418 protein-coding genes, 3 tRNA genes and 1 riboswitch (1 of these 422 only partly in view) are annotated in these 461373 nt (G+C 35.8%); of the genes, 200 read left to right on the top strand and 221 right to left on the bottom strand.

Going from position 1 to position 461373, the window contains the following annotated elements; translation table 11 throughout:
* The 8 genes in view from ACN5L8_RS02105 to ACN5L8_RS02070 are tightly spaced (at most 48 nt apart) and all read right to left on the bottom strand, a layout consistent with a single transcriptional unit that may run on beyond the window.
* Nucleotides 1-120 carry the 5' portion of an NAD-dependent epimerase/dehydratase family protein gene (locus tag ACN5L8_RS02105; RefSeq protein ID WP_419172169.1) on the bottom strand. The gene continues 858 nt to the left of window position 1, outside the view, so the window shows 120 of its 978 coding nt (coding positions 1-120); its start codon is at nt 118-120; its stop codon lies beyond the left edge, outside the window.
* A gap of 2 nt (nt 121-122) precedes the next feature.
* A complete protein-coding gene (locus ACN5L8_RS02100) occupies nt 123-1754 on the bottom strand; it encodes a fatty acid CoA ligase family protein (RefSeq protein WP_115362937.1) in 1632 nt (543 codons plus the stop codon).
* A complete protein-coding gene (locus ACN5L8_RS02095; RefSeq protein WP_167849483.1) occupies nt 1738-2631 on the bottom strand; it encodes an alpha/beta fold hydrolase in 894 nt (297 codons plus the stop codon). Before ACN5L8_RS02095 ends, ACN5L8_RS02100 begins: the two co-directional genes overlap by 17 nt.
* Complete coding sequence (locus tag ACN5L8_RS02090) at nt 2631-3659, bottom strand: 3-oxoacyl-ACP synthase III (RefSeq protein WP_334678472.1); 1029 nt, start codon at nt 3657-3659, stop codon at nt 2631-2633. Before ACN5L8_RS02090 ends, ACN5L8_RS02095 begins: the two co-directional genes overlap by 1 nt.
* 13 nt (nt 3660-3672) lie before the next feature.
* Nucleotides 3673-5061, bottom strand: coding sequence for a phytoene desaturase family protein (locus tag ACN5L8_RS02085; RefSeq protein ID WP_419172168.1), 1389 nt, complete (start codon nt 5059-5061; stop codon nt 3673-3675).
* A 48-nt stretch (nt 5062-5109) separates the two neighbouring features.
* Entirely contained in the window at nt 5110-5355 is a 246-nt protein-coding gene (locus tag ACN5L8_RS02080) for an acyl carrier protein (RefSeq protein WP_115362930.1), read from the bottom strand.
* Between the two features lie 31 nt (nt 5356-5386).
* Complete coding sequence (locus ACN5L8_RS02075; protein ID WP_115362928.1) at nt 5387-6631, bottom strand: beta-ketoacyl-[acyl-carrier-protein] synthase family protein; 1245 nt, start codon at nt 6629-6631, stop codon at nt 5387-5389.
* Nucleotides 6628-7284: a GbsR/MarR family transcriptional regulator gene (locus ACN5L8_RS02070; RefSeq protein WP_115362926.1), complete on the bottom strand. Its 657-nt coding sequence runs from the start codon at nt 7282-7284 to the stop codon at nt 6628-6630. The genes ACN5L8_RS02075 and ACN5L8_RS02070 overlap by 4 nt, the downstream gene beginning before the upstream one ends.
* 347 nt (nt 7285-7631) lie before the next feature.
* Here ACN5L8_RS02070 and ACN5L8_RS02065 point away from each other — a divergent pair, with 347 nt between their 5' ends.
* The 3 genes from ACN5L8_RS02065 (at nt 7632) to ACN5L8_RS02055 (ending at nt 14577) form a co-directional block, all read left to right on the top strand.
* Entirely contained in the window at nt 7632-8480 is an 849-nt protein-coding gene (locus ACN5L8_RS02065; protein WP_115362924.1) for a hypothetical protein, read from the top strand.
* A gap of 152 nt (nt 8481-8632) precedes the next feature.
* Nucleotides 8633-11764, top strand: coding sequence for a hypothetical protein (locus ACN5L8_RS02060; protein WP_419172167.1), 3132 nt, complete (start codon nt 8633-8635; stop codon nt 11762-11764).
* On the top strand, nt 11764-14577 hold the full coding sequence (locus tag ACN5L8_RS02055) for a S8 family peptidase (protein ID WP_419172166.1): 2814 nt from the start codon (nt 11764-11766) through the stop codon (nt 14575-14577). Before ACN5L8_RS02060 ends, ACN5L8_RS02055 begins: the two co-directional genes overlap by 1 nt.
* Before the next feature lie 4 nt (nt 14578-14581).
* On the opposite strand, the gene ACN5L8_RS02050 is transcribed toward ACN5L8_RS02055, so the two are convergent.
* Nucleotides 14582-15388, bottom strand: coding sequence for a TIGR02147 family protein (locus ACN5L8_RS02050; RefSeq protein ID WP_419172165.1), 807 nt, complete (start codon nt 15386-15388; stop codon nt 14582-14584).
* A gap of 155 nt (nt 15389-15543) precedes the next feature.
* On the opposite strand from ACN5L8_RS02050, the gene ACN5L8_RS02045 reads away from it, so the two are divergent.
* Nucleotides 15544-16002: a hypothetical protein gene (locus ACN5L8_RS02045; RefSeq protein ID WP_115362915.1), complete on the top strand. Its 459-nt coding sequence runs from the start codon at nt 15544-15546 to the stop codon at nt 16000-16002.
* Nucleotides 16003-16034: 32 nt separating this feature from the next.
* Here the strand turns inward: ACN5L8_RS02045 and ACN5L8_RS02040 are convergent, their stop codons facing one another.
* A complete protein-coding gene (locus ACN5L8_RS02040; protein WP_115362913.1) occupies nt 16035-16883 on the bottom strand; it encodes a hypothetical protein in 849 nt (282 codons plus the stop codon).
* Between the two features lie 53 nt (nt 16884-16936).
* On the opposite strand from ACN5L8_RS02040, the gene ACN5L8_RS02035 reads away from it, so the two are divergent.
* Nucleotides 16937-18235, top strand: a complete 1299-nt coding sequence (locus ACN5L8_RS02035; RefSeq protein ID WP_419172164.1) for an inosine/guanosine kinase — start codon at nt 16937-16939, stop codon at nt 18233-18235.
* Here the strand turns inward: ACN5L8_RS02035 and pyrF are convergent, their stop codons facing one another.
* Genes pyrF through ACN5L8_RS02020 form a run of 3 tightly spaced genes read right to left on the bottom strand, consistent with a single transcriptional unit; the run spans nt 18236 to nt 24326 of the window.
* Entirely contained in the window at nt 18236-18913 is a 678-nt protein-coding gene (pyrF, locus tag ACN5L8_RS02030; RefSeq protein ID WP_419172163.1) for an orotidine-5'-phosphate decarboxylase, read from the bottom strand.
* On the bottom strand, nt 18914-23365 hold the full coding sequence (gene carB / locus ACN5L8_RS02025) for a carbamoyl-phosphate synthase large subunit (protein WP_419172162.1): 4452 nt from the start codon (nt 23363-23365) through the stop codon (nt 18914-18916). It lies immediately after the preceding gene.
* Complete coding sequence (locus ACN5L8_RS02020) at nt 23346-24326, bottom strand: aspartate carbamoyltransferase catalytic subunit (protein ID WP_419172161.1); 981 nt, start codon at nt 24324-24326, stop codon at nt 23346-23348. Before ACN5L8_RS02020 ends, carB begins: the two co-directional genes overlap by 20 nt.
* Nucleotides 24327-24423: 97 nt before the next feature.
* Between ACN5L8_RS02020 and ACN5L8_RS02015 the strand changes: the two genes are divergently transcribed.
* The 6 genes from ACN5L8_RS02015 to ACN5L8_RS01990 are packed head-to-tail and all read left to right on the top strand — an operon-like array spanning nt 24424 to nt 28532.
* A complete protein-coding gene (locus ACN5L8_RS02015; protein WP_419172160.1) occupies nt 24424-25440 on the top strand; it encodes a hypothetical protein in 1017 nt (338 codons plus the stop codon).
* Nucleotides 25441-25442: 2 nt separating this feature from the next.
* Nucleotides 25443-26390: an HAD-IIIA family hydrolase gene (locus ACN5L8_RS02010; RefSeq protein ID WP_419172159.1), complete on the top strand. Its 948-nt coding sequence runs from the start codon at nt 25443-25445 to the stop codon at nt 26388-26390.
* A 32-nt stretch (nt 26391-26422) separates the two neighbouring features.
* Nucleotides 26423-26827 (top strand): hypothetical protein, encoded by a 405-nt coding sequence (locus ACN5L8_RS02005; protein ID WP_115362906.1) that lies wholly within the window; start codon nt 26423-26425, stop codon nt 26825-26827.
* Nucleotides 26828-26844: 17 nt separating this feature from the next.
* Nucleotides 26845-27807: a lipoate--protein ligase family protein gene (locus ACN5L8_RS02000; protein WP_419172380.1), complete on the top strand. Its 963-nt coding sequence runs from the start codon at nt 26845-26847 to the stop codon at nt 27805-27807.
* Nucleotides 27808-27821: 14 nt separating this feature from the next.
* Nucleotides 27822-28169: a Crp/Fnr family transcriptional regulator gene (locus tag ACN5L8_RS01995; RefSeq protein ID WP_115362904.1), complete on the top strand. Its 348-nt coding sequence runs from the start codon at nt 27822-27824 to the stop codon at nt 28167-28169.
* A gap of 3 nt (nt 28170-28172) precedes the next feature.
* A complete protein-coding gene (locus tag ACN5L8_RS01990; RefSeq protein WP_115362903.1) occupies nt 28173-28532 on the top strand; it encodes a Crp/Fnr family transcriptional regulator in 360 nt (119 codons plus the stop codon).
* Here the strand turns inward: ACN5L8_RS01990 and ACN5L8_RS01985 are convergent.
* The 4 genes from ACN5L8_RS01985 to pgsA all read right to left on the bottom strand — a co-directional run bounded on the left by ACN5L8_RS01985 (nt 28529) and on the right by pgsA (nt 31461).
* Complete coding sequence (locus ACN5L8_RS01985; protein ID WP_419172158.1) at nt 28529-29092, bottom strand: leucine-rich repeat domain-containing protein; 564 nt, start codon at nt 29090-29092, stop codon at nt 28529-28531. The genes ACN5L8_RS01990 and ACN5L8_RS01985 overlap by 4 nt on opposite strands.
* A gap of 39 nt (nt 29093-29131) precedes the next feature.
* Nucleotides 29132-29476, bottom strand: a complete 345-nt coding sequence (panD, locus tag ACN5L8_RS01980; protein ID WP_120404873.1) for an aspartate 1-decarboxylase — start codon at nt 29474-29476, stop codon at nt 29132-29134.
* A 76-nt stretch (nt 29477-29552) separates the two neighbouring features.
* Nucleotides 29553-30758, bottom strand: a complete 1206-nt coding sequence (gene serB, locus ACN5L8_RS01975) for a phosphoserine phosphatase SerB (RefSeq protein ID WP_419172157.1) — start codon at nt 30756-30758, stop codon at nt 29553-29555.
* 22 nt (nt 30759-30780) lie between these two features.
* On the bottom strand, nt 30781-31461 hold the full coding sequence (gene pgsA, locus ACN5L8_RS01970) for a CDP-diacylglycerol--glycerol-3-phosphate 3-phosphatidyltransferase (RefSeq protein ID WP_334678486.1): 681 nt from the start codon (nt 31459-31461) through the stop codon (nt 30781-30783).
* A 114-nt stretch (nt 31462-31575) separates the two neighbouring features.
* Here pgsA and ACN5L8_RS01965 point away from each other — a divergent pair, with 114 nt between their 5' ends.
* The 8 genes from ACN5L8_RS01965 to ACN5L8_RS01930 all read left to right on the top strand — a co-directional run bounded on the left by ACN5L8_RS01965 (nt 31576) and on the right by ACN5L8_RS01930 (nt 40374).
* Entirely contained in the window at nt 31576-32295 is a 720-nt protein-coding gene (locus ACN5L8_RS01965; RefSeq protein WP_412473415.1) for a PilZ domain-containing protein, read from the top strand.
* A 106-nt stretch (nt 32296-32401) separates the two neighbouring features.
* The gene (glpX, locus tag ACN5L8_RS01960; RefSeq protein ID WP_115362891.1) at nt 32402-33355 is read left to right on the top strand and encodes a class II fructose-bisphosphatase; all 954 of its coding nucleotides are present in this window, start codon (nt 32402-32404) and stop codon (nt 33353-33355) included.
* Nucleotides 33356-33392: 37 nt separating this feature from the next.
* On the top strand, nt 33393-33821 hold the full coding sequence (locus ACN5L8_RS01955; protein WP_120404870.1) for a type II toxin-antitoxin system RatA family toxin: 429 nt from the start codon (nt 33393-33395) through the stop codon (nt 33819-33821).
* The gene (locus tag ACN5L8_RS01950; RefSeq protein WP_115362887.1) at nt 33821-34153 is read left to right on the top strand and encodes a hypothetical protein; all 333 of its coding nucleotides are present in this window, start codon (nt 33821-33823) and stop codon (nt 34151-34153) included. The genes ACN5L8_RS01955 and ACN5L8_RS01950 overlap by 1 nt, the downstream gene beginning before the upstream one ends.
* Entirely contained in the window at nt 34150-34782 is a 633-nt protein-coding gene (locus tag ACN5L8_RS01945) for a YggS family pyridoxal phosphate-dependent enzyme (RefSeq protein WP_412473413.1), read from the top strand. The genes ACN5L8_RS01950 and ACN5L8_RS01945 overlap by 4 nt, the downstream gene beginning before the upstream one ends.
* A gap of 166 nt (nt 34783-34948) precedes the next feature.
* Nucleotides 34949-35905, top strand: a complete 957-nt coding sequence (locus tag ACN5L8_RS01940; RefSeq protein WP_419172156.1) for an isopenicillin N synthase family dioxygenase — start codon at nt 34949-34951, stop codon at nt 35903-35905.
* A gap of 247 nt (nt 35906-36152) precedes the next feature.
* Complete coding sequence (locus ACN5L8_RS01935) at nt 36153-37901, top strand: hypothetical protein (RefSeq protein ID WP_419172155.1); 1749 nt, start codon at nt 36153-36155, stop codon at nt 37899-37901.
* A gap of 43 nt (nt 37902-37944) precedes the next feature.
* Entirely contained in the window at nt 37945-40374 is a 2430-nt protein-coding gene (locus ACN5L8_RS01930; protein ID WP_419172154.1) for a hypothetical protein, read from the top strand.
* Nucleotides 40375-40451: 77 nt separating this feature from the next.
* Here ACN5L8_RS01930 and ACN5L8_RS01925 read toward each other — a convergent pair whose 3' ends face one another.
* Nucleotides 40452-41351, bottom strand: a complete 900-nt coding sequence (locus ACN5L8_RS01925) for a hypothetical protein (protein ID WP_419172153.1) — start codon at nt 41349-41351, stop codon at nt 40452-40454.
* Between the two features lie 234 nt (nt 41352-41585).
* Between ACN5L8_RS01925 and ACN5L8_RS01920 the strand changes: the two genes are divergently transcribed.
* Nucleotides 41586-42071: a hypothetical protein gene (locus tag ACN5L8_RS01920; RefSeq protein WP_419172152.1), complete on the top strand. Its 486-nt coding sequence runs from the start codon at nt 41586-41588 to the stop codon at nt 42069-42071.
* A gap of 8 nt (nt 42072-42079) precedes the next feature.
* Here ACN5L8_RS01920 and ACN5L8_RS01915 read toward each other — a convergent pair whose 3' ends face one another.
* The gene (locus ACN5L8_RS01915; RefSeq protein WP_115362873.1) at nt 42080-42490 is read right to left on the bottom strand and encodes a response regulator; all 411 of its coding nucleotides are present in this window, start codon (nt 42488-42490) and stop codon (nt 42080-42082) included.
* Between the two features lie 210 nt (nt 42491-42700).
* Here ACN5L8_RS01915 and ACN5L8_RS01910 point away from each other — a divergent pair, with 210 nt between their 5' ends.
* Nucleotides 42701-43144 (top strand): cupredoxin domain-containing protein, encoded by a 444-nt coding sequence (locus ACN5L8_RS01910; RefSeq protein WP_115362871.1) that lies wholly within the window; start codon nt 42701-42703, stop codon nt 43142-43144.
* 42 nt (nt 43145-43186) lie between these two features.
* Entirely contained in the window at nt 43187-44323 is a 1137-nt protein-coding gene (locus tag ACN5L8_RS01905) for a CpaF family protein (protein WP_115362869.1), read from the top strand.
* A gap of 7 nt (nt 44324-44330) precedes the next feature.
* Here the strand turns inward: ACN5L8_RS01905 and ACN5L8_RS01900 are convergent, their stop codons facing one another.
* Entirely contained in the window at nt 44331-44579 is a 249-nt protein-coding gene (locus ACN5L8_RS01900; RefSeq protein ID WP_115362867.1) for a hypothetical protein, read from the bottom strand.
* Nucleotides 44580-44787: 208 nt separating this feature from the next.
* Here ACN5L8_RS01900 and ACN5L8_RS01895 point away from each other — a divergent pair, with 208 nt between their 5' ends.
* On the top strand, nt 44788-45663 hold the full coding sequence (locus tag ACN5L8_RS01895; protein ID WP_419172151.1) for a hypothetical protein: 876 nt from the start codon (nt 44788-44790) through the stop codon (nt 45661-45663).
* A gap of 21 nt (nt 45664-45684) precedes the next feature.
* Here ACN5L8_RS01895 and ACN5L8_RS01890 read toward each other — a convergent pair whose 3' ends face one another.
* The gene (locus tag ACN5L8_RS01890; RefSeq protein WP_419172150.1) at nt 45685-46377 is read right to left on the bottom strand and encodes a hypothetical protein; all 693 of its coding nucleotides are present in this window, start codon (nt 46375-46377) and stop codon (nt 45685-45687) included.
* A gap of 143 nt (nt 46378-46520) precedes the next feature.
* Here ACN5L8_RS01890 and ACN5L8_RS01885 point away from each other — a divergent pair, with 143 nt between their 5' ends.
* The 5 genes from ACN5L8_RS01885 (at nt 46521) to ACN5L8_RS01865 (ending at nt 51478) form a co-directional block, all read left to right on the top strand.
* Entirely contained in the window at nt 46521-47312 is a 792-nt protein-coding gene (locus ACN5L8_RS01885; RefSeq protein WP_162929619.1) for a glutamate racemase, read from the top strand.
* A 106-nt stretch (nt 47313-47418) separates the two neighbouring features.
* Complete coding sequence (gene eno / locus ACN5L8_RS01880) at nt 47419-48699, top strand: phosphopyruvate hydratase (protein ID WP_419172379.1); 1281 nt, start codon at nt 47419-47421, stop codon at nt 48697-48699.
* Nucleotides 48700-48754: 55 nt separating this feature from the next.
* Nucleotides 48755-49375: a hypothetical protein gene (locus ACN5L8_RS01875; RefSeq protein ID WP_419172149.1), complete on the top strand. Its 621-nt coding sequence runs from the start codon at nt 48755-48757 to the stop codon at nt 49373-49375.
* 56 nt (nt 49376-49431) lie between these two features.
* Nucleotides 49432-50622 carry a hypothetical protein gene (locus ACN5L8_RS01870; RefSeq protein WP_412473410.1) on the top strand — a complete coding sequence of 397 codons (1191 nt, stop codon included), beginning with the start codon at nt 49432-49434 and terminating at the stop codon, nt 50620-50622.
* 82 nt (nt 50623-50704) lie between these two features.
* Complete coding sequence (locus ACN5L8_RS01865) at nt 50705-51478, top strand: hypothetical protein (RefSeq protein WP_115362855.1); 774 nt, start codon at nt 50705-50707, stop codon at nt 51476-51478.
* 35 nt (nt 51479-51513) lie between these two features.
* Here the strand turns inward: ACN5L8_RS01865 and ACN5L8_RS01860 are convergent, their stop codons facing one another.
* The 4 genes from ACN5L8_RS01860 to lexA form a co-directional block, all read right to left on the bottom strand.
* Nucleotides 51514-52278, bottom strand: a complete 765-nt coding sequence (locus tag ACN5L8_RS01860; protein WP_419168446.1) for a trypsin-like serine peptidase — start codon at nt 52276-52278, stop codon at nt 51514-51516.
* Nucleotides 52279-52421: 143 nt separating this feature from the next.
* The gene (locus ACN5L8_RS01855) at nt 52422-53171 is read right to left on the bottom strand and encodes a trypsin-like serine peptidase (RefSeq protein WP_115362851.1); all 750 of its coding nucleotides are present in this window, start codon (nt 53169-53171) and stop codon (nt 52422-52424) included.
* Between the two features lie 119 nt (nt 53172-53290).
* Nucleotides 53291-55426 carry an AMP-binding protein gene (locus tag ACN5L8_RS01850; RefSeq protein WP_419172148.1) on the bottom strand — a complete coding sequence of 712 codons (2136 nt, stop codon included), beginning with the start codon at nt 55424-55426 and terminating at the stop codon, nt 53291-53293.
* Complete coding sequence (gene lexA, locus ACN5L8_RS01845) at nt 55419-56057, bottom strand: transcriptional repressor LexA (protein ID WP_419168448.1); 639 nt, start codon at nt 56055-56057, stop codon at nt 55419-55421. The genes ACN5L8_RS01850 and lexA overlap by 8 nt, the downstream gene beginning before the upstream one ends.
* A 178-nt stretch (nt 56058-56235) precedes the next feature.
* Between lexA and ACN5L8_RS01840 the strand changes: the two genes are divergently transcribed.
* A complete protein-coding gene (locus ACN5L8_RS01840; protein WP_115362844.1) occupies nt 56236-56982 on the top strand; it encodes a hypothetical protein in 747 nt (248 codons plus the stop codon).
* A 57-nt stretch (nt 56983-57039) separates the two neighbouring features.
* Here ACN5L8_RS01840 and ACN5L8_RS01835 read toward each other — a convergent pair whose 3' ends face one another.
* From ACN5L8_RS01835 to ACN5L8_RS01825, 3 genes are all read right to left on the bottom strand, one after another.
* Nucleotides 57040-61044, bottom strand: coding sequence for a hypothetical protein (locus ACN5L8_RS01835; RefSeq protein WP_419172147.1), 4005 nt, complete (start codon nt 61042-61044; stop codon nt 57040-57042).
* A gap of 71 nt (nt 61045-61115) precedes the next feature.
* Complete coding sequence (locus ACN5L8_RS01830) at nt 61116-61877, bottom strand: N-acetylmuramoyl-L-alanine amidase family protein (RefSeq protein WP_419172146.1); 762 nt, start codon at nt 61875-61877, stop codon at nt 61116-61118.
* 24 nt (nt 61878-61901) lie between these two features.
* Nucleotides 61902-62846, bottom strand: a complete 945-nt coding sequence (locus tag ACN5L8_RS01825) for a class I SAM-dependent methyltransferase (protein ID WP_419172145.1) — start codon at nt 62844-62846, stop codon at nt 61902-61904.
* Nucleotides 62847-62998: 152 nt separating this feature from the next.
* On the opposite strand from ACN5L8_RS01825, the gene ACN5L8_RS01820 reads away from it, so the two are divergent.
* Both ACN5L8_RS01820 and ACN5L8_RS01815 read left to right on the top strand, forming a co-directional pair.
* Complete coding sequence (locus ACN5L8_RS01820; RefSeq protein WP_115362834.1) at nt 62999-63931, top strand: hypothetical protein; 933 nt, start codon at nt 62999-63001, stop codon at nt 63929-63931.
* 35 nt (nt 63932-63966) lie between these two features.
* Nucleotides 63967-67056, top strand: a complete 3090-nt coding sequence (locus ACN5L8_RS01815) for an amidoligase family protein (protein WP_419172144.1) — start codon at nt 63967-63969, stop codon at nt 67054-67056.
* Nucleotides 67057-67084: 28 nt separating this feature from the next.
* Here the strand turns inward: ACN5L8_RS01815 and ACN5L8_RS01810 are convergent, their stop codons facing one another.
* The 3 genes from ACN5L8_RS01810 to gcvPB all read right to left on the bottom strand — a co-directional run bounded on the left by ACN5L8_RS01810 (nt 67085) and on the right by gcvPB (nt 72536).
* On the bottom strand, nt 67085-67438 hold the full coding sequence (locus ACN5L8_RS01810) for a response regulator (RefSeq protein ID WP_115362830.1): 354 nt from the start codon (nt 67436-67438) through the stop codon (nt 67085-67087).
* 91 nt (nt 67439-67529) lie between these two features.
* Nucleotides 67530-69122 (bottom strand): peptide chain release factor 3, encoded by a 1593-nt coding sequence (locus tag ACN5L8_RS01805; RefSeq protein WP_115362828.1) that lies wholly within the window; start codon nt 69120-69122, stop codon nt 67530-67532.
* Between the two features lie 360 nt (nt 69123-69482).
* A complete protein-coding gene (gene gcvPB / locus ACN5L8_RS01800) occupies nt 69483-72536 on the bottom strand; it encodes an aminomethyl-transferring glycine dehydrogenase subunit GcvPB (RefSeq protein ID WP_419172143.1) in 3054 nt (1017 codons plus the stop codon).
* A gap of 86 nt (nt 72537-72622) precedes the next feature.
* Between gcvPB and ACN5L8_RS01795 the strand changes: the two genes are divergently transcribed.
* The 5 genes from ACN5L8_RS01795 (at nt 72623) to ACN5L8_RS01775 (ending at nt 77360) form a co-directional block, all read left to right on the top strand.
* Nucleotides 72623-73459: a class I SAM-dependent methyltransferase gene (locus tag ACN5L8_RS01795; protein WP_419172142.1), complete on the top strand. Its 837-nt coding sequence runs from the start codon at nt 72623-72625 to the stop codon at nt 73457-73459.
* Between the two features lie 85 nt (nt 73460-73544).
* Nucleotides 73545-74321, top strand: coding sequence for a peroxide stress protein YaaA (gene yaaA / locus ACN5L8_RS01790; RefSeq protein WP_334678497.1), 777 nt, complete (start codon nt 73545-73547; stop codon nt 74319-74321).
* A 13-nt stretch (nt 74322-74334) separates the two neighbouring features.
* The gene (locus ACN5L8_RS01785; protein ID WP_419172141.1) at nt 74335-75333 is read left to right on the top strand and encodes an adenosine kinase; all 999 of its coding nucleotides are present in this window, start codon (nt 74335-74337) and stop codon (nt 75331-75333) included.
* Nucleotides 75334-75343: 10 nt separating this feature from the next.
* Nucleotides 75344-76756: an asparagine--tRNA ligase gene (gene asnS / locus ACN5L8_RS01780; protein WP_115362819.1), complete on the top strand. Its 1413-nt coding sequence runs from the start codon at nt 75344-75346 to the stop codon at nt 76754-76756.
* The gene (locus ACN5L8_RS01775) at nt 76746-77360 is read left to right on the top strand and encodes an alpha/beta hydrolase (protein WP_419172140.1); all 615 of its coding nucleotides are present in this window, start codon (nt 76746-76748) and stop codon (nt 77358-77360) included. Before asnS ends, ACN5L8_RS01775 begins: the two co-directional genes overlap by 11 nt.
* Here ACN5L8_RS01775 and ACN5L8_RS01770 read toward each other — a convergent pair.
* From ACN5L8_RS01770 to ACN5L8_RS01750, 5 genes are all read right to left on the bottom strand, one after another.
* Complete coding sequence (locus ACN5L8_RS01770; RefSeq protein ID WP_419172139.1) at nt 77341-78825, bottom strand: PSP1 domain-containing protein; 1485 nt, start codon at nt 78823-78825, stop codon at nt 77341-77343. The two genes, ACN5L8_RS01775 and ACN5L8_RS01770, sit on opposite strands and share 20 nt — an antisense overlap.
* A gap of 83 nt (nt 78826-78908) precedes the next feature.
* A complete protein-coding gene (locus ACN5L8_RS01765; RefSeq protein ID WP_419172138.1) occupies nt 78909-79760 on the bottom strand; it encodes a hypothetical protein in 852 nt (283 codons plus the stop codon).
* Nucleotides 79732-80421 carry a dTMP kinase gene (gene tmk, locus ACN5L8_RS01760; RefSeq protein ID WP_115362812.1) on the bottom strand — a complete coding sequence of 230 codons (690 nt, stop codon included), beginning with the start codon at nt 80419-80421 and terminating at the stop codon, nt 79732-79734. The genes ACN5L8_RS01765 and tmk overlap by 29 nt, the downstream gene beginning before the upstream one ends.
* 55 nt (nt 80422-80476) lie before the next feature.
* Complete coding sequence (locus ACN5L8_RS01755) at nt 80477-81706, bottom strand: hypothetical protein (RefSeq protein ID WP_419172137.1); 1230 nt, start codon at nt 81704-81706, stop codon at nt 80477-80479.
* Between the two features lie 139 nt (nt 81707-81845).
* Entirely contained in the window at nt 81846-82724 is an 879-nt protein-coding gene (locus ACN5L8_RS01750) for a hypothetical protein (protein WP_419172136.1), read from the bottom strand.
* 218 nt (nt 82725-82942) lie between these two features.
* Between ACN5L8_RS01750 and ACN5L8_RS01745 the strand changes: the two genes are divergently transcribed.
* The 7 genes from ACN5L8_RS01745 (at nt 82943) to ACN5L8_RS01715 (ending at nt 91788) form a co-directional block, all read left to right on the top strand.
* Nucleotides 82943-84286, top strand: a complete 1344-nt coding sequence (locus tag ACN5L8_RS01745; RefSeq protein ID WP_419172135.1) for a glycosyltransferase N-terminal domain-containing protein — start codon at nt 82943-82945, stop codon at nt 84284-84286.
* A 4-nt stretch (nt 84287-84290) separates the two neighbouring features.
* Complete coding sequence (locus tag ACN5L8_RS01740; protein WP_419172134.1) at nt 84291-85619, top strand: hypothetical protein; 1329 nt, start codon at nt 84291-84293, stop codon at nt 85617-85619.
* A 14-nt stretch (nt 85620-85633) separates the two neighbouring features.
* Nucleotides 85634-85885: a hypothetical protein gene (locus tag ACN5L8_RS01735; RefSeq protein ID WP_115362803.1), complete on the top strand. Its 252-nt coding sequence runs from the start codon at nt 85634-85636 to the stop codon at nt 85883-85885.
* 154 nt (nt 85886-86039) lie between these two features.
* Complete coding sequence (locus tag ACN5L8_RS01730) at nt 86040-87050, top strand: OmpH family outer membrane protein (RefSeq protein ID WP_115362801.1); 1011 nt, start codon at nt 86040-86042, stop codon at nt 87048-87050.
* 133 nt (nt 87051-87183) lie between these two features.
* Nucleotides 87184-88473 carry a thiolase family protein gene (locus ACN5L8_RS01725; RefSeq protein WP_419172133.1) on the top strand — a complete coding sequence of 430 codons (1290 nt, stop codon included), beginning with the start codon at nt 87184-87186 and terminating at the stop codon, nt 88471-88473.
* A 13-nt stretch (nt 88474-88486) separates the two neighbouring features.
* Entirely contained in the window at nt 88487-90604 is a 2118-nt protein-coding gene (locus ACN5L8_RS01720) for a 3-hydroxyacyl-CoA dehydrogenase NAD-binding domain-containing protein (RefSeq protein ID WP_419172132.1), read from the top strand.
* An 83-nt stretch (nt 90605-90687) separates the two neighbouring features.
* On the top strand, nt 90688-91788 hold the full coding sequence (locus ACN5L8_RS01715) for an ABC transporter permease (RefSeq protein WP_334678507.1): 1101 nt from the start codon (nt 90688-90690) through the stop codon (nt 91786-91788).
* 28 nt (nt 91789-91816) lie between these two features.
* Here ACN5L8_RS01715 and ACN5L8_RS01710 read toward each other — a convergent pair whose 3' ends face one another.
* Nucleotides 91817-92851, bottom strand: a complete 1035-nt coding sequence (locus tag ACN5L8_RS01710; RefSeq protein WP_419172131.1) for a cytochrome-c peroxidase — start codon at nt 92849-92851, stop codon at nt 91817-91819.
* A gap of 116 nt (nt 92852-92967) precedes the next feature.
* Here ACN5L8_RS01710 and ACN5L8_RS01705 point away from each other — a divergent pair, with 116 nt between their 5' ends.
* A complete protein-coding gene (locus tag ACN5L8_RS01705) occupies nt 92968-94095 on the top strand; it encodes an MBL fold metallo-hydrolase (protein ID WP_419172130.1) in 1128 nt (375 codons plus the stop codon).
* Between the two features lie 113 nt (nt 94096-94208).
* Entirely contained in the window at nt 94209-94829 is a 621-nt protein-coding gene (locus tag ACN5L8_RS01700; RefSeq protein ID WP_419172129.1) for a hypothetical protein, read from the top strand.
* A 463-nt stretch (nt 94830-95292) separates the two neighbouring features.
* Here the strand turns inward: ACN5L8_RS01700 and ACN5L8_RS01695 are convergent, their stop codons facing one another.
* Complete coding sequence (locus ACN5L8_RS01695) at nt 95293-97656, bottom strand: Tex family protein (protein WP_334678517.1); 2364 nt, start codon at nt 97654-97656, stop codon at nt 95293-95295.
* A gap of 121 nt (nt 97657-97777) precedes the next feature.
* Between ACN5L8_RS01695 and ACN5L8_RS01690 the strand changes: the two genes are divergently transcribed.
* Nucleotides 97778-98716, top strand: a complete 939-nt coding sequence (locus tag ACN5L8_RS01690; RefSeq protein ID WP_419172128.1) for an FAD-dependent oxidoreductase — start codon at nt 97778-97780, stop codon at nt 98714-98716.
* Here the strand turns inward: ACN5L8_RS01690 and ACN5L8_RS01685 are convergent.
* Entirely contained in the window at nt 98699-99457 is a 759-nt protein-coding gene (locus ACN5L8_RS01685) for a DUF3050 domain-containing protein (RefSeq protein WP_419172127.1), read from the bottom strand. The two genes, ACN5L8_RS01690 and ACN5L8_RS01685, sit on opposite strands and share 18 nt — an antisense overlap.
* Nucleotides 99458-99506: 49 nt before the next feature.
* A complete protein-coding gene (locus tag ACN5L8_RS01680) occupies nt 99507-101141 on the bottom strand; it encodes a YiiX/YebB-like N1pC/P60 family cysteine hydrolase (RefSeq protein ID WP_419172126.1) in 1635 nt (544 codons plus the stop codon).
* 169 nt (nt 101142-101310) lie between these two features.
* Here ACN5L8_RS01680 and ACN5L8_RS01675 point away from each other — a divergent pair, with 169 nt between their 5' ends.
* On the top strand, nt 101311-101886 hold the full coding sequence (locus ACN5L8_RS01675) for a TetR/AcrR family transcriptional regulator (protein WP_115362779.1): 576 nt from the start codon (nt 101311-101313) through the stop codon (nt 101884-101886).
* Nucleotides 101887-101931: 45 nt separating this feature from the next.
* Here ACN5L8_RS01675 and ACN5L8_RS01670 read toward each other — a convergent pair whose 3' ends face one another.
* The 3 genes from ACN5L8_RS01670 to ACN5L8_RS01660 form a co-directional block, all read right to left on the bottom strand.
* Nucleotides 101932-104793, bottom strand: coding sequence for a hypothetical protein (locus tag ACN5L8_RS01670; protein ID WP_419172125.1), 2862 nt, complete (start codon nt 104791-104793; stop codon nt 101932-101934).
* Nucleotides 104780-105976 carry a hypothetical protein gene (locus tag ACN5L8_RS01665; RefSeq protein WP_419172124.1) on the bottom strand — a complete coding sequence of 399 codons (1197 nt, stop codon included), beginning with the start codon at nt 105974-105976 and terminating at the stop codon, nt 104780-104782. Before ACN5L8_RS01665 ends, ACN5L8_RS01670 begins: the two co-directional genes overlap by 14 nt.
* A gap of 240 nt (nt 105977-106216) precedes the next feature.
* Nucleotides 106217-106293 (bottom strand) — tRNA-Met (locus ACN5L8_RS01660).
* Between the two features lie 93 nt (nt 106294-106386).
* On the opposite strand from ACN5L8_RS01660, the gene tilS reads away from it, so the two are divergent.
* From tilS to ACN5L8_RS01630, 6 genes are all read left to right on the top strand, one after another.
* Nucleotides 106387-107535: a tRNA lysidine(34) synthetase TilS gene (gene tilS / locus ACN5L8_RS01655; protein WP_419172123.1), complete on the top strand. Its 1149-nt coding sequence runs from the start codon at nt 106387-106389 to the stop codon at nt 107533-107535.
* A 144-nt stretch (nt 107536-107679) separates the two neighbouring features.
* Nucleotides 107680-109614 (top strand): ATP-dependent zinc metalloprotease FtsH, encoded by a 1935-nt coding sequence (gene ftsH, locus ACN5L8_RS01650; RefSeq protein WP_115362770.1) that lies wholly within the window; start codon nt 107680-107682, stop codon nt 109612-109614.
* Nucleotides 109615-109627: 13 nt separating this feature from the next.
* Entirely contained in the window at nt 109628-110461 is an 834-nt protein-coding gene (locus ACN5L8_RS01645; RefSeq protein ID WP_419172122.1) for a dihydropteroate synthase, read from the top strand.
* 57 nt (nt 110462-110518) lie between these two features.
* The gene (locus ACN5L8_RS01640) at nt 110519-111448 is read left to right on the top strand and encodes a trypsin-like serine peptidase (protein WP_419172121.1); all 930 of its coding nucleotides are present in this window, start codon (nt 110519-110521) and stop codon (nt 111446-111448) included.
* A 3-nt stretch (nt 111449-111451) separates the two neighbouring features.
* A complete protein-coding gene (locus ACN5L8_RS01635; RefSeq protein WP_115362764.1) occupies nt 111452-111841 on the top strand; it encodes a hypothetical protein in 390 nt (129 codons plus the stop codon).
* A gap of 219 nt (nt 111842-112060) precedes the next feature.
* Nucleotides 112061-113464 (top strand): S8 family peptidase, encoded by a 1404-nt coding sequence (locus tag ACN5L8_RS01630; protein WP_419172120.1) that lies wholly within the window; start codon nt 112061-112063, stop codon nt 113462-113464.
* Here the strand turns inward: ACN5L8_RS01630 and ACN5L8_RS01625 are convergent.
* From ACN5L8_RS01625 to ACN5L8_RS01615, 3 genes are all read right to left on the bottom strand, one after another.
* Nucleotides 113451-114095 carry a response regulator transcription factor gene (locus ACN5L8_RS01625; protein ID WP_419172119.1) on the bottom strand — a complete coding sequence of 215 codons (645 nt, stop codon included), beginning with the start codon at nt 114093-114095 and terminating at the stop codon, nt 113451-113453. The genes ACN5L8_RS01630 and ACN5L8_RS01625 overlap by 14 nt on opposite strands.
* Nucleotides 114096-114206: 111 nt before the next feature.
* On the bottom strand, nt 114207-114887 hold the full coding sequence (locus ACN5L8_RS01620) for a response regulator transcription factor (protein ID WP_158536894.1): 681 nt from the start codon (nt 114885-114887) through the stop codon (nt 114207-114209).
* Between the two features lie 76 nt (nt 114888-114963).
* Complete coding sequence (locus ACN5L8_RS01615) at nt 114964-115935, bottom strand: 2-hydroxyacid dehydrogenase (protein ID WP_419172118.1); 972 nt, start codon at nt 115933-115935, stop codon at nt 114964-114966.
* Nucleotides 115936-116070: 135 nt separating this feature from the next.
* Here ACN5L8_RS01615 and ACN5L8_RS01610 point away from each other — a divergent pair, with 135 nt between their 5' ends.
* Complete coding sequence (locus ACN5L8_RS01610; RefSeq protein ID WP_419172117.1) at nt 116071-117429, top strand: S8 family serine peptidase; 1359 nt, start codon at nt 116071-116073, stop codon at nt 117427-117429.
* Between the two features lie 32 nt (nt 117430-117461).
* Here ACN5L8_RS01610 and ACN5L8_RS01605 read toward each other — a convergent pair whose 3' ends face one another.
* Both ACN5L8_RS01605 and ACN5L8_RS01600 read right to left on the bottom strand, forming a co-directional pair.
* Nucleotides 117462-119048 (bottom strand): hypothetical protein, encoded by a 1587-nt coding sequence (locus ACN5L8_RS01605; RefSeq protein ID WP_419172116.1) that lies wholly within the window; start codon nt 119046-119048, stop codon nt 117462-117464.
* A gap of 70 nt (nt 119049-119118) precedes the next feature.
* Nucleotides 119119-121305 carry a penicillin acylase family protein gene (locus ACN5L8_RS01600; RefSeq protein WP_419172115.1) on the bottom strand — a complete coding sequence of 729 codons (2187 nt, stop codon included), beginning with the start codon at nt 121303-121305 and terminating at the stop codon, nt 119119-119121.
* Between the two features lie 84 nt (nt 121306-121389).
* Here ACN5L8_RS01600 and ACN5L8_RS01595 point away from each other — a divergent pair, with 84 nt between their 5' ends.
* The gene (locus ACN5L8_RS01595; RefSeq protein ID WP_115362748.1) at nt 121390-122721 is read left to right on the top strand and encodes a KamA family radical SAM protein; all 1332 of its coding nucleotides are present in this window, start codon (nt 121390-121392) and stop codon (nt 122719-122721) included.
* 199 nt (nt 122722-122920) lie between these two features.
* On the top strand, nt 122921-127195 hold the full coding sequence (locus ACN5L8_RS01590; RefSeq protein ID WP_419172114.1) for a hypothetical protein: 4275 nt from the start codon (nt 122921-122923) through the stop codon (nt 127193-127195).
* A gap of 61 nt (nt 127196-127256) precedes the next feature.
* On the opposite strand, the gene ACN5L8_RS01585 is transcribed toward ACN5L8_RS01590, so the two are convergent.
* The 3 genes from ACN5L8_RS01585 to ACN5L8_RS01575 all read right to left on the bottom strand — a co-directional run bounded on the left by ACN5L8_RS01585 (nt 127257) and on the right by ACN5L8_RS01575 (nt 130467).
* Complete coding sequence (locus ACN5L8_RS01585; protein WP_419172113.1) at nt 127257-128612, bottom strand: TldD/PmbA family protein; 1356 nt, start codon at nt 128610-128612, stop codon at nt 127257-127259.
* On the bottom strand, nt 128612-129997 hold the full coding sequence (locus ACN5L8_RS01580) for a TldD/PmbA family protein (RefSeq protein ID WP_115362742.1): 1386 nt from the start codon (nt 129995-129997) through the stop codon (nt 128612-128614). Before ACN5L8_RS01580 ends, ACN5L8_RS01585 begins: the two co-directional genes overlap by 1 nt.
* 89 nt (nt 129998-130086) lie before the next feature.
* Nucleotides 130087-130467, bottom strand: a complete 381-nt coding sequence (locus ACN5L8_RS01575) for a cyclic nucleotide-binding domain-containing protein (RefSeq protein ID WP_419172112.1) — start codon at nt 130465-130467, stop codon at nt 130087-130089.
* Between the two features lie 564 nt (nt 130468-131031).
* Here ACN5L8_RS01575 and htpX point away from each other — a divergent pair.
* Together htpX and ACN5L8_RS01565 are read left to right on the top strand one after the other, a co-directional pair.
* Nucleotides 131032-131922: a protease HtpX gene (htpX, locus tag ACN5L8_RS01570; protein WP_334678533.1), complete on the top strand. Its 891-nt coding sequence runs from the start codon at nt 131032-131034 to the stop codon at nt 131920-131922.
* 65 nt (nt 131923-131987) lie between these two features.
* A complete protein-coding gene (locus tag ACN5L8_RS01565) occupies nt 131988-133289 on the top strand; it encodes a M14 family metallopeptidase (protein WP_419172111.1) in 1302 nt (433 codons plus the stop codon).
* Here ACN5L8_RS01565 and ACN5L8_RS01560 read toward each other — a convergent pair.
* Entirely contained in the window at nt 133279-134382 is a 1104-nt protein-coding gene (locus ACN5L8_RS01560) for a hypothetical protein (protein ID WP_419172110.1), read from the bottom strand. The genes ACN5L8_RS01565 and ACN5L8_RS01560 overlap by 11 nt on opposite strands.
* A 183-nt stretch (nt 134383-134565) precedes the next feature.
* On the opposite strand from ACN5L8_RS01560, the gene ACN5L8_RS01555 reads away from it, so the two are divergent.
* Both ACN5L8_RS01555 and ACN5L8_RS01550 read left to right on the top strand, forming a co-directional pair.
* Complete coding sequence (locus ACN5L8_RS01555; protein WP_419172109.1) at nt 134566-135141, top strand: hypothetical protein; 576 nt, start codon at nt 134566-134568, stop codon at nt 135139-135141.
* Entirely contained in the window at nt 135138-138551 is a 3414-nt protein-coding gene (locus ACN5L8_RS01550; protein WP_419172108.1) for a hypothetical protein, read from the top strand. Before ACN5L8_RS01555 ends, ACN5L8_RS01550 begins: the two co-directional genes overlap by 4 nt.
* A gap of 4 nt (nt 138552-138555) precedes the next feature.
* Here the strand turns inward: ACN5L8_RS01550 and ACN5L8_RS01545 are convergent, their stop codons facing one another.
* From ACN5L8_RS01545 to lysC, 5 genes are read right to left on the bottom strand one after another with little or no spacing between them, the layout of a single operon-like run.
* Nucleotides 138556-139764, bottom strand: a complete 1209-nt coding sequence (locus ACN5L8_RS01545) for a PLP-dependent decarboxylase (protein WP_419172107.1) — start codon at nt 139762-139764, stop codon at nt 138556-138558.
* A 10-nt stretch (nt 139765-139774) separates the two neighbouring features.
* Nucleotides 139775-140530: a 2,3,4,5-tetrahydropyridine-2,6-dicarboxylate N-succinyltransferase gene (locus ACN5L8_RS01540; protein WP_115362725.1), complete on the bottom strand. Its 756-nt coding sequence runs from the start codon at nt 140528-140530 to the stop codon at nt 139775-139777.
* Nucleotides 140531-140532: 2 nt separating this feature from the next.
* Entirely contained in the window at nt 140533-141438 is a 906-nt protein-coding gene (dapA, locus tag ACN5L8_RS01535; protein WP_419172106.1) for a 4-hydroxy-tetrahydrodipicolinate synthase, read from the bottom strand.
* A 14-nt stretch (nt 141439-141452) separates the two neighbouring features.
* Nucleotides 141453-142154 carry a 4-hydroxy-tetrahydrodipicolinate reductase gene (locus tag ACN5L8_RS01530; RefSeq protein WP_419172105.1) on the bottom strand — a complete coding sequence of 234 codons (702 nt, stop codon included), beginning with the start codon at nt 142152-142154 and terminating at the stop codon, nt 141453-141455.
* On the bottom strand, nt 142151-143512 hold the full coding sequence (gene lysC, locus ACN5L8_RS01525) for a lysine-sensitive aspartokinase 3 (protein WP_419172104.1): 1362 nt from the start codon (nt 143510-143512) through the stop codon (nt 142151-142153). Before lysC ends, ACN5L8_RS01530 begins: the two co-directional genes overlap by 4 nt.
* A 116-nt stretch (nt 143513-143628) precedes the next feature.
* Nucleotides 143629-143841: riboswitch (Lysine riboswitch) on the bottom strand.
* Nucleotides 143842-143928: 87 nt separating this feature from the next.
* On the opposite strand from lysC, the gene asd reads away from it, so the two are divergent.
* From asd to ACN5L8_RS01500, 5 genes are all read left to right on the top strand, one after another.
* A complete protein-coding gene (gene asd / locus ACN5L8_RS01520) occupies nt 143929-145026 on the top strand; it encodes an aspartate-semialdehyde dehydrogenase (protein WP_419172103.1) in 1098 nt (365 codons plus the stop codon).
* A 7-nt stretch (nt 145027-145033) separates the two neighbouring features.
* Nucleotides 145034-145783: a phytanoyl-CoA dioxygenase family protein gene (locus ACN5L8_RS01515; protein WP_120404813.1), complete on the top strand. Its 750-nt coding sequence runs from the start codon at nt 145034-145036 to the stop codon at nt 145781-145783.
* 95 nt (nt 145784-145878) lie between these two features.
* Nucleotides 145879-147423, top strand: a complete 1545-nt coding sequence (locus ACN5L8_RS01510; protein ID WP_419172102.1) for a DUF1254 domain-containing protein — start codon at nt 145879-145881, stop codon at nt 147421-147423.
* A gap of 83 nt (nt 147424-147506) precedes the next feature.
* The gene (locus tag ACN5L8_RS01505; RefSeq protein ID WP_419172101.1) at nt 147507-148313 is read left to right on the top strand and encodes a hypothetical protein; all 807 of its coding nucleotides are present in this window, start codon (nt 147507-147509) and stop codon (nt 148311-148313) included.
* A gap of 3 nt (nt 148314-148316) precedes the next feature.
* On the top strand, nt 148317-148556 hold the full coding sequence (locus ACN5L8_RS01500) for a hypothetical protein (protein WP_115362710.1): 240 nt from the start codon (nt 148317-148319) through the stop codon (nt 148554-148556).
* Here the strand turns inward: ACN5L8_RS01500 and ACN5L8_RS01495 are convergent.
* Nucleotides 148553-149926 (bottom strand): alanine/glycine:cation symporter family protein, encoded by a 1374-nt coding sequence (locus ACN5L8_RS01495; RefSeq protein ID WP_419172100.1) that lies wholly within the window; start codon nt 149924-149926, stop codon nt 148553-148555. The two genes, ACN5L8_RS01500 and ACN5L8_RS01495, sit on opposite strands and share 4 nt — an antisense overlap.
* Nucleotides 149927-150097: 171 nt before the next feature.
* On the opposite strand from ACN5L8_RS01495, the gene ACN5L8_RS01490 reads away from it, so the two are divergent.
* Nucleotides 150098-153493 carry a hypothetical protein gene (locus ACN5L8_RS01490; protein WP_419172099.1) on the top strand — a complete coding sequence of 1132 codons (3396 nt, stop codon included), beginning with the start codon at nt 150098-150100 and terminating at the stop codon, nt 153491-153493.
* A gap of 7 nt (nt 153494-153500) precedes the next feature.
* Here ACN5L8_RS01490 and ACN5L8_RS01485 read toward each other — a convergent pair whose 3' ends face one another.
* The 3 genes from ACN5L8_RS01485 to ACN5L8_RS01475 form a co-directional block, all read right to left on the bottom strand.
* Complete coding sequence (locus tag ACN5L8_RS01485; protein ID WP_419172098.1) at nt 153501-154346, bottom strand: MipA/OmpV family protein; 846 nt, start codon at nt 154344-154346, stop codon at nt 153501-153503.
* Nucleotides 154298-155425: a DegT/DnrJ/EryC1/StrS family aminotransferase gene (locus ACN5L8_RS01480; RefSeq protein ID WP_334678544.1), complete on the bottom strand. Its 1128-nt coding sequence runs from the start codon at nt 155423-155425 to the stop codon at nt 154298-154300. The genes ACN5L8_RS01485 and ACN5L8_RS01480 overlap by 49 nt, the downstream gene beginning before the upstream one ends.
* Nucleotides 155426-155529: 104 nt before the next feature.
* Nucleotides 155530-156633 carry a hypothetical protein gene (locus ACN5L8_RS01475; protein WP_419172097.1) on the bottom strand — a complete coding sequence of 368 codons (1104 nt, stop codon included), beginning with the start codon at nt 156631-156633 and terminating at the stop codon, nt 155530-155532.
* Nucleotides 156634-156753: 120 nt separating this feature from the next.
* On the opposite strand from ACN5L8_RS01475, the gene ACN5L8_RS01470 reads away from it, so the two are divergent.
* From ACN5L8_RS01470 to ACN5L8_RS01460, 3 genes are all read left to right on the top strand, one after another.
* Nucleotides 156754-157689, top strand: coding sequence for a hypothetical protein (locus tag ACN5L8_RS01470; protein ID WP_419172096.1), 936 nt, complete (start codon nt 156754-156756; stop codon nt 157687-157689).
* A gap of 85 nt (nt 157690-157774) precedes the next feature.
* Nucleotides 157775-158278: a hypothetical protein gene (locus tag ACN5L8_RS01465; RefSeq protein WP_419172095.1), complete on the top strand. Its 504-nt coding sequence runs from the start codon at nt 157775-157777 to the stop codon at nt 158276-158278.
* An 81-nt stretch (nt 158279-158359) separates the two neighbouring features.
* Nucleotides 158360-158713 (top strand): hypothetical protein, encoded by a 354-nt coding sequence (locus ACN5L8_RS01460; protein ID WP_419172094.1) that lies wholly within the window; start codon nt 158360-158362, stop codon nt 158711-158713.
* A gap of 181 nt (nt 158714-158894) precedes the next feature.
* Here ACN5L8_RS01460 and ACN5L8_RS01455 read toward each other — a convergent pair whose 3' ends face one another.
* The 8 genes from ACN5L8_RS01455 to ACN5L8_RS01420 all read right to left on the bottom strand — a co-directional run bounded on the left by ACN5L8_RS01455 (nt 158895) and on the right by ACN5L8_RS01420 (nt 165925).
* Nucleotides 158895-159332, bottom strand: a complete 438-nt coding sequence (locus tag ACN5L8_RS01455) for a thioredoxin family protein (RefSeq protein ID WP_419172093.1) — start codon at nt 159330-159332, stop codon at nt 158895-158897.
* A gap of 30 nt (nt 159333-159362) precedes the next feature.
* Nucleotides 159363-159935 (bottom strand): hypothetical protein, encoded by a 573-nt coding sequence (locus ACN5L8_RS01450; RefSeq protein WP_419172092.1) that lies wholly within the window; start codon nt 159933-159935, stop codon nt 159363-159365.
* A 529-nt stretch (nt 159936-160464) separates the two neighbouring features.
* Nucleotides 160465-160830, bottom strand: a complete 366-nt coding sequence (locus ACN5L8_RS01445; protein ID WP_419172091.1) for a BspA family leucine-rich repeat surface protein — start codon at nt 160828-160830, stop codon at nt 160465-160467.
* A 16-nt stretch (nt 160831-160846) separates the two neighbouring features.
* Nucleotides 160847-161095 (bottom strand): hypothetical protein, encoded by a 249-nt coding sequence (locus tag ACN5L8_RS01440; RefSeq protein WP_419172090.1) that lies wholly within the window; start codon nt 161093-161095, stop codon nt 160847-160849.
* Between the two features lie 91 nt (nt 161096-161186).
* A complete protein-coding gene (gene nrfA / locus ACN5L8_RS01435) occupies nt 161187-162671 on the bottom strand; it encodes an ammonia-forming cytochrome c nitrite reductase (RefSeq protein WP_419168492.1) in 1485 nt (494 codons plus the stop codon).
* Complete coding sequence (gene nrfH / locus ACN5L8_RS01430; protein WP_419168493.1) at nt 162658-163233, bottom strand: cytochrome c nitrite reductase small subunit; 576 nt, start codon at nt 163231-163233, stop codon at nt 162658-162660. Before nrfH ends, nrfA begins: the two co-directional genes overlap by 14 nt.
* Nucleotides 163230-164576, bottom strand: coding sequence for a cytochrome c biogenesis protein (locus tag ACN5L8_RS01425; RefSeq protein ID WP_419172089.1), 1347 nt, complete (start codon nt 164574-164576; stop codon nt 163230-163232). Before ACN5L8_RS01425 ends, nrfH begins: the two co-directional genes overlap by 4 nt.
* Nucleotides 164519-165925, bottom strand: a complete 1407-nt coding sequence (locus ACN5L8_RS01420; RefSeq protein ID WP_419172088.1) for a hypothetical protein — start codon at nt 165923-165925, stop codon at nt 164519-164521. The genes ACN5L8_RS01425 and ACN5L8_RS01420 overlap by 58 nt, the downstream gene beginning before the upstream one ends.
* A 196-nt stretch (nt 165926-166121) precedes the next feature.
* On the opposite strand from ACN5L8_RS01420, the gene ACN5L8_RS01415 reads away from it, so the two are divergent.
* Entirely contained in the window at nt 166122-166643 is a 522-nt protein-coding gene (locus ACN5L8_RS01415; RefSeq protein ID WP_419172087.1) for a hypothetical protein, read from the top strand.
* 75 nt (nt 166644-166718) lie between these two features.
* On the opposite strand, the gene ACN5L8_RS01410 is transcribed toward ACN5L8_RS01415, so the two are convergent.
* From ACN5L8_RS01410 to ACN5L8_RS01395, 4 genes are all read right to left on the bottom strand, one after another.
* Nucleotides 166719-167300: a hypothetical protein gene (locus ACN5L8_RS01410; protein WP_419172086.1), complete on the bottom strand. Its 582-nt coding sequence runs from the start codon at nt 167298-167300 to the stop codon at nt 166719-166721.
* 195 nt (nt 167301-167495) lie between these two features.
* Nucleotides 167496-168047: a hypothetical protein gene (locus ACN5L8_RS01405; RefSeq protein ID WP_419172085.1), complete on the bottom strand. Its 552-nt coding sequence runs from the start codon at nt 168045-168047 to the stop codon at nt 167496-167498.
* 17 nt (nt 168048-168064) lie between these two features.
* On the bottom strand, nt 168065-168655 hold the full coding sequence (locus ACN5L8_RS01400; protein ID WP_120404798.1) for a hypothetical protein: 591 nt from the start codon (nt 168653-168655) through the stop codon (nt 168065-168067).
* Between the two features lie 72 nt (nt 168656-168727).
* Nucleotides 168728-169654 carry a hypothetical protein gene (locus ACN5L8_RS01395; protein WP_419172084.1) on the bottom strand — a complete coding sequence of 309 codons (927 nt, stop codon included), beginning with the start codon at nt 169652-169654 and terminating at the stop codon, nt 168728-168730.
* A gap of 171 nt (nt 169655-169825) precedes the next feature.
* Between ACN5L8_RS01395 and ACN5L8_RS01390 the strand changes: the two genes are divergently transcribed.
* Complete coding sequence (locus ACN5L8_RS01390) at nt 169826-170854, top strand: DUF4056 domain-containing protein (RefSeq protein WP_419172083.1); 1029 nt, start codon at nt 169826-169828, stop codon at nt 170852-170854.
* On the opposite strand, the gene ACN5L8_RS01385 is transcribed toward ACN5L8_RS01390, so the two are convergent.
* The 7 genes from ACN5L8_RS01385 to ACN5L8_RS01355 all read right to left on the bottom strand — a co-directional run bounded on the left by ACN5L8_RS01385 (nt 170851) and on the right by ACN5L8_RS01355 (nt 176948).
* The gene (locus tag ACN5L8_RS01385; protein ID WP_115362592.1) at nt 170851-172191 is read right to left on the bottom strand and encodes a cytochrome P450; all 1341 of its coding nucleotides are present in this window, start codon (nt 172189-172191) and stop codon (nt 170851-170853) included. The genes ACN5L8_RS01390 and ACN5L8_RS01385 overlap by 4 nt on opposite strands.
* The gene (locus ACN5L8_RS01380; protein WP_115362590.1) at nt 172191-172379 is read right to left on the bottom strand and encodes a hypothetical protein; all 189 of its coding nucleotides are present in this window, start codon (nt 172377-172379) and stop codon (nt 172191-172193) included. Before ACN5L8_RS01380 ends, ACN5L8_RS01385 begins: the two co-directional genes overlap by 1 nt.
* Before the next feature lie 84 nt (nt 172380-172463).
* Nucleotides 172464-173126 (bottom strand): hypothetical protein, encoded by a 663-nt coding sequence (locus ACN5L8_RS01375; RefSeq protein ID WP_419172082.1) that lies wholly within the window; start codon nt 173124-173126, stop codon nt 172464-172466.
* A gap of 99 nt (nt 173127-173225) precedes the next feature.
* Nucleotides 173226-173819, bottom strand: a complete 594-nt coding sequence (locus tag ACN5L8_RS01370) for a hypothetical protein (protein ID WP_419172081.1) — start codon at nt 173817-173819, stop codon at nt 173226-173228.
* Nucleotides 173820-173897: 78 nt separating this feature from the next.
* Entirely contained in the window at nt 173898-174890 is a 993-nt protein-coding gene (locus ACN5L8_RS01365) for a hypothetical protein (protein ID WP_419172080.1), read from the bottom strand.
* 107 nt (nt 174891-174997) lie between these two features.
* A complete protein-coding gene (locus tag ACN5L8_RS01360) occupies nt 174998-175447 on the bottom strand; it encodes a hypothetical protein (protein ID WP_419172079.1) in 450 nt (149 codons plus the stop codon).
* Nucleotides 175448-175589: 142 nt separating this feature from the next.
* A complete protein-coding gene (locus tag ACN5L8_RS01355; protein ID WP_419172078.1) occupies nt 175590-176948 on the bottom strand; it encodes a hypothetical protein in 1359 nt (452 codons plus the stop codon).
* Between the two features lie 82 nt (nt 176949-177030).
* On the opposite strand from ACN5L8_RS01355, the gene ACN5L8_RS01350 reads away from it, so the two are divergent.
* Both ACN5L8_RS01350 and ACN5L8_RS01345 read left to right on the top strand, forming a co-directional pair.
* The gene (locus ACN5L8_RS01350; RefSeq protein ID WP_419172077.1) at nt 177031-177492 is read left to right on the top strand and encodes a hypothetical protein; all 462 of its coding nucleotides are present in this window, start codon (nt 177031-177033) and stop codon (nt 177490-177492) included.
* On the top strand, nt 177489-179855 hold the full coding sequence (locus tag ACN5L8_RS01345; protein WP_419172076.1) for a hypothetical protein: 2367 nt from the start codon (nt 177489-177491) through the stop codon (nt 179853-179855). Before ACN5L8_RS01350 ends, ACN5L8_RS01345 begins: the two co-directional genes overlap by 4 nt.
* Here the strand turns inward: ACN5L8_RS01345 and ACN5L8_RS01340 are convergent.
* Both ACN5L8_RS01340 and ACN5L8_RS01335 read right to left on the bottom strand, forming a co-directional pair.
* Nucleotides 179836-181461, bottom strand: a complete 1626-nt coding sequence (locus ACN5L8_RS01340) for a S8 family serine peptidase (RefSeq protein WP_419172075.1) — start codon at nt 181459-181461, stop codon at nt 179836-179838. The two genes, ACN5L8_RS01345 and ACN5L8_RS01340, sit on opposite strands and share 20 nt — an antisense overlap.
* 81 nt (nt 181462-181542) lie before the next feature.
* Nucleotides 181543-181818 (bottom strand): acylphosphatase, encoded by a 276-nt coding sequence (locus tag ACN5L8_RS01335; RefSeq protein ID WP_115362572.1) that lies wholly within the window; start codon nt 181816-181818, stop codon nt 181543-181545.
* Between the two features lie 57 nt (nt 181819-181875).
* Here ACN5L8_RS01335 and ACN5L8_RS01330 point away from each other — a divergent pair, with 57 nt between their 5' ends.
* On the top strand, nt 181876-182607 hold the full coding sequence (locus ACN5L8_RS01330) for an SOS response-associated peptidase family protein (RefSeq protein WP_419172074.1): 732 nt from the start codon (nt 181876-181878) through the stop codon (nt 182605-182607).
* Nucleotides 182608-182610: 3 nt separating this feature from the next.
* Here ACN5L8_RS01330 and ACN5L8_RS01325 read toward each other — a convergent pair whose 3' ends face one another.
* Nucleotides 182611-183087, bottom strand: a complete 477-nt coding sequence (locus tag ACN5L8_RS01325) for a GreA/GreB family elongation factor (protein ID WP_334678576.1) — start codon at nt 183085-183087, stop codon at nt 182611-182613.
* 93 nt (nt 183088-183180) lie between these two features.
* On the opposite strand from ACN5L8_RS01325, the gene ACN5L8_RS01320 reads away from it, so the two are divergent.
* The 3 genes from ACN5L8_RS01320 to ACN5L8_RS01310 all read left to right on the top strand — a co-directional run bounded on the left by ACN5L8_RS01320 (nt 183181) and on the right by ACN5L8_RS01310 (nt 185266).
* Nucleotides 183181-184005 (top strand): hypothetical protein, encoded by an 825-nt coding sequence (locus ACN5L8_RS01320; RefSeq protein WP_419172073.1) that lies wholly within the window; start codon nt 183181-183183, stop codon nt 184003-184005.
* A 77-nt stretch (nt 184006-184082) separates the two neighbouring features.
* Complete coding sequence (gene trhA, locus ACN5L8_RS01315; RefSeq protein ID WP_115362563.1) at nt 184083-184724, top strand: PAQR family membrane homeostasis protein TrhA; 642 nt, start codon at nt 184083-184085, stop codon at nt 184722-184724.
* Between the two features lie 107 nt (nt 184725-184831).
* Nucleotides 184832-185266 (top strand): Dps family protein, encoded by a 435-nt coding sequence (locus ACN5L8_RS01310; protein ID WP_115362561.1) that lies wholly within the window; start codon nt 184832-184834, stop codon nt 185264-185266.
* 23 nt (nt 185267-185289) lie between these two features.
* Here the strand turns inward: ACN5L8_RS01310 and ACN5L8_RS01305 are convergent, their stop codons facing one another.
* Nucleotides 185290-185898, bottom strand: coding sequence for a tRNA-uridine aminocarboxypropyltransferase (locus ACN5L8_RS01305; RefSeq protein ID WP_115362560.1), 609 nt, complete (start codon nt 185896-185898; stop codon nt 185290-185292).
* Between the two features lie 88 nt (nt 185899-185986).
* On the opposite strand from ACN5L8_RS01305, the gene ACN5L8_RS01300 reads away from it, so the two are divergent.
* The gene (locus ACN5L8_RS01300) at nt 185987-187747 is read left to right on the top strand and encodes an acyl-CoA dehydrogenase family protein (protein ID WP_419172072.1); all 1761 of its coding nucleotides are present in this window, start codon (nt 185987-185989) and stop codon (nt 187745-187747) included.
* Nucleotides 187748-187758: 11 nt separating this feature from the next.
* On the opposite strand, the gene ACN5L8_RS01295 is transcribed toward ACN5L8_RS01300, so the two are convergent.
* Entirely contained in the window at nt 187759-188454 is a 696-nt protein-coding gene (locus tag ACN5L8_RS01295; RefSeq protein WP_419172071.1) for a hypothetical protein, read from the bottom strand.
* Nucleotides 188455-188530: 76 nt separating this feature from the next.
* Between ACN5L8_RS01295 and mnmD the strand changes: the two genes are divergently transcribed.
* From mnmD to ACN5L8_RS01280, 3 genes are all read left to right on the top strand, one after another.
* A complete protein-coding gene (gene mnmD / locus ACN5L8_RS01290) occupies nt 188531-189286 on the top strand; it encodes a tRNA (5-methylaminomethyl-2-thiouridine)(34)-methyltransferase MnmD (protein ID WP_419172070.1) in 756 nt (251 codons plus the stop codon).
* Nucleotides 189286-190218 carry an NAD(P)H-dependent flavin oxidoreductase gene (locus tag ACN5L8_RS01285; RefSeq protein WP_419172069.1) on the top strand — a complete coding sequence of 311 codons (933 nt, stop codon included), beginning with the start codon at nt 189286-189288 and terminating at the stop codon, nt 190216-190218. Before mnmD ends, ACN5L8_RS01285 begins: the two co-directional genes overlap by 1 nt.
* A gap of 221 nt (nt 190219-190439) precedes the next feature.
* Nucleotides 190440-191003: an HNH endonuclease gene (locus ACN5L8_RS01280; RefSeq protein ID WP_115362550.1), complete on the top strand. Its 564-nt coding sequence runs from the start codon at nt 190440-190442 to the stop codon at nt 191001-191003.
* Between the two features lie 235 nt (nt 191004-191238).
* Here ACN5L8_RS01280 and ACN5L8_RS01275 read toward each other — a convergent pair whose 3' ends face one another.
* The 3 genes from ACN5L8_RS01275 to ACN5L8_RS01265 all read right to left on the bottom strand — a co-directional run bounded on the left by ACN5L8_RS01275 (nt 191239) and on the right by ACN5L8_RS01265 (nt 194369).
* A complete protein-coding gene (locus tag ACN5L8_RS01275) occupies nt 191239-191715 on the bottom strand; it encodes a hypothetical protein (protein WP_419172068.1) in 477 nt (158 codons plus the stop codon).
* A gap of 135 nt (nt 191716-191850) precedes the next feature.
* On the bottom strand, nt 191851-192825 hold the full coding sequence (locus tag ACN5L8_RS01270; RefSeq protein WP_419172067.1) for a helix-turn-helix domain-containing protein: 975 nt from the start codon (nt 192823-192825) through the stop codon (nt 191851-191853).
* Complete coding sequence (locus ACN5L8_RS01265) at nt 192825-194369, bottom strand: FMN-binding glutamate synthase family protein (protein ID WP_419172066.1); 1545 nt, start codon at nt 194367-194369, stop codon at nt 192825-192827. The genes ACN5L8_RS01270 and ACN5L8_RS01265 overlap by 1 nt, the downstream gene beginning before the upstream one ends.
* Before the next feature lie 161 nt (nt 194370-194530).
* On the opposite strand from ACN5L8_RS01265, the gene ACN5L8_RS01260 reads away from it, so the two are divergent.
* The 5 genes from ACN5L8_RS01260 to ACN5L8_RS01240 all read left to right on the top strand — a co-directional run bounded on the left by ACN5L8_RS01260 (nt 194531) and on the right by ACN5L8_RS01240 (nt 201049).
* The gene (locus tag ACN5L8_RS01260; RefSeq protein WP_419172065.1) at nt 194531-195397 is read left to right on the top strand and encodes an acyl-CoA desaturase; all 867 of its coding nucleotides are present in this window, start codon (nt 194531-194533) and stop codon (nt 195395-195397) included.
* 87 nt (nt 195398-195484) lie between these two features.
* Entirely contained in the window at nt 195485-196441 is a 957-nt protein-coding gene (locus ACN5L8_RS01255) for a tyrosine-type recombinase/integrase (RefSeq protein ID WP_115362540.1), read from the top strand.
* 479 nt (nt 196442-196920) lie between these two features.
* Nucleotides 196921-197892 (top strand): ribonucleotide-diphosphate reductase subunit beta, encoded by a 972-nt coding sequence (locus ACN5L8_RS01250; RefSeq protein ID WP_233500267.1) that lies wholly within the window; start codon nt 196921-196923, stop codon nt 197890-197892.
* A 3-nt stretch (nt 197893-197895) separates the two neighbouring features.
* Entirely contained in the window at nt 197896-200265 is a 2370-nt protein-coding gene (locus ACN5L8_RS01245) for a ribonucleoside-diphosphate reductase subunit alpha (protein ID WP_419172064.1), read from the top strand.
* A 112-nt stretch (nt 200266-200377) separates the two neighbouring features.
* Nucleotides 200378-201049 (top strand): thiopurine S-methyltransferase, encoded by a 672-nt coding sequence (locus ACN5L8_RS01240; RefSeq protein WP_419172063.1) that lies wholly within the window; start codon nt 200378-200380, stop codon nt 201047-201049.
* A gap of 21 nt (nt 201050-201070) precedes the next feature.
* Here the strand turns inward: ACN5L8_RS01240 and ACN5L8_RS01235 are convergent, their stop codons facing one another.
* From ACN5L8_RS01235 to ACN5L8_RS01225, 3 genes are all read right to left on the bottom strand, one after another.
* Nucleotides 201071-201391, bottom strand: a complete 321-nt coding sequence (locus tag ACN5L8_RS01235) for a hypothetical protein (protein ID WP_115362532.1) — start codon at nt 201389-201391, stop codon at nt 201071-201073.
* Between the two features lie 14 nt (nt 201392-201405).
* Nucleotides 201406-202779: a DUF4105 domain-containing protein gene (locus ACN5L8_RS01230; RefSeq protein ID WP_419172062.1), complete on the bottom strand. Its 1374-nt coding sequence runs from the start codon at nt 202777-202779 to the stop codon at nt 201406-201408.
* A 213-nt stretch (nt 202780-202992) separates the two neighbouring features.
* Nucleotides 202993-203841 carry a class I SAM-dependent methyltransferase gene (locus ACN5L8_RS01225; protein ID WP_115362528.1) on the bottom strand — a complete coding sequence of 283 codons (849 nt, stop codon included), beginning with the start codon at nt 203839-203841 and terminating at the stop codon, nt 202993-202995.
* 101 nt (nt 203842-203942) lie between these two features.
* Between ACN5L8_RS01225 and ACN5L8_RS01220 the strand changes: the two genes are divergently transcribed.
* On the top strand, nt 203943-204518 hold the full coding sequence (locus ACN5L8_RS01220; protein WP_115362526.1) for a Maf family protein: 576 nt from the start codon (nt 203943-203945) through the stop codon (nt 204516-204518).
* Between the two features lie 90 nt (nt 204519-204608).
* A complete protein-coding gene (locus ACN5L8_RS01215; protein ID WP_419172061.1) occupies nt 204609-206222 on the top strand; it encodes a YiiX/YebB-like N1pC/P60 family cysteine hydrolase in 1614 nt (537 codons plus the stop codon).
* On the opposite strand, the gene ACN5L8_RS01210 is transcribed toward ACN5L8_RS01215, so the two are convergent.
* On the bottom strand, nt 206217-206705 hold the full coding sequence (locus ACN5L8_RS01210) for a dihydrofolate reductase (protein ID WP_419172060.1): 489 nt from the start codon (nt 206703-206705) through the stop codon (nt 206217-206219). The genes ACN5L8_RS01215 and ACN5L8_RS01210 overlap by 6 nt on opposite strands.
* Complete coding sequence (locus ACN5L8_RS01205; protein ID WP_115362521.1) at nt 206702-207499, bottom strand: thymidylate synthase; 798 nt, start codon at nt 207497-207499, stop codon at nt 206702-206704. Before ACN5L8_RS01205 ends, ACN5L8_RS01210 begins: the two co-directional genes overlap by 4 nt.
* Nucleotides 207500-207640: 141 nt before the next feature.
* Between ACN5L8_RS01205 and ACN5L8_RS01200 the strand changes: the two genes are divergently transcribed.
* The gene (locus tag ACN5L8_RS01200) at nt 207641-208825 is read left to right on the top strand and encodes an exo-beta-N-acetylmuramidase NamZ domain-containing protein (protein ID WP_419172059.1); all 1185 of its coding nucleotides are present in this window, start codon (nt 207641-207643) and stop codon (nt 208823-208825) included.
* A 29-nt stretch (nt 208826-208854) separates the two neighbouring features.
* Here the strand turns inward: ACN5L8_RS01200 and ACN5L8_RS01195 are convergent, their stop codons facing one another.
* Nucleotides 208855-210384: an alanine/glycine:cation symporter family protein gene (locus tag ACN5L8_RS01195; RefSeq protein WP_120404770.1), complete on the bottom strand. Its 1530-nt coding sequence runs from the start codon at nt 210382-210384 to the stop codon at nt 208855-208857.
* 176 nt (nt 210385-210560) lie between these two features.
* On the opposite strand from ACN5L8_RS01195, the gene ACN5L8_RS01190 reads away from it, so the two are divergent.
* The gene (locus tag ACN5L8_RS01190) at nt 210561-210773 is read left to right on the top strand and encodes a hypothetical protein (protein ID WP_115362515.1); all 213 of its coding nucleotides are present in this window, start codon (nt 210561-210563) and stop codon (nt 210771-210773) included.
* 154 nt (nt 210774-210927) lie between these two features.
* Nucleotides 210928-211260 carry a hypothetical protein gene (locus tag ACN5L8_RS01185; protein ID WP_419172058.1) on the top strand — a complete coding sequence of 111 codons (333 nt, stop codon included), beginning with the start codon at nt 210928-210930 and terminating at the stop codon, nt 211258-211260.
* 65 nt (nt 211261-211325) lie between these two features.
* On the opposite strand, the gene ACN5L8_RS01180 is transcribed toward ACN5L8_RS01185, so the two are convergent.
* Nucleotides 211326-212033 (bottom strand): hypothetical protein, encoded by a 708-nt coding sequence (locus ACN5L8_RS01180; protein ID WP_419172057.1) that lies wholly within the window; start codon nt 212031-212033, stop codon nt 211326-211328.
* Between the two features lie 91 nt (nt 212034-212124).
* The gene (locus tag ACN5L8_RS01175) at nt 212125-212325 is read right to left on the bottom strand and encodes a hypothetical protein (RefSeq protein WP_115362509.1); all 201 of its coding nucleotides are present in this window, start codon (nt 212323-212325) and stop codon (nt 212125-212127) included.
* A 106-nt stretch (nt 212326-212431) separates the two neighbouring features.
* Between ACN5L8_RS01175 and lysS the strand changes: the two genes are divergently transcribed.
* Nucleotides 212432-214009 carry a lysine--tRNA ligase gene (gene lysS, locus ACN5L8_RS01170; protein WP_115363730.1) on the top strand — a complete coding sequence of 526 codons (1578 nt, stop codon included), beginning with the start codon at nt 212432-212434 and terminating at the stop codon, nt 214007-214009.
* A 6-nt stretch (nt 214010-214015) separates the two neighbouring features.
* Here lysS and ACN5L8_RS01165 read toward each other — a convergent pair whose 3' ends face one another.
* Entirely contained in the window at nt 214016-214525 is a 510-nt protein-coding gene (locus tag ACN5L8_RS01165; protein WP_133296953.1) for a hypothetical protein, read from the bottom strand.
* 262 nt (nt 214526-214787) lie between these two features.
* Here ACN5L8_RS01165 and ACN5L8_RS01160 point away from each other — a divergent pair, with 262 nt between their 5' ends.
* From ACN5L8_RS01160 to ACN5L8_RS01150, 3 genes are all read left to right on the top strand, one after another.
* Complete coding sequence (locus tag ACN5L8_RS01160; protein ID WP_120404768.1) at nt 214788-215462, top strand: hypothetical protein; 675 nt, start codon at nt 214788-214790, stop codon at nt 215460-215462.
* Nucleotides 215463-215626: 164 nt separating this feature from the next.
* Complete coding sequence (locus ACN5L8_RS01155) at nt 215627-216961, top strand: aminopeptidase P N-terminal domain-containing protein (RefSeq protein ID WP_419172056.1); 1335 nt, start codon at nt 215627-215629, stop codon at nt 216959-216961.
* The gene (locus ACN5L8_RS01150) at nt 216961-218100 is read left to right on the top strand and encodes a hypothetical protein (RefSeq protein WP_419172055.1); all 1140 of its coding nucleotides are present in this window, start codon (nt 216961-216963) and stop codon (nt 218098-218100) included. Before ACN5L8_RS01155 ends, ACN5L8_RS01150 begins: the two co-directional genes overlap by 1 nt.
* 8 nt (nt 218101-218108) lie before the next feature.
* Here ACN5L8_RS01150 and ACN5L8_RS01145 read toward each other — a convergent pair whose 3' ends face one another.
* Nucleotides 218109-219089 carry a polyprenyl synthetase family protein gene (locus tag ACN5L8_RS01145; RefSeq protein ID WP_419172054.1) on the bottom strand — a complete coding sequence of 327 codons (981 nt, stop codon included), beginning with the start codon at nt 219087-219089 and terminating at the stop codon, nt 218109-218111.
* 114 nt (nt 219090-219203) lie between these two features.
* On the opposite strand from ACN5L8_RS01145, the gene ubiE reads away from it, so the two are divergent.
* The 10 genes from ubiE (at nt 219204) to ACN5L8_RS01095 (ending at nt 227506) form a co-directional block, all read left to right on the top strand.
* A complete protein-coding gene (gene ubiE / locus ACN5L8_RS01140; RefSeq protein ID WP_120404765.1) occupies nt 219204-219917 on the top strand; it encodes a bifunctional demethylmenaquinone methyltransferase/2-methoxy-6-polyprenyl-1,4-benzoquinol methylase UbiE in 714 nt (237 codons plus the stop codon).
* The gene (locus ACN5L8_RS01135; protein WP_419172053.1) at nt 219918-221291 is read left to right on the top strand and encodes an isochorismate synthase; all 1374 of its coding nucleotides are present in this window, start codon (nt 219918-219920) and stop codon (nt 221289-221291) included.
* A complete protein-coding gene (menD, locus tag ACN5L8_RS01130) occupies nt 221273-222994 on the top strand; it encodes a 2-succinyl-5-enolpyruvyl-6-hydroxy-3-cyclohexene-1-carboxylic-acid synthase (RefSeq protein WP_334678595.1) in 1722 nt (573 codons plus the stop codon). Before ACN5L8_RS01135 ends, menD begins: the two co-directional genes overlap by 19 nt.
* Nucleotides 222995-222998: 4 nt before the next feature.
* Nucleotides 222999-223895: a 1,4-dihydroxy-2-naphthoate octaprenyltransferase gene (gene menA / locus ACN5L8_RS01125; protein ID WP_419172052.1), complete on the top strand. Its 897-nt coding sequence runs from the start codon at nt 222999-223001 to the stop codon at nt 223893-223895.
* A complete protein-coding gene (locus ACN5L8_RS01120) occupies nt 223883-224854 on the top strand; it encodes a hypothetical protein (RefSeq protein ID WP_419172051.1) in 972 nt (323 codons plus the stop codon). The genes menA and ACN5L8_RS01120 overlap by 13 nt, the downstream gene beginning before the upstream one ends.
* 19 nt (nt 224855-224873) lie before the next feature.
* Nucleotides 224874-225056, top strand: a complete 183-nt coding sequence (locus ACN5L8_RS01115) for a hypothetical protein (RefSeq protein ID WP_115362487.1) — start codon at nt 224874-224876, stop codon at nt 225054-225056.
* Nucleotides 225057-225152: 96 nt separating this feature from the next.
* Nucleotides 225153-225320 (top strand): hypothetical protein, encoded by a 168-nt coding sequence (locus tag ACN5L8_RS01110; protein ID WP_419172050.1) that lies wholly within the window; start codon nt 225153-225155, stop codon nt 225318-225320.
* Between the two features lie 91 nt (nt 225321-225411).
* Nucleotides 225412-226569 carry a hypothetical protein gene (locus ACN5L8_RS01105; RefSeq protein ID WP_419172049.1) on the top strand — a complete coding sequence of 386 codons (1158 nt, stop codon included), beginning with the start codon at nt 225412-225414 and terminating at the stop codon, nt 226567-226569.
* 72 nt (nt 226570-226641) lie between these two features.
* On the top strand, nt 226642-226893 hold the full coding sequence (locus tag ACN5L8_RS01100; protein WP_199506656.1) for a GlsB/YeaQ/YmgE family stress response membrane protein: 252 nt from the start codon (nt 226642-226644) through the stop codon (nt 226891-226893).
* Between the two features lie 43 nt (nt 226894-226936).
* The gene (locus ACN5L8_RS01095; RefSeq protein ID WP_115362483.1) at nt 226937-227506 is read left to right on the top strand and encodes a hypothetical protein; all 570 of its coding nucleotides are present in this window, start codon (nt 226937-226939) and stop codon (nt 227504-227506) included.
* A gap of 8 nt (nt 227507-227514) precedes the next feature.
* Here ACN5L8_RS01095 and ACN5L8_RS01090 read toward each other — a convergent pair whose 3' ends face one another.
* The 7 genes from ACN5L8_RS01090 to ACN5L8_RS01060 form a co-directional block, all read right to left on the bottom strand.
* Nucleotides 227515-228075 (bottom strand): 2Fe-2S iron-sulfur cluster-binding protein, encoded by a 561-nt coding sequence (locus ACN5L8_RS01090; RefSeq protein WP_115362481.1) that lies wholly within the window; start codon nt 228073-228075, stop codon nt 227515-227517.
* Between the two features lie 44 nt (nt 228076-228119).
* Nucleotides 228120-228404, bottom strand: coding sequence for a hypothetical protein (locus ACN5L8_RS01085; protein WP_419172048.1), 285 nt, complete (start codon nt 228402-228404; stop codon nt 228120-228122).
* A gap of 9 nt (nt 228405-228413) precedes the next feature.
* Nucleotides 228414-228881, bottom strand: coding sequence for a dUTP diphosphatase (gene dut, locus ACN5L8_RS01080; protein WP_115362477.1), 468 nt, complete (start codon nt 228879-228881; stop codon nt 228414-228416).
* 18 nt (nt 228882-228899) lie between these two features.
* Nucleotides 228900-231146: a polyribonucleotide nucleotidyltransferase gene (pnp, locus tag ACN5L8_RS01075; RefSeq protein WP_419172047.1), complete on the bottom strand. Its 2247-nt coding sequence runs from the start codon at nt 231144-231146 to the stop codon at nt 228900-228902.
* A gap of 243 nt (nt 231147-231389) precedes the next feature.
* On the bottom strand, nt 231390-231668 hold the full coding sequence (gene rpsO / locus ACN5L8_RS01070) for a 30S ribosomal protein S15 (RefSeq protein WP_199506655.1): 279 nt from the start codon (nt 231666-231668) through the stop codon (nt 231390-231392).
* A 79-nt stretch (nt 231669-231747) separates the two neighbouring features.
* Nucleotides 231748-232827 carry a sigma-70 family RNA polymerase sigma factor gene (locus tag ACN5L8_RS01065; RefSeq protein WP_419172046.1) on the bottom strand — a complete coding sequence of 360 codons (1080 nt, stop codon included), beginning with the start codon at nt 232825-232827 and terminating at the stop codon, nt 231748-231750.
* Nucleotides 232828-232846: 19 nt separating this feature from the next.
* Nucleotides 232847-234547, bottom strand: a complete 1701-nt coding sequence (locus ACN5L8_RS01060) for a hypothetical protein (protein ID WP_419172045.1) — start codon at nt 234545-234547, stop codon at nt 232847-232849.
* A gap of 77 nt (nt 234548-234624) precedes the next feature.
* Between ACN5L8_RS01060 and ACN5L8_RS01055 the strand changes: the two genes are divergently transcribed.
* On the top strand, nt 234625-236067 hold the full coding sequence (locus ACN5L8_RS01055; RefSeq protein ID WP_419172044.1) for a hypothetical protein: 1443 nt from the start codon (nt 234625-234627) through the stop codon (nt 236065-236067).
* On the opposite strand, the gene ACN5L8_RS01050 is transcribed toward ACN5L8_RS01055, so the two are convergent.
* The 4 genes from ACN5L8_RS01050 to ACN5L8_RS01035 form a co-directional block, all read right to left on the bottom strand.
* The gene (locus tag ACN5L8_RS01050) at nt 236068-237909 is read right to left on the bottom strand and encodes a hypothetical protein (RefSeq protein WP_419172043.1); all 1842 of its coding nucleotides are present in this window, start codon (nt 237907-237909) and stop codon (nt 236068-236070) included. It abuts the gene before it with no gap.
* A gap of 72 nt (nt 237910-237981) precedes the next feature.
* A complete protein-coding gene (locus tag ACN5L8_RS01045) occupies nt 237982-239463 on the bottom strand; it encodes a SpoVR family protein (RefSeq protein ID WP_115362465.1) in 1482 nt (493 codons plus the stop codon).
* A 30-nt stretch (nt 239464-239493) separates the two neighbouring features.
* A complete protein-coding gene (locus tag ACN5L8_RS01040; protein WP_115362463.1) occupies nt 239494-240615 on the bottom strand; it encodes a DUF444 family protein in 1122 nt (373 codons plus the stop codon).
* Nucleotides 240616-240645: 30 nt separating this feature from the next.
* Nucleotides 240646-242700 (bottom strand): PrkA family serine protein kinase, encoded by a 2055-nt coding sequence (locus ACN5L8_RS01035; RefSeq protein ID WP_115362461.1) that lies wholly within the window; start codon nt 242698-242700, stop codon nt 240646-240648.
* Nucleotides 242701-242964: 264 nt separating this feature from the next.
* Between ACN5L8_RS01035 and ACN5L8_RS01030 the strand changes: the two genes are divergently transcribed.
* The 5 genes from ACN5L8_RS01030 (at nt 242965) to ACN5L8_RS01010 (ending at nt 250340) form a co-directional block, all read left to right on the top strand.
* A complete protein-coding gene (locus ACN5L8_RS01030) occupies nt 242965-243720 on the top strand; it encodes a Stp1/IreP family PP2C-type Ser/Thr phosphatase (protein WP_115362459.1) in 756 nt (251 codons plus the stop codon).
* Nucleotides 243721-243841: 121 nt separating this feature from the next.
* Entirely contained in the window at nt 243842-244951 is a 1110-nt protein-coding gene (locus tag ACN5L8_RS01025) for a M23 family metallopeptidase (RefSeq protein ID WP_133296951.1), read from the top strand.
* Nucleotides 244952-244966: 15 nt separating this feature from the next.
* Nucleotides 244967-247528 (top strand): preprotein translocase subunit SecA, encoded by a 2562-nt coding sequence (gene secA / locus ACN5L8_RS01020; protein ID WP_120404755.1) that lies wholly within the window; start codon nt 244967-244969, stop codon nt 247526-247528.
* A gap of 25 nt (nt 247529-247553) precedes the next feature.
* Nucleotides 247554-249002 (top strand): hypothetical protein, encoded by a 1449-nt coding sequence (locus ACN5L8_RS01015; protein ID WP_419172042.1) that lies wholly within the window; start codon nt 247554-247556, stop codon nt 249000-249002.
* 21 nt (nt 249003-249023) lie between these two features.
* Nucleotides 249024-250340: a glycerol-3-phosphate dehydrogenase/oxidase gene (locus ACN5L8_RS01010; protein WP_115362451.1), complete on the top strand. Its 1317-nt coding sequence runs from the start codon at nt 249024-249026 to the stop codon at nt 250338-250340.
* A gap of 22 nt (nt 250341-250362) precedes the next feature.
* Here ACN5L8_RS01010 and ACN5L8_RS01005 read toward each other — a convergent pair whose 3' ends face one another.
* Entirely contained in the window at nt 250363-251484 is a 1122-nt protein-coding gene (locus ACN5L8_RS01005; RefSeq protein ID WP_115362449.1) for a hypothetical protein, read from the bottom strand.
* A 9-nt stretch (nt 251485-251493) separates the two neighbouring features.
* The gene (locus tag ACN5L8_RS01000) at nt 251494-253056 is read right to left on the bottom strand and encodes a hypothetical protein (protein WP_162929602.1); all 1563 of its coding nucleotides are present in this window, start codon (nt 253054-253056) and stop codon (nt 251494-251496) included.
* Between the two features lie 100 nt (nt 253057-253156).
* On the opposite strand from ACN5L8_RS01000, the gene ACN5L8_RS00995 reads away from it, so the two are divergent.
* Together ACN5L8_RS00995 and trxB are read left to right on the top strand one after the other, a co-directional pair.
* The gene (locus ACN5L8_RS00995; RefSeq protein WP_115362444.1) at nt 253157-253342 is read left to right on the top strand and encodes a hypothetical protein; all 186 of its coding nucleotides are present in this window, start codon (nt 253157-253159) and stop codon (nt 253340-253342) included.
* 25 nt (nt 253343-253367) lie between these two features.
* Nucleotides 253368-254297, top strand: coding sequence for a thioredoxin-disulfide reductase (gene trxB, locus ACN5L8_RS00990; protein ID WP_115362442.1), 930 nt, complete (start codon nt 253368-253370; stop codon nt 254295-254297).
* Nucleotides 254298-254321: 24 nt separating this feature from the next.
* Here trxB and ACN5L8_RS00985 read toward each other — a convergent pair whose 3' ends face one another.
* Entirely contained in the window at nt 254322-256238 is a 1917-nt protein-coding gene (locus ACN5L8_RS00985) for a hypothetical protein (RefSeq protein WP_419172041.1), read from the bottom strand.
* Nucleotides 256239-256412: 174 nt separating this feature from the next.
* Here ACN5L8_RS00985 and ACN5L8_RS00980 point away from each other — a divergent pair, with 174 nt between their 5' ends.
* On the top strand, nt 256413-258134 hold the full coding sequence (locus ACN5L8_RS00980; RefSeq protein WP_419172040.1) for a hypothetical protein: 1722 nt from the start codon (nt 256413-256415) through the stop codon (nt 258132-258134).
* Between the two features lie 130 nt (nt 258135-258264).
* On the top strand, nt 258265-259098 hold the full coding sequence (locus ACN5L8_RS00975) for an enoyl-CoA hydratase-related protein (protein ID WP_115362436.1): 834 nt from the start codon (nt 258265-258267) through the stop codon (nt 259096-259098).
* 34 nt (nt 259099-259132) lie between these two features.
* Here ACN5L8_RS00975 and ACN5L8_RS00970 read toward each other — a convergent pair whose 3' ends face one another.
* From ACN5L8_RS00970 to ACN5L8_RS00945, 6 genes are all read right to left on the bottom strand, one after another.
* Nucleotides 259133-260035, bottom strand: a complete 903-nt coding sequence (locus tag ACN5L8_RS00970; RefSeq protein WP_115362434.1) for a mevalonate kinase — start codon at nt 260033-260035, stop codon at nt 259133-259135.
* Between the two features lie 13 nt (nt 260036-260048).
* On the bottom strand, nt 260049-261119 hold the full coding sequence (gene mvaD, locus ACN5L8_RS00965) for a diphosphomevalonate decarboxylase (RefSeq protein ID WP_120404749.1): 1071 nt from the start codon (nt 261117-261119) through the stop codon (nt 260049-260051).
* Entirely contained in the window at nt 261109-262140 is a 1032-nt protein-coding gene (locus tag ACN5L8_RS00960) for a GYDIA family GHMP kinase (protein ID WP_419172039.1), read from the bottom strand. The genes mvaD and ACN5L8_RS00960 overlap by 11 nt, the downstream gene beginning before the upstream one ends.
* 6 nt (nt 262141-262146) lie before the next feature.
* Nucleotides 262147-263457: a hydroxymethylglutaryl-CoA reductase, degradative gene (locus ACN5L8_RS00955; protein ID WP_419172038.1), complete on the bottom strand. Its 1311-nt coding sequence runs from the start codon at nt 263455-263457 to the stop codon at nt 262147-262149.
* Entirely contained in the window at nt 263454-264473 is a 1020-nt protein-coding gene (locus ACN5L8_RS00950) for an isopentenyl-diphosphate delta-isomerase (RefSeq protein ID WP_419172037.1), read from the bottom strand. The genes ACN5L8_RS00955 and ACN5L8_RS00950 overlap by 4 nt, the downstream gene beginning before the upstream one ends.
* A gap of 97 nt (nt 264474-264570) precedes the next feature.
* Nucleotides 264571-265263, bottom strand: coding sequence for an SAM-dependent methyltransferase (locus tag ACN5L8_RS00945; RefSeq protein WP_419172036.1), 693 nt, complete (start codon nt 265261-265263; stop codon nt 264571-264573).
* 54 nt (nt 265264-265317) lie between these two features.
* Between ACN5L8_RS00945 and ACN5L8_RS00940 the strand changes: the two genes are divergently transcribed.
* Nucleotides 265318-266436: a THUMP domain-containing protein gene (locus tag ACN5L8_RS00940; RefSeq protein ID WP_419172035.1), complete on the top strand. Its 1119-nt coding sequence runs from the start codon at nt 265318-265320 to the stop codon at nt 266434-266436.
* Here the strand turns inward: ACN5L8_RS00940 and ACN5L8_RS00935 are convergent.
* Both ACN5L8_RS00935 and ACN5L8_RS00930 read right to left on the bottom strand, forming a co-directional pair.
* Nucleotides 266428-267630 carry a peptidase U32 family protein gene (locus ACN5L8_RS00935; RefSeq protein WP_419172034.1) on the bottom strand — a complete coding sequence of 401 codons (1203 nt, stop codon included), beginning with the start codon at nt 267628-267630 and terminating at the stop codon, nt 266428-266430. The genes ACN5L8_RS00940 and ACN5L8_RS00935 overlap by 9 nt on opposite strands.
* On the bottom strand, nt 267630-268838 hold the full coding sequence (locus tag ACN5L8_RS00930) for a U32 family peptidase C-terminal domain-containing protein (RefSeq protein WP_120404743.1): 1209 nt from the start codon (nt 268836-268838) through the stop codon (nt 267630-267632). The genes ACN5L8_RS00935 and ACN5L8_RS00930 overlap by 1 nt, the downstream gene beginning before the upstream one ends.
* Nucleotides 268839-268903: 65 nt before the next feature.
* Between ACN5L8_RS00930 and ACN5L8_RS00925 the strand changes: the two genes are divergently transcribed.
* From ACN5L8_RS00925 to ACN5L8_RS00915, 3 genes are read left to right on the top strand one after another with little or no spacing between them, the layout of a single operon-like run.
* Complete coding sequence (locus tag ACN5L8_RS00925) at nt 268904-270049, top strand: hypothetical protein (RefSeq protein ID WP_419172033.1); 1146 nt, start codon at nt 268904-268906, stop codon at nt 270047-270049.
* Nucleotides 270050-270058: 9 nt separating this feature from the next.
* The gene (locus ACN5L8_RS00920) at nt 270059-270469 is read left to right on the top strand and encodes a cyclic nucleotide-binding domain-containing protein (protein ID WP_115362413.1); all 411 of its coding nucleotides are present in this window, start codon (nt 270059-270061) and stop codon (nt 270467-270469) included.
* An 18-nt stretch (nt 270470-270487) separates the two neighbouring features.
* On the top strand, nt 270488-273133 hold the full coding sequence (locus ACN5L8_RS00915; RefSeq protein WP_419172032.1) for a cation-translocating P-type ATPase: 2646 nt from the start codon (nt 270488-270490) through the stop codon (nt 273131-273133).
* A 134-nt stretch (nt 273134-273267) separates the two neighbouring features.
* Here ACN5L8_RS00915 and ACN5L8_RS00910 read toward each other — a convergent pair whose 3' ends face one another.
* Entirely contained in the window at nt 273268-274251 is a 984-nt protein-coding gene (locus ACN5L8_RS00910) for a malate dehydrogenase (RefSeq protein WP_419172031.1), read from the bottom strand.
* A 142-nt stretch (nt 274252-274393) separates the two neighbouring features.
* On the opposite strand from ACN5L8_RS00910, the gene ACN5L8_RS00905 reads away from it, so the two are divergent.
* Complete coding sequence (locus ACN5L8_RS00905; RefSeq protein WP_115362407.1) at nt 274394-275062, top strand: hypothetical protein; 669 nt, start codon at nt 274394-274396, stop codon at nt 275060-275062.
* 100 nt (nt 275063-275162) lie between these two features.
* Here the strand turns inward: ACN5L8_RS00905 and ACN5L8_RS00900 are convergent, their stop codons facing one another.
* Together ACN5L8_RS00900 and ACN5L8_RS00895 are read right to left on the bottom strand one after the other, a co-directional pair.
* On the bottom strand, nt 275163-275489 hold the full coding sequence (locus ACN5L8_RS00900; protein WP_115362405.1) for a helix-turn-helix domain-containing protein: 327 nt from the start codon (nt 275487-275489) through the stop codon (nt 275163-275165).
* 173 nt (nt 275490-275662) lie between these two features.
* Complete coding sequence (locus ACN5L8_RS00895; protein ID WP_419172030.1) at nt 275663-276985, bottom strand: amidohydrolase family protein; 1323 nt, start codon at nt 276983-276985, stop codon at nt 275663-275665.
* 34 nt (nt 276986-277019) lie between these two features.
* On the opposite strand from ACN5L8_RS00895, the gene ACN5L8_RS00890 reads away from it, so the two are divergent.
* The 4 genes from ACN5L8_RS00890 to ACN5L8_RS00875 all read left to right on the top strand — a co-directional run bounded on the left by ACN5L8_RS00890 (nt 277020) and on the right by ACN5L8_RS00875 (nt 279968).
* Complete coding sequence (locus tag ACN5L8_RS00890; protein WP_419172029.1) at nt 277020-278348, top strand: NfeD family protein; 1329 nt, start codon at nt 277020-277022, stop codon at nt 278346-278348.
* An 8-nt stretch (nt 278349-278356) separates the two neighbouring features.
* Complete coding sequence (locus ACN5L8_RS00885; protein WP_255509252.1) at nt 278357-278482, top strand: hypothetical protein; 126 nt, start codon at nt 278357-278359, stop codon at nt 278480-278482.
* Between the two features lie 161 nt (nt 278483-278643).
* Entirely contained in the window at nt 278644-279396 is a 753-nt protein-coding gene (locus ACN5L8_RS00880; protein ID WP_115363724.1) for a slipin family protein, read from the top strand.
* 20 nt (nt 279397-279416) lie between these two features.
* A complete protein-coding gene (locus ACN5L8_RS00875; RefSeq protein ID WP_419172028.1) occupies nt 279417-279968 on the top strand; it encodes a hypothetical protein in 552 nt (183 codons plus the stop codon).
* Here the strand turns inward: ACN5L8_RS00875 and ACN5L8_RS00870 are convergent.
* Nucleotides 279965-281200 carry a hypothetical protein gene (locus ACN5L8_RS00870; RefSeq protein WP_419172027.1) on the bottom strand — a complete coding sequence of 412 codons (1236 nt, stop codon included), beginning with the start codon at nt 281198-281200 and terminating at the stop codon, nt 279965-279967. The two genes, ACN5L8_RS00875 and ACN5L8_RS00870, sit on opposite strands and share 4 nt — an antisense overlap.
* 97 nt (nt 281201-281297) lie before the next feature.
* Between ACN5L8_RS00870 and ACN5L8_RS00865 the strand changes: the two genes are divergently transcribed.
* Entirely contained in the window at nt 281298-281951 is a 654-nt protein-coding gene (locus tag ACN5L8_RS00865; protein WP_115362394.1) for a hypothetical protein, read from the top strand.
* Between the two features lie 10 nt (nt 281952-281961).
* Here ACN5L8_RS00865 and ACN5L8_RS00860 read toward each other — a convergent pair whose 3' ends face one another.
* On the bottom strand, nt 281962-282834 hold the full coding sequence (locus ACN5L8_RS00860; protein ID WP_115362392.1) for a hypothetical protein: 873 nt from the start codon (nt 282832-282834) through the stop codon (nt 281962-281964).
* A gap of 33 nt (nt 282835-282867) precedes the next feature.
* The gene (locus ACN5L8_RS00855; protein ID WP_120404736.1) at nt 282868-283782 is read right to left on the bottom strand and encodes a hypothetical protein; all 915 of its coding nucleotides are present in this window, start codon (nt 283780-283782) and stop codon (nt 282868-282870) included.
* Nucleotides 283783-284027: 245 nt separating this feature from the next.
* Between ACN5L8_RS00855 and ACN5L8_RS00850 the strand changes: the two genes are divergently transcribed.
* From ACN5L8_RS00850 to ACN5L8_RS00840, 3 genes are read left to right on the top strand one after another with little or no spacing between them, the layout of a single operon-like run.
* Entirely contained in the window at nt 284028-284333 is a 306-nt protein-coding gene (locus tag ACN5L8_RS00850) for a hypothetical protein (RefSeq protein ID WP_115362388.1), read from the top strand.
* Nucleotides 284311-284634, top strand: a complete 324-nt coding sequence (locus ACN5L8_RS00845; protein WP_115362385.1) for a hypothetical protein — start codon at nt 284311-284313, stop codon at nt 284632-284634. Before ACN5L8_RS00850 ends, ACN5L8_RS00845 begins: the two co-directional genes overlap by 23 nt.
* On the top strand, nt 284631-285806 hold the full coding sequence (locus tag ACN5L8_RS00840; RefSeq protein ID WP_120404735.1) for a hypothetical protein: 1176 nt from the start codon (nt 284631-284633) through the stop codon (nt 285804-285806). The genes ACN5L8_RS00845 and ACN5L8_RS00840 overlap by 4 nt, the downstream gene beginning before the upstream one ends.
* Nucleotides 285807-285811: 5 nt before the next feature.
* Here the strand turns inward: ACN5L8_RS00840 and ACN5L8_RS00835 are convergent, their stop codons facing one another.
* Nucleotides 285812-286516: an MgtC/SapB family protein gene (locus tag ACN5L8_RS00835; RefSeq protein ID WP_115362381.1), complete on the bottom strand. Its 705-nt coding sequence runs from the start codon at nt 286514-286516 to the stop codon at nt 285812-285814.
* Between the two features lie 55 nt (nt 286517-286571).
* Between ACN5L8_RS00835 and ACN5L8_RS00830 the strand changes: the two genes are divergently transcribed.
* The gene (locus tag ACN5L8_RS00830) at nt 286572-287654 is read left to right on the top strand and encodes a phosphatase domain-containing protein (RefSeq protein ID WP_120404734.1); all 1083 of its coding nucleotides are present in this window, start codon (nt 286572-286574) and stop codon (nt 287652-287654) included.
* Here the strand turns inward: ACN5L8_RS00830 and ACN5L8_RS00825 are convergent.
* Nucleotides 287640-287882: a hypothetical protein gene (locus ACN5L8_RS00825; RefSeq protein WP_115362377.1), complete on the bottom strand. Its 243-nt coding sequence runs from the start codon at nt 287880-287882 to the stop codon at nt 287640-287642. The two genes, ACN5L8_RS00830 and ACN5L8_RS00825, sit on opposite strands and share 15 nt — an antisense overlap.
* Between ACN5L8_RS00825 and ACN5L8_RS00820 the strand changes: the two genes are divergently transcribed.
* A complete protein-coding gene (locus ACN5L8_RS00820) occupies nt 287881-289359 on the top strand; it encodes a hypothetical protein (RefSeq protein WP_419172026.1) in 1479 nt (492 codons plus the stop codon). The genes ACN5L8_RS00825 and ACN5L8_RS00820 overlap by 2 nt on opposite strands.
* Nucleotides 289360-289382: 23 nt before the next feature.
* Here ACN5L8_RS00820 and ACN5L8_RS00815 read toward each other — a convergent pair whose 3' ends face one another.
* Nucleotides 289383-289721, bottom strand: a complete 339-nt coding sequence (locus tag ACN5L8_RS00815; protein ID WP_419172025.1) for a hypothetical protein — start codon at nt 289719-289721, stop codon at nt 289383-289385.
* A 242-nt stretch (nt 289722-289963) separates the two neighbouring features.
* Here ACN5L8_RS00815 and ACN5L8_RS00810 point away from each other — a divergent pair, with 242 nt between their 5' ends.
* Genes ACN5L8_RS00810 through phnE form a run of 3 tightly spaced genes read left to right on the top strand, consistent with a single transcriptional unit; the run spans nt 289964 to nt 292796 of the window.
* Entirely contained in the window at nt 289964-290881 is a 918-nt protein-coding gene (locus ACN5L8_RS00810) for a phosphate/phosphite/phosphonate ABC transporter substrate-binding protein (RefSeq protein WP_419168526.1), read from the top strand.
* 30 nt (nt 290882-290911) lie between these two features.
* Nucleotides 290912-291673, top strand: coding sequence for a phosphonate ABC transporter ATP-binding protein (phnC, locus tag ACN5L8_RS00805; protein ID WP_115362370.1), 762 nt, complete (start codon nt 290912-290914; stop codon nt 291671-291673).
* A 28-nt stretch (nt 291674-291701) separates the two neighbouring features.
* Nucleotides 291702-292796 carry a phosphonate ABC transporter, permease protein PhnE gene (phnE, locus tag ACN5L8_RS00800; RefSeq protein WP_199506653.1) on the top strand — a complete coding sequence of 365 codons (1095 nt, stop codon included), beginning with the start codon at nt 291702-291704 and terminating at the stop codon, nt 292794-292796.
* A 381-nt stretch (nt 292797-293177) separates the two neighbouring features.
* Here the strand turns inward: phnE and ACN5L8_RS00795 are convergent, their stop codons facing one another.
* Both ACN5L8_RS00795 and ACN5L8_RS00790 read right to left on the bottom strand, forming a co-directional pair.
* Nucleotides 293178-293327 carry a hypothetical protein gene (locus tag ACN5L8_RS00795; protein ID WP_162929598.1) on the bottom strand — a complete coding sequence of 50 codons (150 nt, stop codon included), beginning with the start codon at nt 293325-293327 and terminating at the stop codon, nt 293178-293180.
* 31 nt (nt 293328-293358) lie between these two features.
* Nucleotides 293359-293589, bottom strand: a complete 231-nt coding sequence (locus tag ACN5L8_RS00790) for a hypothetical protein (RefSeq protein ID WP_115362368.1) — start codon at nt 293587-293589, stop codon at nt 293359-293361.
* Between the two features lie 133 nt (nt 293590-293722).
* Between ACN5L8_RS00790 and bfr the strand changes: the two genes are divergently transcribed.
* The 3 genes from bfr to ACN5L8_RS00775 all read left to right on the top strand — a co-directional run bounded on the left by bfr (nt 293723) and on the right by ACN5L8_RS00775 (nt 296411).
* Entirely contained in the window at nt 293723-294199 is a 477-nt protein-coding gene (gene bfr / locus ACN5L8_RS00785; protein WP_115362365.1) for a bacterioferritin, read from the top strand.
* A gap of 78 nt (nt 294200-294277) precedes the next feature.
* Nucleotides 294278-295969, top strand: a complete 1692-nt coding sequence (locus ACN5L8_RS00780; protein ID WP_419172024.1) for a FecR family protein — start codon at nt 294278-294280, stop codon at nt 295967-295969.
* A 1-nt stretch (nt 295970) separates the two neighbouring features.
* Nucleotides 295971-296411: a hypothetical protein gene (locus tag ACN5L8_RS00775; protein ID WP_419172023.1), complete on the top strand. Its 441-nt coding sequence runs from the start codon at nt 295971-295973 to the stop codon at nt 296409-296411.
* Here ACN5L8_RS00775 and ACN5L8_RS00770 read toward each other — a convergent pair.
* From ACN5L8_RS00770 to ACN5L8_RS00755, 4 genes are all read right to left on the bottom strand, one after another.
* Nucleotides 296408-297766, bottom strand: coding sequence for an ATP-binding protein (locus ACN5L8_RS00770; protein ID WP_419172022.1), 1359 nt, complete (start codon nt 297764-297766; stop codon nt 296408-296410). The genes ACN5L8_RS00775 and ACN5L8_RS00770 overlap by 4 nt on opposite strands.
* Nucleotides 297767-297829: 63 nt before the next feature.
* Complete coding sequence (locus ACN5L8_RS00765) at nt 297830-298789, bottom strand: hypothetical protein (protein WP_419172021.1); 960 nt, start codon at nt 298787-298789, stop codon at nt 297830-297832.
* A 56-nt stretch (nt 298790-298845) separates the two neighbouring features.
* On the bottom strand, nt 298846-299262 hold the full coding sequence (locus ACN5L8_RS00760) for a DUF6691 family protein (protein ID WP_120404726.1): 417 nt from the start codon (nt 299260-299262) through the stop codon (nt 298846-298848).
* The gene (locus ACN5L8_RS00755; RefSeq protein ID WP_120404725.1) at nt 299259-299678 is read right to left on the bottom strand and encodes a YeeE/YedE family protein; all 420 of its coding nucleotides are present in this window, start codon (nt 299676-299678) and stop codon (nt 299259-299261) included. The genes ACN5L8_RS00760 and ACN5L8_RS00755 overlap by 4 nt, the downstream gene beginning before the upstream one ends.
* 123 nt (nt 299679-299801) lie before the next feature.
* Between ACN5L8_RS00755 and ACN5L8_RS00750 the strand changes: the two genes are divergently transcribed.
* The 3 genes from ACN5L8_RS00750 to ACN5L8_RS00740 all read left to right on the top strand — a co-directional run bounded on the left by ACN5L8_RS00750 (nt 299802) and on the right by ACN5L8_RS00740 (nt 310132).
* Entirely contained in the window at nt 299802-300419 is a 618-nt protein-coding gene (locus ACN5L8_RS00750) for a Crp/Fnr family transcriptional regulator (RefSeq protein WP_419172020.1), read from the top strand.
* Nucleotides 300420-300534: 115 nt separating this feature from the next.
* A complete protein-coding gene (locus ACN5L8_RS00745) occupies nt 300535-300855 on the top strand; it encodes a hypothetical protein (RefSeq protein ID WP_419172019.1) in 321 nt (106 codons plus the stop codon).
* A 358-nt stretch (nt 300856-301213) separates the two neighbouring features.
* On the top strand, nt 301214-310132 hold the full coding sequence (locus ACN5L8_RS00740; protein ID WP_419172018.1) for a tandem-95 repeat protein: 8919 nt from the start codon (nt 301214-301216) through the stop codon (nt 310130-310132).
* Here ACN5L8_RS00740 and ACN5L8_RS00735 read toward each other — a convergent pair.
* Nucleotides 310129-310647, bottom strand: coding sequence for a lipocalin family protein (locus ACN5L8_RS00735; RefSeq protein WP_419172017.1), 519 nt, complete (start codon nt 310645-310647; stop codon nt 310129-310131). The two genes, ACN5L8_RS00740 and ACN5L8_RS00735, sit on opposite strands and share 4 nt — an antisense overlap.
* 149 nt (nt 310648-310796) lie before the next feature.
* On the opposite strand from ACN5L8_RS00735, the gene ACN5L8_RS00730 reads away from it, so the two are divergent.
* The 5 genes from ACN5L8_RS00730 to ACN5L8_RS00710 all read left to right on the top strand — a co-directional run bounded on the left by ACN5L8_RS00730 (nt 310797) and on the right by ACN5L8_RS00710 (nt 316865).
* On the top strand, nt 310797-311156 hold the full coding sequence (locus ACN5L8_RS00730) for a hypothetical protein (RefSeq protein ID WP_419172016.1): 360 nt from the start codon (nt 310797-310799) through the stop codon (nt 311154-311156).
* Nucleotides 311157-311327: 171 nt separating this feature from the next.
* Nucleotides 311328-314303 carry a hypothetical protein gene (locus ACN5L8_RS00725; RefSeq protein ID WP_419172015.1) on the top strand — a complete coding sequence of 992 codons (2976 nt, stop codon included), beginning with the start codon at nt 311328-311330 and terminating at the stop codon, nt 314301-314303.
* Nucleotides 314304-314318: 15 nt separating this feature from the next.
* Nucleotides 314319-315218 (top strand): hypothetical protein, encoded by a 900-nt coding sequence (locus ACN5L8_RS00720; RefSeq protein ID WP_419172014.1) that lies wholly within the window; start codon nt 314319-314321, stop codon nt 315216-315218.
* Nucleotides 315219-315239: 21 nt separating this feature from the next.
* Nucleotides 315240-315917 carry a hypothetical protein gene (locus ACN5L8_RS00715; RefSeq protein WP_419172013.1) on the top strand — a complete coding sequence of 226 codons (678 nt, stop codon included), beginning with the start codon at nt 315240-315242 and terminating at the stop codon, nt 315915-315917.
* Nucleotides 315918-315923: 6 nt separating this feature from the next.
* Nucleotides 315924-316865, top strand: a complete 942-nt coding sequence (locus tag ACN5L8_RS00710; protein ID WP_419172012.1) for a hypothetical protein — start codon at nt 315924-315926, stop codon at nt 316863-316865.
* A gap of 2 nt (nt 316866-316867) precedes the next feature.
* Here the strand turns inward: ACN5L8_RS00710 and ACN5L8_RS00705 are convergent, their stop codons facing one another.
* Nucleotides 316868-317662 (bottom strand): hypothetical protein, encoded by a 795-nt coding sequence (locus tag ACN5L8_RS00705; protein WP_419172011.1) that lies wholly within the window; start codon nt 317660-317662, stop codon nt 316868-316870.
* A gap of 71 nt (nt 317663-317733) precedes the next feature.
* Between ACN5L8_RS00705 and ACN5L8_RS00700 the strand changes: the two genes are divergently transcribed.
* Nucleotides 317734-318126 carry a fibronectin type III domain-containing protein gene (locus tag ACN5L8_RS00700; RefSeq protein WP_133296947.1) on the top strand — a complete coding sequence of 131 codons (393 nt, stop codon included), beginning with the start codon at nt 317734-317736 and terminating at the stop codon, nt 318124-318126.
* Between the two features lie 2 nt (nt 318127-318128).
* Here ACN5L8_RS00700 and ACN5L8_RS00695 read toward each other — a convergent pair whose 3' ends face one another.
* Nucleotides 318129-318950, bottom strand: coding sequence for a hypothetical protein (locus ACN5L8_RS00695; protein WP_419172010.1), 822 nt, complete (start codon nt 318948-318950; stop codon nt 318129-318131).
* A gap of 184 nt (nt 318951-319134) precedes the next feature.
* Here ACN5L8_RS00695 and ACN5L8_RS00690 point away from each other — a divergent pair, with 184 nt between their 5' ends.
* Entirely contained in the window at nt 319135-319857 is a 723-nt protein-coding gene (locus tag ACN5L8_RS00690) for a YebC/PmpR family DNA-binding transcriptional regulator (RefSeq protein ID WP_419172009.1), read from the top strand.
* Between the two features lie 60 nt (nt 319858-319917).
* A complete protein-coding gene (locus ACN5L8_RS00685) occupies nt 319918-320844 on the top strand; it encodes a hypothetical protein (RefSeq protein WP_419172008.1) in 927 nt (308 codons plus the stop codon).
* On the opposite strand, the gene ACN5L8_RS00680 is transcribed toward ACN5L8_RS00685, so the two are convergent.
* The 9 genes from ACN5L8_RS00680 to ACN5L8_RS00640 all read right to left on the bottom strand — a co-directional run bounded on the left by ACN5L8_RS00680 (nt 320819) and on the right by ACN5L8_RS00640 (nt 327489).
* Nucleotides 320819-322441, bottom strand: coding sequence for a Na/Pi cotransporter family protein (locus ACN5L8_RS00680; RefSeq protein WP_419172007.1), 1623 nt, complete (start codon nt 322439-322441; stop codon nt 320819-320821). The genes ACN5L8_RS00685 and ACN5L8_RS00680 overlap by 26 nt on opposite strands.
* A gap of 226 nt (nt 322442-322667) precedes the next feature.
* Nucleotides 322668-323492: a hypothetical protein gene (locus tag ACN5L8_RS00675; RefSeq protein WP_419172006.1), complete on the bottom strand. Its 825-nt coding sequence runs from the start codon at nt 323490-323492 to the stop codon at nt 322668-322670.
* Nucleotides 323493-323561: 69 nt separating this feature from the next.
* Complete coding sequence (locus ACN5L8_RS00670) at nt 323562-324188, bottom strand: hypothetical protein (protein WP_419172005.1); 627 nt, start codon at nt 324186-324188, stop codon at nt 323562-323564.
* 83 nt (nt 324189-324271) lie between these two features.
* Nucleotides 324272-324661 carry a c-type cytochrome gene (locus tag ACN5L8_RS00665; protein ID WP_120404715.1) on the bottom strand — a complete coding sequence of 130 codons (390 nt, stop codon included), beginning with the start codon at nt 324659-324661 and terminating at the stop codon, nt 324272-324274.
* Nucleotides 324661-325110, bottom strand: coding sequence for a universal stress protein (locus ACN5L8_RS00660; protein WP_115362326.1), 450 nt, complete (start codon nt 325108-325110; stop codon nt 324661-324663). Before ACN5L8_RS00660 ends, ACN5L8_RS00665 begins: the two co-directional genes overlap by 1 nt.
* Nucleotides 325111-325212: 102 nt before the next feature.
* Nucleotides 325213-326043: a hypothetical protein gene (locus tag ACN5L8_RS00655; protein ID WP_115362324.1), complete on the bottom strand. Its 831-nt coding sequence runs from the start codon at nt 326041-326043 to the stop codon at nt 325213-325215.
* A gap of 156 nt (nt 326044-326199) precedes the next feature.
* On the bottom strand, nt 326200-326658 hold the full coding sequence (locus ACN5L8_RS00650) for a hypothetical protein (protein ID WP_419172004.1): 459 nt from the start codon (nt 326656-326658) through the stop codon (nt 326200-326202).
* Nucleotides 326659-326975: 317 nt separating this feature from the next.
* Nucleotides 326976-327052, bottom strand: a tRNA-Cys gene (locus ACN5L8_RS00645).
* A 131-nt stretch (nt 327053-327183) separates the two neighbouring features.
* On the bottom strand, nt 327184-327489 hold the full coding sequence (locus tag ACN5L8_RS00640) for an HU family DNA-binding protein (RefSeq protein ID WP_115363754.1): 306 nt from the start codon (nt 327487-327489) through the stop codon (nt 327184-327186).
* A 315-nt stretch (nt 327490-327804) separates the two neighbouring features.
* Between ACN5L8_RS00640 and ACN5L8_RS00635 the strand changes: the two genes are divergently transcribed.
* Nucleotides 327805-329496, top strand: coding sequence for a hypothetical protein (locus ACN5L8_RS00635; RefSeq protein WP_419172003.1), 1692 nt, complete (start codon nt 327805-327807; stop codon nt 329494-329496).
* Nucleotides 329497-329518: 22 nt separating this feature from the next.
* On the opposite strand, the gene ACN5L8_RS00630 is transcribed toward ACN5L8_RS00635, so the two are convergent.
* From ACN5L8_RS00630 to queA, 7 genes are all read right to left on the bottom strand, one after another.
* The gene (locus ACN5L8_RS00630) at nt 329519-330271 is read right to left on the bottom strand and encodes a hypothetical protein (protein WP_419172002.1); all 753 of its coding nucleotides are present in this window, start codon (nt 330269-330271) and stop codon (nt 329519-329521) included.
* Nucleotides 330258-331187, bottom strand: a complete 930-nt coding sequence (secF, locus tag ACN5L8_RS00625; RefSeq protein WP_120404706.1) for a protein translocase subunit SecF — start codon at nt 331185-331187, stop codon at nt 330258-330260. Before secF ends, ACN5L8_RS00630 begins: the two co-directional genes overlap by 14 nt.
* Nucleotides 331188-331201: 14 nt before the next feature.
* A complete protein-coding gene (gene secD, locus ACN5L8_RS00620) occupies nt 331202-332911 on the bottom strand; it encodes a protein translocase subunit SecD (RefSeq protein ID WP_115363762.1) in 1710 nt (569 codons plus the stop codon).
* Nucleotides 332912-333032: 121 nt separating this feature from the next.
* The gene (locus ACN5L8_RS00615) at nt 333033-333338 is read right to left on the bottom strand and encodes a Sec-independent protein translocase subunit TatA/TatB (RefSeq protein ID WP_115363764.1); all 306 of its coding nucleotides are present in this window, start codon (nt 333336-333338) and stop codon (nt 333033-333035) included.
* Between the two features lie 24 nt (nt 333339-333362).
* The gene (yajC, locus tag ACN5L8_RS00610) at nt 333363-333701 is read right to left on the bottom strand and encodes a preprotein translocase subunit YajC (RefSeq protein ID WP_115363766.1); all 339 of its coding nucleotides are present in this window, start codon (nt 333699-333701) and stop codon (nt 333363-333365) included.
* 25 nt (nt 333702-333726) lie between these two features.
* Complete coding sequence (tgt, locus tag ACN5L8_RS00605) at nt 333727-334845, bottom strand: tRNA guanosine(34) transglycosylase Tgt (RefSeq protein WP_115363768.1); 1119 nt, start codon at nt 334843-334845, stop codon at nt 333727-333729.
* A gap of 6 nt (nt 334846-334851) precedes the next feature.
* Nucleotides 334852-335910, bottom strand: coding sequence for a tRNA preQ1(34) S-adenosylmethionine ribosyltransferase-isomerase QueA (queA, locus tag ACN5L8_RS00600; protein WP_205570977.1), 1059 nt, complete (start codon nt 335908-335910; stop codon nt 334852-334854).
* 122 nt (nt 335911-336032) lie between these two features.
* Here queA and ACN5L8_RS00595 point away from each other — a divergent pair, with 122 nt between their 5' ends.
* The 6 genes from ACN5L8_RS00595 to ACN5L8_RS00570 all read left to right on the top strand — a co-directional run bounded on the left by ACN5L8_RS00595 (nt 336033) and on the right by ACN5L8_RS00570 (nt 342193).
* Nucleotides 336033-337079, top strand: a complete 1047-nt coding sequence (locus ACN5L8_RS00595; protein WP_419172001.1) for a trypsin-like serine peptidase — start codon at nt 336033-336035, stop codon at nt 337077-337079.
* Nucleotides 337066-337680, top strand: a complete 615-nt coding sequence (locus tag ACN5L8_RS00590; protein WP_115363772.1) for a 3'-5' exonuclease — start codon at nt 337066-337068, stop codon at nt 337678-337680. The genes ACN5L8_RS00595 and ACN5L8_RS00590 overlap by 14 nt, the downstream gene beginning before the upstream one ends.
* Nucleotides 337681-337724: 44 nt before the next feature.
* The gene (locus ACN5L8_RS00585; RefSeq protein WP_133296989.1) at nt 337725-338009 is read left to right on the top strand and encodes a hypothetical protein; all 285 of its coding nucleotides are present in this window, start codon (nt 337725-337727) and stop codon (nt 338007-338009) included.
* A gap of 80 nt (nt 338010-338089) precedes the next feature.
* Nucleotides 338090-339595, top strand: coding sequence for a LamG-like jellyroll fold domain-containing protein (locus ACN5L8_RS00580; protein WP_419172000.1), 1506 nt, complete (start codon nt 338090-338092; stop codon nt 339593-339595).
* 37 nt (nt 339596-339632) lie between these two features.
* Entirely contained in the window at nt 339633-341027 is a 1395-nt protein-coding gene (locus ACN5L8_RS00575; RefSeq protein ID WP_419171999.1) for an L-serine ammonia-lyase, read from the top strand.
* Between the two features lie 122 nt (nt 341028-341149).
* Nucleotides 341150-342193, top strand: coding sequence for a hypothetical protein (locus tag ACN5L8_RS00570; protein ID WP_419171998.1), 1044 nt, complete (start codon nt 341150-341152; stop codon nt 342191-342193).
* A gap of 32 nt (nt 342194-342225) precedes the next feature.
* Here the strand turns inward: ACN5L8_RS00570 and ACN5L8_RS00565 are convergent, their stop codons facing one another.
* From ACN5L8_RS00565 to ACN5L8_RS00540, 6 genes are all read right to left on the bottom strand, one after another.
* Nucleotides 342226-342648, bottom strand: a complete 423-nt coding sequence (locus ACN5L8_RS00565; RefSeq protein ID WP_419171997.1) for a thioesterase family protein — start codon at nt 342646-342648, stop codon at nt 342226-342228.
* A 23-nt stretch (nt 342649-342671) separates the two neighbouring features.
* Nucleotides 342672-344081 (bottom strand): hypothetical protein, encoded by a 1410-nt coding sequence (locus ACN5L8_RS00560; protein WP_419171996.1) that lies wholly within the window; start codon nt 344079-344081, stop codon nt 342672-342674.
* A complete protein-coding gene (locus ACN5L8_RS00555; RefSeq protein WP_419171995.1) occupies nt 344062-344715 on the bottom strand; it encodes an ATP-binding cassette domain-containing protein in 654 nt (217 codons plus the stop codon). The genes ACN5L8_RS00560 and ACN5L8_RS00555 overlap by 20 nt, the downstream gene beginning before the upstream one ends.
* A gap of 126 nt (nt 344716-344841) precedes the next feature.
* Nucleotides 344842-345663: a heme-dependent oxidative N-demethylase subunit alpha family protein gene (locus ACN5L8_RS00550; protein ID WP_419171994.1), complete on the bottom strand. Its 822-nt coding sequence runs from the start codon at nt 345661-345663 to the stop codon at nt 344842-344844.
* Between the two features lie 4 nt (nt 345664-345667).
* The gene (locus tag ACN5L8_RS00545; RefSeq protein WP_419171993.1) at nt 345668-347239 is read right to left on the bottom strand and encodes an alkaline phosphatase; all 1572 of its coding nucleotides are present in this window, start codon (nt 347237-347239) and stop codon (nt 345668-345670) included.
* A complete protein-coding gene (locus ACN5L8_RS00540) occupies nt 347236-348159 on the bottom strand; it encodes an alpha/beta hydrolase fold domain-containing protein (RefSeq protein WP_419171992.1) in 924 nt (307 codons plus the stop codon). Before ACN5L8_RS00540 ends, ACN5L8_RS00545 begins: the two co-directional genes overlap by 4 nt.
* A gap of 188 nt (nt 348160-348347) precedes the next feature.
* On the opposite strand from ACN5L8_RS00540, the gene ACN5L8_RS00535 reads away from it, so the two are divergent.
* From ACN5L8_RS00535 to ACN5L8_RS00510, 6 genes are all read left to right on the top strand, one after another.
* Nucleotides 348348-348563: a hypothetical protein gene (locus ACN5L8_RS00535; RefSeq protein WP_419171991.1), complete on the top strand. Its 216-nt coding sequence runs from the start codon at nt 348348-348350 to the stop codon at nt 348561-348563.
* 33 nt (nt 348564-348596) lie between these two features.
* On the top strand, nt 348597-348920 hold the full coding sequence (locus tag ACN5L8_RS00530; protein WP_419171990.1) for a hypothetical protein: 324 nt from the start codon (nt 348597-348599) through the stop codon (nt 348918-348920).
* A 70-nt stretch (nt 348921-348990) separates the two neighbouring features.
* Nucleotides 348991-349467 carry a glutathione peroxidase gene (locus ACN5L8_RS00525; RefSeq protein ID WP_115363798.1) on the top strand — a complete coding sequence of 159 codons (477 nt, stop codon included), beginning with the start codon at nt 348991-348993 and terminating at the stop codon, nt 349465-349467.
* Nucleotides 349467-349904: a MarR family winged helix-turn-helix transcriptional regulator gene (locus ACN5L8_RS00520; protein WP_419171989.1), complete on the top strand. Its 438-nt coding sequence runs from the start codon at nt 349467-349469 to the stop codon at nt 349902-349904. The genes ACN5L8_RS00525 and ACN5L8_RS00520 overlap by 1 nt, the downstream gene beginning before the upstream one ends.
* Nucleotides 349897-350538, top strand: a complete 642-nt coding sequence (locus ACN5L8_RS00515) for an NAD(P)H-dependent oxidoreductase (protein ID WP_115363802.1) — start codon at nt 349897-349899, stop codon at nt 350536-350538. Before ACN5L8_RS00520 ends, ACN5L8_RS00515 begins: the two co-directional genes overlap by 8 nt.
* A 55-nt stretch (nt 350539-350593) precedes the next feature.
* Entirely contained in the window at nt 350594-351127 is a 534-nt protein-coding gene (locus ACN5L8_RS00510; RefSeq protein ID WP_419171988.1) for a zinc-dependent peptidase, read from the top strand.
* Here ACN5L8_RS00510 and ACN5L8_RS00505 read toward each other — a convergent pair.
* The gene (locus ACN5L8_RS00505; RefSeq protein ID WP_419171987.1) at nt 351124-351786 is read right to left on the bottom strand and encodes a hypothetical protein; all 663 of its coding nucleotides are present in this window, start codon (nt 351784-351786) and stop codon (nt 351124-351126) included. The genes ACN5L8_RS00510 and ACN5L8_RS00505 overlap by 4 nt on opposite strands.
* A 112-nt stretch (nt 351787-351898) precedes the next feature.
* On the opposite strand from ACN5L8_RS00505, the gene ACN5L8_RS00500 reads away from it, so the two are divergent.
* Nucleotides 351899-351983 (top strand) — tRNA-Leu (locus tag ACN5L8_RS00500).
* A 42-nt stretch (nt 351984-352025) separates the two neighbouring features.
* Here the strand turns inward: ACN5L8_RS00500 and ACN5L8_RS00495 are convergent.
* The 5 genes from ACN5L8_RS00495 to ACN5L8_RS00475 all read right to left on the bottom strand — a co-directional run bounded on the left by ACN5L8_RS00495 (nt 352026) and on the right by ACN5L8_RS00475 (nt 356978).
* A complete protein-coding gene (locus tag ACN5L8_RS00495; RefSeq protein WP_419171986.1) occupies nt 352026-353183 on the bottom strand; it encodes a tyrosine-type recombinase/integrase in 1158 nt (385 codons plus the stop codon).
* A 255-nt stretch (nt 353184-353438) separates the two neighbouring features.
* Nucleotides 353439-355721, bottom strand: coding sequence for a DUF3987 domain-containing protein (locus ACN5L8_RS00490; RefSeq protein WP_419171985.1), 2283 nt, complete (start codon nt 355719-355721; stop codon nt 353439-353441).
* Nucleotides 355718-356050, bottom strand: coding sequence for a hypothetical protein (locus ACN5L8_RS00485; protein WP_419171984.1), 333 nt, complete (start codon nt 356048-356050; stop codon nt 355718-355720). Before ACN5L8_RS00485 ends, ACN5L8_RS00490 begins: the two co-directional genes overlap by 4 nt.
* The gene (locus ACN5L8_RS00480; protein WP_419171983.1) at nt 356037-356231 is read right to left on the bottom strand and encodes a helix-turn-helix domain-containing protein; all 195 of its coding nucleotides are present in this window, start codon (nt 356229-356231) and stop codon (nt 356037-356039) included. The genes ACN5L8_RS00485 and ACN5L8_RS00480 overlap by 14 nt, the downstream gene beginning before the upstream one ends.
* A 105-nt stretch (nt 356232-356336) precedes the next feature.
* A complete protein-coding gene (locus ACN5L8_RS00475) occupies nt 356337-356978 on the bottom strand; it encodes a hypothetical protein (protein WP_419171982.1) in 642 nt (213 codons plus the stop codon).
* Nucleotides 356979-357060: 82 nt separating this feature from the next.
* Between ACN5L8_RS00475 and ACN5L8_RS00470 the strand changes: the two genes are divergently transcribed.
* Genes ACN5L8_RS00470 through ACN5L8_RS00455 form a run of 4 tightly spaced genes read left to right on the top strand, consistent with a single transcriptional unit; the run spans nt 357061 to nt 359505 of the window.
* Entirely contained in the window at nt 357061-357531 is a 471-nt protein-coding gene (locus tag ACN5L8_RS00470) for a hypothetical protein (RefSeq protein WP_419171981.1), read from the top strand.
* A gap of 46 nt (nt 357532-357577) precedes the next feature.
* The gene (locus ACN5L8_RS00465; RefSeq protein ID WP_419171980.1) at nt 357578-358642 is read left to right on the top strand and encodes a hypothetical protein; all 1065 of its coding nucleotides are present in this window, start codon (nt 357578-357580) and stop codon (nt 358640-358642) included.
* The gene (locus tag ACN5L8_RS00460; RefSeq protein WP_419171979.1) at nt 358635-358964 is read left to right on the top strand and encodes an STAS-like domain-containing protein; all 330 of its coding nucleotides are present in this window, start codon (nt 358635-358637) and stop codon (nt 358962-358964) included. Before ACN5L8_RS00465 ends, ACN5L8_RS00460 begins: the two co-directional genes overlap by 8 nt.
* The gene (locus ACN5L8_RS00455; RefSeq protein WP_419171978.1) at nt 358939-359505 is read left to right on the top strand and encodes a hypothetical protein; all 567 of its coding nucleotides are present in this window, start codon (nt 358939-358941) and stop codon (nt 359503-359505) included. Before ACN5L8_RS00460 ends, ACN5L8_RS00455 begins: the two co-directional genes overlap by 26 nt.
* Before the next feature lie 12 nt (nt 359506-359517).
* On the opposite strand, the gene ACN5L8_RS00450 is transcribed toward ACN5L8_RS00455, so the two are convergent.
* On the bottom strand, nt 359518-359874 hold the full coding sequence (locus ACN5L8_RS00450) for a hypothetical protein (RefSeq protein ID WP_419171977.1): 357 nt from the start codon (nt 359872-359874) through the stop codon (nt 359518-359520).
* A 1-nt stretch (nt 359875) separates the two neighbouring features.
* A complete protein-coding gene (locus ACN5L8_RS00445) occupies nt 359876-360157 on the bottom strand; it encodes a helix-turn-helix domain-containing protein (protein ID WP_419171976.1) in 282 nt (93 codons plus the stop codon).
* A 552-nt stretch (nt 360158-360709) separates the two neighbouring features.
* Here ACN5L8_RS00445 and ACN5L8_RS00440 point away from each other — a divergent pair.
* A complete protein-coding gene (locus ACN5L8_RS00440) occupies nt 360710-361411 on the top strand; it encodes a hypothetical protein (protein ID WP_419171975.1) in 702 nt (233 codons plus the stop codon).
* A gap of 33 nt (nt 361412-361444) precedes the next feature.
* On the opposite strand, the gene ACN5L8_RS00435 is transcribed toward ACN5L8_RS00440, so the two are convergent.
* The 5 genes from ACN5L8_RS00435 to ACN5L8_RS00415 form a co-directional block, all read right to left on the bottom strand.
* Entirely contained in the window at nt 361445-361906 is a 462-nt protein-coding gene (locus ACN5L8_RS00435; protein WP_334678659.1) for an ASCH domain-containing protein, read from the bottom strand.
* 118 nt (nt 361907-362024) lie between these two features.
* Nucleotides 362025-362369 carry a hypothetical protein gene (locus tag ACN5L8_RS00430; protein ID WP_419171974.1) on the bottom strand — a complete coding sequence of 115 codons (345 nt, stop codon included), beginning with the start codon at nt 362367-362369 and terminating at the stop codon, nt 362025-362027.
* Nucleotides 362370-362866: 497 nt separating this feature from the next.
* Nucleotides 362867-364000, bottom strand: a complete 1134-nt coding sequence (gene mnmA, locus ACN5L8_RS00425) for a tRNA 2-thiouridine(34) synthase MnmA (RefSeq protein ID WP_133296992.1) — start codon at nt 363998-364000, stop codon at nt 362867-362869.
* 25 nt (nt 364001-364025) lie between these two features.
* Nucleotides 364026-365159 carry a M28 family peptidase gene (locus ACN5L8_RS00420; RefSeq protein WP_334678662.1) on the bottom strand — a complete coding sequence of 378 codons (1134 nt, stop codon included), beginning with the start codon at nt 365157-365159 and terminating at the stop codon, nt 364026-364028.
* The gene (locus ACN5L8_RS00415; RefSeq protein ID WP_419171973.1) at nt 365159-366520 is read right to left on the bottom strand and encodes a hypothetical protein; all 1362 of its coding nucleotides are present in this window, start codon (nt 366518-366520) and stop codon (nt 365159-365161) included. The genes ACN5L8_RS00420 and ACN5L8_RS00415 overlap by 1 nt, the downstream gene beginning before the upstream one ends.
* Nucleotides 366521-366684: 164 nt before the next feature.
* Between ACN5L8_RS00415 and ACN5L8_RS00410 the strand changes: the two genes are divergently transcribed.
* Nucleotides 366685-367857: a DNA cytosine methyltransferase gene (locus ACN5L8_RS00410; RefSeq protein WP_412473290.1), complete on the top strand. Its 1173-nt coding sequence runs from the start codon at nt 366685-366687 to the stop codon at nt 367855-367857.
* On the top strand, nt 367844-368893 hold the full coding sequence (locus ACN5L8_RS00405) for a Ppx/GppA phosphatase family protein (RefSeq protein ID WP_419171972.1): 1050 nt from the start codon (nt 367844-367846) through the stop codon (nt 368891-368893). Before ACN5L8_RS00410 ends, ACN5L8_RS00405 begins: the two co-directional genes overlap by 14 nt.
* Here ACN5L8_RS00405 and ACN5L8_RS00400 read toward each other — a convergent pair.
* Genes ACN5L8_RS00400 through ACN5L8_RS00390 form a run of 3 tightly spaced genes read right to left on the bottom strand, consistent with a single transcriptional unit; the run spans nt 368890 to nt 373562 of the window.
* Entirely contained in the window at nt 368890-370056 is a 1167-nt protein-coding gene (locus ACN5L8_RS00400) for an NnrS family protein (protein ID WP_419171971.1), read from the bottom strand. The two genes, ACN5L8_RS00405 and ACN5L8_RS00400, sit on opposite strands and share 4 nt — an antisense overlap.
* 22 nt (nt 370057-370078) lie before the next feature.
* On the bottom strand, nt 370079-371872 hold the full coding sequence (locus ACN5L8_RS00395) for an ABC transporter ATP-binding protein (RefSeq protein WP_419171970.1): 1794 nt from the start codon (nt 371870-371872) through the stop codon (nt 370079-370081).
* Nucleotides 371865-373562: an ABC transporter ATP-binding protein gene (locus ACN5L8_RS00390; protein ID WP_419171969.1), complete on the bottom strand. Its 1698-nt coding sequence runs from the start codon at nt 373560-373562 to the stop codon at nt 371865-371867. The genes ACN5L8_RS00395 and ACN5L8_RS00390 overlap by 8 nt, the downstream gene beginning before the upstream one ends.
* A 23-nt stretch (nt 373563-373585) precedes the next feature.
* On the opposite strand from ACN5L8_RS00390, the gene ACN5L8_RS00385 reads away from it, so the two are divergent.
* Entirely contained in the window at nt 373586-374020 is a 435-nt protein-coding gene (locus ACN5L8_RS00385) for a hypothetical protein (RefSeq protein WP_162929590.1), read from the top strand.
* On the opposite strand, the gene ACN5L8_RS00380 is transcribed toward ACN5L8_RS00385, so the two are convergent.
* The 6 genes from ACN5L8_RS00380 to ACN5L8_RS00355 are packed head-to-tail and all read right to left on the bottom strand — an operon-like array spanning nt 374013 to nt 379815.
* Entirely contained in the window at nt 374013-375200 is a 1188-nt protein-coding gene (locus tag ACN5L8_RS00380; protein WP_419171968.1) for a hypothetical protein, read from the bottom strand. The genes ACN5L8_RS00385 and ACN5L8_RS00380 overlap by 8 nt on opposite strands.
* 41 nt (nt 375201-375241) lie before the next feature.
* Nucleotides 375242-376024: an enoyl-ACP reductase FabI gene (locus ACN5L8_RS00375; RefSeq protein WP_334678670.1), complete on the bottom strand. Its 783-nt coding sequence runs from the start codon at nt 376022-376024 to the stop codon at nt 375242-375244.
* Complete coding sequence (gene fabZ, locus ACN5L8_RS00370; RefSeq protein ID WP_334678671.1) at nt 376025-376441, bottom strand: 3-hydroxyacyl-ACP dehydratase FabZ; 417 nt, start codon at nt 376439-376441, stop codon at nt 376025-376027.
* Complete coding sequence (locus ACN5L8_RS00365; RefSeq protein ID WP_419171967.1) at nt 376441-377181, bottom strand: SDR family oxidoreductase; 741 nt, start codon at nt 377179-377181, stop codon at nt 376441-376443. Before ACN5L8_RS00365 ends, fabZ begins: the two co-directional genes overlap by 1 nt.
* A gap of 19 nt (nt 377182-377200) precedes the next feature.
* Nucleotides 377201-378637, bottom strand: coding sequence for a phytoene desaturase family protein (locus ACN5L8_RS00360; protein ID WP_419171966.1), 1437 nt, complete (start codon nt 378635-378637; stop codon nt 377201-377203).
* Between the two features lie 23 nt (nt 378638-378660).
* Entirely contained in the window at nt 378661-379815 is a 1155-nt protein-coding gene (locus tag ACN5L8_RS00355) for a hypothetical protein (protein ID WP_419171965.1), read from the bottom strand.
* Nucleotides 379816-379956: 141 nt separating this feature from the next.
* On the opposite strand from ACN5L8_RS00355, the gene ACN5L8_RS00350 reads away from it, so the two are divergent.
* The gene (locus ACN5L8_RS00350) at nt 379957-381876 is read left to right on the top strand and encodes an ABC-F family ATP-binding cassette domain-containing protein (protein ID WP_419171964.1); all 1920 of its coding nucleotides are present in this window, start codon (nt 379957-379959) and stop codon (nt 381874-381876) included.
* A gap of 38 nt (nt 381877-381914) precedes the next feature.
* Here ACN5L8_RS00350 and ACN5L8_RS00345 read toward each other — a convergent pair whose 3' ends face one another.
* The 3 genes from ACN5L8_RS00345 to ACN5L8_RS00335 form a co-directional block, all read right to left on the bottom strand.
* On the bottom strand, nt 381915-382706 hold the full coding sequence (locus tag ACN5L8_RS00345; RefSeq protein ID WP_419171963.1) for a hypothetical protein: 792 nt from the start codon (nt 382704-382706) through the stop codon (nt 381915-381917).
* A 249-nt stretch (nt 382707-382955) separates the two neighbouring features.
* The gene (locus tag ACN5L8_RS00340; protein WP_419171962.1) at nt 382956-383783 is read right to left on the bottom strand and encodes a hypothetical protein; all 828 of its coding nucleotides are present in this window, start codon (nt 383781-383783) and stop codon (nt 382956-382958) included.
* 301 nt (nt 383784-384084) lie between these two features.
* Entirely contained in the window at nt 384085-385206 is a 1122-nt protein-coding gene (locus tag ACN5L8_RS00335; RefSeq protein ID WP_419171961.1) for an aminotransferase class V-fold PLP-dependent enzyme, read from the bottom strand.
* A gap of 106 nt (nt 385207-385312) precedes the next feature.
* Here ACN5L8_RS00335 and ACN5L8_RS00330 point away from each other — a divergent pair, with 106 nt between their 5' ends.
* Genes ACN5L8_RS00330 through ACN5L8_RS00320 form a run of 3 tightly spaced genes read left to right on the top strand, consistent with a single transcriptional unit; the run spans nt 385313 to nt 386911 of the window.
* Nucleotides 385313-385927: a hypothetical protein gene (locus ACN5L8_RS00330; RefSeq protein ID WP_419171960.1), complete on the top strand. Its 615-nt coding sequence runs from the start codon at nt 385313-385315 to the stop codon at nt 385925-385927.
* The gene (locus ACN5L8_RS00325; protein WP_419171959.1) at nt 385924-386736 is read left to right on the top strand and encodes a matrixin family metalloprotease; all 813 of its coding nucleotides are present in this window, start codon (nt 385924-385926) and stop codon (nt 386734-386736) included. The genes ACN5L8_RS00330 and ACN5L8_RS00325 overlap by 4 nt, the downstream gene beginning before the upstream one ends.
* Nucleotides 386737-386788: 52 nt before the next feature.
* Nucleotides 386789-386911, top strand: a complete 123-nt coding sequence (locus ACN5L8_RS00320) for a hypothetical protein (protein WP_255509259.1) — start codon at nt 386789-386791, stop codon at nt 386909-386911.
* Here the strand turns inward: ACN5L8_RS00320 and murD are convergent.
* Complete coding sequence (murD, locus tag ACN5L8_RS00315; RefSeq protein ID WP_419171958.1) at nt 386904-388211, bottom strand: UDP-N-acetylmuramoyl-L-alanine--D-glutamate ligase; 1308 nt, start codon at nt 388209-388211, stop codon at nt 386904-386906. The two genes, ACN5L8_RS00320 and murD, sit on opposite strands and share 8 nt — an antisense overlap.
* A gap of 48 nt (nt 388212-388259) precedes the next feature.
* On the opposite strand from murD, the gene ACN5L8_RS00310 reads away from it, so the two are divergent.
* The 6 genes from ACN5L8_RS00310 to ACN5L8_RS00285 all read left to right on the top strand — a co-directional run bounded on the left by ACN5L8_RS00310 (nt 388260) and on the right by ACN5L8_RS00285 (nt 393551).
* Complete coding sequence (locus ACN5L8_RS00310) at nt 388260-389525, top strand: methyltransferase (protein ID WP_419171957.1); 1266 nt, start codon at nt 388260-388262, stop codon at nt 389523-389525.
* Nucleotides 389473-390279: an SDR family NAD(P)-dependent oxidoreductase gene (locus ACN5L8_RS00305; RefSeq protein ID WP_419171956.1), complete on the top strand. Its 807-nt coding sequence runs from the start codon at nt 389473-389475 to the stop codon at nt 390277-390279. Before ACN5L8_RS00310 ends, ACN5L8_RS00305 begins: the two co-directional genes overlap by 53 nt.
* Nucleotides 390280-390389: 110 nt before the next feature.
* The gene (locus ACN5L8_RS00300; protein WP_419168554.1) at nt 390390-391379 is read left to right on the top strand and encodes a ParB/RepB/Spo0J family partition protein; all 990 of its coding nucleotides are present in this window, start codon (nt 390390-390392) and stop codon (nt 391377-391379) included.
* A gap of 60 nt (nt 391380-391439) precedes the next feature.
* The gene (locus ACN5L8_RS00295) at nt 391440-391877 is read left to right on the top strand and encodes a disulfide oxidoreductase (RefSeq protein WP_419171955.1); all 438 of its coding nucleotides are present in this window, start codon (nt 391440-391442) and stop codon (nt 391875-391877) included.
* Nucleotides 391870-392517 (top strand): DsbA family protein, encoded by a 648-nt coding sequence (locus ACN5L8_RS00290; protein ID WP_233500286.1) that lies wholly within the window; start codon nt 391870-391872, stop codon nt 392515-392517. The genes ACN5L8_RS00295 and ACN5L8_RS00290 overlap by 8 nt, the downstream gene beginning before the upstream one ends.
* A complete protein-coding gene (locus tag ACN5L8_RS00285; protein WP_419171954.1) occupies nt 392517-393551 on the top strand; it encodes a peptidogalycan biosysnthesis protein in 1035 nt (344 codons plus the stop codon). Before ACN5L8_RS00290 ends, ACN5L8_RS00285 begins: the two co-directional genes overlap by 1 nt.
* Before the next feature lie 51 nt (nt 393552-393602).
* Here ACN5L8_RS00285 and ACN5L8_RS00280 read toward each other — a convergent pair whose 3' ends face one another.
* Nucleotides 393603-395969, bottom strand: a complete 2367-nt coding sequence (locus tag ACN5L8_RS00280) for an ATP-dependent Clp protease ATP-binding subunit (RefSeq protein WP_115363866.1) — start codon at nt 395967-395969, stop codon at nt 393603-393605.
* Nucleotides 395970-396106: 137 nt separating this feature from the next.
* On the opposite strand from ACN5L8_RS00280, the gene ACN5L8_RS00275 reads away from it, so the two are divergent.
* Nucleotides 396107-397819, top strand: coding sequence for a mechanosensitive ion channel family protein (locus ACN5L8_RS00275; RefSeq protein ID WP_419171953.1), 1713 nt, complete (start codon nt 396107-396109; stop codon nt 397817-397819).
* Between the two features lie 2 nt (nt 397820-397821).
* On the opposite strand, the gene ACN5L8_RS00270 is transcribed toward ACN5L8_RS00275, so the two are convergent.
* The 8 genes from ACN5L8_RS00270 to ACN5L8_RS00235 all read right to left on the bottom strand — a co-directional run bounded on the left by ACN5L8_RS00270 (nt 397822) and on the right by ACN5L8_RS00235 (nt 412234).
* Nucleotides 397822-400128, bottom strand: a complete 2307-nt coding sequence (locus tag ACN5L8_RS00270) for a penicillin acylase family protein (protein ID WP_419171952.1) — start codon at nt 400126-400128, stop codon at nt 397822-397824.
* A gap of 2 nt (nt 400129-400130) precedes the next feature.
* Nucleotides 400131-401534 (bottom strand): TonB-dependent receptor, encoded by a 1404-nt coding sequence (locus tag ACN5L8_RS00265; RefSeq protein WP_419171951.1) that lies wholly within the window; start codon nt 401532-401534, stop codon nt 400131-400133.
* 379 nt (nt 401535-401913) lie between these two features.
* Nucleotides 401914-402903, bottom strand: coding sequence for a porphobilinogen synthase (gene hemB / locus ACN5L8_RS00260; protein WP_419171950.1), 990 nt, complete (start codon nt 402901-402903; stop codon nt 401914-401916).
* Nucleotides 402904-402906: 3 nt separating this feature from the next.
* Nucleotides 402907-403338: a SufE family protein gene (locus ACN5L8_RS00255; RefSeq protein WP_115363876.1), complete on the bottom strand. Its 432-nt coding sequence runs from the start codon at nt 403336-403338 to the stop codon at nt 402907-402909.
* A gap of 52 nt (nt 403339-403390) precedes the next feature.
* Nucleotides 403391-403642: a hypothetical protein gene (locus tag ACN5L8_RS00250; RefSeq protein WP_115363878.1), complete on the bottom strand. Its 252-nt coding sequence runs from the start codon at nt 403640-403642 to the stop codon at nt 403391-403393.
* Between the two features lie 45 nt (nt 403643-403687).
* Nucleotides 403688-404554 carry a ParA family protein gene (locus ACN5L8_RS00245; RefSeq protein WP_115363880.1) on the bottom strand — a complete coding sequence of 289 codons (867 nt, stop codon included), beginning with the start codon at nt 404552-404554 and terminating at the stop codon, nt 403688-403690.
* 47 nt (nt 404555-404601) lie between these two features.
* Entirely contained in the window at nt 404602-409179 is a 4578-nt protein-coding gene (locus ACN5L8_RS00240) for a hypothetical protein (protein ID WP_419171949.1), read from the bottom strand.
* 178 nt (nt 409180-409357) lie between these two features.
* Nucleotides 409358-412234: a tail fiber domain-containing protein gene (locus tag ACN5L8_RS00235; protein WP_419171948.1), complete on the bottom strand. Its 2877-nt coding sequence runs from the start codon at nt 412232-412234 to the stop codon at nt 409358-409360.
* 158 nt (nt 412235-412392) lie between these two features.
* On the opposite strand from ACN5L8_RS00235, the gene ACN5L8_RS00230 reads away from it, so the two are divergent.
* Nucleotides 412393-413343: a hypothetical protein gene (locus tag ACN5L8_RS00230; RefSeq protein WP_133296995.1), complete on the top strand. Its 951-nt coding sequence runs from the start codon at nt 412393-412395 to the stop codon at nt 413341-413343.
* Nucleotides 413344-413348: 5 nt separating this feature from the next.
* On the opposite strand, the gene ACN5L8_RS00225 is transcribed toward ACN5L8_RS00230, so the two are convergent.
* The 3 genes from ACN5L8_RS00225 to ACN5L8_RS00215 form a co-directional block, all read right to left on the bottom strand.
* Nucleotides 413349-413510 (bottom strand): hypothetical protein, encoded by a 162-nt coding sequence (locus ACN5L8_RS00225; protein WP_158536930.1) that lies wholly within the window; start codon nt 413508-413510, stop codon nt 413349-413351.
* 144 nt (nt 413511-413654) lie between these two features.
* The gene (locus ACN5L8_RS00220; protein ID WP_115363888.1) at nt 413655-414341 is read right to left on the bottom strand and encodes an FKBP-type peptidyl-prolyl cis-trans isomerase; all 687 of its coding nucleotides are present in this window, start codon (nt 414339-414341) and stop codon (nt 413655-413657) included.
* A 91-nt stretch (nt 414342-414432) separates the two neighbouring features.
* The gene (locus tag ACN5L8_RS00215) at nt 414433-414912 is read right to left on the bottom strand and encodes a ribonuclease H family protein (protein WP_115363977.1); all 480 of its coding nucleotides are present in this window, start codon (nt 414910-414912) and stop codon (nt 414433-414435) included.
* A gap of 239 nt (nt 414913-415151) precedes the next feature.
* On the opposite strand from ACN5L8_RS00215, the gene ACN5L8_RS00210 reads away from it, so the two are divergent.
* The 5 genes from ACN5L8_RS00210 to ACN5L8_RS00190 all read left to right on the top strand — a co-directional run bounded on the left by ACN5L8_RS00210 (nt 415152) and on the right by ACN5L8_RS00190 (nt 424819).
* The gene (locus ACN5L8_RS00210; RefSeq protein ID WP_419171947.1) at nt 415152-415838 is read left to right on the top strand and encodes a M14 family murein peptide amidase A; all 687 of its coding nucleotides are present in this window, start codon (nt 415152-415154) and stop codon (nt 415836-415838) included.
* 429 nt (nt 415839-416267) lie between these two features.
* Entirely contained in the window at nt 416268-417107 is an 840-nt protein-coding gene (locus tag ACN5L8_RS00205) for a hypothetical protein (RefSeq protein ID WP_419171946.1), read from the top strand.
* A 26-nt stretch (nt 417108-417133) separates the two neighbouring features.
* On the top strand, nt 417134-422581 hold the full coding sequence (locus ACN5L8_RS00200; RefSeq protein ID WP_419171945.1) for a zinc-dependent metalloprotease: 5448 nt from the start codon (nt 417134-417136) through the stop codon (nt 422579-422581).
* A gap of 436 nt (nt 422582-423017) precedes the next feature.
* Nucleotides 423018-423947, top strand: a complete 930-nt coding sequence (locus ACN5L8_RS00195) for a histidine kinase dimerization/phospho-acceptor domain-containing protein (protein WP_419171944.1) — start codon at nt 423018-423020, stop codon at nt 423945-423947.
* 86 nt (nt 423948-424033) lie between these two features.
* Nucleotides 424034-424819, top strand: coding sequence for a hypothetical protein (locus tag ACN5L8_RS00190; protein WP_412473264.1), 786 nt, complete (start codon nt 424034-424036; stop codon nt 424817-424819).
* A 58-nt stretch (nt 424820-424877) separates the two neighbouring features.
* Here ACN5L8_RS00190 and ACN5L8_RS00185 read toward each other — a convergent pair whose 3' ends face one another.
* From ACN5L8_RS00185 to ACN5L8_RS00145, 9 genes are all read right to left on the bottom strand, one after another.
* Nucleotides 424878-425717 carry a ferredoxin gene (locus tag ACN5L8_RS00185; RefSeq protein WP_419168565.1) on the bottom strand — a complete coding sequence of 280 codons (840 nt, stop codon included), beginning with the start codon at nt 425715-425717 and terminating at the stop codon, nt 424878-424880.
* Between the two features lie 53 nt (nt 425718-425770).
* Nucleotides 425771-426733: a tRNA pseudouridine(55) synthase TruB gene (truB, locus tag ACN5L8_RS00180; RefSeq protein WP_412473262.1), complete on the bottom strand. Its 963-nt coding sequence runs from the start codon at nt 426731-426733 to the stop codon at nt 425771-425773.
* A 1-nt stretch (nt 426734) separates the two neighbouring features.
* The gene (gene rbfA, locus ACN5L8_RS00175) at nt 426735-427091 is read right to left on the bottom strand and encodes a 30S ribosome-binding factor RbfA (RefSeq protein ID WP_115363901.1); all 357 of its coding nucleotides are present in this window, start codon (nt 427089-427091) and stop codon (nt 426735-426737) included.
* A gap of 15 nt (nt 427092-427106) precedes the next feature.
* Nucleotides 427107-429878 carry a translation initiation factor IF-2 gene (infB, locus tag ACN5L8_RS00170; protein ID WP_120404660.1) on the bottom strand — a complete coding sequence of 924 codons (2772 nt, stop codon included), beginning with the start codon at nt 429876-429878 and terminating at the stop codon, nt 427107-427109.
* 33 nt (nt 429879-429911) lie between these two features.
* Nucleotides 429912-431324 carry a transcription termination factor NusA gene (gene nusA, locus ACN5L8_RS00165; RefSeq protein WP_115363905.1) on the bottom strand — a complete coding sequence of 471 codons (1413 nt, stop codon included), beginning with the start codon at nt 431322-431324 and terminating at the stop codon, nt 429912-429914.
* Nucleotides 431325-431340: 16 nt separating this feature from the next.
* Nucleotides 431341-431856 carry a ribosome maturation factor RimP gene (gene rimP / locus ACN5L8_RS00160; RefSeq protein WP_115363906.1) on the bottom strand — a complete coding sequence of 172 codons (516 nt, stop codon included), beginning with the start codon at nt 431854-431856 and terminating at the stop codon, nt 431341-431343.
* Nucleotides 431857-432013: 157 nt separating this feature from the next.
* Nucleotides 432014-432502 (bottom strand): GNAT family N-acetyltransferase, encoded by a 489-nt coding sequence (locus tag ACN5L8_RS00155; RefSeq protein WP_120404659.1) that lies wholly within the window; start codon nt 432500-432502, stop codon nt 432014-432016.
* 18 nt (nt 432503-432520) lie between these two features.
* Entirely contained in the window at nt 432521-433006 is a 486-nt protein-coding gene (locus tag ACN5L8_RS00150; protein ID WP_412473260.1) for a hypothetical protein, read from the bottom strand.
* Nucleotides 433007-433044: 38 nt separating this feature from the next.
* Nucleotides 433045-434331 carry a helix-turn-helix domain-containing protein gene (locus ACN5L8_RS00145; RefSeq protein WP_115363912.1) on the bottom strand — a complete coding sequence of 429 codons (1287 nt, stop codon included), beginning with the start codon at nt 434329-434331 and terminating at the stop codon, nt 433045-433047.
* A 211-nt stretch (nt 434332-434542) separates the two neighbouring features.
* Between ACN5L8_RS00145 and thrS the strand changes: the two genes are divergently transcribed.
* The 11 genes from thrS (at nt 434543) to ACN5L8_RS00090 (ending at nt 446396) form a co-directional block, all read left to right on the top strand.
* The gene (gene thrS, locus ACN5L8_RS00140) at nt 434543-436285 is read left to right on the top strand and encodes a threonine--tRNA ligase (RefSeq protein WP_419171943.1); all 1743 of its coding nucleotides are present in this window, start codon (nt 434543-434545) and stop codon (nt 436283-436285) included.
* 39 nt (nt 436286-436324) lie between these two features.
* Complete coding sequence (locus tag ACN5L8_RS00135; protein ID WP_419171942.1) at nt 436325-437314, top strand: D-alanine--D-alanine ligase; 990 nt, start codon at nt 436325-436327, stop codon at nt 437312-437314.
* An 18-nt stretch (nt 437315-437332) separates the two neighbouring features.
* On the top strand, nt 437333-440182 hold the full coding sequence (locus ACN5L8_RS00130) for an aminotransferase class III-fold pyridoxal phosphate-dependent enzyme (RefSeq protein ID WP_419171941.1): 2850 nt from the start codon (nt 437333-437335) through the stop codon (nt 440180-440182).
* Nucleotides 440176-441255, top strand: a complete 1080-nt coding sequence (locus ACN5L8_RS00125; protein ID WP_412473258.1) for a C45 family autoproteolytic acyltransferase/hydolase — start codon at nt 440176-440178, stop codon at nt 441253-441255. The genes ACN5L8_RS00130 and ACN5L8_RS00125 overlap by 7 nt, the downstream gene beginning before the upstream one ends.
* Nucleotides 441256-441281: 26 nt before the next feature.
* Nucleotides 441282-442475: an aminotransferase class III-fold pyridoxal phosphate-dependent enzyme gene (locus ACN5L8_RS00120; protein ID WP_419171940.1), complete on the top strand. Its 1194-nt coding sequence runs from the start codon at nt 441282-441284 to the stop codon at nt 442473-442475.
* An 8-nt stretch (nt 442476-442483) separates the two neighbouring features.
* A complete protein-coding gene (locus ACN5L8_RS00115) occupies nt 442484-443176 on the top strand; it encodes a CoA transferase subunit A (RefSeq protein WP_115363923.1) in 693 nt (230 codons plus the stop codon).
* Nucleotides 443177-443179: 3 nt separating this feature from the next.
* Entirely contained in the window at nt 443180-443809 is a 630-nt protein-coding gene (locus tag ACN5L8_RS00110; RefSeq protein WP_419171939.1) for a 3-oxoacid CoA-transferase subunit B, read from the top strand.
* A 202-nt stretch (nt 443810-444011) separates the two neighbouring features.
* Nucleotides 444012-444350, top strand: a complete 339-nt coding sequence (locus tag ACN5L8_RS00105; protein ID WP_115363927.1) for a hypothetical protein — start codon at nt 444012-444014, stop codon at nt 444348-444350.
* A complete protein-coding gene (locus ACN5L8_RS00100; RefSeq protein WP_334678702.1) occupies nt 444331-445548 on the top strand; it encodes a hypothetical protein in 1218 nt (405 codons plus the stop codon). The genes ACN5L8_RS00105 and ACN5L8_RS00100 overlap by 20 nt, the downstream gene beginning before the upstream one ends.
* Complete coding sequence (locus ACN5L8_RS00095) at nt 445539-445787, top strand: hypothetical protein (RefSeq protein WP_419171938.1); 249 nt, start codon at nt 445539-445541, stop codon at nt 445785-445787. Before ACN5L8_RS00100 ends, ACN5L8_RS00095 begins: the two co-directional genes overlap by 10 nt.
* Nucleotides 445788-445802: 15 nt before the next feature.
* Nucleotides 445803-446396 (top strand): exonuclease domain-containing protein, encoded by a 594-nt coding sequence (locus tag ACN5L8_RS00090; protein ID WP_334678704.1) that lies wholly within the window; start codon nt 445803-445805, stop codon nt 446394-446396.
* Here the strand turns inward: ACN5L8_RS00090 and ACN5L8_RS00085 are convergent.
* The 8 genes from ACN5L8_RS00085 to rsmI form a co-directional block, all read right to left on the bottom strand.
* Entirely contained in the window at nt 446373-447026 is a 654-nt protein-coding gene (locus ACN5L8_RS00085) for a M23 family metallopeptidase (RefSeq protein ID WP_115363936.1), read from the bottom strand. The two genes, ACN5L8_RS00090 and ACN5L8_RS00085, sit on opposite strands and share 24 nt — an antisense overlap.
* A 61-nt stretch (nt 447027-447087) precedes the next feature.
* On the bottom strand, nt 447088-447846 hold the full coding sequence (gene surE / locus ACN5L8_RS00080; RefSeq protein ID WP_115363938.1) for a 5'/3'-nucleotidase SurE: 759 nt from the start codon (nt 447844-447846) through the stop codon (nt 447088-447090).
* Between the two features lie 23 nt (nt 447847-447869).
* Complete coding sequence (locus tag ACN5L8_RS00075) at nt 447870-448535, bottom strand: hypothetical protein (protein WP_419171937.1); 666 nt, start codon at nt 448533-448535, stop codon at nt 447870-447872.
* A 10-nt stretch (nt 448536-448545) separates the two neighbouring features.
* Nucleotides 448546-449136: an aminodeoxychorismate/anthranilate synthase component II gene (locus ACN5L8_RS00070; protein WP_162929583.1), complete on the bottom strand. Its 591-nt coding sequence runs from the start codon at nt 449134-449136 to the stop codon at nt 448546-448548.
* Nucleotides 449133-451520, bottom strand: coding sequence for an LPS-assembly protein LptD (locus ACN5L8_RS00065; RefSeq protein WP_120404646.1), 2388 nt, complete (start codon nt 451518-451520; stop codon nt 449133-449135). Before ACN5L8_RS00065 ends, ACN5L8_RS00070 begins: the two co-directional genes overlap by 4 nt.
* Entirely contained in the window at nt 451483-452760 is a 1278-nt protein-coding gene (locus ACN5L8_RS00060; RefSeq protein WP_419171936.1) for a hypothetical protein, read from the bottom strand. Before ACN5L8_RS00060 ends, ACN5L8_RS00065 begins: the two co-directional genes overlap by 38 nt.
* A gap of 49 nt (nt 452761-452809) precedes the next feature.
* Nucleotides 452810-453577: a 3',5'-cyclic-nucleotide phosphodiesterase gene (locus ACN5L8_RS00055; protein ID WP_334678709.1), complete on the bottom strand. Its 768-nt coding sequence runs from the start codon at nt 453575-453577 to the stop codon at nt 452810-452812.
* Between the two features lie 73 nt (nt 453578-453650).
* Nucleotides 453651-454469 (bottom strand): 16S rRNA (cytidine(1402)-2'-O)-methyltransferase, encoded by an 819-nt coding sequence (gene rsmI, locus ACN5L8_RS00050; protein ID WP_419171935.1) that lies wholly within the window; start codon nt 454467-454469, stop codon nt 453651-453653.
* A 154-nt stretch (nt 454470-454623) separates the two neighbouring features.
* Here rsmI and ACN5L8_RS00045 point away from each other — a divergent pair, with 154 nt between their 5' ends.
* Complete coding sequence (locus ACN5L8_RS00045) at nt 454624-455007, top strand: STAS domain-containing protein (RefSeq protein ID WP_120404642.1); 384 nt, start codon at nt 454624-454626, stop codon at nt 455005-455007.
* On the opposite strand, the gene ACN5L8_RS00040 is transcribed toward ACN5L8_RS00045, so the two are convergent.
* The 6 genes from ACN5L8_RS00040 to rimM all read right to left on the bottom strand — a co-directional run bounded on the left by ACN5L8_RS00040 (nt 454998) and on the right by rimM (nt 458789).
* Complete coding sequence (locus ACN5L8_RS00040; RefSeq protein WP_115363953.1) at nt 454998-455468, bottom strand: hypothetical protein; 471 nt, start codon at nt 455466-455468, stop codon at nt 454998-455000. The two genes, ACN5L8_RS00045 and ACN5L8_RS00040, sit on opposite strands and share 10 nt — an antisense overlap.
* 332 nt (nt 455469-455800) lie before the next feature.
* The gene (locus ACN5L8_RS00035; protein ID WP_419171934.1) at nt 455801-456451 is read right to left on the bottom strand and encodes a ribonuclease HII; all 651 of its coding nucleotides are present in this window, start codon (nt 456449-456451) and stop codon (nt 455801-455803) included.
* A gap of 65 nt (nt 456452-456516) precedes the next feature.
* Entirely contained in the window at nt 456517-456879 is a 363-nt protein-coding gene (rplS, locus tag ACN5L8_RS00030; protein ID WP_115363959.1) for a 50S ribosomal protein L19, read from the bottom strand.
* Between the two features lie 65 nt (nt 456880-456944).
* Entirely contained in the window at nt 456945-457526 is a 582-nt protein-coding gene (locus ACN5L8_RS00025) for an RNA methyltransferase (RefSeq protein ID WP_115363961.1), read from the bottom strand.
* A gap of 13 nt (nt 457527-457539) precedes the next feature.
* Nucleotides 457540-458262 carry a tRNA (guanosine(37)-N1)-methyltransferase TrmD gene (gene trmD, locus ACN5L8_RS00020; RefSeq protein WP_158536935.1) on the bottom strand — a complete coding sequence of 241 codons (723 nt, stop codon included), beginning with the start codon at nt 458260-458262 and terminating at the stop codon, nt 457540-457542.
* The gene (rimM, locus tag ACN5L8_RS00015; protein ID WP_412473249.1) at nt 458262-458789 is read right to left on the bottom strand and encodes a ribosome maturation factor RimM; all 528 of its coding nucleotides are present in this window, start codon (nt 458787-458789) and stop codon (nt 458262-458264) included. The genes trmD and rimM overlap by 1 nt, the downstream gene beginning before the upstream one ends.
* Before the next feature lie 123 nt (nt 458790-458912).
* Between rimM and ACN5L8_RS00010 the strand changes: the two genes are divergently transcribed.
* On the top strand, nt 458913-459944 hold the full coding sequence (locus tag ACN5L8_RS00010; protein ID WP_158536936.1) for a porin: 1032 nt from the start codon (nt 458913-458915) through the stop codon (nt 459942-459944).
* An 83-nt stretch (nt 459945-460027) separates the two neighbouring features.
* On the top strand, nt 460028-461044 hold the full coding sequence (locus ACN5L8_RS00005) for a glycosyltransferase family 9 protein (RefSeq protein WP_419171933.1): 1017 nt from the start codon (nt 460028-460030) through the stop codon (nt 461042-461044).
* The last annotated feature ends 329 nt before the right edge of the window (nt 461045-461373 follow it).

The following is a 461373-nucleotide window of genomic DNA, read 5'->3' as shown; positions in this document are numbered from 1 at the left end:
CTCGTCAACTTCTGAGGTGTGTCGACGAGAGAAGTTGATTACTTCATGTCCATCTTTTAATAAGTCTTTTGCAATATGATAGCCTAAGAAGCCAGTAACACCTGTAACTAAGACTCTCATGACTACCTCAGCTTCCCTGCTTGTGCTAGTTTTGATAAAGCCTTGCGATCAATTTTTATATTGTGGCGAATATCAACTGGAAATTTTGAGCAGATATAAATCTCATCGATATCTTTTGTGTGTGAGTGTTGATTGGCCATGATCTTTAACTCTTGTTTTAAGCGAGATTTATTCATGACAAATGAATTTGGTTCAACACTTAAAGCAGGTCTAATGCGATTATTTTTAAGAATCCATATCAAAGCGGATTTCTCAACTAATGGATGTTTATTAAATATTGCTTCTATTGAGATTGGATAATATGTCGTGGCATGGGCCTTTACTTGATGGGCCTTGCGTCCATAAAACCAGAGTCTACCTTCGTTATCAATTCTTCCAATATCACCCATGCGGTGCCAGAATGTATCACCGTCATAGATTTTTGCTTCTCGTGTTTTGTCTTCTAATTCATGATAAGCGGCAGTAGCTGTTTTCGTTCGCACAATAATTTCACCAATCATTCCGCTAGGAAGCTGCCTTGTATCTTTTATATCTTTAATTACGCCGTCTACATCTTTAATAATTCTAATTTCTACGCCTGGACAAGGTAGACCAATACAAGTACCAGAACCCTTAGCAGTTTCAAATTGTGTTTTGGTAAGAACTTCTTTTCCGTTAAAACAGCTAACTGGCAAACATTCAGTTGCTCCATATGGTGTATATGTGTCCGCATCTTCACGAGTCAGTCTTGAAAGTAGTCTTTCATGTACTTCATTGCGAACAGGAGCACCAAACATAACAATGTATTTTACAGTATCGAGTGTTTGATTCGTCTTTTCTAGATGACGTCCAACTCTATCCCATATAGCAGGTGAGCCAGCAACAAATGTTGCCTTATTATCATTGATATTTTTAATGAGTGCTTCGGGATCACATTTTGCTGGTTTACTCGGGTTCATGTCTGGGATTACGCTAGTCATTCCCATTGACATGGTAAAAAATGAAAATAGAGGAAACCCTGGAACATCAATATCTTCAGCAGTTAGATTGAATAATTCCTGTAGCACATCAGTTTGTCTGTTAAATATTTCATGTGTGTATTCAACACCTTTTGGCCTACCAGTTCCACCGGAAGTAAAGAGAATGGCCGCTAAGTCTTGAGGGGCAACTTCTTGTGTACTAAAGTCCCTATGTTCTTTATTTCTGAGTGAACTAATTGTTGTTAAAGAAGAAAGTATCTTACTTTCTGTAGTGAAATACTTCTTAATTGTTTTAAAGCTATCTTTTTTAAATAGCCTTAGAATATGCACGATATTAACTGCGATTAGATAGTCAGGTTTTGCATCTTTGATTGCTTTAAAAAGGTTTTTAAGGCCCATTCCTGGATCAATTAGAATAGGGATGGCCCCTAGTTTAAAGAGAGCAAAAGTAAGGGCAGGGAAGTCAAATGATGGTTTTACAAAAAGTAAGACCTTGTCTCCTTTTTGGATACCTTCTTCATTTAAGCAGGCCGCATAGTGAGAACTTAAGTCATTAAACGCTTTAAAACTTAATTGGTCATACTTATATCCACTGCCTGTTTTAACTGGAAATTTAAGACAAGTCTTGTCTGGAGTTTTTTGTGCCCAGTTCTCAATTCTAAGAGCTATATTCATTCAGAAAGCCTTTTATTTCTTTAAGACAATTTTCTCTTTCGTCTTCAATCACATAGTGACCAGCATTTTCATATACGACATACTTAGTCTTTGAGTCCTCTTGGGGATAAAACTCTTTCCATCTCTTTAAGAACTTCATATTAAAACAGAAATCCTTAGCGCCCCAGAGAAACATTTTTGGACATTTTACGTTCTTTAGTCCATTTTCAATCTCTTCTAATCTTCCATAACTTGGATGGGACTTTGTTAGTGGAATATCTTTTACAAATCGAGCTGTAGCAATTCGATTCTTGTAGCTATTATATGGGTGGAGATAACCTTCTTTAATATGTTTAGCTAGAGGCTTTGTTGTGGTCATAAATGTTGCAGGCCAAGCAAAAGCATTAAACGTGCGAACCATTGGCTCACCAATAAGAGGGAGCTTACAAAGAGCAATTCTTTTTGGGATATCAAGAGACTTAAATGCAGCTGTATTAAGTAGAATAACACCTGTTACACTTTCTGGTCTTGATGTTGCAACACCCATTCCAATAGCTCCACCCCAATCGTGAACTAGAAGTTTAAACTTCTTTATTTGGAGTTGATCAATAAGCATTAGGACGTTATTGATGTGATTTTCTAATGTATACTCATAGTCTTGAGGCTTATCTGATAGGCCACATCCAAAGTGATCAGGAACAATACAACGATAATCTTCTTGTAATTCTTTTACAATATTTCTGTAATAGAATGACCACGTTGGATTTCCGTGAAGCATGATAACAACTTCACCTTCAGGATTACCTTCATCCAGATAGTGATATTTATTGCCATTGATTTCAAGAAAATTATTCCTAAATGGGTATTCGTGTTGCCAAGTATCGATTGTCATATCCATTACCAAGTTACTCCTAGTACAGAACAAGAAAGACCAGAACCAATTCCTACAAGAGCAACTTTCTTACCTTTTTCAATTCCCTGTTCATCATTCATTTTTGCAAGTGTAATAGGAAGCGCTGCTGAGCCTGTATTTCCTAAAGTATCAAATGTATCAAATGTTTGATGTTTATTTAGTCCTAGCTCTGTTAGAACGACTTCTTTATGTGCCTTACCAACTTGATGGCCGATAACGATATCAATCTCATTAGCTTTTAATTGAGACTCTTCAAAAGTTTTCTTTGCTAGTGCCTTTCCGTATTTTAGTAATTCTTCAGAGTCTGTTTCCATGACAAGTGTCTCTGGGTTACCATCGCCTTGGCATAGCTTATTTGCTGTCGAGTCACTTCTGTTAATTATTGAAGTAATTTGAGGTGCATTAGGGGCCTCGCTCTTATGAGCTAGACAATATGCTACACCTGCAGATCCAATTGTTAAGTTTGCAAAAAACTTTTTAACGCTTTTTCTTGTAATTGTTTGATCTTCATTAAGTGTTTTAATTGTGTTTTCTAAAAGGGGAGCGCTATTTTCACCAGATAGAATAATTGCACGCTTAATAGCACCTGTTTCAATCATATTTGCCACAACTTCCCATCCACTAATCATACCTAAGCAAGCATTTGAGATATCAAATAGGCTACAGCTTTGTGGCATTTCTAAATTAGAGTGAATAACCGAAGCCGTTGAGGGCTCTAAGAAGTCACGACATACACTGGAATTAATTAGCAGGTTGATATCTCTTTTTTGAATACCTTTTTTAGAAAGCTTTTCTAGGAGCTTTTCTCCTGCCTGAGTTGCAATTGAGCTTGGCCTAGTTGAATTTGGCCAAAAACCTCGTGACCTAATTCCCGTCATAAGCTCTAGTCTTCCATGAGGAAGTTTTAATCTTGTATATATAGGTTCAAGTAATTCCTCAAGTTTATCACTTGTTAAAACTTCTGGAGGATCTATATATGCGTAGTCTTCTATTACGACATTATTATACTTCATTTTTTTTCCTTTCTTATTCCATTAGGCCATGTAAGTTTGCCATTGAAATTCCACTTAGCATTGAGCCTATGATTCCTAGGAATCCCTGATCTGTTCCACATAAAAACAGTCCATTAACTGGTGTTCTACCATCACGTAGTTTCTGAGTTGAGCCGTAAACACATCCACGCATATGGCCTGTGTAGCGTTCAATTGTATGAGGTGTGAAAACATCTTTGAATTTCACATCAAGCTTCGCATTTGGATATATTGTTTTAAGAGTTTTTAATGATTGCTCGTATATTTCATTTTTCTTAGCTAAATAGGCCTTGCGATCAGTATTGACTAGTTCTTTCCACTTTTCGTAATTTGCCATGTAAGTAAGTCTAATTAGGCCTTCATTGTTATCATCATCTGCAAAATTATTTGGGAAACAAATGACTGCACTTTTGTCGTCGATAAAGTCGCTTGGAGCTCGATATTGATAATCTTCTCTTTGATTGTAAAAGAGAATAGTGTCATTCATATCAAAGTCTTTAGGTCTTTCATCTAAACACAGAATAGTCTCACAAAAGGTCATCGGGCCTACTTCTATCTTTTGAGATGTTTGGCCTTGAGTGATTGACATTGTTTCAGGGTGTCCCATACTTGAGATTACTTTTTCACATTCAAGGACTTCACCGTTTTCTAGGGTAACACTTGTTACTTTATCATTTTGTGTATTGATCGATTGGACACCTGCGCGAAAACGAAGTTCTCCTCCTAGATCTTTATACTTATCAAGTAGGAGATTGATAATCTTTCGAACACCTCCATCTGGTCTAGCAAAACCCTCAAGATAAATACTTTTAAACATGATTACAAACTGAGAGAAATCCATGTCGTCTTCCCATGCAGATCCATAAATCAACAAAGGTGCAAAGATCATTGAGATAAGCTTTTCATTTTTTATATATTTTCTGGCAACATCTTTTGCCATAAATGTTTCATTAGTTAGGGCGACTTCATTGAAGTCTTTTATGTGTTCCACAAATAAATTGAATTCATCAATATGAGTAGGGAACTTTTCTGCAATGTCTTGAACTAAAGTAGCAAAGTCATTGTTGAAAGTAAGAGTTGTATCGGGAAAGATAATCTTTGATTGTTTTTGTTCAATTAATTCTAGCTCTTTCCATGGAATACGTAGTTGTTTTAAGAGTTTTGTAAGAGGTTTTCCTCTTTCTCCTCTTTGTGCAAAGTTAGTTAGAGCGTGTAGACCAACATCAAAATTTCTTTTACCTCGACGGTAGTATGAATTCAGTCCTCCCGAGATAGAGTGCTTTTCTAGGCAGACAACTTTCTTACCAAACATCGCAAGTCTAATACTTGCAGCAAGTCCACTCATCCCAGCGCCAATAACAATTACATCATATTTTTGTGTCATATCGTTTCTTTTTTAAAAATTGGCCACCTTTGGTGGCCATGTATCAATTTATTGAAATTTTGGTGTTAGATAAGCAACACAAGAGTTCATTGAAGCAAGCTCTGGGTAGTCTTCTTGAGGTACTTCTACAGCGTGTTGTTTCTTAAGCTCCATAACGATGTCTAGAAAGTCCATTGAGTCTAGATCTAGTTGGTCTCTTAGTGGAGTTGCATCATCGATTGTTGTTACATCATCATCAACAGCAATGTCTGCAATAATATCTACAACGATTTGTCTTACTTGTTCTGGTGTCATTTTCTTCTCCTGTAATTCTTTTTACTTTAAATTAAGCCTTAGCTTCGTATTTTTTTATAATTAGCGTTGAGTTAATACCTAACATTCCAAATGAATTGTTTAGGATATACTTCACATCTTTTTTTAGTGGTTTTTCTAAAACGAGTTGATCCATTGCACATTCAGGATCGATCTCATCAATTTTGTGACAAGGATGAACCATTCCATCTTCAAAGCTTGGAAGGTTTCCTGCTAGCTCTAATGCACCAGCAGCACCCATTGCGTGACCAATAAGGCCTTTTGTACAATTAACAGCAACTTCTGGAGCATCCTTAAATGCTTCTTTAATTCCTGAAACTTCTTGGATGTCGCCCATTTTTGTTCCTGTCGCATGAAGGTTTACAATATCGATATCCTTAATTGTAAGTCCTGCTTTCTCAATTGCTTTATGTACACATTGCATTTGACGCTCTGGATTTGGTAATACGAAATCTGAGGCATCACTATTTGTATGATAGCCAACGATTTCACCGTAAATTTTTGCACCACGAGCGAGTGCATCTTCTAGTCTTTCAAGTGTATATACACATCCACCTTCAGAGATAACGATTCCATTTCTATTGTTATCAAGTGGACGACTTGCTCTAGTCTGATCTTCTGGGAAGTCTGCTAGAGCACCTTGCGCCTTAAATGAAACGTGGTTTCCAAATGAATTTGCCGATTCTGATACACCACCTGCAAGAGCGAGATCAACTTCTCCAAGTTGTAACATTTGTACCGCTTGGATTAGTCCCATATTCCCGGCCGCGCATGCAGCACCTATTGTATAGTGAGGCCCTGTAATTCCTAGATTTAGTGAAACTTCACCAGCAGGAGCATTGGCAACTGTTCTTGGATTGTGGTGATGAGTCCAAAGTGAATTATCTTCATTGTTATTCTTGTAGAATTGGAATAATTCTTCTTCTGTCTCTACTGGCCCATGCTCAGTAATTCCAAGATAGATTCCAATTCGAGACTTATCCATTTCATCGATATTGAGATTAGCGTCTTCTAGTGCTTCTTTAGAACAATAAACAGAGATGCTTCCTACGCGTGTTCCACGTTTTCTCATCTTTCCTTTTTGATGCTTCTTCACATCAAAGTCACATTTTCCAACTGGAATTTCTCCCATAAATCGAACTTCTTCGTAAGTGATTCCTGACTTTTGTTCAAGAAGTGCTGAGCGGAATTCTCTTAAATTATTTCCATTTGGTGCTGTTAGTCCAACACCTGTAATCACAACGCGTGATAGATTCATTTACCTGCTCCATTATGTTTTTCATTTTCAATTTTTGATACAATATTTAGAAATGAGTTTCTTAAACCAGTCTTAAGTCCTGATTTAAGTTGATTAATATCTGTCATAGAGTTTTTTAATACTTTCGTCACAACTGGGAACTTCTCAATGGCCATATAAGGATTATCTAATTCTTTGCTGATAGAGATGATGAATTCGCTCAATGATTTTGCAAATCGAGTTGTCGTTAAAATATTTGTTAGTCGTGTTTTTCTTTTCTCATCTTTTATAAGGTTTAAAGACTCTGAAGTGATATTCTCAAACTCTTCGATGATTTCAAGTTCACGTTTCTTTACAATATTGGAAACGATATTGATGGCATCATCATTGGCCTCATGGATTTTCATTCGTTTAATTTCAGGATGATCCTTAGTTAGAACCATCTTATATGTTGAAAGCGTTTTTAAGGCACTTGAAACTGCTGGTTGCGATAGACCTAAGATCTTTTCAATCTCATCAGAGGCAAGGGCCCTTGGAGAATAAACGAGTACGCCAAAGACAGCGCCTTCAATGCGCTTAAAGCCGACTTTTGAAAAGAAAGCTTCATAATGAGGTAGATAGTCTAGTAGACTGGCCTCGATAATCTCAATTTCCATATTTTCAGTTACTTTCATCTTGAAATTCTTTACTCAAAAACACGTTAATATTTTAAATATAAAATATAAGTAATATTGTCTAAGTGGTCAATCTTAAAAGGATCTTGAGCGCTTATGAAGAGCATAGCGTTAAATGATGTGCTGCAAGGTGCATTCTGGCCCTAAAATAATATCTAGTTACATTAAGCACCTGTTAATTTTTCAACTTGGGGCCAGTATGCTACTAAAAACGTCAATTATGTGGTGTATAAGTTGGCATGAATCTTGAACTAGTTTCACTATTCAATTTTAAATCAAGAAGATTTAACTTTAACACTATCGGCAGCGAGGGGTGTCGAGTTTTTGAAACGTAGGGAGAAAATTACATGAAAAACTTATTGGTTATTGCAGCGCTAGCAACTTTATTCGCATCTTGTGGACGTTCAGGTGGAGGAAGCAGTTCTTCTTCGACTTACGGTACTTACACGTCACCTTATGTTACAGCAAATGGATTTGTATCAGCTCTAAATAGTGTTGATCCTTATTATTATGACCTAAATACACTTGAAAAAGATGAATATGACTCTCTTAGAGAAGATTTCTTTGTTTACTGGGATGCTAAATATAATGAATTTGTAGCTATTGATATTACATACCTTAGAACTCTTGCTTATTGGGACTACTACTCAAATAATCAAGGTCTAGCAGATGAGTTCCGTGATGTTCAAAGTGATGATGCTTGGGACTATGGAATTATCGGTGACGGTTGGGGTGATGATTACGAAATCGTTGATCACGTGGGTTACGATGTATTTGGTGATCCAGTATTTGAAGGTTTTGATACTGGTTACTACTATGAAGATGAAGAAGAAACAATGGATACAGGTCTTATGGCCGCTAATGATGAAGAGTTAGAAATGTTTAACAAAGCATCTCTTTATTCTCAAGCATTTAAACTTCCTTCAGATAAAGCTCTTTCTCTAGTAACGATGGAAAAAGAAGTTTCAAGAATGCTAGAAAATGCTAAAAACGGCGAACTTCTTGAAGAAGACCAAAAAGCAATTGCAAATAATATCAAGCACTTTACAGGTAAGTCGATTGAGGAATTCATGGCCGCAAAGAATGATCTAAATGCACGTGAACAAATCATTGATGATGTAGCTGGCCACTTAGGAACGACAACTCAGAATATCGAAGATGTTATCCTTCCAGAGCTACTATCAATTGAATTATAAGTTGTTGATAAGACAAGAAATACCACACCGTAGAAGGGGCCTAAATTGGCCCCTTTGTTTTTAGAGAACTAATTACTGTTCACATTATTTACATACTTGAATTTGTTTCAATTTCTCCTTATTTCGTTCCATATGTTGATAGAGTTAGGGCAATGAATTTATTTAAAGCAGCTATATTATTTATTGTCTTAGTCAGTATGTCTTATAAGACATTTGCTTCCACTGGTTTGGTTGCTATTAAAGGTGAGTCTTTACCTGCTGCTGATCTCTATAGTCCTAAATACGGTGCTATCGACTCAGAACAAGCCTTCGAATTACAACAAGAAGGAGTGGATCTATCCAAGCTTTCGCCTGTACTTTCAAGTCTTTGGAACGGACACAATAACTTCGCTGATCATGAGCGTGATGACAAAGAGTTACCAATTTATAAAGGCCATGAATTAGATTTCAAGGGAACAATCAGCTCTCCTGCAAGTATCTTACGATTTAATGCTTCAAATAATGAAGGTAATTTCCAGGTACACCTTTCAAAAAGTCTACACACAATACTTCTTCGTAAGCATTTTCTAAGAAGGCTTGGCTACATTATCCCAGCTTCAAAATATTTAGAAGAAGTGCGTATCAATTTTAAAAATGAAAGACAAAAAGACTTCTTTAAAGACGTTGATCTAGTAACTCAATTAGGAGCATCATATAAGAATTGGCTAGTTGAAGAAGGTACGAATTATCTAGTTCTAAAAGATATCTTTGTTCGTATGCCACAAGAAAGTGATTTCTATGACGTTGCTCTGACATCTTTAAATGACTCAAAAGATTTGAGATCCCTTAGAAGCTTAATTGTGATCTATTCTTATCTTAATTTAAATGAATCAATTAATAAATTCTCATATAATTTCTTAAAAATAAAAAATGAACATCTCGTTTTTGATTATCCTACAACTTCAGATTTCGATGCAACATATGATGATGTGCTTTGGATGGCAAGACTTGTGGCCGAGCTTGATCGTGAAGATATAACGGCATTAGTAAAGGCCTCTCACTATCCTGCAATCGTTGAAAAGATTCTTATCGAGAAATTAATTGCTAGACGAAATAACTTGGTTGAAGTTTTAAAGCTTGGGGCCAAGCAATATGACTTTAAAAAAGAAATAAAACACGAATTAGTGAAAGATGGACACTTAAAGCCTCATAAGTTTGAGGGCTACGCTGGACAATTCAGTTTTGGAGCATCTCAAGGTCCACTTGATCATCTACCATCTTTTCTTTTTGGAGAAGCTCAATCAGCAGCTTTTTCTGGAATTATGGGTAAGGTGAGTGAAAACTTAAAGCTATTTAATATTTCGGATGCAAAAATAAAATGGCTGCAAGAAGACTTTGAAGGAAATAAAGAATTTGCTTTAGATTATTTTGAAGAACACGGACAATTTCCACCACTTCCTTTTTCAAGCTGGAAGTCTCCTGTTGTAAGTGGAAATATTTTATTTGGTAGAGATGTTGTCGTAGGTCAAAACTTTGGTACAGATAACTTTGTTCAATTAGCAGATACTATTGGTTTTACAACAAATTTAGGACTCTTTATTGGGCTTGAAAGGTTTATCTCTCAAACAACCAGTGGATCGTTATTTCCTAATATTGGTATTCATACAAGCTATACTCATGTAAGGCCTGTCGAAGATCTTAAGCAAGCAATTAAAACACCTTATAAGAATATGCTTGTAGGAAAAACACTTAAGGTCTTACAAAAGAATCTTACTCAATATTTATCTGCTTCAAATGATGAGGAAGATAAAAAAGAAAAGCTATTTGATATATACCGCTCAATTTCAGAAAACTTTGGGGTTGGAGAGTCGATTATTATATCAACTTCTGTAGTTCCTGATATTACACTTTCTATAAATGCTCCTCTGTTTGATGTTGCTAACGGTTATGGGAGTGTGAGTAAGAAGTATAAAGAGTTATCTCGTATTCATATTACTAGAAAATCAAAATATAATTTTCATATTTATTATGATGATGCACGTGTAAATGAGCTTAGGGTTCGAGGTGGATTATCATATCTTATTCCAATTGTTATGTTTGAAGGAAAGAAGATTGATTCAAAGCTTGATATGAAATTATATCAAATCAATCTTGATCCAGACCAGGATGAATTAGATTTTTCTAAGAACGTTGCTAAGTTTATCTCTTTATTAAGAGATCGTACAAACGATGCGATGGGAGAAGAAGATATTCAAGTATACAATAATTCAAACGACAGTCTCTTTAACTTTAACTTTTTGTTTCTTGTTAAGAAATCTCTTAATACATTTAGTGAAATACTGGTTAAAATAAAGGATCGCCTTGATATAAAATTAGTTTCTGCTAGTCATGGTGAACTTGATGGTGTCAATTATAGTAAGTTTCTTCGCAACATGGGTGGCTACCTTTTAAAGAGATATATAAGTGAAATTGGCTCAAGCTTTGATGTCGATGATCTTCCATTTCTGTCTGAAGCCAAACATTATTATAAGAATCCAGGAAAGAATCTCTTTGGAGCAGCTACTACACATGAGACAACTTTAGAGTCAAAGCTTATTGATGACGAAGGAAAAGTTGAAATCAGCAATATGAAAGAGCTCTATATGAGTTATCGTAAAACATATGAAAGAGCTGTAATTAAAGAAAAAGTTGTTAGAAAGAAACTTAAAAAGGAAAACGAGGACTTTAATTTAAAGCTATATACAAAATCAGATGCATCTGATGCCGGAGATATGCACTTTGCACGACTTGAGACAAAGATTCATTTCTTTGATGGAGCAGTTAAGAGAATTCTTAATATCTCAGATAGAGAATTAGATGAGTTATCAAGTAAGATGATTATTAGAAATTGTCACCAGAGACATCGTCGTCACGACCGCAATACTTCAGGGCAAACACGCTCTCAACGTCTTCGTTGTGGGGATCTCGATGTAATATCTAATAAACTATATTGGTGTAGGAAGTATTTACGAAAAGATAAAGCTCAAAAAGGTTTAAAGTGTCTCTCTCATGTCGGTCATTATTTTGCTCGCTACATTGATGCACGTACTCTTTTAGACTTCTTTGGTGAAAGAAACTTATACGTTGAATCTAAGCTTTCAGGATATCGCGTTGATCATGAATTAATGCTAGCTCCTATTGAAGGTAATTCATATGGAAAGATCAATACGAGAAGCTTTGGTGGGCCTATTGGTAAGTTAATATCTGTTCTTAATCTAATTAAAGCAGAAGTCAAAGGCCTGTGGTATAGGGAGGATCTTAATTAATGAGAACTCACTTGTTAAAAACATTGTTGCTTTCTGCTGTATATTTAGTTGTGAATGCTAATAGTATCGATTTAGTTTCTAGACAATGGTCTATAGATAATAATTCACAATCATATTCAAGAAAAGTATCAGAATTAGAATTTAAAGAAATCAAAGGCGTTGATGGTGTCGATATTAATTACTTTTCTGACGAGGACTTAGAAAGTATTGATGATAAAAAGTCTTTAGTTGCTATTATTGATACTGGTGTCGATATCGATCATCCTGAATTAAAAGATAATATTTGGCTCTATCCTGAATGTATTGGTAAGAGTGAAGAAGAAAAAAAAGAATTACCATGTCGTGGTTATAATGTGCTAGATGGTAATGCTGACGTTTCAGATAATGAAGGACACGGTACATTTGTTGCAGGTCTTTTATCCGCTAAGAAAGATGGTGTAGGTATCGATGGCCTATTGCCTAAAAATATCAAAATTATGCCTATTAAGGCCATCACAAACTTTCAGGGTTTTACTTATAAAGGTAAGGTCGTTTCAAGTTATATAGCTCGTGCTATAGCTTTTGCTGTAAATAATGGTGCTGATGTAATTAATCTCTCTCTTGGTATTCCAAAAGTAATCGAAACTCCACAGCTGATTAGTGCAATTGATTACGCCCTTGAAAAAGATGTGATTGTTGTTGCTGCTGCCGGAAATAATAATAAGAAAAAGAACATCTTTCCTTGTAATTATGATGGAGTTATTTGTGTTGGTGGGATTGATATTCAAGGTGAAAAAGTTGCATCCTCTAACTATGGTCAGGTTGTTGATATCTATGCTCCTGGAGAAAAGCTAATAAGTACGATTCCAACAAATATGGAATCAAAAGTTCTTCGTATTGGTCAATATGATCTTAAAAGTGGAACTTCTTACGCTATTGCTCATGTGACAGCACTTGCAGCTGCCTTGAAGTTAAAAGGAATTGTTAAAAATAGCTATGAATTCTTATCTGTCTTGAATCAATCAAGCACAAATTATTCTAAAGACTCTTGGCTTCCTAGTGTTGATTACAAGAGATCTCTTCTAGTTAAGAATCTTTATCCTGTTCTTCTTACTAAGAAGATGGATACATTAGAAGTATCTCCTCGTGGAGATATTGTATTTGAATTTGAAGTATATAATCCAAATGAATCAATTTCAGCTCATAAAGTATGTCTAACATCTGATAGTGACATACTTATTAAAGATACTTGCTTTGACAAAGAAATAGTAGGTGGACGCAATGTGATAAAGCTTAAGTCAAAAATTAAATCTTTTGATATTGAGTCTTGGCAAAATTTTAATATAAAATTAATCACTTCATCTGATGAGGTTCTTGTTTCTAAAAAGGCAAGTCTACAACTTGTTAAGCCAATTAAGTTAGACGAGGCCAAGGTCATCACTAAGATTGCAGCAGGCGCTCTGTTAAGAATTGCACCTAATATTAAAAGTTCTGCTCTGTTAAAAGTAATCGATTTCACTGCTAACAAAGCAACACAGGATTATTATGTATTAAATAATCGTTCATTAAGAAGTATTTTCTATCTAAATGAAGCAAAAAAAGAATATTCACCAATGCAAATAAAATTTGCAACAGATATCAATGTCATTAGTGTTTTAAAAGCTGATATGAATCTAGATGGTACAAAAGATATTCTTGTGTATGGAACTTCTAAAGATAAGAGAGAATATATCCTCGCTTCATATGATGTAGCTGGAAAACCTCTATTTGGTGATAAATCAACATGGAAACTAAATGCTACACAATTTGGTGGATTGAATTTTAATCGAGGAAGGCCTTATTTTAATTTTATTAAAACCACATCTAAATCTCTTGGAGATGTATTAGTACCGCTTGTTTCAAGAGTTTTTGACTTGCCTCAAATTGATAATAATCAAGATCCAATCGATTATTTAAATAACGTTAAAAAGAAACGCCCATACTATCTTCTACCTGAGGTTGTTGACGAAGAAGTTAAGTTACAAATTAGAACATTAGAGTCTTATGACTTTGATTCTAAGTTAAGAGAACAGCTAGATCTTGGTTTTTATGAAAATCTACAATTTGTATCACTTCTTGAACAAGATAATAAATCTCTAATGAAGGGGAGTGTGAAGTTAATTTTTGCAGTAGGAGAGGTCAGTTTTAATAATTACTATGTGATTAATTTTGATGATACATCTAATTTTAATATCGTTAAAAAGAAGCGCTCGCTACAGATTCATAAGTCTAATATTACAACGATTAGATCTACTGTTGATGGTGAGTTCACTCAGAACTATCTCATCACAAGACAGCAAGAACGTAACAAGCTTGCATTTAAATTCTCCGATTCATCTAAGACCTTAAGGTTTGAGAGTGAGTGGGAAGATCCTCTTTCTTCAATTCTTGCAGCATTTGATGAAGGTCAAGGCGAGTATTCAATATACGTTGAAGGAAGATATAATATTCACTTATTAAAAATTGTAGATAATAAGATAGTGAATCACTCTAAGCGTTCTATTAATAGAGAGTCTAGTTTCCCTGGTGCTAACTTTTCTCAAATCTTTCAAATGTCACAGATTAATTCTTCTAAAGGTGGAATCTATACTGATATGCAAAGACTTTTTGGAAATAACATAAGCGTTATAACAAAAGATGGTAACGTATTATCATCGAAACTCAAGTATCACTACTCAATACCTGCGCAATGTGCACTAATTGGTCATACTCAAATTGATAAAAATATGCAGATCAGGCTACATTGTATGGGACCTGGAAAGCTAAGTTCTGTCTACATTCATAATGTTAAATAAGTTTCTATTTTGTAAATGGAAAAAATAGTGTGGTTAAATTAAAGATTTGATGATCATCAGAGCTACCATCTTCTCTATCAAATTCATCTGTAAATTCTTGGATGAATTCATATAGTTTTTTTCTTGCCTTAGTTAAGTCTTCTTTTTTTACATTGATAAGGACGTGCTCAAGAATTCTTTGCTCTTTTGGCATATAGTAACTATCATCTGATAGATCACATATTTCTTGATGGAGAGGGACAAATTGTGACATCTCAAGTTTGTATTGAGGTTCGTAATCTGGATTAAGGCTAATTATTTTCTTTTCTTCTTTGATTATCGTTGAACTTTTCATTTGTTCGATAATTTCTTGATAACCTTCATTTGATTGAAAAATAATTGGTAGCGAACTTAAGTCCTTAGTTGTATTAAAGTTCTTCCACTTTAACATTTCTCTAATTAGGGCCATCTCCCATTTAAATTCAACTTGCCTTTCTTTTTTGGAGATATCCGTTACACGCTTTTGAGCAATAACTTGGAATACTTCTTCATCACCTTTAGCATTCTTTTTTGCTTGAACAAGAGATGTAAAGAAGTCTGCTTCTTTTTCATTTAGTTTGAGATTTTCTATTAATTTCTTAATTAGCTTAGGGCCAGGATGTCTTTGCCCTTTTAAGATCATAGTTAGACCTGATACACTTGAGATACCAAGCTCTTTTGCCCACTTTCCAAAAGTGTACTTGCGATCAAGTTTTTTTCGCTCACTAAAGACATCTTCTAAATAAAGTCGATAATCAATATAGCTAAATAGGTCTATACCTCTAATATCCATAACTTACGTTTCGTCTCTTTTTTCAAATAAATTTAGCAAAATCTGTGAAATATTTGAAAATTTACTAATTTATACAATGAACTAAAGATATTACACACATGGTTGAGTAAATGACGCCAATATAGGATAAATAGGCATTAAAAGGAATACACTATATGCTTAAAACTATTTTTCTCACACTCATTATCTCTTTAAACACAAGTGCAATGTTTTCTACTGTCGTATTCGATGAACTCTTACCAAATGTATCTGATGTTCTTGGAAAGACTGGTTGGGGAGCTAAAACTGGCTGGGGTGCACGTGAAATTGAAGACAAAATCCGTGATGTTCTTTTAAACGACTATCGAAATGTATGTCTTGATGGACAGAAAAATTCTGCTCGCACAGATGAAGATATAGAAATTAGATTATATAATCTTAGAGCAGAAGGTGATAAGGCATTCAATGGAAATACAATTAGCTATAATGCAATCGTAAGCCTTAAAAATTCAATTTTTATTCAAGAAAGCTTTGATCAGTATTATATTACAGTTAATTATGATGAAAAGCTTGATGAAATTTTCATTGAATATGTAAATGAATCTGGAGAAAATGCTTCAATAAATTGTTTCTAAATATACAGGCCTAGCTTTTAGCTAGGCTTTTTTTATAGTCGATAACTAATACCAACACCTAAAGATACACCACCTACAGAAGAAACAGTCTCAGTAACGATTTCATCCATTGAATAAGAATTATAAGATACTATTGCTGCTTGAGCATAGAATCCTAGGGCCGAAAAAGGTGCAATCCTTACTCTTCCTCCTGCATTATATCCCCAAGCGCCTCCAGCTGACTTCTCACCAAAGTTTTCTTGTGTAAAGTCTCCAGTTATAATGAGTCCTGCATAGGCCTCAAGTGCAAAACTTGATCGATTGATAATGCGAAATTGATATTGAAAATCCCCGTAGATACTAGTGATTTTTGTATTTTCACTTGAACCAAAGAGATAACCCAGTCCAAGCTTAAAGCCGTTTCTCGACTTTGGGTCTCGGTATTCAATAGCAAGGTTGATTCGATTAAAGGCCGGGGCATCTGTATTGCTATATTTTTCATGAAAGTCTTGCCAGTCACTGCCTGGTGAAACTCGCATGTAATCAAGACTTAAGTAGCTATTCTCTTTTAGTTTCTCAGCATCACTTTTGAAAATTTTATCAATTTCATGCTCAGTTAGCTCTGGAGTTCTATGCTCAAGTTTTGAGCCAGAGATTGTAAAGCTGATATCACTTGTTTTAACATAGGCTATTTTTCCAGAAACGATTAAAGGGACAATGCTACCTTGTTTTAAGCTCGTATCTCCAACCTTAAGCTTTCTACCACTTCTGATATATCCAATAGGGGCCGCGAGGTCGACATCAGCATAAACAACTGTTTGTCTTGCCTTTGTTATGGCAAAACGATAAGCATGCCCTGTTAAATGGAAAAGAATACAAAATAATACTAAAATTTTTTTCATATATACATTATAATCAATTTAAAATTTTTGACTACAATAGTTTAGGAACTACCATGAGATTTCCAGGTAAGAGACGCTCCAAGCACTACTTTCCGGTAAGTGCTAAAGGCAGACTTTCATTTGAAACAGATTTCAACAGTAAGGAAAATGTATATATTGTTGGAATCGATCAATTATTAGTTGATATCGAAATTGATGCCCCAACAGATCTATTAAAGCGCTATAAGCTTTCACCAGGTGAATCTTATATCTTACCTGATCACATCATTGAAGAGCTTTATCAAGACTGTTTAGAAAACGATAAAATTCTTGGCCAATATGCTGGTGGTGCCGTTGGGAATACTCTTCATAATTACTCGGTTTTATCAGATGATCAATCATTTGCTCTGGGAACTATTTGTGAAAATATAAAAGTAGGGGATTATGCCTTTAAGTATATTTGTAGTACTTCATCTAAAGTAGATTTTAGCTATTTACAGCCTTGTAAAGGGCAAATGGCCAGAGCAATTTGTATGATCACTCCTGATAAGGAGCGTACATTCGCTATTGGAAAAGGAATAATGAATCAATTAGATGAATCATTCATTCCTTATGAATTAATAAAAAACTCAAGTGCCCTCTTAGTTACAGCATTCTTGTTAAGGGATCATAGCGCTCCGTTGTTCAAAGCTACCCTTAAGGCCGTAAGCATAGCCAAGAAATATAAAGTTCCAGTTGTATTTGCTCTTGGAACAAGTTCACTTATTGAAGAGAATCGCGACTTCTTTTATAACTTTGTAAAAGAGAACGTAAATGTCTTGGCCATGAATCGCCAGGAAGCTCATGCTCTTTTAGGAATTGATGATCCACTATTAATTGGACAGGCCGTTTTAGATATTACTGATCTTGCTCTTATTACAGATGGCGACCAGGGCCTTTATATGGCCTCTTGGGCATGTAAACAAAAGGCCAGAGAAACTAAAGATAAGCTGCATTCAAAATCAATTGAAAACTATAATCAATTTGAATATTCTCGTGGACAACTAAAAGAACATTGTAAAGAGCCTATAAAGATTTACTCTCATATTAATCCTTTTATGGGAGGACCTGAGAGTATTGAAAATACTAATGGTGCTGGAGATGCTGCACTTGCAGCTATTTTGCATGATATCTCTGCTAATGTTTATCACCGTAAACTCTTACCGCATTCAATTAAGCATGATGGTACCTACTTAACTTATTCTTCGATTCACCAATTATGTAAATATGCAAATAGAACTAGTTACGAGGTTCTTAAGCAAAAGTCGCCAAGACTATCGCGCAATTTGCCAGTAAAAGAGCAGAGCTTAGAAGAAAGTTACTGGGATATGTAATTAAGGGTAGTGACCTTCTAAAATCGAATTGGGGTTTTTAGTTATAGAGCGCCCAACGACAAGAAAGTTACTGCCGGCCTTAATTGCATCTTCAGGTGTCATGATCCTTGTTTGATCATCACTTTCATCATTCTTTAGCCGAATCCCTGGTGTCACTTTTGTAAAGCTTAAGTTTGTTTCATTTTCTTGTGCGCTAATAATGGACAGGTCTTGGGCAGAGCATACAAGGCCTGTGATTTGTGCTTTTGTGATCTCATTAAGTAATGCGCTTAAACTCTCTTTATATTCTCTTCCCCATATATCTTTAATTTCTCGTGTTGTATGAGAAGTTAGAATTGTAACGGCAAGAAGTTGGCAGTTTGGAAGATTTACTTGTGCACTTTCAAATGCTGCTTCTAACATTTTTCTTCCACCACTTGCATGAATCGTTAAGAAGCTAATTGGTAAGCCTTTTAGTGCTGAAATTGCCTTTGCAACAGTTGAAGGGATGTCATGTAGTTTTAAATCGAGAAAGATTTCAACGTTAAAGTCATTTGCAATTTCATTAACTATCGAATTGCCATACTTTAAATAGAGTTCAAGTCCAATTTTAACTTTTTTGATTTGAGGATAGTCACTTAGAAGCTGTCTAACTTGATCCTTATCCATATTATCTAGTGCTACAAAGGTCTTTTCCATTTATACCTCTCCACTCATCTCTTGAAGGCTTACTGGTTCAAGTTCTGTGGTATATGATTTAATAATGGAACTTGTTACTGCCTTAATATTTTCTATTCTAGTAAAGCATGGGACAGCATATTGGATGGCGGCATTTCTAATAAATTCTCCATCGGATTGAGAGCGTCCCTGATTTAATGGTGTGTTTAGTACGAAGGCCATATCATCTTTCTTGATAGCATCAAGCATTGAAAGATTGTCACCTTTATCTGCTAATTTATTAATTAAAGTCGCATCTACATTGCATTCTTCTTTTAAGAATTTATGTGTCCCTTTAGTCGCATAGAAATTAAGTCCAAGTTCTGATAGCTTTTGGATATTTTCAATTAACTTTGGATCGTCTTTTTTTGCAAGTGATACAAGAACTGACTTCTTATTTGTTATGTCTGGATAATTTCCCAAGTACGACTTTAACATTGCAAGATCTGTGTCTTTATCAATACCAAGTGTTTCTCCAGTAGAGCGCATTTTTGGGCCAAGGATAATTGAATCTTGTACAAATCGATCAAAAGGAAATGTCGACTGCTTAATGATATGATAATCACCTTTGATATTACTTATTGTTTCAATTTCTTTTCCAAGTAATGCTTTTGTTGCAATGGCCGCAAGATTTATATCGTAGGCCTTTGATAGGAAAGGAATCGTTCGAGAGCCTCTTGGGTTCGCTTCAATACAATAGATATCTTCACCCTTAAGAGCAAATTGGAAGTTTACTGGCCCAGTAATCTTCATAATATCTGCCATCTGGCAGGCAAGTTCTCTCATTTTGTTGATGGTATTATCATTTGCTTTGGCAGGAGGAGATATCATACCAGAATCACCGGAATGAACTCCTGCATATTCAATATGCTCACATACTGTAAATACAGTATTACCGTTTTTATCTCTTATTAAGTCAACATCATACTCCAGTGCACCAGAAATATAATTTTCGACCTGGAAAACTATCGAGTTTTCATGAAGGCTTTTTAAAATTTGATCAGGAAGATTTTCGATATCCTCTGGGCCTTCAAAGATAAACATACTTTCACCACCAATAACATAACTTGGTCTAATGATGACTGGGAAGCCTACCTCTGTAATAGCGTTAATGAAGTTTTTATAACCTCTAACTTCTTTAGAAGTTGTATGCGATAGAGGAACTTCCTTAGTTAGGCTATCAAAACGTTTTCTATCCTCAACCGTATCGAGTAATTCAAGTGAAGGTCCTAAAAAGTTAAATTCTTGATGCTTCTTTCTAAATGGTGCCTCAAGATGAGAGCGAATATTAATCCCTGTTTGACCACTAAATGAAGTGATAATTTGTTCTGGAGATTCAAAACTTAGGATCTCAAAAAGGTCTTCTGAAAATAGAGGAGTAAGATAGAGTCTATCGGAGCTATCATAATCTGTTGAAACTGTTTCAGGATTTGAGTTAAGGAGTATAGACTTTACTCCTTGCTCTTTTAATTCCATACAACTTTTTACACATGAGTAGTCAAACTCAATTCCTTGTCCAATACGATTTGGACCAGAACCAAATATTGCACAACTTTCTTCTGATATAGGTTTTACGTCACTAAATTGTGTGTATGTAGAGTAAAAATAAGGTGTCAGAGCGTTAAACTCACCTGAGCATGTATCGACGGCCTTAAAGACTGGTCTTATGTTATTTGCTATTCTTTGGTCAAGAATTGCCTCAAGGCTTTTACCAGTTAATAAGGCCAAGTACTTATCTGAGAAACCATTCTTTTTTAGATTATAAAGAGATTCTTTGTCTTTAATTAAATCTGGAGAGTTTTTAAGGGCAACTTCATCTCGATGGAATAAGGCCATTTGATTAACAAACCAAGGAGTGATGGAGCTTATTTCGTAAATCTCTTGTGTCGTAAATCCTTGTCTTAAAGCTTCAAGGGCCGTTAATAGAGATAGCTCTCTTTGATTTGTTAAGCGCTCTTTAAGATATTCTTTTGTTAATGGATAAGGGGTCGTTTTTAATTGCTCAAGTGAAGGTACTTCAAGTCCTTGTTCCGTAGCACGAAGGGCCTTCATAAAAGCTTCATTAAAATTTCCACCGAGTGCAAGAACTTCTCCAACAGATCTCATTTGAGGGCCTAGAACCTGTGAGCTTGAAGGGAATTTATTAAAAGGAAAAATTGGTATCTTTACTGCAACATAATCTAGCGTCGGCTCAAATGCTACTGGAGAGATACGTGTGATATCGTTCAAGATTTCAAATAATGTTAGACCGACAGCTAGGCCAGCAGAGATTTTTGCAATAGGATAACCTGTTGCCTTGGAAGCTAGCGCCGATGATCTTGAAACTCTTGGATTCATCTCGATAACTACAATATCATCTTCATCTAGTGGATTTACTGCAAATTGCACATTTGCACCACCGGCTACGACATTCATATGTTTAGCAATTGTTAGAGACATGGTTCTTAGTTGTTGGTAACAACGATCAGAGATTGTTTGAGCAGGAGCAACTGTAATGGAATCACCTGTGTGAATTCCACATGGGTCGACATTTTCAATAGAGCAAATGACAACACCACAGCGATTTTTATCAACCATTACTTCTAGTTCAAGTTCTTTCCATCCTAGAAGAGATTTTTCCATGGTAATTGGAAACTTTACATCACTTGAGGATAAGGTTTCTTCTAGCTCTTTTAGATTGTGAACTAAAGCGGCACCTTTTCCTCCAAGAGCAAAGTCACGTCTAATAATTAAAGGAAATTTTACATCATTGTCAGCAAGTTCTAGTGCGTGTTCAAAACTCTTTGCACTAAATCTCTTACCCGATTTATAGCCAAGCTTATCTAGCTCTTTTGCAAATAATTCACGGTCTTCTGTTCTTTCAATTGTATCTGTATTTGCTCCCAGTAGAGCAACACCGTTGTCTTTTAGAAAATTTTCTTTTTCTAGTTCTATGCACATATTAAGTGCTGTTTGACCACCCATTGTGGATAAGACTGCATCGACATTTTCTTTTAGGATAATTTTTTTAATAGTCTCTTTGGTAATAGGCTCAATATATGTTCGATGACTCATCTCTTTATCAGTCATGATAGTTGCTGGATTTGAATTTAGTAGTATTACTTCAAAACCAAGTTCTCTAAGTGATTTTAATGCCTGTGTCCCACTATAATCAAACTCAGATGCTTGACCTATTTTTATTGGCCCAGATCCAATTAAGAGAATTTTCTTATAAGGTGACTCCATTTGGCCTTGGTGATATTCTGGAATCTCTTTAATATCTTCAGGATTATATTTTTTAATATCTCCATTTAAAAATTCTTTAATTTCTTCAAAGAAAACGAAGGCGTCTTTAGGCCCAGGGTTTGATTCTGGGTGAAATTGTACACTTCGGACTCTTGAATCGTAACTTCTTAAACCTTCAAGTGAGCGATCAAATAGGGAAGTGAACTCACAAAAAAGTTTTAGATTAAATTCGTTTTCAAGTCTTTTTGAATTAAATGATTCTGCATCAATTGCATAACCATGATTTTGACTTGTGATAAGTAGGGATTCATCTCCATGATTGTAGACTGGATGGTTTGCCCCTCTTTGTCCAAATGGAAGTTTTATTGTTTCCATTTCACACGCAAGGCCAATAAGCTGATGTCCTAGACAGATTCCCCTAACCGGAATATTTGATTTTAGAATTTCTTTTACTTGTGAAATCTCTTCTTTATATTCTTTTGGATCTCCTGGCCCATTTGATAAAAAGACCATCCTTGGTCTAAATTCCATAACTTCCTGTGCAGGCGTATTGTTAGGAACAACCACTAGGGGATGTCCAAGATCTTTTAAATAATTTACGATTGATTTTTTTATCCCATAATCCATAACGACAATCGGATTTTTACCTTCAATTATCCACTTCTTCTCTTTTATTGATACTCTAGATAATTCATTACAAATCAATTTGTGATTATTAAAATTTGGTGCTTCTTCACTTGTTGTTATAAGACAGCGGTGATCTTTTGATTCACATGATAAGTATTTTGTAAGAGCTCTTGTGTCGACGTCACTTATTAGTGGAGTATCACAATTTTCTAAGAATTCATTATATGAAAAGTTTCGTGCTATTAAACTTTGGGCCAATGGTTTTTGTGAAATAAGACTTTGGGAAACTTTCTCATTGTATTCGTAATTTCCAACATGGGCCGTTGTGAAAATTATATGTTGACCAAGGAAGGATGGATCGGTAGCTGTTTCTTGGTATCCGCTCATTCCCGTAGTAAAAGCCGCTTCACCAAAAATACCATCTTTTAGTCGAGAGTCGTTATTAGGGAGATTAATATATGCTTGGAATTTTGTATGATCTGGAAAATGAAGAAAAATAGGAGTTTGTTTAAGAGAGGTTTGAAAATTAAGTTCCGACTGTTGTGATGATGTCAATTGACCATCAGACTTTGTTTTCTTCATTTGTCGTTAATCCTTTATCAAAGTTAATTGTGTTATATTTTGCACCAATATTTGTATCGCCATTAGTAACCATTGCCTCAATGATTGCCATACGTACATATACTGAGTTTTCTACTTGCTTGTGGGCCATCCATAGGTTTGAATCTATTAATTCTTGATCCACTTCAATACCTATATTTGCTGGACCTGGGTGAAACACTGGAATCTTGCGGCCTACCTGACGAATTAAATCTAAGTTTAGTCCCCATTTCTCATTGTAAGTGGACATATCAAATTGATTCTCATGTCTTTCAGCTTGAATTCTTAACAGATAAACAGCATCTGTTTCTTTTAATGCTTCTTCTAGATTTGCATTTGTTTTAATACCTGCAGGTATTTCTTTCGGTAGGAACTCTTTAGGCCCACATAGGGTAATTTCAATACCAAATTGTGGCAGAAGCTTCATAAGAGAATGTGTTACACGTGAATGAGTACAATCTCCTGCAATACAAACTTTCTTTCCTGCCAACTCACCATTAAATAATTCATTTAAAGTATAGAGATCGAGCAGGGCCTGAGTTGGATGTTCATTTGTTCCATCTCCACCGTTAATCATTTTTATAGGTGGCCTTTGTTTAAATTGAGATAAGAGCTTCGTTTCCTTTGTTCGAACGATGCATATATCAAAACCTTGATAGTTAAGAGTCAGAAGTGTTTGCTCTAGACTTTCACCTTTTTTAAGTGAAGACTTCTCTGCCTCAAAATCAATGTGAATACCTTTAAGTAGGTTTATGGCCATTATGAATGAAAGTTTTGTACGTGTTGAATTCTCTAGGAAAGAGGTTGCAACTGAGATTTTTCTTTTTAGGGGAAGTCTAGCAGGGGAACCAATTTTTAGTTCCTTTGTGCGAGCGAGGAGTTTCTCAACTTGCTCTCGATTTAAGTCTTCTATTCCTTCCAGAATAGATGGAAATCCAATCATGACATTCCAATAGTGTTGAGCTAGTATGGTTTTAAAAAGAATAATAAAGTCAAAGCTTTATGGCCACAAAAAACTTCACTTTTTTTAAATAGGGAATATGGTTACCAAGAACTTTAAAGAAATACATAATAATACTCAATTAGAAGCACTTAAAAATGAAGTGAAGGGCAATCTTTTTGAGTTTTTAGTGGCCCGTCAAATTGCTATTGTCAGTAAAGTAGAGTCTCTATTCTTGAAGAATGTGGATAGTGAGCTTTTAACTATGATGAGAGAGTATGAAAGTTGGTTAAGGCAATATGATCGTAACCTATTAGCAAAACTTCCTCTTCTGGCAATTGAGATGGCCAAAGATTTAAGCTCAAATATTGAAGGTGAAATTAAAAACGTTACCGTCGTCGGTAAGAGACACGATCATATTATTAAAGAACGCCTACATGAAGCAGATATCGTTGTACAAGTTCAAGATATAAAAAGCGGTGATTTGAAGATTGTTCCAATTAGCTTAAAGCTTGTTAAAAGTGGTGCCAATATCACAACTAAGTCTGCTGGTGCGAAGAGTATTTTTGAAAAGTACTTTAGATCATATGACTCAATTGGCTTCGTTCAAAATACTTTAAATGAATTTATTGATAAGGAGTTTGATCGTTTCGCTAGCTCTCTTTATAATAGACATGGACTTGAATATAGTGGACGATTTGACTCCCTTTGGACAAAAGCTCAACTGCCAGGAGAGCTTAAGGATGCAGATCGTGATGACCTCTATATTCTCTATCGCCATTTAATTAAGCATTATCACGAAATTTTTACTAAATTACTCAGTCAAGATAAGGCCAAGTTTATTGAATCCTTACTTCCTTTAATGGGACTTGGAAACAAAGATGTTGTCCAAGGGATTTGTTTTTATAAGCATAAAAGTTATGATTTAGATTATTGTCATGTCGTAAATTACACAGAAGTTGAAGAGATAAGAATTCACGAGTTAAATCCTGAGATCTCTTCATTTAATATCTCCATTGGTGGAGATAACCTTCAAGTAAGGGTTAAGCCTATGAATAAGTTTACGGCACCTTCTTACAAAATTAACTGCTCAATGAAGTTTAAGCGAAAGGATTAAATATGTTTGATATTGTTCTGTGTCAACGTGACTATAAAGAGATAAAAGAACTAGAGTGTGATCTTTTTCAAGTTTTAGAGTTTGAAGACGATGGCCAACTAAAGGATCTAGTGAATGAAGGTAATAAGGTTTTATTCATCACTTATAAAAGTAGTGTGAGGCCAGACCTATTTAATATTTATGACTTACCTAAGAATGGTAATTGTGAGTACTACTATCTATCAAAACTAAATTTCAATAGTGAAGAATTGGAAAATAATGAGAAATTCTTTCCTAAAGTAATGGATATCACTCTTTGCTCTGAATATTACGCTGCAAGTGGTGTGTTCTATGTTGATGCTGTTGATCCAGTGGGAATGCCTCATTTTGAGAAAGCAGTGATGCCAATAGTTAAGTCTTACCATAAGAAGCAGGCTTATCGACCTGCTGTATTTCTTGATCGCGATGGTGTTTTAAACGTTGATCATTCATATGTGTATAAGGTTGATGATTTGGAGCTGAAAGAGGGGGCATATGAATTCCTCTTAAATGAGTTCAATATTGAACGTCTTAAAATCGTTTTAACTAATCAATCTGGTGTATCAAAAGGAATGTTTGAATATGAAGATGTTGTTCATTTTAATAATGCATTAAATGAATCATTACAAAATCTCATCGATGCTTTTTATATTGCACCATTTGAATTCTTAAAAGGTGTCGGCCAGTATAAATTTCACTCTCTTTGTCGTAAGCCTCATCCAGGAATGCTACTAGAGGCATGTTATGACTTTCCAATTAAGCTTTCTGATTCGTATATGGTAGGAGATAAAATGAGTGATGATCTCGATTTTCCTCTTGTTGAAACAATTCATTTACGTGGAAAGTATGAATTGGATAGTGACGTCACAATTGCTGATAACTTTAGCGAAGTAATAAATTTTGCCACTGCATTGCCAAAGAAGACAAAATAAGTCAAAATTTCTGTATGTAAAAGGAATTACATATGAAACTTAACTTAAAAACCTCATCTATATTAATCATTATTGGTTTTTGTATCAATATTGTGAACGTGTCAGCTCGTCGTTTAACTCATAAAGAACAGGAGATCGCTTCCTCTTTAAATGAGTTAACTCGTTTAAATAGTGAATACCTCTCTAAGATAAACGCATCTGTAAAAATTGAAGAGCTTCCCTTATCAAAATATCTTTCTCTCTTGGTCCTTAAAAACGGTTGTGCGCCATTTAAGCAAACACTTGAGAAGATAGAGATGGCAGATGAGTCTTTTCCTGATCAAAGCCATGGACTTGTTGAAAAACTAAGTATTTGTAAACGATCAACTAATGGCCTAAAGGAGTTTGATATTTTTGCTAAAGTAGAAGAAGATATGGATCTTCTATCTGATGAGTAGCTTCTCCTGTGGCCGATATGACATCTTCTAAACTAAAACTATATCTTCTTGAATCTCTTAATCCATTTGTTAATCTTGCCTATGAGAATCATTTACTTCGCACTCACAGTGAAAATGAGAGTCAAGATCAGATCATTCTACTTTGGAAGAGTTCCCCTAGTATCGTAATGGGGAAGTTTCAAAATCCATGGGTGGAATGTCGTGTAAAAGAAATACGAGATCGAGGAATAAATCTTGTACGAAGACAAAGTGGTGGTGGTTGTGTCTATCATGATCCTGGAAATTTGAATTACTCTTTTATAGGCCCCCGCTCACATTATGATAAATCTGCTAATGCTGGCATTATAGTTGATGCCCTTAGAAGCTTAGGGATTAGTGCATTTGAAAATCAACGTCATGACTTAAGAGTCGATCATGAAGGTGAAGATTATAAGATATCGGGGTGTGCTTTTAAAGAGATAAGAAACAGTGCTCTACACCATGGAACACTCCTTATGAATGCAGATTTAGATATCTTGAATAAGTTATTACGTTCTAAATTTGAGGCCAGTACAGCACTTGGAGTAAAGTCAGTAAGATCTAATGTTATAAATCTATTTGATATTTCTAAAAGTCTTTCAGAAGAAAAAATTAAAACATCGATTCAAGACTCTTTTGGTAAGTACTATAAAACGGATGTCGAAGTTTTACATATTACAGAACAAGATATCTGTATGCTTCCAGATATGATCTCAAAGATATCTGACACTTCTAGTTGGCAACATATCTATGGTGGAACTCCTAAATTTAGCTTTAAGTTAAATAATATCGAAGTTATTTCTAAATATGCTAGAATAATACAAGTAAGTAATGACGATAAGGATCTTTTGGATCTCGTTATTGATAAAACTTATTATGAAGAAAATATTCTAGAAAAAGATAAGCTATCACAAAAGCAGCATGACTTTATTAATGCATGTCATGAGGTTCTTTTTCTTTAAATTTAAGGCCTAAGATGAGAGAGAAAATTAACTTAGTTCAAGGTGAAGTTTTGATTGAAGAAGGTGGCGCAAGTGATTGTATGTATCTTCTAAAAGAAGGAACTCTTGCTGTTTTTAAACAAACAACAGATGGACAAAAGCAGATTGGAACCATTTATCCTGGAGAGTTTGTTGGAGAAGTAAGTTTTCTTGATAATAGGCCTCGATGTGCAACCGTAAAGTCTATTGGTGAAAGTGAAGTTGAGGTATTTGATGCTCACAAATTCCAAGCTTTCTTAGATTCACAACCAAAGTGGCTTCAAACTATGATGAGAACCCTTGCAGATCGTTTAAGAACTACTAATGAAAAGATAAAGGTGTAATTCATGGCATCTCCTACAACGGTATTTGTAAATAAAGATCAATATTTAATTCGTGAAGGTGAAGAGAGTAACGAAGTATATATCGTGGAAGAGGGAAGTCTTGGTGTATTCAAAGTAAAAAATAGCCAAGAAGTAAAAATAGGTACTATTTTTGAAGGAGAGTTAGTTGGGGAAATGAGCTTCTTTGATAATTCTCCAAGATGTGCAACAATTAAGGCCCTAACCGATTCACGTCTTCTTGTAATCCCTTCATCGAAATTTGAAATGTATGTTAATAAGCAACCAAAGTGGTTTCGAACTTTATTAGAAACACTAATCGATCGCATACGAAAGGCATCAAATCGTGTTAAACCTGAGGTTTAACTGTTTAAGAGTTGTAGGAAATCTCTTAATTTCTGTTGACCTATTTCATTAGCATCACATGAAAGATGGTTAAGTTCACAAAGGTTCGCAAGGACTCTTGGAACATCTTGAAATAGGTTATTGTCCAAATTTAATCTCTTGAGGTTTTTGAGCCATTCAAATTCAATTGGAAGATCAGTTAATTTATTTCTTTGTAATTCTAGTGTTTCGATTTTAGTGAGCTTGTAGAGCCAACTAGGGATCGCATGTAGATTGCACTCAGTTAATTGTAGTATCTTAATAGGTGAGCTCTCATGAATATGTATATCATGACAATTCTTAACTCCTCTCATTTTGAGAATCTCTAAAGGTGCCTTGCCTATTAGATTTAGGCTACATTCACCGTCAGCATAAATATAAAACTTCTTAAGGTTTGTTAAAGCATCGAGGTTTAAGTGGACTTCACATTTATGCTTAACCATTAGCTCTAATGTGCTAATACTTGTTAATGACTCCTCTTTTTCTTCAAAGAAGTCATTAATATCAAAGTTACTATATCTTTTTGATACCTTTATAAGCATAAAGAAATTGTAACATATATGATTGTCAGTTGAGTTAAATTATAGATATTGGACGAATTTGTTATTCTTATCGACTAAGATTTGCTTTGGCCTAATGTCTTTCTTATCTGTCATCTGAAAGCCAATTATAATAACTTCGTGGCCTTCGTTAATTAGGTGTGCAGCGGCACCATTTAAACAAATCTCACCACTACCGCGCTCTCCCTTGATAACGTAAGTCTCAAGTCTTGCACCGTTAGTATTTGAAACAATGAGTACTTTCTGACCAGGCCATAAGTCTACGAGATCAAGTAGCTCCTCATCAATAGTAATTGAGCCTATATAGTTAAGATCGGCCTGAGTAACGACGGCCTTATGTATTTTTGATTGTAACATTTCGCGCATGAAACTTATTTATCAAATTCTTAGGCGAGAACGCAACAAAAATGAAGATTTTATTAACGTAATAAGCGCTTTCTATTTATATTTCTGCTTCAGGACCTGGAATACCTAGAAAGTATAAAATAGATGTCATTGGGCCGTGACTCATGTGGTTTTGTGCGTTTTTGCGCACTATGTCTTTTGCATGAAAAGCGATACCAAGGCCTGCTTGAGCTAGCATAGGTAAGTCATTGGCCCCGTCACCGATTGCCACAACTTGTTCTAGAGAAATACCTTCTTGTTGAGAGATTAAGTTTACAAGTACGGCCTTCTGGTCTGCGTTGATAATTGTACCTTTTACCTTGCCTGTAAGTTCACCATTTTCAAATTCAAGCTCGTTTGCAAACGCATAGTCTAATTCAAGTTTGTTCTTTAAGTAATTTGCAAAGTATGTAAAACCACCTGAAATTAATGCAACTTTATACCCATATTTTTTTACTGTTTTAATGAATTCTTCAACACCCTCTGTTAAGGGAAGGTTTTGACAGATATCTTCTAGCGTTGATTCTTTAAGGCCTTTTAAGTGCGAGACTCTTTCAACAAGTGACTGATTAAAGTCGAGTTCTCCATTCATGGCCCTTTCTGTAATCGCGCTAACTTTTGCGCCAATACCATGTACTTTTGCAAGTTCATCAATGACTTCTGCTTGAATTAAAGTTGAGTCCATATCAAAGACAATTAGTCTCTTTGATCTTCTGTAAACATCGTCTCTAATAAAGGCTATATCTGTACTATGTGTATTACTTATAGCAAGTAGATCCTCTTTAACCTTGTTTAGGTCAACTTGCTTAGGAACGTCAGTTAAAACTTCTAGAGAGTTAAAGCCTTCTTTAGATACATTATCAATTCGATATATATTGATTCCATTTGAGGCGATATTTTGTGACATATCAGCAATGAAGCTTGCAGATATTTTCTTAGGGGCCACACAATTTACTATAAAACTATTGTAAGGAGACTTGTATTTAACGTCTTCTTTAATAATTGAGTATTCTAACTTTAATCCCATCTCATGGGCCGCAAAAAGTAGCTCTTTTAGAACGTTTTGATCATGATCCTTGTCACTACTGATATTTAAGACAAATGAAAGAGAAAGTAGGTTGTGAGTAATGGCCTGATTGATATCAGTAATATCGGAATTATTATCACTAATTACTTTCATTAATTTTGCCGTAATCCCCGGTCTGTCGGCACCAGATACTGTGATAATGATTTCTTTAGAGTTGTTATTTGATTTATCTTCCATGAGCTCAACCTAGTATGTATTTTTAAATTTTTGCTTTCTTTGCTTGCCTTACTTCAGTGATTCTCTTTGCAAGTCCAAATGTATAAACTAGCGCAGACAATACAGAGAAGAAAAATGATAAATAAATCAATATCGTACCAACAAGTGGGAATGAGAAACCAAATGGTTTATCCCAGGCCATAAGCATTGGAATGGCCATCATTTGAAATGTTGTTTTCCATTTACCTAGTTGATTGACACTTACTTTTAGGCCTTTCTCCATTGCAAGTAATCTCAATGCCGTCATATACATTTCTCTAATAACTAATACGATAACCACTAGTACATTTACACGATTAAGTGATTGAAGAAGAATGAGAGAAGAAACAACTAAGAATTTATCAGCAATAGGATCTAAGAAAGAGCCAAAAACTGTGACAATATTTCTTTTTCTAGCAATATATCCATCTAAGAAGTCAGTAAAAGAAGCCGCTACAAATGTCCAAGCAGCAATATAACCAAGAGTTTTTTGCGTGGCCTTAAAGATATTTTCTTCAAATAAACATAGATAAAGAGTCAGGCAAATAACAGGAATTAAAGCTACACGAAAAATAGTTAAGCGATTAGGTAGATTATCGATCTCCCATTCACTTAATAACTCTCTGTCAGTCATTGTATTCGTTGCGCTCTTTTTATTATCATTATTTTTATTGTTATCTGACATATCTACTCAATGAAGAATTTTCCTATTAATTAAACTTTAAACCTTAAGGCCATAAACGTCTATAATAATTAACATAAATTAGATAAAACAAAAAAAACAAGGATATCAGAAGCTATGAAAAAGCATCTCAATTTAATCAAAACTGGTCATCAATCTATTGAAAAGCGTGTTTTTCCACGTTTTCCATTTAGCTACTTGGTCTTTAAAAGAGATGATAATTCTGTAAATTACCAAGTAAAAGATATTTCATATGGCGGTATGAGTCTCGCTCTAAAAGATGGTGTTGTTAGTGCTAAATTAGATGATGAGTTCTCAGGAGAGATCCACTGGTATGACCAGAAAGTAAATGTAAAATGTATTGTAAGAAGAGTTGAAGAAGATAATATCGGAGTTGAATTTGTAAAAAGTGATATCTTTGATAAATCACTTCTAAACTTTCTATCTGTTTCTAATGTTTCAAAGAATTTAAGACCAATTCATGAATATGATGAACAAATGGATCTGCCTATCGGTCTTAAGACATGGTTGCGTTGTGATGGCCCATTTGAAATTTTTGTTTGGCACCATCGCGATGGTGAAATTTCTAAAATTCAAATTCTTATGATGGACTCAATTCTCGAATGGACTGATGGAGAAGGTATTCAGACTGGAAAAGTCTTAAGTGTACGTCCTTCAGACAAACCTCTAACTCATGAAGAAGAAATTGAATTTCTAATTGACTCACCAATTGATCAAGACAAGCTTGAATTCGCTAATGAACTTGTGCAGCATATCCCTGAATCTTTGATTTCAGAAGGAGATCTTAAGTTTTTAACGCGTAAGATTAGTGGATAATTCTTAAAACACCTCGAGATTCTTCATTTGATTTGAAACAAGGCTTTTCATTTGGAAATTAACTTCCTAAAATATAGCTAAATATTTCAAATTAAAAGGATTACCAATGAATAGAAACCTCGCTTTAGAATTTGTAAGAGTAACAGAAATGGCCGCAATTAGCAGTGCTAGGCTTATGGGACGCGGAGATGAAAAAGCTGCAGACCAAGCAGCAGTTGATGCTATGAGAACAATGCTTGACTCTGTTGAGTGTAATGCAACGGTTGTTATCGGTGAAGGTGAGCGAGATGAAGCTCCAATGCTCTACATTGGTGAGAAGGTAGGCTCTGGTAATGGCCCTGAGCTTGATATTGCTCTTGATCCATTAGAAGGGACAACAGTTTGTGCAAATGGTGGTTGGAATTCAATTGCTGTTATGGCCATTGCTGAAAAGGGTAATTTCTTAAATGCTCCTGATACATACATGGAAAAAATCGCAGTTGGCCCTGAAGGTAAGGGCCTAATCAATATTGACGATACTCCTGCTGAAAATTTAAAGAGACTTGCAGAAGCCAAGAAGTGTCGAATCCAAGATTTAACGGCAGTTATTCTAGATCGTCCACGTCATGAAGAATTAATTAGACAAGTAAGAGATGCAGGAGCTCGTATCCAATTAATTGGAGATGGTGATGTATCTGCTGCTATTGCATGTAGTGAGCCTGATTCTGGTATTGATATTCTCTTTGGAATTGGTGGTGCTCCTGAAGGTGTTATTGCTGCAGCAGCACTTCGTTGTATCGGTGGAGACTTTCAAGGAAGACTTAAGCCAAGAAATGATGAGGAAATTGAACGCGCTAAGACAATGGGAATAGATGATATTAATAAGATCTATAATATCGATGAACTAGCGGCCGGAAACGTAATGTTTTGTGCAACTGGTGTAACGGATGGAAGTTTCTTAAACGGTGTTAAGTTTAAGTCTTGGGGTGCTGTTACTGAGTCGATTGTTATGAGAAGCCAGTCGGGGACAATTAGAAGAATTGTTGCTGAACATCGCTTTGATACAAAACCACGCTATTAAAATAAGTTACTTTATTGATTTAACAGGGAAGTTGATTATGGCAAAGGCAAGCCGAACTGAAGTATTTGATATTGATATTAACAAATTATACGACGTTATTGTCGACTTTGAGTCTTATCCTGACTTTGTACTTGGTGTTAATGATATTAAAGTTCATGACATGACTGAGACAAGTGGTGTTGTGGAGTATTCAATTGATATGATTAAAAAACTTAATTATCAATTGGATATGGAAATGAGTCGTCCTAATAAAGTAGCTTGGACTTTTAAGAAAGGTGACCTCTTTAAAATCAACGATGGTGGTTGGGATCTTAAAGATCTTGGTGATGGTAAGACTGAAGTCACTTATAGCTTAGAGATTGAAGTAAAAGGATTTATTCCTGGTGCTAAAATGATTGTTAATAAATTAACTGAAACATCTCTTCCGTCAATGATGAAGAGTTTTTATGAGAGAGCTAAATCTTAATGACTGATTCAAAAGACAATAAGAAAGAATATCATAAAGAAGGCCTACTTGGTGATACCATCAAGAAGGTAGTTTCAATAGGAATAGGCGCAGCCTTTATGACTGAAGAAGCAGTCAAGAAAGTGATTGATGATTTGCCTCTTCCAAATGATGTCGTTAATGGACTTCTTGCTAATGCAAAAAAGTCGAAGCAGGACTTTATCGATTCTGTTCAAGAGGAATTAAGACATTATTTAAAAAATGTTGATCCAAAAACACTTTTAGAGTCGATACTTGATGATTATGAAGTCGTAGTACGATTTAAAAAAAGAGATGATAAGAAAACTAAGTGATCACTAAAAATTATCAAAAAATTCTAGATGAAATCGGTGATAAGAATAAACTTATGGCCGTCACAAAATATAGTGAATTTGATGATATTAAAGAAGTTTACGATCTAGGCCATCGAGACTTTGGAGAGAATCGAATTGAATCCCTCTTGCCTAAAGCACTTAAAGCTCAAGAATTAGGCTTATCTGATATAAGGTGGCACTTTATTGGTCACATCCAGTCAAAGAAAATATCTAAGATTGCACAAGTTCCAAATTTAAAGTCAGTACAATCACTTGATTCAATAAAGCATATGAAAATCTTTGATGAAAAATTAGCTAGGCCATTAGATTTCTATATTCAGGTTAATACGAGCGCAGAAGAACAAAAAGGTGGCCTGTGGGATAGCTCAACTGTTCAAGAGTTTTATAATGCAGCAAAAGAATTGAAAAATATCAATATCGTAGGACTCATGACAATGGCCGCTGCCAGTGGCCTTCCTCCTAGAGAGTCATTCCAAAAACTAGTAGATATTAGAAATGAGATTGATCCTAATTTAAAACTTTCAATGGGCATGAGCGGTGATATGAAGGTGGCCTTGGAACTTGGAAGTGACTGCATTAGGGTCGGAAGTGCCATATTTAAGTCCTAATTATTGTATTCTTACTATCTAATTTCTAAAATTACCCCTCTAAGTCGTTAGAAATACAGCAAACATAAGTTTGAACTAATTCTAGGTATTATTGACTTTAATTTATGCGCACTGTAATAAATTTTTATCAACTAATTTAATTCGACTTTAAAAACGGAGAGTCATTATGAGTAATGCCAATAATAATGAAAGAAAAGTACCAGAATTAAGTCTTACTTCTTACACTAAGGGAAGCCCTGAAGAGCAAGTACAATTTGTCGATACTTTAATGTTTGGACTTAAGGAATATGGATTCGTTATTCTTAATGATCACACTGTTGACCAGAAAAAAGTTGATGAAGCATATGCAATGGTAAAGCAATTCTTTGCTCTACCTGCCCAGAAGAAGAATGAATACAAAGGTGACAATGGTGGACAGCGCGGTTATACACCATTTGGTATGGAGCACGCTAAAGATAGCGAACATCCTGACCTGAAAGAGTTTTGGCACGTTGGACGCGAATTGGCAGCTGATTCTCAATATAAGGGTATTTACCCTGAAAATATTTGGCCAGCTGAAGTTCCTGGTTTTAAAGAGAAATTCCTTGATCTTTATGAATCAATGGATGCTACAGCTAATGTTCTTTTAGAGGCCATTGGTAAAGGTCTAGACGTTCCTGAGAACTTCTTTGCAGATATGGTAAAGGATGGAAATTCAATCTTAAGAACGATTCACTATCCACCAACTGATGGACACGATACTACTAACTCAATCAGAGCGGGTGCACACGAAGATATTAATTTAATTACAATGCTTGTGGGTGCGACTTCATCTGGTTTACAACTTCTAGATCGTGATGGAACTTGGCTAGATGTTAACTCAAAGCCTGGTCAATTAGTGGTTGACTCTGGGGATATGATGGCAAGATTAACTAATAATGTTCTTCCTGCAACAACTCACAGAGTTATTAACCCAGATAACTCTGGTGAAGAGAGATATTCTATGCCATACTTCGTGCATCCACACTCTAAAGCGTCACTTGCTTGCCTTGATAGCTGTGTAGGTGAAGGCAAGAAATGGGAAGATATCACTGCTGGTGACTTCTTAAATCAGAGGCTTAGAGAGATTGGTCTAATCAAATAATTCAAATACTGGGAAACCAGAACAACAACACTACGAATAATAAGAGGCCTCCTTGACGGAGGCCTTTTTTGTTCAATCTTTGTAGAAATGTTTAAAAAATGAACACTTTTTAAATATTAAGTGCTTAATATTTAGACTTCGTCTGTGGCATATGAATTGCTCTTACTTTCGTATGCAAAACTTAAAACAAAGCTCTAGGTCTCTAGTGGCCACATTTTATTTAATAATAACAATCCTCGTTTTATCAATGAGTACAAACGCAAATGCAAATACTGCAATAAAGCGTGAGATTCTTGAATCAAAGCGAGCCTCTTCTAAGATTTTATCTCGCTTAAGACAAGTGGCCCGTCACAATAAAGGTTTCCTACATGAAGAGGAAACGCAAGAAGCTTATCATTTTTATTGGAATATCCATTCAAAAATTAAAAATCTTCATAAGAGAGTTCTTAAAAAAGGAGAGCTTGGAAAAGATGATGATGGAAATTATTCAGATGAATTGGCCTATAAAGAATTAGATGACTTTATTCAATATGTTGGCAAGTACATCATCACATTCTCAGAATTAGAAGGATATAAAAGACTTCCTTCTTCACGTAAACTTCTTGTTTCACAAATTGCAAACTCTGTTGAAACATTAATTCAATACTTAAAAGAAGATGGTTATAACATATCAATACCTGTAGATATCCTAAATGGCCTAAAGAAACTTGGCAAAATCTATAAGAAACAAGAAGAGTTCTTGGCTCTAAAAGAAGAATTACTAGGTGATTACTTTGAGGCCTTAGACCTTTTAGAAGAAGAACTTTATAAACTTGAAGACAATCTGAAGCAATTTATTAAAAGAGCGATTGGACCTAGACGTGAAAGACGTCATCGTATTTATACAGATGAGTCATATCCATATTTAAAATATAAAAGGTTAGCAGATAGTATTGCTGATGATCTAGAAGACTTTGATATCAATGACCTTGGTGAGTATGAAGAAATTTCAAAGCAGGTGTTAGATTTACAACACTTAGTAAGACTTACAAAGGCAAATAACAAAAACACAAAAGTACTCTTAAATCGTGTAAATATCCTGTTCAATAGATTTTCTTTGGAGGCGGCTAAAGTAAATAGCAAATTAAGGCCAACGAAAATTGAAACAGACTTAGGAATTAAGACAGTTGAATATAAGTATTATCGAGCAACACAGGTGTGTTCACTACTAGGTGGGCCTGGGAATATTCTACTTAGAAAGTCGATTGAAAGTGATATTGACCTCTTTGAAGACTTTAGCCCAAGAACAAGTGGTGCCATTAAATTAGTTGAATTTTTAAAATTTAATGATCGTCAGCTGGACTTTAGACATGCTGAGATTATTACAGATATTGAAAGAGATACAAGAATTACATCAATGGGATTCTATCCTTTAAGTTTTAACTGGGGAAAAGATGAAGAAGATAAAATGCCTCCATTTTTAGAAATTAAGAAGGGGTATCGTCGATGTGATTCTAGTGGTTGCGATACATATAACGATTATCGAACAAATTTTGCATGGATGAGTGTTAACGCAAGTTCAGCAAAGAAGGTAACAAAGAGAAAAGAGAAAGCCTTAAAGAAGGTAGATAAGAAAGAGAAATATTCAAAATTGGGTGTTTGTTCTGACTTTGTTAACTGGGCCTTTGGAAATGTTATCTCTTCTAATTGGAACCAAATTCCAATTATTAGAAACCTAATACAGATTGTATATCCTCCAGAAGGGTTACAGACACCAGATAATCTGTATGAATCATATATGACAGACGTTGTATGTGAAGTAGAAAAAAGAAAGCTTAAGTATCCACAATATGTGAATGCTCACAATTTAAAAGAGCAGATACTAAGAGATATGAATTCATCAAATGAAGCAATTAGTGTGCATGCGAAGAATTCACTTAATGAATTAGTAAAAAAAGGAATTATAGATAAAGACTTAAATTTAAAATATGACGTTATTGAATTTGAAATAAAATAAACAACAAGAAGAATTAATTTATGTTTCTAAAAGGAGAGAAGGAATGAAACAAAAACAACAAAACACAAGGAGCAGGTTACTAGTAGCCGCTTTCTTAATGACTCAGGCGCCGGTCGTAATAGCTGGTTATTACAACTCATCAATCGATGGGATTTCTCTTGATGGTATTTATACGCCAGAAAATTTAAGTAATATCTCAAAAACAGTGTGTAAGAAAGTTTACGATGATGCAAATATGGACAAAGAGCATACGCAAATGTGTGAGCGTGGAGTTCAGTCTGCTCAACGTATGGCCGCTGTATATGCTGCTGGTGAAGGTACACACCTAGGTTGTGTTGATGGTTACCAACAAGGTCTATATAGAGGATTCAATATGACGTCTAACCCGTCTATTGAGATTCTAAAAGAGGAGCAGCGTGCTCTTAAGGGTGTAACACTTGAAAATGCAGTTGCACGTGGTAAAGCAAAAGCATCAAAGGACTCACGTTACTCAACTGAGAGTGAAATCATTGCTCGTTTTAGAGACAATGTAAGAGATAGTGAAAATCAACAAATTACAGCTCCAAGCTCTGACTACTCAGATGTACTTAAAGTACCTCGTTTTGAAGGTTTTGGAGATGGTTATGCAGCTGATGGAAAAGGTGGATCTTTTAAAGATGTAATTAATGCAGGTTGGGTTTCATCATCAAGTGCAATTGGAAAAAGAATCCAAGCACGTGCTGTTGCAAGACAATTTGGTATTAAAGCAAATTTAGCAGATAAGTGTTCTTCAACACCAATTCTATTTGATCGTGGACTACATACGATCTCTCTTTGGGATCTATTCTCTGCATATGGAGAGTATAACTTCAAAGATTATGGTTGGAAGTCGACAACTAGAGCATGGAATAAGTTTAAAGCTTCAGAAGAACAAGAAGCAATTGCATACAGAAATATTCAAGATGTAAAAGAAGCTTACCAAGCTAAAATTGGTTACCACAAGAAAAGTGTTGCAGTTGAAGTTGATGAATTGGATGCTAATGGTCAACCAACTGGTAGAAAAGTTGTAAAAAGAGATGCAAATGGAAATATCGTTTATAAGCAAGTAGACGATACATCACGTCCTATTTTTGAAACTCGCTACCGTACAGTTCAAGGTAAGTCAGCGCAAGATCTTAAGGCCGTTTATGAAGATGCATTCTTTGAATCTTATAGAAACCTTGCAAAAGAGCACTTTGGAAAAGCTTTCGTATCAACACACAATATGGCACGTAACCTAGGTGAAGATGCTGGTAAAGCGGTAGGTGCAATCGTTGCACGCGATGTAGCAAAGCAAGAAGCATATGATAGTGTTTATAAAGCACAATCAGCAACTTCATTTGCTAAAGAATATGAAAACCTATTCGTTACTTCTTGGAATAAGAATTATGATTACTTTGCAAATAATCCTATGGTTGAGATCACTGGTTTTGACCTTTCAGGTGATGGAAATGGAATCTTTACAAGAGGTGAGTCTTTAAAGTCTGTTTTAGGACTTAGAAACTTAGGTCTTAAGTCTGGTGCTGTAAAAGTATCACTTAATTCATCATCTTTTGAAGCTGGAAGTGCCCGCTCTGAATACGTTACAGCACCTGCTTCACTAAACTTTACTCATAAGTCACAAAGTGCTCAAGGTAAATTAAGTAATAATCTTGAAGTATTTGATACAGCTTACTTAACAGTAAGTATTGATGGAAGTGATATTAAAAAGGTATATGAGCTAAAGAGTACTGATTCAAAGAGAATTGAGATCTTAGATGTTGCTCCTGTGTACAAAGCAGATACTAAAATTAATTCTGTGGTAGCTGGTGATGCAACAGTTTATGTAACTGTTAAGAACCCATCAAACTCTGAGACTTCAGCATCTGTTGATATTTCGGTAGCGATGAATGATGGAAATACTTATACTGCATCGACGACTGCGCTAAAAGCAGGTGAGTCAAAGCGTGTACCAGTACGTGTAACAGGACTTGACCCACTATTTATCATCAATAATGGTGTAAGTGGTAAAGCAACTTCTAAAGTAGGTGGAAGAGTTATGAACTCTCGTAGTGCTTCTGGTGACAGTGTTGATTATGACAGATCTGTAGCAGATTACTTCAATTCAATTCTTACAAACTCAACGACTAACTATGGTAGCGATGGGTACAAAGAAGACCGTGTTGAGACATTAATCACAATGATCCTTAACAGAACTGAAGCTCAAATCGATACTGATTGGGATAACAATGCTAGAGTTGCAAATACTTTAATCGGTGCACTTCAAAAAGAATACAAGGCTTCAGCAGCAGCTGGAAAGCTAAATGAAGAAGCTAAGCAAACTTATGTTGTACTAGCTCAAGAACTTGAAGCTCTTTACGATGATGTATTTGGATACAAGGATTATGTAAATCAACTTAAGGTATTCAATGGTGATCTTGAAACTCGTAAGAAGAAAGATCGTAAGAAAGATTAATTGGTAGATACTGAATTAATAAAAAGAAAGGCCCTCATCTTGAGGGCCTTTTTTATTTCTTTAATTTAATTTTTTAATTAAAGTTGAGCTTGTCCTTCAACAATTTGCTCACCTGGCTTGAACCAACATAGTGGTCTTAGACCATTTGTGAAGTTCTCATCTCTGTTACAAGCACCTGTGTTTACATCTGAATCTGAAAGATCAGTGTAAGCATCGATTGTACAAAGAGCACCTTGGTAGTAAGTATCTAGACGACACTGTGGTGCTGGGTGATTGTGGTTAGTTCTAGAAACAACATTTGAATCTGGAGTATCAAACTTAAGATCAGTTGTTAGGTTTCTTAGAGCTCTAAAAAGGTTAGCTAGTGACATACCTGCCATTGAACCTCTTAAACACATTGCATATTCGTTCTCGTTAACAAAGTTCTTTGCACAAGATTCTTTAGCGACTGCTGGAACTTCAACTTCGTTCATCATTTTGATGTTGTTGTCGTTTTCCATGTACTTTCTTAGACACTTAGAAGTTGCGAAGTAATCAGCTTGACCTTCGTTTGATGCCCAAGATGATCCCCACCAGCTTGATTTCTTTGGTGCTCCACCTAGGTGGTGACCAAGTTCGTGACATACAACTGTTGCGAATCCGTCACCTGTAATTGTTTCGTGTCTTGCAAGACCACCAAACATACTTACTTTCCAAGTGTTTCCTACTTGTTGTGCGTAAGCATTAACAGTTCCGTCATCCCACTTTCTTTCGATTTCAAGAGTTTTACCTTTTGCTTCAATAATAGGAGCATAGATAGCTTCAATTTTATCGATGATTGAGTTAAACTCACCTTCTGTAATTGTGTTGATACCTTTAACATTTGATGGAATCCATAGGTTGTTGTCTTCTACGATTCCAGTTTTTCCGTGCTCATCACATGCGTATGAAAAAGAAGCCACACAAGTGATCAATAGAGCTAAAATTCCTTTTTTCAATTCAGTCCTCCCTGAAAGTATGTTGTCTGATTTGCTTTATTAACTTGACTAATACAATTTGTTTTAGCGTAGGTATGATTTTTCTAAAAAGTTCACGGTATGTCTAAGGGTTTTTGCCCAAAGTAACTAAATGTAAGTTTTTGTTGGTTTCTTTGTTGTGTGATGCATCATTTTGCTGGTATAATATTTTGTCGAATATTGCCTAACTATCTAGAATTATGATAGAATCCTCTTATGAAATCATTGTTTTTGTTTACATTGTTAATATTCAATTTTCTTGCATTCTCACAATCAAATGATCCAGTGATGGAACAATTGAATCGAATGAGAGAAGAAATGATGAAGCAGATGCAGGCAACTGATAGTTTTGACAGTGAAATTCAAAAGATGTTTCAAAGAATGCAGAAGATGGGACAAATCCAAGGCCTTCCCGATCGCTTTAATACGAATGTTCAAGCAATAGAATATTTTTGGAAAGACTCAAAAACCCTTGTTGTTAAGGTAAATAAGGATGATGAAGTTAATATCGATGTAAAAGAGGGAATGGTTGTTCTAAGTGGGATGAAGGTCTCTAAGTCGAAGAACTCATTTTCAAAATTTAACTTCTCACAAAGTATTCCTATTAAGTCGAGCCTCGATACTACTAGCGTCGATATGAAGATGGATGATGGTAATATTGTCTTATCATTTAAAGAAAAGCTTCCTAAAAATTCTATTTAATATAAAGACTAAGCCGCAATAATCTCACCATTGAGATTTTCAAGAATTGCATATAGCTTATGATTAAAGTCTTTTGCACTAAATGGCTTTGTTAGAACCTGCTCCACATTTATCTGAGATGCATTATCAATTTTACCTAAATCGAGGTCCCCAGAAATAAGCATAATATGAGGGTAGTTCTCCTTATTTCTTTCTTCTAGATGATAAAGTCTTTCAATATATTGTAAGACTTCTTTTCCTCCCATCTCAGGTAGGTTTAAGTCTAGAACAATCAGATCATAGCGATCCTTTTTAATTTCCTCACAGGCATCAATCCCATTAGTTACTGTCGATACATTAGAGAAGTAGCCACTTTGTGAAATAAGTAGTTTTAAAGATTCTGATATTCTTTTGCGGTCATCAATAATTAGGGCCTTCATGTTGATATCCTCATTGATTATTGGGCGTTAAGCTCTATTAGTTGTCTAGACTCATCTTAGATCTAACTATCAATAATTCTTAGTTAAAAAACTTTAAGATTTATTAATAAATATAACTAGCTGGAATTACGATAATATGCCTGATCTTTTTTTGGGCCAAATTTGAGCAAGAAGCTAAAGTATGGGGCATAAAATGCCGATAAAACAGTTATGAAAAGCTTCGTTATGACTCTATTTGCGCTCTTCTTATCAATTGATTCTTTTGGAATTGAAGAAGACTATTTCAAAAAAACATCCTTTGATGTTCCAAGAAGAAGCATTTCTGTAATAGCAAGTGAGAAGGGTTTCTATCCTGAAAATATCACTGCATTTGTAGGGGAAAGAGTTAGCTTATTTGTAACGGCCGCTACTGATCGTCCAAGCTGTTTTATTATGAAAGAGCATGATGTTTATGTCGAGGCCAAAAAGGGAGAAGTTCGTGAGGCCACGATCTTTCTCGATTCTCCAGGGCGCTTTAAGTTCTATTGCCCATCAGGAGAGATTAGCGGAAGCTTTACAGTTATTGATCACCCGAAGGATCAAAAGAAGAAAAAGAGGGATTTAGCTTCTACTCGACGAGATAACGTTAGAGTATGGCAACCTAAGGAAGAGTAGGAATTTTACTTAAGCTTAGGAATAATTAGCATGTGAGGGATTATGTCTTCTGTATTTACGGATGCAATTAAAAATTTACTTTCACCTATTGGGGATCTTTTAGAAGATGAAGGTGTTTCTGAGGTCATGATTAATGGGCCACATGAAATCTTTGTCGAAAAGAAAGGATTAGTTTTTAAAGTTCCTAATGAATTTGAAGATGAGGGTACATTGATTTCAGCAATGCGTGCCATTGCTCAATCTGTAAATCGTACAATTGATGAAGATAATCCACGTCTGGATGCAAGATTACCAGATGGCTCTCGTATCCACGTTGTCCTTCCTCCAATGGCAAAGAATGGTACCACTGTTGCCATTCGTAAGTTTTCAAAAGATAGCTTAACTTTAAAGGATCTCATTGAGTTTGGTTCAATGTCAGATGTTGCCGCAAGGTTCTTAGATATTTGTGTTTATTTAGGTAAGAATATTTTGGTATCAGGTGGTACTGGTTCAGGTAAGACCACTATGCTTAACGTTCTTGGTGGGCGTATTCCTAAAACTCAACGTTTAATAATTATTGAAGATGCGGCCGAGCTACAAGTAGATGCTGAGCACGTTGTAAATTTTGAAACACGTAAGGCCGATGAATTAAAAGGTCTAGGTGAAATTACTATTAGAGATCTTGTTATCTCGGCCATGAGACTACGTCCTGATCGTATTATTGTAGGAGAGGTTCGTGGGGATGAAGCGCTTGATCTTGTTCAGGTTATGAATACTGGTCACGATGGTTCAATGGGGACAGTTCACGCAAATAATCCTGTGGATGCTTGTACTCGTTTAGAAACTCTTTGCCTTATGGGTGAGACTAAAATACCACCGGATGCGATTCGTAAAATGGTTGGAAGTGCACTGCAAATCATTGTTCAATGTAGTCGCTATCATGATGGTGGTAGACGTACATCACATATCTCAGAAGTACTTGGTGTTGATAATAATGGGAATTATATAACTCGCGATATATTTAGATGGGTTCAAACAGGTAAGGATCCTGAGACTGGAAAGTATATCGGTGAAATGGTTCCTTGTAATTATGTTCCTACATTCTTTGAAGATATTGTGGTTCACAAACTACCTTTTCCAAAGCAGAATTTTCTTGCTCCAGACTGGGCAAGACCACTTGTTAAGAAGAAAGCTGCTTAGGAATTATCTAAATATCGACTTCAATACCGTCTTCGTAGATTTCCACGATAAAGCGCTCTTGCTCTAGCTCTTTGGTCTTATCAATTATGTCATCAATGTCATCAGGACTGAGTTCTGGCTCAAGCTCCATATCGGCACTGAAGACTTTAATAATGGCAATGGCCATCTTAGAGTCTGTTAAGTCGTTGAATTCACTAAGGGGGAAAGTAAGCTTATAACCCCCTGAAAACTTGTCAATATCTACATCAATCTTCATATAATTAATTGTAATTACAATAAAATAAAAAGCAATTATTTTGTACTACGCAGATTCCTGCAAGTGTCTGTAATCTTTGACTAAATTTTAGTGACAAAATTTTTAACATGGCCTTTCATATTTTCAACGAACAAGAAAATAGTCTTTTGAATTGATAGAATGAATATGGAAAAAGAACACACACATTAGAACGAGAGGATAGAAATAAATGAAATTAAGTGCTTTCAGTAGAAACATTCTGAAGTTGGTCCTAGTCACTTATGCAGGGTTAACATTTGCCACAGATGCAAATATTAAAGACGATATTAGCTCTATCTCAGTTAGATTAAAATCGAAGCAAATTTTTACGATGAAAAATCACGGTAATGGTGAGTTTAAAGAGCTTGCATTTACTCGAATTGAAAGGCCATCGTTGGAAGTTGAGATTAAAGATAAGAAGAAGCAAGTTGAGAGTGTTGAAGTGGCAGTTGATGAGTCGATTTTCACAACGAAGACAAGTCTAATTAATCTCGATATTTCGAAAGAAAAAATAGTAAAAATCAATTCAAATAAGGCGACTACAATGACAAAGCTTTCTCATGGTGGATTAACATTGGAGAGTAAGCAAGCAGCTAAGGTTCTTAAAAATGATATTACTTCAAACCTTAATCGTTTAATGTCTAGAATCGGATTTAAAGATCAGACAACTGTTAAGTATGAAATTAAAAAGTTAAAATTTGAATGTCCAAAACTTTCTGGGAGAATCACTAATTGTCGTGCAAGTTATGAAGTTGTAGCAACACTTAATAATACTCAAAAGAAAGATAAGGGATTAGTTTCGATCTTTAAAGAGGCCAAGAATAAAATACTAGGTCTTGGTGAAGAGATTCAAATTAATACATATATTGGTGAGCTTAAGGCAATTAATAAACAACTTGAGGGCCTTGCTAAGTCAAATACAGATAAGAAAAAGCTACAAAATATATATGTGCTTAAAAAAGATGTTCAGTCTGAAATTTTAGATTCGTATCAATACACTGCTATCTCTAATACTTCAGCGGTAGCATTCGTCGATAAACTTGATAAGAAAGTAATTAGAAAATAAAAATATATAGGCCGCAGTCTCTTACTGCGGTCGATTTCTCACTTCTTTTAATTTAATAAATACATTTATTATTTCATTTAATACTTCATTGTGAAGTTGTTTAAATGAAGCTTGATATAGCTTTGCATTCTCATCAAAGTCTTGACGATTTTCTTTATTTCTAACTTCTAGAAGAAGTTCATCCTGAGAAAAGGCCAACTTAATATCAAGATTATAAATCATGAAGCGTAGAATAGGATTTTCTTCCCATTCACCAAAGTATATCTTGTAGCTTTGTATCGTTGTTTGATGATCGATTTTATCAAGAGACTTCTTTAACGTTAGAAGAGTCACTTTAAGCCATTCAAGTGATTTATCTTCGTTGTTAAAGGTTGCTTGTGGAGTTATTTTTGTCAGTTCTTTAATGGCATTATCAATAATGAACTTTGTGGTCTTATCTTCGATTTGTGCAATATCAAATTCGGCCATCTCTTTTTGGTATTCAATATAGCCATCTTTAACAAGGTGCAAAGTTGAATCCTGATCGAGATGAATAATGTGACCAGCTTGTTTTCCCGACTCTAAGTTGTAGTCGAAACTTAGGTATGTATCATGTAGGTTTTTTCGCAAATCTTTTATGGCCACTTTTTCAAATGTATTGTGGGCCAGGCAGATCCTTAGATTATTAATATGATCTTCACTCTTCTTATTTAGAAGATCATTAATATTTTCCAAAAGAATCTCCTTCGTGGACTCTTTTTCTAATCGCTTTCTTTGACTTAACGTCATAAAGTTCTTTAATATTTTAAATAATGCCATAGAGGTAAAATAATCTTTTTTGGCAGGATGTCTAGTTTAATTTTTCAAGGTGTATGTATTTGAAGATTGGAATTTTTGATTCAGGAATTGGCGGATTAAGTGTCCTTAAGGAAGTGGCCCATTACATGGATCGTTATGATATTTACTATCTTGCAGATCGTCTAAATGCACCTTATGGAAATAAGACTAAGCAAGAGGTTTACTCTTATTGTGAAGCTATTGTTAATGAATTTCTAAGTATTGATATTGATACCATTCTAATTGCATGTAACTCTGCTACAGCAATGGCAATTGATGAATTAAGAAGTAACTTTCCTCAAATTCGCTTTTTTGGAATTGAGCCATTTATCAACGTCATAAATTTAAGGCCTGAACTTATTAGTAAAAGGGGAGTTTGTTTAACAACACAGTTAACGGCCGACTCAAATCGCTTTAAGTACCTTCAGCAAAAATACGATGCGAATCATACACTTGAGTACCGAACATCAAAGATGCTTGCTAAGCTAATTGAAGAAGCTTTTGATTCAGGACGCCTCGATACACATAAAATTGAAGAAGAAATTAAGAGTTCTGTTTTTACAAAATCTACTAAGGACAGTTTTGATTACATCATTTTAGGTTGTACACATTATCCATTTGTAAGTGAGGTTTTTGAAAAAGTGTTAGGGACTACTTCTATCTCTCCTTGTGCCCATGTGGCCAAGCATATGGCCTCTTGTCTTGTTAATAAGCTTGATGAAACACAGGAAATCAGAGACCACTTCTATTTTCGAGATACTTCTAAAGCTGCGACTAAAGAGCAATGGCGCATTGTCAAAAAAGAAAACCTTAAAGGATTTCCGTTTTTTTAGGTTAAAAAAGTGACGATCCTTGAATTTTAACGATACAATATCGGCCAGCTTTGTATAAAGATAATGATATTTAGATAAAACTAAGGATTTGGATATGTCTGAAAAAATCGCAAAAATTAAATCAATTACTCCCCGTCAAATACTGGACTCAAGAGGTAATCCAACTGTTGAAGTTGATCTTGTGACTGAAAATGGATTTATGGCCCGTGCCGCTGTTCCTTCTGGAGCATCAACTGGTTCAAAAGAAGCACTTGAGCTTAGAGATGGTGACAAGTCTTATTATCTTGGAAAGTCTGTTAAGAAGGCCCTTTCAAATATTACTGAATATATTGCACCAAAGTTGATTGGGATGAATGTATTTGATTTGAAGGCAATTGATGAGCTTATGCTTGAAATTGATGGTACAGAAAATAAGGAAAAACTTGGGGCCAATGCAATCTTAGCGGTTTCAATGTGTGCTGCACGCGCTGGTGCTCTCGAATTAGGTAAACCACTTTGGCAATACTTAAGAGAAGACCTTAAGGTACCAACTGCAAGTAATAAAACACGTCTTCCAGCACCTCTAATGAATATTATCAATGGTGGTGAACACGCTTCAAATAATCTCGATATTCAAGAGTTTATGATCGTTCCTCATATGGATAAGTCATTTAGTGAAAACTTAAGAGCTGGTGTTGAAACATTTCATTCGCTAAAGAAAGTATTAACTGAGAAAAATTATTCAACAAATGTTGGTGACGAAGGTGGATTTGCACCAAGCCTTGCTTCACACGAAGAGGCACTAGATCTTATTTTAGTGGCCATTGAGAAGGCCGGTTATACACCAGGTAAGGACATTAGTATCAGCCTTGATTCGGCCGCTAGTGAGTTCTACAAAGATGGTAAGTATAAAATGCAAGGAAAAGAGTTATCAAGCTCTGATATGGTTGATTATTACTCAAATTTAGTCTCAAACTATCCGATATATTCCATTGAAGATGGCCTTGATGAAGCTGATTATGATGGTTGGGTAAGTCTGACTGAAAAGCTTGGTGAAAAGATTCTTCTAGTAGGGGATGACTTATTTGTAACAAATAAGAAAATTCTTGCTGAAGGAATTGAGAAGAAACAGGCCAACTCAATCTTAGTTAAGATCAACCAAATTGGTTCTCTTACTGAGACATTTGAAACACTAAAGCTTGCTTTTGATAATAATTTCCAAGCGATTATTTCACATCGCTCTGGTGAAACAAGTGATGCATTTATTGCAGATCTTGCTGTTGCAACTTCAAGTGGGTTAATCAAGACTGGATCAGCTTCAAGAAGTGACCGTCTTGCAAAATACAATCAATTATTAAGAATTGAAGAGGCCCTTGGCAGTAATGCCGCCTTTGATGGTTTAATCTAAATCTTTCAATACAAGGCCTCTCCTACTTTGTAAAATATGAAGAGAGGCCTTTTATATGTCGAAGAAAATACCAGAAAATGAAGCCATTCACTTCTTACATGATCTTCTCAATCACACTCATGGCCTTAAATTATTTCTCGAAGCAAGAGAGAATGATGTTGAAGGAATGGGCAAAGAATCCTTGGCCCTGATTTACCAAGAGATTCAGGCCCTGGAAAATCAAATAGCCTCGCAATTTGATAAGCTTACGGCCAAAGCCAAATCGTTAACGGTTGAACAACTTACAACTTATATTTCTGAGCAATTTAAACTTTATAACTTAGAATTCTCAATTAAGCTCGATAAGGACTTAAGTGATAGCACTCTTGATCTTGATATCGCCCTTTTTGAACGAATGATAAAAAATATCGTAAAAAATATCTTTCTCTGGTCGAATAAGAAGGATTTAAAAGTATTTATCACATCTATTGATGAATCAATTGAGCTACTTTTTGAGAATAGGATTTCACAAGACTTTAGTGAACAGGATCCATCAAATAGTGTAGGCCTTCATTCTTTGGCCTCATTAGCTAAAAAACAAGATATCAACTTTAAGTCTTGGGCCAAGAATCACAAATGGTATACCTCTATTCGTATAAAAAAACTCGGTTACTCACAGTATAAGTTGGTTAGCTAGGTAAAAGAATACTACTTCTATAAAAGAATAAAAATGTACGTTATTCTATTAAACGTATGGAAATCATTAAGTTATTCGTTTTTTCTTTAGTAGTTATACTATCATTATTTGCTAAAAATAATTCCTATGCCAATGATCGAATCTATCGATCTGAAGCAAAGCTCTTATCTAAAGGTGCTTCTTGGGTTGATCTTTCGTTTGATCTCTCATCGACTCTTTCTCAGCATGATGTTGATGGAAATGAAGTAATCTATAATGATGAAGTAAGCTACTTTCTATTTGATGCCAATATTGATTACCAATATGCAATCATGAATAACTTTCAACTACTGGCCGGGCTAAAGGCCCGCTATGTTAGTAGTGGAGACTCTGTGGAGACGATTACTAATGCAGGTCTTGAATCATTTTATGCTGGTGTTATTTACGGGCTTGGTAAGAAGAGAGGACGGGACTTTGCAATAAGTGCTTTGTATCGATTTAGGCCCTACTCTGTTGATACCTATGCAAATGCAGCTCCTAGTGATGAAGTTATTCTCGGAGATGGCGGAAACGATATTGAGTTTAATTTCCTTGCAAAATTTGATTCTACTAAATGGACCTCATATGATTTTAAAATTGGTTATCGAATCCCTGGGGCCCCTATTTCTTCAGAAATCCCATTTGAAGCCAGATGGGTTAAGCACTATGTCGATTGGGCATTTTGGCTTTCAGCAAACGGAGTCTATAGTTTAGGTGGAGATGAGTATACTGATTCACCACAGACAAAACCAGCTGTATCAAGTGGCTATACATCAAGATGGAATTCTATCAATCGTCAATTCTTGGCCCTTGATGCTACCGCTCAAACCATCATTAAAAATAAATATTTAATCTATGGAAAAGTCGGCTCAACTGTACTTGCGACTTCTACAGATAAGGATATCTATGCTTCACTAGGTGTTCAATGGACAACTGGTGGGGTTAGCGCTCAACAAAAATTTGAAGAAAGCTTTAAAGAATACACCATTGAAGCAAATGTTATTAAAGTTTCTCCACGAGGTGTCTTTATTAAGATTGATCACGGAAGCCTAGATGATATTCAAAAAGGTAATATTGTGGATATTTATAAAACTGACTACTTTGGTGGAAATATTTTAGTGGCAAAGGGAATGGTGTATGAAGTTGCAAGTGCCTCTTCAATTGTGAAGATTGTTACTCGTTATAGAAAGATGCCAATTCAAAAAGGCTTTGCGGCCAGAATTAAGTAGTTGATATTAGGAAATATTTAACCTTTGATATAATTTTAAGTTAAGATAAAATATTGAATATAAACACAAAAAGGATTTATTGATGATAAAGCATATTCTGATTGCTTTCTACTTATTGGCCGCTTCAAGTATCGTTGCCAAACCTTATACATCTAATTTCTTGGAATTTGAGCTACCTAATGGTTGGGAATGTGCAATTGAAGGAAGTGAATATGTTTGTCAGTCGACAAATGATCGAAGAAAGAAAGAGGCCATTATTATTTTTGCTGCCAAACATCGTGGTAAGCAAGATGATCTTATTCAATACAAGGCTTACTTAGAACAAGCAAAAACTTTTAAACTACCAGGTGGTAAGAGTCAGATCTCTGAGCCTTCATATACAAGAATGAAAAAGATTCAAGGCCAAGGTCACACATGGGTTGATTCTCTTCACTTATCAAGTGAGGTACCAGGCTTCTATACTCGTTATATGGCAACAGTTAAGGGAGAGCTTGGTGTTGCGGTAACATTCTCTGTAGCAAAAGAGCACTACCAAACTTATAAGCCAATTTTTGATAAAATTATTGAAACAATGCAGGTATTCTCACGTATTAAGAGTAATGCTGACGGATTAAAACTTGCAGGAAATAAAGGTGAAGCTGTACCAGGAGCATCAGGTGACTTCCTAGATAGTGAAACAGGTCTTCAGGATATTGGAGTTGGCGGACAACGCAAGCAAGGTAAAGGCTCTGGTGGCGATGATATGACTTTATATATTATCTTGGCCCTTATGGTTGGAGCAGGTGTCTTTATTGCAAAAAATCGTAAGAAGAAAGGTAAGAAGAAAAAGAAAGGTAAGAAGAAAAAGAAATCATAATTTAAAGGCCTCTCGAAAGAGAGGCTTTTTTATTTCTAATCTTCTTCTTTTTCTGAATCAAGACACTCTTTAACGGCCTTATTAAACTCTTCATTTAGAATGATACTTGTACCCTTATTCATTGTATTCGAGTAGTGACTCATATTACATCCGCCGTGTGAGTGAACTCCAATGACTTGATTATTCTTTGCTTCAACAATACTTGAGCCAGAGTTTCCACCCATCGTATCAACTTTATGTGAAATTAGGCCTGGCAGGTTTCTATAGCGCTCCAGTGCACCATATGATTTTAATTCTCCAATATTAGTTTGTTGAGCAAAGTTTTTCTCAAACTCATCATCGTATCCATAGCCTGTGATCTTTATAAAAGCACCTGGTTCAGGCATCTCACTTGCTACTTTATAATGGCCTTGTACTTCTCCAGGGGCATAGTTCGTGAATTCGTTATTTTCAACTTTCATAACTGCCCAGTCATCTCCTGGCCCATTATTCTTATAAACTAAGCTTTCTTGATTAACGTAGTATATATCCATTGGAGAAGGATGCTGAATACCTTCTTTAGTTGACTCTGGTGTGTTGAATTCAATAATCTTGAGGTCTTTTTTACAGTGGCCAACAGAGATAGCGCACGAGTTAGAGATCATCGTTACAGTACAGCCATGTCTGGACGTTAGCGACTTTAATGCACGAGCTACTTTTGGGTTTTTTGATGGTACACGATCGTCAAATCCACAAATGGACTTATTATTTGCTAATGTCGTTATAGGTAATACAAATAGTAAGATGAATAATGTTTTCAAAGTCTTCCCCGCATTTAATTAATATTTGAATGATTCAAAATAACGCACCGCTAGGGTAGAATCTATATTTTTGAATCTTTTATAGACAAAAAAAGCCTCCAAACTGGAGGCTTTCTATAAATTTAAATTTTATTTATTTGATATTATTCAGATGCTAGACAGCTTTCAACTGCTGCTTTGAATTCTGGGTGAAGTTGAAGAACTGTTCCTGCATTCTTGCTATCATCACTTGTGTAACATCCACCATGAGAGTGAACACCAATGATTTCACCAGTTTCAAGATTGATAATACTTGAACCAGAGTTACCACCCATTGTATCAACTCTATGCTCTAGAAGGGCAGGTCTGTGTCCACCATTCCAAATTGATCCACCAACAGTTTTTAGCGGTCCAAAGTTATTTTGTTGAGCGAAGTGTCTTTCATATTCACCGCGGTCACTTCCATATCCTGTAATTGAAAGCATTGTTCCAATTGGTGGAACTTCTTTAGCGATTGGGTAATAACCTTGTGCTTGACCTGGTAGAAGCCCAGTGTGCTCATTTGGTAGTGCTTTTACAACTGCCCAATCATCACCTTGTCCATTGCTCTTATATTTAAGTGTTGTTCTATCTGCGCGATAGATATCTTTTGGACCTGGGTGTCTGATACCTCTTCTTGTTGAAGTAGGTGTATTGAACTCTAGGTAGTTTAGAGTTGCAGCACAGTGTCCGACTGAAATTACACATGAGTTTGAAATTAGAGTTACAGTACAACCTGCTTTATCTCTTTTATTTTCTAGTGAACGCCCAACCTTAGGGTCACTTGATGGTACACGTTCATCCATTCCACATATAGACTTGTCCATTGCAAAGACGGTAAGTGGCAATAATGTCACAAGTATTAACTTTTTCACTACGATCTCCCTTTGTTTGTGAATAAAAAGTCTATGACCTCAGTCACACTCCTGCAAATTTCGAGAGCTTATAGTAAGAAGTTGTAAGAAGTTAATTCCTTCTGACACAAAAATAAGCATTATTTCAGTATTTTATGAAGAATTTTTAAGTAATCTTGTGGGGACATGAGGTGAGTGTTGTGTGAAGCATTTGCTATTTCATAGGTGAATGCACCATGGGCCTTGAGTTGCTGGGCGTATTGAGAATATTTTGTATCAAGTCTGCCGTGTATATAGTGATACTTTATTCCTTTAGGCAGTCTTGTAATGTCCAAAAGGTTTTCTTGGTTTGCTACAGATAAAGTCGTGGCAGCTTTTTGCCAATAAGTGATCATAGAAGGAAGTTGTGCTGACTTCGTTTCAATCATGTTTTGATATTCACTATGTTCATTTACTTTTGTAAAAACACTCTGCTCGTACCAGTTTTTGTAAAACTCTCTTGCATCTTGATTTGAATTATATGTATCAAAGATTCGGCCATCATGGGCCATGCGTTTTTTTCGTGAGTCCTCATCTGTTAAGAAGCCTGGTGACCCAGACTCATTAATAAAATTATCAATATTTTGGATCTTAGAAAGTCGTTTATCAAAAAGAATTTCCTGGAATATACGGGCCGACATTGAATAAGTTAGGAAATTTATTTTACGATCCTCATTATTGGCATTTTTTATGAAATTAATGATCTCATTTTTAAACTCTTCTAAGTTTTCTAATTTGCAATTGCTCCCATGGCCTGGAAGATCGATAAAGATAATTAAATACTTCTCTTTAAAATCCTGAATCAAGTTTTCAAACTCTAGGGCCTCACCCATAAATCCATGAGAGATGATAAGGATATCGCCACTAGGCCTACCACAAGCGTTTAGATAGAGCTTCTCACTGAAGCCATCGTGTAGCTCATTTAATGTTGACGCAATCTGCTTGCGACTAATTTTAATTCCTTTCTGGTAAGAGCTTATATCGTCACATTGATAAATGAGATGTGGCCTTTCAAAAGGTATTAGGGAGTCATTAATAATTTTATTTACTTTCTTAAGAGTTTCTCTCTTATCAAAAATTAAACTGATAAGGTTTTCATATCGATTATTATCAATAGGGACGACATAACAATTTGTTTCTAAGCCTACGTTTATTTTTGCTTCAATATTTTCTGGGTTTATATTTTCAGCTGCTTTTTGAAAGGTGTTATCGCTTCTTCCTATGATTGTAATATTATTATTGGCATCATAAGTGGCCTTGTCATTTGTCATTAGTCTTGAATTAAAGCTTTCTCCATTAAGGTAACCTAGCGCAATACTGTCACCTTCTAAAATGAGGTGATCATTTTCGATAAAGACATGGCCATTCATTGGACTTCCAACACTCATAAGCGTTTGCAGATCATTGGTAAATGGTGTTGCTAAGAATTGAGCACAACTCTCTGTTGCTCCATATGAATTTGAAAGCTTTAAGTTCTTTGAGATTGCCTTTTTCATTAACGTTGGATCTACTTTTGATCCCCCAAGAACGACTCCCTTAAGCTTTTTAAAATCATCCATGCTCGCAATATTAACAATTCGTTCAAGTTGCAATTGTACAAGTGAGGCCATTGTAACTTTCTTACTATTAATGATTGTTTCTTGCACATTATCAGGGCGTGATAGAGTCGTGCTAGCGCCTGCCATCAGGCATCGCCATAAGATCATAAGTCCACCTATGTGATATAGGGGAAGTGAGAGTGCCCAGTTATCTTCTGATGTGATTTGATAATGCTCAATCGTTGCTTTTGCACTTGAGATTAAATTTTTAAGTGAGATACGTACACCCTTTGGTGTACCTGTTGATCCTGAAGTGTAGAGTATTGTTGCACAATCTTCATATTTTTCAATTATATGAATTTGATTTTTTTGAAATGATTCAAAAACATCTTCTATGTCATAGTCACCAGGAGAGTTTTGTAATCTTCTTTCATCAACAAGGATGGGAATAATGCCAAAGTTTATTAATTGAAAATAGCGACAAATAAATTCTTTATTATTTTCCGTCCATTTTAAGAATGTATAAGGTTTATCACTTTGTTTTATTTTGTCTAGCTGATCAAAGTTTGGCCTTTTACTAATAGCTTCTAATAATTCTTGGTATGTTAATTGGAGCTTGTCATCTTTATAAAGAAGGGGAGAATTCAATCTAATATTAAGATTGTTAATTATATGAGAAATGAAGTTCTTGTTATTCATAACTTCTTAGAAGGCCTACGACGATACCAGCTATACGAAAATCATTTTGCCCAGTAATAATAAAAGGTGAGAGTCGATCATTGGCCGGGTGTAATTCAATAGAATTCTTTTTCTTGTAGAAGTTCTTTACAGTGGCCTCATTGTCTACAACAGCAATAACGGTTTGACCTTGGTTTGCATTTTCTTGTGCTCGGCAAACAAGAATATCTCCTTCAAATATACCGTCATTAATCATTGAATCACCCTGTACATTTAAAGCAAAGTATCGGCCTGGTTTGGCCACCATGTGATTTGGAACCATTGTGTGCTCTGATGGGTTTTCAATGGCCTCAATGGGATTACCGGCGGCGACATCACCAAGCAATGGGACCTCACTAAATTGTGCCTGAGGTGTTGTTACCATGGCCGGTGGGGCAGTGATTTCTTCAAGTAACTTTATTCCACGTCTCGCATTCCAATCGATTTCGATTTTTCCTGCTTCTTGAAGATAGTGCATGTACTTATTGACTGAACCAAAGGACTTAAGCCCAAAGTGTTCTTTGATTTCTTTTTGAGTTGGGGCATAGCCCTCTTTATCAAAATACTCTTTAATATATAAATAAACTTGATTCTGTTTTTTAGTTAACGCCATATTCATATGTTATGCGTAAGTACTGCGTAAGTCAACTTGTTAAAAATTCACAAAATTAGTGAAAAATGTTCACGGTTTTTGTGAAAAAAACTTACAATGGCAGATATCTCCCTTGTTTTATTGACGAGTCTCCTTTGAAAAGGATAGTTATGTCTTAACAAATCATTGGGAGGGTTAAATGAAATCATCAAACTCATTTTTAAGTTTATTTGTTACCGTTGTAACTATTGTTATCGGATTCAATTCGTTCGCTCAGGTTCCTGAGGTAGGGACAAGAGAGTCTTTCTTAAAACTAGATAACGTTGATCAAGAACAATATTTACATATTGTATCAAGAGAGGTTGAAGAAGTCGCTCCTGATTATGAAGCTGTCTATGAAGGTTTAGTCGAAAAGTCTGGTGCCGCTTCATTGGGTCAAGTATTTATGACAATTGATAAATTCATTGCCTTGGGACAAAAGATTTGGAAGATTGTTGAAGCTGGTAAGCCAGTTAGTAATTCAAGTTTTGCTAAGGCCATTAGCGTAATCCCAAATATGGATGATCCAAACTCAACGTTTAGTTCAATGTCAAATTGGAAGATGCCAATTGTTCGCTCATTTAAAGTAACTTATAAAAATGGCTTTGGCTCAGAGGTTATCTCTTTTGTTTATACTGTAGCATTTCAATACGGTGGTAAATATGAAGGCAAGGGTGCTTATTTAACAGGATTATTTGTTACAGCAAGTAATATTAGTGTTTCTTGGGGATTTAACTTTAATGCTTCTAGTGAAGTAATCTCAATTGCTAACCAAGGAAGTCTTGATAGCCCAATTGCTTCCGCTATGATTAAAGTTAATTATAAGGCTTCATCTGTTCTACGATCAATTGATGAAAACGATTTATTCTTCGTAAATGGGCAGGGAATGCTTCAGAGAATGAGATAATTTAAATTAAATTCTATATAATAAAAGGCCTCTTATGAAAGAGGCCTTTTTTATTTCTTAATCATTAGCTTCTTTAAGAGCCTGAGTGATCATTTCAGTAAGCTTTCCAAGTCGCTCTTCTTGTTGATTTGGATATTTTCTGTCACTGCTCTCAAGTGCGCTTAAGTCTTCACCTTTAATTGAAGGGGCGAGTATTTCTTTAATCATATACTCACGTGCTCTTTGTCCAGAGCGTGTCTTTGTTAGGATATCCCATTTGAAGTCTTTACGATCAATAATATTAAGAATGTCACCAAACTTCACTTTGAACTCTCTAAATAGTCCTCCAAAGCCACTTGATCTTCTTCTCATCTTATTTAATTGTATTTGAACTAGGCCTTCAGCAAGTCCATCTCCAAATGATCCTTCTCCAGTATCTTTTGTTAGGGCCTCGGCCAATAACTCTCTAAGTCTTGTGTCTTCTGCCAGATTATCTAATTCACCCTTTTCAATTTTATCAAATATATACGATTTTAATTGCCTACCTTCAGGCGTTGCTAAAATATCAGTTAACATGCGATTATTTGTAATCTCGTCAATCTTTCTATTAAGAAGGTTAGAGCTATCATTGTATTCGTTTAACTCTGTTTTAAAGGTTTCATTAAGAGTCATTCCTATTTGAGAAGCGATGACGTTGTCCATGATAGGGCTATTCATAAAAGCTTGCGTATTTTCTTGTGTTGTAGCATTTGGGTTATTTTGAAAATGCCTTGTGAGTGAAATCTTTGCGTTATAAATATGCTGCTGACAGACAGCTGTATTATTGTCGCAAGAATATTTCATCGTTTCCCCAAGAAGCTCAAGTGTTGAAATCAATTCACTATTAGGAGTTCCTGATGTCTCTTCATTACTTTTATATTCTTGTGCTTTATCTTCTCCTGGAATTTGTAGGATAAGATCGATAACTTCATTAATTTCTCTTGGGTTGTTTTGGCCATAAACATGGACAAATCGCTTTTGTAATTCAGTTTTAGCGCCTCTTTCAAGATCTTTTATACAATCATTCATATTCTCAGTAGCCTCGCTAAGTGAAGGAGACTCAAGACGTATAAGACACTTTTCAAATTCTTGGTAGCTATTAGAAGCGAGTAATGATGGTTGTCTTCCATCTTTATTTGCAAAACTATTAAGATCTCCTAATAGTTGAGATGCTATTGTTGTTGCAATTTGTGGTAATTCATCAATAACACATTTTTCAGCATTAGCTTGTGCGTTTTCATCATCTTTAATTCTTGCAAGACAAGGCATGACATTTCTCTTTGCACGATTTGTTAGGTCTAGAACTTTTTGTGGCTCTGAATTAAATAGAGGTGCGATCGACTCTTCTATTATAGTTGGTGCTAATGTAATAAAGGCATCCTTAGCTGTAACAGAGATACATTTATTTGATGCATCAGTAGCATTAAAAGAAGTATCTTTTTCATTTTCAGACATAACCTTATCAAGGCATGTATTTAATTGGTCTTGAATTTGACCACGCTTTGACTCATATTCTTCTTTTGTCATTGTTGACTTAAAGTCACTTACTGTTCCCTCTATGGCCTCAGATGCGACATTTCTTATCAGTAGAGGAGTTAAAGTATCAATTCTTTCATCCATATCTAGTGGAGTACTTGCATTGATATGATTAGAGATTAATTGTCTAACTTCGTTAGTCTTATTCTCGCTTAAGCCAAAGTCTCCAATCTTATCAGAGGCCATCTCTTGTGCGATCGATTCAATAACTGTTTTTTGCGTTCTAAAGGTACAATTTTCAATCTCTTTATTGAGGTTTTCCTGGTAAGTACTCATTGTTTCATACTTTCCTAGGCCCTCATCAAAGCATTTTTTTATCTCTGTTTTTAGTCTTTCTAGTTTTTGACGGTCAACTGCTCGGGATACGAGAGACACATCGATATCTTTTTCTGCTGTTGCCTTATTTATACTGTCTTCTAAGATACTACTAGATAGCTTTTTAATGGCACCTGTTAAGCAGTTGTTTACTAACTTTTCATTTGGCTCTTTCGTTAAGTCTTTGTAGTATTCTTCTTTTGTACGTTGTGCACAAGCTTGATATTGTTCGATTATTTCATCTGTTAACTCATCTCTTCTTTGTTGTGGTAGGTTTAAGTCTTCAAATTGTGATTCAAACTCATTTCTTAAAATTGATTCCGCAGCTGTTAGTGTTGCCATGGCCGTAACGAATTTTGCACATTCATTTCCATCACTCGTCTTACGTGCCTCCATACATGCTCTTAGATGAATGTCTTTGAGTTCTTGAGACAATAGTTGCGCTTCATCTGCACTTAAGTTTTCTACGATTTGTTGATTTGTTCTAACGGCAATTTCAACAACATCACCAGCTGCTACTCTTTGTAATCCATCGATGCAGTCTTTTATTTCATTAGTAAAGCTATCAGTGCTCATTTGAGCTAAAGCAAGGTAGTCTCTGTCATTGTGATCTGCTTTGTTTATCACAGGTGCAAATCGACATGTATTTGTCTTTGAAAGAATGGAAGTTACAATCTCTCTATTATCATCTCTTCCAGTGTATGACTTTAGGGTATCGTTTAAGCGAGTTCTTCTTGTTTCTTGATAACTTGCTATCATTCCCTGGTAAACACATCCTTTAACAGTTGCAGTGGCATCAATAATTTTTTCAAATTTACCTAAGTTTTTATCAAGGCAACCTAGATATTTATTCTTTGCTTTAAGTTTCAAAGAAGAGAGGTCATCTTCAGGTGAAAAATTTAGTCCAATTTGGCGATCTAATTCAACTTCACCAATGGCCGTTGAAATATTATTAGTGAAAGTATTTGCACATTCTTTAACTTGGGAAGAGTTTATTGTTTTTGAAAGGCATACTTTGAAATCATCCATATACGATTTTAGAAAATCGTTTTTTTCTTGTGCCGTTTCAAAAGTTCCCATTTCATCAAGAACCTTATGAACTACTGTTTCAGAGTAGGCGAGGGCCAATTCTCTAATTTTTTCAAAGTTAGATAGATCAAGCTGATTTACTTTATCAAATGTTGCTTTGATCTCTGCTTCACTTAAGTTCTGTGCAATTGCTTCAGTGTTTTTAAATTGACTTAGTAAGAAGTCTTCATCATCAAATGGGTTAACGCTTTCAATGGCCCTAAAGACACCAATAACACCTTTTTCTAAAGCACCCATTGCTTTATCACCCATTCCGGCGTCATTATCTGTATTGTAATTGATTCTCGTCTTAACATTTGTTCGGTGACATTTTGCTTCAAGTTCTTGAAAATCTCGTGCAAGTTGTTCTCGCTCTTCTTCTATTTGTTTGTTTGAAAAGCGCTTTAATATTTCATCTAAATCTTTATTAAGCTGATTTACATCTTCAATTAATTCACTTACACACTGATAAGCACCATGACATATTTCTGATATTGAATCTTGTTCGTAATTACTTGTATCTAAATTTACCTTAAAGTCAGATTCAATTGAGAACTCATTATTTAAACTATCAATATCCTTGAAATGACCATTCTCATCTAATGTACCCATGAGCACAACTTCGTCATCATTCGTATTCTTACAATAGACGGGAGCATTACTTAAATCTTTTTGAAAATTTAAATTTCTTGTATCTTCTTTTAGCCTGTTACTTCTTAAAGGAACTTGTCTTTTGTGGGTTTCAATAAAACAATTTGCTAATGTTGAATTATCGACTTGATTAGAATGCTTTGTCGGGATGAAGGGAAGCTCATCTTCAAATGTGAATAATGTGGAACTTCTTTTAGGACGAAAAGTGTTTATTCTTGGAAGTTTAAATGACGTTAATCCATTGGCACAGCTTACGATATATCTTTGATTTCTTCTACTTCTAGGGTTTACGCCGCCCTGGCAAGAAGGATCAAATAGAATATTGTGTTGATCAATTAAGGTTGCACTACAGATATCTCGAACACTATTGCTCACTGTTGATTCTTTTTGAACCACACATGTTGAAGTCTGCGCACCGTAGGCGAAGTTCAATTGTAGAATGAATGTTAAAACAATAATGATATATCGATACATTTCGCTAAACTTTTCGGCTATGTATGGGTAATACTTGAGTATTTAACGAAAGTTTTTTTGAGAAAAATAAATTAAAAGAGATTAGGGCCTGATATGGAGTCTAAGTAGCTGATAATACCTTTTGCAGCGTATTTTGCATAAAGGTGGTGAAACCAGTTATCCAATACCAAACTAGCTTCAGAGTTATTTGTTAAAAAGCCTGCTTCCAAGAGAATTGAAGGCCTTTTTGAAAGGGCCAAGACATAGAAGAGACCTGGTTTTAAACCTCGGTCTTTCATTTTATAATTCTTTGTTAAGAGTTTACTTAGTTCTCCGTGAACATTATCTCCAAGCTTCTTTGACTCTGGAGCAACTCTTTCAACAACAAGGTCTGTAAGAATATTATTGATAACAACTTCTTTGCCGTGAAGATCTCGGTTTTCGACATTTTCAATCTTAGTTATTGCCGCATCCTTATGATTATTTAAATAATAAGTTTCAAAACCATTTGAGCTCTTATCTGTTGCTGCATTTAAGTGAATTGAAATGAAAATATCGGCCTTGATAATGTCGGCCATATCGGCCCTTTTTTGTAGGGTGATTGTAGTATCGAGAGTTCTTGTTAAATAGGCTCGATGCCTTTTTGTTTCATTGATAAACTTTTTGAGTTTTTTTGCAATTTTTAGTGCGATATCTTTTTCACAAACTACCTTTAGCTTTTTCTTCTTCCACACTTTTGCTTTGGCACCACAGTCTTCACCCCCATGTCCTGGATCTATTAAGACCGTCGCTGCCGTTATATTGGTGCAAATAATTAATGTTGTAATCAATTGAAAGAGAAGTTTTAAACTCATGTATTACCATTATATGGACAAAATCTAGCAGTGCAAATTTATTTTATACAGCTTGTGTATTTTTGCATCGTGAAAGTCTTGTGGAATACTCCATTTGGTGAGGTCTTTGACGTCAAATGATTCTTGAACACTCTCATCAAGCTTAAAGCTGCGTAAATTATTTGAAAAATAGAGGGTCCCATCTTTCTTTAAAAGCTTTGCACAATTATTTATAAGCTCAATATGATCACTTTGAATATCAAAGAGCTTCTCCATTTTCTTTGACTTAGACATTGATGGAGGATCGAGAATGATGAGATCGTATTTTTCTTCTTCTTTTAAAATCTTTTGAGCGTTATGTGCTAAATACTTTAAGACATCTTCTCTTATAAATTTGTGTTTGTTTGGATCGATATTATTTAATTTGAAATTATCTTCTGCCCAATTAAGATAGGTGTTAGACATGTCAACACTGGTAACGATTGCACCAGCGTGGGCCGAGGCAACAGAGAGGCTTCCTGTATAGCAAAATAGATTTAAGACGTTTTTATCTTCTAGCTGTTCATTTGCTAGTTTCTGTCTAAGGGGCCTATGATCTAAAAAGAGACCAGTATCAATATAGCGATTAAGAATTAACTTAAACTGTATTTCACCTTCTTTTGAGTTAAAGACAAGATCTTGGTGTGTGCTCTCTTTTGTGTATTGAAAGGTTTCGTCTTGAACTTTTCTTTCTTTGATAACGATATTCTTTTCACTGTACTCACATTCATTGATTAAGGCGTCGATGAGTAGTGGGAGATGATTTTTCTTCTCATCAATTCGATCAATCTCTCTTCGATAAATCACGCAATATGGGCCATGACAATCGACAATAAATGGGAAGTCAGGAATATCTCGATCGTAGAGTCGATAGGAATCAATTTTATTTTTTCTGGCCCACTTTTTCTTATGTCGATAGAGTTTTTTTATTCGACCATGTATTGCACTCATTTCTGTCCTTGGTAACTAATCAGATTTACGTAAATTATGCTCTAATTTGAAAAAAAAGCAATTACTGGACTCAAGTTATCAGTTAATTCACCCGTTAAGTTGAATGATATTTTAGCTATTTATCAAATTTATTGATAAGTGAGGAGAGATTAATGAAATTATTTGGCAAAAGTGCGCTACTTTTCTGCGCTTCAGTTGCAATAACGTTATCGGCCAATGCCAGTGTTTTTACTTTAGGTGAAATGCTTTTAAAGCCTATTTCAATTAAATCAAAAATTGTAAAAGAAGGTGTTTCAGGGGCATCGGTAACGACATTAAAGGATTCTATTCGTACAAGTGTTGTTTCTTTAAAGCATGGTTATCCTGACTTAAGTACCGCACTGGCCGATATTAAAAATCGTGCAAATAGAGAAGACCAAGCAAAGATTGGTCGTGTTATGGCAGCATTGAAGATGTCTCATAAAGATGTAGAAGGTGAGACTTTTAGAGATGTTGTAAATGATCTCGCTTATATTGCTTCAGTATATGGTGAACAATCTGCAAAAGTTCTTAACTGTTCGTATTGTAAAGCAGATGAACTCGCAACATTAGGTTTTAGTAACAATCTTGTGAAAGTTGCTGATTCAAACTTAATGAGAGTTGTTCAAAGAGTACCTAAAACACCTGCCGGAGTTACAAGATACATTTCCAGATTATCACGAAACAATAATATCAAAGATGCTTCTCGCTATCTAAATAGTAGTGAAAGAAGATCATATGCAATTTTCTTAAGCTTCTCTGAGCAAAGAGCTAAGAAGGAGTATCGTGAATTCTTTAATGCCGTTGCAAAATTTAGCAAAGGTAATTCTAGAGAAGTAACAATGGTCGGGCCAAGAGCTAAAAATTCATTTTGGAAGATTATTGATGGAAAGTTTTCACCTGAAAGAGCTGCAAAGCTTGCAAAGGCTATTGATGAAGCGGCCAATAAGCCTGTTTCACAAAGGGAAGATGCGTTCTTTAAAGAACTGTATAAGGTGAGTGATAAGACTCCTGAGACTCTTTCAAGTATAGAAGAGCTTAAGTCTAAGAAATGTTTTTTTAAGTAATTAATTTTTATTAAATATACAAAAAGGTATGACCTATGAGTAAAACAAACAAAAAATTTAAAGATCTCTATTTGCCAGTTCTTGGAACTGTTGCGATTGGAACTGCTGCTTGGTTTGGTATTTCCCACGTAAAAAATAGTGATTATCGTACGCCATCATCAGATGGTAACTATAAAACGGCCTATGAGGCCTGGGCAGACCTCCAGTATTCTGGGGCAAGCTATAGCGCAAAAGCAGCACTTGTCGATGGTCAGACTCTTCCTGGAATGCTTGGTGGGGTAACTTTTGGTGCAGAAAAAGAGGCATCTTCAAGTTTACTTACACGTGTAATGACGCCACCAACTTCTTATATTAAAACAAAAATTGGAAATTTAAGTGCTGAAAAGCAAGAAGAGTTCTATCGTGACTTTCTTTCTAATTACGCCAAAGATGCTAATGGTTATCGTACATATAAAGATATGTTTACAGGAAAGAAAATCGATCTTGCTTCAGATGTTGTAGATTTAGAGGGGAACCCTAAGGTACTTGATCTTACAGAGCTTAAGGCAACAAATATTGAAGAGGCAAATTTAGATACTCTAAAAACAGTTTTTAATAACCTCTTTGATCAAATGGGGGATAAGCCTCTTTCATTTATTAAACCTACTGTAAGAATGAAAATGTTTAATGGAAATCTACCTGGCCTTCCAGATAAATTTCTTAAACAAAAATATGATTATTCTCAGTGGACTTCTGTTTTTGGAAAGGCGGAAAAATTTATTAATGATGCCCACGCACACGGTGGTGGACAAGGTGGTGGTTGGGAAATCAACTTTCACGCTCAAAACACATATGGTGAGTTTGAGGAAATGGTCGCTTGGTTTAGAGAGTCTCTAGCACAAGTTATTCGTGACCCTCAAACACTAGAGAAAAAAATCAAGCTATTCCAAGCTCCTGGCCACCAACGTATTGTATTTGCAAAACACCCTGAATTAGAAACAGGAAAACTTTCTGAATTCTATCGTATGGTCCAGTCTTATATTGTTCTTAACGGAATTAAAGGTAATTCTGGAATTGAATTTGCAAATTATAAAAGTGTTCAATCTGAAGCAAACTTAAGTAATCTCTATTATGGTGGCCGCGGTGTAATTAGACCTGATGATCAGTGGAAGCCTTGGGTTAGAAATACTGGCGGACTTGGTATTGAATTTAGAGCGGGGACAAAGAATCTTGCGCCGGCCCGTTTTTATCAAACAACACTTGCAGCAAGAATTGCAGCTAATGACTTTAGTGGAATTGCCGACATTGCTGATTATAATTTAAATAGTTCATCCTTTCAGACTGCACAGAGTATTTCAGAGCGTTTTGGAATTGAACAAGACGTTGTTAAGCAGGCCCTTGATAATATGAATAAGGCCGGAATCAAAGACTCTTATCGAGTTATGTATTGGGGATGGACTGAGCCAGGTGTTGCTTTCATCGGTGATACAAAAAGAGAGATTATTAAAAACTTAGTTAAGGATTATACGCAAAAGGTTGCTCTAATGGACCCAAATATGGATCCTTCGCAATTGAAAAATGAAATTCGTGAAATGAATCGTACATGGGTTTCTGCTTCTAAGCTTATTGATGATCTTGAAAACTATATGCGTCCTAAAGATATGGACTATAACGAATTAACAATGGACTTTAAGGCCAAGGTTGATGCTCCTAACCGAGTTAATAATCCGGTTGACGTTAATGATATCGATCTAGGGATTGAGTATTCAGGTAAGTTCCCATTAAGACTTAAGTCAATCACTTCTAAAGAGAGACTTGAAGATGGAAAACGTGCATGGGTACAAACTATTATTGATCTATCTTCACAAGAAAGAGAAGCAATTATTAAGAGAGTTGCTAAGGACCTTTACGATCAGATTGGCGGTGAAGAAGGTGAGCCACCTGTTAAGCTAGAGGTTGATGGGCACGGCCACGGTTTAGATGTAGCCTATGCTATTCGCGACTCGAAAGGTCGTAAGTGGCAAGTTGAGTGGGACGGTATTGGACGTTCGTATACTCCTGAAGGTGAAATCATCGCAGATTCTCCACGTGGTGGAACGATAGAGCTTATTACACCAAAGTTCACACCAACAATTGAAGAAGTAAGTGCAGTTTATAAAGCATTTGAGAAAAACAATGTTCTACCGTCTATTATGGCCGGTGGTGGTCACGTGAATATTGACCTAGCTGCATTTGATGATAACCCTAAGGCCCTTGCAAGATTTTTAACGATCTTCCATGAGCACAGAGGGATTATTTCACTTATGTTCCAGCATATTAATCGTACTCACACTTCTGAACAAATAGAGATTAGTGATACCCTTAAGAATGCGCTAAAAGACTTTAACGGAACAGAGGAAGAGCTTAAAAAACTTCTTTATAATGAAAGATACTTTAACACTCGTTTTGGACGTAAGACACGTTACTTACAACTTGATGTTTCAGCTTATTACCAAGATGTAATTCCTGAAGAGTTTGTAACAGATGATTTCGATATTTCAAATCCTACAACAGACTGGAGAAGAACATTTAGAGTTGACCCGAAAATTAGAAAAGCTGAGTTTAGAATGTTTAATGCGCCAAGAGATGCTGCTGAATCAGCAATGCAAATTAAGCTAGTTCGTGCAATGCTTGATAAGGCAATTAATTCAACTGAGCCTTTAGATGGCGAAGTTGATAATAAAACTCACTTAGATTATGTAAAATCTCCAGCTACTGTTGAAGATGACTTAAAGAAACTTTGTGATGACTTAGGTCTTGATGTAAATCAATTTAGAACTGCTGCAATGGAAGGATTATCAACTTCACAAATTGAGAGTCAGAAGGTCTTCTTTAGAGATATTGAAGAGAAAATGGCTATTCATCCACATCAACGAGGTTGGGGACAGGCCGTTGATGCTAGAAGTGAAGAGAATGCTTTAAACTCTACTGGCCGTCAGTGGACACCAGGTCCTGCAGATGAGCTAAATACAATGAATAATGATCATCGTATTAGAGCTGCTATGGCCGCTCAAGAAATGAGACAAGAAATTGTACCAGCTCGTGAGCTACCTGGAGAGTTTGTTCGAACCAATAGTTGTGACGAATTAATCAATGAAATTCTATAAATAAAAAGGGCCCGTGGAGGGCCCTTTTTTATGCTTGTAAATCTTGAATATAATCCATGAAAACTTGATGTCTTATTGGTTTATAGAGTATGTCGTGTGCTCCCATCTCCTTAACCTCATCTAGTGAGACTTCTTGATGGGCCGTAACGAAAACAAACTTCTTGAAGTTGAGACCTTCTGAAATAAGATTCTTTAGAAAATCAATTCCATTCATTTTCGGCATACGAATATCAGAGAAAATAAAATCGAATTGACCATTCTTCACTTTTTCAAGTGCTTCTTCGCCATTATAAGCGACTTCATAGTCTAGGCCGATTCGATCAAACATATATTGATATAATTCGACTAACTCTACTTCATCTTCTACAAATAAAAATTTCAATTTCTTAACCTTTTTTTTGTTCAATAAGGTGAAGATAATAATAGTTAATTTTTATTTGATTTACAAGACATATTTAGTTTAGTTTAATTAACTATTTAAAATCATTAGTCTTGAAAAATTCCACTTCTTCAAATTTTTCCTGGGCCAGCTTCAAATCCCACTCCGTGCGATAGATAAAGCATATACGCCCTTTTATATCGTAGGCGATATTAGCAGAGTAACGCGACACAAATTCATCTTTCATCTTCTCTGTTGGAATTTTAACCCAGCGAATACCTGTATAAGGGAAACCTTCATATTCTCCTTTTACATTGTACTCATCCTCAAGTCTTCTTTGTACAACTTCAAATTGGAGAACACCTACGGCACCAAGAATCTTTTCAGTTGAATTATGTCTTTTAAACAATTGAACAGAGCCTTCTTCTGAAAGTTGTTGAAGTCCCTTATCAAGCTGCTTTCCTTTCATTGGATCTTTTAATAAAACTCTTTTAAAGATCTCTGGGGCAAAGCTTGGAATTCCTGTAAATTGGATAATTTCACCTTCAGTGAATGTGTCACCAATCTGTAATTTTCCAGAATCGTGGATTCCAATTATATCTCCAGGAATTGCATACTCTGTGATCTCTCTATCTTGAGCTTGAAACATAAGAGGAGTTGCAATCTTTATCTCTTTGCCAGTTCTTGCAAGAGTAACTTTTTGTCCTCTTGTGAATCGTCCAGAGCATACTCTAATGAATGCAACACGATCACGGTGCTTCTTATCCATATTTGCTTGAATCTTGAAGACAAATCCAGTGAACTTCTTTTCACTTGGATCAACCATACGTGTTTCTTCTTTTTCAAATGGGGCCTTAAGTACTTCACGCTCTCCAGGGCCTGGAGCAAATTTTGAAAAAGTATCAAGAACTTCTTTTACGCCAAAGTTATTAAGGGCAGATCCAAAATACATTGGAGTCATGATACCTGCTAGAAATTCTTCTTCGTTAAACTCTGGCATTAATTCTTCAATCATCATTAGGTCTTCTTCAAGTTTTTCTAGAAGAGTTTCACCTACAAATTCTTTAATATGATCCGCTTTTAAATCGCTTGCATCGATAATATTTGGGCTAAACGGATCTTTAGCATCTTTAAAACTCATAATAGTTTTATTGCGAAGATCGTATACACCTTTGAACTCAACACCTGAGCCAATTGGCCAAGTCATTGGAACACATTGAATTGAGCAAGTTTTCTCCACATCGTCGATTAGCTCAAACGGGTCAAGAGCATCACGATCAAACTTATTACAAAAAGATACAATAGGAGTGTCTCTCATTCGACAGACTTCCATTAACTTCTTTGTCTGTGCTTCAACCCCTTTTGCTGAATCAATCATCATAAGAACACTTTCTACAGCTGTGAGAGTTCGATAAGTATCTTCTGAGAAGTCCTTGTGACCAGGAGTGTCAAGTAGGTGCATGGCCCTTTCGTTATATGGGAATGACATAACTGAAGAAGTAATAGAGATTCCACGCTCTTTTTCCATCTCCATCCAGTCAGATTTAGCATAATTACCTTGCTTACTTTTTACCATCCCCGCGCTTCTTACAACTTGACCAAACCATAATAGCTTTTCTGTCATTGTTGTCTTACCGGCATCCGGGTGAGAGATGATTGCAAATGTTGCTCTTTTTAAATCTTCCATAGTTACTTCTTTCTTGTCTTTTCAGTTAGTATTTTATTTGTTTTCTTTCGTTTCTATAAGGGCCACTTATATCTGAATTAAGCTTTGTTAATAACAAGGCTTAACAGTTCAAGACCCCTTTGTAATATTTACACGTGCAAAAATGATAGGTTGTAACTTCCAAAATCACATCGTATAAATCACAGACATATGTAGCAGGGATTGATGAATAAACATATCGATAAAGTTGTGTTGTTGTTCTTTGTTCCCCAAATTCGTGTTAATTTTCGTGTTGTTGTTTATTCTCGAATTATTCGTATGTTTTTCAATTCCTGCTACTTCAATATATAAACGCCAGTCACTGACTGGCGTTTTTTATTTCTATGCTTCTTTTATTTCTCTGTGTTTCTTTCTGATCATTTCAACTACTTCGATTGCATCATTTAGCCTTAATTGCTTAGGCGAAACTTCGTCACTTGGTAGCTCCCACAATTCTTTAAGCTCTGTGTAGAATTTTAGATTCTTATTGGCCCATACCTCATCTACTTTCTTTATTGGTGTAAAGTGCGGTGCTGTTTGAAGAACTTCTGGAGAATCGCTTAAAACATTCTTGATTGCAATGAGTACATCACAGAATTCATCTAATTCTTTTTTAGTAAATGATTCAGTTGGCTCGATCATTAAACCAAAAACTTCAGGGAAGGCAACTGTTGGAGCATGAAGTCCAAAGTCTAAAAATAGCTTTCCAACCTTTGCAATGATTTGATTCTTTGGTGTCCCAGATTTTTCAATATGAGCAAACATATCATCACTTAATGTAATAATAAACTCATGCATTCTCGGTGTATTGTCTGCACCAAGAGGTAGCATTGGATATACATCTTTAAGTTTATTAAATAAGTACCTTGCACTTAAAACTGCAATTTGTGACATCGTAACAACGCCGTCTTGACCGAGGGCCTTAAGGTAAGTGTATGCACGAACTTTGTGGGCAACATTTCCATCGTGACGGTGAAAGTCTCCGATGCATTTTTTTGCACGTACTTTTTTAAAGCTTCCATCTGAAAGTTTTTCAACTTGAGTACCTGGTATATAATCAACGAGTTTGTCACTTACTGCTACAATAGCATCTCCTGGTCCACCTCCACCATGTGGAATAGTCCAAGTTTTATGTAGGTTATTATGGCAAGCATCAACACCAAGCTTTTCTAGAGAGACAATACCTGCAATTGCATTCATATTGGCCCCATCCATATACACAAGCCCATCTACTGAGTGAATTAGGTCTGCAACTTCTTTGAAGTTTTCTTCAAAAACACCTGCTGTATTTGGATTTGTAACCATGATACCGGCAATGCGATCACCATCTGTTTTAATAATCTCTTTTAATTGCTCAAGATCAATTTGACCTCTTTGGTCAGCATCAAGAGTGATAATTCCGACTTGTTTTCCATCCACTTTACCAGGAACAAAACCTGCCACTGCAGCAGTTGCTGGGTTAGTTCCATGCGCTGATTTTGGTATTAAGATAACATTCTTAGTTTGCGCATTTCCTTTATCAGCATGGTATGCTTGAAACATTTTAATACCAACAAGCTCTCCTTGAGCTCCTGCAACTGCTTGAGTTACAACACCTGGTAGTCCTGTGATGGCCTTAAAGTCTTCTTGAATATTATAAAGGAGCTCAAGAGTTCCTTGAGTGTATTTATCATCTAGGTCTGGATGGGCCATTGTGAAGCCTTTTAGACCTGCTGCCCAGTCATTTACGTATGGGTTATACTTCATTGTACACGAACCTAGTGGATAGATTGCATCATCAGGAGACACATTTAGTTCTCCACATTTATCATAGAAGGCCTTTACTTCTTCTAATGTAAATTGAGCTATCCCAGGTGCTTCTGTACGTAGGAACTTTTCTGGTAAATCAGGCATGAATACATCTGCATTTTCATCACCTGTGAAATTATTTTTAAATACGCTAATAAGCTTGTCGATATCTTCTTGTGAATGAAGATCACCAAATGAAATCTTTAATAGATTTCCTTCTAGCCCGTGGCGTCCAGTGATATCTTTTCCTATAACAATATCATCATTAGAGTTGATGAAGTCTTTTACTGGCCTATTGATTTTTAGAACGACTTCATTGAAATAAGGCGCATTAAAAGCTAATTCAACACCATCAAGGTGTAAAATATTAGCAAGGAAGTATTGTGTGTTTTGTCTTGAAATTCCAAGCTTCGTTTCTAGTCCTTGATCACCGTGAGCAAGAAGGGCGGCTCCTGCAATTGTTGCAACAAAAGATTGGTTCGAACAAATATTACTCGTTGCCTTCTCTCGACGAATATGTTGTTCACGAGTCGATAGAACCATTGCTAGACATTGTTTATTATTCATATCAACTGCATTACCAACATAGCGGCCAGCAGTTTGACGGATTTGATTCTTGTTCTTTTCGTTAAATCGAATACCGAAAATACCAAGACCAGGTCCTCCGTAATTTGCATCAAGACATAAGTGTTGGCCTTCACCAACAATCATTGTGACACCTGACTTGTCACTTCCGTACTCACTTGGTTTTTTTAGTCCTTTGTTTGCAAGAAGAATTGGATCAATAATTGCAATAGATGACACGTCATTTTCTTGGCATAAATCTGTTAGAGCATCGACATCTTCTAGAAGTCCAAGAGAGTTTACTTGTCCAAAGGCAAATGCAGCGATATCGTTATTTGTAGTAAGGATCTCTTTTGTAATTTCGAAATCAATAAGTCCGCTTTCTTTATTAATAGGTGCCCATAAGATTTCTAATCCAGTATGTGCAGCATTTGTTTGAATTACACTTCTGTCTTGTGGGTAAATTGCCTCACTTAAAAGAACCTTTGTTTTTTTTCTAGCTAAACGAACACCTGTTTTAAGTGCTTCAAATAAGCAAGTTGATCTTTCATAAAGAGAAGAGTTAATTGCTTCAAAACCAGTTAGTGCAGTTATTGCACTTGAATAGATCCAAAGAGTGTTTAGTGTTCCCTGAGACCTTTCTGGTTGATATGGAGTATAGGCAGTAGTAAGTCCGCGGATATTACATACGTAAGGAACAATATCGTGAATCTTATACTGTGGTAGTCCATCTCCTAAGTAATTAGTAGGGATGTTATTTTTCTTAGAGAGTGTATCTAAATTTGCTACTAGCTCGTCGTAGTTAAGGCCCTTTTCTAAAGCGATCTTTTCAGAGAATTTAACGTCATCTTTGATATGTGAAAAAAGCTCATCTAGAGAATTAAGACCTAGCTCTTTTAACATTGATTCTATGTCGTTATCACTAGCGCTAATATAATTCTTTGCTAGCTCACGGTTTATATCCTGAGAGTTTACCTTCAAACTTCTAGGATCAAATCCTAATTTATCGATTGTTGCATTAGAAACGTCTTGTGTGTGTGACATCCATTCTCCAATTGTGTTATAAATTGTGTCTCAATTAAGAATGATTTTATAACATAGAAACAACAGGCCATCTACTTGATTTTAATATGAAAAATGACGTAAAACTAACACCTATTCAAATTCTTGTTCATGGCATTGATATTAATATGAAATCATTAGAATCTCAGAACGATGCACTAGGTCTTTGGGCCAAACAGTTAAGAGATTTTGGTGTCGAATTTGAGATTTGTTCAAGCTTAACTGATGAGGTTTCTTATTATTTAGATTTTAATGGTGAACAGTTAAGTTTAATTGATTTGAAAAAATCATCTAAGCTAACACTGGATTGGGCCAAAGAATTACAATCACATCTTAAAAAACGCTATGCAGTTACTAAGGAGCCTCTTTTTCGAGCTCTAAAGCTCAAGGGTGATGATTTAGCACATAATCAAATTATTGATGCAACAATGGGGACAGGAAAGGATGCTTGTTTATTATTAAGTTTTAAATGCAAGTTAATTTGTTTTGAAAGAAACCCATATGTCTTTGCGTTAGGATTATGGGCCTATCTGCAGGCCTGTGCTAGTGACGACGAAATGATTGCTCAAACCTTTAAAAATCAGATGAGGCTAAAATATGGCCAGGCCTATTCTAGTGAAATTCCAGCTGGCTACGATCGCTGCTTTTATGATCCGATGTATGAATCAGGTAAGTCCAAAACAAAGAGCGCCCTTAGCCGTAAGGAAATGGAAACATTCAAAGAACTTGTTGGAAGTGACGAAGACCAAGCTACTATTTTATCTGAATTATGTAAGAAATTTAAGTTGGTTTGTTTTAAGAGGCCATTGAAAGCACCTAATTTAGAACTACCGGATGATTCTAGGTGTCAGAAAGTTGTCTATACAGGTAAATCCACACGTTATGAACGTTATTTTATCCCTTAAATACTCCTAAGAAATCATAGTCTTTTGATAAAGTTATTGTTATCATTTCAAGCGTTTAGTTACGAATTTTATTCAAAGGATATTCATGGATATTGTTATCTCACCTGCGAAAAAACTTAATTTTGACCACTCAGAAATTGAGCTTGCAAATAATGTCGAATTACAAACGCCTGCATTCATCGATGAGGCCAGTGAGTTGGCAAAGAAAATGGCAAAATTTGATAGTAGTGATCTTTCTAAAATGATGAAGCTCTCTGATAATCTTGCAAATTTAAATGTGGAGCGTTTTAAAAAGTTTAAGAAGACAAATGATCTTGGTGCGGCCGTCTTTAGCTTTGCTGGCGATACATACCAGGGACTAAATGCAAGTGAATTCAAAAAAAGTGAGTTGAATTACGCCCAAAAGCATTTAAAAATCTTATCTGGCCTATATGGTGTTTTAGCACCACTTGATGAGTTAAGAGCTTACCGACTTGAGATGGGAACACGTATCAACGCAGAAGGATTAACAAATCTCTATAACTTCTGGGGCGATAAAATTGTTGAAAAAATCAATGAAGACGCTAAGAAGAATAAGTCTAAGTACCTTGTGAACCTTGCTTCAGAAGAGTATTTCAAAAGTGTGAAGAAAGATAAGCTAGTTCCCGAATTAGTAAATATACGCTTTCTTGATTGGAAGAATGGTAAATATAAAGTGATCTCATTCAATGCTAAAAGAGCACGTGGAATGATGGCCCGTTATATTATCGAAAATAAAGTCAAAGATATTGAAGGTCTCAAGAAGTTTAATGTGGCCGGATATCAATATGATGGATTTGATGAAGCTAGTAACGAATTAATATTTAAAAGAAGAGAAGAATAATAAAGGAATTTATATGAAGAAGTACGATATTTATGGAATGGGAAATGCCCTTGTTGATATGGAATTTAAAGTTAGTGATGAATTCTTAACTGATCACTTAATAGAAAAAGGTCTTATGACTCTTGTTGAAAAGGAAAGACAAGATCATCTTCTTAAAGCTTTAAGTGGTAATAACGTTGGTCATTCTAGAGCATGTGGTGGTTCTGCTGCAAATACAATTATTGGTGCGACTCAGCTTGGAGCAAAGACTTTCTACTCTTGTAAAGTTGCAGATGATGAGACAGGAGAGTTCTACAAAAATGATCTTCTTGCTAATGGTGTAAAGTCTAATATTGAGCAAGGCCTATATGATGGTGAAACAGGTAAGTGTCTCGTTATGATTTCAGACGATGCTGAAAGAACAATGAATACTTTCCTTGGAACAACTGCAACTTACTCAGATGATCAACTGGATCTAGCTAGTCTTAGTGAAAGTAAGTGGCTATATATGGAAGGCTACCTTGTTACTGGAGCTGCAGGCATTGCTGCTTGCGAAACGGCAAGAGATTATGCACGCAAAAATGATGTTAAAGTTGCATTAACTTTTTCTGATCCAGGTATTGTTGGATTCTTTAAAGATGGTTTTAAGAAAATGATCGGTAGTGAAAGACTTGATCTTCTATTTTGTAATGAAGAAGAAGCGAAGTCGTTCACAGGATTAGATAATATAGATGATGCCTTCAATGCTCTTAAAGAAGTTTCTCATACATTTGCTATTACTGCAGGGGCCAAAGGTGCCTACTTATTCGATGGAAATGAGCGTCTAAACGTTTCATCTCCAAAAGTAACAGCTATGGATACAAATGGTGCAGGTGACTTATTTGCTGGAGCATTCCTTTATGGGATTACTAATGGCCTAGATTACGCTCAAGCTGGAACACTTGCTTGTTCTTGCTCAGCAAAACTTGTGACTCAATATGGTCCAAGACTAGAAAAAGAAACAACTCAGAGTATTTTAAAAGAAGTTTTATAGAAGGTATTAAATGACAGATTTAAAGCGTATTGAATTAAAGAAATTATTTGATCGTTCAAGTGATTTTATCGGTAATGAAGTAGTGGTTAAAGGTTGGGTTCGCTCAGTTAGAAAGTCTAAGAAGTTTTCATTCATTGTTCTTAATGATGGATCTTCTCAAGATCTACTCCAAATTGTAGCAGATGCTGATATTGAAAATTATGAAGCTCTATCAACGATGCTAACAGGAACATGTGTTTCAATCACAGGTAAGGTTGTTGAGTCTCAAGGAAAGAATCAAACAATTGAGATGCAAGCAGTTACTGGTGAAATTATTGGTGCAGTTGATGAATCATATCCTCTTCAAAAGAAAGGAACTTCTCTTGAACACTTAAGAGATATTGCTCACTTAAGAGTTAGAACAAATCTCTTTGGCGCAGTTTTTCGTGTACGTCACGCACTTGCAATGGCCACTCATAATTTCTTTAATGAAAAAGGCTTCTTCTATTTAAATTCGCCAATTATTACTGCAGTAGATGGTGAAGGTGCTGGTGAGATGTTTAATGTATCAACTCTTGATAAGCAAAACCCGGCCAAAAATGATAAAGGTGAAGTTGATTTTACTAAGGACTACTTTGGTAAAGATGTTTCACTATGTGTTACAGGTCAGCTTGAAGGTGAGTGCCACGCTCTTGGTCTTGGTAAGGTTTATACATTTGGGCCGACATTTCGATCTGAAAACTCTAATACAAAACGTCACTTAGCAGAGTTTTGGATGATTGAGCCAGAGGTTGCTTTTGCTGATCTTGATGATGTTGCTGATCTTGCTGCTGATTATATAAAGTATATGATTGATTATGCTTTCACTAATTGTCGCAAAGAACTTGAGTTCTTATATAAAATGCCATTTACAGATGTTGATGCATCTCATTTTGAAACTTTAGCTGCCGTTCGTGATGGAGAGTTCAAAAAGATTACTTACACAGAAGCAATTGATATATTAAATGCTTCTGGCCAAAAATTTGAATTCCCAACGAATTGGGGAGATGAGCTACAAACTGAACATGAGAAATACTTAACAGATGTTCATTTCAAGTCGCCTGTTACAGTTACAGACTACCCGAAAACATGTAAGGCCTTCTATATGAAGCAAAATGACGATGGTAAAACTGTTCGTGCCATGGATGTTCTTGTTCCTGGTATTGGTGAGCTCATTGGTGGATCACAACGTGAAGAAGACCTTGATAAGCTTACAAAGCGTATGGATGAGATGGGAATGGAGAAAGAAGGCTACTGGTGGTACCTTGAGCTTCGTAAGTTCGGTTCTGCTCCTCACTCTGGTTTTGGCCTTGGGTTTGAAAGAGCAATTATGTATATTACTGGTATGAGTAATATTCGCGATGTAATTGCTTTCCCTCGTACTCCGGGAAATTGTGACTTCTAATCAAAAAGACTATCCAAATATAGTATTCTTTCCGGGGCTCAATCAGGCCCCGGGATCTTTTATTTTTTCAAATCCAAATGTTAAGTATATTTCACTTTCTTTTAATAAGAAGGCCAGGCCAAATCTTAAAGAAGATTGTGAGCGTATTAAAGAGGTATTTAAAACAAATCCTACCGCTCATATTGTGGCCCACTCTTTAAGTGCTCTATTAATAGAATGGCTAATACAACACGATGTGATTGAAGTAGGGGATCGTAAGATTACTTACGTTGCTCCTGCATTTATACCTCGTAATAAATTAGCAAAGCTTGTTGGTAAGGTTGCTAAAGGCCCTGCCGCAATCCTTCCAATACCATCTCTTGCCCCAATAAAGACTCGCGTTCGTTCATATGTAAGCCTTGGTGTTTATCGTGAAATTATTTTGTTAAACGAGAAGATTGAGCTAAAGAAATGTCTTCGTAAGGTTGTTGTTGATAAGAAAGATGAAATGTTAAATGTGAAGTTTCTTGGAAAGTTGCCAAATATTGAGATGGTAAGAGAAAATCGTTTCCCTCACCATCGCGCTTATGATTCATTAAAAAGAATTATTGATCAGACTTCTTAGGGGAGTTGGCCCTTTTGTTTTCAGACTTTTCACCTGATGGTTTACGGAAGTTTCCACCGCCTTTACCTTTTGGTAGACGGTTGCGATTATTTCTCCCACGAGACTTCTTTTCACCATCTTTATTATCTGATTTGTCATTTCTAGGGCCGCGATTGCGATTATTATTTGATCGTCTCTTTGGCCTATTATTGTTATGACGCTTCTTTTCGACATTTTCTTTTGGAATATTGTCATTTTCATCTTCAGTTGAATCAAGAGGAAGCTTTTCAATTTCCTCATCATCTGAAGTCGATTCTTCATCATCCATTAACTCATGAGCATCTTCGTCTTGATCATCATCTTCATCGTGAAGGCTCTTTAGAAATGCTTGTTTTCTTAGGCGTAGCTCTTCTTCTAGTTCTTCAATTCCAATAACAACAGAGTTTTCTTTTGTGATTGATCTAAACTCTGTCGGGAATTTCCAATCTTTTGGTGGACGACAACGTTTGCGGTCGAATTGGTTCTTATAGTAGCGGCGGATATAGCCACGGTCTGTAAGCATTTCAAATTGTTCAAGGAGAATATGAAGCTTTAGGACCTTTCCAATATCGCCATTTTTAGTGCGAATATATGATCCTTCACCTGGAAGGAATTCTCTCTTATTTGTATAAACATCATCTTCATACTTAATACAGCATTTAACTTGTCCACAAACACCATTAATCTTGGCCGGGATAAGGGCAAGATTTTGATTCTTTGCCATTTTTATCGATGTATTACCGTAGTTTGTTAGAAAGTATGAACAACACGTTTGTAGTCCACAAGCACCGGTTGCACCAAGTGCCGCAGCACGGTCTCTTACTGAAATTTGACGAAGTTCAATACGCATCTTTATTTCAGAAACAAGGTCTTTGACGAGGTTTCTAAAGTCAACACGCTCTGGAGCTGTGAAGTAGAAAACGGCCTTTTTCCCAAATTGAATAAATTCAACGTGAGTTAGGTTCATATTGAGATTATGTTTTTCAATGAGGCGAATACATGTGACTTCAGCCTCATTTTCCTTTTTCATGTAGCTTTTTTGTTCGTCAATATCTTCTTGAGTGGCAACTTTTGAGATGGAGCGGATTGGTAGCATTGATTTATCAAATTCAACTTCATATGGAAAAGAGTTGATATAACCTACAGTCATTCCGCGGTCACTCATGGCAATAACTTTTTGGCCATAAGTAAACTTTCTCTTACCAAGTAAAAAAGGCTGAGATTTTGCATTACCAGGAAATCTAACACGAACCATCGTTAGGGTCTGTCCTTCTTCGAACTTTCCCTCTTGCTCTTTAGCAAGTTTGTCATCGTGCTTGCTGAACTTATTTGCTTTTTTCTTTTGCTCTTTATTGGATTCTCGATGAGAGTCCTTTGCTTGTTTTGTCTGTGTATTTTTAGGAGCTTCTGATTGCTCAGAGTCCTGCGTCGTATTATTATCAGTCATTTAATTACCAAATTTATTTTTGAACAGATCTTATTGTCCTCTTTATACTGCTTTATGTCTAGCCTTTATGCATCGTAAATTACTTATATAACGAACTGCAAAAGGCGTGAAAGACGTGACTTTACAGCACCATTAAATGGAATTTCTTCAGTTGAATTCTTTATTGCTTCTAGACACTTCATTTGATCCCTAATATCAAATTTATCGTTTTGATTAATATAGGCAGCTATTAAGTGGTGGATGTTTAATTCTCTGGCAGGCTTTTCTTTTATAAGGCCTTGGATTGCATCTAATTTTAGATTGCCATCTCTTATCTCTACTAAGATGTCTTTAAGTTCAGTATCTTTACAGCTTCTATCTAGAAAGCTATGAAAATCGAGATTATGAATCTTATCAATATTATCATTAGAGTCATTAATAATGTGAATATTAATAGTTCTTGAATCGATTGTTGCTAGTGACTTCTCATTTGAAGATTTTAGAAAAATAAATAAATGGCCTGCAGGAGGCTCTTCAAGTGTTTTTAATAATTTATTTGCCAGTATTGGTGATATCTTTTGAGAGTCTTTAAATATAGTAATGCAGTATTTTAATTTTGATGGCCTAAATCGAATAAAGTCGAAAAATTCTTCAATTTTCTTATCACTTACTTTATAGCTTTTCTCTTCTGTCTCAATAATTAGTATGTCTTCATGGCCTAGAGTTAAGGATTCGCTTGCATGGTCATGATCCCAATTATTTTCAAACATGAGAATATTTTCAAGGAAGTTAGTTGTCCAATTACTTAAGATTTTAGATTTCTCATCAACTTCTAATTGCCCTGCTGTGTGTAGGGTATAGAAATGGGCCATCTGAGAAGATTTGTATCTTTCAAAGAGGGCCTTAAAGGCGAGATCTTGTTCTTGATTATTCTTTTGCATTAATAATTTGGTCAATGTTATTTATTAATTCGTTTGTAACATCATCCATGCTTTGTGAACCATCTATTACTGATACGCGATCAGAGAAAATACTTGCACAATAATCATATCCTTCAATGAGGTTTTGATGAAAGCTATTATCTCTTGATTCAAAATAGTCTTTAGGCATATTTCTTAGTCGCTGTCTCTCTAATGACTTTTGTAAATCAATTCTTAAGTAGAATGTTTTATGAGGAACGATATTAAGAGGGAAACTAGAGTGAATATTTAAAATATATTCTGGCCCTAAACCTCTTGCTACACCTTGGTAGGCTATTGAGCTATCTAGAAAACGGTCACAGATAACAACAGTATTAGGTGTTTCAAGCTCTGGAAGAATTAATGATGAAAGATTCTGCGCTCTTGCTGAAGCAAATAAGTGTGCTTCCGCTGCTGGGTGAAGTTCTTGTGTAGACGTCAGAATTGCTTGTCTAAGCTTTTCCCCAAATGCAGTTCCACCTGGTTCTCTAATGACAATTACGTTGAAACCTTTTGTTTCTAGATAGTCTTTAATCTTTACGATTTGAGTTGATTTTCCAGATCCTTCGATACCTTCGAAACTGAAAAAATATGAGCCAGGGAAAGCGGCCTTTCTAAAGTATTGTGTTAAATTCGTGATTTCATTTGTGTTTTCCATACTTAAAAATAACACAAATATTTAATTTTTGACTACTTATTCTTTAAAATTTTGCTTAATACTCACTACCTTCAATAGCATCTTCAGGGACAAATTCATCTTCATAGAACTCTTCTTGTCCTCCTGCAGCAGGTGAGCGCTCAAGATAATCATCGACAATTTCACGGGCCGCATCAAGTTCGTCATAATTTTCTAACTCTTCTTGTTGTGGATCAAAAGTTTCTTTTGATATTCTCTCTCTGATCGGATCAAGCTCTAATGCTTCAGAGTTATCATCAAAAATAACTTCAGGAGGCAGGTCTCTTGGATCCATTTGTCCATCTGTCATCTCTCTAGTGTCACTTAGAAAACTTCCTTTATTAAGAGGTCTATCGCTTCTTGTAATCTCTCTTTTAGGGGCCTCTTTCTTCTTTTTAATTCTCGTTGTAGGCATCTTTGTAGGCTTTGGCCTTTCTTGAACTTTTGGTTGAGTTCTCTTCTTAGCAGCTGGAGTACGTTGTGTTCTTTGCACTTTTGGTTTTTTCGCTACTGGCTCAGGGCTTCCTGAAAAGTTTGAAAAAGTAAAAAATACTGCAGCTACAACGATAAAGCTAAAAGCAAAAGCAGCTAGTCTAAACATTGCAGTATTATCTGTTTGTTCTTTTTGTTCAAAATCATCAATTTGTGGCTTATTCGGATTTAGCTTTTGGTTTCCAATATAAGCAAGATCATAAATAAATTCGCGATCGCCTTGATCTTTTTTAGATACGGCCATCGCACGATCCGCATCAAGCATAGAGTTTTGAAAAACATGACCTTGCGGTGATTCAGGCAAACTTTGATTATCTCTAGTTCGACGATCAAATACTTCAAATTCGTAAATAGTTCCCCAACTGATCCCATTATCAACTGATACAAGATCAGTGTGAAGCACCTCTAATTTATCAAGCTTTGCATTGACCTCATTGCTTGTAAAAGGTCCATCTTTCTTACCATTTTTTAGTAAGAAGAATTGATCATCTTCATCAATTTTAAATTCTTTTACAATTTCAGGTCTTCGTCTTTGGAATAATGGGTGAGAAGTTACTGGTGTCCAATCTGAGTCGTTTAAGCTCTTAGCGAGAACATTTTGATTAAGAAGTCCATAGTCATCAATAAACTCTTTTAAGTCTTCCTGCCAGAATGGTCCAAGTTCTTTTCCACTGTCTTTAATGTAGTAGACTTCATTTGGCTCATAGAGGCCAGCTGAGATCTGCTTCTTAGTCAGTAGATATTCTGTAACTTTCTTCTTTGTATTTGAACTCATAAATCCTCAAACCCTGATAAGTTTAATCACTTTCTTACTAGAGTTATCGGAAAATATTGCCTGATGTTTAATAAAGCTTTAAAAATAAAGGCCGACTTATAAAGTCGGCCTAGTAAGTATCTGTAATGTAATTATGAAATTATAGGATTGAGAAATAGGCCGACACTACTAGTCTGGCATTCTTAAGTGTTTCATCAACAAAATCAGGATCTTCACCTCTAAAGTCTACTGGCTCAAGAGCTAGTGATGCTGAAAGAGAAACAAATGGGAAGCTGTATCCAATTTCTGGAGAAACTGAAAGAGTCTCAGATTCTGTACTTCCAGATTTTCTTTGTTGTCTATAGTAGTCAATTGTAAGTGATGTATATAGCTTATCACTTATATAATATGTAGGAGCAACTGCTGCGTAGTAATTTGCTAAAAGAGATGATTTACCAGAGTTTCTAATATAACTTTCGTAAAATGCATAAGTACCGATTCTTAATTTATCATTAATTGTCTTTCCACCAATTAGGTAAAAGCGTTGTTTTGCATCATATCCAGACTTTCTTGTGGCGGCCGGGTAGTGGTATAGACGGTATTGAAGATAAAGGTCGTAACCATTTTCTTTATCAGTTAAAAGTTTCTTAACATAAAGTCTTGCTTGAGTTGCACCGTATTGTTGATGAATTGTACGGCTTCCATTTTTATTTTCTTGTTTTTCTGAGAAGTCTGTTTGCCAATAAGGAACAACTTTTACAGCAAATCTATCGTTGATGTTGTAACCTAAATATAGGTAGTTATAGAAACTGTATCCATTAATTGATTCTTTAAAACCATTTGATCCTTCCACTAAATATTGGGCATTAAATGGTGATTTCTTTAATTTTTGCCAAATTGTGTTTTCTTCTGGATTTGGTGTCGCTGCTGTTTGTTGAGTTGTCGTTGTAGCTGGTACTGAAGGCATTGATGCCGTTGATGTAGCACCAAGTGCGCTGGTAACCATGAATGCGAGTATCGCTCCCCTAAATAATCCCATTTTTTTCTCCCTCTTTTTATACAATAGCCAATAATCGAAGTTTTTTTATTGTATGGCAATCCAGAATTTCGTTAAGGTACAAAATTAAAGTTATATGTAAGATTTTTTAAGAAAATGACACTCGTTTTTTATAATTTTATGTAAAATGTATCCACTAGGTGTCATCTCGACCACATTTTTAGCTTCTATTCTCTTAGATGTATCTTTATACTATTTGTATGTTGTTGATTTTTCTTATTCAGGCGATTCTTCGAATAGTGGCCTATCCATTTTTTCTATTTTTCTACTTATTAAGAATAGGGCCATTTTATCGTCGAGTAAGTTTTGAATCCAAAAATTATCAGGATGAAGGAACGAGAGCATTTTCTCGTGTAGGCAAGAAGGCCCACTGCTTATTTCATTTCTCAAGTGAAGGGGAGTTCGAGCAAATTAGGCCTATTATTGATGAGCTAATTTCACATGGTAAAAATGTTGAATTGCTTTTCACTTCTCCTAGTGTGGAGCACAAGGTCGTTGAATATTATCAGGCCCATCGTGAGAGAGTTCGTTATCTAAGGTTGCCCCTCATCACATACTTTCCACTTTTAAAAAGACAAAATATTATTGCTTGGTCTAGTGCCTCAAAGATGATGATGGTTAGATATGACTTTTTTCCTGAGCTTATTTATCTTGGATCAAAGATGAGTGAGTTTATCTTATTTTCCGCTACTTCAAAAAGCTCTAAAGCAAGGTTTAATAAAGATGGTAAACCTATCATCTCTTGGATTAAGAAGTTTATCTACGCTCAATTTAGTGAGGTTATTGCTGCAACTACTGAAGATCAGAAGGTATTTGAAAGTGCGCAGTTAGGCACTCAGATCGTTGCCCCAATTGAACTTCGTATGCTTCAGATTAACTCTCGTCAAAAGAGTTTTAGAAAACATAAACACTATGAGTTCTTAAGTCAGATTTTAGGACTCTATCATTATCAAGATAGAATTTGTCTTGCTCAAATGTGGATAAATGAATTCACTTTCTTCAATGATAGAAATTTATTAAATGATATAGCAGATAAGAAGAAATTTGTATTTCTAGCTCCCCATTTATTAAAAGAAGATAAAGTGGAAGAGATGTTATCAGAGATCAAAAAACTCTCTCCAAAGTTAAAGATACATATTTTAGATGAATCAAAATTATCACTTGAATCATTTCAGTCTTTTCTGACAGAGATTACAATGAATCCTGGACTAATCTTATGTACAGTGAAGGGAATCCTTTGTGAAATCTATCCATACTTTCATAAGGTGTACGTTGGTGGTGGCCACGGTAAAGGTGTTCACTCATTATTGGAGCCATTTGTTGCTGGTTCAAAGATCTTCTGTGGCCCTAATATTCATCGCTCGACAGAATACGATATGATTATCTCATCAAATTTTAATATAAAGATTATTGAAGACTGTCATGAGATTTACCATATAATGAGTCAAGAAAATGAAGACTCTATGAAAGCTGAGGTCATCTCTGCTATGATTGAAGAAAGTGAATTGGCCAAGAGAAAATTAATTAACTTATTAACAAAGTAAAATTATGAATAAAAATATTGATACATTAATTATAGGTAATAATATAACGAGTTTTTTAACTTCGTCTCAAATTTTAAAAAGCGGGCATGATGCTGTCTATTTAAAGGATCAAAGAATTAAGTCTAACGATCCTTATTTTAAATTCTATGGGCCTATTGATTTAGCTTTCATTAAAACATGGATATCAGATATTGATGAAGAGTCATCAATTTTTAAGAAATCAAATTTTGAGCTGGCTCCATTTTGCTTATTAGTTAATTCTAAAAGATATGAATTCGCATCACCTAGGCCTTATCTAAATTATTCACAGGTAACAAGACAATTTCCAAACTTACATGCGCAATTGCAGCAGATACTTGCTTCTGAACAAAAAGAGATAAGTGATTTTGAAGAGGACTTCCTAACAGCAGTAAGTCGTCTTGGAGAGTCATTATGTCGATATAAGACGATTCACCAAGTTTCTGTTGCTACTTTTAAAAGTGCACTTCCTGATTATATTTATGATTGTTACTCTTCATTTAGACGAGAGTTTAAAAACAATAGGGAATTACAAAAGCTAATGAGTTCTTTGCGTTGTATTTATACACAATCAATAGAGCTTACATTTTCTGATCTTGAGTTAATATACTTCTTCATTGTTCTTTTATCTCCAAGATATCGCTTTATTTGGAGTCTCGCTCTAGAGGCCCAGGCCAAGGATGCCATCGAAAAGCTTGGAGGAGTAACTTTAGAAGATACGATTGAAGAATTTAGTTTTTCAAACGCAAGACCTTGGGCCACTCAACTTGCTTCTTATAGTGGAGTTGTAGCACCATCAAAAATGGCCATCTTCAGCTCTAACGTTGAAAGGTTGGGAATTGGCCATGATTTAAGTAGCGTATATGGCTGTATCAAGCTTAATTATAAAATGTCTGATAATTTATTATCTGGAGAGTATTATCATTTTGATGCTCATAGCTTTGGTAGCGACGTTGCCTTTATTCGTAAAAAAATAGGTGGTGATGGCGTTTGTGAAGTGAAGGTGTATTGGCGTTTTGAAGACTGTTTCAAAGTAGATTTTGTTCAAGATATGTTTCACAAACTACTAATTGAAAATGAGATAATCGATTCACAAGACGTTTTATTAAATTGTGTTGCCATAGATGAAGTTTGTCTTTTAAGAAATCATGGACTTTTAAATGCTAGAGAAAATGTAAAACTTAAGTTTAGAACAGGAAGTCGTGGTAAACTTGAAAGTGTAAAGGGCGTGTATTATCACGGGCCTTTAAAGAAAAATAACCTTGGAATAACTCAAACTCTATTAGAGGCAAGAGACTATAAAACTTTTGTCTAAAATTAGGGACTATAATGATAGAAAGTAAAAAGCATAATGAGTTAAATAATGATAAAGGACAGACTGTTGTCGAGTATCTACTTTTAATTACTGCAATTGTATCCATTATGTTTGCTGCTTTTCAAACTCTTGATGCCAGATTCAAGGCCGATCCCGGTGCTTGTGATCGAGGCAGCATAAACCCTCTGTGTTTCCTTGATACCATAGGTCTTGATAGCTCAACTGATGTCAGGGCCGATAAATTTCGCTATTATAACCTTCGTTAGACAGTCTAAGTGTCTGATTTTTAAGTATTTTTCTTTCTCCATGAAATAATTTCATCAACGTTCACCTTTTGCAGAGAATAATCTCGCTACGTGTTATAAACAAGTATAAAACTCTTATTTAGTACAAAGAACTACAAAGAACAGGGAGTACAGAATGAAAACAACAAAGTTTAATTGCGCCGTGATGGCAGCATTGATCTTTTCTAGTGCAGCTTCATTTGCACAAGAAGACCCACTATTAAGTGAGACAGATCAAGTCGTTCATACAGATGAAATTAATCTGGATGGATTTTACAAAAAGAAAAAGAAGAAATCTGCGGCAGACAAGATTCAAAAGCTTCGTCGTGAGCTCGAGGAAAAGCACGAGCAAATGATGAGAAAGAATGTTGAGGATATGCGTCTTAAAGAAGAGAGAAGAATCGCTAAGAAGATTCAAAAGGCTCTAGAAGGTCAAATTAAGGCCATGGACGAGATCAATAGCATTCAATCAGCTCCAGCTCGATCTGAGGTCGTAGCTCCAGTTGTACCTCAAGGGCCACAATTGGATAATAAAGTTTCTGTTCAAACAGGATTTAAAACAATCACTGGTGATCAGAAAGAGTGGACAGCAGGACTTAATTTTGATGCGGTAGTAGAAACTAAGGTTTCTGATCGCGTTGATGTAGGTATTAGTGTTGGTTATATGGGAATGACTATTGGTGACCAAGACTTAGCTAGTAATAGAGGATACTCATGTAGTTATTCTGGTTGTTACAGCACTGGTTATTACCACTCAGCAAATGATGAAATTTCATATAATGAGTTTAATTTCGGTGGACACGCTAAGTTCTACTTTTCTCGTGCTGCGAAAATTAAGCCATTCTTAAGCCTTGGGACTAAAGTTCACTTTGGTAACTTTAAAATTGAAAACCCAAGAGATAGCTTTAATAATACTGAATTATCTTATCGCTATGTTTCAGGTGGAGCGACTTTAGGTGCAGAAGTTAATTTTGCTAAAGAATTTGGAGTTCAGCTAGCGCTAAACTACGATAAGAATATCTTTAGAATGGGTGAAGAAGATGAATATGCTGGTTCAGCAAATGATTATGTTCTAAATAATCAAGCTAAGAACCTTGAAGGTGCAGATTCATTCACTTTAGGTCTTGGACTGTCATACCTATTCTAATCAATTGTTTAAATAAGAAATTTATCCTGTTCTAATAAGAAGGCTCCCAAAGTGGAGCCTTTTTTTGTTTGCATAACCTGTCAAAATCCCTACAATAGTGTCAAAACAATTAATCAGAAGAAAGGAATCATAGATGAAACCAGTCTACATTGTTGAGGCCGTAAGAACTCCACAGGCCAAATCCGGTACAATTATTAAAGATATTCAAGCGCCATACCTTGGAGCTTACCTTGTACGTCATATTATGGATGGGACAAGTATTGAAGATGATGCTGTTGATGAGGTTATTTTTGGTAACACAGGGACACCAGCTAAATATCCAAATATTGGACGAGTTATCGCTCTTGAAGCAGGACTACATAAGAAAACTTCAGGATACTCTGTTCACCGCAATTGTGCCTCTGGTTTAGAAGCTGCTTCACAAGGCTTTTTAAAAGTAGCATCTGGCCGCAGCGAGATCGTTGTTGCTGGTGGTGTTGAGTCGATGTCAAATATGCCTCTAATCTATGGAAAGCAGATGACTGAGCTTTTTGCAAAGCTTATGAAGGCAAAAACAACAGGTGATAAGCTAAAAGTTTTATCAAGCTTTAAGCCGGCCTATCTTTCTCCTATTGTTGCTATTGAGCAAGGTCTAACAGATCCTTTTTGTGGGTTAAATATGGGACAAACAGCAGAACTTCTTGCACGTGAGTTAGGAATTACACGTGAGCAACAAGATGAATATGCAAATGAGTCACACCACAAGGCCATTAAGGCCATTGAAGAAGGGCGTTTTGCAGATGAAATTGTCCCTTTAATATACGGTGCAAAATTAGATAAATTATTAATGAATGATCACGGTCCACGTAAAGAATCTTCTGTTGAGGGTCTTGCTAAGATGAAGCCTTACTTTGATCGTAAATCAGGTACAGTTACAGTTGGAAATAGTTGTCCAATTACTGATGGTGGATCAGCAATCCTTTTCTGCTCTGAAGAAGCAGTGAAAAAATACAACTTAGAGCCAATGGCGCGAGTTGTTGACTACCACTTCCACGGTCTAGAGCCTGAGCGTATGGGAATGGGACCTCTGTTAGCAATGGATGGTGTTTTTAGAAGAACAGGTCTAACTTTAGAACAGATGGATCTTGTTGAAATTAACGAAGCATTTGCTGCTCAAATTATTGCTGTTAAGAAAGCTTTTACTGATCAAAAAGTTGCAGAGAAATTTGGTGTTGATAAGCTTTGGGGAGAGATTCCTGATGAGAAACTTAATGTAAACGGTGGGGCAATTGCACTTGGACACCCTGTTGGTTCAACTGGATCACGTCTTGTTGTTACACTTGCACATGAGCTTAAAAAGCGTAAGGCCGGTTACGGAATTGCTTCCCTTTGTATTGGTGGTGGCCAAGGTGGTGCCATGATTATTGAGAACCTTCAAAAATAAGTAGGATACAGATATGACATATAAAAGATTAAGTTTTGAAATTAAGGATAAGAAAGCGTTTGTTGGTTTTGGTTACAATTGTGACAAGGCAATGACGGTTTTAGATGAAGAAACATTAAAAGAGCTTCAAGATATTGTTGAAGATCTTCACTCAAAAGAAAAAGAATTAGATGGTGCCATCTTCTTTTCACACAAAGATAGATGCTTCTTAGCTGGTGCTGATATCAATCTATTCGATACAATGCATACGGCCGCTGATGGCCAGGCTGGAGCTGAGGCAGGGCAGACAATTTTTAATCGTCTTGAAGACCTTAAAATGCCGACTGTGGCCTGTGTAAACGGTGTATGTCTTGGTGGTGGACTTGAGTTTGCTCTATCATGTAAGTCTATTATTGTGAGTGATGATAAGTCTACTGGACTTGGACTTCCTGAAGTTAAACTTGGACTAATTCCAGGCTTTGGTGGAACTTATCGCCTGCCAAAGAAAGTAGGACTTCCAACTGCTTTAGATATGATCCTTACTGGTAAGAACTTAAATGCAAAGAAAGCAAAGAAAGTTGGAATTGCTGATGAGATTTATGCAAAAGAGCGCCTTCTTGATCTTGCTCCAAAGCATTTTAAGAAAAAAGCAGATAAGCGTAGCATGATGGATAAAGTACAAGATGCTGCTACTGATAACGTATTTACAAAGAAAATTATTTTTCAAAAGGCCCGCGAGTCAGTTTTAAAGAAAACAAAAGGCTTCTATCAGGCCCCTCTTAAAATACTTGATGTTATGGAAGGTGGAGTGATGAAAGGTCGCGCATCTTACTTAACAACAGAAGCACAAGCTTTTGGAGAGTTATGTATTGGTGAACAATCAAAAAACCTTCGTCATATTTTCTTCTTAATGGAAGGGTCTAAGAAAATGGATAATGCTAAAGGTGTAGGACGTCCATTAAAGCGTGGAGCTTGTCTTGGTGCCGGTACAATGGGTGGTGGAATCGCATGGCTTATGGCCAAAAATGATATGTTTCCAATCATGAAGGATCTAAACCAACACGGACTAGAGCTTGGTTTAAAGCAGGCTTCAAGTAACTTTTCAGGTGCTGTAAAAAGAAAACGTATGTCTAAAGATGATTTTGAGCGCAAGATGAGATCAATTAGTGCTCAAACAGATTATCGTGGTTTTGAACATACTGACCTTGTAATTGAGGCCGTTGTTGAAAATATGGATATTAAAAAGAAAGTATTTGCTGAGACAGAAACAAAAGTTCGTCCAGATACAATTCTTACGTCAAATACTTCATCTCTATCAATTCAAGAGATGTCTAAAGCATTAGAAGATAGTTCTCGTTTTGCTGGACTTCACTTCTTTAACCCTGTTCATATGATGCCTTTAGTCGAAATTATCAAGCATGATAACGTTTCAGACGAAACTGTTGAATCTCTTTATAATTGGGTTGTAAAAACTAAGAAGACTCCTGTTGTTGTTAATGATGGGCCAGGATTCCTAGTTAATAGAATTCTTATGCCATATATGAATGAAGCAGGATTCTTATTAGAAGAAGGTGTTTCAATTAAAGATATCGATGATGCTTGTCTAAACTTTGGTATGCCAATGGGGCCATTTAGGCTTTTAGATGAAGTTGGAATCGATGTAGGTGATAAAGTTTCTAAGATTATTTTCGACGGCCTTGGAGCACGTCTTGCTTCTAATGGAATTGGAAAGCAGATGCTTGAAAAAGAATTCTTAGGTAAGAAGAACTCTAAAGGTTTCTACCTTTACGATGAAAAAGGAAAGGTTACAGGACCTAATGATGAAGCATGGAAAATGCTTCCAAAAGCTTCTAAGAAGATGAGTGAAACTGAAATTCAAATGCGAATCTTCTTACCAATGATTAACGAAGCTGCAACGACTCTTGAAGATAAGATTGTTGCAAAAGCAAAAGATGTTGATCTTGGTCTAATTTTTGGTATCGGATTCCCTCCATTTAGAGGAGGACTTCTAAGATATGCAGATACTCAAGGTATTGCGAGATTAAAAGAAGAGATGCTTAAATTTGCAGATAGTGTTGATAAAGATCGCTACACTCCTTGTGAATTAATTAATAAACTCGCAAGTGATAATGGAAAGTTCTACGAATTATAGAACTAAGAATAATGTTTTTTAGTTTCTTTAAATTCTTTTTAAGTTATTTATTTAAAGCGAAGACTCGCCAAAGGCTACTTATTATGGCCTTGGCGAGTCTTGTTATATCTAGCTTTTCTCTACTTACTGTTCAATCAGTTTTAAAAGGGTTGCAAAGCAATCGTATTGAACGTGGTAAACAAACATTAGGTCGCTATATTATTGACCTTGAAAAAGACTTCAATTTTAAAAAGGCCTCTTCTTATCTCAATGATAATAATTATAAGTATACGTTAGAGTATGAAATTGAAGGCCTGATAAGATTAGAAGGTTATTTAGCACCAGTCATTTTTCACGGGATTATAGAAGATACAAGTTCAATACTTCCAAAGGCCATTGATCATTGGCCTAAGAGAAATGAGATCTTAATGTCGCCATATTTAGCGCGTAAGGTTTATGCAGGACTTGATGATCGTGTGCAATTGATCTCACCGGCCCATACAGATACATTCTTTGGAGAATTACCACGTTTTAAGTCTCTTGATGTTGAGGCCTTTACCGATTCTATGGACCCTGATATCGATGAATTTCACGCTTGGGGACACGCCTATAGTGCATTCTCTATTGCTAAATCTCGTCATTATAATAAGCTTAGAGTCTTCTCAAACTTAACGAAAATACAAGAAGAACAACTTAAATCGAAGTTTGCAGGGGATGGAGCACGTTTTCATACTTGGGAAGAATTAAATCAAAACCTCGTATTTGCTCTGGCCTTAGAAAATAATGTCGTTCTTTTTCTATTTCTAGCAACTATTGTCCTTGTTACATTTTCAATTATTTCTGGTCTTTCAATTTTCTATGCGCGTGTTAGAAATGACTTTGCCTCATTTTGGATTCTTGGCATGAGCATGGGCCATATAAAGAAATACGGTGGTTTAAATATTGCAATCATCACTGCCAGTGCAATTGCAGTTGGAAATATCTTAAGCTTTATTGTGCTAAAACTGTTAGTTCAGTTTTCACCTACAATCATGCCGGCCATGTTTGTTGATCGTTCATTACCAGTACGTTTTGAGGCATCATCATTTTTCTATTCATTCATTGTTCCCGTTATTATCACTGTCGTCTTTACGTTGTTATCTAATTGGCGATTCTTTAAAGACAATGGCAATTTCATGACCTTCGTAAAAAAGGTTGGTACTTAACCTGTGTTCGATTTGTTTCAAAGCTTCACTACGGAAGATCAGGAATCCTTGTTAGCTCTTTTAAATGCTCCTCTTTTGTTTCTAGCGTTTTTAGAAATTCAATAATTAGTTTTCGATCTTCTTTTGGAATCTCCACTCCAAGTTGAACTCGCCCCATTATATCAATTGCTTCATCAAGTGAGGCTACACTACCATCATGAAAGTAGGGAGATGTCTTTGTTACATTTCTAAGTGGAGGGACTTTAAAATACTCTTTATCATCTTCATTCTTTGTATGTGTGTAGCGGCCGAGGTCACGATTCTTACTCTTTGTGTACTTATAGGGATCTTCAACGATTCCAAATTTCTGATACATTCCTCCACCGACAAGATTACCATTATGACAACCGATGCATCCGTATTGGGTAAATTTCTTGAGTCCACTTTTTTGTTCTAAATTAAGAACGTCATCTTTCCCCTCAAGGTAATCATCAAAAATAGCTGGACCGACGAGAGTTCTTTCAAAGGCGCCAATTGATTTTGCACTCAATTCTAAAATGTCGTTTTCATTAGATGTGATAAGCTCAGTGTTAAAAGCCTTTTTAAATGCTTCATTATAATTATTTTCCACAAGTTTCTTCTTTAAATGACTACTGTCTTTAAGATCATAGGCTCCCTTAAAGAAGAAAGCTTTCTTTGCTTGCTCTTCGACGTCATTTCGATTTCCGTTCCAATGTTGTGAAATTTGAGCTGCTGTATTGATTAGTGTTTGAGCATTACGATGTGAAAGACGATATTTTGCACCAATGGATTTTGGAAGAGCATCACTGAAGCTTAATTGTGGTAAATGGCATTTTGAACAGCTTACCGTTTTGTCATTACTTAACCTAGTGTCGTAAAATAACATTCTTCCAAGTTCGATGACTTCTTCTTTTGGACGACTTTCCCCAAAGTATCTTATTGAGTTTAGTCCATTACCAAATAATTCTCGCCTTTTTTCTAAAGATTTCTTATCGGTATTATTCTCTTTTTCTGTGCAAGAAAGGAGAATTAGCATAGAAATAGTGTATACAGTTAACTTCATTTATTACTCCATTGCTTTTATTCTTTCATTCGTATGCTAATTCAAATTTGTGACAATTTTTTGTAAGAAATATTTAATTTAAGGATTTAGATAAAGCTTTATAGTAGAATGAAACAATGAAATTGCAGAAGTTAATATTGTTAATTATTTTAATAAATTTTTCAGGATGTTCGGCCGTGACAAAAGTTGCTTCAGTATTTATGTCTTCTATGGGCTCACACCCAGATAAGGAAGAATTAGAGACTTTCACTAAATCTAGTCAATTTAACAAGGAGAAGATGAGGTTTGTAAATCGCAGACCTAATATAACTAGTGAACAGCCAATAAAGAAAGATGGCTTTGGTTTTTCTAACTTCATAGAATTCTTGGGTAAGGGCAATGGCCGCTATCCAGATAAACCACTTCCAATGTTAAAACCCGATATGGATAAATTTCTAGAGAAGTCTGATGTTGTAAAATCGATTTGGTTTGGTCATTCAACAGTCTTATTTAATATCGACTCTAAGATTGTTCTAATTGATCCAATCTTTTCAGATTCTTCATCTCCTGTACCAATATTTATTAAACGTTTTGGACCTACTGTATTAACACTTAAAGAATTACCAAAGATTGACTATATATTAATCTCTCATGACCACTATGATCATTTAGATATGAGAACCATGAAATTCTTTGTGGATAAGGATGTTAAATTCATCACTCCTTTAGGAGTTGGCTCACACTTAAAACGCTGGGGTATTGATCGTAAACGTGTCACTGAACTTGATTGGTGGCAAAACGTTGAATTTGATGGGATAAAATTTACGGCAACACCTGCTCAGCATTTTTCTGGCCGCGACCAAGCACACGAAAATACAACTCTATGGGCATCTTGGGCCGTAAAAACTCGTAATAATAATCTCTATTTTAGTGGTGACTCTGGTTACGATACTCATTTTAAAGAAATCGGACAACGTCTAGGTCCTTTTGATGTAGCATTTGTGGAATCAGGTCAATATAACCCAGATTGGTTTGCTGTCCACCTCTTGCCAGATGAATGGCCAAAGGCCTATGAAGACATCAATGCAAATTACTACTTTCCAATTCACTGGGGTGCATTTTCTTTAGCATTTCACACGTGGGATGATCCTATAATAAAGCTCAATGAGTTTTCACAGCAAGGAGAGCTAAAGTTAATGGCCCCTAAGATGGGAGAAATTGTAAGCTTTGATCACCAGGAATACGTTACAAAAAAATGGTGGTAATAGGTATAATAAATTTTTATCACAGTGATCTAATATAGGTATTTTATTTATCTAATTTAATTCGTTAGTTTATCTCTTAATCAATGAGCACAATGCTCATTAAGGAGATATTAATGAAAAAGATATTTGTTATTCTATTAGGTTTATTATCAATTAATTCACTTGCTAGTGAAATTAAGTCTCTAAAATATGTAAGTCCATGGAATTATCAAATGCCAGCAGTTGAAGTTTTAAATAACTCTACTGAGCATATTGAAATTATCATAAAAGGTGCTCTGTTGCAGTATCCTGATTTTGGGTTTAATTTTGAGCTTTCAGATCGATTAACCGATGTTTTTGAATTAAATAATTTAAATGCTCTAATTGTTAAATTTCCAAAGTCTGCTTGTAAGGCAGAGATGGCAAAGGATCATTTAAATATTCAGCTAATTAGTTGTAAAAATGTCCTTACTTTTAACCAGCAAGACTATAGTGACCAATCTCAGCGCATGACTCAAGTTAAAGGTGCAGTTGTTGGCTTTGATGGAAATATTATCGAAGAAAGTGATTTAGTATTTAATGGCTTCTTAAGCTTTCATATAAAAGAAGTTACTGAAAGAACTGTTGGACGTGAGCTTAATATGATTCAAGCACAAGTAAACGGTACAATTCCATTTGCAGGCCCTGATCGTCGATCTCTAAGAGTCGATCTGCAAAAAAGCCAGCTCGCTCTAGGGCCTAATAACGGGCTTTAATGATCGTATAATAGTAATAGGAGTAATAGGTAATAGGGGCGCGGGTACCGATGGAAGTTTTAGGTACTTAGCGCCTAATTTTATATTATTTTCCAAGTAATTCTTAATATATTCGCTAAATCTGATGTGTTTTTAAGGTTTATTATCTTAAATAGCCCGTGTTTCTATTAGGATCTTCTAAAAGAGCTTTTAATAATGAGGTAAGCTATTGAAAGTTCCATTGGTACCCGCGCACTTATTTAAAGCTTATTTAAAGAGCGTAGCTTGCGTGATTCGGTTATATGAGAAAGTTTTTTTTTGCTAATTTTAGCTGCGCTAAAATGTCGCTTATATTGCGATGGCCTTCCCATTGGCCCTGAGACATCAAAGCCTGCATAAACGCAGGCTTGATGAAATGATTTATTAGCTATAGATTGGGGGCCTGTAGCCGCGTCAAATCTTGCCTTTGGCAAGATGACCGCGGCTACTTAACCTTAAAGCCCTTAAGAGCAGCGAATGCATTATTCTTTAACGGTGCATCGTTTTGCTTTGGCATCTTAGGTTTTCCACCACGAGGATTGCTCTTACGTGGGCCACCTGTTGGACGCTCGTAAGTTTTTGCTTCTTCAGCTCCATCAGATTTTAGAGATAGAGCAATACGCTTTCTATCCATATCAACGTCAAGAACAACGGCAGAAACTTCTTGCCCAACTTTTAGAACATCAAGGGCATTCTCAACAAAGTGATCGGCCATCTGACTTACGTGAACTAAACCATTTTCTTTAATTCCAATATCAACAAAGGCACCAAATTGAGTGATGTTTTTTACAATACCTGGATATCTTTCACCAATTTTTACATCTTTAATTTCACGTACATCTTTTCTAAACTCTGTTGTCTTAAATTCTGTACGAGGATCCTGTGAAGGTGCAGTTAGTGACTTATAAATATCATTAACAGTAAATTCACCAAGTTTTGCAATAAGGTCCTTATCTGACTTCAGCTTATTTGCAACTGCATTGTCTGTTGTTAACTGCTCAAGTGTGTATCCATTCTTCTGTGCCCATTCTTCTAACATATCGTAGTTTTCTGGGTGAATAAATGTCGCATCAAGTGGATTCTTCCCATTATAAACTCTTAAGAATCCTGCTGCTTGTTGGAAAACCTTTTCAGAAAAACGTGAAACCTTTAGGATTTCGCTTCGATCTGAAAATAGCCCATTCTTATCTCTATGCTTTACGATATTTCCCGCAACTGTTGGCCCAATTCCGGAAATGAATGAAAGTAGAGGGGCCGATGCCGTATTAATATCAACACCTACAAAGTTAACACAACTTTCAACTACGCCATTTAGTGATTTTTTTAGACGAACCTGGTTTACATCGTGTTGATACTGGCCAACACCAATAGACTTAGGATCGATCTTTACAAGCTCTGCTAGAGGGTCTTGGAAGCGGCGGCCAATTGAGATGGCGCCTCTTACTGTTGCATCTTTATCTGGGAATTCTTTCTTTGCAATTGGTGAAGCAGAATAAATCGAAGCACCATCTTCTGAAATCATTGTTGCTTTAACTTTTCCGTCTTTAACCGCAGTAATATTATCTTCAACAAATTGGAGAGTCTCTCGACCAAAAGTTCCGTTTCCAATTGCTATATATTCAACATTAAATTGCTCAATCATGGCATTTAAAATTGTCGCAGACTCACGTACCTGATTTCTTGGTGGGTGAGGGTAGACAACTGTATCAACAACAAATTTACCTGTATTATCTACAACAACTGTCTTACAACCAGTCACAACTCCTGGATCAAGAGCAAGAACTGTTTTAGAGCCAAGGTAAGGTTGTAATAGAAGGTTCTTAAGGTTTACACCAAAAACATCAATTGCTGACTCGTCTGAAAGTTTCTTAAGTTCACCCTTGATTTCTAAATCAAGAGAAGAGTGAATATAATTCTTATAGGCCTTAGATGCACAATCGACTAATGCCTTGTAACTTGTGACTGTAGTGTCAGGGAAGTTCTTTGATAGAATAAGATTATTTGCATATTCTTCATCAAAAATAATTTCAACTTTTAGGATCTTCTCAGTTTGTGCACGACGAATCGCTAGGAATCTGTGAGCGGCTTTTGGATCTTTTAGATCACTAACTTTTTGCTCATATTCAAAGTAGTCTTTGTACTTTTGCCAGTCTTTTACCTCTTCATAACCTTTACGAGGAGTTGACTTAATCATTGCCTGTGCCCAGTAATCGTTACGTAATTGCTCTTTAAGTTCCGTGTCGTGAGCAATTTCTTCGATGATAATGTCACAAGCACCTTTTAATACATCTTCAAAAGTTGCGATTTTCTTTTCTTTATTAATATACTTAAGTGCTTCTTTTGCAAGTTCTGGCATAGGAAGCTTTGACTCTTTCATTAGAATTGAGAATGGCCCAAGCCCTGCTTCTTTTGCGATTTGCGCCTTTGTCTTTCTCTTTGATTTAAATGGCGCATAGATATCTTCAAGCTGGTTAATATTTGTTGCCGCTTTAATTTTCTTTTCAATCTCTGGAGTCATCATCTCTTGTTTAGTGATGGCCTCTAGAATGAATTCACGTCTCTTTTCACGCTCGATATATTCGTCATACTTTTCTTGAATGAGGCGAATTTGTTCTTCGTCTAATCCACCAGTTTTGTCTTTACGATAACGAGTGATAAATGGAACTGTACAATCTTCCACAAGTAGCATTGCCAGTACGGCCATGATTTGTTTTGCTGTGATATCTGTGTTGTCCACACAAAATAAGACGGCATTTTGATCGATAACGTCCATAGGGTTTTTTGTCGACTTCGTTGTCTCTTCTGACATAATTCATACTCCATTAACTAAATTTGAGTTAAAATTGTATAGGGATTGAATTTGGTATGACAATAGAAAACTCTCGTCATTTCCACTGGTTAACTTAAAAATATTGATGTAAGAGTTTATTATGACAAAAGATTTTGATTATATTGTAATTGGAGATGGCGTGGCCGCACGCAGTATTCTCTATTTTTTAACAAGAAAGCACCCTGATTCACTTATTTGTCAGTTATTTGATAATGAAGCTTTTCCACCTTGCTCTATTAATACAACTAGCGTTGTTTCGATGGGCCTATTTGCTGAAGGCCTTTCAAAGCTCGGTGACATATTATTTCATGCACATGAGTTCATTGATACTTTCTTTAAGCAAGAGGGGATACAGGGGGTTCACCCAGCTACTCAATACTACATACCTCCAGATATAAAAGAAGATCCATTAAAATTTAAGCAATTTGAAGCACGTTATGGAACAAATTTTGAAAATTTTAAAGGTTTGCAAACGGTTGCTAAGGATGCCTACTTAATTAATCCAGAAGTTTTTCTAGGCTGGCTTAAGGCGCAGTATGAAGATAAAATTATAAGTCGAGTTCAAAGAGTTACTGAGCTGCCTAAAACCAATGCAAAGCTTATCTTGGCCACTTCGGCCTATACATCACTTTATTATAAGAATAAGAACCTTCCTGAAGGCAAACCTGTTAAGGGGACATTTTTTAGCTGGAACAATTTTAAAGCTAATAAATCATTTGTCCTAAGTCGCGGCCACTATAACCTTGTTTATCGAAAAGAAGATGAGCTCTTATTATTTGGCGCAAATTCGATTGAGGGACTTTGCCAACTTCATTCACCAAAAGAAGTCTATGAAAAGCTAAAAGTATTTGAAGGTGACCTTCCTGAACTTAAGCAGCTTGGTTCACCGCAGATACACACTGGTATTCGCCACAAGGGTAAAAGGCGTACTCCCTTTTGTGGAGAGGTTGAAGAAGGCGTTTATGCACTCACAGGTCTTTATAAAAATGGCTGGAGTGCAGGAATTAGTTTAGCAAAAGATCTAGTTGATATGCTCTAAGTTTTCACGACTAGCAAGAATTTCTTCAAGGACATAGTCCCAAAGTTTGTATCTTAAATCGAGAGAATCAAGAGCGATTTGAGTTGCTTGTCTCTGTTTGTCTTCACTGTCACAAAGTTGAGCAATTAATTTACCTGCAAGCTCTCCATGCTCATCTCCATCTAATTCGATATGACGCTCAAGATAGTGTTTAAAGTACGGTGCATGTATTTTCTTTTTTTCAAGAACTTTTACAAAAGGTGTAAAGAGGTCAGGAATAAGATTCTCACGTCCCCAGAAGAAGGCCGATGCCATTAGGTGAGGGTTTTGAGTATTAGTGCATAGGTTTAGATTAAATGCACTAAACTTTGCTACAGGCATAGGAATGCCATCAAATGAAAATGTTTCTAAGAATTTTTTAATATCACTTGTTTCGCTTCCAACTTCATTCATGGCATTTAGATACATTGTAAAATGATCAATATGGCCACCATTTAAGTCTTCGTCACTTTCTTCACCAAGAACAATTTCATTAATAAATCGAACACATTCTTTATCGTACTTAGATGGAATCCAGGGTGTTTCAACACTTGTAACTTCTCTTTGAAGACCTTTAAGTAGAGACATGAAGTCCCATACAGCAAAGACATGCCATCGCATGAGAATTTTTACATCTTCAATACTTTCAATATTTGAATAAAGTGGGTGATTACAAAGCTTATTATGGGCCGCATGAATGAGTGTGAGGTTTTCTTTTTTCATGCGGCCAATATAGCCTAAATTTTATAAGTCTTAAAGTAGACTTTACGTATTATGAACTGTGAAAGAGGTGGTGAAAGTCTGGGGGTGTAAGTATTCTACGCCTTCTAACAGCATTTCTGCGACTACCACTATGCATTTGCTTTTGATTAAATTTCTTATCTTTTAAGTATTGGCCGTATACCTTCTCATCTTGTACTCGGTAATTTTCTAGAACTTCAAACATTTCTTTAAATGATAAGATCTTTCCTTTCTCTTTTTCTGCAATTTCTATTTTCTTATAAAGTTGTTCTCCAACTTCATCTAAGACAACAAAAAGATCAATTTGTTTGGAGCCTAAGTTTAGAGGAAATTTTTCTTCAAGATCAACACCAGCTACAAATTTAATTAATCCTCTAGTAACAATTGAGCGTCTTGCAAGCCAAGCAAAATCATTTCCAAGTTTTGTACCTAGGCCAGGATCAAAGGCGTAATTCTTATTTTCCATCCATTCAAATATCTTTGTTAGTACTGCATCTTTATAACGTGTATCTTTTAATTTATTTGGGTTCCTCCATTCTGCAACTAAGTCAAAGCGCGAATCAAATTGTATCTCTCCTGGCCCAAATGTTTTAAAGCTAGAGATATTTTCACTTGTCACCTTTAGACCAAAGTCTTGAAGGAAGCTTAGTAGAGCTGGATTAAATGTTGTTTTATATTCAGGTATATCCATTGATTTACTAGATAGTTGCTCTGAGGCTTTCTTGTAACCATGATAAATTACTTCAGAACAAAAGACTTCTGAGTCGTCGTGATAATCCATTGCAAAATCATAAGGTACATTCTTCTTTTTCTCTTTTGAATATTTAGAGAAGCGCTCATGCATTATTTTACCTGCTAGGTGAGCAAGCTTTTCGTCCTTGTGTCTAAAGACAACTGTTCGAGAATTTTTCTGATCAAGATGAACTTGAAATGGGGCAACCACATTTCCAACTTCAATATGGGCCTCTGATGTGTAGAGCTTATTTGTTTTCTCATCACGATACACTAAAGTTAAGTGAGAAAATTGATGGTCATCATCACCAATTCTTGCAATGGCAGCACTAGAGTAGGCATTACCTCTGGATAAGATAATGTCTCCAGATTTTAAATCTTCAACACCTTCAAATGAGTAATCTGGATTTACCATAAAGTGAACAGGAAGATCTTCTATTTTGTTATTTGAATAATCAAGTGTATTAAAGTCGATTGGTTTTGAACCCTTCTGTCTTGAAGCATAGTAGGATTCGATAAAATAGTCTTCGAGATAGCGAAGGGCCCTAAAAATTGTTTTTACACCTTTTAAACACGCAAGTTCTTCTTGTGTTAGTTCGTCGTTACTATTTAGCGCCTTAAGTTTTTCTTTCAGATCAAGACGTATATTAAAAGATGCCATTGTAAAATCCTGCATCTGATACTTAGAGAATTCAGAAAAGTCGATATCATCGGATTCTATTTCAAAGAGTTTTCCATAATAATATTGAGTCTTTTGAGCGCATTCTTTAGGCGACTTTACACCTTTTGAAACAGATTCATGCATCTCATGAATTAACGAATCGAAGTTCGAGTTTTTAAGGGAGCTAGGGGTACGGTAAGATTTCTGCTGACATCCAATTGGAATAGTAAGCGAAAGTAGGCAAAGTCCACTTGTAAGTAACCGTTTTTTCATCAAATCTCCCCCATAACTAGATAAAAAATACTATCGACAATAATTTTAGTCGAACACGTGCTAATAAATTTTTATCGGATTTTACCTTTTAAAACTTAAGTATTATTATCGGGTATAGAAAGGTAATATTGGGAAGACACTTAAATATTAAACATTTAGACATTGATTTATGACAATTATGACAGATTCAACAAACTTACAAACAAATGATGAAGGCGATAATAAGCCTCTAAGAACAGTAAAACCTAAAAAGAATGAGGAAGTGCACTTTCGTATCCTCAACGCTGTAACTAAGTTAGAAGTGGCCAAAGGGCATCTTAATTGGAAGATCGCTGAGGTTGCAAAAGAGGCAGACGTTACACGCTCTCTTATTTACTATTACTTAGGTAAGGAAAAGGATGTTATTTTAAAAGAGGCCGTGAAGTACATGATTAGTACGGTCTTCAATCTTACTCAAGAACATTCTGTAGGTATTAGAGAAAGGATTAAGATTGTAAGAGATCAAATTATCCAAATGCCTTATTTACTTGCTCTTTATATGATTAACAAAGGTGCAGGTAATGATCTTTCAGATATTATTGCTGAAGCAGAAGTAGAGCTCTTTGAGATTCTAAGCAAGAAGCATCCAAACCTCGATCACCGCGAGCATTTAAGAATTTATTTTATGCAGCTAGGGATTTGTCTGTATCGCGATGTCGATGATGACACTCTTGATTATCTTTTTTCACAATACGATAGAAAATAAAAAAGGCCGCAATAGCGGCCTTTTCTTTTATCTTGTTTGTAATTCTTAACAAAAATCAATTGAAGCATGGTTGTAATTGTCTTTTGGTAATTCACAACTATCTTCTGAGAAGTTGTGGTCACCACCGTTTTTAATTGGATCAAACTTTTCAACCGTTCCAGGTATCGCTTGATCATCAATTAAATCGTGATCACTATCAAATGCTTCTTTATATGACTTATATACATCTAGCATATATACATCAGGTGATTGGTTCTTTCTTTCCTTGATGTTAAACATGCTTGTTGAAGCTTTGCTTAAAAAGTCCATAAACTTATAGAGAGTTTTGCGACCTCTAAACATCATTGTATACATATTCTCTGTCATACCAAGTCTATCACGTAGGATAGAGTTGAATTGGAAACCTTCTCCAGTGAAGTACCACGTTTCCTCAAGTCTTTCTTTTCCTGAAACACCCTTACATACTTTGTATCGCATAGGATTGTTTTCAGCTACATATTGAAGAGATCCACCAAGTCCGTGATTTCCAGCTCCATACATTGGTGAGCTTACCCATTTTGCTTTCCATTTAGAAGTACCTTCGATCATGAAACACTGTTTAGTAATTGCTTCAAAGTTCAGTGTAATTGATTCAGCGTAAAGGTCGATTCCTTGGCTGTTATCAGTTCTGTTATTATTTCCGTTTGAGCGATCAAGTGACCATGACGTTGACCAATCGTATGAAGCAGAAGCACCAACCCCTCCACCTACAGGTGATGCATCACCAAATGGAAGTTTAAAATCTAGTTTGGCCCCTACACCTGTTTTATAACCATGTGACCATCCAACTCGATTACTTTCAGTAAAGTAGTCACCTGTTCCAGTCGACTTAGAAATACGAATTGTATTTGAGTGACTTACTTTAGGCTTAGAGATTACTTCTTGTACGTGTGATACAGGTGTAATCATCATAAAGTCCCAAGGTCTCTCGATACACTTTTTCATGTTGTAGTCACGGTAAGTCTTCCAGAAGATTCCAGTCTTTGTTTGATCAAAGAAAGCACCACAAAGCTTCTTTAAAGTCATCGCATTGTAATTATCTTCATAGATACCGTTGATCTCTGCTTGTGTTAGCTTATTTTCAGCGATTAACTTATTATTAAGTCCTCTACCTGTTACATTGATAGTCTTATCAAAGAGCTCATGCTTTTGTAACTCTTCAGAAAAAAGTTTTTCAGCACTTTTTGTATAACGTGGAGCAAGTTTTGCTTTAATGATATCAGTTTTCGTTACGCCCTGAATATTCTTTGACATCGATTCAAGGTAGTTTTCAAGTTGAATCATTTCGTTCATACTTTCTTTAATCTTGTTGTTCTGATAATCCGCTTCAGAAAACTTATCTGTAACTTGTAGTTGCGTATGAAGTACAGAGTTAAAAGTTTTTGATGAAGCGTGGAATGTACCTGCTGCCCATGCTGGACGAGGTGCAGTCCTTGGATCATCACCTTCACGTAAAATTGGTGAAAGCTTAACGGCCGCAAAAGTTCTCGTATGTACATATGGCATGTCTACAAACTTAATTGGCATATCAATTCTTGCTTTTAGTAAGTTATTTTCTACTTCTACTTCACGTGACGCTACTGAGATAAGCTTAAACTTATGCTTATTCTCATTTGTAAGGTCGATATCACCTTGTAGTGGAGCTAAGAAGTATACTTCTAGCTTCAGCTTACCTTGATAGAACGGCTCAATTGGGTTCATGTGGTGAGCGTAGTTACCGTAGTGTACCTTTGGGTACATTTTTACGATAAATGACTTCTCAACAACAAGATCAAGGTTGTTATTAAGGTGAAAACCATTATTGTTATCGTGTCCTAAGAAGCTGTAGCTTACTTGGTCAACAAATAAACGAGCTCTTTGGTTATTGTTATCTTCTTCACATTTTCCTGATCTTGAAACTTCTGCAAAGATCCATCCACTGTTTGACCATGGATATAGACAAAGCCCTCTTGTAACTTTTGCGTTCTTAAGAGTTTTGTTTTGTACTTCGATTTCAAGATTAAATGGAATACGTCTCGTATTCGTATATCTTTCATGCTCTAAGTAGAACTTAACTTCAGCACATCCTGATTCATCAAGTTGTCCATCTGTTAGGTCATACATTTGTGTAACAGCATTTTCTTCACCATTTTCTTGTTTTTCAAGATTAACAAGCTTGGCCTTGATGAACTCATTTGAAAGTGATGAACCATTTGTTTTTAAATTTAAACAAGCAGATACAACAACTTTCTTATCAATGATCAAGTTATCATTTCTTGGGTCAACTAGTCCGTAACCTTTAGGTGTGATCTTAATGTTTTTTACATTAATAATTTCGTCGTTTGATAATCGATCCTTATTAAGACCCTGTGATAGGTGATAGTTGTTACCGTGAATCATACTGTTAGCATACTGGTTAACAGCAAGCTTAAGGTCGTAAGAAATATTTGCACTTGAAGAAAGTATAATCTTACGACTCATTGGTAAGTATGTATTTGGTAGAGAGTAGTCCATTTCAACTGGCTCATCCCAACGGATACAGCTTGACTCATCTGCTTCTCTTTCAATTGTTTGGAAGTTGTCTCCAGTTACAAAGAATTTACGATATTGAAGACTCTTTCCAATCTTTGATGATAGGCAGGCCTTAACGTGAAATGTCTTGTGATAAGCAATACGTGATTTAACGTTTGCTTTATCTTCAGACACACCTTCAACACTAAAGCGTGAAACAGTAATTACTGAACTTTCATTTGCTTGTGCCTTAAGCTGTCTTGCAAGCTTTTGTTTTTCATCGTTAGACGTATCACTACCACAGCTAACAAGAGTTGTTAGCATAAGCATAGACATGCTTAAGAGAGTAATGTTTTTAAATGTCTTACAAAATGTCATATTCTTTCCTTAGGGAGATTGTGTAAACTTGTTCATCACTGTATCCATCAATTAAATAAACAGAGTCAATGTTTCCTAGAACAGTTCGATTCATGTAATTTATTTCTGTTTTAAATCCTTTCTTATTCTCTAATTTGATTCCTACCTGATAGCCTTTGTAGTCATTTGCTAACTGCGTACCACGATAAAATGCTGGAGCAGTGTCGGCCTGATTTTCAAATCCTAGGGCCTCAAATGTTACTTTCTTATCTGAAATCTTTGTTTCATAAGCGGCTACATAAGCGAAACCTGTGTTCTTATCATCTGGTACTGCGCTTTCTGTATTCTTAACGTAAGCACCTTTTAGTCTAACTCGATCATTTCCAATTCCAAATTCAATACCTGCATTTGCATACATTCCTGTAAAGTCATATAGGTAAAGACTTTGGTCTGGTGTTGCTCCTTTACTTACAGAGTTACCCCAGAAGTAATCATTATCAGCAATATCAGCAGATAGGTTCTTATAACGGTAAGTACCTGCTGCACCATAAACTTTGAAACCTCTTGTTAAATAAGTGATGTCAACAGACTCGTTAAAGAATTGTGGATCACCATTATCATCGATATTAAAAGTTTCTCTTAGTAAAGCGTTCTGTGGCTGGGCCTGAGTCGCTTGTAATCTAAAGTAGAAGTTTCCAACTTTAGTTAGTAGCATCTCTCTTACACCTAGAAATGAATTCCCACCGTTAACAAATGGTGAGATGTAAGTTGAGTTTGTACTATTCTTAAGTGCACCTGCACTTATCTTTGCAAAGTTAAACATCTTATAAGAGAAATATCCGTGCTTATAAGAGAACTTCGGCTTATATGTTCTAATTCTTCCAGTTTCTTGAGTTGATGAATTACCTGTTTGGTATTTAAATCCACCATCAAAATTAAAATCAACATGCTCAAATACTTCTGCTTCAAGTTCAACGTTCATATTTGTTTCATAAACAGTTCCCTTGTCAGTACGTGAATCAAGAGAGCCAAGTTTTGCACCAATCGTTAAGCTTAACTCATCAATACCTGCGTTCTTTAAAGTTGACTCAAGACCTGAGTTAAAAACATCGGCCTTTGAGGTACTATTTTGTGCAAGTACTGGTGATGAAAGTACGAAACCTAGTAAAATTAAATGTTTGTTCAATAGCTTCTTATTTTGCATGTCATTCCTATTTGATACGATGTTATTAGAGTTGCAGGAATGATGCCATGTTCCATGAAACAAGTTCACGGGTGTAAAAACTTTAAACTACTGAAAACTGGTGTAAGTATCGGAATTTAGTTTAGTAAGTTACTGTGTAGTGGTTAAACAGTGTAAAAAAAATGAACGGTAGCTCGAGTTTATTTGTTTAAACTTTGTTTACTTTGTTAACGAATTTTTGGGAGCTTAGATAGAAAAGAATGGTGCGAAAGGGCAGATTTGAACTGCCGACCTACGGGATATGAATCCGTCGCTCTAACCAACTGAGCTACATTCGCACATACATTCAAAAGAATGATAGGATATTAGTGACTTGCGAGTTAATTGTCAATATTATATTTAAGTTAATATTAAGGAATTTGTAAATTATCATGTCGTTAAGAGAGATTAAACAAAAACAGTTGCCACAAAAGGCCAAGCAAATGCTTGCTCATTTCATCCGTTTCAACAAAGAGATGAACTTTGATTTTTCGGCCCCTATAGTCGTGGCATGTAGTGGTGGGCTTGATTCTATTGCCTTAACGCATTTACTTCTAATGGCCGGGGCCAACGTTAGACTTATACATGTTGACCATGGGACAAGAGAAGAGATTAGGGCCGAAAGGCATCTTGTAAGAAACTTTGCTCATAAGTATCAGATCCCGATGAAGTCTCTCAAAGTAGAGCTAAGTCTTAATGATGGAAACTTTGAAGCACAGGCCAGAAAATTGCGCTATGACATTTTAAAGAATGATTTAGAAAATGATGAGTTACTCGTTACGGGCCATCACTTAGATGATTGCTTTGAGTGGTCTCTACTGCAGCAATTTAAGTCTCAAGGAAAAGATATTGATCTAGGCATCCCATACCGCAACGGGAGAGTGTATAGGCCGCTTTTTGCTTTTTCAAAAAAACATATTCTAAAATACGCCAAATTGGCCAAGCTCACTTGGCTAGAAGATTATTCAAATGAAGATATACGCTTTGAGCGTAATCACATTAGAAAGATTGTAAAAGAATCAATCACATCTCGTTGGCCTGGCTACCTTAAGCATTATTGCGAGCGCATGAATCGCATGAAAAAGATAAAGGAAGGGCTTGAGAACAAAAATTATAAGATCATTAAAAGAAAGTGGGGGATCCTTATTAAACACCACGGGTGTGTTGATGAGAATTTGAAAAGAACTATTTTATCTCAAGCTTCAACAACACGAGGAAAGACTTACAAACAATTTAATGAATTAGAGGGACTAATTAATAGTCCAAGGCTTGGGCCATTAGATTTTTCTGGTGGAATTAGGGTCTATGCTTTTGGTCCTTATTTGGCCGTTGTTAAAAAGGGTTGTAAATTAGAATTCTTAAACGACAAAACTACGCAGATTCCTGAAGGTGTTCCATTCTTATCAAATAATACTAATGCAAAGCATAGTCTCAAGAAAACTCCACTAGAGAACTCAACTTTAAGAAAAATTTTTTCGGAAATTAAACAACCAGTTCATTACTCATGGCGTAAAGCCGGTAAAGTTTTAGTGTGGCTTTAAATAACTAGGCTTGACACTCACTAAAATGATACCATTTTAGTAACTATGAGGTTACAATATAGCTTTATTTTTTAGAAACAGTATTGTGAACAAATAGTAAGTATTTAAATAATTTATGAGTAAAGTAAATTAAAAAGGATTTTAATGAAAGGACAAAACAAAACGTTACTTCTTTGGATCATCTTAATCCTCATGTTTGCGGCAATCGCAAAGATCTCTTCAGAGAGCAGACAGACTTATAAGCCAGTGACTTATCCTGATTTCGTTAGCGCAATCAAGAGTAAGCACGTTGAGAAAGTCGTTCTTAAGGGAAAGGATAAGATTCTTGGTAAATTCAAAGATGGTTATGAGCAAGGTGCTTGGTTTGAAACAACAGGGACAACAGGTACAGAAACTTTTAAAATTTTAGAGTCACACGGAATCTACCCAGAGTATGAAGCGGAAGAAAAACAAAATGTCTTCACAACTTTCTTACTACACTGGGGACCAATGATTTTCTTATTCCTCATTGTGATCTTCTTCTTACGTCAGCTTCAAGCTGGTGGTGGAAAGGCCATGAGTTTCGGGAAATCAAAAGCACGTCTCTTATCACCACATGATAAGAAGGTTACATTCAAAGACGTTTCAGGTGTTGAAGAGGCCAAAGAAGAATTGGCCGAAGTTGTGGACTTCTTAAAAGATCCAAAGAAATATACTAACCTTGGCGGGAAAATCCCTAAAGGTGTTTTATTAGTAGGTCCTCCAGGGACAGGGAAAACACTTATGGCCCGTGCCGTTGCTGGTGAAGCAGGTGTTCCATTCTTTTCAATTTCAGGTTCTGATTTTGTTGAGATGTTCGTTGGTGTTGGTGCCTCTCGTGTACGTGACCTTTTTGAACAAGGTAAGAAGAATGCTCCATGTATCATCTTTATCGATGAGATTGATGCTGTTGGACGCCACCGTGGACACGGTATGGGTGGTGGACACGATGAGCGTGAACAAACACTAAACCAACTTCTTGTTGAAATGGATGGTTTTGAGTCCAATGAAGGTGTTATTCTAATTGCTGCGACAAATAGAATTGATGTTCTTGATAAGGCCCTACTACGTCCTGGTCGTTTTGATCGTCGTGTAACAGTTGGACCTCCTGATGTTCGTGGACGTCTTGGAATACTTAAAGTTCACACAAGAAAGACACCTCTTGATACAAATGTTGATCTTGAAGTTATTGCAAAAGGTACTCCAGGCTTTACTGGTGCTGACCTTGCAAACCTTGTTAATGAGGCCGCTTTATTTGCCGCTCGTTATGGTAAGAAAGTTCTTCAAATGATTGATTTTGAACAAGCTAAAGATAAAGTCCTTATGGGGCCTGAAAGAAAGTCGATGGTACTTTCTGATTTTGAGAAGAAAGTTACAGCATATCACGAAGCTGGTCACACTCTTGTGGGACTTAATCTTCCTAAAGCAGATCCAATTCACAAGGTATCAATTATGCCTCGTGGTGGAGCTCTAGGTGTTACACAAACTCTTCCAGATGAAGATATGCACAACCTGACATTAGAAAAATCTGAAAACTATATTGCCTTCCTAATGGGTGGACGTGTAGCAGAAGAGATCGTATTTAACGAAATTTCTAATGGTGCTTCAAATGATATCGAAAGAGCTACACAACTTGCTTCTAGCATGGTTTGTTCTTGGGGGATGAGTGAGAAGATGGGACCGAGAAACTTCTCTCAACCAGGCGCATCTCCATTTGGTTCAACTGCACCAAGTGAAGGTGTAGGTTACTCAGAAGCAACAGCGAAGGATATTGATGAAGAAATTCACCGCTTCCTAGATGAGAATTATAAGCTTGCAAAGAAGATTCTAACTGATAATCGTGATGCCTTAAACCGCTTAGCTGAAGGGCTTGTTGTTTGGGAAACGCTTGATATCAATCAGATCAATGATCTTGTTGCCGGTAAGGATATTGGTGTTCCAGTTATTGATGAAGAGTCTTCAAAGTCTTCTTCAACACTTTCTGGAGAAAAAGAAGAGGCTTCAGAAGAAAAGAAGTCTGATGCTGTCAATAAGCCTATCGATGATCCAAAACTAGCATAGTTTATTTTTAAATATGACAAATATTTTATTTTTAGGGGTAGTTAACGCTACCCCTAATTCATTCTCTGACGGCCATAGAAATCTCAATAATGATTTTCAAATCGGCCAACTTGAAAAATTCCAGCAAGCAAAATATGGCCTTGATATTGGCGCTGAAAGTACGGCCGCTTTTAATGAGGCCATCTCTTTTAAGCAAGAATGGCAAAGACTTAATGATTATATCTCACAGCACTTAGATCGTCTTAAGGCCTTTAAAACCATATCGATTGACACTTATAAAGTTGAAACAATGGAAGAGTTCATGCACTCGTATGGCCATCATTTTAGTGAAGTCATTTGGAATGATGTTTCTGGGGCCATTGATAAGGAAGGGCTGGCCCTCTTAAAAAAGTATCCTAAGATGCGCTATATACTTTGTCATAATCTCGCACCTAAGCGAAGTTTAGCAAGTTCTCACATGGATTATCTCAACGAGAACCTAGACTTTAATTCTATAAGAGAGTTTTTCAATCTTAAGATTGCTTTCTTAAACGAGCATAATTTCGATATGAATCGCTTAATTCTTGATCCATGCTTTGGGTTTTCTAAAACTTTAAATCAGAACTTAGAATTATTAGAAAATATCCACAAGATCCAAGATATTCATGAAAATTGGCTTATTGGCATCTCGAAGAAGTCATTTCTACAACATCTTGTAAGGCTTGAAGGCAATGAAGATGAAATGACGGATATACACACTGCTAGCGAAAAGTTTCATTGGAAATATCTAAAACGTCTTAAAACACGCCTAAATGGTGTAAAACAGCTGTATTTTCGTGTACATGAGGCTGGAAATATTACAGATTAGATAGTTTTTGAACCAAATTTGTCCTATAACTGGTCTACGATTATTTTAAGGGCGGTTATGAGATTATCTAATTACATTTTCACAGCTTTACTTTGTTTTTTAACTCTTAATTCAAATGCATCTGTTGCTAATGGTGCTGCTTCGTTTTTTAAGCATCTAGATAAGGCCATTTACGGTGAGCTAGATATTGCTGATACGACAGGTGAGTTATCTCAGGACGTAAAAAATGGTGCACATGCGACAGCTCTTATGGTTAATCGCTTCAGTTTAAATGAAATCCTAGATGGTAAATTATATAGTGCTAAGGGACAGAATTTCTTTAAAAAGGCCAAAATGTGTGAAGGTGAAAACGAGTTTCTAAATGACTTGGCCTATGGTGGGTGCAGCTCTGTACTAGTTGGACCTAAGACTGTCTTAACAGCAGCTCATTGTATTCAAAATTATCAATTAGCATGTGATCGAAAAAGCTTTGTCTTTGATGCAAGGGCCGATTTAGGATCTAAAAATAAGGTTCAATACTTTGTTAAAAGCCAAGTCTATCACTGTAGTAAGATCTTAGCGTATCATCAAACAAGAGATAAGACTTTTGATTACGCACTTATCGAATTAGATCGTAATGTAGAAGGTGGGCGTAGGCCAGTTAAGATAAAAAAAGACCTACTTCAAAATGGTGATGAAGTCTATATGATTGGACACCCTAATGGTTTCCTATCTCGTTATTCAACTAATGGTTTTGTTCGCTATGATGATGAGCTTTTCTACAATACAAATCTTGATGCGTTTGGTGGCAATAGCGGTGGCCCTGTTTTTGATAAGAAAACACATGAGATGGTAGGGCTTTTAATTCGTGGCCATGATGATCTTATTTGGGACACTGAGAAGCAATGTAATCGTGTTGTTTATTGTGAAGAAGATGGTTGTGATGGAGAGTCAGTTTTAAAAATTGGTGCCATTATTGACGATATCGAAAGTCGCCGTAATAATTAAAGAATGAAACTCGGTCAGGTCATTTTATTCAGTTCAAATGCACATCTTACATCATCTTTTTTAAGTGATGTATTTGACTTAGAAATAGAAAATGCATCTGACTCTATTGTTCTCTATAACGATCAAATACGCTTTCTCGTCATTGAAAGGCCAAAGCTTGCTCAAGTTGGAAATAATATTGTCTTTGATTTTATCGTTAGCACTCAAGATGAATTAATCGAGCTGCAAAAGAAGGTGGAGTTTGTAAATTACCGTCTTGAAAGCTCAGGTGAAGATCTAAATATATTATCGAGTGAGCGCTCACCAGAAATTCTTGTCCATGAAGGAATCCAGTTTTTCTTTCTTACGGACCCTGACAATCGCAGATGGAAAGTCACTCTTATTGAATCCTAATTAACCTTTATTATCCAAATTTAATTTTATTTAAGTCACAAAGATGACACCTTTGTGTAAGCACATTGGCCCTAATGTGGTTCATTTTGACAGCATATCTTTGTATGTAGTGGATATCTTAAAATGAACAATTGGCACGGTTCGTGCTTATATATAAGCATGTCACCGGCAGGATGCTAGTGATAGTCGAATGACCGACACAAAGACTCAAGGATGAGTATGCGCTTTTTAATACTTGCTCTGGCCGCGAGTTTCGCGGCCAATCTTTCGGCCAATTATATTGTTAAATATAAAGATGGCTCAAGCGAAACATCAATCGCAAATCCTGCAACAAGCTTTGCAAGCTTTTCTATTTCAGGCGATATTGAATATGTGGAAGAGGATAGGAGACTATTTGCTCACTACGGTGAGTATAATGATACCTATTATTCTAACCAATGGTACTTCAATAATTATCTTTCAAATTCATTCTATCATGCTCGTGAATATGCATTGGCCGACGGTGGACCAAATATAACAGTGGCCATTATTGATACTGGTATCACATCACATTTTGAACTTAACCAAAATGTTGTGGCAGGCTATGACATGATCTCCGATGGTGCCAATTCTCGCGACGGTGGAGGCCGTGATAGTGATCCAAGTGATGAAGGGGACTTCGGTGATAATTCTGGCACTTGTAGTGCAGGCTCAAGTTCTTCAACATGGCATGGGACTCATATCGCTGGAATCGTTGCCGCTCGCTCTGATAATAACTACGGTATTGTTGGTGCCGCAAAAGGAATCAATCTTCTTCCGGTAAGAGTTTTAGGTGCATGTGGTGGGTTAACATCTGATATTGCAGATGCTGTACGCTGGGCCGCTGGTGGAAGTGTGAGAGGAGCTGGCCAAAATCCAAACCCTGCAAAAGTTATTAATATGTCTTTAGGGGCCCGCGGAAGTTGTAGTCGTTATATGCAAGAGTCGATTGACTTTGCTAAGTCTCAAGGTGCAGTAGTGGTTGTTGCAACAGGAAACTCAAATTCAGATGCAACATTTTATACCCCTGCAAATTGTCGAGGTGTTCTAAGAGTCGGTGCTGTTAATCAATCAAGAAGTCGTTCAACATATTCAAACTTTGGTAGCATTGTTGATATTGCTGCCCCTGGAGATGGGATTTTATCAACAGTAAATAGTGGTCAGACCACACCAAGTACTGAGTCATTTGCTAGTATGAATGGAACATCAATGGCCGCAGGTTTTATCTCTGCAACAGCTGCAATGATTTACCAAGCAAATCCAGGCCTATATCCAGATCAAGTTCGACAAATTATTACTCAAACAGCTGTTTCATATTATTGTGACAAAGAGAGTTGTTCTAAAGGTGCTGTGGATCCATATGAAGCTGTCTCCCTTGCTTATAACACAACTCCTAATGCTAACTTTAGTTATAAAGATCCGGTCCTTGTTGGTGGTACAGCTGCCTTAAATGATGGATTTTCTTCTGGTAACAAAAGTGGCGGAGCATGTGGGACTATTGAAGATGTAAGTGGTGGCCAAGGCGGAAATGGAACACTTATTGGCCTTTTCTTTATCATGGCCGTTGTTATTTTTCATCGATACAAGTTTACTAAGCAGCTCTAAGATGTCTTGCCGGTGCCTCTGAGGTAAGTAGTGAGCAGTCAACTTCAATTTTATCATTAACTATCTTGCAGCTATTAACTCGGTAGATATCATTATCGTTTGAACCTGTACCTATCTTTATAATCGCATTACGAGGGATTTCTTCTTTTGAGATTAATTTCAAATGCCCAAAGCCTTTTTCAACGATCTTAAAACCTCGTACTATGTCGGTGACTTCAAATACCTCAATCAATTCATGGCCTAGAGTGCTGTCGTCGTTAATGATCTTATTTATCTGATTAATAATAACGTCAAAACCCTGTTGTTTTAACAGAAAGAGGTCGATTCCTTTTCTTGCTGCCTCTTCAATTACCTGGCTATCATTCTCATTCGTTAAGAGGATAAAGCTAATATTCTTATCCAGAATTGAAATCTCATCATATAATTCAATACCATCCATTTGAGGCATCATGTAATCACAGATGATATAGAGTTTATCATCACCAAGTAATGCTAGAGTTTTAATATCCTCAATGGCCTTGAATGGGTTAGTATGATACTTGATATGAAAGCTAAATGTGTTTTGCAGGCTAGTGGCAAGGAGCTTGGCGGTTTCGTAGCAGTCGTCAATAACCATGATGTGCTTTTTCATACACTCAGTATAATTGAGTCATGAGTCAAATTTAGGATAAGTAGTCTAAATTTTAATTAAATTTCTTTAAACAGGCTTTTGTATTAGTTAGTTAGAAATGAAATCTCTGCACTATGCAGAGATTTCTTGAATCTTGTAACCCTCACCATAAACACTGCGAATAATATAATTAGAATCCTTAATCTTTTTTCTGATGGAACTAATATACGTGTCAATCATGCGGTCATTCACTTTATGATTGTCTGGTGCAATATGGTTTAGGATTTTTTCTCTTGCGAGAACATTTTGTTCATTCTTAAGTAGAAGATGAATGATCTTAAATTCAGAAGACGTAAAATGAATGCGATGGCCTTTGATCTTAACTTCTTGAGAAGGTACATTTAGAGCGATGTCACGATAGTTTATAACTTCCATGGCATTTTCATTATTGACCGACTTTAGTGTCGTATTAATAATACTCTTAACTTCAGAAGGCTCAAACGGCTTGCTGATGAAGTTTATACCTCCTAATTGATATCCAGTAACTCTTGTGTTGACATTATTCTTTGAAGAAATAAAGACAATTGGAACATCTTTTAATTCCTCATTCATTTTCAATTGTGAGCAAATCTCAAATCCTGATTCATTTTGTAATAAGATATCCAAGAGTATTAAGTCTGGTTTTTCTTGCCAAGCAATTGCTATGGCCTCATCCTGATTGCTGGCATCAATAATATTATAATTACTTTCCAGCAATGCACGCAGTAGGTCTCGAATTTCTTGATCATCATCTATGATTAATATTTTTTTCATGAATAGCTCCTTTATATTCATGAATATAATGTATAAATTTATCAAGAAATCTTCAGCTTAATTTTAGTAAACAAAACTAAACTCTTGTTTTTAATTCTTCATCTTTACTGAACGCAGAAATATTGTCGTAAATTAATTGGGCCATATTTAAGCGCGCCTCGTCGTTGGCGGAGCCAATATGGGGGAGGATGAACACATTGTCTAACTTACGCAAAGGAGAGTCTGCTTTTAATGGCTCGTTACACACAACATCAAGACCGGCCTTTGCTTCTTTGTGCTTTTCAAAGAATGAGAAGAGCTCTTCTTCATCGATGATCTCTCCACGTGCTGTATTTATGAGAATAATGTTATTTTTAAAAAGAGCGAATATCTCTTTATCAATTAGCTTATGGGTTTCTTCATTATATGGACAATGAATTGAGATGATATCGCATTCTTGTGCCAATTCTTCTAAACTTAAATATTTAGCATCGCAGCTGGACTCAATTTCATCTTTACGATTTGGGCCAGTGTAGTAAATTTCTTGATCAAAGGCGCCCTTACACATTTTTGCCAATTGAGTTCCTATTCTTCCTGCACCAATGATTCCATGTTTCTTCTTAAATAGAGAATTTCCAATAAACCCTGAAGGCTCCCATGTTTCCCATTCGTTATTAAGAACATTCTTTCTTGCAGCTTCTAAATTTCTTGCAACGGCCAGCATAAGTACCATTGCTAATTCGGCCGTTGCTTCAGTTAAAACATTTGGCGTATTACAAATAATGATTTCTTTAGAGTGAGCATATTTAATATCAATATTATTAAAGCCAACAGCATATTGAGTGATGAGTTTTAACTTAGGTAGCTGGGCCAAAATATAGGCATCGATTGTATTGCTAAGCATTGAAATTATCACTTCAGAGTCATTAGCATTTTCTATCATTTTCTCACTTGTGAGAGGGCCATTTTCTTTGCGATTCCAAACTGTAAGTTTATGACCATCTTTCTTAAGCCTCTCATAAAGGGGACCTTGGATTATATCTGTGGCGAAAATATTAAATTTTTTCATTTGTATACCTTTGTTTGTGCACCGTTTAAACGTTGTGTTGTCAGATCTTTTGCTAAAGCAGCTTTACATCATAGAATATACTTTTAAAATATAGATTAGACTATATTTATGCAAAAATACTCAATGGAGGAGATTTTGAAATACTTATCAAAGATAATGGCAGCGGCCATTGTAACATCTCAAATTTCAGCAGCAACAATCGCTATTATTGACTCAGGTACAGATATGCAACACGAAGTGATTGCTCCAAAGGCCTGGATTAATCAATTAGAAATTCCTGGTAACCAAAGAGACGAAGATCGTAATGGATACCAAGATGATGTTTATGGTTGGAACTTTGCTGAATCTAATAATCAGGTAATTGATTACAAATATCTTGGAACGTTAAATGACGATATGGTTAAGTTCTTCGAGTTACAAGAAAAGTCGATGCGTGGGACAATTACTCCTGAAGAATTAGACTGGATGAGGTCAATCATTAAAAATGAAGACTTTATTAAGCGTATGACTGTTTACGGTAACTTTATGCACGGAACTCACGTAGCGGGAATTAGTGCTACAAAGTCTGATGATGCAAAAATCTTAGCTGTAAAACTTATTCCAACAGAAGTAAAACTTCCAGGACAAGAAATTGCTTCACTTAACCAAGATAAGGGAATTATTGATTTTCTTGTAAAAAGAGCAATCGATGCTCTTGCTAAAGCTCAGACTGGTACTTTCAATGAAATTGCTTACTATGTATCTGATCACGGAGCTAAGGTTGCTAACGGATCATTTGGTACGGGATTCCCACAAGCAAAAATGATTGTTGAAACTGTTATGAAAACTGTTTCTAAAAAAGAACCAAATCCTGAGACAGTAGAGCATTATGCTAAATACTTTGTTAATGCTTTAGTTGATAATTCACAATCAATGCTAAAAGCAGCACCAAATACTTTATTTGTTTTTGCTGCCGGTAATGATGGACTTAACAATGATGAGTACCCAACATCACCAACTAATATTCAAGGTGATAATGAATTATCAGTAGCGGCAACTATTGATTATTCATCACTTGCATCTTTTTCTAATTATGGTGAGAAGATGGTTGATGTAGCAGCTCCAGGCGTTGGTATTCTTTCAAGTGCTCCAGGTAATAAGTATATTAAAGTTTCTGGAACTTCACAGGCCGCTCCTTATGTAGCTGGTGTTGCTGGAAAGATTCTTGATATCAATCCAAGTTTAAAGCCTGTTGATGTTAAAAAGATCATTATGGAAACAGTTGATACGAAGTCATTTCTAGCTGGTAAAGTTAAGACTGGTGGTGTTGTAAATTCTGAACGTGCACAGCGTGCAGCAATACTTTCTTTAGATATTTCTCTATCAAAGGCCATTGCTTCAGCTAAGGAAGATGTAGCTGATATGGAAGTAGAAGTAAGAGAGAAGTCTCGTCGTGCTCCGATCTATATAAAAGGATCTGTTTTACCACTTCCTTCAAATTTCGTTTTAAAATAACAAATAAAAAAGGCCGCATAAGCGGCCTTTTCTTATAGAGTATCTTTTAATTCTTTTATTGTTCCTCTCTTGGCCGTTCCAAATTCTGGCTCCTTTAATGAGCGCTTAATTTCTTTCTTTTTTAGACCTTTCATAAATAGCACTAAACTAAGCTGTTTTGGACGATTCTTATCTTCTTCTTGATTGATAAACGTTTGCACAAGATCAAAACCATACATTGCAGGTCGCCCCATGACAATATTTACATCCCAATCAATACCTTCTTTATCCTCATGTGGATTTGATTCATATGAGTATTGAATTAGTTCAGTACATACAAATCGAGAATATGAATTTCCATTAAATGAATAATCATATTTCTTACCAATGCTTGAAAATGTTCTCTCAAGTGCTAGGGCCTTATCCTTCTTTTTTAAATTTGGCCTTAAGATAACTAGGTTATCCCATGCCATCGAAGGACCTAATTCCATAAAGACAACCCCAGGCTTTAGGCCTTCAAGTGTTACATATGGATTACCGTCTTCTTCACTTTTCTTATATTCCTTCATTGAGTCAGGAAATTTCGCATGTAAGTAACTAAGATAATTTTTGCAATTAAGTCCTTGGTCGATACACTTTTGTGCATATAATTCGTTGGTTTCTTCATCCGCATTAAAGTAATTTGAAAACTTCGAGTATTCACCGATGTAAATTAGGCCGTGGGTCCAATTTCCTTTAAATACTAAATTTGATAGTTTCCCATATCGTTGAATCGCTCCGATATCACCTGGTTGAAATTCTCTGTCAGATACCTTTTGAAGCTCTTCTTCTTTTATTGCATGCTTCATCGGTAGGGCAACGTAGCTTAAACTTTTTAAAATAAACTCTTTAATACCGTAGAATATTGTATATCTTCCAGCATTCCATTCAGTTTCTTTCTTTAATGTTTTAAAGGCCTTGATTTCACCTTGAAATTCTTCAATCCCGTCAAATATCTTTTCAACAATTTCTTTATCTTTCGTATTCTTTGCAAGTGAGTTTATTTCATCTTTCAACTCATTAAAGTCAAATATTGTAGGATTTCTAAGATTTCTTAGTTCATATTTATCAAAGCCTGTATGTGAATGGCGGTCATTACGTCTTTGTTTGTAATAACGAGAGTTATACTGCATTTGTTTTTTTACTGACTTAAAGAGTTTTTCAAATGCTTTTGAATCATAATTTATATCTTCAAAGTCATCAGATAGTGCAGCAATAAAGTTATCTCCACTCATCATCAAATAATTCATTAAATTAATTGCAGTATTATATTTTTGAATCTTATAATCAATGGCCTTTAGCGCCTTAAGGTAATTCTTCTTTTTTACGTACTTTCTAATTTGTTCAATCTCATGATCTCTAGAAGTCAACGTTCTTTCTAGCTCACGATATTCTTCAACAATTTTGACTCTCTCATGGTACTTCAATACGTAGCGTGGAGTGAATGTTGTTCTATATGAAATCTCTTCAGTATCTGTTGTAAAAGACTTTAATTCGCTCTCTAGCATATTCTTATAAGTGTCACTTGCTAGAGTGAAAGTATTAACTAGGATAAGTAGTATTGGCCCAACAATATATCGATTTTGCTTTGATGATTTCATAGAGTCATTTATAGCAAAAAAAGAAAATTGTAGGCCTAAGTTTGTAAAGCTTACATATTAGGTTTAGATTTTAAACAATTGAATTCTGTCGATATTTTCCATGAATCCAGTTACTTAGGTCGCTTTTATAGTTCTTTGAAAATCTGCGATCACTTAGTCCTCCTGGTAGAACTGTATAGACATCGTGATTGCGATGATCGGTTACCATTTTCCATGAAGGGACAAATGACGTTGTTCTTCCATGAGCTTCATAGACAGCACCCTGAGTAATTGTCGATCGATTTCCTGGGATTTCAATATTATCAACATCAAAGCCTAGAAAAGACGGTAGTTTTCCGTCAAAGAGAATATGCTTCATTTTGTAGCGATTGATATCTCCCCAGCGGGTATCAGCTTGCCTTTGCTCACATTCTTTAAGGGCCTTAGCAATATATGTATCCTTGTCTGCTGTATCCTTAAACCAAATATGGTCAATATCATTTGTCAGAAAAATACGATCAAATAAACCATAGAAGTCTGCAATAATTGATGTCTCATCCATACAATATGTCGTTACTTGCTTTCCAAGTAAGTGATCACTAAAGAACGTTTTTAGAAGTGTTTTATAAAACGATTCAAAAATAGGCGCAATTTTATTATCTACATCATAATTACGGTTCCAGTTAATTAATTTTCTTCCAAGATCTGATTCCTCAAATACACTCTTAAAAACATTAATATAAAGGTCGGCCTGTCTTGAAAAAGTATCACCTTGCATCTGTTTAAAAAGATCTGTTGAATGCTTTTGATTTTCTACTAAAAGCTCAGTTACCCTATCTTTACGATATGAGGCCATTGGTGCATTTATAGCAGTAGGGAAGTGTTCATCTTGAATCCTATTATTGGCCGTTGCAATAATTTTTTCATTAGGGTTTTTAAAATGATAAAGCTGATGACCCTCGTAATAGCCTTGCCAAATATTTTGTTTAAAATATCCTTCAATTGGATACAGTCCTGAAAAGTTTCTCTTAGGTAGGACTCCTGATTGATGGTAGCCAATATTTCCTTCAGAATCTGATAGAAGCCAGTTACAACTTATTGCTATATCTGAAACGCACTTAAATAAATCATCAACATTTTTTGCATGAAAGATATCCAGAACTGCCTTAAGAGTTTTTGCGCCACCTCTTTTTCGACATGACCATGCCATTGATAAATAGTGGCCATCTTTGATATTTTTTATTTCACTGTCTGCCTCTAGAAAACCAGCATGTGTTTCTTTAATATAAATTTCGACATCTTTTTTATTCTTTCTTTTAATAATATCTCTTCGAACTTTAAAATCAAAAAAGTTCGTTTCAAAGCGATACTTTCCATCGCGTACTTCTTCGATAAAATGATCCACCATATCCATGAAACCATAAGTAAAAGAAAAAGCAGTATCATCACTTCTTCCCATAACAAACCCTGGGACACCAGGCATAGTAATACCAAAGAAATTTCCAACATTTTGGATATTTGCTTTCATTTCATACCAAATGGCCGGTAGGCGATTGCATTCTAAATGAGGATCACATGCATGTATTGCGTGGCCCATTTTATTTGATACCCAATTATTAGAAGCTTGAATTTTAGGGATAAATTTTAAAAACTCATAACTTTCAGGAATTAGTGGATTATATATTTTTACTTTTTGTAAAAGATTGATCTCACTATCACTAATAGTATCAAGAGCGCCCTTAGCAAGGGACTTTACTCTTTCTATTTTAATATCTTGTGTTTGCTTATCTTGGTGATTTGTATTTTGAAGAAGCTGTATAATAAGCTTTTCAAGATCTTGTTGACCTTGGGCCAGGCCGAGGAAGCTCATGGCCTTGATTGTTAGTATTGTGTCACTAATTTGCCAAGTTTGAGGCGTGTGTGAGAGAAGCTTAAACTCAAATGGTAGGCCCTCGCTCATGGCCTTGTTTACTCCATTAACATAATAGCTGAGTAGATTAGACGTTTTCTCATCAAGATTGTCTATCTCTTGTCTCGCAAAATAGTCTATTCCTAATTCACGCATATATTTATCAATAGCAAATGTTTCCTCTGTATCTTTTAAACACTCACATAGGCGACCTTGTGCAATTAGTCTAAGCATTTCCATTTGCATGAAGCGATCTTTTCCATGATAGTAGCCTTGGGCGTGAAGAAAGCTTTTGACGTCTTTTGTCGATATCTGTCTAGTTACATTCTCTAAAATGTTTGTCTTGAAGTCTAAATTAGGTTTTTCCATATATTTATAATGACACGATTAGCGTTTCCTAAAAAGCAATATTTTGAGATATAATATTACAAATTACATTCAAGGATTTTTTATATGACTAATATTGATCATTCAAAGATACCAGATCTTGAACATCGCAATTTTAGAAATGATGATTTCTGGCAAAAGATTCCTGCATGGGCAGGCGTTACAAGAGGAGAGTTTTCTGACCACTTATGGCAGCTGAAAAACTCAATTCGTAAAATTGACCAAGTCAAAAAAGTACTAGGTGATAAAATCTCAAAAGAGTTTTTTGAAGACCTACAAAAAGGCCAACAAATAACTCCAATGAATATCAGAATCACTCCTTACGTTTTTGCACTTATTAATTGGGACGATCCTGAGAATTGTCCTCTAAGAAAACAATTCTTACCAATCGGCTCTCAGTTCTTAGAAGATCACCCTATGCATATGGCAGACTCTCTTAGTGAAGATGTTGACTCGCCAGTGCCGATGCTGACACATCGTTACCCTGATAAGGTACTCTTTCTTCCGCTAACGATTTGTCCAGTATATTGTTCTTACTGTACACGATCACGTGTTATTGGTGGCTCTACAGAGTCTGTTGAAAAAGAGTCTTATGGAGCAAATCAAAAGCATTGGGATAATGTATTTGCATATCTTGCTCAACATCCAAAAGTTGAAGACGTTGTTATCTCCGGTGGTGATGCTTTCATGCTCAACCCAAAACAAATCCAATACATTGGTGAGAATTTATTAAAGATACCTCACATTAGACGTATTCGTTATGCTACTAAGGGAATTGCAATTTTCCCTCAAAAGATTCTTACAGATGATAAGTGGATGGAAGCATTAGTTAAGGTTCATAAGCTTGCTATTGGCTTTGGAAAACAAATGGTAATTCATACGCACTTCTCTTCACCGCTTGAAATTACGAAGTGGTCTCAAATGGCCATGGACCGTCTCTTCAGTGAAGGAATCTTAGTTCGTAACCAAGCAGTTCTTCAAGAAGGTGTAAATAACCATGTTGATGAGATGGTACTTCTAACTCGTAAACTTGGTTATATGAATATTCAACCATACTATGTTTATATGCACGATATGGTGCCAGGATGTGAACACTTCAGAACAACTCTTGGCGAAGGTGAAGAACTGGAAAAAGCAGTTCGTGGTACAACAGCTGGATTTAATACTCCAACTTTTGTCTGTGACCTACCTGGTGGTGGTGGAAAGCGTCACGTTGCTTCTTATGAATACTACGATCAAGAAAATGGTATCTCTGTTTGGCGTGCACCATACGTTAAACCAGATAAAGTTTTCACTTATTTTGATCCAATTCATAAATTGGCCCCTGATGCACAAGATCGCTGGAAAGATGCAGCAACTCGTAAGGCCATGATTGATGAGGCCATCAAAAAAGTTTAATACCTTTCTAAGTTGTTGATTATATGCTTATGTGTGTCATTAAGTTGGCACACATAAGCTATTAAAATCTCGAAAATCTTACCTGATTTCAATATCCTACAATACACTTGAGTAATGAACTCATTCTTCCGATAAAATAAGTATATGAAATAATGATGCCTCTTAATAAAAATTAATGAGAGGCCACTAGAGGAAACTTATGCTTCGCTCAAAATTCAATAATATTTTCACTATACTTCTTAGCCTCATTCTTGTTTCACAAGTCAGTGTCTATGGGAATAATTTTAAATCAATTCAAAAAAGTGAAATCCCTAAGATTAAACAATTACTAGGTTCATCAAAGAAGCTAGATAAAAAAGCAGTTATTGAATATATTAAGCAAGGACTGCCTGAATCAAGTACTGAATTTCAAAATCTTATTTATTCTAAATTAGAAAAAGAACCTGAGAACAAAAGAGCACACAAACTTTCTGAGTATATGTATTCTGAAAAGAAGTATCTTAATGCTGGGGATGCTTGTTACTCGGCGACTAATCAATGTAGTGGTAAATTGGTATGCGATTTCCCAATTAAGTTAGATGTGAAAGATCAGTCGCAGCGTCCTTATGAAAAGTGCCTTGTTCCTAAGAATAAGAATCAACACTGTTCTATTTTTTCAGATTATTGTCTAGAGGGCTCATGCAAGAGAATGATAAGGGTTACTGATATCAATACTTGCCAAACTTATAAAGAAAGCTGTCGTCGTGACTCTGAATGCTGCTCTAATAGTTGTGATAAAGAAACAAAAACGTGTAAAGCAAATTATAAATGCTCTTCATGTATTGGTATTGGAAGTCGACCAGGAAAGAATCAAGAATGTTGTGAGTCTTTATTTAAAAACTCAAACGGAGTTTGTGCTCCAATTATTCCGTCTTTTTCAGCAATTCCTGCTTTCTTAATGGAGTTATTAATTCCAAGTGTACAAGCTGCTGAAGTTGAAAGGAGTGAACAATTAAAAACATCAGTTGTCAGCGCAAAAGCAAATATGAAAAAGCTATTAACTGACAATGGTGTTAACAATTCGAAAATTAATACTTATATGAATCAATTAGAGTCACAAATTAGTAATTGTGATTCTAAGCCAGTTAAAATAAGAGATCGCGATAGTGGTTTTTCTTATGAATACCCAAGACAGGAATGTTTTAAAGAATTATCAGATAAAATTACAATTGAGGCCAATCACCAAAGTGCAGTTGCTCGCAAAAAGGCTGAGGCAACTAAGATCTTAGATGATTTTAGAAACCAAACTAAGACTAATCCAAAACACCCTCAACATAGTGAGAGTGCCTTTGAATCGTTTCAAGCACCTTATATAAGTGCTTTAAATAGCTGTATTGATAAGAATACGCAACTTGGAGACCCTAATACCTCGAGAAGAAAATCTAGGATTGATAATTGTGTAAATAATATTAAAGTTAATATTAATGATGGTGTTATTGAAGCTGATTATATCTCAATGTTAAGAGGTGGTGATTCAACAGACCCTGACTATAAATTATATTCAGGTATGGATGACAGCTCTCCTTTATTTAAAGATATATCAATCTCAGATATGAAGTCATGTCGTGTAAATCTCTTCGGTGATTTTCTATCAAAGCAGTCAGATAGTTATTTTGAAATGATGATGATGATGTTTGCTATGGATTATACAACTGGTGGTAAAGATGAAGGAGATTTCTTTCATATTAAATCCCAGTATAATACTGCTGAAGCTGCTAGAGGAAACTTAACTGGTACCAGTAACATCGAATATAATTGGAATGTTCAAGTAAACTCAATGCGAGGCTATAATCTTGATCTTTTTGATCCATCGATGGTTGGTAAAGGAAAACCTCTTTGGGATGAATTTGATCAAAGCGTGGGTGAGGCAGCTTTAAAAGAAATTCAAAACTATCTAAATAATCTTCCTGATAAAGAAGAAAAGATCTTTCTTCATTTATTCTATAATGGAAAGATTACTGCTGATGCTCAAAATAACATTATTAATTATTATATGAGAAAAGATCCTAAATATCTTGCTGGTTTTGATGGTAATAACCCTAAGGATAGAAATGGACGTTATAATATTAGAGATGTTGTTAGGTTTGAGGCCGTAAAATATAAGCATTCGCTATATAAACTTTATTCCACGCTAAAGAAAAGATCTCTTGAAATGATGTGTCGCTGTGTTGATACAGTCGGCCCAATGAGTCCTACGGATTGGTTACAACCTGATGTTGAGGCCAATTACATTGCTAATTGTAATGGGCTTGGGATGTATGATTCATATGTCATTAATAGTGAAAAAACGGTGTGTGATGAAAATGAAGAAAATTGTAACCAAGTAGGTTCTAAAGATTATCTTGATACAGTTCACAAAAAAGAAGTCGAGTCCGTGGAAGAGGCCGGTGGTAGCGAGAGTATTGTTGAAAACTCTGTTGGGACAAAAATTGTTAAAAATGAAGGCTATAATGTTGCCAAAAGAGAAAATGATTATTTTGTACAAACTCTTGATAAAGTAACGGCATGTATTGGAAGTGGTGAGTGTGATAAGACTTCTCGCTATGATGAATTTGTCTCACAAGGAAAAGTTTCTTTTGAAGCCGTAAGAAAAGAGACCGCCAAAGGGCACGGTGAGGATTTCACATTATTCTTAAGAGATATGGCCCTTATGAAAATTAAGGCCATCGAAGATGCAAGTCTACAAAATCTATCACATGGTACAGCTCTCTTTGAATATACTGTGCAATGGTTAAAAGAATATAATTGGAACTACATTAAATATAATGGTCAAAAATATACTTTATCGCGAAAATGTCTTTATCCTGTTTGTTGGATTATGCAACTTATGAAGTTTTTAGGTCTTCATAAGAATTCATTATTTAATCGCATCGTAAATGTCTCCATGACAGGGGTGATGGGAATCTTAAGTGATGCTGACATGGACCTTGATCCTGAACGAGGGCCGGAGAATATTTGCGGGCCACGAACAAAGAGTAGCTGGAAAATTGCTAGAGTCACTGTTGGGAAAAAGTACAAAATTAAATGTATGAAATTCTTGTCGCGAAAAAATGATGTCTGTAATCAGGAGATTGCCGTAGGTGTTTGCTCCAGAAATACATACGTCAAACGAGAAGGTGGAGTCGCACTTAGGATAATTGATCCTTTCTTACCTGATATGAGTTCAAATTATAATACGAGCTATCGCTCTTCAAGTCCGATACGTTTTAATGCTCAAAAAGAGAAGACATTAAATTATTTTCCGCTTGATGATAAAGTCACAAATTACTATCGCGATCATGCAAAGGGATATTTCTTATCAACTTTAATATCTGAAGATAATGGCTTTGAGAGTGAAAATACGGATCGTAAGCGTATGGCACAGGAATTTGCTCAATATGCTTATCGTTATCACTTCTATGCTCCTAAGGTAACAAAGCTTGATTATTATATCACTCCAGGACTCATTCCGTATTTTGAGCTTCTTATAGCTAAGATGAATAATTACATGGGACAAACTCTTGCTAACCTCTCGTCCACAGCTGCGTACGCACTTAAAATGCATAATTATTGGTATACTGTTAAAGAAGGTCTTACTGATAATACAAAACTTGATAGAAAGCAAACTCAGCAGCCATGGGACCAGATACAGCTTAATAATGGATTTGGTGAGTTTACCAATTGGCTTTCAGGTTTTAGTACCGCTACAAATAATTTTAAAGATGCTATGACTAATAAGAAGGGGGCCAACTCTTCTATTCGTGGCCGTCTTGAAGCTGGTAAGGGCTCAAGCAATAAGGCCATTTCAGATCTAAGTAGAGGAGTTTCAAGACAGATCTCTAATAACGATCGTCGTCGTAAGGATCTAGGTTTAATGAGGGATGCCCTAAAGAAGCGAGGGAAATCTTCTGAATTTGATAATTTACAAAAATTAGCAGATGAAAGACGTTCCGAGCATGATGGTGTTTTATCTTCTCTTTCTGATTCATTTAGAGATGGAACATTTGGTAGCGGTAGCAGTCAGCGCTCTAGAGGATCACGCTTAGGAATGCAAGGTGAAGATACATCGTCAAGTGGCGAACAAGAAGGATATTCTCAAGAAGCAATAAATCCGGATGCTTTAAAGAATGGTAAGTCTCGTAAGGGTGGTGTTGGCACTTCTTCTAATACTAAAGTGGGTTCAAATGCACTAAACGAGGATAGCTTAATAGACTTTAGTAACTTAGAAGATACTGAAGGCCTTTTTGAAATGGATGATGACGCTGTTGTTACGATTGGTAACTCTAAAATGACGGCAGGACAATTAAAAGATCATCTTAGAAATCTAAAAGAAAAAGATAGTCGCAGGGCACAGCTTTCTAAGCAAGATAAAGAGTGGGAAAGAGATGGTGTCTCTTTATTCCAAATCATCTCGCAACGCTATCAATTATATGTTTTTCCAAAGGTATTAGAATAAAAACAGGGTGCCATGCACCTTTTGTTTCGCATATGCGTAACAAAAGGTGCATGGCACCTAGTTATGATCCTGCAATCATTAAATTACTAAATAGAATTTTAGGAGTGAAAAGTGAGTGATCACTTGATGCTTCAACTTTATCACTTATAAGATCAATTTCACTTAGCATCTTAAAGAAGTTTCCACTTACAGTTACATCCTTGAAGTAAGTTTCAATCTCGCCATTATTCCAAATACGTCCACTAACTCCCAGTGAAAACTCACCAGATATTGGCTTGATACCACTGTGAAGCCCTTGTGCCGTTAGAATTTCCACATATCGACGTGAGTTGAACTCATCTTGTGTATTTTTTCCTGCTTCAATTAGAAAATTTGATGTCGTCGCACTAAGTGGACTCTTTGCTCCACGAGTTGCACAGAAGTTATTTTCTAGTCCAAGCTCTCTTGCTGTAGCGCTATTGTGAAGAAATTGAACAAGTTTTCCATTTTCTAGTAGGGTATTGGTCTGTTTCTTCTTTCCTTCACCATCAAATGGACAAACACTATGGCCTGCCTTAAAGAATGGATCATCTTTGAAAGTTAGTCTTGAATCAGCTACCATTTCTCCTAGTTTCTCACGCCATGGATTTGATTTATCAATGGCCGCCTTCGCACTAAAAAGTAGCATGAAACTTGAAATGATATTATCAAAGAGATCAACTTCAAATGTAACATCATAATCACCAGTTTTAATTTGGGATGCATCGATGAAGTTATTGGCCACTTCAAGAGATCCGTTAATTACTTTATCGTAATCTAGTTCTCTAAAGTCTCTTTTTGAATCAAATAGGTAGTGCATAGCATTCTTATCACCCTTTTTTACAAGAGCAGATGTGTATGCAGTATATGATTTTGACTGATGTGTACAAAGAACACCTTTTGAGTTTCCAATGGCAAAGTTTGAAATACCTTCGGCCATTCCATTATAAGGAGCAGATTCACAATTGCTATCACGCTTTCTAACTTCTTCTTCTAAAAAAAGTGCTTTTTCAATCATCTCATTAGCATCAGGTGAATACTCAATATTTGCCACAGGGTTGATATCATCAACTTGTGTACCTTCTTCAATTAATTGGTATTCATCAACTTTTGAGAATTTCGAATTTTGCGCTGCATTTTCAAGAATAGTCTTAATTGCATCATCACCTAGGTCTTCAGTAAAGCTTAGACCTACCTTTTGATCCTTAATAACACGTACACCAAGGGCACCTGTATTGGCCTTCTTATACTCACTTAATTCACCACTGTCTGCTTTTAGTGAAAAAGACTCAGAGCCTGAGATGATAACGTCAACGTCATTTAATCCCATGTCTTTTGCCATATTAAGGGTTTTATTAATTATTTCTTTTTGTGTTTGTTGTTTTGTCTTCGTGCTCATTACTTACCTCCACCAACTAGGATCTCGTCAACTTTAAGTGCTGGCTGACCTACGGTCGTATTAACACCACCTGAAATTGAACCACATACACCAGCGGCAAAATCGAGGTTATCAGCAACCATGGAAACCTTTGTTAGGGTATCAGGTCCTGTTCCAATTAGAGTTGCTCCTTTTACAGCATCTCCAATCTTTCCATTCTTGATTTCATATCCTTCAATTACCGAAAAGTTAAACTCTCCAGTTCCTGGACTAACTGATCCTCCGCCCATTTGAGCACAGTAAATTCCGTGATCAATTGAAGAGATCATATCTTCAAACTTATCATTTCCGGCTTCAATATAAGTATTTCTCATACGTGAAGTTGGAGCATACTTATAAGACTCACGTCTTGCACTACCAGTTCTTGGGTGACCTGTTTTTTGAGCACCCATTCTATCGGCCATAAAGTTTGTCAGGATTCCATCTTTGATTAGTTGTGTTTTCTGAGTGGCCATACCTTCGTCGTCGATATTAATCGATCCCCAATAGTTTTGGTTTGTTCCATCATCAACAGCACTAACGACACTAGAAGCAATTTGCTCGCCTTTCTTATCCCAGAATACTGATGCTTTCTTGGCAACAGATGTTGTTTCTAATAGGTGGCCACAAGCTTCGTGAAAGATTACTCCACCAAATCCGTTATCAATTACAACTGGCATTTTTCCAGCTGGACATGGCTTGGCCTTAAGCTTTGTTAGAACTTCCTTTGCCATCTTTTCAGAAATATACTTTGGGTCTTGTCCAAGAATGAATTCCCAACCAAGCATTGCCCCTGGAGAGTATCCTGCGCTATCTTGAATCGTTCCATCACTTGCAATACAAGATGCTCTTAGGCGAATATAATTTCTCTCATCTGTAATGTGTAAACCTTCAGAGTTGAAAATTTCAATTTCTTGCATTCTCTGAGTTGTTCCAATTGGAACTTGCGTGATTTTATCAGTCTGCTTACGAGTCATTTCATCAATGGCCATAAGTAGAGGTATTTTCTGATCAAGAGAGATATTATTTTTTAGACCTGTTTGCACGAAGTGTGCTTGATTAATTTTTTCAAAATTAAAATTTGTCGCTGTTGTAATTGGATCTCTTAAGTCTTTTGCACTAAGAGAAGAAACAATATCTAAAAGATCTTCTTTCTTTTTTGAATTAGTATATCCATAGAGTACTTTCGTTCCATAGAAGAGTCGAATTCCGATACCAAAATTAATTCCATTTTCAATATTGTCGACTTTTGAGCTCTTAATTGAGATTGATTCAAAAGTTTGGCGATCAATAAAGATCTCTGCGAAGTCAGCACCACGCAACATGGCATAGTCAATAACTTCTTTTGCGATTTGATTATCTAACATAGTATATCCTCCAAAAGTGAGAATATTCTAACAAATGAACATGTTTAAAGGAAGGTAATTCATTCTAATGAGGCAATAGATTATCTTTATTACGCAGCTTCGTCTTGTTCTTTAAGCTTTTGCTGAATGCGTTTTACACTTGCTGAATGACGCTCTGAACGATCACTTGAGCGACGAGAGGTCAGAGATGAGATACGATCAATTAGCTCATCGTGGCGTGTTGTGATTTCATCAAATTGTTCTTTGTCGAGTCGGTATAATTCACAATATCCAAGAGCGCGAACATTAGCATTTCTCTTAGTGTCGTGTAGGAGAGCACTTTCAACAAAGATTTGACCTTCGTGAAGAGTTGCTACAACGTTTCCATCGCTTAGAATTATTTCAACACTACCATGGCCAATGATATACATCTCACTTCCTGTCTCACCGATATTGATAATAGTTTGTCCAGGTGTAGTGTTTTTGCTCAAGGGCACCAGCAACCTTTTTAAGGCAGCTTGAAGTTAAATTCTTAAAGAATGGCAGATTTCGAATAAACTTCATATTCATGTAAACTGAAAGCTCACTTTGAAGGGCCTGAGGTAATTCATTTTTAAGCGATGGCCTTTAGATGTGAACTTCATATTTTGTTCACGTTTCTTTTGAAAACGAAAAATCAGATCACCTACAAAAAGTCCTGAAATAATAAGATCACTCACTAATTGCCACTTTTGAATCTGGTTTGAAAAATGAACGAAAAAGGTGCCTCAATAGCAGTAAAGATTACAGCAACAAATATGATTGCGTTCCAGATAATCTCATTCTTTGTGAGGACCTTGTTATTAAACATTTAACCCGACTTATTGACTCAATATTGAGAAGTTTTATAACTTCATTAATTAACTGCGGCTAAATCCCTTAATTCTTTAGTATTTTTTATTGGGCCAGGAGAATTTTTGTAAATTTTTTGTCAAGCAATACGGTTGTTATTGACCGTATAGAGCTTTCAGGCATAATTATGTCGATATTATTATTTTTTAATGGAGTAAAATACAATGTTAAGAGTCGGACTCTTTATTCTCACTAATATCTTAGTTGTCGCAACAGTTGGAATCATCCTTAGTCTATTAGGGATTCCAATGCATATGAATCAAGGTGGATATAGCTTTGAAATGCTTATCATCTTCTGTTCTGTATGGGGATTTGCTGGATCATTTATTTCTTTGGCCATGTCAAAATTTATGGCAAAAAGAATGTATCCAATGACTGAAATTAGTGAAAACGATCCTAATTACGGATGGGTTGCTCAATCTGTATCAAATTACGCTAAATTAAGTGGAATTAAGAAGCCAGAAGTCTATATTTACAACTCAAATGAAGTTAATGCCTTTGCAACAGGGCCAAGTCGAAATAATTCCATGGTAGCAGTCTCTGCTGGACTTATTCATACCATGAGTCGTGATGAAGCAGAGGGTGTAATTGGACATGAAGTTGCCCATATTGCCAATGGTGACATGGTAACAATGGCACTTGTACAAGGTGTGGTAAACGCCTTTGTTATGATTTTATCTCGTTTAGCTGCTATGGCAATCTCAAATGCTATGCGTTCTGAAGACGATGAAGGACCTGGTCTTGGCTACTTTGCTCAAACAATGCTCGTTGTTGTTTTAGATATTGTCTTTGGACTACTGGCAATGCCAATAACAATGTGGTTTTCACGCTTTCGCGAATATAGGGCCGATGCAGGAAGTGCGCGCCTTGCTGGACGTGAGAAAATGATTGCTGCTCTTAGAAAGTTGCAACAAAGTACTAAAATGGTTGATAATAGCAACCCTAATATGAGTGCTTTTAAAATCTCTAGTGGCACAACAATGGCCGAGATTTTTAGTTCTCACCCTACATTAGAAAAGAGAATACACGCTCTTCAAAGCCGTTCTAACATTTAATAACACTATTTGTGCAAAATCTCCTCATGGCGGATAATTATATAATTAACACATGAGGAGTTATAATGAAGAAGTTTATCTTGGCAGCATGGATGCTGTCTCAACTGACTAGCTATGCCCATAGCAGTTCTACAAAAGCATCAAAAGTACTTACCATCAACGCTAAATCAAATTACGCTAAAACTCTAAAAAGCCTGCAAGAAAATGGTTTTGATGTTCTTGGTGTGGATATTAAAAATGAGCTAATTGATGTGGCCCTAACGAAAGATGAATTCATTGAATTTAAAAAATATAATTTCAAAATCAACGAATCTCGAAATGAGCTTCTTACAAGCTCTATTGATGAGCGCTATTTAAACTCTGTAGAAGTTGAAGCGCTTATGACTGAGTATGCTGAAAAATACCCAACAATTGCAAAGAAAATCAAGATTGGAGAGACTCTAGAAGGACGCTCGATTTATGCAATGAAGATCTCAGATAATGTAGATGAAGATGAGGTTAGTGAGCCTTCTGTTTTATTTAATGGTATGCACCACTCACGTGAGATTATGACAGCAGAAGTAACGACAGACATTATTAAAGAGCTTTTAACGAAGTATAATAAAGATCAAAAGATTACTCATTGGGTAGATTCGAATGAGATTTATGTTCTTCCTATTGTGAATATTGATGGAAATATCAAAGTATGGGAAGGTGAGAATATGTGGCGCAAGAATGCGCGAGGTGGCTACGGTGTAGATATCAACCGAAACTATCCAACTAATTGGAATGCTTGTCGTGGTTCAAGTGGATGGAAATTCTCACAAACATATCGCGGAAGTGAGGCCGCAAGTGAGCCTGAAACTAATGTTCTTATGAACTTTGTCTCACAGATAAAACCAGTTTTTAATATTTCTTATCACGCCTATTCAGAACTTGTTATTTACCCATATGGATGCCGTGGCCAAAGAACTCTTAATCGTGAGGTTGTAGAGGGAATTGGAAAGGAGCTTGGACGTGTTTTAAATTATACTCCAGGGACTGCTTGGGAAACGCTGTATTCAGTAGATGGATCAGATATTGATTGGATGTATGAACAAGAGCAAGTCATCCCTTATGTTATTGAGGTTAGTCCTCGCTCTGATGGCTTTCAACCATCTTATGATAAAAGAGATCCAACAGTTGCCCATAATCGTTTGGGGTGGCAGCTTCTCCTAGATCGTCTTGATGGCCCAATGGTAAGAGGAATTAATAAGAATGCAACAACGATAAAAGTTGAAAATGAAGATTTCTCAACAGAGTATCGTATTAATCCTGACGGAAGCTACTTTATTGTTCTGCCAGAAGGTAGTAAGGCTTCAGACTTTAAGCTTAGCTTTAAGAAGTAAAATTTGTAAAGGCCTCTAATATATTCATGCCCCTTTTCACATTTGAACTTGGGGCATGATTTATGACGATGCCATCAACTGGGGCCAAAATAGGGGTTATGACCTCTTCTGGCCTCTCCATCTTATCAAAGTGGTATAGACTCATAATCTTTTCACCTTTCTTAAAGAATTCGCCTGGTGACTTATGGTATTCCACAAAACCTGACTTTGGTGCAAAGAATGATTTGTAGTCTTTAAGTAAGCAAAATGTTGCTTCATTTTTTGGACATTCTATTTCTTTATCTTCGATAACGCCTTTTTTAACTAGGTAGTTAAATATATTGATCGCATCGGCCTTGCCTGCTTTTGAATCGATGATCTCTTCACTTCCTAATTCGAGAGTGTAGGATTCAAATGTATTCTCACTCTTATGAATTTCATGAAATTTTACCCATGGATAAAACGTTGCCTCATCCATGGCCCCGCCAAATTCTGGAGGAATAACTAGGTTAAATGGAAAGTTTAATTCTTTCATTTGTTCTTTTAAGTAATCTGGGCCATAGACATAACGACATCCAACTCCGGCCGTGTGAAGATCTAAGACAATGTCGGCATCACTGGCAAGTTCCTGGAGAGTGATAAAGAGGTTCTTATTCTCATTTATTCCATACTCTTGGTGATAGCGACGATACTCATTAACTTTATTTTTTATAAGAATTTTAAAATCTTGTTTTGATTTGCACTCCTTGATTTCATCATCACTTATAAGGCCTTGCCCTTGTGACTGTGAGAAGAAGTCCAGATACATGCGATTCCAATTATCACCGGTAATAGGGTTGAATCGTCCATAAGTGTAGGTTCCCATTTTTACAGAAGTTGCATAAGGATTAGCATTTGGAATTAGGGTGATCTTACTATTAATCTTCTTGTCTTCTAAGAGATTTAAAAGTTTTAATATGGCCATATTCCCTTGAAGTTCTGCGCCGTGAACATTTGCTTGTATATAGACTGTCGGTGCATTTTCATTAATATTTTCTGGTGTTAATTCATAGATATTGAGTGCGTATTGCCCTTGATTGGATTCATCAATAATTTGAGATCTTTTCGTTAACATCATCTTTCCTTTTTACTCATAGCCAATTATTTAAGCCGCTGTTTTCACACCCTAATTAGTATAAGTTATTGAATACAGAAGAGGGGATTTCCTAAAATTTAGTACTATTATAACATACTAATAATATTAATATCTTCAGTAATATTTATTAAGTATTAAGAAGAAATTACCGATAAAACTACTATGAGAAAGCCTTGCCTTAAAAGCGTCATTCATCTTGTTTTTTGTACTGTTGTGTATTTAACGGCAAGTAGTGCGTTTGCAAGTAATTTCGTTGTTAAAAATAAAACAAAGAAGGCCGTCATTACAGGCGATGTTCCTAAGGACTGGCGTTTTAAAGAAAATATCTTAGGCTTCCCATATGTTCTTATGTCAAAGAAGCATGCAAGTGGCCATCGAAGTATCATCTCATTTACACCAACTAAAATTAAAAGCAAAAGTCTTGATCGCCAGATGATTAAATCTCAAGTTGACGATTATAAGAAAGGAAGACTTAGTTGGGTTGAGAAATATGAAGGCGAAAGCGTAAAGTTTTTAAAATTTCGTGAGAATTCTATACCTAAAATAAGCTCATTTTCTGTCGGTCATCAATACATTGTTTCTAAAAAACATTTTGAAGAAAAGAGTATTTATGCCAATTGTAGTGGAGAAGTATTCCACATAAAGTATTTAATGAATATGACTGATGAAAAATCAGATCGTCAAATAATTAATAGTGTCCTTCAAAGTCTATCGTGTAGACGTGGAGGAGAGTCTTGATTAGAAACTCAGTTAAAACAATATTCACTAGTTTATTATTACAACTTACTTTAATTGTTAATTCATATTCATTTGCGCAATTATCACTACAAGCTGAAAACTCAGTGCCAGATGAAGTCGTTGTTGAAATCACTCAATTATACTTAGCTTCCGCTAAGTCTCTCTGTACAGATGCATCTGGCCGTTGGCGCTCTGATGCTGTTGCACTACCATCTAGTATTGTTGAAAGTATTGAGAGTTCATCTGAGCGTAAATTGGGTGACGATGAAAAAGCGATAAATTGTCCTGATTTTCTAGCACTTGAAGTCGCATCAATTAAAGATGGCGCTCAAGGTTTAGAGGCAGAAGAGTTTTATGCTTGTGCTACTCAAGACTGGAACGTGATGGATCAGCTAACTCTTGCAAGAGATATGGATCTAGTTTTAGAAGAGATTTATGAGTGTAAGGGTAAGTCACAGCCAACTTCAGAATGTGTAAACGATCTAATTTGTAACGCTGCAAGTACTGTTTCATTTGGTCTTGGCGACGTTATAACTGAAAAGCTTGGAATGGAATGTCCAAAGTCTACTGATACAAACTGCCTTTCTACTGCATGGAATGGCCTTGTTAAAAACTTAATAGGTACAGCGGAATTCTTTTGGGATGTCGCTGCTGGTGGTTTCAGTTGGCTTGGCAATAAAATAGGAAATTTCTTTAGTGGTTCTGAGGAAGCTGAAGATGCAGCTTCAGACAAGCTCCACTTACTTTCTTCTGCTGAAGAATCATTTGTTTATAAGCTCTTAGATGATCCAGTGAATACATTAAAAGATGGTTTTGCCAATTTAATGACTGGTATTGGAAATTATATTACTGAAAGTATTTATGATAATTTTGCATGTGCAAAATTTGAAAAAGATGCAAATGGTGAAGATACTTGTGTCGAACCAGTGACAAGTTTTGAATGTGCAACTTGTGGCCAAAAATTGAATATGGCATGTGGTATTGTCGGCGTTGTAGGTGGCGAAGTCCTAATTGGTTTATTAACTGCTGGTACGATCAATGCTGCAAAAGTTGCAGGTAAAGGTATTATGGTCGGAGCAAGGGCCGTATCAAAGTCACGTTTATTTTCTCCAATGGGTAAGGCGATTAAGATTGCTGGTGTTGCCGGTGCCAAAATCGTTCAAACAGGTAAGGGATTCGCAGTTAAAATAGGCCCGCGCGTAGTTAATCTACAAAAAAATAAATTAGTAAAAGCCTTCTCTATGGCAGCTAAATTAACAGGTAAAACTGCGATGTATGGTGGTAAAAAAGTAGCACAAGCTGTTCAAGCATATGGTTGGGCCGCTGATAAACTTACTGCTATGACAATGAGAGGTGTGGCAAATCAACTTGATAATATTCCAACGGCCTTTAATGGCTACCTTGGTAAGACTCTTGATTTTGCGACCAAAAGACGAGCTTCAACTGCACTGGCCACTTCTTCAGATGCACTAAGACGAGGAGCTAATTACTTTGATGGTGCCTCTAGCGTATCTTCTCAAGCCTCAAAAGCAAGTGATGCAACTGATAACACTGCAAGCGCTTCACGAAATGCAGATGATTCTCCAAAACAAGGGGAATTATTTGATGAGAATGGCAAGGCAACAGCACAGGCCGATAATGGTGGTGTACAAACAAAAGCACCAGAGCAAGGTTCATTATTTGATGAGCATGGTAACGTTACAATGGAAGCTGATAATCGTCTCTCAAGACAATCATCTAATACATCTAATACACCTAGCCCTAGGTCAATAAGTGAAAGTTTTAATGGTGTCGACGACTTTAGAACAATGGTATCACGTGATGATGTTGTTAATCCAAATATTGACTTTCATTTCACTGATGATTTTCCAATGGATATGATGGCAGTTAAGGATGTCCGTTATACTGCTGATGGATCAGGTATTATGATTAGTAAGTCATCACATCCTGATCATTATAAATTATTAGAGGAAAAAGGCTTAAGTCCAAACTTAAACGGTGATATTGTTCTTAAGTTTGGTGATGATATTGACAGTTCAATTGTCCGTCATCAAAGTACACCTGGAGCGGCCAAAGATAATGCAAGAATACAAAGGGCGTACCAATTTAATAAACCAGATAAGAGTATTATCGAACGATTAGATGAAACACAACCGACAATGGCAAAGCCTGTTCAAGATCGAGCAAGATTGGATTCTGTTTTAAGTGATATTGATAATATGACACAACGAGAGCTTAATGCATTTTATGCTCGTGTTGATAACAAGATTCAAAATGGTGTTCGCCTAAGCGATTATGAAGCGGCCGGAGCTCTTTTTAGAGCAGACTTAATTAATCCTAGCGTAAGATTTAATGGAGCGGCCGGCAACCGTATTTCTCCACAAGCATATGATAGTGCATTAGATGTTATTAGAAATAGATCACAATCTTCTTTAACGGCCGATGAAATTGCTCGTGGACCAAGTGGTAAATCTCAATCAAGAAGGGCCGCTATTGAAGAAATAATGGATAACGATAGAAGAAGCGCAACTGTTGCTGCTACAGATAGTGTTCGCAATACAAACCCTCAGCCTTCTCCTACTGAACAAATTGGATTATTCGATAATGTAGATGATGCTGTTAAGCAGAGTGATAATGCAGCTTCTGCTTCCACAAATACGAATAACCCGCCAAGACAACTTGATATGTTTGAAGATGGTACAGATACACTAAGACAATCAGATAATAGCGCTACTAATGGAAGTATTAGACTTTCAAGAAGTCGAAACACTCCTCAAGCTTCAACTACTAGAACTAGAGGGCCTGAAGATAATATTAGGGCAACAGTTGTGGCCGCACCTGCTATCAGTGTAAATACAACAACATCTAATAATGAAAACGTTGCAGTCGTTGAACCTGAAATTCAACCAGTAGAGCCAACAAATGTTGATGAAAACCCTGATAATAATTCAGATGATGATGTTGAATTCAATATTAAAATTGAATATAGCGACAATATTATAAAAGTAACACATGTTGAACCTGTTACGGCCTGTCGACTTCAAAAGAATATTCCAGCATCAGTTGATGATGATGGTGAGGAAGTTGACGCTAAAACAACAACTCTTGGTGCTGTTGAAAATGGCGAAGAAATGGAAGTGGCTAAAGAAAGATTTAATTTTACAGTAAGCGTTGAATGTAAAACTGATGGTGATTACAAACTTGCAACGACAGCTTCATCAAACTTCCCAGATCTAAAGATCAGTGGAGAAGCGAGAATTCCTATCTATAAATGTGATGGAGATGAGTGTGAAACGGAAACTGATGCGAGTGGGAACCCATTCCAGCTAAGACTTAATCCAGCACCTTTAAGACAATTTGCTCCACCACAAGGAAATATTCCAGGGGCCCCTGTTCTAAATACACTTTAAGGATTTACTCAATCCAATCTGCACTAGTTTTAATTGTACGTGGGATCATGATATCACCTTTGTACTTAACGACTTCTGCAGGCAGGTTATGGCATAGGAAAAATGGCATACTTTCAGTAAAACCGTATGCTCCGCATTGGGTGAACACTAACCAATTTCCGTAATCGCAATCTTTTGGAAGATCAAAGACACCAAGCTTATCTAGAGAAGTACACAATGGCCCGTGAACATGAAATTCTTGACTCTGCTTAGATTCACATTCTTCTAGAACTTCGCAGGGAAAGGCCTGATTTGTGAGTGCGGCCCTTGCAATATGATTTATTCCACCATCAAGTACGAGAATTTCCTGTCCTCTAACGTTTTTGCGATCAATAACTTGGCTTAGGTATAGTCCACACTCACCAACGGCGTAGCGGCCAAGCTCCATCCAGATCTTTTCAAGTTTATGCTTTTTCTTAAGGCGCACTAGAGCTGCATTAATATCCTTGAAATCAATTCGCTCACTTTCGTTTTGGTAAGGGATACCAAGTCCTCCGCCGAGATCAATAACTTGAGGTCTTACACCCATGTCTTGAGCTAGTTTATTAATTCGAGCACATGTGTGATCCCAAATTTCTTCAAGCTTTGATGCACTTAAAATATTTCCCCATTGGAAGACGTGGTAGCCAATCACTTCCACATTTTCATACTCGCTTAGATCTACTGATTTCCATCCTTTTTCATCTAGGCCAAATGCGGTGATGTCATCGCCACCAAGAACAGATTTTTCCTTGCTGTCCCACTCTAGTTGAACTCTTAATAGAGCGCGTGCCTTTATCCCCATCTCACTGGCCTGTTCATTTAGCCATTTTAATTGATAGATACTTTCAACCACAACGCAATTGATTTCATGTTCTAAGAGAGTTCTTATATAGCCGCGAGATTTGCTTGGGCCTGTTGAGATAATATCACTAGATTTAACTCCACTTGCAACAACTTGAGTTAATTCACCCTTAGATGCCACATCAATTCCAATTCCTAAATTTCTAATGAGCTTTAAGATAGATGATAGGGGATTTGCTTTACATGCATAGTAAAGCTTAATGCTCTCATCTTTGTTCTCTACGATGTAGCGTAAGTGATCTTCAAGTTTGTCTAAGTCATAGAAGTAAAACGAAGAGTCGATTCTCTTCGTTAACTTCTTTAATTCTTTTGTGATATTTTTATCTAACATTATAATTTATCTATCTTAAAAATGATTCGAGTTCTAGTGATGCATCTGATTTCTCATCACGGTATTTGATAATCATGGCACAATTCATTGAAAGGCCCTGATCCTTTGCCCAGGCAAGTTTATCGTTTACCGGTCTTGTTCCCGGTACAACAACTGCACCTTCTGGAATAGGCTCACCTGGTTCAAGTCTTCTCTCATTTACACAGTCATAAATAGGTACACCCTTTGAAAGGATAACACCTGGTGCGATTACTGCGCGTTTTAAAACTTGAATACCTTCAACGATAACAGCACCTGCTCCAATAAAAGCATCGTCTTCAATAATAACCGGAGCTAGTCCAATAGGCTCTAGTACGCCACCAATTTGTACTCCAGCACTTAAATGGACGTTCTTTCCAATTTGAGCACATGAGCCAACGAGAGCGTGTGAATCAACCATTGTACCTTCGTCAACATAAGCTCCAATATTGATGTATGCAGGAGGCATGATAATAACGCCTTTTGAAACATAAGCACCTCGGCGAACACTTGAGCCACCTGGAACGATTCTTACACCGCGATCAGTATCAAATTTTTGAGCTGGAATATTGTGTTTATCAACAAATCCTTCATAACCAAATTTTGATTGTTCAACATTCTTTCCGGCCTTAAAGACCTCAAGAATCATTTGCTTAACTTCTGTATTTGCTTGCCACTTACCATCAACTTTTTGTGCTGATCTAAGTGTTCCACTTTCTAGGCCTAGTAGTATTTCATCAACTGTCATTTTTATTTTCTCCAATTCTTAATTTTATCATTTGCTGATTTTACGATTGATTCTTTTGTCATATCTTTTAGTGATAGTGGTGGCCTAAGAACGGCCGTCTCAATTTGTCCCTGCTCTTTCATGAGCCACTTTGCCGGCACAGGATTTGAACAAACAAACATTGTGTTACTTGCTTCAATCCACATTTGAGCATCGCTTTCATTTAATTCACCATTTAGGCAGTCTCTTACATATTTATTAGTCTCAGCTGGCCATGGGTTTGCTGCTACAGAAACTAATCCCTTTGCACCTAAAGGCGTAAAGGCCGGCAGCATTGCATCGTCACCACTATAGACTCGTCCACCATTTGCGGCCTCAACATATTTGGCAAACATCTCAACTGAGCCACTGGCCTCTTTTATTGCCCAAAATGCACGGTGCCCATTAAGTCTTTTAACTGCCTCCAGAGACAGTCCGATACCTGCACGAGATGGAACATTATAGAGCATAACCGGCTTATTTGAGACATCCATTAGTGTTTTAAACCAGTGGTATTGTCCCTCATTACCAGGCTTTGCATATAAAGGTGTAACAAGAAGGTAAGCATCGATATCAAGGCCATCAAGATAAGAGACCCATTCACATGTCTCGTTTAGATTGATACCACCAACACCACACATAAGTGGAACCTTAAGGTCTAGATCGATTGTGAAATTTAGGATATTCTTTCTTTCTTCTAAATTTAGATTAAGGGCCTCTCCCGTTGAACCTAGGATTAGTATCCCATTTCCGGCTTCTTCTTGAGCTCTTAAAATACGCTCTAATGAGTCCAAATCAACTGTTTGATCTTCATGTAAAGGCGTAATTACGGCCGTCCATAGGGGAGTTGAGTTTAAAAATTCAAGATCTTTCTCATTTATATTATTCATTTAATCTCCAGTTATTATTCATTTTCTTTCATTACTTGAAGGGCAACTTCACTAAAATCATAGAGTCCTGGCCCAAGAGTTTGCATTTGCTTTACTGCCCACAGTGCTCCAGCGGCAAATATTCTTCGATCTTTTGCTTCATGTTTAATTGTAACAATTTCGTTAGGGGTATCAATAGTTAATTCATGAATTCCCACGATATCTCCAGTTCGCTCAGAGCTGATCTCGGCGTCACGATCTAACCATTCTTTCCATGAGAGGGCAGTACCACTAGGAGCATCAAGTTTCTTTGTATGGTGAATATCGTTGATGTGGAAGTTTAGTTGTTCTTCACTGAAAAGAGAATTAGCTTTGGAGGCAATCTTAATCATCTCTTTGACCAGATTCATTCCAAGACTAAAGTTCGTGGCCTTTATCCAGGTTCCACCACCGGCCTTTATTTTATCTAGCATTTCTGGTTTCCATTCAAATCCAGTTGAACCACAAGCTACGCAGATTCCTGAGGTGCTTAATAAATCAAAATAGTGCTCTAAAAAAGTATCCCCATTTAAAAAAGAGAGAACCATATCAAATCTGTTAAGGTCATCTTTCTTTAAAGGATTTTTTGAATCAAAAACACTTAATTCAATATCACTATATTCGCCATTTTTATTTTCTTCACAAAGCTCAATAACTTTAGAACCTGTTTTTCCTTTTCCTAGTAATGCTAATTTCATTGAATGAATTCCTGATGTAATTTTTGAATTGCTGAATCCGCTTGATTCTTATCCACTAAGAAGCAAAAGTTATGCTTACTGGCCCCTAGGCAAATCATTCTAACGTTGATTCCTTCTACAGAGTTAAAAATTCGTTTAGCAATATCTGGTGTATGGTTGATCTCATTTCCGATTAGACTTACTAGTGTTAAGTCAGTTTCAACTTTTACGCTACATAACTCCGATAACCGACTAATTATCTTCTTATTTAATAGGGCGCTATCATCTAATGTAAGTGCTACTGAAATCTCAGACGTTGTAATTGAATCAATACTTACTTTAAAGTCATTAAATATTTTAAAAATCTCAAATAAGAAACCATGTGCATGAAGCATTTTTGGCGTTGATAATGTCACAAGGCTTTGTTCTCGACGTAAGGCCATTGCTCTAATTAATGGTGCTGAATCAGTCTTATCAACAATCCAAGTCCCTGGAGCATCAGGCTCATAGCTCGATCCAACAAAGACCTTAATACCTGCACGTAATGCAGGTGTTAAGGTCGTTGGATGAAGTATTTTTGCACCAAAAGTTGCCAGCTCGGCCGCTTCAGAAAATGTTATTTCATTTAATAATTTCGCTGCTTTTACAATACGTGGATCTGTTGTGGCGATACCTGCGACATCTGTCCAGATTTGAAGTGTGTCAGCACCCATGGCCTCTGCAACAAGTGCAGCGGAGTAATCTGAACCTCCACGCCCTAGTGTTGTGGTTAAGCCTTCAGAGGTCGATCCCATAAAACCTTGAGAGACATATACGACATCTCCATACTTTGCGTTAACTAGATGTTGCTGGGCCTTTTCCTTTGTTGCCACAAGATCAGGTGAAGCTTTTGTAAATTGATCATCAGTTTTAAGAACTTGTCTAATATCAAATAACTCAACATTCTTCTTTTGATGGATTCCTGCTAGAACTTGGCTAAAAATTAATGAAGACATTCTTTCACCAAGACTTACAAGTGAATCATATGCTCGGTCTGAACATTCTCTTAATAGGAGCATTCCATTGGCAATCATATTAACTTCTGAAAGAAGCTCAGAAACATCTTCTTTTAGTTCTTCTGTTGCATTCATATCAATTAGTATTTGATTATGTTTATCAGCAATTTCTTCAACTAGTGCTTCTACCTTTTCACCTTCACCAAGTGGTGCCTGTTTAGATATTTCCACTAAGAGATTTGTAACACCGTAAACGGCCGATACGATAACCATATTAGCGTTCTTGGCAGCACTGATTTGAGCACTTCGAGTCATGGCCTCTAGGTTTGCCATAGATGAGCCGCCAAATTTTGCAACAATGATTTCTGAATTTTCATTACCCATACTTAAAATCCTATATGTGATTCAAATAAATAAGGTAATTGTATGAAGGAGTGTGTTTAAATGCAAAAAAGAATTGTGAAATATAACCGACTTAAACAGTTGCATAGCATAGAATTTGCATTCGAAGCTCTCCACATAACAAAACAAACTTATTTGAAGTTAATAATTTGTTAAGCGACAGTCCTAAGGCTTCTCCCTTAGTGACCAATAGTAAGGCTTGCGCTAAACCAAACTATTTCGGCAATGCTTCCATCGTAGTGATTCGTAACGGACTTATTCGTTGCGCACCCTGACCACTAGTTACTAAGCAATGCTCCTCTTCGTAATCTTACAAGGAATATTCTAGTGGATAGACACATTGATGTCTATACTTTTATAATTTGTGTGAATTTAAAATTACATCCTAGGGGTATAAAATGAAAAAAGTTGGAATTATCGGTTGGCGTGGAATGGTCGGATCTGTTCTTTTAGAAAGAATGGAAATGGAAGGAGACTTTGCAAAAATTGATCCATACTTCTTTTCAACTTCTCAAGCAGGGCAAAATGGCCCATTAATTTATAATAAAACACATACCTTAAGAGATGCTAATGATGTAAATGAACTTGCTGATATGGATATTATAATCTCATGTCAAGGCGGTGATTACACAAAGAAGCTTAGACCGGCGCTAGATGAAGTGAGCTGGCAAGGGTATTGGATTGATGCGGCTTCCGCAAAACGAATGGATGATGACTCACTTATAATCCTAGATCCTGTTAATAAAGATATTATTGATAAAGCACTTAATGATGGAGTTAAAAACTTTATTGGTGGTAATTGTACCGTTAGCCTTATGCTTATGGGGATTGGAAGTTTATTTCAAGAAAACTTAGTAGAGTGGATGACATCGATGTCATATCAGGCAGCTTCTGGTGGTGGAGCTCGTCATATGAAGGAGCTTCTAACGCAAATGAAGGTCATTGGCGATGTGGCCAATCCGATAATGGAAGGGCCGATTCTTCAGCTTGATACAGATATTTCTAATTTACTTAAAAGCGAAAAACTTGATGCTGATTGTTTTGGTGTTCCGTTGGCACTTAATTTGATTCCTTGGATTGATAGCGCTGTTGAAAAAGGGCAAACTCGTGAAGAGTGGAAGGCCTTTAGTGAGACAAATAAAATTCTTGGCAGAAAAGATAATCCAATACCTATTGATGGAACTTGTGTAAGGGTTGGTGCACTGAGATCTCATTCACAGGCATTAACGATTAAATTGAATAAGTCTGTCGACATTAAAACGATTGAAGACATGATTAAGAACTTTTCAGAATTTACTGAATTTGTTGAAAATACTCCTGAGGCCACACGAGAAAAACTTAATCCACGTTATGTGTCTGGTACCCTCAAAACAACAGTCGGACGTGTTAGAAAAATGAATCTAGGTGATGAATATTTAAATATTTTCACATCAGGTGATCAACTTCTTTGGGGAGCTGCAGAACCTCTTCGTCGCATGTTAAATATTGTGTTATAGTCATTATATGGAATTAGATTACGATAAATTAGTAAAAGATTTTTATCAACAAGGCTATTGTGTAGTCGAAGGACTTTTTGATCCCAAAGATCTTAAGAATATTGAAAAGTCTTTTGATAATTTATATCAAGCAAGTCTCTCTCTTGATGAAACACAAATGTTAAAGCTAGCTCAATTTGTCTTTAATGAAGATGCACTAAATCGCATTGTTTGGTGTGGTGGCTACGATGAATTTCTTCTTGATGTAGGTGCTGATAAACGAATACTGAATATTGTATCAAGAATCCTTGAATCTAATGAGATGGTTCAATTAATTAATCAGGCCCACTTTAAACTTCCTGGTCAAAAAGTAGAATTCAAATGGCACCAAGATAGTGAACACCGTCGATATGGTACACATATGTGGGAAGATGTTGATGGCCGTGGAAGTTACGTTCAAACTCTTCTTGCTATTGATGATATGAATGCAGACAATGGCCCTCTTAAATTTATCCCTAATTCCAATCAAGAAGGTCACCTTAATTATAAAGAAGATCCTAGTATTATCGATGAGATGCTTGAGAAATATGAGGCAGTTGATGTGATGCTAAAAGCAGGTGACGTCGCTTTTTTTGGGCCATATGTTTTTCACTCTTCGAGCTTAAATAAAACAGATTCTCCTCGCCGTGTCCTTATTAACGGTTACGCTCAGCCAGGTGCTAATAAAAGAGAGTATCCAGGTGTAGGCCTTGGAAGACACTTGAAACTAAACTCTTAATAGAGTTTCTTTACCTTTATTCACGATATTTAAGAACATGTCTTTGATAGATCCTCTAAAATTAATGCATACAGTCGTTAGTCGAGGAAGATTCTATGTCAGATAAAAAGAAATCAAATTATGGAAAGTATCGCTATCCTGCTGTTGCAGTAGCGGTGTTATTAACATGGGTTTTTTCTGTAACCTATCTTGTTCAAAGTAATACTCCAGAGGGACAAGTTACCAGGCTTCCTGCTTCTGCTACTCAAAATGATGGTGTTTCTAGAGGTGTTGCTTCAATTGCTCCTGCTGACGATCCTCTTTTAAAAGAAACATATGCGTTAGGTATAAATGCATATTTATGGGGATCGACATTGGTTCGAATGGAGCAAGTTTCAAGGCAGTACACAGAAGTTTCTCAAAGTGAAAAAGATACGAGTTATCGTGCACCTGTTGGAGAGTTTGGTCATGCAAGAAGACTTCCTGGCCCAGAAGATGCTGATATGCCAACACCTAATCAAGACACTTTGTACTCAAGTGCTATTCTTGATCTTTCACAGTCTCCGATGGTGTTATCTGTTCCGGCAGTGAAAGATCGATACTATGTTATTAATGTATTTGATATGTGGCATAACCTTATCCAATATGTTGGTACGAGAGTTACTGGTACAGATGCACAAAATTTTCTTATTGTTCCACCAAATTGGAATGGACGAAGTAGCGAGAAGTTAAATGGCCTTAAAGTTGTTCGTTCACCAACAACAAAAGTTTGGCTCTGGGGCCGTACTGAAGTATTAAAAAAGACAGAGCAGGATCTAAAAAAAGTCCATGAAATACAAGATCAATATAAGTTAACTCCATTAGCAGAATACACTGATGGTAAGAAAGTACAATTATTTGGTTTATCAAATCGCCCAGGAGATGAGAAAGATCCATTGAGATTTTTTACTGAACTTAATGAATATCTCTTAGATAATGTATTAAATGATATTGATAAAGCGCAAATGCAACAATTAGAAAAGATAGGAATTACATCTGAAGGCTTTAAAAAAGAGATGCTAACTCCCGCTCAACAAGACATCTTAAAACAAGTTCTAAAAGATGGCGTTGAAATCGCTAATGCTCAAATTTACAATCCCGCACATACAAAAATAGTAAATGGCTGGAGCTATGTATTTGATTTAGATAATTTTGGACAGGATTATGCATTAAGATCAATGGTTGCTCATCCCTATTTGGGAGGTCAAGGAGAGAAAGAGGCCATATATCCAATTCGTTATAAAGATTCTAAGGGTAATACACTTGTTGGAAGTAAACAGTATCGTATGAAGTTTAATTCAAATCCACCTAATGATGGTTTTTGGTCAATAACAGTTTATGATGCTGAGACTAAGCTTCTTGTATACAATGCCTTAAAACGTTATTCTCTTGGCGGAGAAAGTGATTTAATGAAGAATCCAGATGGATCATTTGAAATTACTTTCTCTAATCAAATGCCATCAGACTCAAAAAAGCGTGCTAACTGGCTGGCCGCACCTGTTGGAGCATTTTACATCATTACTAGGATATACATTCCCCATGAGGATGTATTAAGCCTTAAGTGGAAGCTGCCAGAAGTGGAACCAGTTGAAACTAAAGTCCTTTCAATGGTTTCAAAATAAATAGTCTGTTCTAACTTTTTACACCTTTTGAATCTTTACAATAGGGGCCTAGAAATAGGCTTTTTTTTGTTACATTGATGGATATGAAATATCTTATCTTTCTCATATTTATCGCAATAATTGGCAATCATTCTGTCAATGCACAGGAATATGGTTTTCTAACTATTGCTGATGGAAAGGTTTCATATAAAAAAATTGAGAATTACCTACGTCCATTTAAAACAGATGGCTGCTCTAGTGTTTCACCAGATGGAACGATTGGCAGGCCTACCCTATGGCAACATTGTTGTGTTGAGCACGATATTGCTTATTGGTATGGTGGAACTCTCCAAGATAAGAAAGATGCAGATAGTGCTTTAAATCAATGTGTTTCAGATGTTTTTTCTGGAATCTTTGGAAGAGCAATGGAAGTGGCCGTTTATATTGGAGGTGGCCCTGATCTTCATACTGGTTATGCTTGGGGCTATGGTTGGAATCATATCCGAGGCTATCATGAATTATCACAACAAGATCAAGATGAAATTCAAAGAATGATGCCAGCAGATCCTCATGGACAAAAAATAGAAGAAGTTGAGTTTGATAAAGAAGTAATCCCATCTAGAAATAAAAATATTTGTTTAGATGAGATACAAGATCATCTCGAAAAGACTTTTAAAGAAGATGATGTTGAAATATTGAGATCAACAGAAGCATTAAGTTTCTTAAATCGTGTTTATGTTATTGAAACTAGCTCATGTGAAGGACAAATTAAAGTAACGTTGAATAATTTTGTCAGCTTTAATGATTGTGAAGAGCTTCCTTATAAGAATGAGTGGGAGCAAAAAATAAAGAAAGTTGAAGCTTTCGGTGAGTGTGCCGATAAGTTTGAGAGTAAGGAATTAGAGAGGTAGGGCATGAATAGAGTATTTATCCTAAGTGGAGCATTTCTTGTATTAGCAGCAATTCTGTCTCTTAATGTTGAGCATGACGATCTTAAAAGCCTCAAACTTCAACATAAGAAAGCTCGTTTAAGTCGAAATACATGTGGAATGCAGGATCTAAGTTGCCACCGCCACTATTTAAACCTTATTAAAAGACTCGAGGGGCGTATTGATCTACTTGAGAAAAAAGTCATTAATACAAAAGAGGGCTAAGCTGCAATCTTTCGAATATACTTCTCATAATATTCATCAAATTTATGCTTAACCTTAGGCGCTAGTGCAATAGTGGCAATCATATTTGGTATGGCCATCAAAGCAAATCCGATATCCATTGCATTTACCATGTCTGTAGGAGCAGATACGGCCCCTAGTAGTACTGTCGAAGCATAGAATAGAGCAAAGGTAAGCCTTGCTCCCATTATTGGTACGCCACCAAATAAGAAGTCCCAACATTTCTCACAGTAGTTAGCAGATCCAATGACAGTGGATAAGGCAAAAAGAATAATTGAAATTCCTAGAAGATGCGATCCGGCCATTCCAAAGTTTTTCATAAAGGCCATTTGAGTAATCAGTACACCATTTGATTCTTGTAGCTCAGCAGGAGAAAGTGAACTTAGAATTACTATTGAAGTCATTGTACAAACGATAATTGTATCAATGAAAGGGCCAACCATAGCAACTAGACCTTCGGCCACGGGTTCACTTGTTTTTGCGTTTCCATGGGCCATTGGAGCAGAACCGACACCTGCTTCATTAGAATATGTTGCACGTTTGATTCCTGTTTTAAAGATATGGATTACCGCTAGACCAGAAACACCACCCACTGCAGCTCGCCCAGCGAATGCTTCTTTGAAAATTAAAGCAAATACATCGGCAACGTTGCCAAAATTCATAATGATAATAACAAGAGCACATCCAATATAAAGAGTACACATTGCCGGCACTAGTTTAGAAGTGGCCTCGCCAATTCTTTTAACACCACCCATTAGAATATAGACAAGAAGAACGGCCGCCAGTATGCCTGTGATATGTGTAGGAATGCTATAATTAGAGGCCATGAATGTTGCCATTTGATTTGTATTAAAGACACCTAATGAGCCTATTAGGCCCGCTCCAGCAAAGAAATAAGCAAGAAAGTGCAAATACTTTGGTAGCGCTTCGATAATCGTATACATAGGGCCACCTTGAATTTCTCCGTGGTGATCATTGCGTCGATACATAACGGCCAGAGTACACTCGAAAAACTTCGTGTTCATCCCAATAAGGGCCCCAACCCACATCCAAAAAATAGCACCTGGTCCACCTTGTGATATTGCAACTGCAACACCTGCTACATTTCCCATTCCTACGGTTGAAGAGAGGGCATTTGTTAAGGCCTTAAAGTGAGAGATCTGTCCCTTACTTTCATTGTCGTTCTTGTGATGGAATTTACCTGAAATGAGTCGAAAAGCGTGAAAGAAACCTGCTAATGTTTTTAAACGTGAAATGGCAACGAGATATATCCCTCCACCAAGTAATAAGATAATAAGTGGCAGGCCCCAGACGATCTCGACGGCTTCCGCAAGAAATGCAGAAAAATTCATGTAAATCCTTTGTAATTAATTGAATTATCAATAATTTTTCCATAGCTTCGTCGAAATTACAACAAGGTGCGCTTTGAATATTCTTATAGACAATAATTGGCATTTAGATTGCAACCTATATCTACAACATACAAATGAGAGAGGTATAAAGTGCTTAAATCAAGGATTCTGTTGGCCATATTTTTGACACTGTCGATATTTTCGACACAAGTTCACGTCTACGCTAAGCGTACACACAGCGGGGCTATCTATAAAGCTGCCGATGAGGAATTTGGAAATGAAGAGGCCCTTGTTTCACTAAAGTTTCCTTTAAAGTTTTTAAGACAAGACCTTCAAGATGTTCTAGTTAAGCCAGAAGGTTCTTACTTTAAAGAGATCAGCAAGATTGATTTAAACCCTATTGATCGCACTCTTCATTTAGATGCCACTATAATCATGCCAGATTCGATGCTTTTGAGTATGGAAGATAAGGCCGGTGATAAATTATTAAACGAGCACACAATCTCTCTAGTGCTTGGTTTTCCTTCGTATGTTCGCGGCCAGTATATTGAATTAGAAATTAAGAAATTTGTCCTTGATGACGTTGATTATACAAATGGTATGCACATGGTAACTAATGTTACAGCTGCACTATTAAAAAACCGAAGCCTATTGAATTATTTTCTAGCAGATCATAAAGCTCCAACTGATTATTCTGATGAAGATCTATCAAAAATGATTCGTGAATTATTCGACAATCAAGATATTGTGATTAAAGACAACCGCATACGTGCGAGTTTTAACTTTACAAAAATTACTGGATTCACTCGTTATAGTGACTTAGAAGATCTACAGATTTGGTATATTGGGCCAAAGAAAATGAAGGGAACAGCTCAAGGTGCTGCCTTTATGGTGGAGGCTGGAATTGGTAATCCATCAATTAGCTATATTAAAGGGATTCGTGATGCTGGAAAAGTTGCCGCTAATGAATTGCTTAAATTAAGAGAACAAGAATATATTACTTATGGTTTTAATAAAGATGTTGAAACGAGATTAACAAAGCTTCACTCACGCTTGATGGAAGCAACAGGTATCTTTAATTGGAATGTGCGTGAAGAGAGAATTATTAATGAAATCCGCTCAACTCTCATCTCAAAAGCTCGCAAGGCCCTTTCTAAAGACGACTTGTACTTTATTGATGAACCACAAAAAGCAAATATTAACTTCTTTGTCGCTGCTGAAGAGTTTTTAAGAGTATCCATTGCTGACTTGAAACTTAGACATGTTATTGACATGGAAAATAGAAATGGTGGAAGCAAGTCCAAAACAATGCCATTTGTTGAAACTCGTGTTTCTCAAAATGCTGTATCACAATTTACTAACTTTTTTAGAGATTTTAAATTAATCGAAAAAGAACCATTATTTAAAGAATTAAATGTTGTGTTAGCACCACACCTACCTGGTGTTGTTTTAAAAGGGAGAGTTAATTTAGAGTTAAATTCTCTTTTTGAGATGGGACTTGAAGGTGAAGGAATTGATTTTAATAACCCAGACATAAGACTTGATAGTAATAGATATGGGGACTCTGTTCCATTTGAATTATCACTATATGTATATATGAGAGATAATGGTGTCTTAGAGCTTGATATTAAAGAGGCCGTACTAGGAGAAGGAAGCCAAGGACGAGTTCATTTAACACCTAAGACAGATAAAGGATACTTTCTAGAAGAGTTCACAAAACTTGCAACTGCCAATATCTTAAAAACATATTTAATTAGTGATCCTCTTGCATCAAAAGAAGGTGATGAGCAAAAAACTGATCCAAAAGAGATTAAAGAAGATCTAATTAGAAAACTTGAAAACTTTAAAAATAACTTTGCTTCTATTAACTCTGTAAAAACAGTTGATAAACTAATTGAAGTTAAAAAACTTGATCTACAAGGGCCGTTTACGTCAATTCCTGAAGATATGACTGAAGAGAATCTTGTTGAATTCTTTAACAATATCTTAGGTATCGATCGTCATACAGGACGTTTACAAATTAACCTTGATCCAAAGATATTGAGTGAGAAGATCCTCTATGCTCAAAACAATATTCAGGTTTGGAATATCGAGCCAATATTCGACAAGTTAATGGATAAGACATACCTAGATCTAGCGATAGGTAATGGAGTACGTAGTAAGGAATTTTTAAATACAATTTATAATCGCCAAGAAAAGAAAGATAGTTTGACTTTTGTTGGAACAAGCGGAAATGTTAAGAATGAAGGCCCTGTTGATTATTCTTTTAAAATTAAATTAAGAGAGTTTGAATCAATGGTTAATTCGATTTTAACAGCTTCGATTGCACCACAAGTTAGAGATGCAAAAGCACAACTAGCAACACTTGAGGAAGGTAGCGTCAATATTCTTGAAGACCTGACTGTAAGAACACAAGGAGATAACCAACTTTATCTATCGATTGCATTAAATCAGATTGAAAAGAAGAAGAATTGGTTTGGCCGTAGAGTCTTTGACAGTATTTTTAATCGAGATGCTAAGAATTATAAAATTATTAATAATCGTTCATCAATTACAGCACGTATTAAATTGCATGCTGTTGCCTTGGATGAGTATAAGAAGGAGCTTCTTGAAAAGAATGCAGATGAAATCTTTCTAGGAAATACTCTACTAAAGATTGAACTTGAGTCTATTGGACGATCGGTTAAGAACCCAGGACTGTTTGGGTCTATTCTTAACGCTATGATAGGGGATGTTAATCTTAAGAATGGACTAATAGGTTCAAACTTAAAGAAGCTTGTATTAAAAATTGCAGGGCCAAAGCTAAATCCTGTTGGTAGAGAAAACGGAAGTGCAACTCTTGCTGGTTTCGCTCTTAATAATTATTTAAAAGTATTTACAACTAAGAATGATATCTTACTTCAACTTAACCCACGCCTTGCTGGACCTGTCTGGGATTTACTACTTGTTAAAGACCAAAACTTTAAGGGAAGAAAAGTTGGTGTAGGAATTGATTACACAAAGAAAACAATTAACTTTGATTTTAAAATGGTATTTAACCCATCTACAGTTGATAAGCATGAGCTATTTTTAATTATGAATGAGGCCAATGCAATCGTTAAAGATGTAAAAGCTGGAAACGTTAAGACAGTAAAAGATTTTATCACAGTTTATGATCGCTTATATTACAATAGCGATGTAACGAAGAGATCATTAGTTCACCGCTTAAAGAAAGTTGTAACAAATTATGACTCTCTTGCACTATTAAATGAGAATAAGTCTCATTATGATAATTACTCAACAACAGGTGCAGAAATTATGCAAATAGCGACAGCTGCTAAAGTTATTGCTGATGCAATTGATTCGGTTGTAGCTCTTAAACAGCCTAGTGGTGTAAATTATAAGCAACGTGCTAAGCAAATCGTAAACGAGCTTAATGAAGCATATATTGATCCGTTCTCACGCTATTATGCAAAGAGATACCACACAAATAATTTAAAGATTATTAATGGTGAAATTAGTGATTGGACTTTATATATTCTACCAGATGCTCTTTTTGCTCATAAAGCATACGAGTTCTTAAAGTAATCTCTTACTATCTGGTAGACTTGCCTAAAATATAATTTAATCCAAAAAATATACTTGAACGATAGCCTCTTTTAGTTAAGGGGCTATCTTCTACGGCCGAAGAAAATATCGTATACGAATAAAATGTATTTAAAACATATTTTTCAGTAATAGGGTAGTTACCTATCAATCGCAATGTCCATTGATGAGAATCTTCAGGTGTATACTTCGGTCGATCTGCCCTTGCTTCAGTGTCAGTAACTCCAAAGTAATAACGACTCCACTGCTTAGAGTGTTGAGAATATGAAATACCTGGCAGCAGGCTAATCTTTTCACCTTTCCAAGGTTCAAATTGGAAGGCCTTAGAAACTGAGACACTGTATTTATTTGCTTCAGAGCGACCACTGATATCTCTTTCATAAGAAAATCTTGTCATAAACCACTTAGAAGGCAGTAAGAAACTTAGACCTAGATCAAGTGAGCGATTTCTCTCTCTTAGTCCTTCATTATAAGTGCCTTTTTCGGCCTCTACTTTATTAAAGTCTGGCTTTAGAGTAAGTCTTGTTAGAGGGAGTAGCTTAAAACTTGCGGCAACTCCACGAAAAGAGAAGCGTTTGTAATTATAAGTGATTGAAGGAACAACTGGAATATCGAAACTATCACCAACTTTATATAGAGAAGTCGAAATACTTGAGCCCAGACCTATCTGATTAGTTGGCTCAGGCCTTTTTGCTCGTTGCTTTTCAAGATTATCGATGCGATCAGTGCGACCATTGGAAAAGACCAAGGCCTGTCCAAAGAGAGCAGGCCCTATAATCAATAATTTTATGAATTTGAAAAGTGTTTCTTTACTACTTGGCAAACGTATTCGCATTCTTCTTCCGTGATATAAGCGTAACAAGGTAGGTTTAATACGGCCTTACTTATATAGTCCGCATTTCCATTATCAATTGATCCGGCCATATACTTTGGAGCTGCTTCTTGCTTACTCATTGCACCTGGATAGATTGTTCCAAAACCGACATTGGCCGCTTTTAGCGATTCAATTAATGGTCCTCTAAGGTCTGGATCAATTAAGGCAACACTACAATATCCATTCTCTTCAACGTGAGAAGGAACTTCTTGTATTTTTAAAGGTAGGCCTTGTAAGTTTTCTTGATAGTATTTAACTGCTTTTCGTCTTGAGTCTAGTCTTGCATCAATGTGCTCAAGTGACATATTGAGAAATAGTGACTCGTAAGCACCAATTCTAGAGTTCCAACCAATAAGTCCATGTGAGTAATGGCTTGTACGACCATGATTGATTAGAGTACGACAAGTATTAATAATTTGCTCATCTGTTGAAAAGATTGCTCCCGCATCACCTGAAGCTCCCAGGACCTTTGCAGGATAGAAACTTGTTGTTGCAACTTTTGCGCTTCCTAGTAGAGACTCGCCATGAACTTTAGTTCCAAAGCACTGAGCACCGTCTTCTATTAGAGTAACTCCGTTATCTTCCGCAATTTTTCTTATTTCCATCGTGTCTGGACAACCCCATCCATATAGGTGAACAAGAATAGCTGCCTTTGGTTTAAATTTTTCAACAGCTTCTTTGAAAGTTTCTTTATCCCAGTGAAGTGTCTCACGACTTACGTCAACTGTAACAGGCTTGGCATTAACATTAACAACAGCTTCAAATGTTGCCCAAAAAGTCATATCTGGAATTAGAACAACATCATCTTTATCAATACCGACACCACGTAATGCAATTTGAATTGCATCTGTACCGTTAGCACAACCAACGACATGTTTTGCTTCTGTTTTCTCTTTTAGTTTTTCTTCAAGTTTTGCAACTTGAGGTCCACCAATAAATTGTGTGTTATCAAATAGAGTTTCTACTCCAGCTAAGAATTCTTCACGAAAGCCATTTTCGAAACGATTTAGGGTAATAAATGGTACGCCGTTAATTGACATATTTCCTCGCAATTTTATGTGTTTAGCACATTATATGACAAAGAATATGACTTAGGAATAGCGTAAATGGTATTTTTTAAGCAATAGGGGAGCGTATAACTCTCCTATTGCTTAATATCAAATGTCCAGGGCACAGAAACTAACTTTTTAAAGCTTACCTTTACCTGCGCAGGAACGTCATCGTCATCTAAATTTATTGTTGCTCGACGTGGTGTTATTCGTAAATTTCCAATAACAGGGAAATTTCCTTCGACTTTAATCCCGTCGATTTCTACTTTCTTATATCGTCCAATGTCACCATCAGTCTTTTCATAAATAAGTGTTGCTCCATCTTCTATTTCTGCATAGTGGAGAGTTTCCGCAAGGGCCTCTCGCTGCTCTTGTGTATTCATTGGTATATCTTCTGATCTGATTTTTATATCACCATTGAAAGTATTCAATTTAACGACGGTATTACCCTTGCGATCCTTTTTAAATTCTATATTATCAATTTGATTAACAATATCTTCTAAGAGCTCAAGCTCCTTTGGTTTTAATTGGTCTTGAAAAGTTCCAACTAAGTAGGCGAGTTGTGTATTTGAAATCTTCTCGACTCCCATAAGAGATATTTTCTCTAATAAAATCAGTGGTAGGGCCATTGAGTTTGCCTGGGATCTTTGCGGGTTCATATTGGCAAACATATCAAGCATAGCTCCTTGAAAGTTAGCAATCTGCTCATCATTGAATCCGGCCATATGCTCAAGAATATCCCCAACTTCATTCATTGTTGGAAGCATAAACATAGTAGGTGTACTTGTGTTAGTTACATCACAAATACAGCCATCATTCTTATCACTTTTTATACTAGAAATAGCTTCTTCAGATGAAAGGTATACCTGACTCGTTCCTCTATTTGCACTGATTAAGGCACAGGCATATCCACCTAATTCGATATCAAAATAACGATTCTTACTTTCTGATGCCCATAAAAGCATCTCTTTAATTGATTCTTGTGTTGGTATTAATTGTTGTGCATTATTAAAGACTAGACCTGACTTGTCTCTAAGGTTCTCAAATCCAATATAAAGCTTCCCTTCATGTTCTTGAACGTAATTAACTCTCGCATTATTGATATGACAGCTTGATCCAAATGAAGCGAGACTATTAGCAGGTGAAAAAATAAGTAGAATTAGTGAAAATCCTAGTAACAGCTTGATGTTGTTTAACATTTGGTCGACTCCTGTCGTTTTATTAGACAAAATGGCCATAATTTGGCCTTATAAACGTTTTATACTGTTATATTTGCAAGCTACATACCAAAGAGGGGAATTTGGTGATAAAAAGCATTTATGAAAACACTTATTCTTATGCTTTTAATTCTGCCACTTAGTATCCAAGCTCAAATCTCTCAAGGAGAGTTTGCACAAACAATTAATAAATTAATTGAAATCTATGATAAGGATCTGCCAACTCAAAGAATTGTGGATATTAACTGGGAATCAGAAACTGAAAATGCCTCTGTCTCATATAAGAATGGTAAAGCACAATTTAGCTTTCACGGTGGCTTTGTCCGTAATTTAAACTTAAGTACGGATGCTTTGGCCCTTGTTACTTGTCATGAAATTGGACACCTAATAGGTGGATACCCAAAAGTAATGCCAACACAAAAGTACACAAGTGAAGGCCAGTCAGACTATTTTGCAACAAGAACCTGCTTAAAGAAATACTTTGTAGAAACTGATGATAGCAATTATTCACTAAGTCACATCAAGCAAGAGTTAATTGAAAAATGTGATAATAATAGATTTTGTCTAAGAGGTTTAGCGGCCATAAGAGATGCATCTGTAATCTATTCAGAAAATGCTCATATCAATCATAAGACGGCCCATATAAGTCCATATACGATCTTTAATGATTATCCAAAAGGGCAGTGCCGTGTTGATACGTTAAGGGCCGGCCTATTTAATGACAAAAGGCCTTCATGCTGGTTTAAAGACTTTCAAAGTGATCGATACGAATACGATGAAGAATATATTTATGAAGAAGCACAGGCCGTTGCTGATATCACAGAAGTGACAATGACTAGCTTCGGTTGTCATGTACGCACAGCATATCCAAATGTATGGATGGGAAGTTACTTCAATCCATTATCTGAGTCTGAATTAATGATGAAAGGAGTTAATGTTGTCGGTGCTTGTCCATACAAGAAGGGACAGGTTATTAGCGGCTCAATGACGTTATTTCGAGGATCTCTATATTTAAACTTAAGAAATACAGATAAATAAAGAAGAATTTTTACTTTTTTTTAAGTGTTAAGTCTCTCCTATTTCCGATAAAAATTGTTAAATAATTTTTATGGTTGGGGGAGTTATGAAAAATCTTACAAAGTTTGGGATATTTGTTTCTATTTGTCTTTTAAGCGCAACAGCTTATACAGCAACAATCGATTTTGGAACGACAAATTATATCTCGTTTCGTTGCCAAGTTGATATCTTTGAGAAAAAAGTAAATCCAGTCACATATCGTGCGTATGCTGGGCGTCTTTTAAATACAGTATTTCATGAGCAATACAATGCAGTATATGGCCCTGATATAAAGCTATTAATTGATTTAGACAATGATCGCTCATTGTTTTCAAATGTCTTTATTGGTGGCAATGGATACCTGAAATGGTCGGCCGTTGAAACAGATCACGATGCAACTACAATTGATGATGCCACATGGCCTGTCACACCACGAGTTATCTATAGTCCAAGAGCATATGATAACGCTAATAATAGAAAAACATTTGGAGAGTCAGATCATTACTTATTTCGTATCGAATGTTTTGAAGTTAAAGAATTTAGCGATGATTATTACTATAATAAGAAATAATCAGATTTGATGAAAAATCTTGTAAATTTTAGCCGTGGTACCCACGGGGCAAAATTACATGATATGTAGTGAAAATTCACTATGATAGTAATTTTTCAAATTCTGGGGGGAACTTATGAAAAATCATCTAAAACTTGCCGTGGTTACCACGCTAATTTTATCAAATTATGTGGCAACACGTTTGATGGTGAAAATTTCCAGCTTAAAATTAATGCTAAAAGATATGATAATAATGCAATGATAATTTCTTATGAGATTGGCCGCAATGACTATAGTAGAATTGTAAACTTGGCCAAACAAGAAGTGTCATTAGATGCTGATTATTTTCAATATAATTCTGCAGCAGATGATAGTTTTGCAAACTATGTACTAAGTAACTCTAAAAAGCATGAGTCTAGAGTCACAGCTGTAAGCTTAGTTTGTGACAAGATTTAGCATTTCAACACGTTAATATATGCCTTACCCGATATAACTGATATTATATCGCATGAAATATTTTCCCTTTCCCTCTAGTTGCCGTGTAATTTAGTTTGGTTTTCGTCATCTTCAAATACACTATACCCATAAATTATTAGGTGTTTAATTATTCACTTGGCATTTGAATCCAATTCAATTTCTACCCAGCAAAAAAGATAGCTAAAGCAAAGACTGCTAGCAAACTAATGACGATTGCTTGAAAGAAGTAGTTCTTCTTTGTTTCTGGTGCTTTGAACTCTCCAGTTAAGCGAAAGTGAGTATCATTGATATTATTTATCACGTATTGAATCTTTCCTAGGGGTGTAAGTCCTGTGAAGTCATAGAGAACTTCCCTATTTTCACAAATGGCCGTGTATGGAACGCCACGCACTCCAAATTGATCTGCAATTTCAGGACTCTCCATGGTATTTACTTCATAAACATTTATACCTGGATTGTTTTCATTTAGAGCTTCAAAGACAGGTGCCATTGTTTTACATGGGCCACATGTATCAGAATAAAACTTGATAACGAAAACACCCTTTTCACTAGAGACAACAGATTCAAAGTTTTCATTATTTATTTTCTTTATATTCATTCAAGACACCATACTAAAAATAACGAATATTCATGCACTCATTTTCTTATCTATATCATTATTATCATACACTTCATCTTTTGAATATAACTCAATACAATTGTCTGGGTTAAATTGAGCAACATTATCCCCTAGTGGCATCCTTAAAGCTTTGGGCCTTGGAAACATAATGAGCATTAAGACAAGACTTGAACCATAAGAAAAGTAGAATTGTGTTGAGCTTATTCCATGAGTGATAACTCCAAGAACTCCAAGCATTGTTATGGTACTGGCCAGAGACCAGGCGTTAGTCCACATTGCTACAACTTCAAATCGAGCGATTTCCTCGCAATTGATTTTGTCATGAGTCTTTATGAATTTATCTGATGAGATCCTTTTTCGAATCTTACTCCGCGATCCTAAGACAAAGAAGAATATTAAGGACATAGCTATAGGAACAACCCCAAGTGATTGTATGATGGCACCGTCAAATGCATTTGCCACCTTAGGCCCATATTTCTTTATAAAATAATCATTCCATACCAAGTAACATAGAAATGACTGCAAGAATATGAAGAGGCCATATAAATATCCCGCAAATATCTTCCCCATTTCCAAATTCATTTAATCTCCAAAGCGTCCCTATCGATTTGTTGATTGATAATTATCTCTTAGTTTAAGTTCTAAATGACCTCAAATATGGGCGAACATATTCATATTGATATGAAGCCAATGATTTCAAAGTATTATGCATAAGAAAAATTGAGATTATTCTAAGTTTTTAAAAAGCAGGGATTTTCGTAATTTGTATATTTCTGTGAAAATGGCAGATTTAATTGCCAAAAGGACAACTGTATAGACTTCTAGGGCCAAGAGTTGATAAATGTCATCTTATTAATTAGGCCCACACCTGATAAAGACATTTCTAATGACGTGTACATTTCTACGTGCAAAATTGAAGTACAAGAAGTACAAGGATGTACAAGGGCGCGGGTACCGATGGAACTTTCAATAAGTTAGATAGGCTTTTCGAGCTAAAATAAGAATATATCCCCAGAAGATGACAGATAGTATTAATCTAGAGCAATTAAATTAGGTTTTTTTGATTATTTTTTACTTTTTTATTAAATTTTTACAGCATATCCACAATTAGTTACTTATAAGTAGCTGAAAGTTCCATCGGTACCCGTGCCCCTTTACAGATAATTGTTGGTGGTGGAGCGCTCTTCATTCCAGTGTCAATATTTATCGCTGACATGAGCCCATAATTTTCGAGGTCCCAATTAGGTATCACTAAGGTCTCTAAGCTAGAAGTGTTTTGAAACATAGAATTCATTGTTACAGCAGGATTTAAGTACGAATTATCTAGGTGAACTTCTTGAAGGCTAGTAGTATCTGCGAACATTACATCCATGTGAATAACATTTGAAGTATCAAAAGAACTTAAATCAATCGTAATTAGATTTGAGCTATCCCTAAACATAGCAACCATTCTAGTGACATTTGAACTAGCAGCCATCAGATCTCCTTTAACTTTATAAAGATGCATTGGCCTTGGCAATTTTTGTGGCCGAAAGCTTTGCTCTTGTTTTAGCAAGCAACCCGCTCTCTACCCTGGCTTCACCTTTAGCGCTTAGTCTTATCTTGGTTTCACCATTATATGAATCAAGGGCCACCTCTTTATAATCGACATTGTCTAGTGCCCTGTCTGCAATCGATATAGCAGCACTAGAACTAAGAGACATCAAGCATAATCCAATAAGAATTAAATTTTGTTGTAACATAGGAATCCTCTCAATAAATTAAACGACTGACTAAATCTTTAGGAATGCCAATCCAGACTCTTAAAGTCTAGACTGGCATATGAGAATATATTTACTTATCTAATTCTGGAGTAACGTAGTCAATATACTTCTTATCAACGTTAGGATTGTCTTTATTAAGCCACTTCTTCTCAACAGTATTCTTGATGAACTCTTTCTTAGAGACTTCTTCCTTAGCGATATTAAGCCCCATGTATTCTTGGGCCTTCTCTTTACTACTATAATCTGGAACATTTACAACACCATTAAAGCCGAGGCCTCTTAAGACACTACCAAGCTCTTCTCTTGCGTCTGCGGCATTCTTAATTGATAGGCCAAGAATTCGAAGCACTTCTTCAGGAGCATGAAAGAAGGCACCATGCGCAGCAGTTGCGTAATCCCACCTCATTTGTGCATGTCTAATTAGCTTCAGTGCACTCTCCATTTGTTTCTTGCTAGCACCAAGCTCCCAAGCTTTCTTCGCCTCAAAGTGTGATCTAATAATCATTTTCTCAACTGTGGACTTTAACTCAATCATCTTCTCCTTTAAATCCATGACATTAGAGATTAATTCTTGAGAATCAGCACGATGGCATTGCTGACATGAGTTTTGAACATTTTGTAGCGGAGACTGAACATGGTGGTCTGTATACTTTACGCCACCTTCTGTTTTATATGGCATGTGACAATCGACACAAGAAACTCCTCTCTTATAGTGTATCCCCTCTTTAAATAATTCATACCCTGGGTGTTGGGCCTTAAGCATTGGCGCCTTAGAGATTCCATGGGTCCAATCTTTAAAATCAATATCATCATAATAAGAGATTACATTTTCAATCTTTGTCCCTTTGTCCCACGGAAACTTAAGCTTATTAGTCTCTTTATCTGTAAAGTAATACTCTACGTGACATTGGGCACATACTAAGTTCTTCATTTCACTATGTCTTACTCGCTCTAAATCAACACCTTCAATACGCAAGGCCTCAACAAGGGCCGGACGAGAAAGCTTTAACTCCATGGTCTGGGCATCATGGCAATCAGCACAGCCAATAGGGTTTACAATATCTTTACCATGTCGTGCCCATTTTCCAGTATAGTATGAATCAACGCCGTCACGTTTCATCACTCTTGGAACATCTGGAGACTTACAAGTCCAACATGTCGCAGGCATTGGCCCTGAATTCTCATCTGCGGGTGCACCAGTTCTTAACGAATTTATCGTATCCACTACAGCAAAAGTATGACCTCGTGGCTTATTATAATCTTTAGAAAAACCATAACCTCCCCAAAGAAAAACAAGCCCAGGATTGGCCGCAAGTTCATCATGAACAATAGTTGACTCATCCCCTTCTTTAGTTGCTGCGAGAAAAGATTGATATTGATAGGGATAGTATTGGCCCCATTTAGAGTTTTGAGTTGTATCTTGAGTTAAGTCATTACCTGACATGCGATATTGTCTTACTTCATACTTTCTCTCAACAATAGAAGAAGCTAAAGTTGCTAAAAGGCCTACAATTACGGCCATCAATACGATGATAATTGCACTATTTCTTTTCATCTAATTCCTCTTTCTTATTAAAATATTCTTTGATCCATTTGTGAGTTGCTTTCTGCTCTCCATGAAAGATAAATTGATTATCAGCTGATAGAGAGTGTACTTTTCCATGTGGTGTCGTTTGGTGACAGTCCCAGCATTTCTGATCGCCATTTTTCTGACCATCCACAACAGATAAGTTTATTCCTGCATGTCCCATAAGATAATCACCGTGACAACCAATACAATTTCGTTGCACGACCGCTTGACCACCTTTACTTAACCTTAAGGCTTGAGGCTCTGTCCTTGTTGTAAAAACATAACTATGTTTTAGGCCATCCATTGCCTTAAACCCATATGTCTTTAGGAGGTTCTCATGTGGCACATGACAAGAATTACAATTCGTAAATCTTGAATGAGCATCTTTCTTCCAACTATTATAAGCAGTATTCATAACATGACAGTTAAGACATGCTTTAGGGTCATCAGACATATAGCTTAAAGCATTTGACTCCTTAACGGTGTAAGTGCCTAGCCCAATGATTGCACCGACGAGTGCTAACATAATAAAAGAAGCAAGCTTCATGCCTTCTCCGATTTTACATATCTTAAGATACTAATGAATTGAATAATTATAAGTATAAAGAATATCACAGCTCCCTGATTTGAAAAACCATAGGAATGGAGGCCAGATGAAAATACAAAATTAACTCCGAACCAAGTTATCATAACTCCAGTAAAACTAAGAGAAATTGAGAGGGCCATAAATGACTCTTTTACTTTTTTAATTTTTCCAATATGAAATAATATTGAATAAAGGCAAAGTGTAATTAAGCTCCAAGTCTCTTTCGGGTCCCATGCCCAAAATCTCCCCCAAGCTTTATCGGCCCATATTGCACCAAGGAAAATACCTAGGGCCAAGAAGCTAATTCCAAACTTAATCATTGTCTGAATTTTTGAAAGGGCGATTCTTTGTTGTTTCGTATATAGATTTATCGTTGCACTAACCCAAGTAATGGCCAAGATTGAGTATGAGACAATCATACATAAGACATGTGTCATTAACCAAAAATTAGTCCGTAATACAGGCATAGGGGTCTGTGGATGATAAATGAATACTTTAGGAAAGAATACAAGAAGTCCAAGTAGTAGTGCCAAAAGTATCTCACAGGCCGTTGAGATACTTTTTACAGACTGTCTAAATCTAAAGAAGAGGCAACAATGTGAAGTTATAAGTATAGAGACCCAAACAGTGTCAAAGATCGTAAAAATCGGAAAGAAACTTGTTGATGTAAATCGCAAGATAAATACTAAGAGAACAAGTGCGTTGATAATTGCAAGAGGAATGATTTTAGAGCTTATGATTAATACAAGAATAGAAAGTAAGAAGGTAATTTCTATGACATAGTGCTGGTTTAAAAAAGACAGTGCCTTAATACTAAACTTTCTAAGAGATGAGATGGAAGAACTATCAATTTTATCAAGGCCTTGTTTAGTATGGATGTCATTAAAAACTAACAGGCGCTCAATTTCTTCTTTTTCTACTTTTGATAGTTTATCATAGTCTCGACTAGATCTTATTCTCACTGCCTGTTGTGATTTTTGAGAATAAGTATGACCTTCACTATTGTTAAAGATTTTACTCTCATAGACTGGATCTATTTCATTATTGTAGATAGCACAAAATAGCTCCAGCATATCACGCTTAACATCTAGTCTTAATTCATTAATCTTAATTTCAGCTAAATCTTCAAATAAATAGATCGTGTCACTAGACTTGATAAAGTCCCCTCTTTGCGGACATGATTGTGCACGAACAATGAAATTTAAGAAAATAAGAATCGACCAAATAAGCCCTAACTTGAAGTTCTTCAGTGTTCTTTCCTTTTCTTCTTCCTTTGAAAGGCAAGGATTAATAAACCAAGGCAAAATACACTAAAGCCTGCAATCTTTATCCATTTATTTGGATCATATAAGAGGTTTAACGTAAGTAGCATCGGCCCGTTCTCTTGTGTTGAAACTGTGTCTAGATGTAAATTCCAACCATTAATATATAAAGGAGAGTTTAACTCGATTAATTCATTATCTACATTCGAAGTTCCATCATGAATTTTAACTTGGGCCTTATAGTCTAGAAACGTTAGATCTCCTTCTTTAGTCGTGTTAATAATTTTATCTAACTCAATCTGAAATGGGAGTATCAACTCCTTTTTTCCAAAGTATAAGTCAAAGAAGCGGCCTTCTTTATTTATCACTTCTTTCTTTTGTCCTAATTTTATAATCTTAATCTCTTTTGAAGAGTCACCCTCTCGGTATTTTACAAGATCAGTCTCATTATTTGAGAAATCATCGATATACTTATACTCTTTCTTAAAGTGAGTATTTTCTAGATACTTTTCAATTTGAATAATACTATCATTAGTTGAAACCTCTAGTATTGGCCTTTCAAGTAAACAATTATTTGATAGCTCATAGAAGCCTTCTTGTGTGATTAAGTATTTATTTTCTAGACATAATTCATCCTTAATCTTATCGAGTGATTTTCGTCTTAATATTTGTACACATGATAAATTTGTCTTTGTGAGACTTTTTATACAATTATTCATTTGCTTATTTAGTAATAAGAATTCAAGGCCATCTTCAAGGTAGAAGCTTGGGTAATCTAAATTATTCGTAGAAAGAGAGATCTTGTCGAGTCTTAGTTTCTTTGAAAGCTTAGACTCTCTTGTTAAGACAGCACTTACCTGCTCATTAATATCGACCTTTGTTTTATAATGCTCTGAATACGGTAGATAAGAGATTAAATAGATAGCTCCAAAGTCGAGATTTAATCCTTGAGGTCTTAAAGAGTAATTTAAATCAACATATTGAGTAACCCCAGTTGCTCGCTCACGCAGACTGATTTGATACTTATCTAAGTTGGCCTTATTGCTAATTGTCTTTGGTGCTAAAGTCATGCTTGCACGAAGAGAAGTAAACGAACTTAGCATTGTGGCGATGATCAAAGTTATTAGGCCAATGTGAATCAGATAGAAACCTATGAATCTCCTCTTAAATGGAAGACGCTTTAATAGACTTAGAAACAAAGAGAGCACAACAAGCCCGAGAAGTAGTGCAAAGAAGATATTATTAAAAACAGTGATACTCGCAACACGTGCACCGTAGTAATACTCTACAATATTACCAATTAGCAGGTAGCATACAAAAACAATCAACAATGTAATCGCTCCGTACACACTACTTAGGGACTGATCAACCTTTCTAAATAAATTTCTCATGTAAATAGAATAACTCGTGCCGTAAATTGTGTCTAATGTAAATATATTGCTTAAAGTACAATAAATAAATGGCCGAAAAGATTAGGTATGAGGGGCATAGTACTTATTTTCATCTTAACTTTCAACTTTAACCTTAAAGCAACAACTAATGCTTGGGCTAGAGATTTTAGCTTCGATAATATTGAAGTCTGGAAGAATGAAGATAAGAGAATCAGTATTGAAAGCAAGAAGCTATTTCTCAAAACGTGACAAGCTACTGTCTTATGCCGACTTCTCTAATTTTAAACAGCAACATTTAGAGCTTAAAAGAAACAAGAAAAGCTTAGAGTTTTCAAGAAGTGGTAGCTACCTAAACTCAAGAGACAAGAAAATATATTATCATGAACAATATGTACTAACTGCTACTCATAAAATTATTGTCATTCTAACTTCGCCAAAGCAAATTAGTGCCATTGAAAGAAGTGAAGTTTCAAATCGACTTAGAGAAATAAGAAAGGAAACAAATATCGGGCAAAAATCTGACATGCTAAGCCCTCTATTTGTAGATAATGAGTCTAAGGGGCGCGGGTACCAATGGAAATATCAGCTACTTGAATGTATTTATTTTAAGTTATGCTGTGAAAGTTTAATAATAAGAGAAAAAATGACCCAAGAGGCCTTATTTAGACACTTTAAATCGATGTTATTCACCATTTTTAGGATAATTAATATTCTTTAAGCTTGAAAGACTTACCTAACTTATTGATATTTCCATTGGTACCCGCGCCCCTTTAAGACTAAATGAAATAGGCGTCTAAGTTGTGCTTATATTTTCACTGTTGATTATTTCTATCTCTCCAGTTCCATCAGGACGTGTGTCATAAAGCCACATATATCGAACTGCCACTACAATAAAGCTTAAACGATAGAAACAATGTAAAAGGATAAGTGGCATATAAGCACGATTACCAATTGATGTTAACGATGATAGATTCATAAGAGTGAACAACATTGAAAAAATGATTCCTGCAATCAAGGACTTCTTAGGTGTTTCATTAATTACAAGAAGAGTGCCGATAGTGAGGTAAATAATTACATTTAATCCCCCTATTATGGTTATCATTGTTAGTCCTGCACCTTGGGCCAATAGCAGAATATTTCCTAAGAGAATCCAAATAGCATGACCTATAAGAATAGAAGCACTAACTATCTTCCAGCTCTTAAGCATATTCTTATCTGGATTATATGATTTCATTAAAATGGCACAAGTGATGGCCATTATAGACAATGGAACAAAGGGAACAATTCCCATATATTTACCTGCGATAAAGCCAAGTACACCACCCAGAATAGTCGCTAATCTTGTCTTTATTGATACATCTTGATTTTCTTTCATAAGAAAGCCCCTCTTAAAAAAATACAGCTTTAATTATGAAGGAAGTAACGATTTACGACACAAAGATTTCTTTTGAAAAATATGTGGTTTATTTTAGGCAATGAGATTTTTACATGTTATCAAGCTTCATTTAATTTATGCTCAAGAATTAACTTCAAAAGCACATTATTGAATTTAATAATTATTGCCAATAATTTAAGCAATGAGACCAATCTTCCTCTCAACACTTCGATCATGTAAAAAGAATTTCACTTGGCTTTGGTAGAATTCCATAATGGTTTTCTCCATATTTGGATAAACATTCTTTTTTAAATAAGACTCTAACTCTCCTATTTGGATCTGCATATCTTGGTTGTCTTGGACGTATTTAAAATAGATCGTGTCTTTGACTTTTTTATAGCTGATATCAAATTTGATATTTTCTGCTGGCTGCATATTCTTATTTCCATCAATATGGAGCCTAAGCAAGATCGAAAAGATCCAATAACCGTTGTCGGCCAATTTAACGGCACCATGAGGAGTGTAAGAAATATCCTCATCTATTGGTGAGAAATATTCCTCTTCCTCATCAGTTTCAAGTTGCAAGGTTGGAACAAGCTTTATGAGATCATATTCGTTCTCACCAAGGCCTAAGTACGAACGAAAACCGTTGAACACAGTAGTTGCAAACTCTGTAGCATCATCATGAGTCTTAAAGAAGAGCTCTCTTGATTTCTTATATTCATTACATAGATCAGTATATGACATTATTTACTCCATATTCCTTAGATATCTTTACCATTGTTAATTGATAGGACACCTGATTCAAATGGATTAACTGTATTGATAAAATAGTAGCACCTTGAATTATCGATCACAAAACCACCTGGTCTCCTAGAGGACATTTGTACCCTCCAGCCACGAGCAAGTAGCGGCACATCAACTTTAACAAGTTCGCTATCATGATTATAGTAGAAGTTAATAAGAGTTACTTTCAGTAATCGATAATCTCTTACTTGTTCGCTACTATGAAGAATATTTAAAGCGTAAACAATCCCATCTTCTTGGGTTCCACGAATGGCCTCGTTATGTTCAGGTATAGCATGAAAGAAGAAGCTTCTTTCAAAGTCTTTAATACACAAGTCCTGGAGAGTTCTCTTATCTTTAATACGCTCGATATTGTCTTTGGCAACCATTCCCCTATCATGCCAATCCTGATCAAGCTCCTGATATTCTTGTTCAACCTTGCCTTCCACTGAACTGAGTGAGCGTGTATTTGCTTTTGTATCACTTTGCTCTTTATTACTGGAACAAGAAAAAGCGCAACTTAATAAGTAGATGAGAAATAATGTAGGAAATGAGATTTTTCTTTGCATAAGTAACACATCGACATGTTACATGTGCCACACAAGTCGATGTATCTTGTTTTAAGAAATCTTAAGCTTTAATTAACGACAGTCCTTATGCAGGAGATACTTTGAATACTTTTCATACTTATCTCCCAAGGCCTCACAGCGATCTGGCTCTACAGGACATTCCATACCAATATTATCCAAATGCTTCTTAATTTGCTTTCTCATAAAGCCATTTGTATATGAATTACAGTTTAGGCCTTCATCCATTCCATCATCAACATAGTCGATAAAGCTTATCTCTTTAACTTTCTTAAATTCACCTTGGACACATTTTATAACGGCCAGGCCTTCATAACTTTCACCAGTTAAAGGATCAACTCCCTTACCAAAGAGCTTCATAAAGAAGCGCAGCCCTTGAAAATTTGCCACGAGATCACCATTTGAGATGATTCCATTAAAGAAACCTCCCCAGGTAATTGACTCAGACCTCTTACCATATTTGAGTATTTCTTTAATACTTTGTCCGTGACGGATATGTTTTAGATAATATAGATATCCAATATTAAACATATGACTAAATTTATCGCTTCCAATATAGGCATTATTAGTCAAAATAAGTGGTGAATAAGGGGTAAGCTTCAGTACAGGTTTATAAATAAGAGGAATATATTGGTATACCGACTCACTCTTTTTTGTCTCAACAGAGTATCCATCTCCTAATTTCCCCTTATCAATATAGACTTGTAAGGGATTAGCAACAAATAAACCTCTAAGGGAGGCCACTAAGTTCTTCTTCACTTTTCTTCGTAATGTCCCTTTGTGACAAATATTGCCAAAGATATCATCAGCGTGATTAGCTTCCTTTATAGCATCCTCCAAAGCCTTATTGAGGTAGATATCAAGCTTATCTAAAGAGTCTAGTAAAGGCACATGTCGATGGGTAAAACTATCAACCTCTAGAGAGAAAGAAGATAATTGAAAGCAGGCAAATAGCATTGTTAAGATATATTTCGATTTCATAAACAATACTCTACATTTTACTTTCACATAGAAGAAAATTAAGAAAACTAAAATGCTGGTAAAGAAAGTTAACCGATTTAGCATAGCTTGGCCCCTATATAGAAAATGAACATAGAGTATAAATATTTCCTCTTTTGCCCACTAAACAGCTTGAAAATGGTAGAAAAAGCTATGAAGAACCGAATTCTCTATCCTATTTTAATCGCGCTATTATCAACTCAGGCCTTTGGTTTGGACCTTACACAAGAGCAGGCCCAGACAGAGCCTCAGATGCGTATTGGGGCCCTTCCTTTTCCTTTCTTTATCTACTCAAGAGCTGATGATGATCTTGGTCAACACAGCTATCTCGAAAGTAAGAAGGAAGAAGACCGAGGATTAATATACACATGTCGTGGTGGATTTATTGATATCGCTCACTTAAGAACTGGCAGTGACTATACTGCTTTCTACGTGAGTAAAATAAAAGAGGCCATTAAAAATGGTTCAAAGGAAATGGCGCTAAAAGCACAAGGGCCAAGCTCTATTATCGCAAAATTGCCACACTTAAATCTGAATGAAGATGAAATTATAGAAACGGCCCAGTATATGGCCCATAATATTCTTACTTGGCATGAGTTTACGACTTGGTATGGATGGTCTGCATTAAAGATTAACAATGCTGAGAAAATGTCAGGTTTCTCATATGAGGATATCTATTCTCACTTAATTGGTATTGAAGTCGCAGGCAGGGCCTTAAAGAATAAGAAGCTAAGCTATGACCAGGCCATGACTGTTGAGCTAGACAAGATGTTAAATCAGGAAAATGGAGAACTTGAGCGAGTATCGAGGAAGCTTACTAAGAAAATAACAAAAAGTGTAAAAGGAGAGTTCTATAAAAGACGATCGATCTTTACATACTTTCTCTATAAGCAAACAAATATAGGTAAGAAATCAGATATCTTATCACCTCTTCTTGTGACTAACGATAGTGTATCAGGCTGTCAGTCGACACAAGAGCGCAAAGCACATTTCTTTGGTGAAAACAAAGGTCTCGTATCTATTGAAATCAAACCTAAGATTAAGCAGGCCAAAAAGATCCTAAAAGATGCCGGATCAACCGATGGCAAAATCATAATTGAGCGCGATTACGAAACACTCATTGAAGCGGTTGAAAGAGATATCTTAAATTACTACGACAGAAATGCTCTTTTACAGTATTAACGTCTTGTAAACTCTAAATCAATTGCTCGGTCGCTACTAAAAACAAATTTCTGCTTTGGCTTCACTAGACTTAGATCACATGCTGGTGTGACAACGAAGTTCTTTATGAGATGGGCCAAGATAATTTTGACCTCAATATTTGCCATCTCACGCCCAAGGCATGTCCTAGTACCTGTAGAGTAAGGAATATAAGACTTCTTTTGTTCATTTGTTAGATTATTGAATCGTTGTGGATTAAATTCATTATGGTCACTTCCCCATACTTTCTTATTATTTAGGATCTTACCTAATAACGTAAATACGATCGTACCTTTTTTAACATCGATAACTTTCTCATCTTGGTTAATTTGAGCATCTTCACAGGCTTCTCTAAAAAGAATTGGAAATGCTGGCCTTAACCTTAAAGTTTCATCCACATATGTTTGAAGTAATTCATTATCAATAAAGGATTTCGTATCTTTTAAATCATAATTTTTAAGCTCTTCATACAAATCCTGTTGAAGCTTTTGGTTTTGCGCTAGAAAGTACAGTGCCCAAGTTAATGAAACCGCTGTAGACTCAAATGAAGCGCCGACAAGGCCATATATCTGACCAATAATAGACTCTGTATCAACCCATTGATCTTTGAGATAGGTAATCAAGGTATAATTCTCTGTTCCTTTTTCAACTTTTTGTCTAACAAAGTCCTTTCCTTCTTTGATAAATTTGGAAAAACGTAAATTACTAATTGTTGGAAGATACTTCCACAATGGGCCATAATTCATTCTCTTAGTTAATTCAGCAATGAGAAATTTTTGAAAATAATAAAAGCTGTCACATTCTGCTTTTGGATTAGTTATTTCTTCTTTTGATATTTTAAAATCATGCTCGATAAAGAATTCACTTGTAATTGATAAGGCCAATTTTCCCATGAGAACTTCTACATCTCTTACACAGGCCTTCTCACCAAATAGAGGAAGTTGTTTTTCAAGTCTATTATTTGCTATTGAATATAGTCCCTCAAGAATCTTCGGTGTGAAGAATTGGATTAACTCTGCTCTTAACTTCTGCCAGCTTTCGCCATCAGCATCTAATATGGATGGCCTACCTTTATTGATATGCTTTATTTCATTTAGAGTGCTGCCCTTTAAGAATGTATTTCTCTTCTTTACAATAACTTCTTTAAAGCTCTCAAGCTCAGAAACAACTAAGACATCTTTATGGAATAATTTAAAACGAAATGAGTCCCCAAGATCATATGTTCGATCTGTTAGTTGCTCAAAGAGACACTCTTTAAAATTTAACTCTCCAATACTTCCAATAATAGGATATGCCTTTAAGCTTGGGATTCTTGTCACTACTTATCTCTCCCCTTTACACGAATAACTTTCTTTCCGGTGTCTGCGACATCTCGGCCAGCTTTCTCTTTAGTTTTTGGGAGTTCATACTTAGTACTATCCATTGCTTGATCAGCAATTGAAAAAGCAGCACTTGCACTTATATGCATAAGTCCCACAAGAGCAAAAATCGATAACGTCTTCTTCATAAGAGAGTCTCCAAATACGTCTAAGCAGCAATCATTTGTCTAATAAATGAACACTGTCTAGGGCAATATCACTAGTGAATTGCGCTAATTAAGTTGTAATGGAGTATTAATTTGCAAGTGAGGTGCCAATGGGTCGAGCTCTAACCAAACACCGTTCCACATATTCTCACGAGTTAGAAGAGTCGGGCCAAGAATGGCCTGGTTGAGATCATTTGAAGATATTTTTTCTCTCTTATCTTTAATTAATAGATATAGATCAGGATGACTTTTATTTAGCCTTTTAAGAATTATTGTAAAATCAGATTGAAATTCATGACCATTCTTTAATAAACCTTTTAATATTACAGTAATATACGAATCTATTTTACAGCTACTTTTTATAAGTGATTTAAGCACACTTCTATGCTGATCTAGTTTTTCAGCAATTGAGCCTAGGTTTACACTTGTGTTTCTTTCCAGCGAAATTTTGAAATTATTTTTTAAAGTATATGGACGAAAATGCTTATTCTTATCAAAGCGATTATAATAGGATTGATGACAATTTTCTTTAGAAAATCTCGTAAAAGGCCCATCCTTCGTTACTGTAACAATTTGTCCTCTGGCCTCAATAATCTCCTTAATATGATAGCGGTTAACAAAGGTTTCGTAGTATTCGAAATTAATAGAGAGATCCCTGTCATCTGTATTAGAATATGAGTTTGATGCTAGAAAGCACAGTAAATATAGAATAAGAGCTCTTATGATCATATCAATGAGATATATTTACCACATGTGCCAATTGTTACAAGTATGTATGAAAAAGGTATCGGAACAAAGAGGCCTCTATATTTAAGAGGCCTTGATTATTTAATAATTTGATTGTGGATTTCCAACAGCAGGATCAAGATCGCTCCAGCGTCTTTGCCAACTTTGAGCGTAAAAAGCACTTGGAATAAGATCAATTATTGCAGTCTTTCCGGCTTCTAACTCAATATGATAAGCACTGGCCGCCATTGTAACTTTATTGTTCTTAAAATAAATAGTAAAATCAGATCGAGCTTCTGATCCATCCTCAAGCTCTGAAACCACAAGACCAGATAAGTATGCGTTTGTACCACATCCTAGTTTTAAATCATCCTGTAACTCATCCTTAAACTTATTAAACAAAGGGATTAATTTGCCAAAATTAACTACTGTTCCCTGCGTCTCTAGAGTAATATTTTGGCTTATGAAATATGGGTTCTTCTGTGGAGCGTATGGGAAGTTTGACTCATAATCCTTATAACAATAACGAAGGATTCCACCTTTGCTTGTTGCCATCACTTGAAAACGCGCTTCTTTAATTTTTGTAATTTTATAATCATTTGAATAAGTTGAAAGTTGCTTAAAATTAACTGAAAAATCAGCCGCTTGCGTGCCAAAAGCTAGAAAGATAGCAAATGCTGCTACTAGTGTCTTCATGGGGATACTCCTATTTTGTAGTTAATAGGATTTACCATGGCAAAACAAGCAGACAAGGTGTTAATAGAATTCATGTAATTATTGCATATTTTTATTGAGCAGGTCTTTGACCATATCAGTAATAATACGTACTTGCTGGCCAGTGCGAACAGAGTAATCCATACCTGAGTATCCCCACCAGTCCCAGCACGAGTTAGGATTTTGAAAGTCTGATAATGACTTTTTGGCCTGAGGGAAAAGAACGATAAGTCCAAGTTCTTCTGAGGCTTCTATAAAACCTGACTTATCAATATAGTCAGTTCCAATATCATCTAGCGATTGCTTACAACCGTGAAAGGCAATATGAAGTTCGCATTGATGATCTTTACAATACTTTGGGATATACAAGTATGCATCTTCCATAAGAAGTGGCCTATATAGTCCAATGTCAAAAGAAGAGAAGTATTTTCGCTGACTAACTTTAGTAAGTGTTCCGCCTAAGACATTGTTTTCTTTTCGTCTATCTGGATAAAGAGTACGTAGTGATTCTAGCGCACCATTGTAATTACAATTTCCGATAAAAGGCGTCTGCGATTTAGTACATTCTCCACCTTGGTCTAAAGTTGGAAGCGTGTGAGCAACCTGAAGGTCCTTTACGTATTTAAGCTCTTTAACACCTAGTAATTCATAGAGACTATTTAACTCATTTGTCACTTCTTGATGAACGACTTTATCTAGAAGTCCAGAGAATAAGAAAACCTTGTCATCCTTAAGGTTAAAGGCAGGATCAATGAGCCCACTAAACTGGAGAGTATTTATATATTGGTATGAAAATAAAGAAGTGCCACTAACAAGTTTACCTTCCATGCAGGTTTTCATTGCTGTAATTGCATTTCCTCTAGCACAATAAAAAGGGCCAGCTGCAAAGATCGCTGCACCATTTACAAATCCACTATTGATTATATGAAATTGATGGGCAAAATAGCCACCTGAAGAGATACCAGAAACGGTAACATTCTTACCTAAATTTAGGTTATTAGAGGCAAATCCATATTGGAGAAGTGTAAATATTATTAGTGAGATATATTTCATTAAATGAACTTATAGAATAAATTTAAAGAAATGCAAAAGGAATTAGAAAAATTATAGGAAAACAGCAGCCTCCTCACAAAACCACTGTCTTCCTTTATGCGCGCTGATTACTCAACAACGATAAAATTAAATTCACATACGTGCTTTTTCTTCTTTAAGAATCCACCTTCTTTATAGAAGTCTACATCACCAAATACGTATCCTAGAGTTGTATTAATGATTCTATTTCTCATTTTCATACATTCTGTATAAGACTTGTCATAATCAGTTGTAAGTTTCTGCTTAAGAGTCTTTTTTGCTAATACTTGGTCATAGCTATCTAGAGTTGCTCTTACACGACAGTCCCAGCTCTTTTTACTTTGAGCAATAATAAATTCAAAAGCAAGGCCATCAATCTTTATGTCTTTAAGTTCATCATATTCCACTTCTGCCATTAGGCACGATTCCTTTGCTTTATCCTCTGTATCAAATGAATCGATAATAACGCTTGATTGTTGCATCTTCCCAAATGCCGTTAGTGAAAATAGTGCACATGTAATTAAAACTAAGTTCTTCATAAATTCTCCCTTTATCCTCAATTGTTAAAAAAGTTGTAATTTTATTGAACAATCTTATATCGAGGGAAAATGAGGAGGTCAGTTTAAGAAAGGTTAAAATTAGAGTTGTACTAAATTAAGAAAATCAGATCTTTGCAATAACTCATTTCGATGTCATGCGCTCTCTTGTGAAAGAAAATGTAAAAAGGATCAAGCCTAGGCAAAAGATTAAAAAGAACGTTGTTTTTGTAGATCTTAGCTGATCTCTAAAAACTGACACCTTAGCTTCACGGGCCTTAGAGTCCAGCTTATTTAATCTAATATAATAGTCCAGAGTCTCTACCAGATCACCTTTTTCTAAAGTATATTCTTTCCCATTTAATATCAATTTCGCTTTGTTACCACTTAGCTCTTGGAGATTAATGCTAAAAGGTAGTTTATAGCTTTTATATTGAAAGCTCATATCGTGAAAATCGCCGGCCACATCAATGATCTCTTGATCTTGGCCTGGTTTGATAAAACGTACATGCTTTGGACTTTGCTTTTCGATATATTTAATAACATCAGTCCTATCAAGGCCAAGGTCTCGTTTATAGTGATAATCCTCTTCTAGCTGCTTGTCAGTATAATACTTAACAAGGGAGACAATCTTATCATCGATAATTAAGCGATCCATTACTTCATTTAATCGACATGAATCGGCAAGAGAGATGAATCCACTTTTAGTGATAAGATAATTGCCCTCTTTGCATAAATCATTCTTTAGATCATTTAATGATCGCCTCCTTAACATAACAATACATGAAGGATTAATATTACTTAGGTTCAATAAACAATTTAACTTCTCTTGATTATAAAGAAAGATCTCTCGATTATTTGAAACAAAGAAGTTCTCATAATCATAATTATTTGTTGAAAGTAGATGTTTCTTAGTTTCTCTAGACTTCTTATCTAGGACTTCAATAACGGCACTTACCTCACCCTGGGCATCACGTAGATTATAGGTTCTTTGACTGAATGGAAGATAAGTCAGTAGATATGTCGGCCCAAAATCAAGATTTAAGCCTTGTGGGCGAAGGGAGTAATTAATATCGACAAAGACTTTCTCTTTTGTATTTCTATTTAGAATGGAGATTTCAAATTTTTCAAGCTTCGCTTCGTTAGTAGATTCACCAGTTTTAAGTTTTAAGCTTGCTTGAATATTCTTATATGGACCTTCAATATTTGAGATAGAACTAACTGTGAACAATCCAATTAGTCCTATATGTACAAGTAAACTAGGCCAAGAAAATTCTTTTCTTATAAGCTTTCTAATTAAATTTAATAATAAGGATAAACTAACTGCAGTAAGTAAGAACAAATAGAAAGGTCCACTTAGCACAAGAGACTGCGATACTTTAGGGCCATAGAGATATTCAACAGCTTGACCTATTAATAAATAGGAAATAACAACGATAAATAGCGATAAAGGCTTGAAAATACTACGAATAGAACTTGAAACCTTTTTGATGGCCTGACTCATATCAATAGAATATATCGGCATCAAGTCTGCGTCTAGAAAATTAAATTTTTCTTAATAAAAAGCCGATAAATTTCATATGGTTATGAGATTTTTACTAATAAAGATATTTATACTTTTTCAATTTCAACTCTATGCAAATGGCAGTTGGGTTAAAGACCTCTCTTTTGACAATATTGATATTTGGAAAAATGGATCAAAACGAATAAGCGTTGAGGTCAAAAATAATAAAAATAAACTAGAAAATTACAACAAAGAAAAAGTTCAAGAATATCTTGCACGTAGAAATAAGATTTTAAAGTATGCAGATTTCTCAAACTTTCAAACATCATCCCTTAAGTTTCAAAAGAATAAAGATGAAATAAGAATTGATAATAATGGAAGCTATCTTAACTCAAGAAGTGTGAAAACATTCTTTAAAGAGATTCACATCTTATCAAAGAATAAATCCATCATCACGATGATTACATCTCAAAAAAAACTAACCAAAGAAGATATTAACGATTTTAAGAAAAAGCTAAATTATATTGAGGAGACAAATAAATGAGAATCAAACTCACTATTGTATCCTCTTTAATTATAGCTTTATTGGCCCAATCAACCCTCGCCTTTGTTCCTACAAGTAACTATGAGCTAGATCTAAATGTAGTTGAAACTCGCTGTCTTGAATTTGGAGACCTTGATATACTTGACCAAACAAACGAAAGAGCACTTTGTGAGATCGTTACAAGCTCCCCTGCATGTGAAAATATAGAGGCAGAAAGAAAAAGACAATGTGACCCTAGTTTAATTGTAGACACAAATGCAGGTGTTGAATTTATCTCATGCTTAAAAGGTCTATGGGGATCAGCTGTTGAGTTCATGAAGTTTATCGGCTCTGTTATTGAATACACTATTGACTCTGAAACAAGACAAGAAAAAAATGAAGAACTTGTTAATACAATGGAAAGTGCAAAGCATTTTCTTGCTATGGAATGGTCTCGCTCTTTAAGTGAAACAGATGGCTGGGGACCAATTCACTATATGAATGCCGCTAAACACTTCTCCGGCACAATGGGAAAAGTCATTTATAATATGCTAGAAGAAATGTATTTTTCTATGCAAGAAAATTACGCATGTTTAAACCCAGCTGCAAGAACACAGGCCCTTTGCCAATTTGCAGGCTCTGTTTTAATACCGCCTGCTATCGTTATGGCCAAGGTTGCAAAGTTTCTTATTAATCGAGGAAGAACGATTTCTTCAATATCAAAAAGAGCGGATAATGCTCATAATGAAGAGCTAGATAGTACTTTATTATCAAAAAATGAATTAGACGATAATAAATCAGAATTTAATAATTATGATGAAGAAACGGCCAATACGACAATGCCTTTTAAGCATGAGGCAAACTTACTCTCTCGTCTTGAACTAACGTATGCTCGACGTGTTGAGCAGAATCCAAAAGATATTAATCGACTCTCAAATAATGCTGTTTCTGTAATTGAAGGTGTGACAAGAAAGCTTGGTATACCTACTCGAAAAGATACGATCACAATTGAAGGAAAAAACTCAGACAGACTAGTGGTTACAAAAGATGACCTTTTAAAATCAAGTACTCCTGCTGCTAAGCAATTATTAAAACTACTTGAAGAATCTAAACTAAGTAACTTAATCATCGCACCTGAAGCAATGATGAGAATGAAGAAAGTTCTTTATCGAAGTGAAAAAGGCCCTGAAAATATGTTCTTATCTGCAAAAGGCCTACAAAGTGCACTTTTAAAAATCGGTAATGAGAAAAGACAGTCATTACCTACGACTCCATATTTGCAAAGAGCGATGAAAAGTCCTGGAGATAAAGAGATTGAAGATCTTGCTTCTAAATTAAATGAAGAAGGTTTTGCAGTAAGAGTAATTACTTTAAAGAGAAAAGTTAAAGATGAGAAAACAAAGCAAGAGCGCGAAATAAGAACAAAGGCCCTTCAATTTAATCAATATGCAGCAGATCGAAATCATCCAGGTGTTTTAAAGCTTCAACGTTTTAGAAATGATGACTTTAGACAAAAAATCCTATTCTACCCTGATACATATGTTGGAGCCGCCGGACAATCAAATAGAGGAACAAGGGCCGTATCATTCAATTTTTCAAATCTAGATGAACTTTTACAAGGTCATCATCAAAACACTGTTCCACATGAATTTAGACATGCAAAATTTGAGTATAACCGTTCAAAAGGTAGAGAGTCTGTTTATGATCTTCGTGTAAAACATAGCAAAGAAGATGGAAAGTTACATGATGGTAAGGCATATTCAAATTATTTCTCTATGGAAGAAGTTTATAATCACTCACAAGATATCTATCATGTAGCAAGAAGTATAACTCGTAATGCAGACCCCGAATCGGCACTTAAACAGATATCAGGAAAAACGAATGTGATCTCAAGTATCACAAGAGGATTTCGCGCACAAAACGATTCTCTAAATATGAATATGGCATTTGATATTGAGAGTGCTCCATTAAAATTTCCTGAAAAAAATAAAGGTTTTACAGTTCAAATTGGTAATGACAGTGCTATTTCCGCAATAAAAGATAATAATGGCTACTACTCAGTGATTGTAAAAGATGCTGATGTCTATCATACCATACCAATGGTATCGCCAGAATCACAACAGGTACTTAATCGATTTATAAATCAGACAATTGCTGCAAAGTCGAAAAATGATTTTAATGGTCTTCGCCAAGAGCTAAAGACGATCTTTGGTCATGTGAAAGAAAAAAATGAAAAACGACGAGATTTATTAAATAAGCTTGAACCAAAGGCAAAAGAATTAAGAGAACTCATTGCCTCAGGTGACGTAAATGATCTAAAGATTGCACAAATCAAAGAGCTGTCACGCCAAATTGCTCAAATATCTAAAGGTCGCGCGCCTTAAGGACGGCCTTATAGAAAGCATCGGGATTAACAATCCCACCACTTTCACATGGAAGCCTTCCACTCTTTGGTATGTAGGCCGTTTTTAATAACAACTCTTTAAGCTCTAGTGGTGAAAGGCTTGGGTTTAATTGATGGGCCTTTAAAAGAATATTTGTCACAAAAGGTGCGGCCATAGAAGTTCCATTTAGCGGGATTGTACCGCCACCAGATTGTGCTGATACAACACCTTGGCCTGGAGCAAATATTTGAACTTTTGTTTTACCATACTTTGAAAAGCTTGCTGGCCTATAGCTGTCCATTTTATCTTTTTCTAATTTAGAAGTATTTAACGCTCCAACCTTAATCATATTGTCATAATCATAACTTGCTGGATAATTATCATTACCTTTTAAATCTAAATCAAGACTTCCTCGTCCATTTCCAGCTGCAACAACGAATAACGTCTCAGGGTTATCGACAAAGATTTTCTCTAGGAAATGAAACGAATCACGAGGTGCAGACATTGGTGCACCAGGAAAGCCTATAGCAAAGCTCATATTTACGAATTTAACATTCTTATCTGTTATATACTCACCGGCCTTTTGCAAATGATCGCTAATGGCCACATCACCAGCAAATCCCACTAGTCCGTAATTATCGAGATCCTTTAATGCAAGGGCCGCAACATGTGTACCGTGAGATACAGGATATGGAGTATGAACAAGAGAATGTGTTTCTCTAATATTATTATCATCACGTAAAAGGCTTAGGCCTGCATCGTCTTGCCTTTGCCATCCCCATGAATCGTCAACTCTTCCGTTGCCATCATTATCAACGCCATCCCCAACAATATCATATGGTGAATTATATAATTTATGAGTTAAAGAAGGGTGCATAATATCAAAGCCAGTATCAATAATAACGACAGGCTCACGAGTCTTATCATTAAATACGTTTAATCTTCTTTCATATTCATTCTTTGATAAATTGAACTTCTTTAATTGCTTTGCAACACTAAACTCTCCATCTTCTCGGTAACTTCCAACAAGATTGCCATTAGGTGTATATGCCTTAAACTCACTTACCAGATTAGCAAGGGGCGCTTTCATATTATAAACGACTTCATAATACTTTGTTACTTCACCCTGTTTATTTAAAACATCGATACGATACGGCTTATATTCGAGTTCACGATAGTGTCTTATTCCCTGTTGGCGATATGAGGATTGAGTTATGACCCAGTCCTTAACTAAAGTTGGATCTTGTGGATCACCAGTGTATTCAGCTTTTTCTTTTATTTTATTTGTGACTTTATCATCTTCAATTACATAAACTGATTTTACAAAATTTCCATTTTCTAAATAATTATGAGTCGAATGATATGTATATATTCCATCTGTACTCCATGAATCACTTGATGTCTCTCTGCCCAATTCATCATAGGTTTTCTGACCTGTACGGGCGCCAGTTTTCATATATATTTCATAAGAAGAAATAAGAGATCCATTATTGCATTGATAGATCGTTTTCCAGCTACCATCAATAACTTCTTTTGGACTTGGACACTCAACAGCTAATGTATTGATATTAAATAAGACAACAAGGGGAAATAAGCATTTTTTCATATATGCTTTATAGCATTATCAGAGATTCATGCTATTTGATTGTAGAGATTACTGTGGAAGATAAATTTTTAGACAGCTTTCTCAGCCAACTTGAAAGTCTTTGAAATTTGCAACAGCTGGCTGTTCAATCAATGTTACTTTCTCAACCTCTGCAGTCTCAGGGCCTTCTTTTAGGAAAGCTTCTAAATTATTAATATCCTCGAGATCACCACAGGCCAAAACTTCAACACTGCCATCCTTAAGGTTTTTAACATAACCAGTAATATTAGGCGTATGGTGGTTAACATATTCAAGAGTACTTTTTCGAAAGAATACCCCTTGAACCTTACCTTCAATTCTATATCTTCTATTTATCATGAACAAAGTATATCATATCCACTTCGACGAATAATTTAAATATGTTAAAGTTTATCTATGTGTTTTTCTATCCAAGCGGCAAGTGACTTAAAAAGAGTTTCATCGACGATGAATGCGGGTTTTGATCGCTTATCCTACAACCAATTTAAGGCCATGCAAGAGCTTGAATCAAAGCTTGGGGCAGATGAAATTAAGAAACAATTAAACTTAAAAAGAAAACCAAGTGGAAGCTATTTTAAGGGCCCAGATGAACTTGGTCGTATCTACCCGAATTATTTTACAAGTGTTATAACGTCACAAGAAAAGAAGCGATTAATCTCTCCTATGCGCTATCGTATAAGACCAAACGGTTCTTCAGAAGAGATCCCAACTAAATTTAATGTCTTTAACGCCAGAGTCGACTCACTTGAAAAGAGAAAGACATGGTCTCCTCTATTTATGAGAAATCATGGCATTGTTTGTTTTGATGCTTTCTATGAGTGGGTATTAAAAGATAATAAGAAAACTCTAATAAAGTTCAAGCCAACAAATAATGAATTCATGTGGGCGCCATGCTTGTGGGATGAATGGCAGTCTACAGATGGAAGCGTTAAATTTAAGTCCTTTGCTATAATTACAACAGATCCACCAAATGAAGTTGAAATAATGGGACACGATCGTTGTCCTATATTTCTAAATCATGAATATATAGATGATTGGCTAAATCCAAGAGACTTAAACCCAAGTGATGCATATGAGATCTTGGCCGCTCAAGAAAACGAAAAGTTTAGCTATGAATGGCCAAGTTAAAGATTAATTTACAGAGACGACTTCGTATTCTCGGGTAATATCACCCGTTTCAACATCAAAAATATCCCCAGCTTCAAGATCAAGAACTTCGTTTCCGATCGGAGAAAAAACCGAGATAACAAGAAGTCCATTACCGTCAACATTTAACATAGTTCCACCTGCCGTTGGTGTAATGAAATAATGACGAGTTTGATTATTAAATTTTAACTCAACGAGAGAGCCTATCTGAACCTTCTTACCTTGAGGAAGCTCTTCTATTAGCTCCTCAATCATTTTAACGTCAATTTCAAGCTCATCGACACGCTTTTTTAAGGCTCCTGCTAAATAACCGGCCTCAATGGCGCGAGTATCATACTTACCTTCTTGGGCCATATCCGCTTCTTGCGAAGCTCCACGTGAGTTTTCATAAACTTCTTGAGCCTTTTCAAACTCATCTTTTAAATGACCTAGTAAGGCCTGTGCTACTGTTTCTTTTTTCATACCCAACATATTATCCAATATTTATCATATTAAAAAGACTGTATTATTTTCAATTATTTATGCCTTGGTAAAGATTGAAAGTATAAGGCAGGTATGAAGTTTATCATTCTCTTATCAATTCTTCTGGTTTCCTCGTTCTCTGATGCCTCAATAAAGAGCAAAGAACGAAATTCTCATGAATATCAGATACTAGCTTACGAGGATTTGGGCTCTGAGATAAAGCAACAAGACTTTTACTTCATAGCAAGCACAGTCACTCAACTATATCAAACAGAAGCTCGTCGCCAAGGGCGAACGATGGTTATTGCAACACTAGATTGGGAGACTCCTTATTTTAGTGCGTGGGCCAAATACGAAGAAAAGAATAACACTTATCAAGTAAACTTCTGGGGTGGCTTTGCAAGACTGCCTGATATGACCAAAAGGGCCTTTGTCTTTACAGCATGTCATGAGGTTGGGCATTTACTTGGAGAATATCCCCGCATTAAAATTAAGGGAATGCAACATATGAGCACGGAAGGCCAATCAGACTTCTTTGCGGCCAATAGTTGTTATAAGAAATTTGTTACCAAGTATCCTAAATACTTCGATGCACCTCTAGAGCTTAATCCATATGCCGCATCTCTTTGTGAAGAAAAGTTTCTAGAAGATAAATTAAATAAAAGACTTTGTTTTGAGACAATGCAAGTTGCTCGTGATTTCACCTTGGCCATCAATTATGTAAATAACGATGTACTTCCACAATTTCATACACCTGATAACCTCGTGGTGAAAGAGACAAAGGATAGTTATCCTAGTATGCAATGTCGTATGGATATTATCGTTAATAGTGCCTTAATGCCTTATGAAAGTGGAAAAATTGGCGAAAATGCCCTTTCCAAGAGGCTTCCTTGCTGGTTTGCAAATACAGACACTTAGACACTTTTACTTAAGAAAATGTTAAGTGAATAAATAACCTACCTATAGAATTTCTTAACTTCTGCTATAATTTTAATATGCACGAGAGAGACGGAGAACTCTATTCAAAATTTGAAGAAATTATTAATTCTTCAACCCATTGCCTTGGTATAATCCTTGGTGTCGTTGGTACTGTCATGATGATCATGAAGGCCCAAACAGGTCTACATACTTTTGCCTATAGCGTATTTGGACTCTCCATCACTTTTCTTTATAGTATGTCGACTCTCTATCATGGCCTTGACAGCAAAAGAAGTCGTAGACTTAAAGAAATATTTCGTCGCATGGATCATATTGGTATCTATTTACTAATTGCTGGCTCGTATACTCCATTTCTAATGCTGGCCATTCGCGGTGAAACCGGAATGTGGATGATGATCAATATTTGGGCCTTGGCCTTTATCGGGATTCTCATTAAATTATTTGCATTTAACAAATCTGAAGTTTTAACAATTGTTCTTTGTCTTGCTATGGGCTGGATGGTTCTTGTTATTCGAAATGAACTTCAATCAAACTTAAGTTTTGACTGCTTAAAATGGATCGTTATTGGTGGAGCGTGTTACATGAGTGGAGTTCTCTTCTACTTGCGTGAAAGCCTTTATCTCGGTCATGCAATATGGCATATTTGTGTTCTTCTAGGGACTACATCGCACTTTTACGCGGTGTATGCATACGTTTAATAAACCTAAATTTCAATAGATTTTGACTATTACATGACATATATTCTTTATTGGATTCATATAATTCTTATTGTTATACTGATCACGTTAACAAAAAAGGAGAACGTATGAATACAATTAACCAATTAAAACTGATTCAAGCAGATGCCCAAGTATATTTCATGAAGCTACATAATATTCACTGGAATGTTACGGGAATGATGTTTCTTCCAATCCACGAGTTAACAGAGACTCTATACAATGAGTTCGCCGTTATCTTTGATGACCTTGCAGAAAGACAATTACAACTTGGTGAAAAACCAGTTCTAACAATGGCCAATGCATTAGAGATTAGTCGTATTAAAGAAACTAATGAGTCTTCATTTACTAGTAAAGAGTCATTAGAAATTATTTTAAAAGATAATGACTACTTCCTAAATGCATTTAAAGAATTATCAAGAACTGCTGACGAAGCAGGAGATGCTTCAACAGTAGCATATGCTGATGACAAAGTTGCTTGGCTAGAAAAACAAAACTGGCAACTTAAAGCAATGCTCGAATAGTATTACTACGACATCCTATTTTTTCAATCGAGCCGGAAATCACCTTTCCGGCTTTTTTTTACTCTTTCCACAAAGACCTTAAATATATTCATCATATGATCTTTTACTTCACTTCCCTCTAAGACACTTAATGCGTGTGCAATTGCTTCATAAGTACATAAGAAGTTCTCTCCTGGAGACTTTCTTAATTCATAGATACTCTCACCAACATCTATTAAATGAAATTTTGGCATTTTTGCTAGAACATCTTCCCTTTTATGAAATTTCTTTGCTTTTGACCAAGATCCGTCCGGAACAACCAAACAAGTCTTTCGATGATCGGCCACAAACTCATTTAAAGGTAGTGAGTCTTGTGTCGGAAATAAGTAGATATAATTATTTTCTTCGAAATCAAAGGCGTTTGGATCAAAGGGGTCATACATATTTCCCCTTTCCATAATTTTACATTTATTAAGTACAAGGGTTGCAAAATATGCAGTATTACTCGTTAGCCATCGCTCTGTATAATGCATTGGGATAATGACTTCAGTGTTATTGTGAAAACTACTCAAATGCTCACAAAAGCACCAATGTGTATTGATGCGACAAGTTGGGCAACGTGATTCACGTGTATTTCGGCGTGGTTTTGACATGCTGTTTAACTATCATAGAATTGACACATTTACTCGAAAAATGTCTTAATATTAGTTAATAGTTAAATTATAAAAGGATCAATCTTTAATGAATTATTTTAGCGATGAAAAAGAATGGCAATGGATGTTAAAGAACGCAGTGGACTGGAAGGCCATAATCCCTCTTTATTATAAAGAGTTCCCAACTGCAGATGGATTTAACAATCAAGAAGAAGTGATAAGTTTTATTGAAGAACTTATGACACAAACTGGAAGCTGGGCAGCTGATGCTGTTTACAATCGCGCAGAGGCCATTGACGTCAATGGCGCTGGTGTTGTTAAGGATGGTCGCACTATTCCAGGAAAAGAACTAAGTGAGTTCTATCAAGAAGCAACTGAACTTGGTGCTTTTGGCCTATGTGTTCCGACAGAATTTGGTGGTATGGGACTACCAGCTGTTGCCCTAATGATTCTCTTAGAGCAATTATCACGTGCATGTAATTCACAATGTACGCAACTTGCATTCTTTACTTCTATCGCAGATATGGTTCACCGCTTCTGTGATCATGAAACGGCCGAAAGACTTATACCTAAGATTGTTGCAGGTGAATTATCGGGATCAATGAACTTGACAGAGCCAGGTTGTGGATCTGATCTTGGAATGATTAAAACAAGCGCAACACCAGTTGGTGATGGCACATATAAATTAAATGGTTCAAAAATATTCATCACTAATGGTGGTGGTGGAATTGGTTTTGTTCTAGCACGTATTAAAGGTGCACCAGAAGGACTTGAGGGTATTTCAATGTTTATCTGTGAACAAGATGATCCAACTGTAGAAGGCCTTAATTATACGGTTGCTAAGAACGAACACAAGATGGGAATGCACGGATCTTTCACATGCGAAATCGTATATGAAAACTCTGTTGCACGTCTTATTGGAGAAGAAGGAAAAGGTTTCAGATACATGCTTCACCTTATGAATGAGGCGCGTATTGCTGTAGGAATGCAGGCCTTAGGTGGAATTGAAGGATGTATCGGTTATGCAAAGAACTATGCTCAAGAGCGCGTTCAATTTGATAAACCTATATCTGAATTACCACTTATGAAAAGAAATTTAGAAGATTTTGAAACAGAAAGAGATGCTCTTAGAGCTCTTTTAGTTGATACAATTTCTTCATATGATATCTTCCAAAAACTAGATCTTAAAAAGAATGAAGTTGGAGAACTAACAAAAGAAGAAGAGGCGATCTTTAAGAATGCTTCAATTTGGACTCGTAAGAGAACACCGCTTGTTAAATACTATGCTTGTGAAGCTTATACACAGCTTTCTACTAAGGCCATTCAAGTTCTAGGTGGTTATGGCTTCATGGAAGAGTATCCAGTAAGCCGTTATCACAGAGACTCATTTGGGCCACTACTTTATGAAGGAACAAGTCAAATTCAGGCCCTTATGGCACTTAAGGATATGATTAAGTATGTTGCAAAAAATCCGCAAAAATACTTCTCAAATCTCTTTATCAAGCACCCTGCATTTGCATGGGTAGCAAGTGATAACTTAGGCCAACGTGAGCTTTCAGGTAGTCAATATACTTTTAAGAAGAATCTTATTAAGTTGATTATGAAATGCCTTAAACCAGAAAAGCTATCAGACTTAACTAATCCTAAAGCATGGATGAATGAAGATAATGTCGATAAACTCATGCTTCATGCTGAAACAATTTGTCAGGGACTTTCATATCTTGAAACTTTAAGAGTGTTAGCAAATCATTCTTCAATGGATAAGGAGCGCTATGACTTATTTAAGCGCTATCATACACTTGTTACACCTAGACTTACTGGAATTTATAAAGATTGGGAAATTAGATAAGAAGAAATATTCTAAGGTCGGTATTCATTTAGTTTTTGGATATCGACCTTTGCATTCTTATTAGCACATTGAGACTGGTATTCGATTCTTTCAACTAAAACATTCTTATCAGCAATAGAATTTTCTTCGATAATATAAGTTTGCTTCTCAACTAATACTTTATTCTGAGAATTATCAATGACGACACTTCTAATGAAAGTATTTGTGTTTGGGAAGGAATATACAATTCCCTGATTTGCATAGTTTTGATAAACAGCATTAACATCACTATTACTTGCAAAGGCGCTACAAAAATCTGCCACCACACCATTTAAATCTGTTTGAACCTGTGATTCTAAAAGAGTACCTGGAACATCAAATTGGTTAGTCTTTACAGAAAGAGTTGCTGTTCCATTATAATTTGCATTTAATTCAGCAACAACATCACGAACACTATCACCACTCATACAAGAGCCAAACTTAACATTGAAGACTACACTTTCAATATCAGTAATCGTTTGGAGATCCATCCTCATGGCCCTAAGACGTGAACAAATTGAGCGAATATTGCTAGTACCAAGTTCATCAAGAGATGATTGCACCTCAACAATATCACCGACATTTCGATTGGCCAAAGACGCAACTCCGCCACCATATTCTCCACATGAGCTTAAGAGTAAAATGAGAGAAATAATGAATGTTGGAAGCTTAAAGCCGATACTTTTCATCAGATATCTTATCGTCGAAAATTAAGAAAACTTAATGGGAATAGACCTTGAATCACTGAAATGTTAAGTTTTACCTATGAAATTCAAAACAAAATTTAGCGAATATCAAGCAGTTACAACAGATGATGGTTATATAACATTACACAGTGGCCATTTTGATGAAAATTGCCACTCAACAGCAGGTGCTCTAGAAGAAACACTCTATAATTACGTTGAAGGCTGTAGTGTGCTAGAGAGGGCCCAAGCTTCTAGCATAACGATCTTAGAGATAGGACTTGGAGTAGGCCTTGGAATACTAGCAACATTTGAAAGCACTAAAGATATAGCTAATAAGATTAAATTTATCACAACGGAAATTGATCCTGAATTGGCCAATTGGGTAATTTCTCAAGCTTCAATTGGTAAGCATATAAGTAATCTTGAAAAGAATAAAGAATTCATAAGCTTTAATCTAAGAGAGAATTTTCAAGTAAAGATCCTACTTGGTGATGCTAGAGAAACTATAAAGAATCTAGACTTAGAAGATATTAAGATAGATTGTATTTTTCAGGATGCTTTCTCGCCTACTAAAAATCCCACTTTGTGGACAAAAGAATGGTTCAGGAATCTGCGTAGTTTATGTAATAAAGATTCTGTTATGACAACATATTCGGCCTCAGTTAAAATACGTAAGGCGATGTTAGAGGCAGGCTTTATCGTCACGAATATGAAAGGCTTTGGAAATAAGAGAAATGCCACAAGGGCCTATACTCTTGAGTCTTATCGAGATGAAAAATTAGAAAAAGAATTAATAAGGTCAAAGACCCCTGCTTTTAGTGATAAGGATATTTAATGAATTTTAAAGACTGTGGAAAAGATATCTGTGAATTATTTAATATCGACTATCCTATTATTCAAGGTGGAATGGTTTGGGTTTCTGGATCAAAATTAGCGGCCGCTGTAAGCAATGCTGGAGGGCTAGGTCTAATTGGAGCAGGCTCAATGAAGCCAGAGCTTTTAAAAGAGCATTTAAAGAAAGCACATGACCTATTAGAAGATGGCAAACATATCGGTGTAAACGTTCCACTACTCTATCGTTTGGCCGAAGAACAAATTCAAGTGTGTCTTGATGCGGGGATAAAAATCTTTTTTACTTCAGCTGGCTCTCCAAAGAAATATACAAAATTTCTAAAAGACCAAGGATGCACTGTGGTTCACGTGACTTCTAGTCCGGCCCTTGCAAAGAAATGTGAAGACGCTGGCGTTGATGCCATTGTTGCAGAAGGATTTGAGGCAGGAGGCCACAATGGGCGTGATGAAATCACAACCATGTGTCTTATTCCACAAGTATGTGACACAGTTAAAATACCAGTTATTGCAGCTGGTGGTATTTTTGATAAGAGAACAATAAAGGCCGCCCTTTGTCTTGGAGCAAGTGGCGTACAACTTGGTACACGTTTTCTTATGACCAAAGAAAGTAGTGCCCATCAAAATTACAAAGATAAAATCATTGCAGCAGGCCCAGGAGATACTCGTCTTCAAATGAAACCCCATGTACCAGTAAGGCTTCTAAAAAATAAATTTGCAACCGAATCACTTAAGTTAGAACTTGAATGCGCACCAGTTGAAAAACTCATTGAACACCTTGGAAAAGGACGCGCAAAACTTGGTATGCTTGATGGTGATACAGACGAAGGTGAATTAGAAGTAGGCCAAGCCTCAGGTGCAATAAAGGATCTACCAAGCGTGAGTGAGCTCATGAAAGATTTCAGCACAATATTCTAATTTTGTGGCGCCGCTCTGATCCTGACTAAAATGAACAGTTACTTTTTATCTCCATAAATCATAATTTTTAGATGATAACCATCTAAAATTGTTATCTTTTTTGGCACATCCTTTGCAACTTATCTATGTGAGGAGGTCGAAGAAGTCCTAATAGGCACACAATACACATACACACAAAAAAACACACAGAGTAAAAAGACATTTTGACGGAGGTAAACGCAATGAATGCAATCGCGATGAATGGATTATCATTTAACTTCTATCGTGAACTGGCCATGACACTAGTATGGTACATAGGCTCTCTCTCGTTGATGTTATCGCTATTTGTTTTCGTTATCAGGCCAAAAATCGCAATACCTGAGATGGAAAAAGCTGATTTTCGTACGCAAATTGAAATTGCGAAGTTTATTCACACTAGAAAGTCCCAAGTTGCGTTTGGGAATGAAAAAAATTGGAAGTACCTACGCAAACAGGTATTTCGCATTCAAGGAAAGAAATGCTTAAAGTGCGGTATTGAACATGAAAACATGCATATTGACCACATTAAACCAAAGTCGATTCATCCTCACTTAGAGTTTATGATCGACAACTTACAAGTGCTTTGCCCAACTTGTAATAAAGAAAAGTCTAACAAAGAAGAGACTGACTACAGAAAAAGTCATCACCTTATGGCGCTTGTTAATACAATCAAAGAAAACAAGCTTTTAAGAGAACGCTATACGTATGACTTTGAGAAATTAACCAGAATAACAAAAGAAAAAATGAAGTTCGAACTTGCCGCATAACCTAAATCGAAGGAGGGCCAAATCGGTCCTCCTACTTTAGCTAACAGGAGGAAGATAAATTAATGAGAAGAAAATACAAACGCTTAGCAAATAAAAGAAGAATCATCATTCCCATGGAAGTTTACTCTATTCAGAGCATCAAGCGCCTAAACGGCATATCCCTTTACGATATTATTTTTAATCTAATTGAGAATTTAAGATAGTAAAAGGGAGCACTTGCTCCCCTTCTAACGCTTTAGTTAAGATAATATACATCTGACATATTTAAAATTAATGCATCATCATTATCTAAATTAATAATTGTTTCTGTTGAACCAAGTCGAGGCGATGATTCATAGAAGTAAAATTCGGCCATTCCTGCACCAAGAATCTTCTCTTCGACACCAAGTTTTTTAAGTAGAGTTGAAACTAAGCCGTTAGCTCCACCTAGATAATACTTCGTGTAAGCAACATTCTTTTGGTAACTATAGCCAATAACACCGTTGATACCTTTCATAAGAAAAACATTATCATCAATGAGATTTGTACATTTGAAAACGTTTACAGCATTTCCCCATTGTAGGACTTGTCTTACTTCACAATTCATTTCAGCAACGTACTCTCCACTCATCATACTCTCTAGTGTGAAGTTATATTGAAAACGAGCAACTGATTCAGCGAATGTAAAAGATGAAAATAGTATTAAAGTACATGTGATAATAAGTTTTCTCATAATTTCTCCCTTAAAGTTTATAAAAAGAAATTATGGGTTCATACGCACATTGAATAGACGCATAGGTATTAAAACAAGGATTACTATCTGTGATTTTGTAACTTAGCTTACAAATTGAGACATTTTTATGAATTATTAATCATTTATGTCATCATCACCTGGATTAATAAGATTAAAATTTAAGATAAGTGGCACAAGATCTTCATCCTCATCTTCCATGACAATCTTTTTGAAATCTTCAAAGAAGCGAAGATAGAGACCAATAATATCCTTTCTAGCTTTTTGAGAAGTAGTAAAGACCATTGATCCATAAGCATCAAGATCAGTCTTACTACCCATTTTAGCAATCGACTTCTCTAGCCAAAATTTACGGATAGAAAGCATTTGTTCTCTCGTTCCACGATCACTAACGCGAATGGGACCAGATTGGTAGAGTCCATCTTTCATTTCGATTAATTCATTTTCCTCACAAAGACTAAGAATTTCATTAACTTCTTTTAAAGTAAGTCCGCTGGCCCTTGCAATGAAGCCATCCTGATGGAATGAGAGTTTCTTATAAGCATTAAGATCAAGGCAAATTAGGACAAGGCCAATATTTGGATTACTAAAGTAATGTTTTGTAATCTCTATTCGCTTCTTATTACTCTCATCTAAAAGTGGAATTGAATTATTAGCCGCCAAATCATAAACCAAGGCCATAGACTCCATATCATCAAAACCAAAAATAATTTGTAAGAAGTCGTTTAATGTTAAATTCGTTTCTTCATTTTTTAGGCGACGCAGCTTTGAAGCGGCAAGGCCACTAGATTTTGAAACATCCGTTAAACTCTTATTACTGAAGAGGAAGTTTAACAACTCCCCAACTTCATCTGGTCCACCTTGAAATCGTAAGTATGACAAGAAAATAAACTTCATATCAATACGAAAGACTTCACAAAACTTTAGAAAGTCTTCCCACGATGCCTTCGAATGACCTTTTTCCCATCGGTGGACAATATTTGAAGATGATCCTAGTCTTTGATTCACCCATTCCTGACTTTTATCAGAACGAATTGAGCGAATTAATTGCTGGGCAAGCAAATCATAATCAAGTTCTTTAGCTAAACCCATTAGACCTCTACCTTGTATGTGGGGTAGATATCCTCGTAAGAGTGAACTCCATGATTACTGTCACGCTTAAAGATATCTTTTCGTTTTAGACCTGTAACACAATCATAGCCAGCTGCTGCAACAATTTCTCTTACGGCCTCTATTGTTGCATGATGAAAGTTAGCGACACGCTTGGCCTTTTGTTCAACATTAATTCCTTTTACTAGATCTGGATTTTGAGTAGTAATACCAACAGGACATTTATTTGAATTACAAGTTAATGCCTGTATACAACCAATTGCAAGCATCATTGAACGTGCCCCATAGCAGGCATCGGCACCTAAAGCGATGGCCTTGACAATATCAAAGCCAGTAAATAATTTACCCGCTGCTAATATTTTAATTTCATCTTTTAGGCCATACTCCTTTAAGATATTATAAGAATTAGTTAGTCCTTCCACTAGAGGTGTTCCAATAGAATCTGAAAACTCAAGTGGTGCTGCACCAGTTCCACCTTCAGCGCCATCAATTGCAATATAGTCCGGATAATTATCAAGTTCTTTAAATGTCTTTACCATATCAACGAACTCACTTCGTTTTCCAAAACACATTTTTATTCCAACGGGCTTTCCTCCACTCAACTTTCTTAAGCGCTCAATGAACTCAACCATCTCTTTTGCGTTGCTAAACTCTTTATGGGAAGGTGGAGAGTCAACTTCTGTTCCAACTTTTACACCACGAATCTTTGCAATTTCAGCAGTATTCTTCTTTGCTGGTAAAATCCCACCATGGCCTGGCTTGGCCCCTTGAGAGAGTTTTAATTCAATCATTTTAACTTGTTCCAAGGTTGCCTTATTTTTATAATTTTCTTCACTAAAATGGCCGTCTTCGTTTCTGGCACCAAAATAACCAGTCCCAATTTGCCATATTAAATCACCGCCACCACTTAGATGGTAATCACTAATTCCACCTTCACCAGTATTATGGGCAAAGTTATTAAGCTTAGCACCACGATTTAATGCTTCAACAGCACGTGAACTCAAAGACCCAAAGCTCATGGCCGAAATATTAAAAATTGATAAACTATAAGGCTTAGTACAATGCTTACTTCCTACTTCAACACGTAGGTCTTTTTGAACTTCACTAAATTCTTTAGGATACATTGAATGATTTATCCACTCATAACCAGTTTGATAAACATTCTTCTGAGTTCCAAATGGTTTAGTACTTAGAGCAAGCTTGGCCCTTTGATAAATAACATTACGAATTGTTCTTGGAATCGGCGTTCCATCTTCATCTGATTCAATAAAGTATTGATAGATCTTAGGTCTTAGATCTTCCATTACATAACGAAACCTTCCAACAACAGGATAGTTACTTTTTAGTGTATGTTCACTTTGAAATAGATCATAAAAACCTAAAAGGTATATTGGAACTAATACTAAGTATTGATAATAGAAGAAGTCATTAAAGAACTCTCCCGCAAAAACAGTTGCTATATTTGTAACAAAAAAGAACCACCAAAATAATTTTCTGGGGCTAATACCGCGACCTAAGTAAGCCATTTTTGACCTCTACATTTACTATAAGAAATAGTTTTTATTTTATATTTACATATTATAGCTAACTTATCGTCAACATTTACATTAGTTTTACAATGAATCTGTTTGCCTCTTGTTAAAATAAATTAAGAAGAAGTACCACACGCAAATCAAGGATAACGCCAATGTGCACGAAAACTTATTCATTTAAGAACTTAAACAAAACAAATACAATCTTTCTCCTATTAACACCTATTGTAGCTATTGCAGGAACTATTGCATGGCTTAAAGTTGACGGTTTTGATTGGAGAATCATGGCCCTTTCTTTGGCCTTTTATATTGCAACAGGACTAGGTATTACAGCAGGCTATCATAGACTCTTTGCCCACAGATCTTATCAAGCAAGTTGGCCAGTTAGGCTTCTTTTATTGATTTTTGGTGCAGCTGCTGTACAAAACTCGGCATTAAAGTGGTGTAATGATCACCGAATTCATCATGGAAAGGTAGATACCGACCATGATCCATATAATATCAATGAAGGCTTTTTCTACGCTCATATGGGCTGGATTCTTCTCTTAGAAGATGCAGATGAATACAAATTCTCAAAAGACTTATTAAAAGACCCAATGGTTATGTTTCAACATAAGTTCTATTTGGCATTTGTTATTATCTTTAGCTTTCTCTTACCGGCCTTTCTTGGTCATCTAATTGCAGGCTCTTGGCTTGGAGGATTATTTGTTGCTGGTGTTGCAAGAATCGTCTTTGTTCACCACTGCACATTCTTTATCAATTCACTATGCCATGTTGTAGGAACAAGGCCATATGATAAGAAACAAACGGCACGTGATAGTTGGATTATGGCGCTTTTCACATATGGTGAAGGATATCATAACTTCCACCACACTTTTCAAGCTGATTATCGCAACGGTATTAAATGGTACCACTTTGATCCAACAAAATGGTTAATTCGTGGCCTAAACTTCCTTGGGCTAACTTGGAATTTAAAACGCACAAAAGAAGAGCTTATCAAATCGCGCCTTCAAGCGCAGTAATACCTGATACGCGTTATGATTATGAAGATCATAGCGCGTATATTTTTCCCTCTTCTTACCCGATATAAAACAACTTAAGATAGAAATATGTTCAGTCTTAAGCAGGTCGACCCTGGCCACAACTTTGATCTTGATGAAGAGTTTTTTGAAAACTTCACTTCATCTCATACAAGAAAATCATATTTAAACGATATTAATCAATTCCTATGCTGGATAAGTGATTATTTTAAAATTGAAAACTTTGAAAGTATTGAGAGAATTCATGTTATTAAATATCGAAATTACTTATCAGAATTTGGCGGCCATAATCAAAATCCTTCAACTCCTAAGACGATCAATCGAAAGCTGGCAAGTCTAAGTGTGTTTTTTAAATACCTCGTTGAAAAGAATTCAATTAAAGCAAATCCAGTTTCAAGTGTCAGAAGACCACGTAGTGAAGTAAAGTCCCCTACTAACGCTCTTACAAAAGATCAGGTATTAGAACTCTTTGCTCTTATGGGTCAAAATAAGAATTCAAAATATCTTCATGTTGCTCTATTTGTTACTTTCTTTACAACAGGACTTAGAAAGAGCGAGGTCTTAAATCTCAAGTTTAAAGACTATCAAACTCAAGGTGACAATAAGGTCCTTCAATACCGCGCAAAGGGTGGAAAGCTTGGAAAGAAGGTCTTAAACCCTTTAGCAATAAAGGCCATCGAAGAGTATATTGATTGGATGAATGAGTGTGAGAGAGAAACGGGAGATAACGACTGGCTCTTTCAACCAACACGAAACCCAAGTAATCCAGAATTTCTTAATAAACCACTTCATCCAAGCACTATTAATGAGCTTCTTGATCGTTATGCAAAACAAGCAGGGATAGGCGTAAAGATTACTCCCCACTCAGCAAGAGCAACATTCATTGGCGAACTCCTAGAAATTGGTGTCGATATTTACACAATAGCAATTGAAGTTGGACACGCTTCTGTGAAAACAACTGGTGAATACGATAAGAGAAGAAATAAGATCAAGGAAGCACCGACTTTAAAACTTAATTGGGATTAAATTTGTAATTTTAATTACAACGCACCCCAATGTTCGTATATTTTCACAAGATGTAGTAGTGTCAAAAACTCTACGGCCACAAGATATAGTATAAGCACATAGCGTTAACACGCCCCCTCACCTCTAAAAATTAGATGACAGACTTTTTTAGACACGATTTTTTTTCTGTAAAAAGAACTTGCAAAATCTCGTCAAGCCCATATTTAATAGGTATTAAAAGCTCTACAATAGTGATCAAGAATAAAAATTAGAGGCGCAAAAAGCATATGTCAAAATCTTGGCCCATTGTATATTGATAAGAAGTACTTCATCAGCCTAAACTAGAATAGAACATACAACACGATCTTATTAAATTAATTTTAAAAGATTTGATATTTTTTACTAATTTTTAAGTTACATGTAAGACGCACACACAAGATTTTAATGCCTCGCACATCAGCATTACTGTCCGTGTTTTTTACAAAGTTAAGGAGGAACTTGTGACTTCACCAATTCTAGCAGAAAACGATGACAGATTTGTTCTTTTTCCAATTGAGTACAATTCAATTTGGGAAATGTACAAGAGACACATGGCAGTATTTTGGACTGCTGAAGAAATTGACTTAGAACAGGACCTTGCGGACTGGGAAAAGTTAAATGACAATGAGAGGCACTTTATTACTCACGTGCTTGCATTCTTTGCAGCAAGTGATGGTATCGTTAATGAAAACCTTGCGGTTCGTTTTTACAACGACGTACAAAACCCAGAAGCGAGATGTTTCTACGGTTTCCAAATCGCAATGGAAAACATTCACTCAGAAACTTACTCACTACTAATTGATACGTATGTTAAAGACGCTAAAGAAAAAGATCGTCTTTTCCACGCCGTTGATCACTTTGAGCCAGTAAAGAAGAAAGCTGACTGGGCCATGAAGTGGCTACGTGCAAAGAATACATTCGCAGAAAGACTTGTCGCTTTTGCAGCTATTGAAGGTATTTTCTTCTCTGGATCATTCTGTTCAATTTTCTGGTTAAAGAAAAGAGGACTTATGCCAGGTCTATGTACTTCTAATGAGTTTATTTCTCGCGATGAAGGACTTCACTGTGAATTCGCTGTTCTTCTACACTCTTTACTAGACAAAGATGAGCAGTGTTCAAAAGAGACAATTAAATCGATCATTACTGAAGCAGTAGAAATTGAAAAAGAGTTTATCTCTGAAGCAATTCCTGTTTCTCTAATCGGTATGAACCAAGACCTTATGAAGCAATATATTGAATTCGTAGCAGACTTCTGGATGCAACAATTTGGTCTAGAAAGTCATTACGGATCAGATAATCCATTTGATTGGATGGAGCTAATCTCTTTAGAAGGGAAAACAAACTTCTTTGAAAAGAGAGTATCTGAATACCAAAGACCGGGTATCTTATCAGAAAAGTCTGATAACACTTTCACTTTAGACGCGGAGTTTTAAGAAATGTACGTACAAACAAGAAGTGGCGAAAGAGAGCCAATTAAATTTGATAAAATTACAGATAGAATCAATACACTTGCTTTTGGTTTAGAAGATAACGTTGATCCAACAATGATTACGCAAAAAGTAATTGAAGGGATCTACGACGGTATTACAACTTCTGAGCTAGATAATCTTGCAGCAGAAACTGCAGCTTATCTAGCGACTAAACACCCTGATTACAATATCCTTGCAGGACGTGTTGCAGTCTCTAACCTTCACAAAGAAACAAAAGGTTGTTTCTCTGAGAATGTTAAGGAGATGTATCACTACGTAAATAAGGCAACTGGAGAGCACGCACCACTAGTTTCAAAAGAACTTTATGAAACAGTAATAGAAAACGCTGAGCTTCTCGACAAGACTCTCGTTGATAAGCGTGACTTTAATTACGACTACTTTGGTTTTAAAACACTTGAAAGATCTTATCTTCTAAAAATGAATGGGAAGATTGTTGAAAGACCAGGTCAAATGCTTCTTAGAGTTTCTGTTGGTATGCACATGAATGACATGGAAGCAGCTATTGAAACATATAACTTAATGAGTCAGAAGTTCTTTACACACGCAACTCCTACTCTATTTAACTCGGGAACAAATAAGCCACAAATGTCTTCTTGCTTCCTACTAACAATGAAAGATGATTCAATTGATGGTATCTACGATACGCTTAAGCAAACTGCGCTTATTTCTCAGTCTGCTGGTGGAATCGGGCTTTCAATCCACAATATCCGCGCAAAAGGTTCATTCATTAAAGGAACTAACGGTACGTCGAACGGAATCGTTCCAATGCTTAAAGTTTTCAATGATACAGCTCGCTACGTTGATCAAGGTGGTGGAAAGCGTAAGGGTTCATTTGCAATCTATCTTGAGCCATGGCACGCAGATATCTTTGAATTCCTAGAGATGAAAAAGAATACTGGTAAAGATGAGCAAAGAGCGCGTGATCTTTTCTACGCACTTTGGACACCAGACTTATTCATGAAAAGAGTTGAAGAAGATGGACAGTGGTCACTATTTTGCCCACACGAATGTCCAGGCCTAGCTGATTGCTATGGTGCTGAATTTGAGGCACTTTATACAAAGTATGAAAAAGAAGGGAAGGCCAAGAAAACAATCAGAGCACAAGACCTATGGTTTGCTGTTCTTGAGTCTCAAACTGAAACTGGTTCTCCTTATATGCTATACAAAGATGCAGCTAACGAGAAATCAAATCAGAAGAACCTTGGAACAATCAAGTCTTCTAACCTTTGTACAGAAATCCTTGAGTACACAGCTCCTGATGAAGTAGCTGTTTGTAACCTTGCTTCAGTTGCTCTTAACAAATTTGTTAAGATCGACGACGAAGGTAAAGCAACATACGATCACGACCACTTATATAAAGTTGTTTATCGTATGACGAAAAACCTTAACAGAGTAATTGATGTAAACTACTACCCTGTTGAAGAAGCAAAGAATTCAAATATGAGACACCGTCCAATTGGTCTAGGTGTACAAGGTCTACAAGATACATTCTTCATGATGAGACTTCCATTTGAGTCTGAAGAAGCACTTAAGCTTAATAACGATATCTTTGAAACAATCTACTTTGCAGCTGTTACAGCTTCAAAAGATACAGCAAAGGTTGATGGGCCTTACTCAACATATGAAGGTTCTCCAATGTCACAAGGACAATTCCAATTTGATATGTGGGGACACTCAGCACACTCTGGCCGTTGGGACTGGGATGCACTGAAGAAAGAAGTAAAAGAGCACGGAGTAAGAAACTCACTACTAGTAGCTCCAATGCCAACTGCTTCAACTTCTCAAATCCTTGGAAATAACGAGTGTTTTGAGCCAATTACTTCAAATATCTACGTAAGACGTGTTCTTTCTGGTGAATTTGCAGTTGTTAACAAGTACCTTGTACGTGATCTAATCGATCTAGGCCTTTGGGATGATACAATGAGAAATGAGATCATTGCTAATAATGGTTCAATTCAATCAATTGAAAGAATTCCAGAAGCAACAAAAGAGCTCTACAAAACAGTATGGGAAGTTAAGCAAAAAGCAGTTATCGACATGTCTGCGGGACGTGGGCCATATATTGACCAAGGTCAATCACTGAATATCCACATGGAAAACCCTAACTTCGGTAAGCTTTCTTCAATGCACTTCTATGCTTGGAAAAAAGGTCTTAAGACAGGTATGTACTACCTTCGTTCACGTGCTGCAGTTAACGCTGTTCAGTTCACTGTTAAGAACGAAACAAAGAAGACTCCTGAGCAATTAGAGCAAGAAGCAGCAGCAATGGTTTGTTCAATTGAGAACCCAGAAGACTGCGAGATGTGCGGAAGCTAGATTGCATATTTAAATTTCTAATTTAATTTGGTTTGTCACTAAATTAAACTGCTAGAATACGGGGGGCCAAGGGATTTGGCCCTCTATTCATTTTAAGATATAGGAACTTTTAATGCCTGATCAAAGAGATATCAAAAAAAATCAAATTGAAGATAACACAGGTTTTTGGCAAGAAGGCTGGGACAAAGGCTTTACTGGTTTTCATCAATCAGAATTCAACCCTGTGATGGAAAATTACTTTAACGAAAAAGATATAAGTGGAAAGAATATTCTAGTTCCCCTTTGTGGTAAGAGTTTAGATATGCTCTACCTTGCAAATAAAGGAGCGAATGTAATTGGTGTTGAAGTGGTTAAAGAACCGGTAGAGGACTTCTTTCGTGAAAATGAAATTCCTAATATGACTCAAGAAGATGGAATATACCGCTGCCAATTAGATAAGGGAAGTATCACTATTTATAATAAGGACTTCTTTGCATTAGAGAATCTAGAGAATATTGACTATCTCTATGACAGAGCTTCAAATATTGCGCTTCCACCTTCTATGAGAAAAGAGAAGTACTATCCAACGATAAAACGATTAATTAATAATGAAACAAAAATACTCCTACTAACGATGGATCATAATGGGCCTCAAGACTTCGGTCCTCCATTTGCGATTAAAAAATCTGAAACAACAGAATTTTATCCAGATATAAATCTTGATAGAGAATTAAGTGTAAAGGCAATGGATCGTTTCCAAGAAGCAGGAATAAAGAAAATTAAAAGACTAATCTGGACCAATTAAATAATTGGCCCAGATTAAATACTAGTCATCGTAACGAGCAATTTCTTTCAAACAATCTAGTTCATCATAACCGAAGTCATTTCCAAATGTTTCTAAACATTCATCAAGGCGAACTAGAAGTTCAACAGACATTTCATCTCTTTCCTGATCAGTAACAACACCATCAGCTGCAATTTGACCTGCTTCTTCGTACTCATTTTGAGTAAGCGCATCTACAGTAGCCTCTGTAGTAATATAAAATGGTGCAATTGTAATGACAGTTGAAAGCTCTCTTTCAGAAATATCATTTGCCTGTGTGTTTAAGCTTAATAGTGCAATTGTAAGTAGTAATAATTTTTTCATAATACTCTCCTTAATTATTTAAAACTTTTCCTAGCTTTAAGTATATTATTGGCCATAACAGCGATATTAGTTACTTCTTCTTTATAGTGCGTAAGGTAGAATTGATTCATCTCACCTATGACATCACTCTTTATAGGAGAAAGGCCAAGCCTTGCTCTTTTCTTATTTTCTCTTGCCCAGTCTTTATAACGATTTGCTAATTCCTCAAATTTTACTCTAAGTCCTTTATCACCAGACTTAAGCGCCAGTGTCGCTAGGTTTTCTTGCAATCTTATTAAGGCCATTTTCTCAAGGAATATGTAAGATGCTTTCGTAAAACGCATATCTTCTTTTGAGATATTTGCGGCTATTTGATAACGTTGCTCCACAGGAAGGTTATAATAATCTTCAAATGTTTTAAGGCCAAGGTGGGCCAAGTAACCATTCACCTTCTTAGACTTTTCTTTAAATTGTCTTGTCATCTCATCATTAACGAGATCATCTTCTTTCAAGTCTTTTAACAGTCCTTTTGGCGTCAAAGGTCTACTGCGAAGCTTATTTAAATCAAGTGTTGCCCTTAAGATCTTATATGACTCTGTAGCGCAATTAGCTGAGAAGAACTTATAGTCTCCCATATCCTTTTCTTCATAAAGTCTTAAAGCGTGAGAGATAAAGCGATCAACTTCTCTTTGTGTAATCCTTAAGTCATATTGGTCAAGATCTCTAAACTCGTCGTAATTATATTTTTGCTTAACTTGTGCCAATGTCATGAAGTCAATTTTAGTTGCATATCCACCAAAAATTCCCTTAAGTAGTCCCGGTGCTAAATCATCAACATCAGCAACAACACCAAGGATGAACTCCGTCTGATATTTGAGTGGGCAATTATCAATATTTTTCTTACAAGCACGTACATAGAACATACTATGGCCAAAGCGACTCATGGCACTTTCACCATTAGAGGCCATCAGATATGAGATTTTTAAAACTCTATTTTTATAAAAACTAATTTCTTTATAACCAGTAGCAACTGATATGAAAGTAGAGAAATGATTATCGCAAACCTGTGATTCAAATGTTCTCTCACCCGTAATATCAACAATGAATTCATAGGTAGCTAAGTTGTTGCATTTGAAATTACTATTTTGATAAAATTCACTGACAAAAGAATTGAACTCTTCTTTAGGACTTTCATACTTATTATTTTCTCTTAAAGAGCGATAGTAAACCTTTCTTCTTAGATCACCATTTACACGCATCATACGAGCATATCTCTTCCAATTGGTAAGTGCTAAGAACTGATCTCTCTCATTGCGATCTAAGTGCTTAAAAGCAATATCGGCCCCTATAGTGACCTGTGACACTAAAAGAAGACAGATAAATATTCGCACAGAGGTAATAAATTGCATGGATTAGTTTTATAATGAAAACGAAAAGAATTGTTTGAAAGAGAAATAATGATATAGGGTGTTCATTTAGTAGACATAAGATAAGACGTTATAAGTATCTGTAAATAGGAAGATAAAAAGATAAATAAGATTTTACTCTTTATACAAGAAGAGAAATTTATTTAAGGTTTTTTTGAAAGAAAGAGAGGCCGTCAAATAAACTGACGGCCATTATTAACTAGCGTTTGCGCTTGCTTGTACAAAACTATAATAGAAAACAGCATTTGGATCATTTGAAACTTTCCTAAGCTCAACTCGCATAAGATCAACCGTTTCTTGATCAACTCTTCCCTCTTTTACAAGTTGAGGTGCAGCCGACAAGAGTAATTCACACCAATAATCGATAAATTCTTTTCTCTTATCAGGACGGCGATTATCTAAATGCCATGTCTTTGACTCTACTTTTATATTTTGAAAACCTTGTTGCATAAGAAGGTTTCCAAGTTTTGCTCCAATAAATGGATCTCCACCCATATCGTATTGGTAATCGTTAAATGCCTGCCAATACTTCCAAGTGTTAGGAGAATAAGGATCAAGTAAGAAACTTGAATTCATAACTTCAGATATATATATTCGACCACCAGGGCGAAGAACTCTTCTGGCTTCAGACAAAACTTTTGCGGGCTCAGGCACATGCTCTAAAATCCAACAAAGAAAAGCTCCATCAAACTTGCGGGAACTAAATTGTAAATCCGTTGCATCCATTTGATGAAGATCGAATCGATCTTTTAGGGCCCCATTTAGAGTAGACTCTAAAAAGTCCTTAGCAGATGCAAGCTGGTGTTCACTACGATCCACACAAGTTATATGCATATCAGGAAAACGTCTAAGTAGAATCTCCGTTTGCGCACCAACACCACTACCTATTTCAATAAGTTCTTTAACTCGAGAAAGATTGATATTCTTATAAACTGTTTGCTCTGCAAATCTGGCCTGTGCTCTTAGTCGATCTTGTTCGGCCTTATCAAAGCCGTGAAGATATGGAAATTCACTCTTCTTTTTATCATCTTTAATATCTGTCATATTTACCTCAATAAGTTTTGCTCATTATAACATGCTTAGACTTTAAGGGGGATTTTTGCTAAGCTTGGCCACATAAGTTCTTTATAACACAGGAAATTACTATGCAATTAATATTAGGATCTTCATCACAATTTCGACAGAATCAGTTAAAACAATTAGGTTTAGATTTTACTTGTGTATCCCCTAATATTGATGAAGAGGCCATAAAAAATGATGGTATCTCACCCCTTGAAGTCTCTAGACAGCTTTCACTGCAAAAGGCACAAGAAGTTTTAAAGAATAATCCAGAAGCGATCATTATTGGTGGAGATCAGGTATTAAACTTCAATGGTGACATATTTAATAAGCCTGAAACAATTGAGAATGCTATCTCTCATCTAAAAAAGCTACAAGGTAAGACTCATGAGCTTATAACGAGTATTGCTGTTATCTCAAAGGATAAACAAGTAGTCGAAACAGTTGTCTCTAAAATGACAATGAAAGAGCTAAGTGATGAGCAAATTGAGCGATACGTCGTATCTGATGAGCCACTATGGAGCTGTGGAGCATACAAGCTAGAAACCCAAGGCATAGCACTCTTTGATCAAATTGAATGTCCTGATCATTCATCTATCATAGGACTTCCACTAATTGCTCTGTCTAAAATCCTTCCAGAGTTTGGAATTGATGTCCTCTAAGTATTCAATATAAGTAGAAAACACCATTTCCGACTAAATAACTCCACAAAAATTTCCGATAAGACCTATTGAAATCTTTGTGGGGGAATCATGTTTAAAAAGAAAACAATCGCTGTTGTCTTAAGCTCGCTCTTATTAATGGCAAGTTGTACCAGCAAACACGAAAAATATAATAATCGTGTTATCTCTTCGGTAAACCTCTATGGCCCGGAGCTTGAAACCTATTATGATCATGAGCATCTTGAAAACTTTCAAAACCGTGTTGAAGAAATTCTCGTTTGGCGACACAAGGCCATTGATTTCATCATTGAACTTGAAGAGCAAAAAGTATTAAAAAGTAATCAGATCACAAAGATTCATGAAGAAGGGACTGAAACTTATAAGAGTTTCCGTGATGCTGTTTGGCCTAATGTGGAAAATGCAAAATGGATCACAGATAAGTATAACGAGATCAATATCATTGAACAAGGCCGCTCTGAAATTCTTGATAAGAGAAAGAAAGTTAAAAAGCCAGGGCCAAGAAATAAAGATCGTCATGATGATTACCGCTGGGTTAGATACAAAGAAATTAATATCAACCCACAAGATGAACTTGGAAAGAGCTTAATCTATGATATTAAAACTGCCATCGCTACTTCATTAGTTATGTATGATAATTACATGATCGTCTTATCTCAAATTCAGGAAATGAAGAAAATCAGACATCTTGTAAACTATGACAATGCTGATCTTAAGAACCAATTAGCGAAGATTACCTATAGCTTTAATAAATACGATAATTACAACCGTATTGAACGCGGGCTAAAACTTTATGATGATCTAGTAAATTACTATATTAAGCATGATGTAATACCAGATAGAGCAAATTACTATCTAGACTCTCTAATTCAATCTTCACAATCTTTTGTTAAATTAGATAAAGAATTTAAAAGTGGAATTTTTGGAAGAAAAGTATCAATGATATGGCGTTATATTACTGACTACTTTAAAGAAAGTAAGAATAACGTTACTCACGTTGTCTCTCAAGGCTTTGGAAATACAGCAGGCCTTGTCCAAACAAGAAAAGGAAAATTATACGATCCTTCACCACAAAGAGTTGCAGAGCTTGAAGCGCAGCTAGAACCACTGGATATTCTTTTAGAAAAGACTCCTTTTAGGCTTACGGATAAATTTATCCCTGGTCACTGGGGACACGTGGCGATATGGACCGGTAATAAACAACAGCTACAGGAACTTGGTATCTGGGATCATCCAGAAGTTGTTCCTTTTCATGATGAGATTGAAAATAAAGGCAAGAGAATCATTGAAGCACTAAGGCCAGGTGTTCAATATAATACTCTCCACCACTTTATGGATATTGATGATCTTGCGGCCGTAAGGCATCAGATAAACCTCACTCGTGAACAAAAGCAGGATTATCTAATCAATGCCTTTAGACAGATCGGAAAAGTATACGATTTTAATTTTGATGTTGAAACAGATGAGAGGATTGTTTGTTCAGAGCTTGCTTATGTAACTTTTGATGATATGGACTGGCCAATTGCAAAAGCAGCAGGCCGCTATACAATCTCACCTGATAACGTGGGTGAAAAAGTAGGGCCAGGCCTTGAATTTAAAACTGTTCTACTTATACATGATGGAAAAGAAGTCGGTGGCGACCTCGACTCCAGCTTTAGAAAATTGATGAAAGATAGTACTTTATAATCGATTTAAAACGCAGAACTTCCACGCCGGTGAGTTCTGCGTTTTTTCAAATACCTTCTCTTCACTTACACTAAATTCACTTCGATCAATTTTAGGAAAATACACATCGGCATCTCCTTCAAAATCAACCTCTGTTAAATAGATACGATCAACCTTAGGAAGATAGTATTCATAAATATAAGAGCCACCTATAACAACGGCTTCCTCAACGCCAGAGGATTTAAGATCCTTTAGGACTTCTTCAGGATCAGTAAAGACATCGCATCCTTCAATTTTTAATGAAGGATCACGAGAGATGACAATATTACGTCTCTTAGGAAGAGGTCTTCCGATAGATTCATAGGTTTTTCTCCCCATGATAATCGGCTTGCCACTTGTTATTTTTTTAAAGTTCTTTAGGTCTTCGCTAATATGCCAGAGCAAATCATTGCCCTTTCCTATTTCACGATTCTTACCTATTCCAACAATAAGAGAGAGGATCAAACTGAAACCTCGGCCTTAATATGTGGATGGGCCTCATAGTCTTCAAGCTTGAAGTCCTCATAAGTAAATTCAAAAATAGAATTAATCTCAGGGTTAACCCACATTTTTGGAAGAGGATGTGGCTCGCGAGTAAGTTGAAGCTTGGCCTGCTCAATGTGATTTAAATAAAGGTGAGCATCCCCCATTGTATGGACGAATTCTCCAAGTTTTAAACCTGTAACTTGAGCTAGCATCATAGTGAATAATGCATACGAAGCAATATTAAATGGAACGCCTAAGAAAATATCGGCCGATCTTTGATAGAGCTGACAAGATAATTTCATATCAGGTGAAACGTAGAATTGAATAAAAGAATGACATGGAGGCAAGGCCATATTATCAACATCGGCCGGATTCCAAGCTGTTAAAATATGACGACGAGAAAAAGGATTCTCACGTAGACCTTTAACTAAATTTGCAACTTGATCAACCTCATCACCATTTGGAGTTTTCCAGTGACGCCACTGATAACCATAAACGGGACCAAGATCTCCATTCTCATCTGCCCATTCATCCCAAATGCGAACCTTATTCTCTTTTAAATATGCAATATTCGTATCACCTTTTAAAAACCAAAGTAGTTCGTGAATAATTGAACGAAGGTGACATTTCTTTGTAGTAACTAAAGGGAAACCTTCCTCTAGATTATAGCGGGCCTGATAACCAAATACAGAAATCGTACCAGTACCTGTGCGATCCTCTTTCTTTTGACCATTTTCAAGCACGTGCTTCATTAAGTCTAAGTATTGTCTCATCCTTGTGTCTCCCTATGTATAAGTATGTTTGTGTGTTTTGCTGTGTTAAATTTTGTGTTGTTTGTCTAAAGTTTATTATAACCAAATATGCACAACTTTAATAGCTTGCAACTCGTCAAAAAGGCCCATAAAATATTACACATGATAAAAATAGGACTCGATAGATTAAGAGATGACGCATCTCTGCAAAATAAGATTACTGGTAATATTGCTCTTTTGTGTCACAGCGCAAGCGTGGACTCAAATTTGAAAGTTGCCCCAATACTATTCAAGAAAATTTTTGGAGATCGATTCAAAAAACTCTTTGGCCCACAACATGGTTTCGTTAGTGATGTTCAAGACAATATGGTTGAAACTGATCACTATACACACCCGTTCTTCCAAGTTCCAGTTTACTCTTTATATAGCGAGACAAGAAAACCCACAAAAGAAATGTTAGAAGGAATTGATACTTTTGTGGTGGACCTTCAAGATGTTGGAACTCGTGTCTATACATATATAACAACTGTAACCTACCTCTTAGAAGAGTGTTCTAAACAGGGAATTAAAGTTGTTATTCTCGATCGCCCTAATCCAGTAGGCCTTGAAAAAATTGAAGGTAATATTTTAGAAACAGAATTTAGATCTTTTGTAGGGGCCTTAGAGATCCCACAAAGACATGCGCTTTCCATGGGCGAATATGCAAAATACGCTAAAAAGAAACTAGGTTTTAGTGTTGAATTAGAAGTCATTGAAGTACAAGGCCTAACAAGATCAATGTTCTGGCAAGACACAGGACTTGAATGGATAAACCCTTCTCCTAACCTACCAACTCCACAAGGTGCTCATACATTTTGCGGTACAGTTCTTTATGAAGGAACAAATCTTAGCGAGGGCCGTGGAACAACACGAGCACTTGAAGTCATAGGTCATCCAGCAATAGAAGCCTATTCCTTTGTTGAAGGGCTAAGCGATACACTAGATGAAATTGATAATAATAGCTTTATTCTACGTCCAGTTAATTTCATGCCTACTTTTAACAAGCATGCAGGTGTAGCTTGTGGCGGCGTCCATATTCATGTAACTGATCCAGCTAAATTTAATTCATGGCATGTTTCTCAATACCTTTGTCGAGAATTTAAACGTGTTTTAGGTGATAAGTTTGAGTGGGACAAAAAGGACTATGAGTACGCATTTGGAAATCTTGCAATCGATCTCATTAATGGAAGTCTCTTTGTCAAAGAATGGGTAGAAAGATTAGGTTCAATGGATGAGCTTATAAGTTTCGAAAAGAAAGGTCACAAACAATACTTAGAAGAAATTAAAGATATAAAAATCTACAAATAAAAAAGGGGCCTTAGTGGCCCCTTTCTTTTTTAGAAGTATTCTTTCATTTGACCTGATTTAAATCGATCAAGATAATCTTGGGCCTTGGCCTTCAAGATTCCTGAGAAACAAACCATACCAATGATATTCGGGAATGCAATTGACAGTAGCATTAAGTCAGCAAATCCAAGTACATTACCAATACTTAGTACTGGACCGAGAATAATAATAAATACATATGCAAATCGGTAGAATCGAACAGCATTATAACCTAAGCGTTTTTCAAATAGATAAACAGTTGCTCTCTCACCATAGTATGACCAAGAAATAACTGTTGAATAGGCAAATACACAAATTGCAACTAATAAGAAATAAGGCATCCAGCTTCCTAAATGAGAAAATGCTAGGGCCGTCATCTCAACACCTTGTTTTGCAACTTCTGGATCTTTATAAGCACCAGTGATTAAAAGTGTTAAGGCCGTAATTGTACAAACAACGTGAGTATCAATTACTGGTCCAATCATAGCAACAACACCTTCACGCACAGGCTCTTTTGTTTTAGCTGCTGCGTGAGCAATTGCAGAAGAACCAAGACCGGCTTCATTTGAAAATGATGCTCGTTGAACACCTGTTAACATAACAGCAAAGAATCCACCAAATGCAGCATCTGGATTAAAAGCTTCTTTAAAGATTTGCACGAACATATCTGGAATCATACTTGCGTTTGAGAAGATAATTGCCAGACAAGAAAGTACATAGAAGACACACATGAAAGGAACAAGCTTAGAAGTTACACTTCCAATCTTTTTAATCCCACCAATAAGAACTGCACCAGCAAGGAAGGCTAGAACAATACCAACAATCCATGGATTTGCATCAGGGTGTTGATTAGCGATAATCTTATATGTTTGGTTTGCTTGGAAAAGGTTTCCACCACCAAGTGAAGCACCAATAGTCATAACAGCATAAAAACAACCCATGATCTTACCTAGCATCGGCCAATTATGATTTTTAAACATTTCGCTTAAATAAACCATTGGTCCACCTAAGATATCTCCTTTCATAGTCTTTTGCTTATAAAGTTGAGCAAAAGTTGAAGAAGCAAATTTTAGTGACATACCAAAGAAGGCAATAATCCAAATCCAAAAAATAACACCTGGTCCACCGCGGCCAATAGCAAGGGCAACTCCAGCGATATTTCCAAGACCAACAGTCGCAGATAATGCTGACGTTAGGGCCTGAAAGTGAGTAATATCACCTTCATCTTCAGGGTTATCATACTTTCCACGGATAACATCAATTGAATGCTTAAAAAGACGTACATTGATAAATCCGAGACGAATAGTAAAGAAGAGTCCACCAAATACCATAACTAATAAAATTAGTGGCATCGTGATAACTTCACCCCAATAGAAAACTGGAACAGGGAAAAATAGGAATTTTTCATAGTGTTCATTGAATGTTCCGAAAATATTGTTTACTTGTTCTTGGAGTTTAAGCTCATCTTGAGCAAAAACGCTCAAGCTGGTAAGCGCGGAAAACAGCGCTAATAAAACGCGAGTACTTGCGAGTTTAATCATTTAAACAATCCTTTGTTTCTAGTTTCTCTCTCAAAATTCGTATTAGAATTTGTGTGTAATTTAATACTTTCTTAAATTTTAAAGAAAGTTTATCGAACTTGTCACCTTTTTTATTTTCGTAGCGTTAAAATTCGGTTATCCTTAATTCATTAATTAGAATTAAAAGGAGTTACTAAGTGAGCAAATTGCCAACATTAGAAGAGGCCATTGAAATCGTACGCCCACTAGTTAAATATTCGGTTGTAGAAAACCAAAAGCATATCGACCTATCTGTTGCCACAGCAGATAAGCGTATGATCTCTCAACAGGCCTTAATGGTTATCAAGAACTCAATTGATAAAGGCCTAGTGGATCAAAAAGAAATCAATACTAAGCTTGGTTTAGACTAATTATTTCAGACACTTAGATCTGAGCACACAAGAACTCTAATTGACCATCAGGAATCTGCGTAGTTTACACTGTAAATATGTTCATTTATTGAACGTCTATGTAAGCCTTACAAAATCGATGAGGCAATAACATGCCAAATGCTAAGATATAGGCATGAAAGCAATAGTACTTAGCCTAATTATCTCTTTTCAGTCTTATGCGGCCATTCCACATAACGGCGATGACGAGCGATCAATTAGAAATCCAATTGCTTTAATGAAGCAATCAAATGAGATTCGCCAAATTACAAAGAAAATGAATCTTGTCCTTTTGAATTCTGTCAGAGTTCGTGGGTTGGATAATGAATTAGGTCGTGAGATCAATGAATTGGCCCATGAGATTCAATTTTTAAATGAATCACAAGTTGATTACGATCAGCAGTATTTAGAACTTTTAGAAGAAGAAGTTGAATTATATAAACAAGAAATTGAATTCCTTACAAAGTAATGTAAGTGAACCCTCCCCCCCTCTTTTATACAAAAAACCGAAGCAATGCTTCGGTTTTTTTATTTCTAATCAGCTCTTTCAAACTTTTGGTATAAAACAGAGTAATCACTTCCGCGATAGTCCCTTATAAATATCTCACTTTGTTCAATTGCCATACCGTAGTAACGAGAATTTTTATTAATATCAAAGCGATATTCATAAGAACGATAAAGATAGTAATTACCATTACTATTTTTCGTATAAATACCAACAGCTACGCCATCGTCAGAGAAGACATTGAAGACATGATAATTACCACCTACTTTCTCTTGAACCTTAGGCTTAGTTCCTACGTTATTTAATGTGTAGTCACAGATCTTAGCGAGGTAGAGGTTATTCTCAGTTGGGATATCAGTAATAAAGTTCTTTGCAGTTCCTCGAGTTCCTTTAAAGACAGGAGTTGAGTCATAATCATTTGGCGCTTCAATATAGACACCTAAATTTGTAATATCTCTTGTATTTGGATCTCCGTAGACCTTTTGTCTGCGAGAAAAGATGAAATCTTCAGAAAAAACATTTCTTAAAATATTATCGTGATGCTCCTCAAGGGCCTCACATATTCTTGTCATACGATTTAAGCTATTGTCGCCTAATTCAGTATTAACAATCTCTAAAGCTTGACCAGCTCTAATTATTCCACGATCACTTTCGCCTTCCTTGCCGTAGTCTTCACAACCCGCAAGAGAGAAAAGTCCAAGAATCACAAGAAAATACTTTAAAAGATTATATGACATTTAAAACTCCATTTTTAAATATAAGATACTTCTATTCTAACAGAATATTTTTAAAGTAGATAATTTCAGTCTTGAAAAGTCTTACAAAAGCTTAATCGATAACACGATAATCTGCTTCAATAACATCTTCATCTTTGAATTGACCTTGAGGTCTTTGGCGTTGAGAGTGATTTGTAGAAAACGGATTTGCCTTAGGCTTCTTATCGGCCAGGACTCCGCTTGATCTTAGAAGTCTTCGGATCATAATAAAGACCCAATAGAAAATGGCCGCTTTTACTAATGCTGCAAACATGCTTTAAATCTAGCATAAAAGTGGCCAAAATATAATGAAAATTCTTAACTACGCGAAATTATTTTGCTATAGTGGCCTAAATAAAAATAAAACTAGTGAGTACTATATGTCAGAAAAACTAAATCTTGTTCACTGGGCCGATATGACGGCCGATCGCATCATTCGCCAACACGGCGACAAAGATGATTATGTTGTGGCCAGTGGAATCACTCCATCAGGAGTTGTTCACTTTGGCAACTTTAGAGAGGTTATCACAACAGACCTTGTAGCACGCGGACTTCGTGCCCGTGGTAAGAATGTTCGCTTCATCTTTTCATGGGATGATTACGATACGTTTAGAAAGATTCCAGGTAATCTTCCAAAACAAGATGAATTAGCACAATATCTTTTCCAACCAATTGTTGATACTCCAGATCCATTTGGTGAACATGAAAGCTATGCTGCTCATCATGAACACAACTTTGAAGAACAACTTAAGAAAGTTGGTGTTGAAGTTGAACCAATTTATCAGGCAAAGAAATACCGTGCTGGTGATTATAAAGAACAGATTAAATTAGCACTTAATAAGAGATTTGAAATTCGTGATATTTTAAATCAATACAGAAAAGAGCCATATGGTGATGACTATTACCCGGTATCTGTTTACTGTGAAAAGTATAAGACTGATAAGACGACAATTCTTTCATGGGACGGTGAAAGTAAGTTACGCTACAAGCATAACGAGCACGACTATGAAGGAGAGATCGATATTAATACAACAAGCCTTGTGAAGCTTCCATGGCGAGTTGACTGGCCAATGAGATGGGCATTTGAAAAAGTTGACTTTGAGCCAGGTGGAAAAGATCACTCTTCTCAGGGTGGATCATTTACGACAGCAAAAGACATTGTAAAAGTTTTTGACTGGCAGGCACCGATCTATCTTCAATACGACTTTGTCTCAATTAAAGGTCTTGGCGGAAAAATGAGTTCTTCAAAAGGGAACCTTGTTACTGTTAATGATATTCTAAAGGTATATGAGCCAGAAATGGTTCGTTGGATCTTTGCTTCATATAAGACAAATGTTGATTTTGCGATCTCATTTGACCTTGATGTATTAAAAACATATGAAGACTATGATCGCCAAGAAAGACTTGCTTTTGGCCTTGAAAAAGGCAACGAGAAGAAAGTTGCGATGGCAAAGAGAGTAATTGAGCTATCTCAAATTGGAGAGCACCCTACTGAATGTCCTTTCCAACCTTCTTTTAGACACCTGTGCAATGTTCTACAAATTAATGATGGAGACATTGAAGCAGCACGCTCTTACTACGCTGATCAAATCAAGACTGATAGAGACGAAAGACGCTTTAGAGAAAGAAGTGCATGTGCTCTACACTGGCTACAAGAGAATGCTCCAGAGGAATTTAAGTTTGCTATCAATAAAGAAGCTGTTGATATGCCTCTAGAAGATAAGGTTCGCACATACCTTGATAAGCTTGTTGCACTTTGCGAAGAGCAGTGGGATACGATTGAAAGTGATAAGGAATTTAACGATAAGATGTATGAAGTGATGCATGAGCTAGAACTTAAGCCAGCGGATATTTTTGCACCAATTTATCAAAAGTTAATTTCACGTGAAAAAGGTCCAAAGCTTGCAGGATTTATCCGCACTATTGGAAAAGATCGTGTCATAAAACTTCTTAAATAAGAAATCTTAAAAGACTTTTTTAAATACTAGGCCATCCTTTGCGATGGCCTTTATTTCAATAGGATAATTTCTAAATTGCTTTAATCTCTTGGCCACCTGAAGATCACTTTCTGACAACATACAAAACTTCAGGTTCTTTTTATCAATTCGACATTCACTGAGATGAGTATGAGCAATCTCGGCCTTTAGAATCTTTAGTCCGTACTTACGAGACAAGCTTTCTAGCTCCAGCATTGTATTCATAATACTTTTATAATCAGAAACACTCTTATAACGGCCCTTAAAAATTTTAGATTCAATAACCTGATTAGACTCTAAGTGGAATCGGATTTGAAGAACCTCTCTTTTAATGAGCCCATATAGAGCAAAGGAATGTCTAAGTAGCTTCTTGTCCCACCTACTTGGAGCAGTTATGCTTTGTCCCATGTAGACAACTTCTTGGCCATCTAAGCTTAAACGACTAAAGTCTGATTCCATTGCATGTATTTTAACTCTTTCATAGAGACTTAATTCCATACAATAATTATCGGAATGGAGATTTCGAATTATGAAGAAATCTTAACAACTAATGGATTTGGGAAAATTTTGTACATTTAGGGACAATAAGAAACCATTAAATTAGGATATTTGTAAGAATTTCACATTCAAAATGTTATTTTTCTTGAATTTTCTTACAATTCGGCATTTTTTTAGGCCCGTAAGTAATTGAAATTGTCAGCTTAAACGCCAACTCATAAAACTAAGTTAACAAAATAAAAAAACGAGAGGGGTTTTATTTATGAAAAAGTTTTTAGTTGCTGCTGCTTTATTTGTTACTTCAATGGCCACACAATCAGCGATGGCCCAAGATTGTACTGCTGAACTTGTTGCCAGGAATGGCAGGGTTTTAGATACTTTCTTTGCTTACGACTACAATTACAACCAAGCTTGCCGAGAAGCACTTTCAAGATGTCACTTTGAGCAAAACAGAAGATCTTATGATCGTGTTGTAAGAAATGCTAGTTGCCAAGTTGCTTACACAAGACCTGATCCAAGGCCTAGAAAAGAAACTTGTTCATTTAACCTAGTTAATACAAATAACGGGCGTATTGTTGATACATTCACAGCACAAGGAAACACTCAAATGAGAGCATGTGAAAAAGCAGATAATAAGTGTTTTGATGCTCGTTACGAAAAGAATAATCCATGGAAATTTACTTGTGAAAAGATACGTGGTGGGCGTCCAGGACCAGGTCCAGGGCCAAGACCAACGCCAATCGTAACAAAATTTTGTTCATTTGATCGCATAGCAAATGGAAGATTTGGTGGAAGAGTTGTTCAAACATATACTTCTTCGGCCAGAGGGCCACAAGGCTCAGGAGTACAAGCACGTGCATGTTCTGAAGCAAGAACGAAATGTGCAAGAGATGCTCGTATCAGCGGACGTCGCGATACTTGTATGAAGAGATTTTAATTAAGAGAAGAACCTATTTTCTTCATTAGGTTTTTTGGTTGTCTGGGGGGAGCTTTACGGCTCCCCCTTTATATTTAGTCGATATTTATCCCAATTTGAAAGTTCCTAATTTGCCTTTTGTCCTTATTTTGATATGATTCCCATCAAATAAAAGTGAGGTATAAATGTCTGAAAATATATATAACACACGTCGTAAAAAGCTATTAGAAATGATGGATGATGGAATTGCCGTTATCGCATCTGCTGTCTATCAGCACAAGAGCAATGATACAGAATTTCCATTTCGTCAAAATTCAAATTTTCGTTATTTAACAGGACTAACTGAAGCCGATAGTGCTCTAGTACTTAGTAAGAAGAATGGTAAGACAAAGCAAATTCTCTTTGTAAGACCAAAAGATCCTATTGCAGAAATGTGGGCAGGAAAAAGACTTGGTCCAGATAAAGCAGCTCAACTGACAGAAGTTGATGAAGGTTATTCAATCAATGACCTGGAAGAGAAATTAGAAGAGCTACTTCCGGGACATGAGAATCTTTATGTTCACCTAAGTGAGCGAACTGATATTGCAGATATGGCAAGAAAGATAAGTGCATCTTTATTCCATAAGAAAAGAGCTCAAAAAGAGCTTCCTCCTGCTACGATTAAAAATGTAGGTGCTCTTGTTGAGAGAATGAGACTTATTAAAGATGAAACTGAAATCGCACAAATGCGCGAGGCCATGATTGTTACAGATAAGGCCCACCGTGCAGCAATGGCACTAGCAAAACCAGGTGTAACAGAACAAGAAGTTAATGCTTTAATGATGTATCTTTTTTCAAAAGGTCCTTCTCAAGGCAGTGCATATGACAATATTGTAGCTGGTGGTAATAATGCTTGTATTCTTCACTATATTAAAAATGATGAGCCACTAAATAGTGGAGACTTACTTCTAATTGATGCCGGTAGTGAACTTAACGGTTACGCAACTGACATAACAAGAACATTTCCGGTAAGTGGTACATTCACAGGAATTCAAAAAGAAGTTTATAATATTATTTTAGACTCTCAAATTGCTGCAATTGAATTATCAAAACCAGGAAATAACTCAAAAATGCTACACGCTAAAGTTAGTGAAATCCTGACTCAAGGACTAATTGATCTTAAAGTCTTAAGTGGAAGTGTAGAAGAAAATATTGCAAAAGATAATCATCGTAAATTCTTCCCACATGGAACAGGACACTGGCTTGGACTTGATGTACACGACCAAAACCCATACCTAGTGGAGGGAACAAACGAGCCAACACCATTTGAAAAAGGTGTTATCTTCACAATCGAGCCAGGCCTTTACTTCCCTAAGGAACTTGACAATATTCCAGAGGAATTAAAAGGAATTGGTATAAGAACTGAAGACAATATTCTTATTACAGCAGATGGACATGAAAATTTATCACACATGATTCCAAAAACTGTGGAAGAAATTGAAGAAGCTTGTAAGCAAGACGTAAAGGATTTTCTATTCTAATGAAAGCACTTAACTTTGTTATTGTATTTGTACTTCTACTATCATGTTCTTCAAAACAGACACGTGATGATGAGATCAAACTTGTTCATTGGAATATTAAAGAGCTTGAAAGTAATAAGCTTAGAAAAAAGAATGACCAATTAACGAGTGTAAAAAATATTTTAACAAAGTTAGACTTTAATGCCTTAAGCATTAACGAGATACAATACGACTCTCGTGGAGAGAATATGGAGCTTCTTTTAAGCCAATTAAAAGAAGATACTGATCAATTTGCAGTGAGTTTTGCCAAAGCAAATACTGGAAAGAATGCAAAAAAGGTAAAAGGTAAGTACACAAAAGATCGCAAAAATGCAGATCAGGTTAACTACGGCCTCTTTCCTGGCCAGTACTCAACAGGTTTTGCTTCCAAGCATCCTATTAAAGAAGAAAGAATTATTTCTGATATAACTTGGAAAGAATTTAATTCTGCTATAGACCTTTCAAAGTACAAAACAGCAAGTGGTAAGCCTCTTCCAAAAGACATGGAGCTCTTTGATAAGAGTTTTACTCACCTAGTGATAGAAGCTAATGATACTGAAGTACATATAGTACTTCTTCATGCTGTACCAAGCTATCACTTTGGAAATCGCAACACTCCAAACTATGAAAGAAATCGCGATCAACTACGCTTTCTAGAATGGTATGTAACTGGAGCAACAAATTTTAATGTTGTGATGCCAGAGCGCTACAAGAAACTTAGGCCAATTCACAAAGATGATCGCGTGATTGTCATGGGCGATCTCAATACATCAATCTATATGAATAACCCAGGTTCAGTTGTTTTAAGAAGACTCTTTAATCACCTCTCACCTTGGCTAAAAAACCCAGGGCCAACAAATGAGCGACAAACATTTGCGGCCAATCGCAACCCACTAACTCTAGACTATATTGCTTATCGTGGACTTAAACTCATGGATGCAGGAATCTATAATCCAGAAACACTTGTAGAGAAAACAAATGTCTTTTGTACACCACCAAGTGAACTTCCAAAGTTTATGACAAAGGGATTAGATAAGCGCGTAACTTGTATTGATGATGATGCTATAGAGCTAAAGCAAGCAAGTGACCACTTCCCTATCTGGGCAACATTTAGACTTTAAGACTATAATTAAGACTTACGATTAAGAATGAAGCCACCAATTAATTCTAGTGGTTTAATCGTCTCTTTAAGGCGTTCCTCATTAAATCCACGCTCAAGTAAGCTTGTGCGAATCTCATGTAGAATATCATTAGCTTCTTCGATTAGAGCATTTGCTTCCCTTTTTATATTTTCGACATTTGGATGAACTTGATCAAGTTCAACAATATCCTTGAGGTCTTCACCTTTTTGATAAGCATCCATTTTAAGAGGATTCTTATCAAGATAATCATAGATTACAGAATTTACAAGGTTGGCCTCAAGATCAAGGTGAGCGTCTTTTAGACTTTCACCATCACTAAAATCAAGAGTGTCATCAATCATTTGGAAAGCGATTCCAATTAAGTGTCCAAAACGGGCCGCTTTATTTGCCAGGTCTTCATCCTCAAGGCCGACATAAGCTCCAGACCAACAGCACCATCCCATAACTGAGGCGGTTTTGTGAAAAGCAATTTTCTCAATAACTTCTTTTGAGTAAATTCGACTCTCTAGTGCATCAGATTGTATCCACTCGCCAATAGCAAGCTCTTGAATGACCTGAGACATCGTTTGTAGAATCTTAACGGAGCCAATTTGTGATAGGCTTAGAATCACATCTGCTAGTAAGTAGTCCCCAGCTAATACGGCCTTCTTATTAGATGCTTCCACATTAATTGAAGGATTTCCACGCCTTTGCGTTGCATTATCAATAACATCATCGTGAGCAAGAGAGGCTGCATGAACCATTTCAATTGCACGGGCACAGATTGTTACATCATTCTTATCGTGGGCGTTAAAGAAGTCCGCCATTAAATAAGTAAGCATTGGACGAAGACGTTTACCGCCAGAAAGTACTGTTTTTTCTAGGGCATCTTTCACTGCTTCTAAGCAATTAGAAGACTTTATCTCGAGGTCAATATTAACTGACTTATCCAAGATTTGTGGAGGAATGGATTCTAAAAATTCGTTCATTGTTTTTTCCGTTTTAATATAATTACCACTTGTCGATATAGGCCGTAAATGATTAATATAACGCAAATACTATTAAAATATCACGCATTGCAAAAACGCAGAGGTTAAAACAATATGAGTAATAAAGAACTCGCAAACAGAAAGACTAAATCGTTTGAAATTTTCGACAAAATTGCAGGAACATATGATCTCTTAAATCATATCCTCTCTTTTGGCGTTGATATTTATTGGAGAAAGATTGTTATCGCAAATCTTCCAAAGAAAGAAAAACTACAATGCCTAGATCTTGCATGCGGTACGGGAGACCTAACCATTGCATTAGCGAGAGCAAAGAATGTCGAAAGTGTTACTGGTATTGATCTTTCAAAAGGCATGATTGAAATTGGTAAGAAGAAGATTACAAATAAGAAATTAGACAATGTCGCAAAAATGCAAATTGGTGATGGAGTAGAAATTCCAGCTGCTGATGAAACATTTGATGTAACAAGCGTAAGTTTTGGAATCAGAAACTTTCCAGACTACAAGACTTCTTTGCGCAATATGTATCGAGTAATTAGACCAGGTGGACGAAGCTTTATCTTAGAATTCTCAATACCAAAGAATGCACTTTTTAGAGGGATCTACTTCTTCTACTTTAGATACCTACTTCCATTTGTTGGAAATTTAATTTCAAAACATAAAGATGCTTATACATACCTAAATCAAACAGTAGAAGACTTTCCATATGGACAAGAGTTTGCTGATGAGATGACGAATGCAGGATTTAAAAACGTTCGTTTTATTCCTCTTACATTTGGTATAGCCACTCTTTATATTGGAGACAAGTAATTGCGCCTAGCTGCTAACAACTTACAAATTGATATCATTAATCAGCTTATAAAGCTTGATCCAAATGACGAGCGTCTAGTAAAAGGGCCTATTTACACCCTCTTCAAACTAGAAGCTGGCTTTAATAATATTTCATCAATTATCGATTTATTTCAAACATATCGAAAGTTTTATTTTTTAAATAAAGACAAGGATTGTGAATTCCTTGCTCTAGGTTCTTGGCAGGACTTTAACTCTCTTTATCACTATGAAGATATTGAAAATCTCACGAGAGAGCACGACTTCTTAAAAATATGTGGTGCTCAAAGGTTTAAGTCAGAACCAGATTGTTTAGAATGGCATGGCCTAGAAGATTGTTCATACTTTGTTCCAAAAGTTATTATCGATGGCGGGAATCAAGGTGTTGATATTAAAATCATACTTCCTAATTCATATTTTGAAGATGATAACGCCAAGAAAGAAGCTCTTCACAAGTTGGCCATTTCATTAGAGCCAAACCCAAAGCATATGCATAGTGAATATAACCATATAACAAAGAGTATCTCTGCTACGAGTAAAATTCAGTGGGGAAAAATGGTTAACGAGGCAGTAAGTAAAATAAAAGAACAGGACCTCAAAAAAGTCGTTCTATCTCGTAAATTAAAATTCACATTCAAGCATCCAATTTGTGCTTATGAACAATTTAAAACACTGAAAGAAAATAATACAAATAATAGTTATAATATTCTTTTTCAATTCTCTGCTAATCAGTGTTTTTATAGTGTCACACCAGAGACTCTTTTTAAGATGCAGGGGCGCAATGTTTATATCGACTCACTCGCAGGAACAATAAAGAGAGGAAAGAATAAGCAAGAAGATGAATTCTTAGAAAAGACATTACTATCTAATGAAAAAGAATTAGAAGAGCATCGCCATGTTTCAAGTTATATTGAAGATGCACTGAAAAAACTAACTAAAGATCTTCACATTACAAAGAAAGAAGAAATCTTAAAGCTAAAATATATCCAACATATTCATTCTAAATACGAAGGTGTTTTAAGTGAAGATGCAAAAGCAAGTGATATAATCACTGGACTTCATCCAACACCAGCTGTTGCGGGACTGCCTAAGAAAGAGTCAATTGAGCAAATTGACCAATTAGAAAAGAGCTCTCGTGGACTTTACGCTGCACCAATAGGATTCTTTTCTAAGGAAAAGACTGAATTTGCAGTCGGTCTAAGATGCGCCTTAGCAGACAAGCAAGACCTTCATATTTATGCAGGTTGTGGAATTGTAAAAGATTCATCTCCTGAAAAAGAATGGAATGAAACAACAAATAAAATGAGAAACTTTACGGAAGTTATCAAGGCCAAATCATGGACAAATTTCCAATAACACAAAATATTTCTCGCCTATGGGCATCGATCATCGTTGATGAATTGGCAAAGAACGGCATCGTCGACTTCTATACGGCACCAGGTATGCGAAACGCTCCTGTTTTAGCAGCAGCCCATTACAATGAAGATATAAGAACGTACTCATTTCTTGATGAGAGGGCCCTGGCCTATCGTGCACTAGGAAGATCAAAAGTAAGTGAATCGATTCCTCTTTTGACTTGTACATCGGGAACGGCCATGGCCAACTTTGCTCCTGCTGTTATTGAGGCCAATAAATCAGGCCTGCCACTGGTTATCTTATCTGCTGATAGGCCAAATGAACTTGTAAAGACAGACTCAAATCAGACAATTGATCAGACAAGAGTTATCGACTCACATACATGCTATAACTTAAACCTCGAAGCACCTAATGAAGCTCTAAGTGCAACGAGATTAAGAACATTGATCTCAACGGCAATTGGCCGTGCAAAGATAAATCGCAGGCCTGTGCATATCAACTTTCCTCTTAGAGAGCCTTTAGATAATACTGAAGGTTATATCTCACAAGAATATTTAAAGGCATCACTTGAGAGTTTTCATAAGAATGGTGCAAAGGTTATCTCAAGCGCTTATCAGAATTACCAAATGGAATTCAATCTTCAAGAAAGACTTGTAAAGGCAAAGAACCTCCTTCTTGTTATCGGAAAACTTGATGGCAAGAAAGATATCGATCATTACAGAGAGTCGTTAAAAAGCATACGAATTCCAAAGTATCTTGATATTACAAGTGGATTGAAATATGAGTTTTGTCTTGAAGACTATCTAACTCCAAATTTTGATCACCCAGAAGTATTAAGCGTATATGAACAAAATCCCCCAGACCTGATTATTCATATTGGTGGAAGACTAGTATCAAAACACTATTATAATTATCTGGAAAAAACAGATTGTGAGCTTCTACACGTAACAAATGTTGACTTTGATCACGATCCTGGTTTTTCTAATACTCAAAAGATTATTTGTGACCCACTCTCCTTTTTAAAAGGTCTTGCAAAACTTGAGCTTGAACAAGCTCCACCTGTTATGTGGCATGATTTTGTAGAAAAGAAGAGGGCCGTAATTGAAGAGTCTGGCCTAACTCAACCTTTTATTTCAAAGAATATTATAGAAAAAATTGATTTAGATTATGATCTTCTTATAGGTAATTCAACAATTGTTAGAAGCTTTGATAACTTTGTTTCAAGTAATCTACGTCGCCATGTTAAAGTTTTCACAAATCGTGGAGTAAGCGGTATTGAAGGATTCATGGCCACACTAATGGGGCTAAGTGATGAGAATGATCGTCCAAAGCTATGTTTAATAGGAGATATTTCTTTTAAACACGATCTGAACTCACTTTATATGCTAAACCAAGCTGCCCGTGAAAAGAAGAACTTAACAGTTATTATCATCAATAATTTTCAAGGTGATATCTTTAACCTACTTCCAATTGCTAAAGAAAAAGACTTTCTAGATCTACTTACAACACCACATGATGACCGATTTGATAAAGTTATTGGAGCATTTGAAGAATTAGAATACAGCTCATGTGAAACAAAAGAAGACTTTAATAAGCAAGTACTAAATGCTTTAAAGAATCAAGGTGTAAATATTATTGAGGCCATTACAGACAATGCATCAAACTTAGAATTATTTAAAAAATTAAAAACTGTAAAACGTTAAAGATATGAAAGATAATATAAAAGGATTTATTCTAGCCTCAAGGCCAAAAACTCTACCGGCAGGTGCATCACCAATTATTATGGCAACGGCATTGGCCTATAGTGATACACAGAAGTTTTCCTTACTTATCTTTATCCTAACTCTACTATGTACTGTCCTATTACAAATTGCTTCTAATTTAATAAATGATTATTACGATACACAAACAGGCGTTGACACTGAAGAAAGACTTGGCCCAACACGCGTAACGAGTAGCGGACAACTAAAAGCAAGTACAGTGAAGACAATGTTTATTTCAACTCTAGTGCTCGCCTTCATTCTCGGTATCTATCTCATGTATGTCGGTGGCCCCATTATTATCGCAATGGGACTAATTTCGATGCTAGCATCATATCTATATACAGGTGGCCCATTTCCTCTATCACACTACGCTTTAGGTGAATTACTAGCACTTATCTTCTTTGGCTGTGTTGCTGTCTGTGGTGCCTATTATCTTCAAACGAAACAAATCACAAATTCAGCACTACTCCTAAGTCTATTTCCAGGTTTTTTAAGTAGCGCAATTATGGCCATTAATAATGCCAGAGATGTCAATAGTGATACAAAGGCCGAGAAGTTAACTCTTGGAATTCTTTTAAATAAATTAAGGCCAAACCTTTCTAGCTGGCTTCCTCTTATATTTGTTATTTGTGCAAATATTGTCATTATCGTTCATAGTGTAATTTATGAACAATGGTATTTGAGTGTTGCCGTTGCAGGTCTTGCCCTTCCTTTTCTAAAAACGTGGATATATCTTATTTTAAATAGGCCCTCAGTAGAGTATAATAATAGTCTGGCCAAAACTGGAAAGTTCTTATTCTTATCATCTCTTATTTACGGGGGACTTCTTTGGATAAATTAGAATTACATTTAACTTACAAAGAAAGAGAAGAGTTTATAAAGCCTTTTCATGCTAAAGCTCGAGAGATTAAAGGCTCTGACTACTATCACTGTGAAGTTAAAATCAATGGTGAACTCTACACTAGTTATGTAAATTACTTTGAATTCTTCTATGATGGCCAAGACCTAAGAGAAACATACGAAATTATCTATGATTTAAAATCATTCCTGGAAAGACCAATTGAAGAAGCGACAATAATTGATGCCCCTCAACTCCCAAAGAATATCATTGTTGCCTTTGAATATGCCTTAATTAAATATTATATAAAACACAGCACACATCACTGCTTTTTTACACAAGACAACACTGTTAGAATTAATCTCCTCTTTCAATCAATTAAAACCAATGAGATTAAAAAAGGTGATGTGATTAAATATAAAATCACACCAACTCCTAATATAGGAGAAGTTATAAAAAATCTTGAATTAATGAGTAACAAAGGCGCCATCATTCGCTTAGATGGTAATCGCAGCCTTGATCCAGACCAAATTGAAAGTCTCTTCTACAACCTATCCCCAGAAGTGATCGCAAGTATTGAATACTTTGAAGAGCCATTTGATAAACTTGATAAGTGGTCTCACCTTGCTTGCTCTCAAGATATTCCACAGGCCATTGATGAAAGCTTCAAGTTTAGTGAACGTTCAAGTATTGCTGAGGATATAAATCATATCATTATTAAATTTGGTGTGAATTGCAGCGTTTTTGAATATTTTCAATTAAAAAAAGATGATCGCAAATGGCAGATCACTATCACTAGTGGCTTTGAAGCGCCTAAGCTTTTCAATCTTGCCACTCACCTGGCCTCACGTGAAAGAAATGCCGCAGGGCTCTCAACCTTTATGTTTTTTAAGAATGGGTTAAAATTAATAAAAGACTACTCTAGAGAAGAGTCTATTATTAAGGCCTTTAGGCTTATTTAACATTCATTAAGGAGGATTCATGTTTAGAGCTATCACACTATGTGCACTGCTAACATTCGCTTCATGTTCAACTATGCATCACGGAAAGTCTTGTTCAAGAGACGCTAAAGCTTGTTGTAAGAGCGATAAAAAGAAGAAAGATTGCTGCAAGAAAGACGGTCAATGTGATCGTAAGTCTAAGAAATCTCAAAAAAAGTCTTAGAATAAAAGCATACTAAAATGAGCGGCCTGCATATTTTGCAGGCCTTCTTTTATTCTCAATTAGAGCTATAATATGTAGAGATAATAGGAGATTATCATGAAAAAATTAGCCTACATTTTAACTGCAACAGCACTTATTTTATTGACTTCATCATGCGCTTCTACTTCTAGAGATGTAGCAAGTGAAAGAGGTGAATGTAAGGAAAGACGTATTCCTGACCACTCTCAATATTACGAAGATTACGAAGAGTGTAAGAATTACTAATTCCCTACCTTAACACAAAACTGTTTTTACACATTGATAAGTTCTTGATAAATCTTCTCTCATATTAATACGCCAAATTAAGAGAGAGAAGATGTTTAAGAAATCCCTATTTTTATCATTGTTGCTACTTTCTAGCTTCAATTCACTAGCTGTAAATTATAACGTCAAAGCATTCTTAGTATTAGATCTACTAACTTTAGAAAAAGTTGGTGACGATAGTACGAAAGCAGAAATGGGTTATGGTACAGCAGATGTTAAATTCTACTTCAACCACAATGAATGGAGCGCAAAGTTTAAGCTTGATATTGACGCTGTTGAAGAAGCAGGTACAACTGTTGACCTAATGGAAGAAGCTGTTCTTTCTTATCGTTTCAATAACAACTGGAAACTAACAGGTGGTAAAGGAAAAGTTCCTTTCTACACAATGCACTTTGGTATCTCAGAAAGAAATATGATGGACGGTGGTTACCTAACACAAACATATTCATCAATGAGAGCTGGATACTTTAAAAGAAAATATCTTCTAACTCTTCGCTACGGTGGATGGCGCCAAGGGCAAATTCACGATGTAACTTTCTTTGGAAGCAACCAAATGGCAAGACGTGATCGCGATGATGAATCACGCCCATACCTACCTAGTCCAGATGATGAAATTGCCTATGATACGGAAAGAACATTTAATACTAATTTCCAAAAAGGTTTTGCTTATAAGGGTAGAATTATCCCATCAAGAAATCATGAAATCATTTTTGGTGCATTCTCTTACTGGAGAGATATCGACCCTAAAGAAGATTACGGTTTCTCACTGGCCTACCAATTCGAAAATCGCGACTGGAGTGTATGGACAGAGGCCCTTTATGGTTACTGGTCATCTCACCCAAATGATCGCTACACAAAGCTAAGACAAGAATCATATAACGCTCAGCTGGGCTTCTTATATCGCCTAGCTGACAAGTGGAATGTTGGTATTAATCTTGAGTACTCATTCGTAACTGATCGTGCTCATGATAAGAACGACTACCCCCCAGCTGACTTTGGTCAATCAAACTACAATGATGGTAACTTAAGACACGTAAGTCTATATAAAGCCGATATTGGTGCTCAATACCAAGTTGGAAGAAACGTACAGCTAAACGGTGGTATTTTAATTGAGCGTCAAATTGATGAAGAAACAAGTACGAATGTATTTGGTAACCCAGAGAAGACAAATGCTTATGCTCTTAACTTCTCATTAACAACTTGGCTTTAATCAATTTAAGTTAAATTAACTAACAAATAATCATTAGCACCTCTTAAAATATATTTATTTAGGAGGTGCCTAGTGGCCATCGAACAATTCATAATCATTCTCTTTATTGGTGCTATTGCTGGCTGGCTGGCCGGAAGCCTGTACAAAGGTGAAACCTTTGGCCTCGTTGGAAATATCATCGTGGGTGTAATGGGATCATTCGTAGGAAGCTTTGCTTTCCATCTAGTAGGCCTTACAAGTTATGGCCTTATTGGAAGTATCATAATCTCCACCATCGGCGCTATCGTCTTTCTAGCAACTCTCCAGCTGCTACAAAAACTCTGAAATATCATAGACTAAGTGTGGAGCTAGGATTATAATACGCCCCATGGGCCTAATGTTTATATTTCCAGTATCTAAAGAAGAAAGAGATCGTATTACTATTAACGAGCAAGGACTTACTCTAAAGACCTATGGACTACCTATGGTTTTCTGGGGCTACCTTCTTGCTGCAGCAACTGTTGTCTTTGCCATGTTTATTGGCGTAAAAGGGCCACTTGTAAAACTCTATGAAACAGGTGATTCAATTAACCAGGCATTAGTTATTGCTGTAAGTGCGACTCTGATTCTACTGCCCCTCATTACATTATGTTTTTATATGTATGAGAAGTTCATCATAAAAAAGGATGACAAGCTAATTATCAAGCATCGTCTATTCTTCATTCCGATATTAAAGAAAGTACACAAATTGGAATCGAGTGATTCATTTAGTATTGATCACTTTATGGACTCTCCAAATGTTGCAAAGATGCAACAAGATCCAACAATGCGTGGCTTTGAAAACAAAGGATATTTCCAACTTTTTGCAAAGCTGGATAACGGAAAATATGTCTTTGTGGATCGTTCTAATAGAAAAGCAGACCTGAAAAAGATTCAGGCCCTACTTTGTGAATTTTAGAAATTATTTTATTCTTCGTCTTCTTTGATTGGCTTGATATTCTTTGGACGGCGTCCACCACCAAGTCTCTTTGCCTTTGAGCGATCACCTTTTTCCCAGTGATTCTTCCAATCTTCTTGGCGAGACTGCTTATCTTCCCATTTTGCCTGACGCTCACTCATTACCTTTTCAACTTCATCTTTCTTGCGAACTTTGAAGTTTCCTGAGCGTTTAAGAGCAGAAAGCTTTTCATTAACAACTTTCTTATTCTTGGCCTCACGCTTGGCCTCGACACCCTCTTTTGAGTGATCTGACATATCAATTGTCGTCTCACCATTAACGATGGTCTGGCATGACATACGCTCCTTAGTAATGTGAAATACATTACCTAGAAGTTTAGTTTCAACGTCAGTTGGTTCATTTAGATTATCTGCACCGGAGAGAACTTTTACAATACAATCTGTACAAGTTCCGTGTCCGCCACAACTAGAATTAACATAAATTCCATTCTTTTTAAGATGCTCTAATAATGACATCTCGTCATCAACATAGATGGTCTCATTTGATGGTGCTAATGTAACTTTAAACATGATATAGGCCTACGTGATTTTTATTGAGGTTGGCCAAGCGTAGACTAAACAGTCTTCTTGATCTTACCTTCAATCGTTTCTAAAATTTTTCCCTTAAGAGGCTTTAGCATGAAAGAGAGGTCAAGATCAACTAAGCAGTAAGAATCTTCAAACTTTAGCTTCAATTCAAACCCTTTTCCTTTAGCTAGCATGGAAAAATTACCATCATCTGTCGCAACATCCGCTTTAACATTGAATTTTGCCACATATTCTGGAGTAACAGCGGCCTTTCCTAGATTGTATGCTTCTTCTTGAGAAGATGCTTTATTGTAATTTACTTTTAAACTCATACTTAATCCTTATTTCGTCCCAGTTGAACCAAATCCACCAGCTCCACGCTCAGTATCACTTAATTCACTTACTTCACTTACACGTGCCTGCCAAACTGGTGCTAGAACCATTTGGGCAATACGCTCACCGTGCTTAATAACAAAGTCCTCATTTCCAAAATTACCTAGGATAATTTTGACTTCACCGCGATAATCGCAATCAATAGTCCCAGGTGAGTTTACAACGAGAAGATCTGTCTTAAATGAAAGGCCAGAACGAGGACGAATTTGAACCTCATATCCATGAGGGATCTCAAAGCTAAGTCCTGTTGGCACTAGAACACGAGCTCCTGGAGCAATCACAAGAGAGTCTTTATTCTCTAAATGAGCACGAAGATCAGCTCCTGCTGCTCCAGTCGTTTCATATTTAGGAAGATCGAAGCTAGAGTCAAAATGCTCTAGCTTCTTTACTTTTAAATCAACAACTCGATCGATCATAAGAGTAATTCCTACTTATTACTTCTTGTCACCACGAGGCTTTCTGTCACCGCGAGGCTTTCTATCACCTCTTGGTTTACGATCACCGTCACGAGATTCACGTGGTTCACGCTTTGGAGCGTCTTTTTGAGCTTCTTCTTCAGTCTTACCGTCTTTTCTCTTTAGAGCTTCAACGGCCTTGATAGAAAGCTTAGCGCGTCCCATTTTATCAATTTCAAGAACCTTGATCTGAACTTCTTGACCTTCGTCTAAGTAGTCACCAGCATCAGTAATTCTCTCATCTGCAATCTCAGAAATATGAACTAGTCCACCAACTCCTGAAGCGATATCAACGAATGCACCATAATCTTTAAGGCTAGCTACTTTAGCAGTATAAGTCTTACCAACTTCTGGTCCATTCATCTGTAGACCAACTAGTGCCATACATTCATCAATTGCTTCTTGGTTGGTTGAGATGAACTTAGTTGTTCCATCTTCATCAATTTCGATAACAAGATCGAAATCTTCTTGAAGCTTCTTAATATTCTTTCCACCAGGGCCGATAAGTCCACCAATTTGATCTTGCTTGATCTGCATTGATTTCATTACAGGTACACCCTCTTTAAGAGTCTTTCTTTCAACAGAGATTGTTTTTGCCATCTCTTCTAGAATATGAAGACGACCTTCTCTTGCTTGTGCCATTGCTTTTTCAACGATCTCTTTTGTAAGACCAGTGATCTTAATATCCATTTGAATCGCTGTGATACCTTCTGTTGTACCAGCAACTTTAAAGTCCATATCACCAAGGTGATCTTCGTCACCAAGGATATCTGTTAGAATTTTAAATCTTTCACCATCAGTTACTAGACCCATAGCAATCCCAGCAACAGGTGCTTTAAGAGGAACACCAGCATCCATTAGTGCCATTGACCCTGAACATACAGAACCCATTGAAGAAGAACCATTTGATTCTAAAACTTCACATACAAGACGAGTTGTATATGGGAAATCAGTTGGGATAACGGCCTTAAGAGCACGCTCAGCTAGGTTTCCGTGACCTTGCTCACGACGTCCTACACCGCGAACACCACGTGCCTCACCTACTGAATATGGAGGGAAGTTATAGTGTAGGTAGAATTGGTCTTCTTTTGTACCAATAATACGGTCACTCATTTGAGCACCTTTACTACCACCAAGAGTTACAGCTGCCATTACTTGTGTTTCACCACGAGTAAATAGAGATGATCCGTGTGGTACTTTAAGTACATCTGTTTCAGTTTCAATTTCACGAACTTCAGCAAGTCCACGTCCAGCAATACGCTTTTCTTCATCAAGAATATCACCACGTAGCATTTCATACATTAGCTCATCTACACCTTTGTATGCTTCTTTTCCAAATGCATCGTCTTCAGTTAGACCAAATGCCGCTGGATCAGCTGCCATTGCATCCTTAACTTGAGCTTCAATTGCTTTTACAGCTTTTTGTCTCTCTAGCTTATCTGTAATCTTTAGAGCTTCTCTTGCTGTAGCAGTATAATCTGCTCTAATTTTTTCAAGCATTGTTTTGTTAGCAGCTGCTGAGACGAATTCACGCTTTTCTTTACCAACTTCTTTTTGAATATCAGAAAGGAATGAAACAAATCCTTCAATTTCCTTTTGACCATAGAAGATAGCGTCAAGTACATCTTGCTCTGGAGCAATTTTCGCCTCACCTTCAACCATAAGGATTGCGTTATCACTTGCTGCAACAACGATTTCCATATCTGACTCTTCCCACTTGTCGTGGTCAGGGTTGATAACAAATTGACCGTCGATACGACCAACTTTACAAGTACCAATTGGACCTGCAAATGGAATATCAGAGATAGTAAGAGCAGCTGAAGCACCTAGTGCAGCTAGAACCTCAGGGTCACCTTCTGGTGAGTAAGAGATAACAGTACAAGAGATAACAGTGTCAAACATATACCCTTCTGGGAATAGAGGTCTAAGAGGTCTATCAATTAGACGAGCATTTAAAGTCTCACCTACTGAAGGGCGGCCTTCTCTTTTAAGGAATCCACCAAGGAATTTCCCTGCTGAATAAAATTTCTCAGTGTACTCAACTAGAAGTGGGAAAAAGTCTTGCCCATCTTTTACTTGAGTTGCAGAAGTTGCAGTAACAAGAACTTGTGTACCACCACTAGTTACGATTACAGAAGCATCTGCTTGTTTTGCCATACGGCCAGTTTCGATCGTAATGTCTTTACCACCGAAGTTGTAAGTAAACTCACGTTTGTTGTTTAACATAAAAACTCCATTTTATATTTTTGAATGTATGATGAATTTTTTCTTTAAGAATTGAGGGTGATCTTGAGAAATCCAAAGAATATGAAAACTTAAAAACCTCATCCAAATCGCGAGTTCCTAAATTTTAATATCCCTTAAATCCCTAGACTGTCCTTGTCTGCTTATCAAAAAAATTCGTTAGTTAATTTTAGCTTTTTAAATAAAAAAAAGGAAGCATAAAGCTTCCTTTCTTTTTATCTTGGCTTATTTTCTTAGACCAAGTTTCTTAATTAGTGACTTGTAGTTATCTTCATTTTCAGTAGATACATACTTAAGAAGACGACGACGACGTCCAATCATCTTAAGAAGACCACGGTTTGAAGAATAATCGTGCTTGTGTGAACCAAAGTGCTCTTTAAGGTTGTTAATTCTTTCTGTAAGAATTGCAACTTGAACCGCTGCACAACCGCTATCTTTTTCAGATGCTCCAAACTCTTTACCAAATTCAGCTACGATTGATGCTGTTTTTTCTTTTGTAATCATAATTTCTCCTAAACTTACCAAATACCGAGCAAGGAAGTTATTTTCCAGGCCAAGTATAGGGCGCAATATTTTGTGCATACTATCTTATAATTTCACTCATGTAAACCTTTAAGTTATCGAGAAGACGGGCCTCGATCTGGCGAATACGCTCTCGAGAGACCCCATAATCGTCAGCGATGGACTGAAGGGAGCGCGGAGCATCATTCAATAACCTTTCTTTAAAGATTTCTTGATCACGAGGCTTTAGCCCCTGAATAAATTGATCGAGGTTTTCTTGGAGAAGTTGAAGTGACTGTTTAAATTCAACATCTTGCGCAACATCAGTTGAGTCAGGAAGTAAATCCCCCATTGTCGCACTAGAATTTTCTCCTACAGGGATATCAAGACTAACTTCGGAGCCAGCATCACCTAAGCGCATATCCATGAGGGCCACTGCTTTTTCACTTACATCTAGATTCTGCGCGATTGTCTTATGATCAGGCTTGATCCCTTGGGCCTCAAGTCGTTCTTTTTCACGCATTAGATTATAAAAGAGCTTCTTTTGCTCATTTGTCGTACCTAATTTTACTAACTTAAAGTTATCTAGGATGAATTTCAAGATATATGACTTAATCCACCAGGATGCGTAATAAGAAAGCTTTGCTCCCTTATCTGGCTCAAATAATGAAACGGCCTTCATAAGACCAATATTACCTTCTTGGATGAGATCCATTACATTTGCATGGGCACTCTTATAATCCATGGCAATTTTTACAACTAGCCTTAAATTAGAGACAACTAACTTCTTTGCTAATGCAATATCACCGGTTTCACGAAATTGTCGTATGAGAGTCTTCTCTTGCTCTGGAGAGAGAAGCTCGTAGCGAGAAATTTCTTTTAGGTATTGATTGAGCTTATTATCAACTCGTGAAGGGACAGGTAGTTTTGAAGTTAAGGCAGGTAGTGTCTCCTTAATAACCTCAATTTCTTCCTCAAGCGTAAGACCTGAATCAGGTAAATTACTAATATCGATAATATCATCGATATCTTCTTCAGAATCCGAAGATTCGTTAAGCCTCTTCTCATCGATAGAAGGTAGAATCTCGTAGTCAAAGTCCTTTTGTTCGGACTTATCACTATCTTCTAAATATTTGTTTTTATTTTTCTTTGAATCACTCATGAGTGGATGAAATTTAACACTATTTTGCTTTCTCGGCCATAGATTCAATATTATTTAAAACTTCTAATGACTTAATATTTTTAAGATCACGTTCAGATAACTCACTAATAATACGCTTGTTACGAATTGCCACAAGAGCAAAAGGGGCTATATTAACTCTTACATCAATCTTTTCCCTTGTCCCATGTGATGATTTTGGCCTTAAAAATTCAATATAATTAAATTGCCTTATCAATTCATCAGTGATTACCGTTGTTAGGTCTGCATCAACAGAGAATTGATTGAGAGTCTCTTTAATCTTATTATAATCATTTGCAACATAAAGAGATAAGCGCTCCTTTAGCTCCTTTGATTTCTCCTTATCATCAAATGTTTTGGCCGATCGAATATTTCGATATAGCCACATAAAATCGTTATGTGGAATCTCAATTCCAAATTTTAAAGAAACCATATTGTCTATATTTGTCGCTTTATCAAATTCACCATTTAAAACAACGAAATTAACCTCTGGATAACCATGACGCAAAATTGAATCGTTACTAGTTTTAACATCAAGTTTCATACTTAAGGCTTCTTCGTAAGCAAGCTTATTAGAATTCTTTTCAAGTAAGTCTTTTGCCCAGTAATCCCAAAAGCTGTCATTAGAAACAGAAACATAACGCTTAATCGTTTTAGAATCTTGAGTCCAAACATTAAACTCAGGAACACGAGTTAATAAAGAAACGAATTGAGCGATTACGATATTCTCATCTTTTTCAAATTTCTTTAATTGATTTTTAAGTGAATCATTAGCACTTGGAGAGAATTTCTTAGAAGCAAATTTAAAATTATCACAATAAGCGACTTTTAGATCAAAGTTTAAATTTGAAGATCCAATTGGCCTAACAATTTCTTTTTGAACTTTTGCTTTTTTATATGGACGACAAATTTGATTTCGACAATTTGCGACTTTGCCATCATTTAACTGATCTTTATAAACATGACTATCAAGAGCGCTAATTTCGCGAACGATATAGCTCATGACAAGTGAAGAAGAAAGAAAAGGAGCTAAGTTACGAAGATATTTTTCTTGGCCACCCCATGAACAAGCATAAGAAAATACACCTGTTGTATAATATAATTCATTAACTACGACTTCATTCTCACTTTGAATTTCATTAACATTAGATGCAAATAGATTTTCTCTTTGAGAATAAGGAAGACGTAATTTATCAATAGAGCTATCACTATAGTACTTAGTAAATAAATGCTTTAAAAGCCTGTGACTAAATAGAGTCAAGTTCTTAGAACAACTACCAATAAGGCCATTAACTAAATTATCATATTGATCAGATTCAAATTGTAGTTTTTTTGCATAGTGAGCAATGGCCTGCATTGAATAATTGATCATCTTATACTGAAGAGTTGCAACGATACTGCGATAGAACTCATCTCTTTCAAAGATATTTTTAAATCTTAGCTTTGATGAATTTTCACGACAAAAGTATTCTAATTTTTCATCTTCAAGATAGAATTTTCGATAATTATCAATGAGAGCAAAATTATAATCTGAATTTTTAACACGAGACTTCTCTTTTGATTCTTTCAAATTTAGGAAAATCAGATCACCTTGATTTTCTAATGTCGAATTTGTGCGAGCATTTACCTCAAGGCAAAAAACTAACGCTGCCAAAATAGGAAGAGTTATGACGATAAATTTTTTAAGGCATAAAGCTCGCATTCTTCTATCCAAAAGATTTATATAGATTTCCTTTAAGTTATCGGAATTATTCCCGAAAGGTTTAATAAGGTAACGATATGAACAAAGCTAGAAAGTTTTTACCATTCCTGATCATTTTAATAGGTCTTCAGTTAGATCTTATGGCAATCGACCGTACAGCTGAGCACATCGCAAGACGCCAGGCAAAGAAAGAATTAGACCCGCCATATAATATCTATAACGAGATTGAGGCCCGCTACTTTGAACGAGGGCTACAAATAGATGAGCGAAAAGACTTTCTCGATCAATTGGTCATAGCAAAATCACTATTAATAGATGGGCACACTGATGATGCGATACTTGTTTTAAATCGTCAGGCTTTAAAGACAAAGAATTATTCAAAACTTCTTTTAATTAATCGTTTCTTGGCCCTTGCTTACTTTGCAGATACAGACCCTAAGAAATCATCAGAGATTCTACAGAGTCTTTCTAATAATGCTTCCTGGTATTACCAAAATTGTGCATTAAGAATTGTCAGTGCTATGTCAATGCCTGAAGAAAAGAAGGGTGATATAGAAGAAATCTTTCAAGGTTGTATGAACCATTCAAGGCTAATTGGCTCTTACAAGAATGAAACTTGGTTAAGGCTTGTGCTTGAGCATAAGTTAAATGGTTACGTTAGAAGCACAAAAATTAGAGATTACTTCTTAACTAATAATATGGACGATATTGAAGCAGTCTTAAAGTATGGCCTATACTTTTCTCGTCACAAACAAATTCTGAAATATTACGAGACGATACCAGTTGAGTTTTATGCAGATGCGACAATCCGAACGCTAGTTGCAGCAAACCTATATAATAATGGCCAACATGAACAAGCTTTAAAATTAGCAGGGGCCATTAATAACTCTAATACTAATAAGCTAAAAGGATTTGAAGAAGTAAAAAAAGAAAATTATAAAACCGCCTACTCCCACTTCATCTCTAACCTACTTAGTAAACCATATTCTATTGCTAATAATAAGCTAATCCTTGCTTCAGCTTGGTTAAGTAGAAATTATAAGAATGCAAGAGTTGCTCTTTCTAAAATTCCAGTTAGCGAAGGTAATTCAAGAGAAAAAGAATTATTAAAAATCAATTTATTACTAAAAGAAAACAAAAATAAAGAAGCAAGATACCTCATGGACAACCTCGATATTAAATACAATCGAAAACTTCCATATGAAGCAGCAATTTTAAGTTCATATATAAAATTAATCAATGATGATCCACAATGGGTACGCCTTAGCGATAAATCGTGTCTAAATAAGAATGTCATTAGCTGCTGGATGCATCTACAATCAAAAATCTGGCCGAATTTTAGTAAAGATGTCTTGGACTCTGAGAGGAAAATGGAATCTAAAGACATTCAAGATCGTCTTAATTCAATGATATCTAAAGTAGATATCGAAGACAAGAAAGAGCCAGTATTAATATATCAAAAAGATGTTTATGAATTAGATCTTAAGTCTTATCCAAATTTAGGAAAAGAATATCGCTAATTAGAATGAGTAACGGTAGCCTAGGTTTAAAATAGTACCACTCATATCAATATCACTATCATTAGAGTTTCCAACAATAGATAGAGAATGATTAATATAGCTTAAATCTCCATAGAAATAACTTCTACGATTAATCCAATACTCTGCCTTCGCTCCTGCATAAAAGCCAAAACCAGACTCCATATCAAATTCATCATCCTCATTTGAATGGTTATATTTAGCTCCACCAAATACAAATATATCGTATCGTTTAGATCTTATAACTTTAGCTCCGACTTCCCCTATTAAGCTATTTATAGTCGCCAATGTTATTGTATCTGTAGAACTTAAATAGATAGGGGCCTCATCAATTGAAATTTGGCCACTTAGATAGAAGTTCTCATTTAATAGATAATCTAAACCTAGATTCATATGATAGAATCTTTCGACTTCTTTTGAAGAAGTAAGTTGTTCAAAGTTCTCATTTAGTAATTTAAATTTTGCAAATGGCCTAATAACACCATTTCCAATAAGTATTAAGCTCAACTCAATACCACGTGAAGAAAAATCAAATTCATCATTATTATAAGTATGAGTTAGGCCTTGATTGACAATTGAGACCCCAACAATATTTGCAGAGTACCTTTCGGCCATGGACATTTTCTTACGAGATACATTTTGATAACTTGCTAATAGCAGATTTGATTTTAATAAGTTATTTAACATCTGTTGATTCTTTAGCGATTCATGAGTGTTATTAACTGTTACAAATCCTTTATTTGGATCAACTTTTAAATTCTTTGGTGAAACGAAATTTCCATTTACTGCATTAATGCGACCTATTTTTCTTGGAATATAAACACGAAATGACTCATCAAAGATAGCATCGTTTTCAGGCGGGATATAAATCCCTGTTCTTATATCAACAAGACCTCCGGCCTTTGGTGCGTACTTCTTTTGGTATGTAGAATATTGCCCTCGATACGATGTTACTTGCTCCGCAGGCCTTAAAAGGTCGCCTTTTAATGGAAATGCAGCAACAGTTGCATCATCACCCTGGCCATAGTCCATCGAGTCTGAATAAAGTGTCATATCAAGATTGGTATTACGATATAGCAGTGTTAATTGGATAGGGTTAATCTTAACAGGCATTGAAGCGGGCCTAGCATCATGAAATGTTGCACTATATTGCCCACGATAGAGAGTTGAAACATTCTTTCTCTCATCTCCAAATAAAGTATCATTTGCTAATTTTAGCTTTTCACTAAGTCCAGTGTCTTTATGAAATTTATACTTAAGCTGACTTCCTTTAGATGAGCGTCGATAGATTAAGCGTTGGCCAGCACTTAGATCATGAGTCTTATCAATTCTTTTAAATGCAGCTTCACCATTAAAAGAGAGTAGGCCAGTTACATTATTAAATAAGTTATAGCTCAATAAGAAATCAGCTGTCTCGGCCGCGGCAACAGCACTATTTGTGCGAATAAAAATACGATCAAATTTACCTTTCCTAACCTTTCTTTGCTTCTTAGCAATAACACGAATATTTCCATCATGAAGAGCAATCAAATCTCCAGCAAAGGTAGATTTTAATTCAACTGTAACCTTCGAATTGGGACCAATGATAAGAATATCACCACGGTCATTAATGAAGCGTGCATAGCTATTGCTTGCAGTCATAATAAGAGTATCTTGATTGATACCAATAGCACCATTGATACTATTTCCATCAATTTTCTTCATTTGATCTTTATGAAATAAGTTTATATCACCTCGGCCTGAAACTAATTCAAAAGCTTCAACGCTAGTAATTAAAAGCGATATAAATAAGAATATTAAAGAGTACTTAAAAGTAGAAAGCATTGAAATTCCTAGTAAAATTAGTTCAATATAATTTTACTAGAAAGTACAAAGTAATCAACAAAGAATCTTGTCTTATTTATCTTCTTTAAACTCTAATCCATCAAAGATATAGCGAATACGCTTATCTTCAACGACAGTTTCAATTGATACTGGCCTTTTCCATACTTTATAAATATTGGCCATTGTATCACTTGCCTGAGTTAAGTCGAGATCAACACCTTGGTGGACATGACGAAGAAGTAACTCTCCACGATTCTTATGATTAGCAGACTCTACTTCAATGATTGGTGAGCCGAAATTTGTTAGTTGATTTAGTAGCTTTGACTTAATTTCTTTAAAGTCACGAGTTTCAATCTCATTTCTTCCTGTTCGAGAATTGTACTTATATGTAAAAAGCTGCATACGGTTACAAAACTCTTCAGTGAAGAATTCATCGATAAAAGTGATGTCATTATGAGTACGGCGAACTTCAAAGATCTTCTCGCGTCCTTGATTTGTTTCGATATGCCAATTCTCTTTTTCTTGGAGATTTGTACATTCTTGATATTCCTTTCCGAACTTACCAGTATCCCAGCGGTATTCAATATCACGCATTAGCTCAATCCCTATCTTATAAGGATTAATATTTTGCTTACTCATGGCCATAACACCAGAGTGGATATCTGCGAAATCAATAATTTCAGAGCTATTTAACGCCTTCTTTGTCAAAATCTTAGAGTGCCAATAAGAGGCCCATCCCTCATTCATAATCTTTGTCATTCTTTGTGGAAGAAAGTAATAAGCTTCTTCTCTTAAAATACCGATAACATCGGCCTGCCACTCTTCAATTGGGGCATGCTGCATTAGGAAGCTCATAATATCACGTGTTCCACGAACTTCATCATCAAGTAATTCTAGAGGTGTCTTCTTTCTTTCTACAACATCCTCATCAGCTTCGCCTCTTGCCATTTTAGAGTTCATAAAAGATCGAAGAACTTGAGATCTCTCATCTTTGTGTTCATACTCTTCATCTGCTGAAGTTGCTTGCTTCACTTCCCCTTGGAAGAGAACGTTAACATCAAGAAGGTTTTCAAAAGAGAGGATCGTATCGATAAACTCTTCGACAGTATCTTGGCCATAGCGATCCATATAACGACGAATTTTAGTGCCATGATTGGCCATAACATCCATCATGCGACGATCTGTGTGGCGAAACCAAGCGTTATTTTTAAAGAAATCAGCATGGCCATAAACATGGGCCATAACTAATTTTTGGTCCACATAACGATTTGAACTTAAAAGATAAGCGTAACAAGGGTCAGTATTAATGACGAGTTCGTATATTTTTTGGAATCCATAAGTATTCCCCTTTGCAAGGCGATCATACTCAAGGCCAAAACGCCAGTGAGGGTAGCGTGTTGGGAATCCACCGTTGGCAGCTAAAATACATACTGTATCGTAGTCACAAACCTCAAAAACGACAGGATAGAAGTCTAGGCCGTAATCGAGTGCATAACCAAGTACTTCATCTCTTAGTTTTGCTAACTCTCCTGATAATGGTTTTGTTCTTTCCATACTACTCATATATTTATTACCTTTTTAAAATTACTTTCCTGGCCCTAAGAATTCTTTGATGGAATCAAGGATTGCATCCTTGTTTTTAATTTTACTTAAAATAACATCCTCATGCTTTTCACCAAATTCTTTGGATAAATCTTTATAAAACTGGCCTGAACCGTAACGAGATTCAACTTGCCCGTAAAAGAAAGCATTAGAGTTTGGAATAATAGAGCTTTTTAAAAGATCGACACAGACCTTTGTATCCTCCGCTGACCAATTATCACCATCAGAGAAATGAAATGGGTAAATATTCCATTCATCTGCATTGTAATCAGCATCGATAATTTCTTTACATAACTTAAATGCAGAAGAAATTAGTGTTCCACCACTTTCACGAGTTCTAAAGAAAGTATCCTCATCAACTTCCTTAGCTGTTGCATCGTGAATGATATAACGAATTTCAATATCTTTATATTGAGACTTAAGCCACAAGTTGATCCAAAAAGACTCTGTTCTAACGATTTCTTTTTGCTCATCACCCATTGAACCCGAAACGTCCATCATATAAATAACCACAGCAGAATTTTCAAATTCAATCTTTGAATTACTTGCTCGGTATCTCATATCTGATTTAATTGGAACAACAACGGGATTATTTGGATCATAAGTCCCCATTGCGATCTGACGCTTTAAGGCCTCTTTAAATGATCTCTTATAGTGCTTAAGAGAGTCTGGCCCAACAGTACCAATACTAGTGTATCGATCCACTGTTGATTCCATATTCTTCTTACCCTTTGGCTCAATTTTTGGAAGTGCGAGTTCATCTCCTAGGATTGAAGCAAGTTCATCTAAACTCATTTCAACATCAAGGGCCTTCTCACCTTCTTGCTCTCCAGCTTCACCAGGCTCACCTTGACCTTCTCCTGGCTCCCCTTGTCCATCGACTGGATCTCCAGGTTGCCCGTCACCTTGTCCAGTTCCACCTTGGCTCTTATCACCGAAACGAAACCTTGGAGTATTAATTGAAGGCATTGGAACTTTGAATTGCCCATTTCCTTTTGGAATCGGCATCTCGCCACCAGCGATATACTTTCTTAGGTTATCACGCACCTTCCCTTTAATAATTTTTCGAAAGCGTGCGTGATCTCTTTTAATTGGATGATCCATTTGGTCTCCGGTAATTGGAGCGTACTAAGTCTATGACTTAGCACTGTCTCCTTTTGCAAAAATACTTGCCACATAATTAAGAGCATCTGTTGCTGAAATTTCACAGTAACCATAATTCTTAATTAAGCGTGACTTGATAACATCGATCTTCTCTTGAGTTTCCTTATCAACAACATTTGAAATAATTGTTGTAAGCTTGATCGCATCTTTTTGATCTTCAAAAAGCTTCAGTTCAAGTGCACGGTGAAGTCTTTCATTCATCTTGTAATCAAATTGTTTTCCCTCGATTGCAAGAGCTCCGATGTAGTTCATAATTTCACGTCTAAAGTCATCTTTACGAGACTCAGCAATATCGATTTTCTCTTCGATACTTCTCATGAAACGCTCATCAGATTCTTCAAGTTTACCAGTGTACTTGTTACGAACTTTCTCTTTTTGAGTGTAGGCCTTAACGTTATCAATATAATTTGCACATAGAGTTTCAATTGCAGATTCATCAAGTGAGATTGCTTTTTGAACATCGTTTTTAACGATATCAGTATACTCTTGACGAACAATCGCTAACATTTCACGGTATTTTTCAGCGGCATCTTGATTATTGGCCATTGAATGCTTAAGTCCACTTTCTAGTTCATTGAAAACCATAAATGGATTTAGAGAACCAGTGTGTCCATACTTAACTAGAGCGTTAGAAATTTTATCTTGAATATAACGAGGAGAAATACCTTCAAGTCCTTCTCTTACGGCCTCTTTACGTAGTTCTTTTACGTTATCTTCATTATAACCAGTTAGAGTTTTTCCGTTATAAAGTTTTAACTTTTGAACAAGAGTTAGATCAGCTTTCTTTGGCTCTTCAAGTCTTGTTAGCACGGCCCACATAGCTGCCATCTCAAGCGTATGAGGAGCGATATGAACATGAGGAATTTTTTCAGCGTTAAAGTCACGTTGATAGATTCTTACCTCATTATCTAAACGAGAAATATATGGAACATCGATCTTAACCGTACGGTCACGAAGTGCTTCCATAAATTCGTTATTTTGAAGTTTTCTAAATTCTGGCTCATTTGTGTGACCAAGAATAACTAGGTCGATATCTGTTTGAGCAAATTTCTTAGGCTTAATTGATTGCTCTTGAGAAGCACCAAGTAGATCATAAAGGAAAGCTACATCAAGCTTAAGCATCTCGATAAATTCGATAACACCGCGGTTAGCGATATTGAACTCACCATCAAAGTTAAATGCACGTGGATCTGAATCAGAACCATATTGAGCAATTTTTCTATAATTGATATCACCTGTTAACTCTGTCGAGTCTTGGTTTTTCTCATCTTTAGGTTGGAAAGTACCAATACCTAGACGATCTTTTTCAGAAAGAATAAGTCTTTTAACACGGATATGGTTTTCCATAACCTTCATGAAGTCACCGTCATACTTAACCATATACTCTTTTAGAATATAACGGTCGGCCGGACATACTTCTCCGCGAATTTTAACTTTATGACCCTTATTACCTTTATTGATATTATCAAGAAATTCTTTTCTAACTTCATGTGGAATAAGCTTTAATGGGTCTTCATGCATTGGCGATGGAAAAACTTTTTGTCCGCCTAAAATATCTGACTCTTCTTCGTCATACCATTCAAACGTGTATAGTGCACCTTCATCAGTTCTTGAATAGTGCTCAAGACCTTTTTTAAGATTTCTTGCAATTGAAGACTTGGCCGAACCAACAGGCCCATGAAGTAGAAGAACCCTTTTCTCTGTACCATAACCAAGAGCTGCGGCCTTGAAAAAGTTCACAAGTTTCATTAAGTGAACATCGATACCAAAAACAGCATCCTTACCACCACCGATTGGATCATCGAAAAAATGATAACGTGTGATTTCTTTTTTATATTCAAGATATGTACTTGTTTCAAATGACATGATCATGTCATAAATTCGTTGAAAGGAATTACGAGCAATTCTTGGATCTTCTGAAACAAGATCGATATAGTCTTGAAAACTACCCGTCCAATGTAAGTGAGCAAAGTCTTCGACCCTGTAATTCTCACTCATAAATTCATTCATATTCATTTTAGTCATATTATCTCCATCCATGAGTTGCATATTAGCAAGCTAAAGTCCTAAATATATTATAACGTGATAATTTCACTTAAAGCAAAGAAACTATTAAAAAAAATTCCATTAGTTTAATTTATTCAAAGTGCATTTTGACACCATAAAACACTCAAGTATTTCTAAGAAAATGGGCAAAAATAAATGACCAACAAAAGTATTTGACTAAAATTCCTATCCAACTGAAAATAAAGAAGAATTGATATTAAATGACTTCAGACAAGGGAAAATATGAATACGATCTGTGCTGGCGTTTCAGATATTGGGCGCAAGAGAGAGACAAATCAAGATTCTATTTACATTAGCAATAACACAAAACTTTATATTGTTGCTGATGGCATGGGTGGACACTCAGGTGGAGAACTCGCTTCAACGATGGCCATCAAATACCTTGCAGAAAAAGTCAAAGATAAAATCAACTCCCAACCACAAGAAGAATTAGGTCAAGTTCTTCAAGAATCTGTTCTATATGCCAATAATAAGATAAAAGCATATGCCGATAGTGAACCTGCTCTTAAAGGAATGGGAACGACTGTCGTCAGCCTTCTCTTTGATGACGAAAGTGCAAAGATTGCAAATGTTGGTGACTCAAGAGCTTACGTCATTTCAAATGGACAGATTTTTCAATTAACAAAAGATCATTCTGTAATACAAGAAAAGATTAACTACGGAATCTATACACGTGACCAAGCAGCAAAAGATCCAAATAAAAACTACCTATCACGTACGGTGGGCTTTGAAGAAGATATTGAAGTTGATATTTATGATTACCGACCGCAAAAGGGTGATATCTTTCTTCTGTGCTCAGATGGCCTTCACGGTAAATTAAGTGACGAGGATATTCTTTTTATTATCAAAGATATGATTGACAACACCGATGACGTAACTCATCAAAAACTTCATGACTGTGTGCAAACTTTAATTCGCCAGGCCAACGAACACGGTGGACAAGACAATATATCGATAATTCTTACGGTAGTTAATTAATTTAACTTCGAAAATGTTTTAGCTCACTGTCTCTATGTGTCATGGATTAAAGTCTTGCAAACTGAAATCAAGAAACCTACAATAAACATCAGAAATTATTGAAAAATTCAAGGATGTAATTTTGAGTCGCTTTTATACAATAATGGTTATTCCCGAGAAGGAAAAGGGAGTTAAGTCTTTTCGTATACCAAAAGTCATTTTTAACTCGGCCATTTTCTTAGTAGTAATTATTATCGCTGTTATCGGTATCCTAACGTTTGACTACGTTAAGATTTTAAAACAAGTTTACGAAAACCGTCACCTCAGTATTGAGAACCGTCAACTTAAGGAGCAAATCCAGCTCTTTAATATGAAACTGAATACATTAACTGATGATATTGAAAGAATTCAAAAAATTGAAAGTAAGCTGAGAGTCATCTCAGGTTTCAAGGAATTTGATCTAACAAAGCCATTGATGAAGGATGATCGCGAACCAAGTGAAGGTCATTCAGGAAGCCACGATCACTCTTCAGGTAGAAATCCACAATCGGTCCTTGTGCCAGAAAAGGACCGAGAGCTTTTAAATAAAGTTAAGTCGGAATTAAGCGTCTTAAAAACGAATCAGGAGTTCAGCGACATCAACGACCTCTATGAACGTAAGATTGCGACAAATTTTGGTCTTACCTCTGGTTACAGCTTCACAAAAGAATGGAGTAGTTTAATTAAACAAAGTTTTAAGTTAGCTGAAAACTTTGCGTACTTTGATTATCGTTATTCAATTTTACGTAAGATTTCAGGTGATTTAGAAATTCGTGTCAATGAACTAGACCAATATCTTTTAGACCGCGAATCATTTCTTAAATCTACACCTACACTATTACCTGCCAGAGGCTGGATCACTTCATATTATGGACCTCGTATGAGTCACTACTCAAAAAGAGTAAAGATGCACGAAGGTCTTGATGTCGGTGGGCCAATTGGTACTTTAATTCTTGCACCAGCTGATGGTGTTGTAAAAACATCCAAGAAAAACTACGGATTCGGAAATCATATAGAAATCGATCATGGATACGGTATAACTACACTTTACGGACATAATTCAAAAAACCTCGTCGTGAAAGGCCAAAAAGTAAAACGGGGGGATCCGATTGGAAGAATCGGAAACTCTGGTTTATCAACAGGTCCTCACCTCCATTACGAAATTCGTGTTAATGGCACGCCGGTGGACCCTTTGTATTATGTACTGGATTAATTAGGAGAAATTTAAATGTTTAATCCGCTTAAATCACTATTTGGTACTAAGCACGATCGCGATATCAAAAAGCTTATGCCAATTGTTAATGAAATCAACTCTCTTGAAGCTCAGATGGAAAAGATGAGCGATGATGAGCTCAAGGCCCAAACACCAAAGTTTAAGAAATTAATTGAAGATGGTGCAAAGCTTGATGATATTCTCCCAGAAGTTTTTGCAACGGTAAGAGAGGCATCAAAAAGAGTTCTCGGCATGAGACCTTATGATGTACAAATCATCGGTGGTATTGTTCTTTACAAGGGAATCATTGCAGAAATGAAGACCGGTGAAGGTAAGACACTAACAGCGGCCCTTCCACTATACTTAAAGGCACTTGAAGGAAAAGGTGCTCACCTCGTTACTGTAAACGACTACCTAGCTCAACGTGATGCTAAGGAGATGGGTGAACTTTATAATTGGCTTGGTCTAAGTGTTGGTTGCATTATTGCTGATATGGAAGATGAAGATCGCCAAAAAGCTTATGGTGCTGACATTACATACGGAACAAATAATGAATTTGCCTTTGATTATCTAAGAGATAATATGAAGTTCTCTCTTGAAGAATATGTTCAAAGAGACTTTCACTACTGTATTGTGGATGAGGTTGACTCAATCCTTATTGATGAAGCAAGAACTCCACTACTTATCTCTGGGCCATCGGAAGGAAGTTCAGATCTATATGGTGTGGCAAATCAAATTATTCCAAAGCTTACGATTGAGAAGCATTTCACTATTGATGAAAAAGCAATGAGTGCGATCTTTACGGAAGAAGGAATTTTAAAAGTTCAAGAAATGCTTAAGGTTGATAACCTATTTGATGTTGAACACTCTTCACTTCTTCACCACCTAAATCAAGCTCTTCGTGCTCATCACCTATTTAAGAAAGATGCAAATTATATCATCAAAGACGGTGAGATTATTATCGTCGATGAATTCACAGGTCGTCTTAAAACAGGTTCTCGCTGGTCAGACGGTCTACACCAGGCAATTGAAGCAAAAGAAGGTGTAGAAATTAAGCAAGAAAACCAAACTCTTGCCTCGATTACATTTCAAAACTACTTCAAAATGTATGCAAACCTTGCAGGTATGACTGGTACTGCAGACACAGAAGCAGAAGAGTTTAAAAAGATCTACAACTTAGATGTAATTGTTATCCCAACAAATCTTCCAATTGCACGTATTGATGAAGCTGATGTTATCTATAAGAATAAGAAAGCAAAGCATAAGGCCATCATTAACTTAATCAAAGAGTTAAATGAAAAAGGTCAACCAGTACTTGTTGGTACGATTACAGTTGAATCATCTAACTTACTATCTGCCGAACTAGAAAAGGCAGGAATTAAGCATAATGTTCTAAATGCAAAACAACACGGAAAAGAAGCCGGTATTATTGAAAATGCAGGTGTTAAAGGTACTGTTACAATTGCAACAAATATGGCCGGTCGTGGTACAGACATCAAAATTAATGATGAAGTAAAATCACTTGGTGGTCTCTATATTCTTTGTACTGAAAGACACGAGTCTCGCCGAATTGATAATCAGCTTCGTGGTCGTTCTGGTCGTCAAGGAGACCCTGGACATTCTAAATTCTTCTTATCACTTGAAGATGATCTAATGAGAATTTTTGGTAGTGATCGTATTGCAAAAGTGATGAACACTCTTGGAATGGAAGAAGATGAGCCAATCGAGCACAGCATGATCACAAATGCTATTGCCAAGGCCCAAAAGAAAGTAGAAACACATAACTTTGAAATAAGAAAGCACCTACTTGATTTTGATAATGTTATGAATGAGCAACGTCGAGTTATTTATCGTATTCGTCGTGACATTCTCTCAGACAATGACAATCGCGGCTTTGTAGATGAAATGACAGAAGATGTGGCAGATGATCTATTTAATACTTATCGTCCACAAAAGAAAGTTCCTCTAGAAGATCTTCCTTGGGAAGATATGAAAAGTGGCTTTAGCACAACATTTAATACTGACTACGAAGTATCAGCTGTTGAATGTTCAAATAAGTTCTCAGGTGACGTAAGTAAGTACTTTGAAGAGACGGCAAAAGAAATCTTAAAAAGTAAGCTTGCGGGATATGATGAACAACAAGTGACACTTGCTCTTAGAGAGATTCTTCTTTCTACTTTTGATCAACACTGGAAAGATCACTTAAGAAATATGGACCATCTAAAAGAAGGTATCAATCTTAAGGCATACGCTCAAAAAGATCCTTTAAATGAGTACAAGCGTGAAGCTTTTGGTCTTTTTGAACAAATGCGTATCGAAGTAAAAAAGAGTGTTGTTAGAAATATGTTCACTGTTAAGCTTTATACTCAAGAAGAGATTGAAGTGCTAAGACGCGAGCAAGAAGAAGAATTACAAAGACAACTTGATGCTCTAAAGGCCAAGAGAATAGCAGAGGAAGAAGGTCGCGATGAACCGAAACAACAAGCTCCACGCTCACGTGGACAAGTAAAAGTAGGTCGAAACGATCCTTGCCCATGTGGTTCTGGTAAGAAGTATAAGCACTGTCACGGCTCATAGAGCATTAATTAAGGCGTAAAAAACAATGTCAGATGGTGATAACAAAAACGACCTAACTCGAATCGAAGATCTATCAGAGTTCCTTCACCAAGGTGATGACGATCTCGATAAGGTCCTGGCCGATATTGAAGCTGAGGACGACTCAGATCAAAAGAGCGATGAAGCAGAAGTTGAGTTATCATCATTTGACTATAGCACTCCTGAAAATCCTGACGAGGCAATTGAAGAAAATAACTTTGAAGAAAGTTTTGATGATAATTTTGAAGCAAGCTTTGAAGACCAAGCTGACGATAATTCAAACGAAGGATTTGATAATAACTTCGATGATAGTTTTGAGTCGTATGATAATGAAGAAGACCCAGAGGGACTTCAAGAGGGATTTCAAGACGACGACCAAAATGAACACCAAGATGGATACGAAGATGAATACGAAGACGAAGAAGACCAAAACAATGCTTGGCCAGAAGATGACTTACAAGATCAGAACTCACAAGAAGAAAGCTCTCAAAACGACTTTGAAGATTCTAAAGATTCCGAAAATTTCGAAAATTTCGAAGACGACCACGAAGTATCCTTTAGTAATGAAGACGACCCATCAGATGAAATTACTGATCAAGACATTCCTACTGAAGAAGACGACGACACCGATGATATAGCAGAAATAGAACTCTTTAATGACGATAACCACGATATTGAAGACACTCCAGATCAAGAGATTTCAATGGAAGAAGTTAATTACGAAGAGACAACTCCCCTTCCAGACTTAAGTACCAAAATTCAAGAGGACTTAAGCGATGTAAGAGATTTTGCAACAAATTCAACTTATGGAAAGGCCGCAATCGGAGGCAACCCTCCTTTTTCAATTCTTCTACAAGGTATTAATACAGAGGAATTTGAAGATAGTATTCTTGCGACTCTAAATGAATTTGGCCTCTTGGAAGGAAATGAAGAGCTTTATCGAAAGTCACTTGAGAGTGGACAGCTATTAATCGCTCAAATTGGCGAATTTAGTGCCATCACTCTTGCAGGAAAGCTTAGACGTTATTGTCGTAATATAAAAGTTGCTCTAGCTCATGAAATTCACAAGAGCGACAGTTATGATCACACTGATCAAAGAGGACTAACGGGCCCACGCTCAATTCTACAAAATAAATCAAAACATTTCGTAAAAAAAGAATTTAATGAAGAAGATGTGGCCTTAAGTACATCACCATATATCCCTGGTTATAAGATTATACACAGCTTGGGACCAATGCAAATTAACGAACAAATTGACCGTAGTGAATTTGACGATTTCTCTTCCATCAACCTCGTTGAATATTTTGGCGAAAGCATAAGAAAAGAAGCATATAAAAAAGGTGCAAACGCCGTTATTTCTATTCATTTTAATATAGGACAAAAAGAAATTAACGGAAAAAATTATAATATCATCATGGCCCATGGAGACTTCGTCTACCTAGAAGCTAATGAATAAAAAATAAAAGACGTAGATATAATGATTAAAAATTTAGGTGAAACAAAAGATACATATAGCACAATAATCATAGGTGGAGGGATTGTAGGCGCAGGAGTCTTTAGAGACCTTAGTCTTCATGATATCGATTGTCTCATTATCGACAAGAAAGACTTTTCATCACAAACAAGCTCTAAGAGCTCTAAGATGCTACATGGTGGTATTCGCTATCTTGAGAACTTTGACTTCCCTCTTGTTTGGGAAGCTTTACATGAAAAAAACCTTTGGTTAAAAATAGCTCCACATCTTTGCTTTGAAGAAAAGTTCTATCTTCCTATTTACTCTGACTCCATCAGACCTAAGTGGATGATTAGAATTGGACTTTTTCTTTATGATTTATTGTCTAGTTTTGAAAACTCTCCTTATGAGATGAAATCAAAAGAAGAATCAGTTGCAATAAATAAAGACCTAAAAGAACAAGACCTCAGAGGAAGTGGTGTATATCACGACGCTGTCGTTGACGATGCTAGACTTACAATTGAAGTCCTACGAGATGGCGCACTAAATCCGAGATGTCATGCTCTAAACCATACATCACTTGAGAAGTATGAGTTTTTAGAAAGTAAAAAAGTTGCTGTTACTTTAAAAGATGAAATCACCGGTGAATCGAAGAAAATCCATTGTAAGGATATCGTTTTTGCAACAGGGCCATTTACTGACCAGATTATGTCTATGAACAAGGATATTCACTGGGAACCAAAGCTTCTTCCATCAAGGGGAAGTCATATATGGCTTGATAAGGATCGATTAAAAATTGAAACGGCCATCTTACTAACACCTAATGACGGACGAGTTATATTTGTTATACCACAAGGGGATCGTATTCTTGTGGGAACAACTGAATCAAAAGTAGAAGAAGATTACTTTGACTTATCTCCAAGTGATGAAGAGATAACTTATCTCTTAGCAAACCTAAATCAATACTTTCCAAAGGCAAACGTTGAAAAAGAAGACATACTTTCTTCATTTGCAGGAATAAGACCTCTTGTAAAAGATGACTCAACAGCAGCTCTAGGAAAAACAGCAAGAGTACACAAACATTATCAACCATTACATAATTGCCATGTTCTAGTTGGTGGGAAATACACAACATTTAGAACAATGGCACAAGATGTAACCAGAATCATAGTTCATAATCACAAAAAGGCCTATGACCATAGCAAGACTGTAGCGCCATTTCGATTTAAAATGCGCTACAATCCCTTTAAGGATAAAGCAACACAAGAACAAATTGAAGAGATGAAAAAGTATGAGTTTGTTAGGTGTGAAGAAGACCTTAAAAGGCGCTATCGCTACTAAGAAGATAGCGCCTGTATATAATTTAGAATCTTAAATATGCTCCAGCAATTGCTCTAAAACCACTGAAGTCGATAGTGTTGTCCACAGTTGATCCACCAGTTTCAATACTAAATGTAGAAGACGTTGAAAAGTAATCACCTTTTGCATAGAAACCAAAACCAGAATCCATTGTGTATTTAGCACCTGCTCCTGCAAACATATACGTACCAGAACCAGATAAACTTTCAGTTACAGAAGATCCTGACGATTGTGGAATCGCATCAAGAGTTGCTAAAGATAGTCCAAATCCGGCCTCTAAATAAGGTGTTATACGATTTGTTGCAAGTGGATTTGTAAAATGGAAATCGACTGCACCACCAAAGTCTATAGAAGTTGCAGTTGAGCCTGCAATTCCAGTCTCACCAGAATAGTAACCTAAAGTTGCCTTAAGTGAGAACTTTTGAAGGAATGAGTCAGACTTAGCAAAGAAATACTCAAACTCTCCATTAAGTCCAATTGCACTAATTTCAGCATCAGTAGCATCACCAACATTATCATATGTTCCAGACAACATATTTAGGCCGGCCGAGATATTAAAGGCCATATTCTTATCAGATAAAATCTTACTAGGAGTGCGACGCTCGATACTTTGATCACTTGCAAAACCGGTTGTCTTAATTGCATCTAGTTCACTTTGTTCATCATAAGATGCTCTTGGTGTATCTTGTACAACTTGAGTTCGAGATGAATTTCTCTGTCTTTGAACATCAACAGGCTCTCCCATCTGTCTTCCGGAAGTTGCGGCCTGAAGAGATTTTGTACGGTCTTCAGTTAACTTAACAGGAGAAGAGATTTTAAGATTAGCGACCTTATCAACGTGAATCTCATTTGGTTTCACAATTCGATAAATACTCCATACTGAGCGTGATGGTGTAGCACGAATAACGACACCTCTAGCAAAGACACCTGTAGTAATAAAGAGTTTTGCATGATCACCTACAACAAGGCCATCTTCTAAGCCTCGATTCACTAGAATTGTTTTCTTAGTATCTGAAGTTTGAAGAATTCTAAAAGTTAATTTCTCATCAATATCTAATGCACTTGCGCTGAATAGGCCAAGAAGGCATATCAGAGAAATAATTAATTTACTAAAACGTCCTGTCATACTTATCCCTTAAAAAAACATACTTAAACTTGCTATTAATTTTATATTATTTACTGTTTGATTTAATGTGTAATTACTATCGTCACTACTATCTATCTCACTAATCGGGTTTAAACTTAAAAGCTCATAATTTAACTTAGCTCCAATTCCCCATCCGAACATATTTCCTTGTTCATAGTCTCTAAAAGAAGATAGTCGTGTCTTTACCCCTAATGTAATAGAAGGTAAGGCCACCGACTCATAATCATAACTATACCCATTTAAAAAGCCAGAAGTTGCCTCACCTACGCCTCGTTTAATACCAAGGCCAACATAGGCCTGAAGCTTATTTCTGATATATGGGGTATTATAGAAGTAATAATTGATATGAGCGCCAATATTTGTAAATGTCATCCTGGCGTTTACTCCACCAATATCAACATTTAAATTTGTAGCATCAAGGCCAAAGTCAACACTCCACTTACCTAGTGCTTTGTGGGCGCGAATTAAATGAAATTCATAACCTATTGCTAGCCCGTAACCAAGATTTTGATGATTACTATCAGAATCAGAGTAGTTAGCAAGTAAGTTTGAAATAAAACTAAATTGTACCTCATTACCACTTTCAATCGCTAAAACGTTTTCTCTTCTAAATTTTTCACGAGCAATACCTGAAGCCTTGAGATAATTACTTAATTGCTCTGAGTCCATATCCGCTGACCACAAAGGCCCTTCTTTATTAAGAGCTGCTTTAGCAGAAGGAGTAACACTATTTTTTGCTCGCTCTCTAGCTAGAGTTTCATCCATTGTATTTTGAATCGAAAGTGAAGATGTTGGGCCAGTAAGACTTCCCCTTCCGTTATAATACATTTCTTCGTATCCATCTTGCTTAGATGAGATCTTTGATAATTGATTCTGGTGCTGTGATCCTAATGTAGTATCTAAGTCTTCATCTGATAAACGTGAAACATCAACAGGACTTAACTTTGAGTTAATATACTTATACTTTAAGCGGCCATCTTCTACGATAACTTCATTACCGTCTTTTAACATCGATTTTTCTGTAACTTTATAGGTTGTATTATCAGTAAAGTCAGAGTCGTAGTTCTCCTCATTTGGAACTTCTTTTTCTTGGACAAGATTTGCAGGAACAACGCCATCTATTGCATAACGATTATTTCGTTTAACATTTTTAGACTCAAATGCTTTAACATTATAAACAGGCTTCTTTTTACTTCGTCCAGATTCACTTCTAGAGCGAATTTGTAGGCGAATAAAGTCATCTTTTTTGAAATTAGATCGATTTAATTTATCACCAGAAATAGTTTTGAAATACCAACTTGATGAGCGATCAGAAAGCTTAAGCAATTCAATACTACCAAGATAGATGAACTTTGGTTTCTCAAGCGTTCCAAGCTTTATAGAAACATCAGCAACATCACCAGTCTTTAGGCCCGCTACTTTTCCCACATCAAGCTTAACGCTTCGGCCACTCTTACTAAGTGCAATAACTTTGGCCCCCATCATGGCGAGTGAATTGAGCTGAAAAAAAGCAAGCACGGTAATGATAAAAAATTGTTTAGATTTCTGCATATATTTAATTATAACGAATGGAAGTATTTGAAACAATATGGTAGAGTATGTATATTTTTACAAAAAATGCCACAATGCATCATGCATTTCGGAGGAAAACATGGCCAGAAGAAAGAAAAAGCTTCAAATTTTCAAATATGAATGTCAAATGACTGGCGAAATCTATAAAACGACTAAAAAAGCAGATAATCCAGATGATTTAGTTAGCGTAAATGCATATTACGACATGCATCCAGAAGAAGATGATCGCCCAGAAGAGATCAAAAAAGAGCTTGGAATAGAATAATACAGATTAAAACGGAGATTAAGCAATGGCACACCACAAAGTCATTATTATAGGATCAGGTCCAGCAGGTTATACTGCGGCCCTTTACGCATCTCGCGCAAACCTAGGCCCACTTGTCATCGAAGGACATGAGCCAGGTGGTCAACTAACGACAACTACTGATGTCGACAACTTTCCAGGATTTCCAGAGGGAATCATGGGGCCAGATCTAATGGCAAATATGAAAAAACAAACACAACGCTTTGGAACTGAATACCTGAGCGGTTTTGTCACAGATATTGATACAACTAAGCGACCATTCAAGCTTACTGTTGATAGCGACAAGGAATACACTGCTGATGCTGTTATCGTAGCAACAGGAGCATCTGCAAAGTACCTAGGTCTTCCAAATGAGAAAGAACTTATTGGTAAAGGTGTTTCTGCATGTGCAACTTGTGATGGATTCTTCTATCGTGATCAAATTGTTCACGTTGTTGGTGGTGGAGACACTGCTATGGAAGAAGCTACATTCTTAACGAAATTTGCTAAGAAGGTATACGTTGTCCATAGAAGAGATGAGCTTAGAGCTTCTAAGCCAATGCAGCAAAGAGCATTCGATAACGAAAAAATTGAATTCGTATGGGATAGCGCTGTTAAAGAAATTATCGCTGATGACTCTGGTGTAAAAGCGATTAAGGTTGAAAACCTTAAAACTGGTGAAGTTACAGAGCGTGAAACTGATGGCCTATTTATGGGGATTGGACACAAGCCAAATACTGATTTCTTAAAAGGAAAAGTAAAGCTTGATGATCATGGCTTTATTATCACTGCAGGAAAGCACCCTGATACAGATGTTGAAGGTATTTATGCTTGTGGAGATGTTCAAGACTCTTACTACCGCCAAGCAATTTCAGCGGCCGGTTCAGGTTGTGAAGCTGCAATTCGCGCAGAAAGATTTCTAGAAGAAAACGAATAAATATATAAAGTGGCCTAGTTTAAACTAGGCCACATTATTTGATAGATATAATTCAACTCGGTCAACTGTTTCATTAAATAACCTCTTAACAACGACACTTCCATTTTCTAATCGATTTACAACATCATCATAATCAATCAGCATTTCACTTGCTACTGATTTAAGCCCAACAGCACCATCCTTAAGTTTTTTAGCAACATAGAAGTAAAGATAGAGATCCGCACACTCTTGGTTACTTAGATCATGCTCATCAAATGCCTTTATATTGAGATCATTTGCATCTATTGAAATTTGAGGTTGTCCTTCATTTTCAAACAAAGGTGTAATGTCGCTAGTTCTAATGGATAAGCTTCCACTACCTTTATTAAAAATCATAAGCCTTGCAATACATGCCTTAAGCTCAGCGATATTTCCTGGCCAATCGTAGTCAATGAGCATTTGAGCAACTTCATGAGATAATCTTTTTTTCGTTGTATGATTTTTAAGACTATATTGTGAGATAAAGTAATTAGCAAAGAAGATAATATCCTCTTTTCTTTCATTTAAAGAAATCGTTTTGAAAGAAGGAATATCAATTTCTTCAATATATTCACTACCTGTAAAAAGAAGACGAAAGCTCTCCTTATTACCAACTTCATTGATAATATATTTTGCTGTTACTATAGAAACTTTATCAAGGCCTTTAAAGATAACATTACCATTTACAACCTTATCTCGAATTCTTGCAATCCTAAGATCAACGGCCTTCTTATCCATTTTACTAAAGCAATTGATAATCTCAACATGCTGATTTTCACTACTTGAACTTTTTGCAATCTTCTTACAAAGGTGAAATTTTCCACTTCCTTCATCTCCGTACACATAGACAGGTGTTTTTATATCATGCCCAGAATATTGCTCGAGGAATGCTTGTGCTTTTTTAGCAAATAAACTAACACCTAAAGAAGTATGAAAAGCGACATTTGTATCGAGGTTTTCACTTTCATAATCCAGCTGATTGGTTACCTCTGCATTATTATAGAAATATAAAAGCCCCATAACTCTGGCCAAAAACATTGCCTGCTTTAAATCATTGTCAGTAAATAACTCACCTTTTTCCTTATTTGAAAAATTTAAAATTCCAAAGATATTTTCGTTATGATCAAAAATAGGACACATCATATAAGTAGAAATTGTCGTATTATTTACAACTTCATACATATTAAAAAACTCATCACTTGATAAACTTTGAGAAAACTTAGATTTAATACCACGTGGGTTATTGTAAAGTTCCTCTAGGATTCCAACGATTGGATACTCAAGCTCCATCACGTCACTTGTTTCAAAATCAAACTCACTAAAAGTCTGTTCATCATGGCCAACAATAAAAATACGAGCATCTTTGGCCTTTACTATTCTTTGAACTTCAATAACAAAGAGTTTTATCAATTCAATTTTATTATTATAGTTTTTAAAGATTTGAAAAAGGTCTAAGATCATGGAAGTTGAAACTTGCTGATCTTTATCTGCTTCACTATCTGGTATCGTACTGGAATCAAAGTTTCCTGCAACGGCCTCGTTTAGAACCATATCATACATAAGGTCTCTAAGACGTAAACGACTCATGGATGCAACTAATTTAGTCATTAAGTCCATGATATTTTCAACTTCGTATTCAACAAACTCAAGGCCTAAATAATTATCACCACGATTATTAAAGTTAGGACGGTAACGCCTAAGCTTTACAGTTTGTAATAATCTAATATTTTTATAAATAATTTCAACCTTAAAGACAGTGCTATCAACGTATTCACCTATTAGAATACCAATTCCAGTTGTTGAAATATTATCTAGCTTTACCCTAAATGCATTAGAAGTAGAGTCTCCTACCATTTCATATAAGATACACTTTACCTTATCTGACTCTTTTAGTTTTATTCGATAATTACGTAATTTCTTCAATTTCTGACCTCTTGTACAAATATTATCGACCTACAAAGTTGCCAACTTTAACGACTGAATAAGGAAATATCGAAATTTATAAATATTTAATAAGCTTTACTCATTAAAGCTATAAACTCTCTACTAATATGCCCGATAAGAAAGATATTACATTACTATCTATTTGAGGAAAAATTGCGTTACAACATCCAAAACTATAAGTTTTTTAAGTCTTATCGCTTCCCTATCCATGAAGGGGATAAAGTTAATGCTGAAGTAATTACTTTTGAAAGAGAGAATGTAAAGACTAATAATGTACAAATAGACTCCATCAATCTTTCAGGCCTAAACTTCATCAGCACTCAAAAGTACTCAATAGGCGAAAATGTAAAAATTAAAATTAAAACAAATAGAATATTTAATAACTGGGACTTTGAGCTAACAGGTAGAATTATTCGATCATTTATCTATTGTGAAGATGTAACAAAAACAATATATGGGATTTCAATCTCACCTGATTCACAAACAACGGTATTAAAATATTTTTTAAAAGATTTCTTATCACACTACAAGACTGCAAAGTTAAAAGATAAATTATTTCAAATATGTCAAAATAAAATCAAGATCTCAAAAGATGATGGCGTTGAACTCTTCTCTCTTTTTCAAAGCTTAATTGAAAGGGCCTTCAAGGGAAAACTAACAACAATCCTGTCTGAGCTACCAACGATTTTTCATTGTGAAAATTATCATATCTATTTATTTAACTCTAAAACAAAAGACTTTGAGGTTGATCATACAAATAGTGATCACACACTACTTGGAAAAACATTCAATGGACTATTGAATGAGGCATATTTCAACAAAGTCATCATTAATAAATCATTCAATGATCAAAGTGCAACTGGCGTAGATTTTGATATTAAAAATATCCTCCTGGCACCGCTAGTGAATTATAATGGCGAAAGTATTGGAGCTCTTTGCCTTTCAAACACACTTTCAGGTGATAAATTCAATATTACAATGCTTGAAAATATCAAGATTGTCTCGGGATTGATTTCATACTTTTATAATTCAAAAAATAATTCAGGTCTTGAAACAGTAAAGAACAAATTACCTAATCATTATATTTTCTCAGATCGTAGCCATACAGGACTTGCGATTATAAACACTTTAAACACGATAAAGAACACAAGGGAAAATCTCTATATTCACGGCGAGACCGGTGTTGGAAAACTTGAATATGCAAAATATGTTTGTAGTGAGAACTCTTTGATAATTGATTTTAAAGAATCAGAGAATCAAAGTTTTGAATTTATTGAGCAAGTATCAAATAATGGAATTAACGACTTAATAGTAAAAAATATCGAAAAGCTCTCTTTAGAAAATCAGGCGATTTTTTATAATCTTATAAGTTCATTAAAACTTAGAATTATAACCATTGCATCAAATGACTTAAAAGCCTTGGAGAAGAATGACTATATCCTTACAGACTTATATAATTATATTACAACGGTGAAATTAAATATTCCTCCCCTAAGATTAAGAAGGGCCGAAATTGTTGAGATTGCTCAATACTATATTCAATTTGAATGCAAGAAAAGAGATATGGAAAATAAGAAAATATCTCAAGAAACAATTAATAAATTAGAATCTGCCAAGTGGGATATAAATAATCAAGAACTTCATGCACTAATCGTGAAGGCCATATTAAAGTTAAACAAAAAGACCGACAACAGCGAACAAGTACTTCAGATACCTATTAAAGAGAGACAAAGTGACACTATCATTGACAGCGACAAAAATAGTCAACTACAAGAATATATTCTAAATACCTTAAATTCTTGTGATAAATCCGTAGCTTATAGCAAAACCGAAAAGATATTTGTTGAAAGTTTAATGACAAAAAAAGCATCTTAATTTGGAATTGAATTTGACAGACCGACTGCAGTCTTGAAATAATTTTATTATCAGATCACGGATCGATCTGAGAGCTAAAAGATTAGCGATGTATTTTAAAATTTAGCAAAAGACCAAGGAAGGTGACGAAATGAATAACTCTAATTCAAATCAAAGTATTCTCAATTACAACACCCTAAATGTTTCACTAACAAGACAAACAAGAACATGTTTTGTAACAATTGCTAATGACCAAAAGTTTTTTAATACATCGACATACCTAAAAGAACTCGAAGACTTATTTGACTGGCTTTCTAATAAAGTAGAAATCAACTCAGTCGTTTTTAAATTTGCAAGTGAAGATATTGAATTATTTAAAAAAGAAGAACTAAGGTTTTTTGATGAAAAAACTCTTGGTAATACTTTACAACTTCTTGCCCGCTTAAGCTGGGCCCAAGTTCTTCTACCACAAACAGTATTGTGGTCATTTCAAAAGTCTGCTTGTCCATTTAGCCTTGAGCTAGCAATGGGTGGTGATATTCGCTACTGTGCCCCATCATTTAGTGTAGCATTTGATCAACTAAACAAAGGCATCACACCGATGGGTGGTATGAATACATTAACAAATGAAAAAGGAAATAGCGCAAAGATTATGCAATTTCTTCTTTCATCTCAAAACGTTGGTGCAGACGCCCTAATTAGTGCAGGCCTAATCGGAAAAACACTTTTTGATGAAAACGAAATTGAAGATATTGTCTCAAGAATTGCGAAGCAATCTCCAATGGCAAGAATTCAAACAAAGCGTTCATTTAATAATGAGCTGATCAAAAAGATGGAAGAAGTACTTCTTGAAGAGATCACTTTTGCTAATTCAACAATAGCTACTGGCGACTTCAAAAATTATGCAAATGACAAGAAATTCACTAATCCTAGAGAGTTTGCAAGAGTATTAAGAGACTCTCCTACAGTTGCAGAGGCCATGTAAGGCTTCTGCTGCAATTAAATCTTAATAAATTGTCTTAAACAGGACGAACTTCATTGCCTTTAAGCTCTTGTGGAAGATCATTTAAATTGGGGGCAAGTCCTAATAAGAAGCCACCGCCACCAGCTCCACAAAGTTTTAAATAGAAACGATCAGTTTCTAGGCCTTTAGTCCATAAGTCACGATAGAGAGCAGGAATCATTGGATTGAAATGTTCAAATTGAAATGCTGACAATTCCTTAAACTTCTTCCAAAGTGCCTCTTTATCATTATTAATATAGTGTTGGATACACTCATCTGAAATTGGCGTTAAAACGCGATCACATAGATAAGCAAAGTCTTTTGACGAGCATTTCTCCATAAAGAGATTAACAAGTGGCTCTGTTCTTCGAGCACGTCCTGTATTTAGTAGAAATACTCCTGGCCCATCTGTTTTCTTATCAAGAAATACTTCTGTAAGTTGTTTCTGACTATCAATTAACAGTGCTACATTTAAATAACTAATGAGCGGGTCAACCCCTGAAGATGATCCATGAAAGTGAGATTCCATCTCCTTAAAACATTCTTTTAGAAAAGAAATATCATTCTTTTGATCGTCCTGAATTTTAGCATAGCGATCAAATACAGCAGCACAAAGAGCACCAGAGCTCCCAACTCCATAGCCTTGTGGAATTGTACTTTTAAAACGTAGTCCACTTGAAATATCAAATGAGAAAGACTGATGATCAAAATCAAAGCTTAGATTGCCTTTGTCATGTTGTTGTTTAAGATATTGCGAAAAAGCAGTTAGCTCAGAATCAATTCCAGCGCCTTGCTCATCAGGAAAGTTTAGTTTTCCATCAAAAAGAGAATAAGGCATTGCCAAAGCCTTTGAAGACCTAATGATACTATATTCTCCAAAGAGTAGGATTTTAGCGTTAAAAGAATTACCACCTTCCATAACTGATCCCTACTTATCTTTCTACGATCACACCATTACCCATATGATCATGGATAACAAGAGAGTCGGCACATAGAGACTTAACTTCTTGCTCGATGAACTCTTTGGCCTGCTTCTCATCTTTTTTAAGATACATAATATGTACATTAGGACCAGCATCTAAAGTAAAGCAGATTGCACAATTTGTTTGAGCTCGAAACTCTCTAATACGATTTATAATTTCTAAAGTATTAGGCTCCATTAAAATAAAAGATGGATCAGAATTCATCATAAGCCCATGAAGCTCTAGGGCCTCACTTTCAACAATTTTTGCAAAAGTATTAAAGTCACCTGTTTTAAGAGCAAATAGTAACTTATTAAAGTTATTACTAGCATTCATAAAACGTGTCTTAGCAAAAGGATGCTCATTCATAAGAGCATGACCAGCAGTTGAACTTACTGACTTTTCCTTGCTACTTACAATTGCGATTGAATCACAAATTCCTTCAAAGATTTCATCAAATTGATCGTGAACGATAGCGTAGTCTTGAGAGCTACCAAGAACTGACTTTCCCCAGATTGCCATCTTTGGGTATATCGATCGGCTCGCACTTCCTGAACCAAGACGGGCCATGAATGAGGCCTTCATTAAATAATATTCTTCATCATGGTCTTCATTTGTAACGACTTTTTCTATTTCACAAAGAGCACTTGCAAAGTTGGCCATTGATGCGGCCGAAGAAGCGATACCAGAAGAGTGAGGAAATGAGTTGTGAGAATCCATTTCAACTTTGATATTTTCTATAAAAGGAAAAACAACAGCGGCCCTTTTAAAAAACTTCTCTACCCTTTGCTTAAATTTATCATTTGGTTTTGATTCAAATTTAAAATCAAGTTCAAATTCCGAGGATCTTTGAATTTTATATGTCGTTTGAGTATAAGCATTATTTAAAGTTACACTTAAAGAAGGGTTTGAAGGTAATTGCTCACCGTACTTTCCCCAATACTTTATCAAGGCAATATTTGATGGACTCTTAACTGTAAATTCAAGTCCATTATCTAATTTATCAATATCAAAATCAATCAGAGTAAAATTAGTGGACATTTTTAATTTCACTTGGTGTTTGAGTTTCAACAATTAATTCACGATATGGAATACAAACTTTCAGACCTTTTTGATCGAAGTAGTTTTTCACATACTTGCGTGGTCCATTACTTGAAGCAAGAATAAAGTCCCCACCCCATGCACCTAGAGATTTAATTTCCCCATCAAAATCACTAAAGGCCTCTTTCTTAATTGGGCTAAGCTTAAGATGAGAACTTACGATATCTTCATGAGCACGGATTAAGAAATTAAATTCTTCTTGAGTATTTGCAGTGGCCATCTGCATAGATAGTTCACTGATTGTATTAATAATCTCTGGCGAATGTGGACGTAATTCATTGTAATACTCAATAGCATCACGAGAATTCTTCTTGTGTCCAAGATAAATGAAGAAGAGGTTATTTTTAAAACTTGGATTAAATTCGATAGGAGACCAATTTGGTCCTTCTCCACCTTTTTGATAAATAATTGGCTCTTCACTTTGTGCACATGCAATATCATACCCAGAACCACCTAAAGTATTAAAGGCAAGTTCAAATGGCGAAATCATGGCCCAATCAGCAATATTATGAATTAAAGTAGAAGAAGACCCTAGTCCCCATTCAAGTGGGAAACCGAGTTGTGTTACAACATGAACATCAACACCATCTCTTAAGAAGTGCTTATTCTGTCTTCTTGCTTGTCTTAACATTTGTTGTAAGACAATCATCTCTTTTGTAGGGTTTTCATTTAAAATATTAAAATGCCAAAATTCAAAAGTTACTTCAAACCAAAGCTTTCCAGCTGGATCATAGGACTTCCAATATAACTTAGGATCAAATGAAGAAGAGTATTGAACTCTTAAAGACTGCCCTACTGTAGTAGGTAGGCCCAGTGCTTTAGCACCATCTAAAACAAAGTATTCCCCAGAAAGCAGAAGCTTTCCGTGGCCAAAATATAATTGGCCGTTTTTAGGAAGCTCAAGAAATTGCTCACCTTCCAAATACTTAAGGATATTATTACTAGTGTGTGTTGTGTTCATAGTCCCCTAACTTCTTAAATTATTTAACTCTTCTCTTACTGCGCTAAATGAAACAACCTTATCAGCAAAATGATTAACAATTTGCTCTTTCTCAGTTGTTGTTGCTTCAAGTTGTCCCAGAATATTCATCAGGTGCATTTTCATATGCCCTTTTTGAATCCCACTTGTAACAAGACTTTTAAGGGCCGCAAAATTTTGGGCAAGGCCAACTGTTGCAGCAATCATCATTAGCTTATTAGCACTTGGTCGCTCTAAGATATCAAGAGACATCTTTGCTAGAGGATGGAGTTTTGTCAGTCCTCCAACCGTTCCAAGGGCCATTGGAATATCAATTTCAAAATAGAAGTTCCCGTTTTCTACTTTGCAATTTGTTAGTGATCGGTATTGTCCATCACGAGCTGCATATGTATGTCCACATGCTTCAACTGCTCTGAAGTCATTTCCAGTTGCTATAACAACTCCATCAATCCCGTTAAAGATTCCTTTATTGTGAGTTGTGGCACGGTGTGGATCAATATGAGCAATTCTCACTGCTCGTGCAAATTTTGATGCGAAAGTAGCAGTATTCATACCAATCGATTTTTCAGCAAGATCCTCAATTGGACATTCAACCCATGCTCTCACACGACAATCAGGCGTATAATTTGAAAGTATACACATGACGACCTGTACATCTTCACCAAGCGAGTCTTCAAGGTACTTACCAACAGCTTCTAGAACTGAATTAATAAAATTAGCACCCATGGCATCGCATGTTTCAAACGACATTTTTATTTGATAATAATTTTCTTCTTTATCTGTTAGATCAACTAACTCAATAGATCGTACTCCACCACCACGCTTATCCATATTTACAGTGATTGGTGCAAGTGAATTTAGGATATCGATCTTCTTATCTTCAAAAAAAGATTTTAAGCTCTCTTTATCTCCTTCGTAGATAAAGTGGACCTGGCCAATCTTTTCGCTTGCAATAACTTCGGCCTTGAAACCACCGCGAGTAGACCAAAACTTTGCGGCCTTTGATAATGCTGCAACAACAGAACTCTCTTCAATAACCATTGGAACAGTATAAACTTCGTTATTAAGAACGAAATTAGGAACTAGGCCATACGGTAGATAGAAATTTGTAATTGTATTTTCTGAGAACTCATCAAAGGTAGATTGTAGCTTCTTATCAGAATGCCAAAATGAAAGTAATTGTTCTTTCACTTTTTGTGCATCGATATTCTGATCTTGGCCATCATTTGATAAGCGGTTTGCAATAAACTGGACCTTTTGTTCTTTTGATAGTTTTGAAAAACCTTGAATCAATTTCAATGTTCTCTCCTCACACTAAGAAATGAATTAGCAAAGTTAAGGCCTTTTTTAATTTCCCTAACTTGTTGCTGAACACTCTCATAATCCACCATAGCAGTTTTTAAAAACTCACTTGCCATGGCAAAAATAGCGCATCCTTTGGATAACTTACATAAATAATGGCCATCTAAATATGACTTAATCCCACCAGAGATTATAAAATTCTTACACTTAGCAGCACTACCTAACTCGTCAATTAAATCGTTGGTCATATGTACCATTTCAAGGGCAGTATGGCCAACATGACACAATGGTTCATGAACTGTTAAGTTGTTAGAATTTCTAAGATATTCTAATTTTGAGAAGTTTGTCCCACCAAATGAAGCAAACTCGATCGCACATAGGTTCATCATCATTAGGGCCTTTAGAGTACGTGGCCCCATTCCCTGTCCAACTTCTTTTACAATTATTGGAAACTTAAAATATTCAACACAAGTTTCAATCGTTTCAAGAGGAGCTCTTTTAATGATATCCCCTTCTGGTTGAAACCATTCTTGGGAAGGGTTTATATGAATGATCAATCCATCTGCATTTAATTTAGTGACGAGACGATCCACTTTTGAAAGTTCATTCTTATCAATTAACTCTTCTAATTGAGCAATACCTAGATTTGCAAAAACAGGTGAATTATTGGCCAGGGACTTAACGTGAAAATCATCAAGGAATTCATCGCTATCGAGTAACTTACGGCAAGAGCCAAGGCCCATCCCAATACCGAACTCTCCACATGCACGGGCCAGATTCTCATTGATCTTACCTGCAATCCCAGTTCCGCCAGTCATGGAAGAAATCCACAGTGGAAGCTTTAAACTAAATCCTGCAAATTCAATTCCTAGATCAAGCTTTTGAGCATTACCGCTGAAAAGAGGCTCATAATAGAATCTCTTATCACTTGTTGCCGCTAGAGTTTGTGATTTTGCAGTTAATTGAATGTGCTCAAGCTTACGGTCTTGAGTGGCCGATTTTGTGTTATTCATACTAGTAATTCTGGCAATTTAGCAGATTTTATCCAGAGCAACAAGAAAGGTTTTTATCAAAAGAAAAAACTATCTGATTTGTGCGCGGATTTAACATTTATTTAATGATAAGAATGAACTCTTTCTTTAAGCCGTTCACTTTCTTAAGTAATTTCGATAGCTTACCGTAGAGTAATTCTTCCTCTTCACCGTTAAGCTCCATCCCAATAAAGGCCGTTGTATCCCCAAAGACCTCTAAACTCTCCTCGATTAATCTTGTGAGACGATAGGGAGTATCCATCAAAACTTTAGGCATTTTCACCTTTTTCAGATTAGTTAAATAATTCTTTCGCTCATCAGGTTTACGTGGAGGAAAGCCAGCAAAAGTAAAATTAGAACAATCAATGCCACTTAGAGCAACGGCCAAAGAAATAGAATTACTATGAGGCGTACAAGTAACGCGAATGCCAAGCTCGTGACATTTCTTCACAAGTTTTTGACCTGGATCACAAAAGGCCGGAAGTCCTCCATCACTCATCAGGTATGCGTTCTTTCCATTTTGAATTTGTGAAATAATATCTTGCTCAATATCACGTTGGGTATGTTCATTAAAAAGGATAAAATCTTCTATGAAAGAGCGATCTAAACCAAAGCGAATCCATCGTCTTCGACATGGCTTTAGGTCTTCAATTAAAAAAAGACTATTATCAGCATCATCACAGGCCTTAAGCATTAATGCCTTCGCCTCTGACTCAAGAGGATTAATTTCATCAATCGGTGTTGCAATTAAGTATAGAGTTCCATATTTCATGACTTTTATATAAATCCGATTGGTTATAAACACAAGTTCATGTATATATTTGATATGGATAAAATATATGAAATCTACCTGGTAGTGATACCTGGACTTGAAAAGAGTGCCCTTTTAGAGATTAAGGAGAAGCTTTGTCGAATAGAGGCCTTTCAAGAGATTTCAAATGATGGACTAAGCTTAAAATCAAAGAATCTCTTTATTCTATTAGAGTTTATCCTCGAATTGAGAATTCCAACAAAAGCACTTCTTCGAATCGGTCACTTTATCGCAAGAGACCTTCCAAAATTATATAAGAAATTATCAAAGATTAATTGGAACGATTATATACCAACGAAAGAATTTGAAGTGAAAGTTAGCTCTCATAACTCACGTCTCTTTGATGATCGCAAGATAATAAAGACAGTTAAGGATGCAATTTCTAGCTATCAAACTGCTCAGCCATATAAGAAGAAATACGATGAACTAAACTGGAGTGTCCCAGCGACAATTCACTTAAGGTTTGAAGATGATAATTGTGGCCTATCAATTGATTGTTCAGGTGAAAGACTCGACAAACGAGGCATAAAAACTCTATCGGCAAAAGCACCAATGAGAGAGTCAATTGGGGCAGCTCTTATTAGATATATAAATTCATCTGATGTAAATTATGATGTACTCATCGATCCAATGGCAGGAAGTGGAACAATCATAAGCGAGTTCTTCAGACAAGATCAAAGAAATGAACAAAGAGAATTTAACTTTAGAAACTTTCCTCTTTATCGAAAATTTGCGGCCCAGAAAATAGAGAGGCCACAAGTAACTCCAAGAAAAGCCTTGGCCCGAGACATTGATGGTAAGAACTTAGCGGCAATCAAAGAAAATAATCTCGAATTCATTGAAGATGAATGGTTAACAATAGAGAAAATGGACTTCTTTAAAACAGAATCTCTACCTGAAAATTCGATAATTACCTGCAATCTACCTTATGGAAAAAGAATAAAAACAAAAGAGAAAGATATCCATCTTTTTATCGAGCGGTTTCTCAAAAAAGCAGAATCACTTAATACGAAGGCAGCCTTCTTTGTTATGCCCGAAACATTTAAAATCAATCAAAAGAAATATCAAGTCACAAGAAGTGAGAGAATTAATAATGGTGGTATTTGGGTGCAATTTATTAAGGTTCTATTTTAAGTAGGCCATTGTCTTAACGCTTATACCACTTACATGGGGTATAAGAATTAACTCACCTGTTTTAACGTCCTGAACTTCTTTGCCATTAGTCTGTGTAAGTTTATGAATCTTAGTAAACTTCTCTTTCCCATCTGGAGTAGAAAGTCTAAGTTCATCACCTACTTTTAGAGCAACATCCTCATTTCTCATACCTTTTACAAGAATAGCAATATGAGATTTCTTAACAACATCCACAACTTCACCAATGAAGCCTTGATCCTCACGTTGGACTCTCTTATTCTTAAGCTTTTTAAAAAGTACATCTGATTTATTCACATGAAAGAAGCCACGAGTTGTACTGTTAGGATACTGATTCTTAAATTCCTTTGCTTCTTCCTTATTAAAGCTCTCACAAAGAGATATCGTTTTATCGACAACGGCCTTAGACTCCTGGTCGAGGTGTCTTACGTCAATTCTAATATCATCAACGCCACACTCTTCAATTTCATCTAAGTATTCAAGTAGGTACTGGTCTTTGGTGTTAAACATAAAAGTCCCATGCTGATTTTCAATAATTGGAAAACCTTTATGGGGTGATTCTTCACTAGAGCCAGCGACTTCTATATATTTACCATTATTTTCAAATTCTTCTAAATCTTCATCAGTGTATAAAGGAGAAACAAGATTTCGTGGTGTATAAAATAGTAGGATGCGCCCGAGAACAAGAAGTTCCGTTTTCACCCCCCAACTCTTAATTTCCTGACAAAATTCTTTTACGACATTGCTTGATAATTCAATAGAAAGAATAATCTTTCTTAAACGATCACCAACTAGATTCTTCCAAACTTTTATGGCCTTAATATTGTGATGGCCACCAGTATCAAGTAAAAGATCAATACTTAAGTTCTCATAAGAATTTAGGATAAAATTAATGGCCCCAGGATCTCTTAAACGAATACTCGAAAAACCTAAATCAGCATATTTTTTGAATTGTTCACGATACATCTTAAAACGACTCTCCGTCATAAGAATATCCCACTCTAGAGTGTACTTAACTTTTTGGGCCTTACACTTTTCTATAATCTCAAGCATTTCATCTATTGTTAGCTTTCCAACCTGAGAGAATAGTCGCGTGGCAAGAATAACCTCACTGAATTTACTAGTATCCAGTGATTCAAGTTCATCAATATGTGAAATATATGTAACGGCCTTCATTAATTAGTAACCCTTGCACGTACGAGATTATTAATATCAACCCCATCAACATAAGGGATCTTAAATAAGGCACCAGGGCGAGTGCGATTAAAGTCCTGTCCTGCGAGATTTTTAATGTGATCAATATTTACTTCGACATGTGAATCATTAAACGGAAGAATCTCTAAGGACTCCCCTATTTCAAATGCACTCTTTACATCAACAACGATAAATTCATCTTTTACAACTTGAGCAACTTTTCCAATTGCTCGATATGTCTTCTCTTCGTGTTCACGATCATTATAAATAGAGCTCTCATCAGCTTCTTCAACTAAAGATGCTTGAGTATATGCTCGGTGAGTAACTTTAGTTAGCTCCTCTTCCCATTTTAAAAGGTCTTCACTTAAGAAGTTTCCATGCTCTTTATAGTAAGCAAGTGCCTGAGAGTAGACCATTGAAATGGTACCAGCATACATTGGTGATTTCATACGACCTTCGACTTTCAGAGAGTCGATTCCAGCATCAATAAAGTCTTGAAGAAGTCTAATCCCTTCCAAATCTTTTGAGCTCATAAAATAGCTATTAAGCTCTTTCTTCCCATCATCAATCTTATATTCAAAGCGACAACTATGGGCACAACCTCCACGATTTGAATCACGGCCTTGCGTATAATTTGAGATAACACAATTTCCAGAGTAGGCCATGCACATTGATCCGTGTACGAACATTTCAATTTCAACACCGGCCTCTTCTTTGATCATCTTTGCATCAGCAATTGAGACTTCACGTCCGAGAACAATTCTCGTAACACCAAGCTTCTTCCAAAGCTTAGCACTTTCAACATTTAAGCAACTGGCCTGTGTTGATAAATGAATCTCTAGATTAGTATTTTCTGCGATATAATTAATAACACCAGGATCAGATACGATAACGGCATCAATTTTAACAGCGTCAAGCTCTTGAATAAAATCCAATAGCCCGTCAAAGTCTTTATCGTGAAAGAAAGAATTTAGAACGACATAAACACATGAGCCATGCGCATGAGCAAACTCAACACCTTCTCGGATTTCTTCAATCGTAAAATTATCCGCGGCTTGGCGTAGTCCATATTTCTGCCCGCCTAAGTAGACGGCATCTGCACCATAACTAATGGCGACTTTTAATTTCTCAAGGCTTCCTGCTGGAGCTAAAAGCTCAGGTACCCATCTGGTGTTTTTTGCATCTTTCATAAGGTCTTCTATGTACCAGAAATTACGTATATAATAAAGGCATAGACAAAACTTATATAGATTTTATGAAAAAAGTATTCAACATTTTATTTTATTTGGCCTGTGTTCTAATTATCGCAATTCTAGGAGGGCTAACTTACCATTATTACGAGATGCCTCTTCGCGATGACCCGGCCCCCTATAAGTTAAGTGATTCTGTTTATGGGCCAGATGATATCGCATCAAATACAGATGTTCTTGTAATTGGTGATGATCTGGGCAAGACCTTAAACCCATATATTGGAGAAATCACAACAAAGCTCTCTCAGAAATTGGCCAGGCCTCTAGCTATTTATAATATATCAGCAAAGAACGAAAGTTTGTTTCGTACAATTGAGAAAGTCTCAAAGCTTACTAAGGTTCCTAAAATAATTATATTGGCCACTGGTTTTTCTGAGATGCAAGAAGAACTCTATCCAAAGTCAAACAAAGAATTAAATATTAATAATATTAACTTTAAGATATATCGAAATCTCTATATTCAAAGTTTCATTAAATTATATCCCAATTTATCTAAGTTATTCTATCTTAACGAACATATAAAAGAGCTAGATAAACAAGTAACACCATTAGATTATTCTAAACTAAGCGCTAAGGCCTTTCGCTCAATTTTTGATAAAGAAGTTCTACTCTATCAACATAGGCTAGAGAGCTTCCTTCGAGAACTAAGGAAAAAAGGCGTAAATGTACTAATGGTTTTACCGCCAATTAATATAGAAATAAGTAATCTTAAAGTTTGTGAAGATACGACAAATGATAAAATAGAAAAAGCACTCCAAAAACTTGATAACCTACTAGAGCAAGGTAAAACAAAGGAAGGTCAGTTACTGGTGGAAAGTCTTGATAAGAAGATTGTGGCCAATACAAAATATCATCAGTTAAAACAAGAGCTCTACCGAAAACAAGGTCAGATAACAAAATCTTACGAGCAAGCTCTACTAAAACTCGCCTTTGCGTGTGAAGTGGAATCTTCTCATCCTGTTTTCACTAAAATTTTAGAAAGAACAGCTATTAATCAAAATATTGATATAGTCGACTTTCAACAAATCATAAAAGAAAATTATATGCGTAATCCACTTTTTGTTACTAAGAAGACGCCACAGGATATCTATTATCCAAAACTTGTTAATGAACTTGTTATTAAACTTAAACAACTTACTCAACTACAATAGAGAGGCCTTATGAGACTTACTCACGAAGCAAATAAAATCATCATTAAACAAGGCGATCAGTCAGATACAATCTATCTAGTTGAAGAAGGAGAATTACTTGTTTTTGTTGTAGATGGAAGCAAGGTAAGTCCAGTTGCAACAATAGGTCCAGGAGAAATGATAGGTGAAATGGCGTTCTTTGCTGGAACTCACCGTGCAGCCTACGTTATGACAAAAACACCGACAACTCTTATGGAGATCGACAGTGAAACAATAAAAGATCAAATTCCTGACTGGTTGTTTAAAATGACTAAGAACGTGGTCGATCGTATTCATCACCTCGATAAGGTTATCGCAAAAAGTGGAATAAAAAGAAAGAAAGTCGACTCAGTAAAGCCACTTTCAATTGAAGAACAAAGAAGTATTCTGGATTTAATTTGATTTAGAGGGCCAAAAAATATGACAACATCTAAAAGTTTACCTTATTCTAAAAAATCAATTGAAGACATCCTAAACGAATTAGAAAGTGATATTAAAAGCGGGCTCTCTCAAGAAGAAGTCATAAAGAAGACTTCAAAATATGGCAAAAATATTTTAACGATTAAGCCACCTATCTCAAAACTTACAATCCTAATTCGACAATTAAAAAGTATCATCGTTTTACTTTTAGCACTAGCCTGTGCAACATCATTTTTTATGGGCCATATTGTTGAAGGGCTAACAGTAATAGCAGTTCTAGTTATTAATACTGGACTTGGATTCTTTACAGAGCTTAAGGCAATTCGTTCTATGGAGGCCCTAAAAAACATAGGTGTCACAAAGTGCGCAGTCATAAGAAATGGGAAGGCCTTAAACCTTGATACGAAGGAATTAGTTCCTGGAGATATTGTCATATTTGAAGCAGGAGATGTTGTTGGTGCAGATATTAGAATTATTGAAGCTAATAATATAAATGTGAATGAGTCGATACTTACTGGGGAATCAGCACCAGTAGATAAAACTGCTGAAACACTTTCTAAAGATACAATCATAGCTGAAAGAAGTAATATACTCTACAAAGGTACTTCAATAACAAGAGGCTCAGGAAAGGGTATTGTCATAGCCACGGCAATGATGACTGAAGTTGGACAAATTGCAAAAGCAACTCAACAAGAAAAAGAAGAAGTCACTCCTTTAGAAAAAAGGCTTGATAAACTTGGTGGTCAAATCGTTTGGTTTTCTTTGGCCATTGCTATCTTAATTGCGATTTCCGGTGTTATGGCCGGGAAAAGTTTTATACTCATGTTAGAGACTGCCATTGCGCTAGCAATTGCCACAATCCCAGAGGGGCTACCCATTGTTGCAACTTTGGCCCTTGCAAAGGGCATGTGGAGAATGGCAGAAAATAATGCATTAATTAATAAACTCGCCGCTGTAGAAACTCTAGGTGCAACATCAATCATCTTTACAGACAAGACAGGGACATTAACTGAAAATAGAATGAAAGTAAGGCTTATGAAAGGCCATGGTGATACATATAATTTGGACGATCATCACAATCTTCAAGAAAATACTGAATTAAAGAAATTAATAAAGGTCGGTCTTCTCTGTAATAATTCTAAAATCAATCATGAAAATAGTGACAAAAACATTGGCGATCCTATGGAGATTGCATTACTAAATGCCGCTAATAAGTTTGATATAAGAAGAGATGAAGTATTAAAAACAACACCAGAGCTAAAAGAAGTCCCCTTCGATAGTTCAACTCTTATGATGGCCACTTATCACCAAAATGATAAGCAAATTATAGTGGCCGTAAAAGGGGCTCCAGAGGCCGTAATTGCAGCCTGTACTAATATTGAAACAGATGATGGAGCGCTAGATTTTTCTGATGATTTAAAATTAAAATGGAAGACAGAAAATGATTTATTGGCAGCAGATGGATTGCGAATTCTGGCCTTAGCAACTAAGACAGTCTCCTCTATAAATGAGCCACCATATAAAGGTCTAAGCTTTTTAGGGCTTGTAGGGCTACTTGATCCAGCACGTTCAGACGTAAAAGATGCTATCACAAAATCAAAAGAAGCTGGAATTAGAACGATTATGGTTACTGGAGACCAAGAGGGCACTGCTTTAAAAATTGCAAAAGAAATAGGACTTATTGAAGAAAGTAATAATCTTTCAATTAATGGCAAAGTACTTGGACCTAAAGAAGAATGGAATGAAAGCCTAAGGGATAAAGTTAATCAAACACAAGTATTTAGCCGTGTAAGTCCTGCTCAAAAACTAGACTTAATCGAATATTTTCAAGCTAAGAACGCAGTCGTTGCAATGACAGGCGATGGTGTAAATGATGCACCAGCGCTTAAGAATGCAGATATAGGTATAGCCATGGGACAAAGAGGTACTCAAATCGCAAAAGAGGCTTCTGATATGGTATTGCAAGATGACCGATTTAACACAATAATCTTGGCCATCAAACAGGGACGAATCATATATAGCAATATTCAACGTTTTGTGGTCTATCTGCTTTCTTGTAATATAAGTGAGATCTTAATTGTATCAATTGCATCCTTTATCAATGCTCCTCTTCCCCTACTACCTTTACAAATTCTATTTCTAAATCTTGTCACAGATGTTTTTCCTGCCCTTGCTTTGGGTATGGGTGAAGGCGATCATACCTATCTTGAAGAAAGACCAAGGCCTCGAGATGAACAAATTATAACAAAGAGAAAGTGGGGATTGATATCACTATATGGTGCTATTCTCACAGCATGTGTTCTAACAGGCTTTCTCTATACTTTAAAAACAACAAATGATGACAAGGCCGCACTAACAGTATCATTTTTAAGTTTAGCATTTGGACAGGTCTTTCATGTCTTTAATATGAGGCTTGAAAAATCGAATTTATTTATTAATGAAATTACTAGAAATATTCATGTCTGGGGAGCAGTTGTACTTTGTACGGTCATACTAATGGCCTCTGTCTTCATACCGGGCCTTAGAAGTATTTTAAGCTTGAAATTAATCGATAAACAGAGCTGGCTTATCGTAGGATACTCATCTCTTGCACCGCTTATTATCATTCAAATATTATCAAAATTTAGATTGGGAATTAGAATATAAGAGGGTGCCATGCTCCTTTTGTTTCGCATGTGCTAAATGATCGTTTTATTAAATTTTAAATAACCTGGCAAAAGAAGAATTGAAAAGGTGTGCTCCTTTTATTTAGCATTTGCGAAACAAAAGGAGCATGGCACCTAAACTAGACCTAGTTCTTTTACAGTATTTCTTTCAGTGCGAAGTTCTTCAAGTGTTGCATTGAATTTTTCTTGACCAAATTCATTATGCTCTTGTCCTTCAACAACTTTTAGTTCACCGTTTTCAACACGACATGGGAAAGAGAAGATTAGACCTTCATCAACTCCGTACTCACCTTTTGAAGCAAGACACATAGAGAATGTCTCACCTGCTGGTGTGTCGTGTGTAAGTGCGTAAACACCATTTACACAAGCATTAGCAGCAGAAGCAGCAGATGAAGCACCACGTGCTTTAATAATTGCAGCTCCACGCTTTTGAACAGTTGTGATGAACTCATCTTTTAAGTATGTTTCATCGCCAATAACTTCAGCAGCTGACTTTCCACCAATTTTTGCATTGTAGAAGTCTGGGTATTGAGTTGCTGAGTGGTTCCCCCAGATTGTCATATTTGTAACTTCAGTTACATCAACTCCAGCTTTTTGAGCTAGTTGAGTTTTCGCTCTCTTCTCATCAAGAGTTGTCATAGCAAAGAAACGTGACTTATCAAGCCCTGAAGCTTCCATTGCGATATAACAATTTGTATTACATGGATTACCAACAACAAATAGTTTTGAATCTGGCGCTGCGTGCGCGGCCATAGCTTTTCCAAGTGGACCAAAGATTCCACCATTAACTTTTAATAGATCCGCTCTTTCCATTCCGTCTTTTCTTGGAACAGCACCAATTGCTAGAATCCAGTTAGCATCTTTAAATGCAACTTCCATCTTATCTGTACAAACAATATTCTTTAGTAATGGAAAAGCACAGTCATCTAATTCCATCTTTACACCTTCAAGAGCACCTAGTGCTTGAGGTAGTTCAAGAAGTTGTAATTCAACTTCTGTATCTGGACCAAACATTTGTCCAGAAGCAATTCTAAAAAGAATTGCATAACCAATTTGTCCTGCAGCTCCTGTTACGGCAACTTTAACTCTGTTAGTCATATAAATTCCCCTTTTAAGTTAATAGAGAGTTGTTCGAATTGAAATTGGCCAATTTTAACATAGGAGTTAGACAAGTTGTAGCTTTACTTCGCAATATTAGGGGCTATAATTAAATTTAAATTAATAGAAGAAGGAATCATTAATGGAGCAAGGCAAAAAAGAGGCCAGCAACAATAAGGGTGATGCAAATAAGCCACGTCCTAATAATAAGAGAAGACGCAATAACCGTCGTCGCCCAAATAATAAGCAGCAGGCCAAGGGCGCAAAAGGCCAAGAACAAAAACAAACAAAGTCTCAAGGTCCAAACAAGGGACAAAAAGCGGCCCCTAAGAAAAGTGGAAGTCGCTCAAATAATCGCAACCGTAGAAGGCGCCCTCAGGGACGCAATCGTCGCAGTGGAACAAGTCACTTAAAAGGTGAAGACTTTGTTATTGTGAAGTATTTAAATCTTCTCGAACAACACATCATGGCCAGAAAGAAATATTTTGAAAACTTTGATCGTGTTGGTGAAAAACAAAAAGAAAAACTTGAGAAAAATTTTATCGACACTCAAAAAACTTTCTTAGACTTCAAAGGTAGGCTAAAGCCAGAGGAACTAGAGATATTTGAAAAGAAGTTTGAATCTCTAAAGATGGATACAACTTATGCAAATAATCACGAGCTCCCACTTGGTGAAGTTGCACCTGAAGTAAGTGTTGAAGAAATTGAAGATCCACATTATCTACAAACTCAAATTCAAGCCGACTACTCTGAAGATACTGAAGAATCGATGGGTAGCCTGGAAGATTACAAGGCCTACAAAGGTTTATAATTATAATTTAAATTTAAATTTAAACTAAACATAAAAAAGGGAGCTAATTTAGCTCCCTTTTTCTTTATCAACATTTTTGTCTAAATAACTTAACTATATCTTAGTAAACAAAGTTAGAAGATTGCGCAGCCTCTGTTGTTTCTGTTGTAGCGCCTACTACACCAGAACCATCTTTAAGATAATTATCAAGTGTTTCTTCGTGATCTTTAATAATTGCTGTCTTTAATTCAGCTTCATCAATATCAAGAATTTCACAAACACGACGTAACATCTTTAAAGGAATGTTACATAATGCACGCTCAACGTTTGAAATGAATTGTCCGTTTTTGTAACCTAAAAGGTGAGACAGCTCTGATTGAGAATAGCCTTTTGGGTGTGCTGTTCTCTTGTCTTTAATTAATTTTGCGATGTGACTAAAACTTCTCATGTATTTACTCCTAACTATATATTCAAGCACTTACGATTCATATCTAAATATATTCTAAAGCAACAAAATATTTTTGTAAATACATTTACTAAATTGTTAGTAAAAAAGTTTAATTAATATAACTTTTTTTTGGTTTAACCAAACATCGTTAACTCAATTAATCATATTGCTTGTTATCTACCTGAAATCATGTGAGCGTTGTAATATGTCGATTCAATTAAATCAGAATAAAGTTCACGTAATTTGTTAGGTCTCTTAATCAACTTTTTTAATTTGTCTTCAACTGTTAAGTTGCCGCGGAAGTTTTTGCTTCCAAGTGAAACAAAATTGAGTTTCTTTCCTATTTCAAAGTTCCCACTCTCCTTATCTAACTTAAGTGATTTTGCACCAGCAAGGGTTGCGCGATACAAGGCCTGAGTGTATGAAGCATCACGATGTCCTTTCTTATGATTTTGACAAACAAATGAATTCATCACATCAAGCATTGATAAGAATGGGCCACCACCAATATCACTAGCTAAGGCCCAATGCACTTTATAACGATTGGCCCTTTTATAATCGAAAAGGCCAGAGCCAAGACCTAACTCCTTAATAGGAGCATTACTTGTAGGACAATGTGCAATCATTGTTTGCTTTTGTGATAAGAGCTTTAATTCTTTTGGTGATAAATAGATACCATGGCCCATGATTGTCTTTGGTGTTAATAGACCTACTTTATCGTAAATTTCTGTATACGTTTTTACTTTTTCAAAGCCTTCGATATTTTTATAAATACTAAGAACAAAGTCGATTTCATTTTGTGTTTCACTTAAGTGTGTTTGAATAAATGAGCGATGCTTCTTTGCCGTTTTTGCTCCTGCACTCATTGTCTTAGGATCAGTAGTAATTGCAAAGCGTGGTGTTACGGCATATTTATTTTTATACTTACTTGCAAGCTCTTCTGTTTGAGCAATCGTATCTTCGATTCCCATTGTGAGATACTCAGGCGAGTTCATTGTCATTTGAACATTACCAAGAATATAATCACCTTCAAATTTTTCTAATGCCTCAGATACAGAATGAGAGTGAATAGATCCATAACAAGCACCACCAATTGTTCCATTATTAGCGATCTTCTTAGCGAACTCACGGGCCTTCTTTTTTGCATAAGAAACTTTTTTAAAATTAGCCTCATATGGCCACGTATAATTTTCAAGCCAAGATAATAGGTTTGCTTTTGGCATCGTTCTTACGTCATCTTGTACCCAGTGAAAATGTGTATCATACATACCAGGAATGACATATTGACCAGACTTATCAATAATTTCCACAGACTTTTTTCTTTTAATATATTCATTTAATTTTGACTTGTGGCAGCGATGTACGATTTTATAGTTACCTTTAGCGTTGCGCTTAGCAACAATAGCGTAATCTTCTAAAAATTCACATATTTTATCATTTATAGGATTAAAAAAATGAGCGATAATTACTTTATAAGTAATATTATTTGATGACATGAAATCTCCTTCTAAAATAAGCAGGTCAAGATATATGAGAAATACTATCATTACAAGTTTTGTAACAATCATTACATTTTTATCAATGCACTTTTTTGGTAACGATGCAGTTGCTCAAACAAAAGAATATAAAATCAATAAATTTCTGATAGTAGAAGTAAATGAGGCCATCACTCCGGTGACTCTAAATCATCTAAAGAAAGCACAAGAATCAATAAAGAATGAGCCAGGCACAGCTCTTCTAATAAAAATGAATACACCAGGAGGACTGGTTAGTATTACTAAAGACATTATGCACTTGATCGCCAATAGTGAAAATCTCGTTATCGGATGGATTGGCCCATCCTCAGCATCGGCCACAAGTGCAGGTGCAATTATTTCAAGTAGTATCCCTACTTTATATATGGCCGACGGCACACGAATTGGAGCAGCAACACCAATTTCAGGTTCCTCAGATATTAAAGAGGGAGATATGAAAAACAAGATTATCAACGATCTTGTTGCCCTTGTTAAATCGCAAGCAGATGGAACAGGAAAGAATCCAAAGATTTACACAAAAATGATAACTGAAGCAACTAGCCTTACGGCCCAAGAAGCTTTAGAAGAAAATGCTCACAATGGAATCGTCGATAAAATCCAGGGTGAAGATGGTTTAATCGAACTTATTAACGGCAAAGAATATCAAAAGCATCATGAGAAATATAAAATTAGCGTTGAAAGCAATCACGTTGTTGTAACTTTTGAAAAAACCATCGGACAAAAAGTAATGGCCTTCTTTGCTTCACCCGATATGGCCTATATTCTCTTCTTAATAGGTGCTGCTTTAATTTATCTTGAGTTTCAAGCACCAGGCGGCTTTATTGCAGGAAGTGTTGGTGCTGTTTTAATACTAGTGGCCGGTATTTCTTTTGGAGTTCTATCATTAAATGTTGGAGCACTTCTACTTGTTATCGCTTCATTCGTTCTTTTTATTCTTGAAATTTATATCACCAGTTTTGGTATTCTTACCATAGCGGGAATTGCGAGTTTAATTATTGGCTCACTCTATCTTTTTCAAACAGAAGAGTCTTACTTACAAATATCAGCGACAGTGCTATTTTCTAGCATTGGTGCTATCTTATCCTTTATTGGACTGATTGCTTATATTTTCTATAAGTCACGCAAACGTATATTCTCAGAGCCTGATGATCCTTATTCGGGAAGCACTGTTGCCATCAGTGCAATTGATGGCGATAAGTATTACACTCAATTTAATGGGGAGCTTTGGCAACTGACGGCCAATGGAGATATGTCTCAGCTAAAGGTTGGAGATAAAGTTACCATTATAAAGAAAGATAATGTAAAATTACTAATAAATATATGAGGTTTAATATGAGTCAAAGAAAGTCTTTTCGCCAATTAATAAGCTTAATGATGTCAATGAGTACAAATGATCTGCCAACAAAGAGCGATATTAACTGGGTAAGAAGAGAGATTAGAAAGTTTTTTTGGTTATAAGAAAAAAAACTAAGGGGTATCGTTGAGGGACGATTGATTTTGACAAGGAAGAGAGAGTTTTTGTTAATCACCCCTTAGTTCTTGAATATATAATAGCTTTAGCTATTTTTTAAGAGTCATCTAATTGTAAAGTTTTTGTCAATTCACGGAGGATCTATATGATGCACATCGCCCCTTTTCTACCATTTGTCATTTTATTACTAATATTATTATTTAATACGATCAAGATCCTTAAGGAATATGAACGTGGGGTTATCTTCTTTCTAGGACGCTTTACAGCAGTTCGCGGGCCTGGACTTATCCTGCTAATCCCAGGGCTTGAAAAAATGCATAAAGTCGATTTACGTACAGTAACGATGGATATTCCATCACAAGATATTATCTCTAAGGATAACGTAACTCTTAAAGTAAATGGAGTTGTCTACTTTCGTGTAGAAGATCCAGAAAAGTCAGTAGTTGCAGTAGAAAATTACTTAGCAGCAACTGCGCAAATTGCACAAACGACACTTCGATCAGTAATTGGACAATTTGAACTTGATGAAATTCTTTCTATGCGAGATCAAATCAATGCACGTCTTCAATCTATTTTAGATGAGCATACTGAGCCATGGGGAATCAAGGTATCAACTGTTGAAGTTAAGGCCATTGACTTACCAATAGAGATGCAAAGAGCGATGGCAAAACAGGCCGAAGCTGAGCGTGATAAAAGAGCAAAAGTAATTTCTGCTCAAGGTGAATTTGATGCGGCACTTAAGCTATCAGAAGCAGCTAAGGTTTTAAATGAAAGCCCTAATGCAATCACACTACGCTACCTTGATACAATGAAGGAAATCTCTAGTGGAGAAGGAAAATCAACGACGTTCTTCCCTTTACCAGTAGACTTCCTAACAAATATTATGGGTAATAATAAGTAAGAGTAACCAAGATATAAAAAATGATTTCAAAACAATTTGAGCTAATACCCTTTAATCAAGGCGACCCTAACCTACCAGAGCTTAGGCTTCTGGCAGAGGTTAAGGTCGTTGAAGATTATATGTACTTTCATTTTACGATGAAAGGTAATATCGACACTGTCTACTTCAGTAAGAATAATGAAAAATGTAATCGTGTTATTGGCCTTTGGACTCAAACTTGTTTTGAATTCTTTATCTTAAATAAGTTAGATGGTGAGTACTACGAATTTAACTTTGGAACAGACTCAAGTTGGAATTGTTTTGTCTTTAACTCGTACCGATCAGAACTAACAGAATATGAAGAGATCGATATTGATAATATTAACATAGATCATCATGATAATTCATTTAATCTAGACTGTCGTTTTCCACTAAGAGTTCTTGGCCATCAATTTGAAGACCTAGCAAATATAAAAGTAACTCCTACGTGTGTAATAAAAACAAGTGGAAATCAGACACTATACTACTCAAATAAGCACCCCGATTCGAAGCCGAATTTTCATCATCCAGAAAGTTTTGTAGATTTAGTTTAGTATTCAGTGAGATCGTCTTTGTCCTCTTTGACATCGACATTTTTTAAGATGTAATCAATTTTTGAGTCTTCATCCTTAAATTCAGTCTCGCCATCAATATTATAATCAGCAAGATCTCGCTCTTGTTTTTTCAGCTCTTGGGCCTTTTCCATCTCTATCTTTGACTTAAGGTCATTCTTTAAGATCTCATCACGGCCAGAGAAAGTCTTACCGTATTTTTGTTTGGCAAAATCATATAAACCAAAAAGTTGAGATGTTTTATAATCACCTTTTTCTAAATAATAGATCATCTCTTTATAAAATGATTGATTTTCAAGCTCATGTGACCACGCGGAATAAATTAGTAGCATACCTTGATAATCAAAGCGTTTTTGGTACTTTAACTTTCTAAATTCATTATACATTGCTAGTGAACTTTCTTGATCTCTTGAGAGTTCAAGCTTTAAATTCTTCATCATTTTATCTTTAACAACATTATGATCTGGATGTTTTTCATTGTAGTGAATATCAAATTGATAAAGCCTTCCCTTTTCATAGAAGTAGCTGCGAGCAAGACCTTTTAAATCATCCTTTTTATACTCTTCGATAATATGAAATGGGCCATTTTGAACAATTCGTTTTGCATTATGTGCAAAGTATTTCTGCCTAAGCTTATAAATATAAAGATAATAACCTAATTTAGAAATTGGATAATCTTCTAAAAGGCTTTTTACATCTTTATAACTATAGAGATTATAATTTTTAATTTTAATATTTAAATTAAGCATATCTAACCAAACTTGTTGATTGGTCGCAGGTTTAATGAATTGAGTAATAATTGGTAAGTTGAATATTTCATCTATTGGAATAGATGGATTGAACTTTGAGACCTGAAAGCCAGAAACTGATGCTACTAACAAACCTTTATGGTCAAGAATATCAAAGTATGGATAAGTTCTACCTTTTATAATCTTAGGTCTAGGAAAAACTTGAAACGTAACATCTTGAAAAGGTACATCAAAAGAGTAATTAGAGAAGTGTATCTTCTTCCAAAACACAGTCTTTCCACGTTTAATTTCAGAAGGAAGCAGACCTGAATAAAGAATATTGCGTCTATCAGTGGCAATAAAGTAATCCGATTGTACCCCTTCACTCTGGAAGGTATGATAGAAACGGTAAGGCATTGTAATAACGAGATAAGCACTCAAAATTACAAGGCCAAAAATGGTGAAGGTGAAAATAATCTTCTTCATCAATCAACTTATCGGCTAAAAAGATAAGAAACTACATGAAAAATTAATATTTTTTCAGATTTGCCGATAAGAAGACTGTAAGAATACGGAGTAATAAATGAAAAACTTTATTTTTATCACAACAGTTTTAGCTCTAACCTCTTGTGTAGCACCACGAGAGACACGCTCAATCTATGACAATGGCACAGCGGCAACAGGGAGCACTTCAAATTCGACAGGCGGAACAATTGATATTGATGACTCTTCATCAAGCTCAAACAACGGAGCAAATATCCCAAGTGAAATTGCTCATTGTAAATGGTCCCTAGATGGCCAGACAGGCTTTGAAAACTCAAATAATCAACACCTCGGCCCAAGTACGGTATGTCAGTCTAGAACTAATGAAACAAATATTTACATACAAGTTAAGAACCCAGACTCAAATTCACGTGTCTGTGTTATCCCTACTTCAGAAGTTTCAGGAAATGCTATTTTCCTTGGAGCAGCTCAATGTAAGTATATTAGTAGCTCCGGAACAATCTCAAAATTTGTCCTATCTAAAAACCGAGACTACGGTCGCTACCAGAACTTCAGAATCAATAGTGTTATGATTATGAAGGAGAAAACTTATGACTTCCCTTCACCTTTTGATCGTGAGCTAATTTCTTATGATGCTTATTTTATGTGTTCAATTAATATCGATCTCTATAATGATCGAACTTATTGTGACGCCTTTAAGCAGCTTGGTGAGTACTACTACAAATCTTTTTAATAATTAGAATTTAATGGGCAAGCTTATTTCCATCAAGAAGCTTGCCTTGCTTATACGCATTAGACAAATCCCCATCAATAGTTGGAAATGAAAGAACTGGAATGATCAGTGTCTGATCTTCTTTTTCAAGTCTCATACAAAGTGCAATATAAAAGAAGCTTACTCCAGAGCGCTCAAAAGCCTTAAAATAGGCCAGTGCCTGATCTCCATCTTCATCATCAAACTCATAGAGTTCATCATAACTTTCAACTGTCTTTTGTAAATATTCCATATAAAGAGCAAAGTCTTCAAAAGGAATATCGAACTCTTTTCTTTGAGTCATCATCTCTGCCAAAAGCTTTGATTTTTTTAATTCAATTTCTTCCATATCGTCATTATCAATTAATGACTCTCCAGGAAGCTCTTTCTGATGATAATCTTCTAAAGAGTCGACTTCTTCACCTATTTGAAAGTTTTGAATGAAGTATTCATTAGATGAGGCCGTTAAGGCCAGAACAAATGAAGGAGTATGATCAAAAACAAAGCACAAGGCCACAAGATAAGCCTCTTCACCTTCAAACTCTACTTTAGAAATAAAGCTGAAAATCTCTTCTTTTAGATCATTTTCAAGGCGCCATATTTCATCTGGACGATGAAGAACTCTATCCACATATGTTGGATTATCTAATAATGATAAACAGGCCTCTTCTTCAATATTTAGATCTTTTCTTTTCTTATCAATTTTTCCCGTAAAGTAATCGATTAACGGAGAATAGAATTTTTCAATACAGACTTCACTGCAAAAGCTTAAACTAGAACCGTCTTCTACAAAGAGTAGATCCTCGATATCCTTGACGACTTTCTTACAGTTCTTACAGTAGTAAATATTATCTGATATTAACAATGATCAATCCTTCGTTATTTTTTTATGATCTATTTAGATCGCAATATTTAGGCCAGCAAATAATGTATTCCCATAAGCTGCTGGCAGTCCCCAAATCTTTAGTGATGAGCTCATTAAAGATGAATCTGGACGAGATGCTTGGAAAACTGCCCCAAGGTTTAAGCGAACGGCATTGGCCATCTTTAAAAACATTTGAGGTTTAATATAACTATATTTTAAATCACTAGAAAGGTAATTGGCACTTAAGAAATCACTAGCACCGACTTTAACCTCACCATAAGTTAAGAGAAATTGAATTTCTGAAGAAACCATTATTCCTAAGTCTGCACTCCATTGACTAATATCACCAATGCTCATTTCTTCATCATCAACGAGACCTTCAGTAAAAGTACGTTCATATGTCAGGCCCAAGGCCGCCGCACCAAATCTCTTCTCAGTCGTCACACCCACAAAGCGATCACTTCTCTTAGTTGAAAATTCACTCTTGCCACTAAAATTCGTACCGACAAAGATATCAAAAATTAGCTTATTATAATCGTTTCCAATATCAAGCCAATTAAAGCCAAGTTTAGCGCTAGAATTACCTTGTTCATATTCAGATGTCTCAAGAGACTGAGCACCATTCATTCCAAGCTCAACAAAGATACCATGAGAAAAAGTTCCCTTGATCTTCATATTAAGCATATTTATATTCTCATCAGTATAAAAGGCTTTTGCTGATGTATAGCCTAGAGAAAAATCCACGGCCTGTGGAAGAAATCCCCAATCAAATCCAGAACTAGCAGGAGCAGAAGTCTTAGCTCTTGATTGTCTAACCACAGGAGCTGGACTTGTTGTCGTTGGATCATACTTAGTAGCACTTGGGCCACCAGAATAATCAACTAAAGCGTTGGCATTTAAAGTTAATGATAAAAATGAAATTGCAGCAATAGATTTTAATCCGTTCATTTTGATAACATTCCTTGTATTTTAGTTTTGCCATCATGGCATTCTCTTAATTTTATCTTTATTATTTCTTAAATACAATGGCCGCATATCTTACCTAGCGACTCAACTATTCTATAAATACAATGAGTTACTCAGATCCTGTTCGAAAAAACCTAAAATTGCTGCGAGGCTTCTGGAAATGTATTCCGTCTGCCATCTTGGCCCTAAAGTTTATAAAATAATGGAGACGAATTAAGGAGGATGAGTTGATCGAATTAGGATTTTTAAAACGCTATGATTCAATTAAAAGGTTAATCGATTTTGGGGCAAATGGTTATTACCCATTATTCGAGGACATTTCAATTCAGGAGCGTTTCGAAGAAGTAAGAATGACAAAGGCACAGCGCCTTAAAGCTAAAAGTCTTCTCAAGAAGATTTCAACTCATAATAACCTAGAGAAACAAAGAGTTCTATTTTCATCTTTTGAGGAAATGGATAAGTACATTGTTGCTCGTGCACTGATGGAAATGGTGGAAGGAAAGATTTTAGATGCTAATCCGCAGCTTCAATAAAATTCTTCTCGCATCACTGCTAACTCTCAGTATTCAAGCAGAATATCGAGTCTACCAGTATATGGTTTCTTCACGCCTACAGCCTCAAGGGCCAGCAAGTGTTATCGTCACTTCAACTCTTGATCCAAATTCATATGTAAAATATAACGGCGGAAATCGTTCAATTCGTGTAAACTTATTAAAAACATGGATGTGTAAAGGACATACTGGTAACAAGATGCCATGTAAGTCACCTCTTGCACTAACAGCGCCAATTTTGGAAAGTGCTGAACAAGAAAGGCCAGGTGCTCAAAACTTATGAAGTTAGAAGACTCTACCCAATTCACAAAGGCCAACCTACGTCTTAAAGACCAAAGGGATCGCGTCATCAAGCAAAAGAAGCTTGAGATAGAAAATATAAAAAAGAATTACAATAAACAAGTTCAGGATCAACGTATAATTGGTGAAGAAAAACTCGATGCCGTACGAGATCAAAACCAAGTTGCTATTATCGAGTCACTTGGCCAAAAAGAAAATCGTCTTAATAATATAAAAGAGAGTCTAGATAAGACGACACAACAATTTAATAAGCAAGAAAAATTCAACAAGGCCCAATTTGACGCCAATATTGATGCTATTAGAGACAATTACCAAGAACAAATGGAATATGTACATCAAAGAGGTCAAGAAGAGCTCGAGGATACATCACAAAATGTAAATGAATTGGCCAAAAAGATAAAATATGACAATGAAGACTTTATCATTGAAGAAACTGCAAAAGCAAAAAATCGTGCAAACGAAATCGAAGTCAGAAATGATAACTTCATTATGGGTATCAATAAGAAATACGATCAAAGACTTGAAAGCCTATCTAAAGAAAATAAGAACGAAATTCATCAACTTGAAAAAGATCAAAGGCGTGAGTTTAGTAAATTAAGAAGTGATCACTTTCACAAGATGTCTCAGACAGACGCTTTTCAAAAAAATGAAGTGATAAGTCAGGAAGCTTTTCACAAAGACAATATAAAATCCAAACAAGAAAATTTTGAAAAGAGATATAAAGAACTACAAAAAGAGCATAATGGGTTAATGGGCCGCTTAAAAGAAAAGATCGACCAAGAGCTTAATAGCCTAAAAGAATACTATACAAAGGCAAAGACCAATATTACGGAGAAGGCCTCTGATAAATTCTACAATATCTCTAAGCTTTCTCCACAAGTGAGATCAGATGAGAAATTCTATTATTTCTCTATTGAAGTACCAGAGCATGAGGAATCAACAATTCATATCAATGCACAAGAAAGAGATATTACTGTTACTCAAAACCGTAAGTTTGATCAACGTGTCGAAGAAGGTGACAACGTTTTTAAATCAAAGAGATCTGAAAGCCTTGTAAAGCAATTTAAAGTTCCTGATATTCTTGACGGAACAGAAGTCACACGCAAGTACGATAAAGAGGCTTCTCTACTAACATATCGAATCGCTAAGAGATAATTTTCTTAATGATCGTGATCTCTTTGGTGAATCTCGACTTTATTAACACGAATAAGAGTTTTAATCTCACGTCTAATTTGCGGGATCCATCTCGGATGAAGGTGAACATTTAGAGTTAAAAGCCTTTCATCAGAAACAGCATCTAAAACCTCTTCACTCACAATTTCTATATCTTCAACTCTTGAGTAAAGAATTTCTTTAACGTGACCGCGAATTCGTCCATTTGATAAGACTTCAATATAGAAGTTTTGCTTGGCACGATCTGATTCGAGAATTTTATACAGTGGATTAATTAATCTTAAGACTGCAAATAGAGAAATTGAGATTAAGCTGGCAATTACTGGATATCCAAAACCAACTGTCATTCCAATGGCGGCAACAACCCAAACGGTAGCTGCTGTCGTCATTCCAACAACATTGCCTCGACCTTGAATAATAGCACCAGCACCTAAGAAACCAATCCCACTTACAATCTGAGCGGCCATACGATTTGGATCCGCTACGGTTCCCATATGCTCTGTCATCGTTAAAACACTTAAGGCAGTATATGTAGCTGCTCCCAGGCAGATCAGCATATTTGTCTTAATTCCGGCCGATTTCATCTTTTGCTCACGGTCATAGCCTATAAATCCACCTAAAAGAATAGAACTAACTACTTTAATACCCATGGAAATATAAACCGGCTGCTCACCCAGGAATTCAATATACATATAACCTCTATTAGAATAAAATAACGTAAAGTCTATTTTAACAAGGAATTATAAGTTGAAAAGGGCCAAGGCCGTAAATTTTTTGGCCATCCAAACAAATAACTACCTAAATCTCAAAGCTGACTTCACAATGAGTGAAAATCTATACTCTGTGAATAAAGACTTCGAGAAGTTTGAGGCCCGCTTCCCTATTCAAGCTTATAAGCTACTAAGGGCATATGAATTTGAGATCAAAGTAGTTGTTTTAGGAAAGAATAACGAAACGCTATTTACAAAAACTCTTGAAACGGACTCATATGGTGGCCTTTTAGCTAAAATACCTCTGCCTAAAGATAGCAAAGAATCGATATCAAAGATCGAAATCTATGAAACTTCAAAATATCCTGGCCTAGAATTACTGCTAGGAACATATATACCTCTAAAAATTACAGATAATAGAAAGATCATTATTTGTGACTTTGATAAGACTCTTGTTGAAACCAAGTATTCAAAACCGAGTGAGATTTATGACTCTTTAACAAGTCCTCTTAAAAATTATCCGACTTTAGAAAACTCAGTAAAAATCTTAAAAGAATATATAAACGATGGCTATCATCCGTTTATCCTCTCGGCCTCTCCTCACTTCTACGAAGAAGCAATTAGAGATTGGTTATATGCTAATGAGATCTTTACTGCTGGTATTTTCTTAAAAGATTATCGTCGAATTCTATCAATTTTAGAAAATGATTTATCACCAAAAGATATTAAAACTCAGGGTATCTATAAACTTGGCCACCTACTAGATATTATAAATATGACTGATATCCCATCATCATTAGTCTTAATGGGTGATAATTTTGAGTCTGACCCTCTTATTTACTTAACATTTTCTGAGCTACTAACCGGTAGAGTTGAACCACGTCAATTATGGAATGAATTAAAACGAGTTGAAGACTTTAAGGTAACGGCAAGGCAAAATGGCCTATTCTTAAATAAAATCTTTCAAATCAAAGATAGTGTAAAACAACATGGCCTAGATAAAGAAATTAAAATCTACATTAGAAAAAAGGCCCAAGAAAAAGAATTAAGAGTCAAGGCCCCTTTTGATAGTTACTCAGGTAAGATTAGCCTATATGAGGGACACTTAGGCAAAGAGTAACTCTGGTGCCCAAAGAATGATTTGACCAATACAAATATAGAGCCCAACTCGATGGAACCTCTCTGTAAAGTCCTGGCCAAAGGCCTTTGAAATTTTTTTTGAGATTGGCCAATTTGCAGGTGAAAAACGTGTTAACTCAACAGCAACTCTTAATCCTGATAGAGCAACACATACGGCAATAAAAGTTTGATTGCTAGGATTAACAAGTGAACTTAAAATATTAGACATGAATACTCCTATGACTTCACAAAAACGTAAAAATGCCCACCATGAATTAATGGACATTGAACTCTTCGGAGAGGTCACAGATGGTATTTACCAATTAGCTTCAATCGATAAAGAAGATGTAAATCTTGCCTGGAAACAAATTCAAGAAAGTTCATTTTTTGGCCCCAAAGCATTGAAAACCCCAATACACAAGTTCTTCAGTCTCCTATTCAAAAGAAGACTCGAAAAGTCGAGCAAAGAACTAATAGAAGATGACTATTATCGATCAAGTTTTAATAAACTTATAAATCAATATGCACAAGGCCTAGGGACTTCACAGGAGAATGCCTTATACCTTGTTTATATGAATGAATTCTTAAACAATCCTGGTGCTATCTTTGATGAGATTGATGACTTTCATTTAAGAGATGATAAGTATAAAGAATTTATCAACTCTCCTATTCAAGACTCATTCTTTGATAAACTTCGATTTGTTCATTTTAAATGTGAAGGAAGTCTTGAGGCCTATGTCTTACAAGATTTGCTATCTCCATTTGCTCCTTATGGTGGCATAAATGAAGCAGGCCTAAGTATTGGCCTTGTTCAAAGAGAGGCCCTTACTCTAAACTATGAAGGAGAAAATGCTTCTTACCTTGCACTTGTCACTCTCTTAGGTTGCGACACTATTGAGTCGGCCTGTGATTTTTTAAAACAAAGACAATTAGTCTTTCATTGGGAATTTCATTTAAAAGATGAAAGTGGAAATTATAAAATTGTAAAAATAGATGGTAAGAATACAAAGGTTTTAGATGGTGGTGAATTTGAAACTCTTGAAAGTAAGAGTGAGTTAAAGAGGCATATAAATATATACCAAAAGAGCTTTCTACCTATTAGTCATGCTTGTTTAAGCTTTGATGCAAATAGCTTGGCCTTAACACTATTTGATTCAAAAAATCTCTCTATTCATCACTACTTTAAGAAAAATGTCTTCACGCAAGATACAACAAAAATCTCTAAAGGCTCGAGGCCAACAAAGAAACTAGAATCAATTCTAAAATTAAAAAGACTTTTAAATGATGCCCAACTGGCCTTTAACGAGAATGATGAAGAAAGATGCTACCATTATTTACAATTAGCAATTGATCACTCAAAGAAGAACTTCTCAAATGATAAAGAGTTAATAGCAAAGCTTGAGCTTATCTTTTGCACTTGCCAATATATCTATGAATCTCATCCTGAAACCTATCAATTTATATTATCTAATATTTTAAAAATACACCCAAGTCTTCCTATAGAGCATCAGGAATTAGCAAATATTCTAATTCAAAGAATACAAATTCTTGCAAATCTTAAGAAGCAAACACCAACAGCAAATAAGCTGCTAAAGAGAATATTTTTTAATGAGTCACAGCTTGGAAAAGTAGCGCACTTGGCACTAAAGAAAACGACTCTTCTTAGGCCTAATCACCTCGATTTTAGGCCAATCTCTGGCCTGTAAGCTTGTTTACAATGTAAATAAGATTACAAGATATTTAAGCGCCTGATAGCATCAGCAAATTTCTTTTTCTTCTCTTTTGCTTTCTCTTTGGCCCGTTGATGCTTTTCATAGATTGATTCGAAAATATTCTTACGTGTCTCTTTATGCTTTTCTTTATACTTCTTTTTGGGACTCTTCTGGTCTTCGTGAATGGCCTCAACATAGCCTCTAATAAGCGATAAGCGCTTACTATCGTTAATATTGTCTTCGTAGTTTTTAGACCCTTCAGCACCACGACCTGGCTCTTCAACAGGTACCTGATCATTACTTACCTGCTCTGTTGGATGTGGCAATCGTTCAAGTCTTTTGATGTTTAATGCCATGCATATATTATAACCCTAATTCTTTTAAACAATATTTAAATATTATAAAAACTACTGCAATTAAGTTACTGTAATTACTCACTTTTTAAAGATAATTATAAATGTGATTAGGTTGACATTAAAAATCTGTCTCATTCATGTTAAAAGAGCGTAATTTCAAAATGTTAGATTTTTTTAGAACGCAAATATTACGTTTATATATGCATGCATTAGCAACATGCTTTAATAGAGGAGAACAACAAATGAAACACACAATCGTTGCTATTATGAGTATTGCTCTAGCGATCACAACAGGTATCTCATGTAAAAGAGATATGAAACTAGGAAGCAAAGACAATCCTGTAAAACTTTACTTCACTCCATCTGTAGACGCAGACACAATTGCATCGAACTCTGTTCACTTCATTAAATTCCTAGAAAAAGAAACTGGATACTTCTTTAAGACAGGTATCCCTACTAACTATATCTCTGTTGTTGAATCATTTGGTTCAAAGAGAGCTGACATTGCAGTTATGAACTCATTTGGTTATTTAATGGCCAATGAAAAATATGGTGCAAGTGCAAAGCTTAAAGTTCTTCGTTATGGACATGATTACTACCAAGGACAAATCATTGCTCACGTAGACAGTGGTATTAACTCAATTAAAGACTTAGAAGGTAAGAAATTTGCTTACACTGACCCATCGTCAACTTCAGGTTATATGTTCCCTTTAAAGATTATGATGGAAAATGATGTAAAACCAGGAAATACAACTTTTGCAATTAAGCACGACAACGTTGTAACAATGGTATACCAAAGACAAGTAGATGCTGGTGCAACTTACTACTCAGCACCTTCTGAAGACGGAACAATCCGTGATGCACGTTCACGTGTAAAAACTCAATTCCCAGATGTTGAAGATAAGGTAAAAATCGTTCAAATTACTGAGAAGATCCCAAATGACCCATTCGTATTCAGAAAAGGACTTCCACAAGAAGTTACTGATAAATTCATCGCAGCGGTAAAAAAATACATAGCTACACCAGATGGTAAGGATGTATTCGAAAATATTTACAGTGTTGGTGGCCTAGTTGATACAACTGATGCAGATTATGATGGATTAAGAAACGTAATTAAAACACTAAATATTAACTTAGAAGAGCAACTTCAAAAGAAATAATATACAAAAATCTATAAAGTGAGAACAAACATGATTTTAGAAGTCAAAAATGTTAATAAAGTCTATCCAAATGGATGCCACGCCCTAAACAACGTAAGTTTCAACGTTGATAAAGGTGAATTCCTAGTAATTATTGGTCTATCAGGTTCTGGTAAATCGACAATGCTAAGATGTATGAACCGTCTTCACGATGTAACAAGTGGAGAAATCAACTTCGAAGGTAAAGACATTACAAAGTTAAAGGGTGCCTCAATGAGAGAAGCGCGTTCAAACATTGGAATGATCTTTCAACATTTTAACTTAATCCCAAGAAGAACTGTTATGACAAACGTTCTTTCAGGAACTCTATCTAAAACAGGTGTTATCAAGTCAATTTTTGGTATCTACTCAGAAGAAGATAAGAAAAAAGCACAAGATTACATCAAGATCGTAGGCCTTGAAGGTAAAGAAAACGTAAGAGCAGACAACCTTTCAGGTGGTCAACAGCAACGTGTTGCGATTGCACGTGCACTTATGCAAAACCCAAAGGTACTTCTTGCTGATGAGCCTGTAGCGTCTCTTGACCCTGCAACTTCACACTCGGTTATGCAATACCTGAAAAAGGTAAATGAAGAACTTGGAGTAACTGTAATTTGTAACCTACACTTCCTTTCACTTGTAAGAGAGTACGCTTCACGTGTTGTAGCTCTTAAAGGTGGAAAACTTATCTATGAAGGTCAACCTCTAGATATCAACGAAGAATGGTTCCAAACAATTTACGGTGAAGATGCCGTTGAAGTAACAATTAACTAATTACTTTGATTAAATAGGACAATATATAATGACAACGACAACTCAAACTGCAGACAATCAAGTTAATAACTTACCAAAGCGTAAGGAAGATAAAACTACTTGGAAGATGAAAATGAATTTTTATTCATTTGTAATCGACTTCCTAGTATGGTCATACCTTGCACTAGTTTCATGGAAAATCGTATGGGAGAAGCTAATCTTAGGTCTTCGCTACCCAGACTTTACTTGGAATCAACCACTAATAGCACTTGCTATTGGTTTTGCTATTTCAGCAATCCTTTATAAAACTAAAATGTCACTAGGACGTGGAATTACAGGTATCATGAAAAGAGATGAGAATACTCCTTTCATGAAAGAGCCATTTTCTTTCGTTCTTATTGCGACAGTAGTTTTAACATTCATTGCTAGTATTTATATTTCTCAAATTTCAATTTACGAATTCTTATCTGAATCGGGAATGACAGGAGCAAAGAGAATCTTTACAGCTCTTTTAACTCCAAACTTTGCAATTTTTGAAGAAGCACTATTTGCAGCAATTGAAACAATCTACATGGCCTTCATTGCAACAGCGGTAGCGCTACCAATTGCATTCTTACTAGCATTCTTTGCAGCAAGAAACCTAATGAATGGTTCACGTTTCACAATGACTATTTATACAATTGTACGTTTCTTCTTAAACGTATCACGTTCAATTGAGCCTCTAGTATGGGCGATTATCTTCTCTGTATGGGTTGGTATCGGGCCATTTGCTGGTATGATGGCACTTTGTCTTCACTCTGTATCATCTCTATCAAAGCTTTACTCAGAGCAAATTGAAAACGTATCTAATGGGCCAATTGAAGCAATGATGGCAACAGGTGCTCACCCTATCCAAGTTATTTGGTTTGGTGTTGTACCACAAATCGTTCTTCCATACCTATCATTCACTATCTATCGTTGGGACATCAATGTTCGTATGGCCACAGTAATTGGTCTAGTTGGTGGTGGTGGTATTGGTACTATGCTAATGCAATACCAAGGTCTGGCAAAGTGGAATGAAGTTGGTCTTCTTGTAATCGTAATTGCAACGATTGTATGGGTAATGGACTGGCTATCTTCTAATATCCGTGAGGCTATTAAATAGACAAAAAAAAGGACTGAGTGTCCTTTTATTTTGTCTATGCGCCCCTATTTAAGGCACAAGCTATACGAGAGAAAGACCTTCTGGTCTTTCGGTTCGCCAAAGGCGCTAAAAAAAAGAGACTTTCAGTCTCTTTTTTTGTCTATGCGCACCTATTTTGGGCACATGATATTCGAGAGAAAGACCTTTAGGTCTTTCGGTTCGCTAAAAGCGCTAAAAAAAAAGAGACTTTCAGTCTCTTTTTTTTGTCTATGCGCACCTATTTTGGGCACATGATATTCGAGAGAAAGATCTTCAGATCTTTCGGTTCGCCAAAGGCGCGATCATTAAAATTAAAGCTTTATATAAGAAAAAGGCCCTCAAAATGAGGGCCTTTTTTATTGGTTAATATTTACCGTTTTTATAAACGTTTTCATATGAATCTTGAAATTTATATGAGTCGAATTGTTTCTTAGAAGAAGGTCCTCTATCAGGAGTACTACTACAAGATACTAAAGTTAGTCCTAGAATTGCTAATGTAATAATTTTTTTCATATTAATTTCCTTTAATTATTCAAATTTAAATCTATTCACACATTCCTTTCTTTACAAAAGAATCCTTAATTTTCATGGCATCACCTTTCGTATACCAATATTGGCTATGGGGCTTTTCATGAATTAAGATACGATAATGATTCTTTGATGGGTGCTTTTGAAGAGCACAACTACCTTCTACTGAAGCAACTCCCCTGCTCGGCGAACTACCACAAGACACTAGCGTAACTCCCAAAGTTACAATTGCTAAAATTCTTTTCATTATTATCCTCCTACGTACATTTTCACGTACTATTTTTATCGGTTATTCAACTTCTTAACTTTAGTAAATGAGTCAAATATTATTGTATTTTAAAATTTCGACGAATCGTGTATGCTACTAAAAAGGAGAAAAAATGAAAGGAAATCAAGAAGTTATCGATATTTTTAATGAGTTACTAACACAAGAGCTATCGGCAATTGATCTGTACTTTCTCCACTCTCGTCTCTTCCAAGATATGGGACTTACAAAGCTCTATGAAAGAATTGATCATGAAAAAGATGATGAAACTATTCATGCAACAAAGCTAATCGAGAGAATTATCTTTTTAGAAGGAATGCCAGAGCTAGGAACTAGACTTCCGTATAGGCCATCTCGTGACGTTAAAAAGCTTATTAGTGATGAACTTGAATATGAGCTTGCTAATAGCAAAAAGCTAAAAGAGGCCATCGCACTTTGTGAGAAATATAGTGACTTCGTATCTCGCGATATCCTTTTAGAGCTATTATCAGATACTGAAAACGATCATATTGATTGGCTTGAAACACAACTTTCTCTGATTGAAAAAGTCGGAATTGAGAATTATCTACAAACAGCTAGTGAATCCGTTTAAGAAATATTAAAAAACATTAAACATTCGTTGTTTTTTTACTTATAATTATGAAAACAATTTAAAGAACACGGATGTTTTATGAAATTTAATTATCTACTTATCTTAACTCTCCTATTGGGAGTTCACTTCAACAGTTACGCTAAATTTGCAAAAGTAGTCTCTATCAGAGGAAAAGTCTCTCAACTTCCTCCTGGAGCGATTCAAGCTTCCTGGGTCAAAAAAGGACAATTAATCAAAGAAGACACCTCGATTGTTACGAGAGTGCGCTCCTTTGTGAAAGTCCAAATTCTAGAAGATGGAAGTTATATTACTGTTGGTCCAAATACAAAAATAAAAATTGCAAAGATTGAAAAGAAAAGTGGAAGTATCATCCAGCTCTTAAACGGTAAGATGAGAGCAAAGATTAGGCCACAGGATAAAAAAGTAAAAGGTCATAAGGCATTTAATAAAGTCTATATAAAGACGAAAACAATGGCACTAGGTGTTCGAGGTACTGAGTTTATCACTGTTGCTAGTCAAAAAAATAAAGCGACATCAGTTATTACATTAGAAGGTGAAGTAGCTGTAAAAAAAATCAACGAAGAAAGAGTTGATATCGAAGAAACAGTCAAAGAAAGTCTTGATCGTGATGATGTTACACTTGTTAAAAAAGGTAGCGCATCCACAACTTATGACCACCTCTACGATGAGACTCCAGCTCAAAAAGTTAACCCTAACCAGCTTATTGCCTTAGAGAAAAACGAAACACTTGAGACAGTATCTGCAAAAGAGATTCAAAAAGCTCCAGAAGCAAAGCTAAATGAAACGCAAGTTTCATATCTTTATGGTAAGGATACAAAAGTAGACGAAATTCCAAACAACGGTGCCATAGTGGATCTCGACTCTGCCATTTTTATCCCTGAAATTAAAGATGAGTCTTTGAAAGTTGGTGATATTGACAAGAATACAGGACAATTCATTGCGGCCAATAATGTAAAGCTAGATGAGAAGAAAGGTTTTGTTGCTGTAAATGAGAAAGATGAACAAGCAAAAGAAGTAGCGAAAAAACTTAATGAAAAAATTGAATATAGAGAAGTTAAAGGTCACGAAGTTGTGGATCATGGCACTCCTCTTTCAAGAACGTCTTATTTAACAAATATGCACAATAGGTGGTCTGCAAGCTTTGGCATGGGTGCTCGCCGAATGGGCTATTACTCAATGGATAATAACGACAGCAAAAGTAACTACGTCGGTGCAGGAATAACGGCCGCTGTTTACTATCAACAAGTATTTAATAAACGTCTTTATGCTCGATATAAGATTGGCGTTGATTCAATCTATATGTTTCGTGATGATCAAAGACCAGAGAATAAAGATGATGACTTTATTTCACCTGAACTTGCTGCTGATATCTACTATCGTCTAAATTCTGAGTTAAGATTTAAAGTAGGATACCATCTACAAGATGAATTTTTCCTAACAGGACGTTTCGAAACAAGCTTAACTCCAGTATTAGATCAACGTACACAATTTATTCCTTATATGACTTTTGGAGTTGCATACGACTATAGTGACAATTGGACGTATCTGATTGACTATCGATCTTATATGCCAAGCTCTGATAGACCAAATATTAATGTCTATACAGGTAAAGGATTTGAAATCGGAGCAAGAAGAAAACTTTCTTCTTCGACAGCTCTACTCTTTAATCTGATCCATAGAGAATTCCTAGCTCAAGATATTAAAGTTAAAAATCTTGATCTAAATGTTAACTATGAAATGGAGTTTTAAAATGAAATATATACTAATCTTAGCGGCATTAATCTCACTCACGTCATGCTTTAAAACTGATACAGATGGAAATGTTTTTCTTTTTGAAAATGATAACTTTGCCCAATTAACTTTACGCTTTAGCAATATAAACGCTAATGTTTATTTTTTTGGAATTAATAACGAAGTATCTAGCCCCTCTAATAGCGTTACTCCTTTTACATCAAAGCAACATTGGTGTTTGGAGAGAATCAATTACAAGATAGATTCTGGGCCGTTTACACCCAGCTCACCTTGGGAAATATACATTAATGGAAGCACTGATGCCATGACATACAATCCAGGTGATTATATCGGAAGAGAGATTCACCCAGGAGATCAACTTGTTATTTCATTTAACTGTTCGGCCTGTGCATCAACAAGCGGTAGTTTTTGGCTAGAGATGAGTAATTGTAATAATTAAAGATAGATATCAAAGCAGGTATTGTCTTGGAAAGGACCTAATTTAATTCGTCCTCCAATCTTTTCAATATCTGCTTTCACTGATGCCAGACCAATTCCTCTATCGCGTCCCTCTTTAGAACTATAACCATATTTAAAAGCATTCTGTGGCTTTTTAAAGTCACTATATAATCCACTATCAATATATTTGAGATGAACTTCATTAGAGGAGTTATTTACTTCTATTTTAATCCATTTCAAGTCTTCACCTAAGGCTTCAATTGAGTTCTTAATAAGATTGATGAGAGTATTCTTTACGACCTGGCAATTAACATCGACTTCATGTTGTGGTGGAATGTAATCAATATTTACGTTATCATACATCTTTACGACGTCATTAATGGCCAAAGAAATGGGACAGAAGTTTTCATCTTCTTGTCGATACTTATTTAGAATATCAATGGCGTTCGTTGTTGCCATATATAATGAGTTTACATCTTTATCAATATCCAAGTTTCTTTGATTTGACTTGTCTTTTATAATCCTTCGTAGACGCGTCCAAGTATGCTGTAAAGGATTAGATATATCATGGAGAAGCTTCGCTTCTTTTTCTCTTTGCTCTTTGAAGTCATTATTTATTTGATTAATTTCAACTCTTTGAAGTCTTGTGTATTCTACAATATCTGTGAGGAAAAATAGTGGAATCCAATATTGGAAATCAAAAACAAAATAACTTAAAGTATAGAATACATTGGCAACACTTAGTCCTAGTCCAATCTTCATTGCCAAGTCGTTGGTCTTTAAGGCTTTATAGAAAAAACTAAAGTAAATCAACCAAACGACAATAATATAACCACTTTGAAAACCTTGAAGAAGACTACTTACTTTGAAAGGAACCTGTATTTTTAAAATCTCTGAAGTCGTCTCATTGATAACATTAGGGGCCAAGCAGCAGCTTCCTCCTCCTTCAATAAAATAAAATATGATGTGAGTAACTGATACAAAAATAGCAGAGAAAATCACTATTTTATAAAAAATACGAGGGCCACTAGATTCTTTAAAATAATAACTTAAATTATTCCAATAAAGTAACTTCGAAACACAGCCAAAAGTTAAAAGAAGTAGGCTAACAAGAACTTTCTTATCAGAATATATTGGAAAGAAATACTTCGCTAAAACTAAAAAACATACAACGGACTGAGAAAACGCCATAAGATAAGTTTTCACTCGATGTTTTGATTGTCCTTGGCCTATACGTTTTAAATGAAGACCTGTGATGGCAAGAGACAGATAGTAACAACCGGCGGCCATTGCCAAAAAAGCAAAGCCTATATTACTCCAAAATTGTGAATCTAAAATATCTAAATAACCAAACATCTTGTCGCATATTACTATTTGCCAAGCGATTAAACAATATCTTTTGAAGATTAAGTCTTTAAACTAATTTTTCTTTTTATGATTATTTAAAGCTTCTATAATGCGGCTATTTTGCGTTGATATATCATTAGCATCATCTAAAGATATAAGAGAGTTTCTCTTTAATCGATTCAATTTCAAAGAAGAAAATTGTATCGGATTTGCAATATCATGAATAACCATTCGATATGATTCATCATGCGAGCGATATTTCTCTCGTGACTGTGAAAGCTCTAGCTGTTGTAGTCTTGTATACTCTATAAGATCGACGATAAAATAAAGAGGAATCCAATACTGAAAGCCAAAAGCATGGAAACTTGTCGTATATAAAATATTAAGGACACTTAAGAGCAGGCCAAAAATCATCAAACGATCACCTTGCTTTAGTGAGATTAAGAAAAACCTTATATAAACTACTGAAACCGCCAATGTGAAAAAAGCAACTAGGCCACTAAAGGACTTATTAAGAACAAAGGGGATCTGTACTTTTAAGATAAAGTTACTTGCATTACTTTTAATAAGATTAGGCCCTAAGCAGCACGTATGCACATCATAAAAGGCCATCCACAACAAATGGATAAGACACAGAGAAATTGCACCAAAGACAATTGATTTATATACCCATCGCATCACTTTTGGTTCATCAAATACTTTTGATAAGTTTTCCCAGTAATAATAGCGAGCTGTGTATGTGCAAATAAACATCAAAAGTGTCGTTGCAACTTTAGCTTTTGAATAGATAGGCATAAAAAAGTGAGCAATTATAAAGAAGCAAACAACAGCTTGAGCAAAACACATGATAGATGTTTGTATTTTTTTATCTGGTTCTTTATTCGATAGATTTTGTAATGATAGGCCAGAGATACCCATCGATATAAGATAGAAAGAAGCACCTACTGTGATGCAAATATAAATGATAGCTGACCAGAGTTCGGGAACACTAATACCGGTTCCCGCTAAGAATGTATTTAAATACTCGTACATACACTATAGAATATATGCGACGAGTAAAACTAGTCAACTATCATTATTGATATTTTCTATTTAACTATTTTTGTCACTACAAATTGCCCAATAAGCATTGAGGCAATAAATGCGAAGATTTGTGAATTTAATTGCACAATATTCACAAGAGCAGGCCCTGGGCAAATCCCAGCGACTCCCCAACCAATTCCAAATAAAGCTGCACCACTTACAAGCTTCTTATCCACCAACTTATTAGTAGGCATATGAAATTGTGAATCACATACTGGATTCTGTCTCATTCTAATAAGGTGAGTTGCTGCAAGTCCTATTACAACTGCTCCTCCCATAACAAAAACAAGAGCTGCATCCCAAGGAGTTTGAGACCCTGCTATATCAAGGAAGCCGATAACCTTTTTAGGATTCACCATCCCTGAAACAGAAAGTCCAATTCCAAAAACAGCACCAGATAATAAGGCCATTATATTTTTCATATCGTTGCTCCTAATTGTCCCATAATAAATACTGTTATTGCTCCAGTTAACATGAATGTAATTGTGGCAATAAAAGATCTCTTTGATAGTCTTGCTAGACCACAAACTCCATGACCTGAAGTACAACCAGAGCCTAGTTTTGTACCCACTCCTACCAATAGCCCAGCAATAATGGCCCTAGGAAAGCTAAGATTAATATCAAAACTGAAGAACTCGGGACTAATAAACTTAATTAGAACTCCTCCTACAATGAGCCCCACAATAAAGAAGACTCGCCATCCCTCTCCTACAAATGCCTTATGACAGTTAAAGAGAATCCCTGATATACCAGCGACACGTCCATTAAATAACAACAACATTGCCGCAGAGAGTCCAATTAATATCCCCCCTACTAAGGGCCATAAAAAAGTATCCATAAACCACCTTTATATTTTTGAAATCTACTTCATTTCAACATCTTAATTATATATAATAAATGAATACATACTTTGATGACCATCAAATAACACTTAAATTAGTAAGTGCAGAAATTTAGGAATATGATGCTTGAAGAAATATTAAAACAACTTCCAAATAAATTAATCAAAGAATACTCAAAAGGAGATCCAGTCTATAGCGAAGGTGAAGCAGCAGACCTTCTCTATATTGTACAGGAAGGTATCTTTGGTCTTTACTTTAATACACCGAGTGGAAAAGAGAGCTTCTTAAGAGTATTCACCAAGGGTGATATATTTGGTCATCGCTCATACTTTAGTAATTCTCCCTATCATGCAAATGCTGTTTGCTTGAAGAAGGGAAAAGTTCTCATTATAAGCCGTGAACAATGTGACAATATTTGCTTAACAAACCCAGCGCTTTTAAAGCAGATGACAAAGCTTATGGCCGAAGAATTAGGTGCAGCTGAAACAAGGCTTGCGGGAATGGCAGATAAGTCAGTTAAGCGCAGGATTGTTGAAGCACTAACCTATCTCAAATTAAAAAACCCCGATCATACATGGACAAGAAAAGAAATCGCAGACTTTGCTATGAGTACATTTGAAAGTGTTGCCCGCGTCTTAACAGAACTAGAGGAGCAACAGCTCATTCATAGAGAAGGGAGAAGAATTGAAATACCAGATGAAGCTAAATTACTACAATTTGCAGTAGAAAATTATTAGTTTTTTGTTAAGTTACTCACTATAAGAGTAGATAGTTTACATACAATATTGACGAGTAAAAAACCTAAAGTTAGGATGCGGCCATTACTTCACTTTCCCACAATAGGAGCTAATAATGGCACACATCTTAAAAGCAACACTTATCACAACTACGATCCTCACATCATTTATGACAAATGCATGCTTAACTGAAGTGAGCAATGAACTTCGTTATGAATTAAGATCTGATAGACCCTTAGAAGTGACGTTAGAGACGACATTAGAGGCCGGAAAAAAATTACTTAACGACCGAGGCCATGAACTAAACTCATTTAAAGAAGACAAGTTAATCTATTCTGCAGTTGGAAGCTTCCACTCAGGTTGGTTTAATGCTGCCGTTGCAGTTAACCCAAAATCATGCGAAATCGATTATATTGGTTACTTCGCAGCTGAATAAAATGACAATATGACCTAGTTTCAAGACATTTTTGAGACTAGGTCAATAATATTTCCTCAAAAACGCTAATTCTTATCTAAAATATAAATAAATCCTCATACTAAATAAATCACGTCTATGAATTTGCTAATTAGCAAGTATCTGAATATTCATAAAATCTAAGCTAAACAACACAGATTATTGCCACAAAAATCAATGACAACTGTAGAAACAGCTACTAAGTAGCTGTTTACACGTAAACAGGTAGATTATGTATAAAATGTTAAGAAATCAGTAAAAAGAGACGAAAAGTATTGAGCAACAATTATCGTTAACTAAACAAACAAAATCAGTACGTTGGCGGAAAAAGGAAAGATAATTGAAGAAACTTAGTCTTGGTGTAGGAGTTATCCTCACTATAATATTCACTTTTTCTTATTGGATTTTTTCATCAAATGAAAAAAGCGCAGGAAATTATAGTGAGCTCGCAAAGAGGACAGGGCTAAAGTATGAACTCGTTAAACCTAAAGTAAAAAAGAAACTTTATAATAGTATTGGAAAAAGAGGACCTTCCTCAATACCTTCATTATATTCAAACACAGATGGTGCAAGTACATTAGAGGCCGATCTTGGTGATAGCAATATTTCAAAACTGGCCCCTAAGAAGAAAAAAATTAAAATAAAAAAACGTAATCCATCTACATACACTGGATCATCTTATGCACCGCAAGCTGATTACTTTGATCCAAATTATGCCAAAGCAATCAATGAACAAATAAAAGACAAAAAAAGTCCTTCAAAAGACGAAGAAGAAAAAACTTATACTTATGCAAAGTCTGTTCAAAGCACCGAAGAAGAATCATCCACTGAAAGTGAAGATGAAGCTTCTCAATCTTCAGGCTCTAATAATAACGTTGTCGTTATACCAAAGATTCAAGGTGAGATACCTCCCCTAAATGGACTTATCACAAAAACAGACAATGGCCTCTTTAGCAGTAACGTCTATGCAGCAGTAACATGTATCGATCCACGTATTGAATTATTCGACTTAGTAACAATGACTCCACTAGAAGATAATCCAATTACTTTCAATGGAGTTGATCAATCAACAGCTTTTTCTTTTGATGTAAGAGAGCTAGGACTAGAAAGTTCAACACCGGCCAGATACAAGGTAAAAATAACTGGATGTAGTGAAGAATTAGAAAAGGTTGTTACAAGCTATTATCGTCCACAAAATATTACGGCCGTATCAAGTCTATTAGCAAAAATAACTAATACAGATATTACTTACAATCCAACAGAGGAATTTGCTCTTTATCTTGAAGAAGCAGAAGATATTATTACAAATAAAATCGATCAGTCTACTCTAGACTATGCAACTGTTTATTCAGAATTAGAAAATAGTACTGATGTAGCAACTGTTTTTGCAGAGATTACAGAAGGTGAAAATGTACAAATTCTAAAAGAAGCAGCCCCAAAAATCCAATCATTAACAATTCCTGAAATTCTTCACGAAGATCTAAATTCAGATCTAGCTAATGATGAAAGAAATGCGGGATTAAATCCAAATACATTTACAACAAGTGCAGTTCACTGGGATACTGATTATACATTGGCCTATCAATGGATTCTTAACGATGGAACAACAACACAAACTGTTTCAAACTCGAATACATGGCTCTATATCCCACCTGCTGATTCTGCTCCAAATGTTACAGTAACACTAAGAATCGGTAGAAAGAATGCTGGTGATGCTAATGTTGATACAACGATACCTCACCATGAGTTCAGTTATTCTTTAGATGTTGTCTTATATAATGATGCTCCAACACTTGCTGCAAACCAGGCAGTAAATGTTACAGAAGATACAGTCCATAATTTTACACTAACTGAAGGTTATGATGTAGATTCACCTAGCATAAACTATATTCTGACTTCGACACCGACAAATGGATCACTTAGTTGTGTAACGGACACTAATAACTGTACTTACACTCCTAACGCCGATTATGTTGGCCCTGATTCATTTACTTACAAAGTTAACGATGGTGAACTAGATTCTACTGAAGCAACGGTTGATCTTACAGTTTTAAATGTAAACGATGCTCCAGTGGTTGCTGCAAACCAGTCATTTACTACACCAGAAGACAATCCAATATCTTTTACTATTAGTCAGGCTAGCGACATTGATAATACTCAAGCTAGCCTATCTTATAAGATAACAAATTCAACAACAAATGGAACGATAACAAATTGTATTACAACTGGAACATATGGCCAAGATCTAACATGTGACTATACGCCAAATGCTAATTTCAATGGTAGCGACAGCTTCACATATGTGGCAAATGATGGAGCTCTTGATTCTGCTACAAGTGCAACGGTTTCATTCACAATCACTCCAGTTAACGATGCCCCAACACTTGCTGCAACTCAGGCCGAATCAACTGATGAAGATACACAATTAAGCTTCAACCTAAATGCAGGAAGCGACATTGAAGGAACGACATTAAATTATACAATTCTTTCTTCGACATCTAACGGAGTCCTTAGCTGTTCTCAAGGGACATTAAGAGATTGTACATACGATCCAAACACTAACTTCAACGGAACGGATTCTTTCACGTATAAAGTAGATGATGGTGAGCTAGACTCGACAACTGCAACAGTAACAATCACAGTAAACTCAATTAATGATGCACCTGTTATGGCAGCTGATCAGAGTATTACAACAGATGAAGATACGGCCATAAATTTTATATTAAATGGAGCAACTGATGTTGATGGTGATACATTAACTTATAAGGTTGTAACACCTCCAGCAAATGGAGTACTTTCTAATTGTATTACAACAGGTAGTTACGCAAGTGATATTGATTGTACATACACGCCAAATGCAAACTATAATGGCAGTGATTCATTCACTTACATCGCATTTGATAGCATCACAGATGCAACGACTACTGCAACAATTTCGTTAACAATAAATCCGATTAATGATGCTCCAACACTAGCATTAACACAGACAGTAAGTACTAATGAAGACACACCACTTAACTTCACTTTAAATGCTGGGGCCGATATTGAATCTGATCCACTTGACTATATTATTGTTAGTGGCCCAGCTGATGGAACACTTTCTTGTACTGGTGGGACATCACGTGATTGTACATATACTCCAGACTTGAATTTCAATGGTTCCACTACATTTACTTACAAAGTAAATGATGGAGCACTTGATTCAACAACAGCGACAGTAACAATAAATGTTACATCTGAAAATGATGCTCCTGTAATGGTTGGTGACCAATCAGAAACAATTGCAGAAGATAACGTTCTAACATTAACTCTTAATGGTGCAACAGATGTCGATCTTCCGGCACAAACTCTACAATATAAATTAATTACCGCACCAGCTAATGGAACACTTACAAATTGTATTGCAACTGGCTCATACTCGACTGATGTGACTTGTACTTACACTCCAAATCTAAATTTCAACGGAGTTGATACCTTTACATATCGTGGTAATGACACATTAACAGATTCATCAACAGATTCTACAGTGACAATAAATGTAACACCTGTAAACGATGCTCCAACCCTTGCATCTACTCAATCAGTTACAACTGCTGAAGATACACCACTAAATTTCAACCTCAATACAGGATCTGACATTGAAGGTTCGACACTTTCTTATATCATCGTTTCAAATCCTGCTGATGGTACACTTTCTTGTACAGGAGGAAATTCAACGGCCTGTACATATACACCAGATTTAAACTTTAATGGCCCTACTACATTTACATATAAAGTAAATGACGGGGCATTAGATTCAAACATTGCAACAGTTACTGTAAATGTAACAGCTGTAAATGATGTTCCAGTAATGGGAGCTAATCAAAGTATTTCAACGAATGAGGATACAGCTGTTAATTTCACTTTAAATAATGCAACCGATGTAGATGGTGATGCATTAACTTATAAATTAGTAGCAGCTCCAACAAATGGAAGCCTAACAAATTGTATTACAACAACTTATGGAACTGACTTAACATGTACATATACACCTAATGCTAACTACAACGGAAGTGATTCATTTACATATATCGCAACAGACGGTACAGGAACAGCTGTCACAAACGCTACAGTAAACCTAACAATCAATCCAGTTAATGATGCTCCAACATTAGCGGCTTCGCAATCAGTATCAACAAACGAAGATACTCCTCTGACATTTGATTTAACAGCTGGTGCAGATATTGATGGTGATACTTTAAGTTATATCAAAGTAACAAACCCTGCCTCTGGAACAGTAAGCTGTGTAGGTGGAACATCAAGATCATGTACATATACTCCTGCATTAAACTTTAATGGTACGACTTCATTTACATATAAAGTAAATGATGGAGCTCTTGATTCAACAACGGCAACAGTTAATATTACGATAAACTCAATTAACGATGCTCCTGTAATGGTCGCTAATCAATCGTTTACAACAGATGATAATACTGCTCTATCAATCACTTTAAGTAACGCAAGTGATGTAGATGGAGATCCTCTTACATATAAAATTGTTTCATCACCAAGTAATGGAACTCTGACAAACTGTATTACGACAGGATCATATGGAACAGACCTTACTTGTACTTATACAAGTAATGTGAATTTTAACGGGACAGATACATTTACTTTTATTGCAAATGATGGATCACTTGATGCAGTTACACCGGAAACTGTTACAATCACAGTAAATGACAAAACTCCATCAGCGCCTCCAGCTATTGCTCTAACATCAGCTACATATACAAATTCAACTGTTAATACCATGACAGTAAGTAGCTGTAGTGATATTTCACAAGTTCTAATAAATGAAGGTACTCAACCTACTGCTGGTGATGCTGGCTGGGTAAGTTGTACAACAACAGCAAGTGCAACTACTTACACTCTAGCCTCTACAACACAAGGTTTACACATCTTAAAAGCATGGTCTAAAGATCCTAATGGTAACGTTTCAACGTCATCAAATGATCTCTATGTTTATTACGATACAATTAATCCAACTTTAGCACTAACCACACCTACTATTCAAAAAGGTGGTAATTCAATAAATCTAACTTGGGATGCGACAGATGCAAGTACATCTTCAAGTCAAAACTTTAGCGTTGATTTTTACAATGGATCAACTTGGTCTAGCCTTGGGACAACTGCAGCTATTAATGGCCCAATATCAAGTCAAACTTTTACAAAGGCTTGGACAGTTCCATCAATTAACACGACCACTGCACGCTTTAGAGTTAGCTTTACTGACCTAGCAGGAAATTCATCTACTGTGCAATCGAATGTCTTTACAATTGACTCTATTGCCCCTGCTCTAAGTTATAGCTCTCCAGCAAATAACTCTTATCACCTATCAAGTACAACGATCACTGGTAATTGTGAGGCAGGTAGAGATATTAATATATCAGGAGATATTCAAGCCAACTTTACAATAGCATGTTCAGCTGGAACGTTTTCACAAACTGTTAATTTCTCTGATGGAGACGGTTCAAAGGTTGTAACACTAAATCAAGTTGATGCTGCTGGAAATTCTACAACTATTTCACGTACTTTCATTAGAGATGAAGTTGCACCAGTTATGACAAAAACAGCTGGTATATCACCAGACTTCACTAATCAGAACACGCCTAATGCATGGTCTGGTACATGTGAAGGTAATTATACAATCTATGTTACAGGTGATGAAACAACATCATTTAATTGTTCATCTGGAACATGGTCATGGACACCGTCTCCAAAAACAGCAGATGGTACATATGTGTATAACCTTGTTCAAACAGATGCTGCTGGAAATACTTCTTCTCCAGCACTCTCACTATCTTGGGAAAGAGATGCGACTCCACCAGCATTTCAAGCGACTGTACCTTTTGAAATCAATATTGGTCAGAACCCAACTGAAATTAGATATACTGATAGCATTACTGTTTCAGGTTCATGTGAAGGAAATAATACTATTGCAATATCAAATCAAGAAACAGATACGATCAGTTGTTCTGCTGCGAACTGGAGCTGGACTTCTCAAACGTACACGACAGATGCAACAAGAACATTTACATTTACACAATCTGATTCGGCAGGAAATACATCAACTCTTTCTTATACTTGGACAAGAGACTCTAACTTTCCTGCTCTTGCAATTGATACTGCTACAATCAAAAATAACGGATCAACAGCAACTTTCACAGGTACATGTGAAAATGGCCTAACAATAAATATCTCTGGGGCACAAACGACGACAACGACTTGTTCTTCAGGAGTATGGTCTTGGACGACAGCAACGACAGCTGCTGATTTATCAAATAACTATAACTTTGCACAAACAAACGCATCAAGTAATACGACTAATGTAAGCGGTACTTGGATTAGAGAAACTGGCCTTCCAGTTGTAACATCAATCTCAACGACGGAGCCAGATCCTTCACCAACTAACTTTATTCCTTATACTATTAATGCGAACTCACAGAATTCAAACGTCTACATCACTGAATTATGTCTAAAGACAAATGATACAACTGCACCGGCAGCTGGAGATGAATGTTGGTTAGCGCTTAACTCTCCATCAATAGGTATGTCACCTGCTGCAAATGTAACGATCGTAGATTTTTCACATTTACTTGGATGGCAACCAGCAAATTATAATGTCTATGCATGGGTAAAAGATGAAGCAGGAAATATTTCAACAAATACAACAACATTAAATACTGATTATAATGCGATTGGATATACAAAATTTGATCCACCATCAATCTGGGACGTTGCAGCTGCAAATTCAGATACAACATCAATCCCTCCTACTCGTTTAGACTCATCAGTTCCAACAGGTTCTGACGTTTATATTAGATGGAAAGTTGATGATATTCTGGGACTAGATTCAACAGCAATAAACTTATACTATACTCAAGATGAAAAAACTTTCACGGCCATTGCTGGTGCCCAAGGGATTGCACCTCATACTAATCACGGCTGTCCAAGTATTACCCTAGATACAAATGAGGGTTGTTATAAATGGACAGGTGGTTCACCTCTAGCAACGTCTTATAAAATACGTGTTAAAGTAACAAATACTTCAGCAATTAGTACCCAACTAATTTCAACACCTCTTAATGCTGATAAGATCAAAATTATCGCTGGTAACACTGAGGCCGGACTTGGTGGTGATGCTCGTACAGCACTTTTCTTCAATAAAACTGTTGGAGACTCAGTTGATATCAATTCACTTGTCTTCACAGATGATGGAAATATCTATTTTGCAGACTACAAAAGAGGGATTCTTACAGTTGATCCAGCAGATGGTAAGCAAAAACTATTCATTACAACAACAGGAACGAGTACAGGAGACGGTGGTCCAGCTGAAAGTGCAACACTTAGATACCCTTTAAAAATTGCGCTTGATTATCAAGGTCGACTTCTAATTTATGACTATAATAGAATTCGTCGTGTTGATTTAAATATGGATAACCCGACAATTGAAACTATAATTGGTGGTGGCTCAAATACAGCAGACACTGTAACAAACCCACTTGATCTGCAATTAACTCATAATGGAACATGGGAATATCGTACAAACGCGATGTTATTCACTCCTCTTCCAAATGGTGACATCTGGTTTAATTCTGAACGAGCTGAAAGTATTGAAACAGCTGGTAGTTTCAGAGTTAGAGTCTATAAGGCATCTACAGGACAAGTAGAATCACTATATCTTGGAGGGACTGGTGATGGTTGGCAAGCGACTCAAGACTTATCAAAATGTCGAATTGGTTACATTGGTTTAAAATATAATACTAGTACTTCAGTAATTGAAGGAATGACTGGTCACGCGTATCACCATAAGAACTTCCCTGGATGTGATATGTACACATCGACTTCAGATTATACATACGCAAGAGTATACTTTGACCCTACAACCGGTCAGGCAATTACTCCATTTGATAATAGTTACCGTTGGTATCACTATTACAACTACACAGGAATGGATGGTAATTCATATGTTACTGTAGCAAGAAGTTATGTTAACAGAAACAACTTTGATGGTACATATACGAGAATACTTGGTTCTGGTACACGAGGAGAATGTGCAGATGGAACGCCGGCCACTTCTTGTAACATGGATATCTATTCTGTCTTTGTTACTAAAACTGGAAAAATATACTTTAACGATCGTGGTAGAATTAGAACACTTGATGGTGATGGAAATGTTGTCACAATCTTTGGTCAAGGCTATGGATACGGAGATGGAGTCAATGCCGTTAACGCAAGATTTGCAGACATATCAAGAGTTGTAAGACTTAATACTGGTGATATTGTCGTTAACGATACAAGATCTTATTATATTAAACAATTCACACCAGACGGGAATATCAATATTGTTGCTGGTAACGGTACAATTGCTTCACAAGATACGACGACTCAAGCTGATGTTCAGCCAGTTAGAAACGCATACTGGATGATGGTTGATCGTGCTACTGGAAATATTTATTCAGATAGACATACTCACTATGGACGTATGGCCATGCTTAATCGAGGCACAGGACTTTGGGAAGATATCCTATATAATACAGGGGGAACTCCATATTACGATCCAACGTCTGATGGTATGATTGGGGCAGATATTGATACTGATGGTAATAATAACCGCGGACTTCCACTTGGTTTTGCAAATGGACAACTCTTTATGAACCGTATGAGTTATAACCCGACAACACAGCGCTATGAAGACTTCATGCTTAAGAAATATGATTCAACAGATAGCTACCGCCAGTCTCATATTATGGGTAAAATTGGATATGAGAATTCAGGTGAAAGTTGTTCTGCTCTACAATCAGGACCAGTAGATGGGTCAACATGTTTCTATGAATACTGGGATGACTTTAGAAATATTTTCTACGATAGTAATGCCAACCGCTATATTATGGCAAAAATGTATCGTGGTGCCCAACGTCGTGTTATTGCACTTAACAGTAATGGAACAGTTGAGCAGATTGCCTACACTCCTAGAAATATCGATGATGGGTTTACATACGCAAGAAGATCGGGTGTAGACTATATGTACTATTGTAATGGTTCACGCTTATATGCCCACAACCTAACCACAAATACAGACCTAGGAGCGCTACCTTGGACAATGACAGGGTTTAATTGTCGAGGTGTTCAATTTGACTATAATCCAGTGAATGATTCAGTCATCTTCCCATTTGAACAGAATGGTTTATATGGAGTTGCTGAATACTTCCTAGACTAGTCCCACTTATGATTTACATCAACTAAGTCTTTAACTGAGTAACCTAGCTCACTTACCTCTCTCGTGACTTTCTTGATAATAGGTTCAGGATTACGCCAATCTCTGGCCATTATCCAAAGATACTTCTCATCAGGAACACCAATAGCAACCCACTGATAATCAGGATCCATTGCAATCACAAGATAATCAAAATAAAGTGGCCAAAATGGAGAGACTTCCCAATGAGCATTCGTTTCCTTATTAATAATCCAAGCTTTTTGAGGAATCTCTTTTAACTCACCTTCAAATGAATCTTCATTAAATGAGAAATCGATATCAATACGTTGTTTCTCTTTATTCCATTTATAAATCTCAAGAGAGTTATGGGCCCCTTCTTCAAGAAATGTGGCACGGGCACTTAGAACATACCATTTTCCCATAAAACGATTAATATCCACGTAATCAACAGTCTTGTTATATGTTGTTGAACTACATGAGACTAAAAAAAGAAAAGAGATGAGAGTAAATAATTTCATAAGTTATTCTATCCATTGATTACAGCAATTATCAACTTAATATTATCAATGAGTTATACAGTTATTTTATCAGGTATTTACACCTGTTTGACATATCAAACGAACTAGAATATTTGAGTCTAATTAAATTGAAAACAACGAGGTAATATATGAAAAACGTAGTTATGGCATTAGTTTGCGCATTCTCACTAAACGCAAATGCAGGAATTAGTATTGGCTTCCCTGGAGATATTAGTTTCCCTGATATGAGAGATATTGAAGAGTCACAAAGAATATTTCAGGAAGCAGTTGAAACACTTATTGAAAGCGAAGAAGTCGCTTCTGTAGTTTCTGAAGTAGAACAAGGACATCGTTCAACTTGTGTTGCATTAGAAGATAAGGCTTCAAGAGGACTTATTTGGTTTAAGTTAAGGTACCGCTGTGAAGGTGAAAGAGATTTTACTCTAACTGTAAAATCACGCCTTAAAAAAGATAGTATTATTGTAAAAGAATATACAGTTAAATTATAAAAAAACCGACTAGTTAAAATTTGGCCTTTTATAAAAAACGAACAAATCTAGTTTAAAATCATAAAATAATCCAAATATGCTGATAACGGTCATGTACAAATTTAATACATGGCCGTAAATAGTCCAATTTGATGAATAAATTCAACTGAATAAAGCTATTATATCGGCGCTATGAAATTTATAAATACGTCCCTACTCTTTTTAAGTCTATTACTACATACTTTAGTATCAGCTTCGTCTCTAGATATCAGCATGCTACCTGATAAAACAGTCTCTCCTGGTGAAATCTCAATTCAAGTACTACCATTTAAATCTAGAAATGATGCTAATTACGATATTGAGTTTGAAAGTAATCAACAATGGAGAACAGAAGGCCCAACAAATGCCAATCTCAAGGCTGGTGAATTAAATTACTTAACTTTCTACACATACACCCCAAGCTTTGCTGATGCCGGTCTCATACATGAACTTAATATTGTATTTAGAGACACAATGACTGGTGAAGAAATTAAAACAAGCTTAAGCTTTGTCATTGCAAAGAAACAAAATCTTGATTTCTATAATCCCGATCGTAACCTAACAACAAACAAGAAGAACTATCGACTAAATCTAAAAATAAAAAACACTGGTAACGCTAGAGAAACATATCAATTTAGCATAGAAAACTTAACTCCTGATGTTGCCATAAATATATCAAAGGCACCAATTGAGATTGACGCTAATGAATCAAAGTTAATTCCAGTACAGGTAAACTTTAAAAATCAAACAAGTACATATGCTGCATTTATCATTAAGGCTAGGACAAATGGTAGTATCACACGCTTTGAGAAGAAGTTTCAAGTAAAGTTTGTAAACTCTGCTAACAATCAAGATCGACAAGGAAATTATCTCGATACAACACTTACCATAACAAATGACTATATGAGTATTGATGGTAAGGATTCCAACTTGAGTTCAGTTATTTTGAATTCTAACGGGGCCCTGTCTGATTATGTATCACTCTCAAGCTATATCCAAGCAAATATGGTGAATGGGCAATACTCTGATGCTAGAGGAACGTTTCATTTTGATGGAGACAAGTGGAGATTTAGTGCAGGAGAAAATGTAGACTTAGATATTGATACAAATATTGGAAACGATACGAGAGATGGTTTTGCATATACTCGAAATATATTACCTAATCTACAAGTCGGAACTCTAATCGGTGTAAATGAAGATGATGAGCTAAATACCGCGGCCATGATTCAATACGACCCACTCCCAGGTCAGAGAACATTTGTCATGATCAATCAAAACACAGACACTGGTGAAACGTCAGGCTCAATTGGTTATCGTGGAGTATTTAATCCAAATGACAAATTAAGCTTTGCTCCATCACTTACAATTGCTGATGATCCACAACGTGGAGTAATTCAAGATTATAGGACGGCCCTTAATTATATGGTCAGAAAGAACCTACCAATAGCTATCACTTCAGGTTATAAAAATGATCGCTTCCAAGAAGTCATTTATAATAATGCGGGCCTTTCATATAATTTTGAAGGTGTTCTATTTGAGTTAGAAAGAAGCGATGAACTTATTAATGATCATTTTGAAACAGGAAGTGGTCAAAGAGAGTTAAGAAATAGCAATAACATCAGAATAAGCTTTCCTATGGGAAGTGGGCTTGAATCAAGCTTAAATTATCAAGATATTAAAAGTAGCGAAAAAAGTGAAAAACGAAAGTTCATCACTTTCTCCATGAGAAATAAGAAACTATATGCTGCCCTAAGAGCTGGAGTTGCAGATGTAACATATAGTGACGATGCGATCTATCAGGGACAGAGTTATAGTAATGAGCCTTTTATAACAGTAAATGTCAGCTACCAAACCCCAAAAATAACATTAAGTGGCTCATTAGAGTATGAATCATTTGGTGAAAATTCATATCAAACAAGAAGCAATATTGGGGCACATTTTGATATAAGTAACCGTTACTTTAATGGTAGCGCATATATTAGGGCCGGCCATGAACAAGGACAAAGAAAAGACTATGTAACACAGACACAAACTGACCTCGATTATATTGAAGCTGGACTTCGTACTGATACAAATAATGACTTCACCCTTGAGGTTTATGCAAGAGCTGAAAATGATAACTACTATGATGAAGTTGACTACCAAGTCGGTATTCGTTTTCAATACCGCTTTGGAGCAAAGACACCTCGAAGAGTTGAAGATGCATTTGGTGGTAAGAAAACCGGAGAGATCATAGGTCGAATTTGTATTGACGAGAACCAAAATCAGAAGTGTGAAGAAGATGAAGACGGTGTGGCCGACTTAAATATCTACAGCGTAACAGGAAGTGCAGTAACTGATAAGAATGGTAACTACAAAATCAGTGAGCTCAAGCCAGATATTGATCATATCTCACTAATTGAAAGACAAGTAACAGCAAAATCACTTATTTCTAAAGTATATAATAAAGGTATTAAAGTGATAAAGAATAGTCAGGTTCGTGTTGATTTTGCACTAGAACAGATTTCTACATTTAAGGTCTTTTCATACATCGACATTAACCGCAATGATGCCTACGACAAAGACCTTGATAGCTTTATGAATAATGTCGAATATCGTCTCATTAGCAGTACCGGAGAAATCATAGCAGCAAGTGGTATCGGTATCTATACAACGAATTATTCAAAACTTAAAAATGGAAGATATAAACTAATTGCAACTGTAAACGACTCTAGCTACGAAGAAGTACAAAGAGAGATCATTTTGAACTTTCCAGAAGATAATATGGCAGTTAAGAGCATTGCATATGAAGTCATAGAAGCCACTGATCTAAGTCAAGATGAGTCAATACTAACTGATTTTGATAGTAATATTCTCTCGGCTCCAAACTATGAGGCCATCCTTAATATCGACACAAGCCTTACACAGTTAACAAGACTGGAAAGCATCTCAATAAAAATCAACGACACACCTATTGAAACTCAAATAGAAGAATTCTATCCAGGAAATTGGTCTGTAAAAGTCGACTTAAGAAGTATACGAAATGAGCTTAAACGTGATAATAAGATTCAAATTAAAGCAAAATTCTCTAACTCTGAGATGCAACAAGTAGTCGTTAAAAGAGAAAGAAGTTTATACTTCGTGCAATAATTTTTTAGGTAAGAAATGAAAAAAATAATATTACTTATAATGACAATTACAACATTTTCAACTCAAGCATGTATCGTACTTCTTGCAGATGGAAATGGTAAAAAGGATCACCCTGCAATAAAGCATTATCTTGAAAGTTCAGATAAGACGAGAAGTATTGTTATTGAAAACCCAACAGATATGAATTGCAAGTTCTCAATTCAAAAAAGAGAATTAATTCAATCAAGAGATGGATCATATAGCTTCCTACCAAGCCAACCAGGAATAAAAATTGAAAGATCACTAACTCCATTCATGAGTTTACTTGATGAAAGTGGAAGACAAGTTTTTGATATTGAAATGCAGTTAGCTGCAAAATCAAAAGCAACATACAGTTTACAAATAGATATACCTGAACAACTTAATAATGGAAGTTATCATGCAGGCTTTGAGATAGAGTTTCCACAAGCATCGACTTCCATGGTTCTTGGAGAAGTATATTATACGACAAAGAACTCTCAAGTTTCTCCAATGTTAAAGTTTATAAAATACAATTCTGAAAACAAGAAACTGCTATCGGCTACTTCAAATAAAGGTAATGCATATACATTCTTTAAAATGAAACTTATCTATACTGATCCACTTACAGGATTTGAAAGTAAAGGAGTTACTATTGATAAAGAGTTCTATCCATTTGAGTTAAATATTAGAAACCACCTACTTCCAAATAGAAAAACAATTATTACAGAATCGTCACTATCGGGACATCTGAAATTATTAAGAAAGCAATTTAGCGAGAAGTTTCCTAATGAAGTTTTTCCTGAACACCTAAACCTCACGATCATACCACTTTACGGTATTGATCATGATGAATGGGTGAATCATAAGTCTATACCACTAAGTTTAAAGTCAATAATGATTAAAACAAACAAATAAGTTCATTAAAAGGAGAAAATAATGAAATTTATGAAATTTACAATTGCGGCCATGGCACTAAGCCTTAGCACATTTGCAGCAGACTCAAGCGCAAACGGTTCAATCACTCTATCTGGTCTATTTTCACCAAAAGTAAGCAGCATCAAAATTGCACTTGCTGATTGTGGAAAAGATGTAAGCCTTAATGATTGTGATGCAACTCTTGCTTCAACGACTTTTGGTACTTACAGTCAAGATGCAACTCTTGACCTAGGAACATTTGATGGTGAAGAAAATATTAGATACGTCAAATTTGAAATCAAGTCTCAAATGCTTCTTTTTAAAGGTGACTATCTAAAAATTGCTAAGTCACTTACCAGTTCAACAAATGACATCGCTGTTACTCTCGAAAAGATGGTTTTTGTATCAGCAGGATCTTCAGTATTTGGACAACAAACACTAGGTAATGCAACAAGCAGCCTAAGTGCCGGTGATGTAATGGTTAGCTCAGCTCAAGAAATTACTTCAACTAGTACAGAAGTGTATAACTCAAGCTCTGATGCTCCAGGTGTAGCAAATGGAAAGGTTCTGTCTGCACTAACAAATGCTAACGCATTAACTGTTCGCGGTATCCTTGCTGTTGAAGCTGGTGACGAAGCAACTTCTTCTACATTCAATGCAGAAATCAATGTTGCATTCACAGGCGTAGACGGACTATAAGAATAAATGATTAAATGTATAGCTTTCATATTCTTTATACTAACCGCTTTACTTACAACAAGCACTCAGGCCAGTTGTAATAAAGGCGGTAGTTTCTCATGTGAGAGCTATACAGATAATCCTCTCTACGGCCTTATTCTTAACCCATGGACAGTTTACGAAGGTAGATATTCATGTACAGCATGGCGCTCAAGGTTTTACAACTACGACATCGAAGACTTCGTTATCACTCGTGGAATGACTTTAGAGATAAACTTTAAAACGACCTCAAGTGCTGAGCTCACAATATTTGCTGAAACGACAAATGGAGTACAACATGTACAAAGAATCAGAGACCATGTCGTTTACGATGCAGTAGATGGGAAACGCTGGCATTGGCAAACCTATCGCGTATCACTTAATTCAAAAGAAGGTGCCACACTAGAGCGATTTCGAATTAAGATAGACTCTGGAATAAGTATCGACGACTTTAGTTGGGAAGTTACAAATACTGTTAGTACACCTGGAAGTGAACAAAGATACCTTGAATTAGTTGATCAAACATCATTCCAGTATTCTTTAACTCAAGATGATCTATTTACCAATGAAGCAAGAGAATGGAACTTAAAATTACAGGGCACACTAGCTGGAAATGATGAAGTCCTTCTAGGTCTTAGCCCTAGAAATATAAATCCGATCTTTACACCAAGTTGTGAAGAGATTATCGACTATAACTTCCAAGTTTCTTCTTCTGAGGAAGGAAGTGATTCTTTTAGTGTTGAATGCTTAGGAGGAAGGACTCCACTTAGCGATAATTACATCTACATAAGAATTAGAAATAATACAGCAAAGAGCTATTGCTCACCTATACAATTTAATATTAATACTACTTTTAATTTAAATATATCGGATGAGATTGAATCGAAGGCCTACACTGAGACCTTCGATATAATATCGACATTTAACTAGAGCTATTTTAAAGAAACACTTTTAACTTTTTTTGGATTGAAAATCCCGAGAAACTTATTAAGAACCTCACCTGCAAACGACTCAATATTGTCCACAAATGTGGCCTTTTTAACCTTATCGTAACAAACAGTATTATCAACAGAAGCTGAATCATAAATAGATTCGGCCTTATCCGTATCCTTTTTCTTAATTGGGAAAGGAACTCTCTCATCCTTTAATTCGATAGAAAAGTCCTTTGCTACTTGGGCCATTTTAGCAATAGCAGTATCAAATTCTGAATTATTCAAACTATCATTAATATCCACTCGGCTATGAATATCATCCATTACATCTGCAATGACTTTATCACTATCCTTACAATGTGAAAGACCTAGTTTTATTTGAGAGTGAAATTGACTAACGTAAGAGTCAACCTTATCAAGGCCAAGCTGAACATCGTACTTATAAAAAGTTTTTGCTCTTCTTGATAAGCTCTGACATTCCTGATTGCTTCTTTGACCTGGTCCACATTTTTCAGCAAAGTGCTTTCTTGTATCCTTTAAAAATACAATATAATTACTCACTCCACTAGAAAGCTGTTTCTTATCATGATCAGTCATCATAGAAAAGGCAGTGGCCATAACCTCGTTCTTTTCCTTCTTTGAAAGTGAGCTATAATTACAAACTTTTTTGTAACTATTAAGTTTTGAGAAGGCCGCTTTATAAGAATCAAAGTTTGATGCATAGGCACTGCTTCCAACAAATAAAGCTGCGGTTAATAAGAAATGTCTTGTGTATTTTATTGTTTTTCTTTCCATAGTTAACGTATCGTTAAATTTTATTAATAACTTTAATAAAGTTTATTGTAATATCAGCCGAATAGTTCATTATGAAAAACTTCAAGATTTTAATGAATATGACATTTTTAGTACTACTATCAACTATGATTGCCTCATGTAATGGAGGTGGTGGTAGCGGCAGTGAGCAGGAAAATACTGGCACAAAGCGGATATCACTAAAGTTGAATTGGACTCCTCCATCAGAGCGAGCCGATGGTTCACGTCTTTATCCATATGAAATTGGTGGATATGAGATTCTATATCGCAAGAATAGTAATCCTGATTGGAACTCAATTGTTATCTACGACGATCAAAGTTGGGTTTTAGACAAATATGAAATAAAAGATCTTTCAACTGGAACATATGAAATAAAAATGGCCACCTTTGATATTGATGGCCGATTTAGTACCTACTCAGACCCAGTCAAAGTAGATAAGTATTAATATTATTTTAGATAATCTGTGTTAATACCATAAGCATTGATAATATGCTCATCAGGAGTGTCGCGATAAAGTTTTAATTTATTCTTTTCAACATGCTCCTGCACATAATCCTCATAACAATCACTTACTTTTAGTACTTCATTCGTAAAAATACCTTGCTCATCAAAAGCATATCGTTCAGCACGATATATATGCTGATTACGATTCTTTTCTTTGATTTCATATATCTCATACATCTTTTGAGTTTCATATTCACTTAACTCTTTCATTGGCCCTACATCTAATCCAAATAGTTTTTGAAAGTGCTTAAAAGCATTATAATAAATCATATCCACCTCGTATTCTTGTGGAATTAATTTATCAAGAGCATGAGTTGCTTCATGTACGAAGAAATGGGCCACTAGGCCAAGTTCATCTTCAAATCCGATATAGATTGTAGGTACTGTTGTTGTGAAATCAAAAAGTGCAGATGTTCTAGAACCTAATCCCCTTCTTTGTCTTTCAAAACTTGTAAGATTTGAAATTTTTAATTTACCTTGATCTAACAAAGGCATTAATTGATCAATAACACTCTTACCTTTTTGAGTTGTTGCAACGAGTGCAAAAAGCTCATCTAAAGAATAATTTCTCTTATTTAAATGAAAAACTTGGGCATTGCGTTTTATCTCACACTTGGCAACATCAACCTTATTATCCTGTGGACGATGGCGATATCGTGGATCATGGTCCAAATCTGGTCCACCGAAACCTCCAAGGCCACCAAAATTACCAAAACTAGCAAATGTTGAAAGATTTAACGCCATTAATAATAGATATTTATTCATTGATTCCCCCTATGTATGTTCCAAATTACCAGTACTTATCAAATATTTCAGTGAGTTTGAAAGATCTACTAGGCCTGCATAGAGAATCGACAATCTTATTTGATGGAGGCCAAAAACTAGACGAATCGTGGCCTTTTGACTAAAACTATAGGGTAATAAAAATTAACTACTTAAGAAGGATTTTATGGGAAGAAAATCAGCAAAAATCGCGGCAAAAAAAGGTGCAGCAGACAAGGCCCGTGGCCAAGTCTTCACTAGAGCCCTAAAAGACGTATTCTTAGCTTCAAAAAGTGGAAGTGGTGACCCTGACACAAACTTTTTACTAAAAGTAGCTATTGACCGTTGTAAGAAGTTTAACGTACCAAAAGACAATATCGACCGGGCCATTAAAAAAGGCCAAGGTGGAGATGGTGTTGGCTACACAGATATAAATTATGAAGGATATGGCCCAGGCGGAGTTGCCGTATTCGTTGAAGCTTCAACAGATAATAATACGAGAACAGTTGCAAATGTACGTAGCTATTTCAATAAAGTTCAAGGATCTCTAGGACAAACTGGCTCATTAGAATTCGTTTTTAAAAGAGAAGCAAACTTTCTAGTAAATGAAGAGAATGTAAGTGATCAAGATGAATTCGAATTAGAAGTTATTGACGCTGGTGCAGAAGATATAACTTTGGAAGATGGAGTTTATGAAATTATCGCTCCTGTTGAATCATTTGGTGATATTCAAAAGAAATTACAAGAAATTAATATCACTCCAGAAGAAGCAAGACTTGAGAGAGTTCCTCTTAACTATAAAGCTATTGATGACGAAGATACTTTAAAGCAATTTGAAAGACTTATTGATTTATTAGAAGAAGACGATGATGTCGTCACTGTTTATCATAATCTTGAAGAAGAAGAGTAAGATATAAAGGGATCATTTTGATCCCTTTTTTTATATAGAATTAATACATATAATGTATTTATGGATATAAAATTAATTACACAGCTAGTGCCACTTTTCTTTTTAGGTGCAATGACATTTTTTGGAATCACATTTTTCTATTTCATAAATTCAATTAATGCCTATTACAAAAAACACGCTAAATTAATCAAAGGTAAAATTATAGCTTTCAAAGAAGAGTCTAAAACTTATCGAAGCAATAGAAGAACAACAAGAACCACTACAATTTGTCCTGTTATTGAATATTATCAAGATGGACAAAGAAAGCTCTTCTTAGGAACAAATCAAAGCTTTTTAAAGAATCGAATTGGAAAAAGTGTTGATGTATACATCATTGACGGCAAAGATGATTACGTTCTTCAAAAAGAGAATGTGTACAAAATATTCTCTCTAGCTTCATTGGCCTTCATTCTAGCTCCAATTCTAATAATCTCTACTATGGATGTCGATTTGATCTATAAAGTGGTTATTCCATTCTTTAGTATTCTACTTCTTTTACCTCCAGCAATAGGCATTAGAAAAAAAATGATTAAAAACTTAAAAGAAAGTGGAGATAACAGAAGCCTAATACAAGTAATACAAGAAAGCTTTTTAAAAAATAAGTCAATTATTGACATCAAAGATTTTGAAACTAGTGACGAGTATATTAAATCAGCAGCAAAATTTAATAAAAAAGTTTCTAATACTCATTTCTATGGAATTGTTCTCACTACGATATTCGGTTGTGGCCTGTACTACTTAATTAAACACGTTTATCACACTAAACTTCATAGTCGAGATAAAGTCTTATTTACCAACTTCCTAAATGACTTTAATAATTATCATCCAATTATAGACGAGCTTGGAAAAAATGATGATGTGACAGTCTTTTGTATACTAATCGCATTTTCAATTATCATCACTTATGGATTTATCATAAATCTTAGTGGGTGGATAAAGAGTCGTTAATATCAGAGTTTGATACCGCATGATCACTAATAAGATTATGATAATGGACTAGTTTATCCTTTAAACGCTGACTATAAGTTATCATATGCATAATAACACTAGCATCACGGCGATCAGGTGCGGCCATAAGTTTTAGAATCCTCTTATTATATTCAATTATATTAAATTGAAATTCATTTACTTCTTTTTTTAGCTCTCGCTTTTGTTCTTCATCCAAATGGGGATTAGACATTGTTTCAAAAAAGCTTAAAGTTCGAGTTGCCAGTGAGCGAATGATAATAATGAGATCACTTTTTAATTCAATATAATTCTTATCCATAGAGTCTTTTAAGTCTGATAAGTCTTTTACGGAGTCATGAATTTGAAAGATATATTCATAAATCGACATTATACGAACAATAGAATTAATCTCTTCTTCACTAGTACAAGTAGCAATATAATTTGAGAAGAAGGAGACTAATTCATCTTCTACATAATCGACATAATCCATTCTTCTCTTGGCCGCATTGAAAACACCTTTATAATTTGTTTCAATACTCAAGGTAATAAGATTGTAATTTTCTTGGACAAAATCATATGTTTTGGGAACGTTTAAATAGAGATTTCTTTCAATTTCACTAAAGTCATTATCAGGAGAGAACATACTCAGATCAAAACGTTCAAAATCCATCTTACCCTCACCTAGGACCTTATCAACAAAACGGATAAAAGGATCAATAGCAATAATGAAAATGATGGTTGTTGTTACATTAAAGATGAGATGGAAGTTTGCTAAGGCTATGGCCGGATCATCAGCTAATAATTTAAACTTATCCCCCCATATAAAAACGATGGGCAAGAAAAGGACAACACCACCAAAATTGAATAAGAAGTGAGATAAAGCAGTTTTCTTTGCAGCGATATCCATATTCACAATCGAGATAAGGGCCGTTACAGTTGTTCCGATATTGGCCCCCATTAGAATTGGGACCGCATTTCCTACTGATAGAATTCCCTGCTGAGTTAGAATGATGGCCAAACCAGTCGTAACAGATGAAGATTGAACGACTGCTGTTATAATCATACCAACCAGAACTCCTAAGAATGGATTATGAGGTTTTGATAAAAATGAGATGAGTCTTTCATCACTTTGTAGAGGTACAAGAGTTGAAGAAATAAGATGTAGGGCAAAGAAAACAAAACCAAAATAAAATAATGATTTAGCAAATACAGAGTACTTCGTCTTTATTAATGATAAAAAGAAACTCAATATAATAAAAACAGGACCAAAAGCTGTTAATTTAAAAGCAACCAATTGTGCTGTAATAGTCGTACCAACATTTGAACCAAAGATAATACCCACAGAGTTTTTAAAAGACAGAACACCAGCATTAACTAAACTGATAGCTATGACAGATGTTGCTGAACTTGATTGAACAACTGCTGTAACAAATGCACCAATGAGAACACCAATACTTGTATAATTAGTTACCTTTCCGATAAATTTTCTGAACTGATCTCCAGTAACTTTTTGAACCTCTTTTGAAAAATTCTCTAGTCCAAAAATAAATAAGATAACACTGGAAGTTGCAGCAATGAATATATTGAAATCACCCATATTTTCGTACCGTGTTTAGAAAATTATTAAGATAAATAATAAGTAATTATAGTACAAAAACAACTAAAGAACATACAATATTGTCAGTAAAATCAGATAGAAATAAAACTAGTTAATCAGCTAAAATAGTTCTCTCGATTATCAAGTATATGGCCAAAGCCCTTCAACACTGGTCATAGGAAGGCCTCTTTTATTTAAGAGGCCTTTTTTTATTTCAGGTAAAATTTTAGTTAAAGAAGTCCATATATCTTTTAAACCATCTTGTCTCACCAAAACGATCAACAACAGCTTCAAAGAATATTTCAACAGAGGATTCTTGAAGTCCCATTTGATCGTAGGACAACTCCTCATATAAATTCATAATAAGGCTTGGTGAAAATTCATTCATAAGGCGATCTAAGTAATCACGGCCCTGCTTTGGATTTCGAGTGATAAGATAATCGAAAATAGATAGACGTTTTATATCACTTGCTTCAGGGGATCTCTTTTGAATACTTAAACCATTATCAAAATGATGCCACTGTGGTGACTTATCATTTACAGTTCTAATACAAAGAGTGACTGTAGGGTTATGTTCATGGAGGACACGATGTGAAAACTCAAGTCCCCTCTTAATTTCTCTAATATCATTTGTAACAAGCGTCTCATCTACAATACACTCTAAATTAGATAAGAAAATATCATCAAAGAATTCTTCATCTTTAGTTACTTTAAAAACCTCATGTCTTGACTCTCCATATAGGACTTGAAAAGCGCCACTAAAAGAATGTGAATGAATCGAAGTATCTAATGTTTGCCAAAAATAGAGATCAACAACAAAGTGCCCGTTATTAAACAAAGTAATTGGAGGCTGACCAAAACCATTATAAACATTTACCTGTTCTGGAAGAACTTTTGTTTCAAGACTCCATTTTGCAATAAAATCCTCTAATTCATGGATATCCACTTTAATTGACTTATTTTTAAGATATTCATAACAAGCATGAGAAAAATTCTCATTATTAAGCTTTAAGTCTTCAATCTCTTTACCTATATTTAAAATCTCATTCATTTTGGCCCGCTTTAAAATAAAAAAGCCGGTCAAAGACCGGCCATTAGAGTATATATTAAATCATATATCTTACTCATCACAAGCTTTTTTGTAATCATTAATACCTTCTACCAACGATATATCAATATGCGTTCTTTTCCCATTAACAAAACCTAGATCACGTGTACCAAAAAGCATACATTCTATTTTTCCTGTCATTTCATCATTGATACTATCTTCATCACGTAGATCATAAAAACATGAAGATGCATAACCTCTATTCTCGAGAAAATCTTTTAAGTTAGTAGAAATTGGTTTAGATTTTAAGTACTGACTAAGCTGATACCCGCATGTTGAATACTTAGAAGATAATTCTTTGCTAGTATAATTATCAACATTTATCGAGAAAGAAATATCTCTATTCTTAGTATTAATTCCATTTGGAATATATTCTTTAATAGCAGGAATTATGGCCTCTCCATTCTCGTCAGTCACAATAGACTTATAAAATAGACTCTTAAACTGACACGGATTACCAACGCTCCAGTAAATCCTCATACATTTACTATAAGAAGCTTGTACTTCTACAATAGCTCCTTTTACTGGCCGACCACTTTCATCAACAATAGTAATTAGTCGCTCTGGTGTATCAATCGATACGCTAGCAAGACAAGATAAAGACGTTATCGCAACAATAGTAATAAGTAACTTTTTCATGAGACTCCCTAATATTAAATTAGATTATTTCATTTGAATAAATCATATTTAGTAGGAAGTCATATTAATTTGAAAAACTTACATTATAATGAATAAAGATAGCTCTCTAAATCCTTAATATCTTGTTTTGACAGAGGACTTTTCCATCCTGGCATTGATTCCTTAGAACGGGAAACAAGAAGATAGAAATTAAAATTAGGTACTTCTTTTGAGAGATTAGATAAGTCAACATTATCAATCATATTTCCATCTTGGCCATGACAACTCATACAATTCTTTGAATAAATCTTTTTACCGCGTACTACAGAGTTTGCATCAAGCACTCTTTTTATATTCTCTGGTGATCGACTCATATCTTTTGGAATAATACCATGTCTCATCTTTTGTCCATGATAGTACTCACGTGAGTCAGTGTTTATACTAGAGCATGAACTTACAAATACAAGTAACAAACAAATATAGATATACTTCATTAGTCATTTTCTCTAAGTATCATTAAACGACATGGAGCATGCCCAACCATATATTCAGCAAATGAGCTTGAAAATAATCCGCTAAAACCGTGCTTCCCTCGAGTCTCAATTATCATTTCATCAATTGAATTCTCTTGTGCATATTCTTTTAGTGCAATTTTAGAAGAGTTTGCAAAAAGGCATTTACCAATAACTTTCCCCTTATAATCAGAAGGTATAAGCTCTTTAGATAGGCCCTGAAGTAAAGTAGCAACAGACTTTTCAATATCATCCATTTGGCTTTCTAAAGGATATGAAGCAAAGTAGAAAGTATCAGCATAGACCTGTGTCTCAAACCCATGAACGAAGTGAACTTCATCCCAACGACTCCAGTCATAATTTTTTAATTGTCCTTTAAAAGAATTAATTGATTCATTAGTGACATCGACACAAATCATTAGTTTACTCATAGCTATCCCCTTGTGGATCTTTACTTCACTATAGAGTATCTGTTTATTTGTGTGAGTTAAATATGACTTATATCAGGTAAAACAAAATTTAAGCAATAAAGTTTAAAATCTTATACCTGCACCAATATAGAAGTTCATACCACTTTGATCAATTTGTTGATTAAATCCACTTTCATGCTCCATTGGGGCCAAAACATAGTTACGCTGTTCTGCTCCAACCGAAACAAAGAAGCGATCCCAAAAGATTGCCTTGGCCTCAAGAGAGACACCATAAGAATAACCACCAATATCATCATAGTGATTATCCTCATATTTTTGACCATTATAGTATGTATTAGTATCTGATTTAACATGGACAAGCCCAGCACTTACGCCAGGACTTAAATCTAACTTAAGTTCAGGTGTATTAACTAGACGGATTGCATATTTCATTCCAAGTTGAATATCATTTAAAACGGTTATATTATCGGCCTCGTATACATCATATCGATCGTCATTGAAAAGATCTCCTTGTGTATACCCAACATGACGGCCATTCATTTGATACTTTCTATATGTATCTGCTAATTCGATACTAAAATTATCTGTGACAAGATATTCAATCGATATTTTGTGTCCTTCTTTAAATTCAATATTTTCATCAAACATCTTATTAAAGTCTTCACCACCAAAGTTATAAATATCATCTTCATCGTGTCCAACATTATATGAAGAGTCCACAGCTGAATAATTTATCTGGGAATAAGTAATAACAAAGCGTTTGCGAATTCCATCAAGAATATCTTCTTCATCGACCTTACCTTCCTCAACTTCAACTGGCTCAAAGATAGCATCATTATTTCTCACTAATTCGTTAAGATGCGAATGCTCAATATTATAATCATTAGCTAATACTTGAGCTCCTAACAGCAGTGCGAAAGTTGTTTTCTTCATAATTATCCTTATTTTGATTTACGTTCTAAATTAATTAAAAAGTATCATAATATTGAATACGAAAAGGCCTATACAAGAGAATTCATGTACTATTTGCATGTTAATTTTTTATACAAAGTTCAATAGTTCAAACCACTTACCGTTAAAACAAACAATTCAATTACTAGGTTTGTCACAGATATAAGCATAAGATTGATATGTTGAAATATCACATCTGTCAGAGAAATTATTTATAAATAGAACATTGCCACCTGCTTTTAATACTTCATCAGTTAGAGGCTTATAATCTATTTCGCAATATACATTATTACTAAATAAGGGCTTTCTTGAATATGATGAGTATTTTTTTACAAGCTTTAGCTTCTTACATTTATTAACCCTTTCTATGTTAAAGGTGATATCAACCTTACCATTTAATTCTTTTTTATTTCTCGACTTTAATTCTTTAACAAATTTAGAATCCGGCTTGATCTCAGGGCCAATTAATGTTTGTAGGCCATAATTTAGAAATTCAAAAGCAGCTTCTTTTCCGGCATATACGTTATATGAAGATAGCAATAAGATACAGGCTACAGAGTGAATGATAAATGTATGTTTATAATATTTTAAATTCATTTAACGCGTACAATTCTGAGTGATTATTATTAAATTATAACCTAATAATGAATACGATCATTAAATTTTAAATGTCTTAAAAAAGAGGATTATGGTTAGGCAGTATGCGATGGATTTGCCCTCTCCCATTCAAACAAGTCATAAAGAGAAATCTCTGGCGTGCATGGTGTCCGACTCGTCCCATCGTGGGACTCGCTGGATTGTTCGGCTTCATCTGCTCCTGCAGATGCCGCCTCCAAAACTCGGGAAGACATGTTTAAATTCGAGACTCGGACTCAGAAAATAAAAAAGCCTCCCATTGGGAGGCTTTTTTATTTTGGAGGACGAGACCGGATTTGAACCGGTGAAAAACAGTTTTGCAAACTGCCCTATTAGACCACTCTAGCACCCGTCCGCATGAATGATTTTAGATTTTCTATAATATGGATATTTTTTGATAAGTCAATCTAAATACTTAAGAATATTGACCTGCCACTAATGCAGCAGGCCTATATTAAGTATTGAAAATTAACTTGGAAGACGTAATTAAGCTTCGCGAATTACGTATTTGTCCTTACCTTCATCAACCATTTCACGTAGCTGCTTTCCAACTTTGAAGAAAGGTACTTTCTTAGGTGGAACCTTAACAACCTTACCAGTCTTAGGGTTACGCCCTTCATAAGCTTTGTAATTACGATTAGCAAATGAACCAAAACCTCTGATTTCGATTCTTTCGTCGTTAAATAAAGCATTGATCATGTCATCAAAACAAATATTTACAACTGTTTCGGCCTGCTTGTGAGTTACATTGGCCTGCTTTTCAATTGCTGCGATCAAATCTGCTTTTGTCATTTTTATCTCCTCTCTAACGTTACGAGAACTTATTTTACTTCTAAACTTAATTCCACGATATTTAGTTACCTACTTATCGTCCAAGTCTCTAAAAACATTAGATATATTTATAATGCCACAAAATATTTACTGCTACTTAGTGCCTGCTAAATCTTCCACATATCATAACATATTGAAATTACATAAAAACGGACAAAAACACGAGGAAATGTAAGAAATTAACCTAAAATTAAAGAAGTAATAGAAAAATGGCGATTAAGTACTTAGATATTTGAGGGATTTAAGCCAATGAAGGTAATTTATCTAATTCTATTCATGTTTATAACTAGTTCATGTGTTCCACAGGTTGCACGTCCAGACGGATTCTTTGACGATGTGGAATTCTCAGATACATGTGAAGGACTATACTTTCTCCTAAACGAAGGAAATGTCTGTGCTTCTTCATGTAATGACGGTGAAGTCGTTGCTGATGAAGAACAACTACAAGAGCTACTTGCTGAAAATGAATTTGAAGAATTTATCCTAGATAATATCGAAATTTCTGAAGGTGTTTGTATTACTCCTCCTGAGGTTATTGAAAGACCAAGTGATTCAATTTTTATCGATGATGACTTTTGTATTTGTAAGAATCAAAAAGTGGCCTCAGTAACAAGTGGACCAGATTGTGCAGCGACATGTCTTGAAAAAGAAGTTACTGTTGCAACGATTTTTGGAAGTGTTACTCCAGGTGCAAAAGTAAAAGATGATGAACAGCTACAGAACCTATTTGGTTTTTGTAATAATGCTTTAGATAATACTCCAGACGGACAAGATGCGAACCCTCCATCATGTGAGCTCATTGCTACAGATATTGATGGAAGACGATTTGCAACGAACCTTAAAACTTATCAAGGAACAAACCTCTTTGAAGCGAATTTAGAATCAACTGGTGCGCGTTTTGGGGAAGCTTATACTTTTCATATCGAAGAGACAGGCTCAGGAATTGAAAACGCACAAAGTGATTACGAACAATTTAAATTATTTGAGCCAGGTGATGACGATGAGTACGAAGGAAACTTAAAGATCAAACTCGTTTCTCAATACACTTGTATGATTCGTGCAACGGCCACAAGCCCAAATTACGATGCATCACAATCAATTTATCTTGATACAATTAGAAAGCACTTCTATATGCCAATTGACTACCCTACACCTTACTTACCACCAGGTGTGAGTGATACAATCTTTTGTCATGACTATATTAAAGAAGGTCAAACTGATGATGCTCCACAGTTTTCAAGACTTGAGCTTACGCCAGGTCACTTCTCATTATGGGATGTAAATGATGTGCGTTTTATAAAAGATGGTGAGATTAGAACTGTTGATTACTTAATCAAACAGAGAATGATTGATATGGGTGCTAATGTTAGTGGAAATAAAGAATACTTTGCTCCGCTTGAAACATGTGTCGCTCCAAACGTAAGTGTTGAAGATGGTGGCATGCCAGAGGCCTGTACATCAGCAGACTCAGGCTTAATTTCTTCAGGATTAGCAATGATTCCATTCTTTACTGACAATTCTGGAAATGCAATCTGTCCTGGTGAAGCTGAATATAATTCAAGCACAATTGAATTTAGAGCTATTGGAGAGATCGTTGGTGTCCCAACCGAAGGCCTCTACTTTGCCAAAGGGCCGAGAGAAGTTATCGATCTTGGTGACGGAAATAAACAAGAAGTAAAACCAGCAGACGTTATGTTCATTCGTGAGTCACAACTGAAAAAGATTTGGTTCCACCTAACAAGTAATGGTGTTCACTATAAACCAACAGCAGATACTGTATCGCAGCCAACGTATTTCTATTGGCCAGCAGATGAAGATGCCCCATACGTTCAAAAACGTGGATATCAGAAGCTATATCAAGTCATGCACTCAAGTGAGTTAACAAGTAGTGGATACACAACATCTATTCCTACAACGATCAAACCACTTGATAGAAAAATGGCCTGTATTCCAATTACCCAACAGTGATCCTAGAAGGCCTTAAAGAAATTTAGAGCACACGTTCGACAAAAATGTCCAGCGTTGGACCTAAGTAGTCTTTATATAAGAAATAAAGAATCCCTACTTTTAGACCTGTTGAGATCACAAAGAATAAGAGTCCTTTAACAAAACGAGTAAGGATAAAATCATCTTTTTTAATGATCTTACGTCTTAGAAAGAAGTTGATAATAATTAAGCCTATAATCGTAAAGAATGCCAACTTCATAACCTTTTTATCTTGAGTTAATTCAAAAAGATATAGTAAGGCCTTTTCATCCTTTACCATTCCAATGAGAAAGCTTGTAAGCCTCTCTGAGTTAATAAGAAAGCCGGCCATGGGCTTGCCTTCAAGAGATGAATGAATCATTTGAGCAATTTCATCATCAGGCATGTATTTGAATTGAGAATTAATCATTTTAATGGCCATACGCATTTGAGCAGGATTTGTTTTAGAAATACCTGTCGTTCCTAGGCCTTGGGGCAAGGCCTTAGAACCATTTGTCGATAGCTCACTGGCCTTCAATTTCTCACTCAAATCTTTTAGATTTGGTGTTTCACCACTTTCGTCTTGGTCACTATCTTCGATTTGCTTTGAAAGAGTGTTAATCGACTCTTGTAGCTCCTCTATTTTATCTTCATTTGATTGGTGATGCTGGCCACGATCGTAGTCCTCACCATAAGCAAAAACCCCATGCGTCCAAAAAAGAACGCATAGGGATAATATAAGAAAATTAAAATTAATTAATATCTTAAGCTTGTGCATTTACTGTATTTGAACTCTTTCCATCTCTTAGACGATCAAATAATAAAACAACAGGTGCTGCAACAAAAACAGATGAGTAAGTACCAACAACAACACCAAGAGTGATTGCCATAAAGAAATCACGGATAGCAAGACCACCGATAAAGAACATAGTTGCTGATACAAATAACGTTGTACCAGAAGTTAGAATTGTTCTTGAAAGTGTTTCGTTAATTGCATTGTTGATATGCTCTTTAATATCACGGCCGACAAACTTTGCCTCGTGCTCACGAACACGATCATAAACAATAACCGTATCGTTTACTGAGTAACCAATAACCGCAAGAATGGCAGCAACAGTTTGAAGTGTGAATTCAGTTCCAGTAAGAGCAAAAACACCTAGGATAATTGAAACATCGTGGAATAGAGCAACAATTGCACCTGGTGAGTATTTAAAGTCAAAGCGAAGACCTACATAGACCATAATCGCTAGAAGTGCCCAAAGCATTGCTAAGAAACCAGACTTTCTAAGCTCCGCACCGGCCTTTGGACCAACGATATCAACCTTTCTAATCTCAACACCGTCAGCTGCATACTTAGACGTTAAAGTCTTTGAAACCTTATCTGTTACTTCATTAAGGTTTTCTTCATTTGCCGAAACCTTAAGTAGGTATTCATTTTCAGATGCTTCACCAATTGTCTGCATTGTGATTCCAGAGAATCCTGCATCCTTCATGGACTTTCTTAATTCATTTAAGTTTTCAGATTTTTGAAACTTAACTTGAATTTCAGCACCACCACGGAAATCAACCCCATACTTCATTTTAGTTGCGATAAGGAAGATAGATCCGATTACTAATATTGCTGAGATAATTGATGTTATCCCAAACTTTTTTACAAAATTGATATTTGTATTACTTCTAATTATTTCAAACATTAATTACTCCAACCTTAAATACTTAAATCCTGACCTTCAACTTTATTCATATAGAATTCGAAGAAGATTTTAGAAACAAAGTAAGATGTATAAACTGTTGCAAAGATACCGATAAGTAGTGTTACCGCAAAACCTCTAATTGGACCTGTACCAAAGTTTAGTAGACAGATACCTGCAAGTGCAGTTGTGATATTGGCATCAATAATTGTCCAAAATGCTGAATTAAAACCATTTTCAACGGCTTTATAGAAGCCTACATTCTTACGTATCTCCTCTCGAATACGCTCGTAGATAATGATATTAGCATCAATTGCCATACCAACAGTAAGAGCGATCCCAGCAATACCAGGAAGAGTAAGAGTAGCACCTAGCCCAACTAACATCGCAAGGATAATTAGAACGTTTAGTGCAAGAGTTGTAATAGCAAACATCCCAGAAACTCTGTAGTAAACTAAGATAAATCCAAATACAAGAACACACCCGATGATGGCAGCAAATCTCGCTTTATCAATCGAGTCAGCACCAAGTGATGGACCAACAGTCCTTTGCTCTAAGAAATCAAGTTGAACAGGAAGAGCACCAGCTCTAAGAACTAAAGCAAGGTCTCTTGCTTCTTTCAGTTGCTCGTTGTAACTCTTTCCACCAAGCGAAATCGTTGCACGTCCACCAGCAATTTTACCGTTGATACGCGGAGCTGAGTAAACATTTCCATCAAGTGTAATTGCCATTAAACGGCCAACATTTTCTCCCGTAACTTCAGCAAAGATCTTTGCTCCACGAGACTTAAAGTTTAGACCAACTTCTGGTTGATTATTTTGTTGTGGATTAAATTGAACTCTTGCATCTTCAAGGTCTTCACCTGTAAGACGTGGAGTTGCTTCAATAAGGTATGGTACAAGTTGTAAAATATCACCCTTAGCATTAGTCACACGCTCAAAAGCAAGAACATGTCCCTTAGGTAGGTCTTGTCTTACTAATTCATTAACCTTTGATACATAAGTTGAGAAACGCTCACCTTTTTTGTACTCAAGCCCTTCTTCTTTTGCCTTTGATACCCAACCTTGGATAGTTGCAGGAGCAATTTCAGAATTTACCATTTTGAACTCAAGCTTAGCTGTTTTACCAATAAGCTCTTTTGCTCTTTCAATATCCTTAACACCAGGAAGTTGAACAACGATACGATCTGTCCCCTGTGAAACGATTTCTGGCTCTGTTACACCAAATTCGTCAATACGGTTACGGATAACTTCAATCGATCTTTTTACTGACTGTTCTTCGATATCAGTTTTAACTTTCTTAGTTAGAGCGATTGAAATCGTACTTCCTGTATCACCTGTGATTCTGATTAAACCATTATAAGTGTCATGAATAACACTTTTTACAGCTTCATTATCAGCAGCTGAATTCAGAAGAATCTCAAGTTTTGGATCAAGAGGATCTGATGCATCGATATCACCTAGCTTGAATCCACTTCCCGTTTCATCTTTAAAGCTAAATTCTACACGACGTGCATAACCCTTTACTTCATCTTTATAAACTTTCTTAAAGTCGATCCCTAGGATCATATAAAGACCACCTTGAAGGTCTAGACCTAGGTTAATCTTGGACTTTACAGGAAAGTTATCTGTTTCTTTAAAATTAAATGCAGTAGGTACTATTGAAATACCTGAAATGATCGCTACGATAAGTAAAAATACGAAGCGATACCACCAGCCTCTTCTCATTAGATTCTCCTAATCCTTGGGTTTTCTTAGATTTTCTCAATATCTGAGTTAAATAAACTACAAAAATTATATGAGAATAACTACTTAAAAACAATATGAAGAATAGATTAATTTCAGAAACTTACGAGTCTTTTGATTTTGGGTTTTCTGCTTCGACTTTATCTTGTGATGCATCAACGACTTCATCCTGCCCAGACTCGAGCTGCGCATCGTTTTGTGTTGATTGATCGGCGACTTTTTCAGTTGCTGCTGAGTTTTGCTCAGCAGCATCATTTACGTGATCCATTAAGTCATCTTTGGCCTTTTGGAACTCTCTTAGTCCTTTTCCTAAACCTTTTGCAAGTTCAGGTAGTTTCTTAGGCCCGATAAAAATCAGGGCAAAAACTAAAACAATGAGTAACTCTCCAGCTCCAAAGCCACCAAACATACTTAACTCTCTTTAAGAATAAGACTATTTGTCTTGTTTATTAGAAAGGATTGCTTCTTCTAATCCACCAAGTTGTGAACGAAGAACCTTAATTTTAACACCTTCTGCAATTTCAAGGTCAACAATCTTTTCAGTCATCCCAACAATTGTACCAAAAATTCCAGACTTTGTGTAAACACGATTACCTTTTTCAAGAGTATCAAGCATTTTCTTTTCTGCTTCGATCTGTTTTTTCTGAGGTCTAAAAACTAGAAAATAAAAAATAGCGACAACAGCAATGATTGGAACAAAGTTCATAGCAGTACTTGGCTGTCCAGCAGCTGCACCTTGTGCATATGCGTTTGAGATAAATAAATCTAACATTAATTTCTCCTAATAGAGTTTTAAATTATTGGCCTGCGGCCCATTTTCGTGAAGTGTATCTGTTATAAAATTCTTTATAATAATCGTCAAACCTATCATCAAGAATCGCTTGTCGTGCATCTTGAGTCATCTTAATCATGAAATAGAGATTATGATAAGTAATAAGGTTCCCCGCTAGAAACTCTCCAGTTGTATAAAGATGACGAATATATGAGCGTGAATAAGTCTTACAAACCTTACAATCACAACTAGGATCAGCTGGAAGAGTGTCTTCTCTAAAGCGAAGATTTTTAATATTAAGTGGCCCATCATGTGTTAAGAACTGGCCGTTGCGAGCGTTTCTTGTGGGAAGAACGCAATCAAACATATCAATTCCAGCGCGAATCCCGTTAAGAATATCAAGAGGCTTACCAACTCCCATTAGGTATCTTGGTTTTTGATCAGGCATCGTATGAACAAAGTCATTTAGGAAATCCACCATCTCTTCATTCTTTTCTCCAACAGAAAGTCCCCCAAGAGCAAGACCTGGAAAGTCCATCTCTTCAAGTCGTTGCATACATTCCGTACGCAGGTCTTTATGGAGTCCTCCTTGAACAATTCCAAAAAGTTTTTGATAGTCGCGAAGCTTATAATCAATACAACGCTTGGCCCATCTTAAAGTTAGCTCCATACTTTCACGAAGAGTATCTTTTGTAGCAGGAAGTTTTGGACATTCATCAAATGCCATAACAATATCTGAGCCTAGGCCCTTTTGAATCTCCATACTTTTTTCTGGAGAGATGAGATGCTTTGACCCATCGATATGTGAAGAGAAAGTCACCCCTTCTTCTGTAATTTTATTGATATCTGAAAGTGAGAATACTTGGAATCCACCTGAGTCAGTAAGGATCGGCTTATCCCAATTCATGAAGCCATGAAGGCCACCACCAACTTTTTCAATGAGCTCATGCCCTGGCCTTAAGTATAAGTGATAAGTATTTCCAAGAATAATTTGTGCATTCATTTCATACAAATCTTCTTGCCACATACACTTAACAGATGCACGAGTTCCAACAGGCATAAAGATAGGTGTTTTAATCTCACCGTGCTCAGTTGTAATTGTTGTTGCGCGGGCCTTACCGCTATATCCTTCAACTTTAATCATATTCAATTACCTCAATATCAACATCGCATCACCATAAGAGAAAAAGCGGTACTTCTCTTTCACAGCAATGTCATATAATTCAAGAGTCTTTTCACGACCGATTAACGCACTAACAAGCATAAGTAGTGTCGATTTTGGTAGGTGAAAATTCGTTATTAAACCATCAATACTTTTCACATCCACACCTGGATGAAGAAAAATATCTGTGTCTTTAAGTTCACCAGGAGTATAGTTTTCAACTCCCGCCTGCCATATCGTCTCAAGTGTTCTTAAACTTGTTGTCCCAACAGCAAATCGTTTTTTTGCATTTTTAATCTTTTCAAAATCACTCTTATCAACGCAATAATTTTCACTATGCATTTTATGATCTTCTAGATTATCGACTTTAACAGGAGCAAATGTTCCAAGCCCAACATGTAATGTTACCTTGGCAATATCGTGACCTTCTTCTTTTATTTTTGATAGAAGTTCATCTGTGAAGTGTAGGCCAGCAGTTGGTGCAGCAACACTTCCCAACTCATTAGCAAAAACTGTTTGATAATCTTTCTTATCTTGCTCATCAGACTCTCCTCCTCGAATATAAGGAGGAATTGGAACAAGAGCATGTGCGTTTAAATAATTAATAAGATCATTACCTATGAGAGAAGGTCGAATCAAAAACTCCCCTTCTATATTTCCATTGATTTCAATCGTAAGTCCGTCTTCAAAATGATAGATATCACCAGCTTTCTTTTTCCCATTGGCCTTAACAAGGGCGCGATATAGGCCATCTTTATTTGGCTCAACAGTTAGAAAGAAGACCTCAATACTTCCACCAGTTTCTTTCTTGCCTTTTAGACGACATGGAAACACCTTACTCTGATTTAAAACAAGAGTTGTCTCTTGCGGTAGAAAATTAACTAATTCATTAAAAGTGTGATGAGAAACTGTATCAGTCTGACAGTTATAGACGAGAAGACGCGAATGATGACGTCCCTCAACTGGCCTAGTCGCAATTAACTCCTTAGGCAAATCGTAGTCATATGCAGACAGTTGCAAATCTTCTTTATTTATAGGCTTATCCATAGGGCGGATAGTAGCGTGAAATTAGGTAATCGTCATCATGTAAGTTTTTCAAATTACAACTTTCTTATGTTCAATATTAGAGAAAACTGCAAAAACTTACAAAAATTAAAAGAGAGGGAATCTTGAAGCACAAATTATTTAAAATCGCTGCACTTTCATTAGTTATTTCAACAAATGCTATGGCCATGAATAAAGTAATCTACGGCCAGGATAATCGCGTTAGTATTGAAGAATCTGACAAAGGATTTCTTGTTGATAGTGTTGCAGCAATGGTACCAAGTTATATTTTTGCGAGATCAGAATCAGGTGAAGTTCTGGACTCGATTTTTAAGAGTTTTCCTACTCTAAAATCTCATAGAGGTTACCCAACATGTTCAGATATGAAATTTAGATCTGAACCAACAATATCTAGCTGTACTGGTTTTTTAATTGGTGAAAACCTTCTTATGACTGCAGGTCACTGCATGATTAAGGGCGGGACTCAAGTAGCAGACACAGTATCAGATAGCTGTAAGAAAAATAAATGGGTCTTTAACTACAAGGCAACTTCTGTAAACTCAGATGGGAAATTAGTCATTGAAAAGAATGAAGTATATGGATGTAAGAGAGTTGTTGCAGCATCTTACACTGGTCTTCTAGACTATGCAGTGGTTGAACTGGATCGTCGCGCAGCAGATAAGAAGCCACTAAAGCTAAATCTTAAATCAACTGCAGTAAAAGAAGGTACTGATATTTATGTTGCTGGCCACCCTACTGGACTACCACTTAAGGTATCTGGTGATGCAAAAATTGTAACAAATAAACCATATCGAAATGATGTCACAACAGATCTTGATACATTTGCAGGAAATTCAGGTTCTCCTGTTCTAAATTCGAAAGATGAAGTTGTAGGAATTCTTGTTGCAGGTGAAATCGATTATGTTTTTGACTACGATAAAATGTGTTACCGCGTAAATAAGTGTGAAGGACAAGGTAAGAAATGTGACCGTATGTCTTATCCATCAAAAGGCGCAATGGGTGAAACTGTAACGAAAATCGCAGCAGCAAACCATGACTATGTTTTAAAGAAAGTTTTAGGTCCACTTTTCATAAACCAAAATGTTTACGAAGAAGAAGATGAAGAAGAAATCCTTGAAGAAGTTGAAGAGATCTTAAATGCAGGATTCTAAAACAAAGAAAGTCCAAAATGGACGTATCAGTAAAGAAGAAATTAATAAGCTTGAGCTTATTGATTTTGATGGAAAGATCCACCTAATTGATACGGAAGAGAAGTCGCAACAAGCGCAAGAGAGTTTTCAAAAACATTTAGAAGATAATTCAATTACAGGCCTTGATACAGAATCAAGGCCTTCTTTTAAAAAGAGCGATAATTTTCAAATCAGTCTTGTTCAGGTTTCTTTTGAAGATGAGTGCTATCTTTTTCGCCTTAATCTAATTCAATGCCCAGATTACTTAAGAGAGTATCTCGAAAATCCAGATATTATTAAGACAGGTGTTGCCATTAAAGATGACTGTCGTGATTTAAAGAAACACTTTCAGATAACGGCTAAAGGCGTGATTGATGTTCAGGATCTGGCCAAGAAAGCTGGGTATGTCACACTTGGGCTGAGGTCACTGACCGGACTTCTAATGAATCGCAAGATCTCCAAGGCAGCAAAGCTTACTAACTGGGAAAATCCAAAGTTGACGCCACCACAGATTCGTTATGCGGCCACAGATGCTTGGATTTCACTAAAGCTTTATCAGGCCCTAAAGTTGAAAGAATCGTAAACTTTATTCATTAAATCCCAACATTCTTTATCAAAAATATGCTTATGGATATGAAGTATTTAAAGTATATTTTTGCAATTCTTCTCACATTGGCGGCCATTGACGTCTTAGGGGCGCCAAGCAATCAACCCGGTCCTTATCAATTTAATAGTTTTGAAATGGATAATCCTTACGAAGAGGCGGCCAAGGATGACGATAAGAAAATCAGAAGGCCATCATCTGAAGAAGAGTATAAATTTAAGTATGAATTAGAGCAGAGACCGAAGTGGCAGGACATAGAAGAGCACTGCGGTGATCGTTGTATTTACCCAGATTCTAGAGGTAACTGATTTCAACAAGTTAAGTTAGGTAAATATTTTCCTCAATCAATAATAACTAAGCTGTTCTATAATTTATTTAGAGCAGTTTTATGTTTAAGTACGCCATTTTACTCATATTTATAATTAACTTTGCCTCTTGTTCTGGAGGAGCGGAAGGTGCTGACGGAATTTCAGCAACGCCCGTAGGACAAGCTGCTCCAACAAATGCTTCAATTGCAGCAACCGTCATTACCGGTGCCTTACCGCAAGACGCTCCACAAGTGAGCTGGACTAATCCGGCAACTTTTGATCACATCGAATATGCCATAGGGACAACTTCTGGTGGTGATGAGCAAATAAGCTGGATGAATATAGCAAGTGCCACAAGTCACACCCAAGCAGGGCTCACAGGACTTACGGAGTGCACCACTTACTACCCTTCCATCAAGGCCCAGAGTACAACCGCCATTGATTCCACAATTGTGACAACTTCAGGCTTCTACTGGGATAACTCGCCACCAACAGGACTAGGCATACCAGATGTTTCAGCAGATGATGCCACTGCAAGCTCATCCACAACGACAACATGGAGTGCGGCCACAGATAATTGTAATCTCGATCATTATGAAATTGCCATTGGAACAAGTGCTGGTGCGACAGATGTGCAAACTTGGATCGATATTGGCAATGTCACAAGTTATAAAATTCAAGATGGGCTTGATACAGCAAGCTTCAGCCTAAGTGAAGGAACAAATTACTACATTACACTAAGGGCCATTGATGAAGCTGGATTAACGATGACTCAAAACTCTGCCGCTTTTACAGTCTTTAATCCTGCCGTCTCACTTCCCAATATGGTTTTAAGATTAGACGCCAGTGACTTATCTTCAATTCTTGATAATAGCGGATTAGATGCAAATAACGGTGGCTTTAATGGCTCTGTTGAAGACTGGCTTGATACTTCCGCAAGCGCCAATACTCACCACTTCTATCGTGATACGGCCGCACCAACTTTTGATGGCATTGATAATCACATTGTTTTTAATGGAACAAATCAAAACCTATCTGTCGCCAACCATTCAGAACTAAACACTGCTACAGTCGACCAAAGAAATATTACTGTGTCTTTTGAAACTTCTGCAGATATCACAACAACTCAAATTATTTTTGAAGAAGGTGGCGCATCCAGAGGAATGAATATTTATCTTAGCGGCGGAAACCTCTATTGCGGCTTCTGGAATATCCCAAACGATGGTGATGATTCGCAACCTTTTGTATCTGTAAATGCTCCTGCTTCGGCCAATACAATCTATCATGTAACTTGGGTATTTGATTATACAAATTACACCGGAGCGGCCGGCCCAGACGGAGACTTAACTTGTTATGTAAACGGTAGCTCAATTGGGCAGGCCACCACAACAAGTCTTCTTTATGCTCACTCAGGAGCTTTATCTCTAGGCTCTTTTGCAAATGACTCATATGACCACACTGGTTCCATGAATGGAGATGGTGCCTATTTTAATGGAGATATTATGGAGCTGATGCTCTTTAATGACCCACCGGATGCAGCAACTGTGAACACTATTCATACATACCTTGAAGATAAGTGGAACTAATCTAGCGAGATTAGTAATCATCTGCTATAAATCCCTTATGAATTTAAGTGTTTTTGATATTTACTCAGTTGGAATTGGGCCAAGTAGCTCACATACAGTTGGACCAATGAAGGCCGCTAAGGACTTTATGGATCGTCTCATGGAACATGGACTCTATGAGCAAACTCAACTTGTATCAACAGCACTCTATGGCTCTTTAGCTCTTACAGGTAAAGGCCATGGAACAGATACGGCAATCATTCTAGGCCTAAGTGGACACACTCCAGAAGAAATTTGTCCAGATCGTGTCGATGGAATCCTTGAACGCGCTAATAAGGCACATAAACTAGAATTTTATGAAGATCATAAGCACGCCAAAATTGTCGACTTTAATCCTCGTGAGCATATCTTATTTCATCGCAGTCAAACACTAGATTTTCATTCGAACGGAATGTGCTTTCAAGCGATTGATAAAAATGGAAAAGAGCTTTTTAAGAAAATTTATTACTCAATCGGTGGTGGATTTATAATCGCTGAGGGTGAAAATAATAAAGGCGACATATTCTCACAACACGAAAGCAAAGTTAAATATCCATTCACTTGTGGAGATGAATTACTATCTCAAGCAAAGAAGAATAATCTTACGATTTGCGAACTCATTAAGGCCAATGAAAAAAGCTGGCGCACTGAAGATGAGATCAATACAGGAATGCTTGCCATTTGGGATGCAATGAATAGTTGTATTAAAAGGGGCCTAAAAGCAGAAGGCCAACTTCCAGGCGGTTTAAAGGTAAACAAAAGAGCAAAGAAACTCCATGCAGCTCTACTGAAGAAAGACTGCCAGAAAAACCTTGATCCTCTTACTATTATGGACTGGGTAAACCTATTTGCAATCTCAGTTAACGAAGAAAATGCATCAGGCGGAAAAGTTGTGACAGCTCCAACAAATGGTGCAGCAGGAATTATCCCCGCCGTTGTGAAGTATTATTTAAAGTTTGTTAAAGACGCTACAATAGATAAGGTTATCGACTTCTTACTCGTTGCAGGAGCAATCGGCGTTCTCTACAAGAAGAATGCATCTATTTCTGGTGCTGAAGTGGGTTGCCAAGGTGAAGTTGGCGTTGCTTGCTCAATGGCAGCAGCAGGTCTTGCCCAAGTTCTTGGTGGAACAAACGAACAGATAGAAAACGCAGCAGAGATAGCAATGGAGCATAACCTAGGGCTAACTTGTGATCCAATTGGTGGCCTTGTGCAAATCCCATGTATTGAAAGAAATGCAATGGGTGCAGTAAAAGCAATAAATGCTGCAAGAATGGCAATGCGCGGAGACGGAAGTCACTACGTTAGCCTCGATAAAGTTATCAAAACCATGAAAGATACAGGTGCTGATATGCAAACCAAGTATAAAGAAACTAGTCGTGGTGGTTTGGCCGTTAATGTCACAGAATGCTAATTCAGTAACTTAGACTAGTTACTTATTTCACAACTCTATTCTAATCCTTTTAATTCATCACTAACTATCATAAAAAAACATATTTTATAGAATAGATGAAAGAGAATTATTAGGGAGAGAATATGAAGAAAGTCTTGATTCCTCTATTACTACTTACGATCTTCACTGGTTGTAAAGAAGTGAAAGAGGCCATTAAAATGCCTGAAAAAATGGATAAACTTGGTGCAACAACTGATGATATGAGTGATACAACATCACAACTTTACTCTCAACTACGTTCAGCACAATCATCAGTCGAGCGTCGTGATGTCTTTGGCCTCATCCTAAATGATAAAGTCGAAATGGGCCAAAAGCTAACAAATGCAGCAAAGTTCTTTATGGCATTTGAGTTCAATCTTTATACAGGAATTAGGCCATATGATAATCCAGCAATTCGCGACATGCTTTTCTTTGATGCAGTAGAAGAGTTTTATAAGAATATGGCATCAGTTTATGAAACAGATGTTAAGGGTGAATTCAATGTTAAAAAGGCCATGGAAAAAGGAAAGATGACTCCAATTCATACTGGAAAATGGTCACTTAAAAAGAATAATTACGAACAAGCATTCTATGCAGTTGCAGCAGCGATGCACAAAGTTCACCACCGTCAAACTTATAATGCAAACAAGAACGGTTTTGCAGAAGCTTCAATCTACACTCTTATGAAAGATGCCCTAGTAAAAGATGCACATGGTGCAACACTTTCAAAGTATGAAGAGTATATGGTTGCTGGAAATAACAAAGAAATCTCAATTGCACTTTTAAAAGCGCGTATTGATATTATCCTTGCTCTTGCTATTAAAGACTCAATGGATAAGGACGAGGCATCTTTCTGGCCAGGACTTCTTCACGTTATCACTGGTGGAAAGCTTGGAAAACTTGAACTTCCTTCGACTTTTGAAACTTCAAATGAAGCAACAATGAAAGAAGCAAATAAGAAAATTGAAGAAGCACTTAAGTGTTATGACTTCCTACTATCAATTGGAGTTGAGCATAAGATTGATGAGAAGGTTAAGAATATCTTTGATAATGTTGAGCTGCCAGAGCTTGATAATATTCAAGCAGAAAATGAGAATATTCATGAGTACCGTGAATACATCTATCAAATTCAAAAGTTAGAAAACTAAATAAAACAAAGGCCTCATTTTTGAGGCCTTTTTTATTTCTTAAAATAATTTAAAAACTCTTGCGGGGCCTTACTGATCTTACGAGCTTCGTAGTCAAAGAAGACAATACCATTCTTAGCAAAGGCAATCGTCCTCTCACCACAGCTAAATTTATATAGAAGATCATAACCATAATCATTTATATCTTCTACATACATTTCAACATCGAGAACTTCTCCATAGAAAGCTTCACCGCGATACATATAGGCAGCATCCGCTTGAATAAGGGACTTTCCAAAACAGTCTAATTCAGTATGTCCAATTGACTTTAAAAAGCGAAGACGGCCTTCATGGCAGAGAGTTGCCACAGCGTCATTGCCCATATGGTTTCCATAATTAATGAAATTAACGGTTAATTCAATTTGTGTCTTATAGTCTGGTTCCCTCTTTGGGACACTTAATTTAATTCTTGCCATAAAACTATTAAATGATAGAAGACTTAATTCTTCAAGTGCTGTTTTAAAAGGTCACGCATGGCCATTCGGCATCTATAACTCCTTTTACGAGATAGGACATCATATATATCTGCTTCCTTCTTTCCAATTTTACCGATTTTAACACTAACACCTGAGTCTATTAATGCAGCGATCGATCGCCCATGACAATTGTGTGCAGCATTCTTCATCATTTTAGAAAAGTCACTACTAGCTAAGTTATAAGAATTATTACTTAATAAATAACGACTTATCTTATCGGAATTCTTACTTAAGACATAATCTAAGAAAAATCCACCTTTACAAACCTTTTGAGAAAATAGCTGACAGAAATAAGGATCATATGACTCAACATTAACAGGTACAATTTTCTTAATAACATCAAGTGAATCATTAACAATAAGGGCCCTTAACACCACTTCTTCTGTAAGCCACTTATACTTCTTATCCTTAGGCATACCAGCTTTGTAATAAGCGACAAATTCTTCAGGCTTATCATTTAAAAGATCAATTGCATGCGTTGGCTCAATAAAACCTAAAAAGCTTGCTAATTGGTATGCCTTACGATTAGTTTCAACTTGCGATAGAACATAGGCTCCAAACAGAATATTCAATACAAACAAGAATGAAAACACTTGTGCATGTAACTTTACTTGTTTCATGAATGTAGGCTGTTTAAAACGAAAGCCTTTATGTTCATTTGCGGTTGGTGCATTTTTTATAATATTATTAATTAAAACAATATCATAAATTAAAACAATGGAAGTAAAGATATAAAAAGTAGAGATGTTGTCAAAAACATCAGGCGTCATTTGGTTAATTAGTACAAAGTCGAATAAAATTACAAGAATAAAAACAAAACCTAAGGCGAGATTTAGAATTAAAACTTTAATAGTTTCCATATTGCCTATATCTATTCCTGTAAGACGGTCATGTATTCTCATAATACCGACATGTCCAAACAGGACAAACAATTGAAACGCACAAAATACAGTAAAGACATCTCGTTCAAAGTAGCCTGAAAAATCAATAAACACAGGTCCTAGTAAGTGAACCCCATAGATCATTGAAATGATCGGAAAGAAGAAGCAAAAACCATTTTGAATAACTGAAATAGTAAATTTTTGAAAATAAGTTAGCGGAAGAATATTATTATATAAGTAATGAGTTGCATTTCTCTTGGTAGCAAAACCAAACCTAATAATATTCGCCGAATTCTTTGAAATTAAAAGAGTTGAAACAAACAGAAACATAAAATAAAGAGGTAAGACTCTTATACTATAAATATGATCCACAATGGCCATAAATATCCCCAAAACTCCGGCCCATAGAAGTTGGGTAATAAAGAGCTTAGTGTTCTCTCTTATTGATGAAAAAATTAGTTCTTTTACGATATTACGCGACTTCATTTTCATAGACCTCTAAGTTTTCAATTGTCACAACACGGTTACCATTTAAAGAAGTATCTTCAGGAATATTTGTTGCCATAAAGACTGTCTTTCCTGAGTCACATTCATCTCTTAAAGTTTCACCAAGTAATTTTCTTGCATCACGATCTAGAACAGCTGTAACCTCATCCATTAATATAAAAGGTACTTCAGAACATATAGCTGCGATAAATTGAATCCGAACCTTCATCCCAGTTGATAATTGGGAGACGTATTTGTCTCTTTCTAAATTGAATCTTTTAAGCAATAGCTCTTCTTTTTCCTTATTATATCTAGGATACAAGATAGAAAAATTATCTAAAATAAAGCCAACTCTGGAGTTTTCATCGAAGCTGAGATCATGGGAATTAAAGAACATACTTTTTAAGATATCTGTTTGATTAGATACTGGATTCATTCCCAATACATTAACTTGTCCCTCAAGAGGATGGCGAAGACCAAGAAGTAAGTTAACAAGAGTACTCTTGCCTGATCCGTTCTTTCCAAGAAGAATAACAAATTCTCCTTTATTGATTTGAAGATTTAGATTTTTGAAAATAACTTCACCACTGGGATAAGTATAAGCAAGGTTTCTGATATCGAGGATACAATTTGAACTCATAAGAACTGCCTTAATGAATATATGATTAACTTTAAACAGCAATCATAACAGCAGTATAAAAATATCCAAAAATCAGTGTCTTATGTGTCGACTAAATAAAGACTGGTGCAATTATTTGAGGCGGCCCTAACCTATCAATTCATCAATATAAGAAATGACATCATCAAGATTCTTCTTAATTCCCTTGTATGTGAGAGTATCGTCAGTCATTGAGAAAATGGCCTCTTTTAAGAGTTTAAGTTCTCTCGCAGGAATCTGCGCAACATCAAGAAAGTATGTTCGAATTGTAAAAAGGCAGACATCTTCTTCAGGAAGGCCCACCATATGCTGACGCTCAATTCTCATATAGAGCTTGTGATTGCCGTCATTTTTAAAGCTTCGGCCATACCATAACTCATCAGAAATACCCTTAGGAGCTTCAGGATGATGGTTTAGTCTCGTATCAGTTGAGAGTCCCCATGCAAACCTCTTAAATGGCCCTCTCTCGATTAGAGAGCGAGAAAGCCTTGTTGCATTCTTAGCAATTTGGCCAAAGTCTGCAACAGGTATGTGGATATGATTGAAGTCTTGAGAGATCTTCTCTCTAGGGTCCCAGTGATTTGGAAAACATAGAGAAATAGCAATGGCCTTCTCACCTTTCATAAGAGCGAAGTCTTCTTGTGTATTTAGTGTCATCTGCGCAATAGAAGAATAGTCTTTACTTGCGCATTGATTTAAAAAGTCTTGATAAACGCTTTCCTTACTTAAAAACTCTTCATCTATGCAGAGATACTTATCTTTATTCTCTTTAAAACAAATACTTTTTTGCTCAATATAGTCATTAAAGTTCTGGTCTTTTAAAAAGACATCGCTATCAAGTGGAGATAGGCCAGGAGAGACTTCATACTTACCTTTTCTTAAAGGAAATAGCTCTTCTTTAAAATCGAGCGGTTTTACTGGCGCATACATTACTTTATAGCCCTAATACTTTTTGTAAACGATCACCAATCTGAGGATGAGTTAACTGGCCAGAAAACTCTTTGGCCCAATCAACATCTCCTTTTGTATAAACATGTACTGGTGCAGCAGTATGCCCACTTGTTGCCCAAACAACATTCTGCTCACTTGCGATGGCCTTAGCAATTAGTGATGTTCTGATATTTTTAAGATCATAATAATAATGATCATGATATCCTCTAAACTTAGGCACCTCACCTTTGTATAATTTTAAATTCTTTCTCCTGCGTTTTTCTTCAATGGCCTTAGCTAAGATTTCGCTACACTTACTAAGACTTAAACGAACTGTAGTAGTCTCTTCAATAAGATCACATAGCGTTGAAGAAGTTTGCTGTGACTTTTCTAAATCTAAGAAGTCATCCCAAAGCTTAATTAAATTTGTCTTTTGAGAATATAAAAGATCTAAGACTCGATATGGGCCATAGTTGATAGATGTTTTAAACTTACGGTCTTTAAAAACTGAACCAGATAATTCAATCTCATCTTCTATTTTTCCAATATTATAACCAAATCCAAATCCACCTGTTTCATGATCCGCTGTAATAACTAAAAGTGTATCAGGGTTCTTACTAACCCAATCACTGATCCAATTAACTGTTTCATTAAATGAAAGCATCTCATGGAGCATACTTCCAGCATCATTTTGGTGACCGGCCCAATCAATTTGGCCACCTTCAATCATAAGAAAGAAGCCATCATCATTTTTAGAAAGAGTTTCAACAGCACTCTTTGACATCTCAAGAAGAGTTGGAATCTCACGGGATTCATCTTCTTTTTTATCACGAAACCATAAAGCTTCTGGCATATTGTGATTCGTGAAAAGACCTAAGACTTTCTTAGATGGATCGATATTAGTAAGCTCACTTCTTTTATGAATTACTTGAAAGCCTTTATCTTTTGCCTCTTGTAATAGGTTGCGATCATCCTTTCGTTTAGACTTAAGTGTGAAGTGACCTTCTATTGCACTCTTCGTTCCCTTAGGTACAAAGCGGTTGGCCCCACCAGAAAACATAAGATCAGGTGCAACTTCAATCATACTTTGAGCAATTCTATCTTCAGACCATCGATTTGCAACATGAGCAGCAAAAGAGGCCGGTGTCGCATGAGTAAGTCTTGTATCTGAGACAAGTCCAGTTTTGAGTCCTTTCTTTTGTGCCTTTTCTAAAATAGTTTTTGCAATCTCTCCTTCTTTATCCAATCCAATCATTTCAGACCTTGAAGGTGTACCAGTTGCTAATTGTGTAGCAGAACAAGCAGAGTCTACAACAATGCTCCCATACGGCTGAGTTGCAGAAACTCCTATTTGATTAGAGTTCATATTTGCAAAGGCATAACGAACATTCTTCATCTTCGGATTTGAATTATGTTTTAAGTAGTAATTTAATAATGAGATCTGACCTGGCCCCATTCCATCACCTATCATTAAAATAAGATTTTTTGGCCCTTTACTTGATGAGCTATTCATACAACTAGAAAGCAATAAAAGAGCACTTAAAAAGAAAGTAGAAGATATAGACCTATTAATCATTTATTATCCTTTAATATTTCGTTGAATATATTATTTTTTGCGTAATTGAGTAGTTCATCACATTCTAACACGTAATTTGTCCAAGCATGGAAACCTGATGAAAATTCCTTAAAGCTTACTTGTACACCTTCACGCATAAGTTTCTCATAAAACATAATACTATCTTCATAGAGAACATCATACTTTGCGACATAGATATTTGTCCTTGGAAGTAGAAATAAATCATCTGAGTAGAGTGGGAAAATATCAGGATCTTGAAGATGAATATCGCGATCAGAAATTGCATAATCAAGTAACTTTAAAAGCATTGATTTGGATAGGCCTGACTCCTCCCCACTTTCATAGCGATTTGCAGAGTCCGAGTCAAAATCACTTTGATAATGACCGGTAATAAGATGAATCTCTTTAATATCTAATTGATCGCTACGTTTTGCATTTTCAAGAGCACAAAGTGTGACAAGATTTGCTCCGGCAGAAGTTCCAGTTAAGATAAACCTTTTAACTCCGCGTTTTTTTAAGTCTAAAAGCAGCTTCAAGGACCAATCCACAATCTCTGGAATCGTCACTTCTGGACAAAGAGGATAATCAGGACACAAGATTGTTCTTCCAGATTCATTATAGAGGGCCTGACAAAATTGGGCGCCAGTTAGCTCATCACCTGTTACATATCCTCCAGAATGAAAGTGTAAAATACACTCTTGTCCGATTTTACTCTTATCTTTTGTCCATACAAGTATGCGTCGATCATCAAAAGAAAACTCGTCTTCTACATATTGAGTGTTCTCTTTTTCTACAATGGCCATAGCGCGACGTAATTCTTCGAGAGTAATTTTTGAAAATCGCTTTATTCCAGCATCAAAGAAAGCTTGCATAGATGCAAGTCTCTTTGTTGTTAGAAAGTCACGTATTGTTTCATTCATAGTTAAATCTTATTAAGTTCATAATAGTAAAGCCAGCTAAGTATATAAATAAACGCCTGATATTTAAAGATACTTCAGCTCACATTTTCCGACTAAAACAGTATGAATTTATTTCAACAGAAATTTCATAATAATCTGTTATTACACCGCAATAATTAACCTAAACAGATTCAACAGAGGTGATAAATATGAAACGAATTTTAGCTGCAACTTTTATCTTTATACTTACTTCAAACCCTGCATATGGTGCACAAGGTGAACAAGAAAAGAAAGAAATGAAAGATAAACAATCGAAATCACAAAAATCAAAAGTAGACAAAAAGAAAACAAGTGATCGCGATCCTGCAAGTATAAGTGGAAAAGAAGTGAGTTTAACGGAGAAGCATTACTTAATATATAAATAATTTTTTAGTAACAAAAACTAGGAACTGGAGACTATGAGCATTAAACAGAAAAATACATTCAACCCTAAGGCCATTATCTATGCTGGTATTGGTGCAATTATTATTCTTCTGATCATAGCTGGCGTTAGTCGTGTTCAAGGTGCTGTTGTAAGTCAAGATAGTGGTGCAGTAGAAGATGTCACATATTCTGAAGAAAATAAGAATATGTCTAAAGAAAAGGATTATGCAGACCAAAAAAGCATGCCTCAGGAAGACTCAAAGCGTACCCCTGCTTCATATGATGAAAAAGAACAGAAGATAGAAAAAAATATGGAGTATCACGATAAAGAGTACTTATATGATAGAAAATATAAGTAGTGCAAAATTAGATTGCGCACAACTTAAATACATGATAGTGTCTCCTTAGGATAAAACTAAGGAGACCATTATGAGTATTTATGATTACAAAGCAATCGATATCAAAGGGAATGAGCGCTCTTTAAGTGAATTTAAAGGAAAGAGTTTACTTATTGTAAACACTGCAAGTAAGTGTGGTTTTACTCCTCAATATGAAGGTCTTCAAAAGATCTATGATAAATATAAAGACAAATTAGAAGTCTTAGCATTTCCTTGTAATCAATTTGGAAAGCAAGAACCTGGTAATTCAGAAGACATTCAGTCTTTTTGTGATTTAACTTTTAAAACATCATTTCCACTTTTTGAAAAAGTTGAAGTCAATGGTGAAAATACTCATCCACTATTCCAATATTTAAAATCAGAACTTCCAGGCCTTCTAGGTAGCAAGAAGATCAAATGGAATTTCACAAAATTTCTTATCGACAGCGAAGGCAATCCAGTTAAAAGATATGCTCCTATTGATAAACCTGAGAGCATTGAAAACGATATAAAAAAGAGTTTTAAATAATGAGTGATGAAATCCTCTACATTGAAAACCAAGTTTGCTTTAGCCTATATCGATTAAGTAAATTGATAACAAGTCAGTACAGGCCTTATCTTGAAGAGATAAACCTTACTTATCCTCAATATCTTGTCATGCTTGTTCTATGGGAAGATGAAAGAGTTAATATGTCTGGGCTGGGAGATAAGTTATCACTTGATACCGGAACACTCTCCCCTCTTGTAAAGAGACTTATTGAAAAGAAACTTGTTGAGAAGAAAAGATGTGAGGAAGACGAGAGAATTGTCTACATAACAACGACGACACAGGGAAAGAAGTTAAAGAAAAAGGCAAAATCAATACCTCAAAAGCTTCTTTGTTCAAAAGAAATAGATATTAATGAAATACAAAAGCTAAAAGCTGAAGCAGATAAAGTATATAACCTATGGAGCACACATGAATAATGAAGAAATTTTAAAAGCACTTAATTGGCGATACGCTACAAAGGTCTTTGATAAAGACAAGAAGATATCAGACGAAGATTTACACGTATTAAATGAATCCTTGAGACTCGCTGCGAGCTCGTTCGGTCTACAACCATGGAAGTTCATACTTGTTAATGACAAAGAGACACGTGAGAAACTAAGAGAATATTCTTGGGGACAAGCTCAAGTTACAGATGCTTCTCATTATGTAGTACTTGCATATATGACAGAACTTAATGAAGAGTATATTGAAAAATTTGTTCAATCAATTGCTGATCAAAGAAAAGTTGAGCGCGAAGGACTACAAGGTTACTACGATGTAATGAAAGCGGCACTTATTGACGGGCCACGATCAAAAACTATTTCAGAATGGGCACAGAGACAGACTTATATCGCAATGGGACAACTACTTATGACAGCTGCGATACAAGGCATTGATACTTGTGCAATTGAAGGAATCGTACCTGAAGAATATGATAAAATTTTAGGTCTAGAAGGAACTAAGTACAAAACTCTAGGTACAGTGGCACTTGGTTACCGCTCTGATGAAGATAAGTACAAAGACCTTGAAAAGGTTCGATTTAGTTTTGATGAAGTATTCAAAGTTATCTAATTGGTAAAGGCGGCCTTTGGTCGCCTTTTTATTAATTATAAGTTAAACTCCATTTATGATTTTTATTCCATTTATTATTTTCTTTGCTCTATTATTTGGTTATTTCTTCTACAAGCATTATTCACAAAAACTTGCTCGTAATTTGGCATTAAAGAAGTTATCTGAAAAAAAACCTGCCTGGAAAGAATTCTTAAGGGATGAAACGAAGCTATTTTCTCAATTATCACAACAGGAACAAGAAAGACTCCTAGACTCTATTCTTATTTTCTATAGTGAAAAAAAATGGTCAACAGAGCTAAGTGAAAATGAATGTTTAAAAACTTCATATTATGCATGCCTACCAATCTTTAAAAGAAAAACTAATTACTATCCAAATATTAAAGAGATAAATTCAATGTGGAGCTTTCAAGAATGGCTTTCTCAAAACGAGAAACAATTCGAAATCGACTTTGGAAAGATGGCCTTAAAGGAATTGCAAGGAAACTTCTCCTACTATTCTGAGCTATTTTTTGAATCTCCAAACAAGCTACAAACTGATCATCCAGCAGTTTACGACAAGCTACTTAAGTTTTATCAAGTGGAAGTTTAATAGAAGTCTGAATCATCATCGCTATATGGATGGACTTGTTTGTAATTGCTTCCTTGTTCAATATGGGCCTTTATATTTTGAAGATTCCACTTAAAAGTATTTGTCACACTTCTTTTTGTAATAAAACGAAATATCTGCTTCCACATAAAGTAATTGAAACTTGATGTTTCTTTCTCTAATTCATCGCGTTCTATATAGCCAGATCGAAATGTCAGAGAAGTTTTATTTTCGCCAAGCTTCTTATAGATTTGCTCCACAAGAAACTCTCCCTTCTCGTTATAGTTGAAAATATCCATGAATTCGTTGAAGTTATAGGCCCTGATTTGCTTATAATACAGATCCTTATTCTTTTCTATTTTGGTCGTTGTTTCGTCCCAGAAAGTCCCTTTTTCATCTGCACGTCTAAAACATCTCCTAGTAAAACCGATATCACTTTGTTTAAGATTGGCATTCCAAGGGCATTCACTAATTGGGCAACTGACTATCTTATAAAAGTAGGTTGACCACTTTCTTGCATTCTCATTTTTTGAATTATATGCCCATACATCATCAATAGATGCGTCAATCACAACAGTAAACTCTGCATAATCGCTTGGCCTTGTATACTCAGAGGCAGCGGTACTGAACGATAAGATAATGAGGAGAATATACTTTATCATTTGCATAACGTATCTCGACACGACGCACACGACAAGAGACTATATAAATTTACCATTGCCATCTAATTCATAAATGATTAATATATCTTGGCAAATCAAGTGATTTCAATGTGCCTAGGTGGTGAAATTGGTAAACACGCACGGTTGAGGGCCGTGTGCCGCAAGGCTTGCTGGTTCAAGTCCAGTTCTAGGCACCATTTTCAAAACAAATAACATACATATAATAAAACCCAATTAAATTAAGAGCTTACAACCAATTTCGGACTCGAAATCATGTGAACTTTTGTCTTATCACTTTTGGGGTTCATATAGGGTTCATCGCCATTCAAAATAGGATTAACACCCATATTCATGTGCTTTATTGATGACTGTAAATGATCTGGTGAGAAATGAGCATAACGCATCGTCATATCAATATTCGTATGACCTAAAAGCTTTTGAAGTTCAAAGACACTTCCACCATTCATCATGAATTGAGTAGCGAAAGTATGCCTAAGGTCGTGAAACGATATTAGACGCTCAATTTTGGCCTTAGCTTGGTCTATCTTCAATTTTCTATACACATGGCCATAGTCGATTGGTCTTCCATCTGGACGAATTAAGACAAATTCAGAAGATCTATATTCGTAAATTCTCATAAGTAATGAGCTAACTTCTTTAGTCATCGGTAAAATACGCTTGATCTTTGTTTTGGTTGTTTCTTTAAGTCCTGTCTTATCCCTAGTTCTAGTGACTGTAATTTGTGATAGTGCAAAATCAACTCTATCCCACTTAAGCCCACAAAGCTCAGATAAACGAAGCCCAGTATGTAGTGCTAAGAAGTACAAAGGATAATGAGTGCTATTGATACTAGAGGATAGAAATTGTTGAATCTCAGCTTTAGTCCAATAGTTATCAGTCTTTAAATCTTCCTTTTGTGCCTTTATCCCTTTTAGTGGATTAGCCATCATGTATTCATTTTCTATAGCATGATTGATAATACTTCTAAGAAGCATGATAATCACATTTATGCCCTTACCATTATGACCACGCTCTTTTAATGTTCCTATGAACTTTAAGACATGACCCTTTTGAATTTGAGATAATTTTGACTTACCAAAGGTCGGTAATAAATGAACTCTTAAGATACTTTCATAACTGATGTAAGTCCTCTTAGAGAGTTGAGGCATTACATGAGATTTCATATAAATATCTGTGTACTCATTAAAGGTCATATTTGCATTAACAAGACTATTAGAGTTGCCATTGGCCATAGCTGATGACTTATCTAATTCTTTTTGTCTCTTCCATGCTTTAGCATCAGTTTTACGAAGAAAGAAAGGGCTTTTAATGGCCTTCCCATTAACTCGTATCATCTCACGGTACTTGTAACCGCTTTTCGTTTTTCTAGTTTCCATAGTTTTCTCCTTGTTGAAGAAATCTATAGAGCCTATTCTCATCTAACTTTATTCTATATGTGAATGTAAAAGAACCTGTATTACTATTAATAATTGTATATCGTTTTATATAGTAATTAATCAAGGCCTTTTTTAGTTTAATTTCCTTACATATATTCGTCATCTCGTTACCTTTTTAAGTAAAATACTCCCCCCCCATAAAGGAAATATGGGGATATGCTTACTACATAAGTCAGGGGAATTTTTTTTGAATTTTTAGAAATATATTTTCACTAAAGGATTAACTCTAATAATCTTAGACTTAGGCCCACCTTTAGGATTTTTTATATCCTGAATATTTAGAATATGCTTTCTTGAAAGTTCATCTAATACCATATCAAGACTTTTTCCTTTCTTAATGCCTTTCCAATTCTTCTGGTATAGATCTCTTAATCTCATGCGATCATAAATATCACCTGACATAATCTTTTCGATAATCGTTTGCATTGTTCCATCTTTCTCATAAGACTTATTCAGACTATATAATCGTCTAGCATGAGATTCGAGGTATTCACCCCAAACAATCGCCATCTCTAAACTTTCTAAATCGACTTCACTTGAACGAAAGTCTTTAACTAATTGAAAAATTAAAGCGAGCTTAGGTATTAGAGCATCATACTTAAGAAGAGTTGAAGCTAATAAAATATCGGACTCATTCTTTCCTTTAAGTTCTAAGAACCATAAAGCATATCTTTTTTGTGCCTTATCAGAAAACTTCAAAGTCTTATTTGATTCATCTTCAATATAATCAATCTCTTCAAATATCGTAGACACATCAAAATAAGCTTTTTGATTCTCTGGTCTATCAATGAATTGCTCATTTTCTATTGGATCAGGAAAAGTCATAAGCTGAAATCTTTGTAATAGGCCATCATTATGTGATTCTGTCTCTCTTACGATCTTGCGGATAATATCTGGTTGAGTTGCTGAAATAATCGAAAGACATAAATTATTAACGGTATCAGTACCACGAGACAGAGTATCCTTTCTAAAGCTACCATTCCCATTGTAAGCTTCTAAGTAGAACTCTCTGGCACCTTCGTATCCTTTCTTATGAAACTGAGCTAAGAAACCATATAACTCGTCTCTGACAATAGTTAATCCGTTTGGATTATACTCAAGAAGCTTCAAGAGCTTCTCAAGTGATGCTTCATTAACGATATATCGCTTAGGTGGTTTTTCAAGATCAGCTATTTTCTTTTTTATAGAAGTAATTTCTTTAAATACTTGATCGTCACATTCTTCTGATAGTTCTTTTTCTAATTGTTTCAATTTAGATCTAAAGAGTTTGATTTGAGTATCATTTATGAAGTGATCTGCTCTACCTGCATTAAGTTTAGATTTCTCACAGCCCTCTAGGAATCTGATACCTGATTTTAATGATGCTGATTTCTTACTACCTGATGAATTAACAGACACGGCCCACAGATTTGGAACGATTCTCCATGACGAATCATTCTGTTTAGGTTGAATACTAATTTTACGACCAATTACTGCTCCAAACGAAGCAACTAGAGGAATTGCAACCATATCAGGCTTAATACAAAGTCTTTCGCTTACATCTTTAACATACTCATGTAATGACTTTGGAAGCATATCATCACTGAATGGTAGAACATCTGGGAGTTTTGTGGGTTTTGTTAGTGAGTTTTTTATATTAGTAAAATATTTCTCAATATTATCATTACTGTAGTCAATATCCATTTGTGATAGATCGTTATAGTCAATGGACTTACTGTTCTCTGGGATATCTAGTTCTGGATAATGTAATACTACTTCATAACCTAAATTATTATAATGTTCTATAGCTTTACTTGCATAAAGCTCTCCAGTAAATGACCTATCCTTATCAACATAAATATGAACTTCTAGATATTCATCTGTACTAGGTATATCTAGTAGTAAATTAGAAGCTGTTAAAGTAGCATAGACCCTATGACTTAACTTATTAGAAAGGGTTAATGCATTCTCTAATCCTTCTGTTAGTATAAGTCTTTCCTTAGATTGATTACCTTGAGTTATAAAAACTGATTTTTTTGCTACACCTTTTTTAATAGACTTTATCTTTTTAAGATCACTGTCTAAGTAAGTTATCTGTATTCCTACTTGTTCTCTTGTCTTGATATCTAATAAGGGAATATAAAATGTTAATTTATTATTTTCATATTTATATATACTTTCATTTTTATCTAAATATATATTACGAGATAGAAAGTATTTCTTAATACTACTTAGATCATCTGGCTTATTTTTAATTAAAGCTGAAACATCTATATTGGAATCTACACACTCAAAACTCTCAGAACTAGATTCTCTATCTAGTCCGAGAGCATTTTTAATGTCTTGATATTCACATCCACTATGACAATAAAGAAGAACATTCTTATTCTCCTCTTTTATGGATAGCGACGGGTTATTATCTTCATGGGCAGGACAGTGACCGATATAGCCACTCCTTGTTTTCTTTGCATTAGTTTTGGCGATAATTTCAGAAATCATTCTTCAACCTCATCTAAGTTAAGTCCTCTTTCGAAGAAGTCCCTGAGATAAGAAAGAGCACTTTCATTGTTAAGCTGAACTAAGTTTTGGCCATCATTACGCCTTATCACTACATGAGCATTAACAATTAAATCATTTTCATTAAGAATCATTGTCAAATATGTTTTGCCCTTTGACTTTGTAAGCCCCCATTTGTTTTGAAACTTCTTCTCAATAAGTTCTTTAGGGTCAAATTCATAAGTATTATCTCCCTCTAGTTCTATTAGGTCCTCATCTAATGTCACATCAAAAAGACACTTAAAAATCTCATTATCATTAAGCTTGTCCATTTTGTGCCTCCATTAAGTTAGAGTTAACAAAATCAACTAAATCAGTTTTTCTAAACCTATTTAAACGACCAACTTTAACGACATTGATCTTTTTTTCAAAGATAAGCTTTTTTAAATGTGATTCTTTTGTTGCTAGAAATTTAGCGGCTTCTGTAGTTGTTAATAAATCTTCATTACTCATAAGTTCCTCCTGTTTAAGTAGATGAAACAAGAATAACTTAGAGAACATGACATGATTCTAATGTTTATTTCATGTATATTTCATGAAGAATGATTAATTTGAGGATTAGATTTTAATTTTTGAAAGGTCTAAATAGTAATTCCCTTGATTGTCATTAACTAAAAGATCTACTAATCGAGGATACTTTTCTCTCTTTTCCGATTTTAAGGACGATAGTGGCTTACCATTAAGTGATGAGACTTCACTTTGGTGAATTTTGTTAGTCTGAGAGAAGATTTCTTTATCGTAAAACTCAACAAGTACGTCGTAGAGTCTACATCTACCAAGACTGTTAAGCTTAAGGAAGGCGATAAAATCTTTTTCAGATAATGTATTGTCGTTAATAATTTCTTTATGGCTTTTATGAAGTTCGTACCTAACCAATTCATACTTATTTACTTCATCTTCTACTAGCCAGTAGTCATGATCATCTACCTTTACTTCATCACTACTTAGAACTTTAACGACAATATGATTATCATGAGAAAGAAATGAGTCTCTTATAGGAGTAGGGTCTATCACACACCAACCGAGCTTTTTGTATACATCTGTGTGATTTAACATCTCAGAATGGTACTCTTTCTCAAACTCAATGAAGCAAAGTTCAGCTTTTCTCACATACAGGTAAAGACTAGCTTCCCCTGCGCAAGCTAACTCTAATACTTCTTCCTGTTTATATTTATCAAGCTCTGCTAAGTATCCTTTCATTACTTAATGTTCCTTAAAAGTATTCTATAGTGATTTAAACAATGGCCTAGATACTATTAAATACTGATGATATAATCAAGTAATGAAGAAACAAGGCCGTCCTACATTAAAGACTGAATCCTTAATTAATATTGCCATCAATTTGGCAAAAGAAGGAAAGACAAACCGCCAAATAGCTAGAACTATTAACATAGGTGTGTCTACCCTCGATAAATGGTTAGCAGAAGACGAGAAGTTTAAAGAGTCCCTACGCTTAGCAAAGTTAGAATTTGATAGAAACAATGTAGAATCAATGCTTCTAAAACGATGCCTAGGCTATTCTATTAAAGAGATAAAAGTTAAGAAGAATGCTAGAGGTGATATTCTGGAAACAGTAGAGATAGATAAAGAGCTTCCACCTGACCCGAGTTCATTAGCATTATATCTGAGAAACAGAATGTCAGACGTATACTGTCAAAAGAAAAGGCTAGAAATTGAAAACAATGTTGAAATAACAGAGAATAGAACTTCGTTTAGCTTAAGCGATATTATTGAAATAAACCGAAATAATTAGACTGTTTTTATTTAAAATGATAAATAACCAATAAAAAAATAAACAGATGAATAAATCATATTATAAAAAACTTTCAAACCGAAGATTCTTGCACAACCTCCAAAGAAAAAGATGGAGAAAAGCGTATAGATATGCAAAATTATTAAAACGCTTAGATGATAAACGAATCAACAATCAAAACAAGAAGAATAAAAAATACTTCAAAGTAAATGTTCCTAGGATATTTTCACTCGAGAAAAACCACGAGGAGACTTTACAATTCTACACGACACTAGACAGCGCCGTGCGCAATGGCTATCGAATAGACTTAGATATGAGTGATGTAGAAGTGCTTGAACCTCACTGTTTACTCTATCTGCTGTCCAGACTAGACTACTATAAAACGACTCTCAAGTTCTTTTACATGACAGGTAATTCTCCTAGAAAAAGAATTCCAAATGAAATGTTGACCAGCTCTGGTTTTTTTAACTATGTCAGAGTTAAAAACTCATTTGCCAATATCAGCAATGATAATATTTTAGAGATAATGAGTGGCACAATAGTAGATGAAGCAAAAGCTCTAAAGATAAGGGAGTTTGCATCATCTAAGCTTGGAGATATGTCAGTAATGGTAAAGCAAGGTATATACTCGACTGTTATTGAGTGTATGGCAAATACAAATAACCATGCTTACAAGTCCAGTACGACACTTCCTAAAAATATCAGCACAAACAAGTGGTGGGTAATGGCCCACTGCGCCACTGCAAATGAAGAAGACGAATCAAGGAGACAAGTGAAGTTCATTTTTCTTGATAACGGGAGAGGTATTCCTCAAACGATCTTGCCGAAATTTAAAGGTTTATTCTTTAACAATGATGGCGAAGTGCTAGAGCTAGCATTTAATGGGAAATACAAAAGCAGTACAAAGCACAACTGGCGAGGAAAAGGACTTCCTAAAATTTATAAATTATTTAAGAGTCATTATATTGAAAACCTTTCAGTAATTTCTAATAATGGCAGATTTATTGCGAACAATTCGATTACAAAAAAACTGCAAGACAAATTCCATGGCACAATGCTAATGTGGGATTTCAAAAAGCAAAATCAAATCACAGGATTACTAGATGACTAAACAAGTTATTATCAACGTAACGGAGTTTACTACAACACCAGGCGCCAGATATTATTCAGATGGCGAATTCTCAGGCCAAAGGTTTAGAGACGAGTTTCTTGTGCCTGCATTCCATGAAAATAGAGAATCAGAAATAGTTGTTAATCTTGACGGTACTGAGGGCTACGCTACATCTTTCTTAGAAGAAGCTTTTGGGGGATTAGTCAGACTGAAGGACCCTCGAATAGATATAGAACGTCTAAGCTTCATATCACACGAAAATCCATTTATTATAGACGAAATTAAAGAATATATAGATGAAGCTATTGATGAAAATAAATAGTTTAATAATATATTTATCATCAATAATACTTTCATTTCTTTTGGGATTAACACTCGTTAAAAAAAGTGTTTTTTGCGATAACTTTTACGACTTTAAATTTATTGAAATAATAACTATTATTGCTGATGTTTTTGTCGTTGCAATAATTGGTTTTATTGTTTCAAACTCTTTAGCTAAGTCTTCAAAAAGAGAGGATATTCTACTTTTAATTTTAAAAGATATAGAGGATGACTTTGATGAATTAAAAAGAGCTAGTAAAACCCTGCTAATGACATCAACCCACCAAGCTCAAAATGATATTGTTAGAATTATAGATAGAATTCAAATACGACTTGGCACTATTCTAAAAGAAGAAATAAGTGAAGTATTAAAAGATGACGTCAAGGAAATTGCAAAACAAACAATTAAATTGAAACGAATTTTATCAAGTCATGCTGCAAGTAAAGCATTTGTTAAATCTATGAATAAAGACCTAATTGACAGGAAGTTTACTCTCGTTTTTAGTAAATTGGTGTCAGCAAAACTCAATACTATTAAATAAATCTAAATATTACTAATTCCCTCCACCAGCATTTAATAATATCAATCCTCCTCCAAGCACACCAAAAAACGTGAGCCAAAAGGCTTGATTTTGACTTTGCAGATGTTTATTAGCCTCAGCCTGAATAACTCTAACATCTTCAACTTCTTGCTGATTAGCTGGTTGTCTACACATGGCCATATTAGCGTTGTTGTTTCCAAAAGCTGTTTGACCAGTTTGGAAGTTATAAGCAGAAGAATATGATGAACCAACCATTGCACCTGAGCAAACCATACCTTGAAGTGAGCATTGACCAGCACAAGTCAATTGCTTAGAAGCACAAGAAGTTAATAAAATAGAAAATATAATAACTGAAATAATACTCTTCATTCTAATCCTCTCTTATCCTTCTTAAAATTACTTCGTAGTTCCCAATAGAGATATCACCACCGAAGTCTTTAATATTCTTTGATTTAGGCTCGCCAAAGCATAAAAAGTCTAAGCTTACGTCGAAGAAGTCAGCAATTTTCTTTAGCTGACTAATACTTTTTGGTTCAACACCATTTATCCAACCGTGTAGCGTAGATAACGGAATATCAGTAAGCTTACTAAGCTCAGTAGCACTAAGCTCGCTTTCATTTAACAGCCGTTTTAAGGTTTTATTTAACTTCATATCAATAATCATCGGTTATTGACCTTTCACACGATAGCTCAATTCACTTAGCCGAATTTAATTCGACTAGCCGCATTTGAGATAAGGGTTCAAAAAGGGTTCAAACTTAACCACAATAGAAGAAAGTTAAATGTTATAGGCTGGCTATAGATTTAGATAAAAACTCTAAGAATGTCTGATAGACAGTCCTTTAGTGTTATTTGTAATGATTAATGATTATGTAGATATTTGACTGCGTTCAGTCCAGTTCTAGGCACCATTCATTCAAATCCCATAATTATTTTCGAAGTATAGAGCTTTTTAATTAAAAGCAAGCCGTAGGCGTGCTGGTTTATCGCCAGGATGGCGTGTATGCCGACGAAGGCAGGAGCCGAGAGTCGGCCAAGTCCATCGCGTACCTACCAGTTACCTACCAAAAACCCGACAACTTACCGAAATAACAAAAAACTGTTCCGATACTATACGGCCCTGTAATCACTTCAATAAAACATAAATTATCGACAACCAATGATAAATTGTTAATCAAACAAATAAAACTTAGGGAGATTAGAGATGAATAAGATTAAAATGACCTCATTAGCATTGCTCTTAGTTTCGTCAACAACAGCAACTGCCGGAATTACAGACTTCTTTTCAACTAAAGATAAGGTTATCAAAGGCTCAGCACAACACTTCTATGATGACTCACGCTCAGACGCTCTAACAGAATTCGTACAAGATATTCATAGTGAATATGGGTTATTTATTGCTCGTTTTAAGGAGCATAGTGAAACATATATCGGTGCTCACAATAAAGATAAGATGAAGCGCTTTGGAACAGATGTAACAGCATATAGTGACCTAACATTTTCTAAGCACGGTGATTCATATCGTTTATATTATACGACATATGCTACTGGAAGACCTGTCATCATCAAGCTAGATGAGACTCACAATGATCAAATTGATGGCCTATTTAAAGATATGGCCAAGAAAGCTGATCATGTGAAAATTGAAGGTACAAGAAGCTTTTCAAGAGGTGGAATCTCACTAACAGCAAAGAACCTTAAAGATGTTAAAAGCATCACACTATCTTGTAAGGAAGAAATACACTCAGATAACAGCGGTGGAAATCGTTGTCTAACAAAGACTGGCGGTATCGACTTTGGAAACAAGGAAACAAAAGTTGAAATCAAAGGTGCAAGAAGAAATACAGAAGTTCCAAAGAAGAACTTGAAAACTTGGGCGCAAGATTACTGGAATAACAAAATATAAAAAGCATGAAGGCCCTTAGTTAAGGGCCTTTTTTTATTTCTGAAATACAACCTCATAAAATTCTGTAACAACGTCTTCATCGTCTAAATCAACAATACCCCAATCATTTAAATATGGTGTAAAGAAGTCACGATGGGCCTTTTTCCAGTGCTCCACAGACAGATCCCCTTCGCCTTCGGCCTCAGCTATCTTCTTAGAGATATCACTGAACTTATTTATTTCAACAGCAATAGTCTTAACAATGCAGCGAGGATTATTCTTAGAATCTAGTATTATCCAGAAATTATCAACTTCAGGTAAAGGATCTCCTGCTAGCTCATAGTCCTTAACAAGACCACTTCCGGCACTTTTCTTACCTGATAAATACAAAGCAAGAAGCTCATCTGCAATTTCAGCATTACCTGCAATTGATATCTCAATATGGGGATGATCTAACTTCTCATCGAGTGTTTCTTCATATAAGTCCCAAAATTCCTCTGGAGTTAAGCTGCTCATCTTTAAAGTCCTTTCTAAATCCTTATTCAATTCTTTATCGTTATATAAAAAGAAAAAGGTGCTCTAGGGCACCTTCTTTTATTTAAGCATACATTCAAGTTCTATCGTATATTTAATTCTAAATACTACGCTTGGATGTACCCATATCTTCAAGATAGAATTTTAGGCGTTTTTCAATTTCTTCAAGAGCAGCAAGACGGATCTCCATTGCTGTTTGGCATGAACGTGTTGATCTAATGGCCTTGATACTTTCCTTAGATGGAATGGCCATAACTGGACGTTTCTCTTCTTTTACCTTTGCAACCTCAGCTTCAAATTCGTTAACGAGTTCAGAAAGTGGCTTCACTTCTTTAGAAGCACTCTGCTCTTGCTTCACATCATCGCCAATTGGAAAATGCTTAGAAGCAGGAAACATCACTAAGACGTCATTATTAGGTGTTGAATTTGAATCTGTAAGTTTCATTAATTTATAATCCTCGGTAAATTAAGCATAGTGCTTATTAATAAGTCACTATATATAAAGCATAACTCAGGCCAAGATATTTTGGGATGCCCCATGTAATATTGGTAGGTTGTTAAAAATGAACGTCAACTTTTTGGTCAATAGTGCTTTAGATAGACAATTATAAATGAATAATTCCAAGCACTTAAGCGTTTTTTATTTAGTTAAGATAGTGATCAATCTCTAGGGCGAAAGAACTTCCTCTAATTTTACCTAAATAAGGAGCATGGTAAAATTAAAGAGTGAAAAGAGTCAATTGTATGCAATGCAAACATTACTATAGTACTTGGGACAAATACGCCCCTCGTGGATGCCGAAAATTCGACATGAAATCCACTACTATGCCTTCAATACTCGTAAAACAAGAAAGCGGTAACGACTGCCAATTCTATGAACAAAAAGACCATTTTAAAAATCGTGGAAAAAAAGGAAAGTTAGATAATTTGAATGACCCTAAACTATGGTAATTCTTTATTTTGCTCAAAGTAACTTGGGCCAGCTTCTTTAATCATTCCACCGCCAAGACAGACCTCTTCCCCATCCATTTGAGTATAGAAAACAATCGACTGTCTCTGAGCAATTGCGCGTTGAGGTTCATCGAACTCAACTTTTACAAAATCATCAGCGACCTCAGTGATTGTACAGGCTTGATCTTTTTGACGGTAGCGAATCTTGGCCTTAACTCTTTGGCCAACACTTGGCGCGAAGTCTTTATCAACCCAAGAGAGCTCTGTTGCTGTTAAGTAATCAGCATATAAAGCACCGTGCTTTTCACCACGCTCAACTAATACAACATTTCTTTGAGTGTCTTTACCAACGACAAACCAAGGCTCACCAGGTCCACCAAGGCCTAGTCCCTTTCTTTGTCCAATTGTGTAAAATGCTGATCCAGAATGGCGCCCAACTTTCGTTCCATCAAGTAGCTCGAAGTCACCTTCTTTGATTTGAATATAATTTGAAAGGAAGTTCTTGAAGTTACGCTCACCAATGAAGCAGATCCCTGTTGAATCCTTCTTATCATGAGTTATGAGGTCATATTTCTTTGCAATTTCACGAACCTGTGGCTTTTCAATATTTCCAACAGGAAAGAGAACCTTATCAAGAACATCTGACTTGATAGTATAAAGAAAATAAGTCTGATCCTTATTATTATCTAGGCCCTTAATTAAGCGTGATTGGCCGTCAATTTTCTTCGTTTGACAGTAGTGGCCAGTTGCAAGATAGTCTGCACCTAGCTCCATTGCTTTATTGAAGAAGACCTTAAATTTAATTTCACGATTACAAAGGATATCTGGATTAGGAGTGTAACCTTGTTCATATTCTTCGAGAAAATTTGCGAATACATTATCACGATACTCTTTTACAAAATCGACTGAGTAATATGGAATATCTAGTTTTTCACAAACCTTGATAACATCTTCAAATTCTAGAGAGGCCTTACAATTCCCATTTTCGTCCTGCTCTTCCCAGTTTTTCATGAACATACCAATAACGTTGTAGCCTTGCTCTTTAAGTAAAGCTGCACATACTGAAGAGTCAACGCCTCCAGACATACCAACGATTACTGTTTTTCCATTTCCGATACTTGTCATGTGCCTCTTTTAGCACATTTAGCGCCTAGAGGTCTAGTGCCCATGAAGCAATGGCCATGGCAATATTGGTAGTTGAGTGATGTAAAGTCTTTATATTTATTGAGGAGACATGATCGGCCCTCGAATGGATGCGGTTTCCATTGAAATCACTCTCCCAATTTTGAGTGTAGACAACACTTGGGATCTCCATTTTTTGAAATGAGACATTATCACCATTAAGGAAATTTTTTGAATGAGTTTGAAAGGTTACACGAAAAGTTCCCTCAGAAGAGGCGGCATAAAAGCTTTGTGCGATAGATTTTTCAAGATTATGTAGACTTGAAGAAGGTGTAGAATAATAAAGTTTCATATTACCAAGCTTCTCTTCCTTATCAAGAGTTTTTGTATCGTATCCAAGCATTAATAATTCAACATATGAATAGACTCTTATTCCTTTTTCTAAGGTAAGATTCTTTGCATAATCGTACGAGCCAAGAAATCCAAGTTCTCCAAAATCAAAGAAGACTACCCTTACTGTTTTCTCTAGTTCTAATTCAGATAAAATATCAATAAGAGCAAGAGCGGCCACAACACCAGAAGCATTATTGTCAGCTCCAGGCTGTACACCACCCTCAATCATTTCTAATTTCTTCTTATTATATGCAGCAGTATCGAAGTGAGCACCCACGACAATGACTTCATTAGGCTTTTTTATGCCCTTCTTCTCCCATACAATATTATGGCCATTTGTTGATTTTAATTTATCAAGATGGGCCTCACGTTCTTTAGTGAACCTCTCCCACTTTACAAGCTGAGATTTTGTCAACTTCCCCTTTGTTGCATCAAGATCACTCTGATACATCTTCTTGGCATATTCGATATCTGGAACAAATTTTATACTCTTAACGCTAGTATTCTTTTTACGTACATTCTTATTAATGTAGTCTAGAATAAACTTCTGTGCTTTTTTATTTCCCTCAGTTCCCACGTAGCGATTAGGTCTTGTTTGCTTAACAAAGCTTGTAAGAATATTTTCGATATAATCTTCTTTAAATTTAGATACAGAATAATATAGCTTTCTTGCACGCTCTGGTGAGCGTTTTGACTTATTAAGCTTATAGCTTTGTGAATAACTATTTGATGTAATGATAAAAATAATCGATAAAATAAAATACTTCATTAAAAACCTATTTCTCTTTTCTTTGGTAGTGCCTGAGTTTCCTCAAGCTCTTCTTTTTCTCTTTTTGAAAGTGGTAACATATAGAATTGGCCATCAACAAAATGACCGCTTTGATAAACTTTGGCATGGCCGATGGCCTTTGCGGAAGGAGCATCTTTTAAGAAGAACATAATCGTATCTCCTCTAAAAACAATGCCATTCTTTTTGTCTTCTAAATCAAAGAAGATATTTCCATTGTTTAAAAGATATAAAGTCCCTTTGAATGTATCTCCATTTGATAAGAGACTTCCATAACATTCTAAAGGCTTTGCTGTATCGACAACATTGAAGTTTTCAAAATGATGACAGACTATTCTTTCAAACTCTAATTCTTTATTCTTAGCAATAAAAATATGTCCTCTAGACATACTGATAACGACAATTTGTGAGTCGGGAACTCGGGGAATTCCCTCTTTTGTTTTATAATGAGTCTGGCCAAGATGATATCTGAAGTGAGCATCGTGTGCGCCAACAACATTATCATTTGAATGATCATAGATATTACTTTCCCTAATAAACTTAGGGGCCACATAACGAGGATATAAATCACATAGCTCATCTGACTGGTATGTCTGTGCACGAGCTTTTTTCTTGGCCTTAAGTTTTGCGCGAGTAAACGAATTAGCACTTACCAGTGCTCCAATTCGATCAACTTCTGAAGTATTAAGATCTGCTATAGGCAGAAGTAATCTTGAAAGACTCTCTTGAGATAGATTACTTAAGAGATGGCAATCATTTTCATTTGGATCATTTGGTCGCACAAGTCCAAATTGGCCATGATTTGCAATTACCTTGCAGTAATGGCCAGTAGCAATCTTAGTTGCTTTTAAGGCCTCAAGCTTTGAATTTAGAATATCAAAAATCAATGTCGCGCGATCTAGACTTGGATTTTGCCAAATCCCAGCAAATCGTGATTTTAACATTAATGAAATAACTCGATCTTCAAATTCAGAACTAGCATTTGTTACATAGAAAGGAATCCCAATTAAGCGACAAATATCCTTTATCTGCTCTTGAGGTGCACAAAACCAATCCTTAAAAATATGATTAATTCTTCTGACCCATTTAATCTTTTCAAAACGACGAAGTCCTTCTTTCATTTCTTCATCATCAGCGAGTTCATCAGGAATGCGCCCTTCGGGAGTAAGTTTCGTTTTAAAATTAGTAACGAAGTCTTCATCTTCCTGCGTCACACGCTCAAAGAATGAGATATTAACACCGATACAATCGTATCCTTGTTTCTTTAATAATAAGGCCGTGACAGCAGAATCAATTCCACCATCCATACCGATGATAACTCTTTCACGTTTGGATTTTTGCATACTTATATTATATGGGATTTTGAAAATTTATGTAGTGTGGATGTATTTTCAAGGCATCATTCCAAACCAAAAAGCTCATATATTTCATTGACATAACTCAGCGCAAAAACGGATAATATTTCTCTAAGGGATACAACAACACACAAGGAATTAAAAAAGTAGTTATGAGCACTAATAACAAATCAAGGAAGAATAAAAAGCTTAAGTTTATTGATATTTTCTCAGGTGCCGGTGGCTTTAGCTGCGGACTAGAAATGGCCGGACTCGAATGTGTACTTGGAATTGACTTCAATAAACACGCAATGGATACATTTGCCCTAAATCACAAGAAGGCCTATCCATATTGTGGTGATATATCAAAACTTACAAACAAGAGAATTAAAGAAATTCTAGGTGATACTGATGTAAATCTCGTTGTTGGTGGCCCTCCTTGCCAAGGTTTTTCAACTGTTGGCCCAGGAAACCCTGACGATATTAGAAATAAACTTTTTTTAGAATTCGTAAGAATTGTGAAGTTGGCCAAACCAGAATTTATTGTTATTGAAAACGTAACTGGTCTTCTGGCAAAGAAAAACGAGATGACTTTACAGGCAATTTTTAGAAGATTTAATCGTCTCGGTTATAATCTCGACGTAAAAGTTCTAAGCTCTCAGCATTACGGAGTCCCAGAAAAGCGTCGTCGTACAATTTTCATAGGATCTCGAATTAATGAAAAGGTTGAGTTTCCAAAAATTACACATGACACAGTTGTTGCAAAAACATATCGTCCACCAGTTACAGTAGGAGAGGCCTTAAGTGACCTTACCGATAAAAATGGTGAAATTCATAATCATGATCTAGACAGTGCGAAAATAAAATCAAAATTAGATTTAAAAAGAATTAAGAGAATTCCTGAAGGAAAAGGAATTCGTTATGAAAAAGATGAGAAAGCATATTTAACACCAGCAACGAAACTGGGAGTTGATTGGAAAAATATGCGCGAAGGTCGCTTTAGACAAACGAAGTACCAAAGACTTGATTCAAAAAGTGTTTCTCCAACGATAATGACTCATCGTCATAGCTACTACCATCCAACAGAGCACCGCTACCTAACACAAAGAGAAGCTGCAAAAATTCAAAGCTTCCCTAATCACTTTGTTTTTAGTGGCCCAATCTCTGCTCAGTGGAGACAAATTGGAAATGCTGTTCCACCTCTTATGGGTAAGGCCATTGGTACTGCTATTAAGAAAATGCATAAGGCCCACCTAAAGGCCAAGCATGACGGTAAAGTAAATAAGAAGACAAAGGTTAAAAGTATCATTAATGATGTTCGAGGAGGAGCATTTGTTTACCGCTAAGAACATCCTATTTAGTACTCTACTTCTTGTCATCGTATCCTGTGGAAGCCTTCAAAGAAGTAGTGAAAAATATCATGACATTGCCGAGAGCTCTAAATGTCATACTAAGAGAGCTGCAATTGATCTAGGCTCAGGTTCCACAAAACTCGTGGTAGGTCTCGTTAATACTTGTAAAGGACTTGTTGAAGGAATTCTTTTTGAAGCACAAAGAGCAGTTCCTCTTAAAGAGGCCCTACAAGCATCAAAAGAAAATGAAATCACACCTTCAATGATTCAAAAACTAAGTGGAGTTTTTGAAGAGTTTAAATACATGGCCGATCATCAGGGTGCAAGTGACATCAAGGCTGTAGCAACATCTGCATTTCGAACGGCCGATAATGGTGAAGAAGCAGCTGAGATAATTACCAATAACAGTGGCATACCTCTTACAATTATCTCTCAAAAAGATGAAGCTCGTTTTGCATATTATGCGGCCTTATCAAAAACTAAAACAATGAAACTTCCTAAGAAGTCTCCAGTTGCTGTTTGGGATATCGGTGGCGGAAGCATGCAAATAACAAAGCCACTTGCAGATGGAAGTACAAAGGTTGCCCTTTTAAAAGTCGCTTCTGTTCCATTTAAAAATCTTGTTTTAAAAGAGTTATATCCAGATGGTACGAAAACTCCTAATCCACTAACAGAGGAAAGAGCACTTCGCTCAATGGATCTAGCACGATTTATTTCAAAACAAGAATTTAGCCGTTTTGGTAATTTAAAAGGATATCAAGTTATTGGTGTTGGTGGTGTTCATTACTATAGCATTGGTGGACAATTTAAAAAGACGAATCGAATTTATAACCAATCGACTCTCCTATCAAAACTACTTGAAAGATCAAAACTCAGTGATAAAGAAATCGACAGTAAATACGCTGTAACAGATGTGACAAATCTCGCACTTGTTCTTGGCTTCATGCAAACACTAAAAGTCGATCAAGTTAGGCCACTAAAGATCAATATGGCCCACGGACTTCTCATTAATAAAGACTTTTGGAATTAACCAAACTTACCGTCTGGTCGCTTTGTTACAAGTGGCCAGAAAAACTTTATAAGATAAATGATAAAGCCTAATGTCCAAAACCCACTAGCATAATGCAGTGAAGTCTCATAAAACTCATTCCATATAATCGGCACAAATACTCGTATCAATGCCCCAATTATAACGAAGACAAAAGAGATAATTATATACTTATCTGCCTTAATAATTCGCCCTGTGTGACCAAGAGAAACACGAGTCATCATTCCAATAGCAACACTACCTAAACCGAAGGCCAATAGCATATGCAGTGGTGCCTGAGAGAATCCAATGGAATCATTAAAGAATCCAATTAACTCCATAACTAGTCCAAAAATAAGTGCAAATGTGCCAATATATAAGATTGCAATCATTGGCCCTTTCATACCGATTAAAGGCTTCCAGTATAGAACTCGTAAAGTATTAAATATTATACAAATTAGATAGACAATAATTATCGCCGAAGGACTTAAAAAGAGAGAAAGAGGTAATGCTAATATAGTTAATGTTAAGATAGAAAAACGTTGTACGAATTTTGGAACATTAATTTTCAAATCTAAATCTTTAAAACGAGACTTTGTAAAAAATGGAATGACCCGACCAAGAATTAATAAAATTAACAATCGAATAATGGCACTAGCAGAGTTCTTTGAAATATCTTGAAGACTTAAGCTATCACTCATATATCCATAGGTGTGAAGAATAGATAATATCCACAAGGTGCTAAGTAGAGGAATAAAAATATAGACTTGCTTATTCTTTCTTAGTTTTAAGAAAAGAAGAATAATTGAAGCAGGATAAAAGATATTGAGCAATATAATAGACCAATTATGACTAATATTTAGGAAATAAGAAAATCTCTCCATCAACCATAAGGCAACAAGAAAGATTAAAAAACATCCACGATATGGAGTTGTTTGCGTCCAATGTGAGCTTGCTGTAAAAAGAAAGCCAATAATAAGTGCAGAAGTGAATCCAAATAACATTTCATGGCCATGCCAGAATAATGGATCAAAGTTAACTAGACCAAGATCAGTTCCCTTAACAAAAGCACTAACCCAAAATGTTACATTAATAATAGCAATAATGGCCGCTAAAAGAAAAAATGGCCTAAAACTTATATTAAATATTGGAAGAGTATTTTTCATAAGTTCATATTATCATCTTAAATCAATGCAGAGAAGCCTGAGAAAGATCATAGAAAATACCTCGGGCAGCGAATAAATTTTCTGGTGTATCAAATTCCACAAGTTTTCCATCTTTAAATACTAAGATTCGATCACATTCTTTAATTGTATCAAGCCTGTGAGCAATGAAAAAAGAAGTTTTCCCATCCATTACGTTATGAATACCATCATGAAGAATCTTTTCAAAGTATGGGTCCACGTGCGCTGTAGCTTCATCAAGGATAAGAATGCTAGGGTTTTGCAGGCAAACTCGAGTAAGTGAAATAACCTGTTTCTCACCTGCCGATAAGTTTGAGCCTCCATCTTTAATGACACTATCAAGAGTTAAATTTGAATAGCTCATAACCTTACTCATTCCAGTCTTATCGCATATTGATAAAATATCCTTATCTGTAAGGTCAGGATTAACTGAGAGGTTTTCACGAAGACTTCCATCAAAGATAATCACATCTTGAGAAACAATTCCGATTTGATCGCGATAATTATCGATATCAAGCTCTTTTAGGTTTTGCCCATCAATTAGAACATCACCTTTTTGATAGTCATACAGACGAGATAAGACTGCCACAGCAGTGGTTTTACCAGAACCTGTTGGACCGACAATTCCAATTTTTTCACCCTTTGTGATTTTAAATGATACATCATTTAGAGCATTGGAAATATCATTATATCCCATAGTGACGTGAGAGAATTCAATCTCTCCAATAACTTTATGTCGCCTCTCATCTCGTTGATCAAAGACTTCTTTTTCTGTTTGGACTTCAATAAAATTAGCGACACGATTTGTACTAGTGAATGCTGTAATAATATTGGCAACTTCCCTAAAAAGAGACAGAACAGGCCAAAAGAATCTTTCACAATAACGCAAGAAGGCCACAAATAATGCAAGTGTTAGTGTTCCATCAACGACTGCACTCCCTCCTAACCAAACTAAGATTAATAGTGGAAGCCCACAAAGAAACGAAAGCATTGGCATAGTAAAAGCATAGAAAGAATTGGCACCAAGTTGGACTGTTTGTTGATCATTAACTGCTGATTTAAAATTTGCATAAGACCAATCTTCAACACCAAAAGATCGAATAACGTGAATCCCATCAATATATTCAGAAAGTTTTGAATTGATATGTGATGAGTGCTTACTAATAGAGCGGTTTAGTGCTCCTGTTTTATTTCTTGTTAATAGGAGAAAGGCCATCGCTGGCAACATCCCTATAATTACATATACACCAAGCTTAAAGTCAGTTAAAAGCATCGCCGTAGCAGAAGAGACAATCATAAGAACAGAAGTGACGATACGCCCTAATGAGCTAGTAAAGAACTTTTCAATCCCCTCTACATCGTGAGTCATACGAGTTACGATTCGCCCTTGTGGCCAAGAATCAAAAAACTTAAGGGGTAAGTGAGATAACTTTTCAAATAATCTCTCTCTAATCTTTAAAATAACAAGACTAGTTTGAGTGATTAGATATCTTCTTCCACCAAATTGTAAAAGGATACTGATAAATTCTAAGGCCAGAATATATATGGCCCATTCTTTAGCTAATTCCCAATTTTCTTTTGCAAGCCCCTCACCGACAAGAACACCCATGGCATGACCTGAAACCATCGACAATACAGTAAATGAAGTCAAAAGAGTTATAGCAAATGCAATTTGTATACGATGACCTTTTGCATACTTAAAAAGAAATACAGAAGTCTTAAAGGCCGAATGACCTTGTTTCTTATAATTTGATTCTTCCTGATCATCTTGTGCAAGAAATTGTTTCGCCTTACTCATCACTCACCTCACGATCAAGATTAATCACCTTTTCACAATATTTTAAAGTCGACTCACGATGGGCAACCCAAACTAATGTGGAATTCGGAAGAAACTTATCAATATTTGATAAAATCTTCTCTTCAGTAACGGTATCAACGGCCGATAAACAATCGTCGAGAAGGAGAATTTCAGGCTTACGTACAAGACCTCTTGCAAGAGTTAGACGCTGTTTTTGTCCACCTGATAAATTGACTCCCCACTCTCCTAATTGAGTATCAAGCCCATCATCAAAGTTTTCAACGTCATTTTTAAGTCCTGCAACTTCGAGAACTTCCCAAAGAATCTCATCTGATAAGTCCTGATCCATCAAAATATTATTTCTAATAGAATCAGCAAAGAGAAATGATTTTTGGTGAACCATTGTTATATGAGACCTAAGAAACTTATGACTATATTCTTTAAAAGGTTTTCCAAAGAAATACACTTGTCCACTAAAGTCTCTTTCTAATCCACTTAGAATATTTAAGAGAGTTGTTTTACCAGTACCAATCTGGCCAATAATCCCAATACGCATCCCTTTTCTAACTTCGAGATTGATATCAGTAAGAATAGGTGTATTTTTCTCATAGCTAAAATTTAGATTCTTTATCGAAAAGACCTCTTCTCCAGAAATCTCCTCACCTTCTTTTTCAGCAAGTAGGTAATCTTCTTTTAAATGAGTATAAATTTCGGCAAGTCTTTTTAAAGAAGTGAATGACTTTCTCCAATCTGAAATAATATAACCAAGTTCAGCAAGTGGGTCTTGTAAGAGATAAACTAATCCTTGTATGGCAACAAACTCACCAACAGTAATCGTTCCATCCATTAATAGAGTTATACCGTAAGTGAAAAGAATTATATAAGTGGCCATTGAGGCTGAGCCAGATGACGGAATATAAAGCATTGATGTGTGATTAGCGAGTAGTCTCATTTTTCGATACTTTTGAGCACCAGCATATAATCTCTTAAACCAAAAAGATGCCGTATTTCCTAATTTCTGTAATCTTACAGTGGAGATTGCCTTAGAAGTTTCATCGTTAAAGTATGAAAGATAGTCTTGAGCAACATCATATCGCTTCATTTCCATTGAAGAAATATAGCGAACAAAAATTGGAACAATTAACAATGCTAAGAATGAGATAATTGTAATTTTCACATTAATGAGAAATAGTGAAATGATTGTAAATAGGCCTAGGAATAAAACATCTGCAATACCGACAATTGTGAAGCCAAAAACAAAGCGAGCTTGTCCAACATCGCTATTTGCAGCACTCATTAAAATTCCTTTCGGGTATTTATTTACAAGAGTATCCATTGAAAAGTATTGTGCATTTTGCCAAATATCATCTTTTAAAAAACCGCCAGCATGATGAGTTTGTCGACCTAAAAAGATGCGCCACCCTACACGGCCAAAATATAGCATGATGCGTGACAGTGCCACTGCGCTAAAGATGAAGAAGAATTTATGTTTAAGGTCGTTACCATAAATAAATGAATCAATCGTCCAAGCAGGCATAGTCTTATGTGTTAAGAAGTCTACAACGTCGCCCATGGCCCTCGAATAAAATACCTGACAAATATTGCAGACAATTATTGAGATAACACCTAGGAGATAGATTGATTTTTTTCGATTAAGGTAATTCAGCCAAATTTTATAATGCGTACTCATTGCAAAGATTATATGATTTTAATATGAGGTTTACTATTGTTTTATTTTTAATATTTTCTATCAACCAAATTGCTTTTGCTGAGCTTGAAGAATTTGACTCTGGGCCAGGAAATGCAAAGATTTTTCGCATTACTGCATTAGAGGAATATGTGAAGAAAATTCGCTCAGAAATCTCTGATCTTAAAACCGGCATGGATGATAAGATGAAAAAAGAGATTGAGTCACTGAAGAAAGAAATTGAGCAATTAAAGAAAAAAGAAACAAATTTAGATGGACTTGCCATTATAGAAGATCGACTAAATAAACTAGAACTAAAGCATAATGAAGATACAAAGAAAATGCAGGCAGACTTTAGAAATCTCCAACAAAATATCGATCAATCATTACTAGATTTATCAAATAAGATTCTCAACCGCATTCAAGTTTTTGAAAAGTATCTGCAAAAGCCGGCTAATTAGAACAATACTTAAAACCTGTATCTTTTCCTCCAAGAAGACCTAAGAAGCCAGATGTTTTCTTGGCGATAGTTGGTTGAGTTAAGTAAATTCCTGCTAAACGCTTTTCGTTTGAAATATATGATGAGCCCTTACTTAGTTCTTTTTCTAAACAAAGTTCACTTCTAAGGTTTTTTAAATCTATTCCACTTAAGGCAACAACCTCAGCACTAAACCAATCAGCAAAGATCTCATCTAATTGATCACGTTGTTTTCCTGGAAGTGGGTATAGTGAACGATTACAAGTTGGATTAGCTAAGAGATTCTGGGCAACTTCCTTCTTAATAATATTATTTTGCACAAGAAAGGCCAATTGCGAGTCATCACGTTTTTTAGCACCAACACTCGAAGTATTTCTTAGGCAACTTTGTATACTAGTGAATGGATTCTTATTCTTATAAAAACCTGAAAAGCGACAGCTATCAAATGAGTGCGCTATCTCATGGGCCATAAGACTAACAAGGCTTGCCTGATACTTAGGATATGCAAAATTTAGTCCATCTAAACCGACATTAATTTGATTTGAATTTGGATCATAAGCAAAACCCCACTCAAGAAAGTCACGAGGGGCCTGTTCAACCTTTGTACCGATAACTTTTTCAGGGGTAAATATGGTAATCTTCTCGATGCGCTCTTTGATTTCTTTAAAAGCTTCATCTTTACCTATGAGAAGTTTTAAAACATTTATGGCATCACGTTTTGCTATGTCAAATGACTTCTTAAGCAATGATTTCTTCTCTTTTGTGTATAGATTAGAAAAGACTTCACTCATTTCAGAATCGACAAGTTTTTGAATAACCTTTGGCCTTTCACTAAATGTCCCAGAAGATAGGACGATATTATCAACATAGTAAAGACGCCATTGTCTTGCGACATTAACAGGATCATTAACATCAAGCTTTCGGCGTTTAATCCAACTTGTCACAACTGGACTTTTTTTAGCAATAAGATTACTTAGCGCTTCATCTGCTACCGCGGCAACTTCTTTAGCATTTGCCATATCGGCCTTAAACTTTGCTATTTCATTGTAGATAGAGTCATCTTTAGAAAAAGAGACGCTCTTGCAATATGACTTCACAGCATCGTTAGCGTAGGTTGTAGGGATTATACAAAAAGTAAGAAGGGCGATAAAAAAGTTTTTCATAACTTAATTATAACCCCTATAGAATTAAATATATATTAGAACTATTTTCCTGAAACCACTTCTTGGTCAAAATGATTCGACTTCATCCCACAATCAACAAGAACACCAGTGGCATTGATACCGCTAGAAGCATTTGAAAGTAAGAAGGCAACTGTATTGGCAACTTCTTGAGTTTTTAAGGCCTGCTTTCTCATGGTAAGCTTTTCAGCAAAGATATAATTATCAATATAGCCAGGGATTCCCGCTGAAGCCGATGTTTTCAAAGGCCCTGAGCAAACACTATTAAAGCGAACTTGTGAAAACTCACTAAAGCTCTTTGCAAGATATGAGCACGTTGTCTCAAGCATCGACTTAATTGGCCCCATATAACCATATGAAGTGGCCTTCGTATCCGAGATTGAAATCGTTACAACAGAAGCTTCGTGTTCAAATAATGCAGCTAATTCATTTGATAATTGTACAAGTGAAAATGAAGAAATCTGTGTTGCCTGAGCAAAATCTTCCCAAGATGTTTCATGAAAAGGCTTAGGGTTTGCAAGATTTGCAAAGGCAATTGAATGAAGCATACCATCGAGTTTAACTTCATCATTTTTTAGATTAATTGCTAATTCTTTAATTTGCTCTTCTTTTGTCACATCAACAATATAGCTTTTAGACTCAGGAAAGAGCTTCTTTAGCTTTGCTTGATGCTCTTCACTTTGAACAGTAAAGACACAATTTCCACCATTTTCAATGATTGTCTTTGCACTAAAGTATGCAACAGACTTCTTATTAGCAACACCAGTTATTAGAAATAATTTATTTTCAAAATTTAAAAAACTCATTTAAACCTTTGCACATGTAAATTCAATAGCAAGAACGGTCTTACCATTTACTTTAGTTCTTCCTTTAAAGAAATAACCATTAGCAAGTTGATCTAGAAGCTCAACTTCCATAATAAGCTCATCTCCTGGACGAACCATATTCTTAAACTTAGCATTTGAGACTTTCGCAACAACTCCAAGACCACTTTCACTTCCTGATGCCATTAAGCATGCACCACTTTGAAAGATTGCTTCTTGAAGAAGAACACCAGGCATAACAGGATTTCCTGGGAAGTGACCTTTAAAGAAGTCCTCTTCACCAGTTACTTGATAGCTTGTAATTATCTTATCAACTTCACCTTCTTGGCGTTCAATGATCTTATCAACAAATAAGAATGGCTCCCTTTGTGGGATAAGTTCTTTTACATCAAAACTCATTATAGGCCACCTGTTACTTCAAGTGATGCACCTGTGATATAGGCGGCTTCTTTTGATGCTAGAAATTGCACAGCGTGAGCAACTTCTTCAACCTTACCAAATCTCTTTAAAGGAACTTGTTTCTTATATTCTTTCACTTGCTCAGCTGGAAGATCAGCAATTAATTCAGTTTCAATAAAACCTGGGCAAACGTTATTAATTGTAATTCCACGCTTTCCTACTTCTTTAGAAATCGACTTACTCATGGCAACTTGGCCCGCTTTTGAAGCAGCATAATTTGCTTGTCCAGGAAGACCTAGGCTTCCACCAACAGAGCTCATGTTAATAATTCTTCCATATCTTTTTGATAGGAAATGATTAACTGCTCTTTTAGTCATTAGGAAAGTTCCCGTTAGATTGATATCAAGAACTCTTGCCCAATCTTCATCTGGCATAATCGGTGAAAGATTATCGCGTCGAATACCAGAATTATTAACAAGAATATGGATTTGTTCGAATTGTTCATTCATGCGATTCCAAAACTCTTCAACTGCACTAGCATCTGAAACATCAAAGGCCTCCAGATAGAGGTTTTCACCTAACTCACCTAGTTCTGCCTTAAAAGCATTGGCAGCATCGTGGTTTCCAGCATAGGTAGCAACAACACGAGCACCGCTTTTTAAAAAAGACTCCGTAATCCCGCGTCCAATTCCGCGCGTTCCACCTGTAATAATTGCAACTTGATCTTTAAAATCAAACATATTTATTCCTTTTAAAATTTTATTCTTCTGTATTATCTAAGTAAGTATTTAAGTCATGTCCTACGATAACACCGTAGTTAGCAGCACCTAGCCAACCTGACATAATGATTCCAACAGAGCCTGCATGAAAGAGACCTTTCACCTGATTTGGAAGCTCTTTTGATACACCAAGCCCTTCAAACTTTGTTCCAAATGAAGAACCAAAGTGATGATGAGTGTATTTTTCAACTGTTTTTGGAGTTGATACATTCACATGCTCAACCTTATCCTTAAACCCAGGAACAAGAGTCTCCATCGTATCAAGAGCATTATTCTTTAAGTATTCCTTACGCTCTTTATACTCTTCTTCGCTCAGATTCATCCAGTCTTCATAACGAGCATTGATACTTGAAACGACAGCATATTTTTGTTTCATATGCTTTCTCATATCTGGATAATAGATTGAAAAAGTTTGAGAGTGCGCCTTCGGCGAAAGAAGTAAGTCAGTATCAAAATGATCAGAGCGTGAATAGAAAATTAGCTCACCAATATTTGGAATTGACTCACCTTCTTTAAGTCCCATAAAAACCTGACATGACGATGAATTTACTCTTACGGCCTTGGCCTCTTTTGCAAACTTTTCAGAGTACTTTGCATTTGGTGTCATCTTAAAGATTGTATTATAGAGTGCAGAGTTTGAAATTACAGACTTGGCAAGAACCTTTTCGTCTCCAACACGGATTCCCTTGGCCTGATTATCCTCAACAAGGATCTCATCTACTTTAGTATGAAGTTTGATATCAACGCCATTAGAAAGAAGCTCATCTTTCATCATACCAATAAGCTTATCCGTTCCACCTCTAAAAATATAGGCACCCTTATTCATGAAGTTAGAAAAAACGATTCCAAAAGTGATGGCCTCATCCTCAAGAGTTGATCCATTAGCGTAAGCAATTGGCTCTAGTAAGAAACGAACTACATCGTTTCTCCCTGGAAAATACTTCTCAAATAATTGCCCATTAGTCATGGCCTCGTCATCATAGAAGTTCATGGCACGTAATTCATCAAAGAAGCCCACAACATGCTCGCGAGAGAGATTAAACTTCTCAACTAAGATGTTGATATAGTCTTCTTTTGTAAAATCAGTATCGATTTCAAATTGCGGATTAATAAAGCGAATCTTATCAACTCGCTCAATACAATTTGCAATATCTTTTGACCAATAACGACGACAAGTTTTGATCATCCCCGCAGGAAAACCATGAAGAGAAATATCAAAGATATGTCTTTCACCTTCATTTGTTGGGCGTCTAAACCATGTAGCAAAGCCACCTAGTTTATTATGTGCCTCAAGAAGAAGAACACTTCTTCCATCTTTTGCTAATTTATTTGCTGCCGTCATCCCCGCTAGCCCTGAGCCTACGATAATAACGTCATAAAACTTAGTAATTGGATCTTTTTTCTTAAGTAATGCCATTTTTCTCTATACTTTCTTATTTGTTATAATTTTTTCTTTAAAACCATTGTTGTTAGTTTATTTGTCTTCTTATTCACAACATAAACAATAAATGCAACGACGCGATTATCATTAATTCTTGGAGCGTGGACAAATGGAGAAGTTGTTGCATCTGCGACTTCATAGCTAACACCATTCATCTCAATCACATCACCTTCACCAATAACTTTAGACCACTGGCCATCGACATAAGCAAAAATCGCAGCATTGTTCTTTTTGTCGTATCCACGAATTAAAATATCACCAAGATTATTCATTGATGGAGAGAAAGCATCATACTTTGTAATTTTATCACCAATAGTAAGAACTGATTTTAAGATACCTTTATTAGAAGCATACAATTGCGTTCCATTTTCAGTTTCTGTCCATACAGCAATATCACCATTGTGGTTTACTGTATAAGTATTCATGATCTTTGTAATTTTTGAAGAAGGTTGACCATCCTTATCTTGCATAACGATTTGCTTTGCACCCTTTTTCATATTGTATAGGTAGAGACGATCTGGTTGATTCTCAGCAATTCCTCTTCCCATTCTAATTTTAGTTAATACGTAATTCCCGCTTGTTTGAGGCGTAAATACGTATCCAATATCCTTAGAGAAACTTGAGAAGAGATCATTTTCTCCATCTAAGTTGCGCATAACAATTCTTGCTCTTTTACCACCAAATGATTGACGATAAACAAGTACATCCTCTTCATTCATGGCAACGCCAGAAAGACCTGTAAATTGTCCTTCGAAGTTCTCATGCTCAAGACGCTTGCCCGTTCTTAAATTAAATGTATAAATTCCAAGGTGCTCTGAACCGTTATTTGGAGCAAAAACAATATGCTTATCACCAGTATTTCCATCATCAAATAAGTAGAAATCACTTACTGCTTCATTTTGTGGAACGAGATAGCGCTTCATATTGTCACCATTATCGCCACAAAGAAAAGCGTAACCAGAAATTCCACCAGCTGCTCCTCCCATTGAGAAACATACTTCACCAGTATTCATCATACGAAGTGATGTACTGATCCAAAAAGTTTGCTGAGGTAGGTTATAATTATATTCACCAGAACTTGCTAAAAGTTCATAATTTGCTTGTGCACTCAGTAAAGTTAGAGATGCTATGGCCAATTTAAATAATTTTCTCATATCTTTCCCCTTCACGAACTGTTGTAGTCGTTGGATATGTGTGTTGTAAGAGGCGATATCATACCTAAACGGCCACATTTCGGCTAGGAATTGACGGGAATTTTTTGGGCCAAACAGTTAAAAATAGGATAGATTTATGAAATGTCGATACTATGTAACTTAAAAAATATAAATCTCGCCTTTGGGCAGAAAGTCATTTTCAATAACGCACAATTCCATATTGAGCATGGTGATAAAATCGGACTCATTGGCCTAAATGGAATGGGTAAGTCTTCTCTATTAAAAATTATAAATGAAGAGATCACGCCAGACACATCGACTCCCCCGTTTACCTTTGAGAAGGCCACGGCCTCACAAGGCCCAACGATGGAATTCAGTGTCTTTAAAGTCGACCAAAATTTCACTCTTCCAAATGAAGACATCACTATTGAAGACTATTTTTACTTTCAGTATCGCGACTTTGAAGTTCTAAATAATAAGCTTGCTTCACTGGATCTTTCGACAGAGAAAGGACTTGCTGAGCAGAACAAGATTATGGAAGAGCTTGAACACAAGAAGTATTGGGATCTCAAAAATAATTACGAAAGTTATATCAAGGCCTTTGGCCTTACTGATCTTTCCATGAAAGTTAAAGGTCTCTCAGGTGGAGAGCAAAAGAAAGTTCAACTTAGTCTGGGCCTAACTGCAAGAGAGAACCTCATTCTATGGGATGAGCCTACAAACCACTTAGACTTTGAAACAATTGAACAATTTGAAGATGAGATCATGAAGTCTAATAAAACTCACGTGATCATCTCCCACGACCGCTACCTGCTCTCAAAAGTTACTACAAAGATCTTTAATATCCACTCTGGAGTGGTTTCTCCTTTTAAAGGAACATATGCAGAGTATCTTGAATATACAAAGACTCAAGAAGAGCTACGTCTTAACTCTCTAACAAAGCTTAAGAACTCACTTAGACGAGAGACCGCTTGGATGAGACAAGGAGTAAAGGCCCGCCGAACTCGCTCAAAAAAACGTGTTGAAGACTTCAATGATCTTTCAAAGCAAGTTCAAAAACTAAAAGATCAGGCCCGCTCAAAGCTTGATCTAGCAATGAATGACAGTAATCGAAAAACAAAGCAGCTTGTACAATTCAAAGATGTGGATTTTGGTTACGATAATAAAGAAGTGCTATTTAAAGGGGTAAACCTTTCAATCTTTAAAGGCGACAAGGTCGGCGTCCTAGGTGAAAACGGGGTTGGAAAATCAACTCTCATGAAATTAGTTGCCGAAAAACTTAACCCGAGCGCAGGAAATATAAAAAGAGCAGATGATCTAAAAGTTTGTCTCTTTTCTCAGAAACGAGATGAATTTGATCTTTCAAAGTCACCTTATGATCTACTTGGTGAAGGTGAAGACTTTATTCACTTTAAAAGTGGACGCTCGATACACGTAGCGACCTACTTTCAAAACTTCCTCTTTGATCGCGGAGAGCTCCATAGGCCTCTTTCAAGTTTCTCAGGAGGAGAATTAAATCGTCTGCAACTTGCACTTAACCTTAAGAATGAAGCTGATATTTGGATTTTTGATGAACCGACAAATGACCTCGATATTGAGTCGATTGAGATTTTAGAGCAAAAACTCGCAGAATTCCAAGGAACAGTCATCATCATCTCTCACGACAGATCGTTCTTAGAAAATATCACCAATCGAGTTTGGCTCATTGAAGACAAGACCGTCACAAAGTTCTCAAGTGGATTCACATTTGTTCGCCCATATCTTGAAGCAAGACAAATGGAGCGCGACCTTGAAAAACAATCGCAAGAAACATCTTCAAATAAAGAAGAAATAGCTGCACCTTCTATCAAGGAGACACCAAAGCTTAATGACGTTCAAGTCGAAAAGATTGAAGAAGAAATTATGGAGCTTGAAGGCCAGATTGAAAAGATTGACGAACTACTTTCAAAGTTTGACTATTCCAATATGGATGAAGAAAAAAATCAATTAATTGCAGGATTAAACCAGAAGAAGTCCGACCTAAATGCGAAGATTGAAGCTTGCTTTGAAAAGCTTTCGTAATAAGAGGGTACGTCGATTTGTAACTATGAATACAGACGCTATAAGATCTCTTGTAAACTCCATATACTTTTACACATTTGAATCTTATCTTCACAATATTTCTTAATTTCTTTCTTACTGTTCAATTCAACGACTTTCTTAACAAGATACTGCCCTTCAACTTTTTGAGAAACAAAATGTTTAAGTTCATAATGTCCTACACTTTCGTCTACATATGAAAACATATAATTTTCACTATCAAAGTAATGATATAAAGATATAATTTTCGGATAAAGCTTAACTTCTGAGGAGTTACATACAGGGAGATAAGAATTAACCTTTAGTTTGGGTGGGGACTTACAATATTGAAGGTTTTGTTTATAAAAATTTAAAGCGTTAATATCAAACATACTTTCTTTTAAATGAGAAACTCCTAATTTCCCACAAAGAATCTTTTTATTCTTGATACAGTACCTTCTAGCATCTAAAACTTTCTTAGTACTATAGATAGTATCTAGGCTTCTTTTTTTTATTTTAAAATGAGTAAAGTCTATATCATCAGAAGCATAAGGAGCATATTCAAAATACAAAACATTGTTATCTCTAAAAGATATCCTACCGCCACACACTCTATTTAAATACACAAGTTTTGATTTATCGCATCTGCTGTAAAAGCCTTCTTTCTTTTTATTATAAGATGGAAGCTTCCCACATTTCTTAAGCTCATTTAATACCTCCTGAACGCGTTGTTCTTTAGTAGCAAACTGGCGCATCATACAAGGAAGCCTAGCAAATGAGGTAAAAGAAATCATAAATAAAATAAACAAATTAAAACAATTCTTCAAAACCAAACTTCTCCAAGAACGACATAAGAAGTAAGGTATGGAAGTACAAAACTTGCAATTAATGCCTTTATTGTGAACTTCGCTACCTTCTTCTTTCTACTTTCATTCACTCATCATTTCTTGATTCTTAATAAAGTTTCTGACACCGTTTTTTCATTAACCTTGCATAAAGAAAAGGCTCCTGGAACGAAATCTAGTGAAAACCCACCTAAAGTAATCAAAAGACTAGGATTAGCAACAAAGCACGGATATGTTTTAATTTGTTGAATGCACAGAACAATCAAACTCACCTTTCCAATTTAATAACTCTTTGATTAAAATCTTATCAGGGACACCTTCTCCAGCGTCTTCATGATCCATACGAAGAGAATCATCTGTAAGATCATATACACCACAACAATCTACACATCGATATTTTGAGTTCTGACACGATAAACATTTATTTCCAATAGTGTACTTCTTTTTCAACTCTTCTCTTGTAAGTTTAAATACATCATCTTTAAATTTAAACACTTCTTTCATTTCATCAACATTTATCCACATATCTCGATTCGATAAAAGTTTCACGCGTCCATTTTCAATTTTTTCAACAACTCTAAACGTAAATACAAAATCAGAGTAATAGTCATTTTTTAGTTTTACATATCTCTTAACTTGAACCCCATCTCTTGCACTAGGTTCTTTCTCAAACTTAATTCCTAATTTCCCGATAGGATCTTTTCCTCTAGCGCTCTTAAATATATTCGCGATATAGATATTCTCAACTCCTAGATCTATTTTAGAAGTGATGTAACCAGGACTCCCTCCAAACTTTTTCTTGAATAGATAACGCTGCTTCCTTTCACAGTTTGTATATTCTTCTTGGTTTTGATTTTTTTTAAGGTTGCTCACACAGCCAGCTATGTACTTTTCATATTCCTTTTCTATCTTATCGGCTTTTGTCTTAAATTCAGATATATTTTTATCAATCTTCTCTTTAAGATCACCAGAAAAGCGTTGCTCAAAAGTTCCATATAAAAGATCACGTCCGTATATGCTAGAACATAAACAAGTAACTATGCTGATGATAATAATTTTATTCACTGAAATACCTCAACTTCTATATTCATTAACCTTGCATAAAAACAAAGTATCCTTTTGTGATTGATATATTGAATCATGGTTATTAATCGACAAAACATGATTAAAAGTTGAACAGATTAATCAACTTGAGAAAATATGATAATAACAGTGAAAGCCTCTTGATTTTACACTGTTTATCTTAAAAGACTTGTTTGAAAACTTTCGTAATTGAAGAGAAAAAATCTTTTGACGATGGCCTGGAGACGAAGCGGTGTGCATAAATGCACACCTTTCGACATTATTTTCTAGCTAAAGAATAGAATTATGCGGATGCTTCATTAATAGCATTTGAAATAATTTTTGTAAGCTTTAATAGATCCTCAAGTTTCACATTATGGAATAGAGAAATTCTAAATTGGTTCTTACCAAGCTTACGATAAGAGTTGATTCCATTTGCAATGTTTTGATCTTCTAGAACTTTTACAAGTGCATTGGCATCGTACTTCTCATCAAGGTTGATCGTTGCAACAGATGTTGAGCGATACTTCTCATCTTGAACAAATGCTTCAAGGAAGCTTTCCTCTTTTGCCCATCCGTAAATTAACTCAGCTTTTTTATTTGCATGCTCAACGGCATACTTTTGTCCACCTTGTGAGTTCATAAGCTTTACTTGCTCATTAAGGAAGAAAAGAGTTGAAATACTTGGTGTATTATAAGTTTGATTCTTTACTGAATTATCAATCGCTGTCTTCCAATTCATAATTCCTGGAATATAGCGATCACTTGAATTAATTTCTTCAGCACGCTTTAGTGCCTTTGGCGACATGATGGCCACAAATAATCCACCTTCTGAAGCGAAAACTTTTTGAGGTGAAAAGAAGTAGCAGTCAATCTTTGATAAATCTAAAGGAATTTGACCTGCTCCACTAGTTGCATCAACGGCCACAAGAGTATCTTCACTAACTGTTGGTATTGTTGTTGTTTGCACACCAGTTGAAGTTTCATTAAGTGTGAAGCAAACCATGTCGGCGTCAGCGTGATCCTTAGGCTCACAACCTTGTCCATATTCACTTGCAATCTCTTCGGCCTCAATCCAAGGAATTAAGTTATGTGACTTATACCACTTATTTGAAAACTCTCCACATGTGTAGTGAACACTTTTCTTTCTAACTAGACCAAGTCCAATCATATCAAAGAGAAAAGTTGCTCCACCATTACCCATAACGATTTCATAACCTTCCGGTAGATTATAAAAACTTCTAAGTCCATCTTGAATTTCTTTAACAAGATTTTTCACAGCTGGTTTTCTATGTGATGTTCCAAGAAGTTCAGCTTTTGTATCAGCAAGCTTTTGGATAAATTCTGTTGGAATAAGAGATGGCCCGACACCAAAGCGTGGGTCACTTGGTACTAGTTCTGATGGTACTTTATAATTTTCGAACATATTAAATTCCTTTTCTAATAGTCATTACGGCAATTTTAATTAAATTCACACCAATTGCAAACAATAACATATTGCCAAATAATAAATTCTTCTTAACAATTGTGTCATGAAAAAGTTGACCTTAACAGTTGCATGCTTTGTCTTTTTCATGACAAGTCTCGTAACAAATCAAACAAATGCACAAATATACAATATACCTGGTGAGTTCTCTCTAGGTATAGGAAATATGACAAAGTACGTTGGAAAGGTTCAAAAGGACCTTGACGGTGGACGAAATTATTTTGATTTCAATCCATATCTTCGCGCCAATTACCGCTCAGACTTTTATTGGGATAAGAAGTTAATCCTTGAAATAGGCTTAACAATTCCACAAGAAGGAGCTGATGATGCAGTTACAGTAACAAATCTTTGGCTTCAAGCATTAATTGAACATGTGATTAGTAACTTTAGATTGCAGGCCGGTGCTGGACTCTTCTTCACTTATACGAAAATGGATGGTGAAGTTCAAACGCTTGGTAATGGAATTTCTACTCAACAATATAATACACCTTCAGATGTCCAAACGGCGGTTAATAATATTCTCGTGATAGGAAGTGACTATCTGTTAAATAAGGACATTTTTATCAATGGCCAAATTAGTGCCTTTAATATTGAAGACGGTGATGAGCGTGCATTTAGCTATGGGCTCTCAATTAATTACACACTAGGTAATAAGAAATGAAAATACTTTTAAGCTTTATCATAGCTTTTTCGGCCCAGGCCTTTACTATCAATGCCAATATACCTATTCGCTTTGCAGATCCTGAAATTAGAGTTCACGTTGCAGACAATGCTTGCTCAAATATCACAGACAGCGCCGATGAAATTATGGATATGGTAGAAATAGCAGCAAGTAATTACTGGAATAAAATTTCAACAAGTAGCCTTCATTTAAAAGGTGGCAATATTCAAACTGTTGATAGCGCTTATACGACAAATGGAATCTGTAATGCTGGATCAGCTGGCTGCTCAACTCAAGTACCAGATACAAATAGAGATATCCTTATTGTCTGTAACGGCAATACTGATGTTTTCACTTCAGTTGGAATTCTGGCAGTAACCCTTCCAAATAATCTAAGTGGTGCAACAATTGTTGGCTCAGTCATCGGAATTAATGATATTTCTGGAACTAAGTATAATGAGCAAACTCGTGCTCAGAAGATTGCTCTCTTTGCCCATGAAATTGGACACGCCTTTGGCCTTGGCCATTCTAAGCTTGAGGATTCTTTGATGTACTTTAGAAATCTAACAGGCCGAGAGACAATCGGAGAAGACGATTGGGACGGAGCGACTTACCTCTACCCTAAAGAGCAAATTCCAATGTGTGGGACAATTGAGCAAATCGATAAGCAGATCGATGATAAGCTCGAGGGCACAAACTTGTCTGAACAGTCTCCTGCAAAGCCTTCCGGTGGTTTTTTCATAGGTGCTATCATGTTATTATTGAGTTTAATAATAACAAGATTTACGAATCAAGAAAAAATTTGTTAAGAAGTTAAATTTTTTTCTAAAGATTCAAACAGTAAGTGCCGATAATCACATTATGGAATCAAAGTCAGGAAAATTTATTTTAGGTATTCTTATCATTTTTCTATTTAAAGTCGCAATTGCTGACAATATGAGAGATACCAAACCACATGAAGTTAAGATCTCTGTTCTTAAGTAAGCGCTAATTTCGTAAAGTGCTCACCTCTTTTGATATAGTTCAGATACTGATCAAATGAAGGAAAGGCCGGCGAAAAGAGAATTACTTTTGCTTCAAATCCAGCTTTAAACACATCATCCAAATTCTCATAATACTCACAATCAATTTCACGGCATTCATTACTTAAAATCTTTCCAGACTCACCAAAAAAGTAAATCTTTCTTATCTCATTCTTGAATTCATCTAAGCGAGAAAGCTGATTATCACCTTCGCCTCTTAATTGACCACCAATGATAAGATCCACATTACCTAAGTTTTCAACTCCTTTAAGTGCAATACAAGTAGAATCCCAATTAGTGGATTTTGCATCATTAAAAAAGTATTGATCAGATTCATGTTTAATTAATTGCAAGCGATACTCAACACCATGGAAGCTCTCACAAGCACCTTTAAAAGCATCAATATTACCTGTAAAAGCATCCCACAAGAGGTAGACGAAGTAGGTATTGATAATATTGTGTTCACCAAATATTTTAAGTTTTGAGACATCGATATAAGAAGATAATTCAGAGATAATCTTTTTCATATCAAGATCTAGTGCATGGCCATTTCTCATCTCATACGGAATTGCCACAGGAAGGCCACTTGGATAATAGGCCACTCCACCATTTTGCATATTCTTAAAGATTTCATACTTATCAAGTCCATATTCTTCGATATTATGATAGCGCTCGCCATGACTAAAAGTGAGATTTAAAAGTCCGGCCACATCACATTGAAATTCCTCAATGAGATTTAATTGAAAGCTTGAAAGCTCAAGGATAATTCCCTGGGCCTGCTCTCTTTCACCACTCATACGCTCATAGATATAATCACAAAAAGGCACACCAATATTGCCACCTATGAAGTAATCCCCTGTCGTATCATACTTTGCACACTCTGCAAGAAAGCTAACAACAGTGGTTTTTCCATTAGTTCCAGTAACTCCCAGAATTGGAGCATCAGCAAATTTATAAGCAAGTTCAATTTCACACCAAATAGGACATGTAACACCATCAAAGATATCAATATCCTTAGAGATTCCTGGAGATAAAATAATCAAATCCATCTCTTTTAATAGCTCATTTGAGTTTTCTTGCTCCACCTTGCCCAGAATACTTCTTGTCTCTTCATATCTTGGCCAAGTTTCAACCTCACCTTGATTAACTAAATAAACGTCCTTTTCAAGAAATGTCAGAAGGCGAAGGGCCGAACGGCCTGAAACACCGAGTCCTACAACTGCGATTTTATTATATGGATTAAGAGATTCATTAATAATCATAGAAAAGTCCCGTTTTAAATGGTGGTTAGTCATGCTATAAATAACGTGATGAATTACCAGCAGCAATTTACTTCTATTATAAACATTCTACGGCCATATAGTGAAATATGGCAAAGAGAAGTTATTGATCAATTCCGTGCTGGAAAATTAGATCAAGTCTATCCTAAAGAGCTCATTGCACCACTACGAGAAATAACACCTCAGGAACAATTCAAAGTCGATTGCAAAAGAATTTATGACTCACTCCCAGAATCAGACTTAAAAGATCTACTTAATTCATTAAAGAGTTTAGAAAAAGTAGAAGTCATTGATAAAGAGATGACGGCCGGAATTGAGAAGCTTCCAAGCTGGGCATTTCACAAAGTTAAGGGAAAGAAGCAATACGAGATTCTAACGATTGCAAACTTCCTCACGAACTTACAAAAAAATAAAAAGATCAAATTTAAACATGTTGTTGATATTGGCGCAGGTGTAGGCCACCTTAGTAGAACTCTAGCCTACTACTTTGGCATGGATATGATCAGTCTTGATATAAATCCAGAGTTTCAAGAGATAGGGAAAAAGAGACTTGAAAAATTTCCTAAGCCGCAAGGTCACAAGAATGTCCGATTTATCAATCATGACTTTTCAATCGATTTAGCAGATGAAAAGAATGAAGAAATCTTTTGCGTTAATTCATTTTCACTAGGCCTTCATACTTGCGGGCCACTTGCTGTTAAACATATGCAGGTTGCAGCAAAACATCAAAGCAGTGGAATGCTAAATTTCGGTTGCTGCTATAATAAGCTTACACCTAAAAGTGATATTAACCTCTCAAACTTTGCCAAAGAAAATAATCCACTTGAGTTTGGACGCGATAGCTGCACTCTTGCGACCAGAGGTCATCAAAGTATGACCTATGAAGATTTTGAGCAAAAAAGAAAAGTTAAATACTATCGCTACTGCTTACAATTTTATATTGATGACATCTACGGACAAGACAAAGAAGTTATGCCTATTGGAGATGCACATAAAAGGCTTTATCTTGGTGACTTTGCAACCTATGCAAAATCAAAGTGCCACGAAAATAATATACCAATAAATTTTTCAGATGAAGAATTTGAAGAGTATTTAAAAAAGCATGAAGACATTCTAGAGACATTATTTCTTTGCGATATTATTCGCTGGCAATTTGGACGAACACTTGAGCTATACATCCTTATTGATCGTGTTATGATGTTACAAGAGATGAATAAAGAGGCCAAGCTTATGAGCTTCTTTGATGAAGAAGAATCACCTCGTAACATGGGAATCTGGTATTATGACAAAGAATAAGAAGTTCGCTCTTATAACAGGTGCCACAACTGGGATGGGTGAGGCCTTTGCTAATTACTTTGCAAGTGCTGGAATCAATCTCTACCTTCACGGCAGAAATAGTGAAAAACTAAGTGCAAACGCAAAGACCTATCAAGATAAGTATCACATTGAATGCAAGGTTATAGTTAAAGACCTCATAGAAGATGATGCCAGCTCGTTTTTAATTAAAGAAGTAACAACTCCAATTAATTACCTCGTCAATAATGCAGGTTATGGAGTAGCTGGTAAATATCAAAATACTGATATCGAAAAACAAATAGCCATGCAAAGAGTTCACGTTGAAGTGCCCATGAGACTGACACATCACTTCTTAAAACAAGATGACCAATTACAGATTATTAACGTGGCCTCTCTTTATGCTTTCTTCCCTGTTCCTAGACAATGCATTTACGCTGCTTCAAAAAGCATGATTCACTCTTTTTCCCTTGCTCTTTATCGCGATCTCATTGGAACGAATAAAACTGTTATCTCTGTTTGCCCAGGACTCGTTTATACTCAATTTCGAATTAATCAAGGTAAACAAGAGAAAAAACACTTCTCAGGTATTTGGCCAAAACAGGTTGTTGAGGAAACATTGAATGCTCTTTCTAAACAATCACCATTTATTATTCCTGGCAGATTCAATAGAATTTTCAAATCACTTTTAACGACGCTCCCCACAAAAGTGTCATTACGCATAATTGAGAGAGTTAACACGGGGCGCGGATACTAAATACTTTCTTACAATACCTGTCAGATCTAGTCAGAATTAAAAATGCACCTTAAAATGCCTTCACACAACACACACGATTATTCATATAATTAATTTTATGAGGGACATAAATGCAAACTACCACAATCAATATTGATGAAATCAAATTAAATTCTCAGTACCTTAGAACAGAGACAGATGTAGAAACATTAAAGAATAGTATCGAAAGTATTGGACTAATTAATCCTCTCACAATTAATAAAGAAAACGAATTACTCGCAGGAGCAAGAAGATATACAGCTTTAAAAGAGCTAGGAATCACTGATATTCCAGTTCACGTTGTTGATAGAAAGAGCCTAGAGCAAGAACTTATCTCAATTGATGAAAACCTTGTTAGAAAGCCACTTGATAAACTTGAGTTTGAGAAGTGTCTTAATCGTGGTCGCGAAATCTATGAAGAATTAAATCCAACTGCTACAAAAATTGAAGTTGATAAAATCGCAACAACGACTGAAGAGAAGAAGCTTGAAAAAGCTCAAGAAGAGCAAGATATGGACTCTTTTGCAGCTGTTACTGCCCAAAAAACAGGACTTTCTAAAAGCGTTATTAAAGGTGCAATCAAAAGAGATGCTCTTGCTTCAGAACATGTTAAGAAGGCCCGTCGTCTTGGCCACTTAAACGCTAGCCAAACAAATGAGATCATTAAGCTTGATAAAGAAACACAAGAGAAGATCCTTCCAATGATTGCTGACAAAACAGTAAAGGAAGCAAAGCAAATTATCACAGCTGCAAAACGTGGTGGAATTGAAGAAGCAAATCAAGAAATTGAAACAATGATTCCACTTCCAAAAGAATATGCACATCTAAGAAACCTCTCTAAGAGACTAAATAAAAATCTAACGAGAATTCTTCTAGAAGAGCTAACTTATGAAGGTAAAGAAGCAGACTCAATCATGAAAGAGATGAGAAAACTGCAAGAAAACCTGAACCACTTTTTTAAAATGGGAACGACAGGTAGCATGACAAGCACTGAGTCAATTGATGAAGATGAGCATTCAGAGTCAACTCCAGTAGTCTTAGAAGAAGGCGCACAAGAATTCACACCAGAATACACTCTTTAATAAACGTTTACCTCTGGTCAATGTCATATTTTTTAGACAAAATAGACCAGAGGTAAATTTATGAAAAAACAAAACTCAAATCTCATTTTTATTTCCTGGATTGTTGCCATGATAGCAACAGTAGGAAGCTTATTCTTTAGTGTTATTATGGAATTCACTCCTTGTTCACTTTGTTGGTACCAAAGAGTGGCCATGTATCCCCTTGCTATAATTTTTCTCTTTGGCGTCTACGATGAAGAACACTATTGCATGAAAACAAGTATTCCTTTCACTGTCATTGGATGGGCCATTGCCGTTTATCACAATCTTCTTCAATGGAAAATTATACCAGAAAGTGCCTCACCTTGTTTAAGCGGAGTACCATGTTCAGCAAAATGGATAAATTGGTTTGGATTTATTTCCATTCCATTTCTATCACTTATGGCATTTACAATTTTACTAATAACTCTAGTAATATATTACAAAAATAAAAAATCAATGAGGACAACAAATGAATAAGAATTACAAAATCATCAGTGTTGTGATTGCACTTATTGCAATCTTTGCTATCGCAACAACAGTTTACAAAAAACAACAAAGTAAGAAGCTTGGTATGCAAGCTAATGAAAATTATAAACTCTTTGTTCCAGACTATGCCCCATCAATGGGACCTGAAGATGCGCCTGTTACAATCGTAGAGTTTCTTGATCCAGAGTGTGAATCATGTCGCGCATTTTATCCATATGTTAAAAATGTTATGGCAAAGTACGAAGGACAAGTAAGACTTGTAGTTCGTTATGCGGCCTTTCACAAGAATTCAAGTTATGCCATTGCAATTCTAGAGGCAACGAGAAAGCAAGACAAATACTGGGAAACTCTTGGTGTCTTATTTAAAAGTCAACCAGCTTGGGGAAATCATCACAACCCAAGACCAGATCTCATTTGGAATTATCTTCCAACAATTGAGGGACTAGACATTGAAAAAGTAAAAGAAGATATGCACGATCCAAAATTCATGGAGATTGTAAAAAAAGACATGGAAGATGGAAAGAAACTTGGAGTACGTGGTACCCCTACTTTCTTTATCAATGGGAAACCATTAAAGAATTTCAGTTACAACCAACTTGAACTACAAGTTAAGGAAGAGCTTGAAAAATAATGCATACCTTTGCTAACTCCCACTTTCTCAAAATCATAGAAGACAGTGGGAGTGCATCTCCTCAGAGAGGATGGCATCCAGTTCACCTAACTAAAAATGACAACACTCTTATCTCATATGTAAAAGATCATAGTTACGGTGAGTATATATTTGATTGGGCCTGGGCCGACCTTTATTACAGAATGGGCCTTGAATATTACCCCAAACTCATTCATGCTATTCCTTTTACACCTGTTAATAATAGTAAATTCACAAAAGATCTTGATTCAGATCTTTTAAAAGAATCATTTGAGTTTTATCAAAACTCTCCTTTTTCAAGTGAGCACTATTATTTTACTGACAAGCAATACACACAATTAGAGGATTTAGGTTTCTTTAAACAAGTCACGACTCAATATCACTTCATAAATGAATATGACTCTTTTGAAGATTATCTTTCAAAACTAAGAAAGAATAAAAGAAAGAATATAAAGAAAGAAAGACGAACATGTGATGCATACGAGCTTAAAATAGAGAAAGTAGACGCAAGAGATCTACAAATAGAAGAACTTAAGCAGATCTATGGAATCTATTTAACAACCATCGATAAGAAGTCAGCTTACCCCTATTTAACGTTAGAGTTCTTTATTGGACTTAAAGAATTAGATAATTGCTTCTTCCACCTGGCCTATCTTGCAAGTAAAGAAGATGAGATTATTGCCATGGCAATGTTCTTTGAATCAGAGACAAAGCTTTATGGACGCTACTGGGGAATTCATCCTCTTTATCAAAGCAGTTTTGATTTTCTTCACTTTGAAATGTGTTATTACATGGGAATGGAATACACAATAGATAAAGGGCTTAGAATATTTGAGGCAGGCGCACAAGGTGAACAAAAACTTTACCGAGGATTTCGTCCAGTGGAAATTGAGTCCTGGCATCATTTAAAGAATACTCAGATTCACGAAGCTCTTAGACAACATGTACTAAACCAGAATAAACAAGTGCAACGTTATCATCAGAAATTAAATGAGCTTCTTCCCTTTAAGAAGTAGGTACGTCGATACTTTTGGCCTTTGACCAAAAGTATCGACGTACCTTAACATTTACCTAATCGTTATTTCAGAATCTTTATAATCAATATTTAAATCTTTAGATTCTAAGTCATGAGACATAATCTCTTTTGACAGCGGTCTAGTTACAAGTCGATTAAAAGTTGAGGCAAGTGGCCTTGCACCGTAATCTTCACTATAACCTTGCTCGTTTAATCTCGCTCTTACACTATCAGAGATATTAACCTTCAGTTTACGTGCAAGAAGCCTCGAGTTTAATTCTTTGATCTGCTTATCAATTAGTGAATTCATAATTGAGCGATCAAGCGGATTATAGTCTAAGACTGCATCAAGACGGCCTAAAACTTCTGGCTTAAATGCATGTTCAACATTCTTAGCATTTGTTGTAAGAAGAATAATTGTGTTTTTAAAATCAATCGTTCTTCCTTTATTATCAGTTAGCCTCCCGTCATCAAGGATCTGGAGTAGAATATCTCCAAAGTCACGATGGGCCTTCTCGATTTCATCAAAAAGGATAACAGAGTAAGGGTGGCGTCTGATAGCTTCAGTTAAAACACCACCCTCTTCGTAGCCGACGTAACCAGGAGCGGCACCTATAAGCTTACTAACAGAGTGTTTTTCACTATATTCTGATAAATCAAAGCGAATTAAATTATCTTGTGTATCAAATAAGAATTCACACAATGCTTTTGCTGTTTCAGTTTTCCCAACACCACTTGGTCCTTTTAACAAGAATGAACCTAATGGACGAGATGGGTCTGTTAGTCCAGCATGAGAAGTAATGACAGTATCAGCAATTTCTTGTAATGCTTCATCTTGTCCAAAAACACGTGACTTTAAAAAGCCTTCAAGTTGAAGAATTTGAGATTGTCTCGACTTTAAGATCTTCTCAACAGGAATTCCCTTTTGTCTTGAGATAACCATTGCAATATCTTTAGTTGCAAGAATCCAGTCATGATGACAAGACTCTAACTCTTTTTCAATCTCAGGTAGTCTTGAATACTTAATCTCACTAGCTTTTTCATAGTCTTGATTTCTTTCTGCTGCTTCAAGTTCAAAAGTTAAACGGTCACGCTGATTCTTAAGTTCAGAGACTCTTTTAAGAGAGAGAACTTCATCTTCCCATTTTGCTTTTTGTTCATTGAACTTATCTTCAAGCTCTTTTATTTCAGAGCTCAGTTTTTCATTTTCCTTATCAATTTGTGCATTTACTTTCTTTGAGCGTATCTCTGCCTCTAGCTCTACTAACTTAGCAGGCATGGCCTCAGCTGAAAGCTTTAGAGCACTTGCAGCTTCATCCACAAGGTCGATGGCCTTATCTGGTAAATTCTTATCAGTTATATACTGATCAGAGAGTATCACTGAATTAAAGATGGCCTCATCAGAAATTTTAATACCATGGTGAATTTCAAGCTTATCGCGTATCCCCATTAAAATTTCAATGGCATCTTCTTTTGATGGCTCATTAACCGGTACAGCTCTAAATCTTCTCTCAAGAGCACTATCACCTAAGATATATTTCTGATATTCTTCATCAGTTGTAGCACCAATACAATTTAGCTCCCCTCTAGCAAGGGCCGGCTTTAGAAGGTTGGCCGCATCCATTGCACCATCAGTTTTACCTGCACCAACAAGTTGATGGATCTCATCAATGAAGAGAATCGAAGTGGCCGCATTCTTTTTAATATATTTTAAAAGCTTCTGTAGTCGCTCTTCAAACTCTCCGCGAAATTTAGTTCCGGCCATTAGAGCTCCCATATCAAGAGCATAAACAGTCTTTCCCTCTAATACATCTGCAACCTTGCCTTTAACAATCATCTCAGCAAGACCTTCAACAATAGCAGTCTTACCAACACCGGCAGGCCCTACAAGAACCGGATTATTCTTTCCACGTCTTCCTAGGATCTCCATCACCGCACGAATTTCTTTTGAGCGGCCAATAACTGGATCAAGCTTACCTTCTTGTGCCATTTCATTAAGATTTGTTAAGAATGATGGCACTTCATCTTCCTCATCACCATCAAAGTTTTGAGAGAAAATTGTAGGGTCAATATTTAAGCTTGGAAGAATCGTAATGATATTCTTTAGTAAATCTGTCTCTGAAATTTCCTGGCGTCCACTTTGTATTGCATTAGAAGATGCAAGAGTTAACCACTTACTGAGTCCAGCAGTCGGTCTTATATTATCAAGTGCCACTTCACTTGATGCCTGAGGAAGGCGATCAACTTCTGTCTTAATCTCTTTCAGTTTATTCTTAAGAGATCTTGAAGAGAAAGAAGATGGATTCTTCACTAGTCCATAGGCAAGGTGCCATTCGGATAGTTGAGTATTCTTCTTTTCCATAAGAAGAGTTTGGGCAATGTCCAAACTACCTGCAACGATTGAATCGTACTTATTCATAAAAATCCTCCGCGTAAATTTTGGGCATAAACACCTAAAATTATGAGGTATTTTTCCCCTTCTATAAATAAGATGGGAGCTCATTTATAATTGTCAAGGTAACCAATTAATTTTTTTTCGTAATAAAAAGAGTGTTTATGTATAAAACTTTTATCCAATTTTTCCTTATACTTTTAACTATTTGCAAAGTTCAAGTGCTTGCAAATGAAATCGTCCCTCTCGACTTAAGTACACCTAGAGCGACAATGAATTACTATCTCAAGAATATGAAGGCCTATAAACTAGGAAACAACCTTGGGCTAGAATATGCCATAAAGACTTTTGATGGTAGTTATCTTCCGGAATCAGTTAGAGAAGTTAAACTTAAAGACTATGCTCAAACGTTGATAACGGTTCTTGATCGTATTGAATATATCAATGTAAAGAAAATCCCTAAGAAGCCTAATACAGATATTTGGTACTACCGCAAATCTAAGGTCCATGTTGATGGTGATGATCATCAAGTCGAAATTTCTTTACAGAAATTTGAAAGAGACGAGAAAATTGTTTGGCTCTTTACTGAAGAAACAACGAAATCACTATATCACTACGACTTATCACTTAGAGGAAAACAAACGGCCAAAGACGTTGTTTACAGTAAGTCCATAAAAGATCGACTTAAAGAGTATCTTCCTCCATGGACTTTTCATCAAAGATTTCTTCTTTTAAATATCCATTGGATTCTATTAATTATAATTACTCTTATAAGCTTTGTTTTTGACCGTATTGTACGTCACTATATTGCAGTTAAAGCAATTTCAATCCTAAAAAAGAGAAATATAAGCTTTACTGAAAAACAACAAAACAGACTGACTGCACCTTTTGGAATTGTTACCTTTGTTTATATTTTTAAAACATTATGTACATGGATTGATTTACCGACTGATGCTCTTGTTCTTATCATAAAAGCCTGCGACATCATTTTTGCTGTCGCGATGATTATGATCTTAAACGAGCTACTAACGGTCATCTGTCTCTACTTAGAAGATAAGGCCCGTGATACTGAGAATAAATTCGATGATATTATTGTTCCCCTTGTAAGAAAAACTGCAAGATTCTTTATTTTTGCTGTTGGTATCATTTTCATTGGTGATGCACTAGAGCTGGATATGAAATCCATCCTAGCAGGTATGGGAATTGGTGGTATTGCTTTTGCTCTTGCAGCAAAGGATACAATTTCAAATCTCTTTGGTTCATTCACAGTATTATTTGATAATCCATTTACTATTGGTGACTGGGTTAAGATCAATGATGATATTGAAGGGATTGTAGAAGAAGTTGGAATGAGATCAACTCGTATTAGAACATTTTATAATTCAGTTTTATCTGTTCCAAATGGTACTCTTATCAATGCAAATATCGATAACCTTGGAAGACGTCGCTATCGTAGATTTAATACAAACTTAGGTATTGATTATGCTACTCCACCAGAAAAAATTGAAAACTTTTGTGAGAGTATAAGACAAATCATCATCGCTCATCCATTTACACGTAAGGATAACTTTCAAGTATATTTTAATGGAATGGGTGCAAGCTCTCTTAATATTCTTGTTTATATGTTCTGGGAAGTTCCATCATGGGATGACGAATTACATGAAAAACATAAATTTCTATTAGATATTTTAAAAGTTGCAAGAAAGCACGGTATTAACTTTGCCTTCCCTACTCAAACTCTACATGTACAAAAAGATCCAGGTGTTACTTATTCACCTGAAGAAGTTAATTTTGAGATGTCGAAACAAGTTGCTAAGTCACTTGAAAATGAGCGTTGGCACGCACCAAATCGCTCATCTATTGATCGTTTAAAGTAATACTATATTGGCCTTAGGGTTAAAACCTTAGGGCCAGATTTCTTAACTAAATCAAAATTAAAAATCTGATAACGATATTCATCATTAAAAAATCTTTCTCTTTGGTTGTCGTAGTATGGCGATAACATATGTCCAGAATTACCAAGAGGTAAGATACCATATGAAAGATCAACATTAGCAAAATCAACAAGGCGTCTCGTACTTGGCCCAGTCACTGGAGTGTGGCCCTTATTACATTTTACACGCCTGATATGGTTAATACTATTGATTGATCCATTTGCTTCATACGGCCCATGAGAGAAAATCTTTGCTAAGAATTTATTCTTTTCAAACGGATGAACGAATTTTAGTTTGTGAACACGGCCCCATCTCCATGTACCAATATCGGTCCCTAATTTTTCCTTTAACTTTGCAACTGACTCTTTAAATGCCATGGCCATAACATCAAAGCGTTCCTCGACTGGAGCAGTTTTTTCAATATCCCACCAAGCATCAAAAGGCCTATCAAGTAAACGATAATAAAAAGTCCAAGAATTTATGGCCTTACAATAATTAAGATAATTATCACCCATTTCATCCATCAACAGCCTTCTAATATTCATATTTACTTCATGAAATATTGTTGGGGCCACTTGATCATGACGCGAATGACCTTTCCACTGTGCTAACTTTTCCAACGCCTGCTGTTCTAAGTTATTGAGCTTAACTCTTTTAGCAGATTTAATAATCATTTCTTGAATAATAGCATTATGACTACTAAAGCTAGCTGTTTGTACCATCTTCTGAGAGTCGATATCCCAATTCTTACGTAACTTAAGAGATTCGAGAATTGTGTTGTAGCGATTATCAGAATGCCAGCCACCACGATGATGAATCCCTTCCTTCATCGTTTTTGGTGCATCATTGGCCGAGACCACAAAACCATTTTCTGGATTTATCTCATGAGGCTTATCATCGAAATCATAAGCTCCCAAGATCTTACGATCAGCACTTTGTACAAGATCAGACTCATAAGGATGAGATCTATTATAGCTATCACCCATAACTAAACGAGCTACATTTCCCTTGGCATCAGCATATACAATATTAAGCCCAGGTGACTTAACAATACTTGTTGCTTTTTTTATCTCTTCAAAACTTTTAGCGCGCCCTAGCCCATAGAAGCCTTCAATTGGCTTATTACCTAGTTGAAAAAAACTAAAGTGTGCTGCTATATTCTTTGAATCCTTATTTACTGTTTTTACAATTTCATCAACAATAGGGCCTTTTTCAGACCACTTAAGGTTAAAGTTAATAGGAGTCGAACCTTTTACTTTTATGACAGAATTTTCAACACGAACAATATCAAAGTCATCGTCTAGTTGATAAAGATCCACATCATCTGTATAGCTAATTGTTAATCCCCAACCGTGATTACGATTATGTCCCATTCCAGGGAAAGGAATCATTGGAAGAAAATGGCCATACATATGAAAACCTTCTTCTTCATTTTTAATATTGGCCTCATACCAAATATTAGGTGCTGAAAACTTAATATGTGGATCACTTGCTAAAATTGGCTTACCTGATCGAGTTTTATCCCCACTTATGGCCCATGCATTAGAGCCTGTGAAGGTACCAATCCCTTCAAGAAGATCATCGTAGTCAATAAATTGAGCTTCTACGACACGACGAAGACGATGAGATAAATCAACTTCATTATTTGCAAAGAGATATTTTAAATCACGGTGTTTTACGTCGGCCATGATTTGTTGATAAGCAATCTCATTTCTCATAAATGGAGAAAAGCTATAATTTAAATAGACAAAGACACCATAGATATCTTCTAGATTAATTTTCTTAGGCTTGATTCCAAGTATAAAATATTCAATCGGTCGAATGCTGTTTTCTAAGTAATAATTATAACCAGCGATAAATGATTCGAGATCTTTGCGAACGACAGGATCAAGATTTGTAAGAATATCATTGCGTATATAGCTTGAATTGAGAGTTCTAAATAATTTATCAGCAGCAACTAAGTCAGGCCCAAGAATTTCAGAAAGTCGTCCTTGTCCTGCGCGAGCAATTAGCTCGTATTGAAAAGCTCTATCACTTGCCATTGAAAAGCCAAGTGCATAATTCATATCATGTCTTGTTTTAGCATCGATATGAACAACACCTTCGTGGTCACGATAGATTTGAACTTCATTATCGATATCACCAATTTTTAAACTTCCTTCCATAACTGGAAATGAGCCTAACAAGAGGAAGTATACGGTAGTTATTAATAAGAATACGGCCCCAAGTAGTGATAAGATAATTTTTTTCATAGTTAACTCTTAAATAGTTTTTTCTCTTTAACGTGATCAGCAACGACTTTTGGAAGCTTATCTTCCCAGCCTTTTTGATCTTTTTGAATCATTTCAATAACTGTACGAGACCAAATACCTGATGATTCGAAATCAAATCCCTCTAAATCAACGATGAGTCCATTATCTCTTAGGTATTTTACAAGATACTCAAGAGTTGGATCGTATTTAACATCAGAGAAGCCTAGACGATTATTTGCATCATTATCATCGGCACATGGATATAGAAATAATTTAGTATTAAGGCCAAATAACTCACCAAGGCCACCTAAGATCCCATATGAAGTATCTTCATAGTGCTTGATATTTAGAATTTCGTTTAAGTTATATGTATTTGTAATAAATGCGATTTGGCTTTTAGAAATTGGTTGTAGGAATTGATTAAGCTCAAAGTATGAAGCAAAATTAGTAATAAGAACTTTTTGCTTAAGTTTTGTAAGTAGATCAACTCTTGCTAAGAAGTCTGCATTATCGATTGCAGAGCTTCGAGATAAAAGCTTTGACATCGAAATCTCAGATAACGTCACAACGTTTTCACATTTTTCAGTAGTACATAAATGTTCACGACCAACTTTAAGGGCATCTAAATTCCCTTTTGTCGGTGGCCTAAAAGATCCTCTAAGAACCACAAGAGGCTTTCGATAGAGATAATCCTTAATTTGAACAACACTTCCATTCTCATCAAACATAACTGCAGATGTGAATTTTCTTTTTACAAGTTCAAGAGAAAGTATTCTTGGATCAAGGCCTTCAAATGCAGGGCCACGTACATCAATCATATCAATCAACAAACGACTTGTAGAAAGGTTATCCATAAGAGATGAAACGAGTCTTGATGTATCATTTGAATTATAGAAACAGCTGTGAATCATATTCACACCTAAGAAACCAACGGCCTCTTGTTGCTGTAGGTTTTCTTGATCTAACATTTTAACGTGAAGAATAAGGTCAGAAGGCCGTGCTCCTGGAGCGTGTTGAAAACGAACACCTAACCAGCCATGACATTCACCTTTGCCAGAATAACTCTTTGCGGCCACTGTATCGGCAAAGCAAAAGAACTTAGTTGAGTCATCGCGTGAGTCCTTTAGACGATCATACGTTTTTGAAAATTCAGTCTCAAGCATTTTATTCAAACGACCTAATGAAACATAACGCTTTGTCTCTTCAATCCCATAAATTGAATCAGAGATCTGCATATCATAGGCCGACATTGTCTTTGCAACAGTACCAGCAGCTCCACCTGCTCTAAAGAACTCTCTGGCCACTTCCTGACCTGCCCCAATTTCGGCAAAGCTTCCATAGACAGAGTTGTCGAGGTTAATTTGTAGTGCTTTTTGTTTTGCTGATAGAATCTGGCAAAAATCCATGTGTAATCTTCCTTAAACTTGGCTTAAATAATTGAAATCTTACTCATATAATACCAGTTTAAAACTTCAAATGGCAAAGTTAGGACACAAGAAATCAGCAATTGTGACAATATAATTTATCCTAAAAGCAATAAAATGCGTTGGAATTGGCCAGTAATTCCCGTTATTTGGCAACCTTGCTAAAAATTGACATGGATTTGTCGATATGAACAATGAAAGGATGATACAATATCCTTAAGAAAGGAGATGGAACTATATGTGGATTCCAGTAATTATTGTCGGTATTTTAGTAGGAATTGCTTCAGTCAAAGAGAAGCAGGCCCGCGAAAAAAGAGCAAAGGCCTACATCCCTATTAAATCAAAAAATTAATTCTTGTCATTAATTCTTAGCAAAATTAATCGCACACTCTTTTGCAAAATAAGTCAAAATCATGTCACAACCTGCACGCTTGAAGCTTGTTAGCATTTCAAGACTTACAGCTTCGCCATCTATCCAGCCTTTTTCAGCTGCGGCCTTAACCATGGCATACTCGCCAGAAACATTATAAGCAGCAACTGGAAGATTCGTTCTCTCTTTCATTTTTGCAATAACATCTAGGTAGCTAATTCCTGGTTTCACCATAAGAATATCTGCACCCTCTGCCTCATCAAGTTCAATCTCTCGTAGAGCTTCAGTAAGATTAGCAGGGTCCATTTGATAAGTTTTCTTATCACCGGCCTTAGGTGCGCTATCAAGAGCATCCCTAAAAGGTCCATAGAATGCCGAAGCATACTTGGCCGTATAAGACATGATTTGAGTTTTATGAAAGCCTTCACTATCTAGCGTTTCACGAATATGTCCAACTCTTCCATCCATCATATCACTTGGGCCAATAATATCACTTCCGGCCTGGGCCTGAGATAGTGCCATAGCAGAGAGAATATCTAAGGTCTCATCATTTAAGATTTCACCAGTTTTTTCACAAACAATACCATCATGGCCATCGCTAGAATACGGATCCATCGCAACATCTGTCATAATTAGCATATCTGGACATGCATCTTTTATATCTTTAATTGTCTTTTGAAGAAGTCCATCAGGGTTCTTTGATTCAGTAGCAAGACGATCCTTGATTGAATCATCTAGGGCCGGAAATAATGAGACGCACTTAACACCAAGATTCCAAAGCTCTTTGACCTCTTTTACAATTAAGTCGCGACTAAAACGATTAATTCCTGGCATAGAATCAACAGGAATGATCTTATCCTTACCCTCTACAATAAAAAGAGGCATGATTAAATCATCAACTGTTAAGATCGTTTCACGCATAAGAGATCTCATTGCGTGGTTTTTGCGATTACGACGAGGTCTAATATTATTTAAATACATATATTATAATCCCATTTGTAACTTAGTTTTATATGCGAGAGCATACATGGAAATTTGCTTAATCATACTTGATAGGCCGTTAGCACGTGACATTGATAAGTGCTGTCTTAAGCCGATCGTATCGAGAAAGTCTGGTTTCGTAGCAAGGATCTCATCAGGAGTAGCATCTGAGTAAATCCCAATAAGGATTGAAACAATACCTTTAACAATGGCCGCATCGCTATCTGCTTGGAAAATAACCTTACCATCTTTTAGCTCAGGGATAAGCCATACTTGAGATTGACATCCCTTAACCTTATATTCTTCTTTATATAATTCTTCAGGTAGTGCAGGCATTTTCTTTCCCATGGAAATAATATGCATGTAGCGGTCTTCCCAATCATTGAATTTATTAAACTCTTCCACAAGAGCATCAACTCTTTCTTGAATTTGCACAATAGGCTCCTTACCTTAAGGGTCTTTTAATATGGCAGGAGTTTAGCACTATTTAGATGATGCGTGAAGCAAACTCCAGCATTTTTTCGATTTGCTCAGCAATATGATCCACAAGATTTTGTAGTGCGATAAAGAATCCATAATTACCAACCTGATTGGTAATCATTGCAATCATAGACTCCAATAAGTCTAGATAAGGCTCTAAACCAAGCTTTTTGATAACAAGTTCAATATAATTGGCCACACCTTCCACGTCTTTACCTTCATTTGTTACTACATAGAGAGGATTCTTAATTGATGCCACGTAAACTCCTTAATTCATCATTCTTCTTTAATCTTATCATATAGACTATAAACTCGCTTCATTCCACGAATCAATTAAATTTGCGATTTTATTAAATTGTTCATGAAGCGGGCGATATTCCTTGGAATTATAATCATAAATAGACTTCTTAGCGGCCTGTGACTTTACGATTTGGGCCTTATTAAAGAATGGAGCAATATACTTATCGTTGCCAGTAACTTTACGAATAAGTTCCTTAATCTCGTGTAGATCACTCTCCTCTTGCTTGCGTCTTGAGTCCATAAGATTTGGTATATGAGTGATAATTTCAGGAAGTTCTACTAATTCCATATCCTCGATATCCCCAAGCATGCGATAAAAATGCTCTAGGCCCTTCATTGAAAAATCATCAGGTCTAAATGGAACAATCACGCCATCGCTTGAGCAGATACTATTAACCACGAGAAGCCCCAGAGTTGGAGGGCAATCCACAAGAATATAATCATATCGTTTTCTAAGTCCGGCCTGTTCAATATATTTTTTAAGAATAGTTTGTCTTGGGGAGTTAACTGAAGCAACACAGAGTTCAAAACCAGAAAGCTCTTGGGCCGAAGGAAGAAGATCGACTCCCGCTTCAGTCTTGTAAACGACATTTTCAAAAATTACACTTGTATGCATCTGCTTTAATTCTTTAACTGTATTCAAAAGAAGATTAAAAATACTTTTCTCATTTTCTTCTCTTCCAAAAAGATAGGACATATTGGCCTGAGGATCCATATCCACGACAAGAACTTTATGACCTTTTTGAGCTAAAGCATAGGCCGTGTTAAAACACATCGTCGTCTTTCCGACGCCACCTTTTTGGTTTAGAAAAGATATGACCTTTCCTTTACCCTTATCATCAAGTTTTTGCTTATTTCGCCCAAAGAACATACTTCCCCCAATATGAATGTAAAATTCTTGGAAAGTATAACATAATTTTATTCAGAGACATACTGATCAGGGTCAATTTCAACAACACAGCGAAGACCCACACGTGACGTTCTTGTTTCATCAGGATAAAGCTCGACTGTGTAGACACCACTTGCGTTAAGACGAGTGTAATCACCACCACTTACCATTGCTCCTGTTGCAACATTTGTGTATTCATTGAAGAAGCCATCATCATGGAGCTGTGAGTTAGTAAGTCCAGCACTTGAACCAATACGAAGAGTGTACTTCTCTAAAAGAGAATCGGCCGTGGCATTTCCATAGGCAGAAGTCGTAATTGGCATACCAAAGACGTAATTAAAATAGCGAGAACTATAGTATGACTGATCTTCAAATAAGAAGTTATCCAGCTCTCCCTCACAAGGAAGAGATGCGTCACTATCTTCACATGGCCCTATCGTATTATCCATTACATAATTTGCACTACCTGATCCATAAAGATCAGTATCAACTGATAAAATACTGGCAAAGTCATACGTAAAGTTTGCAGCATTAAATGTATAATCTGTACTAGAAATCTCTGCAATATTTCCAACAGCGTCTTGAATACCAAACATTGAAGTACAAGTTTCAGTAAAAGATGATCCTGTATACAGGGAGCGAATTCCAGAAGAGTAAGTTCCAGGTATCGAGTGAACATCTGATGAACTGAGGTTATCAATATCCATATAAGAGCTATCAAGCCCACTTGCTAGAGAAGAATTACACTTACTTGATGAATTTAAAGAAAGACCTCTTTCAATTTCTTCAATTGAAGAATCAGAGATATTTCTTACATCCCAGGCCGAATAAGCAATTTGCTCATCACGTGTTGGCAGTTTGAAAGTCGTTCCAAGATTATAACCTGTAATTGCGTGTGTATTTGTCATGGCCGTACATGCAGCTGCCGCTTCGTCCATATCGACATTTGTAAGAGGAGGTAGATATGACTGAGAAGCAATAGCGCTATCGAGAGCTTGGCCTGTATAATCTAACCAAGTTGAACCACCATCATTTACCTTACATAGGCCAGAGTTTCGCTCATAAAAGATATCACCTACATTAGCAGCAGAAACACCGACAGCGGACTGACCAACACATTGTCCATCCGATGTGCTACAACCAGTTTTTGTATATGGGCATCCCATTTCAAAACGAGGAACGATTAAATCTTTGCCAAAGTCATATACTGTATATCCAAGCGTTGTATTATTTGCATCACCAAGACCTGCATATTCACAAATATAGTCACTATCTATAAATGGTGTCGAATGCATCATTGTACAAGCTTTCTTATTAACCATCCAACGGTGAACAAATGCATAGTTTTCAGCAGGTGCAATAACTCTCACCTTTGCAACTTTATTATTTGTTGTAATTTCTAATTCTTCTGTTGCACCTAATTGATTTGTATAACTAAGTACCGGTCTAACTTCATAGATATATGTATGATTTGGAACTGGTGCAAGACGTGAGTTTTCACCATTATCAACATAAGTCGTTGAAGATGTAATTAAGTTGCGATTAATTGGCTTATTATAATTAAAGCTATTCACCATTCCAGCTTGCTTGCGATAAACATTATAACCTTGGATTGCCCCAGAAGTGTTTACTGTAAAGTCTTCCCATTCCAGAGTTACTTTTGATGTTCCGTGATAAGGAATCCAATCAGAACCATCAGAATAAAAACAATCTGTTCCAGTTGTTGGCTCATATGCTGTGTTAAATAGGAACTTACCTTTATTTTCACTTGCAACAAGAGTTTCCGTTTGAGAATTAAAAACAACACTTACAGAACCTGTTGCTGTGTCATCATATGTTACATCACCAATACAACTTCCACTTCCTAGATCGTCACAAGTTGTTGTTGGATCATCTAGGATTCCACTAGTTGTATATTGGCGATTAACTTCACTAATATTACAAGCTACTTGCTTAGAAATTAAAACCCAGTCAGAAGGTGTTGTACCTGTTGAATAATAACACTGGTTTGAAGATGTACGATAAACTGCTCCGGCTACATCAGGTGTAACTGAACCACTTGGATCAGATGCACCATAACACTCCTGACCGCTTTGGCACTTCGTTAATGAGTGAGAGCATGTAAAGCTATCTTCAACTCGAACTCCATAATGATTAACTTTTGTTCCAATCGATTTAATATTGGCCCAACCATTGTGTGTAATTGTCTGAGGCTCAACTCTTACATTAAAGCTTATTGTTGTACGTGGAGTACCTGTTCCATTGTCCACAATATCAAACGAAATCGTCGACTCTCCAAATTGAGAAGAAGTAGGAATCATTTTAATTCTTAATTTTTCGTTAGCAGAAGCACCACTATTAATAATTCCACCACTTGGTCCATTAACAGAGATATCATTATAATTCCCATCTAAGTTTACATCTTTTAGGAAGTAAATATTTGCAGGATTAATTAGAACACTATTTGTCGAAGTAATATTTTCAACAACAATATCTTGAGCGGACTCATTTGCAATAGATCCACCTTCACTCACAATGACATTATCAATTATTACATTTTCTTTTTCACCAATAACAACATCACCAATGTAGCTTGCATTTTGGTTTCCATTATTTGTTGCAATTTCCCATGACGCCGTATTTGATGACTCATAACAAAGACTATTTGTGCGATCATAGTAAATTACAGGATTTGAAGTCGTGTGAGATGTAGGATTAAAACTTGGTGCCCCCTCTCCAATACAATCGTTAACTCCACATTCAGTGCGTCCTTCTCTCCTATTATATTGAGAGTACTGACAGATAACTGGAGCATCAGAAGTTTCAGTAACAGTTACATCCAGAGTAGATATAGTCGATTCTGCACTTGCAGTATCTCTTACGACAAATTGAAAATTATCAGGTGTTCCAATAACACTATTGGCACTATTTCCATTAATTGTTGTATATAAACAAGTAATGTCACCACTTGTATCAATTGCACAATCACTAATTGTTCCCTCACTTCCTGTGACACTAGAATTACCGGCCATTGTGTTAACACGTGTAGCTCCGTCTAAGAAGTAGACTTGTAGACCTGTAAGAGAATTATCAACATCAGAAACTGTTCCAAGATTAATTGTTTCAGAAACAGCATTCCAATCCGTTGACTCATCCATTGTATGAGTAAATGTACTACTCGAAATTACTGGAGGGTCATTTTTAGCATTAATTACAATAGTAATATAGCCTGTAGAATGAAAAGTTGGTAGGCCATCAGCAATCTCATACTCTACAGAGAATGTACCGTTAGCATCACCATCAAAAACAATATTACATAAGAAGCTATCATCTACGGCCGCTGGTGAATCACAATTAGAGCTTTGAATATCAGGGAATGCTGCAAGATTCTTAAGACGATATCTTAAATCAGAAGATAAGAATCCACCATGACCATCATCACTAGCAGTTGGAAAAGAAAAATAAGCTGTCGTCGTCGATGAAGGCAATCCAGAGTCATCCTCATCGACAGTTATAACAAGGGAGCTTCCCGGAACAGGATCATCGTCAACAGAATTTATTAAAGCACTGGCAACACCTGTATTTGAATATTGCCCATTAGCATAAATTTGATATTCAACTAAATCTTCTGCAACTGTATTAAAGTAATCCTTATCCGTTACAATATTTAACGTACACTTACCTAGTGAACATGTACATGTGACATTTGAGTTTTGAACGCTTGCGTGTATTGAAGTTGCACTACAAAATGTTGCAAAGTCTCCATCGTAATCAAAATATCCAGTTAATGGATTTTCATTTACTTCGCTATCAAATTCGAAACTAATAACGTCATCTTCGTTTACTGTAGCAGTTCTTGTTGAAGTGATTCGTGGTGCTTGATCAACGTTTGTTACATCAATATAAATACGAGAAGTCGCACTATCACCATCATCATCTGATAAGTAGAGATCAACAAAAGTAGGACCATTTGTATTTCTAGATGGTTCAATATCAACAGTACAAGTACCACTTGCACATGCACATGTTGCTCCTAGTGTTTTTAATCCGGGAGTAATTGACTCCGGAGTATTTGCACCTGTAACTGAAGCATTTAAAATTGCTCCTACAGTTGGATCTGAATTAATTGCATTTGTAATTTGAAGTGATGTTGAAAAACCAGAATCAATTTCAACAGTGATTGTATTACCAATAATTGAAGCTGTTTCCCCACCAGAGATAATTGAAGGATTATCGACAATTTCAAAAAATAAAGTTGGGTAATTTATAGAGTTTTGCCAAGTATTAACTTTTTCAATAGTAACAGAACCTACTGTTAAGCTTTGATTAAGCCCTGTTCCACTATCAACAACTGTACACGAAGTTGGCACACCATTATTTTGATCGGTATATTCAACTTGATAGCTAGTTTTAACAGTGTTTTCAACAATTGTAAGAGCATTAGTCGTTACTACTGGAGCTTTGGGAGAAACATCAAGAACACACGTGCGGCGAACTTCATCAAAGTAATGGCCATCATTACAGTTTGCCTGCTTTAGTGAATTCATCTGCGGAGTACAAGAAATTAGTCCCGCAATAAATAATGTTAAGATTAAAATTCGATTCATATCTTTCCCAAATATCCCAATAACTTATCGCCATTTAAATTCTTTACTTTAAAGAAAGACTTACGTTATTTCAGTATTATAGAAGATTTCCTCTTCAGAACAGAAAAGATCGTTTTTTCAGATACTTACATAGACACAATTAAGGCAAATCGCCCAGATACTCTGGCGAAACGCTCAACTACTGACAGAACTCAAAGTTTGAATTTAGGCTACAAAGGGCCTTTTTCATCTGCTTATTCTCATCTTTAAGCTCTTTTACTTGATTTTTTAGGACCTCATTATCTTCTTTTAATGAAGCAATTTGTCGAGTGTTTTCAATTACACTTTCACTCATTCCTTCACTCATTGTTTTATACATATCGAGATTCTTATCCAATTCTTTTACCGCTTCAATTAATGGAGAAACTAAAACAGCATAATCCACGGCCAGCCAACCTTCACTATTTTCAATAACGGCCGTAGGAAATTGTCTTTGTACATCTTGAGCGATCACACCAATAGAATGCTTGCCTGGAGAAACAGACTTTTCATTCCAATCAAATTCAACTCCATTTAAGGCTTTAATTTTATCTAAGGCATTATCAATATTGACGACATTATCTTTTAATCTTTTATCTGAAGTACAATTTGTTGCACCAGCTCCGCCACCAAGAGTACAATCAGTTGAGCCTTCAACTCTTAAGTTTCCAACAACATGAAGTCTTTCAGTTGGAGCAGCTGAGCCTATCCCCACGTTACCAGTGCCCATAATTTTCATTCTTTCTGCGTCATCTGTATAAAAAGATATCGGTAGAGCTGAAGTTACACTTCCTCCAGTATTAATATTACCGAGGTGAATTCCAGTTGAATCATCAACTAGAATTTCAAAGTTATCATCTGTTCCACCTTTAAAAACAACTTCATTTGATGCACCTGTTGCAACAACGCGATCACTTGCAGTTAAGACTCCAAAAGTCGCTGTACTTGAACCAGTGATACTGTTGACAGTAATTGTATCTGCAGTAAGGCTTCCACCTGTAACAGTGGCCCCTCCAGTAAGAGAAGCAAGTCCTGAAACAAGAAGTGTTCCACTAATATCAGCATTACCATTATTATCTAAAAGACCTGTATTAGTGATTCCTCCCTCAGAAACAAGAGAATCAACTGTAGCAACGGCATTCACATCAATCGTATTATTAAAAACTGACGTTCCACCTTGAGTTAAGCTACCAGTCATTGAAACATTTGCAAAACTAGATGTACCAGCTACTGTTAAATTATTATTTATTTGTGTATCACCGCCTACAACTAGTGTATTTGTCGACCCATCAGCAATTGCAGAGTTTCCAACAAGAAGTCTACCATCATGAGTGAGAAGCATATTTTCTTGTAGAGTCGATGTTGTATTTGCAGTTGTAGAAAAACTTAATTGAGTACCAAGGTTTGTTGCTGAAAAGCCTTCAGTTGCAGTTGCTCTAATTGAAGCACTATTAGCAATGCCTGTACCGACATCTCCACCAAAGTTGAATTGTCCAAGAACATCACCAGAGCCAGTATTTGCTGCTGCTGTCGTTGTTCCTCTCGAACTTGCAAGATTTATTGAAGATTGATTTCCACCATAAGAATAAAATTGTCCAACAGCATCTGCAGCATTACTTCTTACATCAAGTTGTGCTGTTGCAGTGTAATCACCAGAATTTGCACTATGGCCAAATGATAAGTAACCATTCTCATCATAGATTACATAATCAGAAGTTACAGATTGAAATGCCACATCTCCTGTACCGCTTCCACCACCACGGATAGTCGTCGTTCCAGTATTTGTCATATTAGTTGCATTTACATTTGTTATACCTGAACCATCACCTATAAGAGCTGCTGCAGTGATAGTGCCATCAACATCAAGATTCGTTGAAAAACGGCCATTACCATAAGTTTCAAAAGTATATGAACCAGAAGGAGTTGATCCAATACCAACTTCTCCATCCATTGAAATATAGAGTTCTGCATTATTCCAGAAGTCTGGATCTAGACTCCCCTGACGATCAACATCAATGAAGAAATACTCTGCTTGGTCTTGATTAGTATTTGTCGTACTAAAAATTCCCATCGTAGCATTCTGTTCCTGTCTTAAACCAAAAGACATTGCTCTTGACCAATTAGATGTAATTCCAAAAGGAACATCACCACCAATATTAAATAGAATACTATCTTCTGCTGTTGCAGGGTTTACTGTTGCACGGCCTAAATTAAACTTTGCAGGACCTGCTACTGGATTCTCCGAGATCGTTACTTGTCCAGTACCAGTGCGAAGAATATCTGATCCACTGACACTCCATGGCCCAACATATGAACCACTTCCTGATTGAAGATCCCACTTTCCAGTAATTGAATTAAAACGAATAATATCACCTGCTGTATAGGTTTCAATATTTCCATCACCATTAAGATCACCTGTTACTGGTGCAGCATCATTGACGACATAGAAGTCACCATTATTTAATCCACTGATTGATGGTTGTGTAATACCTCCACCTGGATCAACTTCAATACGGCCAAGGTAATTACTACCTCCCGTATAATTAACAGCAACCCAAGAAGTTCCATCATATTGAAGGACCTGGCCAGCTGAAGAAGCACCAAGCGAGCTTAATTTAGAATTTGTTATACTTCCGTCTTGAATTTTACTTGTAGAAATTGAATCATTTTGAACATCAAAACTAATACTCGTTGTCGATTGTCCAAAAGCATCAGTTATCACTAAGTCATAAATGAAGCCACTTAAAAGCTTCATTCCATTTGGTACTGATAATCGAAGTGTATTATTTGATTTAGATAAAATATTAAAATTGATAACTTGAGGGCCATATTTTGACTTAACTGAAGTTACTGTCGATAAATTAGTACCATTAATTGTCATTTCATTATTTGATACCTCTATTAAAGACACCTGATGCCTTTTTGAAATATCAGTCGTATCTGATGAATTAACGTCACTACGCCCTGTGTTTGTCGTAGGAACACAAGCAATAAGCGACATAATCATGAATAGAAATACTAAATGGTTTACTTTCATATATATAAATCCCTAATTTCATATCGGAGATTAATATTCAAAGTTAAATCTTATTCTAAATAATTAATATTACTGTATCAATTATCTCGGATAACAATAGAATAAAGGAGTATTTTTCAATGATTTCTTAAAGTTGGCTTTAGTAATAAAATATTAATATGAACGCTCATAGTAGAATATTGCAAACCATCCTTGCCATTACCCTCACTCTTGGACTCATCGGTAGTGCAAAAGCTGAAAGTAAACTCAACACAAATCTCGTCGTTGTTCAAAATGTCGCAAACGATGGCCTATCATTTGTTATTCGAAAAGGTAGACAAGACAATATTGTAAAAGGACAAAACTCTCTTTTTTCAAGTCGAAATATCTCATTTACAGCAAGGGCGATCTCCATTTCAAGTGAATACTCACAATGGATTGTAAATGATAACAAAATTAAAGTTCCATTTGAAAAAGGCCAAATCATCACTGTTAACTACTCTCCTGAAAGAGTGTGGTTAGAGATCCCAAAAATTATGGGAGATAAAAAGTACCAACAGATGCTGGCAAAAGAAGAAGCTTCTTTAAAAGAAAGACAATATCAAAAATACGATAATCGATTTGAATTATTCTATGCCAAATACCAAGGCCTAAGTGAATCGACGACAGATAGTTCAAATAATGATGGAACTAGAGTTAGCGACAGCTTTCGACTTAACTACGCCATTCCAATTAACCAAATGTTTCAAACAATTCTTGGTGCAAGGTATGACGTGGATCTTCTAACCCTACTAAATCCAAATGTAGAGCAAGAAACAAGAAGGATGCTTGCCACTGCAGGTTTAAAAATAAACTTTTCAAATGATTGGAGTTACCGATTTAGTTACTTTGTTCAACTTAGTGCTGGCTTTGGCCGCTCAGAAACTCTTATCCAAAATACAGCAAGGACAGGAACGGCCTTAGTTCTTCCTTCAGTTGGTCTTGGCCTAGAATACAAGGTCTCAACAAGCCAGTCCTTAATTTTCAAGTTAAACTTTGATGCAATCCAAGCAAACGAAGCTTACGCTGACGGCTTTGAGCAGTCCACAGACCTAACAATGTTAGGACTAAGCGTAGGATATGCTTTTTAAAAGGATTATTTCTTAGAGTCACCTTCACCATCGTGAGGAATTGAAGGTTTAATGATCATCTCCATAATATATTCGATAAATGACTTCTTTGCGCTTACTTTATCTGCGGCCATAGCTGAATGAGAAATTGAAGTAACAATTAAAACTGTAGCAATAAGTAGTTTCATCTAAATCCCCTTCTAGGAAATATTCATTATTTATAAGATCAATAAATATAGATAAACATATAAAACACGTCTTGTCACATTCGTAAAAATAAAAAAGGCCCTCATTTTCAGAGGGCCTAATTTATTTCAAATTTTAAGTTTTTATTACTTCTTAGCTGGACCTTTTACTTCAATAAGCTCAACTTCAAAAGTAAGAGTTGCTCCACCTGGAATTGAAGGAGGTGCACCTTGGTCACCATAAGCAAGCTCAGATGGAATAACTAGCTTAATTTTTCCACCTTCACCAATTAATTGCATCCCTTCTGTCCAACCTTTGATAACACGGTTAAGTGGGAATTCAATTGGCTTATTTCTCTTATATGAAGAATCAAATTCAGTACCATCTCTTAAAGTACCTTTATAGTGTACTTTAACTGTATCAGTTGGCTTAGCTTTCTTGCTAGAACCAGCTTCAATGATCTTATAAGCAAGACCTGATTCAGTCTTCTTAGCACCTTCTTTTGCAACGAACTCTTCTAAGTACTTTGCTCCAGCTTCTTTCTCACCTTGAGAAACTTCACTCATTCTCTTGTTTACGATATCTCTAAATTTGAATGCAAATGTTCTAGTATCAACATCTGTCTTCTTTTGTGAAATACCATCGCGTACACCTTGAACAAGGTTAGCAATTTCTTTGTCAGTAAGTTTAAAGTCCTTAAACCTTTGTCCATAAACATGTCCAACTGAATAGAAGATTTTGTCATTTTCAGTTTCTGGTTTAACTTCAGTATTTTTACTACATGAAATAAGGAGAATTGGCGCAATTGCCAGCGTTGTTAATAATTTCTTCATTTAACATCCTTTGTATAATTCTTTGAAGATTCCATTAATATTTAACTAATAATATAAATAGGTTAAATTGCTTTAGTCTGGTTTTCAAGCCTTAAATATTTTCATCCATTGCCTTATTTGCCAATAGGTCACAATGCTCATTTTGAGGATGGCCACTATGCCCTTTTACCCAACGAAATTGGAGATTAGAAAACTTCCCCGCTATTTCATCAAAACTTTGCCATAATTCTATATTTTCTGGAGTTTTCTTGTCAGCTTTCTTCCAACCGCGAGACTTCCAACCTGGTACCCACTTTGAAATACCATCAACAACATATTTTGAGTCACTGTAAAGAAATGCAGCGTGTGATAGATCTAGGCCTTCTTCCTCAAGCTCATTAGCAAGGGCCTTTAGTGATTCAATGGCGCCTGTAAGCTCCATTCGATTATTAGTCGTTTGAAATTCAAATCCAGAACTTTCAAAAAAGACAACGCCATCTGGTCTTTGTCCCATTGCTCCCCAAGCACCTGGACCTGGATTTCCACGACATCCCCCATCACTATAGACAGTGTAGGCTCCAACCGCTTCCATAGGTACGCTAAAGCCGCTAGGATCACTTGAAACTCCAGTGTCAACTTCCTCTAGTAAATCTACGCTCTCTCTTAATTGGGCGATTGCATCATGATCTTCTTGTGTGTCTAGAACATTTTCTAAATAATCGAGTGTCTTTATAATTGCATTTTTCTTCATATTTTCTTTTCCATATCCTTTTAAGGCCCTAAGTATAAAACTTCATTTACAAAAAAGAAAACTTCCACCACAATTTCTTTATGAAATTTACGAAGCTCGAGTCTGGAAAATCAGTTAATAATCAAGAAATCACTGCATTTCGTAACGAAATAGATAGTGATCGCTATATTTATCTTATGGCCGGCGTACACGGTGATGAAATTGAAGGCGTACACTGCCTAAAAGAATTATATTCATGGCTTAAAGAACAGAGTGACAAGGCCATAGACCTACCGCTTGTGGTTATTCCAATTGTTAACATTGACGGAGTTCAAGCTGGTACTAGAGTCAATGCTAATGGTGTCGATCTAAATCGAAACCTACCAACGGCAAGTTGGGACCCTAATTTTGAACAAGATAAGTATAATCCAGGCAAGGCACCACTTAGTGAGCCTGAAAATCAGTATTTAGATAAATTATTTAAAGAATACCCACCTGCATTTATTCTTTCCATTCACTCTTGGAAGCCAATTATTAATTATAATGGTGATTGTAAAGATGTGGCCGAGCTCTTGGCCAAGCATAATGAATACCCTATAGCAGATGATATTGGATATCCGACTCCAGGCTCTCTTGGGACATATGGAAGCATCGATCTAAAAGCTCCTGTTCTTACATTTGAATGTCCTACTGTGGATACAGGAATAACTGTAGAAGAAGTATGGCAAGAAAATGAAAAGGGTTTTAAAGCAATTTTAGAAGAGCCTATTCTTAAGCGCTTCCTCTAAATATTTACTCTTTACCATTTCTTAAGCTTCCTTAAACAATCTTAAGTCAATTTCGATGGCGGCGACTCCGTTAATAAGACATACTCAGAATACAGAGACAATGCACAGCATTAATCCGTGTTTATTTTGGTTTAGTCTCATTTAGGCCCATATATCCCTCATAATCCCTCTCTCTTATTTTGGGCCTAGGTGTAACGGAGGCCGTAATTCTTCGGCCTCCCTTTTATCAACTACTTACAATTAATATTTAGCATATTTTGTGATCAATTTTTTCACAATGCATGTAGTTTTTCCAAAAAGCCCCTATTTAAACCTCATTTCGATAATATTGCATAAATGGTCGAACCAGTTCTTACTTGAACGGATGGCATAGTAATTGCATCAAGTATTGAACTTAATTCATTTTCAGGACGAAGAAAAGGAGCCAAAGTGACACTAAATAAGTGTATGTCATTAATTTTACTATCGGCAGTTGCAACATCAGCGGTGGCGCAAAGTAGTACCGGTAGCATCGAAAGTGTCAAAAAAGGACCTAATACGGCCAAAAGTTGGACAGCTAGAATAGACTCAACAGTTTATCGTGACCTTCTAAAGACATCAGAAGCGGACCATACAAGTGGTATGACTAATTCATTTCGCTTTAGTTACGCAACAGATATTGGAAGCTTCACTTTTAAAACATCAATGAGTAAGAGCTTTGTTGATGAAAGAAAATCAAATATCAATGATTCATCTTTCTCATATTCGAGAAAAGCTGCGAGACCATTTGAAGGAGTTGTTTCATTTGGAAGTATCTCAGCAGGTATACCAACAAGTAAGGTTTCAAGAAGAGCAACTAACCTAAGAACAAAGCTTTCTATAAGTGAAGGCCTTTCAATCTCAGATAGTGTGATGAGAGTTAAAAACTTATCAGCACTTTTGATCTTAGCTGCTTCAAAGAACTTTCATGAGTATAAGACTTCACTTTATGGTACATCGAATACTTCATATTCAGTGTCGTCGATTGCGTACTTAACATATTCATTTACTGACTCGTTTTACTTAAGTCTTGGTGGAACATATGCCAAGGGTTGGACTTACGAAAATAATACAAAAGACCTCTATTCATTTTCACAATCAATGGGATATAGCTTCTCGCCTACTTACAACTTAGAAGTTGGGCATGAGTTCGGAGGAACTCCTCTTTCACCAGATGGGAAAGATGTTGAGATCGACCTATTTGATGAAAGAGAGTCATCAGTATACGCAACACTAACAATAAAAATATAGAAGAAAGAAATACACAAGAAGGACAAATGGTTAATAAAACAAAGGTAGAAAACAAAATGAAAATCAAAAAACAAAAAAGATTTGGAATGCTAAAAGGTATTACACATGCTTTAGCAATGGCCACAATCCTTTCAGGGTGTGCAAAAACACTACCGGACAAAGAGCCAGACTACGCTTACGAAGAGTACAGAACTAATAACTCTGTAACGGCAGCTAAAATTATTGTTGAATCTAGTGCAATTGCTACTCAGGAAGAACTTGCAAAAAATAGCATCAGTACAGAGATGATTGATGCAAGTGTTGGTAGCGAAGCAAAAGAGCTATACTCAACGAAAATCGTTAGCTCTAACGATAAGCAATACAATGTACTTGTAAAAGACCTTCTTATCTTCTCTGAAAAACCGGGAGAAAAGTTTGAGATTACATTTGACCTTACGACAAACTACCTAGTTGCATACCTTTCACCAGTTGAAGGAGACGTTAAGTCTTTTAGTGCATCAAACAAAGTAATTAGAGATGTACTTCCTGTTAAGGCTTCTTCTTTAAAGCGAATCCCTATTTTTCAATATGGTGTCGACTTTTATAAGAGAGAAAATAGAAAAAATGACCTTGAAGAAAAAACAAGACACATACAATATGTTGAAAGAGATCGTTCTGAATCAAGTCACTTTAGAGTAGACTATCTTGTTAAGAACAGAACTTATACTGGCGTTTTTGGTATGGACCAAAAAGAGATCTCTACAATCTATCGTCGAAATAAAATAGAAAATGATGTTTTCACTGTAGCAGATCTTGAAGCGAGGCTTTTTAACAACAAAGATGCTTTCACAAGATCTGAAATTGACGGTCGTGAATTTGAAGACAAAGACCTTATAAAAGTAATCATTGATGATAAAACATCAAAAGCATACTTTGCTAGAGTTATTAATAGATCAGAACTTACTGACAATGAAGCAGAGCTTGCTAGAGCAGAAAAATACAATGTTCTATTCACAAAGTGTGATGCTGAAACTGCAAAAAGAGTAAAAGCACCACTTGCAGACTGTTTCTTAAGATCAGAGATTTCAGAATCAATTAAATACGTTAAGTTCAAATATGATCTAGATGAAAACGATGAAGTCCTAGCAGAAACAAAAGTATCAACAAGTACAGATGCTGAAGGCGCTAAATTTATCCAATTAGAAAAAGACTCAAAGCCAGAAGTTGTTTTTCCACAGGATATTAAAGAAGAGCTAAGTACAGCATGGCTTTCACTAGAAAAATTTAAGAATCAAACATTTACGTTTAGAAGAGTACTAGAAGATGCTCCAAATATCTTTAACTATACATTTGCTGGATCAAAATCAGCCTGGCACGTTGAAATTGTAAAATTTGATTTCGAAAAAGATAGAGTTGCAATTAGAAGAAGCGCTCCTCTACTAGACAAAACAGGAACAAGCGATCTTGATACTGAAATTCTATTAGAATTTGAAGCTGAGTATTATAGAAAAAGTCAAAATGACAATGGTGGGATTGTATACGTTCCATCACACCACAATGATGAAAGAGCTTTTGCTGTTGTTAACCTTAAAAATGACAAGGTTAAAAATGTACAAACAGCTCTTGACCCATACCTTATGAGTGCATGTACAAGTGGAGTTATTCCTGGTCTTACAGAAGTAAAGAATATCTCTCAAGTAGTTGATGGGAAAGACAATGTACTTAACTGGTCAACTCAAAAGACTTATAAGAAAGGTAATGAATTTAACTGTGCAGACTATGGTGGAGACTACCTAGGTCCACAAAACGAAACTCTTACTTTCAAAGAAAGAACAACTTTCATGAAGTATGAGCACAAGTATAATAAGCCAGAGCAAGACTTATCATATGAAGTTCAAAAGAAATTTAACTTTGGTCTATTCACAGGTTCTAAACTAGTTCCAAAAGGATATACTGAACAAACAAACGACTTTGACACTTCAGTTGGCCTACCAATGGTTTTTGATATCAAAAACGGTAAGACAATTGAATACGTCCTTACAGGTATCCCTTCAAATGAATACGATTCAGAAGGTAATCTTGTTAAGAAACTTACAAAGACAGAGTTAGACCTTAGAAATAAGATCATCCTATCTTCTAAGAAAGTTATTAATGACATCAACACTGGTTTCAGACGCGCTTTTAAAGGAACGCAATACGAAGGTCGCGGTGATGTTATTACACTAAAAATTGAAAAAGATGGTTCTATTCCAGCAGGAACAAAGAACTACACAGTTGATTATACTCTTGATGGGCAAGAACAATCAGTAACGATTGAAGTTGTTGAAAAAGCTCACCTTGGTGATCTACAACGTAACCACATCTACTGGGTACAAAAAGCGACTTCAAGCCCAATCATTGGTCTTGGTGGTCCATCATTTAACCCGGTTAATGGTATCGTAGAATCAGCTTCTGTTTACCTTTATGGTGGAAACATGAAATCATCAATTGATTGGATGATTGAAAAGGCAAAAGCAGAGAAAAACTTTGTTAAGAATATGACTCCTTCAAGACAGCTTAAGCAATTAGTTGCTGAGTCAAATAAAGCAGCTATTCAAAAAGCACTTGATGAGCACAATGCAAAAACACAACAATCAACTCAACCATCAACTGATGGAACAGATGTTGAAGTAGAAGGTGAAGTTGCGACACAAGATGCGAAACAAGAAAATATTGTTTCACACCGTCACGGTATCGCTCACCATAAGTTAAAATCGAACCTACTTAATAAGATTAAGGTTCCAAATATTAACTCTCGTATGTCATCAATTAAGGATGCACATCGTCTTATGAAGGCAGACTTTGCTGCAACTTCATATGACAAAGATGAAGTATTTGAAAGATTTCCAAGAGCTAAGAAAGCAGAAGGTCTAAAGGCCCATAAAGCTTGGAAAGCGATTGCAAAGCAAGATGAAGTTGCTCTTCAAGAAGCACTTCACGGAGAGAACTCTCCAGAAGCAATCAGTGCAAAAATCCTACACTCAATGGAATACAGAAATGGTGTAAAGACACCAGTATGTAACCACCAAACTGCAGACTTTGCATTGAGCAACCTTGCTAAGAACTACGATGTTCTAGAAATGGCAAAAACTGACGAAGGTAAGAATGACATCCTAATCGATATCTGGATGCCAACACTTGCACACGAAATTGGCCACAACCTTGGTCTACGTCACAACTTCGTTGGATCATTTGATAAGAAGAACTGGCTATTCCCAGGTGAAAAAGAATCTAAGAGAACTTCTTCATCTGTTATGGACTACACGATTGATGATCATGCAACTTATGATGGACTAGCTCCATATGATGTATATGCTCTACGTGCAGCTTACGCTGGAATGGTTGAACTTGAAGGAACTTCAAATGAGAAGAAAACTTCAACAACAATTAATGGTAAAGAAGTTAAAGTAACTTCAGTAGAATCAGAATTTGAATCAGGGCTTTACTACCACCTTGTTAAAATCCAAGATGTATTAGATGCATTGACAGATGAATCAGGTAACCCTGCTGCAATTTCAAAGCATACATTAATGGCCGAGGCAGGTCTTAAGAGAATTAGATTCTGTTCAGATGAAGATGCAGGCCAGTCGCCACAATGTCAAAGACATGACTATGGATCATCTTTTGAAGAAATCGTTGATTATGAAATCAAAGATTACCGTCTAATGTATGAGTATATTTACTTCCCTGGAAAGCGTAAGCAATTCTACGGAGGAGCTGCATTTGGTTGGTTAATGAATAAGTTCTACAAATTAAGAATGATGAATGAAGAGATCTTCTACCATCTAATTCTTTCTCCAGAGCTTTATGATCCAAGTGTTGATCAAGTTGCTCACGATGCGACAACTAATGACTTAGTAAATGGAACAATTAAATCACTATTTTTCCTTCAGTCTGTTGTAGCTACTCCAGATATCGCACCAGGTGCAGGACTGGATACTGAAGCACAAAGAAATAAGCGTTTCGTACAAACAATCGTTCCTTCTCAAACGAAAGTAACGGCAGAAGACGGAACACAAATTGATGTTCAAACACAAAAAGCAATGGTTGTTGAAACGAAATGGAATGACTCTTATTCACTAGATGCTGACTCTTACAGAGCTAAGAACCGTGGTGTTGAGTGGGATAAAGCAGCTGCTCTAGTTGCACTATCTGAGTCTGAATCATACTCATACAAGTATCGTTCAAACTCATTAAGAATTCCATACCAGTTACTTGAGCAATACCTATTTGGTATCGATATTGAAAACTCAATTGCTCAATCAACAATGACTGAAGTTCTATCTGGACAAGTTACACCACTTGTATACGATCCAGATACAGGAAGAAACGTACCTCTTACTAATGGAGCGTTTACTGTAGCAGTTGATGAAGTTGAAACAAACTACGCTGCAATCGGTGGTCTAATTTACGGACATATCGATACATTTGAGCAAACAGCAAACCCTGCTAGAGCATTCTGGGTAAAACATATTGCTCAAAGTGACCTAGTGACTAGAAATGTTGAAGTTGAAGGTCAAATGTATGAAGTTGCTGAAGACTTTGTGGCAGAAAAAACAAACCACAGAGAAGCTTATGTTCCATATGCAACTGATTCATATGTAGCAGGTAATATCATTCAAAAAGCTAGTATCATGCAATTAATTTCGCATGATGATAGATGGGACTCATTATTTAAAGAATGGGAACAGGCCCACATTTCAGCTCTAGAGCTTATTAAAACTGAGCCAGCTGAAGCAGCAACAGTAGAGTCAATGAACTTCCAAAAAGGAGAACTTGAAGCTGCAGCCGCAATTGGCGATACACAAACGATCCTAGCAGAACTAGAAAAATACTTTGCACAAGTACTTGCTGTATCTCAGTCATCTAACCAAGAGATTAAGATTGAAGGTATCAAGGCACAAAGAGATCTTCTAAAGAAAGCTGGTAGCTACTTCATCTCTGCAAAGTTTGCAGGACTAATGAATGAGCTAGGTTTACAAAATGTAACGATCGATACGATTAACCAAGTTGTAAGTAGAGCAATTGTTCCAATCGTACAGAATGTAGAATTCTGTCGATTATCAGACAACTACTGTCAAACAATTGATTTAGTACAAATGGGAAGTAGAAGTAATAAGAATGCTTACCTAAATAATAAGCTTACTAATACTTTAAACAACTTCTCAATGCCATCTATCAACGATGATGGTCAGGTTGAATTATTTGCTCCGGTAATCACAAAGATTATCCAAGGGATGAATGCCAATGAGAATGTTAAGTTTGGAGATGTTTTTGCTAGAGAAGCAAATGAAGGAACTCTTCAAGGAACATTACAAATGGATCAGTTAATTGGTGATGCGATTAGTGAAGCTAGAATTACTAAAGATGTTAATAGCTTCTACGGAGATATGAAGAGAAACGTAAAGCTTCTTGGTTCATACTTTAGAATGATAAACGGAATGGAAGGTAAATAACCTAACAAACCGACTACCAATAAATTTGTTCTTTAATTAGGCCCCACCTGTCCAGTGGGGCCTTTTTTGTTTGCGGCATCCGCAGGAGCGGATGAAGCAATACAACCCAGAGGCGACCACGAAGGGAGCCTTCGGGTAACCAATTATGCATATTCTACATCTCTTCTCATTGAATAAAAATTTATGCACAAAGAACAGGAGCGGATGAAGCAATACAACCCAGAGGCGACCACGAAGGGAGCCTTCGGGTAACCAATTATGCATATTCTACATCTCTTCTCATTGAATAAAAATTTATGCACAAAGAACAGGAGCGGATGAAGCAATACAACCCAGAGGCGAAAATGCACAAATCCCTAAAATAACAAAATTCTTAAATTTACCTAATAAAAATATAACTTTTCACCATGCGACATTTTAATAATCAATTGTTAGATTGATTATAGAAGGGTTTCATAACAGAATTAGTTTTGGAGTTTTTATCAAATTAGATCGTTTCAACTATTTTTACCCGAAACAACTTATACAGCTTGAAGGACAAGCTGCTGTTGAAAAAACATACGAAGCCAGAATAATCACATTCATTTTACTAAGTGTTTTATTCACTTCTTTTACATCTCTTATTTTATTTTTAACCCTATTTAATCTTCCAAAAATCTACCCCTATAGTGCAGCACTCATTTCGACATTAAGCCTCTGCTCCATATATATTTATAAGAAACACAACAAGATACTTGCTGCACAAGCTCTACTCCTATTTCTTCAACTTGGTGTGATAAATACATTCGCCTTTATAACACAGTCTCACGCATGGTCTTTATTGATATGGTCTTACCTATTATTTTTAACATCAAATAAGATCATCAAGTTTACGATACCATTTTTAGGATTTTTAACTAACATAATTACTATTAGCTATTTTTGTTACTACGCAGCACCACTTGATGATTTCCAATATAAGACAATTCACTTTCTTGGAAATATATTACTTCCCTCAGTCCTTTACATCATACTTATGACTTATAAGAAAATTATCGACAGTGATAAATACAAACAATTAAAACTACAACAACAAAAAGATACCATTTCTAAAATGATCATTACTCTTAGTCATGAAATTAATAACCCACTGGCAATTGTAAAAATGTGTTTAACACGACTCGAAAATGAGCGTTCACAGGACCTAATAGAAAGATGTGATAAGAACCTGGAGCGTATTATCGAAATTAATCGTCTTATCAAAGACCTTCAGGATTTTGATGAAGTTAAATATGGTGAAACAACTACCATGTATGACATTTTTAAGAGGATAGAAATCGATAGGAATGGAAAGTTTAAAAGACTGGAGGATGATTTATTAAATTAGATATTTCAAAATATATTTACCCAAAATCAATCCATCAATATGAAGGTTTTGAAAGGATTAAAAAATTACATGAAGCAAGACTCGTTTTGTTTACAAATACATCATTATTTTTGATTTCAATTATTCTAGGCTATTTGATATTTAGTCAGCACGGACAGATTAAAACTGATAATGTAGGAGTAATTTTAATATTTCCATTAACGGCTCTGGCCTACTATCAATATGTAAAACACGATAATAAAACATATTTTGAATTTGTCTTGATAGCAGTTTGTTTAATACATCTTAATTTGCGCGCAATAGCTCTAGGAGCAAGAGCGTGGCTTTTACTGCCTTGGGCCTTAACAGGTTTCACTATAACCGCATACACTGTTGGTCAGAAGAAGGCATTAATCGCCTTAATAACAAATATCGTTATTATGTCTTATTGCTCATATATGCGAGTCGATTATATTGAGGATATTACCTTTCTAAGTATGTTATTTATAAATATCATTATCCCATCATTTGTCATGGGATCTATCGTCTACTTTAAAAATCTTATAGAAGAACAAAGGGCAAAAGAATCCTCGATCTATCATAAAAGAGAAGTTACATCAAAAATGATCTATGTACTTTCTAGTGAAATAAATGATCCACTTATGGTAGCAAAACTTAGTCTAAAACGTTTCAAGGAATCTCATAATCCAGACTTTTTAAAAAAATGTAATCAAAGTGTTGATCGAATAACTGCCATATTAAAAAAAGTAAGACGAATAAAGAACTACAAACAAGTACAAACAAAGTTCAATAAAGAACAACTCAAAACACTAGTAACAAAAGAAAAAAGTAAACTTGCAAGAAATCAAAATGATAATCATCAATTTAAATAATAAAAAAAGGCCCTCAAAAAAGAGGGCCTTGTATATAGAAAAAGTTTTAAATATTAAATTATGCTTTTTCGAACTTGATAACTTCAGTTGGACAAGCTTCAGCAGCTTCAAGAATCAGAAGTCCATTATCAAGAGGAGCATCTGGACGAATAACACAATTTGTATCAGTAACTTCAAATACCTCTGGGTAAATACCTTCACAAGCATTACAAACGATACATCCCTCTTCAATCCAAACTTTAGATACTGCAAAGTTCTCTTGAGCAGCAGCATCTCCACCACCGTTACCAGCGAACTCACCAGCAAATTGTGGGTTAGCAGAAATTCTTAGTCCTACAGGAATATTTCCTTCAGGAATAGGATCTGCAATAAATGAACGAGAAGTTTGATGATAAAACTTCTTAGGCTTCTCATATCCAAACTCTCCATTAAACTCTTCGACAGTCTGAGTTGCTCCACGATAAGCTTCAATAAACTTACGCGCCTTCATTTGACGTGATTGAGTAATACCTTCTTTAGACTTAATCTCAACTTCAACAGTTGCAGAGTCTAGGTTTTCAATATCTAAAATATCTTTGAAAGCAGGTCCAAATTTAACTTCTACTGCGAAGTCTGAGTCTTGTGCAGCATAATCACTTGAAACTGTTACCTGTGTTTTCTTACCAAATGGGTTAAATAATCTAACCACAACATGGTTAAACTTTGCTGGCTCTCTTGAATTATTCCAACGGTAACCGAAAGCAAAGCTCTCATCATCAGAAGCTTTTAATACATCTAATTTTGACTTTCCAAATAGAAAGAAAAAAGCACCTGAAAGAAGGCTTAAAATACCAAGTTGGACAATCATCCCTGTTACAACTAATAATGCAATAGCTAGTGCAATTAAAGTAGTATTCACTTTATCTCCTTAAATTCCTTATATATTTTTCCAAAGTATAGCATGATTTAAAATTATTCGTCTAAGGAATTACATATAGTTAAATCGATTTTATCTAACGCAGCAGGACTAAAACCGACTTTTACCTTTAGTTTTCCTTCATCAATGGCCCCAAGGCCAAGTGTTTGATTATTTGATCTGACCCAATATAGGCCATCCGTCTCATTCTCTCTCTTTATCGTCATTCCGTTAGCAAAACTAAGGGCATCCTTATCATCTAGCTCAAGTAACTGAAAATTGATTAAATCAGTGATAGGTTGAGCATGATTCAATAAAAACTCTCGAAAATCAAAATCATCATCATTAAAAATATCAAGTTTAATTGAGCCATCGAGATCAATACCAGCTGAGTTTGTTCTTCTTAGCTCCTCAAGTGCTCCTCGTGTTCCAAGCTTAATGGCCAGATCATCAAAGAGAACTCTTATATACGTTCCTGAAGAGACGCTAACACGAAAGATAACAGTATCCCCTTCAAAGCTTAGAAGCTCTATATCGTGGATATGACGCTCGACAGGAGGCTTTTCGATGATGATGCCTTCTCTTGCCCATTCATGTAGAGGCTTACCTTCATGCTTTGTGGCCGAAAAGGCCGGTGGGCTTTGCATATAAGGCCCTACAAATGATTCCAAGGCTTCTTTTACGTTTTCATAAGACAGTGGCGGAATCTCAACCCTTTCCATCGTGCCATCTTCAGTATCAAAATCACCAGTTGGCGATAAGAAGCCAAGGCGTCCTGAAGCGATATACTCTTTAGTTGAAACTTGAGTGTATTGATTTAAACGAGTAGCTGGACCAATTCCAATAACCATGAGTCCGGTAGCAAATGGATCGAGTGTTCCAAAATGGCCAATCTTTCCAATATTCTTAGGGAGCTTTCTTTTAAACTGTCTAATAACGTCAAAGGAAGTTATTCCCTTAGGCTTATCGACCTTAAAAAAGAAAGGCCCAAAAATTGGGCCTTTAAACTTTCGTGCCATATTAGTATGACTTTCCTTTTTCTTTTTCTGACTTAAGCAGCTGTTCAATTTCTTGCTCGTCTTCAAATTGCGAGTCATAAACAGCAGTTAGAGATGGAGTGTGTCTAACCTTAAGTGTTTTTGCCAAATGAGTTCTCATTTTACCTAAAGCTGACTCCATTGCTTTTGCAATATCACCTCTTCGAGAAGGATCAAATGTATCCCAGTAAAGAGTTGCTACTGAGAAGTCAGGATTCATTTCAACTTTAGTTACTGAACAATAAGTGAATGCACTATTATCCAGACCAGTACGCAATAACTTATTGACTTCATTTTTTATCTGCTCTTCGTATTGCAGTTTTTTATTATTGCTACTCATGGCCTATCTCCAACATTAAAGAATCGGTGACTCAGACGTCATAACGTCTTCAAGTTTACGTTTCTTCTCTTTCATTTGGTATGCTTCAAATAGGTCGCCAACTTTAATATCATTATAGTTTTCAAGACCTACACCACACTCGTAACCATTCTTAACTTCTTTAACGTCATCTTTGAAACGTTTAAGAGAAGACATTTTACCATCAAACATGATCTTACCTTCTCTAAGAAGACGAACATTACATCCAACCATGATCTTACCGTCAACGACAACAGAACCTGCAATTGTACCAATTTTTGGAACAGAGAATGTATCGCGAACTTCTGCACGACCGATATACTCTTCAGTATATTCAGGATCAAGAAGACCTTCGACTGCAAGTTTAACATCATTGATTAGTTCATAGATGATTGAGTATGTTTTAATATCAACACCATACTGCTCAGAAAGCTTTCTAGCAGATGTTGCTGGTCTCATATTAAATCCAATGACAAATGCCCCAGAAGTATTAGCAAGTTCAATGTCAGAGTCACTAATTTGTCCAACTCCACCACGAATTACCTTAACTTCAACTTCAGGATTTGAAATTGACTCTAGTGCAGTTTTAATAGCTTCGTATGAACCTTGTACATCTGCTCTAATGATAAGATTAAGATCTTTTGTTTGACCTTCTTCACCAGCTGCTGTTGCAAAGAAGTCCTCAAGAGAAACCTTAGGTCCTTGAGTCGTCGCAGCAGCTTCAATTCTGATGCGCTCATCAATTCTATTTTGTGCAATTTTCTTTGCTTCTCTTTCATTTTTAACAACGTTTAGAACGTCACCTGGAGCCGGAGCCTCACTTAGACCAAGGATTTGAACAGGAGTTGATGGCCCTGCTTTTGGAAGCTGATTACCTCTGTGGTCAGTTAAACTTCTAGCTCTACCAAAAGTTTCACCTACTACAATTGAATCACCTTTTTTAAGCGTTCCTTTTTCAACAAGTACAGTTGCAACAGGTCCACGGCCATGCTCAATTCTAGACTCAACAACAACGGCTTCTGCAACACCTTTTGGATCTGCACGAAGCTCAAGAATTTCAGCTTGTAGAGCAATTGCTTCTAGAAGTTCATCAATTCCTTCACCTTTAAGAGCTGAGATATTACAGAATTGAGTATCTCCACCCCATTCTTCAGGTGTAATACTGTATTCAGTTAACGCTTGCTTGATACGATCTGGATTAGCTCCTTCACGGTCCATTTTGTTAACTGCTACAATTAAAGGCTTTCCAGCACTTTGAATATATTTAATCGATTCAACAGTCTGTGGCATAACACCATCATCTGCTGCAACAATTAGAATAACGATATCTGTGATATCTGCACCACGTTGTCTCATTGCTCCAAAGGCCGCGTGACCAGGAGTATCTAAGAACGTTAGTTTAGAATCCTTAACATCAACTGAATATGCACCAATGTGCTGAGTGATACCACCAGCTTCACCGTCTGCAATTTTCGCGTTTCTAATACAATCAAGAAGAGTTGTTTTACCGTGATCAACGTGACCCATAATAGTAACAACAGGAGCACGAAGTGGAAGTTTACTAACTTCTTCTTCAGAAAGTTCTTCTTTACCGATAACTGCATCTTCATCAAATGACTGATCTTCTACACGATAATCATAAAGTGCAGCGATTTGACCTGCTAATTTTAGACCGATGTAATCACCATTTCTAACAAGTAGGTTTAGATCAAGACACTTATCGATCATATCTTTTAGCTTAATTGATAACTTTTTAGCTAATTGCTCAGCATAAGCTCCACCATGAAGCTTAATAACTCTTTTTGATTCTTTAACTTCTGTTATCTCAGTTGACTTAGAAGGACCTGAATATTGTCTCTTCCTCTTAACTTGAGTATACATTGGACGGCCTGAGCCTTGAAGAGCAGCATATGACTTAAGCTCAGTTGTAGCACGTTCTTCATTAAGGGCTTGAGAACGATTAACATTCTTCTTAGCACTTAACATAGAAGCAAGACCACTTAGCCTACTACTTTTAGCGTCCTTCTTACCAGTAACACCTTTTGTACCAGGACCAGCTTTCGCATTAATGTCGTCTTCTGGCTTCTCTTCAGCTTTTTTAGCTTCACGAGTCTTTCTAGCTGCAGCTTTCTCTTTATCTTCTTTAGTAGGCGCTGAAACAATTCTTAAACCAAATGGTTTACCATCAACACCTTTGTCACTTTCTTTCTCTTTTGAAGAAGTCTCTTTTTCAACTTTCTTCTCTTGAGCTTCTGTTTCATCTTTTGATTCAGCAGCTTTAGGTTCTTCAGAGCTTTTTTCAGCAACCTTAGTTTCTTTTGCCTCAACTACCTTTTCAGGTTTTTCTGCAGAAGCTTCAGCAACATGTACTGTAGTTGTCTCTTCAGTGCTTTCATCAACAGATGGTGTTGCCTCAGATGATTTTGAAGAAGCCTTACGACGAACAACTGTTTTCTTCTTACGAGTTACAGTTTTCTTTGCCGGCTTATCTTCACCGTCTTCTTCGTCTTTACTAGCTGCTTTCTTACGAACAGTAGTCTTCTTAGCAGTCTTCTTCTTGGCCTTTTTCTTCTTTGTTACCTTCTTCTTTGCTGGAGCATCTTCGCTCTTAGCACTAGCGCCGGCTAACTCTTGCCACTTTGTGATATCATCATCCGATAATACCGACATGTGGTTTCTTACGTTAAAGCCATGGGCTTTCAGTTCCTCAACAAGATCGAGAGGCTTCTTTCCGATTTCATTGGCCAATTCAAATATTTTCTTAGGCATTTTGTCTCCGTAGTATGACTACAATTTTATAAATTATTTAATTTTAAATGCAGCTAATTCTTCTCTTAGTCTTCTCTCAGCTTCATTAAATTTATCAGAGCCTTCTTCTGATTCCTCACCAGACTCTTTATTTATGATACCTAGGTATCTTGGTACTGCTGATGCAGATACCAGCTCTTCTTCACCTTCAGGTTGAAGTTCAATTGTTCCTTCTTCAACAAGCTTTGCTGCTTCATCAATTGCCGCTTGAGCAGCAGCTTCATCAACACCAGTCATTGAAGCGATTTCGCTTGCAGGTGTTGCCATGAAGTCACCAATTGCCATGATGCTATTTTGAACAAGTACTTGCGCCATTGCATCTGAAACAGATGGAATTTGAAGTAAATTTTCAACGGCCTTATTAACTTTCTCTTGAAGTTTTGTTTTAGAGATAATGTTAATATTGTATCCCGATAACATCGCCGCAAGGCGAACGTTTTGACCACGTCTACCAATTGCAAGAGATAGTTGATCTTCTTCAACGATCACATCCATTGATTTAGAGTCATGATCAATTGAGATATTTTCAATTTCAGATGGAGCAAGTGCTGCAATAGCAAATGTTGCTAGGTCATCGTTCCATCTTACGATATCAATTTTTTCACCTTGAAGTTCGTTAACGATATTTTGAACACGAGATCCCTTCATACCAACACATGCACCAACTGGGTCGATATCTTTATCAACTGATTGTACAGCAATCTTCGCTCTCTGACCTGGCTCACGTGCAGCAGATTTAACTTCGATTGTTCCATCTTGAATCTCAGGTACTTCTACTTCAAATAGCTTAACTAAGAACATTGGAGATGTACGAGAAAGTCTAATTTCAGGACCTCTGTTCGTCATCACAACTTCAGTTAAGTATGCTTGAATTCTATCACCTGGATTAAATTGTTCACCTGGGATAATTTCTCTTCTTGAAAGAACTGCATCGGCCTTACCAAGGTCAACGATGATATTCCCTCTTTCATATCTTCTAGCGATACCAGTTACTAGATCACCTTCTCTGTGCTTGAACTCAGAGAATAGAATTTCTCTTTCAGCATCACGTACTTTTTGCATAATAATTTGACGAGCAGTTTGAACATCAACACGAGTAAAATTAGGGTTTTCAATTTTAATACCTAATTGATCTCCTACCTCTACGTCTTCATCTAATTCTCTTGCATCAGAAAGATTGATCTCAATAATTGGATCTCTTACATCTTCAACAACATTCTTATATTGAAAAATCTCTACATCGTCATCATCGTCATTATAACGAGTTTCATATTCACCTTGAATTCCAAACTTCTTTCTAGCTGTTACTAAGAAAGCTTGCTCAATAGCGTTTACGATAATTGCTTTATCGATTCCACGGTCTTTACCTAATACATCAATAATTTTACCTAATTCTGAGAAACTCATTTTTTCACCTCAATAGTTACACTTCTGGTTCAAGTGCTACCTTATTAATATCATTTAAATTTAATTTTAAATCAAAGTCACTGTCGAGATTAACTTCTATATAGTCATCTCCAACATCATTTAAAACACATAAAACTTTCTTAGTATTGGCAGTTTTTTTATCAAAGTTCTCACCTTGAAATAAGTCACCAAACTTCTTATTTAATTCAACGAGAATTCTTTGTCCCTTACTTAAGTCAAAGTGTTCTCTTGTTTTAATTTTACGAAACATTCCAGGAGAAGATACTTCTAAGACAATATCATCTGGTATCCAGTCAGCACTCTCCATAGGCTCACTAAAAGCACGATCAACTGCCACACAATCTTCGATCACTGCAGTATTCGTTTCTTTATTCATTATATAAACGCGTAAAGTTTTTGAACCTTTTATATATTCCATATCGTAAAGGTAGTAACCAGCTTCACTTACAATAGCTTGTGAAAGCTCGTAAAACTTCTTCTCTATACCTTTATATTCAACATTTAAATTCATTAAAATGTGCCTATTAATAAAAAAAAAGGGTAGCACTAATAAGTCTACCCGATTATATCTTGTTAAAAATTTAACTAATCGTTATTTACCCAGATTTTAAAAAAAATTATTCTAAATTTCTAAGTACCTATTAATTATCAGACATTTTGAAATCTTGTCAAGGTTTGTCACAATCCTGAACGCCCTGCATTATTACGGCCGAGTTACCATTTTGATAAAACCGCTTTTTTATATGAATCTGTTTAAGGCCCATTTTTTGATAAAATCCAATCGCACCATCATTATTCTCCTCTACTTCAAGGTATATATGAGGTTTACTGAAGCCTAACTCTACTGATGCAACGTGACACATTTGCTTAAATAGGGCCAAAGCTAACTTACGACGTCGGAATTTTTCATCGACAACGATTTTATAGAGATGGCAGAAATCTGGAGAAGACAGTTCAAATACACATAAAGATATAATTTCTTTTTTATTATTTTCTAAGGATTCTTGCCACAAGCAAACAATATTTCTTGAAGAACCTGCAAGCTCTTTCCAAACTTTCTTAGACCATGACCATTTAAAATGATCAGATTCAAAGTCTGATAACTTATCAACCATCTGTTCATCTAATTTGGCCAAGTATTCGAATTGAATTTTCATATTTCGACTACCTAGACCTTATAGAAATAGACGTGACTGAATATCTTTCAATATATGCGTACGGTAACTTGTTGACCTTTTCACAAGGCTTTCTGGAGTTATTATGTCTTTATTATTAATGAATGATTTATAGCGCTTTGCAAGCTCAAGATTTGTATTAAAGATTTGCTCGACAGTTTTTCTATAAGCCTTGGGAACCTTGCATTTTTCAAACTTCGGTGTTGATAAAAACTCATGCTCCAAGCTTAACAACTTCCCTATAAGCATTATCTTTTTAATTCTTTGTATTTGAGAGTCATTTGGTACCAGTGGAGCGGCTTCTACACCTTCCTGAGTTGAAAGTTTTCCAACTAATTCATAAAAATAATCTTTGTTCTTATTTTCATCTATAGAGCATTTTGAATACTGATACGCTTTTAAGAGGAAATTGGCTTCCTTGGTAAAATATATTTTACCATTTATAGAGAAAAGGGCCCTTTCTCGAAGGGCCCATGTATTTGTCATAAATAAAATTGAAATATAAATTAAAAATCGCATCTATTTTAAACTGGAGAACTGATATCAACGTTTGCCACGGCTTTACCAGCAGTAAGCTTAGTCTCCATTTGGTAGCGAATCTTAACATCTGGATTGAAAGTATATCCGTCTTTTCCGCGAATAATATACTTTCTCTTCGTATTACTATTATCTTTAGGTTCAATTAACTTTCTTAGACGAGAAATCGAAGTATAGATAAGCTTGTCGTGAATTAATGGATTGTACTCATCTTTCCAAATCTCTCTAGCAAGATCTTCTTTATCAAAGAAACTTCCGCGATTCTTAGCTAATAAGAATAGGATCTCTAGTAGAACAAAACGATGTTTGAAATCAATTACACCAATATTCTTCTCTTTTACTTTTCTATTGTTACGATCAAGGTAAATATCAACACTTGAATCATTAACTTCATGAATCTCGGCATCAAGAACATTTGTTAGACGCTTAAATGTCGTCGAATCAACGGCTTGCTTTGCTAGGTTATAATAAAGAGTTGCTCTATCGTAATCACCTTTAACTTTTTGAACCTGTCCAATTCCTAAAAGAATATATCCGTATAGGTTCCAGCACTTCTTATTTTGAAGGGTAATATTTGCAAGATTGAAATGCTTTAAAGACGCTTCAATATTGCCTGTGGCCATATGAATTTTTCCATATGTCATATGCATTGAACCACCTAAATACTCTTTATTAATAATTTTTAAAAGATTATCTAGTTGTCCCATATACTCGAGAGAAAGTTCAAATTGACCTCTGTTAAATGCATTATTTGCTAAAGCTAATAAGCATTTAGAGTGAAGATCAGGATCATTTTCCTCTTTAGATTTATTATAAGATAAGTCTAGGTCTTGATATGCTCCATCGAAGTCAGTTCGATATGACTTGATAAGACCTGAATAATAGAAGTATTCAGCTGATAGGCTTCCTAGATTCTCTTGAAGGTCATTAACAATGGCCTCACTATGTGAAATATATTTTTCGGCTTTTTCATCCTCTAATTTCTCGGCCGCAATACGAATGAGAAAACTTAGAATTTTTAAAACACGGTAATTATCCTGAGGACATTCAGCACAATCGATAGCTTTAAGAAAGTTTACTTCCGCCTTGTTAAGATCGGCCTTATCATAGTGAAGCTTACCAAGCTGGTAGTAAGCCTTTCCGACTTCTAGCTTAGTTAAATTATCTTGAGTTGGAATTAGCCCTTCACCAGAACCGACAAAGCCTAGAACATCTAAACTTGCTGATTCTTTTTGATTACTTGTTCCAGATTCTTGTCCCCCGACAATCTGCATATTTAACTCCCTATCGATTAATTTTCACGTTATTTGCTGTGAGAATTTTGTGGAATCTTACCACAACAAGTTCATATCATGTCATCATGCTACAAGTCAAAACAGTTCATTTTCATTAAAATATTTACACTCAAAATATTGATGAACCCTTTAATTATTTGATATTATGTGCATTTAAAGGACAAATTTTAGGCTTATTTACGGAGATTCAATGGCCAAATACGATTTAGATACTATTAGACACTCAAGCGCTCACCTTATGGCCCAAGCAATTTCAAGACTTTACCCAGATTCTAAAGTTCAATTTGGGGTTGGACCTGTTATTGAAAACGGTTTTTACTACGATATTTTAATGGATCAAACCCTTGGTGAAGATGATCTACCTAAAATAGAAGATATGATGAAAACCATCATTAAAGAGAAGCTTCCTATTGAAAGAAAGGTTATGAGTCGCTCTGAGGCTATCGATTTCTTTAAATCAGAAGGTCAAGATTTAAAAATAGAATTAGTAGAGGCCATACCTGAAGATGAAGAAGTTAGTTGTTACACTCAAGGTGAATTCATTGACTTATGTCGAGGACCACACGTTGAAAATACAGCAGATCTACCACAAGGCTTTAAATTACTAAGTATCGCAGGTGCATACTGGCGTGGTGATGAGAAGCGTGAAGTTATGCAAAGAATTTATGCAGCCTGCTTCATGGATCGCAAACAACTTAAGCAACACCTTATGATGCTTGAAGAAGCAAAAAAGCGTGACCATAGAAAATTAGGAAAAGAATTACAATTATTCCACTTTGAGCCTGTTGCTCCAGGTGCACCGTTTTTCATGCCTAAAGGTGCAATCATTGTAAATGAACTCACAAATTATATTAGAAGACTTTATCGTCTTTATGAATATGACGAAGTTATCACACCTCAAATCCTAGATAGTGAACTATGGCATACATCTGGTCACTACGAACATTATAAAGATGATATGTTCTTTTCTAAGATTGATGAGCGTGAGTATGCAGTAAAACCAATGAACTGCCCATGTCACATGCTAATGTATAAGCATTACAAGTATAGTTACCGTGACTTACCTCTTCGCTATGCTGACTTTGGCCGTCTACATAGAAATGAAAAAGCTGGGGCCCTTGCAGGTCTAACTCGCGTACGTTCATTCTGCCAAGATGACGCTCATATCTTCCTAGCACTTGAGCAGGTTCAAGAAGAAATTCAAAAGACAATGAAGATGATCTTCACTGCTTATGAATTATTTGGTTTTGATGACATTACAGTTAACTTATCAACTCGTCCTGAAAAGAAGGCCGGGGATGATAAGACATGGGATATAGCAGAGAATGCTCTTGAAGAAGCTTTAAAGAACTCTGGACATAAATACGTTATCAAAGAAGGTGACGGCGCATTTTATGGACCAAAAATTGATATTGAAGTAGCAGATGCAATTGGACGAAAGTGGCAATTGGGTACAATTCAACTTGATTTCCAACTACCAGATCGATTTGACTTGAAATTTACAACAAGTGATGGCGGCGAAGAAAGACCAGTTGTAATCCACCGTGCCCTACTAGGATCTCTTGAAAGATTCTTTGGTGTATTCACAGAGCACGTTGCCGGAGCATTCCCTTTTTGGATGGCACCAGAGCAAATTGTAATCGTTCCTGTAAATGAAGATGCGCATGGACAAGCAGCTAAAGAGCTTAAAGACATGCTCTTTGCTGAAGGTTATCGTGTAAGAGTTGATGATAGAAATGAAACAATGGGATACAAGACTCGCCAAATTCAAAAAGCAAAAGTTCCATTTATGTTTGTTCTTGGTGATCGTGAAATTGAAAACAAAGCTGTTTCAGTTCGTAAGCATGGTTCAAAGAAGTCATTTAACTGGTCTCATGAAGAGATGCTAGAAAAATTAAAAATGTTTGATAGCGAAAAATACCCTAAGGCATAAGCCTTAGGGGTCTTTTATATTTATTAAAGAGAAGGTTCCATGGAAAGGAAGAACGTCTTAATCATCTGCGGAGGTGGCTCCTCAGAACATGAAGTTTCATTGAGGTCAGCTCAATATATTAAAGACCAAGTGAGTCTCATAAAAGAGCTCAATCCAATCGTTGTTGAAATGGACAAGGATGCTAATCTAACCCTTAACGGAAATAAAGTTAGCTTAAACGGACAAATTTTAGAAACAGCAACTGAGCGCCCTTATATCAATTACGTTATTCCAGTCATACACGGCCCTCCTGGCGAAACAGGTGAAATTCAATGCTATCTAGAGATGCATAAGCTTCCTTATTTAGGACCTCGTCATGAAGGCAGTAGTATTTGTTTTAATAAAGTCACAACAAAGTTGTGGTTTGATCTACTGGGGATAACCAATGCTCCATGGAAAGCAATACACAGAGGTCTTCCTTTTGAGTTATCAGAAATCAAAGAGTTCTTTAAAGAATCAAATAATGATGTCTTTATAAAGGCTGCTAGCCAGGGCTCATCTGTTGGTTGCTATCACGTTACAAAGTCTAGTGAGATTGAAACAAAACTTAATGAAGCTTTAAAATATAGTGACGATGTGCTCATAGAAAAAACACTCAAAGGCAGAGAGCTTGAAATTGCTGTATTTGAACAAGATGGAAACCTCCATGCATCAAGGCCAGGTGAAATTATAAATGATGATGATAAGTTCTATGATTATCAACAAAAATATAGTGATGATTCTCACGCTAAAACATTAATTGAAGCTCAAGACCTAACAAGTGAACAAATTGCTAAGATGCAAAATATCGCTAAAACAGCATTTAAGTGTCTTAAGCTTAGACACTTATCAAGAATTGATTTCTTCTTAAGTGATGGAGAAATATACTTAAATGAGATTAATACATTTCCTGGTATGACAAGTATTTCGATGTTTCCGAAGATGCTAGAAAATACTGGACTGAAATTTAGTGATTTTTTAAAAGAGAAAATACTTAAAGAAACGAGATAATTAAATCAAGGTTAATATATGGAAGTAAAACTAATAAGTAGTAAAAGTCATGAACACGCAAAGAAGAAATTATCATCTATGTATCAAGATAATTTCACCCCTGCAGAAAAGAAGGAATATATTCCTGCACATAATTTTTCTCAAGGGCCCTACTTTGCAATGGAAACGGATAAAGAAGGTCATCCTGAATACTTATTAGATGCTGCATCACAAATTGCAACCTTAGGACTAGGCTTTAATGCAACTCCACTCTTTGGAACATTAATGCACCAGAGTGCCTGGACAGGAAATTATCAAGATTCAACATTTTTAGAGATTGCGCATTCTTTTGAAAAGCTACTTCAAAGAAAGGCTTCAAATAAGAAGTTAAAGGCCGTTTATGTTAATTCAGGAGCTGAGGCCAATGAAACAGCACTTATAATGGCCTATAAAAGCAGATACAACAAAGATGCAAAGAAGATTATGGCCTTTGAAGGTAGTTTCCATGGACGTTTTCTCTCAACTCTTTTTTCAACATGGAACCCTGCCAAAAGAGAACCATATCAAATTCCAGGACATGAAACGACTTTCATTAAATACCCGGAAACAAAGAGCGACAACTTTATCCTTGAACTAGATAATGAATGGTTAAAGCTTTGGGAAAACCCATACGCAAAAGACTTTGATACAAAATTAGATAAATTTAAATCAAATGCTGATGACTTACTAAAAAGTGAAATCGACTCACTAGAAGAGTTGAAACAAGCATTCCAAAGCGGTGAACATTTTGCAATTCTAGTAGAACCAATGCAATGTGAAGGTGGAGACCGCTACTCGACAAATCGTTTCCACAATGCACTTAACTTACTTGCAAAGTCATATAAAGTAGCAGTCATCTATGATGAAGTGCAGACAGGTTTTCACCTAGGACTGGACTTCTTCTGGCATCGTACATTTAACCTTAAAGACTCTCAAGGCAAACAACTCAATCCAGAATTCATCACTTGTGCTAAAAAGGCACAAAGTGGAATTGTCTTAACAGAAAATCCATTATGGCTTAATAATGAATTCCAAACATCTTCAGTAATTCGTGGCTACTATCAGGCGATAGCTCTTGACCAAAATCGACTTAAGATTAAAGAGATCCAGGATTATACAAAGGAAAAGCTATCTAAACTAGTAAGTGAATGGGAACAATTATCTGCTCCACGTTGCTTTGGACTCGCATTTGCTTTTGACTTATCAAGCAAAGTCGATATTCCTGCATTTATTAAAAACAGATTTGACCTAGGTCTTCTCTACTATCAAGCAGGTGAAAACACGCTAAGATTTAGATTAAATACAGCATGGACATTTACTGATATTGACTACTTATTTAATGCTATTGATGAGATTGCTAAACGTGTTTATAAGGGTGAACATAATCAGATCGAATTCAAAACGAAGAAAGAAGTTAATATCCAAAATGAATATAAGTGGCATGAACAACTTATTAAATCTCTACAAGGAAAACTTGATACAAATGAAGCAAAAAGTTTTTCAAATGAATTCTTCAAGGACACTTTCAACGCTACCCTGATTGATATTGATAAGGATAACTTCAAAAAGTATAAAGGCCAAATTGAAGAGATACAAAAAGCGATCTATGAACCAACAAGACAAACAGAGATAGAGAAGTTTGAAAAAATAGCGAAATGCGATGACTCTGTGGCCATAGGGCTTCTCTCTGAAGATGAAGAATTAATAGGTATTTCTTTTGCAGGCAAAATCTCACACTTTCCACACGAAAGTGGACTAAGACTATTAAAGCACTTCAATAATCCTAAAGCACTTTATATGCTAGATACAACGATTGTAAAAAAGCGCCAAACAAACGGCATGGGAAAATATCTCAAGTATGCCCTTTCAACAATTGCAGCATCTTCAGGCTTTGAATATATTTATGGAAGAAATAGAGATATTCACGCAGGCGCCATGCTTTCAATAAATTGTTCACTTGGTGCAATTATTGAGACCATTCTTGAAGAAAACTACCTAGACGATGAAGATTTCAGAGATGTCATTATTTACCGTCAAAACCTTAAGTGGAATAACGAAAATGTAAAACTATCATCTTCACCTATTTTAAACACTCCCTCATTTAATGATATGGGAACATTAGTTAACAAAGTATGCCTATCTAATTTTATAGATGAAAGCTTCATGAGTAATATGAAACACTTTAAAGCGATTGCGCCAAAAGAGCTCCAACATTTCTTTAGTGCTAGTGGACATAGCGAGTGTGTGGACAAGATATATAAATCAATTCTAATAAAGAATGGAAAAAAGAGAACAAAAGTACTTTCTCTTGATAATGACTATTTTGGTAAACAAAGTTTTATGTCAGCGACACTATCAGGAAAAATAGACTTCTATCCAAATGCTAAGGCGCAAAGCTTAGCGGTTCTAAAAGAAGAACTTGATAAGGGAGAATACCTTGCTCTTTTCATTGGTGATCGTCTAGAAGAGTTTTCGACACAAGAGCTTAATGAAATTATTGAATATTCTCACAAAAATGCAACAAAAGTTGTATTTAACGAGAGTGTTTATTTTCATAAGAACAAAAAAATGCTTAGTGCTGAAAACGGGATTACTCCAGATGCGAGCTATATCCACTTTGGAGGTCAGATAGGACTTTGCATGTTAAAAGATGAAGTCTATGAATCAAAGCCATTGATGATGATTTCTACTTGGGATGGAGATGCATATGCCCTGGCCCAAGCCTATCAATACTTAACATCAAACACACCTAAGAAAGAATTCAAATGTTTTGAGGACATCTCTTATGAATTTGGCCTTAAGGCACCAAGCGACTTTGGCAACTCAGGAAAATGGTTCTTCACATGTTAACAGACTTAAATCTACCAATATTTAAGTACGAGAGTTCTGACCCATACGAAAATGGACTACAACATGGGAAGGCTTACAAAGAGGCAATCAAAGAACTTGTTAAAATTAGAACAAACTTACTTTTAAAGAGGTCTCCTCACCTAGAAAATAAACTAGATGAATTCGCAAAAGAACAATTTCGTTTTACGAAAGATTTCTCAAATGATTTGGCCCTTGAGCTAGAAGGAATAGCAGAAGGGAGTGAATGCTCATTAACAGACATTATCATCTTAAATAATTATACAGACTTTCGTGATATCCAATTACCAGATGAAGGATGCACTGCAATCTCTTATATCGGAGATGATATAAGCCTCGCAGGCCAAACTTGGGATATGCACCAAAGCGCAAAGAACTACTTGATGATAATTGAGGTTCACAATGAATCAACGCAAACAAAAGAAATAATCTACACAGTATGTGGCTGCCTCGGGCTTATGGCAATGAATAGCTACGCTCAATTTGTTGGTGTCAATAATATAAATGTGGTGGATGGTGAAAATGGTATTATCTGGCCTGCATTGATAAGAAAGTTGTCGACATTAAAGACTCAAAAAGAAGTAATCGATACCCTAATGAACGCAAAAGTTACTTCAGGTCATAATTATTTAATAAGTGATGGCAGTAATGCCTACAATTATGAAATCACTCCCACTGTTAAAGAGATTGTGCCTCCACAATCTGAAGAAATAATCTTTCATACAAATCATTGCCTTAATGAGAGAATCATAAGTGTTGAAGACAAGAAAAATATAAGTAAAACAACACATAAGCGATATGAACTTGCAAAGAAATACGCAAAACAAATTACAACAGAGAAGGCCATGTTTGACTTTTTAACATCTCATGACGGCCACCCTATTTCAATTTGTTCACACTTTAGCCCAGAAGGTGCCAACGATCCTTCACAAACTTGTGGTGGAGCACTCTATAATTATAAAACACAAATACTAAAAATATGGCGAGGCTGTCGAGAATACGATGACAATTATCGCTACGTAGAAATACCTCTACCACTTGTGGATACGAAATAGGTCACAAGAAAAAAAGTGAGATTTAAATGGGGCATCGAAAATATTTTCATACTTGGTCAAATCAAAATAACCCCAAAGTAATTGAGCTAAAAGACACTTTCGAATGGGGTTATACAACTCCAAGTGATGATAAAATATTTGATCTTTCATCAGGAAGTTACCATCAATCATTTGGTCTTAAAAATAAACAATTAATCGATGCCTTAATCCATCAGCTTAATGAAATCCCAATGGCCATACCGAAAACAGAATTCACTTTAAAAACAGAAGTGTCACAGAAGCTAGTTGATAGAATTGGTTTTGATGGACGTATTTTCTACACCCTTTCAGGGGCAGAGTCCAATGAGAATGCTCTAAAGATAGTAAGGCAATTTACTAAAAGGGAAATTATTCTTTCTTGTGAGAATTCATATCACGGAGCAACTTCTGGCTCACTTGCCCTTTCTGGTGATTGGCGTAGAGATGCATTAGGAACGTCCGCTCCAGGACAGGCCTTTATCCCTAATTTTTATAATGATCCTGACCTAGAAATAACGAAAAAGATAATTAAAGATATTGGCGCAGATAACATTGCAGCAATTTGCCTTGAGACTATTACCGGTGGAAATGGTGTCTATATTCCTCCAGTGTCTTATTATATTGAACTAGAAAAAGTATGTCGCACCAATGATATAAAAATAATTCTAGATGAAGTAATTTGTGGTTTCGGTAGAACAGGAAAAGACTTTGGTTTTCAAAATTATCCAATTAAGCCTGACTTTATTACATTTGCAAAATCTATATCAGGTGGATATTTTCCGTTTGGCGCAACATTTGTTTCTGAAGATATTGCATCTTTCTTTGACAGTGAGGTTCTATCTTGTGGATTGACTAATGCCTCCCATCCAATTGGCCTTCGCCTTTTAGATGAAGTTCTAAATCTTACAAAAGATGCTAACTTCCAAAATACTTTAAAAGAAAATATTAATCTTTTGAGTCACTTCAAAGATAAACTTATAAAACTAGATTCGGTCTCAGAAGTTAGAAGTATTGGAATGCTAATGGCAATTGAACTCAATACAAATGAAGACATGAGAGTATTTTGGGAGAATTGTTTAAATAATGGTTTATATATCAATACAACTAGGAATATGATTATTTTATGTCCCTACCTTAACTACCCTAATGACCTTCTAGAAGATTGTTTAGAGAAACTTTTAAATATAATACAAAATAAATAAGGAAGCTTATGTATAGTAAAATATATGACAATGCCAAAGAGGCTTTAAGTGATATCACAGATGGAAGTACTATTATGAGTGGTGGATTTGGCCTATGTGGTATTCCAGAAAACTCAATTAACTACTTATCCACAACAAACCTCAAAGACCTAAAAGTTGTTTCAAATAATATTGGAAACTCAGGAAGAGGCCTAGTAAAACTTTTAAAAAAGAATATGATCTCTAAAGGATATTGTAGTTACGTAGGAGGGAATCCTGACCTTGAAGAGGCCATGTTATCTGGAAAAATTGAAATTGAACTGATCCCACAAGGTACGTTAAGCGAAAGAATCCGTGCCGCAGGTATGGGTATTCGAGCTTTTTATACACCAACAGGATATGGTACAGAAGTCGCAGAAGGAAAAGATATTAAAGAATTTGATAGGCCATGTATTTTAGAGCATGCTCTTCATGCAGACTTTGCAATAATCAAAGCCCAAAAGGCCGATCCATATGGAAACCTCTGGTTCAAAGAAACTGCTAGAAACTTCTCTCCCCTAATGGCAATGGCAGCAAAGACGACGATTGTAGAAGTTGAAGAGATTGTTGCTCTTGGAGATATAAGGCCTGAGGATGTCCATATTCCAGGAGTCTTCGTTCAACGTGTATATCTTGGAAGTAATTATGAGAATGCAATAGAGTTCTTAAAGGTTAAGGAGTAAATCATGTGGACAAAAGAAGAAATGGCAAAACAAGTTATTAAGCTCTTTGATAAGAATTCAACAATCAATTTAGGAATTGGTCTCCCAACGGTTATCCCAGATCAACTACCTAAGGATCACCCATTTATTATTCATAGTGAAAATGGCGTTCTTGGAGTTGGAGACTCTCCAATAAAAGACAATGTTTCGGCCACTCTTATTAATGCTGGAAAAGAAACTATTACTGTTGAAAAAGGAGCAAGCTTTTTTGACAGTTCAATGAGTTTTGGAATGATACGTGGTGGACATATAGACTTCTGTGTCTTGGGTGGTATGGAAGTTGATATTGAAGGTTCACTTGCAAATTGGAAAATACCAGGAAAGAAAATCACTGGTATGGGTGGTGCAATGGATCTTGTAAATGGCGCTAAGAATTTAATCGTTATGATGAAACATTATAGTAAGTCAGGAAAGCCAAAACTTCTTCCATTATGCGAACTTCCTTTAACAGGAAAGAATGTCGTTCACTATGTAGTAACAGACTACGGTAGCTTTAAAATTGAAAAGAAAAAGTTTAAAGCTTTAGAACTAGCTTCTAATGTAACAATTGAAAGTCTTAATAAGGATTTTTCTTCAGATATATTTATTGAATAAATTAGATAAAAAAAGAGGGCCCTGCAACTGGCCCTCCAATTTTTCGGCTTCATGCCTATCTCTTGCTACGACATCCTGTCGACAATTAAATTATAACGCACAATAATGAAAAAATCAGAAAAAAAATAAATGGGTAAACATTTCCATTTACCATAAAGGAAGTTTATAATTAGACGTGATCACACAAACTTAAGAGGAATAGATGAGTATTTTCAACAGGAATAAACATAAGCAAACTTTTACTTATTTTATACCAACTCCACCACAGCGCTCGACACCATATCAAGAACAGGCCTTTGACCTAGTTACGAAGACGCTAAACAGGAAAAATATTCCATTTAATATCAAACATACGGCAGTAAATGAAAGAGGATTATGGATTATCATTGAGCTATTTGGAAAAGAAGAGAATCTAACAAAGATTATTTCTGATTTAAAAGAAACAATTAGCACTAATATAAAAAAGAATGAAAATGATGATTTAGAAATTTACTACGAAGAACATGAAGAGTTTCATAAAAATGAGAATTACAAAGCATAGAAAAAAATTCACTTTAATTCTCTCACTAGTAAGCTTCTTTTTTTTAATAGGCTGTTCAGAGGTTGAAAAGAAGTTAAACGATACACAAAGTTTAAATACGGTCTGTCCAATAATAGAGTCAAAATCAAATTATCTTTTGGAAAACCCTCGAAATATCTCAGAGGCCCAGAAATTGATTAGTGCTAAGAGTAACTCTTCACAATATCGAAATCAGATACTAAATTTTAGTTTGGCCCAACTCTATCTTTCGCCACACTCTACAAATTTAAATTCACATACTCTATTCTTTGCAAAGATTAATGGTAAAGAAATTTTTATCAACAGTATTCCAGATGAGACTTACGAGTTCTCATTTATAGCTGCACTAAATGAGTTGGCACAACAATTAAAAAAGCCAATCTCTTTAAAATCACGACTGAATTTAGTAGAAAAAAATATAAGTGAATACGTCTATGCTTCAAGATCATTAGAAGAATTCATTAAAAACAACCAGGCCCAATTATTCAAATCAAAACCATTGAAAAAAATGTATTTTAGAGGAGCACAGGGAATAAGAGAGAACGAACTCTTTCGTCGTCTTGACTACTTAAAAGACTATAATCTTTTAAAACGAAAAGCTTCTCCAACAAAGAATAAAACAAACTTGACCTCTGCTCATCTCTTTACAAGAGATAATTATAGCTGCTCATTTGATTCTAAAGTGTTTAATGCTGATATTATGATCTTAAAGAAACCAGAAAAAGCTTATCATAATATATTCTCACACTATAAAGACAAGAATAATTATATTATTGGTGTTACTTCATCTGTTCCTAAAGTAGACAATTCAATTAACGAATTTCTTTTTCAAAAATCCAACAATGACAGCTACACTGCTGCATGTATGACAAAGGACCAACGTAACCATTCTATTTTCTTGTTTATGAATGGCATAACATATAATGCCCAGGTTCTAAACCGACTAATAAACTCACACTCACAAGTCACAAATGCAAAAGACTTTATGGATACAAAAAGATCATTAATGCTGACTAATCCAAAAAGAAAAGTCTCTGAAATCTATGGTATAAATCGTGTTAAAAATAATAAAGAGGCCCAATACTACATACCAAGCCTTGGGAGACTCACAATTTTAGAGCAAGGTGAGTTCCTTAGCACTTTCAATGACCCAAGAAACAAGCAATTAAAATGCAATTGATAACTTTATATGGACAAGCATCCAAAAAGAAATGGGTTATTGAAGTTAACGATAAGGCTTCATTGGACTTAACTATACTAGAGTTTTTAAGATCGCATAACTTTCCAATCGCCTCTAGTTGTGACGGCGAGAAAGTCTGTCAATTATGTACCATTAACGAAGGACTTCTCGCTTGCAATGTACTGGTAAAAGATATTATTACGAAGTATAATTCAATAATAACAATCACATACTTATAACAAAGGGATAAATCCATGCGCTATCTTTCATTTGATATTGAGGCCACTGGTCTTGAGGAAAAAGACTTAATCATCGAATTTGCAATGGTTCCCTTCTGTGCCAAAACAAAGAAAATTAATCACGAATTAGAAAAGCACTTCTATATAAAATGCCCTAGTTTTGAAGAGCTCAAACCAAATTTAAACAAATGGGTTATTGATCATAATAAAGAATTAATTGAAAAGGCACATAGTGATGGTATTACAATTGAGTCTTTTAAAGAAGAACTTTCAAAATACCTTGAATCCGAAGAAGTGAAAGAATACTTTGGAGATAAGAAAATAACTTTATTTGGAAAGTCTATGAGTGCCATTGATCTTCCTTTTCTTAATAGAGATCTAGGATGGGAGTTTATGAGAAAATACTTTGAGCACCGTCAATTAGACCTTTCTTGTATTGCATATGGGCTTATCGACATGGGTTTCATTCCAGCAGAGTGTGAATCAGGTTCAAAGTTAATGAAGTACTTGAAAATGGGCGACGTCGCGCACACGGCCTTAGAAGATGCTGTTAATACGGCCATTATGTACTTTAAGCTACTAGATCTAGTGTCTGTGAAAAAAGCTTAGTGGATCAAAGGCCTTGGAGTCATAACGAACTTCAAAATGTAAGTGATCACCTGTTGATTTACCTGTATTTCCCACAGCAGCAATAACTTGCCCTCGAGAAACCTTTTGGCCTTTTCTAGCATAGTTCTTATGATTATGAGCATAGATCGTAAAAAGTCCTCCTGCGTGTGAAACCACTACGATATTTCCATATCCAGACTTTCTGCCACTATAAACAACAACACCAGAGTCAGCTGAAACAATATATGTTCCTTTTCTTGCAGCAATATCAATTCCTTCATGAGGTCTCCCCCATCTGTGACCAAAGCCTGAGGACACTTTCTTAGAAGATGGAACCGGCCATAAGAATCGTGAAGATGATTTAAGTCTAGAATAATCAATTGAAGAAATACTACGCCCTTCAATTCGATTAATCATGATACCTCGTTTATAAGGTAAGAAAATAGTCTCGCCCTTTTTAAAAGAAGCATTCTTGTTAAACTCTTCAATTTGCCATTGGGGAATATTGAAAATATTTGCTAATTTCTTTGCACTATAATTAGAAGTTAATTTTATATAGCGGCCATTCTTTAAGGTCGAACAACTTAGCACTGTAAGAATAAATAATAAGTAAAAAGAAAGCTTTCTCATCTGTCCTCATTCGTTAAGTTTGAATGAGGACAAGTCGTCTATTTTAGTCTACTTAACTAAATTAGTCGGTAATTTTTGCCGCCCATTCATTGAATACATCGGACGAAAAATTCAAAAGGTTTAGGAAGGAAAAGGAAATATTTCCGTTCATAACTGCATGAATGTCTGAAGTGTGGTGAGGATCGACCTCTGTAGGAGCTCCTCCAATCCAGTAATATTGTCGACCTTTTTGGTCAAGCCTTTCGACAACTTCTTCTGTATATCGGCGCATTTGAGGTCTAGTCCATTTAATATCACCTACTTGCGTATGACATAAATTTGGAACATTGATATTTAATAACGAGCAATCAGGCATTGAAAGTAATTGCTCTTTCTTATTGGTAATAAGATCTTTAATGATATTGGCCGCTGTTTGAAAGTGCTTACTTTCATCCTGCGAGCTCATGACAGTCGAGACAGCAATAGCACTTATGCCTTGAAATACGGCCTGTCTCGCAGCTCCTACTGTACCAGAGTAGTAAATGTCTTGACCAAGGTTTGCACCATGGTTAATTCCAGAAATAACGAGATCTGGCCTATAATCTAATACGGAATTTATCCCCAATAAAACACTATCGGCCGGATAACCTGAACAACTAAATGTATAATCATTGATTTTATCAACCCTGATTGGGTCGTGTAACGTTAGGGCCTGAGACGTTGCTGATCTCTCATGGCTTGGTGCCACGATAACAACATTAGCAATGTCTTTTAGAGTTTCATAAAGGCACTGAATTCCTTCAGCAGCGTATCCATCGTCATTTGAAAGTAAAATATTCATAACTTCTTATTAATTAAATTTTGCTAAATAGCAAGCGTCTTTCTTGCATACTCTATATATTCTGATAACTTAGGAGCATCGATATTACGGTAACAGCGTTCAACTTGTGAATTGATTTCAAACTTTAAATAGTCTGGATCAAGGGACTCGATAACACTCATTGAGATATTTGAATTCCAATTTAACTTAATCCCAAGTTGAAATTTTTCATTCTTTACTCTCATAACCTTAGAATAGAAATTAACAATAAATGAATTCAATAATCCTTTATCGGCCATCGAATGTAAGAACTCATAATTGAGAACGACACTTTGACATAAAGGAGACGAAATCTTCTCATAGACTAAATTATCTTTCTCATCAAATGTAATAGAAAATGCGCGATTAAAGGCTTCTAATATTTTCTTATCATGGTTACTACTTAAACCGAAGTTTAAGCGAACTTTTGGATGATACTTTTCAACTGTATCAATTATAGATTTAATGATGAATTCAGAATCATTTTCAAAGTGTAATTCAACAATATCGTCTTGTTTTAAATCATGTGCATTTAAAAGTTCTTCTAGCACATATCCTTGAATGAAATTGAAGCTTCGAGGCCTAAAGTCAAAACCATAGCAACCCTTTGCCAATGTTTTGGCAACTTGTAAGCTTCTTTTGTCATAGATTCCATCAAGAACAATATTCATCAAGTCAATTCTACACGAAAAAGCGCTCTATTGCTTGAAAGATGCTTTCTGAGCAAGAAGTTCCTACTGATTCAGGATGAAATTGCATCGTAAATATACGTTCATCCTCGTAGGCCATTAATAATTCATTATTATTATCAAATATCAATTTAGTTTGCTTAAGTAATGAGTTTTCACTATTTACTTCGACATATAAAGAATTGTAGCGCTGTAAATTGATATCATTTGTCTCCTCTACAATACCAGACAATAGTCCTAAGTCTTTAGGTTTCACAGTTCTGCCATGAATTGGATACTTACTTCTATTGATTGTGCATTGATAAAGAGAACTTAAAACAAGTTGATGTCCAAGGCAGATTCCTACAATTCGTCTCGCCTTTTTAAGATTAGCTTTTAACTCTAAATTATTTTGTTTAAAGAAATCAATATACTCACTTGGGTGTCCTGGTCCTGGACCTAAAATAATATTTTGATTAACAAGGTCATGTCTTTTGAGATCTCTAAAATTAATGACTTCTATCTCACAAGATTTCCAAAGAGAAAGGTAGGATATAATATTATTTGTAAAACTATCTTCAAAATCAACGAAGATAATTCTCACAGCGTGACCCCAAATACTGAATCAAAATTCTTCGCATTATAATTAATTAGAATTTTTAGTGCGATCGATCGATCAAGCTTTAGTTTATTATTTACATATTCATCTTTTTGACGATATTCAACATCAAAAACCCAACAGTTATTAAGTGGATTATATCGGGAACCAATATATGACTCATACATTCTTTCTAAGTCGATGTCGTAATAATACCCTGTTCTAAAAGAAAATGTATCATTTAGTTCAAAGTCAATATCGGCCGTAAAGTAACGTCGCTCGGAAGCAAAAGAGTCATAATTTAAGCCAATTTTATACTCGAAACGATCCATACTCTGAGATAGTGATAATTGCGTTATATGCTTACTTTCTGTATGGAAGTAATATTCTGATAAGTTGAATTGAAATTTATCAAAATTTAATCCACCCATGATTGCAAGACGAGTTAGCCTCTCACTTGTTGTAAGTTCTTTATTTGTTTCATCTTCTAGAATTAAACCTTGAGAAATATTAAACCAGGCAACTTTCTTATAATCATAATTATCAAGTTGATAATTAAAGTTTTTAAACATCTCATAATTTGCTTTAGGTGTTTTCTTAAGAAAGTTATTATTAAACACAAATTCAATTGTATTTGATTCAGGTAAATCCGTTCTTGTTGAAACATCTTCAAGAGTATTGTTTCGTCCACGAATAATATCTCTTTCATCAAAACGGCCATCATCTTGTAATAATGCAAACTGGTTACCTAAAGCGGCATTACCACGATATTTTTGAGAATTATAATAGAAGTGATTCAAACCAAGCTTTATACTATGCTTATAAGAAGAACGGTATAATTTCCTTACACTAAGCTCTTCCTTTTCTGTACTCGGGATTTTTGCGATTAAGTTTCTTTCATCATCTTCTACAAAAACAGGTTGAATAACTTCTTCCTGAATGAAGGCCCTTCCATATACTTTTTCAATATCAAACCATATCGATGTATTTACGTAATTTCCGTATTTATATCCATTTTGTTTGTCACTTTTTTCTGTTGGCAAGATGTAGTATTGAGCATCTAGTCCAGCTTCAAATTTTAGATTTAGATTAAAAATTGGTTTAAATACAAATTCTAAGGTTGGGTTATAGTCGAATCGTTGAATATTACGGTAGTAGTTATTTTCTTGAACAACATCTTGTTTAAAATAATCAAATTTTAAATTTTGATAGAAATTGATCTTCGAAAGAAGGCCTTTAGAGTTTAAGATATTAAAAGGCTTATGACCTATCCCAAGAGATAAAGTATTTTGTACATAGCTTGAGTCAAATTCTTCAGGGTCACTAAAAATAGAGTTACTCATAAAGCTTGAATAAAGATTAATGAGTACAGAGTCACCCATATAGTCTGTAGAAACAGTCGTACCCTTTTCATTACCCATATAGATATCTTTATCAAAATATTCTTCATAATCACTTTGAATATCTAAGTCCGATAAGTAAGTGGAGTTTGCTAAGAAAGAAATATTATTATTAGGATGGTAGAAATAATTTAATTCATATGCACCACGAATTTCGTCTTCACCACTTGCTTCAATATCTAGTTTTCCAGGCTGCCATATTTTGTCATTTACGGTTCTTGATTCAAATTCAAAGTTAGAAAACTTCCCTAAGTTATTACGATACTCGAGTTCAAGACCATTTCCTCTTCGCCCATAGACAGTAGGAGAAAAAGTCATATCACTATTCTCATTAATGGCCCAAAAGATAGGTTGTCTAAAGAAGAATCCTTCATCAAAGTCTAAACCAATTGTAGGAAATAAAAGACCAGACTCCCTAACCTTTCTAATTGGTAATGCGATATAAGGAATATAAACAATGATTACACCATTGATCTTAATGAATGTGTGCTTCATTGAAATATAATCATCAGGGACAACTGTTACTTCTTGACCTTGAATACTCCAAGATTCAGGGCAATCTTTACAAGTTGTAAATTCAGCTTCCTTGGCAGTGAAGACACCACTATTTTTTCGAACAATTTCTTTCCCACGAAGAACAAAACTCTCATCAACAAGCTTTGCATTCTTGACTTTAAATTCAGCCTTTTTTAATGAATAAGAAATCTCTGTACCATATAGATTAAATTTAGCACCTGTATAACGAACATTTCCCCAGATTTTTCCTAGGCCAGTGCCAAGAGAGATACTCGCCTTTTCTCCATAAACCGTATCTGTACCGAGTTTAATAATAACATTTCCGTGGGCTTCATAAGAGTTGTCACTACTTTTTCGGTAGGCCTTATCTGATAAAATTTGGACTTCATCATTTTCTCCAAATGCTAAAACTTTTGGAGTTGCTGCATGAGAATGACTACTTCCTAATATTAAGATACTTTTGCATATCAGCAATAAAGTAGTAGGAACCAACCACAAGAATGTTGCGTGTTTGAAGTTGGATATTTTGTGGCATATCTGCTGTGCTAGAAGCACTATATTTATTAGATTCAATTTCCTCATTAATACCTAATATTGTATCGAGAAAATTGTGCATTTCATATACTTTTGTTTCACTCTGAAGCTCCTTTTTTATCTGGGCAGAGCTTAGAGCGCGCTCGTGTTGAAATTCTAAAATATTAACTGACTTCACAATACATGGATATGTTTTATAGAGCTTTAGAATACTCTTAATTTGATCTTGTCTTCCACTTGAAAAGCTTATTAGAACATCATATTGAACTTTATTTGTATCGTTTAAACTTTGCAGTAACTTTTGATGACCTAGTAAATTATGGGCACCAAAGAAAGTAAATTCAAACTCTCCAAAATCAATATGATCACCTCTTCCTGGAGTTATAGGCCACTTGAAATCGTCATTGATTTTAGTGATTCCAGTAATATGTGAAAATAGGGCCATGGCCATCTGACGGTTTCGTACTTGAAAATCAGTTTCTGACTCATTGCTAACAGATATACAATCAATAGAGTCTCGATCACACCAATTGCATAGAATATCTTTTAGAAACTTTTGTTCGATATTTTCGAATAATCGTCCACTTATCCTAGTTATTCCATACTTTTCAAATAAAATTTCCTTAAGGGTTGATCCCAGTATTTGGGTGTGGTCTAGCCCAATTGAAGTAATGGCCGCAACTGGTTTTGTAAAAATATTCGTAGCATCAAAACGGCCACCAAGACCAACTTCAAGAATTAGATAGTCAATATCCAGACTTACTACATATTTTATAAATAAGACAAATAAAGCCTCATAAAAAGATAATTGAAGACGAATTATATCCTCTTCATATTTATCAAGAAGTTCAATTAATTCTTCAATAGAAATATTAGAGCTACAATAGCGAAATCTTTCTGTTATTGAATTGACATGAGGAGATGTCCAAAGACAACTTTTAAGTCCTTCACTATTAAGTAAAGCGTTTAAACAATGCGATGTTTCACCTTTACCGTTAGTTCCACCAATAATGATAACCTTGGATTTCTCTTCGATAGCTTTTCGATCTAGGGAAAGATAAGATCGTATATGATCAAGTTTTGGGCGAAAGTTCTCTTTACCACATAAGTTAATAAGCCGAGTAAGAAAAACCTCTTCTTGCTTAGATGATAAATGTCTTTTATCGATTGGACTCTTCACAGTAAAGATATCTCATGAATGAAAATATTTTGACTAGAAAATTATCTCTTTAAAAAGAAAATTCCTTATTATCTGAAGATAGTATATGAATGCGTCCCGATTCATTCACCTCTTCTATCTCTTTTGAAAGCTCATCTAGATAATTAGGTTTTAAATGACCTAAATAAATAGGAACATCTCCAGGCATTTTAGATAATTCTTTCTTAAGCGTTTGTGCTGTATGATGACGACTATCAAGGGCCAACTTTTCAAAACGGTTCGGGAAACTAACTTCACAAAATATGGCCACTACATTATTAAGCTTCTTTGCCGCTGCCCAAATCTTATCAGTTGGGCCAGTGTCTTGAGTGAAGACAATGGCCTTGCCATTTTTTTCAATAATAAAACCTAATGAGCCCGCGAAGTGATTAACTTCGATTGCATGTACTTTATATTCACCAATTTCTCTACTGTCACCAGACTCTATATTATGAAACTTCATCGTTGGACTTTCTTTGCTAGGAAGCTTTGTGAAATCAGGCCAAATTGCATCGTTAAAAAGATGGTTCATGATATTGTCTTCAACTTCTTTACAAGTCCAAATATCAAAAGGCTTATCATTCATGCCAAAACAATTATCTGCAAGAAATGCCAAATCGGAAATATGATCTAAATGAGAATGTGAAATGAGAATATTATCAATTTTTGCCTGATCACTAACACTAACTCCTGTCGCTACAGAACCTGCATCAATAAGTAAATTTCCATCAACTAAATAAGATGTTGCTCGGCATTCAGGAGAAACGCCACCATGTCCACCGATAATTTTCACATTCATTCTAACTCCAATTTATTTAATTTTAACTTGGTTTAGAATTTTTTACTAGTACTAAGACATTGAAAAATGGAAACTATTTACCTGTTAACTCTTGATAAACGTCTTGAGTCTTTCTCCCAAGAGCATTTCCTATTAGTTTGGCGAGATTCTTTGGCGTTTGCTTATCTAAATATGCTTGCGCAAACTTAGCAACTTCCCCACTTGCGGAGAGATTAGAAGAATTAGATTTTGGCCAATCAATAACAATAACAAACTCTCCCTTTGCAGTAACGAGCTCATCACGAAAATCTTGTGCCTTAAAATGTATTGCTTCCTCAAACTTCTTAGTTAATTCACGGCAGATGCAAATATTAGCTTTAGGAAATTCTTGCGATATTTGCTTTAAAGTTGAATGAATACGATGAGGAGATTCAAAAAAGAGTGACGTATTCCCCTGCTCAGATGCGACTTTCAACTTATTTGATATTTCACCTTTTTTACGTGGAAGGAATCCAAAAAAAGTATAAGGATTAGGAGCAAATCCACTAAGTTCAAGAGCAACTGTTACAGCACTAGGGCCAGGTACTGAAGTAACCTCTCCTCCCCTTGCCAATATTTCTTTAACCAGTATATGACCTGGGTCTGAAACGATAGGACTACCAGCATCTGAGACAAGAATAGGAAATTGAGAGTTACTAATTTGCTCAATATAGAAGTCTAGCTTGTCTTGGGAATGATCATTGAAAGAGAGAACTCTTAAACCTGGTCTGTCTATTTCAATCTTATTTAATAGAGAACGAAATACACGTGTATCCTCGGCCAAAACGATATCACAACTCTCAAATGCCTGACGCATTCTCTCAGATACATCGTTTAAATTCCCAATTGGCGTTGATACTAGAGTAAGCTTCACTGAAATAATCCTTCTTTAATTGATATATTCTCTAATAAATTATGTGATTCCATTCATTTATAACTTACATAAGAAATAACTTCCATCTAAAACTAAAAGGCACAATGCGTTACAATGATATTCGATGTAGTTTTATGCTGAAGAAGGAGTTTTAATGACAATGCAAGCAAGAGTACGCACAGATTCAACTGGAAATATTACAGTTCATATAGAAGGTGGTATGGACTATGAAAATATCATTCCACTAAAGCAAGAATTAGCAACAATTACTAGTTCTCACCCTACTTCAACTATCACGCTTGACCTTACGGCCCTTAACTTCGTTGGCTCATCTGGAATTGGAGTATTCGTTGATACAATTAGAAGTCTAAATAAAAGACGTGACCAAGTTAGGCTCTCTAACGTTGCTCCAGAGTTCATAAAAGTTTTTAAACTTTATAATTTTGATGCAATGGAAATTCTAATCAATGAATTTGAAACTGATGAAACAGAGCTATCTAAGTTCTATGGTCAAAAGAAAAGAACTTTTCAAAACTGATAATTTAATAAATTTACATAAAAATCTTGGCCTGGCTTATTTTGCTTAAAACCAATTTCAGCTGGGCCTTTTTGACTGAAGTCTTTAATCTCTATTGATCCCTGATAATTATAACCACCACCTTGATAACTTGAGTCCTGATAAGGACTTCCTTGAGTATCTGGATAGTAATAATTTTCGTTATTAGGTCCTTGATTTTGATACTTGCGATATTCGTGTGATCCAATAATGTAACCACCAAAAATTAAACCAGCATATAGTCCAAGAGAAGCACCAATTGCAATTGAGCGAGATGAACCGCCAAAGGCCATTGCCGCTGTTCCCAATAATGCTCCACCAACTGTTCCATACCCAGCATTCATGGCAATGATCTTAACTTTAGGATCCATTTGTGCACGGGCCTGAAAGCTTGTTGAAATAGTTGAAATAAATAGAGTAATTAAGAATAGTTTTTTAATCATATAAAAATTGTAAAAGAAGGCCTTGCCTGATGCAAGGTAAATGTTCACCAAATCTTAATCAAATAATAGACACAGTGCAAGACATCTCAAAGAAACTTGAAACAAAGTTAGCACTAGAAAACAGCCTTCGCCTTTGCTGTTCAGTAATTTGGCCATTCGATTTTACTTCAAATATTTTTAGGATGAAAGTATCTCGAATTTTATAAATGCCACAAATATCCACTTGCCCACAGCCAACTCGCCTTAGCATTGTAGGACAAATCAATAATGGGATGGCCTCTCTATGAATCTTTGTCGATTTTTTTAATTCTAAATTTAGACCTTTGGATACATTATTCCTGTACAAATTCCTTTACCCCTTTAAATGTTTTGCGATGTATTGGGGTAATACCATATTCTTCGATAGCTTTACGATGAGCAGCTGTAGGATAACCAGCATTTTTTTCAAATCCGTAATAAGGAAATTTTCGAGCTTCCTTTATCATCAGTCGATCGCGGAAAACTTTTGCAATAATGGAGGCAAGCCCTATAAGAACTGACTTACTATCCCCTTTTATTACAGCATGAACATCTTTAACTTTTGTTGACTTAAAAGGAAACTTTCCATCAACTAGAACGACTGAATCTTGTTTTAGAATGTTATGACAGGACTTTTTCATTCCTAGGAGTGATGCTTGAAAAATATTAACTTCATCTATTTTCTTCGGCGTAATCTTTTCGACGCTATATTCAAATAGATCATGAAAGTTTTGTTTCTTGAAAGTTGAGATATTTAACTCTTCTAAAATCCTTTCCATTTTCTTTGAAGAAAGTTTCTTTGAATCTGTAACACCGTATTCTTTTAAAATACTTGCTAAGACTGCAAGATTATCAACTCGTACACCAACAGCACAAGTTACAACGGGCCCAGCAAGAGGACCTCTTCCAACCTCATCGGTTGCAATTATATATTGATGATCTTCGACGAATTCTTTTTCAAACATAGGCTTCACAAATAAAGAGGCCCCTATTTCTAGGGGCCCTTTTATGACTTAAATAGTTTTTTAAATTACTTTCTATCGTAGTCAATTGCGATACGTGCAGATTTACCTGAACGATCTCTTAGGTAGTAAAGTTTAGATCTTCTAGATTTACCTTTTTGAACGATCTCAATCTTTTCTACATTTGGTGAATGAAATGGGAATACCCTTTCAACACCAATTCCAGAAGAAACTTTTCTAACTCTGAAGTGACCAGATAGTTTACCTTCTTCTTTCATTGCAATACATACACCACGGAAAATCTGAATACGAGATTTGTTACCTTCAGTGATTCTTGCGTGAACATCAATTGTGTCCCCAGTTTTAAACTTTGGGAAAGATTCTACATTTGTGTTCTTGTAATTTTCATTTACTACGTCTACTAAATTCATTACGAACTCCTAAAAAACGCTTGAACTTCTCAGAGGACCAACACCGTGTTGTTCTTAAGTAAATTCTATTTCAAAGACTCAGAGGCACTATTCAGTCGATCTAAATAGATTGCGACTGCCGATCGAACAGACAGGTGATTATATCCATCCGCACTTCCACCAAAAATTGGTTCAAGTGCAAAATGGGCCCGTTCGAGTACTTGTGCATGGAGACCCCATCCTGTACCAAATAACAAGAAGATAGGCCTTTTGTCAAGGCGCGCATTATTGATCAGGTCAGTTTCTACACCATTATTTGACTCGAAATTTGCACCTGTAACACAAATTAAAGGCTCAACACCTTCTATCTCCTTAATTTTATTGATTCCTTCCTCCACAGAGTTCACAAGACGAGCAATTGCCAGCGCATCTTGACGATCTGGGTTATAAACTCCAGCATCATCTTCCTCCCAGTGTCCCAGTATTCTTTTTACTAGTTTATGTTGGGCCTCAAGTGGAGTCACAATAAAGTAATTCTTCATACCAAAAGTACGACAGCTTCTAGCAATATCGTGTATATCAAGATTTGTTACTGAAGTTGTAACAATATCCCCTCTTTTATTTTTAATTGGGTGGTGTACTAAACCGAGATAAATATTATCTTTCATCTTTAATATATCCTTAAACTTTATTTCTCATATAGGTCTTATAAAGATCTGGCCTATACTTTTTTGTAAATTCTAATTTCTTATTCTGGTTAAATTCATCAATAAGCTTGTGATTACCTTCAGTCAAAACACTTGGTACTTTCACACCATTAAAGTTTGAAGGCCTTGTATAAACTGGCCCTTCAATAAGTCCATCTTCAAATGAATCACAAATTGCACTTTGATCATTACCTAATGCTTTTGGTAAAAACCTAAGCATTGCATCGGTAATAGTCATAACAGCAAGTTCTCCACCTGATAGAACATAATCACCAAGTGAATAAATTCGTGTTACATATTGCTCAATAAAGCGCTCGTCAATTCCTTCATAGCGGCCACATATAAATACGTATTGCTTTCTATTTTCTTGAAATGAAGACGCTAAATCTTTTGCATTATCATTATTAAAAACTGTACCTCGAGGAGAAGTATAAATAATTTCTAATTCATCTTTAGAGATTTTTTCAGTTTTTAAAATATGTTTTATGGCCTCTTCAAGAACATCTGCTCTTAGAACCATTCCTGGGCCACCACCATAAGGAGAACTATCGACACCTTTAAAGCTTTTAGGAGAGAAGTCACCAAGATAAAGAGTCTCAAACTCGACTTCATTTTCTAAAAACTTTCCAATGACTCCGCTACTTTTGAAAGCATCAAAGAATTGAGGAAATAATGTGATTACCCATATTTTATTCATTACATTAAACGTGGAATTAAGCATTCCACACGATTCTCTTCTAAATTAACAAGTTTAACAAACTGATCAACAAATGGAATATCAACATGCTTTCCATTAATTTTTGTATTTAAAACAATATGTGCACCGTTATCAAAATATTTTACAACTTTTCCAACGACTTGATCTTTTTCAATGTCAAAAACATCTAGGCCAATAATGTCGGCCATATAAAATTCGTCCTCTTCTGTTTCAGGTAATGTACTGCGATCAACATAGATCTCAAAAGGTAACATTTCTTCAGTTACATTTCTGTTATCAACACCTTCAAGATAGGCAAATACTTTATTTCCAAATGAAATCGATTTAACTGTCAATTCTTTTCCAGGCTTAGCAATTGAGCTTCCATTTAGTGGTTTTGCAAAAAATGTAACACCTTTTTGTAAGACACTATTATCTTTATTTTCTAAGTTAAAGACGAAGGCCCCCTTTATTCCATGCGGTCGGGTTGCAGTGCCAAGTAAAATTAAATTTTCTGAATTTTCCATAGGCTGACTTATATCACGCCTTGCAAGGTAAATCACCTATATATTTTTCAAGTATTTAACTTGCCAATTAACTGAACTCTAGTTTTAATATTTGTATTAAAGACAAAATTCATGGAGAGAATTATGAAAAAAATCGTAAGTGCTGCAGCGGTATGTGTTGTAGCTATCCCAACAATGGCAGCGAGTATTGAGATGCCAACTATTTACGGAAAAATTAACAAAGCAGCTATTTACACTGATCAAGATAGCACAGGAAGAACATCATTTTCAGGTTTTGCAGATGTAGACTCTTCTGAAACTCGTCTTGGTGTAAAAGGTAAATGGGATGTTGAAAACATCCAAGGTACTTATGTAATTGAAATGGGCCTAAACTCATCAAAGGACTCTAACGGTACTGATTATAGAATCAGAATGCGTCAAGCGGCCGTAGGCGCAAAAACTTCAATTGGTACATTTAAGGCCGGTCAAACATATACTCCAATGGACTATGTAATGCTAAAGACTGACGTTCTTAGCTCAACAGTAGCTTCAATTACAGGTTCTGATGCAAGTGCTAGAATTGATGGTGCCGTATCAAGACTAGGTATGAGATATCGTACAAGAACAGATATGATGTCATATGAGACACCAAGCCTTGGTGGACTTACTTTTTCTCTTTCAACTGATAGAGATAACGGTATGAATAACGACTCTACTGATGCAGATTATGGTCCAACTCACTACACTGGTCTTGTTAAGTTTGACAGACAAATGGGTAAAGTTGATATGAACCTATTTGCTGGTTATGACACTTGGGCAGAAGATGGTGAAGATAACACTTACACTCTAGCTGGAGCTAAGTTTGGATTTGGAAACTTCCAACTAAATGCTGCTTACAGTATCGAAGAAAATGATGCTGCAACAAAAACTGAAATCAACAGAACTTATGCAGGTGCTCAATACACGATGAATAAGAATGTATTTGCAGTAACTTATCAACTACGTGATGAAAAAGATGCTGGAAATGAGTATACACAAATTGCTGCTCACTACAGATATATGTTCACAAAGAAATTTGATATGAGCTTAACTGTTCTTACTTATGATGTTGATGAAACAGCTGGAACACAAAACGAAGCGACAATGGCCGCTGCCGGTATCCAACTTAAGTTCTAATAATTTAAAAATTATTTAAATAAGTTCTAAGGCCCACAATAGTGGGCCTTTCTTTTTTGTGAAATATTTTCTATAATATCTCAATGAATCAAAGTGAAATTAAATCAATTGCAATCATGCGAACATCGGCCCTTGGAGATATCATTTGGACGCTTCCAATGCTAAATCGTATCCGCAAAGCAATGCCTAATACAAAGATCTATTATATTACAAGTAATACATTTGCACCTTTATTAGAAGGAATTGAGAATGTCGAACTGATTAAGATCGATAAGCCCAAAAAGCTAAAAGATTACTTTAAGCTTCAACGTGTCTTTGAGCCATATCACTTTGATGTTCTCTTATGTGCACAGGCAAATTTTAGGATAAACTTCATCTATCCTTTCATTAAGGCCAAAAAGAAAATAGGTTTTGATAGTAAACGAGGTAGAGATCTACAAAAGTTCTTTATAGACGAGAGTATCCCTTTCAAAAAGGAGCACTCAGTTGAAGCATTTCTCGGCTTCAGTGATCAACTAGGGATTGTTTCTAGTGAAATTGAATTTAACTTACCTATACAAAAAGTAACTGTCGGCAATCTTCCACTTGGAGACTACGTTGTAATTCATCCCAAGGCTTCTTCTCTTCAAAGAACATGGTCCACGAAGAGATATATTGAAGTAACAAATCTAATCAAAGAGAAATATGATATTCCTATCGTTTTAACAGGAATTCCAAGTGATAAGGATATTTGTCATGAAATTGAAAATGAGTCCAACGCTCATATCATAAACCTTTGCGGCAAAACCTCTCTTAATGAACTTAAAAATGTATTTCTTAGTGCTAAACTAGTTATTGCTCCAGATTCTGGACCAGCTCATATGGCAGCAGCTTTAAATACCCCAGTGGTTGGGCTATACACAGCTGTTCCTCCAGAGTACACAGGACCATATGGCCAAATACATAATTGTATCAATGCATACCCAAAAGCTTTAGAGCATTACTTCCATAAAACAATTGAAGATGTCCCATGGCGATTTCGCATCAAAGAAGACGATATGATGGATTTAATTACTGTTAATGAAGTATTTGAAAAGCTTAGTTCTATTCTAAATAAATAATAAGATTAATCGCTCCTGCTTTTTAAAATAAGAGGAAAAGAAGCTTCGATAAATGTTTTCTGGATTGCTTAGTTGGTTCACCTGAAGGCTCTAACTTAACAAGAACCCTCTCTCACTCGCATCCTGCTCGTTCGTACAGGGTTGTACGGTGTCATTTAGCTTCATGCTAAATGACACCTACGAAAAAAAAGCCAGATCACTGAATACGTGAGCATTCAGGACACCTTAAACAAAAAAAGCCAGATCATTGATCTGGCTTTTTATATAGAAGGTGCATCTTCCTAGTCTCACACCAAGTTACCCTGGCACTACCTTTGGCGCTAGCGGGC

Source organism: Halobacteriovorax sp., assembly GCF_048381875.1.
GTDB classification, from domain to species: Bacteria; Bdellovibrionota; Bacteriovoracia; order Bacteriovoracales; family Bacteriovoracaceae; genus Halobacteriovorax_A; species Halobacteriovorax_A vibrionivorans.
Note: the sequence above shows the minus strand (reverse complement) of the source record. Positions and strands in the feature narration are given on the sequence as shown.

Bases quoted from the DNA above. Each gene is read 5' to 3' on its own strand.
- ACN5L8_RS00110 (WP_419171939.1), top strand. From the start codon at position 443,180: ATGTGGACAAAAGAAGAAATGGCAAAACAAGTTATTAAGCTCTTTGAT.
- ACN5L8_RS00820 (WP_419172026.1), top strand. From the start codon at position 287,881: ATGAATACTCCTATGACTTCACAAAAACGTAAAAATGCCCACCATGAA.
- ACN5L8_RS01095 (WP_115362483.1), top strand. From the start codon at position 226,937: ATGGGCCTAATGTTTATATTTCCAGTATCTAAAGAAGAAAGAGATCGT.
- ACN5L8_RS01560 (WP_419172110.1), bottom strand. From the start codon at position 134,382: ATGTTAACGAAAAGATCTCAAATTATTGATGAATCCAATCAAGGGCAA.
- ftsH (WP_115362770.1), top strand. From the start codon at position 107,680: ATGAAAGGACAAAACAAAACGTTACTTCTTTGGATCATCTTAATCCTC.
- nrfH (WP_419168493.1), bottom strand. From the start codon at position 163,233: ATGAAGCTTGCTTCTTTTATTATGTTAGCACTCGTCGGTGCAATCATT.
- ACN5L8_RS01270 (WP_419172067.1), bottom strand. From the start codon at position 192,825: ATGGGTTTAGCTAAAGAACTTGATTATGATTTGCTTGCCCAGCAATTA.
- ACN5L8_RS01475 (WP_419172097.1), bottom strand. From the start codon at position 156,633: ATGTTAAACAACATCAAGCTGTTACTAGGATTTTCACTAATTCTACTT.
- ACN5L8_RS00755 (WP_120404725.1), bottom strand. From the start codon at position 299,678: ATGGATACTTTTTTATGGCCCTTAGTAGGGGGGATATTAATTGGACTC.
- ACN5L8_RS01450 (WP_419172092.1), bottom strand. From the start codon at position 159,935: ATGAATTTGGAAATGGGGAAGATATTTGCGGGATATTTATATGGCCTC.
- ACN5L8_RS02020 (WP_419172161.1), bottom strand. From the start codon at position 24,326: ATGATTGGATTTCCATCTATTCTGGAAGGAATAGAAGACTTAAATCGA.
- ACN5L8_RS00895 (WP_419172030.1), bottom strand. From the start codon at position 276,985: ATGTCATCAAATAATATTACTTATAAAGTAATTATCGCTCATTTTTTT.
- ACN5L8_RS00730 (WP_419172016.1), top strand. From the start codon at position 310,797: ATGAAAAACGTAGTTATGGCATTAGTTTGCGCATTCTCACTAAACGCA.
- ACN5L8_RS00360 (WP_419171966.1), bottom strand. From the start codon at position 378,637: ATGGCATTACTTAAGAAAAAAGATCCAATTACTAAGTTTTATGACGTT.
- ACN5L8_RS01835 (WP_419172147.1), bottom strand. From the start codon at position 61,044: ATGTATCGATATATCATTATTGTTTTAACATTCATTCTACAATTGAAC.
- ACN5L8_RS01725 (WP_419172133.1), top strand. From the start codon at position 87,184: ATGAAACCAGTCTACATTGTTGAGGCCGTAAGAACTCCACAGGCCAAA.
- ACN5L8_RS00870 (WP_419172027.1), bottom strand. From the start codon at position 281,200: ATGAAGAAGATTATTTTCACCTTCACCATTTTTGGCCTTGTAATTTTG.
- ACN5L8_RS01995 (WP_115362904.1), top strand. From the start codon at position 27,822: ATGAGAGAGAAAATTAACTTAGTTCAAGGTGAAGTTTTGATTGAAGAA.
- ACN5L8_RS00005 (WP_419171933.1), top strand. From the start codon at position 460,028: ATGAATCAAAGTGAAATTAAATCAATTGCAATCATGCGAACATCGGCC.
- ACN5L8_RS00685 (WP_419172008.1), top strand. From the start codon at position 319,918: ATGGATATAAAATTAATTACACAGCTAGTGCCACTTTTCTTTTTAGGT.
- ACN5L8_RS00660 (WP_115362326.1), bottom strand. From the start codon at position 325,110: ATGAGTAAACTAATGATTTGTGTCGATGTCACTAATGAATCAATTAAT.
- ACN5L8_RS00975 (WP_115362436.1), top strand. From the start codon at position 258,265: ATGAATAACTCTAATTCAAATCAAAGTATTCTCAATTACAACACCCTA.
- ACN5L8_RS01155 (WP_419172056.1), top strand. From the start codon at position 215,627: ATGTCTGAAAATATATATAACACACGTCGTAAAAAGCTATTAGAAATG.
- ACN5L8_RS01685 (WP_419172127.1), bottom strand. From the start codon at position 99,457: ATGAAAAAAGAAAACCTCACACTCATTCATGCGGCCCATAATAAGCTT.
- ACN5L8_RS00390 (WP_419171969.1), bottom strand. From the start codon at position 373,562: ATGAGTACGCATTATAAAATTTGGCTGAATTACCTTAATCGAAAAAAA.
- ACN5L8_RS01705 (WP_419172130.1), top strand. From the start codon at position 92,968: ATGAAATTGCAGAAGTTAATATTGTTAATTATTTTAATAAATTTTTCA.
- ACN5L8_RS02010 (WP_419172159.1), top strand. From the start codon at position 25,443: ATGTTTGATATTGTTCTGTGTCAACGTGACTATAAAGAGATAAAAGAA.
- ACN5L8_RS00310 (WP_419171957.1), top strand. From the start codon at position 388,260: ATGAATTACCAGCAGCAATTTACTTCTATTATAAACATTCTACGGCCA.
- ACN5L8_RS01895 (WP_419172151.1), top strand. From the start codon at position 44,788: ATGAAATTAAGTGCTTTCAGTAGAAACATTCTGAAGTTGGTCCTAGTC.
- ACN5L8_RS00350 (WP_419171964.1), top strand. From the start codon at position 379,957: ATGTCGATACTATGTAACTTAAAAAATATAAATCTCGCCTTTGGGCAG.
- ACN5L8_RS00750 (WP_419172020.1), top strand. From the start codon at position 299,802: ATGATGCTTGAAGAAATATTAAAACAACTTCCAAATAAATTAATCAAA.
- ACN5L8_RS01235 (WP_115362532.1), bottom strand. From the start codon at position 201,391: ATGAAAAAATTATTACTACTTACAATTGCACTATTAAGCTTAAACACA.
- secF (WP_120404706.1), bottom strand. From the start codon at position 331,187: ATGTTTGAAATAATTAGAAGTAATACAAATATCAATTTTGTAAAAAAG.
- ACN5L8_RS00925 (WP_419172033.1), top strand. From the start codon at position 268,904: ATGAAAAAAGTATTCAACATTTTATTTTATTTGGCCTGTGTTCTAATT.
- ACN5L8_RS00885 (WP_255509252.1), top strand. From the start codon at position 278,357: ATGAGTCAAAGAAAGTCTTTTCGCCAATTAATAAGCTTAATGATGTCA.
- ACN5L8_RS00515 (WP_115363802.1), top strand. From the start codon at position 349,897: ATGAATAATGAAGAAATTTTAAAAGCACTTAATTGGCGATACGCTACA.
- ACN5L8_RS00545 (WP_419171993.1), bottom strand. From the start codon at position 347,239: ATGATTAATAGGTCTATATCTTCTACTTTCTTTTTAAGTGCTCTTTTA.
- ACN5L8_RS01325 (WP_334678576.1), bottom strand. From the start codon at position 183,087: ATGAAAAAAGAAACAGTAGCACAGGCCTTACTAGGTCATTTAAAAGAT.
- ACN5L8_RS01470 (WP_419172096.1), top strand. From the start codon at position 156,754: ATGAAAACACTTATTCTTATGCTTTTAATTCTGCCACTTAGTATCCAA.
- ACN5L8_RS01000 (WP_162929602.1), bottom strand. From the start codon at position 253,056: ATGCAGAAATCTAAACAATTTTTTATCATTACCGTGCTTGCTTTTTTT.
- ACN5L8_RS00105 (WP_115363927.1), top strand. From the start codon at position 444,012: ATGAGTATTTTCAACAGGAATAAACATAAGCAAACTTTTACTTATTTT.
- ACN5L8_RS00760 (WP_120404726.1), bottom strand. From the start codon at position 299,262: ATGAAAAATATAATGGCCTTATTATCTGGTGCTGTTTTTGGAATTGGA.
- ACN5L8_RS01340 (WP_419172075.1), bottom strand. From the start codon at position 181,461: ATGAAAAAATGCTTATTTCCCCTTGTTGTCTTATTTAATATCAATACA.
- rpsO (WP_199506655.1), bottom strand. From the start codon at position 231,668: ATGATTACAAAAGAAAAAACAGCATCAATCGTAGCTGAATTTGGTAAA.
- ACN5L8_RS00415 (WP_419171973.1), bottom strand. From the start codon at position 366,520: ATGCAAAAATCCAAACGTGAAAGAGTTATCATCGGTATGGATGGTGGA.
- ACN5L8_RS00085 (WP_115363936.1), bottom strand. From the start codon at position 447,026: ATGAGAAAGCTTTCTTTTTACTTATTATTTATTCTTACAGTGCTAAGT.
- ACN5L8_RS00450 (WP_419171977.1), bottom strand. From the start codon at position 359,874: ATGAAGAGTATTATTTCAGTTATTATATTTTCTATTTTATTAACTTCT.
- phnE (WP_199506653.1), top strand. From the start codon at position 291,702: ATGACAACGACAACTCAAACTGCAGACAATCAAGTTAATAACTTACCA.
- ACN5L8_RS01360 (WP_419172079.1), bottom strand. From the start codon at position 175,447: ATGAAGAACTTAGTTTTAATTACATGTGCACTATTTTCACTAACGGCA.
- ACN5L8_RS01720 (WP_419172132.1), top strand. From the start codon at position 88,487: ATGACATATAAAAGATTAAGTTTTGAAATTAAGGATAAGAAAGCGTTT.
- ACN5L8_RS01110 (WP_419172050.1), top strand. From the start codon at position 225,153: ATGAAAAAATTAGCCTACATTTTAACTGCAACAGCACTTATTTTATTG.
- ACN5L8_RS02080 (WP_115362930.1), bottom strand. From the start codon at position 5,355: ATGACACCAGAACAAGTAAGACAAATCGTTGTAGATATTATTGCAGAC.
- ACN5L8_RS00445 (WP_419171976.1), bottom strand. From the start codon at position 360,157: ATGAAGTTAAATAAAACCTTAAAACGGCTGTTAAATGAAAGCGAGCTT.
- lexA (WP_419168448.1), bottom strand. From the start codon at position 56,057: ATGGCGTTAACTAAAAAACAGAATCAAGTTTATTTATATATTAAAGAG.
- ACN5L8_RS01300 (WP_419172072.1), top strand. From the start codon at position 185,987: ATGAATTATTTTAGCGATGAAAAAGAATGGCAATGGATGTTAAAGAAC.
- ACN5L8_RS01795 (WP_419172142.1), top strand. From the start codon at position 72,623: ATGAAAAATGACGTAAAACTAACACCTATTCAAATTCTTGTTCATGGC.
- ACN5L8_RS00530 (WP_419171990.1), top strand. From the start codon at position 348,597: ATGAGCATTAAACAGAAAAATACATTCAACCCTAAGGCCATTATCTAT.
- ACN5L8_RS00245 (WP_115363880.1), bottom strand. From the start codon at position 404,554: ATGTTCTTTGGGCGAAATAAGCAAAAACTTGATGATAAGGGTAAAGGA.
- ACN5L8_RS01180 (WP_419172057.1), bottom strand. From the start codon at position 212,033: ATGTCATATAATCTTTTAAAGTATTTTCTTGTGATTCTTGGACTTTTC.
- ACN5L8_RS01935 (WP_419172155.1), top strand. From the start codon at position 36,153: ATGAGTACAAACGCAAATGCAAATACTGCAATAAAGCGTGAGATTCTT.
- ACN5L8_RS01220 (WP_115362526.1), top strand. From the start codon at position 203,943: ATGCAATTAATATTAGGATCTTCATCACAATTTCGACAGAATCAGTTA.
- ACN5L8_RS02075 (WP_115362928.1), bottom strand. From the start codon at position 6,631: ATGAATCTATCACGCGTTGTGATTACAGGTGTTGGACTAACAGCACCA.
- thrS (WP_419171943.1), top strand. From the start codon at position 434,543: ATGGCCAAATACGATTTAGATACTATTAGACACTCAAGCGCTCACCTT.
- surE (WP_115363938.1), bottom strand. From the start codon at position 447,846: ATGAATATTTTACTTTCAAATGACGATGGATACGCTGCTGAAGGAATT.
- ACN5L8_RS00095 (WP_419171938.1), top strand. From the start codon at position 445,539: ATGCAATTGATAACTTTATATGGACAAGCATCCAAAAAGAAATGGGTT.
- ACN5L8_RS01730 (WP_115362801.1), top strand. From the start codon at position 86,040: ATGAAAACAACAAAGTTTAATTGCGCCGTGATGGCAGCATTGATCTTT.
- ACN5L8_RS01010 (WP_115362451.1), top strand. From the start codon at position 249,024: ATGATTAAAAATTTAGGTGAAACAAAAGATACATATAGCACAATAATC.
- ACN5L8_RS00275 (WP_419171953.1), top strand. From the start codon at position 396,107: ATGTATAAAACTTTTATCCAATTTTTCCTTATACTTTTAACTATTTGC.
- ACN5L8_RS00810 (WP_419168526.1), top strand. From the start codon at position 289,964: ATGAAACACACAATCGTTGCTATTATGAGTATTGCTCTAGCGATCACA.
- ACN5L8_RS01605 (WP_419172116.1), bottom strand. From the start codon at position 119,048: ATGAAATCATCAAAGCAAAATCGATATATTGTTGGGCCAATACTACTT.
- ACN5L8_RS02000 (WP_419172380.1), top strand. From the start codon at position 26,845: ATGACATCTTCTAAACTAAAACTATATCTTCTTGAATCTCTTAATCCA.
- ACN5L8_RS01850 (WP_419172148.1), bottom strand. From the start codon at position 55,426: ATGAATAACAAGAACTTCATTTCTCATATAATTAACAATCTTAATATT.
- ACN5L8_RS01380 (WP_115362590.1), bottom strand. From the start codon at position 172,379: ATGAAGAAGACGTTATCGATTTTTGCTCTTGTGGGACTTATGCATATA.
- ACN5L8_RS00580 (WP_419172000.1), top strand. From the start codon at position 338,090: ATGTTTAAGTACGCCATTTTACTCATATTTATAATTAACTTTGCCTCT.
- ACN5L8_RS01805 (WP_115362828.1), bottom strand. From the start codon at position 69,122: ATGGAAGATTTAAAAAGAGCAACATTTGCAATCATCTCTCACCCGGAT.
- secA (WP_120404755.1), top strand. From the start codon at position 244,967: ATGTTTAATCCGCTTAAATCACTATTTGGTACTAAGCACGATCGCGAT.
- ACN5L8_RS00215 (WP_115363977.1), bottom strand. From the start codon at position 414,912: ATGGAAGCGGTTGGAGCCTACACTGTCTATAGTGATGGGGGATGTCGT.
- tilS (WP_419172123.1), top strand. From the start codon at position 106,387: ATGTCGTTAAGAGAGATTAAACAAAAACAGTTGCCACAAAAGGCCAAG.
- ACN5L8_RS00735 (WP_419172017.1), bottom strand. From the start codon at position 310,647: ATGAAATTATTTACTCTCATCTCTTTTCTTTTTTTAGTCTCATGTAGT.
- ACN5L8_RS01680 (WP_419172126.1), bottom strand. From the start codon at position 101,141: ATGAAAAAACGGTTACTTACAAGTGGACTTTGCCTACTTTCGCTTACT.
- ACN5L8_RS01390 (WP_419172083.1), top strand. From the start codon at position 169,826: ATGAAGAACCGAATTCTCTATCCTATTTTAATCGCGCTATTATCAACT.
- ACN5L8_RS01990 (WP_115362903.1), top strand. From the start codon at position 28,173: ATGGCATCTCCTACAACGGTATTTGTAAATAAAGATCAATATTTAATT.
- ACN5L8_RS01255 (WP_115362540.1), top strand. From the start codon at position 195,485: ATGTTCAGTCTTAAGCAGGTCGACCCTGGCCACAACTTTGATCTTGAT.
- ACN5L8_RS00935 (WP_419172034.1), bottom strand. From the start codon at position 267,630: ATGAAGGCCGTTACATATATTTCACATATTGATGAACTTGAATCACTG.
- ACN5L8_RS00950 (WP_419172037.1), bottom strand. From the start codon at position 264,473: ATGAATAACACAAAATCGGCCACTCAAGACCGTAAGCTTGAGCACATT.
- pyrF (WP_419172163.1), bottom strand. From the start codon at position 18,913: ATGGAAAAGACCTTTGTAGCACTAGATAATATGGATAAGGATCAAGTT.
- ACN5L8_RS00155 (WP_120404659.1), bottom strand. From the start codon at position 432,502: ATGAAAATTCAATTCGAATACTTGGCCAAATTAGATGAACAGATGGTT.
- ACN5L8_RS01555 (WP_419172109.1), top strand. From the start codon at position 134,566: ATGAGAAAGCCTTGCCTTAAAAGCGTCATTCATCTTGTTTTTTGTACT.
- queA (WP_205570977.1), bottom strand. From the start codon at position 335,910: ATGGATAAGCCTATAAATAAAGAAGATTTGCAACTGTCTGCATATGAC.
- serB (WP_419172157.1), bottom strand. From the start codon at position 30,758: ATGGAAGATAAATCAAATAACAACTCTAAAGAAATCATTATCACAGTA.
- ACN5L8_RS00240 (WP_419171949.1), bottom strand. From the start codon at position 409,179: ATGAATCGAATTTTAATCTTAACATTATTTATTGCGGGACTAATTTCT.
- ACN5L8_RS00920 (WP_115362413.1), top strand. From the start codon at position 270,059: ATGAGACTTACTCACGAAGCAAATAAAATCATCATTAAACAAGGCGAT.
- ACN5L8_RS01195 (WP_120404770.1), bottom strand. From the start codon at position 210,384: ATGATTAAACTCGCAAGTACTCGCGTTTTATTAGCGCTGTTTTCCGCG.
- ACN5L8_RS01230 (WP_419172062.1), bottom strand. From the start codon at position 202,779: ATGCAATTTATTACCTCTGTGCGAATATTTATCTGTCTTCTTTTAGTG.
- ACN5L8_RS01185 (WP_419172058.1), top strand. From the start codon at position 210,928: ATGAAAGCAATAGTACTTAGCCTAATTATCTCTTTTCAGTCTTATGCG.
- ACN5L8_RS01445 (WP_419172091.1), bottom strand. From the start codon at position 160,830: ATGGCTGCTAGTTCAAATGTCACTAGAATGGTTGCTATGTTTAGGGAT.
- ACN5L8_RS00495 (WP_419171986.1), bottom strand. From the start codon at position 353,183: ATGGAAACTAGAAAAACGAAAAGCGGTTACAAGTACCGTGAGATGATA.
- ACN5L8_RS01870 (WP_412473410.1), top strand. From the start codon at position 49,432: ATGGAAATCATTAAGTTATTCGTTTTTTCTTTAGTAGTTATACTATCA.
- ACN5L8_RS01700 (WP_419172129.1), top strand. From the start codon at position 94,209: ATGAAAAAGATATTTGTTATTCTATTAGGTTTATTATCAATTAATTCA.
- ACN5L8_RS00995 (WP_115362444.1), top strand. From the start codon at position 253,157: ATGGCCAGAAGAAAGAAAAAGCTTCAAATTTTCAAATATGAATGTCAA.
- ACN5L8_RS01865 (WP_115362855.1), top strand. From the start codon at position 50,705: ATGATAAAGCATATTCTGATTGCTTTCTACTTATTGGCCGCTTCAAGT.
- ACN5L8_RS00365 (WP_419171967.1), bottom strand. From the start codon at position 377,181: ATGTTTGATTTTAAAGATCAAGTTGCAATTATTACAGGTGGAACGCGC.
- ACN5L8_RS00375 (WP_334678670.1), bottom strand. From the start codon at position 376,024: ATGAGTTTTTTAAATTTTGAAAATAAATTATTTCTAATAACTGGTGTT.
- ACN5L8_RS00290 (WP_233500286.1), top strand. From the start codon at position 391,870: ATGAATAAGAATTACAAAATCATCAGTGTTGTGATTGCACTTATTGCA.
- murD (WP_419171958.1), bottom strand. From the start codon at position 388,211: ATGATTATTAATGAATCTCTTAATCCATATAATAAAATCGCAGTTGTA.
- ACN5L8_RS01505 (WP_419172101.1), top strand. From the start codon at position 147,507: ATGAAATATCTTATCTTTCTCATATTTATCGCAATAATTGGCAATCAT.
- ACN5L8_RS00765 (WP_419172021.1), bottom strand. From the start codon at position 298,789: ATGTACGAGTATTTAAATACATTCTTAGCGGGAACCGGTATTAGTGTT.
- ACN5L8_RS01225 (WP_115362528.1), bottom strand. From the start codon at position 203,841: ATGACAGATATTAAAGATGATAAAAAGAAGAGTGAATTTCCATATCTT.
- ACN5L8_RS02015 (WP_419172160.1), top strand. From the start codon at position 24,424: ATGGTTACCAAGAACTTTAAAGAAATACATAATAATACTCAATTAGAA.
- lysC (WP_419172104.1), bottom strand. From the start codon at position 143,512: ATGGGTAATGAAAATTCAGAAATCATTGTTGCAAAATTTGGCGGCTCA.
- ACN5L8_RS02065 (WP_115362924.1), top strand. From the start codon at position 7,632: ATGAAAAACTTATTGGTTATTGCAGCGCTAGCAACTTTATTCGCATCT.
- ACN5L8_RS00875 (WP_419172028.1), top strand. From the start codon at position 279,417: ATGATTTCAAAACAATTTGAGCTAATACCCTTTAATCAAGGCGACCCT.
- ACN5L8_RS01590 (WP_419172114.1), top strand. From the start codon at position 122,921: ATGCTTCGCTCAAAATTCAATAATATTTTCACTATACTTCTTAGCCTC.
- ACN5L8_RS00400 (WP_419171971.1), bottom strand. From the start codon at position 370,056: ATGAAAAATACTCTTCCAATATTTAATATAAGTTTTAGGCCATTTTTT.
- tmk (WP_115362812.1), bottom strand. From the start codon at position 80,421: ATGGAAAACACAAATGAAATCACGAATTTAACACAATACTTTAGAAAG.
- asd (WP_419172103.1), top strand. From the start codon at position 143,929: ATGAAAAAAGTTGGAATTATCGGTTGGCGTGGAATGGTCGGATCTGTT.
- ACN5L8_RS00100 (WP_334678702.1), top strand. From the start codon at position 444,331: ATGAGAATTACAAAGCATAGAAAAAAATTCACTTTAATTCTCTCACTA.
- ACN5L8_RS01915 (WP_115362873.1), bottom strand. From the start codon at position 42,490: ATGAAGGCCCTAATTATTGATGACCGCAAAAGAATATCAGAATCTTTA.
- mvaD (WP_120404749.1), bottom strand. From the start codon at position 261,119: ATGTCCACTAATTTTACTCTGATTGATTTTGATATTGATAAATTAGAT.
- ACN5L8_RS01240 (WP_419172063.1), top strand. From the start codon at position 200,378: ATGCCTGATCAAAGAGATATCAAAAAAAATCAAATTGAAGATAACACA.
- ACN5L8_RS01545 (WP_419172107.1), bottom strand. From the start codon at position 139,764: ATGTTAGATAAAAATATCACAAAAGAATTAAAGAAGTTAACGAAGAGA.
- ACN5L8_RS00025 (WP_115363961.1), bottom strand. From the start codon at position 457,526: ATGAAAGATAATATTTATCTCGGTTTAGTACACCACCCAATTAAAAAT.
- ACN5L8_RS00235 (WP_419171948.1), bottom strand. From the start codon at position 412,234: ATGAAAGTAAACCATTTAGTATTTCTATTCATGATTATGTCGCTTATT.
- ACN5L8_RS00905 (WP_115362407.1), top strand. From the start codon at position 274,394: ATGGAGCAAGGCAAAAAAGAGGCCAGCAACAATAAGGGTGATGCAAAT.
- ACN5L8_RS01305 (WP_115362560.1), bottom strand. From the start codon at position 185,898: ATGTCAAAACCACGCCGAAATACACGTGAATCACGTTGCCCAACTTGT.
- ACN5L8_RS01600 (WP_419172115.1), bottom strand. From the start codon at position 121,305: ATGGAAAAACCTAATTTAGACTTCAAGACAAACATTTTAGAGAATGTA.
- ACN5L8_RS00075 (WP_419171937.1), bottom strand. From the start codon at position 448,535: ATGAATATTGTTCTTGATGGAATCTATGACAAAAGAAGCTTACAAGTT.
- ACN5L8_RS01620 (WP_158536894.1), bottom strand. From the start codon at position 114,887: ATGAAAAAAATATTAATCATAGATGATGATCAAGAAATTCGAGACCTA.
- ACN5L8_RS01265 (WP_419172066.1), bottom strand. From the start codon at position 194,369: ATGGCTTACTTAGGTCGCGGTATTAGCCCCAGAAAATTATTTTGGTGG.
- ACN5L8_RS00320 (WP_255509259.1), top strand. From the start codon at position 386,789: ATGGAATCAAAGTCAGGAAAATTTATTTTAGGTATTCTTATCATTTTT.
- ACN5L8_RS01950 (WP_115362887.1), top strand. From the start codon at position 33,821: ATGACTGATTCAAAAGACAATAAGAAAGAATATCATAAAGAAGGCCTA.
- ACN5L8_RS00590 (WP_115363772.1), top strand. From the start codon at position 337,066: ATGCAGGATTCTAAAACAAAGAAAGTCCAAAATGGACGTATCAGTAAA.
- ACN5L8_RS00960 (WP_419172039.1), bottom strand. From the start codon at position 262,140: ATGAACACAACACACACTAGTAATAATATCCTTAAGTATTTGGAAGGT.
- ACN5L8_RS01400 (WP_120404798.1), bottom strand. From the start codon at position 168,655: ATGCAAAGAAAAATCTCATTTCCTACATTATTTCTCATCTACTTATTA.
- ACN5L8_RS00525 (WP_115363798.1), top strand. From the start codon at position 348,991: ATGAGTATTTATGATTACAAAGCAATCGATATCAAAGGGAATGAGCGC.
- ACN5L8_RS00695 (WP_419172010.1), bottom strand. From the start codon at position 318,950: ATGAATAAATATCTATTATTAATGGCGTTAAATCTTTCAACATTTGCT.
- ACN5L8_RS00200 (WP_419171945.1), top strand. From the start codon at position 417,134: ATGGTTAATAAAACAAAGGTAGAAAACAAAATGAAAATCAAAAAACAA.
- ACN5L8_RS01965 (WP_412473415.1), top strand. From the start codon at position 31,576: ATGAAAAAGCATCTCAATTTAATCAAAACTGGTCATCAATCTATTGAA.
- panD (WP_120404873.1), bottom strand. From the start codon at position 29,476: ATGCGCGAAATGTTACAATCAAAAATACATAAGGCCGTCGTTACTCAG.
- ACN5L8_RS00115 (WP_115363923.1), top strand. From the start codon at position 442,484: ATGTATAGTAAAATATATGACAATGCCAAAGAGGCTTTAAGTGATATC.
- ACN5L8_RS01245 (WP_419172064.1), top strand. From the start codon at position 197,896: ATGTACGTACAAACAAGAAGTGGCGAAAGAGAGCCAATTAAATTTGAT.
- ACN5L8_RS01285 (WP_419172069.1), top strand. From the start codon at position 189,286: ATGAATTTTAAAGACTGTGGAAAAGATATCTGTGAATTATTTAATATC.
- ACN5L8_RS01785 (WP_419172141.1), top strand. From the start codon at position 74,335: ATGAAGAAGTACGATATTTATGGAATGGGAAATGCCCTTGTTGATATG.
- ACN5L8_RS00795 (WP_162929598.1), bottom strand. From the start codon at position 293,327: ATGAAAAAAATTATTACATTAGCAATTCTAGGACTAACTTTAGTATCT.
- rbfA (WP_115363901.1), bottom strand. From the start codon at position 427,091: ATGAGTAGCAATAATAAAAAACTGCAATACGAAGAGCAGATAAAAAAT.
- ACN5L8_RS00460 (WP_419171979.1), top strand. From the start codon at position 358,635: ATGACTAAACAAGTTATTATCAACGTAACGGAGTTTACTACAACACCA.
- ACN5L8_RS01415 (WP_419172087.1), top strand. From the start codon at position 166,122: ATGAAGATAAGAGAATCAGTATTGAAAGCAAGAAGCTATTTCTCAAAA.
- ACN5L8_RS01670 (WP_419172125.1), bottom strand. From the start codon at position 104,793: ATGACATTTTGTAAGACATTTAAAAACATTACTCTCTTAAGCATGTCT.
- menD (WP_334678595.1), top strand. From the start codon at position 221,273: ATGGACAAATTTCCAATAACACAAAATATTTCTCGCCTATGGGCATCG.
- ACN5L8_RS01310 (WP_115362561.1), top strand. From the start codon at position 184,832: ATGAATACAATTAACCAATTAAAACTGATTCAAGCAGATGCCCAAGTA.
- ACN5L8_RS01090 (WP_115362481.1), bottom strand. From the start codon at position 228,075: ATGTTTAAAGTTACATTAGCACCATCAAATGAGACCATCTATGTTGAT.
- ACN5L8_RS00900 (WP_115362405.1), bottom strand. From the start codon at position 275,489: ATGAGAAGTTTTAGTCACATCGCAAAATTAATTAAAGACAAGAGAACA.
- ACN5L8_RS01480 (WP_334678544.1), bottom strand. From the start codon at position 155,425: ATGTCAATTAACGGCGTACCATTTATTACCCTAAATCGTTTCGAAAAT.
- ACN5L8_RS01045 (WP_115362465.1), bottom strand. From the start codon at position 239,463: ATGGAAAGAACAAAACCATTATCAGGAGAGTTAGCAAAACTAAGAGAT.
- ACN5L8_RS01580 (WP_115362742.1), bottom strand. From the start codon at position 129,997: ATGTTAGATAATCAAATCGCAAAAGAAGTTATTGACTATGCCATGTTG.
- ACN5L8_RS00890 (WP_419172029.1), top strand. From the start codon at position 277,020: ATGAGAAATACTATCATTACAAGTTTTGTAACAATCATTACATTTTTA.
- ACN5L8_RS00855 (WP_120404736.1), bottom strand. From the start codon at position 283,782: ATGAACGGATTAAAATCTATTGCTGCAATTTCATTTTTATCATTAACT.
- ACN5L8_RS00865 (WP_115362394.1), top strand. From the start codon at position 281,298: ATGAAAAACTTTATTTTTATCACAACAGTTTTAGCTCTAACCTCTTGT.
- ACN5L8_RS00910 (WP_419172031.1), bottom strand. From the start codon at position 274,251: ATGACTAACAGAGTTAAAGTTGCCGTAACAGGAGCTGCAGGACAAATT.
- ACN5L8_RS00770 (WP_419172022.1), bottom strand. From the start codon at position 297,766: ATGTTTGGTTATTTAGATATTTTAGATTCACAATTTTGGAGTAATATA.
- ACN5L8_RS01640 (WP_419172121.1), top strand. From the start codon at position 110,519: ATGAGATTATCTAATTACATTTTCACAGCTTTACTTTGTTTTTTAACT.
- ACN5L8_RS00355 (WP_419171965.1), bottom strand. From the start codon at position 379,815: ATGAGAAAATTATTTAAATTGGCCATAGCATCTCTAACTTTACTGAGT.
- ACN5L8_RS00440 (WP_419171975.1), top strand. From the start codon at position 360,710: ATGAATAAGATTAAAATGACCTCATTAGCATTGCTCTTAGTTTCGTCA.
- ACN5L8_RS00395 (WP_419171970.1), bottom strand. From the start codon at position 371,872: ATGAGTAAGGCGAAACAATTTCTTGCACAAGATGATCAGGAAGAATCA.
- ACN5L8_RS01510 (WP_419172102.1), top strand. From the start codon at position 145,879: ATGTCAGATAAAAAGAAATCAAATTATGGAAAGTATCGCTATCCTGCT.
- ACN5L8_RS01065 (WP_419172046.1), bottom strand. From the start codon at position 232,827: ATGAGTGATTCAAAGAAAAATAAAAACAAATATTTAGAAGATAGTGAT.
- ACN5L8_RS02060 (WP_419172167.1), top strand. From the start codon at position 8,633: ATGAATTTATTTAAAGCAGCTATATTATTTATTGTCTTAGTCAGTATG.
- ACN5L8_RS01635 (WP_115362764.1), top strand. From the start codon at position 111,452: ATGAAACTCGGTCAGGTCATTTTATTCAGTTCAAATGCACATCTTACA.
- ACN5L8_RS01515 (WP_120404813.1), top strand. From the start codon at position 145,034: ATGGAATTAGATTACGATAAATTAGTAAAAGATTTTTATCAACAAGGC.
- ACN5L8_RS00940 (WP_419172035.1), top strand. From the start codon at position 265,318: ATGGATAAAATATATGAAATCTACCTGGTAGTGATACCTGGACTTGAA.
- ACN5L8_RS01675 (WP_115362779.1), top strand. From the start codon at position 101,311: ATGACAATTATGACAGATTCAACAAACTTACAAACAAATGATGAAGGC.
- ACN5L8_RS00725 (WP_419172015.1), top strand. From the start codon at position 311,328: ATGAAATTTATAAATACGTCCCTACTCTTTTTAAGTCTATTACTACAT.
- ACN5L8_RS00490 (WP_419171985.1), bottom strand. From the start codon at position 355,721: ATGATTTCTGAAATTATCGCCAAAACTAATGCAAAGAAAACAAGGAGT.
- ACN5L8_RS00520 (WP_419171989.1), top strand. From the start codon at position 349,467: ATGAGTGATGAAATCCTCTACATTGAAAACCAAGTTTGCTTTAGCCTA.
- ACN5L8_RS00720 (WP_419172014.1), top strand. From the start codon at position 314,319: ATGAAAAAAATAATATTACTTATAATGACAATTACAACATTTTCAACT.
- ACN5L8_RS00280 (WP_115363866.1), bottom strand. From the start codon at position 395,969: ATGAATAAGTACGATTCAATCGTTGCAGGTAGTTTGGACATTGCCCAA.
- asnS (WP_115362819.1), top strand. From the start codon at position 75,344: ATGACAGATTTAAAGCGTATTGAATTAAAGAAATTATTTGATCGTTCA.
- ACN5L8_RS01200 (WP_419172059.1), top strand. From the start codon at position 207,641: ATGATAAAAATAGGACTCGATAGATTAAGAGATGACGCATCTCTGCAA.
- ACN5L8_RS01015 (WP_419172042.1), top strand. From the start codon at position 247,554: ATGTCAGATGGTGATAACAAAAACGACCTAACTCGAATCGAAGATCTA.
- ACN5L8_RS00845 (WP_115362385.1), top strand. From the start codon at position 284,311: ATGCTAATCCGCAGCTTCAATAAAATTCTTCTCGCATCACTGCTAACT.
- htpX (WP_334678533.1), top strand. From the start codon at position 131,032: ATGTTAAGAGTCGGACTCTTTATTCTCACTAATATCTTAGTTGTCGCA.
- ACN5L8_RS01365 (WP_419172080.1), bottom strand. From the start codon at position 174,890: ATGAAATATATCTCACTAATAATATTTACACTTCTCCAATATGGATTT.
- gcvPB (WP_419172143.1), bottom strand. From the start codon at position 72,536: ATGTCACACACACAAGACGTTTCTAATGCAACAATCGATAAATTAGGA.
- ACN5L8_RS00210 (WP_419171947.1), top strand. From the start codon at position 415,152: ATGAAATTTACGAAGCTCGAGTCTGGAAAATCAGTTAATAATCAAGAA.
- ACN5L8_RS01875 (WP_419172149.1), top strand. From the start codon at position 48,755: ATGTCGAAGAAAATACCAGAAAATGAAGCCATTCACTTCTTACATGAT.
- ACN5L8_RS01260 (WP_419172065.1), top strand. From the start codon at position 194,531: ATGTGCACGAAAACTTATTCATTTAAGAACTTAAACAAAACAAATACA.
- ACN5L8_RS01530 (WP_419172105.1), bottom strand. From the start codon at position 142,154: ATGAAATTAGCATTACTAGGAAAAGGAAAAACAGGTTCTAAAGTTATT.
- ACN5L8_RS01755 (WP_419172137.1), bottom strand. From the start codon at position 81,706: ATGAGTTCAAATACAAAGAAGAAAGTTACAGAATATCTACTGACTAAG.
- ACN5L8_RS00565 (WP_419171997.1), bottom strand. From the start codon at position 342,648: ATGGCAAGAATTAAATTAAGTGTCCCAAAGAGGGAACCAGACTATAAG.
- ACN5L8_RS00570 (WP_419171998.1), top strand. From the start codon at position 341,150: ATGAAGAAAGTCTTGATTCCTCTATTACTACTTACGATCTTCACTGGT.
- ACN5L8_RS00775 (WP_419172023.1), top strand. From the start codon at position 295,971: ATGAAATATATACTAATCTTAGCGGCATTAATCTCACTCACGTCATGC.
- yajC (WP_115363766.1), bottom strand. From the start codon at position 333,701: ATGTTAGATTTATTTATCTCAAACGCATATGCACAAGGTGCAGCTGCT.
- ACN5L8_RS00090 (WP_334678704.1), top strand. From the start codon at position 445,803: ATGCGCTATCTTTCATTTGATATTGAGGCCACTGGTCTTGAGGAAAAA.
- ACN5L8_RS01745 (WP_419172135.1), top strand. From the start codon at position 82,943: ATGTTGTTGATTTTTCTTATTCAGGCGATTCTTCGAATAGTGGCCTAT.
- ACN5L8_RS00880 (WP_115363724.1), top strand. From the start codon at position 278,644: ATGCACATCGCCCCTTTTCTACCATTTGTCATTTTATTACTAATATTA.
- ACN5L8_RS00135 (WP_419171942.1), top strand. From the start codon at position 436,325: ATGGAAAGGAAGAACGTCTTAATCATCTGCGGAGGTGGCTCCTCAGAA.
- ACN5L8_RS00035 (WP_419171934.1), bottom strand. From the start codon at position 456,451: ATGTTTGAAAAAGAATTCGTCGAAGATCATCAATATATAATTGCAACC.
- ACN5L8_RS00630 (WP_419172002.1), bottom strand. From the start codon at position 330,271: ATGCACAAGCTTAAGATATTAATTAATTTTAATTTTCTTATATTATCC.
- ACN5L8_RS00840 (WP_120404735.1), top strand. From the start codon at position 284,631: ATGAAGTTAGAAGACTCTACCCAATTCACAAAGGCCAACCTACGTCTT.
- ACN5L8_RS02045 (WP_115362915.1), top strand. From the start codon at position 15,544: ATGCTTAAAACTATTTTTCTCACACTCATTATCTCTTTAAACACAAGT.
- ACN5L8_RS01055 (WP_419172044.1), top strand. From the start codon at position 234,625: ATGAACAAAGCTAGAAAGTTTTTACCATTCCTGATCATTTTAATAGGT.
- ACN5L8_RS02005 (WP_115362906.1), top strand. From the start codon at position 26,423: ATGAAACTTAACTTAAAAACCTCATCTATATTAATCATTATTGGTTTT.
- ACN5L8_RS00225 (WP_158536930.1), bottom strand. From the start codon at position 413,510: ATGAAACTACTTATTGCTACAGTTTTAATTGTTACTTCAATTTCTCAT.
- ACN5L8_RS00325 (WP_419171959.1), top strand. From the start codon at position 385,924: ATGAAAATACTTTTAAGCTTTATCATAGCTTTTTCGGCCCAGGCCTTT.
- ACN5L8_RS00480 (WP_419171983.1), bottom strand. From the start codon at position 356,231: ATGAGTAATGAAGATTTATTAACAACTACAGAAGCCGCTAAATTTCTA.
- ACN5L8_RS01215 (WP_419172061.1), top strand. From the start codon at position 204,609: ATGTTTAAAAAGAAAACAATCGCTGTTGTCTTAAGCTCGCTCTTATTA.
- ACN5L8_RS00265 (WP_419171951.1), bottom strand. From the start codon at position 401,534: ATGGATTTTTGCCAGATTCTATCAGCAAAACAAAAAGCACTACAAATT.
- menA (WP_419172052.1), top strand. From the start codon at position 222,999: ATGAAAGATAATATAAAAGGATTTATTCTAGCCTCAAGGCCAAAAACT.
- dut (WP_115362477.1), bottom strand. From the start codon at position 228,881: ATGATCGATCGAGTTGTTGATTTAAAAGTAAAGAAGCTAGAGCATTTT.
- ACN5L8_RS00670 (WP_419172005.1), bottom strand. From the start codon at position 324,188: ATGAAAAAGTTACTTATTACTATTGTTGCGATAACGTCTTTATCTTGT.
- ACN5L8_RS01690 (WP_419172128.1), top strand. From the start codon at position 97,778: ATGACAAAAGATTTTGATTATATTGTAATTGGAGATGGCGTGGCCGCA.
- bfr (WP_115362365.1), top strand. From the start codon at position 293,723: ATGAAAGGAAATCAAGAAGTTATCGATATTTTTAATGAGTTACTAACA.
- ACN5L8_RS00815 (WP_419172025.1), bottom strand. From the start codon at position 289,721: ATGGCATTAAACATCAAAAGACTTGAACGATTGCCACATCCAACAGAG.
- ACN5L8_RS01710 (WP_419172131.1), bottom strand. From the start codon at position 92,851: ATGAAGTTAACTGTATACACTATTTCTATGCTAATTCTCCTTTCTTGC.
- ACN5L8_RS01410 (WP_419172086.1), bottom strand. From the start codon at position 167,300: ATGAAAGAAAATCAAGATGTATCAATAAAGACAAGATTAGCGACTATT.
- ACN5L8_RS00410 (WP_412473290.1), top strand. From the start codon at position 366,685: ATGAGCACTAATAACAAATCAAGGAAGAATAAAAAGCTTAAGTTTATT.
- ACN5L8_RS00680 (WP_419172007.1), bottom strand. From the start codon at position 322,441: ATGGGTGATTTCAATATATTCATTGCTGCAACTTCCAGTGTTATCTTA.
- ACN5L8_RS01930 (WP_419172154.1), top strand. From the start codon at position 37,945: ATGAAACAAAAACAACAAAACACAAGGAGCAGGTTACTAGTAGCCGCT.
- ACN5L8_RS01830 (WP_419172146.1), bottom strand. From the start codon at position 61,877: ATGAGTTTAAAACTTCTCTTTCAATTGATTACAACATTAATTATTTGC.
- ACN5L8_RS01625 (WP_419172119.1), bottom strand. From the start codon at position 114,095: ATGAAAAAGCACATCATGGTTATTGACGACTGCTACGAAACCGCCAAG.
- ACN5L8_RS01750 (WP_419172136.1), bottom strand. From the start codon at position 82,724: ATGGGATTATTTAGGGGAGCGATACTCGCATTCATGGTTACCAGCGCA.
- nrfA (WP_419168492.1), bottom strand. From the start codon at position 162,671: ATGAAAAGAAATAGTGCAATTATCATCGTATTGATGGCCGTAATTGTA.
- ACN5L8_RS00710 (WP_419172012.1), top strand. From the start codon at position 315,924: ATGATTAAATGTATAGCTTTCATATTCTTTATACTAACCGCTTTACTT.
- dapA (WP_419172106.1), bottom strand. From the start codon at position 141,438: ATGAATAATATAAATGAGAAAGATCTTGAATTTTTAAACTCAACTCCC.
- pnp (WP_419172047.1), bottom strand. From the start codon at position 231,146: ATGTTAAACAACAAACGTGAGTTTACTTACAACTTCGGTGGTAAAGAC.
- ACN5L8_RS01280 (WP_115362550.1), top strand. From the start codon at position 190,440: ATGAATGCAATCGCGATGAATGGATTATCATTTAACTTCTATCGTGAA.
- ACN5L8_RS01375 (WP_419172082.1), bottom strand. From the start codon at position 173,126: ATGATCATAAGAGCTCTTATTCTATATTTACTGTGCTTTCTAGCATCA.
- ACN5L8_RS00230 (WP_133296995.1), top strand. From the start codon at position 412,393: ATGAACGCTCATAGTAGAATATTGCAAACCATCCTTGCCATTACCCTC.
- ACN5L8_RS01940 (WP_419172156.1), top strand. From the start codon at position 34,949: ATGAGTAATGCCAATAATAATGAAAGAAAAGTACCAGAATTAAGTCTT.
- ACN5L8_RS01050 (WP_419172043.1), bottom strand. From the start codon at position 237,909: ATGCTTTCTACTTTTAAGTACTCTTTAATATTCTTATTTATATCGCTT.
- ACN5L8_RS00385 (WP_162929590.1), top strand. From the start codon at position 373,586: ATGAGGTTTACTATTGTTTTATTTTTAATATTTTCTATCAACCAAATT.
- ACN5L8_RS01455 (WP_419172093.1), bottom strand. From the start codon at position 159,332: ATGAATATAAAGAAAATAAATAATGAAAACTTTGAATCTGTTGTCTCT.
- ACN5L8_RS01035 (WP_115362461.1), bottom strand. From the start codon at position 242,700: ATGACTAAAATGAATATGAATGAATTTATGAGTGAGAATTACAGGGTC.
- trxB (WP_115362442.1), top strand. From the start codon at position 253,368: ATGGCACACCACAAAGTCATTATTATAGGATCAGGTCCAGCAGGTTAT.
- ACN5L8_RS00560 (WP_419171996.1), bottom strand. From the start codon at position 344,081: ATGAAAATGAAGTCGCGTAATATCGTAAAAGAACTAATTTTTTCATCA.
- ACN5L8_RS00505 (WP_419171987.1), bottom strand. From the start codon at position 351,786: ATGATAAAGTATATTCTCCTCATTATCTTATCGTTCAGTACCGCTGCC.
- ACN5L8_RS00665 (WP_120404715.1), bottom strand. From the start codon at position 324,661: ATGAAGTATATCTATATTTGTTTGTTACTTGTATTTGTAAGTTCATGC.
- infB (WP_120404660.1), bottom strand. From the start codon at position 429,878: ATGCCTAAGAAAATATTTGAATTGGCCAATGAAATCGGAAAGAAGCCT.
- ACN5L8_RS01320 (WP_419172073.1), top strand. From the start codon at position 183,181: ATGAAGTTTATCATTCTCTTATCAATTCTTCTGGTTTCCTCGTTCTCT.
- yaaA (WP_334678497.1), top strand. From the start codon at position 73,545: ATGGATATTGTTATCTCACCTGCGAAAAAACTTAATTTTGACCACTCA.
- ACN5L8_RS00485 (WP_419171984.1), bottom strand. From the start codon at position 356,050: ATGGACAAGCTTAATGATAATGAGATTTTTAAGTGTCTTTTTGATGTG.
- ACN5L8_RS01405 (WP_419172085.1), bottom strand. From the start codon at position 168,047: ATGTCATATACTGATCTATGTAATGAATATAAGAAATCAAGAGAGCTC.
- ACN5L8_RS00510 (WP_419171988.1), top strand. From the start codon at position 350,594: ATGATTTTTATTCCATTTATTATTTTCTTTGCTCTATTATTTGGTTAT.
- hemB (WP_419171950.1), bottom strand. From the start codon at position 402,903: ATGTATTTAAATAATATTAGACCTCGTCGTAATCGCAAAAACCACGCA.
- ACN5L8_RS01060 (WP_419172045.1), bottom strand. From the start codon at position 234,547: ATGCGAGCTTTATGCCTTAAAAAATTTATCGTCATAACTCTTCCTATT.
- ACN5L8_RS00675 (WP_419172006.1), bottom strand. From the start codon at position 323,492: ATGAATGAGATTTTAAATATAGGTAAAGAGATTGAAGACTTAAAGCTT.
- ACN5L8_RS01645 (WP_419172122.1), top strand. From the start codon at position 109,628: ATGACAAATATTTTATTTTTAGGGGTAGTTAACGCTACCCCTAATTCA.
- ACN5L8_RS01165 (WP_133296953.1), bottom strand. From the start codon at position 214,525: ATGGAATTAAGTCTCTATGAAAGAGTTAAAATACATGCAATGGAATCA.
- ACN5L8_RS00640 (WP_115363754.1), bottom strand. From the start codon at position 327,489: ATGACAAAAGCAGATTTGATCGCAGCAATTGAAAAGCAGGCCAATGTA.
- ACN5L8_RS01695 (WP_334678517.1), bottom strand. From the start codon at position 97,656: ATGTCAGAAGAGACAACGAAGTCGACAAAAAACCCTATGGACGTTATC.
- ACN5L8_RS01275 (WP_419172068.1), bottom strand. From the start codon at position 191,715: ATGAGAAAACTTATTATCACATGTACTTTAATACTATTTTCATCTTTT.
- ACN5L8_RS00700 (WP_133296947.1), top strand. From the start codon at position 317,734: ATGAAAAACTTCAAGATTTTAATGAATATGACATTTTTAGTACTACTA.
- ACN5L8_RS00635 (WP_419172003.1), top strand. From the start codon at position 327,805: ATGTTTATAACTAGTTCATGTGTTCCACAGGTTGCACGTCCAGACGGA.
- ACN5L8_RS02070 (WP_115362926.1), bottom strand. From the start codon at position 7,284: ATGAAAGTAACTGAAAATATGGAAATTGAGATTATCGAGGCCAGTCTA.
- ACN5L8_RS01295 (WP_419172071.1), bottom strand. From the start codon at position 188,454: ATGAAAAGTATCGGCTTTAAGCTTCCAACATTCATTATTTCTCTCATT.
- ACN5L8_RS00970 (WP_115362434.1), bottom strand. From the start codon at position 260,035: ATGGAAGGTGGTAATTCTTTTAACGCTAAAATCCTACTCTTTGGAGAA.
- mnmD (WP_419172070.1), top strand. From the start codon at position 188,531: ATGAAATTCAAAACAAAATTTAGCGAATATCAAGCAGTTACAACAGAT.
- ACN5L8_RS00330 (WP_419171960.1), top strand. From the start codon at position 385,313: ATGAAAAAGTTGACCTTAACAGTTGCATGCTTTGTCTTTTTCATGACA.
- ACN5L8_RS01500 (WP_115362710.1), top strand. From the start codon at position 148,317: ATGAATAGAGTATTTATCCTAAGTGGAGCATTTCTTGTATTAGCAGCA.
- ACN5L8_RS00745 (WP_419172019.1), top strand. From the start codon at position 300,535: ATGGCACACATCTTAAAAGCAACACTTATCACAACTACGATCCTCACA.
- rplS (WP_115363959.1), bottom strand. From the start codon at position 456,879: ATGAATTTAGTAGACGTAGTAAATGAAAATTACAAGAACACAAATGTA.
- ACN5L8_RS01495 (WP_419172100.1), bottom strand. From the start codon at position 149,926: ATGAATTTTTCTGCATTTCTTGCGGAAGCCGTCGAGATCGTCTGGGGC.
- ACN5L8_RS01030 (WP_115362459.1), top strand. From the start codon at position 242,965: ATGAATACGATCTGTGCTGGCGTTTCAGATATTGGGCGCAAGAGAGAG.
- ACN5L8_RS00555 (WP_419171995.1), bottom strand. From the start codon at position 344,715: ATGAGTTCAAATTGTATCCTCGATATCAGAAACCTTGCTTATACTTAT.
- ACN5L8_RS00125 (WP_412473258.1), top strand. From the start codon at position 440,176: ATGTTAACAGACTTAAATCTACCAATATTTAAGTACGAGAGTTCTGAC.
- ACN5L8_RS01825 (WP_419172145.1), bottom strand. From the start codon at position 62,846: ATGAGTGCAATACATGGTCGAATAAAAAAACTCTATCGACATAAGAAA.
- ACN5L8_RS01815 (WP_419172144.1), top strand. From the start codon at position 63,967: ATGAGTAAAACAAACAAAAAATTTAAAGATCTCTATTTGCCAGTTCTT.
- ACN5L8_RS01160 (WP_120404768.1), top strand. From the start codon at position 214,788: ATGAAAAAGTTTTTAGTTGCTGCTGCTTTATTTGTTACTTCAATGGCC.
- ACN5L8_RS01105 (WP_419172049.1), top strand. From the start codon at position 225,412: ATGTTTAAGAAATCCCTATTTTTATCATTGTTGCTACTTTCTAGCTTC.
- ACN5L8_RS00420 (WP_334678662.1), bottom strand. From the start codon at position 365,159: ATGAAGTATTTTATTTTATCGATTATTTTTATCATTACATCAAATAGT.
- ACN5L8_RS00465 (WP_419171980.1), top strand. From the start codon at position 357,578: ATGAATAAATCATATTATAAAAAACTTTCAAACCGAAGATTCTTGCAC.
- ACN5L8_RS01115 (WP_115362487.1), top strand. From the start codon at position 224,874: ATGTTTAGAGCTATCACACTATGTGCACTGCTAACATTCGCTTCATGT.
- ACN5L8_RS02035 (WP_419172164.1), top strand. From the start codon at position 16,937: ATGAGATTTCCAGGTAAGAGACGCTCCAAGCACTACTTTCCGGTAAGT.
- ACN5L8_RS00715 (WP_419172013.1), top strand. From the start codon at position 315,240: ATGAAATTTATGAAATTTACAATTGCGGCCATGGCACTAAGCCTTAGC.
- ACN5L8_RS02085 (WP_419172168.1), bottom strand. From the start codon at position 5,061: ATGACACAAAAATATGATGTAATTGTTATTGGCGCTGGGATGAGTGGA.
- ACN5L8_RS01175 (WP_115362509.1), bottom strand. From the start codon at position 212,325: ATGTTTGCAGCATTAGTAAAAGCGGCCATTTTCTATTGGGTCTTTATT.
- ACN5L8_RS01330 (WP_419172074.1), top strand. From the start codon at position 181,876: ATGTGTTTTTCTATCCAAGCGGCAAGTGACTTAAAAAGAGTTTCATCG.
- ACN5L8_RS02055 (WP_419172166.1), top strand. From the start codon at position 11,764: ATGAGAACTCACTTGTTAAAAACATTGTTGCTTTCTGCTGTATATTTA.
- ACN5L8_RS01595 (WP_115362748.1), top strand. From the start codon at position 121,390: ATGACTAATATTGATCATTCAAAGATACCAGATCTTGAACATCGCAAT.
- ACN5L8_RS00475 (WP_419171982.1), bottom strand. From the start codon at position 356,978: ATGAAAGGATACTTAGCAGAGCTTGATAAATATAAACAGGAAGAAGTA.
- ACN5L8_RS00130 (WP_419171941.1), top strand. From the start codon at position 437,333: ATGGAAGTAAAACTAATAAGTAGTAAAAGTCATGAACACGCAAAGAAG.
- ACN5L8_RS01005 (WP_115362449.1), bottom strand. From the start codon at position 251,484: ATGACAGGACGTTTTAGTAAATTAATTATTTCTCTGATATGCCTTCTT.
- ACN5L8_RS00780 (WP_419172024.1), top strand. From the start codon at position 294,278: ATGAAATTTAATTATCTACTTATCTTAACTCTCCTATTGGGAGTTCAC.
- ACN5L8_RS00040 (WP_115363953.1), bottom strand. From the start codon at position 455,468: ATGATTAAAAAACTATTCTTAATTACTCTATTTATTTCAACTATTTCA.
- ACN5L8_RS00540 (WP_419171992.1), bottom strand. From the start codon at position 348,159: ATGAATGAAACAATACGTGACTTTCTAACAACAAAGAGACTTGCATCT.
- fabZ (WP_334678671.1), bottom strand. From the start codon at position 376,441: ATGAGTTTTGATGTAAAAGAACTTATCCCACAAAGGGAGCCATTCTTA.
- ACN5L8_RS01615 (WP_419172118.1), bottom strand. From the start codon at position 115,935: ATGAAAAAATTTAATATTTTCGCCACAGATATAATCCAAGGTCCCCTT.
- ACN5L8_RS01740 (WP_419172134.1), top strand. From the start codon at position 84,291: ATGAATAAAAATATTGATACATTAATTATAGGTAATAATATAACGAGT.
- ACN5L8_RS00295 (WP_419171955.1), top strand. From the start codon at position 391,440: ATGAAAAAACAAAACTCAAATCTCATTTTTATTTCCTGGATTGTTGCC.
- ACN5L8_RS00705 (WP_419172011.1), bottom strand. From the start codon at position 317,662: ATGGAAAGAAAAACAATAAAATACACAAGACATTTCTTATTAACCGCA.
- ACN5L8_RS01900 (WP_115362867.1), bottom strand. From the start codon at position 44,579: ATGAAGATTGATGTAGATATTGACAAGTTTTCAGGGGGTTATAAGCTT.
- ACN5L8_RS00380 (WP_419171968.1), bottom strand. From the start codon at position 375,200: ATGAAAAACTTTTTTATCGCCCTTCTTACTTTTTGTATAATCCCTACA.
- ACN5L8_RS00220 (WP_115363888.1), bottom strand. From the start codon at position 414,341: ATGAAGAAATTATTAACAACGCTGGCAATTGCGCCAATTCTCCTTATT.
- ACN5L8_RS01665 (WP_419172124.1), bottom strand. From the start codon at position 105,976: ATGCAAAATAAGAAGCTATTGAACAAACATTTAATTTTACTAGGTTTC.
- ACN5L8_RS00120 (WP_419171940.1), top strand. From the start codon at position 441,282: ATGGGGCATCGAAAATATTTTCATACTTGGTCAAATCAAAATAACCCC.
- ACN5L8_RS01150 (WP_419172055.1), top strand. From the start codon at position 216,961: ATGAAAGCACTTAACTTTGTTATTGTATTTGTACTTCTACTATCATGT.
- ACN5L8_RS00535 (WP_419171991.1), top strand. From the start codon at position 348,348: ATGAAACGAATTTTAGCTGCAACTTTTATCTTTATACTTACTTCAAAC.
- ACN5L8_RS01910 (WP_115362871.1), top strand. From the start codon at position 42,701: ATGAAAAGCTTCGTTATGACTCTATTTGCGCTCTTCTTATCAATTGAT.
- ACN5L8_RS02090 (WP_334678472.1), bottom strand. From the start codon at position 3,659: ATGAAGTATAATAATGTCGTAATAGAAGACTACGCATATATAGATCCT.
- ACN5L8_RS01040 (WP_115362463.1), bottom strand. From the start codon at position 240,615: ATGGATCATCCAATTAAAAGAGATCACGCACGCTTTCGAAAAATTATT.
- secD (WP_115363762.1), bottom strand. From the start codon at position 332,911: ATGAGAAGAGGCTGGTGGTATCGCTTCGTATTTTTACTTATCGTAGCG.
- ACN5L8_RS01335 (WP_115362572.1), bottom strand. From the start codon at position 181,818: ATGATAAATAGAAGATATAGAATTGAAGGTAAGGTTCAAGGGGTATTC.
- ACN5L8_RS01820 (WP_115362834.1), top strand. From the start codon at position 62,999: ATGAAATTATTTGGCAAAAGTGCGCTACTTTTCTGCGCTTCAGTTGCA.
- ACN5L8_RS00790 (WP_115362368.1), bottom strand. From the start codon at position 293,589: ATGAAAAGAATTTTAGCAATTGTAACTTTGGGAGTTACGCTAGTGTCT.
- ACN5L8_RS01485 (WP_419172098.1), bottom strand. From the start codon at position 154,346: ATGCGAATACGTTTGCCAAGTAGTAAAGAAACACTTTTCAAATTCATA.
- lysS (WP_115363730.1), top strand. From the start codon at position 212,432: ATGTCAGAAAAACTAAATCTTGTTCACTGGGCCGATATGACGGCCGAT.
- phnC (WP_115362370.1), top strand. From the start codon at position 290,912: ATGATTTTAGAAGTCAAAAATGTTAATAAAGTCTATCCAAATGGATGC.
- ACN5L8_RS00825 (WP_115362377.1), bottom strand. From the start codon at position 287,882: ATGTCTAATATTTTAAGTTCACTTGTTAATCCTAGCAATCAAACTTTT.
- ACN5L8_RS01735 (WP_115362803.1), top strand. From the start codon at position 85,634: ATGATAGAAAGTAAAAAGCATAATGAGTTAAATAATGATAAAGGACAG.
- tgt (WP_115363768.1), bottom strand. From the start codon at position 334,845: ATGATTAAAGTTGAAGGATATAGCGGTAAGGCCCGCGCAACAACAATT.
- ACN5L8_RS00145 (WP_115363912.1), bottom strand. From the start codon at position 434,331: ATGCAGATTGTCGGGGGACAAGAATCTGGAACAAGTAATCAAAAAGAA.
- ACN5L8_RS00045 (WP_120404642.1), top strand. From the start codon at position 454,624: ATGACAATGCAAGCAAGAGTACGCACAGATTCAACTGGAAATATTACA.
- ACN5L8_RS01565 (WP_419172111.1), top strand. From the start codon at position 131,988: ATGAAGAAGTTTATCTTGGCAGCATGGATGCTGTCTCAACTGACTAGC.
- ACN5L8_RS00575 (WP_419171999.1), top strand. From the start codon at position 339,633: ATGAATTTAAGTGTTTTTGATATTTACTCAGTTGGAATTGGGCCAAGT.
- ACN5L8_RS01585 (WP_419172113.1), bottom strand. From the start codon at position 128,612: ATGAGCACGAAGACAAAACAACAAACACAAAAAGAAATAATTAATAAA.
- ACN5L8_RS01920 (WP_419172152.1), top strand. From the start codon at position 41,586: ATGAAATCATTGTTTTTGTTTACATTGTTAATATTCAATTTTCTTGCA.
- pgsA (WP_334678486.1), bottom strand. From the start codon at position 31,461: ATGTCAGATAACAATAAAAATAATGATAATAAAAAGAGCGCAACGAAT.
- ACN5L8_RS00285 (WP_419171954.1), top strand. From the start codon at position 392,517: ATGCATACCTTTGCTAACTCCCACTTTCTCAAAATCATAGAAGACAGT.
- ACN5L8_RS02095 (WP_167849483.1), bottom strand. From the start codon at position 2,631: ATGGATATGACAATCGATACTTGGCAACACGAATACCCATTTAGGAAT.
- ACN5L8_RS01440 (WP_419172090.1), bottom strand. From the start codon at position 161,095: ATGTTACAACAAAATTTAATTCTTATTGGATTATGCTTGATGTCTCTT.
- ACN5L8_RS00435 (WP_334678659.1), bottom strand. From the start codon at position 361,906: ATGAGCAGCTTAACTCCAGAGGAATTTTGGGACTTATATGAAGAAACA.
- ACN5L8_RS00930 (WP_120404743.1), bottom strand. From the start codon at position 268,838: ATGAAAGATGCAAAAAACACCAGATGGGTACCTGAGCTTTTAGCTCCA.
- carB (WP_419172162.1), bottom strand. From the start codon at position 23,365: ATGAAGAAAACAAAGTCTGATGGTCAATTGACATCATCACAACAGTCG.
- ACN5L8_RS00690 (WP_419172009.1), top strand. From the start codon at position 319,135: ATGGGAAGAAAATCAGCAAAAATCGCGGCAAAAAAAGGTGCAGCAGAC.
- ACN5L8_RS00150 (WP_412473260.1), bottom strand. From the start codon at position 433,006: ATGACAAATACATGGGCCCTTCGAGAAAGGGCCCTTTTCTCTATAAAT.
- ACN5L8_RS01840 (WP_115362844.1), top strand. From the start codon at position 56,236: ATGAAATCATCAAACTCATTTTTAAGTTTATTTGTTACCGTTGTAACT.
- nusA (WP_115363905.1), bottom strand. From the start codon at position 431,324: ATGAGTTTCTCAGAATTAGGTAAAATTATTGATGTATTAGGTAAAGAC.
- ACN5L8_RS02100 (WP_115362937.1), bottom strand. From the start codon at position 1,754: ATGAATATAGCTCTTAGAATTGAGAACTGGGCACAAAAAACTCCAGAC.
- ACN5L8_RS00655 (WP_115362324.1), bottom strand. From the start codon at position 326,043: ATGAAGAAAACAACTTTCGCACTGCTGTTAGGAGCTCAAGTATTAGCT.
- ACN5L8_RS00835 (WP_115362381.1), bottom strand. From the start codon at position 286,516: ATGTATATTGAATTCCTGGGTGAGCAGCCGGTTTATATTTCCATGGGT.
- ACN5L8_RS01985 (WP_419172158.1), bottom strand. From the start codon at position 29,092: ATGCTTATAAAGGTATCAAAAAGATATAGTAACTTTGATATTAATGAC.
- ACN5L8_RS00305 (WP_419171956.1), top strand. From the start codon at position 389,473: ATGAAGAAGAATCACCTCGTAACATGGGAATCTGGTATTATGACAAAG.
- ACN5L8_RS01465 (WP_419172095.1), top strand. From the start codon at position 157,775: ATGAAAAATCTTACAAAGTTTGGGATATTTGTTTCTATTTGTCTTTTA.
- ACN5L8_RS00915 (WP_419172032.1), top strand. From the start codon at position 270,488: ATGACAACATCTAAAAGTTTACCTTATTCTAAAAAATCAATTGAAGAC.
- rimP (WP_115363906.1), bottom strand. From the start codon at position 431,856: ATGAATTTAAATGTTGAATATAAAGGTATAGAGAAGAAGTTTTACGAG.
- ACN5L8_RS00470 (WP_419171981.1), top strand. From the start codon at position 357,061: ATGAAGAAACAAGGCCGTCCTACATTAAAGACTGAATCCTTAATTAAT.
- ACN5L8_RS00550 (WP_419171994.1), bottom strand. From the start codon at position 345,663: ATGTATGCGCCAGTAAAACCGCTCGATTTTAAAGAAGAGCTATTTCCT.
- truB (WP_412473262.1), bottom strand. From the start codon at position 426,733: ATGGCACGAAAGTTTAAAGGCCCAATTTTTGGGCCTTTCTTTTTTAAG.
- mnmA (WP_133296992.1), bottom strand. From the start codon at position 364,000: ATGACAAGTATCGGAAATGGAAAAACAGTAATCGTTGGTATGTCTGGA.
- ACN5L8_RS00455 (WP_419171978.1), top strand. From the start codon at position 358,939: ATGAAGCTATTGATGAAAATAAATAGTTTAATAATATATTTATCATCA.
- ACN5L8_RS00430 (WP_419171974.1), bottom strand. From the start codon at position 362,369: ATGAAACTTACAGATTCAAATTCAACACCTAATAATGACGTCTTAGTG.
- ACN5L8_RS00270 (WP_419171952.1), bottom strand. From the start codon at position 400,128: ATGAAAAAAATTATCTTATCACTACTTGGGGCCGTATTCTTATTAATA.
- ACN5L8_RS02040 (WP_115362913.1), bottom strand. From the start codon at position 16,883: ATGAAAAAAATTTTAGTATTATTTTGTATTCTTTTCCATTTAACAGGG.
- ACN5L8_RS01460 (WP_419172094.1), top strand. From the start codon at position 158,360: ATGATAGTAATTTTTCAAATTCTGGGGGGAACTTATGAAAAATCATCT.
- trhA (WP_115362563.1), top strand. From the start codon at position 184,083: ATGCACGAGAGAGACGGAGAACTCTATTCAAAATTTGAAGAAATTATT.
- ACN5L8_RS00615 (WP_115363764.1), bottom strand. From the start codon at position 333,338: ATGTTTGGTGGCTTTGGAGCTGGAGAGTTACTCATTGTTTTAGTTTTT.
- ACN5L8_RS01345 (WP_419172076.1), top strand. From the start codon at position 177,489: ATGAGAATCAAACTCACTATTGTATCCTCTTTAATTATAGCTTTATTG.
- ACN5L8_RS00010 (WP_158536936.1), top strand. From the start codon at position 458,913: ATGAAAAAAATCGTAAGTGCTGCAGCGGTATGTGTTGTAGCTATCCCA.
- ACN5L8_RS01370 (WP_419172081.1), bottom strand. From the start codon at position 173,819: ATGAAGACACTAGTAGCAGCATTTGCTATCTTTCTAGCTTTTGGCACG.
- ACN5L8_RS01085 (WP_419172048.1), bottom strand. From the start codon at position 228,404: ATGAGTTTAAAAGTAAATTACAATAAAGCATCTTCTCAAGAAGAAGCA.
- ubiE (WP_120404765.1), top strand. From the start codon at position 219,204: ATGAGTAATAAAGAACTCGCAAACAGAAAGACTAAATCGTTTGAAATT.
- ACN5L8_RS00945 (WP_419172036.1), bottom strand. From the start codon at position 265,263: ATGAAATATGGAACTCTATACTTAATTGCAACACCGATTGATGAAATT.
- ACN5L8_RS00650 (WP_419172004.1), bottom strand. From the start codon at position 326,658: ATGAATTTAAAATATTATAAACATACATTTATCATTCACTCTGTAGCC.
- ACN5L8_RS00300 (WP_419168554.1), top strand. From the start codon at position 390,390: ATGCAAACTACCACAATCAATATTGATGAAATCAAATTAAATTCTCAG.
- ACN5L8_RS01205 (WP_115362521.1), bottom strand. From the start codon at position 207,499: ATGAGACAATACTTAGACTTAATGAAGCACGTGCTTGAAAATGGTCAA.
- ACN5L8_RS01630 (WP_419172120.1), top strand. From the start codon at position 112,061: ATGCGCTTTTTAATACTTGCTCTGGCCGCGAGTTTCGCGGCCAATCTT.
- ACN5L8_RS01540 (WP_115362725.1), bottom strand. From the start codon at position 140,530: ATGACAGTTGATGAAATACTACTAGGCCTAGAAAGTGGAACACTTAGA.
- ACN5L8_RS01715 (WP_334678507.1), top strand. From the start codon at position 90,688: ATGGCCTTGGCGAGTCTTGTTATATCTAGCTTTTCTCTACTTACTGTT.
- glpX (WP_115362891.1), top strand. From the start codon at position 32,402: ATGAATAGAAACCTCGCTTTAGAATTTGTAAGAGTAACAGAAATGGCC.
- ACN5L8_RS01420 (WP_419172088.1), bottom strand. From the start codon at position 165,925: ATGAGAAATTTATTTAGAAAGGTTGATCAGTCCCTAAGTAGTGTGTAC.
- ACN5L8_RS01955 (WP_120404870.1), top strand. From the start codon at position 33,393: ATGGCAAAGGCAAGCCGAACTGAAGTATTTGATATTGATATTAACAAA.
- ACN5L8_RS01395 (WP_419172084.1), bottom strand. From the start codon at position 169,654: ATGAAATCGAAATATATCTTAACAATGCTATTTGCCTGCTTTCAATTA.
- ACN5L8_RS00335 (WP_419171961.1), bottom strand. From the start codon at position 385,206: ATGTTCGAAAATTATAAAGTACCATCAGAACTAGTACCAAGTGACCCA.
- ACN5L8_RS01355 (WP_419172078.1), bottom strand. From the start codon at position 176,948: ATGAGTCAGGCCATCAAAAAGGTTTCAAGTTCTATTCGTAGTATTTTC.
- ACN5L8_RS00585 (WP_133296989.1), top strand. From the start codon at position 337,725: ATGGATATGAAGTATTTAAAGTATATTTTTGCAATTCTTCTCACATTG.
- trmD (WP_158536935.1), bottom strand. From the start codon at position 458,262: ATGAATAAAATATGGGTAATCACATTATTTCCTCAATTCTTTGATGCT.
- rimM (WP_412473249.1), bottom strand. From the start codon at position 458,789: ATGGAAAATTCAGAAAATTTAATTTTACTTGGCACTGCAACCCGACCG.
- ACN5L8_RS00055 (WP_334678709.1), bottom strand. From the start codon at position 453,577: ATGAATGTGAAAATTATCGGTGGACATGGTGGCGTTTCTCCTGAATGC.
- ACN5L8_RS01770 (WP_419172139.1), bottom strand. From the start codon at position 78,825: ATGACTGATAATAATACGACGCAGGACTCTGAGCAATCAGAAGCTCCT.
- ACN5L8_RS01905 (WP_115362869.1), top strand. From the start codon at position 43,187: ATGTCTTCTGTATTTACGGATGCAATTAAAAATTTACTTTCACCTATT.
- ACN5L8_RS01145 (WP_419172054.1), bottom strand. From the start codon at position 219,089: ATGAACGAATTTTTAGAATCCATTCCTCCACAAATCTTGGATAAGTCA.
- ACN5L8_RS02050 (WP_419172165.1), bottom strand. From the start codon at position 15,388: ATGGATATTAGAGGTATAGACCTATTTAGCTATATTGATTATCGACTT.
- ACN5L8_RS01350 (WP_419172077.1), top strand. From the start codon at position 177,031: ATGAGATTTTTACTAATAAAGATATTTATACTTTTTCAATTTCAACTC.